The sequence below is a fragment of the Cupriavidus plantarum genome (assembly GCF_905397285.1).
GTDB lineage: Bacteria > Pseudomonadota > Gammaproteobacteria > Burkholderiales > Burkholderiaceae > Cupriavidus > Cupriavidus plantarum.
Genome location: NZ_CAJPUX010000001.1, coordinates 169,828 through 628,168, shown reverse-complemented (window position 1 = coordinate 628,168; position 458,341 = coordinate 169,828). Strand labels below are relative to the sequence as shown.

Below are 458,341 nucleotides of genomic sequence, written 5' to 3'. Positions count from 1 at the left end.
GCGCGTTCTCGCTCGTGAGCATGCTCGTCGGCCTGGCGCTCGGTGTCCTAGCCGGTATCGTGGCGTTCATGACGTTCCGCATCGCCAGCGTTGCATATCGGGACATCGTCGGACACGTCATGGTCGAGGAGCGTGGGCATCGCGCATTGGCGGTGCTGGCGCATGCGATTCGTCATGCCGGTCATGTCACGCCGGTCACTTCGTCAGTCACCTCGTCAGTCACCTTGCCTGCCGGGGAGGATGGCAGGCGGGATGGCGACACCGCGGCGTCGCCGATGGGATTCGGCGCGGCGCAGTTCGCCACGCCACCGGCACCCATTGTCGGCCACGACGACTGCGGGGTCATGCTCGCCGACAACGCCTGCGCCCGCGCGGGCGTCGAGCGGAGCGATGCACTGCGCGTGCGCCTCTCGGGCAGCGGGCGCCCCGACGATCCGACGCTGCCGGATGGCACGATGAGCGACTGCGGTGGGTACGCGCTCCCGGCCCGCGCGGAGTCCTCGCCCCATGAGAGCGCGGCGGTTCAACGATACGCCCGCAATGTGTTCTATATCGGCCGCGCTACGGACGGCGTGCCGCAGCTGATGTGCCGCTACCCGGTCCACCGCGATGGCCGCATTTCTGGCACGCGCTATACGCGGGGCGCCCTCGTACGGGGCGTGGAGACGATGCAGTTTCGCTATGGTCTCGATGCCGACGACGATGGGGTCATCGAGGACTTCGTGCGCGCGGACGAGGTACACGCGCTGGGTGCATCGGCGTGGCATGCCGTAAGGGCGGTGCGTATTGCGCTGGTCATGCGCGGCGAACGCTTGGGGCGCGTCGCGGGGCGGAACCCGGAGGGGCTGGATTCGGGGGCGCGGCATACCTTGACCCTGTTCGACCCGGCCGTGTCCGCCGACGACCGCTTCACGCCCTCACGTCACCTCGACCGCCGTCGCCATGTGTTCACGACCATCGTGCGGCTGCGCAATGCATCGTCATGCCGGGAGGCCGCATGTTGAAGCGACACGGGCTTGCGCCATGGCCGCCTCGCCCGCCACGCATTCGGGCGGGCATCGGCACCCTCGCGTTTGTGTCGCTGCTGCTGATGCTGACGGCGTCGTCGTGCTTCGCCGCCATGCATCTGCTGACCGTGGGACGAATCCTCGCCAGTCGGCACATCGACCGCGAGATCGCGATGCGCGCGGCTGAAGTCGCGCTCGTCGATGCGGAGGCCGACGTGCTTGCCGCGCTGGCGCAAGGCGGAGGCCGGCTGTTGCATTGGCCGGCCGCGGGGACCTGCGCCGAAGGCGCCGGGCAAGGGCTTTGCGTGCCCGCACACGCACGCACGCCAGCGTGGTGGCGTTGGCTCGAGGGCCAGGACGTTCCCGAGGCCGCCGTGGTGGGCACTTTCACCGGCGCTTTCACCGGCGCTTTCACCGGCACCTTCGCCAGCACCTTCGCCAGCCCCCTCCCCAGCGCTCTCACCGGCACGGCGTTGCCCGCCCTGCCCGCGGGCGTGGCCGGGGCCACGATCCTTCCGCGCTATGTGCTCGAACCCATCAGCGACGGCATGCCGGGACAACTGCCACGGTTCCGCGTGACGGCGCTAGGCTTCGGCCGCGATCCCGCCGTGCGCGTGCTACTGCAATCGGAGTTCCAGCCATGAGCGGGCGAGCGACGACATACGTGCGGCGGGGTGCCAAGGCGCTCATGCTCGCCATCTCGGCGTCGCTTGCGCTAGCCGCATGGGCGTGCCATGCATCGTCCCCGGCGGGTCATCTGCCGAGGCACTATCGCGTCGAGCCGGCGGGCTATCCCTGGACGGGGCGGCTCCATGCGGTGACATTCCGCACGGCGAGGCTGGACCAACGGCTGGACGAACGGCTCGACGGAGGGTTCGACGCGAGGTCCGCCGACGGGCACGCTTCCGTGTGGTCGCGATGGGAGGCCGGCCGTCTGCTCGATCTGCGCGACCCCGCGTCGCGTCGTCTCTACGTCGGGGGCACGCGCATGACGGCGCTGCACTGGAACGCCCTCGACGACGACGCGCGAGATCGTCTCGCCGGTGACGAGCCGGTTTCGGACGATGGGCGTCGACGCGTGAGCTGGCTTCGCGGTCGCCATGGCATGCCCGACATGCGGCCGCGCGATACGCGGCTCGGCCACGCGGGCGATGCGCGCGTGCAGGTCGTGCCGCCACCGATCTGGCAGCCGCTGATGCCGGGGCACGATGCCTTTCGTGTCGCCCATGCCCGGCGGCCGCATACCGTATGGCTTGGTACGCGCACGGGTTTCCTGCATGGCTTCGACGCGATAACGGGTCACGAGCTCGCCGCCTTCCTCCCGCGCGCATTGCTCGCGCAGGCGGGCGCACTTGCGTCGTTTGGTGACTTGCCGCCCATGCAGGTGCCCTGCCCACGGCCGGATGTGATCGATGCCGACCTCGGGGGAACGTGGCGCACGTTGTTGTTGTGCGGGGTGCCGGTGCTCGATGACTCGGATCGCGCGGGGAGCGGCGGACTCGGAGAGCGCGCGGCGCGTAGCCGGCACGGCGAGCGCGACGCGCAGTACCATGCCGACGGTGCCGATGGGCTGGACGAGTGGTCGGACGCGGGCGACGGCGAGGTTGGCTATGGCGACGCGAGGGCGCATCAGGACCCGCATCAGGCCGCGCATGACCGCCCACATACAGGCGGCCATGCCGCAAGCCGTCATCGTCCCACCCCCACCATCTTCGCCCTGGATATCACCACCCCAAACGCTCACCGCCCGCTATCGCTGATCTGGGAGCTCGCCGCCACCGACACGCTGCCGTTGACCGGCACCGGCCCTTTGCGTGCCGCGGCCTTTATCGAACAAGGCGTCCGGCGATGGTATGCCGTCGCCGTCGTCGCAAAGACAGACCCGGCGCAAAGCGGGATCGCGCTCGTGCCGCTCGACGCGCCACCGCCAAGCACGGTCCGTCAGATCCTCCTGCCGCCTCATGGGTGCGACGGCACGCGGCGCGCCGGGCGTCTGCTGGCGGTGTCGGTGCTCGCCGACGCGCGAGCGATCGCGCGGTCGATCCACGGGATCGATGATCTCGGGCAGTTGTGGCGTTTCCCGCTTCCCCCGGACGCCTCGGCTAAGCAGCCGCCAGCATGCGTGCTCAAGCTGCGAGGCGCCGCGAGCCGGCGGCCGGAGGCGCCGTTGATCCTGCCCGGTGTCGTCGTGCCGCTGATCGCCGTCGGCAGCGGCAGCGAGGTCGCGGTCGTGCCCGCGTCCTCCACGGCCGCAGCGTCCGTTCACACGCCTGTGCCACGCGCCGTCATCCGCGCGCTACGGCAGACAGACGCACAAGGCGGCGTCACCCTCCGCGCCGATGGCGCGACCGACCATGGCTGGACTTTCCTGCTGCCCCACGCAGGCGAACGCTTCGAACGATGGCTGCCCGCAGGCCATGCGCATGTCGCCTTTACTACCGTGTCCGCGGATGGCGGACGCCGCAGCTATCTGGTCGATGCGATGCGCGGCATCTCGCCCGTCGTCACGGGACTGCCGGCGGGGCAAGGGACGCCCATCGTATCGATCGCGCCGCATCTCACCGATGCCGCCACCGCACCGGGCGTCCAACGCCGCGATATCGAAACCATCGCGCTGTGGACGGTCGACGGCGACAGCGCCCGCCAGCAGCCGCCGCTGCAACACGTCCGCAAGCGTGGCCGGCTGGGCTGGCGTGAACTCACACGGAGCTCGCCATGACGCACGCCTTCGCTCGATGCAGCGGTCTTGGGCTCGCCGAAGTACTCGTGGTGGTTGTCATCGCCGCGATACTCGCCGCGCTCGCATTGCCCGCGTGGCAACAGCATCGCGCGCGGGCCCTGCGCGTGGAAGCGCGCGCCGCGCTGGCGGCGTCGATGCTGGCCCTCGAACGCCACGCCGCGATGCACGCGAGCTTTGCGTCCGCGCACGACGATGCGGCGCCGGCCGGCGAATGGCCGCAACCGGTGCCTCCCGCACCCGCCGTCCCACATCACTGGATCGCGGCCACGACATGCGGGGGGCTGCCGCTAAGCCAGTGCGTGGAGTTGCGCGCCTCCCCGGTCAGAGCCGACCCCCGATGCGGCACGCTCGTGCTGCGCAGTCATGGCGCGTGGCTGGCGATCCCTGCCGCGCAGACGACGCCGGTGCCTTTGCCGATAGGCTGCTGACATGATGCACACCGCGACGCCGTACGCCCCGGGCCGGCATCTGTCGGCCACCGCGCTCGGCCTCTCCCTCGTCGAATGCCTCGTCACGCTCGTCATCGCCGCGATCCTTGCGGCCATCGCCTATCCCACGCTGCGCGGCATCGTCGCCGAGCAGATCGTGATGCATGCCGCCGACCGGCTCGCGGCGTCGCTCGCGCTGGGCCGCAGCACCGCGGCCACGCAATTGTCCGATATCGCGCTGATCCCGCTCGATGGCCACGCCGACCTGAACGGCGGTTGGCAGGTCTTGTCCGCGGCCAGCCCGGAAGCGCCGTTGCTGACCGTGCCGATACCGGAACCCTGCCTCCGCATCGCCCCGCGCGCCCACCGTCACGCCAGCTACGGCGCCAACCCAGGCGCCAACCCAGGCAAGAGCAGCCATGACGCCCGCGACGCACACCCGCCCGGCATCCGATGGACGGCTGTGGGATACTCACGGTCTGAGCGTGGCGGCTTTCACGCCGTGACGTTCGTGGTCCGTTGCCATGGCGCGCAGCGGCAGGTCAGGCTCGGTGCGCAAGGCAGGATTCGCATCTGCCGGCCGGCCACTGACCGCGACTGCGATGGATAACGCGAATACCACGTGCACCGCTCGCCATTTCACCACGCAAGGCTTGTCAGGCCAGACCGTATGTTTTCCGATTCCGATCACGCCGCCATGGAACAGGCGCTCGCGCTCGCGGCGCGAGGCATGTTCACGACCACTCCCAATCCGCGCGTCGGTTGCGTCCTGATCCGCGACGGCGAGGTTATCGGCCAGGGCTACACGCAGCCTGCGGGACAGGACCACGCCGAGATCCAGGCCATGAAGGACGCGCTGTCGCGCGGCATCGATCCCCGCGGCGCCACGGCATACGTCACGCTCGAGCCATGCAGCCATTTCGGCCGCACGCCGCCGTGCGCGGACGCGCTCGTGCGCGCGGGCATCGCGCGCGTGGTGGCGGCGATGGAAGATCCAAACCCGTCCGTCTCCGGCCGCGGACTGCAACGCCTGCGTGACGCCGGCATCGACGTACGCTGCGGGCTGCTGGAAAAGGAAGCGCGCGATCTGAACATCGGCTTTGTCTCTCGCATGACGCGCGGCACGCCATGGGTGCGCGTAAAGGTGGCGGCATCGATCGACGGCGGCACCGCGCTGCATGACGGCACGAGCCAGTGGATTACCGGCCAGGCCGCGCGCGACGACGGCCACGCCTGGCGCGCGCGCGCCTGTGCGATTCTCACCGGTATCGGCACCGTGCGTGACGACAACCCCGAGCTGACCGTACGCGCGATTCCCACGCCGCGCCAGCCGCAGCGCGTGCTCGTGGACTCGCGCCTGCAAGTCCCGCTCGACGCACGCATGCTCGCGCGCGACACCGGCGATTTCGCCAAGCCCGTGCTGATCTTCTGCGCGATCGACGACGCATCGCGCCGCAAGGCGCTGGAGGCGCGCGGCGTCGAGGTCGTGGTCCTGCCGAATCCGCACGGCAAGGTCGAACTGCGTAAGATGCTCGAGGTCCTCGGCCAGCGCGGCATCAACGAATTGCACGTCGAGGCGGGCTACAAGCTCAATGGATCGCTGATCCGCGAAGGATGCGCCGACGAGCTGCTGATCTATCTCGCGCCGAAGCTGCTCGGCGATGCGCAGGGCATGTTCAACCTGCCGCCGCTTGCACGCCTCGACGACGCCCCCGCATTCCACTGGCACGACATGCGCCAGATCGGCGACGACCTGCGCCTGATCGCGCGTCGCGCGAGCGTTTCATCATGACAACCGGCTTCTGAAGAGATCCACCATGTTCACTGGCATTGTCGCGGCCGTCGGCCGCATCGAATCCGTTTCTCCGCTCGGCGACGCCGACGCGGGCGTGCGCCTGCGCATCGCCGCGGGCGCGCTGAACCTGTCCGATGTCGCGCTCGGCGACAGCATTGCGATCCAGGGCGCGTGCATGACGGTGGTTGCGCTGGAAGCGGGCCAGTTCGACGTCGACGTCTCGCGCGAATCGCTCGACAAGACGGTCGGCCTCGACCGTCCCGGACGCGTGAACCTCGAAAAGGCGCTGACGCTCGCGGACCGCCTCGGCGGCCATCTGGTGTCGGGGCACGTCGATGGCCTCGGCGAGGTCACGCACTTCGCGCCAGTTGGCGAATCGCATGAACTGCGTATCCGCGCGCCGCGCGAACTGGGCAAGTACCTTGCGTACAAGGGCTCGGTCGTCGTCAACGGCGTGTCGCTGACCGTGAACCGCGTCACCGACCAGGCCGACGGCTGCGAATTCTCGATCAACCTGATCCCGCATACCGTGGAAGTGACGACGCTGCAGGAACTGCAGGCCGGCGCGCGCGTGAATCTGGAGATCGACCTCATCGCGCGCTATGTGGAGCGCATGCTCTCGGCCGGCGCCCTTCCCGACGCCCGTCCCGACGCCCCTTCGCTGACCTAGGGTCCAGAGTCCAGGGTCTGGGTCTGAGATCACGCGGTCACGCGTTCGCGCGTTCACACGTCATCAGATCGGCCCGGCCGCATCCTGCACCGGCGCCACCGACGCCCCCTCGATGCCATGCCGCTTGAGGGCGGCCGCGACGAAGCCGCTCGCTTTCATATCCTCCACGAAGCGGCGCAGCAGTTCGACCACGGCAGGCGGGCGCGACTTCGGCACGCCCATCGCCTGCTGGATCACCATGAAGCGCCCCGGTAGCAGCCGCACGCCGCCCACGCGCTGCGCGTCGGACTCCAGTTGCTGGCGCACGCCCGCGGCAACGTCGAGCTTCTGCTGAAGGAAGGTATCGACCACCGCCTGCGACGTCGGCGCGCGCACGATCTCCGCGTGCTTGAGTTCCCGCGTCAGATACAGATCGTAGGCGCTTCCCTTGCCCACCGTCACGCGGCGGCCCGGCTGATCGACCTCGGCGTTGTCCTGTAGCGGCGAGTCGTCGCGCACCAGATAGGCGCCTTCGATCAGCACATACGGCGCCGTGAACGAGATGCCCGCGCCGCGCACGGGGTCGATCGCGAAAAATCCGAAATCGGCCTGCTCGTTGGTCACGGCGTCCACGGACTTGCCCGCCGCGTCGAAGACGACGAGCTGCACGTCCATGCCGGCCCGCCGTGCGAACTCGCGGGCGAGATCGATCGACACGCCGAACGGCTTGCCATCCGCATCGAGGTTCGCGAGGATCGGGTTACCGACGTTGATGGACGCGCGCAGGGCGCCAGTGGGTGCGAGTTCGGCAATCAGCTGGGGATCGATGGCTGTCATGGGCGCGGGTCTCCGGTTGTCGGGATGATGTACCGTACTGCGGGGCATTGTCCAGCGCACGGCACAGCCGGGCAGGGCAACGTCAGGACAACGTCGGCAGACCTGATGAGCGGCGGCTTGGCGTACAATACCGGCCTTGATTCCCGGCCGGGACTGCCCGGCCTTGACCGCGGCGGCGCACGGCGCCTCGCACCTGCCCTCCTCTCCGGCCTCCGCCCAGTTTCCTGAGTCGCCCCTGCCATGACAATCGCCCGTACCGAAGACATCATCGCCGACATCCGCGCCGGCCGCATGGTTATCCTCGTCGATGAAGAAGATCGCGAGAATGAGGGGGATCTGGTCCTGGCCGCGGATTTCGTGACGCCGGAAGCCATCAATTTCATGGCGAAGTTCGGCCGCGGGCTCATCTGCCTGACGCTGACCGCCGAACGCTGCCGCCAGCTCGACCTTCAGCCGATGGTCTCGCGTAACGGCACCGTGCACGGCACCAATTTCACGGTGTCGATCGAAGCGGCCGAAGGCGTGACCACCGGCATCTCGGCCGCGGACCGCGCGCGCACCGTGCAGGCCGCCGTGGCCCGCGACGCGCGTCCGTCGGACCTCGTCCAGCCTGGCCATATCTTTCCGCTGACCGCCCAGCCCGGCGGCGTGCTGATCCGCGCCGGCCATACGGAAGCGGGCTGCGATCTCGGCGCGCTGGCCGGCCTGACCCCGGCCGCCGTCATCTGCGAAATCATGAAGGACGACGGCACCATGGCCCGGCTGCCGGACCTGATCGAGTTCGCGCGCGAGCACGACCTCAAGATCGGCACCATCGCGGACCTGATTCACTACCGCAGCCGTACCGAAAGCATGATCGAGCGCATGGGCGAACGCGCCATGCAAACGCCGTTCGGTACGTTCCATACCGTGGCCTATCGCGACAAGGCGAGCGGCCGCGCCCATCTGGCGCTGGTCAAGGGCGAGCCGAAGCGCGACCGGGAGACGCTGGTCCGCGTGCACGAGCCGCTGTCCGTGCTGGATGTGCTGGAAGTCTCGCGCACCACGCACTCGTGGAGTGTCGCCGCCGCGCTCGAGGCCGTGGGCCGCTCGGAAGCGGGCGTGGTGGTGCTGCTGAACTGCGGCGATTCCCCGGACGGGCTGCTCGCGCAATTCACGGCGCTCGACAAGCCGCAGGAGCCGACCCGCCGCACCAAGCCCGACCTGCTGATCTACGGCGTGGGCGCGCAGATCCTGCGCGACATCGGCGTGGGCAAGATGCGTGTGCTCGGCTCGCCACAGAAAATGCCGAGCATGACGGGCTACGATCTCGAAGTGACCGGCTGCCGGCCGATGGACGGCGAACCGTCCTGCGACTGAGCCGCCGGACGACAGACCACAATCCGACGACGGGGAAGGACCGCCAGCGTGCCGCCCGCCCCGCAAACCGAACAACAGGAGAAATGACAATGGATCACGGCTTCTACCCCAGCAATCTGGATGGTGAAGGCCTGCGCATCGGTATCGTGCAGGGCCGTTTCAACGAACCGGTCTGCGACGAACTGCGCGAAGCCTGCGTCGCCGAGCTCGAGAAGCTTGGCGTGGAAGGCGAGGACACGCTGGTCGTGACCGTGCCGGGCGCGCTGGAGATTCCGCTCGCGCTGCAGAAGATGGCCGAGAGCGGCCAGTTCGACGCGCTGATCGCGCTGGGCGCCGTCGTGCGCGGCGAGACGTATCACTTCGAACTCGTGTCGAACGAGTCCGGCCAGGGCATCACGCGCGTCGGCCTGGACTTCAACCTGCCGATCGCCAATGGCGTGCTGACTGTTGACACGGATGCCCAGGCCCATGCCCGCACGCGCGAGAAGGGCCGCGACTGCGCCCGCGCCGCCGTGGAAATGGCCAATCTGGTTGCCGCGCTGGATTCGCTGCGCGACCACGATCGCGAAGAAGACGACGAGGACGAAGATGAGTGACACGCGCGATACCGGCGATCAGGCCGGCAAGCCGGCCCAGCAGGCGCGCACCGAGCCCAAGGCGCCGCCGAAGAGCGCGCGCCGCCGCTCGCGCGAACTCGCGCTGCAGGGCCTCTATCAGTGGCTGCTGAATCGCAACGACATCGGTGCGATCCAGGCCCACCTGCATGACGCCCAGGGTTTCAACAAGGCCGACCGCGAACACTTCGACGCGCTGCTCAACGGCGCCGTGCGGGAAGAAGCGCGCCTGACGGCGGCGTTCGAACCGTTCCTCGACCGCACCGTGGACGAACTGTCGCCCGTGGAGCGCGCGGCGCTGCTCGTCGGCAGCTACGAGCTCGTGCACTGCCTCGACATCCCGTACAAGGTCGTGATCAACGAAGCCGTGGAACTGACCAAGACGTTCGGCGGCGTGGAAGGCTACAAGTATGTGAATGGCGTGCTGGACAAGCTGGCCGCCCAGGTGCGCGCGCCGGAAGTCGCCGCGCGCCGCTGAATCGAATCGAGTTGACGCGCATGGACGCCAGGCATATCGCCACGGCCGCACGGCTGGCCCATATCGAACCGTTCCACGTCATGGAACTGGCCAAGCAGGCCGCCGAGCTCGAGCGCGCCGGCCGCCATGTCATCCACATGGGGATCGGCGAACCGGACTTCACGGCCGCCGCACCGGTGGTCCACGCAGCGGAAGCCGCCATGCGCCGGGGCGTCACTCAGTACACGGGCGCGCTCGGCATTCATGCGCTGCGCGAGGCCATCGCCGGGTACTACAAGACCGCTTACGGCATCGATATCCCCGAACGCCGCGTGATCGTGACGGCGGGCGCCTCGGGCGCCCTGCTGCTCGCTTGCGCGGTGCTCGTCGAGATCGGCGCCGAGGTGCTAATGCCGGATCCGAGCTATCCGTGCAACCGCCACTTCGTCGCGGCCTTCGACGGCCATGCGCGCATGATCCCGAGCGGTCCCGCCGAGCGCTTCCAGCTCACAGCCGAGCAGGTCGCGGCCAACTGGGGGACGGATACGCGTGGCGTGCTGCTGGCATCGCCGTCCAATCCGACCGGCACCTCGATCCTGCCCGAAGAACTGCGCAAGATCCTCGCTGAAGTGCGCGCGCGCGACGGCTTCGCGATCGTCGACGAGATCTATCAGGGCCTGTCGTACGACGCCCCGCCCGTGTCGGCGCTGTCCCTCGACGACAACGTCGTCACGGTCAACAGTTTCTCCAAGTATTTCAACATGACGGGCTGGCGCCTCGGCTGGCTCGTAGTGCCCGACGCGCTGGTCCCGGCCTTCGAGAAAGTGGCGCAGAACCTGTTTATCTGCGCCTCGGCGGTGGCCCAGCATGCCGCCCTCGCCTGCTTCTCCCCCGCCGCGCTCGAGATCTACGACGCGCGCAAGGCCGAGTTCCACCGCCGCCGCGACGCGATCGTGCCCGCGCTCGAAGCGCTGGGCCTGCGCGTGCCAGTCAAACCCGACGGGGCTTTCTACGTCTATGCGGACTGCCGTCACATCAACCATCCGTTCGCGGGCGATGCGGACAAGCTGACGCAGGCGATCCTGCACGATGCGGGCGTGGTGTTGGTGCCGGGGACGGACTTCGGTCCGCATACGGCGCGCGACTATCTGCGCATCTCGTATGCGACGTCGATGGAGAACATCGAGGAGGCGATGCAGCGCCTGCATCATTTCCTGCGGTAGCCGGGGCTACGCAAACGCCCGCCAAGGCCGCCAAGGCCTCCGACAGCGCGACCCGCCCCATAAAACGAAAAAAGCACCCGAGGGTGCTTTTTTCTTGTGCGACGTCTGGCGGGATCGCCGTAGTAAGGTCCTTCTGTCGCGCCCTTCGATCACGCCGCCTGGGCGGTGCTGCCCGATGCCTCGAGCTTTTCGGTCGCCGGCTTGCTGTCGTTCTGCTTGGCGGGACCGGTGTCGCCCGGCAGGCCCAGCAGCGCGCGCAGACGCGCACGTTCCGCCAGCACCTTGGCGCCGTAACCGCCGTCGCCGGTCGAGGTCGAGCCCACGTAGAAACGCAGACCGCCTTCGAGCGAACCGGCACGCGCGATGCAGTCCTTCAGCACCAGCGCGCCGATCTTGATATTGGCGTACGGGTTCAGCGCTTCGGTTACGCCGCCAACGGCTTCGTACTTGTCCGAGTGCACCTTGGTCATGACCTGCATCAGGCCCTGCGCGCCGACGCCGCTTTCGGCGTACGGATTGAAGCTGGACTCGATCGCGATAACGCCAAGAATCAGCAGCGGGTCGATGCCGACCTCGCGGCCGGTCAGGTACGCCGCCTTCACGAGTTGCCCCGTGGCCTGCGACGCCACGCGATACTTGCGCGCGATGTACTCGGCCACCGTGGCTTGTTCGCGCGCCGTCCCCAGCGCCGTCGAATTGCGCGCATCCATCGCGACGCGCGTCACCGGAATCTGCGCGGCCAGGTGCGCCACCGAGGGCACCTTCGCGGCCGACGCCACGCTCCACTCGTCCACGCCCGACACGGTCGGCAGACCGGCCGTGGCACCGCCCCTGCCATTGCTGACAGCGGCGTTCAGGCGCGCGGCGGCCACGTCGGCGGAAACCGCCGGCACGCCACTGCCCGGGACATTGTTCGCATGCGCCGAAGGCATGGCGGCACCGATCAGCACCGCGGGCGCTTCCTTGCCCGCCAGCGCGCCGGCCAGCGAGGTACGCCATTGCTGGCTCACCGTCAGCGACACCGCCGCGGCTACCGACAACACGCCGAGACTGTTCAGCGTGTACTTCAAGGTCGTGCGGCCGCCTCGCAAGGCACGGCTCGCAACCGGGTGAGCCAGGCGCAATTGCAACGGCCCGTTCACACCGGGTACCGGACGTCTGATGCGGACCTGCAATGCCCGCCCGACGCCGGGAAGATGAAGGGTTTTCCAACCGCTCATACTTACCTCCATCCGCTGTCCGCTGCAAACGCACAAATGAATGCTCACCGTGCGCGCCCGATCTCAACGTATTCAAGTAAGGATGCCGCAACCATCTAGCAGGTGATGGCCAGCATCTGTTGGCAGGGCGCTCCCCGTGCGCCCAACGTGAAACAGGGTACGCTCTTGGGGAAACGCACCCTGCCGCTAAACATGCTTACCGCTCCTGTCGCCTGTGGCCTTTGGACCGGTCTGATGAGGGCCATCGCGCGAGGGCTTTTTCTGCAGCACCCACTTGACAGTGGGAAAAAAGCCATGTTGCGACGCAACACCTCATGAAGCAGACCGGATTGTAGGAACGCTTTTATACATCGTCAAGAATAAAGACCACTACAATCACTACTTTTAGATATATGTAACAGAGCCGTTTAGGTCGTGCAAGCATCACGCGGGGGGGCGCAATGGCAGTGCTGGCCTCGCTTCCCGGACATTGCCGACAGTCTCTGACCACGCCGATCTTTACAATTTCACGACGCGCTTCGACACATTTTTTTTGCTTCGTTGCGGCCGTGTGTGTATTGTTATCCACCCCTTCCCAAGCGGGGCGCGCCGTTCCGAAACGCGTGCTCTTTGGACGAATTTTCTATGCAATACAAAGACTTGCGCGACTTCGTCGCGCAACTGGAAACGCAGGGCGAGCTCAAGCGCATCGCCAAACCCATCTCGCCGCGGCTGGAGATGACCGAGATTTGCGACCGCATCCTGCGGTCCGGCGGACCCGCCGTGATGTTCGACAACCCCCGCAACGACGCGCGCACCGACGGCCCTGACGCTATCTATAGCGTGCCCGTGCTCGCCAATCTGTTCGGCACGACACGCAGGGTTGCGCTCGGCATGGGCGCGGAATCGCTTGAGGATCTGCGCGACATCGGCCGCGTGCTGTCCGTGCTCAAGGAACCCGAGCCGCCGCGAGGCCTGCGCGAAGCGGGCAAGCTGTTCACCCTCGCCAAGTCCGTGTGGGACATGGCGCCCAAGCGCGTGAACAGCCCCGCATGTCAGGAGGTGGTGTGGGAAGGCAACGACGTGGATCTCTCGCGCCTGCCGATCCAAACGTGCTGGCCCGGCGATATCGCGCCGCTGATTACATGGGGCCTCGTCGTGACGCGCGGTCCGAACAAGAAGCGCCAGAACCTCGGCATCTACCGCCAGCAGGTGATCGGGCGCAACAAGGTCATCATGCGATGGCTCGCGCATCGCGGCGGCGCGCTCGACTTCCGCGAGCACGCGCAGCGGCATCCGGGCCAGCCGTTTCCGATCGCCGTGGCGCTCGGGGCCGATCCCGCGACGATCCTGGGCGCCGTGACGCCCGTGCCCGACACGCTGTCGGAGTACCAGTTCGCGGGCCTGCTGCGCGGCAGCCGCACCGCGCTCGCCACCTGCATCACGCCGACGCTCTCCGAGCTCAACGTGCCGGCCTCGGCGGAGATCGTGCTCGAAGGCCATATCCAGCCCGATGCGAACCACCCGAGCGGCTACGAGCATGCGCTTGAAGGCCCGTACGGCGACCACACGGGCTATTACAACGAGCAGGACTGGTTTCCGGTCTTCACGATCGACCGCATCACGATGCGGCGCAACCCGATCTACCACTCGACGTACACGGGGAAGCCGCCCGACGAGCCCGCGATGCTCGGCGTTGCCCTGAATGAAGTGTTCGTGCCGCTGCTGCAAAAGCAGTTTCCCGAGATCACCGACTTCTATCTGCCGCCCGAAGGCTGCAGCTATCGCATGGCGGTCGTCCGCATGAAAAAGCAGTACGCCGGCCATGCCAAGCGCGTGATGTTCGGCGTCTGGAGCTTCCTGCGGCAGTTCATGTATACGAAGTTCATCGTTGTGGTGGACGACGACATCGACGCGCGCGACTGGAAAGAGGTGATCTGGGCGATCACCACGCGCGTGGACCCCACGCGCGATACGGTGATGGTCGACAACACGCCCATCGACTACCTGGACTTCGCGTCCCCGGTGTCCGGCCTCGGCTCGAAGATGGGCATCGATGCCACCGACAAGTGGCCCGGCGAAACCACGCGCGAGTGGGGCACGCCGATCGTGATGGACGATGCCGTCAAGGCGCGTGTGGATGGACTCTGGGAAACGCTATTCGATCGCTGACCTACCGACCAGGAGGAGACATGACACTTCCCATAGAGGAAGGCGCCGTAGAGCGTGCAGAAGGGGCATTGTTGTGGACGCCGTCGCCGGCGTTCGCGCGCGATAGCCGGCTTGCCGCCTTCATGACGTGGCTGCGCGAGACGCGCGCGCTGGACTTCGCCGACTACGAAGCCCTGTGGCGGTGGTCGGTCGACGACCTCGAAACGTTCTGGGACGCGCTGCGCGCGTATTTCGACGTCCGCTTCGATACCCCGCCCCGCACCGTGCTCGAACGCCGCGTCATGCCGGGCGCGCAATGGTTTCCGGGCGCGACACTCAACTACGTGCGGCAGGTGTTCCGCCATGCCGGCACCGGCGATGCGCGGCAACGCCCCGCCATCCGCCACGCCGGCGAGGCGCAGCCGCTTGCCGATATCAGCTGGGATGCGCTCGAGGCGCAGGTTGCCTCGCTCGCCCACGCCCTGCGCGGCATGGGCGTCGGCCAGGGCGACCGCGTGGTTGGCTACCTGCCGAACATTCCCGCGACCGTCGTGGCGTTCCTTGCCACGGCGAGCCTTGGGGCCATCTGGTCCGGTTGCGCGCCCGACATGGGCCAGGTCGCGGTGATCGACCGCTTCCGGCAGATCGAACCGAAGGTGCTGATCGCCATCGAGGGCTACCGCTACGGCGGCAAGGCGCACGACCGCGCCGCGGTGGTCGCCGATCTCGTCGCGGCCCTTCCCTCGCTGACGGATGTCGTACGCGTGGGGGCCGGCGGTGGCATCCATCCCGCCCATCCCAACCATCCCTCCCCCGATCCTGCCCATCGAAATGATCGCCCCACGCCGCCGCTGCCCGCCGGCGACGGACGCGTGCGCTGGCACGACTGGGACGCCACCCTCGCGCAAGGCGTGGCGCAGGGCGTGACACTGACCCCGACCCCGGTGCCATTCGACCATCCGCTATGGATCGTCTATTCGTCCGGCACCACGGGCATGCCAAAGCCCATCGTCCACGGGCATGGCGGCATCGTGCTCGAGCAGCTCAAGCTGCTCGCTTTCCACGCGGACATCGGCCCCGACGACGTTTATCACTGGTACAGCAGCAGCGGCTGGATCATGTGGAACGCGCAGGTGGGCGGCCTGCTGGCCGGCGCGACCATTGCGCTCTACGACGGCAACCCGGGCTGGCCCGATGCCAGCGTGCTATGGCGCTTTGCCGACGCCGCGCGCGTCACGATATTCGGCGCGGGCGCGGCGTTCTTCACGGGCAACATGAAGGCGGGCATCGTGCCCGCCGAGGTGGCGGACCTGTCGCGCCTCCGCGCGATCGGCTCCACGGGCTCGCCATTGCCCGCTGAAGCTTACGCATGGATCCATCGCGCCATTCGCGACGATCTGTGGATTGCGCCGATCTCTGGCGGCACCGATTTCGCCGGCGCGTTCGTCGCCGGCTGCCCGCTGCTGCCCGTGCATGCGGGAGAAATGCAGTGCCGCTGCCTCGGCGCACGTGTGGAGGCGTTCGATGATGCGGGCCAGCCGGTGATCGATCAGGTCGGCGAACTCGTCTGTACCGAACCGATGCCGTCCATGCCGCTGTTTCTGTGGGGCGATGCCGACGGCAAGCGCTATCGCGACAGCTACTTCGACATGTGGCCGAACGTCTGGCGCCATGGCGACTGGATCAGGATCACCTCACGCGGCGGCGCCATCATCTACGGGCGGTCGGATGCGACGATCAACCGCCACGGCATCCGCATGGGGACGAGCGAACTCTATCGCGTGGTCGAAGAGCTGCCGGAAGTGCTCGACAGCCTCGTCGTCGACCTCGAGTATCTGGGGCGGGAATCTTACATGCCGTTGTTCGTGGTGCTGCGCGACGGCCATACGCTCGACGATGCCCTGCGCGCGACACTGTGCGCGCGCATTCGCGCCGCGCTGTCGTCGCGGCATGTCCCGAACGAGATCGTGCAAGTCCCCGCGGTACCGCGCACGCTGTCGGGCAAGAAGATGGAGGTGCCCATCAAGAAGCTGCTCCTCGGCCACGCGCGCGACAAGATCGCCAATCGCGACGCGATGGCCAATCCCGAGAGCCTCGACTGGTACTTCGCGTATGCAGACCGTTTTGCGGATCGCGCGGAAACCCCGGAGATGCGATAGCCTTGCCACTTTCTTCGCGGAGATCGCGCCCATGACGACGGCAATGACGCAACGCTTCCAGGGGCAGGACTTGCTACGCATCGGCGCAGGCGACAGCTACCTGCTGCTCGCCCCCGAACACGGCGGCCGGCTCGTCCGCTGGGTCCACCGCGGCGAAGACATCCTGTACTGGCCGGACAACGCCGACTGGACCCGCGTGGCAAAGGTGCGCGGCGGCAATCCGCTGCTATTTCCGTTCATCGGCCGGCATTTCGTCGATGGGGAAGCCGGAAAATGGCGCGACGCCGACGGCGTCGTTCGTGACATGCCGCAGCACGGGTTCGCGCGGGACCTGCCGTTCGCGGTGACGGAACGGTCGGACGACGCGGTCAGCCTGACGCTTTCTGCGTTGGCTTCATCGGCGACTACGCATGCCGCGTATCCCTTCGCTTTCGCCTTCACGGTGACATACCGGCTGCTGCCCGACGGTCTCGAAGCCACCTTCGCCATTCGGAACGACGGCGCGGCGCCGCTTCCCCACTATGCGGGCCATCACTTCTACTTCGCGCTGCCCCATGGGGCACGGGGCCAGAGCCGCCTCTCGCTGCCAGCGGCCGCACGCGTGCGCCAACTCGGCGATGGCAGCCTGACGGCGCCAGAGCCGGGCGACCCCACCTATACGATCGACGACGCGCGGCTGCAGGACACGTACCACGTCCTGCAAGGCGATACGGGTGCCGTCCGGCTGGAACTGCCTTCGCGCACCATCAGCATCGCACTCGATGGTGCCCCCGATAGTGCACCGAACACACCCTGGTACGCCGTCACGACGTGGACCGAGGCGGCGGAATCCGATTTCTACTGCGTCGAGCCATGGCTGGGTCTGCCGAACGCCATCGACCATCGGCACGGCCTGCATTGGGTCGCGGCCGGAACCACGGCTTCGGCCTCCTGCCGTTTGCGTATCGTGTGATCTTTCGCCCGTCCCGTTTGGGGTATCCTTGCCGTCTTTTGGCCTCACGAAGCGCCGCTTAGAAGAGAGTTCGACAGTATGGGTGTCATCGCCATGGCGGGAGCCGTGTTCTATTTCTGGAGGTTCGCAAGCCGGCGGGCAGCCGTCGTCTTGCTAATGTTCCTCGTGCTCGGCTTCGTGGCGTACTGGAACAACCTCGACGGCCGACGCTGCGATGGCAAGACCTGGTTCTGCGACCTCGTGCCCGAACGCATCAAGGCGGAAGCCCCACCCCCGCCGCCGCCCGAGCCCTGCCCGCCAGACGAGCCCATCACCACGCGTATCTTTGAAAGCGATGCGGCCAACGCCGAATTCCATCGCCAGGTAGCGGCCGGCGTGTGCCAGCGCACCGCGATCGACCGGATTGCCAGAGGCTGGAAGGCCCCGTTCAGTCCGGACTACAAGCCGTGACCCGCTAGCACCAGAGAGAAGGAATCCAAAGGGATGGGATCGTTCCGTCTGCTGCTCGCCATCGCCGTCGTCGTCGCGCATTCCGCGCCGCTGTTCGGCCTCCAGCTCACGGGAGGCGCGGTGGCGGTGCAGGCGTTCTATATCGTGTCGGGCTTCTATGTCTCGCTGATCCTCAACGAGAAGTACGGACCGGGCGCGGCGGGGACCCGACTGTTCTATTCAAACCGGTTCCTGCGGATCTACCCGATCTACTGGACCGTCCTGCTGGCCTCCATCGCGCTGTCGTTCGTGGAGCGGTGGCAGCCGAGCATCCATACGACCGGCGCGCTTGACAATCTGATTCGCGATTTCCCCGGCCTCAGCCTCGGCGGCAAGCTCTATATCCTCGTCACCAACGTGTCGCTGGTGGGCATGGACTGGGGCAATTTCCTTCGCTTCGATGATGGCCATATCCAGGCCACGGTCAACGCATTCCAGCATCGGCCCCGCGCGTACGAGATGGACTTCGTGCCGCAGGCGTGGACCCTCGGCGTGGAAGTCGTCGTCTACCTGATCGCCCCGTTCCTGTTCCGCCGCAGCGTGCCCGTGCTCGCCGCCATCGTCGCCCTCACGACGGCCGCGCGCGCGTACGCGTTCCACCTCGGCCTCACCGAGGATCCGTGGACGTATCGCTTCTTCCCGTTCGAACTTGGATTGTTCGTCCTCGGCTCGATCGCCTACCGCGTCTACAAGGCGGACACGATCCTGAACCAGCGTTACGCGGGATGGATATGCCTCGCAGCCGTGCTCGGACTGACCTTCTATTTCCCTCACCTGTCGGCTGCCCCGTCGGTCATCCCCGGCTTCCAGGCGGGACAGTTGCTGTACCTGCTCGCGGTGTTCATCGGCATTCCGGCAATCTTCCAGCTCACGAAAACCAACAAGACCGACCGCTGGATCGGAGAGCTCTCCTACCCTGTCTACCTGAGCCAGATGATGATCATCCCGCTATGCAGCGGGCAGTTCGGACCCGGCAACATCTATCCCGTCATCGGCACCGTCGCCGTGTCCGCGCTGATCGTGCTGCTCATCGACCGCCCGCTCGAAAAATTCCGGCAGGCGCGGGTCCGGAGGGTCAAAGGCGCGCAGTGGTCGGCGCCGGCGTGATAAGCCAAAGCGCAGCCACAGCAACAATGAGGATGTAGCGGCACGCGCACACGCTTGCGCTCGGCGTGTTATCCCGCATAGAATGGTGGGTTCGCGGGCGTCGTATAATGGCTATTACCTTAGCTTCCCAAGCTAAAGACGTGGGTTCGATTCCCATCGCCCGCTCCACTTCTTACTGAACAAGCCGCACAAGGCAGCCGGTCCTCTAGCGAGATCTCTCGCGTGACTGGCGACGCGCCCGGCGGCTTTTTTGTTGCCATGCTTCCCCAAGAGCCGATCGAACCGACCCCGGACGAGCAGTCCGACGCGGACGGTACCCTGCCTGCGGGCACGCCTCCCGATGATGTTGCGCATCCGCGCCGCATTCGCTCGTTCGTCCGGCGCGCCGGGCGGACCTCCATCGGGCAGCAGCGTGCGATCGACGAGCTCGGGCCGCGTTTCCTCGTGCCGTATGCGCCCGCGCCGCTCGATATCGTTGCGACCTTCGGGCGGGTTGCGCCGACCATCCTCGAGATCGGATGCGGGATGGGCGAGACCACCGCGCATATCGCGCAGCTGCGCCCGCAGGACGATTTTCTTGGCTGTGAAGTACACGAGCCCGGTGTGGGCGCGCTGCTGAAGCAGATCGGCGAGCGTGGCCTTGGCAACGTGCGGATCTTCCAGCATGACGCCGTCGAAGTCGTTGCACATATGCTCACCGAGCAGTCGCTCGATGGCGTGCATATCTTCTTCCCCGATCCGTGGCACAAGAAGCGCCACAACAAGCGCCGCCTCGTGCAGCCGCCGCTGGTCAAGCTGCTGGCCTCGCGCCTGAAGCCCGGCGGCTATATCCATTGCGCGACCGACTGGGAAGAGTATGCGTATCAGATGGTCGAGGTGCTGCGCGGCGAGCCCACGCTGGAGAACACGTCCTCAGCGGTGGATGGTTTTGCCGAGCGGCCGGACTATCGCCCCGTGACCAAGTTCGAGCGCCGCGGGGTGCGGCTGGGCCATGGGGTATGGGACGTCGTGTTCCGCAAGAAGTAAAAAAAGCGCTGACCGAGTCAGCGCTTTTTTTATCCGCGGCCGAAGCAGTTCACGCGTGCCACGACACGATGCCCGTGTACGCGGTGACCAGCACGATCACGCCGAACGCGATGCGGTACCACGCGAACGGTTTGAAGTCGTGCGTCGCCACGAATCGCAGCAGCCAGCGCACGCACAGGAACGCCGAGAGGAACGCGAACACGAAGCCGATGGCGAAGATGCCGAGGTCGTCGGCGGAGAGCACCGAGCGGGCCTTGTAGAGTTCGTAGACCGTCGCGCCGAAGATCACGGGAATCGCGAGGAAGAACGAGAACTCCGTGGCCACCTGACGCGACAGGCCGAAGATCATGCCGCCGATGATCGTGGCGCCGGAACGCGAGGTGCCTGGCACGAGCGCGAAGCACTGCGCGATGCCGACCTTGATCGCATCGCGCCAGTTCAGGTCATCGACCGACTCGATGCGCGGCGCGCCGGCCTTCGCGGCCTCCAGCAGCGCGTTGCCCTGCGGATGAGACACCGTGCCGCGGCGCGCATCGCGCCATTCCGCCCACAGGATCACGAAGCCGCCGACGATAAAGGCGAGCGCCACGGTGATGGGATTGAACAGATGGGCCTTGATCCACTTGCCGAACACCAGCGCAAGCACGATCGCGGGAATGGTGGCCACGATGACGTTGACCGCGAACCGCTGCGCCTTGCGATCGGTCGCCAGCCCCGCCACGACATTGACGATGCGCTGCCGGAACTCCCAGCACACCGCGAGAATCGCGCCGAACTGGATCACGATCTCGAAGATCTTGCCCTTCTCGTCGTTGAAGTCGAGCAGTTGTCCGGCAAGAATCAAGTGGCCGGTACTGGAGATCGGCAGGAACTCCGTCAGTCCTTCGACGATGCCGAGGATCACGGCTTTCAGGGCGAGTGCGATGTCCATGCGTTACGGGTAATTGAGATGTTGTTGTTGTCGCAGACTACGGCCGGTTGATCTTCACGTTGATGCCGTCCGGCAGCACCGTGATTGTACCGGGCTCCACCTGCATTCCCGCATAGCGCAACTGCTCCGGCTTGAACGTGTAAAGCGGATAGCCCTGCAGCAGTTGCTCCGCGAGGATGCCGCCGAGCGCGTTGAGCTGACGCGAAAAATCGCCCGGCAGACCCTGCACGTCGAACTGCCGCACCTCGGGGTCCTGCAGGACCAGCGAATGCGACGGCGGATCGTAGCGCAGCGCGCTGTCGAGCGCGAATCGTCCGTTGAGCGGCTGGCGGAAGAACAAGCGGTTATCGACCTTCGCGTCGAACTGCACGGTCACGCGATTGCGCGCGGCGTCGAGTACCAGTTGAGGATTCGTCAGTTGCACGTCGAACAGCTCCATATAACGCTTGCTAAACGGAAACTTCCGTTCGAGCGCCGACTGAAGCTGCGACTGAGAGAAGGTATATTCATTGCCGATTCCGGCGCAGCCGGCAAGCCAGCCAGCCGCGCTCACGGCCGTGGCAAGGCCGGCGGCGGCCAGCCAGCGCCGGCGGGACATCAGGATCATCTGGAATCCTCCATCAGTGTGGTTCGGATGGACTGCGGTCCGGCGCGGTCAGGATTTCGAGCCGCGTCAGCCATTGCAGCGCGGATTCGCGCGAGTCGCCGCACATCTCCGCCGACGGCCGCAGGCCGCCACAGAACGCGGGGCGCTCGGGCTGGCCGAATACCGCGCAGCGGTAGTCGGGCAGCAACTGCGCGCACGGCAAGCCGGCCGGCTTGCCGTCAGGCATGCCGGGCAGCGGCGAGGCGATCGACGGCGCGATACAGCAGGCGCCGCAGCCATCGCGGCAGGACAGTTGAGACTGGCAAGCCATGACAAAGGTTTCAGCGGGAGCAACAAAGGCGACATTGTGCCTGAGTGCGTGCACTGCACCCGGGGCGGCTTGACCGGCCCCGGCCGCTGGCCTACATTACTGACCCATAAGTTATTTATTAGCAAGCCTGCCGTGCCCGCCCGTCCCCCCTCCCGGAATCCGAGCCTGACCGCCATCGCGTCGCCGGCAGATGCCCGCCGCTGGACGCGGCGCAAGGCCGCGCGTCCGCAGGAACTGGTCGCCGCGGCGCTCGAGCTGTTCGTCGAACGTGGTTTCGCCGCAACACGCCTCGAGGACGTCGCGGCTGCCGCGGGGGTGTCCAAAGGCACCGTGTACCTCTACTTCGCGAACAAGGAAGAGCTGTTCAAGACCGTGGTGCGGGAGAACATGATTCCCGCGCTCATGAAGGGCGTCGACCTCGTGGACAGCTACGAGGGCTCCACGCCGGAGTTGCTGCGCGAACTGCTGCTCGGATGGTGGGGCCTGATCGGCGCCACGCCGGTGGCGGGCCTGACCAAGCTGATCATGGCCGAGTCCGGCAATTTCCCCGACATTGCGCAGTTTTACCAGAACGAAGTCATCGAACCCGGCGAGCGGCTGTTCGCGCGCGTGCTGGAGCGCGGCGCGGCGCGCGGGGAGTTCCGGCCGCTGCCCGCCAACCCCTGCACCACCCTGTTCTGCGCGCCGCTGGTCTACCTGATGATCTGGCAGCGCGCGTTTAGTAATGTGTCGTGCGAGCCGATCGACCCGAACGCGTTCGTCGATCAACTGCTGCACATGCTGCTGTTCGGCGTGACGACGGGCCCCGCCCGGGATACCGCCCTGCCGCCGCCGTCCGGGCCGTTCATCTGGGAGCGCATCCGTGACGAGCTGCTGGCCGAGAAGGCCGCGGCGGACGCCCGGACGGGCACGGATGCGACATGATCAATCTTTTGCAGGCCCGCACTGCGCCGCGGCGGTAAAATAGCGGGCTTTCATGCATCTTTCCGGCCCATGACGCCGCTCGGCCGGGAAGCAGAATGGTAACAATGGTAGGCGCAAGGACACGCAAGATGGATCTCGAAAAAGCCCGTTTCAACATGATCGAACAGCAAATCCGCCCATGGGACGTGCTGGACCAGGAAATCCTGGACCTGCTCGCCGTGGTGAAGCGAGAGCAGTTCGTGCCCGCGGCCTACGCCGCGCTCGCGTTCGTCGACATGGAGATTCCGCTGCCCGCGGGCCAGAACATGCTGCCCCCGCGCGTGGAAGCGCGCCTGCTGCAGGATCTGGCGGTGCGCAAGCACGAGAACGTGCTCGAGATCGGCGCGGGTTCCGGCTACATGGCCGCCCTGCTGGCCAACCGCGCGCGCCACGTGCTGAGCGTGGAGATCGAGCCCGAGCTGGTCGCGATGGCCCGCAAGAACCTGACGGCCGCCGGCGTGGGCAATGCCGAAGTCGTCGAAGGCAATGGCGCGGAAGGCTGGCCCGCCTCCGCGCCGTACGACGTGATCTGCATCTCGGCGTCGGTGCCCGAGCTGCCGCAGTCGATCCTGTCGCAGATCAAGGTCGGCGGCCGCATCGCCGCGATCGTCGGTACCGTGCCCGTGATGGAAGCGCGCATCATCACGCGCGTGTCGGAGACCGAATACCAGGCCGTCAATCTGTTCGAGACCGTCGTGAAGCCGCTCCAGGGCGCCGCCCAGACGTCGCGTTTCAAGTTCTGAGGAGCGTCCGCATGCAGGTGATTTCCGCAACCGAACTTTCGCAGTGGCTGTCCGCGCCCGATCGCAGGAAGCCCGTGCTGCTGGACGTGCGCGAGGACCTGGAGGTCCGCACCGCCGCAATGCCGGGCATCACGCATATCCCGATGGGGCAGATTCCGGCCCGCATGGGCGAACTCGACGACGAGACGGAAATCGTCTGCATCTGCCACCACGGTGCGCGCAGCATGCAGGTAGCGAGCTTCCTCGAGCGTCAGGGCTATGCGCACGTCTACAACCTGACCGGCGGTATCCACGCCTGGTCCACCGAGGTCGATCCCTCGGTGCCGCAGTACTGAGTCGACCTTCTTCGCAGTAAGGAGCCCCATCCGGGGGTGCGGCTCCGGCAGTCCCCCGAGGTCCCGGCTTGCCGGTTTCCCGGCACGTCCGTGGCCTCGTCTCCGGTTTCATCCGCCCGCTTCACTCGCAGTTACACCGCAGCACCCGATAATTGACCGCGCACAGCGCGGCAAGCAGGAGAAGTCATGAGTCTCGCGCCAAAGTCACTGGCACTCGTCGCGTCGCTGGTGCTGCTGCATGGTCCGGCCGCGTCCGCAGCGGACCTGCTCCAGGTCTTTCGCGACGCGCAGTCCAACGACGCGCAGTTCGCGAGCGCCCGCGCCCAGCTGCTGGCCACGCGCGAGCGGCTGCCTCAGGCGAGGGCGGGACTGCTGCCGAATGTCGCGGGCTCGGCGGGCTCGACACGGACGAAGGTCGACCAGTATGCGCCGGTCGAGGGCGACCGCTTCATCAACAACAGCGCGTGGGCGCTGCAGCTGACGCAGCCGCTGTTCCGCTGGGACCGGTGGGAGACGTACAAGCAGGGCGAACTGGCCACGCTTGCGGGCGAGGTATCGTTCCAGCAGGCGCAGCTCGACCTGATCACGCGCGCGTCGCAGGCCTACTTCGACGTGCTGGCCGCGCAGGACAACCTGTACCTCGCGCAGGCGCAGAAGAAGGCGATCGGCGAACAGCTCGAACAGGCAAAGCGGAATTTCGAGGTGGGCACCGCGACGATCACCGATGCCAACGACGCGCAGGCCCGCTACGACCTCGCCACCTCCACGGAGATCGCCGCGCGGAACGCGCTCGAGGTCAGCCGCGCCACGCTGCAGCAGATCACGGGCAAGTCCGTCGATGAACTGCTCGGGCTGCGCGCGCAGGCCCAGATCCCGGGGCCGATTCCCGCCGATGTGAACGCGTGGGCCTCGCAGGCGGAGCAGAGCAATCTGCAGGTCAGCCTCGCGAACTACAACCTGGAGACGGCCGAACGCGAGACGAGCAAGGCACGCGGCGGCCACCTGCCTTCCGTGGATCTGGTGGCATCGTATGGCTATACCAACGCCACGGGCACGCAGACGCAGATCGTCAACCAGGCCGCGCGCTACAACAGCTCGCAGGTGGGCGTGCAACTGACGATTCCGATCTTCGCGGGCGGCGCGATCCAGTCGCGCGTCCGCGAGACCCTGGCGCTCGCCGACCGCGCCGCCGCGGATCTCGAATACGCCCGCCGCACGGCCGCGCAGAACGCGCGCCAGACGTTCTCGGGCGTGTACAACGGGCTCGCGCAGGTCAAGGCGCTGGAAGCCGCCGAACGCTCGGCGCTGAGCGCGGTGGAGTCGAACCAGCTCGGCTACGAAGTGGGTGTGCGTATCAACATCGACGTACTGAACGCCGAAGCGCAGCTGTTCCAGACGCGCCGCGACCTGTCCAAGGCGCGCTACGACACGATCATGAACGGGCTGCGACTGAAGGCAAGCACGGGCGTGCTGTCGGAAGACGACGTCGTGCAGATCAATACGCTGCTGACCGAACACACGGGGGCGATGTACGAGCTGCCGGACTGGAAGCGGCTGAACAATCTCGGGCCGCGGAACAACGCCCCTCGCCCTGCGCCGCCGGCCGGCGCGATCGTGCGCTGATCAGATTTCCGCCGCGCGGCGGCTCGCCTGCGCGGCCGCCAGCGCGAGCAGCAATCCCACCGTGCCCGCATAGAAAACCATATTGGCCTGGTGGGCCATCGTCACCTGCGTCAGACCGCAGATCAACATCGCCGCGATGGCGCAGACGCCCCCGCCCGCGATGCTCTCGCCCACCTCGCACCCCGCGCGCCGCGATTGCCGCATGCGCCGCCAGAACAGGACGCCGGGCACCAGGAACAGGCCGAGCACGACGATCAGCCCCGGAATGCCGGTCGTCGACGCCGCTTCGAGCAGGTCGTTATGCGCGTGCTCGAGTTCGCAGACCAATGTCTCCTCTCGCGAACAGAACGTCGAGGCGTGCAGGATGCGCGCGAACTGGCCCACGCCCACGCCCATGATCGGGTGCGCGGCGATCGAATCGGCCGCAAGCTCCCACATCTTCAGACGCGCGCCGATCGACGTATCGACCTTGCCCTGCTGGTACAGGTGAATGTCGTCGACGATCTGGTCGACACGGCCCGTGACGGGACTGTTGGGGACGAAGTACGAACCGATCGCGATCAGCACGACGGCGCCGGCGGATGCCACGAAGGCCGTCACGTTGAGCTTGCGGTGCCGCAGCAGCAGCATCGGCAGCATCGTGATCAACATCGCGAGCATGGCGCCACGGGTGCCGTTGATCGCGATGATCAGTGCCGCGCAGAGGATATTGCCCCACGCTTCCCCATGCGTGCGCCGTTGGGCGCCGGCACGCACGAACCCGATCAGGCCGAACACGGCGACCATGTTGGCGAAGGCGATCGGCTGCACCCACGCGGACGGACGCAGGTTCCCCTGAACGATCCGCTGGTAGCAAACGATCAGCAGCGCGCCGGCGAGCGCGATGGTAATGCCTCGCCAGAGCGCGCGCGTGCTGGGCTGGACGTGGAGGAAGACCCAGCACGTCAGGATCGCGAGCAGCGTCCGTGACGGGTTGTCGAGTACGTCCCAATGCGTGCGGAAATAGATGCGCGACGCCAGATACACGAGCAGGAACGCAAAGACCGCGACCGAGAGGGGCAGCAGCACGTCGCGATAGGTTCGCCACGTCTGCCCCATGCCGCGGTAGCGCAGGAGCGCAAGCAGGCCGACGCATCCCATGAAAACGCCGGCCCCGCGCGGCACGCACAGCAGCAGGATCGGAAAGGCAAAAACCAGTGCGTCGGCGAACGTAGTCGAGGCGGGGCGGCGGAGCATGTTTGGGGGCAGGGAAAGTACCGCGCGAAAGCACGCGGCAAAAGTACCGGACGAATCAGCGCGACATTATAGTCCGGCCCCTCTGCCCGCCCCGGAACGAAGCAATGCCCCTCAGCCGCCGCGACGCCGCTCTTCCACCTTCAGCAGCTGCCACCGGATCGACGAAGCATCGGCCGGCGGATTGGGGACCTGATATTCGCGCACGCGAAGCTTGTAAGCGACGCCCTGCTCGAAGTCGAGGCCCTCGATCGGGCCGTACCAGAGCTTCCACGGCGCGTCCTCGGTCTCGCGCCAGCGATAGCACTGCATGCGGCCGACGCCCGTGCACTCCACACGCTGGGAGTCGATGTACACGATCTTCTCGGTGCCCGACGCGGCATCGATCTTCGCGCCGCGGCGGCCCACGCCTTCCCGCTCGGCGAACTGCAGCAAATCGCCATCGGCCGTCTTCCAGATGATCTGCCGCCCCTGCGGCGCGGCTGAAGGTTGGGACGCCACCGTGGTGAGCGGCGACTGCATCGCGCGCAGCAGCGCGCTCTCGAAGGCCATGCGGTCGCCGGGGCAGGCCATGCGCGTGCCCGCGATCTTGTCGAAGCGGATGCCCGTCGACGTCTTGCCGTAGCTGCCCGTGAAGCGATTGCATCCGCTGTTGCCGCTGACGGTGCCCTGCGCGGCATCGATGCCGCTATTGAATTCGAAGATCACCGGCTGGCCGCTGTCGCCGCGAGGCAACTCCCGCAGGCCCCCATCGGCCTGCTGCCAGCGCACGAGCTCCCAGCGCTGAGGGCCATCCGACTGCGTCTGCGACAGGCTCGCGCCGGCGCCGGGCGTGTCCGCGGTCGTCGTCGTCGTGCACGCGCTCAGGAATGCGACGGCGGCCAGGGGCACGATGGCTGCAGAGGCGAGCATTGCGGAGAACCTCGCAGGGAACCTCGCGGGGAGCCTTGGGGAAGAGCGCTGAAATTTCTGCATGATCCACTCCTTTGTTCTATGCGTGGCGTCGCTTACATGGCGAATTTACACGATGCGGCGCGCTGGCCGCCATGCATGCCCGAAGTCCAACGCCCGTGGGCTCTGGTCGTCATACGGGGTGCAACACCCATGCCAGTGGTATGTGTTTCATGTGAGGCCGTATTTCGTAGATCGGTTGTTTCCACGAACCGCGTGCACGTCCATAGTCAACGCATTCCTTCAACGATGGATGCGTGATGAAGAGCAAACGTTCTGGTGCGGCATCGTGGTTCGCGGCGGCCGTCACCGTCGTCCTGATCGCGGGCGTTGCGCTGGCCGTCTGGTTCGCAGGGCCAGCACGGCAGCCTCACGCCGGGGGACCGGAGCCATCGGGCAACGTCCCGGCAGCACGGCCCGATGACGCCCCGGGCGTGCCGCCTATGCACGCCGAGGCAAACGAGGCGGAGGCCGATTATCCCGGCGCCATCGCGGGTCTCGCGGACCGCGCGGAGGCCGAGCGGCATCTCTCGTTCCTCTCCAAAGAGCGCCTGCGCGATAGCCGCCTCATCCGTTACCGCTACGACACGCTGCGCCACCTGCAGCCAAACGACCGGTTCGACCTCTATCTGCCAAACCTCGATACGGTGGTCAGCGCACGCTTGCACGCCCGTGAGGATGGCAACGGATGGTCACGCTGGCGCGGGGCATTGCTGGATGCCGATGGCGCGCCGGCGCACCGTTTTCTCATCACCGAGGCACCGTCCGACCGCTACGCGGTGGCGTATCTGGAAACGCCCGACGGCGCGATGCATCTCGAGGCGAAAAACGGATATGGATGGATGCGTCCGGCCGGGTTCGACCATCGCCACGAGAGCACTCCGCCCGACGACGCATTGATACCGCCGGCCGATGCAGCTCCACCACCCTTGTCAAAGGAGAACACCGCGCGATGAAAACACTACTCCTCATCATCGTCATGACCGCAGTACTCAGCGTGCAGGCGCGCGAGCCGGAAATGGGATATCACGGCGGCCCCCCCGGACCTGTCGACTCCGATGGCGCCATGCGGGATATGACAGCGCCCAGGCAGGTCCTGAACATCGGCGATGCCGATTGGGCGCCTGTCCTGAGGCTGCCTCGGCGCGCGCCGGCTCATGCGCGCCTGTTCCTGAGCAGCACCGCGGCACGCGACAGCCGGATCGATGGCGCCAATGTCGAGGGATACGCGACGCTCGGCCTGAACCGTGGCGATGCCTACGAGTTTCTATTCATTGCCGAACGGGCAAAGTGGCGTCTCTTCAAGTCGCCGGAGGTGGTGATCGAGGCCTCGGCGCTGCGCGACGGCGTCATCCCGACGCCGCGCACGCCAAGGACGCTGATCATGGTGAGGCCTGGCGACCGCGTCCAGCGTCTCGTCATGCCGGCCTTCGCCGCGCCCGATGACCGCATCTTCATCCGGACCAGCGACAAGCTGGTCTCCCTAAGATCGCATGACGAGGACGACGGAATGCTGTCTTTGGGAGCCAACGATCTCGGTCGATACCGCTTTACTCCGCTAGACAGCTGGTACACGGATTTGCGCACGTTCGATCTACTGCCCGTCTATGGAGATCGGGCGCTAGAACGGCTCGGTCACGACGGCATCCGGGCGCGCCTCTCGCATGACATTGCGCTGGCGAACCTGGCCTTCGAAGACTCCAAGATCGATTACTGGATCCGATCGGCTGAGCCACTCCATCATCAAGTCTCCGGCTTGTCCATGCTCGAGACCCTGAAAGCGGTAGGGAAAGACAATAGCGTCTTCCACGCACGCCGGAATGCGGACGCGCACGCCACCTACTATGTCGATATCTTCAATGCCGTCGACAATGGCCGCCGGTACTGTGGTATGGCATGGGTGAACCCGGCGTTATATTCCCGCTGGATGCAGGCGGTAGGCGACATCAGCTGCGGCTCGTATGTCCTCCCCCATGAACTCGGTCACCTGTTCGGGGTCCATCATGGCGATGCCCCGATCGAAAAGGCCGGGATTGCGCGAGGATATCCCAAGGCGAAGACCCTGATGGCGGGCGAGAGGCGGAACGCTTTCAGCAACCCGGACATCGTGGACCCCACGGACGGCATGACACTTGGTGTGCCCGGTTCCTACGATGCCGCCGGGCACATGAATGCGATGAGAGAGAGGTTGTGGACGGCGCTTCCGAAGTAAGTGTCGCCCGAATTAAGCGCCAACTTACCGCAACGCCGGCGCCAGGGTCGAAATGGTCCGTGCGGTCGCGCCGCGGTGCATGCCGGCGAAGTTCAGCGCGTTCGCGCGCATTTCGGCAAGCGCCGCACGATCGGCCAGGATCCGCGCGGCGGTGGTCATCAGGACGTCGGCATTGTCCACCCGCTCGCAGGCACCGGCCGCGATGGCGTCCTCGGTGGCCTGTGCGAAGTTGAACGTATGCGGGCCGATGAGCACCGGCGTGCCGCACGCGCAGGCTTCGATCAGGTTCTGGCCACCGAGCGGCATCAGGCTGCCACCGATAAAGGCGAGGTCCGACGCCGCGAAGTACATGGGCATCTCGCCCATCGAGTCGCCAAGTACGATGTCGGGTGTGGCGTCACTACGGGCGTCACTACGGGCGTCACTACGGGTGTCGTTGTCACCAGCGTCGTTGCTGACTCCCGCATCGATAGGCATGGCGCTGCGTCGCCGCACCGTGAAACCGAGCCGCGCCGCCAGCGCCGCGACCTCGTCGAAGCGCTGCGGATGGCGCGGCACAAGCAATAGCGTGGGACGCGTCTCTCCGGGCCAGCGGATGAAGGCGTCGAGCAGCATCGCCTCTTCTCCCTCGCGCGTGCTAGCCGCGGCGAGGACCGGACGCTCGCCCGATGCCGCGCGCATCGCTCGGCGCAGGGTCTTGCCGCGCGCCAGCAGCGCCTCGGGCGGCTGCATGTCGAACTTGAGGTTGCCCGTGATGGACACCCGCGTCATGCCCAGCGCGCGATAGCGCTCCGCATCCCCGGGCGTCTGGGCGAGAACTTCGGTGAAGTTCTGATAGATCTCGGATGCCGCGCGGCCGAAGCGCGCGGTACGCCGATAGCTGCGCGGCGACAGCCGGGCGTTGACCAGATAGAGCGGGATACCGGCCGCACGCGTACCGTGCACGAGATTCGGCCAGACTTCAGTCTCCATCAGCAGCGCCGCCTCGGGGCGGAAGTGCCGCAGGAACCGTCGCACGAGCCACGGCACGTCATACGGCACGTAGCATTGCCGCACGCGCGGGTTCTCGCCGAACAGCTGATGCCCCGTCTGACGTCCCGTGGGCGTCATGTGGGTCAGCAGCACACGATGATCGGGATGGGCGGCCAGCAGCGCTTCCACGAGCGGCTGCGCGGCGCGCGTCTCGCCGACGGACACCGCATGTACCCAGAGCCATCGCGCATTGCCGGCCGAAGCACCAGCGGAACCCCCAGCCGTAGCGCCGGCCACATCGTCATAGATGCCAAGCCGCTCCCCGACATGGTGGACATAGCCGGGCTCCTTGCGCGCGCGCCAGAGCAAGCGCAGCAGCGCGAACGGCAGGATCACTACCCACAACAACGTATAAACCAACCGCAACATCAGGCCTCCGCACCCCGCACGCGCGTAGCCGCGGCATGCACTTCCTCGACGGACGGCACGATGCCGTCGTCACCCACGTTCGCGATGCGATCCGACCAGTATCCCTCGGTCTTCCAGCGCCACGTGGCGGTATAGATTTCCACCGTCGGCCGGCACAGCGCCGCGGAGATGTGGACCAGACCGGTATCGACACCGATCACGACTTCCGCGCGGTTGATCAGGCCGAATCCCTGCATCACCGAGAACCGCGGCAGCACGCGCGCCCCGGGGATGCCGGCGGCGATCTGCTCCGCGTCCCGGCGTTCCGATTCGTTGCCCCATGGCAGCAATACGGTCATCCCTTCCGCTTGCAGGCGCTTGCCCAGCGCGTGCCAGTGCGGGACGGGCCAGCGCTTCTTCGCGCCGGCCGTCGCATGGAAGCAGACCGCGTAGCGCGCGGGCAGGTCGGCCCACAGCGGGTCGTCGACATGCAGCGTGCGCGCGCGGTCGCCAAAGAAGCGCGGCGGCTCGGGCGGCACGACGGCCGTCAGCGCGGCGCCGAGCAGCCGCGACCGGCGTACGGAATGGGTCTGCCGCGGCACGCGGACCGGCGCCGTGTAGAACAAGCGCGCGGCAGGCTCGTAGCCCGAACCCTGCGTGGCATTGCCGAGTCCGACCACGGGCGCCCCCGCCAGGCGCGCGGCGGTGCGCGCGACAACGGCGGTCTTCAGCAAACCCTGCGTCTCCAGCACGGCGTCGTAAGGCCGCGCGCGAATCGCGTCGCGTAACGCCCCGAGTTCATGCCACGTGTCACGCCGATAGAATCGCTTGCGCCAGCGCCGCAACGCGAACGGAATCACGTGCGAGACCTCGGGCAGCAGGCGCACGAGGTCCACGTAGCCCTCTTCCACGACCCAGTCGATCTCGCAGCCCGGCCAGCGCGCGCGCAGATCGTGCACGAGCGGCATGTTGTGGACCACGTCGCCGAGCGACGACACCTTGACGATCAGGATGCGCGCGGGGGCGGCGTTCGCCGGCAGCGCATAGGGAAACGACGCCGGCGACAGATCGTCCGCCGGCGCCATGAGCGGCTGCGTCATCCGCTCAGAACGGGAGCTGCGCATCCGGTTTCTCGGCCAGGATCACCCGCTTGAACTCGGCCTGGATGCGCGCGAGCGCCGCGTCGTTGTCCGCCTCGAACCGCATCACGACCACGGGCGTCGTGTTCGAAGGGCGGGCGAGACCGAAGCCATCGGCATATTCCACGCGCACGCCGTCGATGGTGATGACCTCGCGCGCGCCGTCGAATTTCGCGTTCGCGCGAATCTTGTCGAGCAGCGTGAACGGCTCGCCCTCGGCGCACTTGAGCTGCAGTTCCGGCGTGTTGTTGGCGTTCGGCAGCGCGTTGAGCACGGCGCTCGGATCGTCGTGGCGCGAGAGGATTTCCAGCAGGCGCGCGCCGGTGTAGAGACCGTCGTCGAAGCCATACCAGCGGTCCTTGAAAAACACGTGACCGCTCATCTCGCCCGCGATCGGCGCGCCCGTTTCCTTGAGCTTGGCCTTGACCAGCGAATGGCCGGTTTTCCACATCAGCGGCTCGCCGCCGTGCTCGCGGATCCACGGAGCCAGCTTGCCCGTGCATTTGACGTCGTAGATCACCTGCGCGCCAGGGTTGCGCGAGAGGATTTCCTCGGCGAACAGCATCAGCTGGCGATCGGGGAAGATGACCTCGCCCGTCTTGGTCACGACGCCGAGGCGGTCGCCGTCGCCGTCGAACGCGAGGCCCAGCTCGCAATCGGTCTCGCGCAGCGTCTTCATCAGGTCCTGCAGGTTCTCGACGTGCGCCGGGTCCGGGTGATGGTTCGGGAAGTGGCCGTCCACGTCGCAGAACAGTTCGACCACTTCGCAGCCCAGGCCGCGGAACAGGTCGCCGACGAATGCGCCCGCCACGCCGTTGCCGGCGTCGAGCGCAATCTTCATCGGGCGCGCGAGCTTGACGTCGCCGAGGATACGGTCGAGGTACTGCTGGCGGATATCGACGAGCTTGTAGCTGCCGCCGCCCTGCTTGTAATTTGCCGCCTCGATGCGCTGGCGCAGGGCCTGGATCTGCTCGCCATAGATCGCCTTGCCGGCGAGGACCATCTTGAAGCCGTTGTAGTCAGGAGGGTTGTGGCTGCCCGTCACCATGATGCCCGAGGTGGCCCGGCGGCCATCGATCTCGATATTGGTGCCGAAGTAGACCATCGGGGTCGCGACCATGCCGAGGTCGATCACATCGATCCCCGCGGCGCGCAGACCCTCCACGAGGCCGCCGAGCAGATCGGGACCCGACAGCCGGCCGTCACGGCCGACGACGACGGTCTTCTCGCCGAGCTCGACGGCGGCCGAACCGAAGGATAGACCGATCTGACGGGCCACTTCCACCGTCAGCGTCTTGCCGACGATGCCGCGGATGTCGTAGGCCTTGAAAATTGAAGGATCTATTTGCATGAGCTTTTCGATAGTTGGATAGTAGGAATCTGTGTCCGTGCGCCCCCCCGCCATGCATTTCGATGCACCCGGGTTCGGCGGCGTACGGCCTCGCAGTTATAATTATGCGCCCCAGCTGCCCGTCGGTCGGTCGGCGATTCTCGCTGCGAAAGCGATCCGACGTGCAACAAGATGTCCAATTGTGTACCTTCTTCCACACGCTAGTGCATCATACCGCGTTGCCCCGGCATGCCGACAGCATCGGAATGTCTGCTTGCGAACTGCAATCCCGAACCGCCGGCTTTCCCGCCATGCCTGCAGCCCGTGGACGTATGGCTGAATCGACGAATGACAAAAATCAATAGTGCGACCCGACCGAACCATGTAGTACGTGCCCGGGGCTCAGAAACCATGCGGCGCGCCAGCCGGATGGTGGGCTGGGCGCTCCTTGGCCTGCTTCTCATCGGGCTCGCGATCCTGGGTGTGGAATCGCTCCGCCAGACCGGTATCGTCACCGGCCTTTTCACGCGCACGCTGGTCTGGTCCGCCGTGGCGTACCTGTGCGCGTGCGCGCTGATGCTGCGATCCCTGCATCTGCCCGCCGTCGAAGGCAACAGCCTCGTGGGCCTGTCGGTCACGCTCGCCTTCGTGGTGCTGCTGGCCGGCTTTGCGGTGCTGCGCGTGGAATACTCGCGCGTGGCGCTGCTGCTGAGCTATGTCGCCACGCTGATCTGGACCTGGTACGGCTACCGGATGTTCGTGCGGAACTACGTGCCGGTGTTCGGCTACTCGGACGAGAGCACGCTGGCCCAGCTTGAGCGCATTCTGAACATGCCAGGCGCCGCGCCGCCCAGCGTTCACCGTTTCGAGCATATCCACTCGCTGCAGGAAGCGACCGCGGTCGATGCGCTGATGGTGGACCGCAACACCGCGGCCGACCCCGACCGCACGCGCCGCCTGTCGCAACTCAAGCTGTCGCACGTGCGCATGTACTCGGTGGAACGGATCGGCGAAATGCTGACCGGGCGCGTGGGCCTCGCGCATATCGACGAGAACTTCCTCGACGACTATGCGAAGCATTATTTCTATGGCTTCTTCAAGCGGCTGCTCGACATCCTCGCGGTCATCGCGCTGGCGCCGCTCGCGCTGCCGCTTAGCGTGTGCGTGGCGCTGGCGGTCCGGCTGGAGTCGAAGGGTCCGGCGGTGTTTCGCCAGACCCGCGTCGGGCTGTTCGGCCGCGCCTTCGTGATGCTGAAGTTCCGCAGCATGACGACGGACGAGGACGCCCCGGCCCAGTTCGCCAAACGGCAGGATCCGCGCGTGACGCGCGTCGGGCGCGTCATTCGCAAGTACCGGCTCGACGAGATTCCGCAACTATGGAATGTGCTGACCGGCGACATGAGCCTGATTGGACCGCGTCCGGAGCAGGTGCCGATGGTCGAGCAGTTCTCCCAGAGCATCGCGTACTACCCGTACCGCCACCTGGTCCGTCCGGGGCTGTCCGGCTGGGCTCAGGTGCAGCAGGGCTATGTGGGCACGCACGAAGAAACGGTTACCAAGCTCACGTACGACCTGTATTACGTCAAGCACTGCTCGTTCGCGCTGGATCTGCTGATCGCCATCAAGACGCTGCGGACGCTGCTAACCGGCTACGGTGCGCGTTGAACGGGAAGGCTCCCCTTCCGGCATCTTCTCCGGCCGAGCCTCCGCCGCTGCGCATCCTGCTGGTCACCACGGGCCTGCGCATGGGCGGTGCGGAGCAACAGGTGGCCGCGCTCGCCCGTGAGTATCTCGCGCGTGGCCATCAGGTCGCGCTGATCAGCCTGACCCCCGACTGCGAAGTGCCGCTGCCCGACGCGGTGGAGCGGCTGATGCTCGATCTCCACAAGAATCCGCTGTCGATGGCCCAGGCGCTGTTCGCCGCGCGGCGGTTCGCGCGGCAATGGCGCCCGGACATCGTCAACGCGCACATGTTCCACGCGAATCTGTTCGCGCGGATTCTGTCGCGGATCGCGCCGCTGCCGCCGCTCGTTTGCGCGGCGCACAGTTTCTCCGAAGGCGGCCGGCACCGCATGCTGCTCTATCGGCTGACGAACCGCTGGTGCACGCTGACCACGCAGGTCAGCGAGGCGAGCCGCGCCGAGATGATCCGCGCGGGCGCGGTCACCGCGGACCGTGTGCGCGTGATGTTCAACGGCATCGACACCGAGAAGTTCCGCCCCGACCCCGCGCTGCGTGCCCGCACGCGGGCGCAACTCGGGTATGGCGGCGAGACCCGCCTGATCGTGACGATCGGGCGGCTGGCGGCCGAGAAGGCGCAGACCATGCTCGTCGATGCCTTCGCGCGCATGGCGGGCGATGCGCCCGCGCATCTGCTGATCGTCGGAGACGGTCCCGAGCGCGGCGCGCTGGCGGCCCGCATCGCGCAACGCGGCCTGGGACATTCGGCCACGCTGCTCGGCATGCGTCACGACATTCCCGCGCTGCTCAATGCCGCCGATCTGTTCGTGCTGTCGTCGCGCGTGGAAGGCATGCCGCTGGTCATCGGCGAGGCCATGGCGTGCGGCCGTCCGATCGTCGCGACCGCCGCGCCGGGCGTGGCCGAACTGATGGGCGACGTCGATACGATCGTCCCGATCGGCGATACGGAAGCACTGGCCCGCGCGATGTCCGCGGCGCTGCGCCAGGCGAACGAAGATGGCGCCGCTGATGGGACAGCTGAGGGGAACGCTGAGGGCAACGCTGACAGGGCCGCGGCCGTCCGCCGCGACCGCATCGTCAAGCAGTTCGGCATCGCCGCGGCAGCCGACCGCTGGCTCGCGCTGTTCGCGCAACTGAGCCAGTCCGGCGGCGCCAGGACGGGACCCGTTCGCCGATGCGCCGACGCATAGCGGGCAATGTCGGGCTGATGCTGCTCGACCGCGGGGCGCAGGTCCTCGTGGGCCTCGGCATCGTCGCCATTCTCGCGCGTTCGCTTGGCACCGACGGCTTCGCGGCGTATCAGTACGCGCAGTCCGTCGTGTTCATCTGCGCCTCGGTCGCGCTGATCTGCGGCGGCGAAGTCGTGGTGCCGCGGCTGATCGCGCAGCCCGATCCGGCGGCGCAGCACCGGCTGCTGGCGCACGTGTTCCGGCTGCGTTGGTGGGGCGCATGCATCGGCTACGTGCTCGTGGGCGTGTTCCTGCTCGCGTCGTCGCATGCGGGCCCGAGCTGGGCGCCCGCGCTGATCCTCGGCTTCGCGATCCTGCTGCGCGAGCCGTCGGGCGTCGTCATCGCGTGGATGCAAGCCCACACCCGCAACTGGCCCGGCGTGTCCGTGAACCTCGCCTCGCTCATGCTCAAGGCCGTGGCCGTGGCCGCGCTGGCCTGGGCCGGGGTCCACGCGCCCAGCGCCTATGCGGGGGCCGTGCTGGCCGAGGCCCTGCTGACCGCCGCGCTGCTGGCACTGTATTACCGCCGGCGCATGCCGCATCGCTGCGCTGCGTACGATGGCGCACTGACGCGCCAGCTGTTTCATGATGGCGCGCTGTTCTGGATGAGCTTCATGCTGATGATGGCGGCGCGCCGCGTGGACCAATTGCTGCTGCGGCCGCATGTGCCCACCGCGGAGTTCGCCGCCTACGCGGCCACGATCCAGATCGTCGAGAATTTCACGGCCGTGGCCACCATCCTCGCCGGCGGCATCGCGCCCCTGTATGTGTATGCGCGCGGCGACGCGCGCATCGCCATCCGCCATGTGTTGCGGCTCACGGTATTCATGACCGCGCTCGGCGTCGTCGGCGCGAGCGCGCTCATCGCGATGGCGCCGTGGATCGTGCACTGGCTGTACGGCGCGGCGTTCGCGGACGCGACCTCGTTGCTGCAGCTGGTGCTGATGGTGTCGCCGCTGGTGTTTGCCGACGTCGGCCTGACGGTGCTCGCCGCGCATCTGCGCCGGCCGCGCTGGATCGCGATCAAATGGGGCATCGCGTGCGTGGCCACGATCGCCGTGGACTGGTTCGCGATCCCGCGGTTCGGGGCGCATGGCGCCATCCTCGGTTATGCGGTGGCGAGCGCTATCACCGTGCTCACCGGGCTTTGCCTGTGGGTCGTGGCGTGGCGGAGCGCGCGGTGACACGGCGCCCGGTTATCTGCTTTCTGACGGGCACGCTCAACGCGCTCGCGGGCGCGGAACGCGTGACGGCGTGCATCGCGAACGCGTTGGCCGCGCGCGGTTACGAAGTCCATGTCCTGAGCCTGTACGACGAGGCCAGCGCGTTCCCGCTGGATCCGGCGATCCGCCATAGCGCCCTCTTCCCGGCACGCCCCTCGTTCAAGCACCACTATGCGGCCACGGTACGCGGCATCCGCCGCCATATGGTCCGGCATGGCATCGACGTGCTCGTGGAGGTCGATCCGATGCTGACGCTATTCACGCTACCCGCCCTGCTGGGGACGCGAACCCGGCGGGTGGCCTGGGAGCATTGTCACTTTGACGAGGATCTCGGCAAACCGGCGCGGCGCGTGGCGCGGCGGCTGGCGGCACGGACCGCCGCCGCGGTCGTCGTGCTGACGGAGCCGGACCGCCGGCGCTGGCAGGCGGCCCTTCGTCATCGGTTCCGGATCGCTGCCATTGCGAATCCGCTCCCGTTCGCGCTCCCCGACCTGGCGACCGCCACCCCGGCATTGGATGCGAAGCGGACGGTGCTCGCGGTCGGCCGGCTCGTCGACGCCAAAGGCTTTGACATTCTGCTCCGCGCTTGGGAATCGGTCATACGGCAGGCGCCGGACTGGCGTCTCGAGATCGTGGGCGAAGGGCCGGAGCGCCCCGCACTGGAGCAGATGGTCGCGCGCGCCCAGATGGCCGCGAGCGTCGCGCTGCCCGGCGCACGCACGGATATCGAGACCGCCTATCGCGATGCCGGCGTGTTCTGCCTCAGCTCGCGGTATGAAGGATTCGGGCTGGTGTTGCTGGAGGCGATGGCCTTCGGGCTGCCCGTCGTGGCCAGCGCCTGCGAGGCCGGGCCGAGGGCGCTGCTGGTGGACGGCGTGAATGCCATCACCGTACCGCCCGAAGATCCCGCCGCGCTCGCACGGGGACTGCTGCGCGCGATCGGCGATGCGGCGCTCCGCGCGCGGCTGGCCGAAGGAGGCCGCCGGACCGCGTCCGCCCACATGACCGAGCGGATCGTCGCTCAGTGGGAGGCGCTGTTCGCGGAGATTACTTCGATCGCAGGCGGCGGACCCAGCGGATAACGATCCAGGCGCGCTGCATGATCAGCAAATGGATACCCGTGAAGACGAGGAACCCCACGAAAATGATGGAATCGGGCACGCCCTGCTTCCACGCCACCACGCCGATCAGGCCGAGCAGGAAGTTGCCGACCAGCAGGAACCACACGGCCTGCGTGGTGTTCAGGCCCATCCGCAGCAACAGATGATGCAGGTGCGTCCGGTCCGCGGACAGCGGGTTCTTGCCCTGGATCGCGCGGCGCAATACCACGGCCAGCAGGTCCACGAGGATCAGGCCCACGACCCACAGCATGACCGCGGGCGGCACGTGGCCGCCGGGGTTATATTCCTTCTGCGACAACTCGACGGCGAACCAGGCGATGCCATAGCCCAGCAACAGGCTGCCCGCATCGCCAAGGAACACGAGCCGGCGCCGGAGCGGGCTCGGCATGTTGAACAGCAGGAAGCCGACGATCGCGCCGCAGATCAGCAGGCAGATGCGGTACGCGCCGGGATTGCCGATCTCGTGCGCCAGCCAGGCAAACCAGCCGAACACGATCAGCGACAGGCCGCCCGCCAGGCCGTCGAGGCCATCGGTCATGTTGATGGCGTTGACCACCGACAGGATCGCCAGCAGCGTGAGGGGAATACCCCAGGCGTACAGGATGACGTCGCGCTTGTTCAGCAGGTCGCCGAGCGAATGGAGGTAAACCTCGCCCCACGACGTCATCAGGATCGCCGCGGTGAACTGGAAAGCCAGCTTGCTGAGCGGCGAAATGCCGTTGAGGTCGTCGAACAGGCCGACGAGGGCCAGCAACGTCAGGCCGACGTAGAGCGCGTTGTAATGGTCATAGCCGCGCACGAACATCGCGGTGGAGATCCAGATCGCCAGCAGGATGGCGATGCCGCCGACGAGCGGCGTCGATCCCGCATGCCGCTTGCGGCCGCCGGGATGGTCGAGCAGCCCGCCGCGCGTGGCGAGCGGACGAAGGATCAGGACAGCGCCGGCGCCAAGCATGGCCGAAATCGCAGGGAGCCAGAAAAGTTCGAACATGAACACTCAAGAATGGATTAGCGCGACGGTTGGACCGGTGGTTCGCGTAGAATGTGTCGCGCCCGCGGTCATGGCGGTCCCGCCGCGGGGCCATGCCACCAGGGGCGCGCGCCGCTTTGCATACCGTCCGCAGCCGGGCAGGCATGCGTCGAGCCGCGGCAAACCGTTATTAGACTTCACGTAAAGACGCTCCGATAGTGGGGCCAGCTTTTGGCGTTGTGCAAACCGCAATTGCATGACGCCAGTATCGTTCATGCTCTTGCCTATCTATCTCGTATCGCGTAATGGAGTCCAAAACACCGGCGGCGTGGAACGCGTCGTGTCCCTGCTTCGGAATGATCTGACCGGGCACGGCGCCAGCGTCGAACTCGTCGATGAAGCATTGGTTCTACCACAATTCCTGCGCGGAAAACGACTGACGCAGTTTATCTTTCCCATCGCCGCATCGCTCTGGTTATGGGCAAAGCGATTATCCGGTAACCGTTTCCTTACAATTTCGAATTCGTCGTATACGCCGCTGTTTCCCGCGGACGTGGTGATTGCGCATGGTTCGGCGGCCGGTTATATCCGTGCATTGTCCAAATCCGGCAACCGCTTCGTCGGCATGCGGCTGCTGGCCCGTCTCGAGGCCATGTCGATGCGCCGCGCGCGCCGCGTGGTATGCGTATCCGAGGCGGTGCGGGACCTGTGCGTGACGCACGACGGCATTCCGGCCGGCAAATGCGTCGTATTGCACAATGGCATCGATGCGGAAATGTTCCATCCGCGCGCGAAATTCACCGGGAACGTCGTCACGCTGGGCTTCGCGGGCCGTCTCGAGTACGGGAAGGGCCTGCCCTACCTGATCGACATCGCGCGATGGGTGGGCGGCCAGCCTGGCGTGCGGCTCGTGATCGCGACGATGAGCGACATTCCGGAAGCGCTGCGCGACCTGCCCCACGTCACGGTTCTTCGCGGGCTCGCGCCCGAGCGGATGTCGGACTTCTATGATCGGATCGACGTGTTCGTCTTTCCGTCCCTGTTCGAAGGCTTCGAGCTCGTCACCCTCGAGGCGCTGGCCTCGGGCGTCAGCGTGCTGGGCACGCGGGTGGGCGCCTGCGACGTGTTCCTCCGGCAGAACGTGCCGTGGGTCAGCGAACTACCGACAGACAAGTCGGCGTTTTTCGCGCAAGCTCCCGGGATTCTCGACCGGATGCGGGCGCAGAACGACCCGCCGGCGATGCATGCGTTCATCGCCGAATTCTTTTCCACCCAGCGATTCTGCGACCAGGTTCGCGCGCTGCTCCCGATCGGAAACTCGTGAAAGTCTTGCTGATATCGCCCAACGGACTGCAGGAGCTGTCCGGTGGCGGACTCTACCTGCGCTCGCTGGCGGGCGCGATCTGTGCCGTGCGGGGTGTGACAGGCGTGACCATCGTCAGCAAGGACATGGGCACCGGTCCGGGCGCCGAACAAGCCTTCACGCCGCCCGCGCACTGCCGGACGGTGTATCTCCGCAAGAACAAGCCGCGCGATCTGCTCGCGCGGGCGCGGCTGTATCCGACGTATCTGATCACTTATCTGCCGCTGCTGCTCCGGCATGCGCGCGAGGCGGACGTCGTGCTGTTCCACAATTCGCGATGCGGCCTGTTGATGGACATGATCCGGCGGCGTGTGCCGGGCAAGACGTATGGGATCCTTAGCGATAACGTCGAGTCCGAGCTGCAGCGCCAGCATCGCGGCGGCAATGTGTTACGGCAAGTAAGCCAGGCGGTCGACTACCGGCTGATTTGCCGCGCGGAAGCGCCGAGCCGTACCGCCGACTTCATGACCTTCATCACCGAGGCGGACCGCACCCTGTTCGCGCAGCATTTCGGGCAGCCGGCCCGGACCGGCGTGCTGCCGATTTCGCTCGCTGCCGGCGATACTTCCGCCGCGCAGCCAGGCGGCCCGCCTCAGGTCCTGTTTACGGCCCACTTCGGCTTCGCGCCGAACCAGACGGCCTTGCGCCATTTTGCCGGCGTGGCGGCCCGGTATCGGGAGATCCGTGAAACGGCGGTGGAGCCCGTGGAATTCGTCGTGGCCGGCGCGCGTGCGGCCGAGATGGCGGCGCCCTACCCCGGGCTTCGTATCGTCGACACGCCATCGCCGGCCACCATGACGGCGACCTTCGCGCAGGCAAGTCTTTATGCCGCGCCCGTAAGCTGGGGCAGCGGCATGAAGACGAAAGTGGCCGAAGCGTTGTCGTTCGGTATTCCCGTGGTGTGCATGCCAAATGCGGCCGTGGGGTATGAATCGGCTTTATCGGACGAACGGTATCGCGCGGCCATTACCGTCGTGAAAAGCGAAGAGGAGATGGCGCAGGCGCTTCACAGAATCTTACAAACCCAGGATCTGGCGTCACTCGGCCGTATCGCGTTGGCCGCATTCAATGCCTTATACTCGCAGGCATCGCAGACTCGGCGGCTGGAAATGCTACTTTTCGCACAATGATTACTACGAGCGCGAAACCACTGGTGAGCATCATTACACCAGTTCATAACGACGGGAAATATATTGGCGCGACTGCCAATTCGATCCTGCAGCAGAGTCTCGCCGATTATGAATGGATTCTCATCGACGATGGCTCGAATGGCGAGACCGCCGAGGTACTCGCCCGCCTTGCGGCATCCGACGCGCGCATTCGCATCATCACAAATCCGACCGCATATGGCCCCGCGCGTGCCCGCAATATCGGTATCGCGGCGGCGCGCGGCGACTTCGTGGCGTTTCTGGACGCCGACGACATCTGGGACACGAGCAAGCTCGAGCAGCAGGTCGGCTTCATGCGCGATCACGCGCTCGACTTCAGCTACCACGACTACATTCCGTTCGAGGACGGCAGCGGCCGCCCGATTTCCCGTATTCGGGGCCCGAAGCGCCTGACGCTGTTTACGCACAATGCCCGGCGCGGCGTGGGGTGCCTCGCGGTCATGCTCAAGCGCAATATCGCGGGCAACGGCGTATTTCCGGCGATGCCGCCCGGCCTGGTGGCCGAGGACTTCGCGGCATGGGCGATCCTGATCAAAGGCGGCCTGCGCGGTGAACGGCTGCCGAAAGCCCTCGCGTGGTATCGCGTGCGCAAGCGCTCGTTCTCGTCGAACAAGGTCCGCTCCGCGCGCTCCGTCTGGTTCATCATGCGGAAGCTGGAGGGCTTCGGCAAAATCACGGCGACGTTCTTCCTCGCGAGCTTCTTCTGTACCACGATGGCATCGCGCCTCGTGGCACGTGTTTCCGCCCCCGTCCAGACACTGACCTCGCCTCCATGGCATTGAACGCGCTGATCTCGGGTCTGGGCGTTCTTCTCAAGTTGTTCTGCGGCCTGGCCGCCAACAAGATTCTGTCCACGCAACTTGGCCCCGCCGCCTTCGGGGCCTGGGGGAACGTGTTCAGTCTCGCCACGCTCTACACCACGTTCTCGAACGGCGGCATCAGCCAGGGCCTCATCGCCCGGCTGTCCACGCCGGGACAGACCTCCCACGCGCGCGCGGCCTGGCTCGCGGGCGGCATGCTGTTCGTGATAGGCATGCCCGTGCTGATCGCCATCTGGCATGCAGGCTTCCGCGAACTGGACCTGGTAAGCGGCGCGGTGTGGATGACCCCGCTGGCGGCGCTCGTACTTGCCGCCATGGCCGCGCTGGCCCTGCATATCCAGGCGACGCTGCTCTCGCAGGGGCGCTCGCGCCTGAACGCGATGGTCGTGGCGCTCTCCGGACTGTTCGCGCTTGCGAGCTACTGGATGTTCGTGGAGAACGGATCGGTCCGCAGCGCCGTGCATGCGCTCGTCGCTGGCTTCGGCGCGACGCTCGTGGTCTGGCTCACCGTGGCCGCCGCCACGCGCACGCGCTGGTTCGGCGGACTGGTGCCCGGCCGCGAAGCGTTCGCGGCCGCCCGCTCGCTCGCGCCTTACGTCGCCATCGCGCTGGCGCCCGCCGTCGTCGGCACGGCATCGGTCATCGCCGTCCGCGAGATCATCGCCGCGCAGCTCGGCCCCGACGCCGCGGGCCTGTGGCAAGGCATGTTCCGGATCTCCGATGCGGTGATGGCCATGGCGCAGGCCGTCGTCGGGTTTGTCATCCTTCCGGAGGTGTTCCGAAGCGAGGCGCCACACCGTACACTCATGGGCCGGCTGCCCGCCTACGCGCTGCTGGTGGCATGCGGTGGCGCGGTAGGACTGGTGACGCTCGCGTTCGGCGCCGACCGCATCGTGCATTTGCTGTATTCCGACCAGTTCACGCCGATCGCACCGCTGCTCTGGATCGAATTGCTTGGCGATGCAATCAAATGCCTCGCCATGCCATTCGTCGCATTCTTCATTTATCAACGGAATTTGCGTTATTCGTGGGCCCTCGAATCGATATTTTCGGCATCGTTCGTGATCGCCACTTTCCTGTTGACGCGCGTCGCCGGACTGGCCGGCGCACCGATTGCCTACACCGTCGCGAATCTGATTCTGCTGATTATCGCTTTCATGTTGTTCCTTGGAGCCCGTGATGCCTAGCCTTTCCTTTACGGCAACATTGGCACTTGCAATTGCCAACCTGATCAGTGGCGCATTCGGCCAGCTCGAATGGCAGGCCCCACTGACCGCGCTGACCTTCTTCATCTGCCTGCATCGCGCGGGGCAGTCGTCCTCGCGACGCTTCAACCCTGCCCTGCTGCTCGTCCTTACCACCACGCTGTTTCTGCTCAGCCGGTTCCTGATTACTTACTTCTTCGGCTGGGCCGATTATCGCTACGGCGACTGGTTCCTGATGGGCCCGATGGAAGATGCGCTAATCGCCCAGGCGCTGGCCGCGGTCTGCCTGTTCCTGTGCGGCATCGTGCTGGCCGCGGGCCGGCTCGGCGATTTGCCCGCGCGCGACGATCCCTACCTCGGCATCATCGCGCTGCGCGTCGGCCTCGCGCTCCTGCCGTTCACGCTGTACCGCCTGTACGTCAACGTGAATACGTGGCGCAGCGGCGATTACCTCGCGATGTACAAGTACGGCGGCCCGAGCGGCATTCCCTACGCCCTCGGCGGCCTGCTCATCTTCTGCGTGTTCGCCTACCTCGCGTCGCGGCCGCGGCTGCGTCCCGCGCTGGCGGGCTACGCCGTGGGCATCCTGCTCTGCGCGCTGGACATGTTCAAGGGCGCGCGCGGCATTCCCATGGCCCAGATCCTCGGCCTGACCTGGCTGCTCGTGACCACGCAGCAGCTGCGCGTGTCGTGGGCGAAAGCCGCGTTCGCGGTCGTGTGCATGGCCCTGCTGGCGGACATCGTCGGCCGTGTGCGGATCGGCATGCCGATCGCCAAGGCCGTGTCGTCCGATCCGTTCGAGACGCTGTTCGGCTTCTTTTACGGACAGGGCGTGAGCCTGATTTTCCTGGTATCCACGCTCAAGCACGCCGCGCAGTTCACGTTCATCGACGGCCTGCAGTCGACGTTCGCCATCTTCATCGACGGCTATCACCGCATGACGGGCGAGCTGACCTCGGGCCAGACGCTGGAGTCCGCCAAACAGACGGTGAGCCTCGCGCACCGTGTCTCGTTCATCGTCGATGCCGAGATGTATTTGAACGGCAAGGGCATGGGCGGCTCCGCCGTCGCGGAATCGATGCTGTACCTGTCCGGGCTGGGGCCGCTGATCGCGGGCCTGTTCAGCGGCGGCGTGCTGAAGCTGCTTTACCGCTTTGCCAAGGCGGCGCCGCTCGGCCTGTTCGTCCTGGCCGCGACGCTGCCTTTCCTGCTGCTGATTCCACGCGAGAATCAACTGTTCTTCGTCGTACCGCTATGCAAGTCGCTGCTGTTCGCGGGCGTCGTCTACCTCATCGCCAAGATCCATGTCCGACAGCCTGCCTGAGGTGACGGTCGTCGTCCCGACTTACAAGCGCGCCCACCTGCTGGCACAGACCCTGGCGAGCTACCTGCAGCCCGAGGTCGCGCAACTGGTGCTCGTGGACGACTGCTCGCCCGACGACACGCCCGAGGTGGCGAAGCAGTTGATGGCGCGCCATCCGCGCATCACGTATCTGCGCAACGCCGTGAATGGCAAGCAGACGACGTCGAAGAACCGCGGCAAGGCGCTGGCGCAGACGCCGTATGTGTACTTCGGCGACGACGATTCCATCCTGCTCCCCGGCGCCATGGCGCGCCTGCTGCAGACGATGAAGGAAACGTCGAGCGACATCGTCGGTGCGTCGGCGCTCTATCTGCGGGACGACAAGGACACCGATGCCGACGTCATGGCACGGCGCAAGCCCGTGCGCACGGCGGACGAAGTGGTGCGGCTGGACCGTCTGGAGTTTGATTTCGCGGCGGCGGCGCCGGTCCCGATCGAGGTACCCGTCTGCCACGCCTCGTTTCTGATTCGTACCGATGCCGCGAAGGCCATCGATTTCGACACCGGTTATATCGGCAACTGTTATCGCGAGGAAACGGATTTCCTCGTGCGTAGCCGCGCGCGTGGCATGAAGATCGTCTATGAGCCGCGCGCCGTGCAGATCAATCTGCCGCCGTCGCAGGCCACGGGCGGCGCGCGAGGCCGCGGACGGCTGTCCTATGAAAGCTACGCGCTCTACAACACCGCGCGCTTTCTGCTGCGCAACCGCGCGGCGCTGAGGCAGGCCGATGCGCGATGCAACGCGGCGATGATGCTTGGGTGGTATGTCGGCGGCCGTGTGAAGGCCGTGTTCTCGCGCCTCGGCAGCGCGATGGCCCGAAAACTCTCCGCCGCGCGCTGACGACGGCCGCTCAGGTGCGGGCCGCTGCGGCGCAGGACCGCAGGCTGTGGTGCAGCGTCTGCACGGCTTCCAAGGGCGCGCATTCGGACATGCGCACGAAGTACAGCCGGTCCGCGCGAGGCAACGCGGCGAGCACGTCGACCGCGACGCGCGCCGCAGTCAGGGCGAGCGCGGCGGCGGCATAGCCCACCTCCCCCTCCTTCAGGAAATACTTCATCTGCGCCGCCAGCAGGCAACGGCGCGCGAGCAGCGTCTTGCGCAGGTTGAACTGGCCCTGGCGGTAGCCGAGCAGCACCTCGTCGAGGCAGGCGAAGCGGCTGGTCTTGTGCGTGCGCAGCAGCAGTTCCTGATCTTCCGCGCGCATGACTTCCGGCAGGCCGTAACGATGGCGGACAAACCATTCGCGCCGTCCCATCCATCCCGGATGCGGTAACGGAATGCCGCGCCATGGACGCGCGCACATCGCCTCGTGCGTACCGGCAAACGGCAGCATGCCGAGGATCTCGTCATCGCTGCGAAAGGCTACCGCGCGGCATCCCACGAGATCGATCTGCGGATGGGTGTCGAGAAACGCCACCTGCCGCGCGAAACGCTCGGGAAAACTGACGTCATCGGCGTCCATGCGCGCGATATAGCGGCCGCGCGCCTGTTCGATGCCAAGGTTCAGCCGCCGCGCCAGTCCCATGCGCCGGCCATCGCTGATGACGCGCAGCCGGGCGTCGGCGAATGCTTCGGCAACGCCCACCGTGCCGTCCGTCGAGCCGTCGTCGAGCAGCAGGATCTCGAAATCCGTGTACGTTTGCGAGAGCAACGAGCAAAGCGCCACGCCCAGCGTCTGCTCGGCATTCCACGCCGGCAGCAGGATGCTGATGGCGGGCGCCGACGGGGCGATCGTTGGGGCGATCGTTGGGGCGACCGTTGCTGCGATCGTCGGTGCGACCGAGGCGGCGATGGGGGCGTGACCGGCAGCCGTCATGCGTGTCCGCCCTTGTCGGTCGCCGGATCGATGCCCGGATTGACGCTCGCCGTCATGCCGCCCATCTCGCCGGCAATCGCCGCCCACATCGACGACAGGCCGGCATGGAAATCCTCCGTCGGCTGCCATCCCGAGCAGGCCTGCAGCTTGCCGCTGTCGAGGATGTTCGCGCGTACGTCGAACTCGCGCGCGGGCGCCACGCGGACGCGAACGGACAAGTCATGCCGCGCCGCCAGCGGCGCGATCGCCTCCAGCACCTCGCGGTTGTTGCGGCCGATGCCGGAGCCCAGGTTGTAGACTTCGCCGGCATCGCCACGCTCCAGCACCGCGAGGATGCCACGCGCGACGTCGGCCACATGGATGTAGTCGCGCACGGTGCCGGACTCGCCGAAGACCGTGACCTCGTCGCCCTTGAGGATCGCGCCCATCGCGGTCGCGATGAAGCCCTGGCCCGTGAAGGCGCGCTGGCCCGCGCCATAGGCATTGGCGGGACGCACGATGCTGACCGGCGTGCCATGCAGCCGGTGGAACATCAGCGCGTATTTCTCCTGGGTGAGCTTGGTGATGCCATACGGCGAGACCGGATTGGTCTGCACGCTCTCGACGATCGGCAGCGTGTCCGCGTGCCCGTAGACGGTGCCGCCCGACGACACGACCACCATCTTGCGAAGCGGCAGCGATCGTGCCGCCTGCAGCAGCGCGACGGTCGGCGGAAGATTGGCAAGGATGTCGTAGACGGGATCGGCGAAGCTGGTCTGCGGCACGGTGGCATATGCGAGATCGACGATCTCCTCGGCACCGGCGATGTACGGCGCCCAGTCGGCAACGTCCTGCCCCACCGAAACATACGCCGCCCCGGCCGGCAGGGACGCCGGCCGTTCCGCGCGGCGGCCCAGCACGAGGACTTCGCGGCCCGTCGCCAGCAGTTCCGCAACGAGATACGTGCCGATAAAACCGGCCCCGCCAATCACGCAACAACGCATCGTAGATCTACCCTCCAAAAGCCAGCGTCTTTATCTCATGCCGACAGCGCCTCAGCTGCCGGTCGGCTCCGCCATCGTGTCCGTCACGGAGGCCACGGCGTCTCCGCGCAGGATCGCCTCATAGCGATCGGCGATCCGCGCCCACGTGAACTGTTCCTCCCAGCGGCCGCGCGCGACGCGGCCGAGCGAATCGAGCACGGCCGGCGACTCCATGAGCCGCTTCATCTCGGCCGCGAATCGCGCGGGGTCGGCGCGCGTGTAGCCGCGATCGTCCTTCGGTGCCGGGCAAATGACGCCTGCGCCGGTCCATCGCGCGATCTCGTCGGCGTTGCCGACCGGCACCGACAGGAAAGGCGTGCCCGCCGCAGCGGCTTCGAACAGCACCAGCGGCGAGTACTCGATGTTCGAGGCAAACACGAACAGGTCTGCATTCTTGTAGGCCTGCACCAGTTCCTGGCGGCCGAGGTTCACCTGCAGCACCTGCTTGCGCGGCTGGCGGACCGCGCGGTCCACCCAGTAGCCGATCGGGTCGGCGGCCTTGCGCATGCGGTGCGGCAGCCAGTTCAGGTTCGCGGCGTCCATCTGCGCGGCGGCCAGCGCATACACGCGCGAGCGCACGCCCGTCATGCCCTCGCGCCTGAGCACGCCGAACGAACGCCATGCCAGACCGGAAACGCGGCGAACGCGACGGCCCAGCGCGCCCATCACCTTGCCCGCACGGGCTTGCGCAACGACATTCTGCGTAACCACTACCGCGGGTGCCGGGGGCGGATTGCCGTTGAGGATGAGCGTGACCTTGCGGCTGCCGTTCTGCAGCCGCGCGAACGCTTCGGCGATTTCCTTATGCCCCTTGACGCCCGTGATGCTGCCGACGGTCAGGAACACGAAGCTGTCGTCCGCGATCGCGTGCCGGCGGCGGAACGCGGGATCCGTCCGCACCGAGAATTCCGACTCGCACGCGCCGTTGGGCAGGATGGTCCAGTCCGTGAGGCCGTGCTTTCGCGCGAAGTCGATATCGCGATATCGTTCCGCGTAGAAGATCAGATGGTCGAACTTGCGCAGCACGTCCGGCAGCGCGTCGAAGTACCCCGCGTAAGTCGGCTCATACAGCCCGGAGAAACCGCAGGGAATGAAGACCTTGCGCGTCCGGATCTCGTCGAGCACGGGCCACAGCGCATCGAACGTCCATTGCTGCGCGGCCTTGATCATGATGGCATCCCCGTCGAATGCCTTCACGTAGTCGCGATAGCGATCCGCCTCGCCGTGAATGCCGCGCACCGCGTTGCCCGTCACGCCGAACTCGACGATCTCCACGCCGTTGTGCGAGGTGAAGTCGCGCTCGGCCAGCCGCGTCGTGGCCACGGTCACGTGATGGCCGCGCTGCACCAGCCGCTCCGCGAGATGGCGCATGACTTCCTGCACCCCGCCGACGCTCGGGAAATAGAACTCGCAGCAAAACAAGATCCGCATCACATCGTCCTCTGTCTATGCTTCAGCGAGGCAGAATGCCTATCCGGCGGCCGAAATCGCGGACGGCACGCGCGAACGGCCGCGCCCAACCCAGGTTGTGCTTCCTGATGAGGTGCTGATGGCGCAGGTTCTGGATCTTGACGTCCGTCCGCTCCAGCACATCCGACTGCGGAGATTGTGCCGCAAGAATCCTGCCCGCTTCGCGCACCGCCGTACACATGCGGTCGATATTGGGAGACGCAGACAGCCGGTGGAACGCCGAATGCGTCAAGGCAGCCACATCCATGACCTCGCGGGAAGGCGTGGTCTGCCCCAGCACCATGGACAGGTTCTCCGCGCAAATGAGCACGAGCCGTTCCAGAAACGGATTCGGCCCCGTGCGCGACATGCTGGCGGGCACTTCCCGATAGATCAGCAGCCGCTCGGGCAGATTGGCCACGCGCGCCGCGCGCGCCATGCGCGACCACAGCTCGTAATCCTCGGGCGGCTGCCGCGCCGGATCGGTCGTGTAACCGCCCACGCCGTCCACCGTCGCCTTGCGCATCATGATCGAGCTGTGCACGAACGGATTGTTGAACAGCAGCTCGAAGCTCAGTGCGCCGTGATTGGCCGGATGGTCGTGCGCGCGGTCGGTCGGCGTGTCGCCCACCCAGATTTCGGCGGCGGAACCCACCATGCCGTGATCGGGGTTCGCTTCCAGAAATGCCACCTGACGCGCGAAACGTTCCGGATGCGAGAGGTCGTCCTGATCCTGGCGCGCGATATACCGGCCACGCGCGAGGCCGATGCCACGATTCAACGTGCCGGCGAGGCCGCGGTTCTCCTGATGGAACAACCGGATGCGCGGATCGACGATGGACTCGAGCACCTCGGCCGAATTGTCCTTCGATCCGTCGTTGATGAGGATCAGTTCAAAGTCGCCAAACGTCTGCGACAGGATCGAATCGACGGCCTTCCGGACGTCGGCGGCGCCGTTGTAGACGGGCAGTACGACACTGACGAGCGGCGCGGTCATAGTCGGACCCACGAAGTCGGGATCAGGTCGGTCGTGTCGTTCGACGCGCCGCTGAACCAGCGCTGCGGCGCCACGACGATCTTGTCCGCATGCGGATTGAGCCATGCGCCCCACCAGCTGAACGAACTGTTGGCGATGATGTGATGACGGCACGCCTTCATCAGCGCCATGTCGCAGACGCCACGGTCAGCGCCGTTCACATCGACCAGCACCACGGGATGCTCGAGCTTGAAGTTCTCGGTCACCCACGCGTGGTCGTCGGAGAACACGAAGAACCGCGGCGCGGCGATGCGCGCCGCCACATGCTCCACCGCGGCGCGGTAGTAGTCGAGCGAGCAGACGCCATGGTATTGCGCTGTGTGCGGGTTGCTCACGTAGTCGCCCCGGCGGATGTGCAGCGACACAGCATTCGGGCCCGCCTCGCGAATCTGCGTCGCGATACGTTCGTTCGCGGCGTCGAGCGGGCTGGCGAGCATGAACTCCTGCCGTAACAGGTCGGCGATGTCGGAGAAGTAACGCTCGCTCTGCCAGTAGCCGTCAAGATAGGCGGGCGGCGTGACCTGCTCGATCCGCGGATCGTACGTGAAGGACGCTTCTTTCAGCAGGTTGGGCGCGCGATCGATCCCGAGCGCCTTCTTCGCGCGGTTCAGCAGCGTAGGCGCCTTGGGCTTGATGCCCGCGCGCGCCAGATCGTCCTCGGTGGCCACGCGCGCCTGTATCGAGAGCTCGTCGAGCTCGTAGCGGCGCAGCTCATAGTGCGCGAATCCGCTCGCATCGAGCAACAGGGGCACGTTGTGGCGATGGGCGACGGCGCGGCCTGTCGCGTACTGGAACATCTGGTTTCCCAGGCCGCCAATGAGGTTCGCAATGATCATGTGGGTCAATATTCTGGTTTCCGGCTGCGGACGGCGTATCGGGCGGACGGCGTATCAGGCCGCCGCCTGTTCGCGCTTGCGGGCTTCCACGAGGTAGCCTACCGTGAACTGTTCCACGAAGTATTTGTTGTCCATCTCGCTCAGCATGCGAGGGAGCCAGTCCATCATCACGTAGCGGCGCTCGCCGGTCATCGCCTCGCCGTCGGCTTCCATGGTGCGGGCGGCACGATGCACTTCCTGCGCGACATGCCGGAACAGGCCGCCCAACGGCCGGATCTCGACGATCTCGCAGCCGAATGCCTCGAGGTACTTCTTGTAGAAGTACGGCGAGAATCCGCCGAAGTAGTGGTATGGCTCCTGATGGATACCGCTGCCAAGCGGCGCCGAAATGAATAGCCGGCCGCCTTCGCGCGTGACGCGACACAGCTCGCGCACGGCGGCCACGGGGTCGGGCACATGCTCGAGCACCTCCGTGCAGATCACCGCATCGAAGCTGCCATCTTCGACCGGAATGCTGGTGATGTCGCACACGTAGTCGAGTTTCGGATACTGCCAGGTCTCCTGCAGCGGTCCCTGCTCGGTCCCGCCGTACTGCGCGAAGTCCTGCGCCTGGTAGCGGGCATGCGCGAACAGCGGCTTGTACTGGCACTGCCCCGCGCCGGCGTCGAGCACCCGCGCTCCGGCCGGCACCGACGCCGCCTTCTGCGCGACCCAGTCATTGCGCCAGTAGGCCGAGAAATTGACGAGTTCGTCGATGCTGTCGTGCGCGGTATCGACCGCGCGCGTGTCGCCAAGCAATCCCTGCAGGACGCCCTTCGCGTTCTCGGCGCTGGCCGTGGCCAGGCCCTGCCCGAGGGGCATCGCGAGCGCCGGCTGCGCGGCGAGGACGCGGAGCGCGAGCGTCCTGAACTCGCTGCCCGAAGGTCGTGCGCCGAGCCGGACGGAAAGCGTCAGGAGTTTCAAGAGCACATGCTGAAAAGGCTGCACTGCTCTCGCAATCAAAGGTCTCATCTGCATCACGGCTACCGATTTCGCCATCGGGAATTATCGACAAAGATCGTATTGATATACGTATCCGCATAGGGGAAGTATCCGTGTCCGGCCAGATACTCGCCGACTTCGGACAGCTTGACCTCTTCCCTCGTTTCGCTGAAGGTCAGCGTCTCCACGCACATCACCACGGGACGATAACGCGAGAGGTCGAGGCTCTTGACGATCTCGACATCGAGCCCTTCGACGTCGACGGACAGGAAGTCGGGTGCCTTGCCTCCGAAGTGCCGCGCGATGACGTCGTTGATGTTCACCACGGGCACGTCGATGACGCGCTCGATGCGGTGCAGGCCAGTCTCCGCATAACGCTTCGCCTCCTCGCTGGAGAAGGTGTTCAGCGTCCGCGTGGACATCACGTGGAACGGCAGCGACGCGCCGCCGCCGTCACCGATTCCGATATTGAGATTGGTGTCTTCGGGACGCTGCGCGGGAAACGCCGCGAACAGGTCCGGATCGGGTTCGACATTGACACCCCGCGAGCCCGTTGCATAGAAAAACTGTGTGTTGCTCAGGTGCGTGGGGTGATGCGCGCCGATGTCGAGGTAGGTCGGCTTGTCGACGCCGATCGCGCGGAACACGAAGTCGACAATCATGTCCTCGCCCGCCTGCGCGAACGACCGCCGGAACGCTTCGCCCGGCTCGCCCGCGGGCGTCGCCGATGCCCCCTCGTCGCGGGAAGGCTTGCCCCACACGCTTCCCAGTAATTGCTTCAACATGCCTGAACTCTCCACATCCAAAACACTCCTCGATCCCGCGGCCCTCAGAGCCGGGTGCAATCCCACTTCAGCCGCGGCCGCGACACGCCGGGCAGGCCGCCGCCCCAGCCATGCCGGCGCGGATCGGAGTTGTTCGGCTCGTGCACCTCGAAGCGCAGCGCATTGAACAGCGCGAAGTGCAGCGGATTCTCCATCTCGTAGCTGCTGAGCGCGGGCATCACGCTAAACCGTCCGTTGTTGAACTGGAACGGATCGATATGACAGACGACCTCGTAGTCACCGACTTCGCTCATCGCAGGGGTCTCCGGGAACGAGATGAACACGCGCCCGCCGGCCTCGTCGTAGAAGTGGAAGTTCGGAACCACGCGGTACGGTACGGCGCGCTTGATGCGGTAGCGCAGGACGATGCTGAACGGCTTGTCGATATCCAGATGGGCCGTCGGGGCGCCGTTCTGGTCGGCGATCATGCCGCCCATGCATTCGATATAGTCGGCGCAGTCGATCTGGACGTCGATCTCCGGGTCCGGCAGCGAGAACGTCGGCTTGTGCCACGCCGACTCGCCCGCCTCCTCCGAGATCGTGCGGGTGTACGACACGGCGACGTCATCCACCGCGGAAAACGCAACCACCTCGCCCTTCTTGAGGTACAGCGCCTTCTCGCACATCGACTTCACTGCGGCCATGCTGTGGCTGACGAACAGCACGGTGCGGCCGGAGCTCGTCAGTTCCTTCATCCGCTCCATGCATCGCTTCTGGAACGCCTGATCGCCCACGGACAGCACCTCGTCCACGATCAGGATGTCTGGATCGAGCCACGCGGACACGGAGAACGCCAGGCGCACGTACATGCCGCTGGAATAGAACTTCACCGGCGTGTCGATGAATTTTTCCACGCCGGAAAAATCCACGATCTCATCGAACTTGCGCAGGATTTCCGCGCGCGGCATGCCGAGGATGGCGCCGTTCAGGAAGATGTTCTCGCGCCCCGTCAGCTCCGGGTGGAAGCCCGTGCCGACCTCGAGCAGGCTCGACACCTTGCCGCGAATCGCCACGGTGCCCGAGCTGGGCTCGGTGATGCGGCTCAGGATCTTCAGCAGCGTGGACTTCCCCGCGCCGTTGCCGCCGATGATGGCGATGCGCTCGCCCTCCTTGATCTCGAAGGAAACATCGCGGAGCGCGTAGAAGTCTTCCACCGACTTGGTGGCGCCCGTGGCATCCAGGCCATGCGCGGACTGCCGGCCGAACGGCAACAGGCTGCCGAGCTTCTGGCCTACGGCTTCGCGGATCGAGCGCGGCTGGCTGCCGACGACATGATTGATCCGGTATTTCTTGGAGAGGTTCTCAACCTTTACCGCAACTGTCATAGTCAGATCACATCCGCAAAACTGGCTTCGGCCTTCCGGAAATACCGAATGCCGCTGATCGTGAGCACCAGTCCCGCAGCCGCGGAAATGGCGACGCTCGGCCAGTAGATATGCGTGCCCTCACCGAGGATGCACCAGCGGAAACCTTCGATGATGCCCACGAGGGGATTGAACGAATAAAACACGCGCCACTTCTCGGGAATCAGGTTCGACGCGTAGCCGACCGGCGACACGTAGATGCCCAGCTGCAGGAAGAACGGGATGAGGTGGCGGAAGTCGCGATAGCGGACGTTCAGCGCAGCGGCCCACAGGCCCAGCCCCATCGAGAACATCGCCGCGAGCACCACGAAGAACGGCAGGAACAGCATGTGCCAGTCGGGCAGATGCCCATACCAGAGCATCAGTCCGACGAGCAGGATCCCGGAGATCATGAAGTCCACGAGGCTGACCAGCATCGTGCTGAACGGCACGATCAGCCGTGGGAAATAGACCTTCGACAGCAGCTGCGCGTTCGTCACCAGACTGTTGCTGCAATCGGTCAGCGAGTTCGAGAAGAAGAACCACGGCAGCATGCCCGCGAACACCACGAGCGAATACGGCACGGGGCCCGTCGAAGCCGACAGGCCGGCGATCTTGCCGAACACGACCGTAAAGACGAGCATGGTCAGGAACGGACGGATCAGCACCCATCCCGCGCCCACGAGCGTCTGCTTGTAGCGGACGAGAATGTCCCGCCACGCGAGGAAGTACAGCAGTTCGCGGTGCTTGAAGAAATCCGCCCAGTAATTCCTGGCCGACCGTCCGTTTTCCAGGACGGTTAAATTGTCACTGACGTTCATGTGTGAGCTGTAGGCAGCGAAAGATCTAGGCGCTCTGGCCGCCGTAGTGTTCGACGAACCATGCGTAGGTCTGCGCAATGCCTTCGCGCAGTTCGACCTTCGCATGCCAGCCAAGCGCGCTCAGGCGGCCGACGTCCATCAACTTGCGCGGCGTGCCGTCCGGCTTGCTCGTGTCCTGCACGATGTTGCCTTGGAAACCCGTGACGTCCTTGACGATGTCGGCCAGTTCGCGGATCGAGACATCGCTGCCGACCCCCACGTTGACGAAGTCTTCGTCCGAGTAGGTTTCCATCAGGAACACCGCGGCGGCGCCGAGATCGTCCACGTGCATGAATTCGCGGCGCGGCGTGCCCGTGCCCCACACCACCACTTCGCTGTCGCCTCGCGCCTTGGCTTCATGGAACTTGCGCAGCAGCGCCGGCAGGACGTGCGAGTTCTGCAGGTCGAAGTTGTCGCCGGGACCGTAGAGATTCGTGGGCATCAGCGAAATCGCGTCGAAGCCGTACTGGCGGCGATACGCCTGGCACATCTTGATGCCCGCGATCTTGGCCACCGCGTACCACTCGTTGGTCGGCTCCAGCGCACCGGTCAGCAGCGAGCTTTCCGGCATCGGCTGCGGCGCGAACTTCGGGTAGATGCACGACGACCCGAGAAACGCCAGCTTGCGCGTGCCGTTCTTCCACGCCGCGTGGATCACGTTGGTCTGGATCGCCAGGTTGTCGCGAAGGAACTCGGCCGGGTACGTATCGTTCGCGTGGATGCCGCCCACCTTCGCCGCGGCGAGGAACACGTATTCCGGGCGTTCCGCTTCGAAGAACGCGTCCACCGCGGCCTGATTGGTCAGGTCGAGTTCCGCGTGCGTGCGCTGGACGAGGTTGTCGTAACCGGCCGCGCGCAGACGGCGGACGATGGCCGAACCGGCCAGGCCGCGATGACCGGCCACATAGATCTTGGCTTGAGGATTCATCGCTCGCTTACTCGTGATAGTTGAAGGCCTTGAAGCCTGCTTCCTGAACCAGGTTGTCGCGGCGGGCGAGGTTGAAGTCGGCCTCCACCATCTCGCGCACCAGTTCCTGGAACGTCGTGCGCGGGGTCCAGCCCAGCTTCTCGCGCGCCTTGGTCGGATCGCCCAGCAGCGTCTCCACTTCGGCGGGACGGAAATAGCGCGGATCCACGCGGACGACGGTCTGGCCCACGGTCACCTTCAGGCCGGATGCCGCCGCTTTATCCGCATCGACGCTGTCCACGATACCGATTTCGTCGACGCCTTCGCCCTCGAAGCGCACGGTGATACCCAGCTCCGCCGCGGCGATGCGCACGAAGTCGCGCACCGAGTACTGGACGCCCGTCGCGATGACGAAGTCTTCGGGCTGCTGCTGTTGCAGCATCATCCACTGCATTTCCACGTAATCGCGGGCATGGCCCCAATCACGCAGGCTGTTCAGGTTCCCGAGGTACACGCAGTCCTGCAGGCCGAGCGCGATACGGCTGACCGCGCGCGTGATCTTGCGCGTGACGAAGGTCTCGCCGCGCAGCGGCGACTCGTGGTTGAACAGGATGCCGTTGCACGCGTACATGCCGTACGACTCGCGATAGTTCACGGTGATCCAGTAGCCGTAGAGCTTGGCCACCGCATACGGCGAACGCGGATAGAACGGCGTGGTTTCCTTCTGCGGAATCTCCTGCACCAGACCGTAGAGCTCGGACGTCGAGGCCTGGTAGAAGCGCGTCTTCTTTTCCAGACCCAGGATGCGGATGGCCTCGAGCAGACGCAGCGTGCCCAGCGCATCGCTGTTCGCGGTGTACTCGGGGCTATCGAACGACACGGCAACGTGGGACTGCGCGCCCAGGTTATAGAGCTCGTCCGGCTGCACCTGCTGGATGATGCGGATCAGGTTGGTCGAATCGGTCAGATCTCCGTAATGGAGGATGAAGTTGCGGTGATCGACGTGCGGGTCCTGATACAGATGGTCGATACGATCGGTATTGAACAGCGACGCGCGGCGTTTGATGCCGTGCACTTCATAGCCCTTGTTCAGGAGGAACTCTGCGAGATAGGCTCCGTCCTGACCGGTAATTCCTGTAATAAGCGCGACCTTCTTCATGGCGTATCCTGTTCTTAAGTTCTGCCGTAGGAGTCCTCGAAACGGACGATGTCGTCCTCTTCGAGATAATCCCCGCACTGGACCTCGATCATGACCAGTGGCAGCTTGCCCGGGTTTTCAAGCCGGTGGCGATTGCCAGCCGGAATGTAAGTCGACTCGTTCGTATTGACGAGCATTTCCTTTTCACCGTTGATCACCTTCGCCATGCCGCTCACGACGATCCAGTGTTCGCTTCGGTGGTAATGCATCTGAAGCGACAGCGACGCACCGGGCTTGACCTCGATGCGCTTGATCTTGAATCGCGTGCCGCCTTCCAGTACGGTGTACGTGCCCCACGGACGATGGACCTTGCGATGGATCTTGCTGGCCGCGTGCCCCTGGGCATTCAGTTGCCGGACGATTTCCTTCACTTCCTGCGCGCGGGACTTGTCCGCCACGAGCAGCGCATCCGCGGTATCGACGACGATCAGGTCGCTGGTGCCGACGAGGCTCACCAGCCGGTCCTCGCTACGCACATAGCAGTTCGCCGCGTCGTGCAGCAGCGCTTCGCCCTCCACCTTGTTGCCGCAGGCGTCGGCATCGGTCATGTCGCTGATGGCGCTCCACGAGCCCACGTCGCTCCAGCCGATCTCACACGGCACCACACCCACATCCGACGACTTTTCCATCAGCGCATAGTCGATGGAGATGTTGGGCGCCTGCTCGAACGCATGCGGGTCCAGCGTGCGCTGCACCGTGCGGTCGCCGCGCAGCACCTTCGATGCGGCCATGCACGCGCGCACGGCGTCGAGGACCTCGGGCGCATGCTGAGCCAGCTGGCTGAGCACCGTGCCGGCGCGGAAGCAGAAAATTCCGGCGTTCCAGAAATACCGGCCGCTGGCGCAGTACTCGGTGGCCTTCTCAAGCGAAGGCTTCTCGACGAACCGCAGCACCTTCGCGCCGTCCGCTTCGATATAGCCATAGCCGGTCTCCGGCCCTTCCGGCTGGATGCCGAGCGTCACGAGCTGGCCCTGCGCCGCCAGTGCGCGCGCCTGGGCAATCGCCGCGGCGAAGGCGGCCTGATCCTTGATCACATGATCGGCGGCCAGGATCAGCAGCGTCGCATCCTCGCCATGGCGCTCCGCCACATCGACGGCGGCGGCGGCGATCGCGGCCGAGGTATTGCGGCCGAACGGCTCCAGCAGATAGGACGTCACGAGCCCCGCATCGTTGACCTCGCGATACTCGTCTTCCGTCTTGAAGAACAGGTCGCGGTTGGTCACCGTCAGGACTTCGGTAACGTCGGGCAATGCCGCCGCCCGCAGAAACGTCTTCTGCAGCAGGCTATGCGAATCCGCGAGCCGGATGAACGGCTTCGGATGCAGTTCGCGGGACACTGGCCACAGTCTGGTACCCGCACCGCCCGAGAGAATCACAGGAACAAAAGTCATCACAATCGCTAGCTCCAGCGTCCGGCTAATTCAAATTCCATCGCGACCCACGCGATCCATTTCGGATCCGCATGGATCGTTGCTATTTCATGCATCGCGTCATTGCAACGAACACGCGCTAAACGAGTTCGTGAATGACGTTTCGATAATGCTCGATCACGAATTTCTCGTCGAAGTGCCGCCGCATTTTTGCTCGCCCGGCCGCACCCATTTCCCGCACATCGTCCCGATCGCGGAGGATCATTTCCTCCATCTTGGCCGCGAGGTCGCGCGGATCGCGCTCGCGGCACAGGAGACCGGTCTGTCCGTTGTCGACCACATCCATGCATCCCGGCACCGCCGTGGCCACCACGGGGCGTTCCATGGCGGCGGCTTCCAGCAGTGCCCGCGGGATGCCTTCGCGGTAGGACGGCAACACTACACAGTCCGCCGCGCCGATCATCGGACGAATATCGGCCAACATTCCCAAGTATTCGACGACACCTTCCTTGACCCAGGCGTCCACCTGGCTCTGCGGAATCGCGCTCGGGTTGTCGCCGCCCGACGGACCGGCCAGCACGAACCGGAGGTTCCGGTACCTGGCCTTCAACGCGCGCGCGGCGGCCACATACTCGCCGATGCCCTTGTCCCACAACATGCGCGCGATCAGCAGGAAGCAGAACGGGCCATCGCCCTCGCCCTTCTCCTCTTTGGCCTCCTTCGCTGAGTCCGCGCTTTCCGCGCATTCCGGCCGCGGCACCGGCGCGAAGAACTCGAGGTCGATCCCTTCACCCGGCAGCACCGTGCACTTGCCGCTCTCGACGAGCCCCGCCGACACGAACGCGCTGCGGTCCTCCTGATTGAGGAACCAGACCTGCCCCGAAAACCGCAGCGAGATGCGATACAGCAGCTTGCTCAGGCTCGACACGAGACCCTTGTTGATGAACACGTAACCGAGGCCCGTCGTCACCGCGATCGACGGAACGCCCGCGAGCCGCGCCGCGATCGAGCCATAGATGTTCGGCTTGATCGTGTAATGAAAAATCAGCGCCGGTTTCACGCGACGGTACAGCGCCAGCAGCCGCGCGACCAGCTTCAGGTCCTCGATCGGATTGCGGCCCTGCGCCGCCATCGTCATCGGATGGAACACGCAACCCATCGCGCGCAGCGACGCCGCTTCGCCGTCCTCGGGCGCCACGACATGCACCTCGTAGCCGTCGCGGATCAGCGCGGTCAGCATGCCGCGGCGAAAGCGGACCATCGACCATGCGGTGTTCGCGCAGAACAGGATGGCCCGGCGTTTACCTACGGCTCGCGCGCCCTCGGGCGCGAAAGCACACTGGCTGTCTCCGGGCTGACTGAGACAGTTCTGAATCACGGCGTCCCCTGAAGCCCAAGGTCGCGCAAACGGGGCGCGCCGGCATCGCGGTCGTTCAGGATCGGTCCCTCGCTCGCGGGCCACTGGATCCCGATATCGGGATCGTTCCACGCGATCGCGCATTCAAATTCCGGATCGTAGTAATCCGTCATCTTGTAGAGTACATCGGCGTAATCGGACGTCACCATGAAGCCGTGCGCGAACCCTTCCGGAATCCACAGCTGACGAAAGTTCCGCGCCGACAGGGTGACACCCGCCCACTTGCCGAAGGTCGGCGAGTCCTTGCGCAGGTCCACCGCCACGTCGAAGATCTCGCCGGCCGTGACGTGCACAAGCTTGCCTTGCGGCTTGCGCGACTGGAAATGAAGCCCGCGCAGCACGTTCCGCATCGAGCGCGATTCGTTATCCTGCACGAACCGGCGGCGGATGCCCGTCACGCGCTCGAACGTCTCCGCGTTGAAGCTCTCGAGGAAATGGCCGCGCGCATCCTGAAACACGCGCGGTTCCAGGATGAGGACATCGGCTATCGAGGCGGGTGCGGCAATCAGGCCGGACTGCTGCGTCATTTACCGATACCCGTCCGCGAGCAGGCTGTGCAGGTAACGCCCATACGAATTCTTCGCGAGGGCGTTGGCCATCTGCTCCACCGCCTCCGCGCCGATCCACTTGTTGCGGAACGCGATTTCTTCCGGACAGGCCACCATCAGACCCTGCCGTTTTTGCACCGTCGCAATAAAGCTGCCCGCTTCGAGCAGCGAGTCGTAGGTGCCCGTGTCGAGCCACGCATAACCGCGCCCCAGCACCTCGACGTCGAGCTGTCCCATCTCGAGGTAGCGCTTGTTGACGTCGGTGATCTCGAGTTCTCCGCGCGGCGACGGACGAACATCGGCGGCAATGTCGCACACCTGGTTGTCGTAGAAATACAGGCCGGTGACCGCGTAATTGGACCGCGGCTGCTGCGGCTTTTCTTCGAGGGAGACCGCGCGGAACGCGTCGTCGAATTCGACCACGCCATAGCGCTCGGGATCGTGCACGTGGTACGCGAACACCGTCGCGCCGGTTTCGCGGCTCGTCACTTCCTTCAGCTGACGGATCAGTGCATGACCGTGGAAGATGTTGTCGCCGAGGATCAGTGCCGACGGATCGTTGCCCACGAAGTCGCGGCCGATGAGGAACGCCTGCGCGAGGCCATCCGGCGAGGGCTGTACCGCGTATTGCAGGTTCAGGCCCCATCGCGCGCCGTCTCCCAGCATCTCGGCGAAGCGCGGCGTGTCTTCCTGCGTCGAAATGATCAGGATGTCACGAATACCCGCCAGCATCAGGGTGCTGAGCGGGTAGTAGATCATCGGCTTGTCATACACCGGTAGCAGTTGCTTCGATACCGACAGCGTGATCGGATAAAGCCGCGTGCCGGAGCCGCCGGCCAGGATGATGCCTTTGCGCATGTGTCTATCACTTTAGGAACTGGTCGATCAGGTGATGCACGCCTGAACGCCAGTCCGGAAGGTAAATGTCAAACGTCTCGCGCAGCTTGCGCGTGTCCAGCCGCGAATTCGCCGGCCGGCGCGCCACCTGCGGATACCGCGTGGAAGCGACCGCCTCGACGCGCTCCGGGCCGGCCTTGAGCACCGCGCCGCGGCTGGCCGCATAGCGCAACACTTCCGTTGCATAGCCATGCCGCGACGTCTCGCCCGCGGCGGCCAGGTGGTAGACGCCGCCGGGAAAGCTGGCGCGGTCGCCGTGCAGCCACGCACGGTCAATGATGCGCGCGGTGACGTCGGCGATCAACGCCGCGGTCGTCGGCGCGCCATGCTGGTCATTGACCACCGTCAAAGCAGCGCGCTCCAGCCCCTGCGACAGGACCTGCCGCGCGAAATTGCGGCCATGCAGCCCCGCGACCCACGACGTGCGCAGCACGATGGCGCTCGCCCCCGCTGCGGCGACGGCCTGCTCGCCGGCCAGTTTGCTCCTGCCATACACCGACAGTGGCGCGGCATCGTCGGTTTCCCGATAGAACGTTTCGCCGCGGCCATCGAACACGTAGTCCGTGGAGTAATGGACGAGCAGGCCGCCGAGCGCGCGCGCTTCTTCCGCCAGGATGCCGGGCGCCACGCCGTTCACCGCGAAGGCTTCCTCCACGGCCGACTCCGCGCCATCCACATCCGTCCAGGCGGCGGCGTTCACGATCACATCGGGATGCAGCGCGCGGATCCGGGCCCGCAGGCCGTCGGCATCCCGCAGGTCGCAGGCGGAACGATCCCAGGCCACAACCTCGCCGAGGCTGGCCAGGCTGCGCCTCAATTCAAACCCAACCTGCCCGTTGCTTCCGGTTACAAGAATGCACGGGGCTCGTTGAGCCTTACGCAGCATATTGCTTGGCCACCCAGTTCCGGTAGTCGCCGGAGATCACATCCTCGACCCAGGACTGATGGCTCAGATACCACTGCACCGTCTTGCGCAGGCCGGTTTCGAACGTTTCGGCCGGTTTCCAGCCGAGTTCGCGCTCCAGCTTCCCCGCGTCGATGGCGTAACGACGGTCATGCCCGGGGCGGTCCTTCACGAAGGCGATCTGGTCACGGTAGGATCCCGCCGCCTTCGGCTGCAGCTCGTCGAGCAGATCGCACAGCGTATGCACGACGTCGAGGTTGGTCTTCTCGTTCCAGCCGCCGACGTTGTACGTCTCGCCCGGCACGCCGCGCGCGAGCACCTCGCGAATTGCACTGCAGTGATCGCCCACATAGAGCCAGTCGCGAACGTTCAGGCCATCGCCATACACGGGCAGCGGCTTGCCGTTGAGCGCGTTGGTGATCATCAGCGGTATCAGCTTCTCGGGGAAGTGATACGGGCCGTAGTTGTTCGAGCAGTTCGTGGTCAGGACCGGCAGGCCGTACGTATGGTGGTAAGCGCGCACCAGATGATCGGAAGCCGCCTTCGACGCAGAGTACGGGCTATTGGGCGCGTACGCGGTGGTCTCCGTGAACTGCGGGTCCGTCGGACCCAGCGAGCCGAACACCTCGTCCGTGGACACGTGCAGGAAACGGAAGGCCGCCTTCTCCGCATCGCCGAGGTCGGCGTAATAGGCGCGCACCGCTTCGAGCAGCGTGAACGTACCGACGATATTGGTCTCGATGAAATCCGCCGGGCCATGGATCGAACGGTCGACGTGGCTTTCCGCGGCAAAGTGCAGCACCGCGCGCGGCCGATACTGCTTCAGCAGGCTATCCAGCGCGGCGCGGTCGCAAATATCGGAGCGTGAGAAAATGTGACGCGCATCGCCGTCCAGTGACGCCAGCGTCTTCAGATTTCCGGCGTAAGTCAGCTTGTCCACATTGACAACGCTGTCGGCGCCGGCCTGTGCCAACCAGCTCAAGACAAAATTGGCGCCGATAAAACCTGCTCCGCCCGTGACCAAAATGTGCGACAAAGCGCTAGCTCCCTGTTTATCGATATGTTCTGAATACCCCGCAAAAGCAGGGTAACCGCCTGATCCTTGGGGACGGATGGCGGGAGAGTTAAGTCCTTGTGGAAGTGGCGGTATTCTATCTGACCTAGGGGCCACCCTCGGTTAGCCGACTTAACTTTTTGTTGCCTCTTGTAACGTCCGGCGAAAACGATTATGTCGAATTCGGGATACTCTTCACTTTTGTGTACCCGGTTTCCACATGCCCACCGATTTTCGCGTCACGCGCGACACGTTCGCCATTGGCGACCTCCAGGGGTGCGCCCCGTCACTCGATAGCCTCCTTGGCAAGCTGCCGGCCGATGCGCCGATCCGATTCGTGGGCGATCTCGTCAACCGCGGGCCCGCTTCGCTGGAGACCCTGCGCACCGTCCGATCGATGCAGGGCCGCGCCCGTACGGTCCTCGGCAATCACGATATCCACCTGCTCGCGGTGGCGGCCGGCGTCCGCAAGAAGGGCAAGTCCGATACGCTCGACGACATTCTCGACGCCACTGATTGTGAAGACTTACTCACTTGGCTGCGCCATCAGCCGCTGGCGATCCGCGAAGACGATTTCCTGATTGTTCATGCCGGCGTCCTGCCGCAGTGGACCGCCAGTCAGGTAGCCGATCTCGCCGCCGAGGTGGAGGCCGAGTTGCAAGGCCCCAACTGGCAGGGCTTCCTCGCCGACATCTTCGGCAATGCCGCCGATCGCTGGCACGACGGCCTGCGCGGCATCGAGCGGCATCGCGTGATCGTCAACGCGCTGACGCGCCTGCGCTATTGCAGCGCGGACGGCGTAATGGATCTCAAGACCAAGGAAGGGTTGGGCAGCGCGCCCGCCGGCTTCATGCCGTGGTTCGATGTGCCGGGTCGCCGCACGGCCGATGTGACGATGGTATGCGGCCACTGGTCGACGCTGGGCCTCGTCATGCGGCCGGACCTGATGGCGCTCGATACCGGGTGCATCTGGGGTGGGCAGCTGACCGCCGCGCGGCTGGCGGCCGATCCGGCGCAGCGCACGCTTATCCAGATCGACTGCCCGCAGTATCGCGATCCGCTGGCTTAGGTGTCGCAGGCTTAGGCAGGGATCAGGACGTCGCGCCCATCATGGGCGCGTCGGCCGTCACGGCGTCCTGGAAACCGTCGCCCCCGCGCAGCCCCATCACCTCCCCGCGCGCCAGTTCGGCCAGCTCCCGCCGCCCCAGCCCTTCGGGGCGGATTTCCTGCCCGATCGTCAGCCTTGCCTTGATCCGCGGCGCGCGCAGGATCGCATCCAGACACTCCAGCAGGGTAATGTCGTCGATATAGGCCGGCGCCAGCGCCGGCTCGCCCGTGACCGCGTCCACATAGCTCAGGCCGACCGGCTGCACGGGGATGTCGCCCGAGATCGGCGCCTGGAGCAGGTTCGCATGGAAAGGCAGCACCTTGGAGCCATCGGTCGTGGTGCCTTCGGGGAAGACGCCCACGAGATCGCCCTTCTTCATCTCGTCCGCGATCTGGTGCAGCACGCGGTGCGCGTCGCGTTTGCTCGCGCGTTCGATGAAGATCGTGCCCGTCTTGTCGCACAGCCAGCCGATGACCGGCCAGCCGCGGATCTCGGACTTCGCGACGAAGCGCGTCGGTTCCCAGCAATGGATCACGTAGATGTCGAGCCACGAGATGTGGTTCGACACCAGCATCGCGCCGTGAGGCAGCGCGTTGCTGGCGCGGCGGTCGTCCACTTCCAGTTCGACGCCGCAGATCGCCAGCATGCGCTGCGACCAATTGCGGATGCGGCGGCGGCGCGCTTCCTTGCCGATCCACGGGAAGATCGTGGCACAGACCAGCATGCCGTGCAGGATGTGCAGGAACAGGGCGAGCTTGCGTAATGCGACCATGACCATCACCGTATTCGTGCGCGATCAGCGCGCTTCGTACACGACCTGTCCGCCGACCAGCGTCATCCGCACGCGGCCTTCCATCTCGTAGCCGAGCCACGGCGAGTTCTTGCCCTGGCTCTTCAGCGACTTGCGCTCGACCTTCCACACCTGCTTCGGATCGAACACGCAGATATCGGCCGCGTTGCCCGCGACCAGCGAACCCGCATGGAGGCCGATCACGCGTGCCGGCTCGCTCGTGATGCGCCCCAGCGCCTTGACCAGCGGCACCTTGTGCTCGCTCGCCCAGCGCAGCGTCAGCGGCAGCAACAGCTCCAGACCGGTGGCGCCGGGCGTGGCCTCGGCGAACGGCAGCAGCTTCTCGTCGTCGTCCACGGGCGTGTGGTCGGACGTCAGCGCGTCGATGGTGCCATCGGCCAGCGCCGCCACGATCGCGTCCCGGTCGCGCGCGCCGCGCAGCGGCGGGTTGAAGCGCATCTGGCTGTTGAAGAAGCCGATGTCCATGTCCGTCAGCGACACGTGATGGATATTCACGTCGCACGTTACGGGCAGCCCTTCCTTGCGCGCCTGACGCACGAGCTCGAGACCCGCGGCCGAGGACAGCCGGCACAGGTGCACGCGCGCGCCCGTCGCGCGCATCAGTTCGAAGATCGTATGCAGGCGAACCGTCTCGGCGATCACGGACACGCCCGACAGGCCGAGCCGCGAGGCGACGGCACCGCTCGCCGCGACGCCGCCGCCGAGGAACGGGTCTTCCGGACGCAGCCATAGCGTGAAGCCGAACGTCTGCGCGTACTGCATCGCGCGCTGGAGCACCTTCGTGTCGCGGATCGGTTGCTCGGCCTGGCTGAAGCCCACGCAGCCCGCTTCCGTCAGCTGGCCCATCTCGGTCAGCGCCTCGCCCTTGAGGCCGACGGTCAGCGCGCCCAGCGGGTACACGTGCGTCTGGTTCAGCGTGCGCGCGCGGAACTTGAGCATCTCCACGAGACCGGGCTCGTCGAGCACGGGGTCCGTGTCCGGCGGGCACACGAGGCTCGTCACGCCGCCCGCAGTCGCCGCGGAGACTTCCGACTCGAGCGTGGCCTTGTACTCGTAGCCCGGCTCGCGCAGGCGCGCGGACAGATCGACAAGGCCCGGACACACGATCAGCCCTTTGGCGTCGATGGTCTTGTTGGCATTGAAGTCGGCGGGCGCGCGGCCCACGCCCACGATCTTGCCCGCGGCGATAAAGAGGTCCTGCTCGGCGTCGACGTTCGCGGCCGGATCGATCAGGCGGCCACCCTGGATATGAATTTTCATGTTCGATCAGTAGTGCTTTAGGGACGCGCTATCAAAAGGAAGCGAAGCGGTTCTGACTAGGCGCGCGGCCGCAGACAGTACAAGTGGTACGGCAAGGCCGCGCAACGACGTCAGAATCATTTTGATAGTGCGTCTTAATCGTTGTTACCGGCGACGATGCCCATGACGGCCATGCGGACCGCGATGCCGAAGGTCACCTGATTCAGGATCACCGACTGCGAGCCATCGGCCACGGCGGAGTCGATCTCCACGCCGCGGTTCATCGGTCCCGGGTGCATCACGATGGCATCGGGCTTCGCGAGCGCGAGGCGCTCCGGCGTCAGGCCGTAGGCCTTGAAGTATTCCTGGGCCGATGGCAGCAGCGCCCCGCTCATGCGCTCGTTCTGCAGCCGCAGCATGATGACCACGTCCACGCCCTTGAGGCCTTCTTCCATGTTGTGGAACACGCGAACGCCCATCTGCTCCAGACCGGACGGCAGCAGCGTGCGCGGACCGATCGCGCGTACTTCCGGCACGCCGAGCGTGGTCAGCGCGTGGATGTCCGAGCGCGCCACCCGCGAGTGCAGGATGTCGCCGACGATCGCGACGGTCAGGTTCGTGAAGTCTTTCTTGAAATGCCGGATCGTGTACATGTCCAGCAGGCCCTGCGTCGGGTGCGCGTGGCGCCCGTCCCCGGCGTTGATCACGTGGACGTGCGGGGCCACGTGCTCCGCGATCAGGTACGGGGCACCCGAACTCGCATGGCGCACCACGAACATGTCGGCGGACATGGCCGACAGATTGTTGATGGTATCGAGCAGTGATTCGCCCTTGCTCGTCGAGGACGCGTTGATGTTCAGGTTCAGCACGTCCGCGGACAGCCGCTTGGCGGCGATCTCGAACGTCGTGCGCGTGCGCGTGGAGTTCTCGAAGAACAGGTTGAACACGCTCTTGCCGCGCAGCAGCGGCACCTTCTTGACGTCGCGGTCGGAGTCCGACAGCGAGACGAACTGGCTGGCGGTATCGAGGATGTGCGTGATCATGTCACGCGACAGCCCTTCGATCGACAGCAGGTGCTTCAGCTCACCGTTCTTGGTCAGCTGCGGGTTGCGGAACATCTTGGTCATGGCAGGTCAGGCGCGGGCGGGGGTCGGGTCCGGGTCGGGAAAATCGTGTGGGTATCAGGCGCGTGCCTCGGTCGCGAACGAGAAGCGCGTGGCCGCGCCCTCGCCCGCTCGCGACAGCACCAGCGTGCTGTGCGCCGGCACGTCGATCGTGGCGGACGCGAAGTCGGCGGCCACCGGCAGCTCGCGGCCACCGCGGTCGGCCAGCACGGCAAGCGCGACGCGTGCGGGGCGGCCGTAGTCGAACAGCTCGTTGACCGCGGCGCGGATCGTGCGGCCCGTGGCCAGCACGTCGTCGATCAGCAGGATATTGCGGTCCTGTACCGCGAACGGCAGCGTGGTCGGCTCGGCCTGGCTGTGCAGGCCCTTCTTCGCGTAGTCGTCGCGGTGGAAGGCGACGTTGATCACGCCGTGCTCGCCGAGCTTCAGATCCGCGGCGAGGCGCTCCGCGATCCAGGCGCCGCCGGAATAGATACCGGCGATCGACCACTGCGCGCGGTCCGCGGATGGCATCAGCGCCTGGGCCTGGTCGCGTAGCGCGTGATAGAGCGCCTCGGCGTCGGGGGTGGAGGTCTGCGTCATAGGGGAAGCTCGTCGAAATACTGTTGCAGGATGATACGGGCAGCCTCGGCATCGAGCGCGCCGCGCCGCGCGCCGCCCATGGCGGCCATACGCGACGAGTATCGCTCGTCCACCCAGCTGACCGGCAGGCCGTAGCGGCCGTTGAGCTGGTTGCCGAAGCGGCGGGCCAGCCGCATCGACGGCTGTTCCGGTTCATCGGGGGACGCGTCCGGGTTGACGGGCAGGCCGACCACGAGCTGCACGGGCGACCATTCGCGAATCAGCGCGGACACGGCGTCGAAGCGGGCTTCGACGGTGATATTGGGGACGATCAGCAGCGCGCGGGCCTGGCGGGTCACGAAATTGCCCAATGCCACGCCAATTTTCTTTTCGCCGTAATCGAAGGCAAGTACGGTGCCATCGCGGGGGATGTCGGCCCCCGGCTGCTCAGGCATGCCCCGCCTCTCCGGAAAGCATCGTGACGTCGATGCCCAGCAGGCGCACCGCCGCCGCGAAGCGCTCTTCGGGGGGCACGCTGAAAATGATTTCGGGATCGGCCTGGACCGTGAGCCAGCCATTGCGGCTCAGTTCTTCCTCGAGCTGGCCGGCGCCCCACCCGGCGTAGCCGAGCGTGAGCAGGAAGCGATGCGGCCCGCTGCCGTTGGCCACGGCTTCAAGCACGTCCTTGGAGGTGGTCATCTCGAGCCCGCCCGGCACCGCCAGCGACGACACATAGACGCCCACGGGGTCATGCAGCACAAAGCCCCGCTCGGTCTGAACGGGGCCGCCGAAGTAGACGGGCTGATGCGCCACGGGCTGGATTTCGAGCTTGAGGTCGATCTTGTCGAACAGCGTGGCCATGTCGATGTCGATCGGCCGGTTGATCACCAGGCCGAGCGCGCCGCGCTCGTTGTGCTCGCAAAGGTAGACCACGGAGCCCGAAAAGGTCGGATCGGCCATGCCGGGCATGGCAATCAGGAACTGATTGGTGAGATTGATCGAGGTGACTTCGGGCTTCGCCATGATTTCCATTTTATCAAATCGCCGCCGCTGCTCCGGAAAACTTGTTGCGCGCGACGGCATCGCCGCCGGAGCCACATTCCCGGATGTCAAGCCGACGCCGCGCGGTCAGCCCGCCGGACGCAGGGCCTCAAGGTCTTCCGCCGTGAGCCAGCGCCACTCGCCGGGCGCCAGCGCCGCGTCGAGCACGAGCCCGCCGATCGCGCTCCGGTGCAGGGCCTCGACATGATTCCCGGCCGCCGCGACCATGCGCTTGACCTGATGGTACTTGCCCTGCAGCAACGTGAGGCGGAGGCTGCGCTCTCCCGTGGCCTCGCAGGCATCGGCCGCGATCGGCGCCGGCTCGTCGTCGAGCTGCACGCCGGTACGCAAGGCTTCGACCTGGGCTTCGGTAACCGGTTCGGCCGTGGTGACCTCGTAGACTTTGGGCACCTTCTTCTTGGGCGAGGTCTGCGCATGGATGAACTGGCCGTCGTCGGTCAGCAGCAACAGCCCCGTGGTGTCATGATCCAGCCGGCCGACGGCCTGGACTTCACGCATCCGCAAGGGAACCGGCAGGAGCGTGTACACACTTGGATGATGGCGCGGCCGCTGCGAGCACTCGTAGCCCGTGGGCTTGTTGAGCATCAGGTAGGCCTTGGCGCAGGCGAGCCATTCCTCGCCGTCGACGGTCAGCCGCAGGCCGTCCACCTCGAAGTTCGCGCGCGGGTCGTCGCACAGTTCGCCGTTGACTTCGACGAGCCCGGCTGCGATCAGGTCGCCGCAATAACGTCGGGTGCCAAAGCCTTGCGATTGGAGAATGCGATCGAGTGTCATGTGCTACGGATATCCTGCTGAATTGGGCATGTTGCTATGGTAGGTTACGGCGATGCCCAATTCTCGTTCCCCATCGACTCCCGCCAGCCGCGTGCCGTACCGGATCGAACACCGGTTCGCGCGCGGCCTGGTCTGGTTCCGCCGCGACTTGCGCGCCGACGACCATGCGGCGCTGCATTATGCCCTCAAGCACTGCGAGAAGGTGTGGTGCGTGTTCGTGTTCGACCGCGAGATCCTGGATCCGCTGCTGGCGCGCGGGTTGCGCGCCGACCGCCGCATCGCGTTCATCCTCGCCTCGCTCGCCCCGCTCAGGGCCACGCTGGAACAGGCCGGCGGCGGCCTGATCGTGCTGGACGACACCGCGCGGCAAGCCATCCCGAAGCTGGCGGCCGGGCTCGATGTCGAGGCGGTCTTCACGAACCATGACTATGAACCCTCGGCCATCGCCCGCGATGCCGACGTGCGCGACGCGCTGGCCGGCGACTCGCGTGTGTTCTTCACGTTCAAGGATCAGGTCATCTTCGAGGCCGACGAAGTCCTGACGGGCGGCGGCACGCCGTTCTCGGTCTTCACGCCTTACAAGAACGCATGGCTGCGTACCGTGCAGCCGTTCGACCTCCGTCCCTACTCGATCGAGCCGTATCTGGGCGCGCTGGCGCCGGTGCCCCGGCCGTGGCAGCGCGCGCTGCCGGCCGCGGAAGATCTGGGCTTTGCGGAGAGCAATCTGGCCGAGGTGGCCATGCCCACGGGAAGCGACGGCGCGCATGCGCTGTTCGACGACTTCCTCGAGCGCATCGGCGACTACGAGCGGCAGCGCAATTTCCCGGCCGTGCGCGGTCCCAGCTACCTGTCCGTGCATCTGCGCTTCGGCACGATCTCCATCCGCACGCTCGCGCGCACCGCGCACGAGATCGTGCTGCGCGGCGGCGCCGCGGCGCCGGGCGCGGCCGTTTGGCTATCCGAGCTGATCTGGCGCGACTTCTACTTCATGATCCTGCATCACCATCCGCGCGTGGCGGAAGGCAAGTCGTTCCACGCCGAGTACGACAAGCTGCGCTGGGTCGAGGCAACGGCGGGAGACCGGTACTTCGAAGCATGGTGCGCCGCGCGGACGGGCTATCCGCTCGTCGATGCCGCGATGCTGCAGATCGCGCAGAGCGGCTACATGCACAACCGGCTGCGCATGGTGACGGCCAGCTTTCTGATCAAGGATCTCGGCGTCGACTGGCGGCGCGGCGAGCAGTATTTCGCCGACCAGCTCAATGACTTCGACTTCTCGGCGAACAACGGCGGCTGGCAGTGGGCGGCTTCTACGGGCTGCGATGCGCAGCCCTACTTCCGCATCTTCAATCCGGTCACCCAGTCCGAGAATTTCGACCCGGAGGGCCGCTTCATTCGCAAGTACCTGCCCGTACTGGAGAAACTGCCGCAGAAGTACATCCATGCGCCGTGGACCGCGCCCGAGCGCGTGCTTGCTGAAGCGGGCGTGAAGCTTGGCGTCAACTACCCGCGCCCGATCGTGCAGCACGACGTGGTCCGCGCGGAAACGCTGGAGCGGTATGGCGTGGTGAAGGGGAAGGCTTCCGGCCGGCTGCCCACCCCCTGAAGAGTCGGGAAGGCGACCGGGAAGCAGGCAATCGGGAAAGCCGGCGGCTCAGGCCGCCAGCATCGCGCTCTCGCGGTAGTGCCGCTGCGCGTCCTCGGGCCGATCGGTGTCCTCGAACAGGCGGGCCAGCGCGAGGTGCGCGCGCACGCGCAGGCGGCGCTGCGATTCGGGCTCGGCGTACTTGAGCGCGCGCTCGAAGCTCGACTGCGCCTTGCCCCACAGCTGCTGACCGAGGCACAGCACGCCGAGCGTGTAGTACAGGTCCGCATCGTTGGGATGCTGTGCAAGCCATTGCTCGGCCTGCTGAATCTGCGGCAGCGCGCGGCCCGGCTCGGCGCAATCGGCATAGCGCTGCACGAGGCGGCTGTCCCAGTTGACCTTGAGCGCGTCTTCGACAATGCGCCGGGCTTCGTTCTGATGGCCCAGTGCCGAGAAATAGCGCGCCGCGGGTTCCGCGATGCGCACCGCGCGGCGTTCGTCCGTCGACAGCGACTTCCAGAAATACAGCAGCGCGTCCGCGTCGTGCCGGCGCTCTTCGAGCATTGCTTCCACGGCCATCTGCTTGAGCCGCAGCGCGAGCACAGGGTGCAGCGCGTTGCGTTTCTCCAGCGAGCGCGCGAGACGCAGCACCTCGGACCAGTTCTTCAAATGCTGATGCGCGCGCAGCGCGATGCGCTGCACGTGGATCTGGCGGCCGCCCTGAGCCTGCAATTGCGCGATGGTTTCCAACGCGCCTTCGGCGTCGCGGGCATCGACGAGCAACTCCGCCATCGAGACGAGGCGCGCCTGTTCGCGCTCGGGATCGGTGACCTGTGCCATCCATACGTCGCGGCGGTCCGATTCCTGCATGCGGTGCGCCGCGCGCGCGCCGATCAGCGCCGCGGTCTGGGCCTGCTCGGGCCACGCCTGCGCGTCGCGCGCGGCGCGTTCCGCCCGCGCGAAGCGGCCCGCGAACAGGTTCTCGATCGACTCGCGCAGCGCGGCCTGCGCCTTGCTCATGCGGCTGCGCTCGCGATACGCCGACGCGCGGCGCGGCATCTCGAAGATATGCCGGATGGTCGACAGCACCGTCCATGCGACGAAGAACGCCAGCAGCAGCAATGCCAGCGCGAGGTTCAGCGACAGTTCCACCCGATACGGCGGATAGAACAGCACGACGTTGCTGTGATTGAACTGCGTGAACAGCGCGAGCCCCACCGCGCCGCCAAACAGGACCGCTACCCAGAACAGGAGCCGCATGCGCTTACTCCTTCTTGAGCGCGCGCAGCGCGCCCAGGCTTTCGCCCATGGTCGGCAGCGTCACGGTGACGGCATTCGCCTGCGCCTGGCGCAGCAGCGTGAGCACACCCTGCACGCGGCGCGAGCGTGTATCGAAGTAGCGCGTGATCATGGCCTGCGCGGCGGCCAGGTCGTTACGGAAGACGGGCTCGTTGCGCGACAGCAGCGCAAGGCGCGCGTTGAGCAGGCGCAGCTTGACGTTCTCCCGCAGGAACCAGCCCTGGTCGCCGGAGAGCAGCAGCGCATTGGCGTCGTCCACCTTCCGAATGCGGATGACCTGCGACAGTTCGTCGAGCACGTAGTCCCACAGGCGCACGGCGTAGTTGCGCGAGGACGCCGGCGCGGCGGCCGCCGGGGCGGAGGCCGGGGCCGCCGGAGCCGATGCGCCCTCGCCGGTCCGGCGGTCGATCATGCGTTCGCTCGAGATCAGCGGCAGCGAGTCGATCTGGTTGATCGACTCGTCGAGCTTGATCGCGGCGCCCGTCAGGTCGGTGTCGGGCACGGCCTTCATGCGCGCGATGTCGCGCGCGATCGCGCGGCGCAGCAGGTTGTACTCAGGTTTGTCGCTGCGCGCGAGGCGGGCGTCCGCCGACTGCAGCGCCGCCAGCGCGACCTGCACGTTGCCCGTGAGCTGCAGCTGCTGCCCCGCATTCGTGAGCAGTTGCTGGATCTCGGCAATCTCCCAGTCGTCGCGGTTGCGCATCAGGTCCTGATAGACCTGCTCGAGCGCGGCCTGCTTGTCGCGCGTCTCGCCGACCCGATCGTCGAGCGCGCCGAGCTTGGCCTGCAGCTCCTTGACCGCGTCTTGCGCGTTGCGGGACAGCACGCGCGTTTCCTGCACGAGCGTGTCGTTGCTCTGCTGGCGCCGGGCGAGTTCTTCGGTGAGATGTTCCACGCGCCGCTGCAGCCACCAGAAGCCGGCGGCCATCACGATCAGCAGCAGAATGGCCACGGGCCACCAGGGATTGAACCGGCGCCCGGGCGCCGCCGCGGGATGTGGGGAGACGTGCGGGGGAACGTGCGGGGGGACGGTGCCGGCCGCCGGAGGCGGTGCGGCAGCGGGAACGGAGTGGGTGGTCTGGTTATCTGTCGTCACGCGATCGACCTTCGTTGACGTAAATGTCGGCTCATGTTGTGGCGCATCGCCCGATGCCGCATGCGCGCGGCGCGCCGTGCCGCCCGTGCTTTGCGCGGATGGCGCGGATGCCGCCGATGGCGCCGCGGCCGGGGACGGTGCTGACGGCGGCGCCGCGACGGGCTGCGGAGGCGTCGGTAGCGTCTGGGGCGCTGGCGCCTGCGCCGCCGTCGCCGCCAGCGCGGGACCCGCATGGGCATCGGCCCATTGCCGGCACGCGGCCAGCAGTCCCGCATCGCCGGGCGCGGCGGGCAGGACGTGCGCGAATCCCAGCGACTCGGCCTGCGCCGCGATTCTCGCATGCGGCGTGATGCACTGCACCTGAAGCAGCCGGGCGAGCTCCTGCGGCGACAGGTGCAAGCGGGCCAGCGCATCGAGGTTGCGTACGGCCTCGGAGCTCGTCAGCAGCCATGCCTGCGGCGGCGCGTCGGGGCGCAATCCGTCGCGTACGGCCTGCCATTGCATGGCGCTCGGCTCCGGCAGCGTGCGGCGATAGGCTTCGACCGCTTCGACCGTCGCGCCCGCGTCGCGCAGGCGCTCCGCGAGCCAGTCGCGGCCGCCGTTGCCGCGGATGATCAGGACGCGCTTGCCCGCGTAACCGCCGATCGACGGCAGGCGGTCGAGGCGAGACCATAACGCTTCCGAGTCGAAGCGCGCGGGTTCGTCCGTACCGCTACCGTGGCCATTACCGTTGCCATCACCGTTGCCATTGTCGTCGCCATTGCCATTGCCGCCCTCGGCCCCGGCAGGGGCAACCACGGTATGGGTGGGTGCGGCGATGCCGCGCTCGGCCAGCGCCGCCACCGACGACGGGCCGACCACGGCCACGGGCACCTCTGCGGGCCATTGCGCGACGGCGGCATTCTGCACCTGCGCGAGCGCGTCGAGTGCGTAGGCGATGGCGTTGGGGCTGACGAAGACGACGAGCGCATAGTCCGACAGATGCGCGAGCGCCGCGCGCAGCGGCGCGTCATCTTCGGTCGGGCCGATCGCGAGCAGCGGAAAACCGAGCACGTCGAGGCCGTGCGTATGCAGGGCCTCGGTCAGTTGCCGGGACTGCCCGGCGGGTCGCGTGACGACGACGGTCGGACGCGGCATGCGTGTCCTCAGGCCGGGGCCGGGCCAGTGCCCGTGCCGTCAGATGAGGCCGCTTGCGCGGCGCGGCCGGCGGTGTCCGCGGTTGTGTCCGCGGTGGTGCCTGCGCTCGTCCCTGCGGTCGTGCCGGCCGCGCCGGGGGCCATGCTGCCGGCCGGCTCGACAAGCTTGTCCGCGGGATGCGCGGCCTCCAGCACGGCGAGGATCTCGCCCGCGCCCTGGCCCAGCAGATCGCCGGCCACGGCGCTGCCCAGCTGTTCGGCCTGCGCGGCGCTGGTCACGCGCGCCATCGCATGCGCGCGCACGTTGCGGCTGCCATCGGGCATCGCGACGAACGCGTCCAGTTGCAGATCTTCACCGTGCCAGCGCGCATGCGCGCCGAGCGGGACCTGGCAGGACCCGCCAAGCCGGCGCGACACCGCGCGCTCGGCCAGCACGGCCATCGCGGTGGTGGCGTCGTTGAGCGGCGCGAGCCACTCGGCGAGTTCGGGCCGGTCCGAGCGGATCTCGATGCCGAGCGCGCCCTGCCCTGCCGCGGGCAGCGACGACTCCGGTCCAATCAGCGCGCGGATGCGATCGCCGAGGCCGAGCCGCTTGAGCCCCGCCGCGGCGAGGATGATCGCGCCATAGTCGCCGCGATCGAGCTTGCCGAGACGCGTGTCGAGGTTGCCCCGCAGCGGCTTGATAACGAGGTGCGGATAACGGGCGCGCAGCGCGGCCTCGCGGCGCAGGCTCGACGTGCCGACGACGGCGCCGGGCGGCATCTCGTCGAGCGAGGCGTACCGCGAGGACACAAACGCGTCGCGCGCATCTTCGCGCGTCATGACGGCCGTGAGCGTGAAGCCTTCCGGCAGCTCCATCGGCACGTCCTTTAGAGAATGCACGGCGAGGTCGGCACGGCCTTCGGCCATTGCGATCTCCAGTTCCTTGACGAACAATCCTTTCCCGCCGACCTTCGAAAGCGTCCTGTCGAGAATTTGATCACCCCTTGTCGTCATGCCGAGAATGGACACATCGCAGGCGGGATAGTATTGTTGCAACGCAGCACGCACATGCTCGGCCTGCCACAGCGCGAGACGACTCTCGCGGGAAGCAATGACCAGCTTGTGCGGGGCGGAAGAAGAGGCGGGTGCTTGCATGCGCGCATGGTAGCACGCACCCTTGCCGGTTCCGACGCTCAACCGTGCTGCATACGGGGCGCAATGTCAGACCCGAATCAGGCAGTGACCCACCCAGACCGATAAGAGACAACAGGAGATTGCATGACGCAGCCCGCTGCGCGCCCCACCGGCCGGACCCGTCCCGCCGGCAGCAAGACCAGTGCAAGGAAACTGGCAGCAAGCGCCCCGAAAGACACTTCCAGTCCCACCCCCAATGCGCCCAACGGTGCCCCGCAGCTGACCGTGGTTTCGGTGGTATCGGGCAGCGCGTCGGCGCCCACGCGCCGCGCCGGGTCGAACAGGACGGCCGACAAGAAGGCCGACAAGACGGCTGACAAAGACCTGCCGCTCCGGGAGGACATCCGCTTCCTCGGCCGGTTGCTCGGCGACTGCGTGCGCGAGCAGGAAGGCGAAGCCGCCTTCGACCTCGTCGAGACGATCCGCCAGACCGCCGTGCGCTTCCGCCGCGAGAACGACCGGGCCGCCGGCGCCGAGCTCGACCGCCTGCTCAAGCGGCTGTCGCGCGACCAGACCAACTCGGTTGTGCGAGCGTTCAGCTATTTCTCGCACCTGGCCAATATCGCCGAGGACCAGCACCACAACCGCCGCCGCCGCGTCCACGCGCTGGCGGGGTCGCCGCCGCAGCCCGGCAGCATCGCGCGCGCCCTCGAGGCCATCGACGCGGCCGGCGTCACCGGCAAGCAGCTGCGCGAGTTTCTCGACCAGGCGCTGATCGTCCCCGTGCTGACCGCGCATCCGACCGAGGTGCAGCGCAAGAGCATCCTGGACGCGGAACGCGAGATCGCGCGCCTGCTGGCCGAACGCGACCTGCCGATGACCGCGCGCGAGCGCGACCACAACACCGCGCAACTGCGCGCGCGCGTGACTACGCTGTGGCAGACGCGCATGCTCCGCAATACGCGGCTGATGGTCGTCGACGAGATCGAAAACGCCCTCTCCTATTACCGCACCACGTTCCTCCACGGCATTCCGCGCCTGATGTGCGAGATCGAGGAGGACATCGCCGCCGTCTTCCCGGCCACGCGCAAGAGCAAGAGCGCCCAAAGCGCGCCGCCGCCGCTCGCGCCGTTCCTGCAGATGGGCTCGTGGATCGGCGGCGATCGCGACGGCAATCCCAATGTCACGGCGGAGACGCTCGAGCATGCCGCGCGGCAGCAGTCGCAGATGATCCTGGAGTGGTACCTAGACGAACTGCACGCGCTCGGCGCGGAGCTGTCGATGTCGTCGCTGATGGTCGATGCCAGCCCCGAGCTGATGGCGCTTGCCGACGCATCGCCCGACCATTCGGATCATCGCGCCGACGAACCGTATCGCCGCGCGCTGATCGGCATGTACGCACGCCTTGCCGCCACCGCGCACGCGCTGACCGGCCACACGACGATGCGCCATCCGGTGGCCGACGTCGAGCCGTACGCCAATGCCGAAGCGTTCGCGGCCGACGTGCGCATCGTCGTCGAATCCCTGCGGACGCATCACGGTGAAGCGCTGGCCCGCGCGCGCATCGACTCGCTCGCGCGCGCCATCGCGGTGTTCGGCTTCCACCTCGCGTCGATCGACATGCGGCAGGTGTCGGACGTGCATGAAGCAGTGATCGCCGAGCTGCTGGCGGTGGCCGGCGTCGAGGCCGACTACGCGTCGCTGCCCGAGGAGCGCAAGCGCGCGCTGCTGCTCGACGAATTGCGCCAGCGCCGTCCGCTCACGCTGCCGTATCACGAATACTCGGAACAGACGCGCGGCGAACTCGCCATCTTCTCCCGCGCCCGCGAAATGCGCGCGCGCTTCGGCGACCGTGTGGCGCGCAACTACATCATCTCCCACACGGAAACGCTATCGGACCTGATCGAGGTGATGCTGCTGCAGAAGGAAGCCGGCATGCTGCGCGGCACGCTCGGCAGCAAGACCGACCCCGCGCGCATGGAACTGATGGTGATTCCGCTGTTCGAGACCATCGAGGACTTGCGCAACGCCGCCGGCATCATGGAGTCGCTGCTCGACCTGCCGGGCTTCGCCTCGGTCATCGCCGCGCACGGCGGCGAGCAGGAAGTCATGCTCGGCTACTCGGATTCCAACAAGGACGGCGGCTTCCTGACGTCGAACTGGGAACTGTACAAGGCGGAGCTCGCGCTCGTGAAACTGTTCGAGACGCGCCGCGTGAAGCTGCGGCTGTTCCATGGCCGCGGCGGCACCGTCGGCCGTGGCGGCGGCCCGACCTATCAGGCCATCCTGTCGCAGCCGCCGGGCACCGTGAACGGACAGATCCGCCTGACCGAACAGGGCGAGATCATCAACAGCAAGTTCGCGAATGCCGAGATCGGCCGCCGCAATCTGGAGACCGTGATCGCGGCCACGCTGGAAGCGTCGCTGCTGCCGACCCAGAACGCGCCGAAGGAACTGGCCGCGTACGAGGCCGTGATGCAGCAGCTGTCGGATCACGCGTTCCGCGCGTACCGCGAGCTGGTCTACGAGACGCCCGGCTTCAAGGACTACTTCTTCGCCACGACGCCGATCACCGAGATCGCGGACCTGAACCTCGGTTCGCGTCCGGCCTCGCGCAAGCTCATGGACAAGACGCAGCGCCGCATCGAGGACCTGCGCGCGATTCCGTGGGGCTTCTCGTGGGGGCAGTGCCGGCTGCTGCTGCCGGGCTGGTTCGGCTTCGGCAGCGCGGTCAAGGCGATGCTCGACGCGGCGGGTGGCAGCGACAAGGACGGCAAGTCGCGCAAGGCCGCGGAGGCCACGCTGCGCCGCATGGTGAAGAACTGGCCGTTCTTCTCCACGCTGCTGTCGAACATGGACATGGTGCTGGCCAAGACCGATCTGGCCGTTGCCTCGCGTTATGCGGCATTGTGCGAAGACAAGGTGCTGCGCAAGACGGTGTTCGCGCGCATCAGCGCCGAGTGGCACCTGACCTGCGAGATGCTGGCGCTGATCACGGGCCGGCAGGAGCGGCTGTCCGACAACCCCCTGCTCGCACGTTCGATCAAGAACCGCTTTGCCTACCTCGATCCGCTGAACCATCTGCAGGTGGAACTGCTCAAGCGGTATCGCGCGGGCAAGGACTGCGACGATGTGCGCGTCCGCCGCGGCATCCATCTGACGATCAACGGCGTCGCGGCGGGATTGCGCAATAGTGGCTGAACCGGGGCCTGTATTGCGGCCTACTTCAGGCTCTGCAGATAGCGATACAGCGCATCGAGGTCGGTGTCGTTCATATGCGCGAACGAGGCAAACGGCATCACGCGGCTCACATCGGAGCCGTCGGGCCGCTTGCCCGTGCGCATCATCGTGACGAAGCGCGCGGCATCGCCGTAGGGCCGCATCGCGCGCGAATCCGCGTGCAGGTTGGCCGCGTCCGGCCAGTCGGGCGGCGCGCCCGGGATCTTGCCACCTTTCAGGTTGGCGCCATGGCAGCCCATGCAGGCATTGGCCACGTAGGCGCCGTATTCGACCGTCGGGGCAACGGTGACGGCCGTCGCGGGCGGCAGCGTGTGGTCGATTTTTTCGGCGGCGTCCTTCACCACGCCGGCGCCATAGAGGCCGCGCACGAACCAGGGCATCCTGACCTCGCCATGCTGCGCGCCGCCGGGCGTGGGCGGCAGGCTGCGGAGGTAGCCGACCAGCGCCGCGAAGTCCTCGTTGGACAGCCGGTTGTAGTCCTCGCTTGGCATGACGAGCAGCGGACGGCCCGAGGGCGCCACGCCATGACGGATCGCGAGGTCCCAGTCCTGCGGGCGATAGCGGGCGATGCCCGGGTTCGCGGACGTCAGGTCCGGCGATCGCACGTAGAATCCGTTGGGCTCGTCGAACACGACCTTGCCAGCACCGTTGGCGCCGTGGCACTCCATGCAGCCCCGCGACAGATACAGGTACTTGCCGTGCGCGATGGAGGCCGCGTCCTCGCGGTAGCTCACGGGCTGCAGGTCGGGCACCTTGACGGTCCGCTGCAATTTCTGACCGCCCCAGTACCAGGTGCCGCCGACGGCGACCACCACGACCACAACGAATGTAACCAGTGCCGCCGAGGCAATCCGGAAGAAGCGCGCGATATCCATGGGAGCCCTCTCTCTTTTCTTGTTGTGCCGCCCGATTCCAGCGGGGCGTGCACTCGCGATCTGTGCGCGATGGTACAGACTTGTCGCGCGCCGCAGAACCGCGGTTTTTCGGGTCCGCACGCTTTGCCGCGCCGGCGCCCTACCAAAATTCCGCTAAAGATGCCAGCCCCAACAACGGACCCTCGTCCCGCCTATCTCTGGCCTCAAACAGCCGTTGGCGGCCTTACAGTGCGGGCTAGCCTCGGGTTCGTGTGACCGCAATTGACCCCCTTGTGACTCACGCTCCAGCCCGGAAACGAACAGATCCCGCATGACGCCAGAATCGGCCGCCAATTCGCGCAGCACGCCTTCCCCGACGCGCCCCCCCGCGCTCGCCCCGGCGCCCCAGCCAGCCACCGCCCTGCCGTGGCGCCCCCTGCTGTTGGCCGGCGTGGGCGCATTCGTGCTCGCCGCGTCCGGAATCTGGCTCTCCCGGCTGCCGGGCAACGCCGCCGCCCTGTGGTTCGCGAATGCCTTCGGCCTCGGCATGCTGTTGCAGCGGCCGCGTCATGAGGCACGGTGGCTCCTGGCCGCCATGTTCGGCGGGTACATGTTGGCCAACTGGCTGGGTCGCGATACCGTATTGGTGTCGGCACTGCTTTCGCTGGCTAACCTGCTGGAGATCATCTGCTCGGTGACGCTGCTGCGACTGATGACGGCCCATATGGGTAACGTCCGGTCCGGGCCGCTCGCCAGCTTCGCGCTCACGCTCGGCGTGGCCGCGACGGTCGGCCCGGCCGTCGGCGCGCTCGCGGGCGCGGCGGTGCTGGCGCAGGCCTACGGTACGCCGTTCACGCGCGTCTGGTGGACCTGGTGGAACGCCAGCGCGCTGGGCATGGTCATGCTGCTGCCGCTGATGACGTCCGTGACGCGGGCGCGCGTGAGCGCGACGCTCCAGCGCGGCCTGCTCGTACGCCTGAGCGTCCTCCTCGTGATCGCCGTGGCGATCGGCGCGGTCGCCGTCATGCAGGCGCACGATCCGTTCGTCGCGATGTCGCTGCCGCTGGTCGTGGCGGCGCTGCTCAGCAATCCCTTCGCCACCGCCCTGCTGACACTGATCTCGACGCTCGCGGCCGAGTTCATCGCGCTGGCCTCTGGCACGCCGGGCGTCGCGATGCAGAAGCTGCCGCTCTCCGCCGCCGCGATCATGGTGTTTCCGGTGTGCATCGCGCTGATGACCGAACAGAACCGCGCCGGCCGCGCGCACCTGCGCAACAGCGAGCGCCGCTTTCGGCAGGCGATGGAACATTCGGCGATCGGCATGGCGCTGGTCGCGCTGGACGGGCGCTGGCAGATGGTCAATCGCGCGCTGACCGACCTGCTGGGCTACACCGCCGACGAACTCCGCGGCCGTCCGTTCCAGTTGATGACCCACCCGGACGACCTTGCCGCCGACCTGCGGCAGGTGGAACGCCTGCTGGCCGGGGAGATCGATTCCTACCGCATGGAAAAGCGCTACCGGCACAAGGACGGGCACTACCTGTGGGCGCTGCTGGCGGTGTCCCTCGTCCGCGACGAAATTACCGGCGAGCCCGTGCACTTCATTTCGCAGGTGGAGGACATCGATGCCCGGCGGCTGGCGCAGGAGCAGCTCGAACAGCTGTCGCGCCGCACCCAGCTCGCGGTGGAAGCCGGCGGCGTGGGCATCTGGGAATGGGATTTCACGAATGCGTCCATCACGTGGGACGCGCGCATGCACGCCCTTCACGGCACCACGCCGGAGCTCGGCACGCCGACGCTGGCCGAGTGGATCGCGATGCTGCATCCCGAGGACGTGAGCCGCGTCAGCAGCGAGATGCGCCAGGCCATCCGCGGCCTGCAGCGCTTCGATACGGAGTACCGCATCGTGCGGCCCACGGGCGAGATCCGCCACGTGCGCGCGATGGCGATGGTGTCGCGGCAGGAGGATGTGCGTGCCACCGACCGCGAGGGCAGCAGGGAAGGCAGCATGACCCGCGCCCTGGTCGGCACCAACTGGGACATCACGGAGCAGCGGCGGCTGACGTCCGCGCTGTTCGAGGAGAAGGAACGGCTCCAGATCACGCTGCGCTCGATCGGCGACGCGGTCATCTGTACCGATGCCGCGATGCGCGTGACCTTCCTGAATCCGATTGCCGAACAGCTGACCGGCTGGAGCATGGACGCCGCGATGGGCCAGCCGCTCGAGCAGGTGTTCCGCATCGTCGATGAACTGACCGGCGAGGTGATTCCAAGCCCCGTCGAGCAGTGCCTGCAGTCGCTGCGCCCCGCCTATCTGCAGGAGGGCGCCGTGCTGCAGAGCCTGACCGGCGAACGCCACGACGTGCAGGACTCCGCGGCGCCCGTGCTGACGGGCAATGGCGACGTGCTCGGCGCGGTGCTCGTATTCCAGGACATCACCAGTTCGCGCGCGCTGCAGCGCGAACTCGCCCATTCCGCCACGCACGATGCGCTGACGGGCCTGCCCAACCGCGCGTGGTTCGAGAAGAAGCTGCGCGAGGCCTGCGAAGCCGCGCGCCAGCACGGTCATCGCAGCGCGCTGTGCTTCATCGATCTGGACCGCTTCAAGATCGTCAACGACACGGCCGGTCACGGCGCGGGCGACGTGCTGCTGCGCGAGCTCGGCTATGTGATTCGGCATCACGTGCGCCCCGACGACTTGCTGGCGCGCCTTGGCGGGGACGAATTCGCGCTGCTGCTCAAGGACTGCACGGTCGATCAGGCCGACCACGTATGCCAGAAGGTCATCGACGCGATCCGGGGCCGCCGCTTCCCGTGGGACGGCCGCGTCTACGACGTGGGCGCCAGTATCGGCATCGCGGCGATCGACAGCGAAGTGCCGCCGGTGGGCGAGTTGATGAGCCGCGCCGACGTGGCGTGCTATGCCGCCAAGGCCGCGGGCCGCAACCGCGTGTCGGTGTACCGTCGCGACGAGAGCGATGCGCGCCGCCATCATCGTGAACTGGAAGTCGCCGCGGGCATCCACTCGGCGCTCGAGGCCAATCGCTTCCGGCTGTACGCGCAGGAGATCCGCGCGCTGCGGCCGGAGGCCGATGCCGCCTGCCATATCGAAATCCTCGTGCGCATGGTCGACGAGAGCGGCACGCTGGTCATGCCGGGCGCGTTTATCCCCGCAGCCGAACGCTACGACCTGATGGGCCATATCGACCGCTGGGTCATCCGGAATGTGCTGCACGACTTTGGGCCGCGCCTCGCCGCCATCCCGGGCCTGTCCGTGTCGATCAACCTCTCGGCCAACTCGCTCGGCGAGCCGTTTCTGCTGCCCTTCCTGCACGCCGCGCTCGACGAATCCGTGCTCCCGGCCCGGCGCATCCGCCTGGAGATCACCGAGACCGCGCTGATCAACAACATGTCGGCCGCCAACCGGCTCGTCGCGGAGATGCGCCGCGCGGGCTGCACGGTCGCGCTCGATGACTTCGGCGCGGGACTCTCGTCGTTTTCCTACCTCAAGCAGTTCCCGGTCGACTATCTGAAGATCGACGGAAGCTTTATCCGCAACCTCGCGGACAACGTGGTCGATCGCGAAATCGTCAGCTCGATCAACGACATCGGCCACCGGCTAGGCGTCCGTACGGTGGCGGAGTCCGTCGAGGACGAACAGACGCTCCACACCCTCCGCGCGATCGGCGTGGATTACGCCCAGGGCTACGTCATCGGCCGCCCGATGCCGCTCGAGTCCTTCATCGCCGACGCCACGCACCAGGCGGCGGAAACGCCACCCTCTCCGTAAGCCCTGCCTCCAGGGCGTTCGGTTTTCCGAACGCTTGCGCGCCACCGCCGTTCGGGCTTCCGTACGGCGGGGCTGGCGCACGTCCGTCGGGGATCAATTTTTCCTTTGTATTCATGGCTTTACGTCAGCGCCGGCGTCACGGCGAGCTGGCACGGCTCGTGCGATTCCGGGGCGCGCGTTTTTTTCGCGCCGCATTTCCCATAACGAGAAAGTTGCCGCCCCCCATTTGGCGTCACGGCCCTGCCGATACCGAAGGAAGACAAACTCCACGATGAAACTCAAACGACTGCCCACCCTGATCTTCATCGCGATGCTGCTCGGCGTACTGGCCGGCACCGCGGCGCACCATCTGGCACCGGACGCGGACACCGCGAAATCGATCGCTGACCACCTCTCCATCCTGACCGACGTGTTTCTTCGGATGATCAAGATGATCATCGGCCCGCTCGTGTTCGCGACGCTCGTGTCTGGCATCGCCAGCATGGGGGACGGCCGCGCCGTCGGCCGCATCGGCCTCAAGGCGATGCTGTGGTTCGTGGGCGCCTCCATCACGTCCCTGCTGCTGGGCCTGATCATGGCCAACGTGCTGACGCCGGGTCTCGGCATGAACCTGCCGCTGCCGCCAGCCGACGCCGTGTCCAGCGTCAAGACCGCATCGCTGAACCTGCGCGACTTCATCGCGCACATGTTCCCGAAGAGCTTCGTGGAGGCGATGGCCACCAACGAGATCCTGCAGATCGTGGTGTTCTCGCTGTTCTTTGGCTTCGCGCTCGGCACCGTCAAGGACGGCGTGGGCAAGCCCGTGCTCGCGGGCATCGAGGGTCTCGCGCAGGTCATGCTCAAGGTAACCAACTACGTGATGGCGTTCGCGCCGATCGGCGTGTTTGGCGCGATCTCGGCGGTCATCACGGCGCAGGGCCTCGGCGTGCTGGCGGTGTACGCCAAGCTGCTCGGCAGCTTCTACCTCGGTCTGGCGCTGCTGTGGGCGGCCCTGCTCGCCGGCGGCGCGGTCTTCCTCGGCCGCGACGTGTTCTCGCTGGTGCGTACCCTGCGCGCCCCGCTGATGATCGGCTTCGCCACGGCCAGCAGCGAGTCCGCGTATCCGAAGGTCATCGAGCAGCTGACCCGCTTCGGCGTCAAGCCGCGCATCACGAACTTCGTGCTGCCGCTCGGCTACTCGTTCAACCTCGACGGCTCGATCATGTACACGTCGTTCGCCGCGCTGTTCGTCGCGCAGGTGTACGGCATCCATCTGTCGCTGACGCAGCAGATCACGATGCTGCTGGTGCTGCTGGTCACCAGCAAGGGCATCGCCGGCGTACCGCGCGCGTCGCTGGTCGTCGTGGCCGCGGTGCTGCCGATGTTCGGCCTGCCCGAGGCGGGCATCCTGCTCGTGCTCGGCATCGACCACGTGCTGGACATGGGCCGCACGGTGACCAACGTGCTGGGCAACGCGATCGCCACCACGGTCGTCGCGCGCAGCGAGAACGCGATCGGCGCGCCCGATCTTTCCGAAGACGAGGCGGACGACAACGCCGTCTCTCCGCAGGGCGCGGGCCTGGGCACGAGCCAGGTTCTGGCGGGCAAGTAACACCGTCCGCCCGCGCATGCGAGGGCCTCGCCACCGATCCGGTGGCGGGGCCTTTTTTTCGGACTCGCGCTTGCCCGCTCAATGATTGCTTAGTCAATATTTGCGCGGGTCGATTTCTCTCCGGCATTGCCGCGATGTGGTAAAAGGGCTGCCATGCAGCACGAAGACCTCGTCATTCCGTCCACCGCCGCCACACCCGCAAGACCCCGCGTCGCGCTCTCCCTGTTGGCCCTGTTGGTGCTTGCCGCGCTCATCGCCGCGGCGAGCTGGTTCGGCTATCGCTATACGTATGACGCCGCCCTCGCGCGCCAGGCCGAGCGCGGCCAGGTGCAGCTGCGGCTCTACGCGCAGGCACTCGACAGCGAGCTCGCGCGTTACGACTACGTACCGAGCCTTCTGTCCCTCGACGCGCGCATCGACGCGCTGCTGCACGATTCGAAGGACCCCACGCGCGTCGCGGAGGCCAACGTCTACCTTGCCGCGCTGAACGCGCGCGCGGGCACGCGCGTGGTCTACGTGCTGGATGCGCGGGGACACGTGGTCGCCACCAGCAACTACCAGCGTCCCGACAGCTACCTCGGCGAGGACCTGAGCTTCCGTCCGTATTTCCACACGGCCATCGAAGGCCAGCTCGGCCGCTTCTACGGCGTCGGTACCACGCGTAGCGAGTCCGGTTACTACCTGTCCGCGCCGCTCGGCGACCGCGACCATCCGTCCGGTGTCGCCGTCGTCAAGATTGGCCTCGAACCGCTCGAGAACCGCTGGCAGGGCGCGGACAGCCAGATGCTGCTCGCCGACGAGAACGGCGTGGTCATCCTCGCGTCCGATCCATCGTGGAAACTCGCCGCGGTGCGCGAGATTCCGCCGGACCTGCGCGCGCGGCTAGACCAGACGCTTCAATACAACCGCGCGCCGCTGCCGACGCTGGCGCTCACCACCGTGCGCACGCTCGGCTCCGGCCCGGGCCCCGGCGGCGACGCGCTCGTCAGGCTCCGGCAGGGCCCGCCAATGCTCGCGCAGCATGCCTCGCTCCCGGGGACGGGGTGGGACCTCACGCTGCTGACGAACACCTCGCAGGCGCGACTGGCCGCGCTGAATACCGCGGCGCTCGCCGGCGTGGTCACCGCCTTCGTGCTGCTGCTGGCGGCCGCGTGGAACGTGCGGCGCCGCATCGTCAGCGAGCGGCTGGCCGCGCGCCATGCGCTGGAGGCCGCCAACAACGAGCTCGAGCGCAAGGTCGCCGAGCGGACGGCTGACCTGTCGGCCGCGAACCATCAACTGCACGCCGAGGTGGCGGAGCGCATCCGCACGGAGTCGTTCCTGCGGCAGGCGCAGGACGGCCTGATGCAGGCGGGCAAGCTCGCCGCGGTGGGCCAGATGTCGGCCGGCATCGCGCACGAACTGAACCAGCCGCTCGCCGCGCTGCGCACGCTGTCCGGCAACGCCTGCAAGTTCCTCGATCGCGGCGACGCGGCCACGACGCGCGACAACCTCGAGAAGATCATCGCGCTGGTCGAACGCATGGGCCGCATCACCGGCGCGCTCAAGTCCTTCGCGCGCGATCCGGCCAGCGGGCCGCGCCGCTGCGCGAAGCTCGCGGACGCCGTGGACAACGCGCTGTTCCTGATGGAGTCGCGCGTGTCCGCCACCGCGCCGCCGCTGCGTCCCCACATCGACCGCGACATCGATCCGCACCTGACCGTCGCGTGCGATCCCAACCGGCTGGAGCAGGTGCTCGTCAACCTCATCGGCAATGCGCTGGACGCGACGAGCAGCCAGTCAGCGCCGAAGCTCTGGCTGCATGCGTACGAGAGCGGCGGCCTCGTGCACCTGACGGTGCGCGACAACGGCCCGGGCCTCTCGGAGGAAGCCTTCGCGCGGCTGTTCGAGCCATTCTTCACGACCAAGCCCGCGGGCGAAGGGCTCGGTCTCGGGCTCACGCTGTCGGCCGGCATTCTGAACGAGAGTGGCGGCACGCTGACCGCGATCAATCATCCCGATGGCGGCGCGTGTTTCACGCTCGCGCTGCCGGCGGCCATCGGCAATGTGACGAGGGAGGTCCCGCATGTCGGCTGATCTGACCGTGACGATCGTCGAGGACGATCCCGATGTCCGCCTCGGCTGCGAGCAGGCATTGCGCCTCGAGGGCATCGCCACGCGCACGGCCGCCAGCGCGGAGGCGGCGTTGCGCGACATCCACGCGGATGCCGGCCAGGGCGTGTACCCGGGCATCGTCGTGACGGATGTCCGCCTGCCGGGACGCGACGGCATGTCGCTGCTCACATCGCTGCGGGCGCAGGACCCGACGCTGCCCGTGATCCTCATCACCGGACACGGGGACGTGAGCCTTGCCGTGCAGGCGATGAAGGAAGGCGCCTACGACTTCCTCGAGAAGCCCTTCTCGCCCGAGCGGCTGGTCGACGCCTGCCGCCGCGCGCTGGAGCAGCGCCGGCTCACCCTCGAGGTCGCCGGGCTGCGCGCGCAACTGGCCGCGCGCACGTCGGTGGCCAGCCGGCTGATCGGCAACTCGCCCGCGATCGAACGGCTGCGCGCGCGCATCGCCGACGTGGCGGACACCGGCGCGAACGTGCTGATCCACGGCGAGACGGGCACCGGGAAGGAACTCGTCGCACGCTGTCTCCATGAAGCGAGCGGCCGCCATGCGCGCCATTTCGTCGCGATCAACTGCGGCGGTCTGCCGGAGCAACTGTTCGAGTCGGAGATCTTCGGCCACGAGGCCGGTTCGTTCACGGGCGCCACGCGGCGCCGCATCGGCAAGATCGAGCACGCGGCAGGCGGCACGCTGTTCCTCGACGAGATCGAGAGCATGCCCATGCCGATGCAGATCAAGCTGCTGCGCGTGCTGCAGGAACGCACGGTCGAGCGGCTCGGTTCCAACCAGCCCGTGCCCATCGACGCCCGCGTGGTGGCCGCGACCAAGGCGGACCTGCGCGCGCAGTCGGAAGCCGGCGCATTCCGGGCGGACCTGTACTACCGCCTCAACGTGATCACCCTCGCGCTGCCGCCGCTGCGCGAGCGCCGCGAGGACGTTCCGCAGCTGTTCGAACATTTCGTGGCGCAGGCCGCGCTGCGCTTCGACCGCGAGCCGCTGCCGGCGTCGCCGGCCGAGATGTCCGCCCTCATCGCCTACCCGTGGCCCGGCAATGTGCGCGAACTACGCAATCTGGCGGAGCGGCATGTGCTCGGGCTCGGCTGCCGTCCTGGCGATATGCACGAAGGTGGTGACAGCGGCAAACCCGGCGGCGTTGGCGGGTCAGAACTTTCTCTGCCGCAGGCGGTCGAGCAATTCGAGCGCGCGCTCGTCGCCGATGCGCTGCGGCGTCACGACGGTAACCTCTCTCGCGCGAGCGAGGCGCTCGGCGTGGCCAAGACGACCTTGTTCGACAAGGTCCGCAAGTACGGACTCTGAAGGCGCGCGGCGTAATTTTTGGGGGCGCAAGCGCGAACCGTTATCATCTGCATTTGGGTTTGCGTCGCGTCTGATCCATAAGGACTAGACCGAACGATGGGCGATATCCGCCCGATTTCGCATCGCGTGCGTCCACCAGAGACCGCCGATGTACGTTAAACAACAAAAGTGCGACGCCAGTCATCGATTACCCTCTGTCATGCGTGCCCCATGCGAGGAATACTATGAATGGTGTGCGGTACGGTCTGCCGTACCGGGCAGGTGGCAAAAGACCACCGCCGCCAAAGCAGGACGACCGGCGGGGAGCGGGTCGAGCAGCAGGGTCAGTAGAATTCCGGCAGCCCGGTAATCACCGGTGTGGCGCGCCCGAAGGCGCCACAAGGCGCGGCTTCCGCGTTGTGCTGCCGTACGACAACGGGTGAGTGGATGAAACTGGATCCAGAACTGGCTGATAAGCCTTACTACAGCACGCGAACCGCAGCAAAGCTTCTCAATGTATCGCTGGGCACTGTCCAGAAGATGGTCGAACGGGGCGAACTTGGCGCCTGGAAGACCAACGGCGGACATCGGCGCATTCACAAGGAGACGGTGCACCGCCTGCTGGCGTCGCGCGCCGCGCCCGACCTGCAGGCGCCGCACGATCTCGACCTCGTGGTGTTTCACCCGAACCATCAGGAGGCGCAGCGCATCAGCGCGCAGTTGGGCAAGTGGTCGCTGCCGTTGAAGACGCAGGTGCTCGAGGACGTGGTCGATACCGTGATCACGTCGGTCGACGCGCGTCCGCGCGTGGTCCTCTACTACGTCGAGGAACTCAACGACGCGGAGTCGGCGATCATCGAGAAGCTGCAGAACTTCTTCGCGCGGCAGCGCGTGATCTTTGCGGTCATCACCAATCGCCAGGCCTACGATGGCGTGGCGGACGCCCTGCAGCACTGGGGCATCATGGTGTTCCTCAAGACGCCGTCGCTCGAAGAGGTCAAGGGCTTCCTGCGCGCGCAATTGATGATGGGACGCGGCGGCGCGTAATGCGCCATCGCGCCCCGCAAGCGCCCGGCACCGTTACCGCGTTATGCGGTGCGGACCGGGCGTTTTTTCTTAAGTAAGAGCCTCCTTCACTGCACCCGCCGTGGCGTTCGGCGCCTGGCTCTCGTCCCGCATCATGCAGCCGTAGAGGTCTCGCGGGTCGCGAGGTGTTGCAACCAACGCGAAAAACTCGCCCGCGTCGTTTGCCGACGCCACATTGTGGAGCCATCGCAGGGCCGAGAAATCCTCGAGCGCGAAGCCCACCGAATCGAATACGGTCACCTCGTCGTGGGCTCCGCAGCCCGGCGCATTTCCTGCAAGCACTTCCCAGAGTTCGGTCACGCGCGCATCCGGCGGCAATTGCTGGATCTCGCCCTCGATGCGCGTCTGCGGCGCGTACTCGACGACGATGCGGGCATGGTGAAGGATGTCCGCATGCAGCTCCGTCTTGCCCGGGCAGTCGCCACCGACGGCGTTGATGTGCATGCCGGGAGCGATCATCTCCGGCGTGAGGATGGTCGCGCGGGTCTTGTCGGCCGTGACCGTGGACACGATATCCGCGCCGGCCACGGCCTCGGCAATCGATGCTGACGCGACGATGCGCAGATCCGGTACATGCGCGAGGTTGCGTGCCAGACGGTCGGTCGCACGGCGGTCGATGTCGTAGGCGCGGATGTCGCGAATGCCCAGCAATGCGTGAAATGCGAGGGCCTGGAACTCGGCCTGCGCACCGTTGCCGATCAGCGCCATGGTCGTCGCGTCCTTGCGCGCCATCGACATCGCGGCCAGTGCGGAGGTAGCGGCCGTGCGCAATGCCGTGGCCAGCGTGAGGTCGGCCAGTAGCAGCGGGAAGCCCGTCCGCACTTCCGCCAGCGCGCCGTACGCCATGACCGTGGGCAACGCATGCCGTGCGTTGCTGGGATGGCCGTTGACATATTTGAATGCATGCAGGGCGCCGTCGCTCACGGGCATCAACTCGATGACGCCGACTTCCGAATGGCTGGCGGCGCGTGCGGACTTGTCGAACGCCGGCCAGCGGAGAAAGTCCTCGCGCAGATGGTCGGCCAGCTGCACGAGCGATTGCCGGACGCCGATCGCACGGACGAGCGCGGCGACGTCGCGGGCGTCGAGACGACGGGTGAGAGCGTTGGCGACGTTGTGCGGTGGGTGGGTCATGGTTTGCCTCCTCTTCTTCCTCTTCTTTCTCTTCTTTCTCTTCTTCCTCGGCTTGCCGATAGCCTCATGCCGCGGCGACGCTCGCGCGCGCGGCGGTGCTGTCGCGATCGAGCCGCAGCGTCATGCAGTACGCGCCGCCGCCGGACAGCATGAACGGCGACAGGTCCACCTCGCGCAGCCGGTATCCGCGGCGCGCAAACTCCGCGCGGAGATGCGGCGTGGTGCGCGTCATCACGACCTGGTCGTCGAGGTTCACCGCGTTGACGCTGAAATGCCGCAGGTCGTCTTCGGTGGCTTCGATACGCAGGCTCGCGGGCACGCGCGCATGAATCTCCCGCAAGGCCTGCGCGCCGAACGCGGGCGGGTAGTACAAGACTTCACCGCCGGCAAGCGGGCAGAAGCAGACGTCAAGGTGATAGCTGTGTTCGGTGGCGAGCTCGAGCGCGACGACCTCCCGATCGAAATGCGCGGACATCGCATCGGCGGCTTCGCGGGAAGAGCGCGGGCCGAAGCCGGCCCAGAAGTGACCGCGCGAGGCATCCCAGATGCAGTCGCCCGCGCCTTCCTGATAACAGCCGTCGGGCAGCGTGGTCACACTGTCGATCCATCCGCGGGCGCGCAGCGATTCGAAGATCGCGGCGAACGGTACTTCTTCCCCCTGCCGCTGCGGATACCGGAACCGCGCGAGCACGGCCTTGCCGTCCAGCACCACGGCGGCGTTGGCGGGAAACACCATGTCCGGCAACCCCTCCGCACCCGGCGCAACTTCGACCGCGAAGCCCGATGCGTCGAGCGCCTCGCGCAGCGCGTCAAACGACTGCATCGCGTTGCGATGCATGCCGCGCGGGTCGCGGGCCCACGCCTGCGGGTCCATCCATGGGTTGATGCTGTACGAGACGTCGTAGTGGGTCGGCGCAACAACGAGAATGGTCGGGCGATCGAGCATGGCGGCAGGTCCTTCAGGCGTTGAGAATGCGAGCATTGTGGGCCGCCTGGCCGCCACTTCGAAGCGCACATATTGGACAAACTGCGCCATTGAGATAACAATCTGCCAGCACTCACTCGCATATTGCGCAATCGCCATGGACGCCACGGACCAGCAGTTGCTTGCCCTGCTTCGCGATAACGCCCGCACCCCTGTGACTACGCTTGCAAAGGTCCTGCGGATCTCGCGCGCGACAGTGCAGAACCGGATCGACAAGCTCGAAAAGGATGGGCAGATCGTCGGCTACACGGTGCGGCTGAAGCCCGAGGCCGAACCGCACCGCATACGCGCGTGGATGACGGTGGCGGTCGAGGGCAACAAGGCGCGACAGGTCTTGCAGGCGCTGCGGGGCGAGCCGAACGTCCAGACGCTGCATACGACCAACGGCCGCTGGGACATCATTGCGGAACTCCGCGCGGACACGCTCGAAGGCTTCGACCGCACGCTCGACCGGATTCGGCTGATCGACGGCATCTCCGCGACGGAGACGAGCATCCTGTTGTCGACGTACAAGCTTTGAACGGAGCCTTGTTTCCGGCTGGTTTCGCGGCGGTAGCCGGACTGGCTAACCGCGCAACCCGACCAGCGGCCGCTCGCGCGTCGTCTCTTCGTCCAGCACTCTACGGCTAGGGGCGACGAGGTCGCGCAGGGAGACGATGCCGACGAGGCGCATCGTGGCGAGGTCGTTCACCACCGGCACGCGGGCGACGTTGAAGGTCGCCATCGTGCCCGCCGCCGCGCGTCCGGTTTGCGTGGGGAGCAAAACCAGGGGCGCGCCCGCGGGCAACAGGTCGCGGCAGGTCAGCGACGCGCGGTCGTCATGGCCGGCATCCCGCGCGGGGGTTGCGGCAGCCAGTGCGGCTTCGATGAAGTCATCGATGGCGGTGCGGTGCAGCATCCCCAGCACGCGCCCTTCCCTCACCACCGGATATGCGCGATGCGCGGCGCGCTCGCCGAAGTAGCGCGCCATCGCCGCTTCCACCGGCAGGTCGCCATCGATCGCCACCACCTCGCGCGTCATCAGATCCGCCACGTGCGCGTGCTCCAGTGGATCGACCCCGTACTCGCGCCAGATATGCAACCCGCGCCGTGCGATCTTCTCGGTCATGATGGACCGCTTCATCGTCAGCACAGAGAAGCCATGGGCCACGGCCGTGGTCAGCAGCAATGGCAGCAACGCATTGCTGTCGTGCGTCAGCCCGAACGCGAACACGATCGCCGTCAGCGGCGCGCCGAGCACGCTGCCCAGCACCCCCGCCATGCAGACCAGCGCCCACAGCATCGGCGTACCGCCGGGCAGCCACGGCGCCAGCACCATTCCGAGCCCCGCCCCGAGCATCAGCAGCGGCGCCAGCACGCCGCCCGACGTCCCGGACCCCAGCGCCGCGATCCATATCGCGGCCTTGACCGCCAGAAGGGCCACCGCCACCTCGATCGCGACCCGGTTGTTGAGCAGATCGCCAATGACGTCATACCCGACGCCCAGCGCCCGCGGCTCGAAATAGCCGCCGATGCCGACCGCGAGCCCGCCGATTGCGGGCCACCACATCCAATGCAACGGCAAGCGGGCGAATGCGTCCTCCGCGCGATATAGCGCAAGCGTCAGTCCCGCGCCGAGCACGCCGCACAACAGGCCCGCCACCATGCACGAGGGCAGCGCTACCGCCGGAACGGGTGCCGTCTGCAACGGGAACAGCGGCCCGGACTCGAAGACGACACCACGCAGGAACCCCGCCACGGCGCAAGCCAGCGCCACGGGTAGCAGGCTGCGCGGCCGCAGTTCGAAGAGCAGCAGCTCGATGGCCAGCAGCACCGCGGCAACGGGCGTGCCGAATATCGCCGTCATCCCCGCGCACGCGCCGGCAACGAGCAGCGTCTTGCGTTCGGCCGCGCTCAGATTCATCAATTGCGCGAGCAGCGAGGCGATCGACCCGCCCGTCATGATGATCGGCCCCTCCGCGCCAAACGGCCCACCGCTGCCAATCACGATGCCCGACGACAGCGGCTTGAGCACCGCGACCTTCGGCGACATGCGGCTGCGGCCGAAGAGCACGGCTTCCATCGCCTCCGGAATGCCATGGCCGCGGATCTTGTCGCTGCCGTAGCGCGCCATCAGGCCGACGATGAGCCCGCCGATCGCCGGCAGCGCGATGACCCACAGGCCGAGCGTATGGTGAGCCGGAGACGCTTCCGCGAACGACAGCCTCTGGAAGAAAAACAGGTTGGTAAAAAACCTGATCAGGTTGACGAGCGCCCATGCCGCCGCCGTGCTCACGGCGCCCAATAGCAGCGCAATACCCGCCAGCATCGGCAGGCGCCCATCGACGGCGTAATCGCGCCGCGCGGCGTGTTGCATTGCATCATGCCGTGATGCGTCTCGCCGCGTACCGGCCTGCCGTAGATTGCCTTTCATGTTGCGTCCCGCTCCACGCCCAAAGGGCGTTGAATATATCACGCCATGATATATTGCTGCTTTCGCCCGGTCAGGCCGCTACAATCAACGCCATGCCACCTCATTCCGAGAATGCCGCCAAGGGTGCAGCCATGCGCACCGAACGCCAGCCGACGGCCTGGCTGCGCACGTTCCTGCCGATGCCCATCACGGGCGGCCGGAACGAGCGCATCAAGAGCTGCCTTGGCGCGCTGCTCGGGCTGTTCGTTACGGAGTGGATCAGCCGCCACCTGATGGGCGGCTTCAACCCGTGGTTCATCGCGCCGATGGGCGCGTCCGCGGTGCTGCTGTTCGCGGTGCCCGCCAGTCCGCTGGCGCAGCCGTGGTCGATCATTGGCGGCAATCTCGTCGCGGCAGCGGTAGGCGTGACGTGCGCGATGTTCATCCCGTCGCAGGGACTGGCCGCCGGCGTCGCCGTGGCGGTGGCGATCGGGCTGATGTTTCCGCTACGATGCATCCACCCGCCCAGCGGCGCGGTCGCGCTGACGGCGGTGATGGGCGGCCCGGCTGTCCACGCGCTCGGCTACGGCTTCATCGTGATGCCCGTCGCCGTGAATTCGATGGTGCTCGTGCTGATGGCGTTGGCATTCAACAACGCCATGCGGCGCCGCTATCCGCATCGCCCGCCCGAGCCCGCGGCCAGCCACCGCACGCGCGACGTGCCGCCGAGCCAGCGCGTGGGCTTCACGCGCGCTGACCTCGACGCGGTACTGGCGGCGCGCGGGGAATTCCTGGACATCGAGGAAGACGACCTCGAGGCGATCCTCGTGGCGGCCGAACTGCGCGCCTTCCGGCGCCGCTTCGGCGACGTGCGCGCTGCGGACATCATGTCGCGCGACGTGGTCGCGGCGTCGCCCGACATGCCCGCGACGGAAGCGGCCGCGTTGCTCTCCCGCCACCATATCAAGGCATTGCCGGTGCTCGATGCCAGCCGCCGGCTGCTGGGCATCGTTACCCAGAGTGACTTCTTCGCGGCACAGCGCATGGGGTCGCCCCGCATGGCCGGCACCGTGCGCGCGCTGATGACGCAGGCCGTCACCGTGGCCCATACCGATCAGCCGATGGTCGAACTGGCCCGCGCGTTCTCGGACGGCGGGCTACATCACGTGCCCGTGCTCGACAACACGAAGCGCGTGGTCGGCATGGTGACGCAGTCGGACCTCGTTGCCGCGCTGCTGCGCAGCCGGGCTGCCGCCGCGGACACCGCGTCACCGCCGCCGCCCTCGACGCCTGCCGCGCCATAGGCTTCGATCCCGGCGACTGTCCCCGGGCTTCGCCCGCGCGGCGCCACCGCACGCCACGCTGTCGCCTATAACTCTCATCAAGGCATCCCACGCCACGGTGCGCACATCGATTTCCGCTATGCTTACGGCGTTTCCGTCACACGGCCGCCGAGGAGATCTGCCCGATGAGTTCCGGACAACTGATTGAAAAGCTCGCCGCGGTCTTCGCGCTGATCCTGCTGATCGGCGGCTCGCTGGTCGTGCTCGCCCCGTTCGCCACGGCGCTGCTATGGGGCGCGATCCTCGCGTTCAGCTCCTGGCATCCCTACAGCATCCTGTCCCGCTGGCTCGGCAATCGTCGCGGCATCGCCGCCCTGGTCTGCGTGCTGCTGGCCGCCGTGATCGTGCTGGGCCCCTTCGTCTATGCGGGCGCGAGCTTTTCCGCGCACGTCGACGACCTGACGGCGCTGGTGGAACGCTACAAGGAACGCGGGGTGCCGCAGCTGCCCGAATGGCTGTCGAGCCTGCCATACGTCGGCAGCTATCTGCAGAACACGTGGAACCAGGTCGTCAACGCCGATTCGGAAATGCTGGCCAACCTGCGCAAGCTCGTGGCGCCCGTCGGCCACGTGCTGCTCGGCGCGGGTCTCTCGATCGGCGCCGGGCTCGGCCAGCTCGCGCTGTCCATCGTGCTCGCATTCTTCTTCTATACCGGCGGCGAACTCGCGGTGGAATGGCTGCGCGGCGGCATGCGCCGCATCGCGGGCGAGCGCGCCGACCATTTGCTCGCGCTGGCGGGCAGCACCGTCAAGGGCGTCGTCTACGGCGTGCTCGGTACCGCGTTCGTGCAGGCGGTGCTCACGGGCGTCGGCCTGTGGATAGCCGGCGTGCCCGGCGCCGCCATCCTCGGTTTCATCACGTTTTTCCTGTCCGTGATTCCGGTGGGCCCGCCGCTGATCTGGATCCCCGCCGCCCTGTGGCTCTATCACTCGGGGGCCACGGGCTGGGCGATCTTCATGGTCGTCTGGGGCATCGCGGTAGTCGGAATGGCCGACAACATCATCAAGCCGCTGCTGATCAGCAAGGGCACGGGCCTGCCGCTCATCTGGATCATGATGGGCGTGCTCGGCGGCGCGCTGGCCTTCGGCTTCCTTGGGGTGTTCATCGGCCCGACCGTGCTCGCGGTGGCTTACGCGCTGCTGCGCGACTGGACCATCGGCACGCAGGTGGCGACGCCCGTGACGGCCGTCACCGCCCCGCCGCCCACGCAGCTGACGCCGGACGCATGACGGCCGAGACCGAACGCGACGACGTGCCGCCGGTGCCCGGCGCGCTGCACGACCTCATCGCCTGCGAATACTGCGATGCCGTGTACGCGCGCGCCACGCTCGCGCCGGGCGAGCGCGCGCAGTGCCTGCGCTGCGGCGGCGCGCTCTATCGGGAAAACCGGCACGCGTACCGCCGCCTGCTGCCGCTCGTGATCACCGCGCTGATCCTGTTCGCGATCTCCAATTCGTATCCGATCGTCGAGATGGACCTGCAGGGCGTGCGCACGCAGACCACGCTCCTGGGGGCCGTGGAAGCGCTCCATGGCGACAACATGGACCTCGTGGCCGCGCTCGTGCTCGCCACCACGATCATCTTTCCGCTGACCGAGATGCTGATGATGTGCTATCTGCTGGTGCCGATGGCACGGCATCGCATGCCGCCGGGGTTCGACCGCATCGTGCGCGGCATCCGGCAGACGCGGCCATGGGGCATGATTGAGGTGTTCATGATCGGCGTGCTGGTCACCGTGGTGAAGCTCTCCACCATGGCGCAGGTGCTGCCCGGCATCGCGCTGTGGTCGTTCGGCGCGCTCGTGATCGTGCTCGCGGCCATGCTGACGTTCGATCCGCGCGCGCTGTGGGATTATCTCGAGGACGACGCCGAAGGACGCCAGCGATGAAGCAGCACATCGAACGCTCGCGCCGGCTCGCCAGCAACGTGGTCGCGGGACTGACGGACGACGACGAGCGCGAGCCGGTCGCGCGGGTGCCCACGGCCACGTCGCTCGGCCTCGTTTCGTGTCACGCATGCGACCAGTTGAGCCCGCGCGCGCTCGAGGGCGAGCCCTGCCCGCGTTGCGGCGCCACGCTGCATCATCGCAAGCCGGCCAGCCTTGCTCGCACGTGGGCATTCCTGCTGGCCGCCTATATTCTTTACATTCCCGCGAACCTGCTGCCCGTGATGGTCACGCAGTCGCTGCTCGGCACGCAGCAGGACACGATCTTCTCGGGCGTCATCTATCTGTGGCTCTCCGGCTCGCATCTGCTTGCCGGCATCGTGCTGGTCGCCAGCATCGTCGTGCCGCTGCTCAAGATGATGATCCTGACGCTACTGCTGGTCTCGGTGCGGCTGCGCACCACATGGCGAATCCGGCAGCAGACGCGGCTGTACGGACTCGTCGAACTGATCGGCCGCTGGTCGATGCTCGACATCTTCGTCGTGGCGCTGCTCGCCTCGCTCGTGCGCGCGGGCGCGCTCGCCACCATCGTGCCAGGCCCGGGGGCGCTCGCGTTCGGCTCCGTGGTGGTACTGACCATGCTCGCATCGCTGAGCTTCGACCCGCGCTTGCTGTGGGATTCGCTGGAACCGACGGAACACACCGATGCCCGACAACACTGAACTTCCTCCGCCGCCTTCATCGCCACCCTCGCCGCCACCCTCGCCGTCCGGCCTGCCCTACCCCGCGCGCCGCCGGCGCTCACGCTGGCTGCCTTCGCTGGTCTGGCTGATCCCGATCGTCGCCGCCATCGTCGGTATCTCGCTGCTCGTCAATACGATCCTCTCGCGCGGTCCCGAAATCGACGTCACGTTCCGCACCGCCGAGGGCCTCACGCCAGGCAAGACCCCCGTGCGCTACAAGGACGTGGAGATCGGCCTCGTCAAGTCCGTGCGGCTCGCCGCGGACCGCTCGCATGTGATCGCGCGCATCGACCTCACCAAGGACGCCAGCAGCTTTGCCGTGGCGGACACGCGCTTTTGGGTCGTACGGCCGCGGCTCGCGGTCAGCGGCGTGTCGGGGCTGGAAACGCTGCTGTCCGGCGCCTATATCGGCGTCGATATCGGCAAGTCGGCAGAGCGCAAGACCGCGTTCACCGGTCTCGAGGTCCCGCCCGTCGTGACCACGGACGCGTCGGGCAAGCAGTTCGTGCTGCGCGCGCAGGATCTCGGTTCGCTCGACATTGGCTCGCCGGTCTACTACCGTCGCGTACGCGTGGGCCAGGTGGTGGCGTTCCAGCTGGAGCCGAACGGCCGCGACATCACGCTGCGCGTATTCGTCGACAAACCCTACGACAACCTGGTCACGGCCAATACGCGCTTCTGGCACGCAAGCGGCGTCGACCTCAAGCTCGATGCCACCGGCCTGAAGCTACAGACGCAGTCGCTCGTCACGGTGCTGCTTGGCGGCGTCGCGTTCCAGGCGCCCGATCATTCGGGCGGCGCGCCGGTGGCTACGGAGAACACGCAGTTCCTGCTCGCGAGCGACCAGGGCGAGGCAATGAAGGAGCCCGAGGAACTCGCGCCCACGCTGACCGTGTTGAACTTCGACCAGTCGGTACGCGGACTCTCGCCCGGCGCGCCCGTGGACTTCCGGGGCGTGGTTGTGGGCCAGGTACGGTCCATCGGCATCGAATACCAGCGCGACAAGAAGGCCTTCCGCATGCCGGTAGTGGTCGAGCTTTATCCCTCGCGCATGGGGTTCCGCCAGCGCGACGTCGCGGAGGAGGCGCAGAAGCGCACGATCGTCGAGACGCTGATCCGTCGAGGACTGCGCGCGCAGCTGCGCACGGGCAACCTGCTGACGGGGCAACTCTACGTGGCGCTCGACTTCTTCCCGAAGGCGGTGCCGGCTTCCGTGAACCTCGATGCGTCGATGCCTGAACTGCCGACGACGCCGGGCACGTTCGACGAACTGCAGGCCAAGCTAGGCGATATCGTCAACAAGATCGACAAGGTGCCGTTCGACCAGATCGGTCAGGACGTGCGCACGTCGCTGGCCTCGCTGAACCGCATGCTCGACAACGCGGACAAGCTCGTTGCGCAGTTGCAGGGCGACGTGGCCCCGCAGGTGCTGTCCGCGCTGCAGGATGCGCGGCGCACGCTCAATACGGCCAACGGCACGCTCGCGTCCGATGCGCCGCTGCAGCAGGACACGCGGCGCATGCTGCAGGAACTCACGCGCACGGCGGTGTCGCTGCGCGCGCTCACCGATTACCTCGAGCGCCATCCGGAGGCGCTGCTGCGCGGCAAGGCGGAGAAACCATGATGACGCGACGTTCGAAGATGGGTCGATTTGCGCGACCTCGGTCCACATGGGCCCGCTTTGCCGGCCCGGCAGGCGCGCTTGCGGCGCTCCTGCTCGCGGCATGCGCGTCGCCCGATCCGCGCTACTACTCGCTGGCCGCGGCGGGTGATGCGTCCCCCCCGCCGGCCGCGGCACCCGGCACGACCCAACTGGCGCACGCGGAGCCGCTGTGGATCGAGGTGGCGCCGGTGCGCGTACCCGAGAGACTCAATCGGGCGCAACTCGTCGTGGGCGATGGCGCCGACGGTCAGCTCAAGCTGCTCGACCTGTCGCGCTGGTCCTCGCCGCTGCCGGACGAACTGCGTGACGCGCTGTCGCAGCAGTTGCAATCGCGGCTCGGCGCGGTCGATACCTACCAGCAGGGTCTGTCCGATGTTGCGCCGATCTATCGCATCACGACGGAGGTCGTGCGGCTCGATGGCGCGGTGGGCGAGCGCGCCAGCGCCACCATCGCGTGGACCGTGCGGCGGCTGCCCGATGGCAAGGTGACCGGCGGCCGCACCGTGGCGGACGTGCCCGCGCCTGGGCAGGTCGATGGGCTCGTGGGCGCCTACCGGCAGATCGTCGGCACCGCGGCGGGCGATATTGCTACCGCGCTCACCACGCTCACCACGCTCAGGCCCTGACGCCGCCGTCCCGCTGTGCCGCCATCGCCTTCACGCAGTCCTCGGCGGTGCCATGGACCAGCGTGACGCTGCACGCGATCATCAGGTTCTTCGATAGCCCGAAGTCCTCGACCACATAGCCGCGCGCGTCGATGGCATCGCCATCGGCATCGACCGATGCCGTGACGCGCTCTCTCAGCGTGGAAGATTCGCTGGCGTAGCCCCACACGGGCTTGCCGAGTGCGACCGCATAGCCGACCTCGAACACCGTGCCCGAATCGGGCTCGCCCGGTCCGCGGAAATCGTCGAGGTTGGCCATTACCATGTCCGCGCGCCGTAGCAGCGCGATATTGGCCTCGTAGATCCATCGCGCGGTCTCGGGGCCGGACAGCCCTTCGGGCGCGGTCTTGTCGAGCGGGTACAGGCCCGTGAAGCCGTGGTCGGCGCACAGCTGGCGCAGCCGCTGGCCGTGGGCCAGGGCATCCTTGCGGAACACGTCGAAGCCGGCGAGGTAGATGGAGAGCATCGTGGATGGCCGTGGAAGGCACGGCATGAGGCGATGAAGGTAATGGAAGCCAATGACGCAGGATAGCGCACCACCGGGTGGCCCCCAACGGCCTCTCTCCTCGGATCGAAGTTTCCGATACCAAACTCACCGATACCAAAGTCGGATTGACCGGCGTTATATACCGCCTTATATTGCGCATATGCCCCCTGCGGCGTCCGCGTCATTTTTCCATCCGACCCCTGACCCATGCCCTCCACGCCCCGCTTCCTGCGCCGGACGATCGGTGCCGCCGCGCTGGTCGCCCTGACCGTGACCGCTCCGTCGGTCTTTGCCGCCGACCTCGTGGTGTCCGCCGCCGCCAGCCTGACCAATGCGTTCAAGACGCTGGCCGAGCAGTTCGAGAAGACCCACCCGGACACGAAGGTCGTGCTCAACTTTGGCGCATCGGACGTACTGATGCAGCAGATCGTCAAGGGCGCGCCGGCGGACGTGTTTGCCTCGGCCGACCAGGATGCGATGAACAAGGCCGAGAGCGAGAAGGTCGTGCAGCCCGCCTCGCGCAAGGACTTCGCCGCGAACCAGATCGTGTTGATCGTGCCCGGCGACAGCAAGCTCGGCATCGCGTCGCTCAAGGACCTGACCAAGGCGGACGTGAAGCGCATTGCCTATGGCAACCCGTCTTCGGTGCCCGTGGGCCGGTACACCAGGAGCGCGCTGGAAGCCGAAAACCTCTGGGATGCCGTGTCCGCCAAGGGCGTGCCCGCGCAGAACGTACGGCAAAGCCTGGACTACGTGGCGCGCGGCGAGGTCGATGCCGGTTTCGTGTTCGCGACCGACGCCGCCGTGATGCCCGAGAAGGTCAAGGTGGCCGTGCGCGTGCCCAACCGCACGCCCGTGACCTATCCGATCGCGATCACCGCGCAGACGAAGCAGGCCGCCGCGGCCAACGCCTTCGTGAGCTACGTGCTGTCGGCCGACGGTCAGGCCGTGCTCGCGCGATACGGCTTCCTGAAGCCGTGATCCGCATCGTGTGAGAGCCTGATCGTATGGATGCCGTCTGGGTGCCCCTGCTGCTATCCCTGAAAGTCGCGGGGTGGGCCACCGTGCTCAACAGCGTGCTCGGCGTGGCGGCGGCGTACGCGCTCGCGCGCTGGCGTTCGTCGGCACGCGATGTCGTCGATGCGATGCTCACGCTGCCGCTCGTGCTGCCGCCGACCGTGCTTGGGTACTACCTGCTCGTGCTCGTCGGCCGGCGCGGGGTGTTCGGCGCGTGGCTCTCGTCGATGGGCATCGAGCTCGTGTTCACGTGGCAGGGCGCCGTGCTCGCCTCCACGGTAGTCGCGTTTCCGCTCGTGCTCAAGTCCGCGCGCGCGGCGTTCGAAGGCGTCGATCACCAGTTCGAGAATGCGGCGCGCGTGCTCGGCGTGTCGGAGGCCGGCATCTTCTTTCGCGTGACATTGCCGCTGGCCGCGCGCGGCATCATCGCCGGCGTGCTGCTCGCGTTCGCGCGCGCGCTCGGCGAATTCGGCGCCACGCTGATGATCGCGGGCAACCTGCCCGGCCGCACGCAGACGCTTTCCGTCGCGATCTACGAAGCCGTGCAGGCCGGCGACGATAACACCGCGAATCTGCTCGTGCTGGTGACGTCGGTCACGTGCGTGGTGCTGCTTGTGGTCGCGGGCCGGCTCGCGCCGGCCGTGCCACGCGGGGCGTCGGACATCTACGAGCCCCGACGCTTTCGCGCCCGCGCGCGCAAGGCCGCGTCGCCTGCCGTCCCCAAGTGAGGCGCCCATGAGCATGCATGTCTCGCTGCGCAAGCACATGACCTCGGGCGAGCGTCAGTTCGCGCTCGATATCGACTTCACGTCGGACAGCCGACGCATCGCGCTGTTCGGCCAATCCGGCGCGGGCAAGAGCCTCACGCTGCGAGCCATCGCGGGACTGCTCGCACCCGATAGCGGCCGCATCGTCCTCAACGGCCGCACGCTCTTCGACAGCGAGGCCGGCATCGACATTCGTCCGCAGGAACGCCGCGTGGCGTATCTCTTCCAGGACTACGCGCTGTTTCCGCATCTGACCGTGTCACAGAACATCGCGTTCGGCCTCGCCCATGGCTGGCGCAATCCGGGCCGCCGCGCGCGACACGCGCGGGCCGATCGCTGGATCGACGCCTTTGGCCTGCGCGAGATCGTGGGCCAGTACCCGTCGCAGATCTCCGGCGGCCAGAAGCAGCGCGTCGCCCTTGCGCGCGCACTCGTGGCGCAACCCGATGTGGTGTTGCTCGACGAACCCTTCTCCGCGCTCGACCCGCCGCTGCGCACGCGCATGCGGAACGAACTTCGCGCGCTGCAAAGCAGCCTTGACGTACCGATGGTCGTGATCTCCCACGACCCCGAGGACGTCGAGATCCTCGCGGACCAGGTCTTCGAAGTGCGGGACGGGCGCATCCTCGCGGGGGGATACGTTGCGCCGGCGCGCGCGGCGACGCAACCGGCGGGGACGGAGATCGCCTGAGCGGTCAGGGGTTTCCGTTCAACAGGTCGACGTACGCGCCGTCGATGAGCCTGGCGCGATCGACGCCCAGCGCGTCCATCAGCGCATGCGCCTCGGCCACGCCCGTCTCGGCGGGCTCATCGTCCGCCAGCACGACTTCCAATTCGAGAAAATCGCCGAGTCCCTCGACGCGGTCGAGGTGTACGCGTGTGCGGCCGACGAGGAACAGCGTGCGGACCTTCCGCACGCGGCCGCCCTCTCCATGCGCGGCCGCCAGCGCGGCGCGTAGCGTGTCGGGGGACGAGGTCGGCGAGAGGATGTAGAAGCTTTCCTTCGGCCCTGTCTGATCGGGACGCGCGTAGAAGATGAGTTCGCCGCGCGATGCGTCGAACGCGCGCAGCTTCAGGCGTCCGTTCCGGCAAGGGAAGAATGTGTCGTCCTGCTCGATGCGTTCGGGACCGTGCTGCGCGAGAGCCGCCGCGCGCGGCGCCACGGCGTCGATGCTGTCGATACGGGCCTTGATCTCGATATTGCGGGCCATGCGTGCACTCCTCAGGCAAGAGAGCCGCGCATTCTACAGCGTGCCGACGATCACGCTCGATGCCTTGAAAATGGCAATGGCGCGCGTGCCTTCCACGAGCGAGAGGTCGGCGATGGCCGTGTGGGGAACGATCGCCGCGATCGTGCCGCCACCGTCGAGTTGCAGCACGATTTCGGCGTTGACCGCGCCGTCCACCACGCGCGCCACGTGCCCGGGCAGCTGATTGCTGGCGGACAACTGACCGCCGACGTCTTCGGCGCCGATCAGCACCGATGACGCCTTGATCAGCGCGAACGCTTCCACGCCCGGTGCGAGTTCGAGCGTTTCCGTGCTCTCGCGCGTGATGGTCGCGACAATCCGCTGGCCGCCCGGCAGTCGCAGCGTGACCTCGTCATTGACCGCGCCCCTGCGCACGGCCTCGACCCTGCCGAACAGCTTGTTGCGCGCGCTCGTGCGCACCGTGAAGCGGCGCATGAGGCCGAGGTCAGTGGCGAGGTCGCTGGGGAGGTCGCTGGAGAGGTTGCTGGCGATGTCGCTGCTCGTAGACGCGCCGCCGCCAGCGGTGGCCGCATTGGCCTGCGTGCCGAGCCACGCGACGAACCGCCGATGCTCCGCCTCCAGCGTGCGATACGTGCGAATCAGCTGCTGCGCGCGCTCGGTCAACTGCGTGCCGCCACCGCCCTTGCCACCCGCGGCCCGCGCCACGAGCGCTTCCCCCGCGCTGTTGTTCATCGCGTCGATCGCATCCCAGGCCGCCTTGTAGCTGAGCCCGACCGCCCGCGCCGCCGCGGTGATCGAGCCGTGCTCGCCGATCGCCGCCAGCAGCGCGATGCGGTCCTTGCCGCCCCACTCGCGAGCCCCGGCCCGAAACCAGATTGCGCCTTCGAGTTCCAGCATCGTTCCTGCCTGTAAAAAGTTGTCGCTCTATAGCCGCGATGGTAGCGCGGCTTGGCATGCGCCGCCCTGCTTTCCATAATGGAAGCGCACCCACGACGGGAGGGCCCCGATGCAGATCTCACTCGACACCGCGCAACGCTTCGCCCGCGACATCCTCGTCGCGCAATCCGTCCCCGCCGACATCGCCGGCGACGTCGCGCTTCATCTCGTCGAATCGGACCGCTGCGGCTACGCCAGTCACGGCCTGTCCATCCTGCCGAGCTACCGCACCGCGCTCCAGACCCAGACCGTCAATGCGGCGGGCCGCGCCGAATGCGTGATGGACCGCGGCACGCTGATGGTGTTCGATGGCCACGGTGGCTTTGGCCAGCACGTCGGCAAGGTCGTCATGGACGCCGCCATCGCGCGCGTACGCGAGCATGGCCACTGCATCGTCACGCTGCGGCAATCGCACCACCTCGGCCGCATGGGCCACTATGGCGAGATGGTGGCCGCCGCGGGCTGCGTGCTGCTGAGCTTTACCAACGTGATCAACCGCGCGCCGATGGTTGCGCCGTTCGGCGGACGCGTCGCGCGCCTGACGACGAATCCGCTGTGCTTTGCGGGCCCGATGCCGAATGGCCGCCCGCCCCTCGTGCTGGATATCGCCACCAGCGCGATCGCGCTCAACAAGGCGCGCGTGCTCGCGGAGAAGGGAGAACCCGCGCCAGAGCGCAGCATCATTGATGCGGACGGCAACCCGACCACCGACGCCAGCGTGATGTTCCAGGACCCGCCCGGCGCGCTGCTGCCGTTCGGCGGCCACAAGGGCTACGCGCTCGGCGTCGTGGCGGAACTGCTGGCTGGCGTGCTGTCCGGCGGCGGCACGATTCGTCCCGATCCGCCGCCGGGCGGTGTCGCCACGAACAATCTGTTCGCGGTGCTGCTGAACCCGGAGCTCGATCTCGGACTGCCCTGGCAAAGCGCGGAGGTGGAATCGTTCATCGAGTACCTGCAGGCCACCCCCACCGCGCCGGGTTTCGATCGCGTGCAGTATCCCGGCGAGTACGAAGCCTCATGCCGCGCCGCGGCGGCCACGCACATCGCGATCGACGACCGCATCTGGCGCAACCTCGACGCGCTGGCTCGCGCGGTCGGCGTGGAGACACCGCGCCCATAGCATGCCCGCCGGGGCGGGCCGGCGGCGGCCATTCAAAGCCATGGCAAAATGCGGCCCATGCAACGTCTCTGGTCCGCCTTCGTCAAGTTTGTGCTGCTCGCCATCGTCGGCGCGGCGCTGCTCGTCGCGTTCACCGTGATCATGGCCAGCCGCCAGTTGCCGTCGCTCGACGCGCTGACCGCGTTCCGCGCCTCGCCGGGATACGTGCCGCTCGCGCAGTTTCCGCGGACGCTGCCCGAGGCAGTGGTGGCCATCGAGGACGATCGCTTCTACATCCACGATGGCATCGACTATGTGGGTGTGATACGCGCCGGCATCGCCAATCTCTCCGACGATCTGTCGCAAGGCGCGTCGACGATCACGATGCAGGTCGCGCGCAACTTCTTCCTGTCGCGCCAGAAGACCTACACGCGCAAGCTCTACGAGGCGCTGCTCGCCTATCGCATCGAAAGCGCGATGAGCAAGGACGAGATCCTCGAGCTCTATCTGAACAAGATCTACCTGGGTCAGGGCGCCTACGGCTTCGGCGAAGCGGCCGAGACTTATTTCGGGAAGCCCGTGGCCGACCTCACGCTGGCCGAATGCGCGATGCTCGCGGGGCTGCCGAAGGCGCCCTCCGCCAACAATCCGGTGGTCAATCCGCGCCGGGCGCGGCAGCGCCAGAGCTATATCCTGCTACGCATGCTGGAGCTCGGCCGCATCACGCGCAGCCAGTACGACGCCGCGCTGCTCGAACCGCTGCGGCTGCGCTGAACCCACCTTCGCGCGCCATGCCGGTGCGCGCCATGTCAGCGCGCGTCCGACTGTGCGCGATCATCGCGGCATGATAGCGTCTCGCATCGCAACCGTGGAGAGCCATCATGGAAGGTGTGTGGGGTGCGGCGTGGAGTGATATCTACGGCACCATCCGGGCGGAATTCGCCGATGTGCCGAACCTCAAGGAGTTCACGCGCCTGCTGGTGCGGCTGACGCTCGCGGTCGTGCTCGGCGGCCTGATCGGCTGGGAACGCGAGGCTGCCGGCAAGGCGGCGGGGCTGCGCACGCACATGATGGTCGCGCTGGGGTCGGCGCTGTTCGTCGTGGTGCCGCTCCAGGCGGGCGTGCCGCTCGCCGACATGAGCCGCGTGCTGCAGGGCCTCACCGCCGGCATCGGCTTCCTCGGCGCCGGGGCCATCATCAAGCAGGCCGGCAAGAACAAGTCGAGCGAGCGAAGCGATGGGGAAGCGGACGAAAGCGACATCCGCGGACTCACCACCGCGGCAAGCATCTGGACCGTCGCGGCCATCGGCGTCTCCTGCGGCCTCGGCCGCGAGATGACGGCCGTGGTCGCGACGGTGTTCAGCCTGGTGATCCTGCAGCTGCTCTACGCGTTCAAGAAATAGGCGGTCAGGATGTCACGCTCACGGGCGCGGGCGCAGGGGCGACCTCGAGCTTCGCCCGATGCGTGGCGATGGCCTCGCGCACGATCGGGTCCAGCCCTTCCCCGCCCGCCGTCGCGTCGACGTGGGCCAGCAGCGCGCGCCGCATGCGCGGCTCCCAGAATCGCTTGATATGGCTCGCGATATCCGTGAGCGCTTCTGCGCGATCGGGCATCGCCTCGAAGAAGCCGCCGATCTGGTTGGCCATCTTGATGAGGTTCTCGATATGCATGGCCGTTACTCCGCGGAAGCCGGGTTAGGCTCGGTTGCCGCGCGCAGCAGCGCGAGCTGCTGGTCGTTGAAGTCCTGATAGTTCCGCTGCCACGTGGAGGGCTGCGCGACCGGCATCACCTGCACCGCCGTCACCTTGTACTCGGGGCAGTTCGTCGCCCAGTCCGAGTTGTCGGTGGTAATCACGTTGGCGCCCGACTCGGGGAAGTGGAACGTCGTGTAGACCACGCCCGGCTGCATGCGGTCGCTGACGATCGCGCGCAGCACCGTCTCGCCCGCGCGACTCTGTACGCCGACCCAGTCGCCGTCCTTGATGCCGCGCTCCTCGGCATCGTGTGCATGGATCTCCAGGCGGTCTTCGTCGTGCCAGTGCACGTTGTGCGTGCGCCGCGTCTGCGCGCCGACGTTGTACTGCGACAGGATGCGGCCCGTGGTCAGGATCAGCGGGAACTTGCGGTTCACCTTCTCATCGGTCGCCACGTACTTCGTGATGATGAACTTGCCCTTGCCACGGACGAAGCCATCGACGTGCATGATCGGCGTACCGGTCGGCGCCTCGTCGTTGCAAGGCCACTGGATGCTGCCGAGCTTGTCGAGCTTGGCGTAGCTCACGCCCGAGAACGTCGGCGTCAGGCGCGCGATCTCGTCCATGATCTCCGAGGGGTCCTTGTAATCCATCGGATAGCCGAGCGCGTTCGACAGCAGGATCGTCGCCTCCCAGTCCGCGTACCCGCCCTTCGGCGGCATGACCTTGCGCACGCGGGAGATGCGGCGCTCGGCGTTGGTGAACGTGCCGTCCTTCTCCAGGAACGTCGAACCCGGCAGGAACACGTGCGCGTATTTGGCGGTTTCGTTCAGGAAGATGTCCTGCACGACGATGCACTCCATCGACGACAGCGCCTCGGCCACGTGCTGCGTGTTCGGGTCCGACTGGACGATGTCTTCGCCCTGGCAATACAGGCCCATGAAGCTGCCCGTCAGCGCCGCATCGAACATGTTCGGGATGCGCAGGCCCGGTTCCGGATTGATCTCGACGCCCCACGCGGCCTCGAACAGGTTGCGCGTGGTGGTGTCCGACACGTGGCGATAGCCCGGCAGCTCGTGCGGGAACGAACCCATGTCGCACGAACCCTGCACGTTGTTCTGGCCACGCAGCGGGTTCACGCCCACGCCTTCGCGGCCGATGTTGCCGGTGGCCATCGCGAGGTTGGCGATGCCCATCACGGTCGTCGAACCCTGCGCATGCTCGGTCACGCCGAGGCCATAGTAGATGGCGGCGTTGCCACCGGTCGCATACAGGCGCGCGGCGCCGCGCATCTGGTCGGCCGGCACGCCCGTCACGGCTTCCATGGCCTCCGGCGAGTTCTCCGGCAGCGACACGAAATCGCGCCACTGCTGGAAGGCCACGTCCTCGCAGCGCTCGGCGATGAACTGCTCCGCCAGCAGGCCTTCCGTCACGATCACGTGCGCGAGCGACGTGACCACCGCGACGTTGGTGCCCGGACGCAGCTGCAGGTGGTAGTCCGCGCGGATATGCGGCGAGCTCACGAGGTCGATGCGGCGCGGATCGACGACGATCAGCTTCGCGCCTTCACGCAGGCGGCGCTTCATGCGCGAGGCGAACACCGGATGGCCGTCGGTCGGGTTCGCGCCGATCACCATGATGACGTCGGACTTGGCGACCGAGCGGAACGTCTGCGTGCCTGCGGATTCGCCCAGCGTGGTCTTGAGGCCGTAGCCGGTCGGCGAGTGGCACACGCGCGCGCACGTGTCCACGTTGTTGTTGCCGAACGCCGCGCGCACCAGCTTCTGGACGAGGTAGTCTTCCTCGTTCGTGCAGCGCGACGACACGATGCCGCCGATCGAGTCGCGGCCATGCTTGGCCTGGATGCGCTTGAACTCCGACGCGGCATAGCCGATCGCCTCTTCCCACGACACTTCGCGCCATGGATCGGTGATCTTCGCGCGAATCATCGGCTTGAGGATGCGGTCCTTGTGCGTGGCGTAGCCCCATGCGAAGCGGCCCTTCACGCAGGCGTGACCTTCGTTCGCCTGGCCGTCCTTGTACGGCACCATGCGCACGACCTCGTTGCCCTTCATCTCGGCCTTGAACGAGCACCCCACGCCGCAGTACGCGCACGTGGTCACCTTGTCGTGCGACGGCTGGCCCAGCTGGATCACGCTCTTCTCGGTCAGCGTCGCGGTCGGGCAGGCCTGCACGCAGGCGCCGCAGGACACGCAGTCCGACTCCATGAACGGCTGGCTCGTGCCCGCCGCCACGCGCGACTCGAAGCCGCGGCCCGTGATCGTCAGCGCGAACGTGCCCTGCGTTTCCTCGCACGCGCGCACGCAGCGATTGCAGACGATGCACTTGGAAGGGTCGTACGTGAAGTAGGGGTTCGACTCGTCCTTCTCCATGTGCGTGTGCGTGGCGATCGCCGGCGTATTGGTATGGCCGTCGTTGTAGCGCACTTCGCGCAGGCCCACCGCGCCGGCCATGTCCTGCAGTTCGCAGTTGCCGTTCGTCGGGCAGGTCAGGCAGTCGAGCGGGTGATCGGAGATATAGAGTTCCATCACGCCGCGGCGCAGGTCGCCGAGCTTGTCGCTCTGCGTGCGCACCTTCATGCCCGGCTCCACCGGCGTCGTGCACGAGGCCGGGTAGCCACGGCGGCCCTCGATCTCGACGAGGCACAGGCGGCACGAGCCGAACGACTTGAGCGAGTCCGTCGCGCACAGCTTCGGCACGCCGATGCCTGCTTCCGCGGAGGCGCGCATGACCGACGTGCCGGCGGGCACGGTCACGGTCACGCCATCGATCTCCAGCGTGACCTGTACGTCCGATTCGCTGGCCGGCGTACCGTAATCGAGTTCGTTTCGAGCGTTCAAGGGATGTCTCCCGATCTTATGTTTTGTGGGATGGGCGCGAGGGAACGATGGCTACGCCGCGCGTGCGGGCTTCGGCGACAGGCCGAAGTCCTCCGGGAATTCGTTCAATGCGGACAGCACCGGGTACGGTGTCATGCCGCCCATCGCACAGAGCGAACCGTTGAGCATCGTGTCGCACAGGTCGCGGACCAGCGCGACGTGCTTCACCGGCTGATCGCCCTGCAGGATGCGGTCCATCACCTCCACGCCGCGCGTGGAACCGATCCGGCACGGCGTGCACTTGCCGCACGATTCGATGGCGCAGAACTCCATCGCATAGCGCGCCTGCTTCGCCATATCGACGGTCTCGTCGAACACGACGATGCCGCCGTGGCCGACCACCGCACCGAACGCCGCATACGCTTCATAATCGAGCGGCACGTCGAAGCGCGACTCGGGCAGATACGCGCCGAGTGGCCCGCCCACCTGCACAGCGCGAATCGCACGACCCGACCGCGTGCCGCCGCCGTAGTCAACGAGCAGCTCGCGCAGCGTAATACCGAAAGCCTTCTCGACGAGGCCGCCCTGCAGGATGTTCCCGGCCAGCTGGAACGGCAGCGTGCCGCGCGAGCGGCCCATGCCGAAGTCCTTGTAGTACGCCGCACCGCGCGCGAGGATGATGGGCACCGTCGCGAGCGAGATCACGTTGTTGATGACCGTGGGCTGGCCAAACAACCCTTCGAGCGCCGGGAGCGGCGGCTTCGCGCGCACCACGCCGCGGCGGCCCTCGAGGCTCTCCAGCAGCGCCGTCTCCTCGCCACACACATACGCGCCGGCGCCCTTGCGCACCTCCAGGTGGAAACAGCGGCCGCTGCCGCGAATGTTGTCGCCTAGCCAGCCTGCCGCGTTGGCGATGCGGATCGCTTCCTCGGTGGCGGCGATCGCGTGCGGATATTCCGAACGCGTGTAGATGTAGCCCTGCTCGGCCCCGACGGCGAGGCCCGCGATCGTCATGCCCTCGATCAGCATGAACGGATCGTCTTCCATGACCATGCGGTCCGAGAACGTGCCCGAGTCGCCTTCGTCGGCATTGCAGACGATGTACTTGACCGGCGACTGCGCGGCCAGCACGGTCTTCCACTTGATGCCGGTCGGGAACGCGGCGCCGCCGCGACCGCGCAGGCCAGAGTCGAGCACTTCCTGCACGATCTGCGCCGGTTGCAGCGACAGCGCGCGCGTCAGGCCCGCATAGCCTTCGTGCGCGATGTAGTCCTCGAGGGAGACCGGGTCGGTGATGCCGACGCGCGCGAAGGTCAGGCGCTCCTGCTTCTTCAGGAACGGATGCTCGTCGACCACGCCGATGGACAGTGCATGCGCGGCGCCCGTCAGCAGGCCCGCATCGAACAGCGCGGCGACGTCGTCTGCGGATACGGGGCCGTAGCCGATACGGCCGCCGTCGGTCTTTACCTCGACGAGCGGCTCGAGCCAGAACATGCCACGCGAGCCGTTGCGCACGATGCGCACATCGGCGCCGCGCGCCGCGGCTTCACGTGCGATGGCCTCGGCCACCTCGTCGGCACCGAGTGCCAGCGCGGTCGAATCGCGCGGTACGAAGATCGTCGTGCTCATGCGCTGGCCTCCGCGGCTTGTTGTCGCTCGGCGCGCATCGCCTCACGCAATCCTTCGATCAGTCGCGTGAAGCGCGCGGGATCCACGCGTCCATGCAGCCGGTCATCGATCATCACGGCCGGGCCGATCGCGCACTGGCCAAGACAGAACACGGGCTCCAGCGTGAACGCGCCATCGCCGGTGGTCTCGTGCATACCGCAGCCGAGCGTGCGCTCCGCGTGCTGCACGAGCGCATCGGCCCCGACCGACTGGCACGCTTCGGCACGGCACACCTGCACGACATGGCGCCCGGCGGGATGCTCGCGAAAATGGTGGTAGAACGTGATGACGCCGTGGACCTCGGCACGCGACAGATTCAGCGCCTGCGCGATGACGGGCACCGACTCGGCGGGCACGTAGCCATGGACGTCCTGGAGTTCATGAAGGATCGGCAACAACGCGCCCGGCATGTCGCGTCGCTCGGAGACGATCTGCGCGATCGCATCGAGTCTGCGCGCGGTACCGATCGCGGCATTGGTGGGGGTGACGGTTTCTGGCATGGCGTCTCCGTGCTCTTGTGTCGTCATGGCCCGGCGCGCGTGGGTTGTCTCCTGCGCGCCGACGCGTCCGCCAGTGCCCCGTTATTCGGGTGCGCCGTGCGGTCGCATATAGGCTCTTTTTTTCATATTCCGGAGCTGTATTTCAGGAACTTGCCCCGTTTGTGCGACTATAGGCCTGTGATTCGCCCCCATCAATATGCTATTTTCCGCATATGCTACGCATCTCGATCCTCCCCCATCTGCAGATCCGCGACGACGCCGCCACAGGCCCCGCGCCCGCGCTGGATGTGTCGCGTCTGGTGGCGTTGCTCGGCCATATCGAGTCCACCGGCAACATCGCTCAGTCGGCGGAAGCGATTTCGTTGTCATATCGCTACGCCTGGGGAATTCTCCGCGACGCGGAGACCCTGTTCGGCGGCGCGCTGATCGCCAAGACGCGGGGGCGGGGATCGACGCTCACGCCCATGGCGCAGCAGCTGGTGTGGGCGAGCAAGCGGATCGCGGCGCGGCTGTCGCCGACGCTCGATAGCCTCGCGTCGGAACTCGAGATCGAGCTCAAGAAGCTGATGGTGGCATCGGATCCGGCGGTGCGCCTCCATGCCAGCCATGGCTTTGCCGTGGCCGCGCTGCGCGACTTCCTCGACGAACACAAGGTCCGGCACGACCTCAAGTATTGCGGGAGCCTCGAAGCCGTGGCCGCGCTGGCGGAGCATGCGTGCGACATCGCCGGCTTCCACGTGCCCATCGGCGACCTCGAAGGCGATATGGTGCGGCGCATCATGAGCTGGCTGCGACCCGATACGCATTGCCTGATCCATCTGGCCGTACGCACGCAGGGACTGTTCGTGCGGCCGGGCAATCCGCTCGATGTGCGGTCGCTCGAAGACCTGACGCGCTCTGACGTGCGATTCGTCAATCGCCAGCCCGGGTCGGGCACGCGGCTGCTGCTGGACCTCATGCTCGCGCGGCGCGGCATCGACCCGAACCGCATCGAAGGCTTCAGCAACGGCGAGTTCACGCATGCGGCCGTCGCCGCGTACATCGGCAGCGGCATGGCCGACGTCGGCTTTGGCGTGGAAACGGCGGCGCGGCGCTTCGGGCTGGAATTCGTGCCCGTGCTCAAGGAGCGCTACTTCTTCGCCATCGAACAGAAGATGCTGCAGAGCCCAGCGCTCGCCGGGGCCGTGGAGGCGCTCAAGAGCCGCTCGTTCCGCGAACGCGTCGACGCGCTGCCGGGCTACGATGGCGAAATGACGGGCGTGGTGCAGACCATGGAGCAGGCGTTCCCCGGCCTGGTCCACTAGGTGCACCAGGTCCATCGGCCTGTCCGGTCGTCTGGTCAGTAGATCTCCGGAACGATCATCTCGGACGGGACGGGCTGCCGCACGTAGTCGGCGTGGCGCTCACGCTGCGGCAGCTGGATCGTCGTCTGCTGCGGCTCGACGTACGGCATCTGCTGCAGCAGGTGGTGGATACAGTTCAGGCGCGCGCGCTTCTTGTCCACGGCCTGCACGACCCACCACGGCGCCTCGGCGATATGCGTGCGTTCGAGCATCACTTCCTTGGCGCGCGTGTAGTCTTCCCAGCGGCGGCGCGATTCCAGATCCATCGGACTGAGCTTCCACTGCTTGAGCGGATCGTGGATCCGGCTCAGGAAGCGCAGGTGCTGCTCTTCGTCCGAGATCGAGAACCAGTACTTGATGAGCTGGATGCCCGAACGCACGAGCATGCGCTCGAATTCCGGCACCGAGCGGAAGAACTCCTCGTACTGCTCGTCCGTGCAGAAACCCATGACATGCTCGACGCCGGCGCGGTTATACCAGCTACGGTCGAACAATACCATTTCGCCGGCGGCCGGCAGATGCGAGACATAGCGCTGGAAATACCATTGCGTGCGTTCGCGGTCGTTCGGCGCGGGCAGTGCCGCCACGCGGCAGACGCGCGGATTCAGCCGCTGCGTGATGCGCTTGATCACGCCGCCCTTGCCTGCCGCATCGCGGCCTTCGAACAGGATCACGACCTTGTGGCCCGTCGCCTGCACCCAGCTCTGCAGCTTGACCAGTTCGCCCTGCAGGCGGAACAGCTCGCGGAAGTACATCTGGCGTTCCGCGCGCTCGGCATCGTCCCCCGATACGCCCCCGTTCTCCGCGCCGTGGCCGGACAGGATGGCCTGCACCAGACTGGGGTCGCGATCCTCGAGTTCCAGCTCGAGTTCCTCGTCGTAGTAATCCGCCACCTCGCGGTGAATGCGCCGAATAAGGGCTTCATCGTTTGGGTTCATTCGCGACGCTCCAGGGGGTCATGGCCTTCAGGCCGACCATGTTACGCCGCCTCTGTGGCAGTTGCGTGAAATCCCCGGCGTCTAGCCGCCCGCCTGCTGTTTCCGGAACGCCCATCGCCCGGCAAGTGCCGTGAAGCTCGCCACCAGCACCACGAGCAGCCAGAAGCCATGCGGATGGTCGGCGAGCGGAATGCCGCCCACGTTCATGCCGAAGAAACCGGCCACGATATTGATCGGCAGCGCGAGCACCGTCACCAGCGTCAGGGTGAACAGCGTGCGGTTGGTCTGCTCGTTGAGCTTGGCCGCGATCTCTTCCTGCAGCAGCTTGATGCGCTCCACCAGCGCGGACAGGTCGTTGAGCACGAGCGAGAACTCCTCGGTGGACTCCCGCAGCTCGCGCAGATCGCCCTCCTGCAGCCACGCGGGCGGCCGGTTCAGTAGCCGGAACAGCGCGCCCGGTTCCGGCGCGAGCAGGCGTTGCAACCGCACGAGGCCGCGGCGCATCGCGCCGAGTTCCGAGCGGTTGCCGTGCAGGCGCTGCGACAGTAGCTGGTCCTCGATGCGGTCGACGCCGATGCCTGTCTCTCGCACGATCTGCACGAGCACATCCGCCTGGTCGCGCAGCAGATGCACGACCAGGTCGAGCGGCGAACGGAACGGCTCACCGCGGCGCACCGCCTCGCGGAGCCGGTCCACCGATCGCAGCGGCCGCGAGCGCGCGGTCACGAGCACGCGATGATCGACGCTCGCCCACAGCGTCGAGATGTCCGTCGACGACACGCCGAAGTTGTAGATCACGTCGTTGACGACCGCGAGCAGCGCGTCGTCCTGGCGCTCGATCCGCGTGGAATGCGAGCCTTGCCGCAGCGAGGCGAAGAAGTCTTCGGACAGGCCGAGCTGGCTCTTCATCCAGCGTTCGCACGCGCTGTTCGACAGATTGAAATGCAGCCAGAGGAAACCTGCCGGGTCCGCCGCGGGCTCGCCACGCAACCACGCGATCGCACGATGCGAGTCGATCTCCCGCGCGGGCTCGCCCGGCACGAACAGAAAGCCGCTGACGAGCCCGACCGGATCGGAACCATAGCCGGCTTCGACGATGGGGGACGGCATGAGAAGGCTCCCGAGGAAAATGCGAATCTGGTACGCGCGAATCCCGCACGTTATCACGCTCGTGTGACAGGGGCGCCCAGGATGGCGAAGCCCACACCCCACGGCCGGGCCGTCCGTCGGAGCAAAAAAAAAAGCCCGCTGGCGCGGGCTTCTTTCTGGTGCCGGGAGGCGCCGGGACTCAAGCGAAGTTCTTCGCCGCGAAGTCCCAGTTCACGACGTTCCAGAATGCCTCGACGTACTTCGGACGGGCATTGCGGTAGTCGATGTAGTACGCGTGTTCCCATACGTCGCAGGTCAGCAGGGCCTTGGCGTCGGTGGTCAGCGGCGTGGCGGCGTTCGAGGTGGACACCAGGTCCAGCGAGCCGTCGGCCTTCTTGACCAGCCAGGCCCAGCCCGAACCGAAGGTGCCCACGGCGACCTTCGTGAATTCTTCCTTGAACTTGTCGAACGAGCCCCACTTGGCGTTGATCGCGTCGGCCAGCGCGCCGGTCGGAGCGCCGCCGCCGTTCGGCTTCAGCGATTCCCAGTAGAAGGTGTGGTTCCAGACCTGGGCTGCGTTGTTGAAGATACCGCCCGAGGACTTCTTGACGATGTTTTCCAGCGACTCGTTCTCGAACTCGGTGCCCTTGATCAGGTTGTTCAGGTTCGTGACGTAGGTCTGGTGGTGCTTGTCATGGTGGAACTCCAGCGTCTCCTTGGAGATGTGCGGAGCGAGGGCATCATGCGCGTACGGCAGCGGAGGAAGTGCGTGTTCCATTGTTCGGTCTCTGCGGGTTGTTTATAGGTGGGGATTGACGATTGTAGGTGACTTGCCAGACCCGCGCAAACGCAGGCGGAAAGCCCCCTGGACTCATGCTAGTTTGTTCGCGCACAGGCCGCATCCATTCCGGATCGTTGTCAAAACGCGCCAAGCTTGGCCTGTACACCGGCGATTTCCACGTCCGCGACACCTTCCGCGAGATGGGCCTCGACGATGGTGCCCGCACGCAACTCCTGCGGCGAGCGCAGCGCGTGGCCGCGCTGGTCGATCAGCACCGCGTAGCCGCGTTCGAGCGTGCGCTGCGGCGCCAGCAGTTCCAGCGCGCCCGCGGCGCGCGCCAGCCGTGCGCTCGCGCGTTCATGCTGACGGTTCGCGGCCGCGGCCAGCCGCGCCGACAGCCGGCCGAGGTCGGTGCGCGCGCGGCCCACATCGGGCATGCATGCGCGCCAGCGCATGGCCAGCACCTGCTGCCGGTGACGCTGCACGGTTACCGTGTCACGCAAGGCGGCACGCAAGTGCCGGGCCAGATTGTCCACGCGCGCGCGCCGCTCCTGCAATTGTGCCTGTGGGCTGCGCAGCCGGCGCGCGAGCCAGTCGAGGTGCTGCGCGCGGCGATCGAGCTGGCGTCCCATGCATTGCCGTAACGCGTCCTGCGCGCGGCGCGCGAGCTGCAGCAAATGCGCGCGGTCGGGACTCACGAGTTCGGCGGCGCCCGTGGGCGTCGGCGCGCGCACGTCGGCGACGAAATCGGCGATCGTGAAATCGGTCTCATGGCCGACGCCCGACACCACGGGAACCGCGCTGCGCGCGATCGCGTGGGCAACGGACTCCTCATTGAACGACCAGAGGTCCTCGATGCTGCCGCCCCCGCGGCACAGGATCAGCACGTCGCACTCGCGCCGCGCGTTGGCGAGGTCGAGCATCGCCGCGATGCGGTCGGACGCGCCGGCGCCCTGAACGGGAACGGGATAGACGATCACGGGGACATGCGGCGCGCGCCGCCGCAGCGTGGTCAGCACATCGCGCATCGCGGCGGCCTGGAGCGACGTGACCACGCCGATGGCGCGTGGATGCGTGGGAATCGGGCGTTTCCGTTCCGGCGCGAAAAGACCCGCCTGTGCAAGTTTGTCCTTGAGCCGCAGGAACGCTTCGTAGAGATTGCCGAGCCCCGCGCGGCGCATGGCCTCCACACCAAGCTGCAGTTCGCCGCGCGCCTCGTACATGCTCACCAGCGCGCGTACCTCCACCGCTTCCCCCTCGCGCGGCGAGAAGTCGACATGCTGGTTGCGGCCGCGGAACATCACGCAGCGGATCTGCGCGCGCGCGTCCTTCAGCGAGAAGTACCAGTGTCCACTCGCCGCGCGCGTGAAATTGGAGATTTCGCCGCGTACCCATGCAAGCGGAAACGTGCGCTCCAGCACAGACGAAATCGCATGGTTGAGCTCGCTGACCGCAATGACTTCACGGCCTCCAGTCGGGGCATTTGACGGCGTTGCACGGGGAACGTTCGGAAAGTCGGGCATGGTCCACTGCCGCGCGGGCGGCGTGAAATTGACATGTCCACAGCATAACCGCTCTGTCAAGAGGTACACGGCACGCCACCCGTTTGAGGCGGTAACCCGCTTGATACCGTACAACTCTTTGATTCTTATGCCTTTTCCGTCCAAGGCAAAAAATAGGCAATGTAAGAGAAACGCTTACGCGTCAACGACTTACGGCGCGCACCCCCGCATTGTTCACAAAGTTATCCACAGAACCTCTGGATAAACGGCAAGGCGCTGTCCGTCGCTGTGGATAATCGATGCCGCGTGCGTTGTCGGCGCTCTCCAGCAAGCGAACGATGGCGATGCGTCACACGCGCAAGATTTCCGCGGTATCGGTACGTGGGACCGACCAAACGGCGGCGTTTGCCTACTTTTTAAGCAGCGAGCGATTGGTGCTTTTAAAACAAGGAGTTATCGACGCTGTCCGGTAATTGTCCACAACCCGTCCACAAGACTGTCCCGCAGGAATGTGGAAACTCGTCACAGTGTCGACACACTGCTGCGGCATCCGCCCAGGGCGTGACTGCGCAAATTTTGAGCAGCACAGGTATACCTCATACGAATCAATGGCTTGAATCGGTTTTTCTCATGCTGTCCACAACCGATCCACAATCCTGTCCCGCCCGCGTGTGGATACCGCCACTGCCCAATTTTCAGGCAGCACCCATCGATTCCTTATCAATCAACGAGTTAGCTCGGGTATCCGGCGCGTATCCACAAGCCGTCCACAGTCCTGTCCGAAACGTCTGTGGATACGCGGTGACACCGCTGCGGAGGGCGCTTGCCGCGCGCTGACGCGCGGGGTAGAGTGGCGCCTGATTTTTTCGAGCACGCCGCTGCCCGCCCCGTTTCGTTTCGTTTTGTCTCGTTTCGGGGGCGCGCATCAAAGGCTGCCTGGTCTGCTGTGTTTCGGGTCTGTTTGTCGTCGAATCGGGGGTCCACGTGTTTTCCATCATTCAAGCGGCCGGCTGGCCGATCTGGCCACTGCTGCTCGCCTCGGTCATCGCGCTGGCGCTGATCGTCGAACGGTTCCTGTCGCTCAAGCGCAGCAAGGTCCTGCCGCCGAAGTTGTACGAGGAGGCGCTGTCCGCTGCCCAGCAGCGCCGCGCCACGCCCGAGGTCGTCAACACCCTCGAACAGAATTCGCCGCTCGGCCGCATCCTGGCCGCCGGCCTGCGCCACGTCGTGCTGCAGCCCCACACTTCCCGCGATGCCGCCAAGGACGTGGTCGAGGAAGCGGGCCGCGCCGTCGCGCATGACCTCGAACGCTATCTGAACGCACTCGGCACGATCGCTTCGGTGGCGCCGCTGATGGGCCTGCTCGGCACCGTGATCGGCATGATCGAGATCTTCGGACACCAGAACGGCACCGGCGCCAACCCGGAACAGCTCGCGCACGGCATTTCGGTCGCGCTGTACAACACGGCGTTCGGCCTGATTGTGGCGATTCCCGCGCTGATCTTCTGGCGCTATTTCCGCCGGCGCGTGGACGACTACGTGGCCGAGCTGGAATTCCGCGCGACCACGTTCCTCGACGCCATCCTGCCGCAACGGCGTTCGTAAGCGCGCGGGAGCACGCCATGCACTTCCGTTCCCGCCAGCGGCGCGAGGAGCCGGAGATCAACCTGATCCCGCTCATCGACGTGCTGCTCGTGATCCTTATCTTCCTGATGATCACGACCACCTATTCGCGCTTTACCGAACTCCAGATCCAGTTGCCGACCGCGGACGCCGAGCGCGCCCAGCAACGGCCGACGGAAATCGTGGTGTCGGTGTCCGCGCGCGGCGTCTATTCGGTCAACAAGCAGGTGCTCGAGCAGAAGGACGTGACGAGCCTCGCGGATCAGCTGCGCAATGCGGCCGGCCCAGCGACCAGCGCGCAACCGCCGGTCGTCATCGTCAATGCCGATGCACAGGCGACGCACCAGGCGGTGATCAACGTGATGGAGGCCGCGCGCGTCGCGGGTCTGTCGCGCCTGACCTTCGCCACGCAGAGTTCGCAGCCGCGTTAATACCACCACCACCCTGCGCACAACACCCCGCAGCACCACCACCCCGCGCACCACCGCCCTGCGCACCACCGCGCTGTCGCCGAGGATGATGGCGGGGATGACGGAGAGATGACGGGGAGATGGCGGCGGGGTGCACCTCGATCGCTCCCGCCTCGTTGTACCATGCGGGCATTGCCGCTTCTGACCGCACTGCCCGACCTTCCCCCGATGCCCGCACCCCGACACGCCCTCGCCGCCTTTGTCACCGACCAGTGGCAACGCCGCGGCTGGTTCGCCTGGCTGATGCTGCCGTTCTCGCTGCTGTTCGGCCTGATCGCGCGCGTGCGCCGCTACGGCTATCTGCACGGCTGGTTCCGTTCGACCCGGCTGCCGATGCCCGTGGTCGTGGTCGGTAACGTGACCGTCGGCGGCACGGGCAAGACGCCGGCCGTCATCGCGCTCGCGCAGGCGCTCGTCGAGGCAGGACTCCGCCCCGGCGTGGTGTCGCGCGGCTACGGCGTCAAGCTCGCGCATCCGCGCCGCGTCAAGCCGGCCTCCTGTGCAGCCGACGTCGGCGACGAACCGTTGCTGATCGCGCGCGCGACCGAGGTCCCGGTATGGGTGTTTCCGGACCGCGCGCTGTGCGCGCAGACGATGCTCGTGTCCCATCCCGGCGTCAACGTGCTGCTGCTCGACGACGGCCTGCAGCACTACAAGCTCCAGCGCGACTTCGAAATCGTGATGTTCGATGGCCGCATGGGCGGCAACGGCCTGCTGCTGCCCGCGGGGCCGCTGCGGGAACCGCTCTCCCGCCCGCGCGATGCCACGCTGATCAACGACCCGCACTTCCGCGCGACGCCCGACAAGCCCGATGTGTACGGCATGCGGCTCGAGCTCGACGTCGCCTGGCAGTTGTCCGATCCGACCATGACGCGGCCCGTGTCGGCATTTGCCGGGCAGCGCGTGTTCGCGGCAGCGGGCATCGGCAACCCAGAACGATTCTTCGCAAGCCTGCGGCAGGCGGGCCTGAAGCCCGCCACGCTGCCGCTGCCCGATCATTACGACTTTGCCGAGGATCCGTTTGCCGCGCATCCGGCCGCCATCGATGCGGAGGTGATCCTGATCACCGAGAAGGATGCCGTAAAATGCGAGCGCTCCGAGTACCATGACGACCCCCGCATCTGGGTCGTCGCTACCACGCCCGTGATCGACGCGGGGCTCATCGATAAAATCCGCCGCGCCGTGACGGCGCGCGCGCCGGCCGTTGCCACACCCGTGACCACCGGTGTGGCCGGCCCAGACAAGGAACACCAGGATGGACAACCGGCTGCTTGAGATCCTCGTTTGCCCGCTGTGCAAGGGCAAGCTGGAGTACAACCGCGCCGCCCAGGAGCTGATCTGCCATGCGGACAAGCTCGCGTATCCGATCCGTGACGGCATTCCCGTCATGCTCGCCGACGAGGCCCGCCAGTCGGTGCCCGGCCGCGTGATCGATCCCGACGCACCGGCCGCCGGGAGCGGCAGCGCCAACAGCTGATCGTCCGCGCGCAGCCATGACCATTCCGGACTTCACCGTCGTCATTCCGGCGCGCATGGCCTCCACGCGCCTGCCGGACAAGCCGCTGGCCGATATCGGCGGGCATCCGATGATCGTGCGCGTGGCTGAACGCGCCCATGCTTCGTCCGCGCGCCGCACGGTGGTCGCCACCGACGCGCCGGCGGTGGCGGAAGCCTGCGCGGCGCGCGGCGTCGAGGCCGTGCTCACCCGCGCGGACCATCCCTCGGGCACGGACCGCCTGTCGGAAGTGGCCACCCTGCTGGGTCTGCCCGACGATGCGATCGTCGTCAACGTGCAGGGCGACGAGCCGCTGATCGATCCGTTGCTCATCGACGAGGTCGCGCTGCATCTGGCCGCGCATCCGGACTGCGCGATTTCCACCGCCGCGCACCCGCTCGACGACATCGCCGATGTGTTCAACCCGAACGTCGTCAAGGTGGTATGCGACGCCGCGGGCCGCGCGCTGTATTTCTCGCGCGCACCGATTCCGTGGTCCCGTGATGCCTGGTCCGCCGTGCCGGCCCAGCCCGCCGCCTCGGCGCAGGTCGCGCTACCGTCGATGCCCGTGCTGCGCCATATCGGCCTGTACGCGTACCGGGCGGGCTTCCTGCGCCGCTTTCCGACGCTGGCCGCCGCGCCGCTCGAACAGACCGAGGCGCTCGAGCAGTTGCGTGCGATGTGGCATGGCGAACGGATCGGCGTGCTGGTCACGGCGTCCGCGCCGGCGCCCGGCGTCGATACGCCCGCCGACCTCGAACGCGTGCGCGCGCTATGGGCCGACGGGATGTCGCAGGACGGTCCCTGACCGCATCTCTTCACTTAAGTTCACACTGCTGCAACCGAAGCGGAGGCCGAATCCGCGCCGCCCATGGCATAATGCCTGCCGAAACAGAGCCCGCGATGCGTGGAAATGCGCGTCGCGCAAGGCTCGGTGGGGAGATAGAACGAGCCCGTCCGGCAGGTATCCGCTGCCGTAAGTCCCGCGTCAACTTGCGGCGTTACCCTCCTTCGAAGTCTCCCGCGTTACCAGATTCCAAAAAACTTCTGAGGACCCGTAAATGCGTTTGATCCTGTTGGGCGCCCCCGGCGCCGGCAAAGGCACGCAAGCCAAATTCATCTGCGAAAAATTTGGCATTCCGCAAATCTCGACGGGCGACATGCTGCGCGCCGCGGTCAAGGCCGGCACGCCGCTCGGCCTGGAAGCCAAGAAGGTCATGGACGCGGGTGGTCTGGTGTCCGACGACATCATCATCGGCCTGGTGAAGGATCGCCTGAAGGAATGCGATTGCGATCAGGGCTACCTGTTCGACGGTTTCCCGCGCACGATTCCGCAGGCCGAGGCCATGAAGGAAGCCGGCGTCGCGATCGACTACGTGCTGGAGATCGACGTGCCGTTCGACGCGATCATCGAGCGCATGAGCGGCCGCCGCGTGCACGCCGCCTCGGGCCGCACCTACCACGTCAAGTACAACCCGCCGAAGACCGACAACGTTGACGACGTTACCGGCGAGCCGCTGATCCAGCGCGACGACGACAAGGAAGAAACCGTGCGCAAGCGCCTGGACGTCTATGCGAACCAGACGCGTCCGCTCGTGGACTACTACTCGAACTGGGCCGCCAATGGCGACGCCACCGCCAAGGTTGCCGCGCCGAAGTACCGCAAGATCTCCGGTCTGGGCGATGTGGACAAGATCACGGCCAGCGTGTTCGACGCGCTGAAGTAACCGCCCGCCGCACCGCAAGGGCAAAAGAAGCGACCCCTCGGGTCGCTTTTTTTTTTTGGGCGTTGCGGGACTCCCGCCTTTCGGTCACACCGAAGCCACCGTAGAATGGCTGTTGATTGACGTATACGTAAAGTAATCAGGCAACGCGACAACCCGACAACGCCGATAACGAGAGGAAGACACGGTATGGACATCCAGGGCAACGTATTCATCGTCACGGGCGGCGCGTCCGGACTCGGCGCGGGTGCCGCGCGCATGTTCGCGGAAAACGGCGGCAAGGTCGTGATCGCGGACCTCAACGAGAGCGCCGGGCTCGAATTGGCGAAGGAGCTCGACGGTGCGTTCGTGCGATGCGATGTCACGTCGGAAGCCAATGGCCACGCCGTGGTCACCGCGGCGCAGGCGATGGGCCGGCTTGCGGGGCTCGTCAACTGCGCGGGGATTGCCACCGCGGCCAAGACGGTCGGCAAGAACGGGCCGCATCCGCTGGATCAATTCGAGAAGACCGTTCGCATCAACCTCATCGGCACGTTCAACATGATCCGGCTCGCCGCGGCGGCAATGGTGCAAAACACGCCGGATGCCGAGGGTGAGCGCGGCGTCATCGTCAACACCGCCTCGGTGGCCGCTTACGACGGACAGATCGGGCAGGCGGCTTATGCCGCGTCGAAAGGTGGCGTGGTATCGATGACGCTGGCCATTGCGCGCGATCTTGCGCGGGATGGCGTGCGATGCATGACGATCGCGCCGGGGATTTTCGAGACCCCGATGCTGCTCGGTATGCCGCAGGAGGTGCAGGATGCGCTGGGCCGCATGGTGCCGTTTCCGCCTCGCCTCGGCCGGCCGGTCGAGTACGCGCGGCTTGTGCGGGCGATCGTGGGCAATACGATGCTCAACGGCGAGGTGATCCGCCTCGATGGCGCGATTCGAATGCAGCCGAAATAGGTTAGTCACCCGGCTCCCGCGCGGGCAGCAGCATGACAAGCATGGTGCCCGGCGCCGCGGGCGGGATGAAGGTCAGCTGGTCGAAGTAAACGATGCCGCGCGCGCGATCGTGGAACCCGCGCCGTCCCCCCTGCCGCTCTTCCACATCCTGCGAGGCCCACGCCTCGCGGAAGGCGGGGCTCGCGTCCTGCAGCCCTTCAATGAGCGCGCGCGTGGGCGCGTCGCCCGCGTGCGGCAGGCTGTGGACGCGGAATTCCGCCACGAGACGCGCGGCGCGGTGGGGCCAGTCTTCCACAAGGGCCTGCAGGCGCGGCGACAGGAACATCGCGCGCAGCAGGTTGCGGTCCTCGCTGCCGGCGTCGAGCCATCCCACGAAAAGCTCGGCGGCCGCCGCGTTCCAGGCGAGCGCGGTCCATTGACGGTCGAGCAGATACGCGGGTCCCGCGATGGCCTGCACGCTGGCGAGCAGTGGCGCTGGCACGGACGGGTCCGTCGCCGCGCGCGGTTCGGCCTTGCCCGCCAGCGCGAACAGATAGGCCCGCTCGGCCCGCGACAACCGCAGCGCCTGCGCAAGCCCATCGAGCGCGCGCGCGGACATGGCCACCGGGCGGCCCTGCTCGAGCCACGTGACCCACGTCGCGCTAAGGCCCGAGAGCTGGGCGACCTCCTCGCGGCGCAGGCCCGGGGTGCGCCGCCGGCGGCCCGGCGGCAGCCCGACATCCGCCGGAGTCAGCCGCTCGCGATGATTCCGGAGAAACGTGCCGAGCGCGCTATCGCGCCCCGCCGCTGCGGGGCCCGGGGCGTCGGGCGCGCTGTCCGGTGCGACCGCCGTCGCGTCCGAAGCGGCGGCTGCGCGGTCTCCCGGGTAGGGTTCGCGGCGCGCGTCGTTGTGATCGGAATCAGGGGGCATGGTCAGGGCGCGGCGTCTGTCACAGCGTGACTGGTGCGATTTATACCAGGATAAACCAGTGAGTTGTACCGGGAAAACGACCCGACTACAGTACGTGAGCGCTGCCCCGTCGGCAAGCAAAAATCCCCCATCACAAGAACAAAGGTCGATCGTCATGCAACAACAGGAACTCGTCGCCGCCCAGTTCGGCGCCACCGCCAATGCCTATCTCACCAGCGCCGTGCACGCCCAGGGCGCCGACCTGACGCAGCTGAAGGACACACTCGGCAAACTGGAAACCGTGCGAAGCGGCCGCGTGCTCGATCTGGGTTGCGGCGCCGGGCATGCGGGCTTCGCCGCCGCAGCCGTCGCAAGGGAAGTGGTGGCGTACGACCTGTCGTCGGAGATGCTCGGGGTGGTGGCCGGCGCCGCGCGCGACCGGGGCCTTGCCAATGTCCGCACGCAACAGGGCGCGGCGGAAACGCTGCCGTTCGACGACGCGAGCTTCGACGCCGTGGTCTCGCGCATGAGCGCTCACCACTGGCGCGACGTGCCGGCCGCGCTGCGCGAAGTGCGCCGCGTGCTGAAGCCCGGCGGCACCGCCGTGATGATCGATATCGCCGGCGCGGAGGACCCGCTCTGCGATACGTGGCTGCAATCGGTCGAGTTGCTGCGCGACCCGTCGCATATCCGCGACTACACCCCGCCCGCGTGGCAGCACATGTTCGAGGCCGCGGGATTCGGCGTCGTGGTGTCCCCGCTGTGGCATATCGACCTCGAGTTCGACAGCTGGGTGGCGCGCATGCGCACGCCCGAGGTCGCCATCGCGGCGATCCGGCATCTGTGGCAAAAGGCCCCGCGCGAGGTCGCCGAGCGCTATCGCGTCAAACCCGACGGCAGCTTCACGCTCGAAGCGGTGATGGTCATCGCTACACGGAAGTAACGCTACGCCGCCATCGCCTCGGCGGGCAGCGGCAGGTTCCGGATCATGTTCCAGACGGCCGCGGCCGCGGGCGATAGCGAGCGGTCCTCGCGCCGGACCATCACGATGCTGCGTTCCTCGCAGGGCACGAGCGGCCGCGAGACCAGCGGCGACGCGGCCGGCAGCGGCAGCGAGAACGACGGCAGCACCGACGCGCCGATGCCCGCCTCGACCATGCCGAACACGCTCGCCGAGTGCCCGAGTTCCTGTACGACATGCGGCGTCACGCCATGTCGGGCCAGGATGCGGTCGATCAGCGGCCGGCTGCCGGAAGCAAAGTCGAGCAGCGCCAGCCGCTCGCCATGCAGCGCGCTCCATGGCACCGATTCGGCGGTGGCCAGCGGATGATCGCGACGGCAGACGAAGCAGAACGGATCGGTGGCAAGCGCCTCGATCGTCAGCCCCTCACGCGCCAGCGGATCGATGAGCACGCCGAAATCCACGGCGCCCGCACGGATCTGTTCGAGTCCATCCGCCTGCACGTTGTCGCGAATAAACAACCGAATTTCCGGATATTCGCGCGCGCAGGCGGCGACGTACATCGGCATCAGCCGCGCCGAAATCGTCGGCGCGCTGGCAATCACCACCCTCCCCCGATACCGTTCCCCGAGCTGCCGGGTCTCCTCGAGCGTGTCGTCGAGCTGGCCAAGTAACCGCTCCAGCGCCGGAACCAGGGCGTTTCCGGCATCGGTGAGCACCACTTCGCGGGTAGTACGATCCAGCAACCGCACGCCAAGTGCCTCTTCGAGCTCTTGCACCCCTCGCGACACGGCAGGCTGTGTCAGTCCGACCGCATCGGCGGCCCGGCTGAAACTTCCATGCGCCGCGACAGCCAGAAAGACCCGCAACTGCCTAAGGGTGTAATTCATGCGAACGAGCGATTAATGAATGAAATAAATGAATTTGCATTCTAGACAGGTCTTGTGTCCAATACTAGGCGGAAACCCTTAGGCACTATCCCTAGTCATGACCACCGCCATTCTCGCGCCTTTCAAAAAAACCTACGACCTGATCGACGGCTTCGTCCTGATCATGCTGACCGCGATCGCGATCGCGCTGCTCGCCCCTGAAATCGGTACCGGCGAGGGCCCGCTGCATCTCGGCATCGTGACGAACGTCGGCGTCGCGCTCGTGTTCTTCCTGCACGGCGCCGCGCTCTCGCGCGAGAAGCTGGTGGCGGGCGCGAAGCACTGGCGCCTGCATGTGTTCGTGCAGGCGTTCACGTACGTGGTGTTCCCCGTCGTCGGCGTGATCCTCATGTTCTCGCTGCGCTCGGTACTGCCGCCCGACCTGCTGCTCGGCGTGTTCTATCTCTGCGTTCTGCCGTCCACGGTGTCCTCGTCGGTCGCCATGACGTCGATGGCGCGTGGCAATGTGCCCGGCGCGATCTTCAACGCGACGATCTCCGGCCTGATCGGCATGGCCCTCACCCCGCTGCTGATGGGCCTCGTCATCAGCGCGAGCGGCGCGTCGATGCCGCTCGGCAAGGCGCTCATGGGCGTGGCGCTGCAACTGCTGCTGCCGTTCGCGCTCGGCCAGGCCGCCCGTCCGCTCATCGGCAACTGGCTGGCGAAGAAGAAGCAGATCACCAACAAGATCGACCGCGGCGTGATCGTGCTGATCGTGTATTCGTCGTTCTGCGATGCGACCGCCGCCGGCCTGTGGCACCAGTATCAATGGCAGACCATCGCCGCCGTGATGGCGCTGGCCGCGGTGCTGCTGTTCGTCGTGCTCGGCGCGACCACGTTCACGGCGCGCCGTCTGAACTTCCCCATCGAGGACGAGATCACCGCGGTGTTCTGCGGCTCGAAGAAGAGCCTCGCCAACGGCATTCCGATGGCCAAGATCTTGTTCGCGGGTCACCCCGCGCTGGGCCTGCTCGTGCTACCGCTGATGGTGTATCACCAGCTGCAGCTGATCGTGTGCTCGGTGATCGCGGCCCGTTACGCGAACCGCGAGGACGAGCCGGTGCGCAACCGTGCCGCGGTGCGCGCCTGACCGAACCGGCTTGCGGCTCGTTTAGACCGAGGGATTCTTCGCCAGGGGAGGATTCTTCGCGAAGTAGGCCTTGATGCCGCGCAGGATCGCGTTGGCGAGCTGCTCCTGATGGGCATCGTCGTTGAGCTTGCGCTCCTCTTCGGGATTGCTGATGAACGCGGTCTCGACGAGGATCGAAGGAATGTCCGGCGCCTTGAGCACCGCGAACGAGGCCTGCTCCACGCTGCCCTTGTGCAGGCGGTTGATACCGCCAATCTCCTTGAGCACCGCGTTGCCGACCTGCAGGCTGTCGTTGATCTGCGCGGTCGTGGACAGGTCCAGCAGCACGCGCGCGACCTGCGCATCCTTGTTGCCCATATTCGCGCCGCCGATCAGATCCGCGGCGTTTTCCTTGTTGGCCAGCCAGCGCGCGGCCGAACTCGACGCGCCGCGCTCGGATAGCGCGAACACCGACGCGCCCTTCGCCTCCGGCGACAGGAATGCGTCCGCGTGGATCGACACGAACAGGTCGGCCTGCACACGGCGCGCCTTCTGCACGCGCACGTTCAGCGGCACGAAGAAGTCCGCGTCGCGCGTCATCATCGCGCGCATATTGGGCTGCGCGTCGATCTTCGCGCGCAGCCGATGCGCGATCTGCAGCACCACGTTCTTTTCGTGCGAACCCGCCGCGCCGGTGGCGCCGGGATCCTCGCCGCCATGGCCAGGGTCGATCGCCACGGTCAGCAGACGGCGCAGCTTGAACTGGCTCGGCGGCGGCACGTTGGTCTGCGCCATCGGCGGTGGAATCGCGGGCGCGGGCGGCGATACCGGCGCGGAAGGGACCGAGGGCGCCGAGGGTGCCGATGGCTTCGGCCTGACCGCCGCGATAGCGGGCGGCGGGGCGGTCGTGCCCGTGGGAATCTGGTCCTTGTCCTCGAGCTTGCGCACGATCGCGCCGATCGCATCCTCCTCGGCACCGGCCGGCGCGCCCGACACGCCCGCCGGCCCGGACGGCGGCTCGCTGGATGCGAAGCGCCGCTGCTTGTCCTCGGTATCGCGCACGAGTTTCCATAACGGATCGGGCGGATTCACGGGATACAGGTCGAAGACGAGGCGGTTGCGATAGTCGCCGACGGGCGCCAGCGTGAACACCTGCGGCGAGACGTCTTCCTTGAGGTCGAACACGAGGCGAACCACGCGCGGCCGGTTCTGGCCCACGCGCACGCTCTGGATGTACGGATCGTTCGCCGCGATCTTCGCGACGATCTCGCGCAGCGTGGGCGAGAGGTCGAGCCCGTCGATATCGACGACGAGCCGATCGGGATTGCGCACCATCTGGTGCGAGGCGGCCAGCGCGCTGTCGGACTCGATGGTCACCCGCGTATAGTCCTCGGCGGGCCACACGCGCACGGCCACGATATTCGCACCGAACGCGATCTGCGGACCCGCCAACGTGAGCACGGCGGTGCCGGCACCGAATTTGAGGCACTGGGCCATCCACTTGCGGCGCGCCGTCATGACCCCGTCGGGGGCGTTGGAAACATCGGGTCGGTCGGTGGCGATTCGCTTGATCAGCATGCGGTCAGCAACGTAAGTCCAGTGGGAGTATAGGCCCGCAGGGTGGCCATGCGGGCATCGGCGCCCTCGTCGGCGCCGCCCGGCGCCGGATTCTGGCCGCGGCTGTCCGATTGGAGCAACACATGGAGATCAGGTTCCCCGAGCAGGCGCCCGGCTTTCTCGGGCCATTCGACCAGATTGAAGGCCGGCTCGGCGAAGCAGTCGCGGAACCCAGCATCGATCCACTCCTCGGGATCGGCAAAGCGGTACAGGTCGAAGTGATAGACCGTGAGCGGCGAACCGTCCGCGCGCGCCACGTCGTACGGCTCGCACAGCGTGTAGGTGGGGCTACGAACCTTGCCCGTATGGCCGAGCGCGCGCAGCACCGCGCGCGACAGCGTGGTCTTGCCCGCGCCGAGGTCGCCGGACAGCTGGACATGGATCGTGCGCGGCGCGAGCGTGCGGACCGCGCCGGCCAGCGCGGCGCCGAACCGTTCGGTGGCGGCTTCGTCGGGTAGCGCGAGGATGCGTTCTTCGATCAGGGGCATTGCGTACAATTCGGGGATGACCGACCGAGCCGTACCCGCGCCAGCCACATCGCCAGCGCCACAAGTATCGACTGACCGCGTGACCGACCGGGCCACGGACAGCGCGTGCCATCGCGGGCGCGAGGCTGGCGCGACAGCGTCGGCCGAGTCGATGCGCGCGCTCGTGGCGTCGATCCGGGCCTGGGGCGCCGAACTTGGTTTCGATGCGGTACGCATCGCGGATGTCGATCTGAGCCATGCGGAAGCGGGATTGCTCGCATGGATCGATGCCGGTCATCACGGCGACATGGATTATATGGCGAACCATGGCGCGCGGCGCGCCCGTCCCGCCGAACTCGTGCCCGGCACGGTCCGCGCCATCGTCGCGCGCATGCCTTATCTGCCCGCGCAGGGTCCCGAAAACTGGCGCGCGCACGAATTCTCCCGCCTCGACGATCCCTCGACGGCCGTCATTTCCGTCTATGCGCGCGGCCGCGACTATCACAAGGTCCTGCGCAGCCGGCTGCAGCAGCTCGCCTCACGCATCGAGCAGGCGCTCGGCGCGTTCGGCTATCGCGTCTTCACCGATTCCGCCCCCGTGATGGAGGTGGCGCTGGCCACGCAGGGCGGCCTCGGCTGGCGCGGCAAACATACGCTGCTGCTCGACCGCGAAGGCGGCTCGATGTTCTTCCTCGGGGAAATTCTCGTCGATATCCCGCTGCCCGCGGACCCGCCCGAGACGCCCCACTGCGGCCAGTGCACGCGCTGCATCGACATCTGTCCGACGCAGGCGATTCTCGCGCCGTACCGCATGGACGCGCGACGTTGTATTTCTTACCTGACCATCGAACACAAGGGCGCGATTCCGGAAGCGCTGCGCGCGCCGATGGGCAATCGCGTCTATGGCTGCGACGATTGCCAGCTCGCCTGTCCCTGGAACAAGTTCGCGCATCGGGCGACGCTGCCGGACTTCGACGTGCGCAACGGCTTCGACGCGCCCGACATGGTTGCGCTGTTCCTCTGGACGGAAGCGGAATTCAATCAGCGGCTCGAGGGCAGCCCGATTCGCCGGATCGGTCACGAGCGGTGGCTCCGCAATCTGGCCGTGGGGCTCGGCAACAGCCTGCGCGCGGCCTCGGCCGCGCAGGGCGATGCCGCCCTTGCCGCCCTTGCCGCGCGCATTCGCGGCGCCCTGCACGCGCGGCAACAGGATGCCAGCGCACTCGTGCGGGAACACGTGGACTGGGCGCTCGCACAGGACGCGGCGCCGGTCAGCTGACCAGCGCGAGCCAGAGCGGCGTCGTGACGATCGCCGCGATCGTCATCACCGAGATCGTCGCGGCCACCAGCGGGCCGTTGCCGCCCATCCGCACGGCGAGGATGTACGCGCTCGACGCTGTTGGCAGCGAGGCGTACAGCACCACGATCTGATACTGCAGCGTCGTCAGCGGCAGATAGCGCCCCACGATCCACGCGAAGCCCGGCATCGCCACCAGCTTGACGCCGCTCCACCACGCCATCGGACCCACGGTGGACGCCGCGCCGGCCATCTGCAGGCCGGCGCCCACGGTCATGAGGCCCAGCGCCGTGGAGGCGGAGCCGAGCCGGCCCAGGATCATGCCCACCACCTCGGGCGGATGGAGGCCGATGACGTTGGTCAGCAGACCGCCCGCCGTGGCGAGGATGAGCGGATTGCGCGCGAGCTCGCGCAGCAGCCTTGACTCGCCCTCGCGCGCGAGCGCCCATACCGCGACGACGTTGCAGATCGGCACCGAGCAGCCCACGATGATCGCCATCAGCGCGAGGCCTTCATTGCCGCCGAGGCGCGCCGCGATCGCGAGCGCGATATACGAGTTGAACCGGAACGCGGTCTGCAACCCTGACGCAAAGTCGATCGCATCGGGCCGCAGCACCCATTTGACGAGGTAGCCGCCGATCATGCCGACGGCCGTCGTGGCGAGCGCCAGGCCGAGCATCGCGGACGTCGAGGAGAAGTCGAACTTCGCGCTGTTGGTCGATTGGAGAAGCAGAGCGGGGAACAGGACGAAGTAGACGAGGCGTTCGATGCCCGCCCAGAACGCGCGGTCGAACGGCGAGTACCGCACCAGCAGCCAGCCGATCAGGATCAGGCTGAAGTCTGGAATCAGCAGCAATGCGGATGACATGGGTCTCCGGGATGTCGTGTTGTCGTTATAAGTGCGGCTTAGGGCAGATACGGATGGGTATTGTTCCAGAGATCGGGCAAGATGGCATGCCGAATCCTGTTTTCGGACGTCCGCTTCTGCATACATTTGCGCGTGGCGCGATCCGTCGTCCTCCCTGCCGTACCCATGTTGTAGCCATGTTGTCTGCGTCTCGTCTTTCCTTCCGCGCCGCGTTGCGCGCCCCGCTCCGCGCCGCCCTCAAGGGTGCGGCGGTGGCGTTCGCCGCGTTCGCGCTTTGCGCGGCGCCGGCTGGCGCGGGCGAGATCGAAGGCGTGCGCTTCGACGACGCGGCCCGCCTCGGCGGCAAGGAGCTGCCGCTCAACGGCACGGGCCTGCGCTCCGGGTTCGTGATCAAGGGCTACGTCGCCGCGCTCTACCTGCCCGAGCGCGCGCGCAACGCGACCGTGGCGCTCGGCACCCCGGGGCCCAAGCGGCTGCAGATCCGGCCGCTGCGCGAAGTCGAATCGGACACCTTCGTGAAGGCCCTGAACGAAGGCATGCGCGAAAACCACAGCGAACTTCAGGTCCGGATGATGTCGGACCGCATGACGCAGCTCGCGCAGGCCATGAACCAGGTGGGCACCGCGCGCCGCGGCGACATCATCAATCTCGACTTCACCCCGGACGCCGGCACCGTGATCGCCATAAACGGCATCCCGCGCGGCAGGCCGATTCCCGGCGAAGACTTCTACCAGGCGGTGCTGCGCATCTTCCTGGGCGAGCACCCCGTGGACCGCGATCTCAAGCGCGGGCTGCTGGGCGACTGAACCACCGTTCGAAAGAAACGACACGCTTTTCCGCCGGGCATTACCGTGCCCGGCCTACGCATCTAACCGGAGACACCCTCTCATGCAAGCTGGCAAAACCGCACTGTTCCTTGCGCTCGCCGCCTCGGCCACCCTGCCTGCCGTCGCGCAGGCCCAGTCGTACCCGACCAAGCCGATCCGCCTGATCATCCCGTTCGCGCCCGGTGGCACGACCGACATCGTCGGCCGCGGCGTGGCCGACCAGATGAGCAAGATCCTGGGCCAGCCGGTGGTGGTGGAGAACCGTGCCGGTGGCGGCGGTTCGATCGGCGCCGACGCGATCGCGAAGGCCCCGCCCGATGGCTACACCATCGGCATCTCGACCGTGTCGACGATGGCGGTGAACCCGGCCTGCAATCCCAAGCTGTCGTACGACCCGATCAAGGACCTGAAGCCGATCGCCAACGTCGCGAACGTGGCCAACGTGATCGCCGTGAACCCGAACTTCCCCGCCAAGGACTACAAGGAGTTCATCGCGGTGCTGAAGGCCAACCCCGGCAAGTATTCGTACGCGTCGTCGGGCACCTGCGGCTTCGGCCACATGCTCGGCGAGCAGTTCAAGGTCTCGACCAAGACCTTCATCGTGCATATCCCGTATCGCGGCGCGGGTCCGGCGCTGAACGACGTGCTCGCGGGACAGGTGCCCATCATGGTGGACAACCTGCCGTCGTCGATGCCGTACATCAAGGCCGGCAAGCTGCGTCCGCTGGTCGTGGCGTGGAACAAGCGCGTGGAAGGCCTGCCCGATGTGCCGACCTTCGGCGAACTGGGGCTGAAGGAGCCGAACGATCCGGCCTGGTACGGTCTGGTGGCGCCCGCCGGCACGCCTGACGACATCATCAACAAGCTCAACGCGGCCGTCGTGAAGGCGCTGCAGGACAAGGGCTTTGCCGATCGCCTGCACGCCGCGGGCGCCGAGCCGTCGGGCAACACGCCGGCCCAGCACGCGGCCGAGATCAAGAAGGAATTCGAGAAGATGAAGAACCTGGTCAAGGTGCAGAACATCAAGCTCGAGCAGTAATCCGTCCCGCCGCGTTTGGCGGCATGGGCGCGTGACAGCCAAAATAAAAGGCATAGAATCCGTTCTATGCCTTTTTTTTCGTCCCTCGCATGACGGTCAACTTCGATGCCATTCTCCCCGCGCCGTTCGGTAACGTCGGCGTGCGTACCGAAGGCGATGCCGTCGCCGAGCTGGTCTACCTGCCGGAGACGTACGACACCATCGCGCCCGGGAGCGCGCTGCTGCGCGACGTGGCCGCGCAACTCGACGCCTACTACGCGGATCCCAATACCGTGTTCGACCTGCCGCTCGCCACGCGCGGCACCGACTTTCAGCGCCGCGTCTGGGCGCAGATATGCGCTGTCCCGCGCGGTGGCCTGACGACCTACGGCGCCATCGCGAAGACACTGCGCAGCGTGCCGCGCGCGGTGGGTCAGGCCTGCGGGCAGAACTGGTTTCCGGTCGTGATTCCTTGCCATCGCGTGGTCGGCGCCAGCGGGCTCGGGGGCTTCGCCCATCACGGCGAGGAAGGCTTCCATCTCGGCGTCAAACGCTGGTTGCTGCGCCACGAAGGCGCGATGCTGTTGTGAGCGCGGCCGGCATGCAGCCGTCCGCCGTCATCGACGAAGCGGCGCTCGCCGCGGACCTCTCGCTCGTCGATCGTTTCTGCGATGCGCTGTGGCTTGAAGACGGGCTGTCGCGCAACACCATCGATGCCTACCGGCGCGACCTGTCGATGCTCGCGCGCTGGCTGCACGAAAACGACCATGGCGCGCTGCTGGGCGTCAATGACACGTCGCTGTCCGCGTACTTTGCCGCGCGGCACACGGAAACCCGCGCGTCGTCGGCCAACCGCCGCCTGACCGTGTTTCGCCGCTTCTTCCAGTGGGCGCTGCGCGAGCACATGGTGCAGGCCGACCCATGCCTGCTGCTGCGGCCCGCCAAGCAGCCGCCGCGCTTTCCGAAGACGTTGTCCGAGGCGCAGGTGGAAGCGCTGATCGAAGCGCCCGACACGGGCACGCCGCTCGGCCTGCGCGACCGCACGATGGTCGAACTGATGTACGCGAGCGGCCTGCGCGTGTCCGAGCTCACGCAGATGAAGACGGTCGAGGTCGGGCTGAACGAAGGCGTGGCGCGCGTGGTGGGCGGCAAGGGCAACAAGGAACGGCTCGTGCCGTTCGGCGCGCAGGCGAGTGACTGGCTGCGGCGCTATCTTGCCGAATCGCGCCCCGCACTGCTCGCGGGCCGCGCGTGCGACGCGCTGTTCGTGACGCAGCGCGGGGAAGGCATGACGCGGCAGGCGTTCTGGCACCTCATCAAGAAGCACGCCCGCGAGGCCGGCATCCATGCTCCGCTGTCGCCTCACACGCTGCGGCACGCATTCGCGACGCATCTGCTCAACCACGGCGCGGACCTTCGCGTGGTGCAGCTGCTGCTGGGCCACGCCGATATCTCCACCACGCAGATCTATACCCACGTCGCGCGCGAGCGCCTGCGCGAGCTGCATCAGCAGCATCATCCGCGGGGGTGACCACGCGCGATCTGCCCGGTGTATCTTGCCGCCAGAGCGACTGCCGCCAACCGACCGCCATGAAGAGCACCACTGGACGCCACCTCCCCGCGCTGACCAACCTCGTTGCCCTCGAAACCGCCGCCCGCCTCGGCAGCGTGACGGGCGCGTCCGAGGAGCTTTGCCTGACGCAAGGCGCCGTCAGCAAGCAGATCACGGAACTCGAGGAATTTCTCGGCGTGCGGCTGCTGAATCGCCGCAAGGGGGCGATGGCCGCCACGCCGATCGGCGAGGCGTATCTGAAGACTGTGCGCAAGGCGCTGGCGATGCTCGAGGAAGCCACGCGCGAGGTGCAAACGGGATGGGCCGCGGGTGGCAGGCTGAACCTCTCCGTGCCGGTCTCGCTCGGCAACATCTGGCTGCTGCCGCGGCTGCTCCGGTTCGCAAAGGAACAGCCGCAGATCCAGCTCAACGTGACGACGAAGGTGGGCCCGATCGATCTGGAGCACGCACAGCAGGACGCCGCGATCATGTACTGCGCGGACCCGCCGCCCCATCTTTACTCGATGAAGGTCATGCCGCTGGAACTCTTCCCGGTCTGCGCGCCGGAGCTGCTGCCGGCCGGCGCCACGCTGGCCACGGCGGCGAAAAAACGCATACCGCTGCTGCACCAGATGGCCGCGCTCGAAGCGTGGCCGTCGTACCTGAAGCAGCAGGGCATCCGGCAACCCGAGCGCGACGGCCCCCGATATGGCTTGCTGACCATGGGCCTGCAGGCCGCGCTCGGCGGCATGGGCGTCGCGCTGCTGCCGGACTATGTAGCGGGCGAGGACATCCGCGCGGGACGGCTGATCCGGCTGTCCGCCACCGCCTACGTGTCACCCAAGTCGTACTACTTTGTCTGCCTCGAAGAGAAGCTCGCCCACCCCGCGATGCAGTCGTTCATTGCGTGGCTGCGCGAGCAGCGTTCGGAGGCGCTGCCTGCGCCTTGATCGAGTCAACTTCCACCGCGTCACCCTTCACGAGCGTCGATCCGACGAAGCGCCCGGGCCGATTGCCCGTGGGCATGCCATCGCGCAACGTCGCCTTGCCCGCGACGAGCACATGCACGACGCCGACGGACGGCTGTACCGGATCGTCGAACGTGGCGCGGTCCTGGATCGTCGCGGGGTCGAACACCGTGATGTCCGCCACATGCCCCACGCGCAGTTCTCCACGGCGTTCCAGGCCAAAGCGCCGCGCCGCGAGCCCCGTCATCTTGTGCACGGCGCGCTCCAGCGGAAACAGGCCTAGATCGCGCGAGTACAGGCCCAACACGCGCGGGAACGTTCCCCACAGCCGCGGGTGCGGCGTCTCGTCGGAAGGAATGCCATCGGAGCCGACCATCGTATCGGGGTAAGCGAGGATGTCGCGGACATCGCCCTCGTCCATGATGAAGTAGACCGCGCCACCGGGCACCAGCGCCTCGGCCACCTCGCGGCGCGAGCGTCCCCATGCCTCGGCGATCTCTTCCAGATAGCGGCCCGCCACATCCGGATGCGTCGACGACCAGGTAATCAGGATGCGGTCGCACTGGTCCACGCGCTCGGGACGCAGCATCGTCGAGGACGCCGCGTATGGATAGCAGTCCATGCATAGCGGCATGGTCCGCGCGAGCTCGCTCACCTGTGCGAGGGTCTCGCGGCTGCGGCCATGGTTCTGCTTGCCCACGAGCTTGTGGTGCGAGATGACCGTGGAAACGCCCAGCGCCTTGCCGATACGCGCCGTTTCGTCGATGGCCTCGCGCACGCGATCGCTCTCGTCCCGCATATGCGACACCAGTACCCCGCCGAGCCGGCGCATGGGCTCGCACATGCGCACGATCTCGTCTTCCGGCGCGGCGGCCGATGGCGGATAGAACGTACCCGTGGACACACCGATGGCGCCCTGGCGCAATGCGGTTTCCACATCCTCCCGCATGCGTTCGATCTCCGCGTCGCTCGCGGCCGCGCCCAGTTGGCCGACATGCCGCGCGCGCAACGTCGATTGCCCGACCAGCACCGCCACGTTGACCGCGGCCGGTGCCGCCGCGAATGCGTCGCGGTAGGCCTGCACGGAAGGGAACTGGTACCCGCCCCGCAGGATATCGAGCGGCGCCGGCGGGATCGTGCGGGTCACGAGCGGAAACAGGCTGATGCCGCAGTTGCCCGCGATGATGGTCGTCACGCCCTGCGTCACCTTCGGCAGCATCTCGGGCGACTGGAACACCAGCCAGTCGTCGTGCGTGTGGGTATCGATGAAACCAGGCGTGACCGCGAGCCCGGTCGCATCGATTTCGGTGGCCGCCCGCGCGTCGCGCAGGTCGCCGATGGCGGCAATGGCGCCGTCCTGTATCGCGATGTCGGCGGCGCGCCGCGGTGCGCCCGTGCCGTCGATGAGATCGCCGTGACGGATGATCGTGTCGTACTGGATGGTGATGGGCATGGTCATGGTCCGGCTCAATCCACCCTGGCGCCGCTCTTGCGGACGAGCTCGCCAAACTTCACGGTTTCCGAGGCGATGAGCGCCTGGAAGTCGCGCGCGGTGCCGCCCAGCGGCTCAAACGACAACCGGTCAAGCTGCGCGCGGAATTCCGGATCGCGCAGGATCGCGTTGGTTTCCTTGTTCAGCCGCTCGACCACTTCCAAAGGCGTGCCCGGTGCCGCGACGAGCCCCGCCCATGCCGTCACCTCATACCCCTTGAGCCCCGCTTCCTGAAGCGTGGGGATATCGGGATAACGGGGCGAGCGTGTGCGCGACGTCACGGCCAGCGCGCGAACGCGATGCGACGACACATACGGGCCGATCGACGGCACGTTATCGAACATCAGCTGCACGTTGTTGCCGACGAGGTCCTGCAAGGCCGGCGTGCTGCCCTTGTACGGGACGTGCGTGATATCGGCCTGCGTCATGACCTTGAACAGTTCCCCGCCGAGATGGCTCGTGGTGCCGTTGCCCGCGGAACCCATCGACAGCTTGCCCGGGTTCGCGCGCGCATAGCTGACAAGTTCCTGCACCGTCTTCACCGGCAGTGAGTTATTGACGGCGAGGATGCTGAAAGTCGTCACGAGCCCGACGATCGGCACCAGCTTGTCGGGGTCGTACGGGAGCTTGCTGTACAGGAATCGATTCGTGGCCAGCGTGGCGTTGTTGCCATAGGCCACGGTGTAGCCGTCGGCCGGCGCGGCCAGCAGCGCCTGAATGCCGATGTTGCCGCCCGCGCCTGGCCGGTTCTCGACCACCACGGGTTGCCCGAGCCGCCGGGAAAGCGCTTCGCCGTACAACCTGGCCACGATGTCCGGCGAGCCGCCGGGCGCGGTTGGCACGATCAACCGGACGGGCTTCTCTGGCCACGCGCCATACGCGACGCTCATCCCCGACAGCGCGGGCGCCATCAGGCCTAGGGTCATGGCGGCCACGGCGGCCCGAATGCTTCTTGCCGAACGCTTCATCTCTCACTCTCCTCGTTCAGGGATATCACGACGATGAGTATCGCTACGGCGCGATGCGGACCCTAGTGAAGTTTTGTCGGGGATGCTTTCCGCCACGGAATAGTTCACGCATCGAAACGGAGGCGCATGCAGGCGTATCATGTGCGCCATTGGTCCAGGACGATGCCAGTCAGCCAGCATGGAAACGCAAGCCACAAAATTCCTGAAGCAAAACAAGATCGCGTTCGACAACCACCCCTATGCGTACGAACATCGGGGTGGCACCAAGGTGTCGGCGCGCGAGTTGGGCGTGCCCGAGCATGAGGTGATCAAGACGCTGATCATGCAGAACGAGAACAAGGAGCCGCTCGTCGTGCTGATGCATGGCGACTGCCAGGTGTCGACGAAGGAACTGGCGCGGCAGATCGGCGTGAAGAAGGTGGAACCCTGTACGCCGGAGACCGCGTCGCGGCACACAGGCTATCTGGTAGGGGGCACCAGCCCGTTCGGCACGAAGCGCAAGATGCCCGTCTACATGGAAAAGAGTATCGCGGACTTGCCGCGCATCTACATCAATGGCGGGCGCCGCGGCTATCTCGTCAGCATCGCGCCGAACGTCCTCATCGATGTTCTCGGCGCGACGCCAGTGGAATGCGCGCTGCCGGACTGATTCTGACGGTGCGGGGCGGCCGGCGCGCTACAATCGCGCCAGCTAAAAATTTTGACACCTGACACTTCCCCGCAATGGTCAATCTGATATTTGCCGTCGTCGCCTACATGATCGGTTCGGTGTCCTTCGCCGTCGTGGTCAGCAAGCTCATGGGTCTGCCGGATCCGCACAGCTATGGCTCCGGCAACCCCGGCGCCACGAACGTGCTGCGCACGGGCAACAAGAAGGCCGCCATCCTGACGCTCATCGGCGATGGGGCCAAGGGCTGGCTCGCGGTCTGGCTCGCTCAACGCTTCGGCCCTGCCTACGGCGTGCAGGACGCGGGCATCGCGCTCGTCGCGGTAGCGGTGTTCCTGGGCCACCTGTTCCCGGTCTTCCACCGCTTCGCGGGCGGCAAGGGCGTGGCGACGGCAGCGGGCATCCTGCTCGCCATCGACCCGATCCTCGGCCTCGCCACGCTGGCCACCTGGCTGATCATCGCGTTCTTCTTCCGCTATTCGTCGCTCGCCGCGCTGGTATCGGCCATCTTCGCCCCGTTCTTCCACGTCCTGATGTCCGGGGTCGACATCGTCACGGGCGCGATCTTCGTGATCAGCGTCCTGCTGATCGTCCGCCATCGCGCGAACATCGCCAAGCTGCTCTCCGGCAAGGAAAGCCGGATCGGGGAGAAGAAGAAGCCCGGCTGAGGCGGGTCAGCACACATGCGTCGTGGATGGCTCCAGCACCCAGCCCCGACGCTCGGCAAGCCGGGCCAGTCGCTCTCTCAACTTGAGAAAAGGACGCTCGGAAGGCAATGACGGTACTGCGACGATCAAGGCGTGAGCGCGGTTGTGCGGAGACGGTGCCGCGATGACGTCCATATCGTGAGCGATCGCCCCGCGCGCCGTCTGATCGTCAGAGGTGATGTCGTAGATCGCACGGACCTCTCCCGCTATCAGGCAAACGACGCCCTGGTCCGGCCGGGTAAGCGCGCGCGCGGGAAAAAATTGTAGCAGCGCCGCCCGATCGACCGACGGTTGGCGCATGGCATCGCTGAATGCAGCCTTGCTGAGCCGAAGCTTGCCGTCGTGGACAGAAAAGAAGGACGTGCGCGCCGGAATACGGCGATAAAGTAGCTCGTGGTCAGGAATCATGCGCCTTGCCTCCCACGAAACCAGTCCCACAGTCCGCGAAACCCGCCGGGCGCCAATGCGCCTTCTTCCATCTCGTTCGCGATATCCAGACCCCACGCCCGCAGGTACGTGACGGTCGTGCCGTCGAATACCAGCGTCAGCGTGCGTTCGCCGTGCCACCACTCCAGCATGACGGCGCCCGTTTCGTCCGCCGACACGCCTGGCGCTCGCCAGTCGGAACGACCTTCCGCCGCGGCAAGCAGCGGCGACAACATCGTCTCCGCCTGAAGGATGGCGGCAGCCTGCGGCTTCTGGCTGCCGAAAGAATCCCAGTTTGCGTCGAGATGACGCAGCGCTTCGAGGTGTCCGCGCGTTTGTGCGAAGGCGTCGCCGCGCATGGCGGTCGCTTCAGACACCGGCTGCAGCGGGATCTCCGCATCGTAGATCCTTGAAAGGGTGTGCATGTTTGGCTTCCTTTCCTTGGTTGAGGAAGCCCCACGCTACGCCCCTTTGCCCCCGAAAACCACCCCGTCAACGCATTTTCAGAATCGTCTCAATGCTCGCCCGCCCGGCCCGCCGCTGCCGGCTCGCTGGCGATGTCCGTGCCCTCCGCATGCCAGCCGCCGCCAAGCGCGGCGATGAGGATGACGGCGGTGGTGTACTGGCGGCTCGTGATTGAGAGGGCCGTGCGTTCCGCGGTGTAGGCGGCCGTCTGCGCCGTGAGTACATCCAGCAACGCCGCGGTACCCGCCTTGTAGCGGTTGTTCACGAGCGCAAGCGCATCGCGCGCCGAGCGTAGCGCGTCGTTCTGCACCACGGCTTCCTGCTCGAGCAGGCGCGCGGCGGCGAGGTTGTCTTCGACTTCCTGGAACGCGTTGAGCACGGTCTGACGATATGCCGCCACGGTCTGGTCGTAGGCGGCCACCGCCTGCGCCTTGTTCGCGCTGCGCAGTCCGCCATCGAAGATCGCCCCGGCCAGCGAGGGCCCGAACGACCAGATGCGGTCGGGAAGCGACAGCCAGCGCGCGAGCGTCGCCGCGGTGAGGCCGCCCGTGGCCGAGAGCGACAGCGTGGGATAGTACGCGGCCTGCGCCACGCCGATCTCCGCATTGGCCGACGCCATGCGGCGCTCGGCCGCCCCGATGTCGGGGCGGCGTTCCAGCAGTTGCGACGGCACGGCCACCGGCACGCGCGGCAGCATGGTGGTGAAGTCCGCGGGACGCATCGTCAGTTCCGAAGGGGACCTGCCGATCAGCACGGCAATCGCATGCTCCAACTGCGCGCGCGTGATCTGAATATCGATCTGCTGCGCCTGCGCCGACTTCAGTTGCGTCTCCGACTGCAGGACGTCGGACCGTTGCGCGGTGCCCACCGCATACTGGTTGCGCACGAGTTGCAGAGAGCGCTCGTAGTCGCTTACCGTGCGATCGAGCAGCGCGCGCTGGGCATCGGCGATCCGCAGCAGGAAGTAACTCTGCGCCAGCGTCGACTGCGTCGACAGCAATGCCGAAGCAAGATCCGCCGCGCTCGCCTGCGCGCTGGCCTGGCTGCTTTCCACCTGCCGCCGCACCCGGCCCCACACGTCGAGTTCCCATGCCGCGGACAGCGTGACACTCTGACCGTTGCGAATGTTGCCCGCCTGACTGGTCGTGCTGCTGCCGGACCGCGAAGCGCTCGCCGTGCCGTTGAGCGTCGGGAAGAGTCCCGCGCGGGCGGCCTGCAACGCGCCGGCGGCCTGCCGGTACTGCGCCTCGGCGGCCTTGATGTTCTGGTTCGAGATCTCGACCTGCGCCATCAGGATGTCGAGGTCCGGATCGCTGAACACGCGCCACCAGTCCGTGCGCGCCGCCTGATCCCGCGGCTCCGCGGTCTTCCAGTCGCCCGTCCATGCGGGCATGTCGGCGCTGGCCTCCTTGAAGGCGGCGGGCGTCGGCGCGTCCGGCCGCTTGTAGTCGGGACCCACCGCGCAGCCGGCAAGCAGTAGCGCACCGGTCAGTGCGGCCAGACGGAACGTGGAGGAGCGGTGCATCGGCTTCATGGATCGCATCGGGAACGGAATTCGCGTGAATCGCTTCGTTGGCTTCGTTGGTGTGGCTGGCATCAGTCGCATGGGTCGCATCAATGCAGGCGCGGCTCGGCGTCGGGCGCATCGCGCCGGCGGCGCGCGCGCCATGCATTGACCTTCAGGCGCCAGCGGTCGAGCGTGAGATAGACCACCGGCGTCGTGTACAGCGTCAGCAACTGGCTGACGACCAGACCACCGACGATCGAGATCCCGAGCGGCGCTCGCAGTTCGGCGCCATCGCCGCGGCCCATCGCCAGCGGAATCGCGCCCAGCAGCGCGGCCATCGTCGTCATCATGATCGGGCGGAAACGCAGCAGGCATGCGCGATGGATCGCCTCGCGCGGCGAGAGACCTTCGCGGCGTTCCGCATCGATCGCGAAGTCGATCATCATGATCGCGTTCTTCTTGACGATGCCGATCAGCAGGATCACGCCGATCAGCGCGATGATGCTGAAGTCCGTTTTCGAGGCCAGCAGCGCGAGCAGCGCGCCCACGCCCGCCGACGGCAGCGTCGACAGGATCGTCAGCGGGTGCACATAGCTCTCGTACAGCACGCCGAGCACGATGTAGATCGTGATGAGCGCCGCCAGAATCAGGTATGGCTGGCTCTTGAGGGAGTCCTGGAATGCTTTCGCGCCACCCTGGAAGTTGGCCTGCAGCGTCTCCGGCGCGCCGATGCGCGCGAGCGCATCGCGAATCGCATCCGTGGCCTGAGACAGGGAAAAACCTTCCGCCAGGTTGAAGGAAATCGTCGATGCCGCGAATTGGCCCTGATGGTTCACGCCAAGCGGCGTGCTCGTCGGCGTGACGCGCGCGAACGCGGAGAGCGGCACGCGGTTGCCGCCGCCAGTCACCACGTAGATATCCTGCAGCGCATGCGGCCCCTGCAGGTACTCCTGACTGAGCTCCATCACCACGCGGTACTGGTTCAGCGGGTGATAGATCGTGGAGACCAGCCGTTGCCCGAACGCATCGTTGAGCACCGCATCGACCTGCTGCGCGGTGACGCCGAGCTTCGACGCCGTGTCCCGGTCGATGATCACGGACGTCTGCAAGCCCTTGTCGTTGGTGTCGGTATCGACGTCCTCGATACCCTTGATGTTCGAGATCGCCGCGCGGACCTTCGGCTCCCATGCGCGCAAGACCTCGAGGTCATCCGACTGCAGCGTGAACTGGTACTGCGAGCTGCTCTGCCGCCCGCCGATGCGGATGTCCTGCACGGGGGTCAGGAACAGGCTCGCTCCGGGCTCCTTGGCGAGCTTGACGCGCAGGCGCGCAATGATCGCATCGGCCGTTTCCTTCCGCTCGGATAGCGGCTTCAGCGTGACGAACATCTGGCCCGTGTTGCGCTGCGATCCTCCCGTAAAGCCGGTCACGTTGACCACCGCCGGATCCGACCGCACGATCGTGATGAAGTTGTCGAGCTTCTTGGTCATCGCCTGGAACGACGTGGCCTGATCCGCGCGGATAAATCCGATCAGCCGACCCGTATCCTGCTGCGGAAAGAAGCCCTTCGGCACGATGACATACAGCCACACATTCAGGCCGATGGTCGCGATGAGCACCAGCCACACCAGCGCGCTATGGCGCAACGCCACGCCGAGCGTGCGCGCGTACTGGTCGTAGAGCCACGTAAACACGCGCTCGCTCGCGTGATAGAAGCGGCCGCGCTTCTCTTCCTTCACCGGGCGCAGCAGCTTGGCGCACATCATCGGCGTGGTGGTGAGCGAGACCACGAGGGAGACGAGGATCGCCACCGACAGCGTGATCGCGAATTCCTGGAACAACCGGCCCACGATGCCGCCCATCAGCAGCAGCGGAATGAAGACCGCGATCAGCGACAAGCTCATCGAGATCACCGTGAAGCCCACCTCCCGCGCACCGCGCAGCGCGGCCTGCAGCGGCTTCATGCCGTTCTCCATGTGCCGAGAGATGTTCTCGAGCACGACGATCGCATCATCGACGACGAACCCCGTCGCGATGGTCAGCGCCATCAGCGAAAGGTTGTTCAGGGAGAAGCCGCACAGGTACATCACCGCGAACGTGCCAATGAGGGAGACCGGCACCGCCACGCTCGGAATCAGCGTCGCGCGCACGTTACGCAGAAACACGAAGACCACCATGATCACGAGCGCGATCGAGATCATCAGCGTGTGCTCGACCTCGCGTAGCGAAGCGCGGATGGTCGGCGTGCGGTCCAGCATCACATCCATCGAGATCGTGGCGGGAATCATCTTGCGCAGTTGCGGCAGGATGTCGTTCACGCGATCGACGGTCTCGATGATGTTCGCGCCCGGCGATCGGTTCAGTACCAGCAGCACCGACGGCTTGCCGTTGGCCGAACCCGCATTGCGGATGTCCTGCACGGAGTCCGTCACGTTCGCGACATCGGACAGGCGCACGGGCACCTGCAGCGAGTTCGGACCGGAGTTGCCGTTGTTGCCGCCCGTCGCGCCCGTGGTGATCGTCGTGGTGCCGCTGCTCGTGGTCAGCGTCGTCGTGGTCACGCCGTTGACGGTCTTGGTGCTGACGTTGCCGCCCGCGGTCGCGTTGGCGGTGCTTGCGATCAGCGCGCCCGCCGAGGCCGACGAATACGTCCCCGGCGTGGCATAGCGGATGATCAGCGGCATGTAATCCTTGGCCGCCATCGCCTGATCGTTCGCGTAGACCTGCCAGTTGTTGGCGTTGTTCTCGAGCACGCCGAGCGGACGGTTCGCGTTCGTCGCGCTGATCGTGTTACGCACATCCTCGAGCGAGATGCCGTATTTGTTGAGCGCCGTCGGATTCAGTTCCACGCGCACCGCGGGCAACGACGATCCGCCGATGGTGACCTGCCCCACGCCCTCCACCTGCGAAAGCTTCTGCGCGAGGATCGTCGAGGCCGCATCGTAAAGCTGCCCGCGCGTCATGGTCGGCGACGTCAGCGCGATGATCATGATCGGCGCGTCGGCGGGGTTGACCTTGCGATACGTCGGGTTGTTCGGCAGGCTCGTCGGCAACGTCGCGCGCGAGGCGTTGATAGCCGCCTGCACGTCGCGCGCGGCGCCGTCGATGTCGCGAGACAGGTCGAACTGCAGCGTCACGCGCGTGGAGCCCAGCGAGCTCGACGACGTGATCTCGTTCACGCCCGCGATGGTGCCGAGCGCGCGTTCGAGCGGCGTGGCCACGGTAGCGGCCATGGTCTCGGGGCTTGCACCGGGAAGCGACGCGGACACGGAGATCGTGGGAAAGTCGACCTGTGGCAGCGGCGAGACGGGCAGCAGCCGCAGCGCCGCGAGCCCGGCCAGCAGAATACCGATGGTGAGCAGCGCGGTCGCGACCGGGCGATGGATGAAGGCGGCCGAGAAGTTCATCGGGGGCGCGGCTCCGTATCCGGATCGCCGAACTTGCGGCGGCGCCAGCTATTGAGCTGGAGCGCCACGCGATCGAACGCGAGGTAAATGACCGGCGTGGTGAACAGCGTGAGCACCTGGCTGACGAGCAGACCGCCGACCATCGTCACGCCGAGCGGCCGGCGCAGTTCGGAGCCGATACCCGTGCCGAGCATCAGCGGCAGCGCGGCGAGCAGCGCGGCCATCGTCGTCATCAGGATCGGGCGGAAGCGCAGCAGGCACGCCTGGAAGATGGCTTCCCGCGGCGCCATGCCGCCTTCGCGCTCCGCTTCGAGCGCAAAGTCGATCATCATGATCGCGTTCTTCTTCACGATACCGATCAGCAGGATGATGCCGATGATCGCGATGATGCCGAGGTCCTGACGCGCGACCAGCAGCGCGAGCAGCGCGCCGACGCCGGCGGATGGCAGCGTCGAGAGGATTGTCACCGGATGGATCGTACTCTCGTACAGCACGCCAAGGACGATGTACATCGTGATCACCGCGGCAAGGATCAGCCACAGCGTGTTTGACAGCGACGCACTGAACGCGAGCGCCGCGCCCTGGAACTCGGTGGCCATCGAAATTGGCAGTCCGATTTCCTTCTCCACCTTGACGATCTTCTCCACCGCGGCGCCGAGCGACTCGCCCGGTGCGAGGTTGAACGAAATCGTCGCAGCCGGGAACTGCCCCTGATGATTGATCACGAGCGGTCCCGTGCGTTCGCTGATGCGCGCAATGGAACCGAGCGGCACCTGACCTCCCGACGACGACGGCAGCCGCAGCTCGGACAGCGACTGCGGGCTCGTGCGGAACTGCGGCATGGTCTCGAGCACCACGCGGTACTGGTTCGACTGCGTGAAGATCGTCGAGACCAGACGCTGGCCAAACGCGCTGTACAGCGCGCTGTCGATAACCGCGGTGGTAATGCCAAAGCGGGCCGCCGCGTCGCGATCGATCTCGACGTAGGCGCGCAGGCCGTTGTTCTGCTGATCGCTCGTCACGTCGCGCAACTCGGGTTCCTGGCGCAGGCGCTCGACGAGCTTCGGCACCCATTCGGCCAGCACGGTCGGGTCCGGATCTTCCACGGTGAACTGGTACTGCGTGCGCGCGACGCGGTCCTCGATCGTCAGGTCCTGCACGGGCTGCAGATAGAGCGAGATGCCGCCGAGCTTCTGCGCGGCATCCTGCAGGCGGTCCATCACCACATCCATGCTGTCGCGCTCGCCCTTGGGCTTGAGGTTGATCAGCATGCGTCCCGCGTTGAGCGTGGTGTTGGTGCCGTCCACGCCGATGAACGAGGATACGCTCGCCACTGCGGGATCTTCCAGAATGACCTTCTGCACGGCCTCCTGCTTGCGGCCCATGGCGGTGAACGAAGTGGTCTGCGCGGCTTCCGTGATCGCCTGCAGGACACCGGTGTCCTGCACGGGGAAGAAGCCCTTGGGCACGACGAGGTAAAGCAGGCCCGTGAGCACGAGCGTGCCGACCGCGACCACGAGCGTCGCGGTCTGCCGGGCGAGGACCCATTCGAGCGCGCGACCGTAGCGTTCGATCACGTTGTCGAAGAAACGTCCGGTGGCGCGATGGAAGCGCGAGAGTTCGTGCTCGGGCACATGGCGCAGCAGCCGCGCGCACATCATGGGCGTGAGCGTCAGCGAAACCACGGCCGAGATCAGGATCGACACCGCAAGCGTGATCGCGAACTCGCGGAACAGCCGGCCCACCACGTCGCCCATGAACAGCAGCGGAATGAGTACGGCGACGAGCGAAAACGTCAGCGAGATGATCGTGAAGCCGATCTGCTTCGAGCCCTTGAGCGCGGCCGCCATCGGCGTGTCGCCCTTCTCGATGTACCGCATGATGTTCTCGATCATCACGATCGCATCGTCGACGACGAAGCCCGTGGCGATGGTCAATGCCATCAGCGTCAGGTTGTTGATCGAGAAACCCGCGAGGTACATGACGCCGAACGTGCCGACCAGCGAGAGCGGCACCGCCACGCCCGGAATGATTGTCGCCGGTATATTCCGCAGGAAGACGAAGATCACCATCACCACGAGCGCGATGGCCAGCAGCAGTTCGAATTCGACGTCCTTCACGGACGCGCGGATGGTGGTGGTACGGTCGGTCAGCTGCTGCACGTGCACGGACGCCGGCAGCGCGTTCTGCAGTTGCGGCAGCAGCGACTTGATGCGGTCCACCACCTCGATCACGTTCGCGCCCGGCTGCCGCTGGATGTTCAGCACGATCGCGGGCTTGCCATTGGCCCATGCGGCCAGCCGCGTGTTCTCTGGGCCGTCGACGATATCGGCGACGTCGGTGATGCGGATCGGCGCGCCGTTCTGATAGCCGATGATGATCTGCCGGTACTCCTCGGCCGAGCGCAACTGGTCGTTGGCGTCGATCGTCGAGGCGCGCTGCGGGCCATCGAAGCTGCCCTTTGCGCCATTGACGTTGGCGCTGCCGATTGCCGTGCGCAAATCGTCGATGGACATGCCGAGCGCGGCGAGCGCGGTCGGGTTGGCCTGGATCCGCACCGCCGGGCGCTGGCCGCCGCTGATCGTGACGAGGCCCACGCCCTGGATCTGCGAGATCCGTGCCGCGACGCGCGTATCCACCATATCCTGCAACTGCGGCAGGGGCAGCGTGTCGGACGTCATGGACAGCGTCATGATCGGCGCGTCGGCCGGGTTGACCTTGCTGTAGACCGGCGGCATCGGCAGATCCGCGGGCAGCAGGTTGCCGCCCGCGTTGATGGCGGCCTGCACTTCCTGCTCGGCCACATCGAGCGACAGCGACAGTTCGAACTGCAGCGTGATGACCGACGCGCCGCCCGAGGACGACGAGGACATCTGCTTGAGGCCCGGCATCTGGCCGAACTGACGCTCGAGCGGCGCGGTCACCGACGACGTCATCACGTCCGGGCTCGCGCCCGGATAGAGCGTGGTGACCTGGATGGTCGGGTAGTCCACCTCCGGCAGCGCGGACAGCGGCAGCAGGCGGAATGCCACCAGCCCGGACAGCAGGATGGCGAGCATCAGCAGCGCCGTGGCGACTGGCCGCTCGATAAAGATGCGTGACGGGTTCATGCCGCTCCTCGGTTCCTTGGCCGCTTACTGCTGCGGACGCTGGCCGACGTTGCCGGCAGGGTTAGCGGGGGTATTGCGGGTCGGATCGGGAACCGCGTCCGCGTCGCGCTGACGACGGGGCTCGCCGGCCGCCGCGCTGGCACTGCCGCCCATCCTGTCGCCTCCCATCCCATCGCCTCGGCGTCCCTGCGCACCGCTCGCGCCACCGGGCCCGCCCGCGCCGGCGCCGCTCGCACCGCCCCAGTTGCTGCCTTCGCGATGGCGCCCGCGCCCGCGCGGCTGGCTCGCCGGCACCAGCTGCGCCGCGCGCGCGGCCGGGTCCACCGCTTCGACGACAAGGCCTTCCTTGAGCCGGTCCGCGCCGTCCACCACCACGCGCTGGCCGGGCTGCAGGCCTTTGGTCACCGCCGTACGCGTGCCGTCGGTCGCCCCGAGCGTGACCACCTGCACGTGCACGGTGTTGGCCTCGTCGACCACGTATACGAACGTGCCCTGCTGGCCGCGCTGAATGGCCGCGACCGGAATCACGGTGGCATCCTCGAGCGTATCGATGCGCGTGCGCACGTTGACGAACTGGTTCGGGAACAGCATGCCGTCCTTGTTCTCGAACTGCGCCTTGAGCTTGACGGTGCCGGTGGTCACGTCGATCTGATTGTCGGTCGTCAGCAGCGTGCCTTCGGCCAGCTGCGTGCGCATCTGGCGGTCCCATGCCTGCACGGGCAGCTTCTTGCCCGCATTGAGCTGCCTGAGCACCTGCGGCAGGTTGTCCTCGGGGATCGTGTACAGCACGGTGATCGGCGTGATCTGCGTGATCAGCGCGATGCCGTTGGTGTCGCTGGTGCTGACGATATTGCCCGGATCGACCTGTCGCAGGCCGATGCGGCCCGAGACCGGCGCCACGATGCGCGTGTAGCCCAGCTGGATGCGCGCGTTATCGACGTTGCCCTGATCCGTCTTCACCGTACCTTCGTACTGGCGGACGAGCGCGTCCTGCGTATCGACCTGCTGGCTCGAGATCGAGTCCTGCTGGAGCAGCGTCTTGTATCGCTTCTGGTCGAGGCGCGCGTTCTGGAGCAGCGCCTGGTCCCGCGCGAGCTGGCCCACGGCCTGATCGTAGGTCGCCTGGAAGGGACGCGGATCGATCTCGGCGAGCACGTCGCCGGCCTTGACCATCTGGCCTTCCTTGAACAGTACGCGCAGCAATGGCCCCGAGACCTGCGCGCGCACGGTCACGTTGGCCAGCGGCGTGACGTTGCCCAGGCCATTGAGTACCACGTCCATGTCCCGGCGCGCGACGGTGGCGACGACCACTGGCGAGCGCGGCATGTTCGCGCCCGGACCACCCGGTCCGCCCGGTCCGCCAAAGCCGCCGCCGGCCCCGCGCGCCTGCCGGCCGCCCGCTGCGGCGCCGCTCGCCCCGGCCTGGCTCCCCGCCCCATCGGCCGACGCGCGATGGCCGTGCCACCAGTACCAGCCGGCACCGGCCAGCACCACGACGACCGCGATCGCGATCCAGGTGCGGCCCGATGACGTGCGGCGCTTGGGCGCGGGACCCCGCGGCGGTGTGGGTGGCGAAGAGGGTTGACCGTTTTCGGGTTGAGACATATCCGGGATCCTGGGAACGACGCGCCGGGGCGCGCCAACGATGTTCGCCCGGCGGCCGGGGACCGGCCTGCGGGCGAAATTGCAAAGTATGCCAAATCGCGTTACCGGAAAGGCCATTGGCCCTTGCCGCCTGTCGAGGGGCTTCCCTATTTCCTCGCGGGCAGGGACAGGGAGCGGAGCCGGTCCATCCGTGCGGCGCGCATGCGTTCGCCGCGACTGGCAGGGGCGAAAAACGCCGCCATATTGGGACGAAGCATAATGTGCCGTGATGACCGCGCCTGTTTCTCGTACTCGCATTTTTATTACAGCGGGTTACCAGGGGGCCGGGTGTAACCTCCAGAAACAAAACCGTCGAAGCAATTCGCATTCCCATACCGCGAGCCTGACTATCATTTGCCTATGCGAACCAACCAGCCTACCCAGATCCTCGTCGTCGACGACGATCCCGAACTGCGCGACCTGTTGCGCGAGTACCTGACCTCGCAGGGCTTTGCCGTATCCGTGCTGCATGACGGCGATGGCCTCCAGGCGCGGCTCGAGCGCGAGCGCCCCGCGCTGATCGTGCTGGACCTGATGATGCCGAAGGTCGACGGCCTGACCGCGCTGCGCAACCTGCGCGCGAAGAACGACGACATTCCGGTGATCCTGCTGACCGCGCGCAGTGACGAGATCGACCGTATCGTCGGGCTCGAGATCGGGGCAGACGATTACCTCGGCAAGCCGTTCTCCCCGCGCGAGCTGCTCGCGCGCATCAACGCGGTCCTGCGCCGCAAGCTCGCGCGCCCGGCGGCCGCTCCCGAAGACCGCGAGTCGATCGCGTTCGGGCCGTTCCGCGTCAACTTCCGCCAGCGCTCGCTGCTGCGCGCGGGGCAGTCCGTGTCCATCAGCGACACGGAGTTCGCGCTGCTCAAGCTGCTGCTGATGCATCCGCTGGAAGTCCTGTCCCGCGAACGCATTGTCGAACTGATGTATGGAACGGCCAGCGGCATCAGCGATCGCGGCATCGACGTGCAGATCTGGCGCCTGCGCCGGCTGCTCGACGAGGATGCGCAGCGGCCCCGCTATATCCAGACCGTGCGCGGACGCGGTTACACGTTCGTGCCGGACGAGGCCGAAGAGATACCACAGTAATACTGTCTTGCGATGAAGCTCAGGATCGACACTCTGTTCGGACGCATGGCACTGCTAATCGCGGCGGTGCTCATGATCAGCCATTTCTCCTGGCTCACGATCCTCCGCATGGATCGCCGCCAGCAGCAGGTCGACTATTCGGTCGAGCAGATGCTGTTCCAGCTGCAGAGCATCGAACACGCCCTCGATGCACGGCCGCCGTTGCCGTTGCCGAGCCTCGTCGAGATCGGCGACAACTCGCGCGCGGAAGAATTGTCGGCGGTGCCGCAGGGCGGCCGCCCGCGCCGGCTCATCGAGCAGTTCGGGAGTCGCCTGCCCAAGGGCAGCGATTTGCGGATCGAGGACGAGGCGACGCCGCGGCTGTGGATCAAGCTACCGACACGCGCGCAGTGGATCGCGATGCCAATCCTGTGGGTCCACAATCCCCCGCCGGACAACCGATTGGTGCCGGGCGTGATTCTTGTCGTGGCCGTGGCGACGATCTTCGCGCTGCTCATCGCGTGGCAGATCCAGCGCCCCGTGCGCGACATGGCCGATGCGGCGGCGCGATTGTCGCGGCAGGAACTGGTGCCCCCGCTGCGCGAGCGCGGCCCGCACGAGCTGCGGCAGCTGATCGAGCGTTTCAATCGCATGGTGGCGGACCTCGCGCGTAACGACCAGGAGCGCAATACAATGCTCGCCGGCATCGCGCACGACCTCAAGACGCCGCTCGCCCGGCTGCGCCTGCGCGCGGAAATGCTCAGCGATCCCAAGGCGGCGGCCGGTGTCACACGCGACGTGGAATCGATGTCGGCAATTGTCGAGCAGTTCCTGACGTTCGCGCAGAGCAGCGAGCCGACCGCCCGGCCGGTGCCTGTAGAGAAGCGGATCGCCGAACTGGCGGATTCGCTCGCTGAGCAGGAGCGCTTCGTCGAACTCGATCTTGCCGCGGGCGACGGATTCCGCATGATCGCGACGCAGCTCGATCGTATCGTCGGCAACCTCGTCGACAACGCCTACGCGTACGGCGCGCCGCCGGTGCATGTGGCTACCGCGCGCACGAACGAAGGCTGGCGCCTGACCGTGGAGGACCACGGCACGGGCATTCCCGACGACGCGATGGAGCGCGTGACGCTGCCGTTCGTTCGCCTGGACCCGGCCCGCGGCGGCAACGCCCACTCGGGCCTCGGCCTCGCCATCGTCGATCGCCTCGTCCGCCAGGCGGGCGGCCGGCTGAATCTGGTCAACCGCCCGGAAGGCGGCCTGCGTGTGGAGATGGTGTTTCCATTTACGCCGCTGGCACAGGCGGCTTGACGGCGGCTTGAGGGCGACGCGTCAGCGCCGTGCCGCGCTCCCCGGCACCGGCAGCGGCTCACGCTTGACGCGCTCCCGCAGCCATGTCGCGGCCTTGCCGAGCGGCCGCTGTTTGTGCCAGACCAGTTCCATCGCCACGGGCCAGTCCTTTTCCTGAAACGCCAGCTTCGGTGAGACCAGTTGCGCGGCCGCGGGCGAGTTGGCGGCCACGTGCCAGGGGACGAAGCCCCAGCCGAGATTGCGCTTGATCAGTTCGACGATCACCCACTGGCTCTCGACCCACCAGACGTCCGCCGCCACGCGCAGGCGCTTCTTCTCTTCGCTGTCGCTGCGCGTCGCCACCATCAGCTGGCGATAGCGCTTGAGCTCTTCCCAATCGACGCGCGGCTGTTGCGCGAGAGGGTGCTCGGGTGCGCAGAGGATTGGCATTGGCACCCACCCAAGCGCATGAAAGGCGAGTTCGGCGGGCAGAACCTCCTGCCGCCACATGATGCCGAGGTCCGCGCACTGGCTCATCACGAGCCGGCTCACGTCCTCCATCAGCGGGAACAACAGTTCGAGTTCGACCGCCGGGAACTGCCGCGAGAATTCTTCGAGCATCACGCCGAGGATCTCCTCGGGATAGAGCTCGTCCACGGCGAGCACGAGTCGCGTCTCGACGCCTTCGCCCAGGCTCTTGGCCACCCCGCGGAAATGCTCGCAGCGTTCGAGGATCACGCGCGCCTCCGACAACAGGCGTTCGCCCGCCGGCGTCAGCACGGGATAGCGCGCGCTGCGGTCGAACAGCGCGTTGCCAAGGTCGATCTCGAGGTTGGCCACCGCGGCGCTGACCACCGATTGCGCCTTGCCGAGCCGCCGCGCCGCGCCTGAAAACGATCCGCTTTCGGCCGCGGCAACGAAGGCCTGTAACTGATCCAGGGAGAGACTCATGGGTCGCCTCGCACGACTTCTATCGGAATATCCGATGGTATCCAACTTGGCAATATCAATCCAGCAGATAGACTGTGCCGTATTGTCGTTTTGCTGGAGAGGATCATGCGCACTACCCGGGACCGGATCCGACACGCCATCGGCTTCGAGCTGATCGGCCTGCTGGCCTTCGCCCCGCTAGCGAGCTGGGTGTTCGGCTACGCATTGCACCAGATGGGTCTAATCGGCGCGGTCGCCTCGCTCATCGCGGCCGGCTGGAACTACGTCTACAACCTGATGTTCGACAAGGCGATGCTTCGCGTTCGCGGCGACGTCCACAAGACGCCAGCCATCCGCGTGCTGCATGCCATCCTGTTCGAGGGCGGCCTGCTGATCGTGTTCCTGCCGTCCGTCGCGTGGTACCTCGACATCAGCCTGTTCGACGCCTTCATCATGGACATCGCCGTGGCCGGGTTCTACATGGTCTACGCGCTCGTCTACAACTGGGCCTACGACATCGTGTTCCCGATTCCCAAGGCACCGGCGTCCGTGAGCGGCGCGCGGTCGACTTCGCTTTCGAATTGACACGGTAACGGACCGTTCCACGTCATCCGAACCGTGCCGGGCATGCGTTAACATCTGCGCCATGCCCATGCTCAATGCCCTGCCCCGCATCGTCCCGGCCGCCGCGCTCATAGCGTGCCTTGCCGCCGGATTCCCGGCCGCTCCCGCGGCCGCCAAGACCGCCAAGGGGAAGGCGGCCGCGACCTCCACCTCAACTTCCACTGCCGCTTCCACAGCGCCGGCGAAGCGTGCCGCCGCGGAGACCATCGATCCCGCCGCCCTGCGGGCCGGGTTACCGCCCGCCGTCGTCACCGCGTTGCGCCGCGCCAACGTGCCCTTGTCGGCCGCGAGCTTCTACGTCGTGAAGGTGGGCGCACCCGCGCCGCGCGCGAGCTGGAACGCCGAGCAGCCGATGAATCCGGCCTCGACGATGAAGGTCGTCACGACGTTCGCGGGCCTGCAACTGCTGGGGCCCGACTTCCGGTGGCAGACGTCGTTGTACGCGGATGCGCAGCCCGGCAGCGATGGCACGCTCAACGGCAATATCTACCTGCGCGGCCGCGGCGATCCGAAGCTCGTGCCCGAGGAGATGGCCAAGCTCGTGTCGTCGGCGCGGCGCGCGGGCGTCAATAGCATCAACGGGGACCTCGTGCTCGATCGCAGCTTCTTCGCGGACGGGCTCGATGGCAGTGGCACGATCGATGGCGAGACCACGCGCGCCTACAACGTGAACCCGGACGCCCTGCTCTATGCGTTCAAGACGTTGTCGTTCACCATCAGCCCCGATCCCGCGAGCCGCTCCGTCGCGGTGTCCGTCACGCCCTCGCTGGCGCAGCTCCGCGTGGACAACCGGCTGGCGCTCACGAACGGCCGGTGCGGCGACTGGCGGACGCGGGCCAACCCGGCCATCATGCCGCAGCCCGATGGCACGATCGTGGCGTCGTTCGATGGCGGCTACTCGGCCGATTGCGGCGAGCATGTGGTCAACGTCGCGACGCTGTCGCACAGCGATTTCATCTGGGGCGGATTCGTCGCCGAATGGCAGCTCGCGGGCGGCACGTTCGCGCGCGCGCCGGGCGTGCGGAGCGGCTCGGTGCCGCGCAACGCGGTACTGCTCGCACGCCACTATGGCGAGCCGCTTGGCGATATCGTGCGCGATATCAACAAGTATTCGAACAACGTGATGGCGCGCCAACTCTTCCTGACCATCGGCGCGGAAATCGACCGCGGGGGTCCGGCGAACACGGCACGCTCGGCGAGCGTGATTCAGCGCTGGCTGCAGAAACAGGGGCTGGATCTACGCAGCCTCGTGCTCGACAACGGCTCGGGCCTGTCGCGCGACGAGCGGATCAGCGCGTACGACATGGCCAGGCTACTGCAGCAGGCCCTCGCCAGCAACGTGGGCCCCGCCCTGCTCGACTCCCTACCGATCCTGGGCGTGGACGGCACCCTCCGCAACCGCCTGACGCGTGCCAACGCGGCGGGGAATGCGTATCTGAAGACGGGGACGCTGCAGGATGTGCGGGCGCTGGCGGGATACGTCGATGCGCTGAACGGCGACCGGTATGTGGTGGTGGCCTACATCAACCACCCGAACGCCTCCGCCGCGCAGGAAGCGCATGACGCGCTGATGCAGTGGGTATATCGCGGCGCGCCGTAACGGCTCGCGCCGCGGCAGGGGAAGCGGGCTCATCTTGACCCAAAGGGGAAGCTCACTCGAAAGCCGCCGCCGCCCGCCCCAACCGATCCCGCACACCATCCCACGCATGACCAGCAGGCACCGGCTCGAACACCAGCCGCGTGAAGCCTTCCTTGTCGAGCCGCCGCAGCAGGCGATACAACTCGCGTGCATACGCCTCGGGCGTGGCCGGCGCGGCAACAAACACGCAACGATCATCCTTGCCCGCAGGCGCAACGCGCCCGACAAAGGCGAGCCGCCCGTCCGCGGGCAGCGCGGCGACATAGGCGGATAAAGACGCCGCATCGGCAAGCACCAGCGCCGTCCGCGGCGCATAGTGCGCGCGCAACGTCCCGGAAGCGCGGGGCGCCGCGGCGTCAGGCGGCAACGGCGCGGTCCCCAGAACCGCCTCCATCATCGCGGGCGTAATCGCCCCCGGCCGCAGCAGCACCGGCCCCACCCCCTGATCGAGCCGCGACAGATCGACGATCGTGGACTCGATGCCAACATCGACCCCATCGCCCTCGAGCACATACACGGCATCGCCAAACTCGTCCCGCACATGCTGCGCGGTGGTCGGGCTTACCTGCCCGAACTTGTTCGCCGAAGGCGCCGCGATGCCACCTTGCCCGCGCCGAAAGCGCGACAACAACGCCTGCGCCACCGGATGCGAAGGACACCGCAATCCAAGACTGTCCTGCCCCCCAGCCACCGCAGCGGGAATATGCGCCGCGCGCTTGAGGATCAGCGTCAGCGGTCCCGGCCAGAAAGCATCGATCAGCTTCTGCGCGGCATCCGGCACGGTGTCGGCCCAGTAGCTGACATCGCCCCCATCGACCACATGCACGATCACCGGATGATTCGAAGGCCGCCCCTTCGCGGCGAAGATGCGCGCGACGGCTTCGGGATTCTCGGCATCGGCGCCGAGGCCATACACGGTCTCGGTCGGAAACGCGACGAGCTCGCCCGCTTCGAGCAGGCGAACAGCCTCGTCGAGTTCGGCGGCGGTGGGCATGCGTGAGGACATCGACAACTCGGACAACGCAAAAAAACTCGAAGACACTCAGAGGGGAATGTGCAGCGCGTCAGCCGCCGCCACGAACGCGGCGTCCGCGACGGCAGCGTCATCGCCGACACAATTCACGTGGCCCATCTTCCGCGCGGGACGCGCATCGCTCTTGCCGTAGAGATGGAGCTTGGCGCCCGGCTGCGCAATGACCTGATCCCACGCGGGCGTGCGCTCGAGCCCGAACTCGAACCACGCGTCGCCCAGCAGATTCAGCATCTTGCCCGCCGAATGCTGACGCGTGCTGCCAAGCGGCATGCGCGCCATCGCGCGCACCTGCTGCTCGAACTGGCTCGTCTCGCAGGCATCCATGGTGATGTGCCCGGAGTTGTGCGGGCGCGGGGCCATCTCGTTGGCGACGAGCGACCCATCGGTCAGCACGAAGAACTCGATGCACAGCACGCCGACATACCCCATCTCGGTCGCGATGATGGCGGCAGCTGCACGCGCGCGATTGGCGATATCGTCGGACACGCTCGACGACGGCATCGTCGTCGAAAACAGGATGCCATCGCGGTGCACGTTCTCCGCCAGCGGCCACGTCGCGGTGGAACCGTCCGCGGCACGCGCGGCGAGCACGGACACTTCGTAAGCCAGCGGCAGCATCTGTTCGAGCACGCAAGGCACATGCTGCATCGCGCGCCACGCGGCACGGACATCCTCGCGCGTCTTCACGCGCGCCTGACCCTTGCCGTCATACCCCATGCGCGCGGTCTTCAGGATGCCGGGCAGCAGCGCCTCGGGCACCTGGTCGACATCCGCGTCGTGCTGGATCACCCAGTGCGGCGCGGTGGGCACGCCCGTGCGCTCGGCGCACGAGGCAAAGAACTTCTTCTCGCCGATGCGGTTCTGCGCGATGGACACACAGTATCCGCGCGGCGCCACGAACGCGCCAAGCTGCTCGAGGCGGTCCAGCGACATCGACGGCACGTTTTCGAACTCCGTGCTCACGGCCTGGCACAGCTTCGCCATCTCGTTGAGCGCCGCTTCGTCGGTGTACGGCGCGCAGATATGACGATCCGCCACCGTGCCCGCGGGGCTGTCCTGGTCCGGATCGAGCACGCACACGCGATAGCCCATCGACTGCGCCGCGTGCGTGAACATGCGGCCAAGCTGCCCGCCGCCCAGCATGCCAAGCCAGGCACCAGGCAGAATCGGCGCACCGGGTTGATCGACGCCGAACTCGGCGCGCGACTCGGGCGTATGGGCTTCGGACAGGTAGGGATGGATATCGGTCGGCATGCGAAAGAACGTAAGAACAGCAGGTAAACCAGAACCGGCGGCAGCGTGAACTAGCAAGCCCCGCCGGCGTTGTGCCTCATGACAACGGGCGTCAGACGGGCAGCTTCATCGCGCGCGCCGCTTCGGTCTGCTTCGCGCGGAAGGCTTCCAGCGCATCGGCCAGTGCCGCATCGGTCGTCGCGAGCGTCGCGATCGCATGCAGCGCCGCGTTGGCCGCGCCGGCTTCGCCGATAGCGAAGGTCGCCACGGGCACGCCCTTCGGCATCTGCACGATCGACAGCAGCGAGTCTTCGCCACGGAGGTACTTCGACGGCACGGGCACGCCGAATACCGGCACGATCGTCTTGGCGGCGATCATGCCAGGCAGATGCGCGGCGCCGCCGGCACCGGCGATGATCGCGCGAATGCCGCGGCCGCGCGCGGTCTCGGCGTACTCGAACATGTCGTCGGCCATGCGGTGCGCGGAGACGACCCGCGCTTCGAACGCCACGCCAAAATCCTTCAGCATGGCCACCGCGTGCTGCATCACGTCCCAGTCGGAACTGCTGCCCATGACCACGCCGACTACGGCCGCGCCTTGCTTGTTTGCTTCGTTGCTCATGTTGCTCGGTCCGTCGTCGATTACAGCAGCGCTTCGCCCGTCAGGCGCGTCAACGCTTCCTTGTACTTGTCGGCCGTCTTCTGCACGACGTCTTCGGGCAGCTTCGGCGCCGGCGCGGTCTTCGGCCACGGCTTGCCGTCGATGCGCACGGCTTCCAGCCAGTCGCGCACGAATTGCTTGTCGAACGACGGCGGGTTGGTGCCAACCTGATAGGAGTCGGCCGGCCAGAAGCGCGAGGAGTCGGCGGTCAGCACCTCGTCCATCAGCGTCAGCGTGCCGTTCTCGTCCAGGCCGAACTCGAACTTGGTGTCGGCGATGATGATGCCGCGCGTGGCCGCGTATTCGGCGGCTTCCTTGTACAGGCGGATCGAGATGTCGCGCATCTTCTCGGCCAGTTCCTTGCCGATGCGCTGCTCGACTTCCTCGAACGAGATGTTCTCGTCGTGCTCGCCCATCTCCGCCTTGGCGGCCGGCGTGAAGATCGGCTCAGGCAGCTTCTGCGCGTTCTGCAGGCCGGCCGGCAGCGCGATGCCGCACACCTTGCCCGTCGTCTGGTAGTCCTTCCAGCCGCTGCCGGCGAGGTAGCCGCGCACCACCGCCTCGACGAGGATCGGCTTCAGCCGCTTGACCACCACCGCGCGGCCCTGCACCTGCGCCACCTCATTCGGCGCGACCACGCTCTCGGCCGACACGCCGGTCTCGTGGTTCGGCACGATGTGCGCGAGGCGCTTGAACCAGAAGTTGGCCATCTGGTTCAGCACGCGGCCCTTGGCCGGGATCGGCTCCCCCATGATCACATCGAACGCGGACAGTCGGTCCGTCGTGACGATCAGCAGCTTGTCGTCGCCGACGGCATAGTTGTCGCGCACCTTGCCGCGGCCGAGCAGCGGCAGGGATTGAATGGAGGAATCGTAGAGGGCTTCGGACATGGTGGTAGAACTGGGGAACGTAAACGTAAAACAGCCCTCCCCCCGAAGGGAGAGGGCATCGAGCGCATTACTGCACGACTTGCGACAGCTTGCCCGACTTGTACTGCTGGGCGATGTCGGTCAGCGAAACCGCCTTGATCTTGCTGGCCTGTCCTTCGCAGCCGAACGCGACGTAGCGCGCCTTGCAGACCTGCTTGGCGGCTTCGCGGGCCGGCTTCAGGTACTCGCGCGGGTCGAACTTGCTCGGGTTCTCCGCGAAGAAGCGGCGAATCGCGCCCGTCATCGCCAGACGGATGTCGGTGTCGATGTTGATCTTGCGCACGCCGTACTTGATGGCTTCCTGGATCTCTTCGACCGGCACGCCGTACGTTTCCTTCATGTCGCCACCGAACTGGCGAATCTCTTCCAGCAGTTCCTGCGGCACCGACGACGAACCGTGCATCACCAGGTGGGTGTTGGGAATGCGCGCGTGGATTTCCTTGATGCGGCTAATCGCGAGGATGTCGCCCGTCGGCTTGCGCGTGAACTTGTATGCGCCGTGCGAGGTGCCGATCGCGATGGCCAGCGCGTCGAGCTGCGTGGCCTTGACGAAGTCGGCGGCCTGCTCGGGGTCCGTCAGCAGCATCGAGTGATCGAGCTTGCCTTCGGCGCCGATACCGTCTTCCTCGCCCGCTTCACCGGTTTCCAGCGAGCCCAGGCAACCCAGTTCGCCTTCGACCGTCACGCCGAGCGCGTGAGCCATCTGCACGACCTTGCGGGTCACGTCGACGTTGTACTCGTAGTCGGCCGGCGTCTTGCCGTCTTCGCGCAGCGAGCCGTCCATCATCACGGACGAGAAGTTCAGGTCGATCGCGGCCTGGCAGATCGCCGGCGACTGGCCGTGATCCTGGTGCATCACCACAGGGATGTGCGGATACGCTTCCACGGCCGCTTCGATCAGATGGCGCAGGAAGTGCTCGCCCGCGTATTTGCGCGCGCCTGCCGACGCTTGCATGATCACAGGAGCGTTGACCTCGTCGGCCGCCTGCATGATGGCCTGCACCTGCTCGAGGTTGTTGACGTTGAACGCGGGCAGACCGTAGCCGTTCTCGGCGGCGTGGTCCAGCAGCTGGCGCATGGAAACGAGTGGCATCTCAAACTCCTGAATAAAAAATGGTTCTGTAGTCGTTTCTGTATGTTCTTCCGGGCTTCGGCAGCCTCGCACACGCGCGCCCCGCCGTCTGTCCGTCGGGGCACACTCCGGCTGTCGGTCAACTGCCTACGCGCACGATCTTCAGCGTATTCGTTCCACCCGCCTGGCCCATCGGTTCCCCCACCGTGAGCACGATAAAGTCGCCGCGCTGCACCACGCCCTGCGCCAGCAGCAGCGCCTCGGCCTGCTCCAGCGCGGTATCGCGATCCGTGCTCGACTCCAGCGGAAGCGGCACCACATTGCGGTAGAGCTGCATCTTGCGCTGCGAAGCGAGGTTCGGCGTCATCGCGTAGATCGGCACATGAATCCGGTGGCGGCTCATCCACAATGCCGTCGCGCCGGAGTCGGTCAGCGCGGCAATGGCCTTCACACCAAGATGATAGGCGGTGAACAGCGCACCCATCGCGATCGACTGGTCGATGCGCGAGAATGTCTGATTCAGGAAGTCGGTATCGAGCTGCACCACCTCGGACTTCTCGGCCTCCAGGCAGATCGCGGCCATCGCCTCGACCGTTTCCACGGGATAGCGGCCCGCGGCGGTTTCCGCCGACGTCATTACCGCATCGGTGCCGTCCAGCACGGCATTGGCCACGTCGGACACCTCGGCGCGCGTCGGCACCGGGTTCACGATCATGCTTTCCATCATCTGCGTGGCCGTGATGGTCAGCTTGTTGGCTTCCCGCGCGAGCTTGATCATGCGCTTCTGCAAGGCCGGCACGGCGGCGTTGCCGACTTCCACGGCCAGGTCGCCACGCGCGACCATGATGCCGTCGGACGCCTGCAGGATTTCCTCGAGCACGCCCGGGCGGATGGCCTCGGCGCGCTCGATCTTGGCGATCATGCGCGCCTTGTGGCCATGCGGCTGGCCCGCGACGGCCGCGAGCTGGCGGGCCATCTCCATGTCGGTAGCGTTCTTGGGAAAGCTCACCGCGATGTAGTCCGCGCCGAGCGCCATGGCGGTCTTGATGTCCTCCATGTCCTTCGCGGTCAGCGCGGGGGCGGACAACCCGCCGCCCTGGCGGTTGATGCCCTTGTTGTTCGACAGATCGCCGCCGATCTTCACCTTGGTGAAAATCTCCGGCCCGATCACGCGCTCGACCACGAGCACGATGAGTCCATCGTTGAGCAGCAGCACGTCCCCGGGACCGACGTCACGCGGCAGGTCGCGATAGTCGAGACCCACGCGTTCCTGGTTGCCGAGCTCGCACGTCGCGTCGAGCACGAACGGGTCGCCCGGCTTGAGCGTGACCTTGCCCTGCTCGAACTTGCCGACGCGGATCTTCGGGCCCTGCAGGTCGCACATGATCGCGACTTCGCGCGAGCAGGCCCGCGCGGCCTCGCGCACGAGCGTGGCGCGGTCGATATGGTCCTGCGCGGTGCCGTGGGAGAAATTCAGGCGTACCACGTCGACGCCGGCGGCGATCATGCGCGTCAGCATCTCGAGCGTGCTCGAGGCCGGGCCGATCGTGGCGACGATCTTGGTCATGCGGGTCATGCGGGCAACTCCTTCTGTCGGGGGCTCATGTCTGGGGCTCATGCCGGGGGGCTCATGTCCAAGGCATCCGTGCGATCGCTGGCGGTCGTGCCATGTGACACGGGCCGCGGCAAACGCGGCCCGCCGTCACGCATCAACCCGCCGCGCGCTGCTCCAGCACTTCGAACGCCGGCAGCTTCTTGCCCTCGAGGAACTCGAGGAACGCGCCACCGCCGGTGGAGATATAGCCAATGCGGTCGGCAATGCCGTACTTGGCGATCGCGGCGAGCGTATCCCCGCCGCCCGCGATCGAGAATCCCTTCGAATCGGCGATCGCCTGCGCGAGCACCTTGGTGCCGTTGCCGAACTGGTCGAACTCGAACACGCCGACCGGACCGTTCCAGACGATCGTGCCGGCGGCCTTGAGCTGGTCGGCCAGTTGCGCGGCCGTCTTCGGACCGATGTCGAGGATCATGTCGTCGTCCGCCACGTCCTTGACGTCCTTGACGGTGGCCGCGGCCGTCGCGCTGAATTCCTTCGCGCACACCACATCGACGGGAATGGGCACCGAGGCGCCACGCTTGGCCATGATGTCGATGATGGTCTTCGCGTCTTCCACGAGGTCGGCCTCGGCCAGGGACTTGCCGATCTTCAGGCCCGCGGCCAGCATGAACGTGTTGGCGATGCCGCCGCCGACGATCAGCTGGTCGACCTTGTCGGCCAGCGACTTGAGGATGGTGAGCTTGGTGGAAACCTTCGAGCCCGCGACGATCGCCACCAGCGGACGGGCAGGCTGGCCCAGCGCGCGGCCCAGCGCATCGATCTCGGCCGCGAGCAGCGGGCCCGCGCACGCGACAGGGGCGTACTTCGCGATGCCGTGCGTGGTGGCTTCCGCGCGGTGCGCGGTGCCGAACGCGTCGTTCACGTACACGTCGCACAGGCGCGCCATCTTCTGCGCCAGTTCGTCGCTGTTCTTCTTCTCGCCCTTGTTCACGCGGCAGTTCTCGAGCAGCACCACCTGCCCGGGCGCCACGTCGACGCCATCGACCCAGTTCTGCACCAGCTTCACCGGCTTGCCGAGCAGCTCGGACAGGCGCGCGGCGATCGGCGCCAGCGAATCCTCGGGCTTGAACTCGCCTTCGGTCGGGCGGCCCAGGTGCGACGTCACCATCACGGCGGCGCCGGCGGCCAGGCAGGCCTCGATGGCAGGCACGGATGCGCGGATGCGCGTGTCTTCCGTGATGTTGCCTGCGTCATCCTGCGGCACGTTCAGGTCGGCACGGATAAACACGCGTTTGCCGGAAATCTTGCCTTCGGAAATGAGATCGGAGAGACGCAGGACAGAGGTCATGGCGGGATGCGGGCAAATAAATCGGGGAAACCGCCATTTTACCTGATCGCCGCTGCGGAATTACGGGTTCGGCGGGCGGTTGCCCACGTTACGCGCCGCGCCTGACCCTGCCGATGTCTCCGCGGCGATCCCATCACCGTCAGATCATGTTTTGATAGTTCGTCGCATTTCTGCCATATCCCCCTCTGGAGACGGGGTGCGCGCCGTTGCCCCCGGCGGTGCAGTTCGAGTACTGTAGCGAGAAATGTATCCATAACGTCTGCAATGTCAGACAGGTGGGATGCCGGCCGGTAAAGCGAATGCAATTGAGAACAAAACGCGCGCGCGCGAGGCAGGAGGAAACGCGCCGCAGCGTCAAGAGGACAAAGACTCGGCGGCCGGCGGGCTTTCGTACAGCAATCGGTTTCCGGGGAGACGTTCATGCATGAGACGATCCGCGGTCTCTACGAGGGGATGCTGGACCGCACGGCATGGCGACGCAGCCTGAGATCGCTCTGCACAAAGAGCGACAGCGCGCAGGCCTCCATCATCGTCGTGGAGCACGTCAACGGTCACACGCGCGTGGAAGAAGTCGCGCATTCGGGTATCACGGACAGCGAACCGATCAGCCCACCGCGCGATCCGCGCGTGGGCCTGGCCGGCCCGTTGAGCGTCGGGCAATGGCAAATCGGCCTACGCCGCGCCTCCGGCGTGGCGCAACTCTTCGGCGGCGTGTCCGCGCCGCCGCTCATGACCTGCCTCGTTGACCGCAGTCCGCGGCGCGAGACCTACCTTTGCCTGCAGCGGCGGCCCGAACAAGCGCCCTATGACGCGGACGATGCGCAGTCGCTCGACTGGGCCGTGCCGCACCTGCGGCAGGCCATGGCGCTGTGCCAGCGCGCGCAGGCGGAAGCGCTGGCGTTGCGCGCCGCGATCGATGTCATCTCCCGGCTGCAGTACGCAGTGCTGGTGGCGCGCGGCAACGGCGCGCTGATCGTGGCCAACGCAGCGGGCGAAGCCTGGGCGCGGCGGCTGCTGCCGCAGGACGGCAACGCCGGCACGAGTGGATCCGGCGCGCATGGTACGGCGGGATGGCGCCTGTCGCGGCCATTACCGGAGGTGCTGCGGCTCGTATGCGAGACAGCCGCGCCGCCGCAGGCCATTCACGCGGCCGGCCACGAAGGCCGCACCGCACAAATCGTCATCGTGCCGATGCGGCCAGGCGGCGAGGTCAACGCCGCGCTCGTGGCCATCCACGAAAACCGCGGCGCGCCGATGACGATGAACACGATCCTGCGCGACCTCTTCGCCCTCACGCCAGCCGAGTCACGGCTCGCATCGCTGATGATGACGGGCATCGGCCTGCCCGAAGCGTGCACGCAGCTCGGCGTCAAGCGGGAGACGAGCCGCACGCAGCTCAAGTCGATCTTCACCAAGACGGGCACGGGCACGCAGGCGCAGCTCGCGCACCTGCTCACGCGGATTGGCAGCGTGCTGGCCGGCCCGGCTTGAGTTTCAGCGGCTCAGTGCAGCCGCTCAGTGCAGCGACCAGTTCACCCGATAAACCGCAGCGCGGTGTACACCGCCATGCCGACCGCAATCATTCCGACCATGCGTCGCGTGGCAAGGTAGAACAGCGTGGCCGCAATGCCGGCCATCATGCGATCGTTGGCGGGCGAAATCGTGAAGTGCCCTTCGAAGGTCAGCAAGTCCGGCAGGATGATCGCCGCCAGCGCGGCAGCAGGCGCATAGCGCAGCGCGCGCTGGATACGGTCCGGCAGCGTCACGCGTTCGCCCGCCATCAGGAACAGCGCGCGGGTGACGATCGTGACCGCGGCCATGCCGACCAGCGCGATCCAGATCTCCGTATGACTCAGGGGCGTAGTCATCGCGATTCTCCCGACTTGCCCACACCGCCCCCCACACCGCCACTCACCCCATTGGCGACCTTCCGCGCGCGGTTCCGGATGCGGATCGCGCGCAGCGTCGCGCGGTTGGCGAGCTCGTCGCTGGCCATGCCGGCGGCAATCGCCCCCACCACCGCGACCACGAGGCTGAGCCGGTACGGCAGGTCGAAGCACAGCAGCGCGAGCACCGACGACACGACCACCGCCAGCATCGTCGATCGCGACGTGATCGTCGCGATCATCACCGGAATCAGCGCCATCGTGCCCGCGAGGCCGAGGCCCCAGCTATCCGGAAACAGGCTGGCGAGCAGGATGCCGACGATCGAGGACGTCTGCCACATCGTGAAGTTGGTGAGCGCCATGCCCCAGAAGAATCCTTCCTTGCCGGGCACATGCCCGACCTGGCCCCCATAGCGCTGCATGAAGTAGACGAAGTGCAGGTCGCCGTTGAAGGAGCCCATCAGCGTCCGGCGCCAGAGCGGCATATAGCTGAAGTGCGGCTGCAGGGCCGCGCTGAAGATCACGAAGCGCAGATTCACGACGGCGGCGGTCAGCCACACCGTCCAGATCGGCAAACCGGCCGCGAACAGCGGCAGCGCGGCCAGTTGCGCGGAACCGGCATACACCAGCAGCGACATGCCGATGGCCTCGGGCACGGTCAGGACCGATTTGCTCATGGCCACGCCGGTGACCAGACCCCATGAGAACACCGCGGGAAGGGAGGGCGCGAAATAGCGCGCGCCTTCAAGGAAGCCCGTGCGCTCGGCCTCGGCAAAGCGATGCCAGAGGCGTTGCCACACGGGGGACGACATTCGGGGCGTCATGGCGAGATGAGAAGAAGGCGGAACGGCATCCGGTCTGATGCGGCGTTGCCGTCGGAAAGACCAACGGCCGCACGGGACGCGCGGCCGTTTGGCAGAGAAGCCATTATAGGCCTGTGGCGGTCGCTGGTAAGCAGCGACTTAAAAGCGGCCCGGAGAGTGTTGTTTCGAGGTCAAAGCAGTCAGGCGGGCTTCCCCGCCGGCGCCACCGGCGAAGGCGCGCCGGCCGGCTTTGCGGTATCGCGGTCATCACGCTCGTCGCCGCCGCCGGCCTCGCCGAGGTCGATGCCCGACGTCTCCGGCAGCAACGCCGCCGACACCATCACGAGCGCATAGCCCACACCCGCCACCATGGCGATGGCCAGCGCCAGCGACGTCCGGCCGCTGTTCAGCCAGCCCACGGCCAGCGGAAAGAACGAGCCGATCACGCGGCCGAGGTTGTACGCCACACCGTAGCCGGTGGCCCGCACACGGCTCGGATACGACTCCGAGATCGTCGCACCGATGCCCGAGAACACGCCCTGCATCAGCACGCCGAGCGGAAAACCGAGGAAGAGCATCGAGGTGTTCGACACGGGGATGACCATATAGATCATCGCCATCACGAACGCGCCGGCGGCGAAGGCGATGTAGGTCAGGCGACGGCCCCAGCGGTCCGTGGCATAGGCGCCGGCCACATAGCCGACCAGCGAACCGAGGATCGTCACGGCCAGGTACGAGCTGGTGCCGAACACCGACAGCCCGCGTTCGGTCTTCAGGAATGTCGGCAGCCACGTGGCGATGGCATAGTAGGCCCCGAGCATGCCGCCCGACAACAGGCTGCACAGCAACGTCTTGCTCAGCAGCGGCCGCCGGAACACGCGGGCCAGGTCGGCCATCGGCGAATCGTTGCCCCCGCGACGACCGCGCTCGGCGCGGCTCTTGAGGAAGACTTCCGGTTCCTCGAGGTTGCGGCGCAGATAGACGACCACCAGCGCGGGCAGGATGCCGAGGAAGAAGCAGACGCGCCACGCCACCTCGGGCTCGAACAGGTTGAACGTGATGGCGTACGCGATGGCCGCGCCGCCCCACCCGAACGAGTAGCTGCTGGCCGTGAACCCCGAATACTTGCCGCGATGTGCCGGATTGCGGATCAGCTCCGTCACCAGCACCATGCACAGCGACGACTCGCCGCCAAACCCGAGGCCTTGCAGCATGCGGAACACCATCAGCTGCTCCGGCGAATTGGCGATGCCGCACAGGAAACACGCCACCGCGAACACGATGATAGTCCACCGCAGTACGCGCACACGCCCGAACCGGTCCGCCAGCAGGCCCGCGCCGATCGCGCCGACGAGCGAGGACACCAGCGTCCACGTGACGATAGCCCCCGCCATCGACTTGCTCATGCCCCACTGCGCGAGCAGCGTGGAAATCAGGAACGAATAGATCATGAAGTCGAACACGTCGACCGCATGCCCCAGGAACGCTCCGTAGAACCCTTTGCGCTCCGCGCGCGACAACTCCCTGAACCAGTCCAGCATGATCTCCCTCCCCTGTTTGTCTTTCAGCGATGATGTTCAGGCCGGCGGCGGACGAAAGGCATGGCCCGCGTCTTCCAGCAGTTGCGCGAAGCGCAGCGACGTCAGGTCGCCATAGCGGCGCGCCACGATCTGCACGCCGACGGGCAGGCCGTCGCTCGCGGGTCCGATCGGCGCCACCGTGGACGGCAGGCCGCACAAACCGGAATGGCCCGCCCAGAACAGTTGAGACGTGAGGGGCAGCGGCTGGCCATTGACCGTGATCGTGCGTTGCCATGGCTCGCCGCGCTCGTCGATCGGAAACGCCGTGGTCGACGCCGCGGGACACAGCAGCACGTCGTACTCGCCGAAGAAGCGGTGCCATGCACGCGCGAATCCTTCGCGCGCGTGCTGCAGCAACAGCCATTGCCGATGGCTCAGCGTGGCGCCCGCGAATTGCAGCGTGGCGTAGTCGCCCGGCATGCTGTCGGCGCTGTCGTTGCGATCGTTGCCAACGTTGCGATCGTTGCCATGGGCGCGTGCCAGCGCATCGGCAAACGCCGCGTCGTCCATATAGAGCGAAGTGGTCGCGCGCAGCAGCAGCACGTACACGTGCCACAGGTGCGCGGCATCGAAATGGGGCCGGACGTTCCAGCGCACCCGCGCACCGGTGCGCGCGAGATCCTGCCCCAGCGTCTCGATGGCGCCGCTCACAGCGGCGTCGGCCTCGGCAAGCGGATGGGTGGGCAGCACGGCGACGCGGAAATCCGCCAGCCGCGTGTGTCCGCACGCCGGCAGGTCCATACGCCATGCCGGCGCCTCGGCGCTGTCCGGGCCGGCAATCGCGTGCAGGACCAGCTCGAGGTCGCGGGCGCTGCGGGCAATCGGGCCCGCCACATTGATGTCCTGCCCGGCGAACCCCGCCGGCGCGTTGCCGTGCCCACGCAGCGGCACGATGCCGTGGCTGCTCTTGTGCGAGAACACGCCGCAGTAGTGCGCGGGATTGCGCAGCGACGAGCCGATGTCCGAGCCGATGTCGAAATAGCTCATGCCCGCGCAGACGGCGGCCGCGCTGCCGCCGGAAGAACCGCCCGGACTCCGCACGTCGTTGGCCATCCTTCCACGTCGAATGATTCCTTGATCGAGAATGGCACCCCGTCGAGCAGTCCGCGCGCGCGTCCGGCCTGCCGCCGGGCGTCGCTCTTCGCTGCCGCTTGTCGCGCGGCATCGAAATCGGCCAGCACCATCGCATTGACCGCCGGATTGCGCGCCGCCCATGCCGCGTAGCAGGCTTCGGTCAGCGCCACCGCGGTGGTCTCGCCGTCGGCCAGCCGCGCGGCGGCGACATGCGCCGGCAACCAGCAGTCGGAAGTCGGCGCGTCTGAGGCGATGACGCGCGGCGAGATGGGGTCGGACACGACTTCGGGGGACAAGGGGGCTCCGGTCTGTTTTTGTGATTCGGTATACTATATTCCGATATCTACAAACCACAAGACCGGGTTTATGCGAGGACCTCGCTGCACCGCAACGGGCCAGAATCGCCGTCGGATGCGCCATCGGCGCGCATCGCCTGCGCCAAACCGGCGCGGAAAGCATGGCGCCCCGCACCAGCACGCACCAAGATACGCAATAAGTTGTATACCGTTTAGCGCGCCGCCATCCTCTCAGCGGCGCAGCAATCCCACAAGATCGTCGATATCGGGCAACGCCGCGTCCCTGCCCACCGCCTCTCCCGCGGTAGCGTCCAGCACCCCTTCCGCCAGCGCGCGCTTGCCGAGATGAAGATCGACGATGCGCTCCTCGATCGTGCCGGCCGTAATCAGCCGGTAGACCGTGACGGGACGGCTCTGGCCGATACGGTGGGCGCGGCCCATGGCCTGATCTTCGGCGGCGGGGTTCCACCAGGGGTCCGCGATCACGACGTAGTCGGCCGCCGTGAGATTCAGCCCGAAGCCGCCGGCCTTCAGGCTGATGAGGAAGACGTCGCCCTCGCCTGCCTGAAAGGCGGCCACGCGCCGCGTGCGTTCGTCGGCGGGCGTGGCCCCGTCGAGGTACTGCCACGCCAGCCCCGCCTCGTCGAGGGCCTGCCGCAGCAGCTGGAGGAAGTCGACGAACTGGCTGAACACGAGCGTGCGGTGCCCATTGGCGGCAAGCGTGGCGGCCAGATCGGCGAACGCCCGCACCTTCGCGCCCGCCTGCCCGATCTCCGGTGTCACCAGCCTCGGATCGCACGCGGCGCGGCGCATGCGCATCAGCTGCGCAAGGATGTGGATGCGCGCTTCGGGCTCGGGCAGCCGGGCGCGTTTCGCGCGGCGCTGGCCTCGTTCCTTCGGCTGCAGCAGCGCGCGCTCCGCTTCGGAGAGCGCCTGCCGCCGCAGCGCCTCGTAGTGCGCGGCCTCGGTTGGCTCGGGGGCGACGCGGATCACCAGCTCGGTGCGCGGAGGCAGTTCGTCGAGCACCTGCGCCTTGGTCCGCCGCAACACGAACGGCGCGATCATGCGGCGCAGCCGCGCACGCGGATCCCGCGCGCCATTGCGCTCGATGGGGTTCGCAAAATGCTCGTTGAAGCGGACGAGCGAACCGAGCAGCCCGGGATTGCAGAAGCGCATGACGGCCCAGAGCTCGGCCAGCCGGTTCTCCACGGGCGTGCCGGACAGCGCGATGCGGCAATCGGCCTGCAGCGCGAACATGGCCTGTGCCCGGCGCGAGGAAGGATTCTTGAACGACTGCGCCTCGTCCGCGACCACCGTGCGCCACGCGCGCTCGCAAAACGCCTTGCGCGCCTGCTGAAGCAGCGTATAGGAAACGATCACCACATCCTGCGGCCCGGCCTGTTCGACGATGGCGGTCCGATCGCCATCGGCATAAACGTGCACGCGCAGCGCGGGCGCGAAGCGGCGCGCTTCCGCGGCCCAGTTGCCGCAGACCGACGTCGGCGCCACGACGAGCGCCGGACCGTCCGCCGCGCGCGCGAGCAGCACGGCCAGCGATTGCAGCGTCTTGCCGAGCCCCATGTCGTCCGCCAGACAGGCCCCGAGACCGGCGTGGGCGAGCGACATCATCCAGCGATAGCCCTCCAGCTGATACGGCCGCAGCGCCGCGTCGAGCGTGGCGGGCACCGGCATATCGGCCTCGCGCGCCTCCCGTAGCCGTTTGATGCGCGTGCGGAAGTGCGCGTCGGGGTCGATGCCGACCCCCGCGAGCACGTCGTCGAGCCATGGTGTGGCGACGAGCGGCACACGGATGCCGTCGCGCACGGAGTCGCCAACCGCGGCGAGATCCCGCAGCCGATCGCGCAACTGGCGCGTCAGCGCAACGTACACCCCATGCTCCATCGCCATGAAGCGGCCCGCGTGGCCGTGCGCCCAGGCGACGAGCTTCTGCAGGGACAGCACGAGGCCCTCGGCCACATGGAGTTCGCCGACCAGCTTGAACCACTCGCCGCCTGTCTCCACGCTCACGGCGAGTTGCGGCAGATCGGCCGGTATCACCCGGATCTCGCGGCCCCGGGGCCATTCCAGATCGATCACGCCATCCAGTCCCGGCAGCGTCTCCACCACCGTGAGCGCGTCCTCGGGATCGTCGAGCGTCCAGACCAGTTCGCCGCCGCCCGGTGCGTGCCGCACGAGGCAAGGCAGCGCGTTGAATACCTCCGCCACGTGCGTCAGCTCGGCGTCGAGGTCGCGGCGCGTCGTGAGCGTTTCCGCGCCGATGGTCGCCATCAGCTGCGCGCGGCCGTGTCCGGGCGCCAGGCGCGGGCCCATGGCGCCCAGCGGCGTCACGACCAGCCGCAGGCTGATGCCCCGCCCGACCGGCGCCACTTCGGCACGCAGGCGCGATTCCGGATCGCGTTCGCGCGCGTCGCCGGCGCCATCGGCATGGATCTGGAAATGGCCGGCGAGCGCCCGCAGCGTGCCGTCCAGCCGCGCCTGCGCGCTGGCGGGGACAGCGAGCCCATCGGCGATCAGCCGCGCCGCGGCCTGCTGGGCGGGTGTGAACCGCACAATGCGCAGGCGGCGCGGGCCATCCTGCAGCACGGTGATCTGCCGCAGCGCCTCGGCTTCCTGCCGCGCGGCGGCGGGCAGAAAGTCCTCCATCGCGCGTGCCTGCCGCGGGGGCGGCACGATGCGGAGCACGAAGCGGTCTTCCTCGCGCACCGCCTCGAGCGCGGGCGAGGACTCCAGCACCTCCACGGGCACCGTCGGCGCATGCGCCAGCACGACGGCCGGATGGCCAACCAGCGCCATGATGGCGGCCGCGCGGTCCAGCACGTACCGCCGGTTGCGGGAGGCGTCCCGTCGCACGGCCTGCGCCACGCGCGCATCCCACGGCGGCAGCGTGACGTCCTCGGCCACGCGGGCGAGCGGCACGGGCCGGGGCTTGCCCCAGCCGCGCGCGCCCCAGGATTGCTCCATCGGCTCGATCGTGCCCACCTCGCCTTCCGCGTCGAACGTGAGCGCCCAGATCAGGCGCCGTCCGGCACCGGGGGCTTCCGGCGCCGCGTCGCCGCCGGCCAGCGCCTGCAGCGCCCCCAATGCCGATTCCCAGCAGTCTTCGGCGGGGGGCCTATCGGTGGCGGCGTCGGGGGTGGCGTCGTTGTTGGCGGGAACGGGAAGCTCGGGAGTCGGTCGCACGCGTGCGCAGGACGGGTCGGGAAGGTGCGATTGTAGAACGGCAGCGGGGGTGCGTACGGGCAGGGCATGGCCGGTGGCTCGCGAGGCCCCGCGTTGGCACGCAAGGCCTCGCGGCTTACAATGGCGATCTTTCGAATTTTCTGGTGCTCAGGAGAACAACCATGTCGATGGCGGATCGCGACGGCAAAATCTGGATGGACGGCAAGCTGATCGAGTGGCGCGACGCCAAGATCCACGTGCTGACGCACACGTTGCATTACGGCATGGGCGTGTTCGAAGGCGTGCGCGCGTACAAGACGCCGGAAGGCACGGCGATCTTCCGCCTCAAGGAGCACACGCGCCGACTGTTCAATTCGGCCAAGATCTTCCAGATGGAGATGCCGTTCGACCAGCCGACGCTGGAAGCCGCGCAACGCGAAGTGGTGCGCGCGAACAATCTGGAGTCCTGCTACATCCGCCCGCTGGTGTGGATCGGCTCCGAAAAGCTCGGTGTCTCCGCCCGCGGCAACACGATCCACGTGGCCATCGCCGCGTGGCCGTGGGGCGCCTACCTCGGCGAGGAAGGCATGGAGCGCGGCATCCGCGTGAAGACCTCGTCGTTCACGCGCCACCACGTCAATGTGTCGCTCGTGCGCGCCAAGGCTAGCGGCTACTACATCAACTCGATCCTGGCCAATCAGGAAGCGACGGGCCTCGGCTACGACGAAGCGCTGCTGCTGGACACCGACGGCTACGTCAGCGAAGGCTCGGGCGAAAACGTGTTCATCGTGCGTAACGGTGTGATCTACACGCCGGATCTGGCCTCGTGCCTGGACGGCATCACGCGTGACGCCACGCTGACCATCGCCCGCGACCTGGGCATCGAGGTCCGCGAAAAGCGCATCACGCGCGACGAGATGTACTGCGCCGACGAAGCGTTCTTCACGGGCACCGCGGCCGAAGTCACGCCGATCCGCGAGCTCGATGACCGCGTCATCGGCGAAGGCCGCCGTGGCCCCGTGACACAGCGCATCCAGGAAGCGTTCTTCGCCGCCGTCGGCGGCACCGATGAAAAGTACAAGAAGTGGCTGACGCTGGTCTGAGACCCGCGCGCCTCACAATTGTCCCTATTGCCAACCACCCTGGCTAACACCCCCGCAACTGGCAACACCATGACCCAGACCGCCACCGTCGTCGAAATCGGCGCGGAAGACATTCCGCTGCACTGCCCCACCGGCAATACGCCCGCCTGGAACTATCATCCGCGCGTGTTCCTCGATGTCGCCGATACCGGCGAGGTGAAGTGCCCGTATTGCGGTACCGTGTACAAGCTCCGGCCCGGTACCGTGGTGAAGGGTCACCACTGAACCGCGGCCTCGTCCCGCGCTCCGCATTACTGGCTGGCAACCGGCATGCCCGGTTAGCCGGCCGTTGCCGCTGGCGCCGCCGTCATTCATGAAGAAAGCCCTCGTCATCGCCCCCAACTGGATCGGCGACGCGTTGATGGCCCAGCCGTTGTTCTCGCTGATCAAGGCCCGCCATCCGCGTCTGGAGATCGATGCGCTCGCGCCCAAATGGGTCGCGCCGGTCCTGACGCGCATGCCCGAGATCAGCCGCGTGTTCCCGAGCGACCTCGCGCACGGCAAGCTGCAGCTGTCGGCACGCCTGATGTTCGCTCAGCAGCTCAAGAACGAAGGCTACGACATCGCCTACGTGCTGCCGAACTCGCTGAAGTCCGCGCTCATCCCGTGGCTCGCCGGCATTCCGCTGCGCATCGGCTATCGCGGAGAAGCGCGCTTCGGCATGCTCAACGTGCGGCATGCCAACCCACCGCGCGACAACCGGCCGCCGATGGTCGAGCACTACGCGCGCCTTGCGCTCAAACCCGGCGCCCGCCTGCCCGAGGACCTGCCCGAGCCGCGCCTGCGGACCGATCCCGCCCGCATGGCGGCCACCGCCGCGCGCTTCGACATCGCGCCGGGAACCCGCGTCATCGCGTTCTGCCCCGGCGCCGAGTTCGGCCCGGCCAAGCGCTGGCCCGCCTCGCACTTCGCGGAACTCGCGCAGATGCTGCGCCGCTCGTTCCCGTACGCGCAGATCATCGCCCTGGGCTCGGGCAAGGATGCCGAGATCGCCGACGCGATCGTCGAGGCCGCGCCGTTCGTGCGCAATCTCTGCGGCCAGACCTCGCTCGACGATGCCGTGGACCTCCTCGCGCTATCCGAAGCCGCCGTCTGCAACGATTCGGGCCTGATGCACGTGACCGCCGCGCTCAACCGCCCGCAGGTCGCCGTGTATGGTTCCAGCGATCCCCGCCATACCCCCCCGCTGTCACAGGCAGCGAGTATCATGTGGCTTCAGCTCGAGTGCAGTCCCTGCTTCAAGCGCGAGTGTCCGTTGGGACACCTGCGTTGCCTCAAAGATATCGGACCCGAGATGGTGTTCGTCGAGCTTCGCAAGCTGTTGCAACGGTCCCTGCGTCCGTGACAGCGGTCCGAGACGACGCCGCAGACACACCCGCGCCCTGACTCCCTGACACGCCACCATGCCACGTTTCGCCCGCCTGTTCGATTCCGCCGAAGACATCGTCGAAGCCTTTCGCGAAGCCATGAAGTTGCGCGATGCGGACGGTGCGCTGCGGCTCTGGCTCGACGAGGATTCCGTCACCTGCGTCCTCCCGGACGGCCAGCGGCTCATCGGACACGACCACCTGCGCCAGGCATTCACGACGCTGCTGGACACGCAGCCCGTGCTGATCGACGCGATCGAGACCAGCAGCCACGCGTCCCTCGGCGTGTCGATCTTCGACGTGACCGAGGCCCTGCGCTTTGGCGCGGACCGCGTCGAGGCGGATCTCTACGTGCATACCACGTACGTGCTGATGCAGAACCACGAGGGCTGGCGCCTCGCCCATATCCACTGCAGCCCCGCCAATGCCGTGCAGGTGGCCACCGTCGCCGCCGCACCGGGGCAGGCGCTGCACTGATGGCCCCGGCGCAGCCGGCAACGCTGTTCGGCAGCGATTTCCACACGCCCTGGTGGCTGCGCGGCGGCCATGCGCAAACGATTCTTGCGGCACGCTTCACACGCCATGCGCGGCTGACTTTCCGGCGGGAACGCTGGGACACGCCCGATGGCGACTTCATCGACCTCGACTGGACCACGCACGCGACGGCGCCCGACGCGCCGCTCGTGGTCATGTTTCACGGCCTCGAAGGCGCCTCCGACAGCCACTACGCGCAGACATTGATGGACGCGCTGCGCGCGCGCGGATGGGCGGGCGTCATTCCGCATTTCCGCGGCTGCTCGGGCGAGATCAACCTCGCCCCGCGCTTCTACCATTCCGGCGATGCCGCCGAGATCCGCTGGGTCCTCCAGCGGCTGCACGCGATCGATCCCGCGCGCCGCATGCTCGTGGTCGGTATCTCGCTTGGCGGCAATGCGCTGCTGCGCTATCTCGGCGAGGACGGCAATGCCGCGGGCTTCGTGTCGGCGGCGGCGTCCGTCTCCGCGCCGCTCGACCTTGCCGCTGGCGGCGCGGCGCTCTCCCGTGGGTTCAACCTCGTCTATACGCGGATGTTCCTGCAGACGCTCAAGCGCAAGTCGCTCGCGAAGCTTGGCCAGTATCCGGGACTGTTCGACCGCACCACGATGCTTGCGAGCCGCGACCTCTACGCGTTCGACAATGTCGTCACCGCGCCGCTGCACGGCTTTCGCGATACCGACGACTACTGGCGCCGTGCCGCGAGCAAGCCTATCCTCGGCGAAATACGCGTGCCGACGCTCGTGCTCAACGCGCGCAACGATCCCTTCCTGCCCGGCCATCATCTGCCTGGCCCGGCGGACGTCAGCGATCATGTGGTGCTCGACCAGCCCGAGTACGGCGGCCACGTCGGCTTCATGACACCACGCGCCGGCCTGCTCGGCCAGTTGCCGCTTCTGCCCGTGGCCGGGCACCTCGACTATCTACCCGCGCGCATCCTGCGCTTTTTCGACAGCGCGGCATAACAGCGCGGCATACGACAACAGGAGACGGCGATGGATGACATCGTTAAGCAGGCCATGGCCCGGTGGCCCAACGTGCCGAACTGCTACGGCTGGCTCGCGCTCGACCGGCGCGGCCAATGGCGCATGCGCAACGAGTACGCGCAGCAGCACGGGCTCTCCGGCGATCCGATCCGCCATGCGGCGCTCATCGCGTTCATCGAGCGCAATTACCAGCAGGACAAGGGCGGCGACAACAGCGGCGGCTGGTTCTTTCAGAACGGCCCGCAGCGCGTATTCGTATCGCTCAGTTACACGCCGTGGATCGTGCGCCTGCACGGCGGCGCGCTGCGCACGACCACCGATCGCGCGTTCACGCCTACCGCATGCTTCGCCGACGAGCATGGCAACGTGCTGATGGCCGGCCTGATCGATGGCGAGGAAAAAGAACAGATCGCGCTCCTGCACGATCACGACCTCGATGCGTTCGCGACCACGAGTACGTGGCATGGGGACGCCTGCGGCGCGGCGCTCGGCGTGTTCCATTTCGATGGCAAGGATTTCGAGATCGCCCCGATCGCGGAGGACGAGGTTCCCCAGCGCTTCGGGTTCCGCAAGACGCCCGCGCCCTGAACCGGGCGCCGCCGATCAGTTCGGCATGCCCTTGTTGTCCTGCTTCTCTTCGCGGAACTGGCGCTCGAGCTGATGCAGCCGCGCGTCGACCTCAGACAGCGTGTAGAAATCGCCATCGCCAGCCTTCCGCGCGATCTGAAGTTGTTCGATGGCGGCCTGATACGAGCCATCCATCGCATACTTTTCCGCCAGCGCCTGATGCTGCTGCAGACGCTTGCCCTGCGCCGCATAGGCGCGCGCGAGCAGATCCCACCATTCGCTGCGCGAGGACTCCTCGCGCGTGCGCGACCGGATGAACGTCACCGCGTCGTCGAGCCGCCCCGTGGCCAGCAGCGTGTCGGCATAGTTCAATGCCACCGCATGAGACAGCGGATATGCGCGCAGCGATGCGGAAGCCTGCGTCAGCGCATCCTGGGGCCGCTTCTCCTGCAGCGCGAGCTGGATCGCCATCACGTCGAGCATTGGGCTGCCCGATGCCGCACCGGGAATATTGCCGTACAGGCGCCGCGCCTCCATCAGCGCCTCGTCTGCCTTTTGGTAACGCTGCAGGCGTTGCTCGGCGAACGCCACGCCGTAGTACAGCGCGGGCAGGCGGACCGGCGAGGCCGTGGCCATCTGGTTCTGGAACGTCGTGCGCGAGGCGATCAGGTCCGCGCGATCCTTGTCCTGGATGACGCGTGCCCGCACCCGCGCGAACTCGTATTCGGGCGTATTGCCGACCTTGCGCGCCGCCACGTGGCGGACGCGGTCCTGCATGTCGGCGAGACGCTCGGACGTCAGCGGGTGGGTGCGGACGTAGGCGGGCACCGAACTTTCGGAGATCCCCATCACGCGCTGCAGCCGCGCGAAGAAGTCGGGCATGCCTTGCGGATCGAAGCCCGCCGCCGTCATGATCTGGAAGCCGACGCGATCGGCTTCGCGTTCCGCGCCCCGCGAGAACGACAGCTGGTTAGCGATCGCGGCGCCCTGGCCGCCCATCGCGAGCGCGGCGGCCGCGTCGCCGCTCTTTGTCGCGGCCAGTCCGGCGAGCACCATCGCCGCGAGCGCGATCCACATCGACTGGTCCTGGCTCGTGATGCCGCGCGCGATATGGCGCTGGAGCACGTGACCGATTTCGTGGCCGAGCACCGAGGCGAGTTCCGATTCGGTTTCCGACTGCACGAGCAGGCCCGTGTGCACGCCGATATAGCCGCCGGGCAGCGCGAACGCGTTGATGGTGCGATCGCGCACGCCGAACAGTTCGAATCCCGTGGTGAACGTACCGGCGCCGGCCGCGATGTTCTGCCGGCGCGCGGCTTGCACGAGCCGGTAGCCGAGCGCGTTCAGGTAATCGGACAGCAGCGGATCGGTGATGTAGTCGGGATCGCGGCGGATGTCGCGCATGATGCGGTCGCCGAGCCGCTTCTCCATGTCGGGCGACAGCGAGGCGCTGGCCGGATCGCCGAGATCGGGCAGCTGGATGCCGCCGCTTTCCACCACGGGATTGTTCGTCCGCAGGCCGAATTCCGACTTCTGGCCCGCGCGCACGCTGCGGTTCAGGTTGTCGTAGACCTGATCGCTGGCGTCGCCGCTCAAGGTGGAGGGACTGCCGAGCGAGGCCGATGTTCCTGAGGCGCCCAACGTACCCAACGTACCGGACGTGCCCAACGTGCTGGACGCGGCGGACGTGCTGGACGTGCTGGACGTGGCCGGAGTGCCGTTACCACCCGAAGCGCGCTGCGCGCCTGCCGCGGGGGCGCCCATAGGCAGCGAAGCCTGCGCGAGCCGCCCGGCGGGCGGTGTGCCCAGCGGCGCCTGCGGCCAGGCCGGCGCCGACATCGTCATCACGAGGGCCGCGGCCAGCACGCGGACGCGCAGGCGCGGCGCCGCGCGCATGGCGGGCACGGCGGCGGCAGCGGCATTGGCGCGCACGCCAGCGACAGGGGCAGGATGACCGGAGCGGCAGGCGTCGTCACGCGAGATGTCATCACGCGCGGTAGAACAAGCGCCGCGCCCGGACCATGGGAAATCGGGCATGTTGCTATGATAGCGGCCTGCGCTGCCCGTTCCCATCGGGCAAGCCCTTCCCGCGATTTCCATCGCCGGGTTTTTTTCCCGATCTCACCCGAATTTCGTCTTCCTTCCCGTCATGAGCGAGCTCACACACTTCGACAAGGCCGGCCAGGCGCACATGGTCGACGTCGGCAACAAGGCCAGCACCCATCGCGTGGCGGTCGCCACCGGCACCATCACGATGGAACCGGAAACCTTCGCGCTGGTACGCGACGGCAACGCCCGCAAAGGCGACGTCCTGGGCATCGCCCGCGTCGCGGCGATCATGGCCACCAAGCGCACCTCGGACCTGATCCCCCTCTGCCACCCCATCGGCCTGACCAAGGTCGCCGTAGACTTCGCCCTCGACCCGCCAAGCGCCACCATCGCCTGCATCGTCCGCACCGAAACCCACGGCCAGACCGGCGTGGAAATGGAAGCGCTGACGGGCGTACAGGTCGCCCTGCTGACGATCTACGACATGTGCAAGGCCGTGGACCGCGGCATGGTGATCGGCAACGTAAAGCTGCTGGAAAAACATGGGGGGAAGTCGGGGGATTGGGTCGCCCCCTGACCGCGTTTCGCCCGTCGGTCGAGCGCGAAAGTATCGCTGCCGTGTTATCGCCGCGGTACAAATCCGCACACGCCATTGTCCGCCCCGTAATAAAGGTAACGTCACATTTCGAACGTGCCCGGCGGTCAGCCGCGTGAGGCAAATTGGCGTTAAATACAAGAAACACCTTTGGGGTATCGATCATGAACGGGCGCAAGTTTGGCCTTCTTGTTGTAGCGGTCGCGGCGGCCGTGGCTGCGTTTGCCAGCGGCACCGCGGAGGCGCGCACGCGTGTTGGCGTGGGCGTGTATGTCGGGCCGGGCTGGGGACCCGGATGGGGTCCGGGCTGGGGCCCGGGTTGGGGGCCTGGCTGGGGCTATCCGGCCTACGGGCCGTACTACTACCCCGGTTACTATCCGCCGCCCGCCGTCGTCGCGGTGCCGGCGCAGCCGCCGCAGTATGTCGAGCAGGGCGCCGATGGCAATCCGGTGGAAGCGCCGGCCTCTCCGGAATATGGCAGCCAGTCGTACGGCGGTGCGCCCGCCGCCGGGCAGGATCCGAACCCCAATCAGTTCTGGTATCACTGCACGCGGCCCGAGGGCTATTACCCGTATGTGAAGACCTGCCCGGGCGGCTGGGAGCAGGTGCCCGCGCATCCGCCGGCTGGGTCCTGAGACAGGAGGACGCGATCATGCAAACCCGTTCCATCGTCATCCTTCTGACCGCGACGCTCGCGCTGGGCGCCTGTGCGGTCCTGCCTTCTGGCCCGAGCGTGATGGCGCTCCCGGGCACCGGCAAGAACTTCGATCAGTTCCGCTCGGACGACTACAACTGCCGCCAATACGCCTACGGCCAGGTCGGCGGGACCACCGCGCAGCAGAATGCCAATGCCAGCGCGGTAGGCAGCGCGGCGATCGGTACCGCGCTCGGCGCGGCGGCCGGCGCGGCCTTCGGTGGCGGATCCGGTGCGGCGGTTGGCGCCGGCGTCGGCCTGCTGACGGGCGCCGCGGTCGGCGCGGGCAATTCGTACGAGTCGGGCTACGGCACGCAGCAACGTTACGATTCGGCCTACACGCAATGCATGTACGCGAGCGGCAATCGCGTGCCGGTGTACGGCACGATGGCGTCGCAGATGGCGCCGCGCCGCGCGGCCGCGCCGCCGCCGAACTACCAGCCCTACTATCCGCCGCCTCCGCCACCGGGTTATGTGCGGTGAGTATGTGCGGTGAGCCAGCACGAAAAAAAAGAGCGCACTTCGGTGCGCTCTTTTTTATCGTTCGCCGTGGTACCGGCCTGATGTCTGATCCAACTTCCGACCCAACTTCCGACCCAGATTCAGGCTCAAGCCCGGACCGCTGCCCCGTCACTGCTCCGGCCAACGGCGCGACTTCGCGCGGACCCATGCGCAGAACTCGCGCGGCTGCGCGGCCGCCTGCACGGTGCCGGCTTCCTGTAGTTCTTCGCACGACCGCGCCAGCGCCGCGAATTGCGCGCGCTCGTCGCCCTGGTAGTAGTACCGCAGCCGATCCATCCACAGCCGCGCGCGATCCTGCTCCCCCGTCAGCGCGAACAGCCATGCGGTACGCGCGATGGTCGCGGGCATCGGCAGCAGATGCACCGATGCGATATGCGATGGCAGCAGTGCGCGCGCGTTGTCCGGGGTGATCGTCGCGTCTTCCGCGGTCTGCGCGCGGGCATAGGCATCGAACCAGTACGCGGGGCGCGGCAGCGTATCGCGCGTCCCCTCGGGGGCGTACTCGCGGGCCTGCACGCGGCGATAGTCCTGCCACGTCGTGACGAGCACCACCAGCCCGGCCACGCCGACGACGATGCCTAGCGGCTTCACCCATCGCGCGCTACCCGCGCCGCCCGTTTCGAGCCATCCGAGCAGGAAGCTGAAGGGCAGCAGGAAGTAGAGATAGTGCAGCGGATATTCGAGCATCGAATGCAGGCCGAACATCGCGAGCCACGCGAGAAGCATCACGGTCTGCGCGCGGTCCGCGCTTAGGTCGACACTGAGCTCGACATTAAGGTCGACACTAAGGTCGGCCCTATGTTCCGCGCCATACCCCCGCAGCAATCGGTCGCGAACCACGCGCCACAACCACGCGAGCAAGATCAGCAGCACGCCGGCCGTCCCGACGAGCCCCGTCTTGGCCAGCATGTCGAGCACGGCGTTATGCGCGTGCAGCGCCATTTCGGGCCGTGCGCCCACCTTCGCGAGCAGCTGGAATTCGGCCCAGCCGAATTCGCCGTAGCCGATGCCGAGCCACGGATGCGCGTGGAACATCGCCAAGGCGTGCGCCCACAGCGCATGCCGCCCGCTGAGCTGGCCGCCGGCCTGGATCAGCGCGATGGTGTCAAAGAGCTGCCAGCCGAACGTCTGCCCCGCGGCGCGGATCAGCGGCTGCAGGATCAAGAGCAACGCGGCCATCACGATCGCCATCACCACGAACGCCGTCGGGCGCTGCATCACGTTGGCCGGCCGGTTCCTGCCGCCAGGTTCGCCGCTAGTTCCCCCGCTAGTTCCCCCGCTAGTTCCCCCGCTGGTGCCCCCGCTCGTTCCCTCCCTTTCCCGGCTTGCATGCCGCGCCATTGCGGCCGCGATCAACGCGTAGACCGATGCGATGCCTACGTGAACGACCCCCGTGCGCGAGCCCGACAGCACGATGCCCGTCTCGAGGAGCAGCACCGCTATCAGCCATGCGGGAAACCGCAGTGCGCCCCGCGTGGCCATCCACACGGCCGCCACGAGCGCCAGACCCTGCACGGTCGCCTGATGGTTCGGCTGATTGAGGTTGCCCCAGAGGCGGCGGTTGGCGGAATGGAAATACTCGGACACGAGCCCAAACATCTCGCGCTCGAGGTGGAACACCTGCACCCACTGCGTGAGCGCACCGAGCAGGCCGGCCACGAGGAACGCCAACGCGAGCGCATCGACAATCTCCCCACGCTCGGCGATTGACTTGCCCTGCCCGGTCCACCATGCGGCGGCCATCACGACGGCGGCGAGGCCGAGCATCACCTGCGTCATCAAGCGGGTGCCCGTGACGTCGTCCATGCCGCTTGCCGCCTGCAGCAGCGTCGTGGCTATCAACCACAGCGGCAACGCCGCGATCCATGGGACGAATCTGATTTTGCTTTTAGCGGAGAACGCCAGCACGAGGATCAGCGCGACACCGAGCAGCGCGGCGGCCCATTCACCGTAGAAGGTCGCAAGGGGAAGCGTGTGGCGGGAGACCAGCAGGGGGAAGGCGAAGGCTACGACCAGCGCGGCGGCGGGGAGAGGGGCCCGGGATGGGGACATGAGGCGGGCGGTGGAGGGAAAGGCACCATGATAGCGTGGCACCCAAAGAAAAAGCGCCCGGAGGCGCTTTTTCTCAGCTTAGGCGAGGGAAAGGCTCGCTGTAGGCTTGTCGTCTACTTAACCGTTGCCACCCTGCGCCGGAGCAACGGCACAGCTCGAGGGAGCGTAGGAGTCATTCCAGCCCGAGTTGGTGCCAGCCGTAGTGGCGCATGCCCAAGTGCCCGTTGCCGCCGCGCGAGTCCACGTGATCGTGGCGCCCTGCACAGCATTCGCTGCGGCGCCACCAAGCGTCGCGACGATGGTCGCGTCACCCGCGAGATTGACTTGGGCAATGCCACCGTTACCGTTAATCAAGTTGGAGGCGGTCCGACCAAGATTGCAGAAGCCTGCCGCATTCGATTCCGGATATGCCACCTGCGTACGGCCTTCGTTGATGCAAAGCTCTGCCGCAGTGCGCAGTGCCGACGTTTCACCAATCACTCGGTTCACCTGCGACTTCGCCACATACGATTGATACTGCGGAATCGCGATAGCAGCCAGGATACCGATGATCGCCACAACGATCATCAGTTCGATCAGCGTGAAGCCCTTCTGGGCTTGGCGGCCCAGTTTTTTAAGTTGTACCCGTTGCATAGGAATTGACCCCTCAAAGAGAATTTCGTTACAGGACGATACATCCTGTTGCATGTGATGCAGGGCCAATAATGCAGGGAGTGTGCCAGCCTGAAATCCGTATGTTTCGAGCCGAAAGGTGACAAAGTTTGACAGACGAACGCGCGTATACCGCTGTCAGGAAACAGGATTTGTCACATGACAGTGACGAACCCCGGCAATTTGCCGCAGGCGCGCCTCAACGCGAACGCGGCGCTTCAACGTCGTGAAGCGCCGCATCAATCACTTGACCATAATCGCTCAGCGGACACCACCCTCCTCCGTGGTCGAGCAAGCCCGCGGCAGATATTTCGCCGAAACGGAAGAGCGGCATTCCCACTTCACCGAACCCTTGTCGGCCTCGATCATCGTGAGCGTGACGTCCTTCCCGGCGAGGCCGGAGGAGACGCCGGTGTCCTTGAAGGCGGCGATGATAGTGCAGCCGCCATTCGCCCCGGCGGTGCCGCCGACCTTCACGCTCTTGACGTAGTTGCCCGTGATATCGGTGAACAGCGGAATGCCGTCCGCCGCCGCCGAAGCGTTGTCCGGGCAGGAGCCAGCGTAAGAGTACGACTCGGTGACGCCGACCTTCTGTCCCGATGCCAGACTCAACCCCTCCGCGAATTGGGCGCGGGCGATGTAGTTCTGGTACTGCGGGATCGCAATGCCCGCGAGGATGGCGATGATGGCGACGACGATCATCAGTTCGATCAGCGTGAAGCCACGTTGATGGAAAGATGTCCTGCGCGCGCGGCGGTGGCCCGCGCGCCGGGGAAAGCAGAATGCATGTTGCATGGTTGACCCTTTCAGAATGTTGTTGGAAACACGTTCCGCTTGCCGCGAAACGTGACACATCATCCCCATCGGAAGGGTCCGAACCGTTTGATCCAGCACAAGTGCCGTGAAACGGTCACAGTCTGTTGCAGTCTGCTGTTTTTCCACCGCAAAAAGAAAAGGGGGCGACCCCAGGTCGCCCCCTTCTTCATATCCTCGCGGCACACGCAATGCGACGATTCTGATTCGCTTCAGACTCCCGTTGAAGCCCTCAACCCCATCGCGCCGTGCACCGAAGCCGTCAGGCCGCCTGACGCTGGCCGCGCTTCTGCAGCAGCTTGCCGAGCAGCACCACGAAGGCCGCGCCGATCGCGCCGAACACGAGGTGGGCGTGCGGCACGTTGGCTTCGAACCAGACGTGATCCACCGGATCGCTCACGAGCATTTCGCCGGCGAGGTAGCCGAGCAGCGCGGCGCCCAGCACGATGATGATCGGGAAGCGTTCCATGACCTTCAGCAGGATGGTGCTGCCGAACACGATCAGCGGAATCGACAGGCCCAGGCCCAGCACGAGCAGCATCAGCTGGCTGCCTTCGGGACCCTTCTGCGCGGCGGCCGCCACGGCCACCACGTTGTCCAGCGACATCACGAGGTCGGCGATCAGGATCGTGCGGATCGCGGCCCAGATGTTGTCCTTGGCGTCGTGACCGTCTTCGTCGTCGTCACCGGTCAGCAGCTGCACGCCGATGTAGACCAGCAGGATGGCGCCCACGATCTTCAGGTACGGCAGGGTCAGCAGCTTGACAGCCGCGACGGTCAGGACCACGCGCATGATGATGGCGGCGGCACTGCCCCAGAAAATGGCCTTCTTCTGCTGCGCGGGGGGCAGGTTACGCGATGCGAGCGCGATCACGACCGCGTTGTCGCCCGACAGGACGATGTTGGTCAGGATGATCGAACCCAGCGCGATCCAAAACGCACTGCTGGACAACAATTCCACGGCAAAGCTCCTCGTTAAGCTCGGTGATGCAAACGTTATGAAAATCTTCACCCGCTTTCCAGTCTATGCAGCTGACTGCGGGCTTTCGGATGTCTGAATTTACAGACATGCAGGTTTATCGTACGAACCTTTCGATTCGATTTCAAACCTGTCATGTTGGCCTCGGGACATACCCTGAGACGCAACGCACCAAAATGAACATTGCCCCCGGCATCAGCGCGGGGGCAATGAGAAATACAAATACCACGTCTGCGGCGATCGTGCTGGCATGACCAGCCCGTCACCGCACGACGTGCGGATCCTGCGACTTACAGGATCGACTTCAGCAGACGGCCCATTTCGGACGGGTTCTTGGTGACCTTGATACCGCAGGCTTCCATGATGTCCAGCTTGGCTTGCGCCGTGTCCGCACCGCCCGAGATCAGCGCGCCAGCATGGCCCATACGCTTGCCCGGAGGCGCCGTCACGCCGGCGATGAAGCCAACCACCGGCTTCTTCATGTTGTCCTTGATCCATTGCGCGGCGTTCGCCTCGTCCGGACCACCGATTTCACCGATCATCACCACGGCGTCCGTTTCGGGATCGTCGTTGAACATCTTCATCACGTCGATGTGCTTCAGACCGTTGATCGGGTCGCCACCGATACCGACGGCCGACGACTGGCCCAGACCCAGCGCGGTCAGCTGGCCCACGGCTTCGTACGTCAGCGTGCCCGAGCGCGACACCACGCCGATGCGGCCCTTGCGGTGGATGTGACCGGGCATGATGCCGATCTTGATTTCGTCCGGCGTGATCAGGCCCGGGCAGTTCGGTCCCAGCAGCAGGGTCTTCTTGCCTTGCTTGCGCATCTTGTCCTTGACTTCCATCATGTCGCGGACGGGAATGCCTTCGGTGATGCAGACCACGAGGTCCAGATCGGCGTCAACGGCTTCCCAGATCGCGGCAGCGGCGCCTGCGGGCGGCACGTAGATGACGGACACGGTCGCGCCGGTCTGTGCCTTGGCATCCTTCACGCTTGCGTAGATAGGAATGCCTTCGAAGTCTTCGCCAGCCTTCTTCGGGTTCACACCAGCGACGAAAGCGTTCTTGCCGTTAGCGTAGTCGCGGCAGCCACGGGTGTGGAACTGACCGGTCTTGCCGGTGATGCCCTGCGTGATGACCTTGGTATCTTTGTTGATCAGAATCGACATGCTGTAATCCTTTGCTAGTTGGGCGGACCGGCTTACTTGCCAGCGGCGGCGGCCACGACCTTCTGCGCGGCATCTTCCATCGCGTCGGCCGAGATGATGGGCAGACCCGAGTCGGCCAGCATCTTCTTGCCGATCTCTTCGTTGGTGCCCTTCATGCGGACGACCAGCGGCACGGACAGCGACACGGCCTTCGACGCCGCGATCACGCCTTCGGCGATCACGTCGCAACGCATGATGCCGCCGAAGATGTTGACCAGAATGGCCTTCAGGTTCGGGTTCTTCAGCATCAGCTTGAACGCTTCGGTCACCTTCTCGGTGGTGGCACCGCCGCCCACGTCGAGGAAGTTGGCCGGCTCGCCGCCGAACAGCTTGATGGTGTCCATCGTGGCCATGGCCAGGCCGGCGCCGTTCACCAGGCAGCCGATGTTGCCGTCCAGCGAGATGTACGCGAGGTCGAACTTCGAAGCCTCGATTTCAGCGGCGTCTTCTTCATCCAGATCGCGGTAAGCCACGATTTCCGGGTGACGGAACAGCGCGTTCGAGTCGAAGTTGAACTTGGCGTCCAGCGCGATGACCTTGCCGTCGCCGGTCAGGATCAGCGGGTTGATTTCGGCCAGCGAAGCGTCGGTGTCCCAGAACGCCTTGTACAGGCCTTGCAGCGCCTGGCGGGCTTGCGGAACGCTCGCGTCGGGCACGCCGATCTTGCGGGCGATGTCGTCGGCGTCGGCATCCTTCAGGCCTTCGGCCGGATCGACGATCAGCGTGTGGATCTTCTCGGGGGTGTGGGCTGCCACTTCCTCGATGTCCATGCCGCCTTCGCTCGAGGCCATCAGCGCAACCTTCTGCGACACGCGGTCCACGACCAGGCTGACGTACAGTTCCTTCTTGATGTCAGCGCCTTCTTCGATCAGCAGGCGGTTGACCTTCTTGCCTTCCGGGCCGGTCTGGTGCGTGACCAGTTGCATGCCGAGGATGTTGCTGGCGTAGGTCTTGACGTCGTCGATGCTCTTGGCCACCTTCACGCCACCGCCCTTGCCGCGGCCACCAGCATGGATCTGCGCCTTGACGACCCACACCGGGCCGCCGAGCTGCTCAGCAGCCTTCAGGGCTTCGTCAACCGAGAACGCGGGAATGCCGCGCGGAACCGGCACGTTGTATTTGCGCAGGATTTCCTTGCCTTGATACTCATGGATATTCATGCGTGTTTCCTTTCGGGTAGGCGTAAAAGGGGGAAGAAGGAGAAATTCGTGGGAGACGAACAGCTCTCGCCTGTGGGCCGACCGTGACGGTCAGCCTGAGGTCCGGGGTTTCGGCTGGTAACCATACCAGCGCGGGTAAAACTGCCGAACCACCTCGCCTTCGAAATGCAGCGCGTGGCAGCCGTGAAGCTGGTAAGGCGGTTCGGGGTTGGAATCGTTGGCGCCGTCGTCGCGCGTCTTGAACACGTCGCCGGCAAAGGCCTGAATGGCGGTGGTCGGCAGCACGCCGGCCAGTTCGGTCAGATGGGTACAGCCCTCTACGCTGCCGAGCCGCTCGCGCACCGCCTTGCGGAAGCCGCGCATGAGGTTCAGGCCAATCAGCTTGCGGTAGGCCGGACCGATCGTGTCGCAGTGGGTCGGGTATGGCACCCAGTCGGAACAGGCCTCGGCGTCCACGATGTTCATGCGCAGGTCGATCGTCACACGCAGCCACAGGTCGTGCAGCGGTTCTCCCTGAGGGCGGACGCCCCCTCCGGCCAGCGGAATGTCCCGCGGCTTGGTGTCCGTGAGCCGCGCCTCGATATCCCACAGGCCGTCCTCGCGCAGATACGCCTCGGCCGTGATGGCTCGACGATGACGCAGGGCGCGGTTGACGGGCGGGGAGAGGGGCATGCTGCGAACGGATGCAGGGACCGGCTAGGATCGTGAATCGGGGCGTTACGGCTCTATGGCTCAGGTCGGCGACGGCGCTGGCGGCTTGAAGCCGCGCGGCCGCCGAGGGCCGAAAAACCCAAGGAGTTTAACATGCCGCGAGCCCCGGACCGGGAACATCCTGCTCGGCAGTCTGTCTCGTCACGATTGTTGCACCGTCATCGGCCGGAAACTCAATTGGGGCAACGGTTTGCGGGCGGCACCGACTTTTGGCGCTGCAGTGCGCCACGACAAAAACGCGGGCGAATACACCTGTTGTGCGCGCAGGTATACAACGGTGCCATGCGCGTTTTGAGCAGCATGTCAGACGTCAGTCGTCCGGGATAATGTGCCGGTGGATGGTCGACGGGATTAGTCGTCAATGTCCTCTGCGCCGCGGATGACCTTGCCGATGACCGCGCGCGAGAAACCGCGCGCCATCATGAAGCGGATCTGCTTCGCGCGTGCTTCAGCGGAATCCGGCGGCTCCCCGAACCGCTTGCGCCAGACCTCGCGCGCCCGCTCCACCTCGGTCTCGCGCAGCCGTTCCTGCAGATCCTGAATCTGCTCGGTGCCAAGCTTGTGGGTCTTGGCCTCCTGCAGCACCCGGGCCGCGCCGTAGCGGCTGGCGCGCCGATGGACGAGGCTATCGACGAAGCGCGTGTTGGAGAGCCAGTTCTCGCGCTCGAGGGCATCGAGCAGCGCTTCGACCTCCTCGGCGGACTCGGCATGGGGCGCCAGCTTGCGTGCGAGTTCCACACGGCTGTGCTCGCGCCGCGACAGATATCCGATCGCGCGGGCCTTGAGGGAAAGCGGGGGGCGGGTAATCATGAAGCGCCCTCCCCCGCCATGGGACAGTCCATTCGGGGAGAGGGCAATCAGGAAGAGGGCAATCAGGGACAGGGCAATCGCGTGCCAGTCGTTGTGACTGATCAGTTGTCCGCGTCAGCCGTCGCGGCGGCCTTGGCGGCGCTGCCGTTGGTCGGGGCCACGCCCAGCGCGGCGCGCACCTTGTTTTCGATTTCCTCGGCGATGTCCGGATTCTCGCGCAGGTATTCACGCGCGTTGTCCTTGCCCTGACCGATCTTCTCGCCGTTGTAGCTGTACCAGGCGCCCGACTTCTCGACGATCTTTGCATCCACGCCGAGGTCGATGATCTCGCCCTGGCGCGAGATGCCCTGACCGTACAGGATGTCGAAGAACGCCTCGCGGAACGGCGGCGATACCTTGTTCTTCACGACCTTGACCTTGGTCTCGTTGCCGATTACGTCATCGCCCTTCTTGATCGAGCCGATACGACGGATATCGAGGCGCACGGAGGCGTAGAACTTGAGCGCGTTACCGCCCGTGGTCGTTTCCGGCGAGCCGAACATCACGCCGATCTTCATCCGGATCTGGTTGATGAAGATCACGAGGCAGTTCGTGCGCTTGATCGTGCCGGTCAGCTTGCGCAGCGCCTGGCTCATCAGGCGAGCCTGCAGGCCCGGCAGCGAGTCGCCCATTTCGCCTTCGATTTCGGCCTTCGGCACCAGTGCCGCCACCGAGTCGATCACGATCATGTCGATGGAGCCCGAGCGCACCAGCGCGTCGGCAATTTCCAGCGCCTGCTCGCCCGTGTCCGGCTGCGAGATCAGCAGGTCGTTGACGTTCACGCCCAGCTTGCTGGCGTAGCTCACGTCGAGCGCGTGTTCCGCGTCGATGAACGCGCAGGTGCCGCCCGTCTTCTGCATTTCAGCCACGGCCTGCAGCGTCAGCGTGGTCTTGCCCGACGATTCCGGACCGTAGATTTCGACCACACGGCCGCGCGGCAGGCCGCCGACGCCCAGGGCGATGTCCAGGCCCAGCGAGCCGGTCGAGACGACCTGGATGTCCTGTTCGACATCGCCATCGCCGAGCCGCATGATCGAGCCCTTGCCGAACTGCTTCTCGATCTGCGACAGCGCGGCGGCAAGCGCCTTCTGCTTCTCCGCGCTCACGCCGGCGCCGGCCTTCTTGTCGTCCATGGTCGTCCTTCAGTCAATGGTGTATAAAATAGGCCGCATGCGGCGCGGCGCTGGCGTTTCGCGGTGAATCCTCCGGTTTCCCCGGCGAATCTCCTGCGAATCCCTGCGTTTCAGGTACCCCCGCCCCTGCGCAGACCCAATTCGGCCATGCGCGCGGAATGTCGGGTACTGTATAAAAAAACAGTATGCTTGGCAAGCCCCACCGGTAACCGCCCCGGCTGGCACCATGCCGGCAACGAGGGTGGAGACAAATCATGCGCATTCTGATCGCAGAAGATGACGACGTGCTGGCAGACGGACTCACCCGTTCGCTGCGCCAATCCGGTTACGCCGTCGATCATGTCAACCATGGCGTGGAGGCCGACTCCGCGCTGTCCACCCAGCATTTCGACTTGCTGATCCTGGATCTGGGCCTGCCCCGCATGTCCGGGCTGGAGGTGCTCAAGCGCCTCCGCGCGCGGGGCGCGATGCTCCCGGTGCTGATTCTGACCGCCGCGGACAGCGTCGATGAACGCGTGAAGGGCCTCGATCACGGCGCCGACGACTATATGGCCAAGCCCTTCGCCCTGTCGGAACTGGAAGCGCGCGTGCGCGCCCTCGTCCGCCGCGGCGCGGGCGGCGGCGCCACGCTCATGCGGCACGGTCCGCTCGCGTTCGATCAGGTCGGCCGCATCGCCTACCTCAACGAGCAGATGCTCGACCTGTCCGCGCGCGAGATCGGCCTGCTCGAGATCCTGCTCACGCGCAGCGGCCGCCTCGTATCGAAGGAGCAGCTCGTCGACCATCTGTGCGAATGGGGCGAGGAAGTCAGCAACAACGCGATCGAGGTCTACGTGCACCGGCTGCGCAAGAAGATCGAGGTGGGCGGCATCCGCATCGCCACGGTGCGCGGCCTCGGCTACTGCCTCGAGAAGTTCCAGCCCGCGATGGCCGCGCACGGCTGATCGCGCGGCACGCCCCTCTCCCGGAGATCCGTCGCGATGAGTCTGTTGTGGTTGCCGTTGCGACGCCTCTCCCGCCAGCCCGCCGCGACGTCGGTACCGCCAGCCGTTGCGGAGAACGCCGACGCTTCCATCACCGACGAAGCGCTTGCCGACGCGCTGCCCCACCTCGAGGAAAGCGCCGCCCATCCTGCGCCCCGCTCGCTGTTCGGTGAGATCCTCGACTGGATGCTCGCGCCGTTGCTGCTGCTCTGGCCGATGAGCATCGCGGTGACGTACCTCGTCGCCAAGTCCATCGCCAACGGTCCGTTCGACCGGTCGCTCGAAGCGAGCGCGATCGTGCTGTCGCAGCAGGTGCGCGAGGTCAATGGGCGCGTGACGCTCCAGCTGCCGCTCTCCGCGCGCGAGATCCTGCGTGCCGACGAATCCGACAACATCTATTACCAGGTGGTGGGCAAGCGCGGCGAATACGTGGCGGGGGACCACGACCTGCCGCTCCCGCCCGAAGACGATCAGGCGCATGCGGGCCTCGTATCGCTGCGCGACGATCATGTCGGCGGCAACGACGTGCGCGTGGCCTACACCTATGTGGAACTGAAGAACGCGAGCGGCACGCAGCCCGTGCTCGTGCAGGTGGCGGAGACGCTCGACAAGCGCGCGCGGCTCGCCAACGAAATCATCAAGGGCGTGATCCTCCCGCAGTTCGTGATCCTGCCGCTCGCGGTTGTGCTCGTGTGGTTCGGCCTCACGCGCGGCCTCGCGCCGCTCACCGCGATCCAGCAGCGCATTCGCGCCCGCAATCCCGGCGACACGAGCCCGATCGACGAGCGCGCGGCGCCGCAGGAAATCACACCGTTGGTCGCCTCCTTCAACGACCTGCTTGCCCGGCTCGATCAATCGGTGCAGACGCAGAAGCGTTTCATCGCCGATGCCGCGCATCAGATGAAGACGCCGCTCGCGGGCCTGCGCATGCAGGCCGAGCTCGCGCAGCGTGAACAGTCGCCCGAGGAACTGCGCCGCTCGCTCGCGCAGATCGCTGGCAGCTCCGAACGTACCGCGCATCTGGTGACGCAGTTGCTGTCGCTCGCGCGCATGGAAAACCTGGCCGGTGTCGGCGGCATGGCGCCGCTCGATCTCGCCTCCCTCGCGCGCGACGTCGTGAAGGACTGGCTGCCGCAGGCGTGGGCGCGGCGGATCGACCTCGGCCTCGAAGCGGACGACCGCCCGGCGATGATCGTCGGCAACCGCCTGATGCTGACGGAGATGCTCAACAACCTGCTCGACAACGCCATCCGCTACACACCGGCCGAGGGGCATGCCACCGTGCGCGTGACCGCCGATGCGTTCGAACCATTCGTGTACCTCGACGTGGAAGACACGGGCCCGGGCATTCCCGCCGGCGAGCGCCAACGCGTGATGGAACGCTTCTATCGCGTGCTGGGCACGAACACCGAAGGCAGCGGACTCGGCCTCGCCATCGTGCGGGAGATCGTGCAGCAGCATGGCGGCGAGGTGTCGATCGGCGACCATGTCTGGCAGACCGATCCGCGCCGCGCGGGCGCGCGCTTCCGTATCACGCTGCGGCGGCCGCCGATGGATGGCGACGACGCGATCGGCGGCGGAGGGGCCGCATGAAACGCGCGTTTCCTCCCGCCACCGCGGCCGAGCACCGCGCGTGGCGCCGCAACCTGCGCTGGATCGCCGGGCTGCTCGTGGTCTGGTTCGTGGTCACGTTCGTCGTCGCCTGGTACGCGCGGGAGCTGCGCTTCGCGTTCTTCGGCTGGCCGTTTTCGTTCTGGGTCGGCGCGCAGGGTGCGCTGATCGTCTACGTGCTGATGGCCGCGCTCTACGCCTGGCGCATGAACCGTGCGGACCGGACCGTGACGGTGGGAAGCACGGCGGTAACGGCGGTCGCGGACAAGGACGCCGACACCCATCCGGTGGCGCCCGAGAACGCCGCCGGCGCGAAATCCGCGCGGAATGCTGCATAGCACGATGCGCATTGCACCATGCGGTATGCGGCAGACGGCGCCGGCAGCCCTGTTTTGTCGCTAAAAACGCCGCACCGCAGCGCGGGTTACATGTGCTGAATCGCTAGCGTATACCCCGACCATTCCGGCCGATCGCTGTCAGAACTCAGTAAGTTTCGCCTCCCACAATCGTTTGCAACTTCGGTGCGGGAGTCCGCACGCGCGCGCATGACGCGCCAGGCGGAGGGGACCGAAGATCCCAACGTAGAGCACGTAGAGGAGACAACAACATGGCAAACGGTCAGAACGTAGCGGTGCCGGGGGGCGGCGCCAGCAGCGCACCGATGACGCGCGAGGAGAAGAAGGTCATTCTGGCCTCTTCGCTCGGCACGGTGTTCGAGTGGTACGACTTTTATCTGTACGGTTCGCTGGCGGCGGTCATCGCCAAGCAGTTCTTCGCGGGGCTCGATCCGACTTCCGCCTTCATCTTTGCACTCCTCGCGTTCGCGGCCGGCTTCATCGTACGGCCGTTCGGCGCGCTGGTCTTCGGCCGCCTCGGCGACATGATCGGCCGCAAGTACACGTTCCTGGTCACCATCCTGATCATGGGCGTGTCGACGTTCATCGTGGGCCTGCTGCCCAGCTACGCGACCATCGGCTGGGCCGCGCCGATCATCCTGATCCTGCTGCGCATGCTGCAGGGCCTGGCGCTCGGCGGCGAATACGGCGGCGCCGCGACGTATGTGGCCGAGCACGCGCCGCACGGCAAGCGCGGTGCGTACACCGCGTGGATTCAGACCACGGCGACGCTAGGCCTGTTCCTGTCGCTGATCGTGATCCTGCTGTGCCGCGAAATCACCGGCGCGAACTTCGAAGTCTGGGGCTGGCGTATCCCGTTCCTGCTCTCGATCCTGCTGCTGGCGATGTCCGTGTACATCCGCCTGTCGATGAGCGAATCGCCGGCATTCCAGCGCATGAAGGCGGAAGGCAAGACCTCCAAGGCCCCGCTGACCGAGTCCTTCGGCCAATGGCGTAACCTGAAGATCGTGATCCTGGCGCTGATCGGCCTGACCGCCGGCCAGGCGGTGGTCTGGTACTCGGGCCAGTTCTACTCGCTGTTCTTCCTCACGCAGGTGCTGAAGGTCGACGCGAAGACCGCCAACCTGCTGATCGCGGGCGCGCTGGTCATCGGCACGCCGTTCTTCATCTTCTTCGGCTCGCTGTCGGACAAGATTGGCCGCAAGTGGATCATCATGGCGGGCTGCGCGCTTGCCGTGCTGACGTACTTCCCGATCTTCAAGGGCCTGACGCACTATGCCAACCCGGCGCTCGAGCGCGCGCAGCAGAGCGCGCAGATCGTCGTGTCGGCCGACCCGAAGACCTGCTCGTTCCAGGGCAGCCCGATCGCCCGCGAAATCGACTTCCGCAGCTCCTGCGACATCGTCAAGCGTACGCTGGCGCAAGCCTCCGCAAGCTATGACGTGGTGCAGGCGCCGGCCGGTACCGTGGCGACGGTGAAGATCGGCGACAAGGAGATCAAGGCATTCGACGCCAGCGTGGTCGGCGGTCACAGCTTCGACGACGCGAGCAAGAAGCAGATCGCCGCGTTCAAGAAGGAAGTCGCCGAATCGATGGCCGCCGCCGGCTATCCGACCAAGGCCGATCCCGCGCAGATGAACACGATCATGGTGCTCGTGCTGCTGGTGATCCTGGTGATCTACGTGACGATGGTTTACGGCCCGATCGCGGCGATGCTGGTCGAAATGTTCCCGACCCGCATCCGCTACACGTCGATGTCGCTGCCCTACCATATCGGTAACGGCTGGTTCGGTGGCCTGCTGCCGACGATCTCGTTCGCGCTGGTAGCCCAGAACGGCAACATCTACTACGGCCTCTGGTACCCGATCATCATCGCCGCGATGACGTTCGTGATCGGCGCGCTGTTCATCCGCGAGACCAAGGACGTGGACATCTACGCCCACGATTGAACGATGTAGCAAAAGGGTGTTGACAGGCCGAAAACCGTAGGTATAATTGCGGTCTTCGTTGGCGAATTAGCTCAGTCGGTTAGAGCGACGGAATCATAATCCGCAGGTCCGGGGTTCGAGTCCCTGATTCGCCACCAGTATTTGGGAAGGGGTTAGCGCAAGCTAACCCCTTTTTCAATTCTCATCCGCGTCTCATCCGCGCACGCCCTATCCTGGGAACTCTCGCGCAAAGATCTCCGCCACGAAGTCCATCACCGCGCGAATCGCCGTCTGCCGCCGCATGTCCGCATGCACGACCAGATAGAAGTCCCGCGTGAATGCCCGCGCGTCGCCCGGCACGGCCACCAAGCCCTCGCCCGCCCTCATGCCCGCCTTGTTGCCTGCCAGATACCGCGGCAGCGCCGCCACGCCCATGCCGCCCCGCGCCGCCGCGAGCTGGCTCATGAGGTCGTTGCTGCGAAAGCCGATACGCCGGCCCGCCGCCATCTCGTAGATCCACTTCTGCTCGGGCGCGTGATCGAACGACGTGTCGTACGCGATGAACTGCCACCGCTCTGGCGGTAGCGCCGTGTAAGCGGGCGCCGCATACAGGCCGTACGAGAGTTGTCCGATGCGGCGCGCCACATAGTCGACTTCGGTTGGCCGGCCGACGCGGATCGCGATGTCGGCCTCCTGCCGATGCAGCGATGCCAACGCCTGCGTGCCATGCAGCGTGAGATCGATCTCCGGATGGCGCGCGCCGAACGCGGAGAGCCGCGGGGCGAGGAAGATGCTCGCGAACGCCGGCGGCGCGCTGACGGTCACGCGCGCGGCGCGCCCATGCCGGCGCGCCAGGACCGCGCGCTCGAGCGCGTGGGCCTGCGCCTGCATGCCATCAGCCACGCTGGCAATGTCGCGGCCCGCCTCGGTCAGGTGCCAGCGGCGCGCGGCGCGACGGACGAGCGCGATGCCAAGCGACTGCTCCAGCGCCGCCACGCGCCGTGCCACCGTCGCGTGCTCCACCGCCATGCGGCGTGCCGCGCCCGACAGCGTGCCCGCTTCCGCCAGCGCGATGAAGTGCCGCATGTCATTCCAGTCGAACATTGGTGCGAATTCTCACAAGCGATGGGAAGCCCGGAGGAGTTCCCGAGCCGGACCCGTGGTGCTATTTTTTCATGACGACTGACATCTTAACGCGCGGCATCCGTTCCTGCAGAGCGCACGCAACCTCTCCTTCGTCATGAAAGCGATCCAGTACCGCACCTTCGGCGGCCCCGACGTGCTCCACTATGTCGAGCTGCCCGACCCCACGCCCGGACCCGATGAAGTGCTCATCGAGACGACAGCGATCGGGGTGAATTTCCCCGACATCCGTGAGCGCCTCGGCGTCTACAACCGCGCCGACACGCGCGTGGGCGGCGTCACGCTGCCGCAGATCGGCGGCCTGCAGGTCGTCGGTCATGTCGTGCAAAGCGGCAGCGCGGCACACGCTTACCTCATCGGCCGCAAGGTGATGGCGCTGATGGCAAAGGGCGCGTATGCGCAGCGCGCGGTCGCGCGCGCCGACATGCTCGTCGAACTCGCTGACGATGCCGATGATGTGGCGATGGCCAGCGTGCCTTGCCAAGGCGTGACCGCGTATCTCGCGCTGTGCGTCTGCACGACGCTGCGCCGTGGCGAGAGCGTGCTCGTTCATGGCGCAGCGGGCGGCGTGGGCAGCCTCGCGGTGCAGATCGCGCGCATGCTCGGGGCCGGCACAATCATCGGCACCGCGAGCAGCGAAGACAAGCGCGCGTTCGCGCGCAGCCTTGGCGCCGATCATGCGATCGGATACGACTATCCGCGCTGGCCGGAGACCGTACTGCATTACACCGAGGGCAAAGGCGTCGACGTGATTCTGGAAACGATCGGCGGCGAGGTCTTCGACCAGAACTTCAGCTGTCTCGGCATGCTGGGGCGATGCATCGTCATCGGCTCCACGCAGGGCCCCGGGGAAGCGCTCCCGCCACGACGGCTGATGGCCAAGGCGCAGACGCTCACGGGTATGTACCTGCCGACGTTCTTCCAGCGTCCCGACATGATCCAGCGCGCGCTGCATTTCCTGCGCGACGGTATCGCACAAGGCATGATCCGCCCGACCGTCGCCGCCACGCTGCCGCTCTCCCGCGCGGCCGACGCGCATGCGATGCTCGAACGGCGCGAGGCGCGCGGCGTGGTCGTGCTCGACCCGCGCGGATGACGGAGGAAGGACGGGACAAGGGGCGTGCGGAAATTTCCGCCTGAATTTTCAGACGTTTCCGCATGCATTCTTGGACGCTTCGTGGATGCAAACGGCACGTGAGCGCCTATCCTGAGCGCACCCCTTTCCACGAGGAGCATATCGATGCCCGTAGCCCTTATCGTTGATGACCATCCCGCTGTCCGTGTCGCCGTTGCCTCGCATCTGTCGGCGCACCTCGGCTATCAGACTCATGAAGCCGCGACCGCCGCGGATGCCATGCAATCGCTGAAGGAGGTTGCGCCCGACGTTGTGATTGTCGACCTCGACCTGCCGTCATTGCCCGGCGAGGTAGTGATCGAAGCGGTCGAGGAGAAGTATCCCGCCGCCCGGCGCGTCGTGCTGTCCGCGGTCAACAGCGCCGCGCAGCGCGCGTTGCATGCGGGCGCGCACGGACACGTTGCCAAGGGCTCCGGCCTCGACCAGCTTGGCCAGGTGCTGCAGGCCGTCATGGCCGGCTATGTCGTCTTCCCCGCCGAGCTGCTAGCGTCGCTGCACCGGATGGCGAGCGGATCCAGCGACCCGATGGCGGGCCTCAGCCGCCGCGAAATGACCGTACTGCGTTTTCTCGCGGCGGGCCATTCCAACAAGGCGATCGCCGACACGCTGCACATCAGCAACAAGACCGTGAGTTCGCACAAGACCAGCATCATGACGAAGCTGGGACTGAAGTCGATGATCGACCTCGCGGAGTTCGCTCGCAAGCACCGGCTGACCGGCACGGAGTGAGCTTATCGCGTTGTCGAAGTTTCAGGAATGGGCGCCGTCCGCCGACGACGCGTGCGCGGGCGTGAAGCGCGGTGCGGGCATCGCCTGCACGACCTCGCGTCCCGCGTGGGCGTACACGCGATAGACGTCGCGCGCGACGTTGTGCGGATGCCGCGCCGCCTCGTCGATCGTCAGCACGGGGGCGAAGCAGGCGTCGGTACCCTCGAATCGCGCGCGCCAATATGCCAGCGGCTGACCGGCGATGGCCGCGGTGAGCCGTGCCTTCAACGCGGGCCACAGCGCGCGATCGTATTGCGCGTCGGGGTCGACATCGTCGAAGCCGAGGCGCGCGAGCAGTTGCCGGTAGAACGGCGGCTCCAGCGCGCCGAATGTCAGTGCGCGTCCGTCGGCGCAGCGATAGACATCGTAGAACGGCGAATCGTGAAACGGACTCGGGTGCGGCCCGTCGACGGTGCCCGCGGCGCGTGTCACGTTGAGCAAGGCGCCCAGCATCGCCGCGATGTCGGTAATCGCCGCATCGACGACGCATCCCTGCCCCGTCGCGCGCGCGTGAAGGATCGCGCTCGTGATGCCGAACGCGAGGCCGAGCGCACCGGTCGCATCGCCCATCACCGTGGGCGGCGTCTTTGGCAACGCGCCATCGCGCGCGGCGGCATGCAGCAGCCCGGACAACGCGAGATAGTTGATGTCGTGGCCCGCCTGCTGCGCGAGCGGACCCGTCTGTCCCCAGCCCGTCATGCGGCCGTACACGAGCCGCGCATTGCGCGCGTGGCAATCCGCGGGGCCGAGGCCCAGGCGCTCCATCACGCCGGGGCGCAGCCCTTCGATCAGCGCATCGGCATCCGCGACGAGATCGAGCGCGGCGGCGCGTCCGGCTTCGCTCTTGAGGTCGAGCGGCATGACATTCTTGTCATGATCGAGCGCAACCTCCGGCGGCATGTCACCATCGAGCAACAGCCGTCGCGCATCGGGCGCCACGGGCCGCGCGACGAGCGTCACGGTGGCGCCGAGTCCGGCCAGCATCGCACCGCACAACGGGCCGGGACCGATGCCCTCGAACTCCACTACGCGCACGCCTTGCAGCGGCAGCAAGCCTTGTCGACGCATATACGTTGTCTCCTCTCGCGGGAACGAACCTTCGATGTGTTTGATCCAAATCGTGACATCGTAATTTAACGACTGTCATGATGCACATGGGCACAGGCCCTATACCTCTAGCTCAAGGAGATCAGTCATGACCCAGATCGTGCTTGCTACCGATGGCTCCCCGTTCAGCGATGAAGCCGCGCGCTTCCTGACCCGCGGCGACCTGCTGCAGCCGGGTTACACCGTGCATGTCCTGCATGTCACGCCCGATGTCACCGGACAGGTGCGCGCCTTCGTCAGCAAGGACGCCGTCGAGGACTGGCATCGCGAAGAGAGCGAGAAGGCGATGAAATCCGTGTGCGACATTCTGGGCGGGGCCAATATCGCATTCGAGCGCCATGCGCTGCACGGCTTTGCGCCGGACAAGATCCTGGCCTATGCGAAATCGGTGAATGCTGGAGCGATCGTGATGGGCACGCATGGACGCGGCACGTTCTTCGATGCGGTGCTCGGCTCGGTGGCCGGCCGCGTGCTGGCGCAGGCCGAGTGCCCGGTGATCATGATCAAGGCGGAGAAAAACCGGAAGTAGCTGGAACTGCGGGAGCCGGTCGCCCGCGGAGGGCTTATCCCCAGAGCGGCGGTTCGTCCATCAGCGCGATCTGCTCGCGCAGTTCGAGGATGCGGTCCTGCCAGTAGCGTGCCGTGCCGAACCACGGGAACGCGGCGGGAAACGCGGGATCGCGCCAGCGGCTCGCGAGCCATGCGCTGTAGTGAATCAGCCGCAGTGTGCGGAGCGCTTCGACGAGCCACAGCTCGCGCGTCTCGAATTCCGCGAAGTCTTCGTAGCCCGCGACGATGTCGGCGAGCTGATCCTGCATCGCGGCGCGGTCGCCCTCGAGCAGCATCCAGATGTCCTGCACCGCGGGACCCATGCGGCTGTCGTCGAAGTCGACGAAATGGGGACCGGGCTCGCCCCTGCCACGCGCGTCGTCGGCATCGATCCACAGCACGTTGCCGCGATGGCAGTCGCCATGGAGGCGCAGCATGCGGACATCGCCCGCGCGCTCGTAGCAGCGGCGTACGCCGTCGAGCGCGAGGTCGACGGCCGCGCGCCACGGCGCGAGCAGATCCGCCGGCACGCAGTCGTGCGCCAGCAGCCAGTCGCGCGGCGCCACACCGAATGTCTCGATATCGATCGCCGGTCGCGCGGCAAACGGCTGCTTCGCGCCCACGGCGTGGATGCGGCCGATGAACCGGCCGAGCCATACGCGCGTCTCCGCGACATCGAGCGCGGGTTCGCGGCCGCCGCAGCGCGGGAACACCGCGAAGCGAAAGCCGTCATGCACGTGGAGGGTCGATACGTTGCCCGCCGCATCGGGCAGCGGAAGCGCGGGCACGGCGGGAATCTCCGCGTCGGCGAGCTCGCGCACGAACGCGTGTTCCTCGCGGATCGCGTCATCGGTCCAGCGGCCCGGCCGATAGAACTTGGCGATGACGGGCGCTGCATCCTCGATGCCGACCTGCCAGACGCGATTTTCGTAGCTGTTGAGCGCGAGCAGACGCCCATCGGAACGCAGTCCCGTGGACTCGAGCGCATCGAGAATCCGCTCGGGCGTCAGGCCGGCATACGGTACGTCGCTGTCGGCGTTCGGCGCGAGCGGAGCGGTCATGGCGTTCAGCCCTTGCGCTGGCCGCCGAGCAACGCGGCCTGCGGTGCCGGACGGCGCTTCTGCTGGGCGTGCGGCTGCGGTTGGCCTTGCGGCGCCGGACGCTGCGAGCCCTGCGGCTGCGCGGAACGTTGCCCGCCCTGCGGCTGCGCGCCACGCGGTTGCGAGCCGTTGCGCTGCCCACCGCCGTTCGAGCCGTTCGAGCCGTGCGCGGCCTTCACACCGTTCGCCCCGTTCGCCCCGTTCGCCCCGTTTGCCGCTCCATTCCGGGCGCCCGGCTGCGCCTCGCCGCGCGGCCTGGCCGGCGCGGCGGGCTTCTGGCCCTGCGGCTGACGCGGCGACGGCGCGGCCTGCGCCGGCGCGCGAGCGGGCTCGCGGCGCTGGCCCTGCGCGCGTTGCGCGCCGCCTCCCTGCGCGCGTTGCGCGCCGCCTTGACCGCCCTTTGCACCCTGCCCCCCCTGACCGCCGGAGCGGCCCTGACCGCTACCGCCACGGCCCTGACGGCTCTTCTGGATCGGCTCCGGCGCGATGGTCGGATCGACCTCGAAGCCCGGCAGCACGGTCTGCTCGATCTGGCGCTTGATCAGCCGCTCGATATCGCGCAGCAGGCCATGCTCGTCTACGCAGACCAGCGAGATCGCCTCACCCTCGGCGCCGGCGCGGCCGGTCCGGCCGATGCGGTGCACGTAGTCCTCAGGCACGTTGGGCAGATCGAAGTTGACCACGTGCGGCAGCTGGTCGATATCGATGCCGCGCGCGGCGATATCGGTCGCGACGAGCAGGCGCAGCGTGCCGGCCTTGAACTCGGACAGCGCGCGCGTGCGCGCCGACTGGCTCTTGTTGCCGTGGATCGCCAGCGCGGACAGGCCGTCCTTGGTTAGCTGTTCGGCCAGACGGTTGGCGCCGTGCTTGGTGCGCGTAAAGACCAGCACCTGATGCCAGTCGTGCTCGCGCACGAGATGCGCCAGCAGCTCGCGCTTGCGGTCCCGATCGACCGGATAGACGCGCTGGTCCACCGTTTCGGCCGTGGTGTTGCGGCGCGCGACCTCGATCGAGGCCGGGTTGTTCAGCAGACGGTCCGCGAGCGAGCGGATGTCGTCGGAGAACGTCGCCGAGAACAGCAGGTTCTGGCGCTTGGCCGGCAGGATGTTGAGGATCTTGCGGATGTCATGGATGAAGCCCATGTCCAGCATCCGGTCCGCCTCGTCGAGCACCAGCAGTTCGACCTGCGACAGGTCGATCGTGCGCTGCGAAACGTGATCGAGCAGACGTCCCGGCGTAGCCACGACGATATCGACACCCCGCTTGAGCGCGTCGATCTGCGGGTTGATGCCGACACCGCCGAACATCACCATCGAGCGAAGGCGCAGGTACTTGCCGTAATTGCGCACGCTCTCCTCGACCTGCGCCGCGAGTTCGCGCGTCGGCGTCAGCACGAGCGCGCGCACGGGGCCACGCTGGCCGCGCGGAGCGGGATTGCGCTCGATCGATTCGTTGAGCAGTTGCAGCATCGGCAGCGTGAAACCCGCGGTCTTGCCGGTACCGGTCTGGGCGCCGGCGAGCAGGTCGCCACCCTTGAGAATCGCAGGGATCGCCTGCGCCTGAATCGGGGTCGGCGTGGTGTAGCCTTGTTCGGCCACGGCACGCACAAGCTTGTCGGACAAGCCTAGTTCGGAAAAAGACATGAAATGACGCTTGAGCCGCTCGCCGCGCAAAGATGCGCCAATCGTGGAGCGGCATGACACAGGATGGCCGGTGACTTGCGCCCCGGGGCGCTTGCCGGCGTGACGGGTCGATTGCAACCGTCGTCGGAACAGGAAAGGCCCGTAGTGTACCAGTCTGTCGCGAACTGCCTCTTCGTTCGCCCGCGGACCGGTCGAGCGGGTAGAATCGCGGGTTCCCCTCGTGTTGTGACCTGTGTTGTGACCATCATGTCGGAGCGTGCAATGCCTGTTGCTTTCCCCCGCCGTTTTGCAGTGACCCGGGCCGTGACCCGATTGAGCCTTTTGCGTCACGTGTGGATGATCCTGCCGCTCGTCGCGGCCCCGGCCGCGATGGCGCAGCAGGCGACGATCGTGTCGGACAGCCCCGCGAACAACAATCCCGTGGGCGTCGGCGCACCGGTCCGGGCGATTCCGGACGATGCCGGGCAGGCGCGGCTCGTCATGGCCTCGCCGAGCGCGTCCGGCCCGCAGACCGCCAGGCTGGGCGACAAAACCGTGAGCATGGCGCCCGGGTTGCGCGTGTTCTCGACGGACATGCAGCTGACGCCCGTGAACGCGCTGGTCGGCCAGAAGCTCGAGGTGCGATACCGGCTCGACGTCTATGGCCAGCTGCTGACCGCGTGGATCATGACCGAGGCCGAATACAAGGCGTGGAAGGCCGCTCACTAAAAGTCGTCGGCGCCCTTCCCGCAAACCCGTAGTACCGTGGTCCCCACCGCGGATGATCGAAGATGTCACCCGTTGCAAAAGCGGATGCCCCCAGGTTAAACCACTGAGACCGGCACCATGAAAAAAGTATTCGTCAAGACGTACGGCTGCCAGATGAACGAGTATGACTCGGACAAGATGGTGGACGTGCTGAACGTCTCGCAGGGCCTCGAGCCCACCGACAACGTCGAGGAAGCCGACGTCATCCTGTTCAACACCTGCTCCGTGCGCGAGAAGGCCCAGGAGAAAGTGTTCTCTGAACTGGGCCGCATGAAAGCGCTCAAGGCCGCCAAGCCCGACCTCGTGATCGGCGTCGGCGGCTGCGTGGCAAGCCAGGAAGGCGCGACCATCGTCAATCGCGCGCCGTACGTGGATGTCGTGTTCGGCCCGCAGACGCTCCATCGCCTGCCCGACCTCATCGCGCGCCGCCGCCAGACCGGCCTGTCGCAGGTCGATATCTCTTTCCCGGAGATCGAGAAATTCGATCACCTGCCGCCCGCGCGCGTGGACGGCCCGAGCGCGTTCGTGTCGATCATGGAAGGCTGCTCGAAGTACTGCAGCTATTGCGTGGTGCCCTACACGCGCGGCGAGGAAGTGTCGCGGCCGTTCGAGGACGTGCTCGCGGAAGTCGCCGGCCTCGCCGAGCAGGGCGTGCGCGAAGTCACGCTGCTGGGCCAGAACGTGAATGCCTATCGCGGCGCGATGGGCGGCACGACGGAGATCGCGGACTTCGCGCTGCTGATCGAGTACGTGGCGGAGATTCCGGGCATCGAGCGCATTCGCTACACGACCAGCCATCCGAAGGAATTCACGTCGCGGCTGATCGAGCTGTACGGCCGCTGCGACAAGCTCGTCAATCATCTGCACCTGCCCGTGCAGCACGCGTCGGACCGCATCCTGATGGCGATGAAGCGCGGCTACAGCGTGCTCGAGTACAAGAGCATCATCCGCAAGCTGCGCGCGCTGCGGCCGGACATGTCGATGTCGTCGGACTTCATCATCGGGTTCCCCGGCGAGACCGATGCCGACTTCGACAAACTGATGGCGATGGTCGAGGACGTGGGCTACGACACGTCGTTCTCGTTCATCTTCAGCCCGCGCCCCGGCACGCCCGCGGCGAATCTGCACGACGACACGCCGCGCGAGGTCAAGCTGCGCCGCCTGCAGACGTTGCAGGCCACCATCGAGGACAACGTGCAGCGCATCAGCCGCAATATGGTCGGCTCGGTGCAGCGCATCCTCGTGGAAGGTCCCGCGCGCAAGGATCCTACCGAACTGCATGGCCGCACCGAGAACAACCGCGTGGTCAATTTCGCGCTGCCAGGCGTGCCGCAGTCGCAGCGCGACCGCATGATCGGGCAGATGGTCGATGTCAGCATCACGGAAGCGTTCCCGCACTCGCTGCGCGGCGAGATCGTCGTGCGGCAGTAGGCCCCTCCTTATCCGACGTCAATGCCCAACGCGCCAACGCGCCCACGATGAAGAAATCCAACGCAGCGAATACCGCAGAGTTCGTCGCCCCCAAGGACGACAACATCCGGCTGCAGAACCTGTGCGGCCCGCTCGACGAAAACCTCCGCCAGATCGAACAGGCGCTCGATGTCACGATCCAGCGCCGCGGCCATCGCATGACCGTGCGCGGCAAGCAGGCGCAGGACGCCGCGCTTGCGCTCGAGCGCTTCTATAACGAGGCGCGCCTCCCGCTGTCGATCGACGACGTGCAGCTGGGCCTCGTCGAGTCCCGCCAGATCGCCGCGCATGGCAGCTATCTGCCCGAGGACGCCGAGGCGGACGTGGAGAGCGGCGCCGCTTTCGACGACGAATCGCCGGTGCTGCATACGCGCCGCGCGGGCCTGCAGGGCCGCACGGCCGCGCAGCGCGAATACCTGCGCCATATCCTCTCCCACGACCTGACGCTGGGCATCGGACCGGCGGGTACGGGCAAGACGTATCTGGCCGTGGCGTGCGCCGTGGATGCGCTGGAGCGCGATGCGGTCAAGCGCATCGTGCTGACGCGCCCGGCCGTCGAAGCCGGCGAGCGTCTCGGTTTTCTCCCGGGCGACCTCGCGCAGAAGGTCGATCCGTACCTGCGTCCGCTCTATGACGCGCTCTACGACCTGCTCGGCTTCGACCGCACGCAGAAGATGTTCGAACGCCAGATGATCGAGATCGCGCCGCTCGCCTACATGCGCGGCCGCACGCTCAATCACGCGTTCATCATCCTCGACGAGGCGCAGAACACCACGCCCGAGCAAATGAAGATGTTCCTGACGCGGATCGGGTTCGGCTCGAAGGCCGTCATCACGGGCGACACCACGCAGATCGATCTGCCGCGCGGCCAGAAGAGCGGCCTCGTGGAAGCGCAGCACGTGCTGCGCGAAGTGCGCGGCGTGTCGTTCACGCGCTTCACGAGCATCGATGTGGTCCGTCACCCGCTCGTGGCGCGGATCGTCGACGCCTACGACGAGTATCACGCGCAGCACAAGGACGCATAAATTCCCCCGAAAGGACGCAGTATCTTGAAGAAGTCATCCCCTATCTCCGTGACGCTGTTCGACGCCGACGGCCGCGCCCGCAAGACCGCCGCGCACGCGCTCCGCGTGCAGCTGGCCGACGGCCGCAGCGTGACAATCGACCTGTCGCAGGCCGCCGACGGCGTCGTCGCGCTGCTTGCCGAGCATACCGACACCGCACAGCAGGCCGGCCTGCTGATCCGTCCGGACAACAACGATGCGCTTTCCGTCGCGGTCACGGCCACGCCGCTGACGACGACGACGGGCACCCCGGCCACGCCGCCCGCGCTGGAGCTCGACCTCCAGTACGGCGAGGGCGTGCGCAAGGGCGACGGCCTGCCGCGGCGCAGGCAGGTGGAGACGTGGGTCAAGTCCGCGCTGTACGCGGACGCCGTGCTGACGGTGCGCTTCGTGGGTGAAGAGGAAGGCCGCACGCTGAACCGCACGTACCGCGGCAAGGACTACGCGACCAATGTGCTGACGTTTGCCTATGCCGAGCACGCGGACGACCCCGTGACGGGCGACATCGTGCTTTGCTGCCCGGTGGTGGAAGCGGAGGCCCGCGAACAGCGCAAGCCGCTACTCGCGCACTACGCGCACCTCATCGTCCACGGCGTGTTGCACGCGCAGGGCTACGAGCATGAGGAAGATGCCGAGGCCGAGGAAATGGAAGCGATCGAGACCGAGACACTGCAGGCGCTGGGCTTCGACGACCCGTACCTGCCCGTACGCGCGCATTAAGCGGCGCTTTATGCACCGCGGCGGGGCGCGGGAGGGGGTCGTAAAGCTTTTAGTGTATGCTTCAGACGATCTCCACCACGCGCTCGCCGCGACATGAACGACCCCTATCCCAGTTCGAAAGCTGCCCATTTCAAGCAGTCGGATCGCCCCAGATCCCTTCTCGAACGCCTTTCGGATTTCATTTCTCCCGAGCCGGACACCCGCGCCGAATTGCTGGAAGTGCTGCAGGACGCGCACGGACGCAATTTGATCGACGCCGATTCGCTCTCGATGATCGAGGGCGTGTTCCAGGTCTCCGAACTCACCGCGCGCGACATCATGGTGCCCCGGGCCCAGATGGACACGGTCAATATCGCCGACGCACCCGAGACCTTCATCCCGTACATGCAGCAGACCGCACACTCGCGGTTTCCGGTCTACGAGGGCAGCCGCGACAACATCATCGGCATCCTCCTGGCCAAGGACCTGCTGCGCTATTACACCGACGACACGTTCGACCTGCGCGAGACGTTGCGTCCGGCCGTGTTCATCCCCGAATCGAAGCGCCTGAACATCCTGCTGCGCGAGTTCCGCATCAACCGCAATCACATCGCGATCGTCGTCGATGAGTATGGCGGCGTAGCGGGCCTCGTCACGATCGAGGACGTGCTGGAGCAGATCGTCGGCGACATCGAGGACGAATTCGACCTCGATGAGGATCAGGACAAGATCCTGCCGACCTCGGACGGCGCATGGCGCGTCCACGGACTGACCGAGATCGGCCAGTTCAACGAGGCCTTCGGCACGGCGTTTTCCGACCACGACGTAGACACTGTGGGCGGGCTGCTGATCAACCATCTGGGGCACGTGCCCCACCGCGGCGAAATCATCACGCTGCCGCCAATCCGCTTCGAGGTCCTGCGCGCCGACGCGCGCCAGGTCCATCTGCTGCAGGTGCGCCGCGAAGCCAACAGCGACGCCCTGGCCGTAGCCGACGCATGAAGCGTTCCGACACCGGCGCGGCGGAAGCTCGCCGCGGCGATGCCAATGCACGTGCCGGGAAATCTCCCGACCCCATCTTGTCTTCACCGATGACCTCTGCTCTAGGCAGCCCGACGGGCGACCTCTCGCGCGCGACCGCGCTCCGCCCGCGACTCCGCCCGCTGCTCGCGGCAATGCTTGGCGTCGCGCACACCCAGGCGTTCGCGCCTCACGACTGGTGGTGGCTGCAGCTGCTTGCGCTCGCCGGGCTCGTCGCGCTCATCGCCGATGCCGGCCGCGCGCGCATGGCAGCGGCCACGGGCTATGCGTTCGGCATGGGCTGGTTCCTGTCGGGCATCTGGTGGCTCTATATCAGCATGCACGTCTACGGCGAGATGCCGGCGTGGATGGCCGCGCCCGCCGTCGTCTTGTTCTCGGCGTATCTGTCGCTGTGGCCGGCATTGGCCGGGGGCGTCTGGTACTGGCTGACGCAGGGCCGCGGACGCGTCGTCGATGCGGTGTCGGGCGTGCGAACGGGTGCACAACAATCGGGTACGCAATCGGGCGTGATCCCGGCGGTGCTGTTCGGCGCCGCATGGGGCCTGTCCGAGTGGCTGCGCGGCGTGGTGTTCACGGGCTTCCCGTGGCTTGGCAGCGGCTATCCGCATACCGAAGGTCCGCTGGCGGGCTACGCTCCGCTGTTCGGCGTGTACGGTATCGCCACGCTCGCCGCGACGCTGGCCGCGCTGGTCGTCGTGGCTGTGCGCGCGGCCGGATTGCGCCGGCGCGCGACCGTCGCCACCGCGCTGGGATGCGCCGCCGCGATTGCGCTGGTTGGCGTGCTGCTGCGCCCCGTGGCATGGACGCAGCCGATCGGCGCACCGATCTCCGTGCGCCTGCTGCAGGGCAACGTGGCGCAGGACATCAAGTTTGAGCCGGCGGGCATCCAGCGCTCGCTGGAACTCTATCGCGACCTGATCACGGCCAAGCCGGCGGACCTCGTGGTCACGCCGGAAACCGGTTTCCCGGTGATCCTGCAGGAATTGCCCGCCGACATCGCGCAGGACGTGCGGCGCTATATGGAGGACACCGGCAGCACGGTGCTGTTTGGGGCAGTGGGTGCTGACTCACCGGTAGATTTCACGAACAGCGCGTTTGCGATCGGCCCCGAGCATCCGACGCTGTACCGCTACAACAAGCACCATCTGGTGCCGTTCGGCGAGTTCATCCCCTTCGGCTTCCACTGGTTCGTGAACATGATGAAGATGCCGCTCGGCGACTTCATGCGCGGCGGGCTGGATCAGGCGGCAGTGCCCGTGCGCGGCATTCGCGTGGCGCCCAATATCTGCTACGAGGATTTGTTCGGCGAGGAGATCGCGCACACGCTGCGCCATCAGCAGGTACCCGCCAACATGATGGCGAACATGACCAACCTCGCCTGGTTCGGCGACACGATCGCGCTCGACCAGCATCTGCAGATCTCGCGGATGCGCGCGCTGGAGATGCGCCGGCCGATGCTGCGGGCGACCAACACGGGGATGACGGCGGTGGTGAAGCCGGACGGCTCCACGGAGCGGTTGCCGACGTTCGAGGTCGGCACGCTGGCGACGACGGTTCAGGGCATGCAGGGGCTGACGCCGTTCATCCGCTGGGGGAACGTGCCGTTCCTGGCGGTGAGCGGGCTGGTGCTGGCCGCGGCGGCGGCGGTGAGGTTACGCGCGCGCCGGCGTGGCTGAGGCTGACGGTATGGCCGGATTAGCGCAGCACCACGGACACCGCGGCGGCGACGGCCATCACGGCGATGGCGACGATGTAAGGCTTGCGAGAAAGTAACGACATGACCGATCCCCTTGTTTGTTGACTGTGACACGCGGTTCTGCGCGACCGCGTAATCTGCACTGTATACAAAATTGGTATCGGCACACATCGTCCTTCTCTGAATATCGCGTCGGTGTTTTCCCGACCCGTTGCCGGAATCTGACATCGGGGCCGCGCGCGAAAACGCCGGCCACCCACGCAAACACCGCCCTCCTTTGGGGGGCGGCGGTCAAAAAACGATAGAATTCGGGGTTTGGCAAATCCGGCTGCCGGGATTGCCGCCGCATTCATTTCCGTCCTTCCTATGCTGACCTTCCAACAAATGATTCTGACCCTGCAGGCCTACTGGGACCGGCAGGGTTGCGCGTTGCTGCAACCGATCGATCTGGAGGTCGGCGCCGGTACGTCGCACGTGCACACGTTCCTGCGCGCGATCGGCCCCGAGCCGTGGCGTGCCGCGTACGTGCAGCCGTCGCGCCGCCCCAAGGACGGCCGCTATGGCGAGAATCCGAACCGCCTGCAGCATTACTACCAATATCAGGTGGTGCTGAAGCCCGCGCCCGAAAACATCCTCGAGCTGTACCTCGGCTCGCTCGAGGCGCTCGGACTGGACCTGAAGCAGAACGACATCCGCTTCGTCGAAGACGATTGGGAAAATCCGACGCTGGGCGCGTGGGGTCTCGGCTGGGAAGTCTGGCTCAACGGCATGGAAGTGACGCAGTTCACGTACTTCCAGCAGGTGGGCGGCATCGACTGCAAACCCATCACGGGCGAGATCACCTACGGTATCGAACGGCTCGCGATGTACCTGCAGAAGGTGGAGAACGTGTACGACCTGGTATGGACCGAGTGGGAAGAGAACGGCGAAACGCGCCGCCTGACCTACGGCGATGTGTACCACCAGAACGAAGTGGAACAGTCCACCTACAACTTCGAGCACAGCAACACGGAAATCCTGTTCCGCCATTTCTCGGAACACGAGGGCGAGGCCAAGCGGCTGATGGGCGAAGTCAAGGAAGGGGAAGCGCCGAGCGGCACGCGCCTGGCGCTGCCCGCCTACGAACAGGTCCTGAAGGCCGCCCACACGTTCAACCTGCTGGATGCGCGCGGCGCGATCTCGGTGACGGAGCGCGCGGCGTATATCGGCCGCATCCGCAACCTCTCGCGACAGGTCGCGCAGGCCTACTACGATTCGCGGGAAGCCCTCGGCTTTCCGATGTGCGGCAACGGGGCACGCGCATGACGCCCCGCGCGCGCGGGGCGCTGGTCCTGGCGGCGACGCTGGCGACGGCCGGCGCCGCCGTGGGCACGCCGGGCAGCGCCCTCGCGGCACGCACGAGCACGCCCACGCCGCAGGCGCTGTACCTGCCGGAAAACCTCGCCAACGTCTGCGAGGCCGACCAGCAGCAACTGCAACAGGCGATCTCGCGCCACTGGCGCCCGGGCCTCAATGCCGTGGACCAGTGGACGCAGCTCGTGCGGTCGTTCTCGTGCGACCTGTCCGGTTCGCGCGACCTCGGCTGGCACCGCGTGCCGCTGCGCGCGTACGAAAGCGCGATCCGCTACCCGCTCACGTGGGTAGAGTGGGAGGACCGCAACGGCCGCGCGCGCCGCACGGTGAAGATGTACCGCTCGGCCGCGCAGCTGCCGCAGAAGATCGATTTCTGGATCGGCGGCCGCATCGACGAAATCCGCTACGACCGCAAGCAGCAGCGCATCGATGCACGTTTTCCCGCCGCGGGCAGCCGCGGCGCATCCGGCGTGGCCGCGCAGTGCGCGTACACCACGCTGCAGTTCCGGCAACAGAACGGCCTGTGGCTGCTGTCCGGCGTAGAACCCAATCCCGCACCGCGCTGCTGAGCGCGGCGCCTGCCTCATACCCGTTGGATACGATTCATGTCGCAACTGATGACCGATTCGCTGCTGATCGAACTGTTCACCGAAGAGCTGCCGCCGAAGGCGCTGGCGCGCCTCGGTGACGCGTTTGCGCAAGGCCTGTTCGCCGGCCTGCGCGAGCGTGACCTGCTCGAGCCCGGCGCCGCCGTCACGCCGTTCGCCACGCCGCGCCGCCTGGCCGCGCTGGTTACGGGTGTGCGCAGCGCCGCGCCGGACCGCGAGCAGCGCGAGAAGGTGCTGCCGCTGACCGTGGCGCTGGACGCCAATGGCGCGCCGACCGCCCCGCTCGCCAAGAAGCTCGCCGCGCTGGCCAAGTCCATCGGCGTCGAGTCCATCGACTGGCAGACGCTGGAGCGCGCCTCGGACGGCAAGGCCGACGCGTTCTTCCACCGCTACACCGCGCGCGGCGCCACGCTGGCCGGCGGCCTGCAGGCCGCGCTCGACGAGACGCTGGGCAAGCTGCCGATTCCGAAGGTCATGAGCTACCAGCGCCCGGACGGCACCACCGTGAATTTCGTGCGTCCCGCGCATAGCCTCATCGCACTGTTCGGCGCGGAGATCGTGCCCGTGTCGGTGCTCGGCCTCGATGCCAGCAACCTCACGCAGGGCCACCGCTTCCTGTCGCACGGCGTCATCGAGATTCCGCACGCGAACGAATACGCCTCGCTGCTCGAGTCGAAGGGCCGCGTGGTCGCCAGCTATGCCGATCGCCGCGAACGCATCCGCTCGTCGCTGCTGGCGGAAGCCGGCGCGGATCAGGTCATCATGCCCGACGCGCTGCTCGACGAAGTGAACTCGCTCGTCGAATGGCCCGTGGTCTACGCCTGCCACTTCGAGGAAACGTTCCTCTCGGTGCCGCAGGAGTGCCTGATCCTGACGATGCAGACCAACCAGAAGTACTTCGCGCTGACCGATGCCAGCGGGCACCTGCGCAACCGCTTTCTGATCGTCTCGAACCTCGCCACGGACACGCCGCAGTCGATCATCAGCGGCAACGAGCGCGTGGTGCGTCCGCGTCTGGCGGACGCCAAGTTCTTCTTCGACCAGGATCGCAAGAAGACGCTGGCCTCGCGCGTGCCGCAGCTCGCGAACGTGGTGTACCACAACAAGATCGGCTCACAGCTGGACCGCGTCCAGCGCCTGCAGCGCATCGCCGGCCATATCGCCGAGACGATGAACGGCACGGGCGCCCCGGTAGACCAGGCCGCCGCCATGCGCGGCGCCGAGCTCGCCAAGGCCGACCTGCTGACCGACATGGTCGGCGAGTTCCCCGAACTGCAGGGCACGATGGGCACGTACTACGCGCGCCACGACCACGAGGATCACGACGTGGCGCTGGCCTGCTCGGAACACTACCGTCCGCGCTTCGCCGGCGACGCGCTGCCGGAAGGCAACGTGAGCACGGCCGTGGCGCTGGCCGACAAGCTCGAGACGCTAGTCGGCATCTGGGGTATCGGCCTGCAGCCCACGGGCGAGAAGGACCCGTTCGCGCTGCGCCGCCATGCGTTGGGCATCCTGCGCATGCTGATCGAGAAGCCGCTGGCCGTGAAGCTCGACACGCTGCTGGCGCTGACCGAACAGTCGTTTACCGGCATTCCCGCGGTGAAGCCGGCGCGCGAGGCGATCCTCGACTTCCTGTACGACCGCGTGCGCGGCTACCTGAAGGACAAGGGCTATACGACGAACGAAGTGGAAGCCGTGGTCAGCCTGCGTCCGCACGCGCTGCATGACATCATGGGCCGCATGGAGGCCGTGCGCACGTTCGCGGCACTGCCTGAGGCGGAGGCCCTCGCAGCGGCCAACAAGCGCATCACCAACATTCTGCGCAAGACCGACGAGGCCATCGGCAACGTCGATCCAGCGCTGTTCCAGGAAGATGCCGAGCGCGCGCTGCACGCCGCCATCGAGCGCGTGCGTCCGGGCGTGGAGGCGGCCTTTGCCGGCGGCGACTTCACAGCCGCGCTGCGCGACCTCGCGCAGCTGCGCGAGGCGGTGGACCAGTTCTTCAACGACGTGATGGTCATGGCCGACGATGCGCGCCTGCGCGCGAACCGGCTTGCGCTGCTGGCGTCCCTGCACACGCTCGCCAACCGCGTGGCCGACATCTCGAAGCTGGCGGCCTGAGCCATACTGCAACCCGCGACAACGCAAGAACCCGCACCATGCCACAGACACCGCCCCGCTTCGTCATCCTCGATCGCGATGGCGTCGTCAATCTCGACAGCGATCAGTTCATCAAGACACCCGACGAATGGGTGCCGATTCCGGGCAGCCTCGAGGCGATCGCCGCGCTGAACCAGGCCGGCTTTCGCGTCGTGATCGCGAGCAACCAGTCGGGCATCGGCCGCGGCCTGTTCGAGATGAGCGCGCTCAACGCGATGCACGAGAAAATGTACAAGGCGCTGGCCAACCTCGGCGGCCGTGTGGAGGCGGTGTTCTTCTGCCCCCATACCGCCGCGGACGGCTGCGACTGCCGCAAGCCGAAGTCCGGCATGTTCGAGCAGATCGGCGAGCGCTTCGGCATCGAGCTGCGTGCGGTGCCCGTGGTCGGCGATTCGCTGCGCGACCTCGAGGCCGGCGTGGCCGTCGGCTGCGTGCCGCACCTCGTGCTGACCGGCAAGGGCCAGAAGACCCAGGACAAGGGTGGCCTGCCCGCCGGCACGCGTATCCACGACGACCTGGCCGCCTTCGCGCGGTGGCTGGTCACCGGCGACGGCGCGGCACCCGCGCACAAGTCTCCGGCCCCCTCACACGAGCCTCCCAACGAGGCTCCCCGCGCGCAACCCCGATGATCTTCATTCGTTCCCTGCTGTTCGCCATCTATCTGGTGGTCCTGACGCCGCCGTACGCGTGCGCCTGTTTCATCGTCTTTCCGTTCATGAACGCCGCCAACCGGTTCCGCTTCGTGCGCGGCTGGACGCGGCTCGTGATCTGGGCCGCCCGCGGCATCTGCGGCATCCGGTATCGCATCGAGGGCATGGACGGCATGCGCCAGATGCTCGACAAACCCGTCGTGCTGCTGTCCAAGCACCAGTCCGCCTGGGAAACCGTCGCCTATGTGGCGCTGATGCCCAAGCCGCTGTGCTTCGTGTTCAAGCGCGAGCTCCTCTTCGTGCCGTTCTTCGGCTGGGCACTGGGCATGCTGAAGATGGTCCATATCAACCGCAAGGACGGCTCGCGCGCGTTCGCGCAGGCGGCCAACCAAGGCCGCGAGCGGCTGGCCGAAGGGGCGTGGATCATCATGTTCCCCGAAGGCACGCGCACGCCGTCCGGCATGGCCAAGCCGCGCTACAAGAGCGGCGGCGCGCGCCTCGCGGCCGAGACCGGCGCGTGGATCCTGCCGATGGCGGTCAACTCCGGCCGCGTGTGGCCGCGTAACTCGTTCCTCAAGTATCCGGGCACAGTGACGATCTCGATCGGCCCCGCGATCAGCTCGGCCAATCGCACCGCCGACCAGCTCAACACCGAGGTGGAGGCGTGGATCGAGGCCGAGATGCGGCGCATCGACGCGGACAGCTACCGCGGCGAGCGCGGCGCGCAGGACAAGGCCCCCGCATGAAGCTGCTGCGGCCCGCCCCCGACACCTCCGACGCGCAGCTCGAGCTGTCGTTCGGGAATACCGGCCCGGGCATGGATGCCCCGCACGCGGGCGCCCTCGGGGTCGCCCCCGGGGCCAACGACAAGGGCGACGCGCGCGACCCCGCGCAGCCGGCCGACACCGCGCCGCTCGTCGCGGAGCCGCCCGCGTGGCCGCCCCTGCAGCCGAACTCGCGCGTGCTCCATATCGGCGAGCGCGCGCTGCATTACACGCTCAAGCGCTCGTCGCGGCGGACCATCGGCTTCACGATCGACGATCGCGGCCTGTCCATCACGGCCCCGCGCTGGGTGACGCTCGTCGACGTCGAGTCGGCCATTCTCGAAAAGCAGCGCTGGATTTTCACCAAGCTGGGCGAATGGCGGCACCGCGAGGCGCGGCGCGTGTTGCCGACCGTGCAGTGGCGCGATGGCGCGACCTTGCCGTTCCTCGGCAAGCCCATCACGCTGCAGCTCGATTCTCCGTTCGGCGCGCTGCAGTTCGACGCCGCCACGCGCGTGCTGCACCTCGCATTACCGGCGCGTGCCGACGAGCAGCAGATCAGAGATCGCGTGCAGGGCTGGCTCCAGCATCAGGCGCGTCGCCTGCTGGCCGAGCGGCTCGAGATCTATGCGGAAAAACTTGGCGTGCGTCATACTGGCTTTGCACTGACGTCAGCAGCCACGCGCTGGGGCAGCTGCACCGCGGACGGCAAGATCCGCCTGAACTGGCGTCTCATGCATTTTCCGTTGTCGATGATCGACTACGTGGCCGCGCACGAACTGGCGCATCTCAAGGAGATGAACCACGGCCCGCGCTTCTGGGAAACGGTCGAATCGATCTTCCCGGAATTCCGCGACGCCCGTGCCCAGCTGCGCGCGCATCCGCCCGAGTTGTTACCGACGTTCTAGACAAGACAACCACAGAAGGATCCCACATGCGACTCCTCCATACGATGCTCCGCGTTGGCGACTACCAGCGCTCGATCGACTTCTATACGCGCGTGCTCGGCATGCAGCTGCTGCGCGAGAGCGACAATCCCGAATACAAGTACCGTCTGGCCTTCGTCGGCTACGGTCCCGAGAGCGAAGGCGCGGTGATCGAGCTGACGTACAACTACGGCGTGGACAAGTACGACCTCGGCACGGCCTATGGCCATATCGCGCTGGAGACCGATAACGCCGCGGCCGCCTGCGACCGCATCCGCGAAGCCGGTGGCAAGGTCACGCGCGAAGCGGGCCCCGTCAAGGGCGGTACCACCGTGATCGCGTTCGTGGAGGATCCGGACGGCTACAAGATCGAACTGATCGAGCGTCATTCGACGCGCGACGCCGCGCGTCCGTAATCGCCGCTCTCCCCTCGCGTCCATCCCCATGAGCGTCGCCACGCAGGCTTTTGAACGCCGTCCGCTCGACGGCCTTGCCGTCGGGCTCATGCTGCTGCTGTGCGCCGCATGGGGATTGCAACAGGTGGTCATCAAGGTCACCGCGCCGCTCATGGGTGCGGTGATGCAGGCGGGCGTGCGATCGGCCATTGCCGCGCTGCTCGTCTACGGCTTCACGCTATGGCGCCGCCAGCCGCTGTTCGAGCGTGACGGCACGCTGCCCGCGGGCCTGCTCGCCGGTCTGCTCTTCGGCGGCGAATTCCTGTGCGTGTTCGTCGGCCTTGGCCACACGACCGCCTCCCGTATGGCGGTGTTCCTCTATACCGCGCCGGTCTTTACCGCGCTGGGCCTGCATTTCATGGTACCCAGCGAGCGCCTGCGGCCCGCGCAATGGTTCGGCGTGCTCGCGTCGTTCCTCGGGATCGTCATCGCGTTTGCCGATGGCATCGCGTCCCCCGCGCAGGGGGCTTCGACTTTGGCCGGGGATGGGCTCGGCGTGCTCGCCGGCGCCTTATGGGCGGCGACCACGCTCGTAGTGCGCGCCAGCAAGCTGGCGAGCGCGCCGGCCAGCAAGACGCTCCTCTATCAACTGGCGGTATCGGCGGTGGCGTTGCTGGCGCTCGCGCTGATGGCGGGCCAGCATATCGACATGGAATTCAATGGGCTCGTGCTGGCGAGCCTGTTCTATCAGTCGGTGCTGGTGGCATTCGCCAGCTACCTGACGTGGTTCTGGCTGCTGCGCGTATATCTGACCTCACGCCTCGCGGTGTTCTCGTTTCTCACGCCGCTGTTCGGCGTGACGTTCGGCGTGGTGCTGATGCACGACGCCGTCGGCATGCGCTTCGCCGTGGCGGCGTTGCTGGTGCTCGGCGGTATCGTGCTGGTCAATCGACGCGCATAGTGCGCGCTTAGCCCGCTCGCTCAGAACGAGAACATGCCCAGCGCGGCACGGACTTCGTCCAGCGTCTGCTGGGTCAGTTCGCGCGCTTCGGCGGTGCCCTTCTTCAGGATGTCGAATACGTAGCCCGGATCCTTCGCAAGCGCCTCGCGGCGTTCACGGATCGGGCGCAGCATTTCCTGCAGGATGCCCTCGATCCGGCGCTTGAGCACCATGTCGCCGAGACCGCCGCGGCGATAGTGTTCCTTCAGCGCTTCCACTTCCTCGACATTCGGATCGAACGCGTCGAGATAGGTGAAGACCACGTTGCCTTCCACCTGGCCCGGGTCCGATACCTTGAGGTGATTCGGATCGGTGTACATGCGGTGCACGGCTTCCTTGATCTGGTCCGGCGACGCGCCAAGCGGAATCGCGTTGCCTTGCGACTTGCTCATCTTCGCCTTGCCATCCACCCCCGGCAGGCGGCCATGCTTCGGAATCAGCGCGGCGGCTTCCGGCAGCACCTCGCGGCCCACCTGATGGTTGATGCGGCGGACGATCTCGTTGGTCTGCTCGATCAGCGGCGCCTGATCCTCGCCCACGGGCACGAGCACGGCCTTGAAGCCCGTGATGTCCGCGGCCTGCGAGGCCGGATAGCACAGGAAGCCCGCCGGGATGTCGCGGCCGAAACCGCGCGCCTGGATTTCTTCCTTGATCGTCGGGTTGCGCTCGAGGCGCGACACCGTGACGAAGTTCAGGTACATCAGCGTCAGCTCGGCCAGCGCGGGCAGATGCGACTGCACCGTGATGGTGGTCTTCGCGGGGTCGATGCCGACGGCGAGGTAGTCGAGCGCGACTTCGAGCACGTTGCGGCGCACCTTCTCCGGGTCGTGCGCGTTGTCGGTCATGGCCTGCGTGTCCGCCAGCAGCAGGTACTGCTTGTGCGAGTCCTGCAGCGACACGCGGCTCTTGAGCGAACCGACGTAGTGGCCGAGGTGCAGCGGGCCGGTGGGACGGTCGCCGGTCAGGATGACGGGGCGCTTGTCGAGGGTCGTTTGGGCGGTCATGGCGTCACGGATGAATCAAGACTAAGACGGTAGGAATCAGGGGGCCGGCGGCTCGGCCGCGCGGGCGGCGGAGTTGGCGGAACTGCCCGCGGACACGAGGCGCGCCAGATCGACGTACTCGCCGACCGGCACTTCCTCGGCACGGCGGCCGAGGTCGAAGCCGAGCGCGTCGAAATCGACCTGGTCGCGCAGGAAGGACAGCGTGTTGCGCAGGACCTTGCGGCGCTGCGAGAACGCCGCGGCGACCACGTCGCCGAGCACGTCCACATCGCACGCGGCATACGGCGACCGCAGCTCGCCGGTGGCGAGGCGCGGCCACGGAATCATGCGCACGACGGCGGAGTCCACCTTCGGCGGCGGATTGAACGAGGCCGGCGGCACGTCGAGCACGTGCTCCATGTGATAGCGCACCTGCAGCATGATGGACAGCCTCCCGAACGCCTTGCTGCCCGGCTCGGCGATCATGCGATCGACCACTTCCTTCTGCAGCATGAAATGCTGGTCGCGCACGACGTCCGCGAAGCTCATCAGATGGAACAGCAGCGGGCTGGAAATGTTGTAAGGCAGGTTGCCGACGATACGCAGCGATCGGCCAGGTTCCTGCAGGCTCGCGAAGTCGAAGGCGAGCGCGTCGCCCGCGTGGACGTCGAGCCGCGTGCCGTAGCGGCGGTTGAGCCGTTCGACGAGGTCGCGGTCGAGTTCGACCACGTGCATGCGCGGCAGGCGCTCGAGCAGCGGGTTGGTCAGCGCGCCGAGGCCGGGGCCGATCTCGACGAGCACGTCGTTCGGCTGCGGGTCGATCGCATTGATGATGCCGTGGATGACGCCGTCATCCACGAGGAAGTTCTGACCGAATCGCTTGCGGGCTATGTGGCCCTGATGAACGTTTGAACGCATGATGTCTGGGGCTTTCCGTCAGTGCGGCGCGGATCGCCCGTTGTCGTGGCGGCCATCGTCGTGATGGCCGTTGGTGTGGCCGGTCATCGCCACGGCGCAGCGGATCGCTTCGATCATGCTGCCGTGCTCTGCGCGGCCGCTGCCCGCGAGGTCCAGCGCGGTGCCATGATCGACCGAGGTACGAATGAATGGCAGGCCGAGCGTCACGTTGATGCCGTGACCGAACGTGCCGTACTTCAGGGGCGCGAGCCCCTGGTCGTGATACATCGCGAGCACGCAGTCGGCGCCCTGCAGATGACGCGGCTGGAACAGCGTGTCCGCGGGGTAAGGCCCCCGTGCGTCGATGCCCGCGTCCCGCGCCTGCGCGAGCGCCGGCGAAATGACGTCGATTTCCTCGCGGCCCATATGGCCGCTCTCCCCCGCATGCGGATTCAGGCCCGTGACGAGGATGCGCGGGCGCGCGATGCCGAAGCGGCGGCGCAGATCGGCATCGACGATCGTCAGGGTCTCCATGAGCAGCGGCGCGGTCAGCGCGTCGGGCACCGCGCGCAGTGGCAGGTGCGTCGTGGCCAGCGCCACGCGCAGCATCGCGTTGTCGTGCGCGGGCTGCGGGCCGGCGAGCATCATCACCACGCGGGAGACGCCCGCGCGCTCGGCGAGGTATTCGGTATGGCCCGTGAACGGCACGCCCGCGTCGTTGATCGTGCTTTTCTGCACGGGCGCGGTAACCATCGCGGCGAAGCGCGGATGCGCGGGCAGGAGGCCGTCGATGGCCGTGTCGAGCAGGGACAGCACGTAGCGGCCGTTGCGCGCGTCGAGCTGGCCCGGCACGCAGTCGACGCCCAGCGGGATATCTTCGACGACCACATCGCCGTCGGCGAGGCGGCGCGCCCAGGCCTTGCCCACGCCCAGCGCCTCGGCGCGCGCGGTCAGCATGCGCGCGTCGCCGAGCACGTGAAAACGGATGCCGCCCGCCTCTCCGCCCTGCGTGTCACCGTGCGGCCCCGCGATCTGCAGCAGCGCGCGGATCGTGATGTCGGGGCCGATGCCGGCGGGTTCGCCGGTGGAGATGGCTAGCGCGAGAGGTTCGGGCATACAGGTGTGAGCCGCGCGTCAGCGCTGGCGGTTGATCCGGTACTCGACGTAGGCCGCGCTGCGCAGCTGGCGGACCCAGTCGTCATACGCCACACGCAGCTTCTGCTCGCGCACTTCCGCGCGCGCGAAGTCGCGCTGCTTCTCCGGCGATACCTCGGACTCGCGACGGTCCAGCACCTGAATCAGGTGCACGCCGAACTGCGTGACGACGGGCTCGGAAATTTCGTTCGGACGCAGGCGGTTCATCGCCTGCTCGAACTCGGGCACGAGCTCGCCGGGCGACACCCAGCCAAGATCGCCGCCGTTCGACGCGGAACCGTCCTGCGAGTAGCGCTTGGCCACGTCGGCGAAATCGCCGCCGTGCGTGATGCGATCGCGCAGGCCCTGAAGCTGGCGCTTGGCTTCCGCTTCCGGCATGTTCGGACCCGTGCGGATCAGGATATGGCGCACCTGCGTCTGCTGGATGCGGTCCGCCGCCTGCGGCGACGACGCGCTCGGCGCGGTCCGCTTGGCAGCGAGCTTGATCACGTGGAAGCCGTTGGCGCTCTCCACCACCTGCGGCGCCACCGCGCCCGGCTGGAGGTCCACCACCGCATTCGCGAACAGCGCGGGCAGCCGGCCAATCTCGCGGAAGCCGAGGGCGCCGCCTTGCGCGGCTTCCGGGGCTTCAGAGTTGGCCTTGGCGAGTTCGGCGAAGTCCGCGCCGTCCGTGGCCTGCTTGAGCAGCCCTTCCGCCTTCTTCTTCAGTTCGGCCTTCTGCGCTTCCGAGGCGTCTTCCGGCACGCGCACGAGGATCTGCGCGACGTTGAACTCCGCCGGACCGGTCGCGGCCGTGGGCTGCCCGCTGCGCGCCGCGAGGTAGTTGTCGATCTCGCCGTCGTACACCTGCACCTTCGAATCGACTTCACGCTCGCGCAGGCGGATCACCTGCACCTGCTTGCGCAGTTCGTCGCGGTACTTGGTCCAGCTCATGCCCGTCGCTTCCACGCGGCTGCGCAACTCGGTCGCGCTCATGCGGTTCTGCTGGGCCACGGATTCGATCGCGCGGTCCACTTCCTGGTCCGTGACGCGGATGCCGGCATCCTGCGCGGCCTGCGACTGCACGCGGTCCATCACCAGGCGCTCGAGCACTTCGCCGAGCAGGTCCGCGCGCGGCGGCACCTCGCGCTGCTGGGCACGCAGCTGGTTCTCGATCTCGTCGGCGCGGTCGAGCAGTTCACGGCGCGTGATCACGCTGTTGTTCACGATCGCCACCACTTCGTCCACGAGCTGCGAACGCTTCGGGCCCGACTGCGGCTGCGGAATGCCCATCTGCGGCTGGCTCGGCGGCGCCGCGGTCTCCTGCCCGGCCTGCGGCAGGAAGATACCCGACGCACGCGACGAGGACCCCGGCGCGCGGAGCTGCGCCGCGGCAGGGAGCGCGATCGATGCCATCACGGCTGCCAGCAGCACGCGCTGCCAGGCGTTGAGCTGAAAAATGAACATGGAAAACACGGAAAAAACTCGACGTTTCATCTTGGTCCGTCATTCATAGTGATCGTACTGGGACGTCGGCACCGGCCGTGCGGAAACGGGCTCGTAGCCCGGCACGTTCAGGCGCAGCATGTCCAGCGGATTGGAGCCGATCTTCGACAGCCCGCGGAACTCCACCTGCAGGAAGAATCGCCCAGTGTAGCCATCCGACGTATTGCGGAACCGCTGGTAAACCACCCGGCCGACCCAGCAGTCCGCGGCATATTCGAAACCGGCAAGCGCATCGACGAGCTGGTTGGCCTGCTTGTCGAATGCCACGCGGCCGATCCCGTATGTCCGGCGCGTGAGCGGCCACTGACTCGACAGCTCGATCTGGTCGATCGCGGTATTGTCGGTCACGGACGTCGGACGTCGGTAGCGATAGCCGAAATTGACCAGCTTTCGCGATTCCGGACGCCACGAAAACGCCACGTTGGTGTAGTTCACGCGGTTGTCTTCGGGACTGTACTGGATTCCCGCATCGAGATAGTAGCCCCGGAACAGCTGGACGGTCGTCGCGGCGAGCAGGTCCGAGTAGCTTGGCTTGGTGTCCGTCGACGTGCCCGACAGCTGCACGCGCTGGCCGGTGAAGTCGAAGCGCTGCGCCAGCGTGCCGCGGAAGCGCTCGATACCGGTGTCGGACTCGATGAGTCGCGTCGTCACGCCGGCCGTCAGCTTGTTGTTGTCGGCGATGCGGTCGTAACCGGTAAACGAGTTCTCGGTGAAGATCTGCCCGTAACCAAAGTCGGACTGCGCCGTATCGAACAGCGGGAACTGGCTCTGGTCGCGGAACGGCGTGTACACGTAGAACAGGCGCGGCTCGAGGGTCTGCGTGAACCGCGTGCCGAACAGCCGGCTCATGGTGGGCGCCTCGCGCTCGAACGTCATGCCCGAGTCGATGCTGAACGTCGGCACCGTGCGGTTCAGCGTGTTCGATACGCCAGCGGAATTGGTGCCCGCGTCCATGTTGTACTGCGTCGCGTTGAACAGCACCTTCGGCGTCACGTACCAGCCGGCGCGCACGATCGGATAGCTGATCGACGGCTGCAGGAACAGGCGGTCGCCCTCAGGTTGCTGCAACCCCGTCGTCGTCAGCGGGATGCGGAAACGCGTGTAGTCCCCTTCGACCTGGATGTCGAAGCCACCGAGGTTGTACTTGGTGTACCGCGCATTGATCTGCGGCTCACGCTCGTACGACGGCTCGCTCGGCGACAGCGTCTGGAATTTCTGCACGCGCGCCAGCACCGTGAAGTCCTGCCAGTTGTAGACGACGCCGCCTTCCTGCGTGTACTGCCGCAGCGTCGACTGCGCCACCGTGCGCGTCAGGTCGTCCGGAAACTGGTCGTCCGACACCTTGCTGACGTTGGCGTAGGCGGTCAGGCCCGGCAGGATCCGCTGCGTGTGCTGGATCGAGTAGGACCAGCGGTTGCGGTCGGCCTTCTGATCGTCCGGCAGGATGTCGGCGCGGATGCGGCCGCTGTAGCCCTCGCCGAGGTAGCGGAAGTCGCCGCCCAGCTGCACGCCTCGCGACGACAGGATACGCGGATACAGCGTCAGGTCCCGGTTCGGCGCGAGGTTGAAATAGTACGGCGCGGTCAGGTCGAAACCCGAGCGCGAGCTGTAGCCGAACAACGGCGGCAGGAAGCCGCTGCGGCGTTCCTCGTTCAGCGGGAACGAGAACGCGGGCGCGCCCGCGATGGGCACGCCGAAGAAATGCAGCACACCGCCATAGGCCGTGCCCACTTCGCGGTCGCTGTCCAGATCGATGCGGCTCGCGCTGAAGTACCAGTCCGCGTTGTCGGGCGAGCAGGTCGTGTAGGTGGCCTTCTTGATCGTGCTCCGGTCGGGGTCGAGGAAGTCGATCCGTTCCGCCTGGCCGCCGCCACCGGTCTGCTGGAAGTAGTAGTCCGGCGAGAGCATGTAGCCCTCGTTGGCCTCGATGCGCATCTTGGCCTCGGGGCCGACGGCCACGGTGCCGTTCTTCGACAGCCGCGCGTTGCCCACCACGTGCGCCTCGTCGGTATCCTGGTCGTAGGTCAGCTTGTCGCCCTTGACCACGGCGCCGTCGCGGCGCAGCTCGGCGTTGCCTTCGAGCGTGACGCCCTTCTCGTTGTACCCGGTCATGCGGTCGCCAGAGACGAACGACGGCGCATTCGGATTCGGCGGCACCTTGTTCTGCGGGGTAAAGCCGAGCCCGCTCTGCTTTTGCGACCCCGTAGGGGCCGCGGTAGAGATCGCGGGTTCCTGGAGGCGCGGCACCAGCTCGCCGGCCTGGGGCGGCGGTGGCGGCGGCTCGGGCGTCTGCGTGACGGTTTCCGCGGCCAGCACGTCCGGAATCGCCGAGGCGGCGCCGTACTGGGCGTGCACGTTCACCGACAGTCCGGCCATGGCCAGGACGAGCGGGCGCAACGCGCTGGCGGGCACCACCTTGCGCGCGGGTGTGCGCGAATGTCGGGGCTCGCCGGCAAGGCGCGGGCGCGTTCGAGTGGCCGTCTGGTTCGGTGATCGTCGTTGTTCGGTCATGCGAGCGGTGGTCGTTCAGCCGGCGGCGGGCAGCACTGCGGTCCGCCAGAAGGAGGCCACAACGCCCGCCAACCCTTGCCGGAGCAGGCTGCAGGGCAACGGCAGCCCCTCCCGGAGGCCACCCGGTGCCCGGGTTTGGTCGGGTATTATACGGGCCAACCTATTCACCCTTTCCGGCATGGCAGCACTTTCTCACGAGCCGGGCCACGATCCGCGCCTCGCCCAACTGAAAACCTGGGTGGCCGGACTCGGCGCCGCCTGGCAGATCGACCCCGATTCCTGCGCCCCCGCGTCCGCCGACGCGAGCTTCCGGCGCTATTTCCGCGTGCGCACGGCGCATCCGGACCACCCGACCGCGATCGTCATGGACGCGCCGCCCGCGCACGAGGACTGCCGCCCGTTCATCCACGTGGCCGCGCTGTTCGGCGACGCGGGCGTGACGGTGCCGACCGTGCTGGCGCAGGATCTCGAACAGGGCTTCCTGCTGCTTGCCGACCTCGGCAGCCAGACTTACCTGTCGAAGCTCGACGATTCCACCGCGCCCGGCCTGTACGGCGACGCCGCGGCCGCGCTCGTGAAGCTTCAGGCCGCCACGCGCGCCGGCGAGCTTCCGGCGTACGACCGCGCGCTGCTGCAGCGCGAGCTCGACCTGTTTCCCGAGTGGTACGTGGCGCGCCACCTCGGCGTGACGCTCACCGACGCGCAGCAGGCCGACCTGCGCGAGGTCATGGACGCGATCATCGCGAACAATCTTGCGCAGCCGCAGGTGTACGTCCACCGCGACTATCACTCGCGGAACCTGATGGTCATGCCCGATGGCGCCAATCCGGGCGTCCTCGACTTCCAGGACGCCGTGATCGGCCCCATCACCTACGACGCGGTCTCGCTCTGGCGCGATGCCTATATCGAGTGGGAAGAGGAACAGCAGCTGGACTGGCTGATCCGCTACTGGGAGCGCGCGCGGACGGCGGGGCTGCCCGTCAACGCGGACTTCGGCGAGTTCTACCGCGACTTCGAATGGATGGGCCTGCAGCGCCATCTGAAGGTGCTCGGCATCTTCGCGCGCCTCTATCACCGCGACGGCAAGGACGGCTACCTCGCCAACCTGCCGCTGGTGCTCAAGTACACGCGCAGCGTCGCGGGACGCTACACGGAACTGCGCAAGCTGCTGCGCCTGCTGGACACGCTGGAAGGCACCGAGCGCCCGGCCGGCTACACGTTCTGAGCGCCATGCCGCTGCCGCTTGCCTCCTCCGCGCCGGCCGCCGCCCCCGCGCCCACCGCCCGAGAAGAATGGTGGGCGGGGGTGCGCGCGCTGCTGCCGATGCTGCTCGGCGTAGCGCCATTCGGGCTGATCTACGGCGTGCTCGCGGTGAACGCGGGCATGCCCGCGTGGCTCGCCTGCGCGATGAGCGCCACGGTGTTCGGCGGCGCCTCGCAGATGATCCTCACGCAGCTGTGGTCGGCGGGCACGCCCGCGCTGATCGTCGTCTTCACGGTGGCGATGGTGAACCTGCGCCACGCGCTCTATTCCGCGACGATGGCGCCGGCGCTGTCGCATCTGCCGCGCCGCTGGAAGGCGCTGGTCGCCTACCTGCTCACCGATGAAGCCTTCGCGGCCATGACGCGGCGCCTGACCGATACCGGCGAGCGCATGCGCAACCGCCACTGGTTCTTCTTCGGCGCGGGGTTCTCGCTGTGGAGCTGCTGGCAGGTGTCGACACTGGCCGGCGTGCTCGTCGGCGCGCAGGTGCCGCGCGACTGGCCGCTCGATTTCTTCCTGCCGCTGACGTTCATCGCGATCATCGTGCCGAACCTGAAGCACCGCGCGCATCTGGCCGCCGCCCTCGTGGCAAGCGCCCTGGCGGTGGCGTGCTACGGCATGCCGCACAAGCTCGGGATCATGGTCGCGGCGCTCGGCGGCATCGCGGCGGGCATGGTCCTGCTGCCACGCACGCGCCCGCGCAAGCAGGAGACCGCCGCATGAACGCCGCCTCGATGAGCCCTCTCACGCTGTTCGCCGTCTTCCTGGCGGCCGGTGCCGCGACGTTCCTGATCCGTCTCTCGTTCATCGCGGTCGAGGGCCGCGTGCGGCTGCCGGCATGGTTCCGCACGGCGCTGCAGTTCGTGCCGGCCGCGATGCTGTCCGCGCTGATCGCCCCGGACCTGCTGATGCACGACAGCCAACTGTTCCTGAGCCTGCAGAATTCGCGGCTGATCGCCGGTATCGTCGCGGTGATCGTGGCCGCGCTGACCCGCAGCGTCGGCTGGACCATCGTGGTCGGCATGGCGGCGCTGATCGGGATGGAGATGTTGAATCGATGAAGGCGATGATTTTCGCGGCCGGACGCGGCGACCGCATGCGGCCGCTCACGGATACCTGTCCCAAGCCACTGTTGCCCGTGGGCGGCAAGCCGCTGATCGTGTGGCAGATCGAAGCGCTCGCGCGCGCCGGTGTCACCGACATCGTGATCAATCACGCATGGCTGGGATCGCAGATCGAGACTGCGCTCGGCGATGGGTCGCGCTACGGCGTGCGGCTCGCATACTCGGCCGAAGGGACGGCGCTCGAGACGGCCGGCGGCATTGCACGGGCGCTGCCCTTGCTTGAACCGGCGGACGCCCATGACAGTGCGCGGGGCAGTACGCGCGGCCATATCTTTCTCGCCGTGTCTGGCGATATCTTCTGCGACTACGACTACCGCAGGTTGCTGCCGCGCGCGGACGACATGGCCGATGCCGCGCAGCCGCATATGCATCTGGTGATGGTGCCGAACCCCCCGTTCCATCCGGCCGGCGATTTCCTGCTGGACGCGACTGGCCGCCTGCACCTTCCGGGCACGGAAACCGCGCCCGCCGGCGCGCAGGGGTCAGCGCAGGCGCTCACGTTCGGCAATATCGGGCTCTACGACACGCGCCTGTTCCGCGACATCGAACCGGGCCGGAAGGTGGCGATGACGCCGTACTATCGCGCCGCCATCGCCGGGGGCACCGCCACCGGCGAGCGCTTCGACGGCCGGTGGGAGAACGTCGGCACGCCCGCGCAGCTGGCGGCGCTGGACGCGGCGCTCGGCTGACGGCGTTAGAATCGGGGAATTCTCCCCATCGCGCCCCCCGCGCGCCACTGCCCATGTCCGCTCCCGACTCCGCCCTTCTCGACGCCTGCCGCGGCCGCCGCGAGCGCGTGCTGCAACAACTGCGCGCAGGCGGCGGTGGCGTCGCCATCGTGCCGACGGCCCCCGAGGCCATGCGCAATCGCGACAGCGACTATCCGTATCGCCACGACAGCTATTTCTATTACCTGACCGGTTTCGCCGAGCCCGAGGCGATCCTCGTGCTCGTGGCGGAAACCGACGGCACGGGGCGCAGCATCCTGTTCTGCCGCCCGAAGCACGAGGAACGCGAGATCTGGGACGGTTTCCGCTTCGGCCCTGAAGGCGCGCGCGCGACGTTCGGCTTCGACGAGGCGCACTCGGTCGAGGACATCGACACGAAGCTGCCGCCGCTGCTCGCCAATCGCGCGCAGGTCGCCTATCCGCTCGCCGCCTCCACGCGCACCGACATGCAGGTGCGCCGCTGGCTCGATGGCGTCCGCGCGCAGGGCCGCGCGGGGGTGTCGTCGCCGTCCATCGCGATCGACGTGCGCACGTGGCTCGACGAGATGCGGCTGTTCAAGGATGCGAGCGAGATCGCGATCATGCGTCGCGCGAGCGAAATCTCGGCTCAGGCCCACGTCCGCGCGATGCAGGCATCGCGCCAGGGCCTGCGCGAGTATCACCTCGAGGCGGAACTGCTCTACGAATTCCGCCGCCATGGCGCGCAAAGCGTGGCTTACAACTCGATCGTGGCCACGGGCGCCAATGCGTGCGTGCTGCACTATCGCGCGGGTCCCGCGGAACTGCGCGATGGCGATCTGTGTCTGATCGACGCCGGCTGCGAACTCGATGGTTACGCATCGGACATCACGCGCACGTTCCCGGTCTCCGGCCGCTTCACGCCCGCGCAGCGCGAGCTGTATGACATCGTGCTGGCCGCGCAGACTGCGGCGATCGCGGAGACGCGCGCCGGCGTGCCGTACAACGTGCCGCACGACGCGGCAGTGCGCGTGCTCGCGCAGGGCATGCTCGACACCGGCCTGCTGGACCGCAACAAGGAAGGCACGCTCGACGATGTGATCGCAAGCGGCAACTATCGCCGTTTCTACATGCATCGCACGGGCCACTGGCTCGGCATGGATGTGCACGACGTCGGCGAGTACCGCGTCCCCGGTCCCGCTGCGCTGGGTGCCGATGGCGCGCCGGGCGAACGGCCGTGGCGTCCGCTCGAACCGGGCATGGTCGTGACCGTCGAGCCCGGCATCTATGTGCGTCCGGCCGAGGATGTGCCCGAGCGCTACTGGCATATCGGCATCCGCATCGAAGACGATGCCGTGGTGACCGGCGGCGACTGTGAACTGCTGACGCGGGGCGTGCCCGTGGATGCGGATGAAATCGAAGCGATCATGCGCGATGGTGGGCGCGATGGTGGGCGCGATGGGCGACAACATGCAGGAGAGACTCGATGATTGGATGGCTGCGCAAACTGTTCCCTTCCGACGGGGCCGATAGTCGTAACGTCGGCAGCCCGGCAAGCCACGGGAACCGTCGCGCGTCCGCCTCGGCGGCGCCATCGACGCGCCGCGCGGACGCCGGCGAACCGTTCGTCATCAATCTCTATGACGACCGCGCCGTCGTGCACCGGCCGGACGGCCAGCGCGAAGAGGTCTCGTGGGACGCGCTGGAACGCGTGATCGTGCGCGTGTCCGATCGCGCGCCGTGGGCGGGTACCGCGTGGCTCATCCTCGTCGGCGATGGCGACAGCAAGCAAGGCTGCGTCGTGCCGCTCGATGCGGCCAATCACGACGCGCTGCTCACGCATCTGCGCGCGATGCCGGGCTTCAACGAACAGAAACTCGACAATGCGCTGCGCGATGCCGAAGCGGGCCGCGCGCGCTCCGATGCGATCCTGTGGAAGCGGAGCGACGCGGAACGCGTGGAAGCCGAACGTGCGGAAGCCGAGCGGGAGCCAGCGCGCCAAGCGGGAGACCACCATGACCCTGCCGCAAACCCCTGACAATGCCTCCCGCGCGCTCGCTCCGACAAGCGAGCCGCGCGATATCGCCATCGTGGGCGGCGGCCCGGTCGGCCTGACGCTCGCGGCACGGCTGCTGCGCACGACCGCGTGGCGAATCACCCTGATCGATGCAGCCACCCCCGCGCGCGCCGCACGCGATCCGCGCGCCATCGCGCTGTCGCATGGCAGCCGCCAGTTGCTCGAGCAGATCGGCGCGTGGCCGGTGCCGATGCAGACCATCGAGCATATCCATATCTCGCAGCGCGGCCGCTTCGGCCACGTCAAGCTCCATCACGACGACTATGACGTGCCGGCGCTTGGCTACGTGGTGCGCTACGGCGACCTGTGCCAGGCCCTCGAGCGCGCGCTGGCCCGCGCCGCCGAAGCAGCGCCCGGGCGGCTCGAGCGTGTGTTCGAAACCCGCATCGACGAGGTGACGCAACCGAAGGTGACGCAACCGAAGGTGACGCAACCGAAAGATCAGGACGGCGGCATCGTCCGACTCGACGGCACGTCGCACAACGATCACGACGGCCTGCCCGTCGCCTTCGCCGCGCGCATCGCGGTGCAGGCGGAGGGCGGCCTGTTCCACCAGCAGATGCGCCGCCATGCCGGTGTTGGCCAGGGCGACGGCGGCCGCCGCCGCGACTACGGGCAGACCGCGATCATCGGCCACGTCACGGCCTCGCGCGCGATGCCCGGCTGGGCATGGGAACGTTTCACCGAGGAAGGCCCGCTCGCGCTGCTGCCGCACGAAGACCACGGCACCCCCGGTTATGCGCTGGTCTGGTGCTGCGCGCCGGACGCGGCCACGCGCCGGCTTGCGTTGTCCGAGGCCGATTTCGCGCGCGAGCTCGGAGAAGCATTCGGCACGCGACTCGGCACGTTCACGCTCCATGGCAAGCGCCATGCGTTTCCGCTCGGGCTCAATGCGGCCCCCGTCACGGTCGATGGCCGCATCGTGGCCGTCGGCAACGCGGCGCAGACGCTGCACCCCGTCGCGGGCCAGGGCCTGAACCTCGGGCTGCGCGATGCGTTCGCGCTGGCCGACTCGTTGCGCGCGAGCTGCACGCCGCAGGCCCTGCAAGCCTTCGCGGCGCGCCATCGCGTGGATCGCGCCGTGACGATCGGCGTCACGGACCTGCTGCCGCGCGTGTTCGGCGTGGGCGGTCCGCTGGCCGCCCATGCGCGCGGCGCCGCGCTCGCGGCGCTGTCCTGCGTGGCCCCGCTCAAGCACGCCGTGGCGCGGCAGATGATGTACGGCGTGCGCCGCTGAGGGGCCTCAGTAAGGTGCCTCGGTAAGGTGCCTCGGTAAGGTGCCTCGGTAAGGTGCCTCTTCAAGGTGCCTCGGTAGGGGCGGCGTCACGGAAGCGCGCCGCACCTTTCCGCAACGGTCAAGCCCCGCGGGCGGTCATTGTTGCCCGCCGCGGGGCGGCTTCGACGATATTTGCTCATTTCTTGAGCACCGCCCCCCGTTTGGCGTTAAAATCGCGCCCTCGCGTACGAACCCCACGCCTTGCCGGCCCCGTCCCCGGGCATCCGCATGCCGTCCGTTCGTCGCCATCGCGTTTATCGCCATCCGTTCATCTTCTTTCACCTATCGTGCAGATCGGCTCTCATCGTCTCCGCAACAATCTGTTCGTCGCGCCCATGGCCGGCGTGACGGATCGCCCGTTCCGCCAGCTGTGCAAGCAGCTCGGCGCCGGCTATGCGGTGTCGGAGATGGTCGCGTCGAACGCGCAGTTGTGGAAGAGCGAGAAGACCATGCGCCGCGCAAACCACGCCGGTGAGGTCGAACCGATCTCGGTCCAGATCGCGGGCGCCGAACCGGGCATGATGGCCGAGGCCGCGCGCTACAACGTCGATCGTGGCGCGCAGATCATCGACATCAACATGGGCTGCCCGGCCAAGAAGGTCTGCAATGTCGCCGCGGGGTCCGCGCTGCTGCAGAACGAGCCGCTCGTCGCGCGCATCGTCGAGGCCGTGGTGGGCGCCGTGGGCGATCGCGTGCCCGTCACGCTCAAGATCCGCACGGGCTGGGACCGCGAGCACCGCAACGCGCTGCGCGTCGCGCATATTGCCGAGAACGCGGGCATCAGCATGCTGACGGTGCATGGACGGACCCGCGCTGACCTGTATCACGGCGATGCCGAGTACGACACGATAGCCGCGGTCAAGGCGGCGGCGCGTATTCCGGTGGTCGCCAATGGCGACATCACCACACCGCAGAAGGCGCGCCACGTGCTGGCGGTCACCGGCGCCGATGCCATCATGATCGGCCGCGCGGCACAGGGCCGTCCGTGGCTGTTCCGCGAGATCGAACACTTCCTCGCGACCGGCGAACTGCTGCCGTCGCCCGAGGTCGCGGAGATCCGCGCGATCATGAACCACCATCTGGCCGATCACTACGCGTTCTACGGCGAGTTCACGGGCGTGCGCACCGCGCGCAAGCACATTGCGTGGTACACGCGCGGCCTCAAGGGGGCCAACCTGTTCCGTCACCGCATGAACACGCTCGAGACGACCGAGGCGCAGCTGCAGGCCGTGAACGCGTTCTTCGACGAGCAGGCCATGATCTCGGACAGGCTGGTGTACGTCGACGACGGTGACAACAACAACAACGACGGCGGCCACGATGCCGCCGGCAACAACAAGAAACGGGAACTGCTTGCCGCATGAGCCGCAATGCCATCGACCAATGCATCCGGGACAGCCTGGATACCTACTTTCGCGATCTCGACGGGGAAGAACCGTCGAACATGTACAACATGGTGCTCGAAGCCGTCGAGCGCCCGCTGCTGGAGGCCGTGATGGCGCGCACGGAGCGCAACCAGTCGCTCGCGGCCGCCTATCTCGGCATCAATCGCAACACCCTGCGCAAGAAGCTGCAGCAGCACGGCTTACTGTGAATCGAATCTGAATTGAAGCGTTCCCCCCGACCATGATCAAGCAAGCTCTCCTCTCCGTTTCCGACAAGACCGGCATCGTCGATTTCGCGCGCGAACTGAACGCGCTCGGCGTGGTGCTCCTCTCCACGGGCGGCACCGCCAAGCTGCTGGCCGACGCCGGCCTGCCCGTGACCGAGGTGGCCGACTACACGGGCTTCCCCGAAATGCTCGACGGCCGCGTCAAGACGCTGCACCCGAAGGTGCACGGCGGCATCCTCGCGCGCCGCGACCTGCCCGAGCACATGGCCGCGCTGGCCAAGCACGACATTCCGACCATCGACCTGCTCGTGGTCAATCTCTATCCGTTCCAGCAGACCGTGGCGAAGGACGACTGCACGCTGCCCGACGCGATCGAGAATATCGACATCGGTGGCCCGACCATGCTGCGTTCGGCCGCGAAGAACCATCGCGACGTAACCGTGATCGTCGATCCTGCCGACTACGCGCCCGTGCTCGAGGAGATGCGCGCGAACGCCAACGCGGTGGGCTACGACACCAACTTCCGCCTGGCCACCAAGGTCTTCGCGCACACCGCGCAGTACGACGGCGCGATCACGAACTACCTGACCTCCCTGGGCGAAGACAAGGCTCACCAGACGCGCAGCGCCTACCCGCAAACGCTGAACCTCGCCTTCGAGAAGGTGCAGGAAATGCGCTACGGCGAGAACCCGCACCAGTCGGCCGCGTTCTATCGCGACCTGAAGACCGTGGACGGCGCGCTGGCCAACTACGTGCAACTGCAGGGCAAGGAACTGTCGTACAACAACATCGCCGACGCGGATGCCGCGTGGGAATGCGTGAAGTCGTTCGACGCCGCCGCCGGCGCCGCGTGCGTGATCATCAAGCACGCCAACCCGTGTGGCGTGGCCCTCGGCGTGAACGCGCTCGAAGCCTACGACAAGGCGTTCAAGACCGACTCGACCTCGGCCTTCGGCGGCATCATCGCCTTCAACGTCGAGCTCGACGAGGCGGCCGCGCAAGCCGTGGCGAAGCAGTTCGTCGAAGTGCTGATCGCCCCGTCGTTCAGCACCGCCGCGCGCAACGTGTTCGCGGCCAAGCAGAACGTGCGGCTGCTGGAGATCCCGCTCGGCAAGGGCGTGAACCAGTACGACCTCAAGCGCGTGGGCGGCGGCCTGCTCGTGCAGAGCCCCGACGCGCGGAACGTACTGCAGTCCGAGCTGCGCGTGGTCACGCGCCGTCAGCCGACCGCGAAGGAAATGGACGACCTGATGTTCGCCTGGCGTGTCGCCAAGTTCGTCAAGTCGAACGCCATCGTGTTCTGCGGCGGTGGCATGACGCTCGGCGTGGGCGCGGGACAGATGAGCCGCGTGGATTCGGCGCGCATCGCGAGCATCAAGGCGCAGAACGCCGGCCTGACGCTGGCGGGTTCGGCCGTGGCGTCGGACGCGTTCTTCCCGTTCCGTGACGGCCTGGACGTGGTCGTCGATGCGGGCGCGACCTGCGTGATCCAGCCGGGCGGCTCGGTGCGCGACGACGAAGTCATCGCCGCCGCCGACGAACGCAACATCGCGATGGTGTTGACCGGCACGCGACACTTCCGGCATTAAGCCCACCGGGAGCGGAGGCGGCGTTACACTACGCCCTATTCTCTCTCCGCTCCCGACTCCTACATGCGCATCCTGGGCATCGACCCCGGCCTTCGGACCACCGGCTTCGGCGTCATCGAGAAGCACGGCAGCCGGCTTGCCTACGTCGCCTCGGGGACCATCAAGAGCAACGGCGATTCCAGCCTGCCAGAGCGCCTCAAGACGTTATACGACGGCATCAGCGAGGTCACGCGCCAGTACGCGCCCGACTGCGCCGCCATCGAGAAGGTCTTCGTCAACGTCAATCCCCAATCCACGCTGATGCTGGGCCAGGCCCGCGGCGCCGCGATCTGCGGACTCGTTGGCCATGGCTTGCCCGTGTTCGAATACACCGCCCTCCAACTCAAGGTGGCCGTGGTCGGCTACGGCCGCGCCAACAAGGAGCAGGTGCAGGAGATGGTGACGCGCCTGCTGGCGTTATCCGGCCGTCCCGGTTCCGACGCGGCCGATGCGCTCGGCGTGGCAATCTGCCACGCGAATGGCGGCGACACGCTACAGGCACTGTCGGGTCTTGCACCCGAACTCGTACGGAAGGGCATGCGCGTGCGGCGCGGCCGCCTGGTCGGATGACCCGGCCGGCAGAACGCCCGATGCCCGCCGCACCCAACTTCTCCCGGACTTCAAACGTGAACGCTTCCCGACGACACGCGCCGCGCACGGTCATCGTCATGGCGGCCGCGGCGCTGCTGGCCGCCTGTGCCTCCGCACCGCCTCCGCAGGCGCCCGCGCCCGCCGCGCCGCCGGCACCGAAGATCAAACCCCTGGTCATCGGCCACCGCGGCGCCAGCGCGCTGCGGCCCGAGCATACGCTCGCGTCGTACGCCAGGGCGATCGAGGATGGCGCGGACTTCATCGAGCCGGACCTCGTGTCGACCAAAGATGGCGTGCTGGTCTCTCGCCACGAGAACGACATCTCCGGCACCACCAACGTTTCGACACTGCCGCAGTTTGCCGACCGCAAGCGCATCAAGGTGGTAGACGGGGAGCGGTTGACGGGCTGGTTCACCGAGGACTTCACGCTGGCGGAGCTCAAGACGCTGCGCGCCCGCGAGCGCATTCCGAAGCTGCGACCCGCGAATGCGCGTTACGACGACCAGTTCGAGATCGCCACGTTCGAGGAGATCGTGAAGCTGGCCAGCCAGGGCGCGCAGAAGCGCGGGCGCCCCATCGGCATCTATCCCGAGCTCAAGCATCCGAGCTACTTCCGCGGCATCGGCCTGCCGCTCGAGGAAAAGCTGGTGTCGTCGCTGCAGGGGAACCCCTACACGCGTACCGCGCCCATCTACGTGCAGTCGTTCGAATCGGGCGCGCTGCGCACCGTCCGCCGGCTGATCGGCACGTCCATGCCGAACGTACGGATCACGCAGCTGATCGGCGGCGCGAACACGCGGCCCGCGGACTGGCGGCTCGCCGGCGACACGCGCACCTATGCCGCGATGCTGTCGCCGCTGGGCCTGCGCGAGGTGGCGACCTATGCCAACGGCATCGGCCCCGAGAAATCGCTCGTGATCCCGCGCGACGGCACCCCCCCCACCGCGCTGGTGCGCGACGCCCATGCAGCCGGCCTCGTGGTGCATCCATACACGTTCCGGCCCGAGAACAATTTCCTGCCGAAGCCGCTGCAAATTGCCGGCGATCCGTCCACGCGCAACCCGAATGGCATGGTGCGCGAGCTCGATACGTTCATCGCCGCGGGCGTGGACGGTTTCTTCACCGACGACCCCGCGCTCGGCCGCCGCGCGGCCGACGCCGTCGCACCCTGACACCCAAGCCAAGACAACCATGATCGGACGCATTGCCGGCACGCTCATCGAGAAGAATCCCCCGCATCTGCTGGTCGACTGCCACGGCGTCGGCTATGAAGTCGATGTCCCGATGAGCACGTTCTACAACCTGCCGCAGGTCGGCCAGCCCGTCACGTTGCTAACGCAGCTGATCGTGCGCGAGGACGCCCATCTGCTGTATGGCTTCGGCACCGCGGCGGAACGCAATACCTTTCGCGAGCTCATCAAGATCACGGGCATCGGCGCGCGCATGGCGCTCGCGGTCTTGTCCGGCATGTCGGTCACGGAGCTCGCGCAGGCCATCACGCTGCAGGAGGCCGGCCGCCTGACGCGCATTCCGGGTATCGGCAAGAAGACCGCGGAACGGCTGATGCTGGAACTCAAGGGCAAGCTCGGCGCGGAACTCGGCCATGCGCCGGGGGGCACGCCAGTGGCGGACTCGGCCGTGGACATCCTCAACGCGCTGCTGGCGCTCGGCTACTCGGAAAAGGAAGCCGCTCAGGCGACGAAGCAGGTACCGGCCGGCACCGGCGTCTCCGATGGCATCAAGCTCGCCCTGAAGGCGCTGTCCAAGGGTTGAGGGGCCTGACCCGGCAGGCTGGGCGAGTAGAATAGCGCCATGATCGAAACCGACAAGCTCACTGGCGCCGACCGCGCCCCCGAACGTGCTTCCGAACGCGTGATAGCGGCGACGCCCGCTTCCACGCAGGAAGAAGCGTTCGAGCGCGCGCTGCGCCCGAAGCTGCTGGACGAGTACGTCGGGCAGGAAAAGGTCCGCAGCCAGCTGGACATCTTCATGCACGCGGCGCGCAATCGCCGCGAGGCGCTCGACCACGTGCTGCTGTTCGGCCCGCCGGGCCTCGGCAAGACCACGCTGGCCCACATCATCGCGCGCGAGATGGGCGTCAGCCTGCGCCAGACCTCCGGCCCCGTGCTCGAGCGGCCGGGCGACCTCGCCGCGCTGCTGACCAACCTCGAAGCCAACGACGTGCTGTTTATCGACGAGATCCACCGGCTGTCGCCGGTCGTCGAGGAAATCCTGTATCCGGCGCTCGAGGACTACCAGATCGACATCATGATCGGGGAAGGGCCGGCCGCGCGCTCGGTCAAGCTCGACCTCCAGCCGTTTACGCTCGTCGGCGCGACCACGCGCGCGGGCATGCTGACCAATCCGCTGCGCGACCGCTTCGGCATCGTGGCGCGGCTCGAGTTCTACACGGCCGAGGAGCTGTCGCGCATCGTCATGCGTTCCTCGCAACTGCTTGGCGCGCGGATCGATGCGGATGGCGCGCTCGAGATCGCCCGCCGCGCACGCGGCACGCCGCGTATCGCCAACCGCCTGCTGCGGCGCGTGCGCGACTACGCCGAGGTCAAGGGCGACGGCACCATCACGCGCAAGATCGCCGATGCGGCGCTCGCGATGCTCGACGTCGACAGCGTCGGCTTCGACCTCATGGACCGCAAGCTGCTCGAGGCCGTGCTGCACAAGTTCGGCGGCGGCCCGGTGGGCGTCGACAACCTCGCGGCCGCGATCGGCGAGGAGCGCGACACCATCGAAGACGTGCTCGAACCCTACCTGATCCAGCAGGGCTATCTGCAACGCACGCCGCGCGGCCGCGTGGCCACGGCGTCCGCCTACCGCCACTTCGGCCTGGCGTCGCCCCAGAGCGGCGGCGCCCAAGCAGGCGGCGAACTCTTTGACGCACCCTGAGGCTCCCGGGTCGGGCAGGAATGCCTCCCGGAAGCAGTCACTGAGTTAAACGATTTAGGATTCGCCGCAAATTTTTTCGAAGTGGATTGCCGGCCCCTGCCCGGTTGTCCACAATGGTCTGCATCGGCTCCCAATCACTCGCGCCTCGGCGCCCGATGCAACCATGGTTCCCTTGTTCCGCCTTACCTCCCTTTCCCTGCTTGCCGCGCTTGCGCTCGGCGCCGGCGCCGCGCAGGCGCAGCCGAAGACGCCGCCGGCCGTCGGCCTCGCGGAGGAAGCCGTCATCAGCGGCAAGGTCATCGACATCGATCCCGACACCAAGGCCGTGCTCGTGCAGGGCCCGCGCGGCAACGTCGTGGAACTCGTGGCGGGCGACGAGGCGCGCAACTTCGGCAACATCCGCAAGGGCGACATCGTGACGCTCACGCGCGGCGCGGCCGTCGTCGCCCAGCTCGAGCCTGTGGGCAGCAAGGACGTCGCGATGGCCGAGCAGGTCGATCGCACCTCGCGCGCGGCCGAAGGCGGCAAGCCAGGCCTGACGCGAGAGGTCACGACCACCGTCACGGGCCAGATCACGAGCGTCGATGCCAAGGCACGCACGGTCACCTTCCGCGGGCCGCGCGAGAACCTGCGCACGGTCAAGGTGCAGGATCCCGCCATCGATCTCGCATCGATCAAGGTCGGGCAGATGGTCAAGATCGTACTGCGCGAAGTCATCGCCATCAGCGTCAAGTCGCCGTCCGCGGGCTAGGCCGCAACGGCTCATCAGAGGAGGTCAGCCATGAATCGACGTCAGTTCGTGACGCGCGTCACGGGATCGGGTCTTGTCGTCGCCACCGCATTCGCGGCGGGCTGCACGACCACAGGGACGGACGCACCAGCCGATGCCCCGGCGAAACGCGAGGAAATCAATGCTGGTGTCGACGGCGCGCTCAACCGGCTCTACGGCTCGGTGGACGGCGCGCGAGAACTCGGCGCGAAAGCGCAAGGCATTCTCGTGTTCCCGCGCGTGTTGTCGGCCGGACTCGGCATTGGCGGTTCGTATGGCGACGGTGCGCTGCGCGCCAAGGGCTCGACGGTGGGCTACTACCGCACCATCTCGGCCTCGGTGGGGCTGACGGCCGGCGGTCAGTCGAAGGCGCTGATCATCATGTTCATGACGCCCGAGGCGTACAACAAGTTCGTCCAGAGCAGCGGCTGGACCGTGGGCGTCGACGCCAGCGTCGCGCTTGCCAAGGTCGGCGCCAATGGCAAGATCGACACCGTCACGGGCCAGCAGCCCGTGATCGGCTTCGTGCAGACCAACGCGGGGCTGATGTTCGATGCCTCGCTCGACGGTTCGAAAATCAGCAAGCTTTCGCTGTAACGATCCGTCGCTTCCCACGCGCGCCCGACGGTATCGCATCAGGTATCGCAGGGTGTCGCATTAGCGTATCGTTTCACGGTGGCCTCCCCACGGGCGGGCCACCGGGTATCTCCAGTTCCGGGCATAATCGCGCGAAAACGCCCCGGACCGGACCCCGAGATGCCCGAACCCATCGCCACCCCAAGCACGTCTCCTGCTGGCTCGTCCCACGCCGCCTCGCCCGGTACGCATCCCCCCTCCCATACCGGCCGCGTCTATCGCTATTACGACCTTGTGATGGTGGCTTTCGTCACGGTCCTGCTGTGTTCGAACCTGATCGGCGCGGCCAAGGCGGCGCAGGTCACGCTACCGGTGATCGGTACCGTGACCTTCGGCGCGGGCGTGCTGTTCTTCCCGATCTCGTACATCTTTGGCGACGTGCTGACGGAGGTCTACGGCTACGGCCGCGACCGGCGCGTGGTCTGGGCGGGATTCGCCGCGCTGGCGTTCGCGACGTTCATGAGCGTGGTCGTGCTGAATATGCCGGTGGCGCCGTTCATGGCGGACTACCAGAAGAGCCTGCAGGACGTGTTCGGCAATACGTGGCGGATCGCGCTCGGTTCGCTGATTGCCTTCTGCTGCGGCAGTTTCACCAACAGCTTCGTGCTGGCGAAGATGAAGCTCTGGACGGGCGGCCGCTGGCTATGGTCGCGCACGATCGGTTCGACGCTCGCGGGCGAGCTCGTCGATTCTTCGCTGTTCTACGTCATCGCCTTCTACGGCATCTGGCCGCTGCACGAGGTCATCCAGGTCGCCATCGCCCAGTACGTGCTGAAGACCGCGTGGGAAGTCGTGATGACGCCCGTGACCTACAAGGTCGTGAACTTCCTCAAGCGCGCGGAGAACGAGGACTGGTTCGACCACCACACGAACTTCACGCCGTTCCGCCTGCGCGTCTGAAGCGGGTCATCCCCGCTTACGGCACGCGGCGATCCACCTCGTCGAGCGTCATCGCCGCGAGGTGGCTCACGTCACCCCATTGCAGCAGCGTCAGATGCGCGCTGTCGCAGCGCAGGCGATTGACGCTGGCATTGAGCAGTTCATGCTGGCGCGGCGCTTCCAGCGTCATACCCGTGGCCTCGCGATAGAGGCAATCCAGCACGCCGCCATGCGCGACCAGCGCGATGCGCTCGCCCGGGTGCCGGCGCGACAGCGACAGCGCGATCTCTACCGCGCGATCCTGGAATTCGCGCAGCGATTCGCCGCGCTCGGGCGCATAGTCGGGCACGCGCGCCTGCCAGCGCGCGAAATCCTCGGGGCGCTGCTCGGAGACCTCCGCATAGGTCATCCCCTCGAGCACGCCATAGCAGCGCTCGCGCAGCTGACGCTCGGAACGCACGGTCTGCCCCAGGGCCTCGGCCAGCGGCGTGGCGGTCTGCATCGCGCGGCCGAGGTCGCTCGAATACACGGCGTCGATCGGCTCCCCGGTGAGCGCCTCCGCCAGCGCGCGCGCCTGCGCGCGGCCCGTCTCGTTCAGCGGGACGTCGAGCTGCCCCTGCAGGCGCCGCTCGCGGTTCCAGGCCGTCTCGCCATGACGGATCACGATCAGGTGGGTAAAGGCCAGCGGCCCGGTGCTTAACGACATGCCATTTCCTTTTGGGGGCGGCTTTTCTGGTGCAGCCTTTTCCTGAGCAACTACGGGGGCCGCTTGTTCAGGCCCGAGCGATGAGCTTCGGGTTCAGCGTGTACGTGCCCGTGTAGCTCGCCTGGCCGAGCACGTGGCCCTGGATGGCGTCCAGCACCTGCGCACCCGTGAAGCGGCCCTCTATCGGCAGACGGTCGATATCGAGCGCGTACACCGTGAACACGTAGCGATGCGGGATCGTGTCGTTCCACGGCGGGCACGGACCGTCGTAGCCGTAGTAGTCGCCCTTCATGTCCGGATCGTTCGCGAACCAGTTCGTGTAGTCGTTCACTCCGTGACGGAGGCCGCCCGCGGTCGCGGTGCCCACCAGCGCGTCGGGGCCCGGTTTGCCGCGCGCGATCACGCCGTCGCTGTGCGTGCCCGCGGAAATCGTGTTCAGGCCAGGCGGAATGTCGATGAGCACCCAGTGGAAGAACCCGACGCGCGGCATCGACGCCGGAATCTCGCGCCCTTCCTTGTTCACGTCATCAGCCTGGCTCGGCACGTCCCGCTCGTGGCAGATGAGCACGAACGAGCGCGTGCCGTGCGGAATGTCGTCCCAGTGGAGGTCGGGATTGCGGTTCGTGGACAGCGTCACGTGCGTGGCCGCGTCGGGCACGCAGAAGGCGAACTCGCCGGGAATCGGCGCGTTGTCGGCGAAAGCCTTGCTCCAGAGTTTCATCGAGTGCTCCTTCTTGAGTTCATGCCGCGTTGCCCGGAGGCACGCGCAGCCAGAATGTCACGGGACCGTCGTTGGTCAGGCTGACCTGCATCATCGCGCCGAATTCCCCGGTCTCGACCGTCGGATGGGCGGCGCGCGCGCGGGCCACGAAATGATCGTAGAGCCGGCGGCCGTCCTCGGGCGACGCGGCGGGCGTGAAGCTGGGCCGCGTGCCGCTGTTGGTATCGGCGGCGAGCGTGAACTGCGATACCACGAGCAGCCCGCCCGCCTTGCCCTGCCCGTCGATGTTCTGAACGGACAGGTTCATCTTGCCCGCGTCGTCGGAGAACACGCGGTAAGCGAGCAGCTTGGCCAGCAGGCGTTCGGCCTGCGCCTCGCCGTCGCCGCGCTCCGCGCAGACGAGCGCCAGCAGTCCCGCGCCGATCTCGCCCGTGACGCGGTCGCCAACGGTGACGCGCGCCTGCGACACGCGCTGGATCAGCGCGATCATGCCAGCGTGATGCGTGCGAAGCGGCGCTTGCCGACCTGCACCACAAACGTCCCCGCTTCCACCTTCAGACCCTTGTCGGCGACAGGGGTGCCATCGATCTTCACGCCACCCTGCTCGATGTTGCGGTTGGCTTCGGACGTGGAGGGCACGAGGTTCGCCTGCTTCAGCAACTGGGCGATGCCGAGCGGCGCGCCCGACAGTCGCACTTCGGGAATGTCGTCCGGAATGCCGCCGCGCGCGCGGTGGTTGAAGTCCTCGAGCGCGCGATCGGCCGCCTCCGCGCTATGGAAGCGCGTGACGATTTCCTGCGCGAGCGCCACCTTGCAGTCGCGCGGATTGCGGCCCAGCGCGATCTCCTGCTTCATCAGGTCGATCTCGCTCATCGGGCGGAACGACAGCAGCGTGAAGTACTGCCACATCAGGTCGTCCGAGATGCTCATCAGCTTGCCGAACATGTCGTTCGGGGCTTCAGTCACGCCGATGTAGTTGTTCTTCGACTTCGACATCTTCTCTACGCCGTCCAGCCCCACGAGCAGCGGCATGGTCAGGATGCACTGCGGCTCCTGTCCGTACTCCTGCTGCAGCGCGCGGCCCACCAGCAGGTTGAACTTCTGGTCCGTGCCGCCGAGCTCGATGTCGGCCTTGAGCGCGACCGAGTCGTAGCCCTGCATCAGCGGATAAAGGAACTCATGGACCGAAATCGGAATCCCAGACCGGAACCGCTTGGTGAAGTCGTCGCGTTCCATCATCCGCGCCACCGTGTACTTGGCCGCGAGCTGGATCATGCCTCGCGCGCCGAGCGGATCGCACCATTCGCTGTTGTAGCGGATCTCGGTGCGGTCCGGGTCGAGCACGAGGCTCGCCTGGCGGTAGTAGGTCTGGGCGTTGGCCTCGATCTGCTCGCGCGTGAGCGGCGGACGTGTGGTGTTCCGCCCAGACGGATCGCCGATGGTGGAGGTGAAATCGCCGATGAGGAAGATGACCTGATGGCCGAGGTCCTGCAGCTGGCGCAGCTTGTTGAGCACCACGGTGTGGCCGAGGTGGATGTCCGGCGCGGTGGGGTCGAGACCGAGCTTGATCCGGAGCGGCACGCCCGTGGCCTCGCTGCGCGCAAGCTTCTGCGCCCACTCGGCCTCGATCAGCAGTTCGTCGCAGCCGCGCTTGGAGATCTCCAGCGCCTGCATCACCGACGGTGTCAGGGGATATTTGGCCGCGACGGCCGGGGAAACATCAGTCATGACGTAAGTCGTTGAAATACATGGAAAATCCGCGCTGGCAACCAAAATTTTCTCTGGTATAATCCGCGCTTTCTATGTCGCCGTAAGCAGAGACCCATGAGTCTCGCGTGCCAGGCGGCAAACCGCCATTGTAGGGTAGGCGGCAAACAATCAAGGCCGTGCCGCACCTCGGGGGAGGAAGGCAGACGACACACATCGTTGCGGACGCGTGCCCGTTACACAAAGAGTGAATTTTACGTGATGTGGTCCAGACTCCGCGAAGTTTTCGCGCGCGAGCTGGTGGTGCTCGTCGACCCCACCAATCCCTTGCATGCGCGCCGGCGCAAGCAACTGACGGCTTCCGTCGGTACCGTGTTCACGCTCGGCATGGCCGCGGCGATGGGCGTGGCCCCGCGCAATGCCTATGACGATCCCGAGGCGCCCCGGGTCCAGGAATCCATGCGCCTGCCCGACCTGCAACAGCAGCTCGCGCAGCTCACCGACGCCGAGAGCGATGTCTATATCCGCCAGGAGCACATGCAGCGCGGCGACACCATCGCCGCCCTGCTCCGCCGCCTCGGCGTGGACGATCCCGACGCGCAGTCGTTCATCGTGAAGAACCGTACCGCGCGCGGCCTCTTCGACCTCGCCCCCGGTCAGATCGTGCAGGCGCAGGTCGATGAGGACAACCTGCTGGTGTCGCTGCAGGCCAACCTTGGCGGCGATGCCGCCTCGTCCCGCGAGCTCGTGATCGAGCGCGTGGCGCCGTCCCGGCCGCAGGGCGAGTACACGTACAAGGCCCGCGTCAACACCGTCGACAACGATCTGCGCTACGAGATGGCCTCCGGCGCGATCGACGGGCGCGGCTTCTTCAAGGCGATGGACGCGGCCAACGTGCCCGACGACATCGTCGCGCAGATGATCTCGATCTTCTCGGGCGTCATCGACTTCCATCACGACATCGCCAGCGGCGACCGCTTCCGCATCATCTTCGAAGCTGGCTTCCGCGACGGCACGTTCGTGCGCAACGGCCGCGTGATCGCCGTCGAGCTCATCAACCGCAATTCGCTGCATCAGGCGCTGTGGTTCGCGCCGGAAGATGGCGGCCAGGGCGGGTACTACACGTTCGATGGCCGCAGCATGAAGCGCCCCTTCCTGCGTTCGCCGATCGAGTTCTCGCGCGTGTCGTCGGGCTTTGGCGGCCGCGACCATCCGCTCCATCATCAGTGGGCACAGCACAAGGGCGTGGATTTCGCGGCGCCGCAGGGCACGAAGGTCTTCGCGTCCGGCGACGGCACCGTGGACTTCGTGGGCCAGCAGAACGGCTACGGCAATATCGTCGTGCTCGAGCACGCGGGCGGCTATTCGACCTACTACGCGCACCTGTCGCGCTTTGCCACGCTGCGGCAGGGTCAGCACGTGTCGCAGGGCGAGGTCATCGGCTACGTCGGCCAGACGGGGTGGGCGACCGGCCCGCACCTGCACTACGAGTTCCGCTACAACGACGTGCCGCAGAACCCGCTGACCATTACGCTGATGGAAGCGCCGGCGCTGACCGGCAAGGCCCGCCAGGAATTCCTGAGCTACACCAGCAACATGCTTGGCCGCATCAACGCGCTGCGCACCTACAACGTCCTGACCGCCGCCAACTGACATGACCGCCCCGTCCGCCGTGCCCACGGATTGCTATATCGGCCTGATGTCGGGCACCAGCATGGACGGCGCGGACGGCGTGCTCGTGGACTTGTCCGGGCCGCGCCCCGTCGTGCGCGCGGCCGCGCACGAACCGTTTCCGCCCGCCCTGCGCGAGGCGTTCGGCGCGCTCCAGCAACCCGGCGACGACGAGATCCATCGCGAGGCCATGGCCGCGAACGCGCTCGCCCGCGTGTACGCGGCCTGCGTGGCCACGCTGCTACGCATGGGGCAGACCCGTGCCGACGCGGTCACCGCCATCGGCGCGCATGGCCAGACCATCCGTCATCGTCCGGGCCAGTACGACGGCATCGGCTACACGCGGCAGAGCCAGCATCCGGCGCTGCTGGCCGAGCTGACCGGCATCGACGTGGTGGCCGATTTCCGCAGCCGCGACATCGCGGCGGGCGGCCAGGGCGCGCCGCTCGTGCCGGCCCTGCATGCCGCGCTATTCGGCGCGCCCGACGAGACGCGCGTGATCTGCAATATCGGGGGCATCTCGAACATCAGCATCGTGCCGGCAGCCGAAACCCGGCGCCCGGTATCGGGCTTCGATTGTGGCCCCGGCAACGCGCTGCTCGACGACTGGGTCCAGCGCCATCGCGGCGTGCCGTTCGACGAGGACGGCCAATGGGCCGCGTCCGGCCGCCCCGATGCCGCGCTGCTCGCCCGCTGCCTCGACGAACCGTATTTCCGCATGCCGCCGCCCAAGAGCACGGGCCGCGACCTGTTCCATCGTCATTGGCTGCAGAATTGCCTCGATGCGAGCGGGGCGCGCGCCCCGGCGCCCGTCGATGTACAGGCCACGCTCGCCGTGCTGACCGCGGAGGCCATCGCGCGCGATGTTCGGCGCCATGCGGCCGACGCGCGCCGGCTGATCGTCTGCGGCGGCGGTGCGCGCAATGGCTTCGTCATGCGCCAGCTCGCGCTGGCGCTGCCCGGCGTGGCCGTGCAGACGACCGACGATTTCGGCGTTCCCGTGTCGCAGGTGGAGGCGATTGCGTTTGCGTGGCTGGCGCGCCAGTGCGTGCATCGCGCGCCCGGCAATGTGCCGACCGTTACCGGGGCCGCGGGGCCGCGCGTGCTTGGCGCGATCTATCCTCGCTGACAAAAAAAAACGCACCGTACGGTGCGCTTTTTTTATGCGAAGGACTGGCGTCGATCAGACCGAGAACGACGAACCGCAACCGCAGGTCGTGGTGGCGTTCGGGTTCTTGATCACGAACTGGGCGCCGTTGATGTCTTCCTTGTAGTCGATCTCGGCGCCAACCAGATACTGGTAGCTCATCGAGTCGATCAGCAGGGTGACGCCGTTCTTGTCCAGCGTGGTGTCGTCTTCGTTGACGTCTTCATCGAACGTGAAACCGTACTGGAAGCCGGAGCAGCCACCGCCCTGCACGAACACGCGCAGCTTCAGGTCGGCGTTGCCCTCTTCCTCGATCAATTGCTTGACCTTGTCGGCCGCACTGTCAGTAAAGACGAACGGTGCCGGCACGTCCTCGGTGACGGGTGCCTCTGCGACTGCGTTCATGGGGGGTTCTCCTAGTTAGATACGCTCGTATTCTAAGCGCTACGGAAAGATCGTGCCGAAACCCCTCGCATTCAAGGGGCACTGGTGCGGAAAGCCTGATGTCCGCTGCTCATGCAGCCTCGGGCGCGTCCGGCTGGGACACGTCCTTGCGGTCGGCTTCGACCAGTTCGGCGGCCACCGCCGCCGGGGCGGACAGGTTCGGCAACGCCTTCGGCTCGCCCTGCGCCAGCGGCACCAGACGGCCCTCGACGAGGGCGCCCTGATGCATCTCCAGCGCTGCGTAATGCACTTCTCCATAGACACGCGCATTGGGCTGGAGTTCGAGCAGTTCCGCCGCGTGTACCGGGCCCGTCACACTGCCGTTCAGGATGAGATGACCGACGCGCACTTCCCCTTCGATCACGGCCTTTTCGCTCAACACGAGCATGCTCGGCTTGCCCTCGGTACCTGTCACGTTGCCGCGCACCCGGCCATCCAGTCGCAATCCCCCGGCAAATGTCACGTCGCCCACGATCACGGCATCCGCGCCGATCAACGTGTCGATGGACAATCCTTTCTTTTTCGAGAACATGTTGTTTTCTCCTGAATCCTGCTTCCTGCGTCCCGCTTCCGCGCTGCCCTACGGCGTGGCCGACTGCGTCGCCCGCACCTGTCCGTTCTGGACGATTCGTACCGACACCGCGCGGATCTCCGCGTCCGGCGGCACCGCGAGGTCGCCCTCGAGGCGCTGGTAGTGCTGGAACTTCACCTTCGGCAGCGCGGCGCCGCCCGCTTGCGGCACCGTCAGTGTCAACGGCTTGCCCGCACGCATCGCCGACACCGTGAACTCGAGGCTGCCCTGAAACTCGGGCTGCGGCACGAAGGCGCGCGACCCGCCCTGCATGACCAGCAGCCGGTAATGCACGGCGTGCGGCTGCGCCTCGTCACGCGCCACGCGGAAACTCCGCACATGCACGCCCGACGTACCCGACGTACCCGACATATCGTCGGCAGCCGGCAGCAGCGTCTCGAAGAACCCGAGGTCCTCCTTCAGCTGCGCGGTCTCCGCCTCCGCGGCCTTCAACTGCTCCGCGAGCCGTTCCTGCGCGGCGCGGGCCATGCGCAACTCCGCCTCGACCGTGTCGGCGCCCGCGCGCAGCCGGTCCCGTTCGTCGGTGGCGGCTTTCAGCTGGGCCACCAATTCGGCCTGCGCAGGCGCCGGCTGCGGCGCACGCGCTTCGAGAAGCTCGGGCGTCCGGTGCGCCGGCACCGTACGCTGTCCAGCGTCGTACGCCCACCAGGCCGCGCCCGCCCCAACGGCGAGCAGCAGCACGGCACCGAGTGCCGAGCTACGCCACGGACGGTGCGCGCGAATCACGGCCCGCGAACCGCGCAAGCCTCTGCGTGGGCGCAGCGGCCGGTATTTCATGCGATCTCCTGCAACTGCGCCGCGAATGTCTCGGCGGGCGTGCATTATCCCTCCAAATCCATGACAGGCGCGGGATTTGGCAACACTTTCAGATGATTCGGCGAAATTGCCACGTTTTGGGTCAGAGACAGACCGCAAAAAAAAAACCGCACGCCAGGCGTGCGGTTTTTTTGTCCTCGCGGCATCCGGAGAACCGGATGCGACGATGGCGCATTAACGCTTCGAGAACTGCTTCCGGCGACGTGCCTTGTGCAGACCGACCTTCTTACGCTCGACTTCACGCGCGTCGCGGGTCACGTAGCCTGCCTTCGACAGGGTCGACTTCAGCGTTGCATCGTAGTCGATCAGGGCACGGGTGATACCGTGGCGCACGGCACCGGCCTGGCCGGTTTCGCCACCGCCGTTCACGTTGACCTTGATGTCGAAGGTCTGCGCGTGAGCGGTCAGCTCCAGCGGCTGACGCACGATCATCAGGGACGTTTCGCGAGCGAAGTATTCCTGAATGGGCTTGCCGTTGACGATGATGTCGCCCTTGCCCGACTTGATGAAGACACGAGCCACAGCGCTCTTGCGGCGGCCAGTACCGTAATTCCAGTTACCGATCATGGTTTGGCCCCTTAGATGTCCAGCGTCTTAGGCTGCTGTGCTTCATGCGGATGCTCGGCTTCGGCGTAAACCTTCAGCTTCTTGATCATCGCATAGCCCAGCGGGCCCTTCGGCAGCATGCCCTTCACAGCCTTTTCCAGGGCACGGCCCGGGAAACGCTGCTGCATCTTGCCGAACGTCGTTTCGTAGATACCGCCCGGGTAACCCGAATGGCGATAGTACTTCTTGTCTTGTTCCTTGGTACCCGTGACGCGCAGCTTCGCCGCGTTGACGATGATGATGTAATCGCCCGTGTCGACGTGCGGGGTGAACTCCGGCTTGTGCTTGCCGCGCAGTCGGCGTGCCACTTCGCTGGCAACACGGCCGAGGACCTTGTCCGTCGCGTCAATCACGTACCAGTCGCGCTTTACCTCATGAGGCTTGGCGGAAAAGGTCTTCATGATTTTTTCCTGACTATTGAGAGTTGCCCAGTGTGACGGTCGCCGTTTTAGCGTCCTGTCTTCCGGGGGCAACGACCGGAAAAGTCGTCGATTATACTGCGAGGCCGGGAGATGGCACAAGCGAAAAAAAACCCAAGCGGCTTAGGCTTGGGTTCGAATCCACCAAAGGAGGAGGGTGGAGGAGACACTTGGAGATCGGCAGCTTTGGGTTCGGTGACCGTGGGTAGGAACCCGGTTCGGTTTCGCACACCAATGTGCTGTCGTTCAATGCTTCGAATTATACAGCCGGGTCTTGCGGGCGCAAGGGAATTTGCACTGCGAAATACGATTTCGCATTATAGAATGCTTTATGCGCCTCTAACTGCGCAGTAAAACGCTTTGTAAACAAGGACTTATCACACTTTTGCGCATGATGCGCGGCCGCGACACTAGAGTAAACCTTCCAAAAACTGCGGGAAATCCCTGCCATCCCTCGGTGGGGAGCGATGATATGGCATTGCGGAAGGCAAGATGCGCCACCCTATTGGAAACACACAAGGAACGAACAGAATGGAATGCAAAGTGACATGGATGGGCCCGGAAGGCATGAGCTTCGTGGCCCAGACCGGCAGCGGCCATATCGTGGCGATGGACGGCGCACCCGATGGGGGCGGCAATAATCTGGCCCCGCGTCCGATGGAAATGGTGTTGCTGGGGACCGGCGGCTGCACGGCCTATGACGTGGTGCTGATCCTGAAGCGCGGCCGCCAGGACGTACGTGGCTGCAGCGTCAAGCTCGAGGCCGAGCGCGCGAACGAGGACCCGAAGGTGTTCACGCGCATCAATTTTCATTTCGTGGTGACGGGCCGCAACCTGAATCCGGCGACGGTGGAGCGCGCGATCACGCTGTCGCACGACAAGTACTGCTCGGCGTCGATCATGCTGGCGAAGACCGCCGAGATCACGCACACGATGGAGATCGTGGAAGGCTGATGGCGGAGGGCCAAGGAAGGCGAAGAAGCAAAGCAGGCCGATAAGCCGGATTCTGTGCGCCTGGCCGCCTTGCGGCGGACCCGGCGTGACAACCATTCCTCTAGGCCGGTCGTTACCGACCGGCTCCAGCTCCCTACCCGCAGGCTCAGCGGGCCGCCTCGATGCCTGCCTATTTGGGATTGCTCCAGGTGGAGGTTACCGCGTTTCACCCTTCCCGCCGGGCGAACCCGATGGGAAGACTCGTCTCTGTGGCCCTATTCCGCACGTTGCCGTGGATGGCTGTTAGCCAACACCCTGCCCTGTGGAGTCCGGACTTTCCTCCCCTTGGCCGTTACCAGCCAAGCAGCGATTGTCTGGCCTGCTTTGCGGCCCGCAGTCTATCACCGACGGCGCCCGGGGCGAAATACCGATCGATCGTCGTAGTACGCGGGGTCCGCGTTATCGGCGCACCAGCCGGGAACGCCCATTACGGGCAGCGGCGCGAAGCTGCGGCCGCGCAGCGTGTCGCGTGCGGCTTCCAGCGAAGCCGCCAGCGCGCGGTCGATCGCCTCCAGCGGACTGTTCACCGGTAGCCGCAGCGGCCACGCGTGGGCCGTGACGGACTTGTACGGTGTCACCAGCTTTTCCAGCAGCGCATGGCCGAAAGGCACCACGGCACAGTCGGTGCCCCACCGCGCTCGCGCGTCCACGAATAGTGTCCGCCACTGAAAATCGCGCAATGCCGCCTCGAGCGTGGCGTCTTCGTAGAGAAAGATCACCGCGTTCTCGTCGAACAGCGTGGCCGCATCGCGTGCGCTGCCGCGGCCGCCGTCCGCGTTGCCGATTCCCGCGCGCGCGATCTCCTCCGCCTGCAGGCGGTTGAGCCATTGCTTGGTTTCGGGGAAATGGCGCCACACGAGCGCGTTGAACGCGTCGTGCAGGTTGTCGCGGGTAGGGACTTCGCCGGTGGCGAAGATATGCGATTCGTACGCGGTATCGACAGGCAGGCGGTCCTGCGGCACGAAGCGCAGCGGCAGCCCACGCGCATTGCGCAGGCCGGCCACGCGGCGGTTCAGCGTGGCGTGGAGCGGACCTTCCGCGTCCACGCCGTGCCCGATCGCGGCACCAATCTCGGCAAAGAGCCGAAACCACGGGCGGCGCCAGTCGATGCCGCGCCAGTCCTCGCGCATATGGCGCTCAGGCTGCCGAGCGGGCCTTCCAGCGCATCGTCTCGCCGGCGCGCAGCGGCACCAGCGTCGTCTCGCCGTACGGCACTTCCGTCGGCAATTCCCAGTCTTCGCGCGCGAGCGTCAGCGTGCCCGTGTTGCGCGGCAGGCCGTAGAACGCCGGTCCGTTGAAACTGGCGAAGGCTTCGAGCTTGTCGAGCGCGCCCGCGTTGTCGAACGCTTCCGCATACAGCTCCATGGCGTGCAGCGCCGTGTAGCAACCCGCGCAGCCGCACGCGTGTTCCTTGAGGCCGCGCGCGTGCGGGGCGCTGTCGGTGCCGAGGAAGAAGCGCTCGCTGCCCGACGTGGCGGCTTTTACCAGCGCCTCGCGGTGCAGCTCGCGCTTGAGCACGGGCAGGCAGTAGTAGTGCGGACGAATGCCGCCGATGAAGATGGCATTGCGGTTGTACAGCAGATGGTGCGCCGTGATGGTCGCGCCGATCGGGCCTTCCGCATCGCGCACGTATTCGGCGGCGTCTTTGGTCGTGATGTGTTCGAACACGACCTTCAGGCCCGGAAAATCGCGGCGCAGCGGCTTCATCACGCGCTCGATGAACACAGCCTCGCGGTCGAAGAGGTCGATGTCGCCATCGGTCACCTCGCCATGCACGAGCAGCGGCAGGCCTTCGCGCTCCATCGCTTCCAGCGTCTTCGCGCAGCGGCGGATGTCCGTCACGCCCGCGTCGCTGTTGGTGGTCGCGCCGGCCGGATACAGCTTGACCGCATGCACGAAGCCGCTCGCGCGCGCCGCCTTGATTTCCTCGGGCGGGAGGTTGTCGGTCAGGTACAGCGTCATCAGCGGCTCGAACGACATGCCGGCGGGCAGCGCCGCGAGGATGCGCTCGCGGTAGCCGCGGGCCTGCTCGACCGTGGTCACGGGCGGCTTGAGGTTCGGCATGATGATCGCGCGCGCGAACTGGCGTGCGGTGTCGGGCAGCACGGCCGCGAGCGCCGCGCCGTCGCGCAGGTGCAGGTGCCAGTCGTCCGGGCGGGTGATGGTCAGCGTTTGGGTCATGGTTGCAGAATCAGAATGGCGCGGTAGTCGTTCACATTGGTGCGCGTGGGCCCGGTGACCACGAGGTCTCCGATCGCGTCGAAGAAGCCCCAGGCATCGTGCGCGTCGAGCTGGCGTCGCGCGGGTGTGCCGGCGGCATCGGCCCGCGCGAGCGAGGTCGGATCGGCGATCGCGCCGGCATTGTCCTCGGAGCCGTCGATACCGTCGGTATCGGCCGCAATCGCGTGCACGCCGGGCGCGCCGCCGAGCTCGACCACGAGGGACAGCAGGAACTCGGAGCAGCGGCCGCCGCGCGCGCCGGTCGCGCCCGCCGGCAGCGTCACCGTGCATTCTCCGCCCGAAATCAGCGCCACGGGGGCGGCGAACGGCGCATTGTACGCGCGAATTTCGCGTACGAGCGCCGCGTAGACCTGCGCAACCTCGCGCGCCTCGCCCGTGACCGTGTCGCCGAGCACCACGGGTTGAATGCCATGCGCGCGGAAGACCGCCGCGGCCGCTTCGAGGCTGCCGTGGGCGGTCGCGATCATGCGATTGTCCACGCGGCCGAACAATGGGTCGCCCGGCTTCGGCGTCTCATCGATCTCCCCGCGCGCGCCGCGTTCCAGATGGGACTGGACGCTGGCGGGCACGTTGGCGCCGAAGCGGCGCAGGATGGCCAGCGCGTCGGCATAGGTGCTGGGATCGGGCACGGTCGGGCCGGACGCGATCGCGCTCGGGTCGTCGCCCGCCACGTCGGAGACGATCAGCGTCGTCACCGGCGCGCGGCTGGCCTGCGCGAGCCGGCCGCCCTGGATGCGCGAGATGTGCTTGCGCACGATGTTCATGTCGGTGATCGGCGCGCCGCAACGCAGCAGCTCGCGCGTCGTGGCCTTGAGGTCGGCCATGGAAATGCCTTCGGCCGGCAGCGACAGCAGGCTCGAGCCGCCGCCCGAGACCAGCACGATGAGCCGGTCGTTCTCGGTCAGCGCCTTTACGCGCGCGAGGATGTCCGCGGCGGCCTGCTCGCCAGCCTCGTCGGGTACCGGATGGCCAGCCTCGATCACGCGAATATGGTCGGTCGGCATGCCGTGCGCATAGCGCGTGACCACCAGCCCCTCGAGCGTGGCGCTGCCCTGGTACGCGCGCTCCACCGCGGCGGCCATCGATGCGGCGGCTTTGCCGGCGCCGACGACCAGCGTGCGGCCGCCCGCGTGCGGCGGGGGCAGATGCGCGGCGACGATCTCGAGCGGGTCCGCGGCGGACACGGCCGCGCGGAAGGATTCCCGCAGCAGCGCGCGGGCACTGTCGCGGCGCGCGTCCGGCACCGCCTCAGCGGCATGGCGTGCGGGATCGGGAGTGGGATTCGAGGTGGAGGTGGGATGGCTCATCGCGGCGCCGCTCACAGCGCCTCCGCGATCGCGCGGCCCAGATCGGCGGTATTCGCGGTGCCGCCGATGTCGCGGGTCAGCGGCGCGTGCGCGGGGCCGGCCGCCAGCACCTTCTCGATCGCGGCCAGCACGGCGGCGCCCGCCTCCGGGTGGCCGAGGTGCTCGAGCATCATGCCGCCGCACCAGATCTGGCCGATCGGGTTGGCGATGCCGCGCCCCGCGATGTCGGGCGCGGAGCCGTGGACGGGCTCGAACAGGCTCGGGAACGTGCGGTCGGGGTTGATGTTGGCCGACGGCGCCACGCCGATCGTGCCCGTGCAGGCCGGGCCGAGGTCCGACAGGATGTCGCCAAACAGGTTACTGGCCACGACCACGTCGAACCAGTCGGGATGCTGGACGAAATGCGCCGTCAGGATGTCGATGTGGTATTTGTCGACGTTGATTCCCGGGTAGTTCGCGGCCATCGCCTCCACGCGCTCGTCCCAGTACGGCATCGTGATCGAGATGCCGTTGGACTTGGTCGCAGAGGTCAGGTGCTTCTTGGGCCGTTTCTGCGCCAGCTCGAACGCGAACTTCAGAATGCGGTCGACGCCCGTCCGGCTCATCACGGTTTCCTGCACCACGATCTCGCGGTCCGTGTTCGGGAACATGCGCCCGCCGATGCTCGAATACTCGCCCTCGGTGTTCTCGCGCACCACGTAGAAGTCGATATCGCCGGGCTTGCGGTCCGCCAGCGGGCTCTTGATGCCCGGCAGCAGGCGCACCGGGCGCAGGTTTACGTACTGGTCGAACGACCGGCGGAATTGCAGCAGGGAGCCCCACAGCGACACGTGGTCGGGCATTTTCGCGGGCCAGCCCACCGCGCCGAAATAGATCGCGTCGTACTTCGTGAGCGTGTCGAACCAGTCGTCCGGCAGCATCTTGCCGTGCTTCTCGAAATACGCGTAGCTCGAAAAATCGAAATGGTCCCACTGGAAATCGATGCCGAAGCGGCGCGCGGCGGCGTCCATCGCGCGAATGCCTTCAGGCATGACTTCCGTTCCAATGCCGTCTCCGGGAATGACTGCGATCTTGTATTGGCTCATGGCGGGGGCGCTCTCAGTGTGCGTTCGGGGGGGTGAACGGGCGGGCGTGACACGCGAATGCCGCGGCGGCTTGGCAGCGCCGCGCACGCGCGTGATAATCTGCGCATTCTATTGCAAAGCGGCAGCCCCCTGCCGCGCCGGGTTCCCGCCATGTGCCAGTTGCTAGGCATGAACTGCGCCACGCCGACCGACGTGACGTTCTCCTTTACGGGCTTCGCCTTGCGCGGCGGCCTGACCGACCATCATTCCGACGGATTCGGGGTGGCGTTCTTCGAGGACAAGGCCTGCCGCCTGTTCATCGACAATCAGTCCGCCGGCACCTCTCCGGTCGCGGACCTGATCAAGCGCTACCCGATCAAGTCCAAGAACGTGATCTCTCATATCCGAAAGGCCACGCAAGGGACCGTGCGGCTGGAGAACTGCCATCCGTTCATGCGCGAACTGTGGGGCCGGCACTGGATCTTCGCCCACAACGGCGACCTGAAGAATTTCAGCCCGTTTTTGTCGGGCGTGTACCAGCCCGTGGGCGATACCGACAGCGAACTCGCGTTCTGCACGCTGATGCAGGGCCTGCGCAAGCGGTTTCCGGGCTCACAGCCGCCACTGAACGAACTGTGCCACGCGCTGGCCGACATCACGCGCGACATCACGCTGCACGGCGTCTTCAACTACCTGCTGTGCAACGGGCAGGCGCTGTTCGCGCACTGCTCGACGTACCTTTACTACATCGTGCGCCAGTGGCCGTTCTCCGAGGCCCATCTGATCGACGCGGATCTGTCGATCGATTTCGCGCAGGTCACCACGCCGGACGACCGGGTGGCCGTCATCGCCACCGCGCCGCTCACGGATAACGAGACCTGGACGCGCTTCGCCCCAGGCGAACTGATGATGTTCGAGAACGGCCTGCCGACGATGACGCTGACTGTGCCGATTCCGCCCGAAGTCCAGGCCAAGAACGCCGCCAATACTGCCTGCACCTGACCGGCAGCTTTGCGTTTTGCGAAAAACAGGTCTGCGCTAGCCACCTCTCACACCCTGCATCCGCCTGAGATACTTCGCGATCGGATTTGAACGATCAGGAGACAGAAGGATGTTGGGCTCGAAGCAGATTTCGAAGAAACGCGCGACGCTGCGGCAATGGGCATGGGGCGCCGCCGCACTGATGACGGCGATGCTGGCGGGAACCGCCAGCGCGGCCTGGCCCGAGAAGGCCGTGACCATCGTGGTGCCCTGGCCCGCCGGCGGTCCGTCGGACATTGCCGCGCGGCCGCTGTCGAAGGGCCTCTCGGAAGCGCTCGGCCAGCCGTTCGTGATCGACAACCGCGCCGGCGCGGGCGGCAACATCGGCACCAACCTCGTCGCAAAAGCCAAGCCGGACGGCTACACGCTGATGATCACGGCCAGCGGCCCGATCGTCATCAACCAGCATCTCTACAAGAAGATGCCGTTCGACGCGAAGACGGACCTCAAGCCCATCACCAACCTGCTCAAGGTGCCGCAGGTGATCGTCGTGCATCCGTCCGTGCCCGTGAACAACCTTCAGGAACTGATCGCGTACATCCGCGCGCAGAAGGGCAATTTCTCGTGGGCGTCCGCCGGCAATGGCACGACCCAGCATATGACGGGCGAGCTCCTCAAGAACATGACGAAGCTCGAGATGAACCATATCCCGTTCAAGGGTTCGGCGCCGGCCATCAACGACCTTGTCGGCGGCCATGTGCCGATGCTGATCGACAGCACGATCGCCGTGGTACCGATGATCAAGAGCGGCAAGGCCAAGGCCATCGCCGTCACGGGCAAGCAGCGCGCGTCGCAGCTGCCCGACGTGCCCACCGTCGAAGAGTCTGGGGTCAAGGACCTCAAGGGCTTTGAATCGTACGCGTGGTACGGCCTCTTCGCGCCGGCCAATACCCCCGCCGATATCGTCGCCAGGCTGGAGAAGGCGTCGCTCGACTACATGCGCACGCCGGAGTTCAAGCACGTGCTGGAGAGCGCGAGCTCGCAGTACGTGGGCAGCGATCCCGCCGCGTTTGCCGCGTTCATCAACGAGGACGCAAAGCGCTGGGCCAGGATCGCCCCGACGCTGAACCCCACGCTCGATTAATGTTCCCGATGACCACCATTCAGACCTCTCCTTCCCGCAACGGCGGCCAGATCCTCGTGGAAGCGCTGCGGCGCAACCACGTGGACACCATCTACTGCGTCCCCGGCGAAAGCTACCTGCCCGTGCTCGACGCGCTGGCGGACCACGACAGCATCCGCACGATCGTCACGCGCCATGAAGGCGCCGCGTCGAACATGGCGGACGGCTACGGCAAGCTGACGGGCCGTCCTGGCATCGCGTTCGTCACGCGCGGTCCCGGTGCCACGCATGCGGCCAACGGCGTGCATACCGCGATGCAGGACTCCACGCCCATGATCCTGTTCGTCGGCCAGGTGGCCAACCAGATCAAGGAGCGCGAAGGCTTCCAGGAAGTTGACTATCGGCGCGTGTTTGGCGGGCTCGCCAAATGGGCGACCGAGATCGAGGACATCGCGCGCATTCCCGAGATCGTGAGCCGCGCGTTCAGCGTGGCGATGTCGGGCCGCAAGGGGCCCGTGGTCGTAGCCCTGCCCGAGGACGTGCTGTTCGGCGCGGCCGAGGTGGCCGACGTGCCGCCGGCGCGCGTGAGCGAAGCCGCGCCCGATGCGGCCGCGCCGGCCGAACTGGCGACGCTGCTGCGGGAAGCGCATCGCCCGCTCCTGGTGGTCGGTGGCACGGGGTGGACCGCGCCCGCGCAAGACGCCCTGCGCGCGTTCGCGACGGCATGGAACCTGCCCGTCGCCGCGTCGTTCCGCCGTCAGGACGTGCTGGACAACCGCGATGGTCATTACGTCGGCCAGCTGGGCCTCGGCGTGTCGCCCGCGCTATCGCGCATGGTTGGCGAAGCCGACCTGCTGATCGTGATCGGCAGCCGGCTGTCGGAAGTCACGTCCGGCAACTACGAACTGATCCGCAGCCCGCGTCCTGTCCAGCGGCTCGTGCACGTGCATGCGGACCCGGAAGAGCTCGGTCGCGTGTTTCTCGCGGACCTGCCGATCAACGCATCGGTCTCCAATGCCGCGATCGCATTCTCGGCACTGAAGCCAGAGGGGGCGGATCTGCCCTGGCATGGCTGGACCGAAGCCGCGCGCGCCGCCTACGTGGCGCACAACACGCCGCTGGCCCGCGGCGCCTCGCAGCGTGGCGTGGAGATGTCGTCGGTGGTGGCGCATCTGTCGAACACGCTGCCCGACGATGCGGTCATCACCAACGGCGCCGGCAACTACACGGTGTGGGTGCATCGCTTCTATCGATACAAGCAGCTCGGCACGGAGCTGGCGCCGACCAATGGGGCGATGGGCTACGGCCTGCCCGCCGCGATTGCGGCCAAGCTCGCCGCGCCGGAACGCACGGTGGTCTGCTTTGCCGGCGACGGCTGCTTCATGATGTACCCGCAGGAACTGGCCACGGCGATGCAGTTCGGCGCGGCGGTCATCGTAATTGTCGTGAACAACGGCATGCTTGGGACGATCCGCATGCATCAGGAGCGCGAGTATCCGGGCCGCATCTCGGCCACGACGCTTCAGAACCCCGACTTCATCGCGCTGGCCAAGTCATTTGGCGCGTATGCCGAGCGCGTGGAGCATGAGTCGGACTTCCCGGCCGCGCTTGGGCGCGCGCGGGCGGCGGGCCGCGCGGCGGTGCTGGAACTGGTCACGGATCCGGCACAGATCACGCCTGCGGCGCGGCTCGATCAGCAGTAAGGAGCCGCGCGCCCGGCCACGCGCCGGTCTTCACGAGACCGGTCGCCACCTCGCGAATCGCGGCGCCAAGCGCCCATAGTGTCGCGGGTTCGAGGTCCGTGCGGCCGAGCACGAGGCTGATACAGCGTTCGGCATCGTCGCCGCGCAGTGGAAAGCCGCGGAGCCGGCCCGCGGCGATATCGTCGGGCACGGCCGCGAGCGGCAGCACCGTGCAGCCGCAGCCCTTGTGGACAAGCGCCGCGGTAATCGCATTGGAGCCGTCGCTTTCCAGTGCCAGTTGCACGCTGTGCCCGCGGCGCGCGGCCATCGCCTCCACGAAGACGCGGATGCCGTGGTGCGTGCTCGGCAGGATCATCGGCACGCCCTGCAGGCCCTGCGCATCCACGCGCGCCTGCGTCATCGCGAACCCCGGCGGCGTCAGCAGATACAGGCGCTCCATCAGCAGGGGCTCGTAGCTCATGCTCCCCGGATACTCGGGACGATAGAGAATCGCGATGTCGATCGTGCCCGCCTGCAGATCGGCGAGGATGCTGCTGGCCAGGCCTTCGGTGAAATGCAGACGCGTGCGCGGAAACTGGCGGTGCAGGACGTGGTAGAGATCGCCGAACACGGTGCGCGCGATGGTGGGCTGCGCGGCGATGCGGATGCGAGTGGGCCCCAGGCCCGCGTTGTTCGATACCGCCGATTCGGCGGCGGCCAGCGCGTCGCGGATCTGCCGCGCGTGGACCAGCAGCGCGCTGCCCTGCTCGGTCAGCGAGACGCCTCGACCGGTGCGATGGAACAGGCGTGTGCCCAGCTGCTTTTCGAGCTGGGTCACGCGACGGCTGATACTGGAGGCATCGACACCACCGGCGAGCGCGGCGGCGGAGAAACTGCCGGAATCCGCAACGAGCGCGAATATCGACAGATCGTCGGAATTCATCGGCATAAGGACTGCGGCCCCCGCATGCCAGCGGCACGCGGGGGTACAGCAGGTTCAATGCTGCAGGATCTTGGAGAGGAACTGCTTGGCGCGGTCCGAGCGCGCCTCGCTGTTGCCGAAGAACTCTTCCTTCGGGCAATCCTCGACGATCTTGCCGGCGTCCATGAAGATCACACGGTTAGCCACCTTGCGCGCGAAGCCCATCTCGTGGGTCACGCACATCATGGTCATGCCTTCCTGCGCGAGTTGCACCATCACGTCCAGCACTTCGTTCACCATTTCCGGGTCGAGCGCGGAAGTCGGTTCGTCGAACAGCATGCAGATGGGATCCATCGACAGCGCGCGCGCAATGGCCACGCGCTGCTGCTGGCCGCCCGACAGCTGGCCGGGGTACTTGGACGCCTGGCTCTTCAAGCCCACGCGCTCGAGGTACTTCAGGCCCTTCGCTGTAGCCTCTTCCTTCGAGCGGCCGAGCACCTTCATCTGCGCGATGGTCAGGTTCTCGGTGATCGACAGGTGCGGGAACAGTTCGAAGTTCTGGAACACCATGCCGACGCGCGAACGCAGCTTCGGCAGGTTGGTCTTCGGATTGCCGACCGAGGTGCCATCCACGAGGATGTCGCCCTTCTGGAACGGTTCGAGCGCGTTCACGGTCTTGATCAGCGTCGACTTGCCCGAACCCGACGGGCCGCACACTACCACCACTTCACCCTTGGCGACCTGGGTGGTGCAGTCGGTCAGCACCTGGAAAGCGCCGTACCACTTGGAAACGTTATTGATTTCGATCATACAGCCACCTTTTTCTGGTAACGCTTGACCAGCAGCGAAGCGGAGAAGCAGATAACAAAGTAGACCAGGCCCGCGAACAGCAGCAGTTCGACGATCCGGCCGTCACGCTCGCCAATGCCGTAGGCCTGGCCGAAGAAGTCCGCCAGCGCGCTCACGTAGACGAGCGAAGTATCCTGGAACAGGATGATGCCCTGCGTCAGCAGCAGCGGCACCATGTTGCGGAAGGCCTGCGGCAGGATCACGAGGCGCATCGTCTGGCCGTAGGTCATGCCCAGGGCCTGCGCCGCGAACATCTGGCCGCGCGACACGCTCTGGATACCCGCGCGGATGATCTCCGAGTAGTACGCGGCCTCGAACAGCGCGAACGCGATCAGCGCCGACGTCATGCGCAGATCGGTAGCCGGCGACAGGTTGAAGAGCTTCTGCAACACCTGCGGGATGATCAGGAAGAACCACAACAGCACCATCACCAGCGGAATGGACCGGAAGATGCTGACGTACCCCTGCGCAAACCAGTTGAGCGGCTTGAACGAGGACAGGCGCATCATCGCGAGGATCGTGCCCCAGACGATGCCCACCACCACGGCGGTCACCGTAATCTTCAGCGAGACCAGCATGCCCTCGCCGAGCACTTCCAGCGTGGCGGGGTTGATCGAGCTGAAATCGAAGTCGTATGCCATCGTGTCCCCTTACTTGCCGCCGATGAAGCCGGGCACGCGCGTGCGCTTTTCCACCCAGCGCATGATCAGCATGACCGTCACGTTGATCAGCATGTACATCACCGTCACCGCGATGAACGACTCGTACGGCCGTGCCGTGTAGTCCACCAGCTGGCGACCCTGCGCCGCGAGCTCCAGCAGACCGATCGTCGACGCGACCGCGGAGTTCTTGAAGATGTTCAGGAACTCGGAAGTCAGCGGCGGGACGATCACGCGGAACGCCATCGGCAGCAGCACGTGCCGATAGGTCTGCGGCAGCGTGAAGCCCATGGCGAGGCCCGCGTTGCGTTGGCCGCGAGGCAGCGAATTGATACCCGAGCGCACCTGCTCGCAAACCCGGGCGGCCGTGAAGGTGCCGAGGCAGAGCATGGCCGCCAGGAACTGCTGCGTGAACGGGTTCATCTGCTTGATCGCCTCACCGAACGGCAGCAGCTCGGGAATCACGAAGTACCAGATGAACAGCTGCACGAGCAGCGGAATATTGCGGAAGATCTCGACGTACCACGCCGCGATGCCCGACAGGAATTTGTTGGGAACGGTGCGCAGCACGCCGAGCACCGATCCGATGACGAGGGCGATGACCCACGAGGTGAGCCCGAGCGCGAGCGTGACCTTGAGACCGGAGATCATCCAGTCGAGGTACGTCTCGTTCTGCGCGGCCTGCTCGAGGAAGACTCCCCAATGCCAGTTGTAATCCATCTTGCGTCCTCAAAAAGAAACGGAAGGACTTCTCCTTCCGTTTCGCACTCACATGACCGAAGAATCAGTCGAGCGCCTTGTCGTTCGGGTTCTTGAAGAGCGTCTTCATGTCTTCCGACAGCGGGAAGTCCAGATTCAGGCCCTTGGGGGGAACCGGTTGCTGGAACCACTTGGCGTACATCGTGTTGATCGTGCCATCCTTCATCAGGCCGGCGATCACGTTGTCCGACAGCTTCTTGAACGGTGCGTCATCCTTGCGGATCATGCAGCCATACGACTCGCGCGACTGGGGCTTGCCCACCACGATCCAGTCGTTCGGGTTCTTGGCCTTGGCGCGCTCGCCGTACAGCAGCGCGTCGTCCATCATGAATGCCACGGCACGGCCGGACTCCAGCGTCAGGAACGACTGACCGTGGTCCTTCGTGCTGATGATGTTCATGCCCAGCTTCTGGTCGTCGTTCATCTTGCGCAGCAGGCGCTCCGACGTGGTGCCGGCGGTGGTCACGACGTTCTTGCCCTTCAGGTCGGCCCAGTCCTTGATGCCGCCATCCTTCTTCACCATGATGCGGGTGCCGATGATGAAGATGCTGTTCGTGAACGACGCCTGCTTCTGACGCTCGAGGTTGTTCGTCGTCGAGCCGCACTCGATATCGATCGTGCCGTTTTGCAGCAGCGTGATACGGTTTTGCGACGTGATGGGGATTTCCTTGACCTGCAGGTTCGGCAGCTTCAGTTGATCCTTGACGGCTTCCACGATCTTCGTGTTGATGTCATAGGAGTAACCGACCTGGCGCACGCCGCCCAGGTTGTAATTGAACGGAATGGACGAATCCCGCACGCCCAGCGTGATGACACCCGTTTCCTTGATCTTCTGCAGCGTGCCCGAAAGCGGCTCGGCGGCTTGTGCGGCGCCGCTCAGAATCCCTGCCGCGACCATCAGGCCAGCCAGCTTGGCAAAATTCATAACATCTCCTTGACCATGAAGAGAAAGGCGGCACTCTAGCAAAAAACGCCCCGCCAGCGAAATAGTATTGCTTAGCCGCCTACATCCGACAACGGGTTTTCCCCTAACTGGTGCAAATTACGGCACGGTGTCTCACCGCCGCGCCATATTGAGGCGAAATCGTTCAAACGCAAAAAAACGCGGCCACCGGCATGGACCGGTAACCGCGTTTCTTCGCGTCATCCCAACGCGCCACGGTGAATTATTGCATCGCAACAAACCATCATGACGCGTATCCGCTCAGGGATACAGTCCGCGCATTTCGCGCGCCTGCAGGATTCGCGTGCACGCCACGATGAACGCGGCGGTACGAAGCGTGACCTTGTTGTCCTGGGCGACCTGCCAGATTGCCCGGAAGGCTTCTTGCATGATTCGTACCAGGCGTTGATTGATTTCCTCCTCGGTCCAGAAGAAGCTCGAGAAGTCCTGCACCCATTCGAAATACGACACGGTCACGCCGCCGGCGTTGGCGATGACGTCCGGCGCGACGAGGATATTGCGGTCGCGGAGGATATCGTCGGCCTCGGGCGTGGTCGGACCGTTGGCGCCTTCGATCACGAGGCGGGCCTTGATCTGCGAAGCGCGTTTGGCGGTCAGCTGGCCTTCCAGCGCCGCCGGGATCAGGATGTCGCAGTCGACGTCCCAGAACTGGTCGCCGGAGATCGCCTCGGCGCGGAAGCCTTCGATGGTGCCGCTGTGCGACGCGTATTCGATCATGGCCGGCACGTCGAGGCCGGCCGGGTTGAACAGCGTGGTGCGGTGGTCCTGCACGGCCACCACGATCGCGCCCGCTTCATGGAACAACTTGGCGGCGACCGAGCCCACATTGCCGAAGCCCTGCACGGCCACGCGCGCGCCCTTGACGTCCATGCCGATGTTGCGGGCGGCTTCGGAGCCGACCACGAACACGCCGCGGCCCGTGGCTTCGCGCCGGCCGAGCGAGCCGCCCAGCGAGATCGGCTTGCCCGTCACCACGCCGGTGGCGGTGCTGCCCTCGTTCATGGAGTAGGTGTCCATCATCCACGCCATGATCTGCTCGTTCGTGTTGACGTCCGGCGCGGGGATGTCCTTGTTCGGCCCGATGATGATGTTGATTTCGCTGGTGTAACGGCGCGTGATGCGCTCCAGCTCGCCCTGCGACAGCTTGCGCGGATCCACGCGGATGCCGCCCTTGGCGCCGCCGTACGGCACGTTGACGGCCGCGTTCTTGACCGACATCCATGCGGACAGCGCCATCACTTCCGACAGCGTGACGTCCTGGTGGAAGCGCACGCCGCCCTTGCCGGGGCCGCGCGACGTGTTGTGCTGCACGCGATAGCCCTCGAAGTGGGCGATCGTGCCGTTGTCCATCTCGATGGGTACATCGACGATCAGCGCGCGCTTGGGGCGCTTGAGCGTTTCCACCCAGCGCGCCAGCGAGCCCAGGTAGGGCGTGACGCGGTCGACCTGCTTCAGGTAGATGCCCCACGGGCCGAGATCTTCGGCGTTGAGGTAGGACGGGAGGGTGTGCGTGCTCTGCGGCGTGATGATCGAGGAAGGTTGCGACGGTGCTGCGGAAGACATGGCTGGTTTCCACGTGTGAAGGTGATGCACAGGATATCGGCGCCAGCCTTTCCCGATCCAATGCCGTTTGTTCATCCGCCCTCGCAGGGTTATGCAAGACGCGCATAACCTTGCCGAAACCGTGCACGATGCTTCAGTCCGGTGCGGCCTGCACCCCCGGTGTCGCCAGAAGCGTGCTCCAGACCTGCTCGACGAGCTGACGCTTGCGCCGGCTCTGCCCGCCACGCCGCTCGTGGTTGTTCTCGCCCGGGCGTTCGCGATAGAGGCGGATCTCCATGTCGATCGACTGCGGCAGTCCACGCCCGCCTTCGGCCCGGACGAGCCTGCCCTGCTGTACGTCGTCCCGCACCGCGCTCTCCGGCAGGAACGCCATGCCGTGGCCGGCCAGCGCCATCACCTTGAGCGCCTCGGCCATATCGGTCTCGTAGCATTTGTCCAGCTTGAGACCGTCCGCGGCGGCCTCGGCCAGCAGCATATCGACCATGCGGCCGAGAAACGCGTTGGGGGTGTAGCTCAGGAACGGCACGGGCTTCTTGTCCGTGCCGGGCAGGCGGTACAACGGACGTCCCGTGGCATCGGGCACGCTGTAAGGAGACAGCCGCTCGGTCCCGAGCACCAGCATGTCGTAGTGCGCGGGGTCGAGCTGGATCGCCTGGCGCGGGTGGTGGTACACCATGACGAGGTCGCAGCCGCCTTCCACAAGCGTGAGCACCGCGTCGTGGACGTTAAGCGCGCGCAGCCGGCACGGCAGCGTGCCGAGCTGACGCTCGAGCGCCTTGAGCCATTCGGGAAAGAACGTCAGCGACAGCGTGTGCGGCACCGCGAATTCCAGCACCTGCGCGTTGGCCGACCGCTGCCCGCGCATCAGCGCGCGCGTCTCGCTGACCTGCGCCAGCATCGCCAGCGCCTGCTCGTAGAAGACCTTGCCCGCCGGCGTCAGGCTCGTCGGGTAGCTCGACCGGTCGATCAGCTCCGTGCCTACCCATGCTTCGAGCGACTGGATGCGACGCGAGAACGCCGGCTGCGTGACATGTCGCAGTTCCGCCGAGCGCGAGAAGCTGTGCGTCTCCGCCAGGCTCACGAAGTCTTCAAGCCATTTGATTTCCATGGCCGCAATTATGCCGCGAGCGCCGCAAGGCCGATGGAGAAGAACGAGGGAGAATGATTTTCCAACAATCGACGCTGACGTAGAACAGCACTACAATCCGCGCATGATGGAGACTACGGATCGCTCATGGATCGCTACGACCGCCAGATTCTCGCCCTGCTGCAGGAAGATGCCACGATGCCCGTCGCCGAGATCGGCGAGAAGGTCGGCCTGACCTCCACGCCGTGCTGGCGGCGGATCCAGAAACTCGAAGAGGCCGGACTGATCCGCCGGCGCGTGGCACTGCTCGATGCCGCCCGGCTCAACGTCGGGGTGACGGTGTTCGTCTCCGTCCGCACGAACCAGCACAACGCCAAGTGGCTCAAGGCGTTTCACGGCCTCGTGCAGTCGATTCCCGAAGTCACCGAGTTCTATCGCATGGCGGGCGATACCGACTATCTGCTGCGCGTGGTGGTGCCCGATATCGCCGCGTACGACGCGGTCTACAAGAAGCTCATTCAGGGTGCCGAGTTGTCCGACGTGAGCTCCCGCTTTGCGATGGAGCAGATCAAGTACACCACCGCGCTGCCCCTGGATTACGCCTGAATCACGCCTTCCTCATCGTCGGTCTCGCCTTCGATGGCGTTGCGCGCCTGAATGCGCCACATCTCGGCGTAGCGGCCGTTCGCGCGCATCAGTTCGGCATGCGTGCCGCGTTCGATGATGCGGCCATGGTCCATCACGAGGATCTGGTCCGCGTGCACGACGGTCGATAGCCGGTGCGCGATGAGCAGCGTCGTTCGGTTCTGTGCAAGGCGCATCAGCTCGGCCTGAATGGCCTGCTCGGTGCGCGAGTCGAGCGCGGAGGTGGCCTCGTCGAACACGAGGATCGGTGGATTCTTGAGGAGCGTGCGCGCGATCGCCACGCGCTGCTTTTCCCCGCCCGACAGCTTCAGGCCGCGTTCGCCGACCGGTGTGTCGTAGCCCTGCGGCAGTTCGCGGATGAACGGATCGATCTGCGCCGCGCGCGCGGCCGCGATGACTTCGTCGTGCGTGGCCTCGGGGCGGCCGTAAGCGATGTTGTAGTAGATGCTGTCGTTGAACAGCACGGTGTCCTGCGGCACGATACCGATCGCCCGGCGCAGCGTGTCCTGCCGGATGCCGCGCACGTCCTGCCCGTCGATCTCGATGCCGCCGCTGCTGACGTCGTAGAACCGGTACAGCAGCCGCGCGAGTGTCGATTTGCCCGACCCGCTGTGGCCCACCACGGCGGTCGTCGTCCCGGCAGGAATCGTGAAGTCGACGTGGTCCAGGATCACGCGGTCGCGCTCGTAGCCGAAGCCGACATCGCGGAAGCGCACGGCGGCGCCACGCACCTCCAGCGGCGGCGCGCCGGGTACGTCGGCGACTTCCTGATTCGTCGCGAGCAGCACGAACATGCGGTCCATGTCCGTCGTAGCCTGCTTGATTTCGCGGTAGATCACGCCGAGGAAGTTCAGCGGGATGTACAGCTGGATCATGAGCGTGTTGACGAGCACGAGATCCCCGAGCGTAAGCCGCCCTGCGGCCACGCCGACTGTCGCGCGCCACAGAATGAGGATGAGGCCGATCGCGATGATCGTCTGCTGCCCGAAGTTCAGGAACGACAGCGAGTTCTGCGAACGCACCGCGGCAGCGCGGTACTTGAGCAGGTTGTCGTCATAGCGCTTTGCCTCGTATTCCTCGTTGCCGAAATACTTCACCGTCTCGAAGTTGAGCAACGAGTCGATCGCCTTCTGGCTCGCGCGCGAGTCGAGCTCGTTCATGCGGCGGCGGAAGTGGGTGCGCCACTCGGTCACCACGATGGTGAACACGATGTAGGCGATCAGCGCGATGGCCGTGATGCCCGCGAACCATGGGTCGTAATGCAACACGAGGAACCCCACCACGAGCGCCATCTCCACGAGCGTCGGCAGGATGCTGTACAGCGAGAACGAGATCAGCTGCTGGATGCCGCGCGTGCCGCGTTCGATGTCCCGGCTCATGCCGCCGGTCTGCCGTTCGAGGTGGAACCGTAGCGACAAACCATGCAGATGGCGGAACACCTGCAGCGCGATCTCGCGCACCGCGCTTTGCGTGACCTTCGCGAACAGGATTTCCCGAAGCTCCGTGAACAGCGTGCTCGACAATCGCAGCACGCCGTACGCGACAATCAGGCCGACGGGCACCACGAGCAGTGCGCGCGGGTCGCCCGCGGGCACGTCCATGGTGTCGATGAGCCGCTTCATCAGCACGGGCACGCCGAGGTTCGCCACCTTCGCGAGCACGAGGCACGCCAGCGCGAGGATCACCCGCCATTTGTAGTGCCATACATAGGGCAGCAGGTTGCGCACGGTCTGCCAGTCGCTGCGGGGCGTGCCACGGCCGGAGAACAGTGAGCCAGACGAGGTCGGTTCGTCGGTGTGGGGGGGTGTCGTGGGATGGCGGCGCATACGTTAGAATTCTGCTATGCCGCGATTGTCGCAGAGATCGCGTCAGGCAGCAGAGGGCTGCCTTTTCCGCTCTCCTTCGCCTCTCCTTCGCATTCCTTCGCATTCCTTCGCATTCCTTCGCATTCCTTTCGCAGCTCCCACATGAATACTCCCGCTATCGTTTCCGCCTTGCCCGAGGGCAAGAACCCTGCCCTGCGCGTCGTCCCGATGCCGGCCGACGCCAATGTGCATGGCGACGTATTCGGTGGCTGGATCATGGCGCAGGTGGACATTGCCGGCTCGATCCCCGCCGTGGAACGCGCGCAGGGGCGCGTGGCCACCGTGGCCGTGAACTCGTTCCTGTTCAAGCACCCGGTGTTTGTCGGAGATCTGGTGAGTTTTTACGCGGACGTGCTGAAGACCGGGCGCACGTCGATTACCGTGTCCGTGGAGGTCTATGCGCAGCGCATGCGGCATAGCAACGAGATCGTCAAGGTCACGGAGGCGACGTTGACGTACGTTGCGACAGACGAGAATCGGCAACCGCGTGTGTTGCCGGCTTGACCGGGAGGATCGGGGCGCGCGCGCCGATCCCCTACCGCCGCTTACTGGAACTTCGAGAAATCCGGCTTCCGCTTCTCGAAGAAGGCCGTGAAGGCCTCCTTCGCTTCGGGCGCGACCAGCATCCGGCCAAACACGCTGGCCTCCTCCGCCATCTGGCGCTTCACCGCCGCCGCATCCCCGCCCTTCATGAGCCGCTTGGTTTCCCGCAGCGACGACGCGGGCAGGGCCGCCAGTTTGGCTGCCTGCGCTTGCACGTGCGCATCCAGTTCAGGCAAAGGCAGCACCTTCGTCACCAGCCCGATCTCGAATGCCTCCCGCGCGCTGAAGGGCTCCCCCAACAGCAGCTTCTCGGCCGCGCGCTGGTAGCCCACCAGACGCGGCAACAGCAGGCTCGACGCCGCCTCCGGGCATAGGCCCAGCTGCGTGAACGGCAGCGTCAGCTTCGCCGTCTCCGAGGCATACACGAGGTCGCAGTGCAGCAGCAGCGTGGTGCCGATGCCCACCGCCGCGCCGCTGACCGACGCCACCACAGGCTTCGAAGCTTCCGAGATCGCATACAGGAACTGGAACACCGGCGCCGGCGCCCCGCCCTCTCCCGAGGTGGGAGGCCGCTTCATGAAGTCCTCGAGGTCGTTGCCGGCCGTGAAGATCTCCGGCTTGCCTTCGATGACGATCACGCGCACGGCGGGGTCCGTCTCGGCCGACCGCAATGCGTCCGCCAGCGTCTGATACATCGCCGCCGTGATCGCGTTCTTCCGGTCGAGGCGATCGAAGGTGAGCGTCAGAATCCCGTTGTCGATCCGTGTGGCGATGCTCATCGTGCGCTCCCGTGTCAAACGCGTTCGAAAATACCCGCAGCGCCCATGCCCGTGCCGACGCACATGGTCACCATGCCGTACTTGAGGTTGTGCCGGCGCAGCGCATGCACGACCGTCGCGGAACGGATCGCGCCCGTCGCGCCGAGCGGATGCCCCAGCGCGATCGCGCCGCCCATGCGGTTGACCTTCGACGCATCGAGCTCGAGGTCGCGGATCACGGCGAGCGACTGCGCGGCAAACGCCTCGTTGAGTTCGATCCAGTCGATCTGGTCCTGCGACAGACCGGCGGCCTTCAGTGCGGCGGGAATCGCCACCTTCGGGCCGATGCCCATGATCTCGGGCGGCACGCCGCGCACCGCGAACGATACGAAGCGCGCGAGCGGCACGAGGTTGAACTGCCTGAGGATCTTCTCGGAGACGAGGATCAGCGCGCCCGCGCCATCCGACGTCTGCGAGCTGTTGCCCGCCGTCACGCTGCCCTTGTTGGCGAACACCGCGCGCAATTTGGCCAGCCCTTCCATCGACGTATCGGGCCGCGGACCCTCGTCGAGCGAGAGCGTGCGCGTTTTCACGCTGACCTGCCCCGAGGCGAGGTCGGGGAATTTCTCGACGATCTCGATGGGGGTGATTTCGTCGGAGAACTCGCCCGCCTGCTGCGCGGCCATCGCCTTCTGATGCGAGGCCAGCGCGAACGCATCCTGGTCCTCGCGGCTGACCTTCCACTGATTGGCCACCTTCTCCGCGGTCAGACCCATGCCGTAGGCAATCCCCACGTTTTCGTCGCGCGTGAAGATCGACGGCGACATCGAGGGCGAGTTGCCCATCATCGGCACCATGCTCATCGACTCCGTGCCCGCCGCGATCATCACGTCGGACTCGCCCACGCGAATGCGGTCGGCCGCCATCGCGACGGCGGAGAGGCCCGACGCGCAGAACCGGTTCACGGTAATGCCGCCGACGGTGTTCGGCAGCCCCGACAGCAGCGCGCCGATCCGCGCGACATTGAGCCCCTGCTGCGCCTCGGGAATCGCGCAACCAACGATGGCGTCTTCGATCAGCGCGGGGTCGAGCGACGGCACCTGCGCCACGGCGGCCTTCAGAACGGTGGCCAGCAGGTCGTCGGGACGCGTGTTCTTGAACGCGCCCTTGGGCGCCTTGCCGATCGGCGAGCGGGTGGCCGCGACGATGTAAGCGTCTTGCAGTTGTTTCATGATGTCGGTTCCTCGCTTGCCTGTTAGTTACGCACCGGCTTGCCGGTCTGCAGCATGCCCATGATGCGTTCCTGCGTCTTGCCGGTGCCCAGCAGGTCGACGAATGCCTTGCGCTCGAGCGCGAGCAGCCAATCCTCGCTGACCAGCGAGCCCGCCTCCACGTCGCCACCGCACACCACCTCGGCAATGCGGCTCGCGATCAGGAAGTCGTGCGCGGAAATGAAGTTGCCATCGCGCATATTGACCAGCGACGCCTGGATGGTCGCGATACCCGAACGTCCGGCCACGGGCACCAGCGCGCCCGGCAGCGGGGACCGGTAGCCAGCCTCGGCCAGCGCGCGCACTTCGCTCTGCGCCACGTGCAGCAGCTCGTGCACGTTGAACACGATCGGATCGGTCGCCTGCACATAACCGATCTTGCGCGCGTCCAGCGCCGACGTGGATACCTTCGCCATCGCCGCCGCCTGGAAGCGGCTGGTGAGGAAGTTCAGATAGTTCGTGCTGCCGGCCGCCTCCGCGGCACGCGCCGCGGCGATGACGGCTTCCTTGAGGCCACCGCCCGCGGGCACGAGGCCCACGCCGACTTCGACGAGCCCGATATACGATTCCATGGCCACCACGCGGCGCGCCGCATGCAGCATCAGCTCGCAACCGCCCCCGAGCGCGATGCCGGACACGGCCGTCACGACGGGCACGGCCGCGTACTTGACGCGCATCATGCCGTCCTGGAATTTTTTCACGAACGGCTCGATGCCCTTGGCGCCGCCCATCATGAACGCGGGCATCGCCGCTTCGAGGTTCGCGCCTGCCGAGAACGGGCCGCCCGGATTGCCGAGCTGCAGCGACGTCGGCTGCCAGATCACGAGGCCCTTGTAACCCGCTTCGGCGAGGTCGATCGCACGCGTCAGGCCGTCGATCACGTCGGGGCCCATCGTGTTCATCTTGCTCTTGTACGAGACGATCAGCACGTCATCGGCGCCATCGCTGGTCCAGATGCGCACTGCGTCGTTCTCTTCGACGGTCTTGCCGGCCTTGCGCGGATCGTTGGCGTGACCGGCAGCCTCGCTGCCGCGCAGCGAGGCGCGGAACGCCTGACGCGCATACACGGGCAATTGCGGACGCGCAACGAACGCATTCGTCGCCGGCGACCACGAGCCCTGCGGCGTGTGCACGCCCTGCGCCTCGGCAACGGGACCGCTGAAGACCCATGCCGGCAGCGCGGCGTTGGCCAGTGCCTTGCCGCCGTCGATGTCTTCCTTCACCCATTCGGCCACCTGCTTCCAGCCCGCCGCCTGCCAGTCCTCGAACGGCCCCGTGTTCCAACCGAAGCCCCAGCGGATGGCGAGGTCCACGTCCGCGGCAGATCCCGCGATCTGCTCGAGGTACACCGCGATGTACTGGAACACGTCACGGAAGACGGCCCACAGGAACTGCGCCTGCGGATTGGTCGATTCACGCAGTAGCCTGATACGTTCCGCCGGCTCCTTCTTGAGGATGCGCGCGACGATCTCGTCAGCCTTCTTGCCCGACTCGACATACTGCCCGGTACTGGCGTCCAGCACCTTGATGGCCTTGCCTTCCTTCTTGTAGAAGCCCGCGCCCGTCTTCTGGCCCAGCGCACCTGCCTCGACGAGGCCCTTCAGCACGGCGGGCGTCTGGTACACCGGCGCGAACGGGTCGTCGCGCAGGTTGTCCTGCATCGTCTTGATGACGTGGGCCATCGTGTCGAGGCCCACCACGTCGGCGGTGCGGAACGTGGCCGACTTCGCGCGGCCGAGCTTCGAGCCCGTCAGGTCGTCGACGACATCGAACGGAATGCCGTATTTCTCGGCCTCGGCGAACACCGCGAGGATCGAGAAGATGCCCACGCGGTTCGCGATGAAGTTTGGCGTGTCCTTCGCGCGCACCACGCCCTTGCCGAGCGTGGTGGTCAGGAACGCTTCGAGGCGGTCCAGGATCTCCGGCTGCGTGGCCGGCGTCGGGATCAGCTCGACCAGATGCATGTAGCGCGGCGGGTTGAAGAAGTGCACGCCGCAGAAGCGCGATTTGAGGTCGCCGTTGCTGCCCAGACCATCGGCGAGCGCGCCGATCGACAGGCCCGACGTGTTGGTCGCGAAGATCGCATGCGGCGCAAGGTGCGGCGCGACCTTCGCATACAGGTCGTGCTTCCAGTCCATGCGCTCGGCGATCGCCTCGATCACGAGGTCGCACTCCTTGAGCAACGCGATATCGTCCTCGTAGTTCGCGGGACGGATCAGGCCGGCTTCGTCCTTGATGCCAAGCGGAGCCGGCGACAGCTTCTTCAGGTTCTCGATCGCGCGCAGCGCGATACCGTTCTTGGGACCTTCCTTGGCCGGCAGGTCGAACAGCACCGCGGGCACGCGCGCGTTGACGAGGTGCGCGGCGATCTGCGCGCCCATGACGCCGGCGCCCAGCACGGCGACCTTCTTGACGATGAAATTGGACATGCGCGCTCCAGTATTCGGTGAGCGTTGATGAATGGGGTGTGCCTGGGCAGTACGCGTCAGAACAGGTCCGCGTCGAGCGCCATCAGCGTCGATGCGCCGGCGCGCGCCTTGCGGATCTCCGCGGCCGTCTCCGGCTGAAGCTTCGCGAAGTAGAAACGGGCCGTCGCCAGCTTGGACGTGTAGAACTTGTCGCCGCTGTCCTGCTTTTCGAGTGCGATCTTGGCCATGCGCGCCCAGAAATACGAGAACACGAGGTGACCCACCACGCGCAGGTACGGCACGGCGGCGGCGCCGACTTCGTCGGCATTGCCCATCGCCTTCATGCCGATTTCCATCGTCAGCTTCTGCACCTTGTCGCCGAGGTCGGCGAGCGGGTTGATGAACTCCTGCATCGCCTCGTTGGTGCCCTCTTCCTCGACGAACGCCTGCACGATCTTGCCGAACGCCTTGAGCTTGGCGCCCATGTCGCCGAGGATCTTGCGGCCCAGAAGGTCGAGTGCCTGAATCGTGTTGGTGCCTTCGTAGATCATGTTGATGCGCGCATCGCGCACGTACTGCTCCATGCCCCACTCGGCGATATAGCCGTGGCCGCCGAACACCTGCATGCCCTCGTTCGTCGATGTGAACGCGTTGTCGGTCAGAAAAGCCTTGATCACGGGCGTGAGCAGCGCGACGAGGTCGGCCGACGCCTTGCGCACGGACTCGTCGGGATGCGACAGCTCACGGTCGATCTGCAGCGCGGTCCAGTACGCGAATGCGCGGCCGCCTTCCGCATATGCCTTCTGCGTCAGCAGCATGCGGCGCACGTCCGGATGCACGATGATCGGATCGGCCGGCTTGTCCGGCGCCTTCGTACCGGTCAGCGAACGCATCTGCAGGCGGTCCTTGGCATAGGCCAGCGAGTTCTGGTAAGCGACCTCCGTCAGGCCCAGGCCCTGCGCGCCCACGCCGAGGCGGGCCGCATTCATCATCACGAACATCGCGTTGAGGCCCTTGTTCGGCTCGCCGACCAGCCAGCCCTGCGCGCCGTCCAGGTTCATCACGCAGGTCGCATTGCCGTGGATGCCCATCTTGTGTTCGATGGCACCGCACTGGATGCCGTTGCGCTCGCCCGGATTGCCGCTGGCATCGGGCACGAACTTCGGCACCACGAACAGCGAGATACCCTTCGTGCCCTGCGGCGCATCCGGCAGGCGGGCCAGCACCAGGTGGATGATGTTGTCCGCGAGGTCGTGCTCCCCCGCGGAGATGAAGATCTTCGTGCCGGTGATGCGATAGGAGCCGTCGGCCTGCGGCTCGGCCTTCGAGCGCAGGATGCCGAGGTCGGTGCCGCAGTGCGGCTCGGTCAGGCACATCGTGCCCGTCCATTCGCCGGAGACCAGCTTGGGCAGGTAGGTCTGCTTGAGCTCGGGCGTACCGTGCGCGTGCAGCGCCTCGTACGCGCCGTGCGACAGGCCCGGGTACATCGTCCACGCCTGGCTCGCCGAGTTCAGCATCTCGTACAGCGCGTTGTTGACGACGATGGGCAGGCCCTGGCCGCCGAATTCCGGGTCGCATGCGAGCGCCGGCCATCCGGCCTCGATGTACTGCCGATAGGCCTCGCGGAAGCCCTTCGGCGCGCGCACGACGCCATTGCCTTCGTACGTGCAGCCTTCCCGGTCGCCGCTCTGGTTGAGCGGGAACACGACGTCGGCGCAGAACTTGCCGGCTTCCTCGATGACCTGGTTGATGGTGTCCGAGTCGACGTCCGCATGGCGCGGCATCGCCTTGAGTTCGGCTTCCACGCCGAGCAGTTCATGGAGCACGAACTGCATGTCGCGCAACGGTGCGGTGTACTGGCCCATCAAAAACTCCTTGGAGGTTCACGATGCCGCCCGCCGCGCCGGCTCCGCGTGACGCGGAGCCCCTGCACCGGACGACCTCAGGTACGGTAGGACTGAATCAGCTTGTTGAGCGCAACCATGGCAAGTTCGGCACTGTCGGGCAGACGCAGGAAACGGGCATCGTGATGCAGCCCCAGCTCGAGGCTGTACATCTCGAACAGCATCAGGCGCGGATCGCAGTCCGCGCGCAGATGGCCTTCTTCCTTCGCCTGGTCGATCGCACGCAGCAGCGCGGCACGCCAGATCGTGACGCTCCTGACGAGCTCGTCGCGAACCGGGCTTTCCGCGCGATCGTCGTATTCGACGGCCCCGCTGATGTAGATGCAGCCCGTGGTGACTTCCTGGATCCGCTTCTCCATCCAGCGGCGCACCATCGACCACAGGCGCGGCAACCCGCGCGGTTCCTGCAACGAAGGGTAGAACACCTCCTGCTCGAACCGGCGGTGATACTCGCGCACCACTTCCACCTGCAGGTCCTCGCGCGAACCGAAATGCGCGAACACGCCGCTCTTGCTCATCTGCATGCGTTCCGCGAGCAGCCCGATGGTCAACCCCTCGAGCCCGTCGCGCGACGACAGTTCCAGTGCCGCATCGAGAATCGCCACGCGCGTCATCTCACCCTTGCGCAAGGGCGCGGGTGCTGCGGCGGCGGATTCAAGACGAACTGACTGGTGGCGCATGATTTCTTTCTCCGTTCCGTGAATGCTCGATAGCGTTGGGTAGCAATTTCACGCAGTCTAAGCCAAAAAAGAACGGTCGTTCAGATTATTCGGTCGAGCCGCTTCGGCATCAAGCACTTAATTAGACCTTGGTTTCTAAACAGCGGGCAATCAGTAGCGCCCGGTCACCCCCGCGACCACCACCCCGAGCCGCAGCATGAAATACGCGGCCCAGTTGGCAACCCGCCGCACCCGCGGCAGCCGCGCATGGGCTTCCGGGGCGATGCGCGCGCTGCGCTGGGCCATCGCGCGCTCGAGGTGCCCGCGCAGGTCGAGCGCGAACGCCCGGTCGTACACGGAGACGTTGGCCTCTCGCGCGAGCAGCAGGCTGAACGGGTCCATGTTGCTGGACCCGACCGTCGCCCAGCTTTCATCGACGACGGCCACCTTCGCATGCAGGAAGCTCGCCTCGTATTCGTAGATCTCGACGCCCGCCGCGAGCAGCGTGGCATAGAGCGCGTGCGTGGCGTAATGCTGGAGCCGGTATTCGACCACCCCCTGCAACAGCAGCCGCACGCGCACGCCGCGCTTGCGGCATTCCAGCAGCGCGCGCCGCACCTTGTGGCCGGGCAGGAAGTACGCGTTGGCGATGATCACGTCCTGGCGCGCGGCGCCGAGCGCGTAAAGGTACTCGCGCTCGATCGTGCGGCGGTTGCGCAGGTTGTCGCGCAGCAGCAACGCGGCGGGCACGCCATTGGGCTGGATGTCGCGCGGCGCGCCATCCGCCGCGGCGGTGAGCACCTCCATCTCCTCGAGCGCGCGCGCGGCCTCGCGCATGCTGTGTCGCTGCGCGATGCGAAACCAGAGCCGGGCCGATGCCAGCGCGATCTGCGTGACCAGCGGCCCGCGCACACGCACCGTGAAGTCGTAGCGTGGCCCGAGGTCGGGCAACTCGAGCGGCCCGTGATTGTGGTCGCTGATGATGTTGATGCCGCCGACGAAGCCGACCGCGCCTTCGCCCTGCCCGTCGATCACCGCGATCTTGCGGTGGAGCCTGCGCAGATGGCGCCGGGCCAGCCGGAAGCCGTGCATCGGTCGGTAGACCTCCAGCCGCACGCCGCCTTCGCGCAGGCGCTGCGCGAGCGCCGCCGGCATGTCGCCGGCCCCGAAACCATCGACCACGAGCCGAACGTCGACGCCCCGCCCCGCCGCGCGGATCAGCGCATCGCCAACGGCGTTGCCGACTTCGTCGTCGGCGTAGATGTACGTCTCCACGACCACGCTCGCCGTGGCCGCATCGATCGCCGCGATCAAGGCGGGAAAGAACGCCTCGCCGTTCCGTAGCAACTCGACGCAGTTGCCCGGCACGGTGCGGCCGCTGCGGGCGGCCCACCGGAGCACGCCGGGACGGCGCTCGAGCGGCCGGTAGGGGCGCGATGGCCGTTGTTCGGGATGGTGCGGCGCGGTATCCGCGCGATCGAATATCCGTGACATGCCTCGATTATCGGCGAACCGGCGCCACAATCACATCGGTGCGTCTTCTCTGCTATCGTCCGTGTCATTCTGACGCTGGATTGGGAACGGATCGTGAAGGTCTTCGGTATCGCGGGCACATCGGGCAGCGGCAAGACCACGCTGCTGGAACAACTGATTCCGCGCTTCGTGGCGTCCGGCCTGAGGGTGGCCGGCATCAAGCACACCCACCACGGGTTCGATCCCGACACGCCGGGCAAGGACTCGTGGCGCATGCGCGCGTCGGGCTGCGAGAACGTGGTTCTCGTCGGCGCGCGGCATCTGACACTGATGCGCAACTATCCCGGAGATCGCGCCTCGCCCGAGATCGGCGAAGCGTTGGCCGTGCTGCCGCCCGAAACCGACCTCGTGCTCGTCGAAGGCTACAAGTGGAGCGACTTCCCGAAGCTCGAGGTCTTCCGCCCCGCCACCGGCAATGTGCCGCTATGGCAGGACGTGCCGGCCGTGGTGGCCGTCGCCACTGACGACCCTGAACACGTCCGCGCGCTCACGTCCCTGCCGATTCTCGACCTCAACGACGTGGACGCGATCTTTCGCTGGATCCGGGACTACCGCTGATCAGGCTTCCGGAATGGCGACATGCCGCGCGAGTTCGGCGACGAGCGGCACATGGTCCGAGCGCTGCGCCCAGTCCCGGCCCGTGAGCGCTAGCGAGCGCTCGATCTCGAAGCCGCGCACGTAGATCCGGTCCAGCTGCCACCAAGGCATGTGGCTCGGAAACGTGTGGATGCGCCCGGTCTTGGCCTGCGCGGATTCCACGCAGCTCAGCGTGTTGCAGATCTGCGCGTCGAGCCGATGATTCCAGTCGTTGAAATCGCCGGCGATGACCAGCGGCGCGTCGGCCGGCACCACGCTGCGCACGCGATCGACCAGCGCCTTCGCCTGCCGCACGCGGCTGCGCGCGAACAGGCCGAAGTGCACGCAGATCAGGTGCGCCTCGATGCCGTGGATATCGGCGACCGCATGCAGCAAGCCGCGTTGCTCGAAGCGATGGTCGGATACGTCCAGGTTCTCCGACATCAGGATCGGATGGCGGGAGAGGATCGCATTGCCATGATGGCCGTGGTCGTACACCGCGTTGCGGCCGTACACGGAATGCGGGTACGCATCCGTCGCGAGGTAGTTGAGCTGCGTGTGGTCGGGGTCGAACAGCTCCGCGGCAATCAGGCGATCGTTGCGATCCTGCACCTCCTGCAGGAAGACGATGTCCGCGTCCATCGACTGCAGGCCCGTGCGCACGCTCTGGATGCGCGGTCTGCCCGAAAACCCGGTCACGCCCTTGTGGATGTTGTAGGTGACCACGCGCAACTTCATCATGCCACTCCGGGTATCGGCTGAGTGCTCGCCGGCGCGGCGGCGGCACGCCACGCGAGCTGGCGCACGGCTTCGGCATTGCTGCGCGAGAAACACCGTTCGGCCGCGGCCTCCCAGGGCAGCCATTCGTATCGCGTGTGTTCGCGCGGCGCGAGCGTCACGGGCATGGGGTGCGAGACGCAGAGCCCGAACCAATGCTCGGTGTTGCGGACGACGCCGGGCGCATAGCGGTGGCGCCACTGCGGGTAGATTTCGTAATCGATCGTGTGGTGCCAATCCGTGAGCGTGTGCTCACTGGCGACAATGCCGGTTTCCTCGGCGACCTCGCGCGCGGCCGTGAGCGCCAGCGGCTCGTCCGTGGCATCGAGGCTGCCGGTCACCGACTGCCAGAAGCCGGGCCGGTCGGCACGCTCGATCAACAGCACTTGAAGGTCCGGCGTATGAATGACGACCAGGACCGATTCTGGAATCTTGTAGGACATGGAGGCGGAATGCGGAACAGACCCAAGCATAACGCAGCCACAGGCGGCGGGTATCAGACAGCGCTGTGGGAAGAATGCTCCGTTGTCCTACGCTGGAAGCCGTCCGCGTCCACCGGCTGAGGCGGGCCGCCTGCCTGGGGCACATTGTGGAGCCACGTGTCGAACACCTCGGGCGAATCGCCATGCCCCCACGCGGCGCGCAACTGCTGCATCAGCGGCGCGAGGCATTGCGTGTAGCGCTGCGATGCCACGCGCGCGTGCTCGGCCAGCGCGTCGGCGCTCTCGCGCATCTGCGCTTCCAGCGCGGCGCGCTCCTCGCCGATTTCCTTTTCCCGGAGACCGAGCGCGTTGTATTTCTGAATCAGGAACCGTTGATAGTCGCCCGCCTCGCCGCCCTGCACGGACTGCGCGTTGACCTGCTCGAAGCGCATGACGATGCTGCCCGTCTCGCGCTCCACGTGGGCGGCTTCGGCCACCAGCGCCTGCGCGGCCTCTTGCAGCCGCAGCGCCTCGCGGCGGTGGTTCCGCAGCCGCGCAGCCTCGTCCTCGAACGTGCGCTGGGCGGTGAGGTAGGCCTGCACCACGGGCTGCGGCGCCACCACGAGCAGCGGATCCGCGCCGCCAGCGCCACGGCCGCTCATCAGCGCATCTTCCGGCAATCGCAGATTGCCCATGTCCTCGAGCCATCGGCCCCGCGCCATCACGGTAGCGACGGTATCGAGCGCCAGCTTGCGCAGCGCGTCGGCGCGCTGCGTCGCAACAGGGGTACCGTAAGTCGCACCGTCGGGCGTACCGGCGTCCGCATCGGCCGCGAGCCGCGCGGATTGCGCGGTTTGCGCGGCGTGCGCGATCTCGGGCACGCAGGCGGCGACGGTGGTCGCCACCGACTCGGACATCGCCTGCGCGGAGCGCCGCACCGCGCGGCGCAGCTCGAATCGCGCGAGCAACATCATCAGCAGCCCGGCGACAAGCCAGGTCAGGATGGTTTCCGCATGGGCCAGCAGGAACTGGCGGATCTGTTCGACATCAGGGTTCACGGCTAGGTCCTCCCGCGTCGCGGCGGTCTTCGTCGTGGACCGGCATCGCGCGCCTCATCGGAAAGACATTGTTCCCGCACCCATCGTTCCAGAACGTAACAAATGGAAACGCATTGTTGTGCGGTCAACAAAAAAGCCGCCAGTGACGGCGGCTTTCTTGCAGGGCTCGATGACCGGTCAGACGGTCTTCGGCTCCTGGGTGCGCAGACGGATATGCAACTCGCGCAGCTGCTTCTCGTCGACGCTGCTCGGGGCCTGCGTCAGCAGATCCTGGGCGCGCTGCGTCTTCGGGAAGGCGATCACGTCGCGGATCGAATCGGCACCGGCCATCATCGTCACGATGCGGTCCAGGCCGAAGGCCAGACCGCCGTGCGGCGGGGCCCCATATTGCAGCGCGTCGAGCAGATAGCCGAACTTGGCGCGCGCTTCTTCCTCGTTGATCTTGAGCGCGCGGAACACCTTGCTCTGCACGTCTTCGCGATAGATCCGCACCGAGCCGCCGCCCATTTCCCAGCCGTTCAGCACCATGTCGTAGGCCTTGGCGATGCACTTGCCCGGATCCGTTTCCAGATACTGCAGGTGCTCGTCCTTGGGGCTCGTGAACGGGTGGTGCATCGCGACCCAGCGCGCGTCTTCCTCGTCGTACTCGAACATCGGGAAGTCGATCACCCACAGCGGCTTCCACACGTCCTCGAACAGGCCCGTGCTCTTGCCGAATTCCGAGTGACCGATCTTCAGGCGCAGCGCGCCGATCGAGTCGTTGACGATCTTGGCCTTGTCCGCGCCGAAGAAAATGATGTCGCCATCTTTGGCTTCCGTGCGCTTGAGGATTTCAGCAATCGCGTTGTCGTGCAGGTTCTTCACGATCGGCGACTGGAGGCCGTCACGGCCCTTGGCCACTTCGTTGACCTTGATCCAGGCCAGGCCCTTGGCGCCATAGATGCCCACGAATTGCGTGTACGCATCGATTTCGCCGCGCGAGATCGCGCCGCCGCCCGGCACGCGCAGGCCGACCACGCGGCCGCTGTCGCTGTTGGCGGGACCCGAGAACACCTTGAAGTCCACGTCCTTCATCACGTCGGTCAGCTCGGTGAATTCGAGCTTCACGCGCAGGTCCGGCTTGTCCGAGCCGAAGCGGGCCATCGCCTCGCGGAACTCCATGACCGGGAACGTGGCGTCGAGGTCGACATTGATCGCGTTCTTGAACACCGTGCGCATCATGTCCTCGAACAGGTCACGGATCTCCTGCTCGGTGAGGAACGACGTCTCGCAGTCGATTTGCGTGAATTCCGGCTGGCGGTCGGCGCGCAGGTCCTCGTCGCGGAAGCACTTGGTGATCTGGTAGTAGCGGTCGAAGCCCGAGACCATCAGCATCTGCTTGAAGATCTGCGGCGACTGCGGCAGCGCGAAGAAGTGGCCCGGGTTCACGCGCGACGGCACGAGGTAGTCGCGCGCGCCTTCGGGCGTGCTCTTGCCCAGCATCGGCGTCTCGATGTCGATGAAGCCCTGCGCGTCCAGATACTTGCGCACTTCCATCGCCACCTTGTAGCGCAGGCGCAGGTTGTACTGCATCTGCGGACGGCGCAGGTCCAGCACGCGATGCGTGAGGCGCGTCGTTTCCGACAGGTTGTCGTCGTCGAGCTGGAACGGCGGCGTGACGGACGCGTTCAGCACGGTCAGTTCATGGCACAGCACCTCGATCTTGCCCGAGGTCAGGTTCGCGTTCTCGGTGCCGGCCGGGCGCGGACGCACCTTGCCGGTCACGCGGATGCAGAACTCGTTGCGGATTTCCTCGGCCACCTTGAACATCTCGGGGCGGTCCGGATCGCATACCACCTGCACCAGGCCCTCGCGGTCGCGGAGGTCGATGAAGATCACGCCGCCATGGTCGCGGCGGCGCTGCACCCAGCCGGTGAGGGCCACTTCCTGGCCCGTCAGTTGTTCGGTCACCAGACCGCAGTAGTGAGTACGCATGGAGGACATAGGAGATATTCCGGGTTGCGCGCGGGCGCCGTGCGCCCGCTCGAATTCAATGAGTATCGGTGGGATCGGCGGCCGTGACCGCTTCGGCATCGCCCGCGGCGGCACTCGTCACGGCGGCGGCGGCCACGGCGGCCGTTGCCGCCACGGCTTCCTCGGCCACGGTGGCGCGCTCGTCCTGCTCGCTCTTGCGCGGCAGGTCGGTTGGGGCCACCACGCCCATCGAGACGATGTACTTGAGCGCGGCATCGACGGTCATGTCGAGCTCGATCGTATCGGCCTTGGGCATCATCAGGAAGAAGCCCGAGGTCGGATTCGGCGTGGTCGGCACGTACACGCTCACGTACTCGCCCTGAAGGTGATTCTGCACGTCTCCGCCGGGCCGTCCGGTCAGAAACGCGATGGTCCAGGAACCCTCGCGCGGATACTGCACGAGCAGCGCCTTGCGGAACGCGTTGCCCGACGAGGACAGCAGCGTGTCGGATACCTGCTTCACGCTGGTATAGATCGGGCCGACCACCGGAATGCGGCCCAGCAACATTTCCCACCAGCGCACGAGGCGCTGGCCGATGAAGTTGTGCGTGGCCACGCCCACGAGCAGGATGAACAGCAGCGTGAGGATCGCGCCCAGGCCCGGAATGCGGCGGCCGAACAGGTTCTCCGGCTGCCACGAGAGCGGCAGCAGGGCCATGCTCTGATCCATCGTGCCGATGATCAGGTTCAGCACCCAGAGCGTGATGCCGAGCGGCACCAGCACGAGCAGCCCGGTCAGGAACCAGGTCTTGAAGGCGGAGGTCTTCTTGGTGGCCACGATGGTCCCGGTCAGGTGGCGGCGCCGCCGGACGACGTTCTCGCCCCGCCGCTGTCGCCGCCGGAAGAGGACGAAGACGCGGACGTGGTGGAAGCGGAAGAGGAGGACGCCGGCGCCGCGGCGGACGACTCCGACGACTCCGAAGACGAACTGGACGCCGGCGCGCTGGCGCCGCCGCTGCCGCCACGGAAGTCGGTCACATACCAGCCGGAACCCTTGAGCTGGAATCCGGCTGCGGTCAGTTGCTTCTTGAAGCTGCCGGCGGTGCCGCAGGACGGGCAATCCGTAAGCGGCGCATCGCTCATTTTTTGCAGCACATCGCGCCCGTGGCCGCAGGCTTCGCAACGGTAGGCATAGATCGGCATGGTCGTTTTATCGCGAAAAAAAGCTAGGAACGCTGAGACGGCTGAAATTCAGCGGAACAAAGCCTCGGATTATAAACCGTCGGTGCGACTTGACCGCGAGGAAAAGGCGAGGAAGACCCGTGCAAACCTCGGCGCCATCGCAGCGCATCGCTGGAACGACACGAAAGTTATGCAGTATGCACTTTTTCGATGCGCGGATGGTCGTCGATCCATTGCGGCAGCAGCGACCCGAACACCATGCCGCCGATCGAGAACAGCAGGCCCACCAGTTGCGGCGGCACCGCAGCCTCGGCGAATGCGACCTCGCACACGATCCACGACACCAGCCCAAGAATGATCGCGGCCAGGCCGCCCTGCCGCGTGGCCGGCTTCCAGAACAGGCCGAACGCCAGCGGTACGAACGAGGACACCAGCGTGACCTTGTACGCGTTTTCGACCATATGGAAGATCGACAGGTGCGAATTCAGCGCGAACAGCGTGACGAGCGTCGTGAACACCAGCACCACGGCTTGCATCACGCGCAGGAACTTGCGGTCGTCCAGATGGCGGAAGTACGGTCGCAGGATATTCTCCGCGAACGTCACCGACGGCGCCAGCAGCGTGGCCGACGCGCAGCTCTTGATCGCGGACAGCAGCGCGCCGAAGAACATCACCTGCGCGAACAGCGGCGCATGGTTCAGGATCAGTTGCGGGAGGATCAGCTGCGAATCGGTGTCGATGTACTTCTGCACCATTCCGGGGTCGATCAGCGTGGCCGAGTACGCCAGGAACATCGGGATGAACGCGAAGCAGAAGTACAGCACGCCGCCGAGCACCGAGGCATGGCCCGCGATCTTCTCGGTGCGGGACGACGTCACGCGCTGGAAGACGTCCTGCTGCGGGATCGAGCCCAGCATCATCGTGACCAGCGCCGCGGCAAACCCGATGATCTGCAGGATGTCCAGCGACGGCAGGAACTCGAACTTGCCCGCCGCGGCCGCGTGCGACACCACCGTCGCCACGCCGCCGGCCTGGCTGCTGACTTCCATCCCGATATAGAGCATGCCCACCACGATGATGATCATCTGGAGGAAGTCGGTCACCGCCACGGCCCACATGCCGCCGAACAGCGTGTACACGAGCACGCTGGCGGCGCCGATCATCATGCCGGCCTCCTGCGACAGGGCGCCGTCGGACACCACGAAGAAGACCAGTCCCAGCGCCTTGATCTGCGCGGCCACCCAGCCGAGGTAGGACACCACGATGCAGAGCGTGGTCAGCACTTCCGCCACGCGGCCATACCGGTTGTGATAGTAGTCACCGATCGTCAGCAGGTTCATCCGGTACAGAGGCCGGGCGAAGAACAGACCGACGAGGATCAGGCACAGCGAGGATCCGAACGGATCGGAGACCACACCCGATAACCCTTCCCGCAGGAACACGGCGGGGATGCCAAGCACCGTTTCGGAGCCAAACCACGTCGCGAAGACGGTCGCGGTGACGATGTAGAACGGCAGGCTGCGGCCGGCGACCGCGAAGTCCTTGGTGTTGCGGACGCGCAGCGCCGCCCACAGACCGATGCCGACCGAAATGACCCAATAGATGATGACGAACCAGATCAGCATGCCGGTGCCGTAGCCGATTTGAAAACGCGGATTATAACGGCATGGCCCGGGCGCCTAGCGTGGATTCCACGGATTTATCAGAAGTGGCCGCCCCACGACAGGATCTGCATGATGACCACGCCGGCCATGAAGCCGCCGACCAGCATCAGGGCGGCGGCGAAGATGCGGTTGGTGCGCCGCTGCTCGGCCACGAGCATGGCCAGCAGCTTCTCGGTCTCGCCATTCGACTGTAGCGCGCGGCGCTCGAGGAACTGGTGCGCCAGCCGCGGGAAGTCCGGCAGCATCTTGGCCCATTGCGGCGCTTCCACCTTGATGCGCTCCCAGGCACCCTGCCAGCCCACCTGCTCGTGCATCCACCGTTCGAGGAACGGCTTGGCGGTCTTCCACAGATCGAGGTCGGGGTCGAGCTGGCGGCCAAGGCCCTCGATGTTCAGCAGCGTCTTCTGGAGCAGCACCAGCTGCGGCTGGATCTCGACGTTGAAACGCCGCGAGGTCTGGAACAGCCGCATCAGCACGAGGCCCAGCGAGATCTGGTGCAGCGGCTTGTCGAAGTACGGCTCGCAGCACGCGCGCACCGCGCTCTCGAGTTCCTCCACGCGCGTCTCGGGCGGGACCCACCCCGACTCCACGTGCAGCAGCGCCACGCGATGGTAGTCGCGGCGGAAGAACGCGATGAAGTTCTGCGCGAGGTAATTCTTGTCGAACTCCGACAGCGCGCCGACGATGCCGAAGTCCAGCGCGATATAGCGGCCGAATGTCTCCGGCGCGACGGACACCAGGATGTTGCCCGGGTGCATGTCCGCGTGGAAGAACCCGTCGCGGAACACCTGCGTGAAGAAGATCTCCACACCCTCCTCGGCCAGCTTGTGCATGTCGACGCCGGCGGACCGGAGCGCCTCGGTGCGCGAGATGGGAATCCCGTGCATGCGCTCCATCACGAAGACGCTGCTCGTGCACCAGTCCCAGAACACTTCCGGCACCAGCAGCAGGTTCGTGTCCTGGAAATTGCGGCGCAGCTGGCTTGCGTTGGCGGCCTCGATCATCAGGTCGAGTTCGTCGTGCAGGTATTTGTCGAATTCGGCGACGACCTCGCGCGGCTTCAGGCGGCGGCCGTCGGCCCATACGCGCTCGAGCCAGGTGGCCATGTCGCGCATCAGCGCCAGATCGCTGTCGATGACGGGCAGCATGCCCGGCCGCAACACTTTCACCGCTACCTCGCGGCCGTGGCTCGGGCCGCCGCGCAGCGTGGCGAAGTGCACCTGCGCGATCGACGCGCTGGCCACGGGCTGCTGCTCGAAATGCTGGAACAACTGCTCCAGAGGCTTGCCGAGCGAGCGTTCGATGATGCCGACCGCGATGGCGGAATCGAACGGCGGCACCTGGTCCTGCAGCAGCGCGAGCTCGTCGGCAATGTCGGGCGGCATGAGGTCCCGGCGCGTCGACAGGACCTGGCCGAACTTCACGAAGATCGGGCCCAGCGCCGTCAGCGCGAGGCGCAGGCGGACGCCGCGCGGCTGCTCCAGCTTCCGGCCGATCGTGATGACGCGAACGAGGAATTTGATCTTGCGGTCGTTGAAGCCGGACAGCACGAGCTCGTCGAGACCGTAATACAGCACGACGAAGAGGATCTTGCAGAGACGCAGAAGGCGGGTCATTCGGGGGAGTGGAATCCGGAAACCGGGCCGCGCACGGCGGCAGGAAAGAGCGAGTGTAGCCGACGCATGTGCCGGCGCATGGGTCTTCGCATCAGCGGTCCGCGCGGCCGAGCCGCTCCAGCCGCTTCTCGAGACGGGCCAGATCGTCGCGCAGCCGCGAGACGTCGCCGCCAAATTGTTCCAGCGCCGTATGACGGACCAGCGTCGGTTGTTCGTCCAGCAGGTATTCCGTCACGTTGTCGACGAGCGCGCGGCCCACGCGGGTAGCGCCCTCGTGCACCTGCCTCGCGCCTTCCACCGCGCGCTGGGCCAGGCTGTCCGCGAGCGGACCGCCCATCCCGCCGCCCGTTCCACCCCCGAGCACGCCGCGCAGCGCGCGCGACAGGTCCTCGGCGGCATCCCAGCGCAGATTGCGCGCCAGCGTGGACACCACGTTCGCGAATTCGGCATCGCCGTCGATGCGCACATGGCGCATCGCGGCAGCCTGCCCGCCCTCGGCCACGTCGGCCACCACCAGCGGCCACTGCTGCAGCGGCACGCGCAGCGTGACCGCCGGCGCGTCAGCATCGCCGGCACGCTCGATGCCGCCCTGCTCCGTCACCCTCAGCGTCAGCGTGAATGCCGCGGCATCGAAGCGGATGGCCCGGCCCGCGAATGGCACCAGCTGGGCGCAGGCCCACGACTCCTGTTCGATGAGGTGATTGAGCGCGGCGACGAGCGGCGCGGCCAGCGGAGTAGGCAGAGCGTTCATGGCGGGCGTGAAGATGTGGCACCACGGCAGTGCCACCGAAAAAAAAGACCCACGCTAGCGTGGGCCTCCATTCTAAGCTACTTGCCCGCCGCATCATGGCGGACCATCATGGCCGGCCATCGCGGCAAGCGCGCCGAATCAGGACTCCTGCTGGATACCCGCCAGCAGCCAGCCACCGCCGTTGACCGGCTTGGCCAGGTTCCAGACCTCGGCGAACGGCTGGGCGGCTTCGCCCACGCGCTCGCGGATCATGCCCGAGAAGCGCACGCTGGCGATGTGCTGCGTCGGCGTGGACTCGATACCGAGCAACTGGGCATCCAGCGTGACGACGTCGGTCTTGTTGACCTCGGCGCCGCGCTCCGACAGATCCATGCGGATCTCGGCGAACATCTCCGGCGTGGTGAATTCCCGGATGTCGTCCTGGTTGCCCGCATCCCACGCGGCCTGCAGGCGCACGTAGTGCACCTTGGCGTTACGCAGGAAGTTCTCGGTGTCGAAGTCGGCCGGCACGCCCCACGGCTGCTGAACCGCTGCGGCACCCGCCGCACCGGCAGCGGCACCGCCTGCCAGCGCGGCACCGGAAGCGGGTTGCTCGGCCTGACGGAAGGTCGGTTCCGACGCGCGGACTTCCGGCTGCGCCACCTTCGGCTGGCCGAACGCCGGCTCACGGTTCATGCCGCCACCCGCGTTGTTGCCCATGCCCGCGAAGGCCGGCTCACGACGCTGCGCGCCGCCACGGAACTTGCGGATCAGCCAGATGGCCGCAAACGCGATCAGCGCGATGAGAATCAGGTTGCCCAGAAAGCCGGCCATCGCCTCGCCCATGCCGAAGTGCGAGAGCAGATAGCCGAGGCCCAGGCCAGCGGCCAGGCCGCCGAGCATCCCACCCCAGTTGCGCTTCGGCGCGGCGGCCGCGGCGCCGCCGGCTGCCGCGCCGGCCGTGGCCGGGGCAGCCTGCTGCGCGGGCGTACCCTGCTGGGCGGGCGGCGTCTGCGGCGCCTGCTGGCGCTGCTGCGTCACCTGCGAAGACTGCTTGCCCACGCTGCGGGAGCCGCCGAGGCGCTTCGCTTCGGCGTCGAGCGTGACCCCTAACGCCAGCGTCATGATCAGCGACGCGGCAAGGAACTTTCCGCGAATAGTAGACATATGTTGTGATCCCCTGTCAGATCCGGTCAATTTTGCCTAACTGGGGTTCCGACCCGAGTTTTTCAATGACCGTGCATGGCGAATTAGTACTTTCTCCCGACGTGGAGCGCCACCACTCCGGCCGTCAGGTTGAAGTATTCGACCTGTTCCAGGCCCGCTTGTTCCATTAAGCGTACAAGCGAAGTCTGGTCTGGATGCATTCTGATCGATTCGGCGAGGTAGCGATAGCTAGGGGCATCCCCTGCCACACGCTCGCCGAGCCATGGGAGCACCTTGAACGAGTAAACATCGTAGGCCTTCTCGAGCGGTTTCCATACCTTCGAGAACTCGAGGACCATGACCTTGCCGCCCGGCTTGCACACGCGGCGCATCTCCGCCAGCGCGCGGTCCTTGTGGGTCATGTTGCGCAGGCCAAAGGCCACGGTGACCACGTCGAAGTAGTTGTCCGGAAACGGAATCTTTTCCGCATCGCACAATGCGACGGGCGTCACCACGCCCTTGTCGAGCAGGCGGTCGCGGCCCACGCGCAGCATCGACTCGTTGATGTCCGTGAGCCAGACCTGGCCGGTCGGACCCGCCGCCCTGGCGAACGCACGCGCGAGGTCGCCCGTGCCGCCGGCGATGTCCAGCACCTTCTGGCCCGGTCGCACGTTGGCCTGCGCGATCGTGAACATCTTCCAGAGCCGGTGCATGCCGCCCGACATCAGGTCGTTCATCACGTCGTACTTGCTGGCCACCGAATGGAAGACGCCCGCGACCTTGCCGGCCTTCTCCGTCTCCTCGACCTTCTCAAACCCGAAGTGGGTCTCGCTCATGTTCCAGGACTCCTGCTATTCAATGATGATGGCCACAGGCGTGGCCGCCCGGCGCGGCCATCGGCGCATCGCGGTCGAGGCCGGCGGCCTCGAGGCGCTTGAGGTAATCGTTCCAGACGGTCTCCTGCTGGTCGCCGAGGCGATGGAGCAGTTCCCACGAGTAGATGCCGGTCTCGTGGCCGTCGTCGAAACGGATCAGGATCGCGTAGTTGCCCACCGGCTCCACGCCCGCGATGCCGACGTCGCGCTTGCCGGTCTGCAGCGTTTCCTGACCGGGACCGTGGCCCTGGACTTCCGCCGAGGGCGAGCAGACGCGCAGCAGTTCGAACGGCAGGCGATAGGTGCGGCCGTTGTCGAAGCCGATCTCGAGCACGCGCGACTGCGTGTGAACGGTCAGCGCGGTGGGGTGCGGGGTATCTTTGTCTAGGCCAGCCATAGGATTGGGATCATGCCTCCTGTACGACCCGATAGCTTACTCCACCGCCCTGCCCTTGCCCATCGGCGGGCTCGTAGCGCAGGCGGCGGTCGTGGAACGCCGCCACCGTGCTGCGGTGCGCGATGCTGACGATGGCCGCGTCCGGCAGCCGGTCCACCATAAGGCGGTACATGGCCGCTTCGGTCTCCTCGTCGAGCGCGCTCGTGGCCTCGTCGAGGAACAGGAAGTCCGGCTTCTGGAGCAGCGCGCGCGCGAAGGCCAGACGTTGCTGCTCGCCCGGCGACAGCCGCAGCGACCAGTTGTCGAAAGTATCCAGATGGTCGGCCAGCGGGGCGAGCCGCGCGTCGCGCAGCACGCCGCGCAGCGCCTCGCAGTCGTGCACGGTGCCCGCGTCGGGATACGCCAGCGCGTCCGCGAGCGTGCCGATCGGCAGATAGCTGCGCTGCGGCAGGAACAGCATGCGCGCGCCGGGGCGCGTCACACGGCCGCTGCCGTATGGCCAGATGCCCGCGAGCGCGCGGAATAGCACACTCTTGCCGCAGCCGGACGGACCGCTGACGAGCCAGCGCTCGCCGCGGCCGATGGTCAGCGAGAACGGCGCGACGAGCGGCCGCTCGGGCGGATGCGACACCGGGCCGACGCCTTCCTCATCGACGCTGCCGCCGCCGCGCACCGGCAGCGCGAGCGCGAGTTCGTTCACCGCCATCGCGTCGCCCTGCCCGTCCACGACGTCGATATCCTGTCGGCCATGCGGGCCCGCTTCCTCTCGCTCGGCGAGGCGCATCGCGTCCTGGAAATCGATCAGACGGTTGGCGGCCGCCTTCCAGCCGACCAGCGTCGCGTAACTATCGACGAACCACGACAGCGCGCCCTGCACCTGCCCGAACGCGGAGCTGATCTGCATCAGGCCGCCCAGTGTCAGCTTGTTGGCGAAGTAGCGCGGCGCCGCCACGAGGATCGGGAAGATGATCGCGAACTGCGCGTAGCCCGAGGTGACGAACGTCAGCCGCCGCGTGTAGCGCATGAGCTGGTTCCAGTTCGCGCGGATGCGTTCGAAGCGCGCGCTCAGCCCTGCCTGCTCGGTCGGTTCGCCCTTGTATAGCGCCACGGGTTCGCTGTTCTCGCGCAGGCGCACCAGCATGAAACGGAAGTTTGCTTCGTATTGTTCCTGCTGGAACGACAGGCCGATCAGCGGGCGGCCGACGAAGTGCGCGATCACCGAGCCGATGACCGCATACCCGACCGCGAACCACACCATGTAGCCGGGAATCTCGATCGGCGTGCCGCCGAGCGCGAGCGTGATCGGGCCCGACACGGCCCACAGGATGCCCACGAACGAGATCAGCGTGACCACCGAGTTCAACAGGCCCATCGACAGCGTGAGCGCGCCGTCGGTGAACTGGCGCAGGTCGTCGGCGATGCGCTGATCGGGGTTGTCGGTCGAATGCGTCTGCTCGATGCGGTAGTACGCCTGATGGCCGAGCCACCGCGCCATGAACGTGCCCGTCATCCACGTACGCCACCGCATCTGCAGCATCATCTGGTAGTACTGCCGAGAGATGGCCAGCACGATGAAGCAGCCCGCGATCCACGAGAACCGGATCAGGAGCGTCTTGAACGAGACGAAGTCGCGCTGCTCGAGCGCGTTGTAGAACACGCGGTTCCACTCGTTGAGCAGCACGTTGATGTAGACGATGGCCAGGTTCAGCGCGACGACCAGGGCGAGCAAGCCAAGGCCGGCCTTGCGGTCGCTGGACGTCCAATAGGGCTTGATCAGTTCCCAGGTGCGGCCGAGCCGCAACCGGCTCTGGGCCTTGAGAGCCTGTGCGGGTACCGCGGGACCCGGCACGGTGGCGGAGGATGGCGTGACGTTCGACATGAGCGGGCAGGCCTCGTTGTTGTTCGTGGAGTCGTTCGATGGCGCGCGACGGCGTCGGACGCGCGACCGGGCGTGCGTTCGCCAGTGTGACAGGTCGCGGCCATCAAGGTCACCTTAACCGCGATAACTTAAATGGCGCTTAAGGCTACGGTGCCTGGACGCGGTTCAGTCTTCGGCGTCGGGTATCGACAGCGCGATGCGCAGCGCCGGCAGCCGGCTCTGAAGCTCCGCGACGCGTGCCGCGTCGGACCCGCGCTGGGGCGCCGCCCAGATGGCTTCGGGAAAGTGGGTATCCCAGCGGTAGCGCGGAATGACGTGCCAGTGCAGGTGCGGCACCATGTTGCCGAACGCGGCCAGGTTCACCTTGTCCGGCGTCATCACCTCGCGCACCACGCGCTCGACGCGCGCGACCAGGCGCATCAGCCAGGCCTGGTCGGCATCGTCGAGGTCCGACAGCTCCGCCACGTGGTCGTTCCACACGATGCGGCAGAACCCGGGGAACCGGTCATGCTCGACCAGGATCACCCTGGCGCGGTCCCCCATCCAGACGAGTTCGCCGCCATCGGCTTCGCACAGGGGGCAGTTCGGGACAGGGGTCCGGGTAGCGTGGGCTGGGATCATCTGAGCCGGACACGCTTACACGAGCACGCGCTCGATACCGCCCGCGTTGGCGCGCTGCACGTACTCCGGCAGCCAGTTCTCGCCGAGGACGTACTTCGCCATTTCCACGACGATGTAGTCGGCGGTCACCGAGGCGTCCTCGTTGTAGCGCGACAGGCCCTGCAGGCACGACGGGCAGCTCGTGAGGATCTTGACGTCGCCGCCGAAGCCCTCGGTACGCAGCTTGTCCGCGCCCTTGCGCATCTCTTCTTCCTTGCGGAAGCGGATCTGCGTGGAGACGTCGGGACGCGTCACCGCCAGCGTGCCGGACTCGCCGCAGCAGCGGTCGTTCTTCTCGATCTTGCCGCCGCCGTCGTTGCCGCCCATCAGCTCATTGACGAGCTTCGTCGGGTCCATCGTCTTGATCGGCGTGTGGCAGGGGTCGTGGTACATGTAGCGCGTACCGGTGACGCCTTCGAGCTTCACGCCCTTCTCGAGCAGATACTCGTGGATGTCGATGATGCGGCAGCCCGGGAAGATCTTGTCGAATTCGTAACCGGCCAGCTGGTCGTAGCACGTGCCGCAGCTCACCACCACGGTCTTGATGTCGAGGTAGTTGAGCGTGTTGGCCACGCGGTGGAACAGCACGCGGTTGTCGCTGACCATCTTCTCGGCCTTGTCGAACTGGCCGGCGCCGCGCTGCGGATAACCGCAGCACAGGTAGCCCGGCGGCAGCACGGTCTGCACGCCGACGTGCCACAGCATCGCCTGCGTGGCGAGGCCCACCTGCGAGAACAGCCGCTCCGAGCCGCAACCCGGGAAGTAGAACACCGCTTCCGTTTCCGACGACGTGGTCTTCGGATTGCGGATGATCGGCACGATCTCGTTGTCTTCGATATCGAGCAGCGCGCGCGCGGTCTTCTTGGGCAGGTTGCCCGGCATCTTCTTGTTGATGAAGTGGATCACCTGCTCCTGCACGGGCGGCTTGCCGACCGTGGCGGGCGGATGCTGCGTCTGCTTGCGCGCGAACTTCTTGAACACCTCGTTGCCGAGGCGCTGCGCCTTGTAGCCGAGCCCGATCATCGCCGAGCGCGTCATGTTGATGGTCTGCGGATTGGTCGCGTTCAGGAAGAACATCGAGGCCGCCGTGCCGGGGTTGAACTTCTTCTGGCCCATCTTGCGCAGCAGGTTGCGCATGTTCATCGACACGTCGCCGAAGTCGATCTTGACGGGGCACGGCGTCACGCACTTGTGGCACACCGTGCAGTGGTCGGCCACGTCCGAGAATTCGTCCCAGTGCTTGATCGACACGCCGCGGCGCGTCTGTTCTTCATACAGGAACGCCTCGATGAGGAGCGAGGTGGCGAGGATCTTGTTGCGCGGGCTGTACAGCAAATTCGCGCGCGGCACGTGCGTCGCGCACACGGGCTTGCACTTGCCGCAGCGCAGGCAGTCCTTGACGCTCTCCGCAATCGCGCCGATGTCGCTCTGCTGCATGATGATGGACTCGTGTCCCATCAGGCCGAACGACGGGGTGTACGCATTGCGCAGGTCGGCGCCCGGCAGCAGCTTGCCCTTGTTGAAGCGGCCCTGCGGATCCACGCGCTGCTTGTACGCGCGGAAATCGCCGATCTCTTCCTCGGTCAGGAACTCGAGCTTGGTGATGCCGATGCCGTGCTCGCCCGAGATCACGCCATCCAGCGAACGGGCGAGCGCCATGATGCGGGCCACCGCGCGGTGCGCGTCCTGCAGCATGTCGTAGTCGTCCGAGTTCACCGGGATGTTGGTGTGCACGTTGCCGTCGCCGGCGTGCATGTGCAGCGCCACGAAGACGCGGCCGCGCAGCACCTGCTTGTGGATCTTCTGCGCCTCGTCGAGGATCGGCTTGAACTCGCCGCCGTTGAAGATCTTGCGCAGTTCGGCGCGAATCTCGCCCTTCCACGAGACGCGGATCGTGCGGTCCTGCAGCAGATGGAACACGCTCGCGTCCGGCTGCTGCGCGAGGCGCTGCTCGAACGCGGGGCCGAGCAGGCCCAGGCCGTGACCGATCAGCGAGGCGCGGGCCTCGGCGAGCGGTGTGTCCATATGGTCCTGCAGGTACAGCCAGCGCGCGCGAATCTCGCGCAGCAGCGTCAGCGCATGCTGCACGCGGTCCTCGAGCAGTTCGGCGCTCGGAATCTCGTTGGCGTCGTCGCTGCGGCCCAGCGGGAGGTTGCCGCGCGCGAAGAACTGCTCCAGCTCGTCCGTGAGCTTGAGCTTGTTCTTGATCGACAGTTCGATGTTGATACGTTCGATGCCGTCCGTGTATTCGCCCATGCGCGGCAGCGGAATCACGACGTCCTCGTTGATCTTGAACGCGTTGGTGTGGCGCGCGATGGCCGCGGTACGCGAACGGTCGAGCCAGAACTTCTTGCGCGCCTCGGGACTGACGGCGACGAAGCCTTCGCCGCTCTTGCCGTTGGCCATGCGGATGACTTCCGACGTCGCGCGCGCGACGGAGTCCTCGTCGTCGCCCACGATATCGCCGATCAGCACCATCTTCGGAAAGGCGTTGCGCTTGCTCTTGGTGGCATAGCCCACCGCGCGCAGGTAGCGCTCGTCCAGATGCTCGAGACCGGCCAGGATCGCGCCGCCCTCGCGCTTCGATTCGGCATCGAGGAAGTCCTTGATCTCGACGATGCTCGGAATGGCGTCGCGCGGCTGGCCGAAGAATTCGAGGCAGACCGTGCGGATGTGCTTCGGCATGCGATGCAGGATCCACCGCGCGCTGGTGATGATGCCGTCGCAGCCTTCCTTCTGCACGCCGGGCAGGCCCGCCAGGAACTTGTCCGTGACGTCCTTGCCGAGACCTTCCTTGCGGAACTTGCGGCCTTCGATCGACAGCGTCTCCGTACGCAGCGGCTTTTCGCCGGGCGCGCGGTTGCCGTCCGACCATTGCAGCTGGAACGTGGCCACGGGCACGTCGTGGATCTTGCCGAGGTTGTGGTCCATGCGCGTGATCTCGAGCCAGTTGCCCTCGGGATCCACCATGCGCCACCACGCGAGGTTGTCGAGCGCCGTGCCCCACAGCACGGCCTTCTTGCCGCCCGCGTTCATCGCGACGTTGCCGCCGATGCACGAGGCGTCGATCGACGTCGGGTCCACCGCGAACACGAGGCCCGCCTTGTCGGCGGCGTCCGCCACGCGGCGCGTGACCACGCCCGCGCCGGAGAAGATCGTCGCCACCTTGTGCGGAACGCCCGGCAGATCGGTCTGCTCGACCGGCCCCAGCTGCTCGAGCTTCTCCGTGTTGATGACGGCGGAGAACGGCGTCAGCGGCACCGCGCCGCCGGTGTAACCCGTACCGCCCCCGCGCGGGATGATGGTCAGGCCGAGTTCGAAGCAGCCCTTGACCAGGCCGGCGATCTCTTCCTCGGTATCCGGCGTCAGCACGACGAACGGGTATTCGACGCGCCAGTCGGTGGCGTCGGTCACGTGGGAGACACGCGACAGGCCATCGAACTTGATGTTGTCCTTCTCCGTGACGCGGCCCAGCACGCGCTGCGCGCGCTTGCGCAGTTCGTAGGCGTCGGCGAATTCCTGCTGGAACGACTCGATGGCCTGGCGCGCGAACGCGACCAGCTGCTCCACGCGGTGCGAGCGGTCTTCCGCGGCCGGCTCGGCGTGTTCGGCACGGTCGGCGGCGCGGCGCTTCTCGATCTCGCCCAGGCGGTGATGCAGCGCGCTGACCAGCATCTGGCGGCGCTTCGGGTTCTCGAGCAGGTCGTCCTGCAGATAGGGGTTGCGGCGCACGACCCAGATATCGCCCAGCACCTCGTACAGCATCCGGGCCGACCGGCCGGTCCGGCGCTCGCTCCGCAGCTCGTCGAGAATGCGCCAGCCTTCCTCGCCGAGCAGGCGGATCACGATCTCGCGGTCGGAAAACGAGGTGTAGTTATAGGGAATCTCTCGCAGGCGCGGCGCGGCATCCTGCGCGGCGAGCTTGGCATCTAGCACGAGTGGGGCGTTCATGGCGGGACCGCTTCCAGCGGCGCACGGGGACAGTGCGCATTTATTCATTGAAGCGCGATTGTACTGCAACCCCCCTCCCTGCGCCCCTCATTGGGGCGGTTGCTGCCCGTTATCCCGCACTGCAACAAGGGACATTGGCCATCGCCCCGGGACGCTCAGAACCAGGCCTTGAGGGTGCTGCCGATGCTGTGCCAGAAGCTGTCCGGGATCCAGAGCAGACTGCCTGTCATGGCCAGATAGCGCAGGAACTTGCCGATCGCCATGTAGCCGAGGCTCGGCCAGAAGGAGAGCCGCAGCCAGCCGGCCAGGGTGCACAATGGATCACCCACGACAGGCAGCCACGACAGCAGCAGCGTCTTCGGGCCGAGCCGGCGCATCCAGCGAAAGTATTTCGCATCCAGCGCGGGCTTGCGCGGCTTGCGGGGATGGCGCCGGTGCTGGGCATGCTCGATCTCGTGCTCGCGGTGCTGGCGCCGCAGGTGATAGCGGACCAGCGCGAGCTTGGCCCAATAGCCGAGCCACCAGTCGATGGCGCCCCCGATCGTGTTGCCGGCCGTCGCGACGAGAATCGCGGGCCAGAACATGTCCGGATTCAGCTTGATGTAGCCGAACACCGCCGGCTCGGAGCCGAGCGGCAGCAGCGTGGCCGATATCAGGCTGACGAGAAAGATTGCGGGCAGCCCCACCTTCGGGAGGGCGACCATGCCGAGCAGCGAATCGAGGAACGCTTCCATAGGCGATAAGCGGGATGTGCGGGCTGTGCGGGGTGTGAAGACGGGATGCCGGTCTTCATGGGGGTCCAACCCACATGGCGATACCGTGCGATTTGTGATTAACTGTTAGAGCCAGTTGCGGTCAAACGTTCACCGCTCATCACCCGGCAAGCACCAATATCACGAAATAGCCGTAGCAACCAAGCGGCAGCACAGCGTCGTGGCCAGTCCCGCGCAGTCAGTGTGTTCGGGATGCCGGTATTGGCCATGCGCGTCACCCACATGGAGACAAGCATGGCGATTCCGATCCGCCTGACGGTCAATGGCAAGTCCATCGACGCGCAGGTCGAACCTCACACCCTCCTCGTCCAGTTCCTCCGCGACAACCTCCGCCTGACCGGCACCCATGTGGGATGCGACACGGCGCAATGCGGCGCGTGCACGGTCCATCTGGACGGACGGGCCGTCAAATCCTGCAACATGCTGGCGGTGCAGGCGGACGGCATGCAGGTGACCACGATCGAAGGCCTCTCCGCGAATGGGGAACTGCACCCGATGCAGGAAGCGTTCCGCGAATGCCATGGCCTGCAATGCGGCTTCTGCACGCCCGGCATGGTCATGGCCGCCACCGCGCTGCTGCGCGACCGGCCCAGTGCCGATGCGGAAACCATCCGCGAACAGCTCGACGGCAACCTGTGCCGCTGCACGGGCTATCACAACATCGTGCGGGCGGTGCAGCAGGGGCAGGCGATGATGCAGGCGCCCGTCGCGGCGGAATGAGAGGAGCGATGCCATGAACGCACCCGAAAGACATCCGCTGATCGGCACGCCGGTCCGGCGCAAGGAAGACTATCGCTTCCTGACCGGCAACGGCCAGTACACCGACGACATCGTGCTCGCGCACCAGAGCTATGCGTGCTTCGTGCGGTCGCCGCACGCGCATGCGCGCATCCGGTCGATCGACACCACGGAGGCGCTCGCCTCCCCCGGCGTCATCGCCGTGCTCACGGGCGACGACATGGCGGCCGACAAGGTCGGCGGCCTGCCCTGCGGCTGGCTCATCCACAGCATCGACGGCACGCCGATGAAGGAGCCGCCCCACCCCGCGCTCGCGCACGGCAAGGCGCGCCATGTCGGCGACCAGGTCGCCGTGGTCATCGCCGAAACGCTGCAGCAGGCGCGCGATGCGGCCGAGAAGGTCGACGTCGATTACGAGGAATTGCCGGCGGTGGTCTCCCCGGCCGCCGCCGCGCAATCGCCGGCGCTGGTCCATGACGACGTACCCGCCAACACCTGCTATACGTGGGGCCACGGCGACAAGGCCGCGACCGACGCGGCGTTCGCGAAGGCCGCCCATGTGACCACGCTCGAGATCGTCAACAACCGGCTGATCCCGAATGCGATCGAGCCGCGCGCCGTCAATGCCAGCTATCAGCGCCAGGACGACAGCTACACGGTCTACGTGGCCAACCAGAACCCGCACGTCGAACGGCTGTTGATGGGCGCATTCGTGCTCGGGCTGCCAGAGTCGCGGCTGCGCATCATCGCGCCCGACGTGGGCGGCGGCTTCGGCTCGAAGATCTTCCTGTATCCGGAGGATGTCGCGCTGACGTGGGCATCGAAGAAGATCGGCCGGCCCGTCAAGTGGACCGCCGACCGTTCCGAGTCGTTCCTGACCGATGCGCACGGCCGCGACCACGTGACGCGCGCCGAGCTCGCGATGGATGCCGATGGCAGGTTCCTGGCCATGCGCGTGCACACCGTGGCGAACATGGGGGCGTATCTGTCGACGTTCGCGAGCAGCGTGCCGACGATCCTCTATGCGACCTTGCTGGCCGGCCAGTATGCGACGCCCGCCATCTACGCCGAAGTGCAGGCGGTGTTCACCAACACCGCGCCCGTCGACGCGTACCGGGGCGCGGGGCGGCCCGAGGCCACGTACGTCGTGGAACGCCTCGTAGAGACCGCCGCGCGCGAGCTTGGCATGGATCCCGCCGAGCTGCGGCGCAAGAACTTCATCAGAGCGTTTCCCTATGTCACGCCCGTGGGACTGACCTACGATACGGGCGACTACGAGCCGTGCCTTGCGCGCGCGCAGGAACTCGCCGACGTGGCGGGCTTTCCGCAGCGGCGGGAAGCGTCGAAGCAGCGCGGCAAGCTGCGCGGTCTTGGCTATTCGTGCTACATCGAGGCGTGCGGGCTGGCGCCATCGAACATCGCGGGGGCGCTCGGCGCGCGCGCGGGCCTGTTCGAGGTCGGCGAAATTCGCGTGCATCCGACCGGCACGGTCACCGTGTTCACAGGCTCGCACAGCCATGGACAGGGGCACGAGACCACGTTCGCGCAGATCGTGGCGGACCGTCTTGGCATCGGGCTCGATGCGGTGGAGATCGTGCATGGCGATACGGGTCGCGTGCCGTTCGGCATGGGCACCTATGGCTCGCGCTCGCTTGCCGTGGGCGGCTCCGCGATCATGAAGGCGCTCGACAAGGTGGAAGCCAAGGCGAAGAAGATCGCCGCGCATCTGCTGGAAGCCTCCGATGCCGATATCGAATTCCACGACGGCGTGTTCCGCGTGGCCGGCACCGATCGCACGAAGACGTTCGGCGAGGTGGCGCTGACCGCGTACGTGCCCCACAACTATCCCCTCGACAAGCTCGAGCCGGGGCTCAACGAGAATGCGTTCTACGACCCGACCAACTTCACGTATCCGTCCGGTGCGTACGTCTGCGAGGTGGAGGTGGATCCCGATACCGGCGAATCGCACGTGGTGCGCTTTACCGCGGTGGACGACTTCGGCAATGTGATCAACCCGATGATCGTCGAGGGTCAGGTGCATGGCGGCATCGGGCAGGGCCTGGGCCAGGCGATGTTCGAGCAGTGCGTGTACGACGAGGACAGTGGCCAGTTGCTCACGGGCTCGTACATGGATTACGCGATGCCGCGCGCTGGCGATCTGCCGGACTTCACCGTGGAGACCGCCAATGGCACGCCGTGCACGCACAATCCGCTTGGCGTGAAGGGCTGTGGCGAGGCGGGCGCGATCGGCTCGCCGCCGGCGTTCATCAATGCGCTCGTCGATGCGCTGTCGCCGCTCGGCGTGCGAGACATCCAGATGCCCGCGACCCCGCATCGCGTGTGGCAGGCCATCCAGCGCGCCACCGAGCGCGCTACCCCCAACGCCTGAAGGAAAGGAGCACGACATGTACGCATTCCAGTACGAACGCGCGGCCGATGCGCAGGCGGCCGTGGGCATGCTCAAGGCGGACGCCGACGCCCGCTTCCTTGGCGGCGGGCAAAGCCTGCTCGCCTCGATGAAGCTTCGCCTCGCGGCGCCTTCGACGCTGATCGACGTCACGCGCATTCCGGGCCTGGCCAGTATCCGCATGGAGGGCGACGAGCTTGTCATCGGCGCGGCGGCGCGTCATGCCGACGTGGCGACGAATACCGAGGTCATGCGGCGGATTCCGGCACTGGCGCGGCTGGCGGGAGAAATCGGCGATCGACAGGTGCGCGCGATGGGCACGCTCGGCGGCTCGCTGGCGAACGACGACCCGGCGGCCGATTATCCTGCGGCGGTGCTCGGGCTCAACGCGATCATCGTGACGGATCGGCGCAATATCGCGGCGGACAATTTCTTCAAGGGATTGTTCGAGACGGCCCTTGCGCCGGACGAGTTGATTACCGCGGTACGCTTTCCGCAGCCGGATCAGGCGGCCTACGTGAAGTTCCGCAATCCGGCCTCGCGCTTCGCGCTCGTGGGGGTGATGGTCGCCCGCTCCGGCAAGATGGTGCGTGTTGCGGTGACGGGGGCGGCGGACAAGGTGTTTCGCGCGCCCGCGCTGGAGCAGGCGTTGACCACGGCGTTCACGCCGGCGGCGGCGCGGGCGGTGCGGATGGATCCTTCCGGTCTCGGTACCGATCTGCATGCGTCGGCGGAGTATCGGGCGCATCTGATCCCCGTGCTGGCGAGCCGCGCGGTGGAGCAGGCGTTGAAGGGGTAGGTGGCATCCCCATCATGCTGCCCGCCTCCATCGACGACACGATCGCGCTGCTTGCGCGCCAGCAGTACTTTGCGGATCGCGAGACGGCCACCGTGGTCTACCTCGCGCTGCGCATGCAGCGGCCGCTGTTCCTCGAGGGCGAGCCCGGCGTCGGCAAGACCGCGCTCGCCCAGGCGATGGCGGACGGGCTCGGCACGCGACTGCTGCGACTCCAGTGCTATGAGGGGCTCGATGTCGCGAGCGCGCTGTACGAGTGGGACTATCCGCGCCAGATTATGGCGCTGCGGCTGGCGGAAGCGCGCGGCGAGCGGCCCGCGCAGCAGTCGCTGTATCACGACGACTTTCTGCTCAAGCGGCCGCTGCTGGAATCGCTGCTGCCCGACCCGGCCGCGCCGCACGTACCGCGCGTGCTGCTGATCGACGAGATCGACCGCGCGGACGAACCGTTCGAGGCGTTCTTGCTCGAGGTGCTCGCCGACTATCAGGTATCGATTCCCGAGATCGGCACGGTGCGCGCCGAGCGGCCGCCGTTGATCGTCTGCACGTCCAATCGCACGCGCGAGGTGCATGACGCGCTGAAGCGCCGGTGTCTCTACCAATGGATGGGATATCCGGGCCGCGAGCGCGAGTTGCGGATCGTGGCGGCGCGCGCGCCGGAGGCCGCCGCCGCGCTGCAGCGGCAGGCGATCGACTTCGTGCACCGGTTGCGCCGGATCGATCTGTTCAAGGCGCCCGGCATCGCCGAGGCCATCGACTGGTGCCGCGCGCTCGCGGCGCTCGGCGTGACGGAACTCGATCCGCAGTCCGTACGCGATACGCTCGGCGTCCTGCTCAAGTACCAGGACGACCTGGCGCGCGCGGACGGACCGACTGTAGCCGAGTTGTTGTCGCAGCCCGCGTCATGACGATGCGCGAGGGCATTGCCCTGCCGATGCTCGCCCGCAACGTCACGCATTTCATGCGCCTGCTGCGCGATGCGGGGTTCGGGCTCTCCCCCGCGCACGCGGTGGATGCGCTCGACGCGCTGCGCCATATCGATATCGGCCAGCGCGACGAGGTTCGCGCGGCGCTTGCAGCCCTGACGCTCTCCGGCCCCGACCAGCGCCCGCTGTTCGACGCGGCGTTCGACCTGTTCTGGCGCGACCCCGACTGGGAAGGCAAGCTCCGCGCGCTGCTGTTGCCGCGCATCGATGCGGGCGCGCCGCCCCCGGCCCGCAGCAACCGTCTGGCCGATGCGCTCGCCGCGCGCACGCCAGGGCCCGAGAAGACCCCGCCATCCGTGTCCGAGGAGCGCGTCGCCGTGGCGCTGACGTTCTCCGCGCACGAACGGCTCGCGGAACGGGACTTCGAGACGCTCGATGCCGAGGAATGGCGCGCACTGCAGCGCCTCATCCGCACACGCCACGCGCATCTCGGCCTGCAACGCACACGGCGGCTGCGCGCGGCCGCGCACGGCACGCACGCCGACCTGCGCGCCAGCGCAAGGCTGGCGGTGCGGCAGCATGGCGAATGGCTGCGCTGGAAATACCGCCAGCAGGCCGAGCGCAAGGCGCCCATCGTGCTGCTGCTCGATATCTCGGGCTCGATGAGCCAGTACTCGCGCGCGGTGCTCTATTTCTGCCACGCGCTGATGCAATCGCGCGAGCGCATGCACGTGTTCCTGTTCGGCACGCGCCTGACCAACGTCACCCGCGCGCTGCGCGAGCGCGACCCCGACGATGCGGTCGGCCTGATCACCGGACAGGTCCGCGACTGGGCCGGCGGCACGCGCATCGGTACCGCGCTGGCCGAGTTCAACCGGCACTGGGCCCGCCGTACGCTGTCGGGCCGCGCGACCGTGCTGCTGGTCACCGATGGGATCGACCTGGAGGACATCGATCTGCTCGATGCGGAGATGGCGCGGCTCGCGCGCTTCGCCCACCGCATCGTGTGGCTCAACCCGCTGCTGCGGTACGCGGGCTTCTCGCCACAGGCGCGGGGCGTGCAGGCCATTCTGCCGCACGTCGATGTGCTGCGTGCCGCGCACAATCTCGACAGCCTGCTGCAGCTGGAGACGCTGCTTGCCGACAACGCGCCCGGCTGGCGACCCCATACCAAGGGCCACCCGGGCCAGACCAACTTCGAGGGGACGACATGGAAATGAACCAGACCCAGCGGCTGCCCGTGCCGCGCGACATCGCATGGGCCGCGCTGAACGATCCTGAGCTGCTCAGGCAATGCATCCCGGGATGTGAGAGCATCGAGCCCGATGGCGAGAATGCGTGGCAGCTCGCGATGACGGCGGCCGTCGGGCCTGTGAAAGCCCGTTTCAAAGGCCGTATGGCGCTACAGGATATTCAGGCGCCGGAAAGCTATACCATCGCGTTCGATGGCCAGGGCGGCGCGGCCGGCTTCGGCAAGGGCGTGGCGCGGGTTTCGCTCGCGCCGGACGGCGATGCCACGCTGCTCACCTATGCGGTGCAGGCGCAGGTCGGCGGCAAGATCGCGCAAATCGGGTCGCGGCTCGTCGATGCAGCCGCGCGCAAGATGGCGGATACTTTCTTCGCGCGCTTTACCGAGGTGGTGACCGGTGGCGCCGACGATGCGGATAACGCCGGGCAGCAAGAGCAACAGGAACAGCAACAGGAAGGGAAGCAGAAGCGATCATGGACAGCGTGGATCTCGAAGCCCTGAAGAGCAGCGTGCGATGGCAGGCGGAAGGCCATCGCGTACTGCTCGTGACGGTGGTGCGGACGTGGGGCTCGTCGCCGCGGCCCGAAGGCGCGATGCTCGCGGTGCGGGACGATGGCCTGGTGGTGGGTTCCGTCTCGGGCGGCTGCATCGAGGATGACATCATCGACCGCGTGCGGCGCGAAGGCATTCGCAGCGATCGGCCGGAATCGGTCAAGTACGGGATCAGCGCCGAAGAGGCGCATCGGTTTGGCCTGCCGTGTGGCGGGACCATCGAGCTCGTAACGGAGCCGTTGTCGGCGAAGAGCGGGATCGCGGAGCTGCTCGCCGCGGTGGAGGCGGGGCGTCTGGTGTCGCGCCGCCTCGACATGGCGACGGGGGTCGCGACGCTGGGCCCCGCCGCGGTGACCGACGGCCTCGCGTTCGAGGCCGGGACGCTCACGACGATTCACGGACCGCGGTATCGCATGCTCGTCATCGGTGCCGGGCAGTTGTCGAAGTACCTGTGCCAGATTTCGGTGGGCCTCGGCTTTCAGGTCACCGTGTGCGATCCGCGCGAGGAATATACCGAGACGTGGGACATCCCCGGCGTGACGATGGTCCGGACCATGCCGGACGATACCGTCCTGGCGATGCGGCTCGACGAGCGTTGCGCCGTGATTGCGCTCACGCATGACCCCAAGCTCGACGACCTGGCGCTGATGGAAGCGTTGCACACGCCGGCCTTCTACGTCGGCGCGCTCGGCTCGCGCCGCAACAATCAGGCGCGGCGCGAGCGGCTCAAGGAGTTCGATGTCACGGACGCGGAACTGGCTCGGCTGCATGGGCCGGTAGGCATCTATATCGGCAGCCGCACGCCGCCCGAGATCGCGATCTCAATCCTCGCCGAGGTGATCGCGGCGAAGAATCACGTGTCGCTGCCCGATATCCTGCAGGTCGAAGGCGCCAAGGCGGCGCGCGAGATTGCGGCCGGCGAGGCGGCTTGCCCGATCTCGCCCGAGGGCGAAGCCCAACCCGCCCCGACTACGCCGGCAGTGCATTCATGACGAGGATGGCATGAGGGGGATGACATGAGCGGGGGCCCGCTCACGACGGGCGACCTGCCCACCGGCGTGCTGCTGGCCGCGGGCTACGGCCGCCGGTTCGATCCCGCTGGCGTACGCAACAAGCTGCTGCAGACCATGCGCGACGGACGCACGGTAGCGTGGCGCAGCGCGCGCACGCTCGCGGTGGCCCTGCCCGCAACGGTCGCGGTGGTGCGGCCCGGACACGATGAACTTGCCGCGCAATTGCGGCACGCGGGCTGCCGCGTGATCGAGAGCGCCGCCGCCGAGTCGGGCATGGGCGCCGCCTTGCGCGACGCGGTCGCGGCCACGCCCGATGCGCGCGGCTGGGTCGTGGCGCTCGCGGACATGCCGTGGCTATCGATCGAACTCGTCCGCGCGGTGGCGCTGACCATTACTGCGCCCAACACGGCGCCCGACACCATCGCCGCGCCATGGCGCGATGGCAAGCGCGGGCACCCCGTGGGCTTTGGCGCCGCGTGGCGCGACGAACTACTGAAGCTCGAGGGCGACGAGGGGGCACGCGCGCTGCTGAAGACGCAGCCCGTGACGCGCATCCTCACCGAGGACGACGGGGCGTTTCGCGATATCGACGTTCCCGGCGACCTACCGGGCAACCTGAGCTAACGCCCCGCCCCTCAGACGTTCTCCGTCTCCGCCAACGCGCGCAGGAACTCCGCGCTCCACCAGTGAACGTCCTGCTCGCGAATGCGTTCAAGCAAACGCTGATGCCGCGAACGGCGTTCGGTCAGTGGCATGTGCAGCGCCTGCTGGATCGCCTGCGCCGTGGCGCGCGTGTCGTAAGGGTTCACGAGCAGCGCTTCCTTCAACTGTTCCGCCGCCCCCGCGAACCGCGACAACACCAGGACGCCCGGGTCGTCCGGGTCCTGCGCGGCGATGAACTCCTTCGCGACGAGGTTCATGCCGTCGCGCAGCGGCGTCACCAGGGCCACGCTGCTCGCGCGGCAGAGGCCCGGCAATCGCTTGCGCGCGGTCGAACGATGGATGTACCGCACAGGCATCCAGTCGAGTTCGCCGTACTCGCTGTTGATCGCGCCCGTGATGCCCTCCATGTCCCGACGCAGATCGGCATACGCATCCACGGACTCCCGCGACGGCGCCGCGATCTGGATCAGGGTGGCGCTGGAGCGGTTCTCCGGATATTCCGCCAGCAAGGTCTGGAACGCCTTGAGCCGCTGCGGCAGTCCCTTGGAATAGTCGAGCCGGTCGATGCCCAGCAGCAGGCGCCGCCGCGCATACTGCCCGCGCATCATCTCGTAGGTCTCGCGCGAATCGTCACCCTTGCCGAGTTCGATAAACTCGTCGACGTCGATCCCGATCGGGAACGCCTGCGCGCGGACCGTGCGATGGAACGCGCGGAAGCGGTACTCGCCCATCGGCTCCGCGCCCGCCTCGTCCTGCGCATACCGCGCGAAGTGATCGACATCGGCCTGGCTCTGAAACCCGATGAGGTCGTACGCGAACATCGCGCGCATCAGCCATTCGTGCTGCGGAATGGCCGCGAGGATCAGCGGCGGCGGCAGCGGAATATGCAGGAAGAACCCGATCCGCTGCCCGCACCCGATCGCCCGCAACTCCGCCGCGAGCGGAATCAGGTGATAGTCGTGGATCCAGATCACGTCATCGGGCTTCAGCAGCGGCGCGAGCTTGCGCGCGAACAACTGGTTTACGCGCCGATAGCTGTTGAGATTGCCGCCCGAGTCGAAATCCGCGAGATCGAGCCGGTAGTGGAACACCGGCCAGAGCACGCCGTTGCTGTACCCGAGGTAGTAGGCGTCATAGTCCTCGCGGCTCAGGTCCACGGTGGCCAGCGTCACGTTTCCGGCCTGCTGCAGATGGAGTTCGCCCTCGCCCGGCGTGCCGCCCTGATTCGCATCGACGGCCTTGCCGCTCCATCCGAACCACAAACCGCCCGTCTTCGACAATGCCTCCGAAAGCGCGACGGCAAGGCCGCCCGCCGCGTGGTTGCGCGGATCGGCGACCCGGTTGGATACCGCTACAAGTCTTCCCATTGGCTGTTTGCTGTTTCGATCGCTACTTCACTGCTGTTGCCCCCGTTTTATTGTTGGCCCAGGGAGGCTTCGGGCTGATGGCGTCAGATCACGCTGTCCCATGGCGCGGATAGCCGCATGGCACCGTTGATCAACCCCACCATCGAATACGTCTGCGGGAAATTGCCCCACATCTCGCCGGTCACGGGATGCGTGTCCTCGGAGAGCAGCCCCAGCGGATTGCGCGCGGCGAGCATCGCCTCGAAAATCTCGCGCGCTTCCTCGCGGCGGCCGATACGCGCCAGCGCGTCGATGCGCCAGAACGTGCAGATGTTGAACGCGGTCTCGGGCTTGCCGAAGTCGTCCGGCGCTTCGTAACGGCGCATATAGGGCCCGTCGCACAGCGAATCTTCCAGCGCCTTCACCGTGGACACGAAGCGCGGGTCGCGCGGGTCGATGAAGTTGACCTCGGCCATCAGCAGCACGCTCGCATCGAGCTCCTTGCCGCCGAAGCTCTCGGCGAAGGCCTGCCGCGACTCGGACCACGACTCGGCGAGGATCTGCGTCTTCATGCGATCCGCATGGTCGCCCCAGTACGCCGCGCGCGCCGGCTGTTCGAGCTTGAGCGCGATCTTCGCGAGGCGATCGCACGCGGCCCAGCTCATCAGCGCGGACGATGTATGGACGCGCGCGCGGGTGCGCAGCTCCCACATGCCCGCATCGGGCGTGCCGAACACGCGCACCGCCTGCTCGCCGACATCCTCGAGCCGCTGGAATTCGGCGAGGCCGCCGCGATGCAGCAGCCGATGGTCATGGAAGGCCTGCGCGGCGCCGAGCACCACGTTGCCGTACACGTCGTGCTGGAAGTGCTCCTGCGCCTGATTGCCCACGCGCACCGGACCCATGCTGCGATAGCCGCACAGATGGTCGAGGATGCTTTCCGGCAATTCGCGCTCGAGGCCAATGCCATAGAGCGGCTGGATGTGTCCGTCCTGCGATTGCATGACCACGTTGGACAGCCATCGCAGGTAGTCCTCCATCGTGCCGACTTCGGACAGGCTGTTGAGCGCGCGGACGACGAAGAAGGCGTCACGCAGCCAGCAGTAGCGGTAGTCCCAGTTGCGGCCGCTGCCCGGCGCCTCGGGAATGCTCGTCGTCATCGCGGCGACGATGGCGCCGGTTTCCTCGTACAGCGAGAGCTTGAGCGTGATGGCGGCGCGGATCACCGCATCCTGCCATTCGCGGGGCACCGCGAGCCGACGCGTCCACAGGCGCCAGTACGAGGTGGTCTCCTGCTCGAAGTCGCGGGCGGTCTCTTCCACGCCCCCGGCAAGGGTCTCGTCGGGACCGAGGATGAAGTTGTACCCGCGCGTGACGAGGAACGGCGTGTTCGACATCACGTACGCGAGCGGCGCGTCGGTCGTCATGCGCAGCGTGGTGCCATCGCCGATATAGCGCACATGGCTGCTGCCGCGCGTGATCTCCGGCTTGATGCGTCCCCACTGGAAGCGCGGCGCCACGTTGACGCGCACGCGAGGCGCGCCGCGCACCGGACGAATGCGGCGCACGAGCGTGATGGGACGGAAATAGCGCCCGAGCCTGAAGAAGCGCGGCGCGAAATCGGTGATCTCCAGGCAGTTGCCATGCTTGTCGATCAGCCGCGTGCGAAGGATCGCCGTATTCGGCTCGTACCACTGCGTCGCTTCCTGGAAGTCCTCGATCTCGATCGAGAAATGCCCGGCGTTCTCGCTCGGGTCCAGCAGCGCGTTGAAGACGGGGTCGCCGTCGAAACGCGGCAGGCACATCCAGACGATTCGGCCACGGCCATCGACGAGCGCGGAGAACGCGCAATTGCCGATCATGCCGAGCGAGAGCGAGGCATCGGCGACGCGGCTCGAGCAGTCGCGATCGACGTTCACCGCCGATTCCGAGGCGATGCTCGCGCTGATCGCGGCGCTGGCCGCCCGCTCGTCCGCGGTCTGGTTCGCCGTCCTGCCGGCGGCCTTGTCGGCTCCGGCTTCGAACGTCGTGGTGGCGTCGGCGGGGACATGGGCAGGTCCGCCCGACGAGATATGGGAATGGCTCACAGCGAATCCTCCCTTAGAGTCGGTGTGAAGGGGTGGAACCGGAATCGATATCCTGCACGGAGACGGACGCGGCGCGCGCCGAGCGATGGAGCCAGTCGCGGAGCGCGGCGGGACCCGTCACGCTCACGCTGGCCGCGCTCGCGCGCTGGCCCACGAGCACGCCGGTGCCGCCGAGTTCGCCAACGACCGCGAATCCCGCTTCGTCCGTGACGTCGTCGCCCGCGAACACCGGGCGGCGTCCCGCGAAGGGCGGCATGCGCATGAACGAGGCGATCGCCCCGCCCTTGTCCACGCCGGCAGGCTTGATCTCGACGACCATCTTGCCGGGCAACGCCTCGAGGCCCGTGGCATCGCGCAGCACATCGGCCACGGCGGCGCGCACGAGCGGCTCGAGCTCGGGTGCCTGCCGGTAGTGGATGGCGACCGCGATGGTCTTGTCTTCGAGCCGTAGCCCGGGATGCCGCCGGACGAGCGCCTCCAGCTGGGGCATCAGCAGGCTGATGTCGGGCGACGGGGGGGTGATGAGGTGTTCGCCGATATTGCGGAATTCGGCGCCATGGACACCCGCCGCGGGCAGGCGCAGTGGCTGCAGGAAATGGTCGAGCTCGGCGACGGGCCGGCCCGAGATGACGGCGAGCGCGCCGTCCAGCCATCGATGCAGCGTCGTCAGGGTGGCAACCAGTTCGGGCTCCACGCGCACCAGTTCGGGGCGCGGGGCGAGGTCGGCCAGCGTGCCGTCGAAGTCAAGAAACAGCGCGGTATCGGGTTCGATCAGAGATAGCGAAGACATCGCAATTACCGTAGCACGGGGATGTGACGAGCCGCCACCGGGCGCTGTCCTACACGCCACCGCGCGGCCAGCCAGTGACGCCCGCAACACCCCGGTATTGCCCGCCGGCCGGGGGTCGGTGGGCAGCGAACGGGCGCCATCCATTATCATTGGCGGTTTCCGCCGATTTTTCCGGCTTTTTTTGCTGTGGCCCCAACATGACCCGCCCGTCCGCCAAGCCCGCCAAGTCCGCCCATCCCGACTATCTCAAGAAGATCCTGACCGCCAAGGTATATGACGTGGCCCAGGAAACCGAACTGACCTACGCGCACGACCTTTCCGCCCGCACGAACAATGCGGTCTGGTTCAAGCGCGAGGACACCCAGCCGGTCTTCTCGTTCAAGATTCGGGGCGCTTACAACAAGATGGCGTCACTGACGCCCGAGGAACTCAAGCGCGGCGTCATTGCGGCCTCGGCCGGCAACCACGCGCAAGGCGTGGCGATGTCCGCGGCGCGCCTGCAGTGCAAGGCCATCATCGCGATGCCGACCACCACCCCGCAAGTCAAGATCGACGCCGTACGCGAGCGTGGCGGCGAGTGGGTGCAGATCGTGCTGCACGGCGAGTCGTACAGCGACGCGTACAACCACGCTGCCGAACTCGAGAAGAAGCACAAGCTCACGTTCATCCATCCGTTCGACGATCCGGAGGTCATCGCGGGGCAGGGCACCATCGCGATGGAAATCCTGCGCCAGCATCCGGGGCCGATCCATGCCATCTTCGTGGCGATCGGCGGCGGCGGCCTGATCTCGGGCGTGGCCTCGTACGTCAAGGCCGTGCGGCCGGAGATCAAGGTCATCGGCGTGCAGACGACGGATTCCGACGCGATGAAGCGTTCGGTCGAGGCCGGCAAGCGCGTGGAACTCAAGGAAGTCGGGCTGTTCTCGGACGGCACCGCGGTGAAGCTGGTGGGCAAGGAAACCTTCCGCATCACGCGCGAACTCGTCGACGAGATCATCACGGTGGATACCGACGCGATCTGCGCGGGTGTCAAGGACGTGTTCCAGGACACGCGCTCGATCCTGGAGCCGGCCGGCGCGCTCGCCGTGGCGGGCCTCAAGGCGTACGCCGCGCGAGAGAAGCTCAAGGGCCAGCACCTCGTGGCCGTGGCCTGCGGCGCGAACATGAACTTCGACCGGCTGCGCTTCGTGGCCGAGCGCGCCGAAGTGGGCGAGGCGCGCGAAGCGGTGTTCGCGGTGACGATTCCGGAGGAGCGCGGCAGCTTCCGCCGGTTCTGCGAGATCGTCGGCACGCGCAGCGTGACCGAGTTCAACTACCGCATCGCCGACCGCAAGGCCGCGCATATCTTCGTGGGTGTGCAGATCGCCAGCCGCGCGGAGAGCGACAAGATGGCCGCGAACTTCCGCCGCCACGGCTTCGACACGCTCGACCTCTCGAACGACGAACTGGCCAAGCAGCATATCCGCTACATGGTCGGCGGTCATTCGCCGGAAGCCGACAACGAACTGCTGTACCGCTTCGAGTTCCCCGAGCGCCCCGGCGCGCTGATGAAGTTCCTCTCGAGCATGAGCCCGAACTGGAATATCAGCCTGTTCCACTATCGGAACCAGGGCGGCGATACGTCGAACATCCTCGTGGGCATCCAGGTACCGAAGAACGACAAGCGCGCGTTCCGCGACTTCCTTTCCACGCTCGGTTACGTACACTGGGATGAGACCGACAATCCCGTCTACAAGCTGTTCCTCTCCCGATCATGAGCGAACCTTCCAACCAGCCAGAACATTCGCCGCTCGGCAAACCCTCGGCCTACAAGACCGAGTATGACCCGAGCCTGCTGTTTCCCATTTCCCGGCAGCCCAAGCGGACCGAGATCGGACTGCCGGAGGGGCGGCCGCTGCCGTTCTTCGGCGTCGATCTCTGGAATGCGTACGAACTCTCGTGGCTGAACCTGAAGGGCAAGCCGCAGGTCGCGCTGGCGAGCTTCATCATTCCGTCCGACACGCCGAACATCGTCGAGTCGAAGTCGTTCAAGCTCTATCTGAATTCGTTCAACCAGAGCAAGATCGCATCGCCGGAAGCGGTGCAGCAGTTGCTGCATCACGATCTGTCGGAAGCCACCGGCGGCACCGTGCAGGTGCGACTCGTGACCGAATCCGACCTCGGCAAACAGAAGATGGGCGAGCTGGACGGCCTGCTGCTCGATCGCCTGGACATCGAGACCGATGTCTACGAACCCGATCCGTCTCTCCTGTCCGCGGCGCAGGACGAGTCGCCGGTCGAGGAGACGCTGGTCTCGCATCTGCTCAAGTCGAACTGCCTCGTCACGGGGCAGCCCGACTGGGGCAGCGTGCAGATCCGCTATGTGGGGGCGCCGATCGATCAGGAAGGACTGCTCAAGTATCTGATCTCGTTCCGCAACCACAACGAGTTCCACGAGCAGTGTGTCGAGCGAATCTTTACGGATATCCAGCGTCAGTGCAAGCCGGTGAAGCTCGCGGTGTACGCGCGTTATACGCGCCGGGGCGGGCTCGACATCAATCCGTTCCGCACGAACTTCAATACGCCGTGGCCGGATAACCGGCGCAATGCACGCCAATGAGGCACGCCAATGAGGCACGCCAATGAGGCGCGTCAATGAGGCGCGTCAATGAGGCCCGTCAATAAGGGGGGCGCTCAGAACTCCGCGTGCGCGCGGATGCCGTAGAACTTCGCCGGACCGCGATCCCGGTTGTAGCCGGGATTGCGGATGTACTGGAAGTCCGGCGACAGCGTCAGCGTCTTCCACACCGCGAAGCTGTAGTAGACCTCCAGCACTTGCTCGGGCCCATAGCGCAGGGCGCCATCGCCGAGGAACGCGCCAAGACCGCCCGCGGCCAGATACGCGCGGTGATGCGGCCCGAGCATGTTGGCCGCGAAGGCCACGCCCACCTCGTCCTTCGCCCTCCCCCACGCCTTGCCCTTCAGCGTGCCGCCGAACGCAACCTGCCGTCCGATTTCGGTGAACGCGTAGGTTTCCGTCTTGTCGTCCGACCAGTTCGCGCGCAGGAATACGCCGAGCGAGTCGTTGACCTCCTGGAGGAACGCGACGCCCACCCCAACCTTCGCATGCTCGCGGCGCACGTCGCCAACGTCGGGCGTGACGTTGTTTGCCTGCCCATAGGCGAGCGCATCCGTGAACGCACCCATCTTCGCCTTGTTGCGCCATAGCAGCACGCGTGCCTGTCCGGGCCTGCCCGCGATGCTGTAGCGTTTCTCGAGTTCGAGCACGTCGCCGTAGTGGTCGAACATACGCGTGTCCAGTTCGCGGCCGTTCGACTCGAGCGGCAGCAGGAAGCGGCCATACCGCGCGGACCAGCCGTCGCCGACGTACTCGAGCGCGAAGCCCCAGTCGTACCCGCGCGAGTCGGCGGGGTAATCGAACGACCCATGCGCGAGGAACGACCAGTTCATGAACTGCGTGCGCGGGTCCGAGCCGTACGGGTTCTGGTCGAACACGTCGATCACGCCGAAGTTGCCGGCCGTCAGCACGAGCCGCTGCTTGTCGACGGTCCGCGCGAACTGGTTGAAGTCTTCCTCGAGCGTTTCCTCCCCGCCGCCGAACCCCCATGTCTGACGAACGAATGCGCGGGCGCGGTAGAACTTCGGGCTCGTGCTGGCCGTCTTGGCCAGCTCGCCGTTCGAGAGACCGCCGAGGCCATGCAGATTGGAGAACGGCACGCCCTGCGACACTTCCGGGTTGAAGTGGAACTCCGCGCCTTTCCACAGCCGCAGGCCGAGGTCGAGCGTGCTCGTGAACGAATAGCTCTTGGCGCGCGCGTCGGTCAGGCTGTTTTCGCCCGAGTACGCGGCGTTGAAGGCGGGCTTGCGTTGCCAGACGTACGTGGCCTGGCCGTGGAAGGCAAACGGGCTTTCCGTGGGCGCCGTGGCGAGCGGGTCGGCCGCGGTGGGGCTGACGGTTGGCGCCTCCTGCGCGAACGCGGCGGCATAGGCAGCCAGCGCCAGCATGGCAGCAGCGATGCGAATCAAGGACATGTGCAAGCTGGAGATGCCAGCGCGCCTTAGCGTGAGGCGCGCCGTGCGGAGTTGAGGTGTTGGAGCCAGCCCCTCTGGGCCTCGCGGACGCAGCATAGCCAAGGGTATGTGACATGTCTACCGGCGGCCGGCTCGCTGTGCGTTCAACGCGCTGGCATGCCGTTCCGCCGACATTGTAACGGTCCTTGGAATTAATTAACTCAAAAATTAATATTCCTTATGGATTTCAGGAATGCACGATGGCGATGAAGAAGGACACCCACGGGGTGCGTGGCCGCCGCCCCGCGCGCGGGCCAGGAAGGCCGGCTGCCGTGGACGGCGACACCGACGGCGGAGGGCCACGCGAACGGCTGCTGGATGCCGCGACGCTGCTGTTTTCGCGGCATGGCGTGGCAGGCACCCCTATCAAGGCCATCGCCGCCGAGGCAGGGGTAACGCCCGCGCTGGTCCACTACTACTTCCGGGATCGGGACCAGTTACTCGATGCAGTCGTGGACGAGCGGCTCCAGCCGCTGGTGGAGCAGGTCTTCCCGAGCATGCCGCCCGAGACGGGCGCTGCGGCCTCCGGTGCCGCGCCGGCCCGTGGGCCCGGGCCCGACGTCGTCACGATGATGACGGGGCTCGCGGCACAGCTGATTCGCGTAGCCGCGGCCACCCCGTGGCTGCCGGGGCTGTGGATCAGGGAGATCGTCGGCGCCGAGGGGCAGTTGCGGGAGCGTGTGGTGCAGCGCATCGCGCTGCGCCGCGGCGCGCTAGTCACGGGCTTGATCGCCGCCGCGCGCGAGCGGGGTGAGCTCAACCCCGCGCTGGAGCCCGCGCTCGTGATGGTCTCGCTGATCGGCCTGACGCTGCTGCCGCTCGCGACGACGCATATCTGGCGCGGCCTGCCCGGCGCGGAGGCCATCGACACCGACACGCTCGTGCGGCACGTCAGCGCCTTGCTGTCCCGCGGTCTCGCGCCGGGCTGATTGGCGGCCGCCACGCCAACGCCGAACCCCGCCCCCGTGCGCCAGCCCGCCATGCTCCAACCCTGCCCGGAGAACGTCCCATGCCCACCCTCTCCCCCCGCATCGCAAACGCCCGGACACAGCGCGCGGTCGCTGCCACACGCGCTGCCACACGCGCTGCCACACGCGCGGCCACACGCGCGGCCACACGCGCCGCCGCACGCGCCACGGCACTAGCCGCCGCGGCACTGGCACTGGCGGCCTGCTCGAACGACCCCCCCAACGGCTGGCAAGGCTACGTGGAAGGCGAGTTCGTCGCCGTAGCGTCCCCATTCGCCGGGCGCCTCGACCGCCTCGCCGTCGATCGTGGGCAGCAAATCGACAAAGGCGCGGCACTGTTCGTGCTCGAGTCCGACGACGAGCGCGCCGCGCGGGATCAGGCGGCCGAGCAGGTGCGCGTCGCCGAAGCGCAGCTCGTGGACATGCAAACGGGCAAGCGACCCGTGGAAGTCGCGGTCAATCAGGCGCAGCTGGTGCAAGCGCGGGCGCAAGCCACCCGCAGCGCGGCACAACGCAAACGCGACGAAGCGCAATTCGAAATCGGCGGCATCTCGCGCGCGCAGCTGGACGAGAGCCGCGCCACCGCCGAGTCCGATGCCGCGCGCGTGCGCGAGATCCAGCGCGACGTCGATGTCGCGCGCCTGCCGGGCCGTACCGCGCAACTGGCCGCTCAGGCCGCACAGGTGCAGGCCGCCCGCGCCGCCCTGGCACAGGCCGAATGGAAGCTCTCGCGCAAATCGGTCGCCGCGACCGAGGCCGGGCTTGTCTACGACACACCGTTTCGCAATGGCGAGTGGGTGCCCGCCGGCAGCCCGGTCGTGCGGATGCTGCCGCCAGGCAACGTCAAGGTGCGGTTCTTCGTGCCCGAGGGCGCGGTGGGGTCGATCCGCAATGGGCAGCGCGTGCAGATCGTCTGCGACGGCTGCCCGGCGCCCGTGCCGGCCACCATCACATACGTGTCCAACGAGGCCGAGTTCACCCCGCCGGTGATCTACAGCAACGAAACGCGCCGCAAGCTCGTGTTCCTCATCGAGGCGCGTCCCGCGCGTGACGATGCCCCCAGACTCCATCCGGGCCAGCCCGTCGAGGTGCGCGCTTCATGACCGCGGCCGCATCCTCCGCGCCGGAGCTCGCCATCGACGTCCACGGCCTCAACAAGCATTTCGGCGACAAGCACGTCGTCAACGACCTCTCGATGCAGGTCGCGCGAGGCGAGATCTTTGGCTTCCTCGGCCCGAACGGCAGCGGCAAGACCACATCCATCCGCATGATGTGCGGGCTGCTGACGCCCGACTCGGGCTCCGGCACCTGCCTTGGCTACGACATCCTCAAGGACGCCGCCGAGATCAAGCGCAACGTCGGGTACATGACCCAGCGATTCTCGTATTGGGAAGACCTGTCGATCCGCGAAAACCTCGACTTCGTGGCGCGCGTGTACGACATGCCAAACCGGCGCGACGCCGTCGACCGCGCGCTCGAAGACCTCGGCCTGCAATCGCGCGCCGCCCAGCTCGCGGGCTCGCTGTCGGGCGGCTGGAAACAGCGCCTCGCATTGGCCGCCTGCCTGCTGCACGAGCCGCGGCTATTGCTGCTCGACGAACCCACGGCGGGCGTCGACCCCAAGGCGCGCCGCGACTTCTGGGAGCAGCTGCATCAGCTCGCCGCGCGAGGCATCTCGGTGCTGGTCAGCACCCACTACATGGACGAAGCCGAACGGTGCCACAAGCTCGCCTATATCGCGTACGGCAAGCTGCTCGCCCAGGGCACCTCGCAGGAGGTCGTCGATAGCCAGCACCTCGCCACGTGGAGCGTCGAAGGCGAGGACCTCGCAGGCCTGTCGGCCGCGCTGCAGGGCAAGCCCGGCGTCGAGCAGACCGTCGCGTTCGGCACCGCGCTGCATGTCACCGGGCGCGATGGCGCGCTGCTTGGCGAGACGCTGCGGCAGCTTGCCGGCCCGAATCGTCACATCGAACAGACGCCCACGAGTCTCGAGGACGTGTTCATCCACATGATGAGCGGCGCGCGGGACAACATGGCCGCGCAGCCGAAGGGGACGGCCAGGATCGGGGCCAAGGTAGAGGCCAACGTAGAGGCCAAGGTAGAGCCCGACGAGAAGGACCGGACATGAGCAAGTCAGCCACGCCCGCGGCGAAGCCCGCTGTGACGCTACCCCGGCGCCCCACCCGCAACCGGTTCTCGGTCCAACGCTGGTGGAGCATCGTCCTGAAGGAGTTCCTGCAGCTACGACGAGACCGCGTGACGTTCGGCATGATCGTCGGCCTGCCGATCATCCAGCTGATGCTGTTCGGCTTCGCTATCAACTCGGACCCACGCCACATGCCAACCGCGGTCATCAGCGCGGAGCACAGCGACTTCACGCGATCGTTCGTCGCGGCCCTCGAGAACACGACGTACTTCAAGGTGGTGCGCACGCTGCCCGACGAACGCGCCGGCCGGGAAGCATTGATGCGCGGCGACGTGCAGTTCGTGCTGACCATCCCCACCGACTTCACGCGCAAGCTCCTCCGCGGGGAACGCCCCGCGATGCTCGTGGAAGCCGACGCCACCGACCCTTCCGCAACGGGCCCGGCCCTCGCCGCCCTGGCGAACCTGCCCGACAGCGTCGCGCGCATGGACCTGAAGGGCGCCCTCGCCCCGCTGGCCGGCGGCCAGTCCGCATTCGACGTCGACGTGCAGCGTCTCTACAACCCGGAAGGCATCACGCAATACAACATCGTGCCCGGCCTCATGGGCGTGATCCTGACCATGACGATGGTGATGATGACGGGCCTCGCCATGACGCGCGAACGCGAGCGCGGCACGATGGAGAACCTGCTTGCCACGCCCGTGCAGCCCGTGGAAGTCATCTCGGGCAAGATCGTGCCGTATATCTTCATCGGCCTGATCCAGGCGACGATCATCCTGGCCGCCGCCTACTGGGTGTTCTCCGTGCCGTTCTTCGGCTCGGTGATCGCCGTGTACCTCGCCGCATTGCTCTTCATCGCCGCGAACCTGACGGTCGGCATCACGCTGTCCTCGCTCGCGAAGAACCAGTTGCAGGCGGTGCAGCTCACGTTCTTCTACTTCCTGCCCAACATCCTGCTATCGGGCTTCATGTTCCCGTTCGTCGGCATGCCGCGGTGGGCGCAGTGGATCGGGAACGTGCTGCCGATGACCTATTTCAACCGGCTGATCCGCGGCATCCTGCTCAAGGGCAACGGATGGACCGAACTGTGGCCGAACGTATGGCCGATGGCCGTCTTCACGGTCGTCGTGATGACCATCGCGGTGCGCTTCTACAAGCGCACGCTGGATTAACGAGCATGGAGCTCGCGATGCGCACCTTCCTCATTTGCTGCACGGTTCTGACAGTCTCCGGCTGCGCGGTCGGCCCCGACTTCCGTGCGCCGGAGTCCACCTCCGACGCCCGCTATACGACCGGCCCCCAGCCGCAGGGCACAGTCCCCGCCGAGGGGCAGGCGCAGACGTTCGCCGAAGGCGACGTGCCCGCGCAATGGTGGACGCTGTTCCGCAACCCGGCGCTCGACGACACCGTGCGCCGCGCGCTCGAGAACAGCCCGACGCTCGCGCAGGCGAGCGCGCGGCTGCGTCAGGCGCAGGAGACACTGACCGCGCGCACGGGCGCGACGCAGTTCCCGAGCGTCGATGCGAAGTTCAACGCCACGCGCCAGCAGTTCGACATCAAGTCCGTCGGCATCGACGCGTTTCCAAACCCTGGCCCGTTCACGCTGTACGGCGCTTCGGTGCAGGTCTCGTACGTGCTCGACCTTTTCGGCGGGCAGCGGCGCGAACTCGAAGGGCTGCGCGCGGCGGTCAACTACCAGCGCTATGAACTCGAGGCGGCGCGCCTGTCGCTAGCGGCGAACGTCACGACGACGGCGATCCGGGAAGCCAGCCTGCGCGCGCAGCTGGCCGATACGGTGGCGCTTGCCGAAGCGCAACGGCGGCAGGCCGGCATCATGGAGGAACGACTCAAGGCGGGCGGCGTGGCGCGCGTCGATGTGCAACGCCAGCGCGCCGAGCTTGCGCAGACGCAGGCGCTGATCCCCGGCCTCTTGCAGCAGATCGATGCCGCGCGTCATCAACTCGCCTTGTACACGGGCCAGACGCCCGGCAACGCGAGCCTCCCGGAGTTCCGGCTCGACGAACTGTATCTGCCCGACACCGTGCCAGTGAGCCTGCCTTCGACGCTGGCGCGCCGCCGGCCCGATATCCGCGCCGCGGAAGCGCTGCTGCATGAGGCTTCCGCGAACATTGGCGTCGCCACGGCGAACCTCTATCCGCAGATCACGCTCAGCGCGAGCGCGGGCACGCAGGAGACGCGCATGCGGGATTTGTTCGACAGTCTGAATATCTGGAGTCTGGCGGCGGGTGTCGTGCAGCCTGTGTTTCGGGGCGGCGAGCTGCTGGCAAGGAAGCGCGCGTCGGAGGCGGCCTATGACCAATCCCTGGCGGCATACCGGCAGGCGGTGTTGCAGGGCTTGCAGAACGTTGCCGACTCGCTGCGCGCGCTCGAGGCCGATGCCGGGACGTTGCAGGCGCGCGCCGATAACGCGCGGCAGACGCGCGATACGCTGGCGATCGTGTCCGAGCAGTATCGGCTCGGGGGCGTGAGCCAGTTCACCGTGCTCGATGCCGAACGCCAGTCGCGGCAGGCGGCACTCGATCTGGCGCAGGCGCGTGCGAGCCGGCTGGCGGATACGGCGGCGTTGATGCAGGCGCTCGGCGGCGGATGGTGGCAGGAGACCGTCGAGGTCTCCGCCCGTTAGCAAAGGCTGGCGTAAGACGCTATCGCCCCAGATAATTTCGCAGGCGCGCGACTCCCTCGTCGAGCCGCGCCACATCGCACGCATAGCACCACCGCACGAAGCCCTCGCCCTCGTCGCCGAACGCACTGCCCGGCGCCAGCCCGATGCGGGCCTCGCGCACGAGGCGCTTGCAGAGTTCCAGGCTGTCGGTGGCGCCATCGAAGCGGAAGAACACATACATCGCACCGTCAGGCGCACGGGCATCCACGCCGGGCAGCGTGGACAGCGCGCCGACGAGGTGGTCACGCGCTGCCCTCGTCCGCGCCACCAGTTCCCGCGTGAACGCCTCTCCCTCGCGTACAGCCACCACGCCCGCCTCCTGCACGAACGACGGCGCGCAAGACGTGTTGTACTCGATCAGCTTGCCGAGGTCCGCGGTCAGCGACGACGGCAGCACCATCCATCCAAGGCGCCACCCCGTCATCAGCCATGCCTTCGAGAACGAATTGACGCTGATCAAGCGCTCCTCGCGCGTGGCGATATCGAGGAACGATGGCGCAGTCAGACTGTCGCCGGAAGCGCGGCCGTAATACAAGCGCTCATACACCTCGTCCGCAATGATCCAGATGCCATGGCGCCGGCAGTGATCGAGCACGACCTGCTGCGCGTCGCGCGGCATGACCCACCCCGTGGGATTGTTCGGCGAGTTGATCATGACCGCCCGCGTGCCGGGCTTGAGTGCGCTCAGCAGCTTGTCCACATCGAGCGTCCATCCCTGCTCGCCATAGTCGAGCGACACGGTCTCCACCGTGGCGCCAAGAATGCGCGGAATCTCGACAAGGTTCGGCCACAGCGGCGTGACCGCGACCACATGGTCGCCGGGCCCCGCGACAAGCTGCGCGGCGAGCATCAGCGCATTGACGCCCGCGCTGGTCACCACCACGTTGTCGACGGCGGTGGCGCCATGCAGGCGGGTCGCATACGCGGCCAGCGCCTCGCGCAGCGCGGGAATGCCAAGGTTGTGCGTGTAGAAGGTGGCGCCGTCCGCCAGCGCGCGGCTGGCGGCGTCCCGGATGAACGCGGGCGTGACCTGGTCCGACTCGCCGAACCAGAACGGCAGCACATCGGGGAGGCCGATGCCGGCATTGGCCACCTCGCGGATGCGCGACGCGCGCAGGTTGTGAACGACTTCCCGGGCAAGGGGGAGGACAGGGGCGGCGGCGGACATCGGATCTCCTCGTTGGTGGGTACAACGATCGCTGGCTGCGATGAAGCAGCTAGCGTACCACCGTCGGCACTTCCGCTCTGCCGACCGCCTTACCCGCTGACCTTACTCGAATGCCTCGTCGTTCGGGTTCGCATACGCGCGCTTCAGCGGCTCGCTGACCGGCAGGTCGAAGCTGATGTTCTTCGGCGGCACCGGCTTCGCGAACCACTTGGCATAGAGCGTATCGATCTCGCCGCTCTTCATCAGCGACGTGATAGCGCCATCGACCACCTGCTTGAAGCCCGGATCGTCCTTGCGCATCATGAACGCGTAGGCTTCAAACGATTGCGGCGTGCCGACGACGGCCCAGTCCGACGGATTCGGCGCCAGCGTGCGCGCGCCCGACAGCAGCACGTCGTCCATCATGAACGCGGCCACGCGGCCCGACTGGAGGATCAGGAAAGACTCGCCGTAGTCCTTGGCGCTCTGGATCGTGATATTGGCACCCTTCTCGTCGTTGAGCCGCCGCAGGATGCGTTCCGACGTCGTGCCCGCATTGGTCACCACGGCCTTGCCCGACAGATCGCCGAAGTCGCGGATCGTGCTGTTCTTCCTGACGAGCAGGCGCGTGCCCGCCACGAAGAACGTGGTGGAAAACGCCACCTGCTGCTGGCGCGCCTTCAGGTTGGTCGTCACGCCGCACTCGAGGTCCACCGTGCCGTTCTGCACGAGCGAGATGCGGTTCTGCGACGTCACCGGCACCATGCGCACTTCCAGCTTCGGCACGCCCGCCTCCTTCTTCACGGCCTCGATCACGCGGTCGCAGATGTCCTGCGAGAAGCCGATGACCTTCTGATTGGCGTCGTAGTACGAGAACGGGATGGACGACGTCCGGTGGCCGATCGAGATCACGCCGGCTGACTTGATCTTGCTCAGCGTGGGACTGGCCGCGACATCGGCGGCGGACGCGGCCAGCGGCAGCGTGGCGAAAGCCAGGACCGCCGCGGCGCGGGCGAGTCGGGGGTGTTTCATGGTGACGCTCCTATGAGTCGAATGTTGCAACGATATCCGGTGAGCAACAAACGTTCCATCATGGATTACCATGAAACAGATGGTTTTTTTCACATCATCAGTGAAACAAATGCGCCATATCGGGGCAAAACCGAATCCCGGCGCGGACGCATGCGCCATGGACGGGCGGTTACGAAGACTTGAGGACCGAATCCGGGCGGCAGGCGCGGGACGCGCCCGTCAACTATGCTCGGCGCACTTCTCGCTATAGACGCGCTGAAGTTGCCGACGCGTCCGGTCGCGCTCGACCGTGGGGATATCGGTGCCCTGGCTGTTCTCGACGCTCTGCCCCGATGGCCGGTAGCTGCGGCGCGGCAAGTCGCCAATCTGGGCCGCGAGCGAATCGCATTCGGCGTCGCGCGATGGCGGCTGGCTGGGCGTGGGCCGGAACTGCGGTTCCCCCTCGCGCACGGCGTTGGAGATCGCGTTGTTAATGGCCGCGTCGCCGGCGGACGGGCCCTGTGCCAGCGAATGGTGGTGGAACGGCATGGGCAGTGGCGCGAGCAAACCGCTTGCCGTCACGAACAAGGCTGCGACAACCAGACTGCGGGCGGGGCGAGGCATGGAAGGAGTCTCCTGGGCGGGCGTCCTTCCATGGTAGTGCAAACCGGCAACCTACTCACCGCCACCTGCTCAGCGCAGCACAAACGCCTTCTGTTTGACGTTCTCGGCATCGAGTCCGATCTGCACGTTGAACTCGCCGGGCTCCGCCACATACTGGAGCTTCGCATTGAAAAATTTGAGCTTGTCCTCGTCGATCGGGAACGACACCACGCGCGACTCGCCCGCCTTGAGCGGGATCTTGCGGAAGTCCTTGAGCTCCTTGACCGGCCGCACAACGGAGGCGGCCACGTCCTGCAGGTACAGTTGCAGGACCACCTCGCCATCGCGCGAGCCCGTGTTCTTCACGGTCACACTGGCTTCTATCCGGTCTCCCGCGCGCATCGTGTCCTGCGAGAGCCGGACATCCGACACCGAGAACTGCGTGTAGCTGAGGCCGTAGCCGAACGGATACAGCGGTCCCGACGCCTCCTCGAAGTACTGCGAGGTGTAGTTGGCCGGTTTGCCCGGCGTAAATGGCCGGCCGATGCGCAGCTGGTTGTAGTAGGTCGGAATCTGACCGATCGAGCGCGGGAACGAGACCGGCAGCCGGCCCGACGGGTTGTAGTCGCCGAACAGCACGTCCGCGATCGCATGGCCGCCCTCCGTGCCCGCGTACCAGGTCTCCAGCATCGCGTCGGCGTTCTCCTTCTCCCAGTTCAGCGTGAGCGGGCGCCCGTTCATCAGCACCACGACCATCGGCTTGCCGGTGGACTTCAGCGCCTTGAGGAGCGTCTGCTGCGAGCCGGGCAACGTCAGCGTCGTGCGGCTGGACGCTTCGTGAGACATGCCGCGCGACTCGCCCACGGCGACGACGACGACGTCCGACGCGCGCGCCGCGGCCACCGCCTCCGCGATTGTGTCGCCGAGCGGGCGCGGATCCTGGACGAGTTCCTTCATGTCCCAGTTCAGGAAGTTCAGGTACTCGACCACGCGCGGATCGTCGGTCAGGTTGGCGCCATGGGCGTGCAGCACACGGCCGCGGTCGCCCAGCGCATCGCGCACGCCCTGCAGCAGCGTTACCGAATGCTTGCCCTTGCCCGCCGCGGACCAGCTGCCCATGATGTCGATCGGCGCGTCGGCGAGCGGACCGACCACCGCGATCGTGCCCCCTTTCTTCAGCGGCAGCGTCTGGTTGCGGTTCTCGAGCAGCACGAGCGAGCGGCGCGCCACGTCGCGGGCGTCCGCGCGATGCAGGCGGCTGTCCGCCTCCACGTCGGCCGGATCGTTCTCCGCGCGGCCGATGCGGCGGTACGGGTCGGCGAACAGGCCGAGGTCGTACTTGGCGCCGAGCACTTCGCGCACGGCCTCATCGACGACGCTCAGTGGCACCGCGCCCGACTTCACGAGCCCCGGCAGTTGTTCGAGATAGAGCGAGTCATGCATGCTCATGTCGGCGCCCGCCTCGATCGCGAGCTTCGCGGCCTCGCGGCCGTCCTTCGCCACGCCGTGACGCATCAGTTCGTCGATGGCGCCATGATCGCTGACAGTCAGCCCCTTGAAGCCCCACTGCTTGCGCAGCAGATCGCGCAGGAGCCATTTGTTCGACGTGGCGGGCTCACCGTTGATCGAGTTCAGCGCGATCATCACGCCGCCCGCGCCAGCGTCGATGGCCGCCTTGTACGGCGGCAGATAGTCCTGGAACATCCGCATCGGGCTCATGTCTACCGTGTTGTAGTCACGGCCGCCCTCGACCGCGCCATACAGCGCGAAATGCTTGACCACCGCCATCAGGCTGTCGCGGTTCGCGGGCGACGAGCCCTGAAAGCCGCGCACCATCGCGCGCGCGCTCTGCGATACGAGGAACGGGTCTTCGCCAAATCCCTCGGACGTGCGGCCCCAGCGCGGATCGCGCGAGATATCGACCATCGGCGCGAAGGTCATGTCGATGCCGTCGGCCGTGGCCTCCACCGCCGACACGCGCGCGACGCGTTCGACCGCGCCCATGTCCCAGGTCGAGGCAACGCCCAAGCTGATCGGGAAAATCGTGCGATGGCCGTGCACGATGTCGTACGCGAAGAAGATGGGAATGCCGAGGCGGCTCTTGACCGCGGCCTCCTGCAACGGACGGTTCTCGGCCGGCGTCACAGAATTGAAGGTGCCGCCCACGCGGCCGGCCTGGAGTTCCTTGCGAAGCTGCGGCTGCGGCATGTCCGAGCCGATGCTGATCAGCCGCAGCTGTCCGATCTTCTCGTCGAGTGTCATGCGCGCAATCAGGTTGTCGATGAACGCGTTGCGCTCGGCGAGCGAGGGAACGGCCGCGGGCGCGGCGGCATCGGCGGGCGCGGCCGTAGCGCCAGCGGTGAAAGGCGGGGTGCAGAGCAGGCTGGCGGCAAGCGCCAGCGAAGTGAGCAGTCTCATTCGTTTTCCGTTTTGTATGTCAGCGGACGCGCTCGACTCTGCCCGAACGGCTGGCTGACGTATGCCCGACTTTGTCGGACTTTTTTACAGTGGGCGAATGCCGTTGCAGGCACGCCACGCAAAAACGTTACTTTTTCGGCACTACGCGCGCAGTTTACCGTCTATACACTAGCGATTTGCACCGCAACATACCTGTGGCAACATTTTCTAACGCGCCTTACTGGAGGAATTCGTCTTGCTAGCCGCCTTTGCCGCGACTTTAAAAGCCCGAACCGGAACCCGCTCCGTCCTGCCCAGCCTCGCCGCCCTGTTGGCGTTACTGCACGGCGGCGTCGCGGCCGCCTTCTCGCTCGATGACGTGACCGCGCGCGCGAAAACGCTGGCCGACAAACCGTACGTGGCACCCGCGAACAATCTGCCCCCGGCCTTCCAGCAGATGCAGTTCGCCGACTACATCAAGATCCAGCCGCGCATCGACAACCTCGAGTGGAAGAATCAGGGTACGCCCTTCAAGCTCGGCTTCTACCACCAGGGTATGCAGTTCAGCTCGCCGGTGCGCATCAACGAGATCGTCGGGAAGAACGTGCAGGAGATCCGCTACGACATGTCGCGGTTCGACTTCGGCGACCTCAAGCTGGACCGCTCGGCCACGAGCAAGCTCGGCTACGCGGGCTTCCGCGTGATGTACCCCGTCAACCGGCCAGACAAGCTCGACGAGGTCATGAGCGTGCTCGGCGCGAGCTACTTCCGCGTGATTGGCAAGGGTCAGGTGTACGGCCTCTCTAGCCGCGGCCTCGCGATCGACACCGGGCTGCCGATTGCCGAGGAGTTTCCGGCCTTCCGCGAGTTCTGGATCGAGCGTCCCAACCCCACCGACAAGAAGCTGGTGTTCTACGCGCTGCTCGACTCGCAACGCGCGACCGGTGCGTATCGCTTCGAGCTGATGCCCGGCGAGGACTCGACGCTCAAGGTGCAGGCGCGGGTGTTCATGCGCGACAAGGTGACCAAGCTCGGCATCGCGCCGCTCACGAGCATGTTCCTGTTCGGGCCGAACCAGATGCGCGACCCGCACAACTTCCGCCCCGCGCTGCATGACTCCAATGGACTGTCGATCCATACCGGCGACGGCGAATGGCTCTGGCGGCCGCTCAACAATCCACGCCATCTGGCCATCAGCCAGTTCACGGTGAACAACCCGCGCGGCTTTGGCCTGCTGCAGCGCGGCCGCGAGTTCTCCGCCTACGAAGACCTGAAGGACCGCTACGACCTGCGCCCGAGCGCGTGGATCGTGCCGGAAGGCGATTGGGGCAAGGGCAAGGTCGAGCTCGTCGAAATCCCCACGCCGGACGAGACCAACGACAACATCGTCGCGTTCTGGACGCCCGACGCACTGCCGCCGAAGGGCACGCCGCTGGTGGCGAACTACACGATGCACTGGACGATGGACGAACGCGCCCTCGTGCCGAAGGACGTCGCGTGGGTCAAGCAGACCCTGCGTTCCGCGGGCGAGATCATGCAGGCCAACCTGATTCGCCATCTCGATGGCAGCATCGGACTGCTGATCGACTTCGAAGGCGCGCCGCTGGCGAACCTCGCGCCGAGCGCCCAGATTAATCCGCAAGTCAGCCTGAGCGACAACGCGGAACTGATCGAACGCGTGCTGCAGGTGAATCCCGCCACCAAGGGCCAGCGTCTGACGCTGCGCTTCAAGGTCAAGGACCCGAAGAAGGTCGTGGAACTGCGCGCGGCGCTGGTCTCCGGCGACAACCGTCCGCTGACGGAGACGTGGAGCTACCAGCTGCCGCCCGATACCACTCCGAAGGCGCAGTAACCCACCGTCGCGCAGCCGGAGGCCATGCCGCGATCGATCGGATCTCGATCGGTCAGATCATCGCCTTCGGCACCCACACCCGCAGCAGCGAATACAGCTGGTCGAGGTCCACGGGCTTGGCGATGTAGTCGCTGGCCCCGGCCGCCAGGCATTCCAGCCGGTCCTTCTGCATCGCCTTGGCCGTCACCGCGATGATCGGCAGGCTCTTCAGCTTGAGGTCCGAGCGAATCCTGCGCATGGCCTCGAGCCCATCCATCCCCGGCATCATCACGTCCATCAGCACGATATCGACATCCGGCGTGCGCGCAAGGATGTCGAGCGCTTCATGGCCATTGCGGCCAATCTCCACGCGCATGCCCTGGTGTTCGAGCGCGCTGGTCAGCGAGAACACGTTGCGCACGTCGTCGTCCACGACCAGCACGCGCCGCCCTTCCAGCTCGCGGCTGCGCGATCGCGCGGCCAGCAGCATGTGGCGGCGATCCTCCGGCAGGTCCGATTCCACCTGATGCAGGAACAGCGTGACCTCGTCGAGCAGACGCTCCGGCGAGCGCGCGCCCTTGATGATGATCGACTGCGAGTACTTGAGCAGCTCGCGCTCCTCGGCGGGCGACAGGTTGCGTCCGGTGTAGACGATCACGGGGGGGAACGAGCAGGCCTCGGTGGTCGCCATCGAGCGCAGCAGCTCGCTGCCCTGCATGTCGGGCAGCTTGAGATCGACGATCATGCAGTCGAACACTTCGGTCAGCAGCCGCTGCAGCGCCTGTTCGCCAGTTTCGACCGCGACGATCTCGATCTTCTCGTCGCCGATCAGCTTCACCACGCTGTCGCGCTGGCGCGCGTCGTCCTCCACCAGCAGCACGCGCTTGACTTGCCGCGCGATCTTCTCCTGCAGGCGGCGGAAGATGTTGGCGAGGTCGTCGCGCGACGTCGGCTTGACCGCGAACCCGACCGCGCCGAGATGCAGCGCGGTGTCGGCACGGTCCGTGGCGGATACCACATGCACGGGGATATGCCGCGTGCGCGGCTCGCTCTTGAGCTCCTGCAGCACCATCAGCCCCGAGCGGTCGGGCAGGCCGAGGTCGAGCAGGATGGCCTGCGGCTGGTACTCGCGCGCCATCGCGAAGCCTTCGCCGCCGGTGCCGCAGACGATGCACTGGTACTGCATGTCGTGCGCGATATCGAGCAGGATCTGCGCAAACTGCGGCTCGTCCTCGATCACAAGCACGAGGCGCTCGCCGCTCAGCGCATGGCGGTCGTCTGGAATGATGGTGCGCGCTTCGGCGATGGCTGCCGCATCCGCCTCGTTGGCCTGGGCCACCGTCTGGGCCATCTTCTGAGCCTGGGCAGTGCGGGAGGCTGCCACGGCGGACGGCTGCGCGGTGACGGACACGGCGGGCACCGCCGGGGCTGCTGTCACGGGCGGCGTCTCCACGCGCCCGGGCATCGCCACCGCGCCGCGATCATGGCCAGCGGCCGCTGCCACGTCCGCACCCGCATCCGCATCCGCGCCGGCCGGCGCCACATAATGCAACGGTAGCGTAACGGAGAAGACGGAACCCCGGCCCGGCGTGCTCTCCAGCGCGATCTCGCCGCCCAGCAATTCGGCAAGGCTGCGCGAGATGGACAGGCCCAGGCCCGTACCGCCGTATTGCCGGCTGGTCGTGCCATCGGCCTGATGGAACGCCTCGAACACGCGCGCATGCTGCGACGGCGCGATGCCGATACCGGTGTCGAGCACCGCGCAGCGCACGCGGTCCGGGCCCGCCATGGTCCATTGCACGGACACCTCGCCGTGCTCCGTGAACTTGACCGCGTTCGAGAGCAGGTTCTTCAGCACCTGCTCCAGCCGGTGACCATCGGTCGTGATCGTCGGCGGCACGTCGGGCGCCACCGCGCACTGGAACGTCAGCCGCTTCTGGCGCGCAAGCGGTTCGAACGTGCGCACGAGGTTGCCATTGAGCTGTTCCAGCGCGACCGTGTCGATCACGAGCTCGACCTTGCCCGCTTCCACCTTCGCGAGGTCGAGGATGTCGTTGATCAGCACCAGCAGGTCGTTACCCGCCGAATGGATCGTCTGCGCGTAGCGCACCTGTTCGCCCGTCAGGTTGCCGCCCTTGTTGTCCGCCAGCAGCTTGGACAGGATCAGCGAACTGTTCAGCGGCGTCCGCAGCTCGTGCGACATGTTGGCGAGGAACTCGGACTTGTACTGGCTCGCGCGTTCGAGGTCGGCGGCTTTCTCCTCGAGGGTCTGCTGCACGCGCGTGAGGACTTCGTTCTTCTCGTCGAGCACGCGCGCCTGCGCGGACAGTTGCTCGTTGGTCTGCTCGAGCTCGGCCTTCTGGTTCGCCAACACCGCGCGCGACTGCGACAGCGCCGAGGTCTGCTGCTCCAGCTGCTCGTTGGCCACACGCAGCTCTTCCTGCTGGCTCTGCAGTTCCTCGTTGAGCTGCTGCGTTTCCTCCAGTGCTTCCTGCAGGCGTTCCTGCTGCTGCGCGGCGGCGACCACATCGCCGATCGTCGCGCTCATCAGCGTGAGGAACTCCTTGCTGCGCGCGTCGGGCGGCGCCATGAATGCGAGCTCCATGGCGCCAATCACCACGCCATTCGCGCGAATCGGCGCCACGATCAGCGACTTCGGCGGCGCCGCGCCCAGCGCCGAGGAGACGGTCCAGTAGTCGGCCGGCACCTCGTCGATATGCTGCGGCTGCGCGGCCGTGACGGCGCGGCCGACCAGCGTTTCGCTCACGAGGATCCGCTGCGGCAGCATGTCCGCTCCGTTCTCCGCGCCCGCCCTGCCGATCGCGCCACGGCGTTCGAGCGTATTGCGGCCGACCAGCACGTAAAGCGTGCCCGCGGCCGCGCCGAGATAGCCCGCGAGGAATTCGAGCACCACGGGGGCAAGCCGCGCAAGGGAGTCCTGTCCGACGACCTGCGCGCCAAACCGCACCTGCCCGTCGCGCAGCCACGCCTGATGCGTCAGCACGGCCGCCTGGCTTTCGTGCGCGTCGAGCGAGCCGCTATAGGCATCCGACAGCTGCACCAGGTCCTTGCGCCCGCGCCACGCGACGATGAAGCTCAGCAGTACGCTGGCCACTACGGAACCGATGATCGTCACCAGGGCAAACTGGCTGCCGGAGTCCGCGCGATTGAGCCGCAGCGTCTGCTCGATGCCGAGAAAGGCGTCGAGCTCGCGATTGGTCGCATCGCGCTCGGCTTCGCCGCGTCCCGCGAGCACCGCGGCTTGCGTGTTATCGCCCCGGCGGCGCAGCGCGATGAGCTCGTCGGCTTTCCGGTCCCACTGCTGCTGCCAGGCCTTGATGCGCTGCATCCGCTCGACCTGCGCGGCGTTGTCGCGCACGAGCGTGGCAAGCGCATCGACGTCCGCCATCAGGATGGGCCGGGCGAGGTCGTAGTCGCGAACATAGCGCTCCTCGCCAGTCATGGCATACCCGCGCAGCGCGGCTTCCTTGCGCCAGACGAGGCGGCCGATCTCCTGAGTATTGCCGATGACGCGCTCGGAATGCTCGATCCAGCTGTTGGCGGAAAGCAGATACAGCACGAGGCCGATGAAGATCGCCGCCGTAACCCCTCCGACGACGAGTGGCAATGTGATATTGCGCCGGAGGATCCGCCGAAACGCCAACTCATCGAGACCGGTGGAGGGTGCCATGGTGGGGAGCCGTGAAAGGTCGAGGCCAGTGGAATTAAGGTGGCGGAATGTTACCTCAGCGGCGCCAATAAAAAAGCCGTGCCCGAAGGCACGGCTCAGGGGCGGCGCGGGAAAGTCGCGCCGTTTCTCGGGGAGAGAAAGCGGAGAGAAAGCGTTAAGGCGACGCGGCGCCCATCAAAGCGACTGCAGGAAGGCCACGATCGCGTCGCGGTCGTTCCTGGGCAGCGCTTCGAAGCGCGTGCGCGCGTCGTTGGCCTCGCCACCGTGCCACAGGATGGCCTCGACCATGTTGCGGGCGCGGCCGTCATGCAGCAATCGCACGCTTTGATCGGCATTGCCCTGCACGAAGCGCAGCGAACCGATGCCCCACAGCGGTGCGGTCCGCCACTGGTTCGGCGCGGCACGGCCCTCGCTCAGCGTGTCGCTCAGGCCCGGGCCCATGTCGTGGAGCAGCAGGTCCGTGTACGGATGGATGGTCTGGTCGCGCAATTCCACGAACGGATGGTTGCTGCCGGTCTTGAGCGTCGCGGTGTGGCAGGCCACGCAGCGGGACTGCGTGAACAGCACGCTGCCGCGGGCGATGAGGTCCGGATTCACGTCATGCTCGGGCGACACGCGCACGCCGGCCGGGAAGCCGCTGCGCAGGCTGCGCTGGGCGGGCACCGCGATCAGCGAGAGGTAGCTCGTCAGGCGTTCGATTTCCGTTTCCGAGATCGACGTGGCGGCCGTGGTCTGGCGGCAGTCGGCCGCGCCCATCTGGCAGCCGCGCGTCGGGAACACCGGCGAGGTCACGCCCATGTCCTTGCTCAGCGCGTCGCCGGCCTGATGGCGGATGCTTCCCTTCGATGCCTTCCAGCCGAAGCGGCCCAGGTGGGTCTTGCCCGTTTCCGGGTCGATCACCCAGTTCGGCACGCCGCGCACGCCGTCGCCGTTCACATCGTCCGGATCCGCGAGCGCGAGGATAGTCTTCTCGTCGAGCGCTTCCAGCAGGCCCATGCCGATCACCTGCGCGGCCTGGCGTGCCGAGAATTGCGCCGGGGTCGGGCCCTTGAACGCATAGACGGGCTTGACCAGCTCCACCTTCTCGCCGTCCGGCAGCGTGCGTACCGTTGTCTCGTACGACTTGATGCTGACGTCGTACTGCGGGGCCCCGCCATCCTGCGCATGCTGCTGGACGTTCCAGCCATACGTGGGATCGGCCTTGCCATCGGCGGCCGCGGTGAGCACCGACATCGTGTCGAGCTTCACGCCGATGCCCGGCGAGATGCTGCGGCCATTGTTCGTGTGGCACTGGATGCAGCGCGGCTGGTTGTAGCGCGGGCCAAGCTGGCCGATGTGGGCCGAGAACACGGGGTTGTCCGCGTCATGCTCCGAGTGCTTGCCATCGAGGAAAGACGTATGGAACAGCCGGCGCCCTTCCACGAAGCGCTGCGTGTTCGCGATGCCGATGTTGTTCGACATCTGCTGGAACACGCGCATCGGTTCCTCGGAGTAGTTGTACGAGAGGCTCGCCTGCCCGCCCAGCAGCGTGTCGTCGGGCAGCGGTTCAGAGTCGAGGTTCGGCACGATGCCGTACCACGGCTTCATGCCCTGGCCCACCACGTAGAGCTGCTCGAACGAGTAGTAGCGGCTGCCACCCCCATCGACCACGGGATCGCGCTTCAGACGAGGCGCCGGCGCGAGTTCAATCTTGTCGCCGATGCGGAGCTGGCTGTGCGGGTCGGTGCGCCAGTTCGAGTCGACCGTCATCATGCAGTTCTCTTTGGGCTGCCCCTCGATACAGATCGGCAGTCCACCCTGCGTCGGGTTGTTGAAGCCGTAGTTCAGCGACCAGCCGTAGTCGCGCACTTCCGGATTCTGGATATTGCGGAACAGGCTGAACGTCGTGCCGTCGAAAATGCCCTGGTTCACGCGCAGGTAGAACGAGATCTTCTGTCGGCCGGCCGGGACTTCGTCGCGGATCTCCAGGCCGAACGTGCGGTTCTGGAAGTAGAACGTCGGGAACGTGAGGTAACGGCCCGGACCCGCGTCCGGCGCGTCCCATGCCTCCCCGCGCTCACGGGCGTGACGCTCCGTGGGCCGCATGCCCACTAGTGTCACGAGCGTGCCGTCGGCCTCGCGGTACTGAATCTGCTCCATCGCCTGCGTCGTGGCGTCGTACAGCGGCGCATAGCCCGATGCGGGTTGCACGGGCGTCGAGTTGCTGGCGTTGTTGCTGCCGGCTGGCGCGGCAGCGCCATCGCTGCCGCCGCCACCGCAAGCGGTGACGATCGACGCGGCGATCAGGGAGGCGGCAAGCGCGGCAACCGCGCCCGTACCGCGTTTGGGGACGGGAAATTGCATGGTTTATCTGACCTTCTTTGTTGTTATCGAATGCCCGCGGCCAGGCATGCGGCCGCTGGCGGGTTCAACACACTGCAGACAACAGGAATCCCTGGACGCGCCGGAGGGCGATCCATACGGATACGGAACTGTTGGATGAGCGGCACCCGTCAGGTGCCGTGGAACCGGAAACTGCGAACGAACGCGCTACATGGTGGGTAGATACAAGACCCCGATCTCGCCCGTTATGCTGGTATGTTCCACGTCAGCGGATTCCCGCCTGAAATGCCTGGCTTCTTCATACCCTGACCCTTTTTGTTAGTGTTGTTGTCGTTATCGATGTGACAGCCTGTACCGCAAGCATCGTGCCTGCCATTTTCGGTTGGTGCGGTTACCTTCGTTATCGTCGCGATGCCTTCGCAGCGGGCTGAAGATCGCGGCATATTCCTGCGAATTGGCGTATCCAACTAAAGGGGGATCTGGGAACGAACGGAATCTGCCGAAAGGCACGCAGCCCCCTCGCCTGGCCCATGCCACAAAATGGCCAGCGAGGTGACATCAATTGGCAGTCGGCCACAACAATAGGTGTCACTGTCGATACGCTAGACTGCGCGGTATCCGTTCCCGCCCGCTAATTCCGGGCGCGTTTTGCCCCGCGGCATCCTCACGCCCGACATGTCCTTTCACGATCCCGTCACGCTGCTTCTGATCATCACGCCGTTCGGGCTCATGACGACGCTGTTGCTGTGCCTGTCCTATGTCGGCCTTGGCAAGGACAATGCGTCGCTGCACTGGTGGATCGCGGGCGATCTGCTGCTCGCGGCCTATCGCATCGCCGCCATGCTGCAGCCCGGCGTGCCGCAGGGCGCGTTGGAATGGATGCCGGTGATGACGCCCCTTGCGGCCTTCGTCGCCGGCACGACGCTGCTGCTGGCGGCAGTGGGCGCCCACACGCTGGCGTTGCTCCAGCTCGATGCCCCATCTGGCGAGGGCCAGCCAAGCGGGACCTTGCTGAAACGGCTCGGTGTCGCGCTGCCGCTGATCTACGCCTGCGGCGCGCCGATGGCCGTGCGGGCGGGTTATGCGCTGCCCTGGCACTCGCTGTTCATGGTCGTGACGATCGTCATTCAGATCGGCCTCACGCTGCGGCTCGCGCGACGGTATCGCGGCGCACTGGGACTGCTGGCGGGGCAGGTCGTCATCGTCGTCTATCACGCGTGGTCCGCGCCCATGCTCGCGCGGCATCCGCTGCCGCCGCAGGCATTCGAGCACGTGTTCCTGCCGACGGTGCCGGCGCTGATGATGGACGTCATCGTCTCGTTCCTGTTCACGCTGAGCTATGCGCTAGCGTTGCAGGAGCAACTGCGCCTGCGCATCGTGCAGCTGAGCATCACCGATTCGCTGACGGGCGCGCTCAACCGCCGCGGCGCCGCGTCGATCCTCAATGACGCGTGGGCGCGCGCGAGCGCCGAGCGGCATCCGATCGCCATCGCGATGGTGGACCTCGACAACTTCAAGCGCATCAACGACCAGTACGGCCATTCGGCCGGGGACGCGGCGCTCCAGAGATTCGCGGATACCGTGACCCGCCTCAAGCGTCAATCGGACGTCTTCGTGCGCTGGGGCGGTGAGGAATTCCTGCTGCTGCTCCCGCGCACGGACATCGGGCAGGCCGAACGATTCCTCGCGCGTCTGCGCGACAACCTGAAGTCGCTGCCGCTCACGCCGGCGCTCCCCTTCCACCTCGAATTCAGCGCGGGCCTCGCGGACAGCCATGCCACCGTCGCCACCCCCGACTTCGAGGCGGCCCTGCGTGCCGTGGACAAGGCGCTCTACCGCGCGAAGGTCGATCGCGATCGGGTGGAAGTGGTCTCGGAGGCGGATGTTTGAGGCATCCGCCGTCCGATTATTGATCCCGCGTCAACAAGCTTTCCCACCGAATCGCCTTTTTCCCAACGATGATGCGCCGCACAATCCGGCTTATTGCATATTCCGGAGCGCCGGCATGACACCGTCCAATCCCCCAATCGCACCGTCCGAGCGCAACGGCAGCGCCGCGCTGCCCTTGCTCGCGCTCGCCGTGGGCGCGTTTGGCATCGGCACCACCGAGTTCTCGCCGATGGGCCTCCTGCCCACCATTGCCGCGGGCGTGAACGTCTCGATTCCGACCGCTGGCATGCTGATCAGCGCGTATGCCATCGGCGTGATGGTCGGCGCGCCGCTGATGACGCTCGCGCTATCGCGCTGGTCGCGCCGCACCGCGCTGATCGTACTGATGAGCATCTTCACGATCGGCAACCTGCTGTCGGCCATCTCCACCGACTACACGATGCTGCTGCTCGCGCGCCTCGTGACCAGCATGAACCATGGCGCCTTCTTCGGCCTCGGCTCGCTCGTCGCGGCGAGCGTCGTCCCGCGCGAGAAGCAGGCAAGCGCCGTGGCGACGATGTTCATGGGCCTGACGATCGCCAACGTCGGCGGCGTGCCGGCAGCGACGTGGCTCGGTAACGTGATCGGCTGGCGCATGTCGTTCGCCGCCACCGCCGGCCTGGGCGTGCTCGCGATGGCCGCGCTGTGGCTGGCATTGCCTAAGGGCAGTGCCGGCCAGCGTCCCGACGTGCGCAAGGAACTCGCCGTGCTGACCCGCCCGGTCGTGCTCGGCGCGCTGGCGACCACCGTGCTCGGCGCGGGCGCGATGTTCACGCTCTACACCTATATCGCCCCCACGCTCTCGGACCTGACTGGCGCATCGTCTGGCTTCATCACCGCGATGCTCGTGCTGATCGGCCTCGGCTTCACCATCGGCAATGCCGCCGGCGGCAAGCTTGCCGACCGCTCCCTCGATGGCAGCCTGATCGGCTTCCTGATCCTGCTGATCGTGGTGATGCTGGCCTTCCCGCTACTGGCGAAGTCGCACGCCGGCGCCGCCATCGCACTGCTGGTATGGGGTCTCGCGACGTTCGCGGTGGTCCCGCCGCTGCAAATGCGGGTGATGCGCGCGGCCGTGGAAGCACCGGGCCTCGCATCGTCCGTCAACGTCGGCGCATTCAACCTCGGCAACGCGCTCGGCGCCGCCGCCGGTGGCTGGGCAATCTCGGCGGGCTTGGGCTACAGCGCGGTGCCCATCGTCGGCGCGCTCATCGCCACGGCGGGACTGGTGCTGGTGCTGGTTCAGGTGACGGCGCGCCGCAAGCCCGCCGGCTTGTCGCTCGGGGAGCAATAAGCCTCGTCGCGTCTTTATGCAATACCGAGCCGCCGCCGCTCGGTCTGCACCTGATCCTCGCCATCGCGGCGGCCGATGATCCATCCGTCGCCCGGCACGAGGGCGCGGTATTTCACATCGACGATCTGCTTCCAGTCCTGGATCAGGTCACGATGCGCGATGCGCCACGTCCCCTCGCGGCGCTCCATCCGATCGAGGTAGCGCGACGACGTGAACATGTCCATCGGCAAGTCCATGTCCCCCGCCGCGCCCCCCGTCAGCTGCGCCAGCTGCTGCTTGGCTTCGGCCGGATACTGCTGGATCGTGCGCACGTACGTCTCCACCAGCGCCACATTGTCGCTCGCGAACTCGATCAGCATGTTGCCGATGAAGTGGCTCGACGTCGCGATCGGCCGATGCCGCACCAGAATCCATTCCACAAGACCTTCCGCGGGGCCGATATAAGGCCCATGGCTGTCGATCGCCCCGGGCCAGAAAATGTCCAGCATGCCTTGCCGGTCGAGCCGGTCGACGGCGCGGCACCAACGAAACATCAGGTCCTGGATCTGCATGCGGGAAACGATACGTTCCGGCGTGTATTGCTCGTGAGTCGTCATGGTCGTCAGGCGGTCTTGAACTGCACGCGGGTGGAAAGCTCCTGCATCTGCGCGGACTCCCTGCGGATCAATGCGGCAAGATCGCCGGGTGTCCCACCGACGGGCACAATGCCGTATGCCTCCATCTTCGCCACGATGGCCTTGTCGGCCAGCATGTCGTTAAGCAGCGCATTGAGCCGCGAGACGACCGGCCCAGGCGTATTGGCGGGCGCGCCCACACAGAACCACGGCGACATCACGAATCCCGGCATGGTCTCGGACAACGTCGGCAGGTCGGGCAGCAACGGCGAACGCTTCGCGGATGTCACGGCAAGCGCCCTGACACGGCCCGCCTGAATCAGCTTGAGGGCCGAAGAGATCTGATCGATCGTAAAGTCGATATTGCCGGCGATAAGATCGGTCAGCATCTGCGAGCCGCCCTTGTACGGCACGTGCACAGCCTGCACGCCGGCGCGCTGCTTGAACACCTCACAACTGATCTGCGCACTGGATGCCACGCCGGAACTGCCGTAGTGGAAGCTACCGCCCTTCGCCTTCATCAGCGCGATCAGTGCGGCCGGCGAACCGACGTCGAGCGAGGGCCGCACCATCAGTACGTTAGGCGTCTCCGCGAGGTTGATCACGGGCGCGATCGAGTCCATCGTGAACGGCAACTTGTCGTACGCGAAATGATTCGTCACCATCGTGCCAACGGAACCCATCAGCAGCGTATAGCCATCGGGGTTCGCGCGCGCGACGGACGCCACGCCGATGGTGCCCGTCGCGCCGGGCAGGTTTTCGACCATCACAGGCTTGCCGAGCATTCTCTGCAGATGCTCGGCGACGAAGCGTCCGAGAATGTCGGTGGAGCCGCCCGGTGGGAATGGCACGACCACCTTGATCGGTTGCGCTGGCCATCCGTCCGGCAAGGTCCCCGCCGCGTTCGCGGGCAATGCGTGTGCGGCGGCACCCAGCGCCGCCTGCGCGTGCGCCAGTCGGGTCAGCGGCAGCGCAAACGCCGCCGCGAACGATCCTCCCAGCGCTTGCCGCACGAAGCGGCGTCTCGATGGTTGCATGGCATGTCTCCTCTCGTTATAGGCACCGCATCTTTCCCTGCCCTAGCCATGCCACGCTGCGGCGATCTCCGTCGCCATGCGCGCGGCCTGCGCCAATCCCGCCCGCGCGCTCGGCACGCAACGCGAGGGATCGAGCACGTTGTCGGTCATCGCATCGAGCGATGCCGCATCGGGCACGACCAACGACACGCTCGCCCCGCGCGCGCACAGCATCCCGACCTCGGCGCGCAGATGGCCGCTGACCGGATTCCCGTCGGCATAGCCGAGCGGCGCAATCACGAGCACATGCCGCGCCGCGGGCGCAAGATCCGCGTTCGTCAGCGAGCGAATTCCGCCATCCATGTACACCCGTGAGCCGATCGGCACGGCGGGCCATGCCCCGGGCACCGCGCAACTCGCCGCAATCGCGTCGACGAAGTCGACACCGCTCTCCGCATCGAACACCACATGGGCGCCGGTCTCCGTATCGACCGCCACGACGCGCAGCGTGCGCTCCGGCCATGTCGTGCGCGGCAACCGCGCGGCGACGATCTCGCGCCGCACGTAAAGGGGCACGGTCTCGCTGCGTAACGCGAACGCGCCAATCCGCCGGCGCGCAACATCGAGGTCGCCGCCAACCTTGTCCATCAGCCTGCGATTGCTCGCATCGGCTTCCGCCTGCGAATACGGCCGCGCCTGCTCGCGCGAATCGCCACGCGGCGCCAGCTGTTGCGCGACCAGCGCTTCGATGGGAACGCCGGACGCAATCTGTGCCCCGACCACCGAGCCGGCAGAGGTCCCCACAAACGCGTCGGCCTCGCCGATATCGACCCCCGCCCGCAAGAGCCCCGCGGCAATCCCCGTGGCCCACGCAATGCCGGCCACGCCGCCGCCGCCGAGCACGACCACGCGGTTCATATGACCCCCGCGTCGTTCAGCGCCGCCAGGCGCTCGGGCGACAGGCCGAGCAGCTCCCCATAGATCTCGCCGTTATGCTGCCCCAGGTCCGGCGCCGGTTCGATCGGCTTCTCGGCACGATCGGGAAACTTCGGCACCACGCCCGCCATCTTCACCGGACCGATATGCGGATCCGGCACCGACGCGATGGTCCCGCGCGCTTGATAGTGCGGATCGTTCATGATGTCCTCGATGCTGTAGATGAACGAATACGCAAGCTTGGCGTCGTCGAGAATGGCGCAGAGTTCATCGACCGGCTGTGCTTCGATCCAGGCGGCCAGCGCTGTGTTCAGTTCATCGACGTGCCGCCAGCGCTGTTCGTGCGTGGCATAGCGCGGATCCTCGAGCCAGTCTCTGCGGCCCATTGCCTGCGCGAGCCGCTGGAAGCCCGCATCGGCGGACACCGTCAGGATCATGTAGCGGCCATCGGCAGTGCGGAAATGCTCGCCCGGTGCGGCGGCGAAGTGCTTGTTGCCGCGACGCTCGCGCACGGTTCCCAGTCGGTCGTATGCGGGCACCAAGACCTCGGTGAACCGGATAATGGATTCATACATGGCAAGGTCGATCTGCTGCCCCTCGCCGCCATGCATGTCGCGATGGTAGATCGCCATCATCAAGGCGAACGCTCCAAGGATCGCCGACTGGTAATCGGCGATCGACGTTCCGATGCGCACCGGCGGACGATCCGGAAAGCCGGTAATCCCCATCAGCCCGCCGAACGCCAGCGCAATGCGGTCATACCCGGCACGCTCGCGATACGGACCCGTCTGGCCGAAGCCCGAGATGCGCAACATGATCAATTGCGGATTGCGCGCCTTGAGCACGTCCCATCCGCAGCCCCACTTCTCCAGCGTACCCGGCCGAAAGTTCTCGACTACCGCATCGGCATGCGCGACGAGATCGAGCAACAGCTCACGCCCCTCCGGCTTGCGCAGGTCGAGCGTGATCGATTTTTTGTTACGGTTCTCCACGCTCCAGTACAGGCAGCGGCCCTCGACGAACGGACCGAGATCGCGCACGGTGTCGCCGCGGCGCGGCACCTCGACCTTGATGACCTCCGCGCCGAAATCACCGAACAGCGTCGCCGCCACGGGACCGGCGACCATCGTGCCTAGATCGAGAATACGGAGCCCACTCAGCAGATGCGGGCCGGGACCGGCTGTCATTTGCATGATGCGGCCCCCTCCTTCTGCGCGTCACGTGCCTGCGCGACACGGCTGCCATCCCGCACGTTGTAGTCGGCGAGGCCCGAGTTACGCGTCATGTGCCAGTAGTCGTCGTTGCGGAACGGCGTCGGCGCCACCACGCGGCCCCGCGCATTGCGGTACCAGTTTGACATGCCCTTGTGCGTCCAGATCATGCGCGCGTGCGCATCCTGCACGCGCTGATTGTAGGCATCGTGCACGTCCTGCCGCACCTCGATTTCGAAGCGCCCTTCATGCGCGTTCAACGCGGCCTTGAGCAGCGACATCACGTACTGCACCTGCGTCTCGAGCAGCGCGACGACGCTGCCGCCGTGGCCGAGCGCGGTGTTCGGGCCGGCGAGCATAAAAAAGTTGGGGAAGCCGGGCGTGGCCACACCGAGATACGCCTGCGCGCCCTGCGCGTCCCAGTGCTCGCGTACGTTGCGGCCGCCGCGCCCATGCAGGTGGAACGATGACAGCAGGTTCACCGCGTCGAAGCCCGTGCAGACCACCAGGACGTCGGCCTCATGACGCCGGCCATCGGTGGTAATCACAGCGTCGCGTTCAACGCGAGCGATGCCGTCGTTGACGATGCACACGTTCTCTCGCGTCGCGGTGCGGAACCAGCCGTTGTCCATCAGCATGCGCTTGCCGAACGGCGGATAGTCGGGCAGCACGTCGGGCAGCAGGTCCTGGCGCTCACCAAGTTCCTGCCGCATATACGCGACGAAGAACTCGCGGTGCTTGTCGTTGCGGCGGTTGATCGCGCGCTCGGGATGCGGCCATTCGGGATCGACCTGTAGCGACGCATGGATGCGATCGTTGAAGATCCACGCCAGACGCTGGCGATACCACGGCTGGTAATACGGTAACTCTTTCAGCAGGAAGCGCGCGGCGGCGGGCACGGGCTTCTGGAAACGATCGAAAGGCGCCGCCCATTGTTTCGAGCGCTGGAAGACCGTCAGCTGAGAAACGATCGGTGCGATCGCTGGCACGATCTGCATCGCACTGGCACCGTTGCCGATGATCGCCACGCGCTTGCTCTTCACGTCGAGGCCTTCTGGCCAGCGCGCGCTGTGAAAGCACGGCCCGTCGAACGTATCCAGACCGGGAATCGAAGGCATCTTCGGCACGTTGAGCAGGCCCACCGCGCTGATGACGACATCGGCGCGAATCACGTCGGCATTGCCCTCGGCATCGGAGACGCGCACGGTCCAGTCCATGCTGCCCTCGTTGTACGTCGCCGCATCGACCTTCGTGACGAAGCGCATGTGCTCTCGCACGCCGAAGCGGTGCGACACGTCAACGAAGTACGCCTGGATCTCCTCGCGCAGCGCGAAGTAGCGCGTCCAGTCGGCCTTGGCGAACGAGTAGGAATAGATATGGTTCGGCGTATCGACGCCCGCGCCCGGATAGCGGTTCTCGTACCAGGTGCCGCCCACCTCGGCATTCTTCTCGATGACCGTATGCGGAATGCCGGCCCCCTGCAGGCGGATCGATGCACAAAGCCCCGCAACGCCCGCGCCGATCACGACCACGTGGAAGCCTTCCGGTACGCGATATTCGTCGCGCTGATCGATGCGAAACGCGGGATCGCCACCGAGCCAAGCGCCGACCATCGGACCGTAGGCATCGGGCACGTCCTCGCCGACACTGCGGCGCATCATCTCGATCAGTTCCTCGAGTTCAGGCAACGGCAGCGCGGCCGGCTGGCCCGCCTTCCACGCTAGCACCGCTTCGCGCGCGGCGTCACGCACTTCCTGCTGCACCTCGGACGCCAGTCCTCCCGTATCGTGATCGTCGATGCCACGGATATGCGTGCACTGGTAGCGCTCGGACAGCCAGCGCCGGTCGCCCGTCAGATGCAGCAGCATCATCAGCAGCGTCGGCACATTGGCGGACGGCAGCGCATGGTCGAGTTCACCGACCCAGGCTGGATCGATGGCATCGGTGGCGGGCGCGGCGGGATGAGGCGAATGGGTATTGGTCATTGGCGTATGCTCGGTGTATGTTCGGCGCATGCGTTTGCGTATTCAGGGCAAAAAGGGGCCACGGCGGGCCGCAAACGGCCACCGCAGGCAAGGCACATCGAGAAGGGAAGAGTTATTTCGGCGTCATGCCGGAGGTCCGCACCACATCGCCCCACTTGGCGTACTCGGCCGCCACGGTCTTCTGCATGAACTGCGGCGTCCCCGGCCAGGCCTCGAAGCCGAGCGCATCGAGCTTCTGTCTGACCTGCGGCATCCTGAGGACCTGCTGCAGCTGCGTGCTCAGCTTCTGCACGACGGCGGGCGGCGTGCCGCGCGGCGCGACGAGCGCGGTCCAGCCGAGCGCCTCGTAGCCCTTTACACCGGCCTCGATCATCGTTGGCACCTCGGGCGCAATCGGCGAGCGCGTGCTGTCGAGCACGGCCAGCGCCTTGAGCTTGCCGGCCTTGATGTTCTCGTGTTGCGCGCCGATCGTGTCCACCATCAGTTGCGCGCGGCCGGACATCACGTCGATCGACGCAGGCGCGCCGCCCTGGTACGAGACCGTAGTGATGTCCACATCGGCCTTCGACTTGAACAGTTGCAGCGCGAGTTCGAAAGCCTGCGCGCCGGACGCGAACATCAGCTGGCCCGGCTTCTTGCGCGCATCGCGGATGACAGCCTCCACGCTGTCGTAACCGCTCGCGGGGCTCGCCAGCAGGATCATCGGCGCCTTGGCCACCATGCCGATCGGCTCGAAGTCGTTGAGCGCGTCGTAAAGCTTGTTGGCCTGCAGGTGCGGACCCGTGGTCAGCGTGCCGCTGACGGCGAGGCCGAGCGTGTAGCCATCGGGCGGCGCCTTGGCGACCATGCCCATCGCGATCATGCCGCCCACACCGGGCCGGTTCTCGATGACGAACGACTGGTTGTTGAGCTTCGACAATTCCTGCCCAATCAGGCGGCTGATCGTGTCGGAGGCGCCGCCCGGCGGATAGCCGACCAGCAGCTTCACGGGGCGGGTCGGGAAGTTGTCGGGCCCCTGCGCGTGAGCGCCGCCGGCCAGCAGCAGCGCCAGGCAGGTGGCGGCGAGAAGGGGTGCGCGTGTCATGTTGTCTCCATAGGTGCTTTTTTGTTTTGTGCAGCCGGTCAGTACAGTATCGGTACGCAGGCGCTCTCCCGTAAAACGCTCGATACCGATTCATTCACAATGTGAACGTACGGATTCCCCTGTGCTACACAGCGGCGGGCACGGTACGGATAATGGTGCGTGTCATCCTTTCGCAGGAGTTCACATAGTGAATACGCAAGACCCCCGGACGCGCGGCGCGCAGGCCGTGTTTCGCGCGATCGACCTGCTCAAGCTCGTCGGGCTCAACCACGAGCGGGGCATATCGCTCGCCTCGCTGGTCGCCGCGACGGGATTGGATCGCGCCACGGCCTATCGCTTGCTGAGCTCGCTGGTGCAGAGCGGCATGGTCGCGCGGGACGATAGCAAGCTGTACCGCCTGGGGCTGGAGTCGATGCAGCTGGGCCTTGCCACGATGAGCCGCGTGCCGATCATGGAACGTTGCCGGCCGACGATGATCCGCCTCGCGCGGCGTACCGAGGACACGGTGTATCTGGTGGTGCGCAATGGCGACTACGCCCATTGCGTGCACTACGAACAGGGCGCGTTTCCGATAAAGGCACTCGTCCTGCAGGTCGGTGGCCTGCGGCTGCTCGGCGTCGGCTCGGCGGGGACCGCGTTGATGGCGACGCTCTCGGACGCGGAACTCGAAGGCTTTCACGCGCGGCATGTCGCCGAACTACCGCCCGAGCGGAGCTCTCTGCCGCACTTGATGCGGCAGGCCGCGCAGATCCGCCAGCAGGGGCATGCGCTGACGGACAACCTCGTGGCGACGGGGGTGGGCGGCGTCGGCGTGGCGTTCGAGGTCACGCCGGGCACCTATGCGGCGATCAGCATCGGCGCGATCCGCTCACGGATGGACGACACGCGGCGACGCTGGATTGCGGAGCTCATGCGGGAGGAATTGCGCGGCGCGGGATGGCCCCTTCTCCCCGCGCCATGAGGTTTGCGCGAACGCACGACTACCGTCACACTAGCGCCATGGGTCATTCACAGGCATCGAAAGCCGCCACGCGCGAGCGTCTTGTCGTTACCGCCGCGCGGCGTCTGCTGCGCGAGGGTACGCAAGGCGCGTGCGTCGCCGACATCGCGGCGGACGCGGAGATTACGGCCGGGGCCATCTACCGGCACTTCGCGTCGCGCGATGTGCTGCTGCAGGAGGCATTCGCGACGGCCGCCACGGTGCTCGAAGACTGGAAGGCCAGGGCGCCGGACTTCGACACGGCCATTGCCATGTACCTGAGCGCCTCGCATCGCGACGCGATCGACTCGGGTTGCCCCGTCGCCGCGCTGGCCAGCGACATGGCCCATACGCACGAGGCCACCGAAGACGCCCTGCGCGCGGCGTACACGCGGCAAGTGCGGGCGGTCTTCGACATGCTCGCCGATAGACTGCAGGCGCAAGGCGATACTTCCCCGGAAGCCATTCAAGAAGCGCGTAGCAGGGCCATCGTCTCGTGGTGCGCGAGCGTCGGGGCGCTCGCCCTGTCGCGCGCCGTTACCGACCGCGCGCTGGCCGACGGCATTCTTGCGGACGTCGCCACGCAAATCACGCGCTGGCAGGTACTTCCGCCGGCGCAAACGCGTCGATAAGCCGGTCTGCCACCGTATCGAGAATTTCCCGCGATAACCCAGGATCGTCGACCGCCCGTGCCAGCGTCAGCGCGCCGACACAGGCGCTGAATACCAGCCGCGCCCGCGCTCCCCGATCGTCACGATCGTCTCGCCCGTCCGCAGGCAACAACCGCTCGAAGAAGTCGAATACCCGAATCAGCTGCTCGGTGTAGACATTCGCCGCATCGGACGCGACGCCGGGCCTCACGCCGCGCGGCACGTCATTGAGCAACGCCGCCAGCGGGCAGGAATCCGTCCGGTCATCCCGATGCCCTGGCGAGAGATACGCCAGAATCGCGCGCCGCAGGCTGCCGCGCGCCGCCGTCTCCCACGCCTCGAGGCCGGCGAAGGCGACGGTCAGCGCTTCCATCACCAACGCCTCGCGCGAATCGAAATGCTTGTAGAAGCCGCCGACCGTGAGCCCGGCCTCCCGCATGATGTCCGCCACCCCGATTCCGTCGATGCCACGCTCCCGAAACCGGCGGGCGGCAATCTGGACGATACGTTGATGCGTGGCGGCCTTCTCCGCGCGTGAATGCCTCATGATGAATGCATGTAGATGAACGCGGCCATCGTAGCACGCGACTCGGGTGCTTTAAGTCTTCCTTAAGTCTTGCTCCCTAGACTCAACGCGTACTCACTGCAAGCCGTACCATTCAACGGGACAGGAGATTGCCATGACCCCCCAGGAAACCCAAGCGCTGGAACGCTTCTTGACCCAACTCACGCAGGCGCGCGCCGCCGCGAAGGACCCGCAGGCCGAAGCGATGATCGCCGACGCGGTCGCGCGGCAGCCGGATGCCGCCTATCTGCTCGTGCAGCGTGCGTTGCTGCTCGACAATGCCCTCGCCAGCGCGCGCGAGCAGAACGCCGCGCTTCAGGCGCAGGTGTCGCAACTGCAGGCCGCCCAGGGGGGCGGTAACCGCGCCTTTCTCGATGACAACACATGGGGCAACAGCGTCGGCGGCGGCGCCTATGGCGCGGGACGCGCGGCGCAGGCCGGTGCCTCATCGATGGCGGCACCCCAGCCGGCGGCCGTTCAGGCGCCCGCTCCGGGACCCGGCCAATCACCGGTGGCGTATTCGCCCGCCACGGCACAGCCACCTGCAAGGTCTGGCTGGCTCGGCGGCGGACTCGGTGGGACCCTCGGCAGCATCGCGACGACCGCGGCCGGCGTTGCGGGGGGCGCGTTCCTGTTCCAGGGCCTCGAGAACATGTTCCATCGCAATAGCGCGAGCAATGTCCTGGGGAACCCGGATATGGCGGTGCTGGAGCAACCCAACGAGACCGTCGTGAACAACTACTACGGCAGCAACGACGGCGGGTCGATCGACACGGCCAGCACGTCGTCAGGCAACAGCTTCCTCGACGACGATAGCGACAACGGCTCGTTCTTCGACGACGACTCGTCGTGGACGTAAAAGACGAAGGGCCCGCCCCGATATCAAATACCCGATATCGAGGCGAGCCCTTCGATCCTGACCGCGCTCGGCCGCTCGGCCGCTCCGTGGCGTAGCGCCTTAGCGGATTATCGACCTGGCGGCTAATCGGCCTGGCGGCTCCGTTCAGTCATCCAGCAGCGACAAGTCCCGCACCGCTCCCTTGTCCGCCGACATCACCAGCTTGGCATAAGCCTTCAGCGCCGCCGTCACCTTCCGCGGCCGCGGCTTCGCGGGCTTCCAGCCCTTGGCGTTCTGCGCTTCGCGCCGACGCGCCAGCTCCTCGTCCGACACCAGCACATTGATCGTGCGATTCGGAATGTCGATGCGGATCTTGTCGCCATCGCGCACGAGCCCGATCGCGCCACCGGCCGCCGCTTCCGGCGAGCAGTGGCCGATGGACAGGCCCGACGTACCGCCCGAGAAGCGGCCATCCGTCAGCAGCGCGCATGCCTTGCCGAGGCCCTTCGACTTGATGTAGCTCGTGGGGTACAGCATCTCCTGCATGCCGGGGCCGCCCTTCGGACCCTCGTAACGCACGATCACGATGTCACCCGACTTGACCTTGTCGCTCAGGATGTTCTCGACGGCCTCGTCCTGCGACTCCGTCACGTGCGCATTGCCCTCGAACACGAGAATGCTCTCGTCCACGCCCGCGGTCTTCACCACGCAGCCGTCGAGCGCGATATTGCCTGTCAGCACGGCCAGGCCGCCTTCCTTGGAGAACGCATGCTCGTACGAACGGATGCACCCCTCGGCGCGATCGAGGTCGAGGCTCGGCCAGCGCGTGTTCTGGCTGAAGGCCACCTGCGTCGGAATGCCGGCGGGGCCCGCCATATAGAACTTGCGCACCGCTTCGTCCTGCGTGCGGACGATGTCCCACTGGTCCAGCGCATCCTTGAGCGTCGGCGTATGGACGGTTGGCACGTCGGTGTGCAGCTTGCCCGCGCGATCGAGTTCGCCGAGGATCGCCATGATGCCGCCGGCGCGGTGCACATCCTCGATGTGGTACTTGTTCGTGTTCGGCGCCACCTTGCACAGCTGCGGCACGATGCGCGACATGCGATCGATGTCCGCCATGGTGAAGTCGATCTCGGCTTCGCGCGCGATCGCCAGCAGGTGCAGGATCGTGTTGGTCGAACCGCCCATCGCGATATCGAGCGTCATGGCATTCTCGAACGCCTTGAAGCCGACCGAACGCGGCAGCACGCGGTCGTTCTCCTGCTCGTAGTACTCGCGCGTGAGTTCGACGATACGGCGGCCGGCGCGCTTGAACAGCTGCTCGCGGTCGGCGTGCGTGGCCACCACGGTGCCGTTGCCCGGCAGCGACAGGCCGAGCGCCTCGGTCAGGCAGTTCATCGAATTGGCCGTGAACATGCCCGAGCATGAACCGCACGTCGGGCAGGCGGAACGCTCCACCTCGGCCACATCGGCGTCCGAGTACGACGAATCGGCGGCGATCACCATCGCGTCCACCAGGTCGAGCTTCTTGAACTCGACGGCCTTGGTCACGGGGTTGGCCAGACGCGTCTTGCCGGCTTCCATCGGACCGCCCGACACAAAGATCACGGGAATGTTGAGCCGCATCGCGGCCATCAGCATGCCCGGGGTGATCTTGTCGCAGTTGGAGATGCACACCATGGCGTCGGCGCAGTGGGCATTGACCATGTACTCGACGGAGTCCGCGATGATGTCGCGGCTCGGCAGCGAGTACAGCATGCCGTCGTGGCCCATGGCGATGCCGTCATCGACCGCGATGGTGTTGAATTCCTTCGCCACGCCACCGGCGGCCTCGATCTCGCGCGCGACGAGCTGTCCGAGGTCCTTCAGGTGGACGTGTCCGGGAACGAACTGGGTGAACGAGTTGACCACCGCGACGATCGGCTTCGAGAAGTCTTCGTCCTTCATGCCGGTGGCGCGCCAGAGCGAGCGCGCCCCCGCCATGTTGCGGCCGGCGGTGGAGGTTTTGGAACGGTATGCGGGCATCGTGGGAACTATGGAAATCGCGGCTGATGAAATCTGCGGCAATCCGCAGGAGGCTGCAGGACTGCCGATAGGGGGCATGAACCATGAACCCCGCGGGCCCCGCGAGTAGGAGCCCTTCGCTCGCCCGTGCGAACAACCTCTTGAGCCGCGCCGTGGGCAAAACCCGGCGATTATCCCATAACGCGTCCACATCACGTCCACAGCACGTCCACGTCACGTCCATCACGCGGTTGGGCGTCCTGACCGAGCCTGTGCCACCGGTATGCCTCTTGGCATTATTCGACATTTCCACTATATTCGAAATATGGAAACCGATAACGCCCTCGAAGCCCTGAGCGCCCTCGCCCATGGGGTGCGCCTGGCCATCTTCCGTCTGCTCGTGCAGGCCGGCCGTGAAGGCCTGCCCGCTGGCCGGATCGCCGACATCATGGAGATGCCGCCGTCGTCGCTGTCCTTTCACCTCAAGGAACTGCACCGCGCCGACCTGCTGGCCAGCCGTCAGGAAGGCCGTTCCATCGTCTACATGGCGCGCTTCGACACGATGGAGGACCTGCTTGGCTATCTCACGGAGAATTGCTGCGCCGGCGTCCCCTGCGGCCCGTTGAACGCGTGCCCGCCCCCCGCGCGCGCATGAGTACCGTCCCACCGCTCGGCCCGTCCGCGCGCCCTGCTCCTACTGCTTCTCCCAGCATCGGCGTCTTCGAGCGCTATCTCACGGTGTGGGTCGCGCTGTGCATCGTGACGGGCATTGCGCTGGGCCAATGGCTGCCCGCGCTGTTTCACGCCATCGGCGCGATGGAGATCGCGCGGGTCAACCTGCCCGTTGGCGTGCTGATCTGGGTCATGATCATCCCGATGCTGATCAAGATCGATTTCGGCGCGATGGGTCAGGTTGCGGGCCACTGGCGCGGCATCGGCGTGACGCTGTTCGTGAACTGGCTCGTCAAGCCGTTCTCGATGGCGCTGTTCGGATGGATCTTCGTGCGGCATCTGTTCGCCGGATGGCTGCCCGCGGACCAGCTCGACGGTTATATCGCCGGGCTGATCCTGCTGGCCGCGGCGCCGTGCACGGCCATGGTGTTCGTCTGGTCGCAGCTCTGCAAGGGCGATCCGTATTTCACGCTGTCGCAGGTCGCGCTCAACGACGCGATCATGGTCGTGGCATTCGCACCGGTGGTCGGGCTGCTGCTGGGGCTGTCCTCGATCGCTGTGCCGTGGGACACGCTCATCGCTTCCGTGGCGCTGTATATCGTCGTGCCCGTGCTGATCGCGCAAGTCATCCGGCGCGCGCTGCTGGCGCATGGGGAGGCGACCTATCGGCGCACGGTCGATGCGCTGGGCCCATTTGGCATCGCCGCGCTGCTGGCGACGCTGGTACTGCTGTTCGGCTTCCAGGGCAATGCGATCGTCGGCCAACCGCTGATCATCCTGCTGCTCGCGGTGCCGATCCTGATGCAGGTGCTGCTCAATTCCGGCCTCGCCTATCTGCTCAATCGCAAGCTGGGTGTCGCCCACTGCGTCGCGGGGCCGTCGGCGCTGATCGGGGCGAGCAATTTCTTCGAACTCGCGGTGGCCACGGCCATCAGTCTGTTCGGCTTCCATTCCGGCGCCGCGCTTGCGACGGTCGTCGGCGTGCTGATCGAAGTCCCCGTGATGCTGCTTGTCGTGCGGGTGGTCAATCGCTCGCAGCGCTGGTACGAGGGCACTCAATGAGCGCCACGCAAGGAACACCATGACCGTCACCATTTACCACAATCCCGACTGCGGTACGTCGCGCAACACGCTGGCGATGATCCGCAACGCGGGCATCGAGCCGACGATCGTCGCGTACCTGACCACGCCGCCGGATCCGCACACGCTGCGGACGATGATCCGCGACGCAGGCCTCACCGTGCGCGAAGCGATCCGCGAGAAGGGCACGCCTTACGCCGAACTCGGCCTTGACGACCCATCGCTGACCGACGCGCAACTGCTCGACGCGATGCTCGCCCACCCCATCCTGATCAATCGCCCCTTCGTCGTCACCGAGCGCGGCACGCGGCTGTGCCGGCCTTCGGAAGCCGTGCTCGACATCCTGCCGCAGCCACAGCGCGGCGCCTTCACCAAGGAGGACGGCGAGGCCGTCGTCGATGCGCGGGGACAACGCCTCCGATGAACGATCTGCCCAATGTCGTTCCCGCGGTGTTCGACACGCCCGACCTGCGCAAGCTCGAACCCGCGCGCGTCAGCACGCATCCGCCGCGCATCCTGCTCCTCTACGGTTCGCTGCGCGCCACGTCGTATAGCCGCCTGCTCGTGTACGAAGCCGAGCGCATTCTGCAACGATTCGGTGCCGAGACGCGCGTGTTCGATCCCGCGGGGCTGCCGATGGCCGACACCGTGCCTGCCGATCATCCGAAGATCGCCGAACTGCGGGCCATATCGCAATGGTCGGAGGGACAGGTGTGGTGCAGCCCTGAACGGCACGGCACGCTGACCGCCGTGTTCAAGAACCAGATCGACTGGCTGCCGCTCGAGTTCGGCGGCATCCGGCCGACACAGGGCCGCACGCTGGCGGTGATGCAGGTCAGCGGCGGGTCGCAGTCGTTCAATGCCGTCAATGCGTTGCGTGTGCTCGGGCGCTGGATGCGCATGGTGACGATTCCGAACCAGTCGTCGGTCGCCAAGGCGTATCAGGAGTTCGATGCCGATGGGCGGATGAAGCCTTCCCCGTACTACGATCGCGTGGTGGATGTCATGGAAGAGCTCTTCAAGTTCACGCTGCTGCTGCGGGATCGCAGCGAGTATCTGACCGATCGCTACAGCGAGCGCAAGGACGCCGCGCCGGCGGACGCACGCGCGCTCGCCACGGCGGCGATGCGGCACGAGGACGCGAACGCCGACACAGGCGGCGCTAAAGACGAGAGCGACAGCAACGGCGACCTCGAATGACGCACGACCCGCAGTCGTCCCCGAGCCGCGGCGTCATCGCGCGCCTCGGCATCGCCCAGACGCTCGCATGGGCCTCGACGTACTACCTCCCGGCCATGCTGGCCACGCCGATGGCCCGCGACCTGCATGTCTCGCCGCCAACGATCTTCGCCGCCTTCAGCGCCGCGCTCGTGGTCTCGGCACTCATTGGCCCAGCGGCAGGCAAGGCCATCGATCGCAACGGCGGCCGCTCCGTGCTCATCGCGATGAGCCTGATATTCGCGCTAGGCCTGGCCGCGCTCGGCGCCGCGCAAGGCGCGGTCAGCCTGTTTGCTGCGTGGCTGGTGCTCGGCATCGGCATGGGCGCCGGCCTCTACGAAGCCGCGTTCGCAACGCTGGTGGCGCTATACGGCCACCGGTCGCGCGGGGCGATCACGGGCATCACGCTGATTGCCGGCTTCGCCAGCACGGTCGGGTGGCCGTTGTCGACCTACATGGAAGCCCACGTCGGCTGGCGCGGGGCGTGCTTCGCGTGGGCGGCGCTACACCTGACGCTCGGGCTCGCGCTGAACCTCAGCCTGCCGCGTCGCAGCGCGACGCACACCGCCGCTGCCGCCACTGCGGTCGCCGCGTCATCCGGCAAGCCAGCCACGGCCACCGATCATGCTGCCCCATCGAACGTCGGCCCGGCCGGCCGCGCGGACGGCACGTCCCAACAGGCGCTGGCGTCGATCGCTCTATCCTTCGTCTTCGCCGCCACGTGGTTCATCAGCACCGCCATGGCCGCCCACCTGCCGCGCCTGCTTCAGGCCGGCGGAGCGACGCTGGCCACCGCGGTCACCGTCGGGGCCCTGATCGGCCCCGCGCAAGTCGGAGCACGCGTGCTGGAATTCGGCCTCCTTCGCAAAGTTCACCCGCTCCTGTCCGCCCGGCTCGCGGCGGCCCTCCATCCCATCGGCGCCGCGGCATTCGGCATCGTCGGCGCCCCGGCGGCCGCGCTGTTCGGCGTCCTGCACGGCGCAGGCAATGGCATCCTCACGATCGCAAAGGGCACGCTCCCATTGGTCATCTTCGGCCCCACCGGCTACGGCCACCGGCAGGGCGTGCTGATGGTCCCCGCGCGCATCGCACAGGCGCTCGCCCCGTGGCTGTTCGGCCTTTGCCTCGATGCATTCGGGATTGGCGCGCTGTGGGTGTCGTCGGCGCTTGGCGTGATGGCGGTGGTCATGCTGCTGATGCTGCGCCGTATCGGTCGATAACACTGCGGCCGATAACACTGCGGCGGGTAACGCTGCGGCCGGCTCGGGAATTTCCCTTAGTGCGGCACCTGCCACGACGCCCCACGTCGGGGAATACCCACCCTTTCGCCCGTCGCCGCACGCCCTTTTCGCACCATTCCCGCGAATTCCGCAACGGACACGAACAGGAGTTGGGCACTGTGACATCCAGTCATGACCTCGTGAGAAATTGACAGTATCGAGCGGCCCAATGAGGTCGTAAATTCGGGTCGTAAATTCTCGGTGCCACGCCAAAATTCCTACGAAGGAACACACCATGACCGCGTCCCCCTCGATGCCTCCGGAAATCGCCCGCAAGATTAGCTGGCGGCTGGGCCCTCTGATGATCCTGATGTATATGGCCAATCAGCTCGATCGCGCCAACATCGGCTATGCGGCCCTGACGATGAATCAGGAGCTCGGCATGACGGCGGCCCAATACGGCCTTGCCGCGAGCCTGTTCTTTATCGGTTACGTGTTGTTCGAGGTGCCGAGCAACCTCTGCATGTACCGCTTCGGCGCGCGGCTCTGGATGACGCGCATCATGATCACCTGGGGCGTCGTGTCGTCGCTCACATGCCTCGTGCCAAATGCGCAATGGCTCTATGTCGCGCGCTTCGTGCTCGGCGTGTTCGAGGCCGGCCTCTTCCCGGGCATGGTCTTCTATCTCACGCTCTGGCTGCCCGCAAAGGACCGCGTGTGGATGATGTCGCTGTTCGTCACGGCCATTCCGCTCACGGGCGTGTTCGGCGCGCCCATTTCCACCTGGCTGATGGCGCACGTCACGCTGTTCGGCCTCAGCGGCTGGCGCGCGATGATCTTTCTCGAGGGGCTCCCTTCCATCGCGCTGGGCATCTTCGTCTTCTTCTACCTGCCCGATAGTCCGGCCAGGGCACGCTGGCTCTCGCCCACCGAGAAGAGCGCCGTGGCGTCGGTGCTCGCGCTCGAGCAGAAGCAGAGCCAAGCGAGTGCATCGCAACGCCATGACAGCGTGTGGACGACCTTGTCCAACCCGCGCGTCTGGGCGCTCGGCGCCGTGTACTTCGGCATCAATGCCGGCATCGTGTCGCTGCTGTTCTTCCTGCCGCAGGTCGTCGCTTCGTTCGAGAAGACGCTCGGCGTGAAGTACACCATCACGCAAATCGGCATGATCACCGCGATTCCATTCGCGTTCGCCGCCGTCAGCATGCTCGTATGGGGTCGCATGATGCAGCGCCGTCAACTGTCGAGCCGGCATGTGGCGGGACCGCTGCTGGTATGCGCGGCGGCACTGACCACGGCGATGTGGATGACCTCGCCCTATGCGGCCATCGCCGCGTTCGCGATCGGTGCCGCGGGCTGCTTCTGCACGATGACGACGTTCTGGCAATTGCCCACCCGGTTCCTCGCCGAGCGCGCCGCGGCCGCCGGCATCGCGATGATCACGAGCCTCGGTGTGTGCGCGGGCTTTGTGCTGCCTTACTTCATCGGCTGGTCCAAAGATGTCACGGGGCACTTTGCCGTGGCATTCTATGGGGTGTCGATCCTGATGGTCGTCTCGGCGGTCATCGTCACCGCGCTGGAGGCGTCGCGACGCAAGGCGGCCGGCGGATTGACCCCCGCAACCTGATATCGAAGCATGTATCGAAGGAGAAGCCGTCATGCGTCGTGGCGTTCCCAGTCTGGGCCTGTTGCAGGCCTTCGAGGCCTCGGCGAGGCATGAGAGCTTCTCCAAGGCAGCGGAAGAGTTGTCGCAGACCCACGGCGCGATCTGCAAGAAGGTCAACGAGCTGGAGGAGGACCTCGGCGTCGCGCTGTTCGATCGCGTGCGCCAGCGGCTGGTACTCACGCCGGCGGGCGCGGAGTATGCGCGCCGGATCCGCGTGAACCTCGACCAGATCCGCCGCGACACGCTGGAACTCGTCCGCTCGGAAAGCGCCGTGAGCCTCGACGTCGCGGTCGGCGTCTCCTTCGCGGCGCAGTGGCTGGTGCCGCGTCTGCAGGACTTCTATGACCGGCATCCGGACATCCGCGTGCACATCATCGGCCGCGATCAGCCGAACTTCTTCGACGATTCGAACTTCGACGCGACGCTGTATTTCGGGCAGCATCTGTGGGCGGGCATGGCGGGCTCCGCGCTGATCGGCGACGATCGGCTGCTGCTCGTCTGCGCGCCACGCTGGCGACCCGCGGGCGCGCTCACCCTCGACGACATCTCGGCCGCGCCGTGGATCTACACCCGGGATCTGCCCACGGCGTGGACCGACTGGGCCGAAACGCTGGTCGGCCATCCAGTCAAGCACAGCGGGGCCTCGCCGCGCTACGACATGTTCGTGATGTCGATCAATGCGACGGTCGCGGGCCAGGGACTGGCCCTGCTGCCGCGCACGCTGATCGACCAGGAGCTCGCGAACGGGCAGCTCGTCGTCGCGCATCCGCATACGGTGAAGAGTCCCAGCACGGTGTATTTCGCGTATCCGGAGCAGCGGCAGAACTGGGAACCGCTGAAACAGTTCGAAGTGTGGCTGTCGGAGACGGCGGCGCGCTATCAGGCATCGGTCGCCACGGTGAGTGCGCGTTAGTTTTGGCGTTAGCGTTGGTCTCGGGGACATGTTCCTCGACAGCACGACCCTGTGAGATTTCTTCCCTATCGCGCGATGGCGGACTGCCCGAGAATCGATCGGGCAGACAGGAAGGAATCCCCATGAACGATATCGCGAACATCCACCTCCAGATCCCCACGCCGATCGGCGGCCCGCTGCCCACGCCCACAGTCCATACCTCGTACGACGCGGAACGCCGCGATAGAAAACTCCGCCTCGCCGCGGCCTTCCGCATCTTCTCGCGCTTCGGACTCGCCGAAGGGATCGCCGGACATATCACGGTGCGCGACCCCGAGCATCACGACCGCTTCTGGGTCAACGCGTATGCGCAGCACTTCTCGAGCATCCATCCGGACGACCTGATCTGCATCGACGAAGCGGGCAACGTGCATGACGGCAGCGGCGGCCCCGTCAACGCGGCGGCCGTCGCGATCCACTGCGGCATCCATGCCACGAACGCGCATGTCACCGCGGCCGCCCACACCCACTCCATCTACGGCCGCGCATTCTCCGCGCGCAAGCGCACGCTGCTGCCGATCAATCAGGAGGCCTGCCTGTTCTTCGACGACCAGGCGGTCTATCAGGGCGACGTGCTGGTGCTGGACCGGGACGAAGGCAAGCGTATCGCCACCGCCATGGGCACCCGCCGCACCGCGGTACTCGTCAACCACGGGCTGCTGACCGTCGGCTCGTCGGTGGACGCCACCGCGTACCGTTTCCTCGCCATGGAGCGCTGCTGCCAGATCCAGCTACTGGCCGAAGCGGCCGGCGAGTTCATCGTCATGACGGACGAGGAAGCCACCTCCATCCGCCAGCAGATCGGCTCGGATTACGTGGCATGGCTGGCGTTTCAGGGATTGTTCGCGCAACTGCTGAGAGAGAGTCCGGACCTTAGGTACTATCAGGAAACGATCGGATAAGGGCTCGGCCCGCTGGCGCGACTCACCCCGTCGCGTCCTCCACCGTCTCCCGCGCCCACCGCACGATGTCGAGAAACCTCGGCGGCAACAACCTCTCCGCTTCGGCAAAAGACACCCACCGAAACGCATGATGCTCGGGCCTCCCGAGCTCGGCACTGACCGGCAACACCACATCCCCCTCACGCGACAACGCCAGATAAATGCGCGCCACCTTCCCCCGGGCATACACCGGCGTCTCGCGATACGCGTCCCCCCACGGCAACTCAAGCGCGCGCAACCCGGTCTCCTCAGCAGCCTCCCGCAACGCCGCCACCAACGGCGCCTCCCCACCCTCCGGCGCGCCCTTGGGCAAATCCCAGTTCCGATAGACACGCAGTACGAGGCAGCGCCAACCGTCTTCGAACCGGCGCACTATGACAAGTCCTGCGGAGAGTTTGGGAGTCATCATTGAAGCGCACAGAGTCCGAGGCAGTTCCGCTCCGTGCATCCTACCTGAGGCAGACACACAAAAGCCCGCAAAAGCGGGCTTCTGGCACATCGGGACCGGCTCCTCTTACCCAGCGATTGCTGGACCGAAGGCGGGCGACTCCTCGCACCGGCGTAGTGAGTCTCACATGCTAATCGGACCTCTTCGTAGAGGTCCTCGCGGGCCTCCTCGCTATCGGCACACTTGGGTACCGACCCTTCCGGGCGGGATTAGCGCGCGGCTCTCACCGCTCCGTTCATACGCTAACGCCGCGATGATAGCGTGGAAGGTTCTGTCGATCTACCTTCCATATCGGCGACACGCATTCCGTCACAGAAAGATTGACGATAGTCATGCGCGCGTCACTCTCCTTCTCCGTCAAACCCTAGGCTCGATATACTCCGCGCATACACGGTTGGACCAGCCGCTCCCAACCTGGCTTCTGTCAGGTTCCGCTAAGCCCTTCGGGGCCCAAACTGGTGATGCCCCAGCTGTATCAGAGCTTGAAGCCAACGCCACCCACTGGGTGGCGTTGGTCTTTCTGGAGGATGCACAATCGCAACCCTCCTAAAAATGCCCCGCCCCAGATAGCAAAAGCCCCGCACTAGGCGGGGCTTCCTACCAGCGTAGTCCCTGACGAAACGTCAGAACGGAATATCGTCATCCATATCTTCAAACCCGTTCGACGGGGACTGCTGCTGACGGCGTTGTCCGCCGCCCTGGCCGCCTTGCGAGCCGCCACCACCGCCTTGGCCACCACGGCCGCCGCCGTAGCCCCCGCCGCCACCGGACGCTTCGCGGCTGTAGCCACCGCCACCGCCGCCACCACCACCGCCGTAGCCGCCTTCATCGCCACCACCACCGCCCTGACCGCGGCCGCCCAGCATTTGCATCTGGTCGGCGACGATTTCGGTGCTGTACTTGTCCTGGCCCGACTGATCCTGCCACTTGCGCGTGCGGATGCGGCCTTCGATGTAGACGGACGAGCCCTTCTTCAGGTACTGACCCGCGATCTCCGCCAGCTTGCCGAAGAACGCGATGCGGTGCCACTCCGTGGCTTCCTTGAACTCGCCGCTCTGCTTGTCCTTGTACCGATCGGTCGTTGCGAGCCGAATGTTGGTGACGGCGTCGCCGCTGGGCATGTAGCGCGTTTCCGGGTCAGCGCCCAGGTTGCCGACGAGGATGACTTTGTTGACCGATGCCATGTGAACGTTCTCCGAAGGACCACCTCATCCGAGGTGGCAAAGTAAGTCTGTAAAGGTAAGTCAGTGTAAAAACGCAATCGCGGCAAACAAAAAGCGCGCCCCGGTGCCAAGTGTTGCGTTGGCGGGCGCGCGCTCATGCTAAACCCAAACTGCTCGAATCTGAACTAGTGCTTCTGCGGTTTTTTGGACTACCGTATGGATCACACCACGGTGGATGCCGCAGGCGCTTCCGCCTGCCCGCGAGCGGGGGGTGGCTTCATGCGCCACGCGATTATAAGCCAGGCCAGCAACACGACCGCGCAGCCGATGAACACCGCCGCGCGCCCCTCGTGCTTGAGCAGCCAGCCACCGGCGATACCGCCCAGAAACAGCCCCATCGCCTGCGTCGTGTTGTAGACGCCGAGCGCCGCGCCCCGGCTGGCCGCCGCATACCGCGACACCAGCGAAGGCTGCATGGCCTCGAGGACGTTGAACGCGACGAAGAACAGCAGCAGCACGCCGACGATCGGCCAGAGCCCATGCACGGCGGCGAACAGCACCTGTACGACCGTCATCAGCGCGACCGAGCTCAGCAGCACGACGCGCACCCGCCCATACCGCTCGGCCGCCATCATCGGCCCGAGCATCAGGATGAACGACACCAGCACCACGGGCAGATACACCTTCCAATGCTGGTCCAGCGGCATGCCCGCGTCGGACAACATCGACGGCACGACCATGAACATTGCAACCTGGCTTGCATGTAGCGCAAGTACCCCCACATTCAGTCGGGCGAGGTCGGGATTGGTCAGCACGCTGCGGAACGGCAGTTGCACCGGATGCGGTGCCGGCGGCACCGGCACCACGAAGATCGTCACGCCGATGGCCACGACGCCGAGCACGGCCATCAGCCAGAAGATGCCCGACATGCCGATGGCCTCGAGCAGCGGCGAGGCGATGACCAGCGACAGCGCGAACGTCAGCCCGATGCTGCCGCCCACCAACGCCATCGCCTTCGTGCGATGCCGCTCCCGCGTCAGGTCCGCGATGCAGGCCGTGATCGCGGCCGAGATCGCGCCGGTTCCCTGCAACGCCCGGCCGATCGTGATGCCCAGGAGCGTATCGGAGCAGGCCGCGACGACCGCGCCCGCGACAAACAGCAGCAGCCCGCCGACCATCACCGGCTTGCGCCCGACGCGATCGGACAGCCAGCCCAGCGGGATATGGAGAAACGCCTGCATCAGGCCATAGATCCCCATGGCGATCCCGACGCGCTGCGCGTCATGCCCGTCCGGCAGTCCGCGCGCGAATTCGGCGAAGACCGGCAGGATCAGGAACAGGCCCAGCATGCGGAGCGCGAAGATACTCGCCAGCGACAGACTGGCACGCAACTCGCTTCGCGTCATGCGGTCGCGCACAGGCGGCGCGGCATCGGCGACACCTGGTTCACCGGATGCACTGGCAGAAGCGGATTGTGGGGAAGAAGGGATCGACGGCATTGCGATCGTGAGAAGTATCTGACTCGGTCGGAAGGATGGGGCTGAATTGACGGGGTTGCGCCGAGCGCCTGGCTTCAACGCCTGGCTCCAATTCTGTCGTGTTTCCCGTCCTTTTGCCGGGGAAGCCCCCGAAACCGAAGTTCGGTATATTAGCAGGTTTGCTTCCCGCGCTTTCCCGGTCACCTGCCGTCCCCGCAGGTGCCGGAGCGATGGCACTCGGCAGGCGTTTGCCCACGTTTGGGGCATCACAGGCGTTGCTTTAGGCACTTTGAAGTTTCTATGGAAGAAATCAAGATTCGTGGGGCGCGTACCCACAACCTGAAGAACATCAATCTCGACCTGCCGCGCAACAAGCTGATCGTGATCACGGGTCTCTCCGGATCGGGCAAGTCGTCGCTCGCGTTCGACACGCTCTATGCGGAAGGCCAGCGCCGCTACGTGGAGTCGCTGTCCGCGTACGCGCGCCAGTTCCTGCAACTGATGGAAAAGCCGGACGTGGACCTCATCGAAGGTCTGTCCCCGGCCATCTCCATCGAGCAGAAAGCCACGAGCCACAACCCGCGCTCGACCGTCGGCACCGTTACGGAAATCCACGACTACCTGCGCCTGCTGTTCGCCCGCGCGGGCACACCGTATTGCCCCGATCACAACATCGCGCTGCAGGCGCAAAGCGTCTCCCAGATGGTGGACGCCGCGCTTGCGCTGCCCGAGGACACCAAGCTGATGATCCTCGCGCCCGTGGTCGCCGACCGCAAAGGCGAGCACTCGGACCTCTTCGACACGATGCAGGCGCAGGGCTTCGTCCGCTTCCGCATCCGCTCGGGCGGCGGTACCGCGCACGAGGCGGAAGCAAAGGTGTTCGAAGTCGACCAGCTGCCCAAGCTAAAGAAGACGGAGAAGCATTCGATCGACGTGGTCGTCGATCGCGTGAAGGTGCGCCCCGACATCAAACAGCGGCTGGCCGAGTCGTTCGAAACCGCGCTGCGCCTCGCCGATGGCCGCGCCATCGCGCTGGAGATGGACACCGGCCACGAGCACGTGTTCAGTTCGCGCTTCGCCTGCCCCATCTGTTCGTATTCGCTGCAGGAACTGGAACCGCGGCTGTTCTCGTTCAACAATCCGATGGGCGCGTGCACGACCTGCGACGGCCTGGGCCAGATCACGTTCTTCGATCCAAAGCGCGTCGTGGCCTTCCCGAACCTGTCGCTCGCGTCGGGCGCGATCAAGGGATGGGACCGCCGCAACCAGTTCTACTTCCAGATGCTGCAAAGCCTGGCCGCTTTCTACGACTTCGACACGGAGACCGCGTTCGAGGAACTGCCGCAGAAGGTGCAGGAGGTCGTGCTGCATGGCTCGGGCGAGGAAGAGATTCCCTTCACGTACATCAACGAGAAGGGCCGCACGACCGTGCGCGCGCACGTGTTCGAGGGCATCATTCCGAATCTCGAGCGCCGCTACCGCGAGACGGATTCCATCGCGGTGCGCGAAGAGCTCGCGAAGTATCAGAACAACCAGCCCTGCCCCGCCTGCCACGGCACGCGCCTGCGCACGGAAGCGCGGCACGTAAAGGTTGGCGAGGACGACCAGGCGCGCGCGATCTTCGAGATCAACGCGCAGCCGCTGCGCGACGCGCTCACGTGGTTCCTGACGCTGAACCTGCATGGCGCCAAGCGCGAGATCGCCGACAAGATCGTCAAGGAGATCACCGCGCGGCTGAACTTCCTGAACAACGTGGGGCTCGACTACCTGTCGCTTGAACGCAGCGCGGACACCCTGTCCGGCGGCGAAGCGCAGCGCATCCGCCTGGCCTCGCAGATCGGTTCGGGACTCACCGGCGTCATGTACGTGCTGGATGAACCGTCGATCGGCCTGCATCAGCGCGACAACGACCGCCTGATCGGCACGCTCAAGCATCTGCGCGATATCGGCAACTCGGTGCTCGTGGTCGAGCACGACGAGGACATGATTCGCGCGAGCGACTATGTGGTCGACATCGGCCCCGGCGCGGGCGTCCATGGCGGCATGATCGTCGCGGAGGGCACACCCGGGCAGATCGAGGCATCCGTCGCGTCGCTGACGGGCCAGTACCTGTCGGGCCAGCGGCGCATCGAGGTGCCCGCGAAGCGCGCCGCGCCGGACGAGGAGCGCCTGCTGCGCATCGTCAACGCAACGGGCAACAACCTGCGCAACGTGACCGCCGAGATTCCGGTCGGGCTGCTGACCTGCATCACCGGTGTGTCCGGTTCGGGCAAATCGACACTGATCAACGACACGCTGTATCACGCGGTGGCGCGGCATCTCTACGGCTCCACGCCCGAGCCGGCGGCCCACGACCGCATCGAGGGGCTGGAGCACTTCGACAAGGTCATCAACGTCGACCAGAGCCCGATTGGCCGCACGCCGCGTTCGAATCCCGCCACGTACACCGGCCTCTTCACGCCGATCCGCGAACTGTTCGCGGGCGTGCCGTCCGCCAAGGAGCGTGGCTACGATCCGGGCCGCTTCTCGTTCAACGTGAAGGGCGGCCGCTGCGAATCGTGCCAGGGCGACGGCGTGATCAAGGTGGAAATGCATTTCCTGCCGGACGTCTACGTGCCCTGCGACGTGTGCCACGGCCAACGCTACAACCGCGAGACGCTGGAGGTCCTGTACAAGGGCAAGAGCATCTCGGAGGTGCTCGACCTGACCGTCGAGCAGGCGCACGAATTCTTCAGCGCGGTGCCCGTGGTGCGGCGCAAGCTGCAGACGCTGCTCGATGTGGGGCTGGGGTATATCCGGCTTGGGCAGTCTGCGACGACGCTGTCGGGCGGCGAGGCGCAGCGGGTCAAGCTGTCGCTCGAACTATCGAAGCGGGATACGGGGCGGACGCTCTATATCCTCGACGAGCCAACGACGGGGCTGCATTTTCATGACATCGAGCTGCTGCTCAAGGTCATTCACAAGCTGCGCGATCAGGGCAACACGGTCGTGATCATCGAGCACAACCTCGACGTGATCAAGACCGCGGACTGGCTGCTGGACATGGGGCCAGAGGGCGGCGCCGGCGGCGGGCAGGTCATTGCCAAGGGGACGCCCGAGGCGGTGGCCAAGAGCAAGGCCAGCTTCACCGGCAAGTACCTCGCGCCGCTGTTGAAGCGGGGATAAGCGCCCGGGGGGAGCAGGCATGCCGGGGGAGCACGTACGTCAGCACGTACGTCCTTATCTGGCCTGCACCTCCGGCACACCCGCTACATCGGTCCGCTCATCTTCCTTCAGCCGGCTACGGTTCATCAGCCCGGCCTGCTCGAGCACCGGATAAGCCGTCGCGCAGAACAGCGAGTTCAGACGCTTGAGCTCGCTGATCATGTCGAGGTGCAGCGAGCTCGTCTCGATGCTCTCCACATGCTGCACCGCCACGCGCTGCAGATGCGACCGCGAATACTTGCGCTCGAGGTCGCGGAACTTGGCTTTCTCTTCCACGAGCTGCTGCGCGCTGCGCAGATCGCCCGTCAGGAATACGGACATCGCCAGCCGCAGGTTCGCCACGACCCGCCCATGCATCTCGGCAATCTCCTGCATGCCCGCTTCCGAGAACTGCAGGTTGTGCGCGATCTTCTTGTCTTTCGCATCCAGCAGCATGCGTTCGATCAAATCCCCGGCATGCTCGAGATTGATCGTCAGCGAGATGATCTCCGTCCAGCGCTGGCCATCGTTCTCGTCGAGCGCCTCGGTACTGATCCGCGTGAGATAGAGCTTGATCGCCGTATAGAGATCGTCCACCTCGTTGTCGATCCGGCACGTCGCCGTCGCCAGCCGCGCATCGTTGTTGCGCAGCACGCGCAGCAGGTTGTCGAGCATCTGCTCCACGCGGTCGCCGATCCGCAGCACCTCGCGCGCGGCATTCGACAACGCGAGCGTCGGCGTCGTCAGCGCGGCCGGATCGAGGTGGCGCGGCGTCACCTGGCTGTCGCCGGTATTGCGCCCCGGCAGGATGGCTTCGCACAGCCGCGCGAGCGGCGCCGTGGCCCCGAGCAGCAGAATCGCGAGCACCACGTTGAACATCAGGTGGAAGTTCACGATCAGCCGCTGCGGATCCGTGCTGAGCAGCTTGAGCAGATCTTCCGCATGCGTGAGCAGCGGCAGCGCGATCAGGCACCCCAGCAGCCGCGACAGCAGGTTACCGAGCGTGACGCGCTTGCCGGGCTGGTTGTTGCCCGACGTGGTGAGCAGCGCCGAGATACCCGACCCGAGGTTGGCACCGAGCACAAGCGCTAGCGCAACGTGGATCGACACCACACCCGCAGACGCCAGCGCGCCGCAGAACAGCACGACCGCGAGACTGGAATAGCAGAGGATGGTCAGGAACGCGCCGATCAGCATGTCGAGCGTCGCATCGCCGGTCAGCGTGCTGAACAGCACCTTGACGCCGGCCGCCTGCACCACGGGACGCGTCGCGATCGAAATCAGCTCGAGCGCGAGCGTGATCAGCCCGAGACCGATCAGCACACGGCCCACGTGGCCGACCCGCTGCCCCTTCCAGGAGAGGTGAAGAATCACCCCGACGAATATCAGCAGCGGCGACAGCCAGGAGAGATCCAGCGAGAACACCTGCACCATCATCGCGGTGCCGACGTTGGCGCCCAGCATGATCGCCAGCGCCGGGGCCACGGCAATCAGCCCCTGCCCCACGAACGAACTCACGATCACCGCCGTCGCATTGCTGCTCTGGACGAGCCCGGTCACACCCAGACCCGCCGCAAAGGCGCTGAAGCGATTCGATACGCTGACCGAGAGGATATGGCGCAGGTTCGCGCCATATACGCGCAGGATGCCAACCTTGACGATATTGGTGCCCCACACAAGGAGCGCCACGCCGGAAAGCAGATGAAGAAGAACGCCCATCGTCCGCCCTTTCGTGACCGTTAAGGAACCGCAAAAGGGCGGTTCACGCAGCCATCATTTCGTTGTCAATGGGGCATTATGCGCCGGGGGACGGCCCCCGGCAAACGGAAGCGGCGGTTAGCGCGCTTTCAGTGACCGTCGAAGTTGCAGACGGTAAACAATGGCAGTCCGCTGGCCGACAGCAGCCTGGAACCGCCCAGCTCGGGCAGATCGACGATGGCCGCGCCCTCTATCACCGTCGCGCCCAGCCGCTCGAGCAGCCTGCGGCCGGCCATCATGGTGCCGCCCGTGGCGATCAGGTCGTCGATCAGCAGCACGCGGTCGCCCGGCTTGCACGCATCGGCGTGGATTTCCACGGTGGCGCTGCCGTACTCCAGCTCGTATTCCTCGGCTACGGTCTGGAACGGCAGCTTGCCCTTCTTGCGGATCGGCACGAAACCCAGGTTCAGCTCGTACGCGATGATCGAGCCAAGGATGAAGCCCCGCGCGTCGATGCCGGCCACCAGGTCGAGTTGCTGATCCATGTAGCGGTGGACGAACACGTCGATCAGCACGCGCAGGGTCTTGGGGTTCTGCAGCAGGGGGGTAATGTCGCGGAACATCACGCCGGCCTGCGGCCAGTCCGGCACCGTCCGGATGCGCTCGCGCAGGTAACGGCTCACGTCGCCCAGATCGGGGGACTGGATGATGGAATCTGCCATGGGGGGGATTAGTGGTCTGAAAGCGTTGTCTGGTGAAGCGAACCCCTAACCATACAGCAAACTAGTCCCGCACCAGCCTTTCCTCGGCCGCCTCGAGCGCCTCGGGCGTCCCCCGCAGCACGACGATGTCGCCGGGCTCCAGCACGGTGTCGGGCTCCGGATCGAAGGCCGGAATGCCGCGGCGGCGCACGGCGGTGACTTCCACGCCGATCCGCTCGAGCCCCAGCAGCCCAAGCCGGCGCCCGACCGCCGTATGCTCCCCGCCCAGCGATACCGCGTGCAGCCGGACGGTATCGCGCTCGACCATGTCTTCCTCGTCGTCGCGGCCGTGGAAGTAACCGCGCAACAGGCTGTAACGCGCATCGCGCGCCTCCTGCACGCCGCGCACCACGCGGCGCATCGGCACGCCGAGCAGCACCAGCGCGTGCGAGGCCAGCATCAGACTGCCTTCGATGATCTCGGGCACCACTTCGGTCGCACCCGCCTTCTGCAGCGTGTCCAGCTCGGAGTCGTCGACCGTCCGCACGATGACGGGCAGCGCCGGCGCCAGTTCCTGCACGTGATGCAGCACGCGCAGGGCGGAGGGCGTATTGGCATAGGTGATGATCAGCGCGGCCGCCCGATGCAGGCCCGCCGCGATCAGCGCCTCCCGCCGTGCCGCATCGCCATAGACCACCGTATCCCCGGCCGCCGCGGCCTCCCGCACGCGATCCGGGTCGAGGTCGAGCGCCACGTAGGTGATGCCCTCGCGCTCCAGCAGGTGCGCGAGGTTCTGGCCGCTGCGGCCGAATCCGCAGATGATCGCGTGCTTCTCGGTCTGCAGGCTCTGTACCGCGATGCGGGTCATGTTCAGCGATTGCATCAGCCATTCGTTGGCCGCGAAGCGCAGCACGATCGCGTCGCTGTACTGGATGAGGAACGGCGCCACGAGCATCGACAGCAGCATCGAGGCGAGGATCACCTGCGTGAGCACGGGGTCCACCAGTCCCATGCCGTCGATCTGGTTCAGCAGCACGAAGCCGAATTCCCCCGCCTGCGCAAGGCCGAGGCCCGTGCGGATGGCCACGCCCTGCCGCGATCCGAATGCCCGGGCCAGCAGCGCGATCAACACGAGCTTGAACAGGATCGGCACCACCAGCAGCCCGAGCACGAGCCAGACATGGTCGTAGACGACCTGCACGTTGAGCAGCATGCCGATGGTCACGAAGAACAGCCCGAGGAGCACGTCGCGGAACGGCTTGATGTCCTCTTCCACCTGATGCCGGTACGGGGTCTCCGAGATCAGCATGCCGGCGAGGAACGCGCCGAGCGCCATCGACAGCCCGAGCCGCTCGGTCAGCGCGGCCATGCCGAGCGTCACGAGAAGCAGGTTCAGCATGAACAGTTCCTGCGACCGCCGCGCCGCCACCACGTGGAACCAGCGGCTCATCAGGCGTTGACCCACGAAGAAGATCAGGCTCAGCGCGACGACGATCTTGACCGTGGCCACGCCCAGCGCGGTCACAAGGTCGCCGGGGTCGCGCGACAGCGCCGGGATCACGATCAGCAGCGGCACCACGGCCAGATCCTGGAACAGCAGCACGCTGATGATGTTGCGGCCGTGCTCGCTCTCCAGCTCCATGCGCTCGGACAGCATCTTGGACACGATGGCCGTGGAAGACATGGCCAGCGCGCCGCCCAGCGCGATCGAGGCCTGCCACGTCAGCGGAAACATGAGCGGAAACAGCCAGCTCACGAGCCATCCGGCCGGCAGCACCACCAGCATCGAGAGCGCCACCTGCGACCCGCCCAGCCCGAACACGAGCCGCTTCATCGCCCGCAGCTTGCCGAGACTGAACTCCAGCCCGATCGAGAACATCAGGAAGACGACGCCGAACTCGGCGAGGTATTTGGTCTGGGCGGAATCGCTGGCCAGGCCCAGCGCATGGGGGCCGATCAGGATGCCCACCGCCAGGTACCCGAGCATCGGGGGCAGCTGCAACATGCGGAAGGCCACCACGCCGAACACGGCGGCGGCCAGGAGTACCAGGGTCAGTTCCAGCGGTGAATGCATGCGGCAGGGGTCGGATCGTCTTAGTCAGGCGGAAACGAAACAAGCGGAAACGAGCAGGAACAAGCGGGAACCGCGCGGATCGAACGGCCACGCACGCGTGCCGGACGGCACGCCAGACGCCATCGCATTCGTTGGTATACTCCGTCGCCATGATAGCCAATTTCGATGCGGATCGAGCACTTCGTCTCGGCCGCGAGACCCTTCAGATCGAAGCCGACGCCGTGCGCGGCCTGATCGACCGCCTGACCCCCGATTTCGCGGACGCCGTGCGCCTGCTGCTGGCCTGCACCGGACGCGTGGTCGTGTCCGGCATCGGCAAGTCCGGCCACATCGGCCGCAAGGTCGCCGCGACGCTCGCCTCGACGGGCACGCCTTCGTTCTTCGTGCATCCGGCCGAGGCCAGCCACGGCGACCTCGGCATGATCACGCGCGACGACGTGCTCATCGCCTTCTCGAATTCCGGCGAAACCGGCGAACTCCTGTCGATCGTGCCGATCGTCAAGCGCATGGGCGCCCGCCTGATCTCGATCACCGGCAACCCGGCCTCGAACCTGGCCCGGCTGTCCGACGTCCATCTGAACGGCGCGGTCGAGACCGAGGCCTGCCCGCTGAACCTCGCCCCCACCGCCAGCACCACCGCCGCGCTTGCGTTAGGCGACGCGCTGGCCGTGGCCGTGCTGGACGCCCGTGGCTTCGGCGAGGAAGACTTTGCCCGTTCGCATCCCGGCGGCGCGCTCGGCCGCAAGCTGCTGACCCACGTGCGCGACGTCATGCGCACCGGCAACGCCGTGCCCGAAGTCCGTGAAAGCACCCCGCTCGCGCAGGCGCTGATGGAAATCACCCGCAAGGGCATGGCCATGACAGCCGTGGTGGACGACGCGGGCCGCGCGATCGGCGTCTTCACGGACGGCGACCTGCGCCGGCTGCTGGAGACCCCGCGCGACTGGCGCACCGTGCCCATCGGCGACGTCATGCATGCGAACCCGCGCACGGTCCTGCAGGACGCGCTGGCCGTCGAGGCCGTGCAGATCATGGAAGCCAACCGCATCAACCAGCTGCTGGTGGTGGATGGCGACGGGCGCCTGACCGGGGCGCTCCACATCCATGACCTGACGCGCGCCAAGGTCATCTGACCGGGCGCCGGCCACCATGAAGGGATTCATCGCCAACCTGACCGGGCTCATCATGCGGCTGCTGCCGCTGCTGCTGATGGCCATCGTGGCGGGCAGCACGTTCTGGCTCGTCGAGATCAACTCGCCGCGCGAGGACAAGGCCGCGGTCACGGGCAAGCGCCATGAGCCCGACTACTTCATCGACAACTTCTCGGCCACCGAACTCGCGCAGGACGGCAGCACCAAGCTGCGGTTCACCGGCATCAAGATGATCCACTTCGAGGACGACCAGACCTACGAAGTGACGAAGCCCGCCATGCGCGCGTACGAGCCGGACCGCCCGCCCGTGACGGCCAACGCGGACCGCGGCGTGATGAACGCGGAGGGCTCGATCATCGATCTCTATGGCAACGCGTTCATCGTGCGCCAGGCGGGCACGGACCTCAGCAAGGACCCGCGCATGACGGCGGCCTCGCAGTATTTCCAGCTGCTGGTGAACGATGACATCGTGAAAACGAACCAGCCCGTGCAACTGGTGCGCGGCCCGTCGGTGATGAACGCTAACGGGCTGATCTTCAACAACGTCACCCGCGAAGTACAATTGCTGGGTAACGTCCGCGGCACCATCATCACGGGGCCGCCTTCGGGCCAGGCTCCGAAACCATAAGAAGCGCGCCCATGCAAGACCGTCGCCCGCCGCGCGGCCTTGCCAGGCCGTCATCCAGTCCAATTTCTAGTCCGCTATGACTTCATCCCAGACGACGCCGTCCCGTCGCCGCCCCGCCGCTGTCGCGCTGCTCGCCATGATCGCTGCCCTTGGGCTAACGCTCGCGGGCCCCGCGCAGGCCGAACGCGCGGACCGCGACAAGCCGCTCGTGCTGGAAGCGGACAACGCCAGCTACGATGACGTCAAGCAAATCTACACACTGACTGGCAACGTCGTGCTGACCAAGGGCACGATGGTGCTGAAGTCCGATGCGGCCGAACTGCGTACCGACCCCGAGGGCTACCAGTACGCGATCGCCACGGCCAAGCCGGGACGCCAGGCGTACATCCGCCAGAAGCGCGACGGTGTGGACGAGTACATCGACGGCTGGGGCGACCGCATCGAATACGACGGCAAGCAGGAACTGTCGCGCCTGATCGGCCATGCCCGCGCGGCGCGTGTCGCAGGCACGAAGATCATCGACGAAATCCGCGGCGCGCTGATCACGTACGACAGCCGCAACGAGTTCTATACGGCCGCGGGCGGTGGCGAGACCACCGCCGCCGGTGCGCCCTCCTCGGGCCGCGTGCGCGCGGTGCTGTCGCCGCGCGCGGATGCCAGCGCGCCCGCCGCGCCGCTCGAACTGAAGCCCTCGCCCGTCCCATCGCCAAACGCCTCGCCAAATCCGGGCGCGGCCCCGGCCAAGCCCTGAGCCCCCGCTCCGGGCCCGAAGCACTTCTCAGCAGCTCATGAACGATACCGCCACGCTCGCCAAGCCGATCTCCACCGCCAATGTCTCCAATGGCAGCACGCTGGTCGTGCGCCACCTGAAGAAGCGCTACGGCTCGCGTACCGTGGTCAAGGACGTGTCGCTCGACGTGAAGAGCGGCGAGGTGGTCGGTCTGCTCGGCCCGAACGGCGCCGGCAAGACGACCTCGTTCTACATGATCGTGGGCCTCGTCGCGCTCGACGAGGGCGACATCGTGCTCGACGGCGACCACATCAGCGGCCTGCCGATCCATGAGCGCGCGCGCATGGGGCTGTCGTATCTGCCGCAGGAGGCGTCGGTCTTCCGCAAGCTCAACGTCGAGGAAAACATCCGCGCCGTGCTGGAGCTGCAGCAGGAAAACGGCAAGCCGCTCAAGAAGGACGAGATGAACAAGCGGCTGGATACGCTGCTCGACGACCTTCAGATCGCCCACCTGCGCAACAATCCCGCGCTGTCCCTGTCCGGTGGCGAACGCCGACGCGTGGAAATCGCGCGCGCGCTGGCCTCGTCGCCGCGCTTCATTCTGCTCGATGAGCCGTTCGCCGGCGTGGATCCGATCGCCGTCGGAGAAATCCAGCGCATCGTCAGCTTCCTCAAGGCGCGCAACATCGGCGTGCTGATCACCGACCACAACGTGCGCGAGACGCTCGGCATCTGCGACCACGCCTACATCATCAGCGAAGGCACGGTGCTCGCCGAGGGCCAGCCCGAGGACATCATCGCCAACGAGTCCGTGCGCCGCGTCTACCTCGGCGAGAATTTCCGGATGTGACGGGCCGGCCGCGCCCGCGGCCTCGGCGGAATCGATCACCGCACGGAAGCGATAGGCGATAGCAATTTCCGTTCCATCGCCGGGAAGATGCGCATAGAATAGGTCGCATGAAACCGTCGCTTCAGCTTCGCCTCTCCCAGCATCTAGCCCTTACCCCCCAGCTGCAACAGTCGATCCGGCTGCTGCAGTTATCCACGCTTGAACTCCAGCAGGAAGTGGAGCAGGCATTGACGGAAAACCCCCTCCTCGAACGCGAGAACGACTGGATCGAAAGCCCGCTGCGTGTGGCCGCGGATGGCTCCGTCAACGTCCAGAGCGCCCCCGCGCCCGCACCGGCCGAGCCTCAGGGCAATGGCGAGGACCGCGCCGAGGGCGCGAGCGGCGGCGACGATGAAGGCTTCGGCGGCGACAACGCCAGCGAGGATTACGGCAACGACTGGAGCCTCGACGACTTCGCGCGCCGCCCGCAAGGCGACGAGGACGAAAAGACGCCGATGCAGTTGCGCGATGCCGAACCGACGCTGCGCGAACACCTGATGGAGCAGCTTGCCCCGCTCAAGATTTCCGTCCGTGACAAGGGCCTCGCGGTCTTCCTGATCGAATCGCTCGACGATGACGGTTACCTCGGCGCCTCGCTCGAGGAAATCTTCTCGGAACTCCCGGAGGAACTGGAGTTCGAAATCGAGGAAGTGCAGTCGATGCTGACGCTGCTGCAGAGCTTCGATCCGCCGGGCGTGGGTGCGCGCAATGCGGCCGAATGCCTGACGCTGCAGTTGCGCCGCATCTCGCACCCGCAACGCGAACTTGCATTGTCGATCGTCAACCATCATCTGGAGTTACTGGCGGTGCGTGATTACACGCGCCTCAAGAAAGCCCTGCAGGTGGACGAAATAGCATTGAAGGCCGCGCACGATCTGATCCGTTCGCTGGCGCCGTACCCGGGGCACGCATACAGCCGTCCCGAGGCGGATTTCGTGGTGCCGGACGTTTTCGTGCGCAAGAGCGGGAGTGGATGGATGGCCCAGCTGAACCCCGATGTGATGCCGCGGTTACGCATCAACGACATGTACGCGCAGATCCTGCGCGGCGCCAAGGGCGAGTCGGGCACGGCGGGGCTGCAGCAGAAGCTTCAGGAGGCGCGGTGGCTCATCAAGAACATCCAGCAGCGCTTCGATACGATCCTGCGTGTGGCGCAGGCGATCGTCGAGCGGCAGAAGAACTTTTTCACCCACGGGGAAATCGCGATGCGCCCCTTGGTTTTGAGGGAGATAGCCGATACACTCGGTTTACATGAGTCCACGATTTCGCGCGTGACCACGAACAAGTACATGGCCACGCCGATGGGGACTTTCGAGTTGAAGTACTTCTTCGGGAGCCATGTGTCCACCGAAACGGGTGGCGCAGCTTCATCCACGGCAATCCGCGCGCTGATCAAGCAACTCATAGGAGCCGAAGACCCCAAGAATCCCCTTTCCGACAGCCGCATCGCCGAACTGTTGGGCGAGCAGGGCTTTGTGGTCGCGCGGCGCACCGTCGCCAAATACCGCGAAGCGCTCAAGATCCCGGCAGTGAATCTCCGCAAGACTTTGTAGCCGAGCTGCGCCGCCTGCCTGGTGTGGCTCTTTCAGAAGGAGAAACGCTATGAACTTCAAGATCAGTGGACACCACCTTGACATCACGCCCCCTCTGCGTGAGTACGTGGAAACGAAACTGGAGCGAATCGTCAGGCATTTCGATCAAGTGATTGGCGTAAGCGTGCTGCTATCGGTCGATAACCACAAGGAAAAGGAACGGCGGCAGTATGCGGAAATCAATCTGCATCTGAAGGGCAAGGACATCTTCGTCGAAGCGCATCATGAAGACCTGTATGCGGCGATCGACTGTCTGGTCGACAAGCTCGACCGTCAGGTCATCCGCTACAAGGATCGCGTGCAAGGCCATGACCGCGAAGCCCTGAAGTACCAGATGGCTGCCGCGCAAATGCAGCAGCAATAAACACCGACGCGCGACGCCACGTCGCCGAGGAGTGATACGAAGAGAGCAAAGCCGCGCAATCAGCGCGGCTTTTTTGATGGACGCGCCATACCAGCCATGCGTGGGCCATGCGTGGTCCGACAGCCACGGGGAGTTGCAACCGCGCCCGGTCGGTGTATGCTGCGCCATACATGTATGAAGGAGACTGGCGTTCGCGACCCATCATGGCTCCATGACGGCGCAACGCTGCGGTGCACAAGGAACCGATGCCGCTGCTCTATAATGGCCGGACGCTTTACACCCCCAAGATACCCGCGCATTGCCCATGAATCGTTTGGCCAAACTGCTGCCACCCGGCAACATCACTCTCGACGTCAGCGTCACCAGCAAGAAGCGGGTGTTCGAGCAAGCCGGGCTCCTGTTCGAGAACAACCATGGCGTCGCGCGCGCCATCGTGACGGATAACCTGTTCGCGCGCGAATCGCTCGGTTCGACCGGGCTCGGCGCCGGCGTCGCGATCCCGCATGGCCGCATCAAGGGGCTCAAGCAGCCGCTCGCTGGCTTCATGCGGCTGGCCGAACCGATCCCGTTCGAGTCGCCCGACGGCAAGCCCGTGTCGCTGCTGATCTTCCTGCTCGTGCCTGAGCAGGCCACGCAGCAGCATCTGGAAATCCTGTCCGAGATCGCGCAGCTGTTATCGGACCGCGACATGCGCGACGGCCTCGCGACGCTGCCGACGCCCGAGGCCGTGCATCAGTTGCTGACCGACTGGCACCCTTGATGTCGCCGGGCGCCGCGGCACCTTCCCACATCGCAACCTCTCAGGCGCTGCCCGCTTCATCTCACTCACCTGCCCGCACGTAATCGCATGGAACTCACCGGCGTCACCTCGCAGTCGATCTTCGACGACAACGCAGCCGACATCAAACTCTCGTGGGTCGCCGGGCTGGAAGGCGCCGACCGCGCGTTCGATGTCGAGTTCGCGCGCGAGGCCACGTCGGCCGCCGACCTCGTGGGTCACCTGAACCTGATCCACCCGAACCGTATCCAGGTGCTCGGCAAACCCGAGATCCTGTATTACCAGCGGCTCGACGACGAACCGCGCAAGCGTCAGATGGGCGAGCTGATCCTGCTGGAGCCGCCGTTTCTGGTCGTCGCCGACGGCATGGAGCCGCCGCCGGACCTCGAGTTGCGCTGCACGCGTTCGTCCACACCGCTGTTCACCACGCCGGTGTCCTCGGCCGCGGTCATCGACCATTTGCGGCTCTACCTGTCCCGCATTTCCGCGCCGCGCGTGACCATGCACGGCGTGTTCCTCGACATTCTGGGCATGGGCGTGCTCATCATGGGCGAGTCGGGCCTCGGCAAGAGCGAACTCGGCCTCGAACTGATCTCGCGCGGCCACGGCCTCGTCGCTGACGACGCCGTGGACTTCGTTCGCCTGGGGCCGGACTTCGTCGAAGGCCGCTGCCCGCCGCTGCTGCAGAACCTGCTGGAAGTGCGGGGTCTGGGCCTGCTCGATATCAAGACGATCTTCGGTGAAACGGCCGTACGCCGGAAGATGAAGATCAAGCTCGTCGTCCAGCTCGTCCGCCGCAACGACGGCGAGTTCGAACGCCTGCCCCTCGATTCGCAATACCTCGACGTGTTGGGGCTGCCGATCCATATGGTGAAGATCCAGGTGGCGGCCGGCCGAAACCTCGCCGTACTCGTGGAGGCTGCCGTGCGCAACACGATACTGCGCCTGCGCGGCATCGACACGCTACGGGACTTCATGGACCGCCAGCGTGCCGCCATGCAGGCGGACGTGGTATCGCGCGGCCAGGGCCGCCTGCTCTAGACCTTCAGGATTCCACTGGCGGTCAACCTCGTTGGCGCGGGCCACGTTGTGTGCGTTGTCGGGCATCGATGCCCGCTTGGTTCATGTGGTGCCACCCCAAGGAGAGAGAAGCATGAAGAAGCTGATCGCGATGTGCGTGCTGGTAACCCCGCTGATCGCCACGGGCGCTTTCGCCCAAAGCGCTTCCGCCCCTGCCGCGGCCGCCGGCAACAGTCAGCAGGACCGCATGAAGGCGTGCAACACGCAGGCCACGGGCAAGAAGGGCGACGATCGCAAGAAATTCATGAGCGACTGCCTGTCGGGCAAGCCCGCCGCCGCCGCGGAACCCAAGACGCAGCAGGAAAAGATGTCCGCCTGCAGCAAGCAGGGCAAGGGCAAGAAGGGCGACGACTACAAGGCCTTCATGAAGGATTGCCTGTCCAAGCCGACGGCCTGAGGCAGGTAATATCGACGCGGCGAATCGGTCCGGACGTCGGACCGATTCGCCGCCGATGGCGCGTGTTGTCATGACGTCGCCATCACCCGGTGCTATCCTTGCGGGTGCCATGCGAATCATTCTCATCACCGGTATTTCCGGATCCGGCAAGTCCGTCGCGTTGAACGTGCTCGAAGACGCGGGTTATTACTGCGTCGACAACCTTCCGGCCCAGTTCATCCCCGACCTCGCGAGCTACCTGTCCTCCCAGGGCTATACGCACCTCGGTGTGGCCACCGACATTCGCAGCCGCGAATCGCTCGCCCGCCTGCCCGAGACCGTGCGCGACCTTGGACGCGAGCATCAGGTACAGGTCCTCTTCCTGACCGCCAACACCGACGCGCTCGTGCAGCGCTATTCGGAATCGCGCCGCCGCCATCCGCTCTCCGTCCGCACCGAGGCCACGCCGCTCATCGAGCAGCAGGCTGCCGTGGAGCCCCTGTACAACGACCGTTCGCTGGTCGAAGCCATCGAGATGGAGCGCGAGCTGCTGAGCCCCCTCTCGGACTCGGCCCATCGCATCGATACCAGCAACGTGCGTACCAACACGCTGCGCAGCTGGATCAAGGACCTTATTCGCGACAGCCACACGCAACAGCTCACGCTGCTCTTCGAGTCGTTCGGCTTCAAGCACGGCGTGCCGAGCGACGCGGACATGGTGTTCGACGTGCGCTCGCTGCCGAACCCCTATTACGACCTCGCGCTGCGTCCGCTGACGGGCCGCGACGCGCCCGTGGTGGACTTCCTGCAGAGCCAGCCGCTGGTGCTGGCGATGGCGGAAGACATCCGCGCCTACGTCGAAAAGTGGCTGCCGAGTTTCATCGCGGACAACCGCAGCTACCTGACCGTTGCCATCGGTTGCACGGGCGGCCAGCATCGCTCCGTGTTCATCGCGGAAAGACTTGCCAACTACTTCCGGGCACATGGTAATGTGCTGGTCAGACACCGCGAGCTGGCACCGGGCTGATCGGCATTTCCCGATCGACATGCGGCGCGCTGCGCGGCACGACACGGTACGTGCACCCATGGCTGCCCATGTCTACCCATCCGCCCTACGCCTCGCCTCCGGACGACGACGCTGAACCGGCGCGCGTCACGCTCGACGCGCTGCCGCTGTTTCCCCTGCATACGGTGCTATTCCCCGATGGCCGCCTGCCATTGCGCGTCTTCGAAAAGCGTTACGTCGACATGGTGCGCAGTTGCCTGCGCGACGGCAGCGCGTTCGGCGTGTGCCTGATCGCGAGCGGCCAGGAGGTGGCGCGGCCCGACGATCCCACCGTGCCGGAGTCCGTCGGTTGCCTGGCCGAAATCGTCGATTGCAACATGGAGCAGCTCGGCGTGCTGCTGATCGAAACGCGTGGACGCCAGCGCTTTCGCGTGCTGTCGCACGAGACGCGCGACGACGGGCTGCTCGTTGCGCGAGCGGAACTGCTGCCCGACGACATCATCGACTGCAAGCTCGAATTGCTCGGCGACTGCCTGTCCGCGCTGCGCCGCATCGTCACATCCATCCATGCGGAATCGCCCGACAACATGCCGTTCGCGGAGCCTTACCGCTGGGACGACCCGACGTGGGTCGCCAACCGGCTATGCGAATTGCTGCCCGTGCCGCTCAAGGCCAAGCAGATGCTGATGGAACTGCCCGACGCGGGCATGCGCATCGAGATCGTGCATCGCTACATGCGGCAGCATCACATCGTCTGACCCGGCTAGAACAGACCGCCGCGGGCCTGGTCTTCGAGCAGGCGCCGCACGGGCGCCGGCGTCCCCAGTGCATCGAGGTCGTCGAGCGACAGCCAGCGTCGCGCGGCGTCGTCGACGTGCGTGACGGCATCGAGGTCGACACGAATCGCGCGAATCAGCAGGCGAAAATGCGTGAACACATGCGTGAGTTCGCCCGCGAGCGTAGCGCGCGCCGGCGTGCCGAACGCGCGCGCCTCCTCGAGCGCGGCGTCTTCGGCGGCCTCGATATCGAACGGCACGGTGTCTACGGGCATCTCCGGCAGGCTCCATAACCCGCCCCAGATGCCGCTGTCGGGCCGCAGGCCCAGCAGCACATCGCGGCCATGGCGCATCACGAGCATCACGGTGCTGCGTTCGGGAATCGCGGCACGCGGCTTGGGCGTGGGCAGGACGGCGGTCAGGCCGTCGCGGCGCGCGACGCAGTCAGCGGCGAGCGGACACGCGGCGGCATCGGGAAGGCACGCGGGCTTGCCGCGCGCGCAGACGGTGGCGCCGAGGTCCATCAACCCCTGCGTGTACGAGATCATGTCCTCGGCTTGCGTGGGACCCGCCGGCGGCAGCGCCTGTTCGGCAAGCCGCCACATGCGCGTCTCGATCGCGCGTTCGCCCGGATAGCCCTCGATGCCGAACACGCGCGCGAATACCCGCTTGACGTTACCGTCGAGGATTGGCGAACGCACGCCAGCGCTGAACGCTGCAATCGCCGCGGCGGTGGAACGTCCGATGCCGGGCAGCGTCACCAGCACGTCCGGATCGGTGGGAAACACGCCGCCATGCTCGTCCATGACGGCCTTGGCGCAGCGATGCAGATTGCGGGCGCGAGAGTAATAGCCGAGCCCCGCCCACAATGCCATGACCTCATCGGCCGACGCGGCCGCGAGCGCGGCAACGGTCGGCAACTGCGCGACGAAGCGCTGGAAGTATTCGATGACGGCCGCCACCTGCGTCTGCTGCAGCATGATCTCGGACAGCCAGATTCGATAGGCATCGCGCGTGTTCTGCCACGGCAGGTCGTGGCGGCCGTGCTGGCGCTGCCAGCGCACGACGCGCATGCCGAAATCGGTCGGCACGGAGATCGGTGCGGAATCTGTGGAAACGCTGGATAAGGGTGCGGCGGACTTGCGAGGCATGCGGTGACACGGTGTGAGGTGGGCAGATATTACCCCACCCCGCCTTCCGCTGACTCGCTCACAGAGCCTTCATGCAGCCCTCAAGCAGCCCTCATGCCGGCCTCCGCCGGCGTCTCCAGAATCGCCCTCGCGAACGACTCGATGCGCCCGCTGCGCTCGTCGAGGCCGTTGAGCACCTCCTCGAGCTGCGAGATGCGGCTCTCGAGCGTGTCCGTGGCTTCGTGGATGCGCTCGATCGAATCGACGCGGCGGCGCAACTGCTTCTGATGCTCGCGCACCTGCGCCTCGAGCGGCGTCATCACCGACTTCAGCCAGATCTCGATATCGCGATTGAGATCGCGGAAGTTGTCGAGCACGCGGCTCGCCATCGTCGCGAACGCGTTCTGCACGAGTTGCGGCCGCGAGCGCGTGAGCATGTTCACCGCGCCAAAGTGGTTGTTGACGAGCTGCAGCGTCTCCTGCAGATCCATCGCATAGCGTGACGTCACGAACTGGATCGGCGCGGGCAGCGTGAAGCCGTGCTCGGCGTTGAAGCGGCGATACATGCTGTCCACCAGCTGATGCAGGCCCGCGATCTTCTGGTCCGCTTCCCGGATCAGGCCGGTGAGCTGATCGAACAGCGCCTCCATGTCCTCCCGCAGGCCGCGCGAGAAGAAGCGCTCCTTCATCTGTTCGCGCGCGTCGCGCATCGTGCGGCGCACGTCGCGCAACTGCAGCGCCTTGATGATGTCCGCGCTGTGGCGGCCGAACACGAGGCGCAGGGCCTGGAACTTCGTGATGCTCTGCTCGAATTCTTCCTTCTCGCCCTGCACGCGCAGCAGCATGTGCTTGACCATCGCGTGGTTCTTGCCGCGCAGGCCGCGCAGCTCGAACAGCTGCTCGACGATGTCGCGGCGGCGGCTCTGCAGCAGTTGCTGCGCGCCGCGCGAGACGTCGTGCACGAGGCGCTGGACCTGATCGGAAACGATATCGCGGCGCTGCGGAATCAGCTGGTCCGACAGCACGTGCTCGAACTGCGCCAGATTGCTGCGCACGAGCAGCGGCTCGTCATGCGTGACCTTGGCGACAAGGCCCTTCTGCGCGGATACCGGATAGACGCGGCGCTCCTCAATGCCGAGCACCTGAGCGGTCGTGCGAACCTGGCGCGAGATCTCCATCGCGATCTCGGGCGAGGACTTCAGCGGATCCCACAGGCCATCGATCTTGTTGAGCACGGCGAGGCAGCCGCGGCGATGGCCGGCGCCCACATGGCTGCGCCACAGTTCGAGGTCGCTCTTGGTCACGCCGGCATCGGCGGCCAGCACGAACACAACCACGTGCGCGTCGGGAATCAGCCGCAGCGTCAGTTCGGGCTCGGTACCGATCGCGTTGAGACCCGGCGTATCGAGAATGACGAGGCCCTGCCGCAGTAGCGGATGCGGAAAGTTGATCACCGCATGGCGCCACCGCGAGATCTCCACCATGCCGTCCGCATCGACGGACCAGGCGGCATCGGGATCGTTCTCGTGATACAGGCCCAGCGATTCGGCGACGGACGGCGTGACGCGCGTGGTTTCCACCACGTGCTGGAACGCCGCGAGCATGCCCTCCGGCGACGACGGGTCGAGCGGCACCGTGGTCCAGTGGGAACTGCCGGCGGCGCCGGGTTCCATGAAGTCGGCGGTGGAGGCTTCCTGCAGGCGCGTCTCGATCGGCAGCAGGCGGATGCTCGGCGCCTCGGCTTCGTCGTAGCGCAACTCGGTCGGACACATCGTGGTCCGGCCCGCCGACGACGGCAGAATACGGCGGCCGTAGTCGGCGAAGAAGATCGCGTTGATCAGTTCGCTCTTGCCGCGCGAGAACTCGGCGATGAACGCGACCTTGAGCCGGTCGCTCTTCAGCACGTTCTGGATGCGCTGGACGCGATCGTCGGCGGTGGCATCGTACAGGTCGTACTGCTGCAACCACGACTGGAATTCGGCTAGTGACTGGAGTACCCCCGTCCTCCAGGCGCCATACTGTTCGAATTGATGGGCAAGGCTTGTCATGGAGTGTTCGGCTGCGTTTGCTGTTTTGGACTCGGTGTTATGGCACTGCGCGCACAAACGACGCCGACTTCGGGTGGCCCGTTGACCCTTCGGACCCGAGGCAGGCGCCTCTCGCGCCGGACGCTCCGTTTTGGCGTATCCGGCGCTTTTTTGTAACTTTTTATATCTGGGCACACGATACAGGTTTCCGGGGCGATTTTGTGGAATTCGCGCCCCTCGGCGGCATTCAAAATGCGCGAGTGTTGCGCCGACCCATCGGCGGCGTTCGACGGCCCGCCCCGCGCCCCTTTTCGCGCCGTGAAACGCGAGGGAATCGCAACAATCCGGACGCCTTTCCGTTACCGCTCTCCGTTACCGTTGGCAGTGAGGGCAATAGAAGGTCGAGCGCTGGCCCTGGACGATCTGGCGGATCGGCGTGCCGCATACGCGGCATGGCTCGCCGGTGCGGTCGTAGACGAGGCAGTCGAGCTGGAAATATCCGGTATTGCCGTCGCTGCCGACAAAATCGCGCAGTGTGCTGCCACCGCGCGCAATGGCTTCGGCCAGCGTCTCGCGCACGGCGGCCGCCAGCCTGTCATAGCGTTCGCGGCTGATGCGGCCGGCTGGCGTGGTCGGGCGAATGCCGGCACGGAACAGGCTTTCGGATGCATAGATGTTGCCGACGCCGACCACGATGTCGCCCGCCAGCAGCACGGTCTTGATGGCGGCGGAGCGGCCGCGCGTATGGCGGTGGAACCAGCCGCCGTCGAAGCGCGCATCGAATGGTTCCACGCCGAGGTTGGCGAGCAGCGGATGGCTCGGGAGTTCGGACTCGGGCAGCGGACTCCACAGGATCGCACCGAAGCGGCGCGGGTCGCGGAAGCGCAGGACGATGTGTCCGCCATCTGGCGAACCTGCTGGGGAACTTGCTGGTGAGCCCGCCGGCGAGGCCGACCCGGACATACCGGCGAGCACGAGATCGAGATGGTCATGCGGGCCGGGCGCGGGCGCCTCGGGCCAGACGCGCAGCGTGCCCGTCATGCCAAGGTGAACCAGCAGCCAGCCGGGCTCCGCGCCCGAGCCCTGCGCGGGCAAACATTCGAGCAGCAGGTACTTGCCGCGGCGCTCGATGCGCGCGATCACGCGCCCGGTCAGCAGCGCCTCCAGCTCCGGGTCCACGGGCCAGCGCAAGCCGCGATGGCGCACGGTCACCTCGACGATGCGCCGCCCGACCACATGCGGCAGCAATCCACGGCGCGTGACTTCGACTTCCGGTAACTCGGGCATTGCGGGCAACCTATGGAAAACTTTTTGTCGTGAAAACTGGTACAGAACCTCTTGGCCGCTGCGACGCTCCAAATCGCAGGCCCCCCGGTTTCCGTTTGTGCGTGCTGTCAGACGCAACGCGGCACCGCTGGCAAGCAGGGCATTGTAGCGGCAGGCTACAATGCCTTTCATTCATTCCTGACGCCGCGTGCGCCGGAGCGTAGATTGTCCCGTTCGCCGATTTGTCCCGTTCGTCCCCAAAAGGCCATGCGCCCGGAATTCATCCCGATGATCACCACCGCCAACATCGGCGAGCCGCGTTCGCCCGTCCGTCGCATCCCAGGCATTGCCCGCGCAGCCGCCCAGACGCCCGATCTGCGTCGCCACGCGCGTGCACTGGCCGCCGCCGCGCTTCTGGCGGTGGGGTCGCTCGCGGCGCTGAGCGTGCCGATGCCGGCCTTTGCGGCGCCGCCGTCGCCGGCCGCATCCACGCTGGCACCCGCGGGCTCCGCGGAGTCATTCCCCAGCCTGCTCGCCCAGACCGATGACGACGCCTCCGAACCCGCGCTGTCGTCCGCCGCACCGGCATCGCGCGCCCCGCGCACGCCGCTGCCCGACGTCAGGCTGACGCCGGACATCATGTACCGCGTGCTCGCGGCGGAAATCTCGCTGCAGCGCGGACTCGTCGGCACCGCCTATCGCACTTACCTCGACCTCGCGCGTTCGACGCGCGATCCGCGACTGGCGCAGCGCGCGACGGAGATCGCGTTCAACGCTCGCATCTCGCAGCAGGCGCTCGACGGCGCGCGGCTGTGGGTCGAACTCGCGCCAAAGTCCGCCGCGGCGCGCCAGGTGCTGTCGACACTGCTGGTGCTCAACGGCCGCTGGGACGAAGCCGAGCCGCTGCTCGCGCAGCAGCTTGCGGCCGCGCCCGCCGCGCATCGCGCGGACGCGATCCTCCAATTGCAGCAGCAGTTATCACGGACCAGCGATCCCGCGGGCGCGGTGGCGGTGCTGCAGCGGCTCGCCGCCAATGACATGAAGCTGCCCGAGACGCATTTCGCGCTCGCGCGCGCCAAGGAGGCGGCCGGCGATTCGGCCGGGGCGCTGAAGGAACTCGACGAGACGCTTCGCCTGAAGCCGGACTTCGAAGCCGCGGCGCTGGCGGTCGCGGAAATGCGTGCCGAGCAGTCGCCCGACGAGGCCATCGCGGGACTCAAAAAATTCCTCGCCAAGTCGCCGTCGTCGGTCAACGGGCATATCATGCTCGCGCGGTTGTACCTCGCGAAAAACGACATGGCCGCCGCGCGCGATCAGTTCCAGGCGCTGCGCAAGGTCGCGCCGGACGATCCCCGCGTGCCGCTGGCCCTCGGCCTGACGAGCCTGCAATCGCGCAGCTATGACGACGCCGAACGCTATCTGAAGGAATACCTGCAGATGGCCGAGAAGTCGCCGGCCGCGAATCCCGACGTCGCGTTCCAGTACCTCGCGCAGATCGCCGAGGAAAAGAAGGATTACAACGGCGCGATCCAGTGGCTCGACCGCATCGACGACGGCCGCCTCGCGCCCGCCGCGCAGGCCAAGCGCGCCCAGTTGCTCGGCCGCCTGGGCAAGCTCGACGACGCGCAGGCCGTGTTCGGCGAGATGATGGCGGAGTCCGAGGACATTCCCGATCCCGCGCAGCGCGCGCAACGCATGGGCGCGATCCGCCAGGCCGAAGTGTCGATGCTGATCGACAGCAAGGCCTACGACCGCGCGCGCAAGGTGCTCGACGAACGCGTGAAGGCGGAACCCGACAACGCGGACTGGCTCTATGAGCTGGCCATGCTCGACGAGCGCGAGAAGCGCTACGACAGCATGGAGCGCGGACTGCGCAAGGTCATCTCGATGCAGCCGGACCAGAAGCAGGGCTACAACGCGCTCGGCTATTCGCTGGCCGACCGCAACGAGCGCCTGCCCGAAGCACGCAAGCTGCTCGAGCGTGCGTCCGAACTCGGCCCCGACGATCCGTACATCATGGACAGCCTCGGCTGGGTCAAGTACCGCCAGGGCGAACTCCAGCCCGCCGCGGACCTGCTGCGCAACGCGTATGCAAAGGCGCCGGAAGCGGAAATCGGCGCGCATCTCGGCGAGGTGCTGTGGCAGCTCGGCCAGCAGGACGAAGCGCGCAAGACCTGGAACGAGGCCGCCAAGATCGAGCCCGAAAACCAGACGCTGATCGACACGCTGCGCCGCTACAACCAGAACCTGCTGTTATCCAAGTAAATGCCCAGTTCCCGCCGTCTGGCCATGCTATGCGTGGCCGCCCCGATCTGGCTCGCCGGCTGCGCGAGCGTGACCCCCACCCGCAACTTCGACGCTGGCGAGATCGCGCGCACCGAGAACTACTCCGGCCGCTTTGCCGCGAACTACGTGCGCTATGGCCGCAACGAAGGCGTGCAGGGCAGCTTCCGCTGGCAGGAACAGGGCCGCAACGTGCGGCTCGACCTCGTCTCGCCGCTGGGCCAGACGCTGGCCGTGATCACGTCGACGCCGTCGGGCGCGACGCTCGACCTGCCCAACGAGGCGCCGCGCAACGCGCCCGAAGTCGATAGCCTGATGGAGCAGTCGCTCGGCTTCGCGCTGCCGGTATCCGGCCTGCGCGACTGGATCCACGGCCGCCCCGCCGCGGGCGCGTCCGCCAATGCCACGCGCGATACCAAGGGCCGCCTGGACACGCTGACGCAGAGCGGCTGGACCGTGCGCTACGTCGACTGGCAGGAGCCGCCCGAAGGCGCCGCGGTGACCACCGCGCGGCCGCGCCGCATCGACCTCGCGCGCGACACCGGCGACTCGCCGCTGACCGTGCGCCTCGTCATCGATCCGGCCGCGCAATAAATTCCTGCTCTCACCGCATGACCGTGACTCACCTCCCTTCGGCGGCAACGCTGCCGCCGCCGGACCTGCGCGACTGCGCGGCACCGGCCAAGCTCAACCTGTTCCTGCACGTGACCGGCCGCCGCCCCGACGGCTACCATCTGCTGCAAACGGTCTTCCAGCTCATCGACTGGAACGACATGCTGCATTTCCACCGGCGCGAGGACGGCATCGTCGCGCGCACGACGGAGATCGCGGGCGTGCCCGCCGACACAGACCTCGTCGTGCGCGCGGCGCGCGCGCTCCAGGCCGCCACCGGCACGACATTCGGCGTCGACATCGCCGTCGACAAGCATCTGCCGATGGGCGGCGGCATCGGTGGCGGCTCGTCCGATGCGGCGACCACCCTGCTCGCCCTCAACCGTCTCTGGGGACTGGGACTTTCGCGACAGCGTTTGATGGAAATCGGCGTGGCGCTCGGCGCCGACGTACCCGTGTTCGTGTACGGCCAGAACGCGTTCGCGGAGGGCATCGGCGAGGAACTGACCGCGGTCGATCTGCCCGAGAGCTGGTTCGTCGTCGTGCATCCGCGCGAGCATGTTCCGACTGCTGCAATTTTTTCGGATGAACGCTTGACAAGGGATACACCCATCTCCATAATTGCGGACTTCGCTGCTCGCACAAACAAGTTCGCTTTCGGTCGCAACGATCTGGAAGCGGTGGCAACAGCGAAGTTCGGCGAGGTTGCCCGAGCCCTTGCATGGCTGAGACAATACAGTCCGCATGCGAGGATGACCGGATCCGGAGCCTGCGTGTTTGCCCGTTTCGACGATGCGCAAACAGCGCAGCAGGTGCTGGATCGGTTGCCATCCGAATGGGATGGCAGATGTGCGAAGAGTTTGTCGCAACATCCGCTCGCAGCTTTCGCATAGCAAGTTTTCGTTCGGCGTCATGTCGTACCGCGTTAGCGGTTCTGGTGTGACGACGAGTGATAAAGGTTGTGTAGGGGAGTCGCCAAGTTGGTCAAGGCACCGGATTTTGATTCCGGCATTCGAAGGTTCGAATCCTTCTTCCCCTGCCATTACTTCCTATAGTGTCCCCATGGACCGCAAGTCAGCTGACGTAGCCGCCGCCCCCGGCGGCCGGCAGCAACAACTCCCCCAGCAGCAAGACAGGTGCCCCGAATGAGCAGCGAAGGCTTGATGGTATTTACCGGCAATGCCAACCCCAAACTCGCGGAGGCTGTCGTACAGCACCTCGGCATTCCGCTCGGGAAGGCGCTGGTGGGCCGTTTCTCCGACGGCGAAGTCCAGGTCGAGATCCAGGAAAACGTTCGCGGCAAGCACGTCATCGTGCTGCAGTCCACCTGCGCGCCGACCAACGACAACCTGATGGAACTGATGGTGATGGTCGACGCGCTGAAGCGCGCCTCGGCACGCAGCATCACCGCCGCAATGCCCTACTTCGGCTATGCGCGCCAGGATCGCCGTCCGCGTTCCGCGCGTGTCGCCATCTCGGCCAAGGTCGTGGCCAACATGCTCGAGGTTGCCGGTGTCGAACGCGTGCTGACGATGGACCTGCACGCCGACCAGATCCAGGGCTTCTTCGACATCCCCGTTGACAACATCTACGCATCGCCGGTGCTGCTGGGCGATCTGCGCGAGAAGAACTACGGCGATCTGCTCGTGGTCTCGCCGGACGTCGGCGGCGTGGTCCGCGCGCGCGCGCTGGCCAAGCAACTGAACTGCGATCTCGCGATCATCGACAAGCGTCGTCCCAAGGCCAACGTGGCCGAGGTGATGAACATCATCGGTGAAGTCGATGGCCGCAACTGCGTGATCATGGACGACATGATCGACACCGGCGGCACGCTGTGCAAGGCTGCTCAGGTGCTAAAGGAGCGCGGCGCCCAGAAGGTGTTCGCGTACTGTACGCACCCCGTGCTGTCGGGCGGCGCCGCAGCCCGCATCGCCGCGTCGGAACTCGACGAAGTGGTGGTCTGCGACACGATCCCCCTCAGCGACGAAGCGCTGAGCTCCGGCAAGATCCGCCAGCTCTCGACCGCCCCGCTGCTGGCCGAGACGTTCACCCGGATCATCAAGGGCGACTCGATCATGTCGCTTTTCGCCGACTCGTGATCGCTGCCTGATTACTGGTAGAATCACGGGCTTCGCTAGTTTTGCCTAGTTTTTATGCATTGGGGATCGACATCGATCCCCAATGTGCTTACCAAGGCTGTCTGGTCGCGGACAGCCTTATTCACACTTGGAGTTGGAAATGAAAGTTATCGCTTTCGAGCGTAGCGTACAGGGAACGGGTGCGAGCCGCCGCCTGCGCAACGCCGGCAAGACCCCCGGCATCATCTACGGCGGCGCCGCCGAACCGAAGATGGTAGAACTGGATCACAATGCGCTGTGGCACGCCCTGAAGAAGGAAGCGTTCCACTCGTCGATCCTGGACCTGGAAGTGGCTGGCAAGTCCGAAAAGGCCCTGCTGCGCGCGTTCCAGCTGCACCCGTTCAAGCCGCTGGTGCTGCACGTTGACTTCCAGCGCGTGTCGGCCACCGACAAGATCCACGTGAAGGTGCCCCTGCACTTCATGAACCAGGAAACCGCTCCTGGCGTGAAGCTCGGCCACGGCATCATCAACCACATCCTGAACGACCTGGAAGTGTCGTGCCTGCCGGCCGACCTGCCCGAGTTCATCGAAGTGGACCTGGCCAACGTGGAACTGAACCAGACCGTTCACCTGTCGGACATCAAGCTGCCGAAGGGCGTGACCGTGATCACCCACGGCGACGAAAACCCGGCTGTCGCCACGATCTCGCTGCCGGCTGGCGGCGTGTCGGAAGCGGCCGAGGGCGATGCTGCAGCGGGCGAAACGCCGGCTGCCTGAGCGCGCGCTTCGCACTGAAGAAAACCGCCGGTTCGCCGGCGGTTTTTTTTCGTGCCTGCCACGCGCCTTCGCGTATCCTTTGACGCTGCACGCCGCACGTCACTACGACCGATATATCGCATGATCAAGCTCATCGTGGGCCTCGGGAACCCCGGGGCCGAATACGAAGCCACGCGCCATAACGCGGGCTTCTGGCTCGTCGATCAGCTCGCCCGCATGGGCGGCACGACGCTGCGCGTGGAAGGCCGCTTCCACGGCCTGGCCGGCCGCGCGCGGCTGTGGGACCAGGACATCTGGCTGCTGAAGCCATCGACGTTCATGAATCGCTCGGGACTCTCGGTGGTCTCCCTCGCCCGCTTCTACAAGATCCTGCCGGACGAGATCCTGGTCGCGCACGACGAGATGGACCTGCCGCCCGGCGCGGTCAAGCTCAAGCGGGGCGGCGGCTCAGGCGGCCACAACGGCCTCAAGGACATCGCCGCGCATCTGACCACGCAGGACTACTGGCGCCTGCGGCTTGGCGTCGGCCATCCGCGCAACCTCCCCGGCGGCGCCGCGGGCGGCCGCGAGGACGTGGTCAACTTCGTGCTCAAGCCCCCGCGCAAGGAGGAACAGCAGGCGATCGACGAAGCGATCGATCGCTGCATGGACCCGCTCGGCATGCTCGCACGCGGCGAGGCGGAGCGCGCCATGATGGCGCTGCACACCACACGATGACGACACTCTTTCACGCTTACGAGGTAACGGCATGACCACGGTAGAAAAAGTAGCGATCGTGACCGCGGGCGGCAGCGGCATGGGTGCGGCAGCCGCGCGGCGGCTTGCCGCGGAGGGATACAAGGTCGCCATCCTGTCTTCGTCGGGCAAGGGCGAGGCCCTCGCGGCCGAACTCGGCGGCCTGGGCGTGACGGGCTCGAACCAGTCGAAGGACGACCTGCAGCGGCTCGTCGACGCCGTGGTCGCGCGCTGGGGACGCATCGACGTGCTGGTCAATAGCGCGGGCCACGGTCCGCGCGGTCCGATCCTCGACATCTCGGACGAGGACTGGCATCGGGGCATGGATACGTACCTGCTCAACGTGATCCGGCCCACGCGGATGGTCACGCCCATCATGAAACAGCAGCAAGGCGGGACGATCATCAATATCTCGTCGGCATGGGCATTCGAGCCGAGCGAGATGTTCCCGACCTCGGCGGTGTTCCGCGCGGGGCTGGCGGCGTTCACGAAAATCTTCGTGGACACGCATGCGAAGGACAACATCCGCATGAACAACGTGCTGCCGGGCTGGATCGACAGCCTGCCCGCGACCGAGCAGCGCCGCGACAGCGTGCCGCTCAAGCGCTACGGCACCAGCGAGGAGATCGCCGCGACGATCGCGTTCCTCGCGTCGGATGGCGCGGCCTATATCACGGGGCAGAACCTGCGGGTGGATGGCGGGCTGACGCGGTCGGTCTGAGCGTCCGCGTTCCACAAGAAAAAACCCCGCACGGCATGCGCTGTGCGGGGTTTTTTTGCTTTGAGACGGGGATGTCGTCGTTATATCCGGTGCCGAATCGAAGGCCTTCAGGCCACATGCTTGGCTGCCGTTAGCAGCCGGTAGCGTTGCATCAGCACCTCGTGCGTCTCGACCCGGTTCGGGTCCTTGGGGATGCATGCGACGGGGCAAACCTGCTGGCATTGCGGCTCGTCGAAATGCCCCACGCATTCGGTGCATTTGTTGGGGTCGATCTGATAGATCTCCGGCCCCATCGAAATCGCTTCGTTCGGGCACTCGGGTTCACAAACGTCGCAATTGATGCAGTCGTCGGTGATCAGTAGCGCCATGGTGTTTCCTTCTGGCAATCCGCGCGCGCCCGACTGGCCGCGTCGTCACGAATCGCAGGCTCCATTCTATTCCTATTCGGACTTGCCGATTTTCTCCTTGAGCCAGCGCTCGACGGAGGGGAAGACGAACTTGCTCACGTCGCCGCCCAGCACGGCGATCTCGCGCACGAACGTGCCGGAGATGAACTGGTACTGGTCGGACGGGGTCAGGAACATGGTTTCGACGTCGGGCAGCAGATAGCGGTTCATGCCGGCCATCTGGAACTCGTATTCGAAGTCGGACACCGCGCGCAGTCCGCGCACGATCACGCGCGCGTTGTTCTTGCGCACGAAGTCCTTGAGCAGTCCGGAGAAGCCTTCGACGCGTACGTTCGGGTAATGGTTGAGCACTTCACGCGCGATGCCGATCCGTTCCTCGAGCGAGAAGAACGGACGCTTGTTAGGGCTGTGCGCGACGCCGACCACGAGCTCGTCGAAGATGTTCGACGCACGGCGGACCAGATCCTCGTGCCCCCGGGTCATGGGATCGAACGTGCCGGGGTAAACCGCGATGACCATACTTCCTCCTTGGGGAGACCGCTCTATTGAAACGACAGCGGCGTAGTGTAACGCCAAAATCCCTGAGGAAGACGATGGCCGCCTACGTGCTCTGCCCCGGCTGGCGGTGTTGCAGCAGGTGGAAATGCACCGCGCCGGCACGGGCCTGACGCACGATCTCCAGCGCTGCGGGCACGGGCGCGTCCGGGCCAATCAGCGCGCGGTCGGTCTCCACATAGACGGCACCGCCGGGACGCGTAAGCCGGGCCGCGTGTTCGAGCGCGGGGCCGAGCCAGTCCTCGGCGAACGGCGGATCCAGGAAGATCACGTCAAAGCTGGCGGCCGGCATCTGCGCGGCTACCGTGAACGCATCGCCCTGCACCACCTTCACGCCCGAGGCGTCGAACCGGTACTGGTTGTCGCGCAGCTGGCGCGCCACGCGCGGATTGGTTTCCACCAGCGTCACCGCGGCGGCGCCGCGCGAGGCGGCCTCGAAGCCTAGCGCGCCGGAGCCTGCGAACAGATCGAGGCAATGCCAGCCCGTCAGGTCCTGACCCAGCCAGTTGAACAGCGTCTCGCGCACGCGGTCGGGCGTCGGCCGCAGGCCTTCGGCCTCCAGCACGGGCAGCAGCGAACGCTTCCAGCGGCCGCCGATGATGCGGACCTGGGCAGGCGTCTGGCGTGGACGGGGTGAGGCGGTGCGCCCGCGCGGCGCTTTCGCGGCCGGCGGGCGGGAGGGAGGTTCGGAGGTGGCGGATGCGCCATCCGCGCCACCCCGGGTCTGGGATGCGATACGCGAAGTCATAGCAGGATTGTAGAGCCTGCCGGCGGATAGCCCTTACTTGCTTGCCGCCTGATTGCCTTCGGGACCGCCCACGATCACCGTGGCCAGACCCTCGGGATGCACATGACGCTGGAACGCCGTGCGCACCTGCTCGCGCGTGACCTTGGCGATCTGCGCCGTCCACGTGTCGAGGTAATCGAGCGGCAGCCCGTACCAGCCGATATTGGCCACGTTGGTCAGCAGCTTGCGGTTGCTGTCGATGCGCAGCGGAAAACCGTTGACGAGGTTGTCCTTGGCCGCGCGCAGTTCCGCGTCGGTCGGGCCCTCGGCCACGAACCTGGCGACCACCTGACGCACGAGGTTTAGCGCCTCGTTGGTGTTCTCCTTCTTGGTCTGCAGCGTGATGCCGAACGGACCCGGCTGCTTGGAAGGCGCGAAGTAGCTGTCCACGCCATAGGTCAGGCCGCGCTTCTCGCGGACTTCGTCGGTCAGGCGCGAGCTGAAGCCGCCGCCGCCGAGCACGTAGTTGCCCACCAGCAGCGCGAAGTAGTCCGGGTCCCCGCGCGCGATCGACGGCGCGCCGATCGCCACGCTCGCCTGCTGCGCCGGGTGCGGAATGCGCTGCTCGCTCGCCGCGATCTTCATCTGCACGTCGGGCATCTTCGGTGCCGCGATGCCCTGCGGCAGGCCGCGCGTGAGGTCTTCCGCGATGGCTTCCGCCTGCTTGCGGTCGATCGCGCCGATCAGCGTGACCACCGCGCGGTTCGCGCTGTAGTTGTCCCGCCAGAACTTGACGATATCGTCGCGCGTGATGGACTCCACCGTCGCGGGCGTGGCCGTCACGCCATACGGGTGGTTCGCATAGATCGTCTTCGACAGCGTCTTGTCGGCGATCGTGCCGGGGCGCGTGTCCGCCTCGCGGATCGCCGCGATCAGGCGGGCCTTCTCGCGCGTGATCACCGCATCGGGATACGTCGGGGCCTTGATCAGCTGGCCGGCGAGCTTGATCGACTGGCCGCGCTCGGGTTCGGCCGTCAGCGTGCGCAGACCCACACCGCTGCGATCGCCGCCGGCGGAGCCGCCGAAGTCCGCGCCGGTATCGGCGAACGCGTCGGCGATCTGCGCCTCATTGCGCGCGGGCTGACCGTCCTGCGCGCCCGCGCCCTTGTCGAGCAGCGCGGCGGTGAGCGTGGCCAGGCCCGCCTTGCCGGGCGGGTCGTAGCGGCTGCCCGCGTCGAAGTCGACATTGACGTCGAGCATCGGGATCGACGGGCTCGGCACGAAGAAGACCTTCGCACCGGTCGATGCCGTCCAGTTCTCGATGGGAATCGCGGCGTGCGCGAACGACACGGCAGCCATGCTTGCGACACCGAGTGCTACGCCGAGGGCCGCGCGGGCAAGTTGACGCGAATATCGGGACATCACAGTTCCTTAAAGACCCGTTCCGTAAAAAGATAGGTGGCCGCGCTCAGTGGCGCAGGCCTTCTGCCGCCGGCGAGGGCTTCGGCTTGTTGGGGTCGATCGGCTGCGGCAGCAGCGTCGCCACGGTCAGGTTGTCGTCGCTGAAGTACTTCGCCGCTACGGCCTGCACCTGCGCCGGCGTGACCGCCTTGATCTTGTCCAGCATGCGGTCGATCTGCTGCCACGGGATGCCCGCGATCTCCGCCACGCCGATCTCCATGCCCTGGCCAAAGACCGAGTCGCGCTTGTAGATCTGCCCCGCGATGACCTGTGCCTTCACGCGCTTGAGCTCCTCCTCCGACACGCCGTCGCGCGCGATGCGCAGGACTTCCTCGCGCAGCGCCTTCTCGATTTCCTCGGTGGTATGGCCATCCGCCGGAATGCCGTCGAGCACGAAGATCGATTCCCCGCGATTGATGCTGTCGTAGCCGACGTTCACGTCGTCGGCCAGCCGCTTGTCGCGGACGAGCTCCCGGTTGAGGCGCGCGTTGTCGTAGCCATCGAGCACGGCGGAGAGCACCTCCAGCGCGTATGGATCGACGTCCTTCTCCACATCATGCAGGCGCGGCACCTTGTACGCGAGCACGATGTACGGGTTCTGCGCGGGCGCCTTGACCCAGATCCGCTTGATGCCCTGCTGCGGCGCCTCGAGCTGCGTCTTGCGCTGCGGCACGGGGCGCGGCTTGAGCTTGCCGTAATAGCGTTCGGCGAGCTTGCGCACCTCGTCGGCCTTGACGTCGCCAGCCACCACGAGCAGCGCGTTGTTCGGCACGTACCATTGGCGGTACCACGCCTGCACGTCTTCCACGCGCATGTTCACGAGGTCGTCCATCCAGCCGATGACCGGATGGCGATAGGGCATCGCGGTGTACACGGTCGCGAGCAGCTGCTCGTAGACCTTGCCGCGCGGCGAGTCGTCGGTGCGCAGGCGGCGCTCTTCCATGACGACCTTCATCTCGCGCTCGAATTCGTCCTTCTTGAAGATGACGTTCGCCATGCGGTCGGCTTCGAGCTCCATCATCTTCGGCAGATACTGCTTGGCGATCTGCTGGTAATAGAGGGTGAAGTCGCGGTTGGTCATGGCGTTCTCGCGGCCGCCGAGCAGCGCGATCTGGCGCGAGAACTCGCCGACCGGGACCTTGGGCGTGCCCTTGAACATCATGTGTTCGAGCATGTGGGCGACACCCGTGGTGCCGCTGAGCTCGTCGACGCCGCCCGTGCGATACCAGATCTGATGGACGACCGTCGGCGCGCGATGGTCTTCCTTGACGATCACGCGCAGGCCGTTGGAAAGCGTGAATTCCGAAGTGCCCGCTTCGGACGACTGGCCGACCGCGGCCGCGGTTCGCGCGCCCGATGGCGGTGCTTGCGGCGCGGGCGCATTGACCGCGTGCACGGTATCCACGGCGGTCTGCGCGAACGCCGGGCCGGCGAAGGTCAGCGCGATGAGGGTGGGGACGATGCGCCGAGACAGTCTTCGTCGCATGGTGTTGGATTGCCGATTTGCACGATCCTCGGCACGGTGGTTGGTTTCACGGCCGATACGGTCAGCGGAAATGACAGCGCAATGGTTCATGCGACCCCGTCTGCTAAAATTTTGGCGATTGATTCTACCGGGTATTGTGACCCGTTTCCCAATGTTTAGTTTCTGGAAGAAGCGCAAGGCCGAGCCGGCCCCCGCGCCCGTCGAACCGCCGGTCGCAGTCCCCGTCGCTTCGCCTCCCGCCGTTGCGCCCACGCCCACCCCGGCGCCGGTCGTCACGCCTTCGCCAACGCCAGCGCCCGCGCCAACGCCCGTACCCGTACCCGTACCGATTCCGGTGCCGGCGTCCGGTCCGGTTCCTGCGCCCATCCCTGCGCCTACCCCGGTGCCTGTCCCGGTGCCAGTCCCCATGCCGGCGCAGGTGCCGCCGCCTCCGCCGGCACCGGTCGCCGTCACGGCACCCGCCGCCGTCGAAGAACTCGAACTCACGCCGCCGCCGGCCCCGACCGCCGAAGCCAAGCGCGGCTGGATGACGCGCCTGCGCGCGGGTTTATCGAAGACCAGCCGCAACATCGGCACGCTCTTCGTCGGCGTGAAGGTCGACGAGGCGTTGTTCGAAGAACTGGAAACCGCGCTGCTGATGGCCGACGCGGGCGTCGAGGCCACCGAGTTTCTGCTGGGCGAACTGCGCCGCCGCGTGAAGAGCGAACGCATCGAAACGGCCGAGGGCGTCAAGGCCGCGCTGCGGGCGCTGCTGATCGACTTGCTGCGCCCGCTCGAGAAGTCGATGGCGCTCGGTCGCGAGCAGCCGATGGTGATGATGATCGCGGGCGTCAACGGCGCGGGCAAGACCACGAGCATCGGCAAGCTCTGCAAGCATTTCCAGAGCTACGGTCAATCCGTGCTGCTGGCGGCCGGCGATACCTTCCGCGCCGCGGCGCGCGAGCAGCTGACCATCTGGGGCGAGCGCAACAACGTGACCGTTGTCGCGCAGGAGAGCGGCGATCCGGCCGCGGTCATCTTCGACGCGGTGAATGCGGCGCGCGCGCGCCGCATCGACATCGTGATGGCCGATACCGCGGGCCGGCTGCCGACGCAGCTGCACCTGATGGAAGAACTCAAGAAGGTCAAGCGCGTGATCGGCAAGGCCATGCCGTCGGCCCCGCACGAAATCCTGCTGGTGATCGACGCGAACACGGGACAGAACGCGCTCGCGCAGACGCGCGCGTTCGACGATGCGCTCGGACTGACCGGGCTCATCGTGACCAAGCTCGACGGCACCGCCAAGGGCGGCATTCTCGCCGCGATCGCGCGCCAGCGTCCTGTGCCGGTCTACTTCATCGGTGTGGGCGAGAAGGTCGAGGACCTGCAGCCGTTCAAGGCGGACGAGTTCGCCGACGCCTTGCTAGGCTGACATCGATCGGGCTGAAAGAAAAACTCCCCGAATCCCGGGGAGCCTTTCTTACTCGCTGTCCGGCTGCGCGCCGGGCGCGGCGTTGCGAAACGCCTCCAGTTCGAGGCACGCTTCATTGATCCGCGAGATCAACGGATAGCGGCTCATATCCACCTTGAGGCGCAACGCGTTGAACACCTGCGGCACCAGGCACAGGTCGATCAGCGTCGGCGTGTCGCCATACGCGAACTTCCCCACGTGGCCGATGCGTTCGAGATTGAGCTCGAGCGCCGTGAAGCCCTGCTGCACCCAGTGGCGATACCACGTGTCTCTGGCCTCGTCCGGTACGCCCAATTCATTCTTGAGGTACTTGAGCACGCGCAGGTTGTTGAGCGGATGGATCTCGCACGCGATCTCCTGCGCCAGACCGCGCACGATCGCCCGCTCGAGCGGATTGCCGGGCAGCAGCGGCGGGTGCGGATGCGTTTCATCGAGGTACTCGATGATCGCCAGCGACTGGATCAGCGGCTGCTGATCCACCATCAGCGTCGGCACCACGGCGTCCGCATTGATGGCGCGGTAGCCGGGCTTGAGCTGCTGGCCGCCCTCCCTGAGCAGGTGAATCGGCTCGTAGTCGTAGGGCAGGCCCTTCAACGCGAGCGCGATCCGGACCCGGAACGAAGCTGAACTGCGAAAGTAGCTGTACAGCTTCATCATCGGTCAGGCTACCTTGATCGTCAGGTCGCCCACGCCTTCGACGTGACACGTCATGACGTCGCCCTTGACGATCGGTCCCACACCTTCCGGCGTGCCACTGTAGATCAGGTCGCCGGGCTGCAGCTCGAACAGCTTCGACAGGTACGACACCATCTCCGGCACGGACCAGATCAGGTCCGACAGGTCGCCGCGCTGCTTCTCCACGCCGTTCACGCTCAGCGTGACCGCGCCCTTCTCGGGATGGCCGATGGCGGAGACCGGGACAATCGGGCCGATGGGCGCCGACTTGTCGAACGCCTTGCCGGTTTCCCACGGACGGCCCGTCTTCTTCGATTCGTTCTGCAGATCGCGGCGCGTCATGTCGAGGCCCACGGCGTAGCCGAACACGTGGCTGGCTGCCTGCTCGACCGGGATGTCCTTGCCGCCCTTGCCGATCGCCACCACCATCTCGATTTCATAGTGGACGTTGCTGGAGCCCGGCGGATACGGGAACGTGCCTTCGGTGTTGTCCGCCACATAGCTCACCGCATCGGACGGCTTGCAGAAGAAGAACGGCGGCTCGCGATCGGGGTCCGAACCCATCTCGCGCGCATGCGCCGCATAGTTGCGCCCCACGCAGTACACACGACGCACGGGAAAGCTGGCGCTGCTGCCTCGCACGGGAACGCCGACGGGGGCCTGCGGGGCGAATACGAACTCGGTCATCCTGACTATCTCCAGACTCTGGTCTCTTGGGACTATGGGGGAAACGTGGGACTTCGGGGACTACACGACTACGGGATCGAGGGACCACCATGGCAGGTCCGCCGCGCGGCATCTCCCACTCCGCGCGGCAGTGCAAGAGCATACACCCGGCGCCGCCGCGAAACATGCCTGTTGCGTTTTCCGCTTCCTAAGTCGGCGCGAATCTTGCATGATGCAGTGCAACCGAAGCGACCGCCATGACCCGCCGCCCCCCCACATCCCCCGCCCCTGCCCAGCCGGCCGCCGCGCGACCGCTGCGCATCCTGCTCGTGCGGGACCCCCATGACGAGGATCCCCTTAACGTGGAAACGATCCGCGCCGGGCTGGCGCAGGCGGGCTTCGCCGAGGTGCATACGGTCGACGCCGACCTGCGGCTGCCGGACGTCATCTCCGCGCGGCAGCCGGACCTCGTGATCATCGCTTCCGAGTCGGCCGCGCGCGACACCATCGAGCATGTGTGCGTCTCCACGCAGCACGCGCCGCGGCCCATCGTCCTGTTCACGGACAACGACGATTCCGCGCGCATCAAGGCCGCGCTGTCCGCCGGCATCACCGCCTACATCGTCGATGGCCTGCGCGCCGAGCGCGTGAAGACCGTGCTCGACGTCGCCTATGCGCGCTTCGAGCTCGACCAGCAGTTGCGCGCCGAACTGGACGCCACCAAGCTCAAGCTCGCGGAACGCAAGATCGTCGAGCGTGCCAAGGGGCTGCTCATGCAGGCGCGCGGCATCGGCGAGGACGAGGCGTACAAGCGCCTGCGCAGCATGGCCATGGAGCGCGGCATCAAGCTCGTCGAGGCGGCACAGCGCGTCATCGACGTAATGGTGTAGCTGCGGTGTAGGCGCGGATCCAGCGCGCCCGCGCCGGCACGCACGGCGCTGGTGCAATGCACAACTGTGGCGCTGACGGCCGCCCCGTTCGGGCGATGCCAAGGACGACCGGCACGCCGACGTCGTGCACGCATGCGCCCTCCCGCCACCTTTCACGCACCTTTCGCATCGTTTTCGCCCGCTTTCGCACGCATTCGATCGTTCCGCACGCTGGCACGTCGCTTGCGTTAATGCTGCACGGCCAACGACGGCCGCGGCGGTACCGGTTTCAACTCACACAACTCGATGGATGCACGCGCTCAAAGGGGAGCGCGCGATCCCGGACAACGGCGTCCTGAACTGCACCCGATTCCTGGCAAAGGCGGGCGGCAGTTCAGGACGTTTTTTATTGGAGCCCTGTCAATGCCCTCTCGCCTCAAGATCGCCAAGCCGCAGCGCGTCACCGCGGACAACGCCACCGCCGATGCCGTCCCCGCCAGCCAGGGCCGGCGCCGCGCGCTGGCGACCATCGCCGGTGCAAGCGTGATGACGCTCGTCGATCCGCTCGTGCGCAGCGGCGCGTGGGCCGCGGGCTCCGATGCGCCCGAGAAGCCCGAGGTGAAGATCGGCTTCATTCCGCTGACGGACTGCGCATCGGTGGTGATGGCCTCCACGCTCGGTCTCGACAAGAAGTACGGCATCAAGATCACGCCGAGCAAGGAAGCCTCCTGGGCGGCCGTGCGCGACAAGCTCGTCAACGGCGAACTCGATGCCGCGCACGTGCTGTACGGCCTCGTCTATGGCGTGCAGCTCGGCATCGGCGGTCCGAAGAAGGACATGGCCGTGCTGATGAGCCTGAACCACAACGGCCAGGCCATCACGCTGTCCTCGAAGCTCGCCGAGAAGGGCGTGAAGGACGGCGCCAGCCTCAAGGCGCTGATGACGAAAGAGAAGCGCGACTACACGTTCGCGCAGACCTTCCCGACGGGCACGCACGCGATGTGGCTGTATTACTGGCTCGCCGCCAATGGCATCAATCCGATGCAGGACGCGAAGGCCATCACCGTGCCGCCGCCGCAGATGGTCGCGAACATGCGGGTCGGCAACATGGACGGCTTCTGCGTGGGCGAGCCCTGGGGCGCGCGCGCCATCGCGGACAAGATCGGCTTCACCGTCGAAACCACGCAGGCCATCTGGAAGGACCATCCCGAGAAGGTGCTCGGCACCACGTCCGAGTTCGTGCAGAAGAACCCGAACACCGCGCGCGCGATGACCGCCGCGATTCTGGAAGCGTCGAAATACATCGACGCGTCGGTGTCGAACCGCCGGAAGACAGCCGAGACGATCGCCGCCAAGTCCTACGTGAACACGGACATGGACATCATCCTCGACCGCATGCTCGGCCGTTACTCGAATGGCCTGGGCAAGACCTGGGATGACCCCGACTCGATGAAGTTTTATCAGGACGGCGCCGCCAACTTCCCGTTCCTGTCGGACGGCATGTGGTTCCTCACGCAGCAGAAGCGCTGGGGCCTGCTCAAGGACCATCCGGACTATCTCGCGGTGGCGAAGCAGGTGAACCGCATCGACCTGTTCAAGCAGGCGGCGACCGCCGCGCAGGTGCCGCTGCCGAAGTCCGATTTCCGTAGCGCCAAGCTGATCGACGGCGTCGTATGGGATGCCACCAAGGATCCCAAGGCCTACGCCGACGGCTTCAAGATCAAGGCCTAGTTTTCTCCGTTCGATTCCATCTTTGTCGTGCCCCGCCTTCAGGAGCCAGACGTGAACGCCATTGTCCCGACCGCGCCCGAGCGCGCCGCAGAGCCGTACACCGATCCCGACGCGAAAGAGCGCGCGGCGCGCCGCGCGCGTGAAATTGCCGCGCAGGAAGCCCGCACCGCCCGGCGCGAAGCGATGTCAGGTCTCGTGATGAAGACCGTGCCGCCCGTGCTCGGCTTCGTGCTGTTCGTGCTGGTCTGGCATGGCATCGCCACGCTGATCCCGGCGATTCCCACACCGGGCAAGACATGGGACGCCGCCGTGCCGCTGTTCTCCGATCCGTTCTACAGCAACGGGCCGAACGACCAGGGCATCGGCTGGAACGTGCTGGCGTCGCTGGCGCGCGTGGCCGGTGGTTTCGGGCTGGCCGCGCTGATCGGTATTCCGGCTGGCTTCATCCTCGGCCGCTTCGCGTTTCTCAACGCGATGATGGCACCCGTGATCAGCCTGCTGCGTCCGGTCTCGCCGCTCGCATGGCTGCCGATCGGCCTGCTGCTGTTCAAGGCGGCAAACCCCGCCGCGATCTGGGCGATCTTCATCTGCTCGATCTGGCCGATGATCATCAACACCGCGGTGGGCGTCACGCGCGTGCCGCAGGACTACCTCAACGTCGCGCGCGTGCTGGATCTTTCCGAGTGGCAGGTGTTCCGCCGCGTGCTGTTCCCCGCCGTGCTCCCGTACATGCTGACCGGCGTGCGCCTGTCCATCGGCACGGCGTGGCTCGTGATCGTGGCGGCCGAGATGCTGACCGGCGGCACCGGCATCGGCTTCTGGCTGTGGGACGAATGGAACAACCTGAAGGTCGAGCACATCGTGATCGCGATCTTCATCATCGGCGTGGTGGGCCTGATCCTCGAGCATCTGCTGCTCGCGCTCGCCCGCCGCTTCAGCTACGGCACCAACTGACCGCACGGTGACCCTCATGGAAAAATTCGTCAGCATCGAAAATGTCGGCCAGACCTTCAAGACACGCAAGGGACCGTTCGTCGCGCTGCGCGACGTGGACCTTTCCATCGCCGAAGGGGAATTCATCACGCTGATCGGCCACTCGGGATGCGGCAAATCGACGCTGCTCAACCTGATCGCGGGGCTGACCACGCCGACCTCAGGCGCGCTGATCTGCGCGGGCCGCGAGATCGCCGGCCCCGGTCCCGAGCGCGCGGTGGTGTTCCAGAACCACTCGCTGCTGCCGTGGATGACCTGCTTCGAGAACGTGCACCTCGGCGTCGAACGCGTGTTCGGCGCCACGGAGAGCAAGGCGCAGGTCAAGGCGCGCACGCACGACACGCTCGCGCTGGTCGGGCTCACGCACGCCGAGAACAAGTATCCGCACGAGATCTCCGGCGGCATGAAGCAGCGCGTGGGCATTGCGCGCGCGCTGGCCATGCAGCCGAAGGTCCTGCTGATGGACGAGCCGTTCGGCGCGCTGGACGCGCTCACGCGCGCGCATCTGCAGGACGCGCTGCTGAAGATCGTCGAGCGCACGCGCAGCACGGTGGTGATGGTCACGCACGACGTCGACGAAGCCGTGCTGCTGGCCGATCGCATCGTGATGATGACCAACGGTCCGGCCGCGACCATCGGCGAGATCCTCGAGGTGAATCTGCCGCGTCCGCGCGACCGCGTGGCGCTCGCCGACGACAAGGCGTACCACGCCTGCCGCACCGCCGTGCTGGACTTCCTCTACCGCAAGCAGCGCAATCCGGCCCTCGCGGAGGCCGCATAGTCCGGGGGCACGCGACACACCCGGGTGGAGAGCGATGGCGGGGTCCGCTATGATGAAACCCATAAGCCATTCTCTCCCCACATCATGACGTCCGCCCAATCCCCCAGCACGACCAGCTTTTCCGCCGCCAAGTACATCAAGGAAATCGGCCGCGGCGTCAACGGCGCGCGGGCGCTGCCCCGCGAGGATGCGCAGACCCTGTTCGACGCGATGCTCGCGGGCCAGGTCTCCGATATCGAACTCGGCGCGGTGCTGATGGCGTACCGCATCAAGGGCGAGGCGCCCCATGAACTCGCGGGCATGCTGGAGGCCGCGCATGGCCATTGCATGCCCATCGATGCGCCGCCCGACCGCACGGTGGTCGTCATTCCCAGCTACAACGGCGCGCGCAAGCAGCCAAACCTCGTGCCGCTGCTGGCGCATCTGCTCGCCCGCGAGGGCCTGCCCGTGCTCGTCCATGGCACACGCGCATTCCACGGCCGCGTGACGAGCATCGCGCTGTTCGAGGCGCTGGGCACGCCGCTGTGCGAAACCACGCGCGACGCGCAGGACAAGCTGCGTCTGCCAGCGGCCGCGAATAGCGGCACCGGGCCGCTCGCGGTCTTGCCGATCGACGTGCTGTCCCCTGCCCTCACGCGGCTGCTCGACAAGCGACCGATCATCGGCCTCCGCAATTCGTCGCACACGATCGTCAAGATGCTGCAGCCCGTGGGCGCGCATACGCCCGCGGAGGCGCTGCGGCTGTATAGCTACACACACCCGGAGTATCGCGAAACGCTGACGGACTATTTCTCGCACGAGCCCGCCAACGTGCTGCTTGCGCGCGGAACCGAGGGCGAGGTGGTGGCCGATGCACGCCGCAGCAGCCGCATCGACTGGCTGCACGACGGTCACCAGCGCACACTGGTCGATCCGATGGGCGGTTCCATCGGCGACGTACCGGCGCTGCCGGCCGGTACCGATACCGAGGCCACGGCCGCGTGGATCCGCAAGGTGCTCGACGGCGCCGAACCGGTGCCCGCGCCGATTGCCACGCAGGTGGATGCCATTCGCGCCTGCCTGAACGACGGCACGCGCGTGACGTGGGCCAGCCCGGTCTGAGCGGAGTCTGACTTCAGGGGCGTTTCGGCGGCAGCGGAATGCGTTCCGTCTCCCCCGGCACATGCGGGAACCGGTCGTCCTGCCAGCGCTGCGACGCCTCTTCGATGGCCTCCTTGCTGCTCGCCACGAAGTTCCAGAAGATGAAGCGCCGTCCATCGGTCGGATCGCCGCCGAGCAGCATCACGCGCGACGGCTCGCTGGCGGTCAGCGTTACCGGCTGGCCAGGGGTGATCACCACGAGGTGCTCGGTCGGCACGGCCTCTCCATCGAGCGCGATGGTGCCGTCGACCGCATAGATGCCGCGCTGGACGTGCTCGGCCGGAATCACGAGGCTCGCGCCCGCATCGATCTCGATCGCGACGTACAGCGTACGGCTATAGACGCGCACCGGCGACTCCGCCCCGAAGGCATCGCCAGCGATCACGGTCATCCGCACGCCGGGCAGTTCGATGCGGGGCAACGTCGCGCCCGGGTGATGGTGGAACGAGGGCGGATCCGCCTCGTGCGCTTTAGGCAGGGCCACCCAGGTCTGGATGCCATGCAGCCGCGGCCCCGCCTCGCGCGCCGCGTCCGGCGAACGCTCCGAGTGCGCGATGCCGCGGCCGGCCGTCATCCAGTTGACGTCGCCGGGGCGGATCACCTGTTCGCTGCCGAGGCTGTCGCGATGCATGATCTCGCCCTCGAACAGATACGTCACCGTCGCCAGGCCGATATGCGGATGCGGGCGCACGTCGATGCCGCTGCCCGGCTCCATGGCGACCGGGCCCATGTGATCGAAGAAGATAAAGGGGCCAACGGTCTGGGCCGTGGCCGCGGGCAGTAGCCGCCGGACGGTGAAATCGCCGAGGTCCCGCACATGGGGCTTCAGCAAGTGTTCGATGACAGACATTGGGGACTCCGTGGGGAATGGAAAGATACGTCCGGACAGCCCTGAGTGTAGCGAATCCCGCAATAGAGAATCCCGAATTCCTGACGAAACCGGAACCCCTCTTGGCGCTCTAATCCTTTCGTGAGCCGGCGCTCGTCCGCAAACCCTTGCGGGACAAGGGAACCGGTCAGGGGTACCGTCTGTCGAACGAGGTGAAAAACTATTTGAACCGAGAATGCAATGGCCCGGAACTATCGACCCCATTGACACTCCAACTTAGCACTCGTCCGGCATGAGTGCTAATATCTGATGCAGTGCTGTAGCCGATCCGATGTGGATTACGCTACACCCGGCAATGCATCGCCGGAAGCGAAAGGAGTCATAGTGAACGCAGTCCTGTCTGCTGATCAAATCGCGCTGGGTCAAGCGAGCCCGGCTGCAGGTCAATCCCCGAGCCGCCGCCTGCCGGCGCCGAAGACGAACGCCAGCTTTGCGCTGACGCTGCCTTCGACCCTGGGGAATCTGGATGCGTACATCCAGGCGGTCCACCGCATTCCGATGCTCACCCCCGAGGAAGAGCAATCACTCGCGCGCGATCTGCGAGATACCGAATCGGTCGATGCGGCCCGTCGCCTGGTGATGTCGCACCTGCGTCTGGTGGTGTCCGTCGCCCGTCAGTACCTGGGCTATGGCCTGCCGCACGCGGACCTGATCCAGGAAGGCAACATCGGCCTGATGAAGGCCGTGAAGCGCTTCGACCCGGATCAGGGCGTCCGTCTGGTCTCGTACGCGATCCATTGGATCAAGGCCGAGATCCACGAGTACGTGCTCAAGAACTGGCGCATGGTCAAGGTGGCGACCACCAAGGCCCAGCGCAAGCTGTTCTTCAACCTGCGCAGCCACAAGAAGGATGCGCACACCTTCACGCCCGAACAGGTGGAAGCCGTTGCGCGCGAGCTCAACGTGAAGCCTGAAGAGGTGATGGAGATGGAAACCCGCCTGTCGGGCGGCGATCTGGCGCTTGAAGGGCAGGTCGAGGACGGCGAGGAAGACTTCGCGCCGATCGCATACCTGGCCGACAACCACAACGAGCCGACCCGCGTGCTCGAGTCCCAGCGTCAGGACCGCATGCAGGTGGAAGGTCTGGAAGACGCGCTGGCGAAGCTGGATCCGCGTAGCCGCCGCATCATCGAGGCCCGCTGGCTGCAGGTGAACGACGACGGTTCGGGCGGCTCCACGCTGCACGAACTGGCTGACGAGTTCGGCGTTTCGGCCGAGCGGATCCGCCAGATCGAATCGGCGGCGATGAAGAAGATGAAGGGCGCGCTGCAGGCCTTCGCCTGATCGCACCGATAGCGCTTGAAGCAAAAAAGCCGGTCTCTGACCGGCTTTTTTTTTTGCCCCGGACCGTTACGATCCGAGCAGCGCCTTCAGATCATGCGCGATCGGCTCCGGCCCCTGCCCATGGCGAATGAACAAGCGTAGCTGACCATTGGGATCGAACACATAGCTGCCGGCCGAATGGTCCATCGTGTAGTTGTTCGGCGAGGTACCCGGCACCTTGGCGTAGTAGACCTTGAAGTCCTGCGTGACCTTCTTCAGCGCTTCCTCGTTTTCCGGACGCAGCCCCAGGAAGCGCGCATCGAAAGCCGGCACGTACTGGCCCAGCAATGCGGCCGTATCGCGCTCCGGATCCACGGTGACGAACAGCACCTGCACCTTGTCCGCCTCCGGCCCCATCTGCTCCATCACTGCCTTGAGCTCGGCCATCGTCGTCGGGCAGACGTCCGGGCAGTGCGTGTACCCGAAGAACATGACGACCGCCTTGCCCTTGAAGTCCGCGAGCGTGCGTACCTTGCCCGACGGATCGGTCAGCGCGAAGTCCTTGCCGAAGCCAGTGGCGCCGGAGATATCGACGTTGCGGAAGGTCGGCTTGGGCTTGCCGCAGGCAGCCAGCAGGAAGGCACAGCAGACCAGGACGAACGCCTGGCGGTAGAACGAGCGGAAAGACGTGGGCATTGGCGGATGGTTGGGAATCGGCCCCGGCAGTATCGCCGATCGCGGCGCCCCCGACGACCGAATGTGCGGGGGGCGCGTCAACATGCCGCATGGATCGGCGCGCAGTCTCAGATCTGCGGCAGGAATTTGAAGTAGTGGTCGATCAGCAGTGCCGCGAACAGTAGCGACAAGTACAGGATCGAGAATCGGAACATGCGCTGGGCGAGGCCGTCCGAGTAGTTGCGGTACAGCTTCCACGCATAGCCGAGGAAGATCAGGCCCAGTACGAGCGCGGCCGCGAGGTAGATGTAGCCGCACATGCCATAGACGAAGGGCAGCAGCGTGGCCGCGATCATCGTCAGCGTGTAGAGCAGGATATGGAGCAGCGTGTAGCGCTCGCCGTGCGTGATGGGCAGCATCGGCAGGCCCGACTTGGCGTAGTCGGCGCGGCGGTACAGCGCGAGCGCCCAGAAATGGGGGGGCGTCCACGTGAAGATGATCAGCACGAGGAACCAGGCCTCGGCCGGCACGGTGCCCGCGACGGCCGCCCAGCCCAGCGCGGGCGGCATCGCGCCCGAGAGGCCGCCGATCACGATGTTCTGCGGCGTCGCCGGCTTGAGCAGGATCGTGTAGACGACCGCATAGCCGAGGAACGTCGCGAACGTGAGCCACATCGTCAGGTCGTTGGCGAACACGTGCAGCAGCCACATGCCCGCGCCGCCAAGGATGGCGGAGAAGATCAGCGTCTGGATCGTCGTGATCTCGCCCGTGGCCGAGGGGCGCCACGCGGTGCGGCGCATCAGCGCATCGACCTTCTGCTCGACCAGGCAGTTGATGGCGAACGCGGCGCCGGCCAGCAGCCAGATGCCCGCGGCGCCGCCGATCAGGACGGGCCACGGCACCATGCCCGGCGTCGCCAGGAACATGCCGATCACGGCGCAGAACACCGCGAGCTGGGTTACGCGCGGCTTGGTCAGCGCGGCGTATTGACGGGCCAGATGTCGGAAATGACGTAACCGGCCCACGGAAGTATGGGGGTGGGTAGCTGTAACCACGGGGGGAAACTTGTCCTTCATGTGGCGCGCGCGGCAACGGAGGGTTGAGCGGCGGCGCCAGCGGTTCGGGTCGCGAGGCCGATATTGTAGTTGAGACGGAGCAACAGTATCAGCAGCAGGGCTGCTCCGCCGTTGTGAGCGACCGCGGCGATCAGCGGCCAGTCGAACACGATATTGGACAGGCCGGTGGCCAGTTGCAGCGCGAGCACCGCCAGCAGCCATGTCGCGTGGCGGGTGAGGCCCTCGAGCGGACGAGCGCGCAGCGCGAACCAGGCGAGGAAGCCGAGCACCACGAACGCGAAGCCGCGATGCACCCAGTGGATCGCCACCAGCGCGCTATGCGGAATGTAATTGCCGTCGGCGGTCATGCCGAGCTGGCGCCAGAGCGTGAAGCCATGGCGGAAGTCCATCTCCGGAATCAGCTGGCCGTTACACAGCGGGAAGTCCGTGCAGGCGAGCACCGCGTAATTGGTGCTGACCCAGCCGCCGAGGAAGATCTGGACGATCAGCAACACCAGCGCGACGATGCCCGGCCAGCGCAAGCCCGCGGCCGCGGGGGCCACCGGATGCGGCGCCTCGTTCCGCGAGCCGAGCCAGATCAGCGACGAGAGCAGCGCCATCGCGAGCATCAGGTGCATGACCACGATGATCGGCTGCAGCTTCATGGTCACCGTGAAGGCGCCGAACGCACCTTGCACGCACACGAGCAGCAGCACCCCCGTGGCGTACCACGGCGACTGCCGCAGCTCCTTGCGCCTGATCCACGCGAGGACCATCAACGCGATGATCAGGACGCCGACGCCCATCGCAAAATAGCGGTGGATCATCTCGATCCACGCCTTCACATGGGTGACGGGACCGCTCGGCATCGCGGTCTGCGCGGCCGCGATCGGTTCCATGGCCGCGTGCGGATTCGAGTGGCCATAGCAGCCGGGCCAGTCGGGGCAGCCAAGACCGGAGTCGGTGAGCCGCGTGAAACTGCCGAACATGATCAGGTCGAGCGTCAGGAACGCCGTGATCCAGACCAGCTTGCGATATTTGTCGCGGCTGCCGCGTACGAGCACGTACGAGAGCGGCAGCAGCGCGATGAGAATGCCGATGATGGCGAGTTGAAGCAGCATGCCTGGTCAGCCGATACGCGAATACTTGAGAAGCTTCTTGAGGTCGCCGTTGATCTTTGCCGGATCGGGATCCTTCGGGAAGCGCATCATGAGGTTGCCGAGCGGATCGACGAGGAAGATCGTGTCCTCGGCCCGCGCGCCCGCCTCGGCCGGCAGCCATTGCCGCACCGCGCCCGCGTCCATGCGCAGGAACCGCACGCCCGCATACGGTTCGTTGTAGGCGGCGCTCAGCCGTTCGTCCACCGTGCCCGTGTCCTGGATCAGCCAGACCGGGACGATGCGCTCTCGGTCCTGTCCCTGCCCCGCCCGAATCTGACGGATCATGAACAGCTTCTTCGCGCAGGCCTCGTCGCACGCGGACGGGTCCGTCGTGACCAGCAGCCACTTGCCGCGCAGCGACGACAGCGGAACCGATTCTGCCCGCTCGTTGGCGATCTGCACCGCCGGCATCGGCCGCTGCGGATCGACGAGCGCGCCGTAGTTGGTCGAGCCGCCCGTCGGCTTGAACACGTAGTACATCAGGTACGACGCGATGACCGGCGATGCGCACACGAGCAGCAGCGCGAGCATCTGCAGGCGGCCGCGACGCGTGCGGGCGTCGATGCGCGCGCTGAGGTCGGGCTGCTGCCCGCCGGACTTGGCGTCCCGGTTGGCCGAAGGTTCTTGCGGAGGCATGGATTCGGTCTGTACGGTCATCTGTTCATTCGTTGTCAGGCGGCCTGCGGGGTCCGCGCGCGTCGCACGCCCAGCACGATCACGAGCGCGAGCGTGAGCGCCGCGATCGCGAACCACTGGAACGCGTAGCCGTAGTGGCGGTCCGCGCCGAAGCCCGGCGGCGTCCAGTCGCGCGCGAGGCCGTCGCGCGTATCGGTGGTCTGTTCGATGACGAGCGGCAGCAGCGGCATGCCGATCTCCCGCGCATACTCGTCTATCTCCACGTTCTGGCGGATCGGCTTGCCCGCTTCGGCTTCCGCCGAGGCGCCGAGCCCATACACGCGCGGCAGCGCGGCAAGCGCGGTGCCATTGAGCGTGACGTCACCCGTGGGGGTGTCGAATGGGGCGATGCGCTTGCGGTCCTGCGCATCGCGAGGCAGCCAGCCGCGCAGGACGAGGACGTTGGCGCCGCTCTCGAGCCGCAGCGGCGTCACCACCAGAAAGCCCGCGCGGCCATCGCTGCCATGCGGACGGTTGTCGAGCAGCACCGTGTGTGCGCGATCGAACCGTCCACGCGCGCGCACCGTGCGATCGCTCAGCGCATTGGTCGGGATATCCCCGGCGTTGAGGTCCACGGGACCCTGCGCCGCCAGCGCGGCAAGCCGCTGCGCGCGCGCGGTCTTCTCGTGCCCGCGCTGCAGTTGCCAGTTGCCGAGCACACATGTGACCGCGATCACGGCGGCCGCCGCGACCATCGGCAGCGTGCCCGGTGAACGCCAGAACTTCACAGGCACCCCTCGGTGCGATAATGCCCGCACATCCCCGCATATCGATAAGGACGTTCCCGCCCCGTCATGCGATTCATCATTGTCCTTGCCTTCATCCTGATCATCGGCAGCCTCGCCTCGGCGCTTTTCTTCATGATGCGCGACCGTGGCCGTACGCCGAACATGATGCGCTCGCTGATGTTCCGCGTGGGCTTTTCCGTGGCGCTGTTCCTGTTCATCCTGTTCTCGCACTGGATGGGCTGGATCCACAGCACCGGGATTCAGATGAACCCGTGACATTACGGCCTCATCAAAAGACAAGGCGCCGCAGGGGTGGTTCCGCCTGCGGCGCCGCTTTCATCTCGTCCCGGCCGTAAGGATACTCCGGTCGCGGATCAGAGCCAGTAGACCACCACGTAGAGGCCGAGCCAGACCACGTCCACGAAGTGCCAGTACCAGGCCGCGCCTTCGAACGCGAAGTGGTGGTCCGGCGTGAAGTGGCCCTTGAGCACACGGCCCAGCACCACCGCCAGCATGATCGCGCCCATGGTCACGTGGAACCCGTGGAAGCCGGTCAGCAGGAAGAACGTGGAACCGAACACGCCGGAGGTGAGCTTCAGGTTCAGCTCATGGTACGCGTGGTAGTACTCGTAGCCCTGCAGGCACATGAAGATGGCGCCGAGCAGGATGGTCAGCACGAGACCCTGGATCACCTGGCTGCGCTTGCCGGCCAGCAGCGCATGGTGTGCCCAGGTGAGCGTGACGCCCGAGGTCAGCAGCAGCGCCGTGTTGATCGTGGGGATCGGCCACGGGCCCATCGTCTGGAAGCGCTCGACGACGCCCGCGGGACCGGTGTTCGGCCATACGGCGGCGAAGTCCGGCCAGATGATCTTGTTGTTCAGGTCGCCAAGCCAGGGCATCGCGATCGAGCGCGCGTAAAACAGCGCGCCGAAGAATGCCGCGAAGAACATCACCTCGGAGAAGATGAACCAGCCCATCGACCAGCGGAACGAAACGTCGATGTTCTTGCCGTACTTGCCTCCTTCGGACTCGCCGATGGCATCGGCGAACCAGGCGCGCAGCACGAACAGGAACCACACGAGGCCCACGGCCACGACGTACGGGCCCCAGGGTTGTCCGTTGACCCAGCCGGCGGCGCCACCGCCCACCAGCAGCAGCCCGAAGGCCGCCGTGATCGGATGGCGCGACGGGCCCGGTACGAAGTAGTACGGAGCGTTTGCGCGGTTCGCACTCATTCTTCTATCTCCAGCTCAGAGTCTCTGATTCAGTGGTTTTTTATATGCTGCTGTCTTTATTGCGCTGCTGCTTCCCTACCCTGCTGCCTGTCCCACCACGGTGCGCACGATCAAGATCAGCACACCGACGAATACCGCCGCGGCAATCAGGCCCGCGATGATCACGTGGACCGGATTCAGCTTGGCCATGTCGGCCTCGTGCCCGGAGCCCTTGCGCAGGCCGATGAACGACCACAGTACCGCGCGCATGGTCTGCAGGAACGAGGCCTTCCGATGGGTCGCTTCCTTCAGATCGTCCATCTCAACTGCCGTGTCCGTTCACGTCGCTACCGACGGTACCCGCGGGGGCCTGTGCCACCGGTGCGCCAACCTCGAAGAACGTGTACGACAGCGTGATGTTCTTCACATCCTTCGGCAGCTTCGGGTCGATCACGAACACCACCGGCATCTGCCGCGCTTCCTTCGCCTTGAGCGTCTGCTGCTTGAAGCAGAAGCACTCGATCTTCTTGAAATACTCGGTCGCCTGCTTCGGCGCGTAGCTCGGGATCGCCTGCGCGGCGATATCGCGCGACTGGCCGTTGGCCACCTCGTACACGATCGTCGCCATCTCGCCCGGATGCACTTCCATCGTGTTCTTCACGGGACGGAAGGCGAACGGGCCGCGCGCGTTGGAATCGAACTCCACCGTGATCGTGCGGCTGGTGTCGACCTGCGTGTTGTCGGCAAAGCGCTTGGCCGAGCCGCCGTACAGTTCGCGCGTGGTCACCACATTGATGCCCGTGACTTCGCAGATCTTCTTGTACAGCGGCACCAGCGCATAGCCGAAGCCGAACATCACGCCGACCACCACGAGCAGCCGGCCGAGCATGCCGCGGTTGAAACGTTTCTCGTCTGCCTTGCTCATCCGCCGCTCCTGCTCACCCCGCTCAGCCGCCAAGAAACTTCATCTTGGCGAAGAAGCCCAGAAAGAACACCACCACCACCGACAACAGGATCCAGCCAAGCCGCCGGTTGGCGGCCCGTTGCTGCGCCTTGCGATCGTCCATGACGCTCACTTGACCAGCGGCGGTTCTTCGAACGTGTGGAACGGCGCCGGCGACGGCACGGTCCACTCCAGGCCTTCCGCGCCTTCCCACGGCTTGTCGGCAGCGGGCTGTCCACCCCGATAGGAGGGCAGCACCACGAAGAAGAAGAAATACACCTGCATCAGGCCGAAGCCTAGCGCGCCGATGGACGCAATCGCGTTGAAGTCAGCGAACTGGGTCGGGTAGTCGGCATAGCGGCGCGGCATGCCCGCCAGACCAAGGAAGTGCATCGGGAAGAAGGTCACGTTGAAGAAGATCAGCGAGCCCCAGAAGTGGATCTGGCCGCGCGTCTCGTTGTACATGAACCCGCTCCACTTCGGACCCCAGTAATAGAAGCCCGAGAACAGCGCGAACAGGGAGCCCGCCACCAGCACGTAGTGGAAGTGCGCGACGATGAAGTACGTGTCCTGCAGCTGGATGTCGATCGGCGCGACGGCGGGCATCAGGCCCGTGAAGCCGCCGATCGTGAACACGAAGATGAAGCCGATCGCGAACAGCATCGGCGTCTCGAACGTCATCGAGCCGCGCCACATCGTGGCGATCCAGTTGAAGATCTTCACGGCCGTCGGCACCGCGATCAGCATCGTCGCGTACATGAAGAACAGCTGGCCCGTCACCGGCATCCCCGTCGTGAACATGTGATGCGCCCACACGATGAACGACAGGATGGCGATCGACGCGGTGGCGTAGACCATCGAGCTGTAGCCGAACAGGCGCTTGCGCGCGAAGGCCGGCACCACCTGCGAGATGATCCCGAACGCGGGCAGGATCATGATGTACACCTCGGGGTGGCCGAAGAACCAGAAGATGTGCTGGTACATGACGGGGTCGCCGCCACCGGCCGCCGAGAAGAAGCTCGTGCCGAAATGGCGGTCCGTCAGGACCATCGTGATGGCGCCCGCCAGCACGGGCATCACGGCGATCAGCAGGTATGCCGTGATCAGCCACGTCCAGCAGAACATCGGCATCTTCATCAGCGTCATGCCGGGCGCGCGCATGTTGAGGATGGTCACGATGATGTTGATCGAGCCCATGATCGACGACGCGCCCATGATGTGCATGGCGAAGATGGCCATGTCCATGCCCGGGCCCATCTGTACCGACAGCGGCGCGTACAGCGTCCAGCCCGCGGCGGTGGCGCCGCCCGGCACGAAGAACGATCCAGCCAGCAGCAGCGCGGCCGGCGGCATCAGCCAGAAGCTGAAGTTGTTCATGCGCGCGAACGCCATGTCGGACGCGCCGATCTGCAGCGGGATCATCCAGTTCGCGAAGCCGACGAACGCCGGCATGATCGCGCCAAACACCATGATCAGGCCGTGCATCGTCGTGAACTGGTTGAACAGTTCAGGACGGAAGAACTGCAGGCCCGGCTCGAACAGCTCGAGGCGGATGAACAGCGCCAGCAGGCCGCCGGACAGCAGCATGGTGAACGAGAACAGCAGGTACAGCGTACCGATGTCCTTGTGGTTGGTGGCGAACAGCCAGCGGCGCCAGCCATGCGGATGATCGTGGGCGTGATCGTCGTGGCCATGACCGTGGGTATGGTCGTGCGCGTGGTCGTGCGCGTGGTCGTGCGGATGACCCAGCGTCTCCGGGGTAGCGGTACTCATCGCGATGACTCCTGAATTCCAGAATGCGGACGTGCGCGGGTCAGCCGGCGACGCGGTTGCCCGCGACGCTGGCCTGCTTGTCTTGGGCGCCGGCGTCGGTCGCCGGTGCCTGCGCCTTCGGCGCGACTTCGCCACCGGCGGCCTGGGCTGCGCCCCCGCCTTCCGGGAACTTGCCCGCGCGCGCGTTCACAAAGTCGGCCGGCTGGATCACTTCACCGGTCTTGTTGCTCCAGCTGTTGCGCGTGAACGTCATCACGGCCGCCAGTTCGGTATCGGAAAGCTGCTTCCACGACGGCATGCCGCCCTTGCCTTCCAGCAGGATGTGCATCTGGCCGGCCTTCGGGCCGTTGACGACCTTGGAGGCATCGAGCGCCGGGAATGCGCCGCCGCCCTTGCCGTTCGGCTGGTGGCAGACCGCGCAGTTCGACACGTAGACCTTCTCGCCGCGCACCTTCAGTTCGTCGAGCGTCCAGGTCTTGTTGGGATCGTCGGCCGCGGCGGCCATCGCCTTCTTCTTGTCGTCGACCCACTTGGTGTAGTCGGCGTCGGAGACCACGCGCACCACGATCGGCATGAACGCGTGCTCCTTGCCGCAGAGCTCGGCGCACTGGCCGCGGTACACGCCCGTCTTCTCGGCGCGGAACCACGTGTCGCGCACGAAGCCGGGAATCGCATCCTGCTTCACGCCGAACGCGGGAATCATCCACGCGTGGATCACGTCGTTGGCCGTCGTGACGATGCGGATCTTCTTGTTGACGGGCACCACGAGCTCGTTGTCCACCTCCATCAGGTAGGTGTTCGACTTCGGCTGCTCGTTGTTGATCTGCTCGCGCGGCGTGGTCAGCGTGGACACGAACGAGATGCCCTCGCCCTGGCCCTTGAGGTAGTCGTAACCCCATTTCCACTGATAACCGGTGGCCTTGATCGTGATGTCGGAGTTCGTCGTGTCCTTCATCGCGACCACGGTCTTGGTGGCGGGCAGCGCCATCGCGATCACGATCAGGAACGGCACGATGGTCCAGACGACCTCGACGGTAATGCTTTCGTGGAACGACGCCGACTTGGCGCCCTTGGACTTCCGGTGCTTGAAGATGGAATAGAACATCACGCCGAACACGGCGACGAATATCACCGTGCAGATGATGAGCATCATCCAGTTCAGCCAGTGAATCTGTTCGGCGATTTTTGTAACGGGTTCGGCCAGGTTCAGCTGACGCACGGCGGGACCGCCGGGCATGTCACTGACCGCGGAGGCCGCCTGGCTGGCAAACAGGGACGCGCCTGCCAGACATGCTGCGGATGCCTTCTTCCACATTTTCATTTGTTATCTACCTAATTTACAGATTCAAATCTGTCCCCGCTTCCACCCGGCGCCGCCTCCTTTCAGAAGCGATGCAGGGCCGCAACGAGTTCCTGCGCGAACTTGCGACGCCGATACGGGTCCAGATGCGACCCCACCCGCACGACATGCTTGCCCGACCGCAGAACCACGAGCGCCCGGAACGATTCACCCAGTTCTACCCGCACCCAGCGCGGGTTGAATTCTTCCCGCGTCATCCGGCTGGCGCTGGCTGTCTCCACGACCAGCATGCCGTCGGTCAAACTGACGCGTTCATAATCCGTCGCATGCCGCGCGTGCGCCAGCAGGGCAATCCCCAGCCCCAGCAGCTCCAGCCCGGCGAACGGCAGCACGAGCCAAGTCCCTTGCCATGCGAAAAACAGCGCGATGGCAGTCGATAGACACACGATGGAGAAGTAGAACCAGCCGACCTGGCGAGGGGAAAGCGAGCAATTCCGCTTCATCAGCCAGTCGTTGCTCGGCAAAGGAGGGCGTCCGCCGGGATCTCCGCCGGAGTTACCCACTGCCGTCTGGAATGCGATACCCAAGTCTTGCATCGCCAACCGCTCCGCATCGGATGCACGCCCGGGACGATAGCGCTCCACGGAAAGCACGTGCGCAATTGAATGCGGCCTTTGCGCGATGATGCCTACGCCTGCCGGTACCGGTTCCGTACGGAACGCGTATGACCGTGGAACGGTACGGCCATACGGTACTACCGTACAAGATCCGTACAACGTACGGAGGCGTAGCGTGCTGAACCCCGAGGGGCGAGATAGTGCCAGGGGACCACTGCGACAAACTGGCGCATTATATGGCGCTTCGCATACTCAAACAAGTTCGGGCTTGCCCGCAAGGCTTGCGCCGGCCAAGTTTTTGTGCATGGCGCGGGGCGCGCGATAGTCAACACAATCGTCGCCGGCACGGCGACAGCGGTGCACCTGCGCCATTGTCTCGCGACAATCTGTCGCAGGGACCGTGTGTGGCTCAGCGTCGCGGACGCGCGCGGCCAATCTTGTCGACCGGCACGACGGCGCGTCCCTGATCGTCGGTGGCCTGCCGCGCGCGCGGCGCGAGTTTCCACGCGTGGCCGTAGACGATCTCGAACGTCAGCGGGATCACGCCGTCCGCGTTGCGGCGCCGCTCCAGCGCGTCGAGCACCGAGCGATACCAGCGCCGGCCGCGCAGGCCGGCGGGTCCCGGACGCCGCATGCCGCCGAACGCGCGGACCTCTTGCAGCAGGGTTTCGGGGGATTCGTAGGTGACGGTCAGGGTCTCCATGTCCATCACGGGCGTGGACCAGCCGCCGTGCACGAGCATGTCGCCGATATCATGCATGTCGACGAAACGCAGCGTGTGGGCCTCCAGATCGACGTCGGCGAACGCGTCGCGGACCTCGCGCAGCGTGTCCGGGCCGAACAGCGAGAACAGCACGAGGCCGTCGTCGCGCGTCACGCGATGCCATTCCGGGAACACCTCATGGGGCTCCGGATGCCAGTGGAGCGCGAGGTTCGACCACAGCAGGTCGAAGCTGGCCGCGTCGAAAGGCAGTGTGGCAAGATCACCCTGCACGAGGTCGAACACGGGCCGCTTGCCAAGCATGCGGCCGATCCAGCCGGGCTGGCGCTGCGGATCGCGCTGCGCGGCCTGGCGCAGCATGGCGCCCGATACGTCGAGGCCCGCGATCTGCGCATCGGGGAAGCGCGCTCGCAGGCCGGCCAGCCCTTGCCCATGCCCACAGCCGAGATCGAGCGCGCGGCGTGGCGCGAGCCGGATCACCTCCATGCGTTCCTGCATGCGGCGGCCGATTTCGCCGAGCATGAAGTCGAGTTGCCCGAACCCGGCGCTACGCCGGTCGAAGGCGAGACGGGTCAGCCGCGTGGGCGGCAGCCAGGCATCGGGGGTGGCGGAATGCGAGGACACGAGGAATTCGATAAAGAGGGTGGCGGACGGCAGGGTGACAGCGAAAAGGCCGGCGCGCGCGCCGCGCCGCCGCGGCACATGGACGGGCCGCAACGCATGGACCGGCCGCAAGTATACGCGCCCTCCCCGGCTCGCGCCGAAGGCGCGGTCGTACGGACGGCCGAAGGCGCGGTCGTACGGACGGCCGAAGGCGCGGTCGTACGGACGGCCGCGCCGGCGCACCGGCCGATACACGCCCCCGCGCGCCCAGCCGGCATCCCCTCGGCCGATATCCCACTTGCCGGCCGCGCTATCGGCGCTATCGGCGCTATCGGCGCTATCGGCGCCCTCGCCCGCCGGGCGGGGCGCATGTGCCGGACGCTCCTGCCCTCGGCGTGCGCGCTGTGCGGCAGGGTGCAGGCGGAAGTCGTCTGCGCTGCCTGCGTGGCGGAGCACTTCGCGCCTGAGCCCCGCTGCCCCCTCTGCGCGCTGCGGAGCCCGCAAGGGCGCCGCTGCCTGCCTTGCCGGGCGGACCCGCCGCCGATCGACGCGGCCCTGACGCTCGGCGACTACGCGCCGCCGCTGGACGCGCTCGTGCTCGCGCTGAAGCGCGGCGTGGCGCTCCCGCATGCGCGGTGGTTTGCCGAAGCCCTCGCGGACAGGCTCGCGGACCCGCATGCCGGCACACCCCCTGCGCGCCCTGCCGCATCGTACCGGCCATGGCCGGACCTGTTGATCCCCATCCCCCTTGCCCGCGAGCGCCTGGCCACGCGCGGCTTCAATCAGGCCTGGGAAATCGCACGGCCGCTTGGGCGCAGGCTCGGCATCCCGTCCGATGCCACCGTGCTGGCGCGCAGAGGCGATGCCGCCATGCAGCACCTGCTGAACCTGAACGATCGCCTGGCCAACGTGCAGGGCGCGTTCGTCGTGACGCGGCCAGCAGCCATCGAAGGCCGCCACATCGGCATCGTCGACGACGTCATGACCACAGGTGCCACGCTGCGCGAGGCCGCGTATGTGCTGAAGGCGCATGGCGCCGTCCGCGTCACCGTGCTCTGCGCCCTCCGCACGCCATGATTGCCCCCGCCGCAAGCAGGCGTTAAGCTCCGCAGCGTTTTCAAAGCCGATTCCCCTCCGCATGTTCAACGTCGTCCTCGTCGAGCCCGAGATTCCTCCCAACACCGGCAACGTCATCCGCCTGTGCGCGAACACGGGGGCACAGCTACATCTGGTGAAGCCGCTCGGATTTCCACTGGAAGACGCCCGTATGCGCCGCGCGGGGCTCGACTATCACGAGTACGCGAACATGCGCGTGCATGAGAACTGGGACGCGCTGATGGCCAGCGAACAGCCGAACGTCGATCGCATGTTCGCGCTCACGACGCACGGCTCGACGCCGTTCGGCGAGGTCGCCTTCCAGCCAGGCGACTGGTTCGTGTTCGGCTCGGAGACGCGCGGCCTCGCGCCCGAGCGGCGTGAGTGGTTTCCAACGACGCGCCGCATCCGCCTGCCGATGCGTCCCAACAATCGCAGCCTCAACCTGTCGAACACCGTCGCGGTGGTCGTGTTCGAGGCATGGCGTCAAAACGGATTTGCCGGCGGCGCCTGAGCGCCGATCGCTATTCCGGCTGCACGTGCGCCGCGCGGATGACCTTGTCCCAGCGTACTTTCTCGATAGCCATGGTCTGCCGTAGCGAAGCCGGCGCCGTGCCCGCAGGCGCGAAATACTGCGCGCGCATTTTCTCCCGCACGTCCTCCCTGCCGATGATCGCCACGAGCTCGCGATAGAGCCGATCGACGATCGGCGCGGGCGTCCCCGCCGGGGCCAGCACGGCCTGCCACGAAATCGCCTCGAATCCCGGATAACCGGACTCCGCCACCGTGGGCACGGACGGCAGCAGCGACGAGCGACCCGTGGTCGTGACCGCAAGCATGCGGAGCTTGCCCGCTTGCACGAGCGGCATCGCGATCGCGGGCACCATGAACCCCGCCTGCACCTGACCGCCGACGATCGCCGTGGTCACCTGCGGAAAGCCGGGATACGGCACGTGCTGGAGATCGATGCCCGCCATCGCCTTCAGTTGCTCCATCGCCAGATGGGCGGCGCTGCCATTGCCCACCGAGCCGTAGTTCAGGGCGCCAGGCTTCGACTTCGCCAGGGCGACGAACTCCTGCAACGTGCGCGCGGGCAGCCGCGCATCGATGACCAGCACGTTCGGTGACGTGGCCACCAATGTGACCGGTGCGAGCTGGCGGACCGGATCGTAGTTGAGGTTGCGCCAGAGCGTGGGGGCCGTGACGAGCGGGCCGTTGATCGTGAACAGCAGCGTGTAGCCATCGGGCGTCGCGCGCGCGACCATGCCCGTGCCGATATTGCCGCCGGCACCCGGATGGTTTTCCACGACGACGGGCTGCCCCAGCACCGCGGCCAGCCGTTCTGTCAGCAGCCGCGCAATGAGGTCGGGCGACGAGCCCGCCGGAAATGGCACGATCATGCGGAGCGGCCGAGCGGGCCAGTCCTGCGCAAAAGCGCTGGGCAGGCGGCCGAGGGCCGCCAACGGAAGAAGCACGCCAAGCGCGCGACGACGATTCATGGAAGTTCCGGGAGTGCTCAGTGCAGAGGGGACTCGTCCCGCGCGTCTCGCTGCAACAGCTGCTCGACCGCATCGGCGGCGCCGAGCCCCTCGAACAGCACCGCGCAGACCGCACGGGTGATCGGCATGTCGACACCGTGCCGCGCGGCTAACGAGTTTACGGCCTGCGCGCAGCGCACGCCCTCGGCTACATGACCGAGGTCCGCAAGAATCTGCGTGAGCGTTTTGCCGGAAGCGAGCTGCATGCCGACCTTGCGATTGCGCGACAGGTCGCCCGTCGCGGTCAGGATCAGATCGCCCACCCCAGCCAGACCCATGAAGGTATCGAGCCGCCCGCCAAGCGCGATGCCCAGGCGCGTCATCTCCGCCAGCCCGCGCGTCACGAGCGCGGCGCGCGCGTTGAGCCCGAGACCCAGTCCATCGCTCGCGCCCGTGGCGATCGCGAGCACGTTCTTGACCGCGCCACCGACTTCGACGCCGATGAGGTCTTCGCTGCGGTAGATGCGCATCGCGCGATGGTGAAACGCGGCCTGCGCCCGCTCGCCGACCATCGGCGACGTGCCGGCCACGGTCAGTGCGCATGGCAAACCCTGCGCGACCTCCCGCGCGAAGCTCGGGCCCGTGAGCACGCCATAGTCGAGCGCCACCGCACCCGCGATCGCATCGAGTTCTTCACGCACCATCTGGTGCGGCATCGCGTGCGTTTCGGCCTCGAAGCCCTTGCAGAGCCACAGCATCGGCACCGGCGCCGCAGGGGCGGCAAGCGTGGCGATGCGACGCGTGGTCTCGCGCAGCCCCGACACCGGCGTGGCGACGACGATGAGCCCGTCCGGGTCCGACGCGGCATGCGCCACCGCACGCGTGAAATCGGGTTCGCAAACGAGTTTGGGAGAAAGAGAGATGCCGGGCAGATAGCCAGCATTGATGCCGCTGGCGGCCATCGCCGCGAGGTCGCCGGCATTGCGGCCCCACAGCACCACGTCGTGGGCGGTGGCCGCGTGGCTTGCCAGGGCGGTGCCCCAGGCACCAGCGCCAAGGATCGTGATTTTCATGACTTCAGGGGAGCCCTCTTCACCCACATCGTGGCGAAGAGGGCCGTCACATCAGTGACGCGCCTGGCTGCCGTCGGGCATGACGATGCCCGAACCTTCACCCTGCTGGCCGGCTTCGGCCATCGCGGCCTGCAGGCGTTGCTCGTACAGGGCCTGGAAGTTGATTTCCGAAAGATGGATGGCCTGGAAGCCCGCACGCGTGATCACGTCGGCGATATTGCCGCGCAGGTACGGGTACAGGATCGTCGGGCAGGCGATGCCGAGCAGCGGGTCGAGCTGTTCCACGGGCACGTTGCGGATATCGAAGATACCGGCCTGATGCGCTTCCACGAGGAACGCCACCTTTTCCTGGACCTTGGTGGTCACCGTACCGGTCACGACGACTTCGAAGATGCCTTCCTGCAGCTGGGCAGCGGCCACGTTGACCTGCACCTCGACAGCCGGCGCTTCCGACTCGAGGAAGATCTGCGGCGAGTTCGGCTGCTCGAGCGACATGTCCTTCAGGTACACGCGCTGGATGTTGAAGAAGGGCTGGTCGTCCTGCTGGGTAGCTTGTTGCTGGTCGCTCATGAGAGGCTTCCGGATTGACAGAGAAGGTACTGAGGCGGGTGCCGGCATGCGCGATCGCGCGGGCCGGGCCCGGTTGGAAAGCGCATATGGTACATGACGCGGGTAGCGAATTCACCCGGTAGTGGAGGAATCAGAATTTCGCGACCCGCCGGAGGCGACAGGCCGCGAAAGTGTGACGGAAGTGTGCCGCGCGCCGCGATCTCAGGCGGCGAGCAGCGGCACCAGCCCGCCCTGGCGGTCCAGCGCGGAGAGGTCGTCGAAACCGCCCACGTGACGTTCGTCGATATAGATCTGCGGTACGGTACGGCGGCCGGTACGCGACATCATTTCCTCCCGCTTGCCCGCCTCGCGGTCGATCATGATCTTCTCGATCGTCTCGACGCCGCGTTGGCGCAGAAGGCGCTCGGCCATCTGGCAATAAGGGCAAACCACCGTGCTGTACATGACGACGCGGGCCATGCGAAATCTCCTTCTGCTGAAAAAACTGCCGGTTACTTGACGACTGGCAAGCCAGCCTGCTGCCAGGCGGCCATGCCGCCCTCGAGCGCGTAGACCTCACTGTACCCGGCTTCCTTCAACGCTGCTTGAGCCTTCCCCAGGTGCTGGCCGGTCTGGCTGATCACGATGACCGGCGCGGTCTTGTCCTTGGCGAGCGTGGGCGCGCGGTTCGCGAGGTCGGCAAGGGGCGCGCTCTTCGCCTGCGGCATGTGGCCCTTCGCGTACTCGGCGGCGTCGCGCACATCGACGGCGACCGCATTCCGCTTGTTGATCAGTTGCGTGGCGGCGGCGGTATTGACGCTCTTGCCGCTCGTTCCGCGGACGATGGCCGGCCAGGCCAGGAGGCCGCCGGAGACCACCGCGATCGCGAGCAGGGCCAGGTTGTTGTAGTCGGCGAAGAAATTCACGTTGGCATTTCCGTTGGGTTGGGTCGGCGGCATTATAAAATACGCCGTTTGGCGCCACCCCTGATTTTCCAAGGTGCGGCGCGCGCAGGTTACTTACTCCCTGGAAGCAGCATGTACAAGCTCGTTCTCATCCGCCACGGCGAATCGACGTGGAATCTCGAAAACCGCTTCACGGGCTGGGTCGACGTCGATCTGACCGATACCGGCGCTGCGCAGGCGCGCCAGGCGGGTCAGCTCCTGAAGGAAGCCGGCCTGTCGTTCGACATCGCCTACACCTCCGTCCTCAAGCGCGCGATCCGCACGCTGTGGCACGTGCAGGACGAAATGGACCTGATGTGGATCCCGGTGCGCAACGAATGGCGCCTGAACGAGCGCCACTACGGCGCGCTGTCGGGCCTGAACAAGGCCGAGACCGCCGCGAAGTACGGCGACCAGCAGGTACTGGTCTGGCGCCGCAGCTACGACACGCCGCCGCCCGCGCTGGAGCCGACCGACGAGCGCGCCGCATACGACGATCCGCGCTATGCCAACGTGCCGCGCGAACAGATCCCGCTGACCGAATGCCTGAAGGACACGGTCGCCCGCGTCATTCCGCTATGGAACGAATCCATCGCTCCCGATATCCAATCCGGCAAGCGCGTGGTGATCGCCGCCCACGGCAACAGCATCCGCGCGTTGGTGAAGTACCTGGATCAGATTTCGGATGACGACATCGTCGGCCTCAATATTCCCAATGGCACCCCGCTCGTGTACGAACTGGATGCCAACCTGCGCCCCCTGCGCCATTACTACCTCGGCGATGCGGACGCGATCGCCGCTTCGCTGGCCGCCGTGGCCAACCAGGGCAAGGCACGCTGACCGTCCCGCGGGGGATTCGGGATGAACCGGCCACGCTGGCGAGGCATGCCGCCCGCCGCCAATGTGGCCGCGCCCACCGTCCCGCGGTGACGCGCAGGCCTTTTTTCCCGCACCCTCTTATACTGTCGGACAAATCTGGTCCGGGCACCCGCCGTGGCATCCGCCGCGGCGCCCGCTGGATTCCATCAGGCAAAATCCTCACACGTTCAGGCTGCCCTCATGCGTAAGTCGCTCAAGAACATTAGCCTCGTCTCCATCGGCGTCGTAGCCGGCGTGCTCGCCACGCTGCAGATTTCGGCGACGGCGCAGAACTCTTCCGGACCGCTGCCGCTCGACCAGTTGCGGCTGATGTCCGATATCTTCGGGCAGATCAAGCGTGAATACGTCGAGCCGGTCGATGACAAGAAGCTGCTGACCGAAGCCGTCAAGGGCATGGTCGCCAGCCTCGACCCGCACTCGGCCTATCTGGACGAGAAGGACTTCAAGGAACTGCAGGAAGGCACCCGCGGCCGCTTCGCGGGTCTCGGCATCGAGATCTCGCAGGAAGAAGGCCTGGTCAAGGTCATCAACCCGATCGAGGACACGCCTGCCTTCCGCGCCGGCATCCAGCCGGGCGACCTGATCACGCGTATCGACGACAAGCCCGTGCGCGGCCTGCCGCTGGAGCAGGCGGTCAAGCGCATGCGCGGCGAGCCGGGCACCAAGGTCACCCTGACGATCTACCGCAAGAGCGAGGAACGCACGTTCCCGGTCTCGATCACGCGTGCCGAAATCCGCGTGCAGTCGGTCAAGACCAAGATGCTCGACCGTGACATCGGCTGGATTCGCCTGACGAGCTTCCAGGAACGCACCGTGGCCGACCTCGGCCGCAAGCTGACCGAGATGGCGCAGAAGAATCCGAACCTGAAGGGCGTGATCCTCGATCTGCGCAACAACGGTGGCGGCGTGCTGCAAGGCGCCGTGGGCGTCGCCGCGGCGTTCCTGCCCGAAGACGCCACGGTGGTGTCGACCAACGGCCAGGTGCCGGACGCCAAGCGCGTGTACAAGGCGTCGTTCAACAACTACCGCCTGTCGTCGCTCGAGGACGATCCGCTCAAGGATCTGCCGCCGCTGTTCAAGAAGATCCCGATGGTCGTGCTGACCAACGCCTACTCGGCCTCGGCATCGGAAATCGTGGCCGGCGCGCTGCAGGATCACCACCGCGCGCTGATCATGGGCAAGACCACGTTCGGCAAGGGCTCGGTGCAGACCGTGCGTCCGCTGACGAACGACACGGGCATCAAGCTGACGATCGCGTACTACTACACGCCGACCGGCAAGTCGATCCAGGCCAAGGGCATCCGCCCCGACGTCCCGGTCGATCAGAACCCCGAGGGCGATCCGGACGACGCGCTGATCACGCGCGAGATCGATACCGAACGCCACCTGCACAACAAGCAGGAGTCGGAGGAGCCGGAAATGGCCGAGCGCGAACAGCGTCGCGTGGAAGAACTGCGCCGCCTCGAGGAAGAGAACGCGAAGAAGACGCCGGAAGAACGCGAGAAGGAGCGCCGCAAGAAGCCCGTCGAGTTCGGTTCGGCGGACGACTTCATGCTCCAGCAGGCCATCGCCCAACTGAGCGGCCAGCCCGTCAAGAAGTCGAAGTCGCGCCTCGAACTGACGCAGGCCGCCGGCAAGCCTGACGAGAAGCCCGACACCACCGCCAAGCCGGCCGACAAGCCCGCCGCCAAGCCTGCCAGCAAGACGGCGCCGGCCAAGCCCGCGCAACCGGCGCAACCGCCCGCGAGCGCTCCGATCGGCGAGCCGCTTGGTACGCCGACCGGCAAGGCGCGCTGAACCGGTAGCGCTGTCATACCCCTCTCACGGCCCGCGGTTGCACGACAGCGGGCCGTTTTTGTTTCCTGCCGCCATGAACGACGACCAACTGCTGCGCTACTCGCGCCATATCCTGCTGGACGAATTCGGTATCGAGGGACAGGAGCGCCTGCTCGCGGCGCGGGCGCTCGTGATCGGGGCCGGCGGGCTCGGCGCGGCCGCGCTGCCCTATCTGGCGTCCGCTGGCGTCGGCCATATCACGATCGTCGATGACGACGAAGTCGACCTGACCAACCTGCAGCGCCAGATCGTGCATACCACGGCCAACGTGGGCCGACCCAAGGTCGAGTCCGCGCGCGAGGCGATGCTGCGGATCAATCCGGACCTCGACATCCAGGTCGTGCCCCACCGCGTCAGCGAGGCCGAACTCGGGCCGCTCGTGGCGCAGGCCGACGTGGTGCTCGATTGCACGGACAACTTCACCACACGCCATGCGATCAACCGGGCCTGCCTCGCGCACCGCGTGCCGCTCGTCTCCGGGGCGGCGCTGCGCTTCGATGGACAGGTGAGCGTCTACGACCTGCGCGACCCCGACGCGCCCTGCTATGGCTGCCTGTTCCCGCCGTCGGAACCGGCGAGCGAGGCCGCGTGCGCGACGATGGGCGTGTTTGCGCCGCTGGTCGGCATGGTGGGTACGGTGCAGGCGGCGGAAGCGCTGAAGCTGCTGTCTGGCGTCGGCAAGCCGCTTGCCGCGCGGCTGCTGATGGTCAATGCCCTGACGATGGAGTGGACCGAGATGCGGCTGGCGCGCGCGCCGGACTGCGAGGTGTGTGGCGGGGACTGAATCGGAAGCTCAGGCGGAAGGTCAGGCGGAAGGTCAGGCGGAAGGTGAGGCGGAAGGTGAGGCGGAAGGTCAGGCGGAAGGTGAGGCGGAAGATGGGGCGGAAGCTGCCGAGGGGTGGTCATCGGTCCCGGGCGCCCTGACGGGGAGCCACCGCGGGGCCTGTGGAACCGATGACTGGATGAAGACAAGAATCCGAATGAGAACGGTTATTGCCTCATCGCGCACAAAAGCGGTGACGCCTTGTCAGCGTCACGCGCCGCGCCGGCTTATTCGGCGCCGGGCTCCATCTGCGATTGCAGATAGTTCTGCAGGCCAACCTTGTCGATCAGGTCGAGCTGCGTTTCCAGATATTCGATGTGCTCTTCGGTATCCGTGAGGATATCGACGAGGATCTCGCGGCTGACGTAGTCGCCCACCGACTCGCAGTACGCGATGCCTTCCTTGACCGTGGCGTGAGCGGTCTGCTCCAGCTTCAGGTCGCACTTCAGCATTTCGGGCGTGTCTTCGCCGAGCAGCAGCTTGTGCAGATCCTGCAGGTTGGGCAGGCCGTCGAGCATGAGGATACGGTCGATCAGGCGGTCGGCGTGCTTCATCTCGCCGATCGATTCCTTGTACTCGACATCACCGAGCTTCTTCAGGCCCCAGTGGCGGTACATGCGCGCGTGCAGGAAATACTGGTTGATCGCGGTCAGCTCGTTCTTCAGCTGCGCGTTCAGATGCTGGATGACCTTCTTGTCACCTTTCATACGGGGCTCCTAAGTGTGCAAGCGGGCCCGGTGTGAATGCGGAATTCGCGAAAGCACAAAAGCGCGCCGCGGATCTTGTCCGCTGGCACGCTGCATACTTCACAAATTCTGGTGGATCAAAAGCTCAGGCAACAAGCTCGGAGCGTTGATCGTTCGCGACTGCCGGGTCCCGAGCGTCCATTATCGCATGTGGCGCGGAAGCCGAACAGGAAGAAATCTCCACAATCTGAATCGTCGAGATCTTGGGGGCGGGAGACATATTGCGCACAGCAGCCACGCCTTCGGCGAGCACTTCCTTCGCGCAATCGGTGCAACGTCCGCAGCACGTGCCAACGCCGAGCGTTTCGGCTAGCTCATCCATGGTCGAAACGCCAAGATGGGCAGCGCCGTGAATCTCGTGATCGGTGACCTGATTGCAGATGCAGACGTACACAACATACTCCTCGGGGGCTGGGGGCCTCGTGCGACACCGGCATGTCAAGCACGATGAGAGGAGATTAACAGAGATCGAAAATGATAACAATTCCCATTAAACGGCTGTGGTCTATCCGCGGCGGGGGGCGCGGAGACCGTCACTTCCGTGCTTGAATTTGCGACGAAAGTGACGGCGAATCCATGAGGGAAATCGCAATAACCCTTCGAATCTCAGGGTTGTGCCACGCGCTGGAGCGCGGCGGCGAGCTCGTCGGGTTCATACGCGGTGAGCACCTGATCCACGAGGGGACCGAGCCGCTCGCAGTCGGCGTGGATGACCTCCTGCTTCACGCGCAGCAGCTGCGAGGGGTGCATCGAGAACTCGCGCAGACCCATGCCGAGCAGTAGGCGCGTCATCGCGGGATCCCCCGCCATTTCGCCGCACACCGCGACGGGCACGCCCGCGCGGTTCGCCTCGCGGATCGTGCGCGCGACGAGCTGGAGCACCGCCGGATGGCACGGATCGTAAAGGTGCGCCACGGCGTTGTCGGCCCGGTCGATCGCCAGGGTGTACTGGATCAGGTCGTTGGTGCCGATGGACAGGAAGTCCATGCGCCGCAGGAACAGCGGCAGCAGCAGCACGGCCGCCGGAATCTCGATCATCGCGCCGACCTTGACGCCCGGGTCGTACGGCAGGCCGCGCTCGTCGAGCTGCCGCTTGGCTTGCGCGATCAGGTCCAGCGTCTGCGTAATCTCGCTGGCATGCGCCAGCATCGGGATCAGCAGCCGCACGGGGCCGAATGCCGAGGCGCGTAGCAGCGCGCGCAACTGGGTCAGGAACATCGCCGGCTCGGACAGCGACCAACGGATCGCGCGCAGGCCCAGCGCGGGATTCGGCGCGGTCTCGAAGTCCTCGTTGCGCGAGTCAAGCGGCTTGTCGGCGCCGATGTCGATCGTGCGGATCGTCACGGGCAGGCCATGCATCGCCTCCACCGCGCCGCGGTAGGCCGCGAACTGTTCATCCTCGCCCGGCAACTCGTCGCGGCGGTTCATGAACAGGAATTCGGAGCGGAACAGGCCCACGCCCACGGCGCCGGCAGCCAGCGCGGAACCCGCATCCTCGGCCATCTCGATATTGGCGAGCAGCTCGATCTCGAGGCCGTCGAGCGTGACGGCGGGCGTATGCCGCAGCCGCTGCAGGCGCTTCTTTTCCAGCGCGCGTTCGCTCTGGCGGTGGCGGTATTCCTCGAGGATGATCGGCGACGGATCGACGATGACGAGGCCCGCGTCGCCATCGATGATGATCCAGTCGTCCTGGCGGATCAGCTCGCTGGCGCTCTTGACGCCCACCGCGGCGGGAATGTCGAGGCTGCGCGCGACGATCGCGGTATGCGAAGTCCGGCCGCCGAGGTCCGTGACAAAGCCGTGGAACACGGTATGGCGGAACTGGAGCATGTCCGCCGGGGAGATATCGTGGGCGACGACGATGACGCCGGGCGCGGGTTCGCCGTCCGGCGCCAGCGCGGGCACGGGCGCGGGGGCCAGCACGGGCGCGCCGGCAAGCACCTTGAGAATCCGCTCGACCACCTGCTCGATGTCGGCCTTGCGCTCGCGCAGGTACTCGTCCTCGATCTCGTCGAACTGACGCATCAACTCCTCGAGCCGCGTGGTCAGCGCCCATTCCGCGTTGTAGCGGCGGTTGCGGATCAGCGCCTCGGGCTCCTCGGACAACGCTTCGTCGTCGAGGATCATCGCGTGCACGTCGAGGAAGGCGCCCATTTCCTCCGGCGCATCGCGCGGCAGGTCCCGCTTCAGCGTAACCAGTTCCGCGCGCACCGCGGCCCGCGCGTCGCGCAATCGCCCGACCTCGGCTTCTATCCGGTCCTCATCCACCAGATAATGCGAGACGTCGAGCGCAGCGGGCGCGAGAAGATGGGCGCGCCCGATGGCGACCCCACGCGAAACCGGAATGCCGTGCAAGGCAAAGGGCATGAACCGCTCCGATCAGGAACGTTGAAGAAACCTGCGTTACTCACCCTCGCCGAAGCGATTGGCGATCAGCGCCAGCAGGGCGTCCATCGCCTCCTGCTCGTCGGGACCGTCGATCTCGAGCGTGACCGTGGAGCCGATACCCGCCGCCAGCATCATCACCCCCATGATGCTTTTGGCATCGACCTGCCGCCCATTGCGCGACATCTTGACCTGACTCGAGAACTTGCCCGCCAGCTGGGTCAGTTTGGCCGAGGCCCGGGCATGCAGCCCGAGCTTATTGATGATGGTGGTGTCCCTCTGCAGCATATTTATCGGGGTGGTTGGCTTGTTGATTCTGAACAGTGGTGGCACCGACCTGCAGCACGCCCTGCGCGCCGCCGGCGAGGGCCTTGGTCGCCAGCTGGTCGAGCTTTTCCGCGCGATAGCAGATGGCACGGACCAGCATGGGCAGATTGACGCCGGCCAGCACCTTGACGCGGCCGGGGTCGGCGAGACGCGCGGCGATGTTCGCGGGCGTGGCGCCGAAGATATCGGTCAGGACGAGCGCGCCGTTGTCCTCGGAGACCGCGGCCAGGCGTCGTCGCGCCTCGGCCAGCACGGCAGCGGGGTCGGCATCGGGCACGACGTCGATCGCCTCGAGCCGCGGCGGCTGGCCGCAGTAGACGTGGGCAGCGCAATCGCGCAGCGCCGAAGCCAGCGGTGCATGCGCGATGATGAGGATTCCTGCCATGGTGGTGAGCGCGTTGGGATGCTCGAATTGTAGCAGGCCCCCCTTCGCGCCATTCCGCTTATCCGGCCGCCTGTGGTGCGCTAGCCTCGGTCCGCTTCCGCCACTGCCGCTTCCAGCGCGTCGATGAACATGCCCGCGACGTCGAAGCCGGTCTGCTGCGTGATTTCCTGGAAACAGGTCGGGCTCGTCACATTGACCTCGGTCAGGTAGTCGCCGATCACGTCGAGACCCACGAGCAGCAGGCCTTGCGCCCACAGTCCCGGAGCCAGCGTCTCCGCGATCTCGCGATCGCGCGCGCTCAGTTCCTGCGCACGACCGAGGCCGCCCGCGGCGAGGTTGCCGCGGACCTCGCTTCCCTGCGGAATACGCGCAAGCGAGTACGGCACGGGCTTGCCGCCGATCAGCAGGATGCGCTTGTCGCCCTCCTTGATGGCCGGGATGAAGCGCTGGACCATCAGCGTGCGCGCGCCGTTGTCGCCGAGCGTCTCGACGATCGAGCCAAGATTCATGGCGTCCGGCCCGACGCGGAAGATCCCCATGCCGCCCATGCCGTCCAGCGGCTTGACGATGATGTCCTGATGCTCGGCGTGGAACGCCCGAATGCGGTCGGCATCGCGCGTGACCAGCGTCGGCGTGACGAACTGCGGATAGCGGCCGATGGCCAGCTTCTCCGAATGGTCGCGGATCGCGCGCGGCTTGTTGAAGATGCGCGCCCCTTGATCCTCCGCCAGCTCCAGCATCCACGTGCTGGTCACGTATTCCATGTCGAACGGCGGGTCCTTGCGCATCAGCACCGCGTCGAACGCCGCCAGCGGCTGCCGCCCGGGCTCGCCGAGGTTGAACCAGTCGTACGCGTCATCGCGGAGTTCGAGCGGACGCACGGTGGCCTCGACCACGTTGTCCGCGAGCGAAAGCTGCGACTGCAGGCAGAAGAACAGCTCGTGCCCGCGGGACGCCGCCTTGGTCATCATCGCGTAGGTGGAGTCCTTGTACGTCTTGAAGGTCTCGAGCGGATCGGTGATGAAGAGAATGCGCATTGTCGTCTTCTAAGGCGTGCCGTCGGCGATCAGAGGATGGGATTCGGGTCGGTCTTCTCGAGCTCGATCGAGGCGGCCAGCAGCGCAAGGCGTGCCACCACGCCATACATATAGAAGCGGTTCGGCACGGCCGCGCCGGGCTTGGCGTGGCTGTCCGGGATCCCGTTCGGCGCGAAGGCCAGAGGCACGAAGTGCATGCCGGGCGCGTTCAGGTTCTCGTCGTTGCCACGGCCCGTGTGGACGCGATAGAAGCCGCCCACCACGTAGCGGTCGATCATGTAGACCACCGGTTCGGCGACCGCCTCGTTGACCTTCTCGAACGTGTGCACGCCTTCCTGGATGATGACGTCGGAGACCTCGAGGCCTTCCTTGACGACGCTCATCTTGTTGCGCTCCTTGCGGTTCAGGCCCTTGACCTCGGACGGATCGCGCACGGTCATGATGCCCATGCCATAGGTGCCGGCATCGGCCTTGACCACGACGTACGGCGTTTCCTTGATGCCGTACTCGCGATACTTCTTGGCGATCTTCTTGAGCACGCCTTCCACCGCGTCGGCCAGTTCTTCCTCGCCCACGCGCTCGTGGAAATCCACGCCCGACGTGCGCGCGAAGTACGGATTGACCATCCACGGGTCGATGTCGATCAGGCGCGCGAACTTCTTGGCCACCTCGTCATAGGCGGCGAAGTGGCTGCTCTTGCGACGCGTGGACCAGCCCGCGTGCAGCGGCGGCAGCAGGTACTGCTCGTTGATGTTCTCGAGCACCGGCGGCACGCCGGCCGACAGATCGTTGTTCAACAGGATCGAGCACGGGTCGAAGTTCTCGAGGCCCAGGCGGCGGCCCTTGGTGCCCAGCCGCGTCAGCGGCTCGACGACCAGCGTCTGGCCGTCCGGCAGCTCGATCGGGGTGGGTTCGGTGATGTCTTCCGACAGCGAGCCCAGCCGCACGTTGAGGCCGGCCTGGCGCATGATGAGCGACAAACGGGCCACGTTCTGCAGATAGAACATGTTCCGCGTGTGACGCTCGGGGATCAGCAGCAGGTTCTTGGCGTCCGGGCAGATCTTCTCGATCGCGGCCATGGCGGCCTGGACGGCCAGCGGCAGCATTTCCGGGGCGAGGTTGTTGAAACCGCCCGGGAACAGGTTGGTGTCGACCGGCGCCAGCTTGAAGCCGGCATTGCGCAGGTCCACCGAACAGTAGAACGGAGGCGTATGTTCCTGCCATTCCAGCCTGAACCAGCGCTCGATGGACGGCGTGGCGTCCAGTATCTTCTTCTCGAGTTCGAGCAGTGGACCGTTCAGAGCGGTGATGAGATGCGGGACCATATCCATCCTAATTGATCGTCTTTATTGTCCGCCCCGATTGTAGAGGAACGGCCAATAGCCTGCAGGCATGGTTCGCATAACATTATGCGCAGGCTGGTGAATGCAGCCGATATGGGGTCGATCGGGCGGATTTCAAACGGACGGCCGGCGGGATAAAAAAGGGCGGCGGGCGCCGGGGCAAAAAAGCGTGGCGGGCGCCGCGATACCAAAAAAAAAAGCGCGGCGGGCGCCGCGCTTTCAAATGGCCTGACAGATACGGGGAGCGTTCTGCAGGTGGAGGAAACTGCCTCACTGGCACTGTATGTGCGCTCCCACTCAAAGACAATTGAGACTTTTTAAGATCGGAGTTAAGCACTCTGCGAATATTGACTCCCGGACCTGTCCCGCCCCGCGCGGCCCGTTGCGCGGCCTTGCCTGGCGGGCGTCAGAAAAGAAAAAGCCCGGCACGAGGCCGGGCAAAACTCCTGAGAGAAGATTCCCAATCAGCTCTCCAGCACAACACTTTTGTGGATCACACCTCGTAGGCGGTTTCGCCGTGGGAGGTAATGTCCAGACCTTCGCGCTCTTCCTCTTCGGGAACGCGCAGGCCAATCAGCATGTCAACCAGCTTGAAGGCCACCAGGGCCACGATGCCCGACCACACCACGGTGGTCAGCACGCCTTCGAACTGGATCCAGACCTGTCCGGCGATCGAGTAGTCGTCCGCCACCTTGTTGGCCACGTAGTCGTAGATGCCGACGCCGCCGAGGCTCGGGGCCGCGAACACGCCGGTCAGCAGCGCGCCGACGATACCGCCCACGCCGTGGACGCCGAACACGTCGAGCGAGTCGTCCATGCCCAGCATGCGCTTGAGGCCAGTTACGCCCCACAGGCACAGCAGGCCGGCGACCAGGCCCATCACGATCGAGCCCATCGGACCGACGAAGCCGGCCGCCGGGGTGATGGCCACGAGGCCGGCGACGGCGCCCGAGGCACCACCGAGCATCGAGGGCTTGCCCTTGCCGATCCACTCCCCGAAGGTCCACGACAGCACGGCGGCGCAGGTGGCCAGCAGCGTGTTGACGAAGGCCAGGGCGGCACCGCCGTTGGCTTCCAGACCCGAGCCGGCGTTGAAGCCGAACCAGCCGAACCACAGCAGCGAGGCGCCGACCATCGTGAACGTCAGGCTGTGCGGACGGATCGCTTCACGGCCGAAGCCGATGCGCTTGCCATACATGAAGGCGCCCACGAGACCGGCGACGGCCGCGTTGATGTGCACCACCGTACCGCCGGCATAGTCGAGCGCGCCCTTCTGGAACAGCCAGCCAGCCTTCGCGGTAGCTGCGGTCGCGGCGGCGGCGTCGGTGTAGGCGTCCGGACCCGGCCAGAACCAGACCATGTGGGCCATCGGGATGTACGAGAACGTGAACCACAGGACCACGAACACGAGCACGGCCGAGAACTTGGCGCGCTCGGCGAAGGCGCCGATGATCAGGCCGCAGGTGATGGCCGCGAAGGCGCACTGGAAGGCGAAGAAGCCCAGTTCCGGCACGACGACGCCCTTGCTGAAGGTCGCGCCGACGGCGTCGACGTTGAGGCCCTTCATGAACAGGCGATCGGTGCCGCCGAAGAACGCATTGCCTTCGGTGAACGCGAAGCTATAGCCGTAGATCGCCCACAGGAGCGACACCAGCGAGAAGATCACGAGGCACTGCATGAGCACCGACAGCATGTTCTTCGAGCGGACGAGGCCGCCGTAGAACAGCGCGAGGCCGGGCAGCGTCATCAGGATCACGAATGCGGTGCAGACCAGCAGCCAGGCGGTGTCGCCCTTGTTCGGGACCGGCGCGGGCGCAGCGGCCGGCGCGGCTTCCGCGGCGGCCGGCGCTGCGGCAGCGGGAGCAGCTGCAGCGGCCGGTGCCGCAGTGGCGGCAGCGGCGGGGGCCGACGCTTCGGCAGCGGGCTTGTCCTGCGCCACGGCAAGGGTGGACGTGCCGAGTGCGGCCGTGCCGAGGGCCAGCGACATTGCGCCGGCTGTCAGGATTCGCTTGAACCAGGTTTTCATTGGATTAACCTCTTGTCTTTGTGTCTCTGTCTCACAGGGCATCGCCGCCGGTCTCGCCGGTGCGGATGCGGATGACCTGTTCGATCGGTGCGATAAAAATCTTGCCGTCACCGATCTTGCCGGTGCGTGCCGACTTCTCGATGGCTTCGATGGCGCGATCGACCACGTCGTCCGGCACGGCGACTTCGATCTTCACCTTCGGAAGGAAGTCGACGATGTATTCGGCGCCGCGATAGAGCTCGGTATGGCCCTTCTGGCGTCCAAAGCCCTTGACCTCGGTCACGGTAATGCCGGACACGCCCACGTCGGACAGTGCTTCGCGCACCTCGTCGAGCTTGAACGGCTTGATGACTGCAATGATGAGTTTCATCGGGTTTCTCCTGTTGGCGGCGCCGTGCACGGCGCCGCGCGGCCGGATGCTTGTTTAGAAAGTCTTGGTGATCGATGCCCAGGCCGTGGCCTTGCCGACGTAGCGGCCACGGGTGTTCGTGTAGACCGACTTGTCGGCATTCGTGTCGATGTACGCGACGGCGATGGAGAAACCCTTGCCGAGGTCCTTCGTCAGGCCGACCTTCCAGTCCGTGTACGACGCGTCGCTGAAGTTGGCCACGTGCTGGTAGCCCACATGGGCGTTGAACGTCAGGTCCCAGAAGTTCAGCGGCACGTTGGCGCCGAGGTCTACGTAATAGCTGTTCTTGCTGTCGTCGAAGCCAAACAGGTTGGTCACGGCGTGCGAGTACTTCAGGAACACGGGGCCCCAGCCGATGCCCGCGTAGAGTTCCGTAGTGTAAGGACGCGTGGTTGTGTAGCCGCCCGGGTAGTAGTACTCGAGCACGCCCACGTCATAGTTGAATTCCAGTTCCGACACCTTGAAGGTGTTCTTGAAGCCCGCGTAGAAGTCCATTTCCACCGGCGCCGACACCGACGAGTCGGCGTCCTCGAGCCAGCTGATGCTCGAGTTCCAGTTACCGACGTAGAAGCCGCTGGAATGCGAATAGTCGAAACCACCCTGGATCGCCGGACGACGGTTGGTCTGGCTGATACCGCGATAGCGGTAGTCGGTCACCAGTGCCACGTTAGCGGAGAACGTGTGCGGCGACGCTTCCTCGGCGGGCGCTGCGGCGGGGGCCGCGGCATCCGGGGCGCTCTGGGCGAGCGCGGCGGATGCCGCAAGGCTCAACAGGGCCGCACTGACGCTGACTGCGAGGGTCGACTTCTTCATGGGTGATTCCTCCTTTTCCTCAATCTTCATGGGCTCGTGAAGCTACTGTTCTTGAGTGTGGCCCCGCTCTGTATCGCGGCTGGCTCTTTGGCTTCATTACTGCAACAGGCGTGCCAGCCTGTATCGCCGATGAAATTCATGGAGGTTTCGGCGGTCAAACAGATGGACGTGCGCCGTCAGAACCACTTTTGCCCAGATGGATGGAGCCAGTCGTGCTTTCGCGAAAACACGAAAAGATGCGGGCAAACCCTTGCCACGGCTTTCATGGCGGGCGCCAAGGGGTCATAATCCGCGTCATGCGGGGGCCGAAAAGTCGTGTAACCTGCGCGCGGTCGTGCGGTGGGCAAACCACAGGGGCGGTGGCGGCGAGCGCGCCGTGCCCCCGGCGGGAATTGCCCCATCGCAGTGCATGACCATGCCGGGGCGAACCCAGTGCGCCACGCGCGTGCACAAACAAGGTGCGAGCGTGCGGGACGCGGCGCAAGCCTCTCGAACCGTTATCCGTTTTTAAGGAGTTTCGCCATGAAACCGACCGATCTCTTCAACGATCTGCAGAGCAAGGTCAGCGAGGCGTTGCGCAATTCGCCGGCCAAGGACATCGAGAAGAACGTCCGCAGCATGATGAGCCAGGGCTTTGCGCGCCTCGACCTCGTGACCCGCGAGGAATTCGACGTGCAATCCCAGGTGCTGGCCCGCACGCGTGCCCGTTTAGAGGAACTCGAAGCGCGCGTGACCGAACTCGAGCGGAAGCTCGGGGCGGGGACTGGCACCCCTACGGGTGGCGGCGGCGTCTGACGACGGCCCCCTCCCCTCACGCGCCGAAGGCCGCCAGCGATGGCGGCCTTCTTCTTTTTGCCCCAGCACGTGCCCGCACGAAAGGAAGCCGCCCCCTGCCCCAACGTCAACGAGAGCCATGACCCTCGCCGTATTGCACAGCCGCGCGCTGACGGGCATCGACGCCCCGCCGGTATCGGTGGAAATCCACCTGGCCAACGGCCTGCCCGCGTTCAATATCGTCGGGCTGGCCGAGACCGAAGTGCGGGAGGCACGCGAACGCGTGCGCGCCGCGCTGCTCCATTGCGCGTTCGACTTTCCCAGCCGGCGGATTACCGTGAATCTGGCACCTGCCGACTTGCCCAAGGAGTCGGGGCGCTTCGACTTGCCGATTGCATTGGGAATTCTCGCCGCGAGCGGGCAGTTGCCGGGAGATCGGCTCGACGATTTCGAGTTCATCGGGGAGGTGTCGCTCTCGGGTGAGCTACGTGCCGTGCGCGGTGCGCTCGCCATGGCAATGGGGCTCGCGCGGGACAACATCGCGCGCGCGCGTTTTGGTTCCGATGCGCGGACGTTCATCGTACCGGCCGGTAACGGGCCCGAGGCCGCCCTCGTGGACGGCCTGCGGGTGCTGCCGGCGGACACGCTGGCCGAGGTCTGCGCGCATCTCGGCGGCAAGCCCGAGCATCAGATCGGCGTCGCGCGCGCGCCATCGCTGGTCACGAGCGCCGCGGAGGTTCCGGACCTGCTCGATGTGCGAGGGCAATTGCAGGCCCGGCGCGCGCTGGAGATCGCCGCGGCGGGACAGCACTCCGCCTTGCTGGTCGGCCCGCCGGGCACGGGCAAGTCGATGCTGGCGCAGCGGTTCGCCGGGCTGCTGCCGCCGATGACGCCCGACGAGGCGCTCGAGGCGGCCGCGGTGTCGAGTCTGACGGCGGGAGGATTTCAGCCATCGGTGTGGGGCCGCCGGCCGTTTCGCGCGCCGCATCACACGGCATCGGCGGCGGCGATGGTGGGCGGCGGCGGAAATCCACGGCCCGGCGAGATTTCTCTGGCGCACCATGGCGTGCTGTTTCTCGACGAGTTGCCCGAGTTCGAACGACGGGTACTCGAGGTCTTGCGTGAGCCGCTCGAGACCGGGCGCATCACGATTGCACGGGCGACGGCGCATGCCGATTTTCCCGCGCGGTTCCAGTTCATCGCGGCGATGAATCCCTGCCCCTGCGGGTACCTCGGCCATCCTTCGCGGCCGTGCCGTTGCACGCCGGACCAGATCCGGCGCTATCAGTCGCGGGTGTCGGGGCCGTTGCTAGATCGTATCGATCTGCAGCTCGAGCTGCCGGCCCAGAGTCATGAGGAGATGCTCGATGGGCCGGTCGGCGAGGCCAGCGCGGCGGTGCGCCTGCGCGTGATCGCGGCGCGCGAGCGGCAGATGGCGCGGCAGGGCAAGCCCAACGGCGATCTTGGCGGCCGCGAGATCGACGCGGCGTGTCCGCTCGACGATGCGGCGCAGGCGTTGCTGCGCGGGGCGATGCACAAGCTCGCCTGGTCCGCGCGGGCGTACTTCCGCGTGCTCAAGGTGGCCCGCACGATCGCGGACCTCGACGGCGCGGACACGCTCGCCATCCGGCACGTCGCGGAAGCGATCCAGTACCGGCGGGCGTTGCGGAGTGGCTAGTGGCTAGTGGCGCGATCCACGACCGGCGGTTCCAGCGGCGGGGGTGGCGGTTCCTCGATCGGGGGCAGGTCGGGCGGGATGCCCGGAGGCGGCGGGATGTCGGGCGGGGGTTCCCGATGGGCGTGAAGGGGGACGCGAAGGGGGACGTGAAGGGGGACGTGGAGGGGGACATGAGGGTGCATGGGCGCTCCTTGCAGGGACTGCTTCCCATTGAAGCAAACCGGGGCAGCGTTCGCCACCCGCGGTTTGCCACGCCGGCTCAGGCGTGATGGCGGCGCACGAAGAACAATGCGGTGCCCACGGCCATCAGCACGCTGCCGAAGAAGCGGTTTTGCCAGCGCAGCGCGCTCGCATTGCGGAACAACCCTTGCATGCGCGAGGCCAGCAGCGCGTAGCCATGCATCACCGTCAGATCCACCGCGCACATCGTCACCGCGAGGATGGCCAGCTGCGTGGCCAGCGGATGCGTCGTGTCGATGAACTGCGGCAGCACGGCCACCATGAATACGATGCCCTTCGGATTGGTCGCGTTGGTCAGCACGCCCGTCGCGAACCGCCGCTCGCGGCTCATCATCGGCACGCGGACGGGGCCGGCCGCGTTGTTGGCCCCGTTGTTGGCCTCATTGTTGGCCCCATTGTCGCCCTTGACCTCCACCCGCGCGCGCCATTGCTGGATGCCGAGGTAGATGAGGTACAACGCGCCGACGGTCTTGACCGCGAGGAACGCGTGCTCGGACGCCAGCAGCAGCGCGCCGAGGCCACCGCCCGCGATCAGCAGGATCATCACGAGGCCGACCTGCAGGCCAAGGATCGTTGTGGTCGCGCGGCGGACGCCATAGGACAGGCCATGGCTCATCGACAGCACGGCGCCGGATCCCGGCGACACCGCGATGACCCAGCATGCCGCGAAATATGCGACCCAGACTTCCCAACGCATTGCTCGTACTCCGTTTGGTTTCAATAAGGATGGAAGCCGGTCAGGAACTGCTCGACCTGCTCCGATTGTCGTTGATCGCGCGCGGCGTCTCCCGCTTCCAGCACCACGGCCTGATAGACATGCCTGCCCGACGCCACGAGCCGCGCCGTGAGGCGGCGCGGCGACTGGTCCTGCGGGGAGATGCCGGCCACCTGCACCTCCACGGCATCGAGCGCGATGGCGGGCGCTGCCGCGGTCGTGACCTTGACCGCGCGCGCGCTCGGAGGCTCGCTGGTGTGCGTGCCGAGGTTTGCGGCGAGTCCCGCCTGCATCGACTCGAGGGCCTGCTGGCGGAGCGCGGCGTCGTCTTCAGGCAGCGTCACGACGCCCACGGCGAACAGCGTGTCGTCAATGCGGGCGGCTTCCATGGTCATCGGCAGCTTGCGGCCCGCGATCGAGACGTCTCTCGCGGCGCGGGTGGGCTTGGCCGGATAGAGCGCCGCATAGCCGCCCTCTTGCGAGACCGTGGTTCGCCAGTCGTAGCGGGGGGAGCAGGCGGACAGGGCGAAGGCGACCAGCAGCACCAGCAGCATTCGCAGCGGAGAGAGGGACGGCAGCAACGGCAGCGGGGGCAAGAGACGAGGCATGCGGGTTCGTGGGCTCGCGGGGCCGCTAGCCCCGTGTCAGTCGGCGGCATCCGCGGGGCCGTATGGTGCCCGGCGCATGCGGAACCTTACAGCGGTTAGCGGCGCAAATCGCTATTATCGGGGAAAGCCTTGTCTCGGTGACGCCTCATGATTTCCCTCCCCCGCCACTCGCTCCGAATGTCTCGCCTGCTTGCCGCCGCGGCGCTGCTGCTCGCGACGGCGGCCTACGCGGCCACGGCCGATCATTTGCCGTGGATGACCGACGTGCCGGCGCAGACCGCCGCGGCCGGCAAGGCTGGCGAGCCGCTTGTGGTGCTCGTGAGCCTGCCGGGGTGCGTGTATTGCGAAGCCGTGCGGCGCAACTATCTGGCGCCGCAGGCGGCGTCGGGCGAGATTCGCGTGCGGGAGATCGATATGACGTCGGACGTGCCTGTGCGCGATGCGGATGGCACGATGACCACCGCGCGGGCCTGGGCGCGGGCGCGCAACATCAGCGCGGCCCCTACCGTGCTGTTTCTTGACCGTAACGGGCGCAACGCCGCCGCGCCGCTGCGGGGGATGTCGCCGGATTTCTACGGCGCGTATTTCGAACAGGCGCTCGATACCGCGCGGGAAAAAGTGGCCGCCGCGCGCTGAGGGTGGCCACCCGCGTGCCAAGCGGCGCGGCTGCGGCGGAATGACGCAGGCCCGTTGCAGGGCGCGCGATCAACGACGGTAATTCCCACGCGGCAGTAGAATAGCCGTCATCGCGGGCTCCCACCCCGCCCGTCCCCATCACGGACCGCCATATGTCGACCTCCGCTACCTCCGGCAGCAAGCGCCTGCCCATCGCCATCGCCGCCCTCGTCATCGTGGCCGTGCTCGGCTGGTTTGGTTTCCGGGCGCTGTCGCCGGCCAACGCCGCGCCGGCCGCCACCTTCACGCTGCTGTCCGGCGACAAGGTCGGCACCGCGGACCTAAAGGGCAAGGTGTATATCGTGAATTTCTGGGCCACGAGCTGCACGACGTGCGTCAAGGAAATGCCCGACATGGTCAAGACCTACAAGCAGTTCAAGGACAAGGGTCTCGAGTTCGTCGCCGTGGCAATGAACTACGACCCGCCCATGTACGTGATGAACTACGCCAAGACGCGCGAACTGCCGTTCAAGGTCGCCATGGACTCCGATGGCACGGCCGCCAAGGCATTCGGCAACGTGCAGCTGACGCCGACCACGTTCGTCGTGGACAAGAACGGCAAGATCCTCAAGCGCTACGTAGGCGAGCCCGAGTGGGACGCCCTGCACAAGCTGCTGGAAGGCGCGCTCGCGGCGTAACCACCGCCGGCCACTGCCCCCCGCTGTTCATCACTTAAGGGTGCCGTAAGGCACCTTTTTTGTTGTGCGCTTGATTCCGCATGCTGTATGCATATACAGTGGGCGCCAGCTTTCGTCCTTGCCGCCCGCCGTGTCCATCGAACTTGCCCCCGACGTCACTTCCGCGTCAATCGCCCAGCCGTCTGCTCCGCCGAGCTACCTCGACAAGCTCAATCCCGAGCAGCGCGCGGCGGTGGAACACGCCGGCGATGCGCCGCTGCTGATCATCGCGGGCGCCGGCTCCGGCAAGACCAATACGCTGGCGCATCGCGTGGCGCATCTGGTGCTCGCCGGCGCCGATCCGCGCCGCATCCTGCTTTTGACCTTCTCGCGCCGCGCTGCGGCGGAGATGGGCCGGCGCGTCGAACGGATCGTCGATCAGGCACTGGGCACGAACACCGGCGCGGGCCGCGCGGCGCTGCAATGGTCGGGCACGTTCCACGCGATCGGCGCGCGCCTGTTGCGCGAATACGCGGAGACGCTAGGCCTCGCGCAGAGCTTCACCATCAGCGATCGCGGCGACTCGGCGGACCTGATGCACGTGGTGCGCCACGACCTCGGCCTGTCGGAGCAGACCTCCCGTTTTCCGCGCAAGGAGACCTGCCTCGCGATCTACTCGCGCGTGGTCAATACGCAGTTGCCGCTCGAGGTCGTGCTGAAGACCCAGTTTCCGCGCTACGCCATGTGGGCAGAGGCGCTGAACGGCCTGTTCGCGGGTTACGTGGAAGCGAAACAGAAACAGCAGGTGCTCGATTACGACGATCTGCTGCTCTACTGGGCACAGGCGATGCAGGAGCCCGCTATCGCGCAGGACATGGGCGCCCGCTTCGACCACGTGCTCGTCGACGAATATCAGGACACCAATGCGCTGCAGGCATCGATCCTGCTCGCGCTCAAACCCGATGGCCGCGGCCTGACCGTGGTGGGCGACGACGCGCAGTCGATCTACGCGTTCCGCGGCGCTACCGTGCGCAATATCCTCGATTTCCCGAAGCACTTCACGCCGGCCGCGCATCAGGTCACGCTGTCGCAGAACTACCGGTCGACGCAACCGATCCTGACCGCGGCGAACGCGGTCATCGGTCTCGCCGCCGAGCGCTTCACCAAGGACCTGTGGTCGGATCGCGAATCCGCCGAGAAACCTGGCGTGGTCGTCGTCAACGACGAAGCCGATCAGGCGCGCTTCGTGGTCGAGCAGATTCTCGCGCGGCGCGAGGCGGGCCTGACGCTGATGTCGCAGGCCGTGCTGTTCCGCGCGGCCGACCATAGCGCGCAGGTCGAGATCGAACTCGCGCGCCGCAATATCCCGTTCGTCAAGTTCGGCGGCCTGAAGTTTCTGGAATCGACGCACGTGAAGGACGTAATGGCCGTGCTGCGCTGGTTCGAGAATCCGCGCGACCGCATGGCGGGCTTCCGGACATTGCAGCTGTTGCCGGGCGTGGGGCCGAAGACGGCCGGGCGCGTGCTCGATGGGCTGGAGAGCGCGATGTCGTTATCGCCCGCCTCCCCCCTGGATGCGCTGTCGGCCTTCGACCCGCCACCCGCCGCGGCGCCGGCGTGGGCCGAACTGCTGACGCTCGCGAATGCGCTCATGGTGCCGGCCACCGCGTGGCCCTCCGCATTCGAGCAAGTCATCGCGTGGTACGAGCCGCACCTCGAACGGCTGCACGACGATGCCGCCGCGCGGCAGGCCGATCTGCAGCAACTGGAACGCATCGCCGCGACCTATGCCTCGCGCGAGCGTTTCCTGACCGAACTCACGCTCGATCCGCCGAGCGCGTCGAGCGATGAATCGGGGGTACCGTCGCGCGACGAGGACTACCTGATCCTGTCGACGATCCACTCCGCGAAGGGGCAGGAATGGAAGGCGGTGTACGTGCTGAATGCGGTGGATGGCTGCATGCCATCGGACCTTGCCACGGGCACCACGGAGGAAATCGAGGAAGAGCGGCGGCTGCTGTACGTGGCGATGACGCGCGCCAAGGACCACCTCGATGTCATCGTGCCGCAACGCTTCTACGTGCATCAGCAGGTGGGCTTCGGCGACAAGCATGTGTACGCCTCGCGTACGCGCTTCCTGCCCAATCGCGTGATGCCGAACTTCTACAGCCGCTCCTGGCCGCCGCCGCCGATGCCGGGCGATGCCCCGGCCAGGGCGCCGTTGCCGAAGATGGATCTCGCGCAGCGCATGCGCGGCATGTGGAAGTGATCGGCGCTTACGGTTACAGCCCGTACCGTTTGATCTTGTCGTACAGCGTCGCCTTGCCCACCTGCAGCAGATCGGCCGCCTGACTCACCGCGCCGCCCGTGCGCGCCAGCACGTCGGCGATGACCGCGCGCTCGTAGTGCTCCATGCGCTCGCGCAATGGCTGCGTGTCGTCGTGCGCGTCGATCTTCGCCTGATTGCCCTCGGGCACGCCGAGCACGAAGCGGTCGGCCGCATTGCGCAACTCGCGCACGTTGCCGGGCCAGGGGCGCTGCATCAGCGCCTGCCGTTGCGTCTCCGACAGGATCGGCGCGGGCCGCTGGTAGCGCACGGCCGACACCAGCATGAAGTGTTCGAACAGCGGCACGATGTCCTCGCGCCGGTCGCGCAGCGGCGGCAGCGGAATCGTGACGACGTTGAGGCGGTAGTACAAATCCTGCCGAAATACCCCCTGCTCCACCAACGCTTCCATATCGCCCTTGGCGGCCGCGACGATGCGGACGTCGATACGGATCGACGCGTTCGAGCCCAGCCGTTCCAGCGTCCCTTCCTGCAACACACGCAGCAGCTTGACCTGCAGCGCCAGCGGCATGCTTTCGATCTCGTCGAGGAACAGCGTGCCGCCCGAGGCGTGTTCGAGCTTGCCCACGCGCCGCTTGCCCGCGCCCGTGAACGCGCCGGCCTCATGGCCGAACATTTCGCTCTCGAAGATCGACTCGGGCACCGCGCCGCAATTCAGCGCGATGAAAGGCGCCTCGCGCCGCGTGGACAGCGCATGCAGGCTGCGCGCGACGAGTTCCTTGCCGGTACCCGTCTCGCCGTTGATCATGACGGGCACGTCGGTGGCGGCGACGTTGGCGATGAGGCCGCGCACTTGCTCGATCGCGGGCGACCGGCCGATGATGCGCGTGCCCGCGGCGGGCCCGGCGAGCTCGCGCCGCAACGCCACGTTCTCCAGTTCGAGCGCGCGGCGTTCGAGCGCGCGCCGCACGGTATCGGTCAGGCGATCGGCGCCGAACGGCTTTTCGATGAAGTCGTACGCGCCCTCGCGCATCGCCTGCACGGCCATCGTGATATCGCCGTGGCCCGTGACGAGAATCACGGGCACGCCGGGCGCCACGTTGCGGCAGTGATGGAGCAGGTCGAGTCCGCTGGCGCCGCCAAGGCGCACGTCGGTGACCAGCACGCCGGGAAAATCGGGCGCGAGGTGCGGCATCGCCGCTTCCGCGGACGGCAGCGCCAGCACGGAGAATCCGGCCAGTTCGAGGCTCTGTGCCGTGGCCTGTCTCACCAGCGGCTCGTCCTCGACGAACAGCACACGCAAACCGTCTTGCATTTTCAGTTCCTGCTTCAGTGATGGACGGGCTGGTGCGCCCGCCGCAATGTCACCACGAATTCCGCGCCGTCCTCCACGTTGCGCGCGGCGAGTTGCCCGCCGAATTCGCGCACGATCGACGTGGAAATCGCGAGGCCGAGTCCGAGGCCCTGCCCGATCTCCTTCGTCGTGAAGAACGGCTCGAAAAGGCGTGGCAACGCTTCGGCCGCGATGCCGCCGCCATTGTCGCGCACCGTCACCGTGACCAGCGATTCATTCGACCTGACGGTGATGTCGATACGCCCCGCCACGCGCGCGGACGCAATGGCGTCGAGCGCGTTGCCGACGAGGTTCAGCAGCACCTGCTCCAGCTTGAGTTCGTCCGCCCACACCGAAATATCGGCGAGGCCAGAGACGTCGTCGCCATCGTCTATCCCATGCACGGCGATCACGGTGCCGGCCGTGCGCGGCGCGGTAATCGCGAGCACATGATCGATCGCCGCCCGCACGCGTACCGCGTTGCGCCGCGGCCGCGCCTTGCCCGCGAAAAGCTTGAGCTGCCCCGTGATCTTGCCCATGCGCTCGGTCAGGTCCGCAATGGCCGCGAGGTTGCCCGTGGCGGCATCCAGCTGGCCGCGTTCCAGCAACACGCGCGTGTTGTCGGAGAACGTGCGCAGCGCGGCGAGCGGCTGGTTGAGTTCGTGCGTGATGCCCGCGGCCATCTGCCCGAGTGCCGCAAGCTTGCTTGCCTGCACGAGTTCGTCCTGCGTGGCGCGCAACTCCTTCTCCGCGCGAGTGCGCTCGACCACCTCGCCTTCGAGCTGCTCGTTGATGGCCATCAGGTCCGCCGTGCGCGCCTCCACGCGGCGTTCGAGTTCGTCGTAGGCGGCCTCGAGCAACCGGCGGCTGTACTGCATGTCGCGCGCGCGCTGGCGGCGCTGGCGCAGGTTCACGAGCAACAGGCAGACGCAGGCGTAGGCGAGCGCCGCGCCGATGGTCGCGTTGCGGGCGGCGGACAGCACCGGCTCCAGCGGCGCCATGACCTGCATGGTCCATCCGGCGGGCCCGACCGTGCGGCTGATTTCGAGGTAGCGGCCGCGGTCGTCCTCAAGGTCGAGCCCCACACGCTCGGCAATCGCCTCGGTCGCATGCTTGTCCGCGCCCACGCGGACGAGCCGCGCGCCGTCGGGCAGCGTCGTTTCCGCGATCCAGCGGGTGATCGGCGACCTGAGCGGCTCCAGCGGCAGCGGGGTGACGTCCTTGTCGTGGTACTGCCGCGTGTCATAGAGCTCGGCCCGCAGATCCGCGGGCAGCGGCCGCAACGTGCGGTACTGCCATTCGGGCACGGAAGACAGGAAGATCACGCCATGGTCGTCGCTGACCATCAGCGGCTCCGCGCTGCCGCCGCCGGCGCGCTGGAACCATTCGAGGTTGAGCTTGACGACGGTCACGCCGATGACCTTGCCATCGGCTTCGACCGGCTGCGCGATGTAGTAGCCGGGTTCGTCGTTGGTCACACCGATCGCGTAGAAGCGGCCGATGTCGCCCCGCGCGGCGATCTGGAAATACGGACGGAAGCGGTAGTCGGTGCCGACAAAGCTGCCGGCCTCGCCATGATTGCTCGCGGCGAGCGCGATGCCATTGGCGGCGATCACGTACGTGGCGGAGGCACGCGCGCGGCGGTTGACGTCGACCAGGTAGGCATTGGCCGCGTCGATATGCGCACGGTCGTTGGGATTCTGCAGCAGCCCGCGCACGAAAGGATGCAGCGAGACCAGCGCGGGGAGGAATTCGTAGCGGTCGAGCGTGCTCTCGAGCGTCGCGGCGTAGCGGTCCGCGCGCGTGGCCGTCGATTGCTGCAGCCCGGCGATGCCGCGCTGCACGGAGACCAGCCACGTGAGCGCGCACAGCACAAGCAGACCCGCCGCGAGCGCGGCCGCGAAGGCCCACCACCGCGACATGGCGCCCGGTGCGTCCGGCGCGTGCGGCGCGACCCCGTCGCGCGGAGCGGCGGGGTCGTGGACCGTGAGGAAGTCGTCGGAGTGGGGCATCGGCGCGCGGGAAGAAACCTGCGCCGATGATACCCGCTGGCGGCGGGCCCCGGACGACACGTCAGCGGGCGCCCTGACCGGCGTCGGCGAGCCCGACGGAATCATCTTCGCCACGCAGCACGCGGTTGAGGCGCGCCCGATCCAGTTCGCGTTCCCATGCGGACACGACGACCGTTGCCACGCCGTTACCGATGATGTTGGTCAGCGCGCGGCACTCGCTCATGAAGCGGTCGATGCCGAGGATCAGCACCATGCCCGCCACGGGGATGTCCGGCACCACGGCCAGCGTCGCCGCCAGCGTGATGAAGCCGGACCCCGTCACGCCGCTCGCGCCCTTGGACGTCAGCATCGCCACCGCGAGGATGGTCAGCTGCTGCCACAGCGTCAGGTCGATACCCGTCGCCTGCGCGATGAACACCACGGCCAGCGTCATGTAGATGTTGGTGCCGTCGAGGTTGAACGAGTAACCGGTCGGCACCACGAGGCCTACCACGGGCTTGGAGCAGCCGAGGCGCTCCATCTTCTCCATCAGATGCGGCAGCGCGGCTTCCGAGGAGCTCGTTCCCAGCACGATCAGCAGTTCTTCCTTGATGTAGGAGACGAAGCGGATGATCGAGAAGCCCGTGAAGCGCGCGATGGTGCCCAGCACCACGAGCACGAACAGCACGGCCGTGAAGTAGAACGTGCCGATGAGCTTGAGCAGCGGCACCAGCGAACCCAGACCGTACTTGCCGATGGTGAAGGCCATCGCACCGAACGCGCCGATGGGGGCGACCTTCGTGATCACGTGGACGATATGGAAGAACACCTTCGAGACCTGATCCACCATGTCGTGAATCACCTTCGCGCGGTCGCCGACGACGCCGAGGGCCGAGCCGAAGAACAACGACACCAGCAGGATCTGCAGGATGTCGCCATTGGCGAATGCGCTGAAGATCGTGTCCGGGATGATGTGCATCAGGAATTCGACGCTGCTCTGGCCGTGGGCCTTCGATACGTATTGCGAGATCGACTTGGTATCGAGCGTCGCCGGATCGATGTTGAAGCCGACGCCGGGCTTCAGCAGGTGGGCGGCGCACAGGCCGATCAGCAGCGCGAACGTCGAGACGATCTCGAAGTACAGCAGCGCCTTGCCGCCGACGCGGCCGACCTTCTTCATGTCGCGCATGCCGGCGATACCGGAGACGACCGTACAGAAGATGATCGGGCCGATGATCATCTTGATGAGCTTGATGAAGGCATCGCCGAGCGGTTTCATCTCGACAGCCGTGCCGGGCCAGAAATGGCCCAGCACGATGCCGACGAAAATCGCGAACAGCACCTGCACGTACAGGATCTTGTAGAAGGGTTTCCTCATGATGTCGTCCTCGGTATTTGACCGTGACGGATGCCGTGGACCGGCAACCGATTTCCGCACGTCTCGGAATTGCGACGCGTCTGGTTGTAACCTTTTGCAACGCGCATGCCAGTGCATACATGGTGACTAACCCATTGATTCGAAACATTTTCCCGATTCGACTCAGCATCAATGCTCCGGCTTTCCGGAAATCCGGAAACGACGCGTCCGGATTTCCGGAAGAAATAGCGATGTAAAGAGCACTTAAAGGCCGGTCGCGAGCGGCTAAAACATCATCCGAACGGGTCTGGCACCCCCGCGGCGGCGCCAGATTCCGGAAATCCGGGCATGCCCCAAAACGGGTTGCGGGCGTGCGGGGACGTATAATTGCGAGCTTCACTCGATCGCCCCGTCCGCCGCATGAGCAGCCACTTCAAACACCACGTCTTCTTCTGCCTGAACCAGCGCGAGAACGGCAAGGCCTGCTGCGCCGACCACAACGCGAAGGCGATGCAGCAGTACGCCAAGAAGCGTTGCAAGGAGCTCGGTATCTCGGGCGAAGGGCGCGTGCGGATCAATCAGGCCGGTTGTCTCGACCGGTGTGAACTCGGACCGGTGCTTGTGGTCTACCCCGAGGCCGTTTGGTACACCTTCGTCGACGAGCAGGACATCGACGAGATCATCGAGAGCCATCTGGTCAACGGCAAGCCTGTCGAGCGCCTGATGGTCGATCGGTAAGCGTCCGTCGTTGCCACCGTTGGCAACGTTGCTGTCCGTGCAGTTCCGCTTTCCCCCTGCTTTGCATCCCTGAGCCCGTCCAGACGTACTCCTGCCCGCTACCATGAACGCGCATACCGAGGTTCTCTCCATTCCCGGCCCCGTCGGCGCCATCGACATCTCAGTCGATCGCCCGCAGAACGCGCCCGTGCGCGGTCTCGCGCTGGTCTCGCATCCGCATCCGCTGTTTGCCGGCACCAAGGACAACAAGGTCGCGCAGACGCTCGCGCGCACCTTCGTGGCGCTCGGCTATGCGACCGTGCGGCCGAACTTTCGCGGCGTCGGCGGGACCGAGGGCGAGCATGACAAGGGCATCGGCGAGCAGGACGATCAGCTCGCGGTCATCGCGTGGATGCGCCAGCAGACCGCGTGGTCGCCGGACGTGGCCACGCTGCCCCTCGCGCTCGGCGGCTTTTCGTTCGGCAGCTTCGTGACCACGCATGTGGCACGGCGGCTCGCCGAAGCGGGCACGCCCGCACAGCGCCTGGCGCTCGTCGGTACGGCCGCGAGCCGCTGGGAGGTCTGCGACGTGCCGGCCGACACCATCGTGATCCATGGCGAGCTGGACGACACCGTGCCGCTGGCCAGCGTGCTGGACTGGGCGCGGCCGCAGGAACTGCCCGTGATCGTGATCCCGGGCGCCGATCATTTCTTCCATCGAAAGCTGCACCTGATCAAGCAGCTCATCGTCAACGCCTGGGCGACCACGTCTGCCTGACGTTTATTCTTTTTCGAATCTTGGGTAATACAACAATGATGAACAGAGCCATGCCGCACCTCGCGCCCATCGCCGCCGTCGCACTCGCCGCCACTCTGGCCACCGCGCCCATGGCCGTGCTCGCGCAGGGCGTGCCGATGCCGCAGGTTGCCGCCAAGTCCTGGATGCTCTACGACGTGACGAGCGGCCAGGCCCTTGCCTCGCAGAACGCGGACATGCGAATCGAGCCCGCGTCGCTGACGAAGCTGATGACCGCGTACCTCGCGTTTGCCGCGCTCAAGGAAAAGCGCCTGACGCTCGAGCAGACCGTGGTGCCGACCTCGCTCGTGCTGAAGGTCAAGAGCGACGAGTCCCGCATGTTCATCGAGCCGAACAAGCCCGTCAGCGTGCAGGACCTGCTGCTGGGCCTGATCGTGCAGTCGGGCAACGATGCCGCGCTCGCGCTGGCCGAGGCCGTGGGCGGCTCGGAGGAAGGCTTCGTCAAGATGATGAACGACGAGGCCGCGCGCATGGGCCTCAAGGGCACGCACTTCACGAACACGGACGGGATTCCCGACCCGAACCACTACACGACGGCCGTGGATCTGGCCACGCTGACCACGCGCCTGATCAACGACTTCCCCGAGTACTATCCGATGTACTCGCAGAAGGAGTTCACCTATAACAAGATCAGGCAGCCGAACCGCAACCGCCTGCTCTACATCGACCCGACCGTCGATGGCGTGAAGACCGGCCATACGAAGTCGGCCGGCTACTGCCTGATCTCGTCGGCCAAGCGCCCGCTCGCCAATGTGCCGAACGGCTCGCGCCGCCTCGTGTCGATCGTGATCGGCACCGTGAGCGAGCAGACGCGTACCGCGGAAAGCCTGAAGATCCTCAACTACGGCTTCCAGTTCTTCGACACGCTGCGCCTGTACGACAAGGGCCAGGTGCTCGCGACGCCGGACATCTACAAGGGCAAGTCGGGTACCGTCAAGATCGGTGTGGCCACCGAGACGTTCGTGACCGTGCCGAAGGGCACCGGCGGCCGCCTCAAGCCTGTGCTGGAGCGCCAGGAACTGCTGATCGCGCCGATCTCGGCGGGCCAGCAGGTCGGCACCGTCAAGCTGATGGACGGCAATACGAAGGTCGGAGAGTTCCCGGTGGTTGCGCTCGAGGAAGTGCCCGAGGCCGGTTTCTTCGGCCGCCTGTGGGACACGATCCGTCTCTGGTTCAAGCGCAAGTAATTCGTTGAGGACAGACGACATGAGCAACGATCCGAAAGACACGAACGATGCGACCGACGCGACCGAAGGCGTAACGCCGCGCGAGTCGCTGATCGAATACCCGAGCGATTTCCCCATCAAGGTGATGGGCGCGATGCAGGACGGCTTCGCCGAAACCATCGTGGGCGTCGTGCAGGGGTTCGATCCCGAGTTTCATGCGGGCAAGATGGAAATGCGCCCGTCGCGCAACGGCAACTATCTGGGGCTGACGGTGACCGTGCGGGCGACGAGCCGCGAACAGCTCGACAACCTGTATCGCGCGCTGAGCTCACACCCGATGGTCAAGGTGGTGATGTAAGTGAATGTGATCACCCTCAAGCCGGGCAAGGAGAAGTCCCTGCTCCGGCGCCACCCGTGGGTCTATGCCACGGGCATCGCCACGACGAGCGGCCGCTGCGAACCGGGCGCCACGGTGACCATCCGTGCCGCGGACGGCCGCTTTCTCGCGCGCGGGGCCTATAGCCCCGAATCGCAGATTCGCGCGCGCGTGTGGACCTTCGACGAGGACGAACCCGTCGATCACGCGCTGATCAAGCGCCGTGTGTCGGCGGCGATCGCGCATCGCGGGCAATGGGTGCGCGACACCGACGCCGTGCGCCTCGTGTTCGGCGAATCGGACCGGATCCCTGGCCTCATCGTCGACTACTACGGCAATGGCGAACGCGGCCAGCTCGTGTGCCAGTTCAACTCGGCCGGCGTGGAGCAGTGGAAGACCGCGATCGTGCAGGCCCTGGTGAAGGAGACGGGCTGCCCGAACGTGTACGAGCGCTCCGACGCGGCCGTGCGCGAACGCGAGGGCCTGCCCCTCGTGACCGGCGTGCTCGCGGGCGCCGAGCCCGATCCCGCACTATCGGTGACCGAGCATGGCGTGCGGTATTACGTAGACGTGCGCAACGGTCACAAGACGGGTTTCTACGTGGACCAACGCGACAACCGCAAGCTGGTCGGAGATCTCGCGCAGGGACGCGAGGTGTTGAACTGCTTCTGCTACACGGGCGGATTCTCGCTGGCCGCGCTGCGTGGCGGCGCGACGGCGGTGACGTCGATCGACTCGTCCGGCGAGGCGCTCAAGATCGCGGCGAACAACGTAACGCTGAACGGCTTCGACGCGGAACGCGCGACGTGGCTGGACGCGGATGTGTTCAAGACGCTGCGCAATTTCCGCGCGGAGGGCCGCCAGTTCGACCTGATCGTGCTCGATCCGCCGAAGTTCGCGCCATCGGCGCAGCATATCGACCGCGCGGCGCGCGCGTACAAGGAAATCAACCTCGTCGGCATGCAGCTGCTGCGGCCTGGCGGCCTGCTGTTCACGTACTCGTGCTCGGGCGCGATCAGCATGGAACTGTTCCAGAAGATCGTGGCGGGCGCCGTGACCGACGCGCGCGCCGATGCGCGCATCCTGCGCCGGCTGTCGGCCGGCACGGATCATCCGATGTCCGCGGCATTCCCGGAAGGCGAATATCTCAAGGGCCTGCTGCTGGAAAAGATCTGAAGCCGATTGTCTTGGGACGGTAACAATGGCCACCTATGATTCGTTTCGCGGTGGACGCATTGGCAGGTGCCCCACCGCCTCTTCTTATCAGTCTTCGTGGTAATTGCCCCGCAGGTTAGAACCCTGCGGGGTATTTTTTTGCCCGCGAAACTCCCTATAATCGACCGGTCATCGAACGATCGTTCGTAAAAAAGGAGACCTCATGCCCGCCGCCAAGCACCTGCCGCCGGTCCTGCAAAACCTGACGTTGCCCGTCATCGCCTCCCCGATGTTCATCGTGAGCTATCCCGAACTCGTGCTTGCGCAATGCAAGGCGGGCATCGTGGGCGCGTTCCCGGCGCTGAATGCGCGCCCCGCGGAACTGCTCGACGAGTGGCTGACGACGATGCAGGAAGCGCTGGCCGCGCACGTGGCGGCAAATCCGGGGGCGCGCGTGGGGCCGATCGCCGTGAACCAGATCGTGCACGCGTCCAATGCGCGGCTCGAGCATGACGTGAAGGTGTGCGTCGAACACAAGGTGCCGATCTTCATCACGTCGCTGCGCGCGCCGGTCAAGGAGATGATCGATGCCGTGCACAGCTACGGCGGTATCGTGCTGCACGACGTGATCAACCTGCGCCACGCGGAGAAGGCCATCGAAGCCGGGGTGGATGGGCTGATCCTCGTCGCGGCGGGCGCGGGCGGCCACGCGGGCATGCTCTCGCCGTTCGCGCTCGTGGGCGAAGTGCGGCGGATTTTCGACGGCCCGATCGCGCTGTCGGGCTCGATCGCCACGGGCGACGCGGTGCTGGCCGCGCAGGCCATGGGCGCGGATTTCGCTTACGTGGGCACGCGTTTCATCGCGTCGCAGGAGGCGCACGCGAGCCCGGAATACAAGCACGCGATCACGCATTCGGCGGCGGCGGATATCATCTACACCAACCTGTTCACCGGCGTGCACGGCAACTACATCCGCGAGAGCATCTTGAACTCGGGGCTGGACCCCGAGAACCTGCCCGTCGCGGACAAGACCAAGATGGACTTTTCGAGCGGGTCTTCCAAGGCCAAGGCGTGGAAAGACATCTGGGGAGCAGGCCAGGGCGTGGGCCAGATCCACGATGTGCCAACCGCGGGCGAGATCGTCGCGCGCATGAAGACCGAATACGATGCCGCAAGAGCCCGGCTCGCCATCCCGCAAGCCAACGCCTGACGTTTCGCGGGACATTCCCCTCGACGACGCGCAGGGTGGTCCGCGCCTCGTACGCGCCGTGCGCGCGCTCTGGGTCGCGCTGGGCGTTATCAGCCTCGTGCTCGGCGTTATCGGCATCTTCCTGCCGCTGCTGCCGACCACGCCCTTCGTCCTGCTGGCCGCAGCATGCTTCGCGCGCGGCTCCCGGCGCTTCCATTCGTGGCTCGTCACGCATCCCCGTTTCGGGCCAACCATCCTCGACTGGCAGACGCATCGCGCCATTCCCTGGCGCGCCAAGGTATTCGCGCTCTCCACCATGTGGGTGTCGATGGGCACCACGGCGTGGTTTTTGCGAGCGCGACCCTATGCGTCCCTGACGCTGATCGGCATTGCGCTGGCGGTCAGTGTCTGGATGCTGCGGTTGCCCACGCGGGCGCCGTCCGGCCTTTCCACGCGCCAATCCGAAGGCCGATCCTCCCAGTCCTAGCAGGACCGGCTTCAATCGTAGCGCCGCGCGTCCTCGATGGTCCTGCCGTCCTGCGGCAGCGAACCGGCCGGCACGAAAGCCACCTCTCCGCGCAGCCGCATGACCTCCCGGATCGACGTGCCGATCGCCGTCGCCAGCGCGGCGTCCTCGCGCGTGGCATCGCAGTGCAGCGTCATCACGTCCGCGCCGACCGTGCCCGTGACGACGAGCCGTGCCGCGCGGATCTCGGGATGGCGCCGTACGACCTCCGCCACCTGCCCCGGATAGACGAACATGCCCTTGACCTTCGTGGTCTGGTCCGCGCGGCCTAGCCAGCCCTTGAGCCGGATATTGGTGCGTCCGCACGGACTCGCCCGTTGCGCGGAATCGGCCACGATCGCCGAGAGGTCGCCCGTCCCGAAGCGGATCAGCGGATAGTCGCCATTGCCAAGCACGGTCACTACTACCTCGCCGGTCTCGCCTTCGGGCATCGGCTTCGTGCCGCCGGGCTCGACGATCTCCACGAGCACGCCTTCATCGACGACCCAGCCGTCGCCGCCATCGGTCTCGTACGCAATGAGGCCCACATCGGCGGTGCCATACATCTGCCGCGCGGTAATGCCGTGGTCATGCAGCCACGCGCGCAGCGGCGGCGGGCACGCCTCGCCCGACACCAGTGCCTTGGTCAGGCTCGCGCAACGCAGGTCCATCTCCGCGCCGCGCTCGATCAGCAGCTTCAGGAACGACGGCGTTCCCGCGTAGGCGGACGGCTGCAGGCTGGCCAGGGCTTCCACCTGAGACTCGGTCTGCCCGACGCCCGCCGGAAACACGCAGCATCCCAGCTGATGCGCGCCCGTTTCCATCATCATGCCGGCGGGCGTGAAGTGATACGAAAACGTGTTGTAGACGAGCTCGCCTGAGCGGAAGCCCGCGGCGAACATCGCGCGCGCCACGCGCCACCAGTCGCCCGCATGGCCATCGGGTTCGTGGATGGGCCCCGGCGAGCGGAACAGGTGGCGAAGGCCGCCGATGGGCGTCGCGTTGAGCCCGCCCAGCGGCGGGGCAAGGCGCTGCCGCGCGGTGAGGTCGGACTTACGCGTGACGGGCAACCGCGCGAGCGCCTCGCGTGTGCCAACGGCGCGCGCATCGACATGGCCGAGCAGTTCGGCAAAGTACGGCGCGTGCGACTGCGCATGCGCGACCTGCCGCGATAGCGCCGCCATCTGCGCGTGCTCGCGGACCTCGGGCTCGCGCGTCTCCAGGGTGTCGAAATGGGCCTGCTCCATGGATCGATCCTTCATGCCAGCCAGCGCTTGCGCCGGCGATAGCTCTTGACGTCGCGGAACGATTTGCGCGCCGCGCCTTCCGCATCGTTGGCCGCCACACCGAGGTAGAACTCCTTGACGTCCTCGTTGGTGCGCAGCGACTCGGCGTCGCCGTCCATCACGACACGGCCGTTCTCGAGGATGTAGCCGTAGTCGGCGTAGCGCAGCGCGACCATCGTGTTCTGCTCGGCCAGAAGAAAGCTCACGCGTTCGCGCGCGTTGAGGTCGCGCACGATCTCGAAGATCTCCTCAACGATCTGCGGCGCGAGGCCCATCGACGGTTCGTCGAGCAGGATCATCGCGGGCTTGGCCATCATCGCCCGGCCAATCGCGCACATCTGCTGCTCGCCACCCGACGTGTAGCCGGCCTGCGACTTGCGCCGCGTCTTCAGGCGCGGAAAGTACCCGTAGATCTTCTCGAGCTCGTCGCGCGTGGCGGCGCGCGACAGCCCCCGCGTGTAGGCGCCCGTCAGCAGGTTCTCCTCGATCGTCAGGTGTGCAAAGCAGTGGCGGCCCTCCATGACCTGGATGACGCCGCGGCGCACGAGGTCGTTCGGCGTGAGCCGGTCGACGCGATTGCCCTGGTACGTGATCGATCCCTTGGTCACGTCGCCCCGCTCGGCGTGCAGCAGATTCGAGATCGCCTTGAGCGTGGTGGTCTTGCCGGCGCCGTTGGCGCCGAGCAATGCCACGATGCGGCCCTCGGGCACCTCGAGGGAGACGCCCTTGAGCACAAGGATCACGTGGTCGTAGATGACCTCGATGTTGTTGACGGTCAGCATGATGGAGCCCGTGTCAGGACTTCACGCAACCCGGCGTGATGCCCTTTTCCTTGGCGTACTGCGCCGCGGTGGCCTTGAACAGCGGGTGGATCAGCGCCTTGTTGCCCTCGATCCAGTCCGACACGACGACCCACTTGCTGCCGTCCCACTGCTGGATCTTCACCTTGCCCGACCCCTCGTGGTTCTCGCATGACGTCTTGATCTCGGGCAGCAGGCCCGTCGCGCCGAGCTGCTGCAGCCGCGCATTGGTCACGTTGAGATTCTCGAACGCCCACCGCATCTGGTCGCCGTTCATGACCTTGCCCTTGCCGAACTTGTCCTGCGCCACGCGGATGGCTTCCACGGTGACGACGGCCGCCGACACGCCGCGGTTGTAGAGCACCGAGCCGACCTTGTTGCGGTCCTGCATGTTGCCCTTGCTGGCGCCGTAGACCACCTTGTCGATGTCCGAGATCAGCGGCACGTTACGGCCCGCCACGTTCCACGTCGCGCTCATGTAGCCCTTGGCCGCATCGCCCGCGGGGACGGTGTCCTCTTCGGAGCCAGCCCACCATGAACCGATCATCTTGTCGCGCGAGAAGCCGACCTTCTGCGCGGCCTTGAGCGCCGTCTGGTTCATCACGCCCCAGCCCCAGAAGATCACGTAGTCCGGATTCTCCTGGCGGATGCGCAGCCATTGCGCGCCCTGCTCGTTGCCGGGGTGCGCGACGGGAATCTCGACGAGGTTGAACTTGTTAAGCTTCGATTCCGCCTGCAGCGCAACGATCGGCTCCTTGCCATACGCCGAGTCGTGATAGAGGTAGACGATTTTCTTGCCCGCGAGCGAACCGCCGCTCTTCGATTGCAGGTACTTCACGATCGCCGACACCTGCATCTGATACGTGGTGACGAGCGGGAACGCATACGGGAACACGGTGCCATCCACGGCGTCCGTGCGGCCATAGCCCATCATGACGAGCGGCACCTTGTCGGCGGCGGTCTTGTCGACGAGCGCGTACGAGATGCCCGTCGACATCGAGTGATAGGCCGTTCCCTTCGTCGTCGCGTTCTTCGCCTTCAGGCGCTCGTAGCACTCGACGCCCTTGGCGTTGTTGTACTCGGTCTCGCACTCTTCCCACGACAGCTTGACGCCGTTGACGCCGCCGTCCTTGAGGTTGACGTAGTTGAGGTAGTCGATGAAGCCGCCGTAGAACGACTGGCCGTTGGCGCCGTACGGACCGACGCGATAGCTGGGCAGCGCGACGAACTGCTCGGTGGCCTGCGCGAACGCGGCGCCGGCCGGCGCGAGCAGCGCCATGGCGGTGCCTGCCGCGAGCGCGGCACGCCACAAGTTGCGGATCTCGAATGCCATGACTGTCTCCTGTTCTGATGTTTGTTTTTCTGACTCAATGCGGGAAAGGCCACAAGCGCAGCTTCTCCTTCCCGATCTGCCACAGCCGCGCCAGCCCATGCGGTTCGACGATCAGGAAGAAAATGATGAGCCCACCGAACACCATCAGCTGGATATGCGAGACGGTGGCGTTCGTGAACGGCAGGTTGAGCGTGGAAGCGATGGCCGGCAGCGTGTTGTCCAGGAAGATCGGCAGCAGCAGGATGAACGCCGCGCCGAGGAACGACCCGAGAATGCTGCCCACGCCGCCGATGATGATCATGAACAGCACGCGGAAAGACAGGTCGAGCGAGAAACCGTCTGGCTCGACCGAGCCGAGGTAGCAGAACGCGTAAAGCGCGCCGGCCACGCCGCAGTAGAACGAACTCACGGCAAACGCAAGCAGCTTCGTCCGCATCAGGGGAATGCCGATGACCTCCGCAGCCACGTCCATATCGCGAACCGCCATCCATGCGCGTCCCGTGGCCGACCGCACAAGATTCTTGGCGAGCAGCGCCAGCACGGTGACCACGCCGAGCACGAACAGGTACTTGCGCACGGGTGTGTCGAGCGGCAGGCCGAACAGGTCCAGCCGCTGTGCGGTGATCACACCCGACGAGCTGTTGTTGGAGAACCAGGGAAACTTGGTCAGTGCCCACACCACGAAAAACTGCGCGGCGAGCGTGGCGACGGCGAGGTAGAAGCCTTTGATGCGCAGCGAAGGCAGGCCGAATGCCACGCCCACCAGCGCCGCCGACAGGCCCGCCAGCACGAACGTGAGCAGCACGGGCAGGCCTTCGATGCGCAGCTGGAAGTTGTAGGCGGCGTACGCGCCCACGGCCATGAACGCCGCCGTCCCGAGCGACAATTGCCCCGCATAGCCCGTGAGGATGTTGAGGCCGAGCGCGGCCAGCGAGAAGATCAGGAATGGGATCAGGATCGCGCTGAACCAGTATTCGCTGCCGAGGAACGGCACGGCGATGAAGGCCACCGCCATCAGCACGGCGAAGCCGATGCGGTCCTGGCGGATGGGGAAGATCTGGCTGTCCGCGACGTACGATGTCTTGAACTGGCCGGCTTCACGATAGAGCATGTTGACTCCCTGGTAGGCCGTCAGACGCGGTCGATGTGTTTCTCCCCGAACAGGCCCTCCGGCCTGACGAGAAGGAACAGCAGCGCAAACACATAGGGAAACCATCCCTCGATGCCGCCGAAGTTGCCGCCGAACATCGACTGGAACACCGGTGGAATATAGATCTCGGCAAGCTTCTCGGACGCGCCGATGATCAGCCCGCCCACGATCGCGCCGGGCACCGACGTAAAGCCGCCGAGGATCAGCACCGGCAGCGCCTTGAGCGCGGTGAGGGTCAGTGCGAACTGCACGCCATTGCGCGAGCCCCAGAGCATCCCTGCTACCAACGCAACGAAGCCCGCCACGCCCCACACGATCGCCCAGATATGCTGCAGCGGAATGCCCAGTGACAGCGCCGCCTGATGGTCGTCGGCCACCGCCCGCAATGCGCGGCCGACCTTCGTGTACTGGAAGAACAGCGCGAGCGTGGCGACGAGCACGGCGGCGATGCCGGCGGCAGCAAGGTCGAACTTCGAGATCACGATGTTGAAGTGCGTGAGGATCGATTCGATCGGCTCATCGACGATGCCCAGCTGGATCGGCCGCACTTCGTTGCCGAACAGCAGCGGCCCCAGGCCTTCGAGGAAGAACGAAAGCCCGATCGTCGCCATGAACAGCGTGATCGGCGGCTGGTTGACGAGCTTGCGCAGCACGAGCCGTTCGGTGCCGATGCCGACGATCACCATCACGAAGAACGCGCCGATGACGGCCGCCCACATCGGCATGCCCTTGTCCATCAGGCCCACCACCGCAAGCGCGGCGAAGTAGACCATCGCACCCTGCGCGAAGTTGAAGACGCCGGACGCCTTGTAGATCAGCACGAAGCCGAGCGCGACGAGCGAATACATCAGGCCCGACAGCAAACCGCCCAGCAGGATTTCGAAGAAGAAGGTCATGTCGTCAGCCTGCTGGCGTTAGTGCGAAGCGCCTAGATACGCGCGAATCACGTCGGGGTTGGCCTTGACCTCTTCCGGCGTGCCATCGCCGATCTTCTTGCCGTAGTCCAGCACGACGACGCGGTCCGAGATGTCCATCACCACGCCCATGTCGTGCTCGATCAGCACGATGGTCGTGCCGAACTGCTGGTTGACGTCGAGAATGAAGCGGCACATGTCCTGCTTTTCCTCGACGTTCATGCCGGCCATCGGTTCGTCGAGCAGCAGCATCGATGGCTCCGCGGCGAGCGCGCGCGCCAGCTCCACGCGCTTCTGCAAACCGTAGGGCAGCCGACCCACCGGTGTCTTGCGGATGGCCTGAATTTCCAGAAAATCGATCACCTCCTCGACCTTCCGGCGATGGCGCATCTCCTCCGCGCGAGCGGGTCCCCACCACAGCGCATGCGCGAAGATGCCGGAGCGGAACAGCGTGTTGCGTCCCGTCATGATGTTGTCCAGCACCGTCATGCCCTTGAACAGCGCGATGTTCTGGAACGTGCGCGCGATGCCCTGCCGCGCGGCCGCGGTGGGATGCATCTGCCGCCGCTCTTCGCCGCGAAATACGATGCGTCCCTGCTGCGGGTGATACACGCCGTTGATCACGTTGAGCATCGAACTCTTGCCCGCGCCGTTGGGCCCGATGATCGCGCGGATCTCGTGCTCGCAGACGTCGAACGAGATATCGGTGAGCGCCTTCACGCCGCCGAACGACAACGAGATGTGCTGGAGGTCGAGAATCACGTCGCCGCGCGTGTGCGCGCGCGCCGGCATGCGG

General features: G+C 66.5%; 419 protein-coding genes, 3 tRNA genes, 1 other RNA gene and 2 pseudogenes (1 of these 425 cut by a window edge). 209 read left to right on the top strand and 216 right to left on the bottom strand.

What is annotated here, in order from left to right; all coding sequences use genetic code 11:
- The 7 genes in view from KHP16_RS02925 to KHP16_RS02895 are tightly spaced (at most 60 nt apart) and all read left to right on the top strand, a layout consistent with a single transcriptional unit that may run on beyond the window.
- Positions 1–1,004, top strand: the 3' portion of a protein-coding gene (locus KHP16_RS02925; protein WP_211959552.1) for a PilW family protein. It extends 46 nt beyond the left edge of the window; 1,004 of the gene's 1,050 nt are visible here — the last part of the coding sequence; the start codon falls outside the window, past its left edge; its stop codon occupies positions 1,002–1,004.
- Positions 998–1,651, top strand: coding sequence for a pilus assembly PilX family protein (locus KHP16_RS02920; protein WP_211959551.1), 654 nt, complete (start codon positions 998–1,000; stop codon positions 1,649–1,651). The genes KHP16_RS02925 and KHP16_RS02920 overlap by 7 nt, the downstream gene beginning before the upstream one ends.
- A complete protein-coding gene (locus KHP16_RS02915) occupies positions 1,648–3,726 on the top strand; it encodes a pilus assembly protein (RefSeq protein WP_211959550.1) in 2,079 nt (692 codons plus the stop codon). The genes KHP16_RS02920 and KHP16_RS02915 overlap by 4 nt, the downstream gene beginning before the upstream one ends.
- Positions 3,723–4,175: a pilus assembly protein PilE gene (locus KHP16_RS02910; RefSeq protein ID WP_115953684.1), complete on the top strand. Its 453-nt coding sequence runs from the start codon at positions 3,723–3,725 to the stop codon at positions 4,173–4,175. The genes KHP16_RS02915 and KHP16_RS02910 overlap by 4 nt, the downstream gene beginning before the upstream one ends.
- 1 nt (position 4,176) lies before the next feature.
- Positions 4,177–4,785 (top strand): GspH/FimT family protein, encoded by a 609-nt coding sequence (locus KHP16_RS02905; RefSeq protein WP_244214665.1) that lies wholly within the window; start codon positions 4,177–4,179, stop codon positions 4,783–4,785.
- A 60-nt stretch (positions 4,786–4,845) separates the two neighbouring features.
- Positions 4,846–5,967, top strand: a complete 1,122-nt coding sequence (gene ribD, locus KHP16_RS02900) for a bifunctional diaminohydroxyphosphoribosylaminopyrimidine deaminase/5-amino-6-(5-phosphoribosylamino)uracil reductase RibD (protein WP_211959549.1) — start codon at positions 4,846–4,848, stop codon at positions 5,965–5,967.
- Positions 5,968–5,992: 25 nt separating this feature from the next.
- Positions 5,993–6,640 carry a riboflavin synthase gene (locus KHP16_RS02895; protein ID WP_211959548.1) on the top strand — a complete coding sequence of 216 codons (648 nt, stop codon included), beginning with the start codon at positions 5,993–5,995 and terminating at the stop codon, positions 6,638–6,640.
- 63 nt (positions 6,641–6,703) lie between these two features.
- Here the strand turns inward: KHP16_RS02895 and KHP16_RS02890 are convergent, their stop codons facing one another.
- A complete protein-coding gene (locus tag KHP16_RS02890) occupies positions 6,704–7,456 on the bottom strand; it encodes an ABC transporter substrate-binding protein (RefSeq protein WP_109581877.1) in 753 nt (250 codons plus the stop codon).
- Between the two features lie 240 nt (positions 7,457–7,696).
- Here KHP16_RS02890 and ribBA point away from each other — a divergent pair, with 240 nt between their 5' ends.
- The 4 genes from ribBA to KHP16_RS02870 all read left to right on the top strand — a co-directional run bounded on the left by ribBA (position 7,697) and on the right by KHP16_RS02870 (position 11,109).
- Positions 7,697–8,815 carry a bifunctional 3,4-dihydroxy-2-butanone-4-phosphate synthase/GTP cyclohydrolase II gene (gene ribBA, locus KHP16_RS02885; RefSeq protein WP_109581878.1) on the top strand — a complete coding sequence of 373 codons (1,119 nt, stop codon included), beginning with the start codon at positions 7,697–7,699 and terminating at the stop codon, positions 8,813–8,815.
- A gap of 89 nt (positions 8,816–8,904) precedes the next feature.
- Positions 8,905–9,411 carry a 6,7-dimethyl-8-ribityllumazine synthase gene (ribH, locus tag KHP16_RS02880; protein WP_109581879.1) on the top strand — a complete coding sequence of 169 codons (507 nt, stop codon included), beginning with the start codon at positions 8,905–8,907 and terminating at the stop codon, positions 9,409–9,411.
- On the top strand, positions 9,404–9,907 hold the full coding sequence (nusB, locus tag KHP16_RS02875; protein WP_109581880.1) for a transcription antitermination factor NusB: 504 nt from the start codon (positions 9,404–9,406) through the stop codon (positions 9,905–9,907). The genes ribH and nusB overlap by 8 nt, the downstream gene beginning before the upstream one ends.
- A 20-nt stretch (positions 9,908–9,927) precedes the next feature.
- Positions 9,928–11,109 (top strand): pyridoxal phosphate-dependent aminotransferase, encoded by a 1,182-nt coding sequence (locus KHP16_RS02870; RefSeq protein ID WP_109581881.1) that lies wholly within the window; start codon positions 9,928–9,930, stop codon positions 11,107–11,109.
- A gap of 149 nt (positions 11,110–11,258) precedes the next feature.
- On the opposite strand, the gene KHP16_RS02865 is transcribed toward KHP16_RS02870, so the two are convergent.
- Positions 11,259–12,329, bottom strand: a complete 1,071-nt coding sequence (locus tag KHP16_RS02865; RefSeq protein WP_179592808.1) for a lytic transglycosylase domain-containing protein — start codon at positions 12,327–12,329, stop codon at positions 11,259–11,261.
- A gap of 624 nt (positions 12,330–12,953) precedes the next feature.
- Between KHP16_RS02865 and ubiD the strand changes: the two genes are divergently transcribed.
- From ubiD to trmB, 7 genes are all read left to right on the top strand, one after another.
- Positions 12,954–14,480, top strand: a complete 1,527-nt coding sequence (gene ubiD / locus KHP16_RS02860) for a 4-hydroxy-3-polyprenylbenzoate decarboxylase (RefSeq protein ID WP_211959547.1) — start codon at positions 12,954–12,956, stop codon at positions 14,478–14,480.
- 20 nt (positions 14,481–14,500) lie between these two features.
- The gene (locus KHP16_RS02855) at positions 14,501–16,618 is read left to right on the top strand and encodes an acetoacetate--CoA ligase (RefSeq protein ID WP_211959546.1); all 2,118 of its coding nucleotides are present in this window, start codon (positions 14,501–14,503) and stop codon (positions 16,616–16,618) included.
- 31 nt (positions 16,619–16,649) lie between these two features.
- Positions 16,650–17,570, top strand: coding sequence for an aldose epimerase family protein (locus KHP16_RS02850; RefSeq protein WP_211959545.1), 921 nt, complete (start codon positions 16,650–16,652; stop codon positions 17,568–17,570).
- Positions 17,571–17,648: 78 nt separating this feature from the next.
- The gene (locus KHP16_RS02845; protein WP_146208414.1) at positions 17,649–18,020 is read left to right on the top strand and encodes a hypothetical protein; all 372 of its coding nucleotides are present in this window, start codon (positions 17,649–17,651) and stop codon (positions 18,018–18,020) included.
- Positions 18,021–18,053: 33 nt separating this feature from the next.
- Positions 18,054–19,166, top strand: coding sequence for an acyltransferase family protein (locus KHP16_RS02840; protein ID WP_211959544.1), 1,113 nt, complete (start codon positions 18,054–18,056; stop codon positions 19,164–19,166).
- A gap of 93 nt (positions 19,167–19,259) precedes the next feature.
- A tRNA-Gly gene (locus KHP16_RS02835) sits at positions 19,260–19,334 on the top strand.
- A gap of 90 nt (positions 19,335–19,424) precedes the next feature.
- The gene (gene trmB, locus KHP16_RS02830) at positions 19,425–20,192 is read left to right on the top strand and encodes a tRNA (guanosine(46)-N7)-methyltransferase TrmB (RefSeq protein WP_115953693.1); all 768 of its coding nucleotides are present in this window, start codon (positions 19,425–19,427) and stop codon (positions 20,190–20,192) included.
- Between the two features lie 49 nt (positions 20,193–20,241).
- On the opposite strand, the gene KHP16_RS02825 is transcribed toward trmB, so the two are convergent.
- From KHP16_RS02825 to KHP16_RS02815, 3 genes are read right to left on the bottom strand one after another with little or no spacing between them, the layout of a single operon-like run.
- Entirely contained in the window at positions 20,242–21,123 is an 882-nt protein-coding gene (locus KHP16_RS02825) for an undecaprenyl-diphosphate phosphatase (RefSeq protein WP_115953694.1), read from the bottom strand.
- 37 nt (positions 21,124–21,160) lie between these two features.
- On the bottom strand, positions 21,161–21,730 hold the full coding sequence (locus KHP16_RS02820; RefSeq protein WP_109581890.1) for a DUF1439 domain-containing protein: 570 nt from the start codon (positions 21,728–21,730) through the stop codon (positions 21,161–21,163).
- 13 nt (positions 21,731–21,743) lie between these two features.
- On the bottom strand, positions 21,744–22,040 hold the full coding sequence (locus KHP16_RS02815; protein WP_179592805.1) for a YkgJ family cysteine cluster protein: 297 nt from the start codon (positions 22,038–22,040) through the stop codon (positions 21,744–21,746).
- 132 nt (positions 22,041–22,172) lie between these two features.
- Between KHP16_RS02815 and KHP16_RS02810 the strand changes: the two genes are divergently transcribed.
- The 4 genes from KHP16_RS02810 (at position 22,173) to KHP16_RS02795 (ending at position 25,704) form a co-directional block, all read left to right on the top strand.
- Complete coding sequence (locus KHP16_RS02810; RefSeq protein WP_109581892.1) at positions 22,173–22,964, top strand: TetR/AcrR family transcriptional regulator; 792 nt, start codon at positions 22,173–22,175, stop codon at positions 22,962–22,964.
- A gap of 128 nt (positions 22,965–23,092) precedes the next feature.
- Positions 23,093–23,746, top strand: a complete 654-nt coding sequence (locus tag KHP16_RS02805) for a protein-L-isoaspartate O-methyltransferase family protein (protein WP_109581893.1) — start codon at positions 23,093–23,095, stop codon at positions 23,744–23,746.
- Between the two features lie 11 nt (positions 23,747–23,757).
- Positions 23,758–24,081, top strand: a complete 324-nt coding sequence (locus KHP16_RS02800) for a rhodanese-like domain-containing protein (protein ID WP_109581894.1) — start codon at positions 23,758–23,760, stop codon at positions 24,079–24,081.
- A 186-nt stretch (positions 24,082–24,267) separates the two neighbouring features.
- Positions 24,268–25,704, top strand: a complete 1,437-nt coding sequence (locus KHP16_RS02795) for a TolC family outer membrane protein (protein WP_109581895.1) — start codon at positions 24,268–24,270, stop codon at positions 25,702–25,704.
- Here the strand turns inward: KHP16_RS02795 and KHP16_RS02790 are convergent, their stop codons facing one another.
- Both KHP16_RS02790 and KHP16_RS02785 read right to left on the bottom strand, forming a co-directional pair.
- Positions 25,705–26,940, bottom strand: a complete 1,236-nt coding sequence (locus tag KHP16_RS02790) for an O-antigen ligase family protein (RefSeq protein WP_115953696.1) — start codon at positions 26,938–26,940, stop codon at positions 25,705–25,707.
- A 111-nt stretch (positions 26,941–27,051) separates the two neighbouring features.
- Entirely contained in the window at positions 27,052–27,849 is a 798-nt protein-coding gene (locus KHP16_RS02785; protein WP_211959543.1) for an META and DUF4377 domain-containing protein, read from the bottom strand.
- Positions 27,850–28,148: 299 nt separating this feature from the next.
- Between KHP16_RS02785 and KHP16_RS02780 the strand changes: the two genes are divergently transcribed.
- The gene (locus KHP16_RS02780; RefSeq protein WP_211959542.1) at positions 28,149–28,844 is read left to right on the top strand and encodes a hypothetical protein; all 696 of its coding nucleotides are present in this window, start codon (positions 28,149–28,151) and stop codon (positions 28,842–28,844) included.
- Entirely contained in the window at positions 28,841–30,100 is a 1,260-nt protein-coding gene (locus KHP16_RS02775) for a zinc-dependent metalloprotease family protein (protein WP_181366111.1), read from the top strand. Before KHP16_RS02780 ends, KHP16_RS02775 begins: the two co-directional genes overlap by 4 nt.
- Positions 30,101–30,124: 24 nt before the next feature.
- Here KHP16_RS02775 and waaA read toward each other — a convergent pair whose 3' ends face one another.
- Genes waaA through KHP16_RS02760 form a run of 3 tightly spaced genes read right to left on the bottom strand, consistent with a single transcriptional unit; the run spans position 30,125 to position 33,970 of the window.
- Positions 30,125–31,501, bottom strand: a complete 1,377-nt coding sequence (gene waaA, locus KHP16_RS02770; RefSeq protein ID WP_121491888.1) for a lipid IV(A) 3-deoxy-D-manno-octulosonic acid transferase — start codon at positions 31,499–31,501, stop codon at positions 30,125–30,127.
- Complete coding sequence (gene waaC / locus KHP16_RS02765; protein WP_415926784.1) at positions 31,501–32,580, bottom strand: lipopolysaccharide heptosyltransferase I; 1,080 nt, start codon at positions 32,578–32,580, stop codon at positions 31,501–31,503. The genes waaA and waaC overlap by 1 nt, the downstream gene beginning before the upstream one ends.
- Positions 32,581–32,584: 4 nt before the next feature.
- Entirely contained in the window at positions 32,585–33,970 is a 1,386-nt protein-coding gene (locus KHP16_RS02760) for a phosphomannomutase/phosphoglucomutase (RefSeq protein ID WP_109581902.1), read from the bottom strand.
- Between the two features lie 327 nt (positions 33,971–34,297).
- On the opposite strand from KHP16_RS02760, the gene KHP16_RS02755 reads away from it, so the two are divergent.
- The 4 genes from KHP16_RS02755 to KHP16_RS02740 are packed head-to-tail and all read left to right on the top strand — an operon-like array spanning position 34,298 to position 39,184.
- Positions 34,298–35,614 carry a sugar transferase gene (locus KHP16_RS02755; protein WP_109581903.1) on the top strand — a complete coding sequence of 439 codons (1,317 nt, stop codon included), beginning with the start codon at positions 34,298–34,300 and terminating at the stop codon, positions 35,612–35,614.
- Positions 35,611–36,840, top strand: a complete 1,230-nt coding sequence (locus KHP16_RS02750) for a glycosyltransferase (RefSeq protein WP_244835623.1) — start codon at positions 35,611–35,613, stop codon at positions 36,838–36,840. The genes KHP16_RS02755 and KHP16_RS02750 overlap by 4 nt, the downstream gene beginning before the upstream one ends.
- Positions 36,825–38,063, top strand: coding sequence for a lipopolysaccharide biosynthesis protein (locus KHP16_RS02745; protein ID WP_109581904.1), 1,239 nt, complete (start codon positions 36,825–36,827; stop codon positions 38,061–38,063). The genes KHP16_RS02750 and KHP16_RS02745 overlap by 16 nt, the downstream gene beginning before the upstream one ends.
- Entirely contained in the window at positions 38,060–39,184 is a 1,125-nt protein-coding gene (locus KHP16_RS02740; RefSeq protein WP_211959541.1) for a glycosyltransferase family 4 protein, read from the top strand. Before KHP16_RS02745 ends, KHP16_RS02740 begins: the two co-directional genes overlap by 4 nt.
- Here KHP16_RS02740 and KHP16_RS02735 read toward each other — a convergent pair.
- On the bottom strand, positions 39,150–40,214 hold the full coding sequence (locus KHP16_RS02735; RefSeq protein WP_109582759.1) for an MraY family glycosyltransferase: 1,065 nt from the start codon (positions 40,212–40,214) through the stop codon (positions 39,150–39,152). The genes KHP16_RS02740 and KHP16_RS02735 overlap by 35 nt on opposite strands.
- 235 nt (positions 40,215–40,449) lie before the next feature.
- Between KHP16_RS02735 and KHP16_RS02730 the strand changes: the two genes are divergently transcribed.
- Genes KHP16_RS02730 through KHP16_RS02705 form a run of 6 tightly spaced genes read left to right on the top strand, consistent with a single transcriptional unit; the run spans position 40,450 to position 46,955 of the window.
- Entirely contained in the window at positions 40,450–41,517 is a 1,068-nt protein-coding gene (locus KHP16_RS02730) for a glycosyltransferase family 4 protein (protein ID WP_342344340.1), read from the top strand.
- Positions 41,514–42,686, top strand: a complete 1,173-nt coding sequence (locus KHP16_RS02725; protein ID WP_211959539.1) for a glycosyltransferase — start codon at positions 41,514–41,516, stop codon at positions 42,684–42,686. Before KHP16_RS02730 ends, KHP16_RS02725 begins: the two co-directional genes overlap by 4 nt.
- Positions 42,687–42,709: 23 nt before the next feature.
- Positions 42,710–43,507, top strand: a complete 798-nt coding sequence (locus KHP16_RS02720; RefSeq protein WP_181366113.1) for a glycosyltransferase family 2 protein — start codon at positions 42,710–42,712, stop codon at positions 43,505–43,507.
- Positions 43,498–44,733, top strand: coding sequence for an MATE family efflux transporter (locus KHP16_RS02715; RefSeq protein ID WP_211959538.1), 1,236 nt, complete (start codon positions 43,498–43,500; stop codon positions 44,731–44,733). The genes KHP16_RS02720 and KHP16_RS02715 overlap by 10 nt, the downstream gene beginning before the upstream one ends.
- A complete protein-coding gene (gene wzy / locus KHP16_RS02710) occupies positions 44,726–46,075 on the top strand; it encodes an O-antigen polysaccharide polymerase Wzy (protein ID WP_109581909.1) in 1,350 nt (449 codons plus the stop codon). The genes KHP16_RS02715 and wzy overlap by 8 nt, the downstream gene beginning before the upstream one ends.
- A complete protein-coding gene (locus KHP16_RS02705; protein WP_211959537.1) occupies positions 46,056–46,955 on the top strand; it encodes a glycosyltransferase family 2 protein in 900 nt (299 codons plus the stop codon). Before wzy ends, KHP16_RS02705 begins: the two co-directional genes overlap by 20 nt.
- 10 nt (positions 46,956–46,965) lie before the next feature.
- Here the strand turns inward: KHP16_RS02705 and KHP16_RS02700 are convergent, their stop codons facing one another.
- From KHP16_RS02700 to rfbB, 17 genes are all read right to left on the bottom strand, one after another.
- On the bottom strand, positions 46,966–47,931 hold the full coding sequence (locus KHP16_RS02700) for a glycosyltransferase family 2 protein (RefSeq protein WP_109581911.1): 966 nt from the start codon (positions 47,929–47,931) through the stop codon (positions 46,966–46,968).
- The gene (locus KHP16_RS02695; protein WP_244214667.1) at positions 47,928–48,902 is read right to left on the bottom strand and encodes an NAD-dependent epimerase/dehydratase family protein; all 975 of its coding nucleotides are present in this window, start codon (positions 48,900–48,902) and stop codon (positions 47,928–47,930) included. Before KHP16_RS02695 ends, KHP16_RS02700 begins: the two co-directional genes overlap by 4 nt.
- Before the next feature lie 63 nt (positions 48,903–48,965).
- Entirely contained in the window at positions 48,966–50,384 is a 1,419-nt protein-coding gene (locus KHP16_RS02690; RefSeq protein WP_109581913.1) for a glycosyltransferase family 4 protein, read from the bottom strand.
- A gap of 22 nt (positions 50,385–50,406) precedes the next feature.
- Positions 50,407–51,399 (bottom strand): glycosyltransferase family 2 protein, encoded by a 993-nt coding sequence (locus KHP16_RS02685; protein WP_115953709.1) that lies wholly within the window; start codon positions 51,397–51,399, stop codon positions 50,407–50,409.
- Complete coding sequence (locus KHP16_RS02680; protein ID WP_115953710.1) at positions 51,396–52,274, bottom strand: alpha-1,2-fucosyltransferase; 879 nt, start codon at positions 52,272–52,274, stop codon at positions 51,396–51,398. The genes KHP16_RS02685 and KHP16_RS02680 overlap by 4 nt, the downstream gene beginning before the upstream one ends.
- A gap of 54 nt (positions 52,275–52,328) precedes the next feature.
- Positions 52,329–53,237 carry a class I SAM-dependent methyltransferase gene (locus KHP16_RS02675; protein WP_181366114.1) on the bottom strand — a complete coding sequence of 303 codons (909 nt, stop codon included), beginning with the start codon at positions 53,235–53,237 and terminating at the stop codon, positions 52,329–52,331.
- Between the two features lie 59 nt (positions 53,238–53,296).
- Positions 53,297–54,040, bottom strand: a complete 744-nt coding sequence (locus KHP16_RS02670) for an FkbM family methyltransferase (RefSeq protein WP_109581917.1) — start codon at positions 54,038–54,040, stop codon at positions 53,297–53,299.
- Positions 54,041–54,084: 44 nt separating this feature from the next.
- Positions 54,085–55,404 (bottom strand): ABC transporter ATP-binding protein, encoded by a 1,320-nt coding sequence (locus KHP16_RS02665; protein ID WP_109581918.1) that lies wholly within the window; start codon positions 55,402–55,404, stop codon positions 54,085–54,087.
- Positions 55,405–55,406: 2 nt separating this feature from the next.
- Positions 55,407–56,243 carry an ABC transporter permease gene (locus KHP16_RS02660; protein ID WP_109581919.1) on the bottom strand — a complete coding sequence of 279 codons (837 nt, stop codon included), beginning with the start codon at positions 56,241–56,243 and terminating at the stop codon, positions 55,407–55,409.
- Between the two features lie 25 nt (positions 56,244–56,268).
- Entirely contained in the window at positions 56,269–57,210 is a 942-nt protein-coding gene (fcl, locus tag KHP16_RS02655) for a GDP-L-fucose synthase (protein WP_109581920.1), read from the bottom strand.
- A gap of 7 nt (positions 57,211–57,217) precedes the next feature.
- Entirely contained in the window at positions 57,218–58,348 is a 1,131-nt protein-coding gene (gene gmd, locus KHP16_RS02650; protein WP_109581921.1) for a GDP-mannose 4,6-dehydratase, read from the bottom strand.
- A gap of 14 nt (positions 58,349–58,362) precedes the next feature.
- Complete coding sequence (locus KHP16_RS02645; RefSeq protein WP_211959536.1) at positions 58,363–59,778, bottom strand: mannose-1-phosphate guanylyltransferase/mannose-6-phosphate isomerase; 1,416 nt, start codon at positions 59,776–59,778, stop codon at positions 58,363–58,365.
- A gap of 118 nt (positions 59,779–59,896) precedes the next feature.
- Positions 59,897–61,045 carry a glycosyltransferase family 4 protein gene (locus tag KHP16_RS02640; protein ID WP_373561931.1) on the bottom strand — a complete coding sequence of 383 codons (1,149 nt, stop codon included), beginning with the start codon at positions 61,043–61,045 and terminating at the stop codon, positions 59,897–59,899.
- 86 nt (positions 61,046–61,131) lie between these two features.
- The gene (gene rfbC, locus KHP16_RS02635; RefSeq protein ID WP_109581924.1) at positions 61,132–61,701 is read right to left on the bottom strand and encodes a dTDP-4-dehydrorhamnose 3,5-epimerase; all 570 of its coding nucleotides are present in this window, start codon (positions 61,699–61,701) and stop codon (positions 61,132–61,134) included.
- Positions 61,702–62,580 (bottom strand): glucose-1-phosphate thymidylyltransferase RfbA, encoded by an 879-nt coding sequence (gene rfbA / locus KHP16_RS02630; RefSeq protein WP_109581925.1) that lies wholly within the window; start codon positions 62,578–62,580, stop codon positions 61,702–61,704.
- A 7-nt stretch (positions 62,581–62,587) separates the two neighbouring features.
- Positions 62,588–63,505, bottom strand: a complete 918-nt coding sequence (gene rfbD / locus KHP16_RS02625) for a dTDP-4-dehydrorhamnose reductase (protein WP_109581926.1) — start codon at positions 63,503–63,505, stop codon at positions 62,588–62,590.
- A complete protein-coding gene (rfbB, locus tag KHP16_RS02620) occupies positions 63,495–64,559 on the bottom strand; it encodes a dTDP-glucose 4,6-dehydratase (RefSeq protein ID WP_211959535.1) in 1,065 nt (354 codons plus the stop codon). Before rfbB ends, rfbD begins: the two co-directional genes overlap by 11 nt.
- Before the next feature lie 238 nt (positions 64,560–64,797).
- On the opposite strand from rfbB, the gene KHP16_RS02615 reads away from it, so the two are divergent.
- On the top strand, positions 64,798–65,646 hold the full coding sequence (locus tag KHP16_RS02615; protein WP_211959534.1) for a symmetrical bis(5'-nucleosyl)-tetraphosphatase: 849 nt from the start codon (positions 64,798–64,800) through the stop codon (positions 65,644–65,646).
- Positions 65,647–65,668: 22 nt separating this feature from the next.
- Here the strand turns inward: KHP16_RS02615 and KHP16_RS02610 are convergent, their stop codons facing one another.
- The 7 genes from KHP16_RS02610 to KHP16_RS02580 all read right to left on the bottom strand — a co-directional run bounded on the left by KHP16_RS02610 (position 65,669) and on the right by KHP16_RS02580 (position 71,256).
- Positions 65,669–66,457: a lysophospholipid acyltransferase family protein gene (locus KHP16_RS02610; protein ID WP_211959533.1), complete on the bottom strand. Its 789-nt coding sequence runs from the start codon at positions 66,455–66,457 to the stop codon at positions 65,669–65,671.
- 24 nt (positions 66,458–66,481) lie between these two features.
- Entirely contained in the window at positions 66,482–67,756 is a 1,275-nt protein-coding gene (locus tag KHP16_RS02605; RefSeq protein ID WP_115953718.1) for a dihydroorotase, read from the bottom strand.
- Positions 67,757–67,890: 134 nt separating this feature from the next.
- The gene (locus KHP16_RS02600; protein ID WP_109581930.1) at positions 67,891–68,862 is read right to left on the bottom strand and encodes an aspartate carbamoyltransferase catalytic subunit; all 972 of its coding nucleotides are present in this window, start codon (positions 68,860–68,862) and stop codon (positions 67,891–67,893) included.
- A 54-nt stretch (positions 68,863–68,916) separates the two neighbouring features.
- Positions 68,917–69,441, bottom strand: coding sequence for a bifunctional pyr operon transcriptional regulator/uracil phosphoribosyltransferase PyrR (pyrR, locus tag KHP16_RS02595; RefSeq protein WP_109581931.1), 525 nt, complete (start codon positions 69,439–69,441; stop codon positions 68,917–68,919).
- Positions 69,438–69,875 (bottom strand): Holliday junction resolvase RuvX, encoded by a 438-nt coding sequence (gene ruvX, locus KHP16_RS02590; protein ID WP_109581932.1) that lies wholly within the window; start codon positions 69,873–69,875, stop codon positions 69,438–69,440. Before ruvX ends, pyrR begins: the two co-directional genes overlap by 4 nt.
- Complete coding sequence (locus tag KHP16_RS02585) at positions 69,868–70,452, bottom strand: YqgE/AlgH family protein (RefSeq protein WP_373561907.1); 585 nt, start codon at positions 70,450–70,452, stop codon at positions 69,868–69,870. Before KHP16_RS02585 ends, ruvX begins: the two co-directional genes overlap by 8 nt.
- A 96-nt stretch (positions 70,453–70,548) precedes the next feature.
- Positions 70,549–71,256 carry a pseudouridine synthase gene (locus tag KHP16_RS02580; RefSeq protein ID WP_109581933.1) on the bottom strand — a complete coding sequence of 236 codons (708 nt, stop codon included), beginning with the start codon at positions 71,254–71,256 and terminating at the stop codon, positions 70,549–70,551.
- 52 nt (positions 71,257–71,308) lie between these two features.
- Between KHP16_RS02580 and KHP16_RS02575 the strand changes: the two genes are divergently transcribed.
- Positions 71,309–72,862, top strand: coding sequence for a cryptochrome/photolyase family protein (locus KHP16_RS02575; protein WP_211959532.1), 1,554 nt, complete (start codon positions 71,309–71,311; stop codon positions 72,860–72,862).
- Positions 72,863–72,910: 48 nt separating this feature from the next.
- Here the strand turns inward: KHP16_RS02575 and KHP16_RS02570 are convergent, their stop codons facing one another.
- From KHP16_RS02570 to hemC, 3 genes are read right to left on the bottom strand one after another with little or no spacing between them, the layout of a single operon-like run.
- Positions 72,911–74,101, bottom strand: coding sequence for a heme biosynthesis protein HemY (locus tag KHP16_RS02570; protein ID WP_211959531.1), 1,191 nt, complete (start codon positions 74,099–74,101; stop codon positions 72,911–72,913).
- 4 nt (positions 74,102–74,105) lie between these two features.
- Positions 74,106–76,373 carry a fused uroporphyrinogen-III synthase HemD/membrane protein HemX gene (hemDX, locus tag KHP16_RS02565; RefSeq protein ID WP_211959530.1) on the bottom strand — a complete coding sequence of 756 codons (2,268 nt, stop codon included), beginning with the start codon at positions 76,371–76,373 and terminating at the stop codon, positions 74,106–74,108.
- An 8-nt stretch (positions 76,374–76,381) separates the two neighbouring features.
- Entirely contained in the window at positions 76,382–77,509 is a 1,128-nt protein-coding gene (gene hemC / locus KHP16_RS02560) for a hydroxymethylbilane synthase (protein WP_211959529.1), read from the bottom strand.
- Positions 77,510–77,632: 123 nt separating this feature from the next.
- Here hemC and ppc point away from each other — a divergent pair, with 123 nt between their 5' ends.
- Positions 77,633–80,689 (top strand): phosphoenolpyruvate carboxylase, encoded by a 3,057-nt coding sequence (gene ppc / locus KHP16_RS02555; protein ID WP_211959528.1) that lies wholly within the window; start codon positions 77,633–77,635, stop codon positions 80,687–80,689.
- Positions 80,690–80,709: 20 nt separating this feature from the next.
- Here the strand turns inward: ppc and KHP16_RS02550 are convergent, their stop codons facing one another.
- Entirely contained in the window at positions 80,710–81,603 is an 894-nt protein-coding gene (locus KHP16_RS02550; RefSeq protein WP_211959527.1) for a c-type cytochrome, read from the bottom strand.
- Positions 81,604–81,913: 310 nt separating this feature from the next.
- Here KHP16_RS02550 and KHP16_RS02545 point away from each other — a divergent pair, with 310 nt between their 5' ends.
- The 5 genes from KHP16_RS02545 to KHP16_RS02525 all read left to right on the top strand — a co-directional run bounded on the left by KHP16_RS02545 (position 81,914) and on the right by KHP16_RS02525 (position 91,419).
- Positions 81,914–85,372 carry a diguanylate cyclase gene (locus KHP16_RS02545; protein WP_211959526.1) on the top strand — a complete coding sequence of 1,153 codons (3,459 nt, stop codon included), beginning with the start codon at positions 81,914–81,916 and terminating at the stop codon, positions 85,370–85,372.
- A gap of 271 nt (positions 85,373–85,643) precedes the next feature.
- Entirely contained in the window at positions 85,644–86,963 is a 1,320-nt protein-coding gene (locus tag KHP16_RS02540) for a dicarboxylate/amino acid:cation symporter (protein WP_109581940.1), read from the top strand.
- Between the two features lie 153 nt (positions 86,964–87,116).
- Positions 87,117–89,039, top strand: coding sequence for a sensor histidine kinase (locus KHP16_RS02535; RefSeq protein WP_121491923.1), 1,923 nt, complete (start codon positions 87,117–87,119; stop codon positions 89,037–89,039).
- Positions 89,029–90,393: a sigma-54-dependent transcriptional regulator gene (locus tag KHP16_RS02530; RefSeq protein WP_109581942.1), complete on the top strand. Its 1,365-nt coding sequence runs from the start codon at positions 89,029–89,031 to the stop codon at positions 90,391–90,393. The genes KHP16_RS02535 and KHP16_RS02530 overlap by 11 nt, the downstream gene beginning before the upstream one ends.
- Positions 90,394–90,819: 426 nt before the next feature.
- Positions 90,820–91,419 carry a helix-turn-helix domain-containing protein gene (locus tag KHP16_RS02525; RefSeq protein ID WP_115953725.1) on the top strand — a complete coding sequence of 200 codons (600 nt, stop codon included), beginning with the start codon at positions 90,820–90,822 and terminating at the stop codon, positions 91,417–91,419.
- A 69-nt stretch (positions 91,420–91,488) separates the two neighbouring features.
- Here the strand turns inward: KHP16_RS02525 and KHP16_RS02520 are convergent, their stop codons facing one another.
- Both KHP16_RS02520 and KHP16_RS02515 read right to left on the bottom strand, forming a co-directional pair.
- Positions 91,489–92,592 (bottom strand): ornithine cyclodeaminase, encoded by a 1,104-nt coding sequence (locus tag KHP16_RS02520; protein ID WP_211959525.1) that lies wholly within the window; start codon positions 92,590–92,592, stop codon positions 91,489–91,491.
- 64 nt (positions 92,593–92,656) lie between these two features.
- The gene (locus KHP16_RS02515) at positions 92,657–93,538 is read right to left on the bottom strand and encodes a dimethylarginine dimethylaminohydrolase family protein (protein WP_109582763.1); all 882 of its coding nucleotides are present in this window, start codon (positions 93,536–93,538) and stop codon (positions 92,657–92,659) included.
- A 136-nt stretch (positions 93,539–93,674) separates the two neighbouring features.
- Here KHP16_RS02515 and KHP16_RS02510 point away from each other — a divergent pair, with 136 nt between their 5' ends.
- Positions 93,675–94,097, top strand: a complete 423-nt coding sequence (locus KHP16_RS02510) for an Lrp/AsnC family transcriptional regulator (protein ID WP_109581945.1) — start codon at positions 93,675–93,677, stop codon at positions 94,095–94,097.
- 45 nt (positions 94,098–94,142) lie between these two features.
- Here KHP16_RS02510 and KHP16_RS02505 read toward each other — a convergent pair whose 3' ends face one another.
- Positions 94,143–95,933 carry a chloride channel protein gene (locus tag KHP16_RS02505; protein ID WP_211959524.1) on the bottom strand — a complete coding sequence of 597 codons (1,791 nt, stop codon included), beginning with the start codon at positions 95,931–95,933 and terminating at the stop codon, positions 94,143–94,145.
- Positions 95,934–96,121: 188 nt separating this feature from the next.
- On the opposite strand from KHP16_RS02505, the gene KHP16_RS02500 reads away from it, so the two are divergent.
- The 6 genes from KHP16_RS02500 to KHP16_RS02475 all read left to right on the top strand — a co-directional run bounded on the left by KHP16_RS02500 (position 96,122) and on the right by KHP16_RS02475 (position 102,229).
- Complete coding sequence (locus tag KHP16_RS02500) at positions 96,122–97,273, top strand: HPP family protein (RefSeq protein WP_244835698.1); 1,152 nt, start codon at positions 96,122–96,124, stop codon at positions 97,271–97,273.
- A gap of 164 nt (positions 97,274–97,437) precedes the next feature.
- Entirely contained in the window at positions 97,438–98,541 is a 1,104-nt protein-coding gene (locus KHP16_RS02495; RefSeq protein WP_109581947.1) for an AI-2E family transporter, read from the top strand.
- Entirely contained in the window at positions 98,538–99,200 is a 663-nt protein-coding gene (locus tag KHP16_RS02490) for a paraquat-inducible protein A (protein ID WP_109581948.1), read from the top strand. Before KHP16_RS02495 ends, KHP16_RS02490 begins: the two co-directional genes overlap by 4 nt.
- The gene (locus KHP16_RS02485) at positions 99,197–99,919 is read left to right on the top strand and encodes a paraquat-inducible protein A (protein WP_109581949.1); all 723 of its coding nucleotides are present in this window, start codon (positions 99,197–99,199) and stop codon (positions 99,917–99,919) included. Before KHP16_RS02490 ends, KHP16_RS02485 begins: the two co-directional genes overlap by 4 nt.
- On the top strand, positions 99,903–101,564 hold the full coding sequence (locus KHP16_RS02480) for a PqiB family protein (protein WP_211959523.1): 1,662 nt from the start codon (positions 99,903–99,905) through the stop codon (positions 101,562–101,564). The genes KHP16_RS02485 and KHP16_RS02480 overlap by 17 nt, the downstream gene beginning before the upstream one ends.
- Before the next feature lie 17 nt (positions 101,565–101,581).
- A complete protein-coding gene (locus KHP16_RS02475) occupies positions 101,582–102,229 on the top strand; it encodes a PqiC family protein (RefSeq protein WP_211959967.1) in 648 nt (215 codons plus the stop codon).
- Here the strand turns inward: KHP16_RS02475 and KHP16_RS02470 are convergent.
- The gene (locus tag KHP16_RS02470; RefSeq protein WP_109581951.1) at positions 102,219–102,734 is read right to left on the bottom strand and encodes a nucleoside 2-deoxyribosyltransferase; all 516 of its coding nucleotides are present in this window, start codon (positions 102,732–102,734) and stop codon (positions 102,219–102,221) included. The two genes, KHP16_RS02475 and KHP16_RS02470, sit on opposite strands and share 11 nt — an antisense overlap.
- A gap of 228 nt (positions 102,735–102,962) precedes the next feature.
- Here KHP16_RS02470 and modA point away from each other — a divergent pair, with 228 nt between their 5' ends.
- Genes modA through KHP16_RS02455 form a run of 3 tightly spaced genes read left to right on the top strand, consistent with a single transcriptional unit; the run spans position 102,963 to position 105,230 of the window.
- Positions 102,963–103,736 carry a molybdate ABC transporter substrate-binding protein gene (gene modA, locus KHP16_RS02465; RefSeq protein ID WP_211959522.1) on the top strand — a complete coding sequence of 258 codons (774 nt, stop codon included), beginning with the start codon at positions 102,963–102,965 and terminating at the stop codon, positions 103,734–103,736.
- A 26-nt stretch (positions 103,737–103,762) separates the two neighbouring features.
- Complete coding sequence (gene modB, locus KHP16_RS02460) at positions 103,763–104,500, top strand: molybdate ABC transporter permease subunit (protein WP_211959521.1); 738 nt, start codon at positions 103,763–103,765, stop codon at positions 104,498–104,500.
- A gap of 7 nt (positions 104,501–104,507) precedes the next feature.
- On the top strand, positions 104,508–105,230 hold the full coding sequence (locus KHP16_RS02455) for an ATP-binding cassette domain-containing protein (RefSeq protein ID WP_211959520.1): 723 nt from the start codon (positions 104,508–104,510) through the stop codon (positions 105,228–105,230).
- Positions 105,231–105,234: 4 nt separating this feature from the next.
- Here KHP16_RS02455 and KHP16_RS02450 read toward each other — a convergent pair whose 3' ends face one another.
- Both KHP16_RS02450 and KHP16_RS02445 read right to left on the bottom strand, forming a co-directional pair.
- Positions 105,235–105,750, bottom strand: coding sequence for a class IV adenylate cyclase (locus KHP16_RS02450; RefSeq protein ID WP_211959519.1), 516 nt, complete (start codon positions 105,748–105,750; stop codon positions 105,235–105,237).
- 33 nt (positions 105,751–105,783) lie between these two features.
- A complete protein-coding gene (locus KHP16_RS02445) occupies positions 105,784–106,647 on the bottom strand; it encodes a TOBE domain-containing protein (protein WP_211959518.1) in 864 nt (287 codons plus the stop codon).
- Positions 106,648–106,756: 109 nt separating this feature from the next.
- Here KHP16_RS02445 and KHP16_RS02440 point away from each other — a divergent pair, with 109 nt between their 5' ends.
- The 3 genes from KHP16_RS02440 (at position 106,757) to KHP16_RS02430 (ending at position 109,188) form a co-directional block, all read left to right on the top strand.
- Complete coding sequence (locus KHP16_RS02440) at positions 106,757–107,806, top strand: Ldh family oxidoreductase (protein WP_211959517.1); 1,050 nt, start codon at positions 106,757–106,759, stop codon at positions 107,804–107,806.
- Between the two features lie 57 nt (positions 107,807–107,863).
- The gene (locus tag KHP16_RS02435) at positions 107,864–108,559 is read left to right on the top strand and encodes a transglycosylase domain-containing protein (protein ID WP_121491933.1); all 696 of its coding nucleotides are present in this window, start codon (positions 107,864–107,866) and stop codon (positions 108,557–108,559) included.
- Positions 108,560–108,666: 107 nt separating this feature from the next.
- Positions 108,667–109,188 (top strand): MgtC/SapB family protein, encoded by a 522-nt coding sequence (locus tag KHP16_RS02430; protein ID WP_109581959.1) that lies wholly within the window; start codon positions 108,667–108,669, stop codon positions 109,186–109,188.
- Positions 109,189–109,192: 4 nt separating this feature from the next.
- Here KHP16_RS02430 and KHP16_RS02425 read toward each other — a convergent pair whose 3' ends face one another.
- Genes KHP16_RS02425 through KHP16_RS02410 form a run of 4 tightly spaced genes read right to left on the bottom strand, consistent with a single transcriptional unit; the run spans position 109,193 to position 114,488 of the window.
- Positions 109,193–109,456, bottom strand: coding sequence for a formate dehydrogenase subunit delta (locus KHP16_RS02425; RefSeq protein ID WP_109581960.1), 264 nt, complete (start codon positions 109,454–109,456; stop codon positions 109,193–109,195).
- Positions 109,457–109,461: 5 nt separating this feature from the next.
- Complete coding sequence (fdhF, locus tag KHP16_RS02420; protein WP_109581961.1) at positions 109,462–112,341, bottom strand: formate dehydrogenase subunit alpha; 2,880 nt, start codon at positions 112,339–112,341, stop codon at positions 109,462–109,464.
- A gap of 51 nt (positions 112,342–112,392) precedes the next feature.
- Entirely contained in the window at positions 112,393–113,949 is a 1,557-nt protein-coding gene (locus tag KHP16_RS02415) for a formate dehydrogenase beta subunit (protein WP_211959516.1), read from the bottom strand.
- On the bottom strand, positions 113,946–114,488 hold the full coding sequence (locus KHP16_RS02410; RefSeq protein WP_109581963.1) for a formate dehydrogenase subunit gamma: 543 nt from the start codon (positions 114,486–114,488) through the stop codon (positions 113,946–113,948). Before KHP16_RS02410 ends, KHP16_RS02415 begins: the two co-directional genes overlap by 4 nt.
- A 212-nt stretch (positions 114,489–114,700) precedes the next feature.
- Here KHP16_RS02410 and KHP16_RS02405 point away from each other — a divergent pair, with 212 nt between their 5' ends.
- Positions 114,701–115,792, top strand: a complete 1,092-nt coding sequence (locus tag KHP16_RS02405) for a helix-turn-helix transcriptional regulator (protein WP_109581964.1) — start codon at positions 114,701–114,703, stop codon at positions 115,790–115,792.
- Positions 115,793–115,827: 35 nt separating this feature from the next.
- Here KHP16_RS02405 and ppk2 read toward each other — a convergent pair whose 3' ends face one another.
- From ppk2 to xseA, 4 genes are all read right to left on the bottom strand, one after another.
- Complete coding sequence (ppk2, locus tag KHP16_RS02400; RefSeq protein WP_109581965.1) at positions 115,828–116,769, bottom strand: polyphosphate kinase 2; 942 nt, start codon at positions 116,767–116,769, stop codon at positions 115,828–115,830.
- 81 nt (positions 116,770–116,850) lie between these two features.
- On the bottom strand, positions 116,851–117,879 hold the full coding sequence (locus tag KHP16_RS02395) for a transporter (RefSeq protein ID WP_211959515.1): 1,029 nt from the start codon (positions 117,877–117,879) through the stop codon (positions 116,851–116,853).
- A gap of 178 nt (positions 117,880–118,057) precedes the next feature.
- Positions 118,058–118,636 carry a superoxide dismutase [Fe] gene (gene sodB / locus KHP16_RS02390; protein WP_109581967.1) on the bottom strand — a complete coding sequence of 193 codons (579 nt, stop codon included), beginning with the start codon at positions 118,634–118,636 and terminating at the stop codon, positions 118,058–118,060.
- A gap of 140 nt (positions 118,637–118,776) precedes the next feature.
- The gene (xseA, locus tag KHP16_RS02385) at positions 118,777–120,162 is read right to left on the bottom strand and encodes an exodeoxyribonuclease VII large subunit (protein ID WP_121491937.1); all 1,386 of its coding nucleotides are present in this window, start codon (positions 120,160–120,162) and stop codon (positions 118,777–118,779) included.
- A 963-nt stretch (positions 120,163–121,125) separates the two neighbouring features.
- Between xseA and KHP16_RS02380 the strand changes: the two genes are divergently transcribed.
- From KHP16_RS02380 to KHP16_RS02350, 7 genes are all read left to right on the top strand, one after another.
- Positions 121,126–121,746 (top strand): MotA/TolQ/ExbB proton channel family protein, encoded by a 621-nt coding sequence (locus KHP16_RS02380; protein WP_109581969.1) that lies wholly within the window; start codon positions 121,126–121,128, stop codon positions 121,744–121,746.
- Between the two features lie 17 nt (positions 121,747–121,763).
- The gene (locus KHP16_RS02375; RefSeq protein WP_211959514.1) at positions 121,764–122,195 is read left to right on the top strand and encodes an ExbD/TolR family protein; all 432 of its coding nucleotides are present in this window, start codon (positions 121,764–121,766) and stop codon (positions 122,193–122,195) included.
- 207 nt (positions 122,196–122,402) lie between these two features.
- Positions 122,403–123,509 (top strand): tetraacyldisaccharide 4'-kinase, encoded by a 1,107-nt coding sequence (gene lpxK, locus KHP16_RS02370; protein WP_115953740.1) that lies wholly within the window; start codon positions 122,403–122,405, stop codon positions 123,507–123,509.
- The gene (locus tag KHP16_RS02365) at positions 123,490–123,711 is read left to right on the top strand and encodes a Trm112 family protein (RefSeq protein WP_109581972.1); all 222 of its coding nucleotides are present in this window, start codon (positions 123,490–123,492) and stop codon (positions 123,709–123,711) included. Before lpxK ends, KHP16_RS02365 begins: the two co-directional genes overlap by 20 nt.
- 16 nt (positions 123,712–123,727) lie before the next feature.
- Positions 123,728–124,537, top strand: coding sequence for a 3-deoxy-manno-octulosonate cytidylyltransferase (gene kdsB / locus KHP16_RS02360; protein WP_109581973.1), 810 nt, complete (start codon positions 123,728–123,730; stop codon positions 124,535–124,537).
- Between the two features lie 253 nt (positions 124,538–124,790).
- On the top strand, positions 124,791–125,456 hold the full coding sequence (gene adk / locus KHP16_RS02355) for an adenylate kinase (RefSeq protein ID WP_109581974.1): 666 nt from the start codon (positions 124,791–124,793) through the stop codon (positions 125,454–125,456).
- Positions 125,457–125,642: 186 nt separating this feature from the next.
- Positions 125,643–126,401: an SDR family NAD(P)-dependent oxidoreductase gene (locus tag KHP16_RS02350; RefSeq protein ID WP_121491939.1), complete on the top strand. Its 759-nt coding sequence runs from the start codon at positions 125,643–125,645 to the stop codon at positions 126,399–126,401.
- 1 nt (position 126,402) lies between these two features.
- Here the strand turns inward: KHP16_RS02350 and KHP16_RS02345 are convergent, their stop codons facing one another.
- Entirely contained in the window at positions 126,403–127,311 is a 909-nt protein-coding gene (locus KHP16_RS02345) for a helix-turn-helix transcriptional regulator (RefSeq protein WP_211959513.1), read from the bottom strand.
- A gap of 154 nt (positions 127,312–127,465) precedes the next feature.
- Here KHP16_RS02345 and KHP16_RS02340 point away from each other — a divergent pair, with 154 nt between their 5' ends.
- Positions 127,466–128,233 (top strand): methyltransferase domain-containing protein, encoded by a 768-nt coding sequence (locus tag KHP16_RS02340; RefSeq protein ID WP_211959512.1) that lies wholly within the window; start codon positions 127,466–127,468, stop codon positions 128,231–128,233.
- 2 nt (positions 128,234–128,235) lie between these two features.
- Here the strand turns inward: KHP16_RS02340 and KHP16_RS02335 are convergent, their stop codons facing one another.
- Positions 128,236–129,141, bottom strand: a complete 906-nt coding sequence (locus KHP16_RS02335) for a LysR family transcriptional regulator (RefSeq protein ID WP_109581978.1) — start codon at positions 129,139–129,141, stop codon at positions 128,236–128,238.
- 97 nt (positions 129,142–129,238) lie between these two features.
- Between KHP16_RS02335 and KHP16_RS02330 the strand changes: the two genes are divergently transcribed.
- Entirely contained in the window at positions 129,239–130,270 is a 1,032-nt protein-coding gene (locus tag KHP16_RS02330; RefSeq protein WP_211959511.1) for a bile acid:sodium symporter family protein, read from the top strand.
- 21 nt (positions 130,271–130,291) lie between these two features.
- Here the strand turns inward: KHP16_RS02330 and KHP16_RS02325 are convergent, their stop codons facing one another.
- Both KHP16_RS02325 and tsaE read right to left on the bottom strand, forming a co-directional pair.
- Positions 130,292–131,827 carry an N-acetylmuramoyl-L-alanine amidase gene (locus KHP16_RS02325; protein WP_115953746.1) on the bottom strand — a complete coding sequence of 512 codons (1,536 nt, stop codon included), beginning with the start codon at positions 131,825–131,827 and terminating at the stop codon, positions 130,292–130,294.
- A complete protein-coding gene (tsaE, locus tag KHP16_RS02320; RefSeq protein ID WP_109581981.1) occupies positions 131,821–132,354 on the bottom strand; it encodes a tRNA (adenosine(37)-N6)-threonylcarbamoyltransferase complex ATPase subunit type 1 TsaE in 534 nt (177 codons plus the stop codon). Before tsaE ends, KHP16_RS02325 begins: the two co-directional genes overlap by 7 nt.
- Between tsaE and queG the strand changes: the two genes are divergently transcribed.
- A complete protein-coding gene (gene queG, locus KHP16_RS02315) occupies positions 132,332–133,612 on the top strand; it encodes a tRNA epoxyqueuosine(34) reductase QueG (protein ID WP_373561908.1) in 1,281 nt (426 codons plus the stop codon). The two genes, tsaE and queG, sit on opposite strands and share 23 nt — an antisense overlap.
- Here the strand turns inward: queG and KHP16_RS02310 are convergent.
- Positions 133,605–134,498, bottom strand: a complete 894-nt coding sequence (locus tag KHP16_RS02310; RefSeq protein ID WP_109581983.1) for an AEC family transporter — start codon at positions 134,496–134,498, stop codon at positions 133,605–133,607. The two genes, queG and KHP16_RS02310, sit on opposite strands and share 8 nt — an antisense overlap.
- Positions 134,499–134,674: 176 nt before the next feature.
- Between KHP16_RS02310 and KHP16_RS02305 the strand changes: the two genes are divergently transcribed.
- The 5 genes from KHP16_RS02305 (at position 134,675) to KHP16_RS02285 (ending at position 138,845) form a co-directional block, all read left to right on the top strand.
- Positions 134,675–135,304, top strand: a complete 630-nt coding sequence (locus KHP16_RS02305) for a chalcone isomerase family protein (protein ID WP_211959510.1) — start codon at positions 134,675–134,677, stop codon at positions 135,302–135,304.
- An 82-nt stretch (positions 135,305–135,386) separates the two neighbouring features.
- On the top strand, positions 135,387–136,364 hold the full coding sequence (locus KHP16_RS02300) for a tripartite tricarboxylate transporter substrate binding protein BugE (protein WP_109581985.1): 978 nt from the start codon (positions 135,387–135,389) through the stop codon (positions 136,362–136,364).
- 89 nt (positions 136,365–136,453) lie between these two features.
- A complete protein-coding gene (locus KHP16_RS02295; protein WP_115953748.1) occupies positions 136,454–136,933 on the top strand; it encodes a methylated-DNA--[protein]-cysteine S-methyltransferase in 480 nt (159 codons plus the stop codon).
- A gap of 11 nt (positions 136,934–136,944) precedes the next feature.
- On the top strand, positions 136,945–137,874 hold the full coding sequence (gene xerD, locus KHP16_RS02290; RefSeq protein ID WP_115954078.1) for a site-specific tyrosine recombinase XerD: 930 nt from the start codon (positions 136,945–136,947) through the stop codon (positions 137,872–137,874).
- Between the two features lie 59 nt (positions 137,875–137,933).
- On the top strand, positions 137,934–138,845 hold the full coding sequence (locus KHP16_RS02285) for a LysR substrate-binding domain-containing protein (protein WP_211959509.1): 912 nt from the start codon (positions 137,934–137,936) through the stop codon (positions 138,843–138,845).
- Here KHP16_RS02285 and KHP16_RS02280 read toward each other — a convergent pair.
- Positions 138,796–140,322, bottom strand: a complete 1,527-nt coding sequence (locus tag KHP16_RS02280) for an N-acyl-D-amino-acid deacylase family protein (RefSeq protein ID WP_244835622.1) — start codon at positions 140,320–140,322, stop codon at positions 138,796–138,798. The two genes, KHP16_RS02285 and KHP16_RS02280, sit on opposite strands and share 50 nt — an antisense overlap.
- An 8-nt stretch (positions 140,323–140,330) precedes the next feature.
- Positions 140,331–141,323 (bottom strand): Bug family tripartite tricarboxylate transporter substrate binding protein, encoded by a 993-nt coding sequence (locus KHP16_RS02275; RefSeq protein ID WP_244835621.1) that lies wholly within the window; start codon positions 141,321–141,323, stop codon positions 140,331–140,333.
- A gap of 178 nt (positions 141,324–141,501) precedes the next feature.
- On the opposite strand from KHP16_RS02275, the gene ybaK reads away from it, so the two are divergent.
- Both ybaK and plsY read left to right on the top strand, forming a co-directional pair.
- Positions 141,502–141,972, top strand: a complete 471-nt coding sequence (gene ybaK, locus KHP16_RS02270; protein WP_244835620.1) for a Cys-tRNA(Pro) deacylase — start codon at positions 141,502–141,504, stop codon at positions 141,970–141,972.
- Between the two features lie 74 nt (positions 141,973–142,046).
- Entirely contained in the window at positions 142,047–142,658 is a 612-nt protein-coding gene (gene plsY, locus KHP16_RS02265; RefSeq protein WP_109581989.1) for a glycerol-3-phosphate 1-O-acyltransferase PlsY, read from the top strand.
- Positions 142,659–142,664: 6 nt separating this feature from the next.
- Here the strand turns inward: plsY and KHP16_RS02260 are convergent, their stop codons facing one another.
- From KHP16_RS02260 to KHP16_RS02235, 6 genes and pseudogenes are all read right to left on the bottom strand, one after another.
- Entirely contained in the window at positions 142,665–143,105 is a 441-nt protein-coding gene (locus tag KHP16_RS02260; protein WP_211959508.1) for a hypothetical protein, read from the bottom strand.
- Complete coding sequence (locus tag KHP16_RS02255; RefSeq protein ID WP_211959507.1) at positions 143,102–143,548, bottom strand: hypothetical protein; 447 nt, start codon at positions 143,546–143,548, stop codon at positions 143,102–143,104. Before KHP16_RS02255 ends, KHP16_RS02260 begins: the two co-directional genes overlap by 4 nt.
- Before the next feature lie 89 nt (positions 143,549–143,637).
- Positions 143,638–145,131 (bottom strand): efflux transporter outer membrane subunit, encoded by a 1,494-nt coding sequence (locus tag KHP16_RS02250; RefSeq protein ID WP_373561909.1) that lies wholly within the window; start codon positions 145,129–145,131, stop codon positions 143,638–143,640.
- A 71-nt stretch (positions 145,132–145,202) separates the two neighbouring features.
- On the bottom strand, positions 145,203–148,502 hold the full coding sequence (locus tag KHP16_RS02245; protein WP_211959506.1) for an efflux RND transporter permease subunit: 3,300 nt from the start codon (positions 148,500–148,502) through the stop codon (positions 145,203–145,205).
- A pseudogene (locus KHP16_RS02240) lies at positions 148,499–151,615 on the bottom strand (MdtB/MuxB family multidrug efflux RND transporter permease subunit); the annotation flags it as partial. The gene KHP16_RS02245 and the pseudogene KHP16_RS02240, both read right to left, overlap by 4 nt.
- 21 nt (positions 151,616–151,636) lie before the next feature.
- Complete coding sequence (locus KHP16_RS02235; protein WP_211959505.1) at positions 151,637–153,217, bottom strand: MdtA/MuxA family multidrug efflux RND transporter periplasmic adaptor subunit; 1,581 nt, start codon at positions 153,215–153,217, stop codon at positions 151,637–151,639.
- Positions 153,218–153,616: 399 nt separating this feature from the next.
- On the opposite strand from KHP16_RS02235, the gene KHP16_RS02230 reads away from it, so the two are divergent.
- Positions 153,617–154,348 carry a response regulator gene (locus KHP16_RS02230; protein ID WP_115953753.1) on the top strand — a complete coding sequence of 244 codons (732 nt, stop codon included), beginning with the start codon at positions 153,617–153,619 and terminating at the stop codon, positions 154,346–154,348.
- 12 nt (positions 154,349–154,360) lie between these two features.
- Positions 154,361–155,641, top strand: a complete 1,281-nt coding sequence (locus KHP16_RS02225) for an ATP-binding protein (RefSeq protein WP_109581996.1) — start codon at positions 154,361–154,363, stop codon at positions 155,639–155,641.
- A 21-nt stretch (positions 155,642–155,662) separates the two neighbouring features.
- Here KHP16_RS02225 and KHP16_RS02220 read toward each other — a convergent pair whose 3' ends face one another.
- Entirely contained in the window at positions 155,663–156,571 is a 909-nt protein-coding gene (locus KHP16_RS02220) for a LysR family transcriptional regulator (RefSeq protein ID WP_109581997.1), read from the bottom strand.
- A gap of 105 nt (positions 156,572–156,676) precedes the next feature.
- Between KHP16_RS02220 and KHP16_RS02215 the strand changes: the two genes are divergently transcribed.
- Together KHP16_RS02215 and dacB are read left to right on the top strand one after the other, a co-directional pair.
- Entirely contained in the window at positions 156,677–157,135 is a 459-nt protein-coding gene (locus KHP16_RS02215) for a PACE efflux transporter (RefSeq protein ID WP_115953755.1), read from the top strand.
- A 61-nt stretch (positions 157,136–157,196) separates the two neighbouring features.
- On the top strand, positions 157,197–158,774 hold the full coding sequence (gene dacB / locus KHP16_RS02210; protein WP_244835619.1) for a D-alanyl-D-alanine carboxypeptidase/D-alanyl-D-alanine endopeptidase: 1,578 nt from the start codon (positions 157,197–157,199) through the stop codon (positions 158,772–158,774).
- Between the two features lie 52 nt (positions 158,775–158,826).
- On the opposite strand, the gene KHP16_RS02205 is transcribed toward dacB, so the two are convergent.
- From KHP16_RS02205 to KHP16_RS02175, 7 genes are all read right to left on the bottom strand, one after another.
- Complete coding sequence (locus tag KHP16_RS02205; protein WP_211959504.1) at positions 158,827–159,819, bottom strand: L-threonylcarbamoyladenylate synthase; 993 nt, start codon at positions 159,817–159,819, stop codon at positions 158,827–158,829.
- Positions 159,820–159,855: 36 nt separating this feature from the next.
- The gene (locus tag KHP16_RS02200) at positions 159,856–161,100 is read right to left on the bottom strand and encodes a 5-(carboxyamino)imidazole ribonucleotide synthase (protein ID WP_109582000.1); all 1,245 of its coding nucleotides are present in this window, start codon (positions 161,098–161,100) and stop codon (positions 159,856–159,858) included.
- A 91-nt stretch (positions 161,101–161,191) separates the two neighbouring features.
- On the bottom strand, positions 161,192–161,701 hold the full coding sequence (gene purE, locus KHP16_RS02195; protein ID WP_115953756.1) for a 5-(carboxyamino)imidazole ribonucleotide mutase: 510 nt from the start codon (positions 161,699–161,701) through the stop codon (positions 161,192–161,194).
- Positions 161,702–161,721: 20 nt separating this feature from the next.
- Positions 161,722–162,630, bottom strand: a complete 909-nt coding sequence (locus tag KHP16_RS02190; protein WP_109582001.1) for a phosphoribosylaminoimidazolesuccinocarboxamide synthase — start codon at positions 162,628–162,630, stop codon at positions 161,722–161,724.
- Between the two features lie 67 nt (positions 162,631–162,697).
- The gene (gene fba, locus KHP16_RS02185) at positions 162,698–163,762 is read right to left on the bottom strand and encodes a class II fructose-bisphosphate aldolase (RefSeq protein ID WP_109582002.1); all 1,065 of its coding nucleotides are present in this window, start codon (positions 163,760–163,762) and stop codon (positions 162,698–162,700) included.
- A gap of 118 nt (positions 163,763–163,880) precedes the next feature.
- Positions 163,881–165,317 carry a pyruvate kinase gene (gene pyk, locus KHP16_RS02180; RefSeq protein ID WP_109582003.1) on the bottom strand — a complete coding sequence of 479 codons (1,437 nt, stop codon included), beginning with the start codon at positions 165,315–165,317 and terminating at the stop codon, positions 163,881–163,883.
- 133 nt (positions 165,318–165,450) lie between these two features.
- Positions 165,451–166,647 carry a phosphoglycerate kinase gene (locus KHP16_RS02175; protein WP_109582004.1) on the bottom strand — a complete coding sequence of 399 codons (1,197 nt, stop codon included), beginning with the start codon at positions 166,645–166,647 and terminating at the stop codon, positions 165,451–165,453.
- Positions 166,648–167,067: 420 nt separating this feature from the next.
- On the opposite strand from KHP16_RS02175, the gene KHP16_RS02170 reads away from it, so the two are divergent.
- Positions 167,068–168,138 carry a helix-turn-helix transcriptional regulator gene (locus tag KHP16_RS02170; protein ID WP_121491948.1) on the top strand — a complete coding sequence of 357 codons (1,071 nt, stop codon included), beginning with the start codon at positions 167,068–167,070 and terminating at the stop codon, positions 168,136–168,138.
- Positions 168,139–168,179: 41 nt separating this feature from the next.
- Here KHP16_RS02170 and KHP16_RS02165 read toward each other — a convergent pair whose 3' ends face one another.
- From KHP16_RS02165 to KHP16_RS02145, 5 genes and pseudogenes are all read right to left on the bottom strand, one after another.
- A complete protein-coding gene (locus KHP16_RS02165) occupies positions 168,180–168,503 on the bottom strand; it encodes an AzlD domain-containing protein (protein WP_109582772.1) in 324 nt (107 codons plus the stop codon).
- 8 nt (positions 168,504–168,511) lie between these two features.
- A complete protein-coding gene (locus KHP16_RS02160) occupies positions 168,512–169,357 on the bottom strand; it encodes an AzlC family ABC transporter permease (protein ID WP_283445837.1) in 846 nt (281 codons plus the stop codon).
- Positions 169,358–169,536: 179 nt separating this feature from the next.
- Positions 169,537–170,877, bottom strand: coding sequence for an MFS transporter (locus KHP16_RS02155; protein WP_109582007.1), 1,341 nt, complete (start codon positions 170,875–170,877; stop codon positions 169,537–169,539).
- Between the two features lie 36 nt (positions 170,878–170,913).
- Positions 170,914–172,244: pseudogene (locus KHP16_RS02150) on the bottom strand (amidase family protein).
- A gap of 273 nt (positions 172,245–172,517) precedes the next feature.
- Complete coding sequence (locus KHP16_RS02145; protein ID WP_211959503.1) at positions 172,518–175,487, bottom strand: DEAD/DEAH box helicase; 2,970 nt, start codon at positions 175,485–175,487, stop codon at positions 172,518–172,520.
- A gap of 161 nt (positions 175,488–175,648) precedes the next feature.
- Between KHP16_RS02145 and KHP16_RS02140 the strand changes: the two genes are divergently transcribed.
- The 6 genes from KHP16_RS02140 to KHP16_RS02115 all read left to right on the top strand — a co-directional run bounded on the left by KHP16_RS02140 (position 175,649) and on the right by KHP16_RS02115 (position 180,083).
- The gene (locus KHP16_RS02140) at positions 175,649–176,569 is read left to right on the top strand and encodes a branched-chain amino acid transaminase (protein ID WP_109582010.1); all 921 of its coding nucleotides are present in this window, start codon (positions 175,649–175,651) and stop codon (positions 176,567–176,569) included.
- A 69-nt stretch (positions 176,570–176,638) separates the two neighbouring features.
- Positions 176,639–176,833, top strand: a complete 195-nt coding sequence (locus KHP16_RS02135) for a zinc-finger domain-containing protein (RefSeq protein ID WP_109582011.1) — start codon at positions 176,639–176,641, stop codon at positions 176,831–176,833.
- 88 nt (positions 176,834–176,921) lie between these two features.
- Positions 176,922–177,953: a lipopolysaccharide heptosyltransferase II gene (gene waaF, locus KHP16_RS02130; RefSeq protein ID WP_109582773.1), complete on the top strand. Its 1,032-nt coding sequence runs from the start codon at positions 176,922–176,924 to the stop codon at positions 177,951–177,953.
- Between the two features lie 58 nt (positions 177,954–178,011).
- The gene (locus tag KHP16_RS02125) at positions 178,012–178,452 is read left to right on the top strand and encodes a YybH family protein (protein ID WP_109582012.1); all 441 of its coding nucleotides are present in this window, start codon (positions 178,012–178,014) and stop codon (positions 178,450–178,452) included.
- Positions 178,452–179,474: a YheT family hydrolase gene (locus KHP16_RS02120; RefSeq protein ID WP_115953762.1), complete on the top strand. Its 1,023-nt coding sequence runs from the start codon at positions 178,452–178,454 to the stop codon at positions 179,472–179,474. The genes KHP16_RS02125 and KHP16_RS02120 overlap by 1 nt, the downstream gene beginning before the upstream one ends.
- 30 nt (positions 179,475–179,504) lie before the next feature.
- Positions 179,505–180,083 carry a DUF2946 family protein gene (locus tag KHP16_RS02115; protein ID WP_211959502.1) on the top strand — a complete coding sequence of 193 codons (579 nt, stop codon included), beginning with the start codon at positions 179,505–179,507 and terminating at the stop codon, positions 180,081–180,083.
- A 15-nt stretch (positions 180,084–180,098) separates the two neighbouring features.
- On the opposite strand, the gene KHP16_RS02110 is transcribed toward KHP16_RS02115, so the two are convergent.
- Positions 180,099–181,958, bottom strand: a complete 1,860-nt coding sequence (locus KHP16_RS02110) for a beta-barrel assembly-enhancing protease (RefSeq protein WP_415831171.1) — start codon at positions 181,956–181,958, stop codon at positions 180,099–180,101.
- Between the two features lie 253 nt (positions 181,959–182,211).
- Here KHP16_RS02110 and moaC point away from each other — a divergent pair, with 253 nt between their 5' ends.
- From moaC to KHP16_RS02095, 3 genes are all read left to right on the top strand, one after another.
- Positions 182,212–182,688, top strand: coding sequence for a cyclic pyranopterin monophosphate synthase MoaC (moaC, locus tag KHP16_RS02105; protein WP_109582015.1), 477 nt, complete (start codon positions 182,212–182,214; stop codon positions 182,686–182,688).
- Positions 182,689–182,870: 182 nt separating this feature from the next.
- On the top strand, positions 182,871–183,341 hold the full coding sequence (locus tag KHP16_RS02100) for a hypothetical protein (protein ID WP_211959501.1): 471 nt from the start codon (positions 182,871–182,873) through the stop codon (positions 183,339–183,341).
- Positions 183,342–183,358: 17 nt separating this feature from the next.
- Positions 183,359–183,883 carry a YMGG-like glycine zipper-containing protein gene (locus KHP16_RS02095; protein WP_109582017.1) on the top strand — a complete coding sequence of 175 codons (525 nt, stop codon included), beginning with the start codon at positions 183,359–183,361 and terminating at the stop codon, positions 183,881–183,883.
- A gap of 147 nt (positions 183,884–184,030) precedes the next feature.
- Here the strand turns inward: KHP16_RS02095 and KHP16_RS02090 are convergent, their stop codons facing one another.
- From KHP16_RS02090 to recA, 9 genes are all read right to left on the bottom strand, one after another.
- Complete coding sequence (locus KHP16_RS02090; RefSeq protein ID WP_211959500.1) at positions 184,031–185,974, bottom strand: PglL family O-oligosaccharyltransferase; 1,944 nt, start codon at positions 185,972–185,974, stop codon at positions 184,031–184,033.
- A 117-nt stretch (positions 185,975–186,091) separates the two neighbouring features.
- A complete protein-coding gene (locus KHP16_RS02085) occupies positions 186,092–186,607 on the bottom strand; it encodes a pilin (protein WP_208648252.1) in 516 nt (171 codons plus the stop codon).
- Between the two features lie 279 nt (positions 186,608–186,886).
- On the bottom strand, positions 186,887–187,624 hold the full coding sequence (locus KHP16_RS28500; RefSeq protein ID WP_280528124.1) for a pilin: 738 nt from the start codon (positions 187,622–187,624) through the stop codon (positions 186,887–186,889).
- Positions 187,625–187,700: 76 nt separating this feature from the next.
- On the bottom strand, positions 187,701–188,399 hold the full coding sequence (locus KHP16_RS02075) for a TerC family protein (protein ID WP_109582020.1): 699 nt from the start codon (positions 188,397–188,399) through the stop codon (positions 187,701–187,703).
- Positions 188,400–188,707: 308 nt separating this feature from the next.
- On the bottom strand, positions 188,708–189,589 hold the full coding sequence (gene sucD / locus KHP16_RS02070; protein WP_109582021.1) for a succinate--CoA ligase subunit alpha: 882 nt from the start codon (positions 189,587–189,589) through the stop codon (positions 188,708–188,710).
- Between the two features lie 32 nt (positions 189,590–189,621).
- On the bottom strand, positions 189,622–190,788 hold the full coding sequence (gene sucC, locus KHP16_RS02065) for an ADP-forming succinate--CoA ligase subunit beta (RefSeq protein ID WP_109582022.1): 1,167 nt from the start codon (positions 190,786–190,788) through the stop codon (positions 189,622–189,624).
- A 90-nt stretch (positions 190,789–190,878) separates the two neighbouring features.
- Positions 190,879–191,460 carry a DUF2889 domain-containing protein gene (locus tag KHP16_RS02060; protein ID WP_109582023.1) on the bottom strand — a complete coding sequence of 194 codons (582 nt, stop codon included), beginning with the start codon at positions 191,458–191,460 and terminating at the stop codon, positions 190,879–190,881.
- 390 nt (positions 191,461–191,850) lie between these two features.
- Positions 191,851–192,309 carry a recombination regulator RecX gene (gene recX / locus KHP16_RS02055; protein ID WP_115953768.1) on the bottom strand — a complete coding sequence of 153 codons (459 nt, stop codon included), beginning with the start codon at positions 192,307–192,309 and terminating at the stop codon, positions 191,851–191,853.
- Positions 192,310–192,410: 101 nt separating this feature from the next.
- Positions 192,411–193,481 carry a recombinase RecA gene (gene recA, locus KHP16_RS02050; protein ID WP_109582025.1) on the bottom strand — a complete coding sequence of 357 codons (1,071 nt, stop codon included), beginning with the start codon at positions 193,479–193,481 and terminating at the stop codon, positions 192,411–192,413.
- A gap of 254 nt (positions 193,482–193,735) precedes the next feature.
- On the opposite strand from recA, the gene KHP16_RS02045 reads away from it, so the two are divergent.
- The 5 genes from KHP16_RS02045 (at position 193,736) to KHP16_RS02025 (ending at position 198,517) form a co-directional block, all read left to right on the top strand.
- Positions 193,736–194,425 carry a response regulator gene (locus KHP16_RS02045; protein ID WP_109582026.1) on the top strand — a complete coding sequence of 230 codons (690 nt, stop codon included), beginning with the start codon at positions 193,736–193,738 and terminating at the stop codon, positions 194,423–194,425.
- Between the two features lie 36 nt (positions 194,426–194,461).
- Entirely contained in the window at positions 194,462–196,057 is a 1,596-nt protein-coding gene (locus KHP16_RS02040; protein WP_109582027.1) for a sensor histidine kinase, read from the top strand.
- Positions 196,054–196,413: a DUF4212 domain-containing protein gene (locus KHP16_RS02035; RefSeq protein WP_211959499.1), complete on the top strand. Its 360-nt coding sequence runs from the start codon at positions 196,054–196,056 to the stop codon at positions 196,411–196,413. The genes KHP16_RS02040 and KHP16_RS02035 overlap by 4 nt, the downstream gene beginning before the upstream one ends.
- A 269-nt stretch (positions 196,414–196,682) precedes the next feature.
- Positions 196,683–198,380, top strand: a complete 1,698-nt coding sequence (locus tag KHP16_RS02030; protein ID WP_109582028.1) for an MFS transporter — start codon at positions 196,683–196,685, stop codon at positions 198,378–198,380.
- A gap of 60 nt (positions 198,381–198,440) precedes the next feature.
- Positions 198,441–198,517: transfer RNA gene (locus KHP16_RS02025), tRNA-Met, on the top strand.
- A 70-nt stretch (positions 198,518–198,587) separates the two neighbouring features.
- Here the strand turns inward: KHP16_RS02025 and KHP16_RS02020 are convergent.
- Positions 198,588–199,463: a LysR family transcriptional regulator gene (locus tag KHP16_RS02020; RefSeq protein WP_211959498.1), complete on the bottom strand. Its 876-nt coding sequence runs from the start codon at positions 199,461–199,463 to the stop codon at positions 198,588–198,590.
- A gap of 136 nt (positions 199,464–199,599) precedes the next feature.
- Here KHP16_RS02020 and KHP16_RS02015 point away from each other — a divergent pair, with 136 nt between their 5' ends.
- Positions 199,600–200,598, top strand: a complete 999-nt coding sequence (locus KHP16_RS02015; RefSeq protein ID WP_211959497.1) for a quinone oxidoreductase family protein — start codon at positions 199,600–199,602, stop codon at positions 200,596–200,598.
- Positions 200,599–200,742: 144 nt separating this feature from the next.
- On the top strand, positions 200,743–201,366 hold the full coding sequence (locus KHP16_RS02010; protein ID WP_115953773.1) for a response regulator transcription factor: 624 nt from the start codon (positions 200,743–200,745) through the stop codon (positions 201,364–201,366).
- 21 nt (positions 201,367–201,387) lie between these two features.
- Here the strand turns inward: KHP16_RS02010 and KHP16_RS02005 are convergent, their stop codons facing one another.
- Positions 201,388–202,473 (bottom strand): CaiB/BaiF CoA transferase family protein, encoded by a 1,086-nt coding sequence (locus KHP16_RS02005; protein WP_115953774.1) that lies wholly within the window; start codon positions 202,471–202,473, stop codon positions 201,388–201,390.
- A gap of 127 nt (positions 202,474–202,600) precedes the next feature.
- Here KHP16_RS02005 and KHP16_RS02000 point away from each other — a divergent pair, with 127 nt between their 5' ends.
- Positions 202,601–203,041, top strand: coding sequence for a universal stress protein (locus tag KHP16_RS02000; RefSeq protein WP_109582038.1), 441 nt, complete (start codon positions 202,601–202,603; stop codon positions 203,039–203,041).
- A gap of 34 nt (positions 203,042–203,075) precedes the next feature.
- Here KHP16_RS02000 and KHP16_RS01995 read toward each other — a convergent pair whose 3' ends face one another.
- Positions 203,076–204,122, bottom strand: a complete 1,047-nt coding sequence (locus KHP16_RS01995; RefSeq protein ID WP_211959496.1) for a serine/threonine protein kinase — start codon at positions 204,120–204,122, stop codon at positions 203,076–203,078.
- Positions 204,123–204,127: 5 nt separating this feature from the next.
- Positions 204,128–205,804, bottom strand: a complete 1,677-nt coding sequence (locus tag KHP16_RS01990; RefSeq protein WP_211959495.1) for a DEAD/DEAH box helicase — start codon at positions 205,802–205,804, stop codon at positions 204,128–204,130.
- Positions 205,805–206,107: 303 nt separating this feature from the next.
- On the opposite strand from KHP16_RS01990, the gene KHP16_RS01985 reads away from it, so the two are divergent.
- The 14 genes from KHP16_RS01985 to KHP16_RS01920 all read left to right on the top strand — a co-directional run bounded on the left by KHP16_RS01985 (position 206,108) and on the right by KHP16_RS01920 (position 220,338).
- The gene (locus KHP16_RS01985) at positions 206,108–206,512 is read left to right on the top strand and encodes a hypothetical protein (protein WP_211959494.1); all 405 of its coding nucleotides are present in this window, start codon (positions 206,108–206,110) and stop codon (positions 206,510–206,512) included.
- A 117-nt stretch (positions 206,513–206,629) separates the two neighbouring features.
- Positions 206,630–207,982: a tRNA (N6-isopentenyl adenosine(37)-C2)-methylthiotransferase MiaB gene (gene miaB / locus KHP16_RS01980; protein ID WP_115953777.1), complete on the top strand. Its 1,353-nt coding sequence runs from the start codon at positions 206,630–206,632 to the stop codon at positions 207,980–207,982.
- A gap of 47 nt (positions 207,983–208,029) precedes the next feature.
- Complete coding sequence (locus KHP16_RS01975; protein WP_109582777.1) at positions 208,030–209,046, top strand: PhoH family protein; 1,017 nt, start codon at positions 208,030–208,032, stop codon at positions 209,044–209,046.
- Between the two features lie 24 nt (positions 209,047–209,070).
- Entirely contained in the window at positions 209,071–209,805 is a 735-nt protein-coding gene (gene ybeY / locus KHP16_RS01970; protein WP_415831166.1) for an rRNA maturation RNase YbeY, read from the top strand.
- Positions 209,806–209,898: 93 nt separating this feature from the next.
- Positions 209,899–210,786 carry an HlyC/CorC family transporter gene (locus KHP16_RS01965; RefSeq protein WP_109582043.1) on the top strand — a complete coding sequence of 296 codons (888 nt, stop codon included), beginning with the start codon at positions 209,899–209,901 and terminating at the stop codon, positions 210,784–210,786.
- An 89-nt stretch (positions 210,787–210,875) separates the two neighbouring features.
- Complete coding sequence (gene lnt, locus KHP16_RS01960) at positions 210,876–212,501, top strand: apolipoprotein N-acyltransferase (protein ID WP_211959493.1); 1,626 nt, start codon at positions 210,876–210,878, stop codon at positions 212,499–212,501.
- Positions 212,502–212,887: 386 nt separating this feature from the next.
- Positions 212,888–213,826: a glycine--tRNA ligase subunit alpha gene (gene glyQ, locus KHP16_RS01955; protein ID WP_109582045.1), complete on the top strand. Its 939-nt coding sequence runs from the start codon at positions 212,888–212,890 to the stop codon at positions 213,824–213,826.
- Positions 213,823–214,443 carry a hypothetical protein gene (locus tag KHP16_RS01950; protein ID WP_109582046.1) on the top strand — a complete coding sequence of 207 codons (621 nt, stop codon included), beginning with the start codon at positions 213,823–213,825 and terminating at the stop codon, positions 214,441–214,443. Before glyQ ends, KHP16_RS01950 begins: the two co-directional genes overlap by 4 nt.
- Positions 214,444–214,479: 36 nt before the next feature.
- On the top strand, positions 214,480–216,603 hold the full coding sequence (gene glyS, locus KHP16_RS01945; protein WP_211959492.1) for a glycine--tRNA ligase subunit beta: 2,124 nt from the start codon (positions 214,480–214,482) through the stop codon (positions 216,601–216,603).
- Between the two features lie 38 nt (positions 216,604–216,641).
- Complete coding sequence (gene gmhB, locus KHP16_RS01940) at positions 216,642–217,271, top strand: D-glycero-beta-D-manno-heptose 1,7-bisphosphate 7-phosphatase (protein ID WP_109582048.1); 630 nt, start codon at positions 216,642–216,644, stop codon at positions 217,269–217,271.
- Entirely contained in the window at positions 217,268–218,038 is a 771-nt protein-coding gene (locus KHP16_RS01935) for a lysophospholipid acyltransferase family protein (RefSeq protein WP_115953781.1), read from the top strand. The genes gmhB and KHP16_RS01935 overlap by 4 nt, the downstream gene beginning before the upstream one ends.
- The gene (locus KHP16_RS01930) at positions 218,035–218,964 is read left to right on the top strand and encodes a M48 family metallopeptidase (RefSeq protein WP_109582050.1); all 930 of its coding nucleotides are present in this window, start codon (positions 218,035–218,037) and stop codon (positions 218,962–218,964) included. Before KHP16_RS01935 ends, KHP16_RS01930 begins: the two co-directional genes overlap by 4 nt.
- A 26-nt stretch (positions 218,965–218,990) precedes the next feature.
- Positions 218,991–219,398, top strand: coding sequence for a lactoylglutathione lyase (gene gloA, locus KHP16_RS01925; RefSeq protein WP_109582051.1), 408 nt, complete (start codon positions 218,991–218,993; stop codon positions 219,396–219,398).
- Between the two features lie 28 nt (positions 219,399–219,426).
- Positions 219,427–220,338, top strand: a complete 912-nt coding sequence (locus KHP16_RS01920; RefSeq protein WP_109582052.1) for a DMT family transporter — start codon at positions 219,427–219,429, stop codon at positions 220,336–220,338.
- 20 nt (positions 220,339–220,358) lie between these two features.
- On the opposite strand, the gene trpS is transcribed toward KHP16_RS01920, so the two are convergent.
- The 5 genes from trpS to KHP16_RS01895 are packed head-to-tail and all read right to left on the bottom strand — an operon-like array spanning position 220,359 to position 227,408.
- The gene (gene trpS, locus KHP16_RS01915; protein WP_109582053.1) at positions 220,359–221,381 is read right to left on the bottom strand and encodes a tryptophan--tRNA ligase; all 1,023 of its coding nucleotides are present in this window, start codon (positions 221,379–221,381) and stop codon (positions 220,359–220,361) included.
- Positions 221,382–221,417: 36 nt separating this feature from the next.
- The gene (gene rsmA, locus KHP16_RS01910; protein ID WP_115953783.1) at positions 221,418–222,278 is read right to left on the bottom strand and encodes a 16S rRNA (adenine(1518)-N(6)/adenine(1519)-N(6))-dimethyltransferase RsmA; all 861 of its coding nucleotides are present in this window, start codon (positions 222,276–222,278) and stop codon (positions 221,418–221,420) included.
- A gap of 18 nt (positions 222,279–222,296) precedes the next feature.
- Positions 222,297–223,373, bottom strand: a complete 1,077-nt coding sequence (gene pdxA / locus KHP16_RS01905) for a 4-hydroxythreonine-4-phosphate dehydrogenase PdxA (protein WP_109582055.1) — start codon at positions 223,371–223,373, stop codon at positions 222,297–222,299.
- Positions 223,374–223,391: 18 nt separating this feature from the next.
- Positions 223,392–224,888, bottom strand: a complete 1,497-nt coding sequence (locus tag KHP16_RS01900) for a peptidylprolyl isomerase (protein WP_211959491.1) — start codon at positions 224,886–224,888, stop codon at positions 223,392–223,394.
- Positions 224,889–224,897: 9 nt separating this feature from the next.
- Positions 224,898–227,408, bottom strand: coding sequence for an LPS-assembly protein LptD (locus tag KHP16_RS01895; protein WP_115953785.1), 2,511 nt, complete (start codon positions 227,406–227,408; stop codon positions 224,898–224,900).
- 178 nt (positions 227,409–227,586) lie between these two features.
- On the opposite strand from KHP16_RS01895, the gene KHP16_RS01890 reads away from it, so the two are divergent.
- The 17 genes from KHP16_RS01890 (at position 227,587) to KHP16_RS01810 (ending at position 242,874) form a co-directional block, all read left to right on the top strand.
- Complete coding sequence (locus tag KHP16_RS01890; protein WP_109582058.1) at positions 227,587–228,633, top strand: aminoglycoside phosphotransferase family protein; 1,047 nt, start codon at positions 227,587–227,589, stop codon at positions 228,631–228,633.
- A gap of 5 nt (positions 228,634–228,638) precedes the next feature.
- Complete coding sequence (locus KHP16_RS01885) at positions 228,639–229,394, top strand: AzlC family ABC transporter permease (protein WP_109582059.1); 756 nt, start codon at positions 228,639–228,641, stop codon at positions 229,392–229,394.
- Positions 229,395–229,405: 11 nt separating this feature from the next.
- On the top strand, positions 229,406–229,732 hold the full coding sequence (locus KHP16_RS01880) for an AzlD domain-containing protein (protein WP_211959962.1): 327 nt from the start codon (positions 229,406–229,408) through the stop codon (positions 229,730–229,732).
- Positions 229,729–230,484 carry an N-acetylmuramate alpha-1-phosphate uridylyltransferase MurU gene (murU, locus tag KHP16_RS01875; RefSeq protein WP_121491970.1) on the top strand — a complete coding sequence of 252 codons (756 nt, stop codon included), beginning with the start codon at positions 229,729–229,731 and terminating at the stop codon, positions 230,482–230,484. Before KHP16_RS01880 ends, murU begins: the two co-directional genes overlap by 4 nt.
- Before the next feature lie 53 nt (positions 230,485–230,537).
- Positions 230,538–231,971: an aminopeptidase P N-terminal domain-containing protein gene (locus KHP16_RS01870; RefSeq protein WP_211959490.1), complete on the top strand. Its 1,434-nt coding sequence runs from the start codon at positions 230,538–230,540 to the stop codon at positions 231,969–231,971.
- Entirely contained in the window at positions 231,968–232,519 is a 552-nt protein-coding gene (locus KHP16_RS28245) for a hypothetical protein (protein ID WP_244214674.1), read from the top strand. The genes KHP16_RS01870 and KHP16_RS28245 overlap by 4 nt, the downstream gene beginning before the upstream one ends.
- Positions 232,497–233,795, top strand: coding sequence for a UbiH/UbiF/VisC/COQ6 family ubiquinone biosynthesis hydroxylase (locus tag KHP16_RS01860; protein WP_211959489.1), 1,299 nt, complete (start codon positions 232,497–232,499; stop codon positions 233,793–233,795). The genes KHP16_RS28245 and KHP16_RS01860 overlap by 23 nt, the downstream gene beginning before the upstream one ends.
- A 326-nt stretch (positions 233,796–234,121) precedes the next feature.
- Positions 234,122–235,198: a tRNA dihydrouridine synthase DusB gene (gene dusB / locus KHP16_RS01855; protein ID WP_211959488.1), complete on the top strand. Its 1,077-nt coding sequence runs from the start codon at positions 234,122–234,124 to the stop codon at positions 235,196–235,198.
- Positions 235,195–235,428 carry a Fis family transcriptional regulator gene (locus KHP16_RS01850; RefSeq protein WP_109582064.1) on the top strand — a complete coding sequence of 78 codons (234 nt, stop codon included), beginning with the start codon at positions 235,195–235,197 and terminating at the stop codon, positions 235,426–235,428. Before dusB ends, KHP16_RS01850 begins: the two co-directional genes overlap by 4 nt.
- Positions 235,429–235,460: 32 nt before the next feature.
- On the top strand, positions 235,461–237,035 hold the full coding sequence (gene purH / locus KHP16_RS01845; protein WP_109582065.1) for a bifunctional phosphoribosylaminoimidazolecarboxamide formyltransferase/IMP cyclohydrolase: 1,575 nt from the start codon (positions 235,461–235,463) through the stop codon (positions 237,033–237,035).
- A 63-nt stretch (positions 237,036–237,098) separates the two neighbouring features.
- Positions 237,099–237,644: a crossover junction endodeoxyribonuclease RuvC gene (ruvC, locus tag KHP16_RS01840; RefSeq protein ID WP_109582066.1), complete on the top strand. Its 546-nt coding sequence runs from the start codon at positions 237,099–237,101 to the stop codon at positions 237,642–237,644.
- 98 nt (positions 237,645–237,742) lie between these two features.
- Positions 237,743–238,837, top strand: coding sequence for a glycerophosphodiester phosphodiesterase (locus tag KHP16_RS01835; protein ID WP_244835696.1), 1,095 nt, complete (start codon positions 237,743–237,745; stop codon positions 238,835–238,837).
- Positions 238,838–238,856: 19 nt separating this feature from the next.
- Positions 238,857–239,438 (top strand): Holliday junction branch migration protein RuvA, encoded by a 582-nt coding sequence (ruvA, locus tag KHP16_RS01830; RefSeq protein WP_109582068.1) that lies wholly within the window; start codon positions 238,857–238,859, stop codon positions 239,436–239,438.
- 39 nt (positions 239,439–239,477) lie between these two features.
- Positions 239,478–240,569, top strand: coding sequence for a Holliday junction branch migration DNA helicase RuvB (ruvB, locus tag KHP16_RS01825; protein ID WP_109582069.1), 1,092 nt, complete (start codon positions 239,478–239,480; stop codon positions 240,567–240,569).
- A gap of 163 nt (positions 240,570–240,732) precedes the next feature.
- The gene (locus tag KHP16_RS01820) at positions 240,733–241,320 is read left to right on the top strand and encodes a hypothetical protein (protein WP_211959486.1); all 588 of its coding nucleotides are present in this window, start codon (positions 240,733–240,735) and stop codon (positions 241,318–241,320) included.
- A gap of 30 nt (positions 241,321–241,350) precedes the next feature.
- Positions 241,351–241,935, top strand: a complete 585-nt coding sequence (locus KHP16_RS01815; protein ID WP_109582071.1) for a BPSL1445 family SYLF domain-containing lipoprotein — start codon at positions 241,351–241,353, stop codon at positions 241,933–241,935.
- 276 nt (positions 241,936–242,211) lie between these two features.
- Positions 242,212–242,874, top strand: a complete 663-nt coding sequence (locus tag KHP16_RS01810; protein ID WP_244214707.1) for a queuosine precursor transporter — start codon at positions 242,212–242,214, stop codon at positions 242,872–242,874.
- Positions 242,875–242,890: 16 nt separating this feature from the next.
- Here KHP16_RS01810 and KHP16_RS01805 read toward each other — a convergent pair whose 3' ends face one another.
- The 4 genes from KHP16_RS01805 to tyrS all read right to left on the bottom strand — a co-directional run bounded on the left by KHP16_RS01805 (position 242,891) and on the right by tyrS (position 246,008).
- Positions 242,891–243,559 carry a histidine phosphatase family protein gene (locus KHP16_RS01805; RefSeq protein ID WP_109582072.1) on the bottom strand — a complete coding sequence of 223 codons (669 nt, stop codon included), beginning with the start codon at positions 243,557–243,559 and terminating at the stop codon, positions 242,891–242,893.
- 67 nt (positions 243,560–243,626) lie between these two features.
- Complete coding sequence (locus KHP16_RS01800; RefSeq protein WP_211959485.1) at positions 243,627–244,280, bottom strand: YbhB/YbcL family Raf kinase inhibitor-like protein; 654 nt, start codon at positions 244,278–244,280, stop codon at positions 243,627–243,629.
- A gap of 19 nt (positions 244,281–244,299) precedes the next feature.
- A complete protein-coding gene (dtd, locus tag KHP16_RS01795) occupies positions 244,300–244,770 on the bottom strand; it encodes a D-aminoacyl-tRNA deacylase (protein WP_109582074.1) in 471 nt (156 codons plus the stop codon).
- Positions 244,767–246,008, bottom strand: coding sequence for a tyrosine--tRNA ligase (tyrS, locus tag KHP16_RS01790; protein ID WP_109582075.1), 1,242 nt, complete (start codon positions 246,006–246,008; stop codon positions 244,767–244,769). Before tyrS ends, dtd begins: the two co-directional genes overlap by 4 nt.
- Before the next feature lie 240 nt (positions 246,009–246,248).
- Here tyrS and KHP16_RS01785 point away from each other — a divergent pair, with 240 nt between their 5' ends.
- Together KHP16_RS01785 and KHP16_RS01780 are read left to right on the top strand one after the other, a co-directional pair.
- Positions 246,249–247,640 (top strand): M23 family metallopeptidase, encoded by a 1,392-nt coding sequence (locus tag KHP16_RS01785; protein WP_109582076.1) that lies wholly within the window; start codon positions 246,249–246,251, stop codon positions 247,638–247,640.
- 1 nt (position 247,641) lies between these two features.
- Positions 247,642–248,787 (top strand): anhydro-N-acetylmuramic acid kinase, encoded by a 1,146-nt coding sequence (locus KHP16_RS01780; RefSeq protein ID WP_121491975.1) that lies wholly within the window; start codon positions 247,642–247,644, stop codon positions 248,785–248,787.
- Between the two features lie 54 nt (positions 248,788–248,841).
- Here the strand turns inward: KHP16_RS01780 and erpA are convergent, their stop codons facing one another.
- From erpA to rplM, 5 genes are all read right to left on the bottom strand, one after another.
- Entirely contained in the window at positions 248,842–249,210 is a 369-nt protein-coding gene (erpA, locus tag KHP16_RS01775) for an iron-sulfur cluster insertion protein ErpA (protein ID WP_109582078.1), read from the bottom strand.
- Between the two features lie 109 nt (positions 249,211–249,319).
- Entirely contained in the window at positions 249,320–249,781 is a 462-nt protein-coding gene (locus KHP16_RS01770) for a bactofilin family protein (RefSeq protein ID WP_109582079.1), read from the bottom strand.
- 48 nt (positions 249,782–249,829) lie between these two features.
- Positions 249,830–250,618 (bottom strand): DUF6776 family protein, encoded by a 789-nt coding sequence (locus KHP16_RS01765; protein WP_211959484.1) that lies wholly within the window; start codon positions 250,616–250,618, stop codon positions 249,830–249,832.
- 213 nt (positions 250,619–250,831) lie between these two features.
- Positions 250,832–251,224, bottom strand: coding sequence for a 30S ribosomal protein S9 (gene rpsI / locus KHP16_RS01760; protein WP_109582081.1), 393 nt, complete (start codon positions 251,222–251,224; stop codon positions 250,832–250,834).
- Between the two features lie 11 nt (positions 251,225–251,235).
- Positions 251,236–251,664, bottom strand: coding sequence for a 50S ribosomal protein L13 (rplM, locus tag KHP16_RS01755; RefSeq protein WP_109582082.1), 429 nt, complete (start codon positions 251,662–251,664; stop codon positions 251,236–251,238).
- Between the two features lie 549 nt (positions 251,665–252,213).
- On the opposite strand from rplM, the gene KHP16_RS01750 reads away from it, so the two are divergent.
- Entirely contained in the window at positions 252,214–252,636 is a 423-nt protein-coding gene (locus KHP16_RS01750; RefSeq protein ID WP_109582083.1) for an OsmC family protein, read from the top strand.
- 25 nt (positions 252,637–252,661) lie between these two features.
- Here KHP16_RS01750 and rnpB read toward each other — a convergent pair.
- The 5 genes from rnpB to KHP16_RS01725 all read right to left on the bottom strand — a co-directional run bounded on the left by rnpB (position 252,662) and on the right by KHP16_RS01725 (position 257,308).
- Positions 252,662–253,001: RNase P RNA component class A (gene rnpB, locus KHP16_RS01745), an RNA gene on the bottom strand.
- 15 nt (positions 253,002–253,016) lie between these two features.
- On the bottom strand, positions 253,017–253,805 hold the full coding sequence (locus KHP16_RS01740) for a DUF3025 domain-containing protein (protein ID WP_211959483.1): 789 nt from the start codon (positions 253,803–253,805) through the stop codon (positions 253,017–253,019).
- A 7-nt stretch (positions 253,806–253,812) separates the two neighbouring features.
- Positions 253,813–254,856, bottom strand: coding sequence for a dihydroorotase (gene pyrC / locus KHP16_RS01735; protein WP_109582085.1), 1,044 nt, complete (start codon positions 254,854–254,856; stop codon positions 253,813–253,815).
- Positions 254,853–256,223 carry a glycerate kinase type-2 family protein gene (locus KHP16_RS01730; protein ID WP_179592748.1) on the bottom strand — a complete coding sequence of 457 codons (1,371 nt, stop codon included), beginning with the start codon at positions 256,221–256,223 and terminating at the stop codon, positions 254,853–254,855. The genes pyrC and KHP16_RS01730 overlap by 4 nt, the downstream gene beginning before the upstream one ends.
- A gap of 11 nt (positions 256,224–256,234) precedes the next feature.
- A complete protein-coding gene (locus tag KHP16_RS01725; RefSeq protein WP_115953798.1) occupies positions 256,235–257,308 on the bottom strand; it encodes a tartrate dehydrogenase in 1,074 nt (357 codons plus the stop codon).
- Between the two features lie 150 nt (positions 257,309–257,458).
- Here KHP16_RS01725 and KHP16_RS01720 point away from each other — a divergent pair, with 150 nt between their 5' ends.
- The 3 genes from KHP16_RS01720 (at position 257,459) to KHP16_RS01710 (ending at position 261,094) form a co-directional block, all read left to right on the top strand.
- Complete coding sequence (locus KHP16_RS01720) at positions 257,459–258,289, top strand: class II glutamine amidotransferase (RefSeq protein ID WP_109582087.1); 831 nt, start codon at positions 257,459–257,461, stop codon at positions 258,287–258,289.
- Positions 258,290–258,398: 109 nt separating this feature from the next.
- Positions 258,399–259,412: a Bug family tripartite tricarboxylate transporter substrate binding protein gene (locus tag KHP16_RS01715; RefSeq protein ID WP_244835618.1), complete on the top strand. Its 1,014-nt coding sequence runs from the start codon at positions 258,399–258,401 to the stop codon at positions 259,410–259,412.
- Between the two features lie 8 nt (positions 259,413–259,420).
- Complete coding sequence (locus KHP16_RS01710) at positions 259,421–261,094, top strand: thiamine pyrophosphate-binding protein (RefSeq protein ID WP_211959482.1); 1,674 nt, start codon at positions 259,421–259,423, stop codon at positions 261,092–261,094.
- On the opposite strand, the gene KHP16_RS01705 is transcribed toward KHP16_RS01710, so the two are convergent.
- The 7 genes from KHP16_RS01705 to KHP16_RS01675 form a co-directional block, all read right to left on the bottom strand.
- Positions 261,063–262,022: a LysR family transcriptional regulator gene (locus tag KHP16_RS01705; RefSeq protein ID WP_211959481.1), complete on the bottom strand. Its 960-nt coding sequence runs from the start codon at positions 262,020–262,022 to the stop codon at positions 261,063–261,065. The two genes, KHP16_RS01710 and KHP16_RS01705, sit on opposite strands and share 32 nt — an antisense overlap.
- 48 nt (positions 262,023–262,070) lie before the next feature.
- Positions 262,071–262,805, bottom strand: a complete 735-nt coding sequence (locus KHP16_RS01700; protein WP_109582089.1) for an amino acid ABC transporter ATP-binding protein — start codon at positions 262,803–262,805, stop codon at positions 262,071–262,073.
- Positions 262,802–263,485 carry a glutamate/aspartate ABC transporter permease GltK gene (gene gltK, locus KHP16_RS01695; RefSeq protein ID WP_109582090.1) on the bottom strand — a complete coding sequence of 228 codons (684 nt, stop codon included), beginning with the start codon at positions 263,483–263,485 and terminating at the stop codon, positions 262,802–262,804. Before gltK ends, KHP16_RS01700 begins: the two co-directional genes overlap by 4 nt.
- Positions 263,486–263,494: 9 nt before the next feature.
- On the bottom strand, positions 263,495–264,223 hold the full coding sequence (locus KHP16_RS01690) for an amino acid ABC transporter permease (RefSeq protein ID WP_109582091.1): 729 nt from the start codon (positions 264,221–264,223) through the stop codon (positions 263,495–263,497).
- Between the two features lie 64 nt (positions 264,224–264,287).
- Entirely contained in the window at positions 264,288–265,187 is a 900-nt protein-coding gene (locus KHP16_RS01685; protein ID WP_109582092.1) for a glutamate/aspartate ABC transporter substrate-binding protein, read from the bottom strand.
- Positions 265,188–265,466: 279 nt separating this feature from the next.
- On the bottom strand, positions 265,467–266,789 hold the full coding sequence (locus KHP16_RS01680) for a Glu/Leu/Phe/Val family dehydrogenase (RefSeq protein ID WP_109582093.1): 1,323 nt from the start codon (positions 266,787–266,789) through the stop codon (positions 265,467–265,469).
- A 133-nt stretch (positions 266,790–266,922) separates the two neighbouring features.
- The gene (locus KHP16_RS01675; RefSeq protein WP_109582094.1) at positions 266,923–267,897 is read right to left on the bottom strand and encodes a LysR substrate-binding domain-containing protein; all 975 of its coding nucleotides are present in this window, start codon (positions 267,895–267,897) and stop codon (positions 266,923–266,925) included.
- Positions 267,898–268,023: 126 nt separating this feature from the next.
- Here KHP16_RS01675 and KHP16_RS01670 point away from each other — a divergent pair, with 126 nt between their 5' ends.
- A complete protein-coding gene (locus tag KHP16_RS01670) occupies positions 268,024–268,482 on the top strand; it encodes an Lrp/AsnC family transcriptional regulator (protein ID WP_109582095.1) in 459 nt (152 codons plus the stop codon).
- Here KHP16_RS01670 and KHP16_RS01665 read toward each other — a convergent pair.
- Complete coding sequence (locus KHP16_RS01665) at positions 268,473–270,347, bottom strand: ABCB family ABC transporter ATP-binding protein/permease (RefSeq protein WP_115953800.1); 1,875 nt, start codon at positions 270,345–270,347, stop codon at positions 268,473–268,475. The two genes, KHP16_RS01670 and KHP16_RS01665, sit on opposite strands and share 10 nt — an antisense overlap.
- A 141-nt stretch (positions 270,348–270,488) precedes the next feature.
- Between KHP16_RS01665 and KHP16_RS01660 the strand changes: the two genes are divergently transcribed.
- A complete protein-coding gene (locus tag KHP16_RS01660) occupies positions 270,489–270,890 on the top strand; it encodes an acyl-CoA thioesterase (RefSeq protein WP_109582097.1) in 402 nt (133 codons plus the stop codon).
- A gap of 41 nt (positions 270,891–270,931) precedes the next feature.
- On the opposite strand, the gene KHP16_RS01655 is transcribed toward KHP16_RS01660, so the two are convergent.
- The 6 genes from KHP16_RS01655 to clsB all read right to left on the bottom strand — a co-directional run bounded on the left by KHP16_RS01655 (position 270,932) and on the right by clsB (position 279,423).
- Entirely contained in the window at positions 270,932–271,708 is a 777-nt protein-coding gene (locus KHP16_RS01655; RefSeq protein WP_109582098.1) for an enoyl-CoA hydratase, read from the bottom strand.
- A 14-nt stretch (positions 271,709–271,722) separates the two neighbouring features.
- Complete coding sequence (locus tag KHP16_RS01650) at positions 271,723–272,922, bottom strand: acetyl-CoA C-acyltransferase (RefSeq protein ID WP_109582099.1); 1,200 nt, start codon at positions 272,920–272,922, stop codon at positions 271,723–271,725.
- Positions 272,923–272,942: 20 nt separating this feature from the next.
- A complete protein-coding gene (locus KHP16_RS01645) occupies positions 272,943–275,387 on the bottom strand; it encodes a 3-hydroxyacyl-CoA dehydrogenase/enoyl-CoA hydratase family protein (protein WP_211959480.1) in 2,445 nt (814 codons plus the stop codon).
- A gap of 56 nt (positions 275,388–275,443) precedes the next feature.
- Positions 275,444–277,231: an acyl-CoA dehydrogenase C-terminal domain-containing protein gene (locus KHP16_RS01640; protein WP_121491979.1), complete on the bottom strand. Its 1,788-nt coding sequence runs from the start codon at positions 277,229–277,231 to the stop codon at positions 275,444–275,446.
- Positions 277,232–277,308: 77 nt separating this feature from the next.
- The gene (locus KHP16_RS01635; protein ID WP_109582102.1) at positions 277,309–277,899 is read right to left on the bottom strand and encodes a TetR/AcrR family transcriptional regulator; all 591 of its coding nucleotides are present in this window, start codon (positions 277,897–277,899) and stop codon (positions 277,309–277,311) included.
- Positions 277,900–278,100: 201 nt separating this feature from the next.
- Complete coding sequence (gene clsB, locus KHP16_RS01630; protein ID WP_109582103.1) at positions 278,101–279,423, bottom strand: cardiolipin synthase ClsB; 1,323 nt, start codon at positions 279,421–279,423, stop codon at positions 278,101–278,103.
- 93 nt (positions 279,424–279,516) lie between these two features.
- Here clsB and mobB point away from each other — a divergent pair, with 93 nt between their 5' ends.
- Entirely contained in the window at positions 279,517–280,020 is a 504-nt protein-coding gene (gene mobB / locus KHP16_RS01625; protein WP_211959479.1) for a molybdopterin-guanine dinucleotide biosynthesis protein B, read from the top strand.
- Here mobB and KHP16_RS01620 read toward each other — a convergent pair whose 3' ends face one another.
- From KHP16_RS01620 to KHP16_RS01545, 16 genes are all read right to left on the bottom strand, one after another.
- Complete coding sequence (locus KHP16_RS01620; RefSeq protein ID WP_179592744.1) at positions 280,021–280,779, bottom strand: endonuclease/exonuclease/phosphatase family protein; 759 nt, start codon at positions 280,777–280,779, stop codon at positions 280,021–280,023.
- Positions 280,776–281,258 carry a dihydroneopterin triphosphate diphosphatase gene (gene nudB / locus KHP16_RS01615; protein WP_211959478.1) on the bottom strand — a complete coding sequence of 161 codons (483 nt, stop codon included), beginning with the start codon at positions 281,256–281,258 and terminating at the stop codon, positions 280,776–280,778. The genes KHP16_RS01620 and nudB overlap by 4 nt, the downstream gene beginning before the upstream one ends.
- A 53-nt stretch (positions 281,259–281,311) precedes the next feature.
- On the bottom strand, positions 281,312–282,295 hold the full coding sequence (locus tag KHP16_RS01610; protein ID WP_244835617.1) for a hypothetical protein: 984 nt from the start codon (positions 282,293–282,295) through the stop codon (positions 281,312–281,314).
- Between the two features lie 177 nt (positions 282,296–282,472).
- A complete protein-coding gene (gene aspS, locus KHP16_RS01605) occupies positions 282,473–284,278 on the bottom strand; it encodes an aspartate--tRNA ligase (protein ID WP_109582106.1) in 1,806 nt (601 codons plus the stop codon).
- A gap of 46 nt (positions 284,279–284,324) precedes the next feature.
- Entirely contained in the window at positions 284,325–285,086 is a 762-nt protein-coding gene (locus KHP16_RS01600) for a DUF502 domain-containing protein (protein ID WP_109582107.1), read from the bottom strand.
- A gap of 11 nt (positions 285,087–285,097) precedes the next feature.
- Positions 285,098–285,451 (bottom strand): FmdB family zinc ribbon protein, encoded by a 354-nt coding sequence (locus tag KHP16_RS01595; RefSeq protein WP_211959477.1) that lies wholly within the window; start codon positions 285,449–285,451, stop codon positions 285,098–285,100.
- Positions 285,452–285,618: 167 nt separating this feature from the next.
- Positions 285,619–287,055, bottom strand: a complete 1,437-nt coding sequence (locus KHP16_RS01590) for a high affinity choline transporter 1 (RefSeq protein ID WP_109582109.1) — start codon at positions 287,053–287,055, stop codon at positions 285,619–285,621.
- Between the two features lie 77 nt (positions 287,056–287,132).
- Positions 287,133–288,710, bottom strand: coding sequence for a ubiquinone biosynthesis regulatory protein kinase UbiB (ubiB, locus tag KHP16_RS01585; RefSeq protein WP_109582110.1), 1,578 nt, complete (start codon positions 288,708–288,710; stop codon positions 287,133–287,135).
- Positions 288,711–288,801: 91 nt separating this feature from the next.
- Complete coding sequence (locus KHP16_RS01580; protein WP_109582784.1) at positions 288,802–289,461, bottom strand: ubiquinone biosynthesis accessory factor UbiJ; 660 nt, start codon at positions 289,459–289,461, stop codon at positions 288,802–288,804.
- Positions 289,462–289,599: 138 nt separating this feature from the next.
- Positions 289,600–290,607: a Tim44 domain-containing protein gene (locus KHP16_RS01575; RefSeq protein WP_121491983.1), complete on the bottom strand. Its 1,008-nt coding sequence runs from the start codon at positions 290,605–290,607 to the stop codon at positions 289,600–289,602.
- A gap of 83 nt (positions 290,608–290,690) precedes the next feature.
- Positions 290,691–291,422: a bifunctional demethylmenaquinone methyltransferase/2-methoxy-6-polyprenyl-1,4-benzoquinol methylase UbiE gene (gene ubiE / locus KHP16_RS01570; protein WP_109582112.1), complete on the bottom strand. Its 732-nt coding sequence runs from the start codon at positions 291,420–291,422 to the stop codon at positions 290,691–290,693.
- Between the two features lie 19 nt (positions 291,423–291,441).
- Positions 291,442–291,858, bottom strand: coding sequence for a gamma-butyrobetaine hydroxylase family protein (locus tag KHP16_RS01565; RefSeq protein ID WP_109582113.1), 417 nt, complete (start codon positions 291,856–291,858; stop codon positions 291,442–291,444).
- 10 nt (positions 291,859–291,868) lie between these two features.
- Complete coding sequence (locus KHP16_RS01560) at positions 291,869–293,737, bottom strand: ABC transporter ATP-binding protein/permease (RefSeq protein ID WP_109582114.1); 1,869 nt, start codon at positions 293,735–293,737, stop codon at positions 291,869–291,871.
- A 165-nt stretch (positions 293,738–293,902) separates the two neighbouring features.
- Positions 293,903–294,358, bottom strand: a complete 456-nt coding sequence (locus KHP16_RS01555) for an HIT family protein (RefSeq protein ID WP_109582115.1) — start codon at positions 294,356–294,358, stop codon at positions 293,903–293,905.
- A gap of 15 nt (positions 294,359–294,373) precedes the next feature.
- Positions 294,374–298,348 carry a DUF3683 domain-containing protein gene (locus tag KHP16_RS01550; protein WP_109582116.1) on the bottom strand — a complete coding sequence of 1,325 codons (3,975 nt, stop codon included), beginning with the start codon at positions 298,346–298,348 and terminating at the stop codon, positions 294,374–294,376.
- A gap of 155 nt (positions 298,349–298,503) precedes the next feature.
- On the bottom strand, positions 298,504–299,082 hold the full coding sequence (locus tag KHP16_RS01545; protein ID WP_109582117.1) for a YqaA family protein: 579 nt from the start codon (positions 299,080–299,082) through the stop codon (positions 298,504–298,506).
- Positions 299,083–299,355: 273 nt separating this feature from the next.
- Between KHP16_RS01545 and KHP16_RS01540 the strand changes: the two genes are divergently transcribed.
- From KHP16_RS01540 to KHP16_RS01505, 8 genes are read left to right on the top strand one after another with little or no spacing between them, the layout of a single operon-like run.
- Positions 299,356–299,841, top strand: coding sequence for a (2Fe-2S)-binding protein (locus KHP16_RS01540; protein WP_109582118.1), 486 nt, complete (start codon positions 299,356–299,358; stop codon positions 299,839–299,841).
- A 13-nt stretch (positions 299,842–299,854) separates the two neighbouring features.
- Positions 299,855–302,248: a xanthine dehydrogenase family protein molybdopterin-binding subunit gene (locus KHP16_RS01535; RefSeq protein WP_211959476.1), complete on the top strand. Its 2,394-nt coding sequence runs from the start codon at positions 299,855–299,857 to the stop codon at positions 302,246–302,248.
- Between the two features lie 16 nt (positions 302,249–302,264).
- Positions 302,265–303,065: an FAD binding domain-containing protein gene (locus KHP16_RS01530; protein ID WP_109582120.1), complete on the top strand. Its 801-nt coding sequence runs from the start codon at positions 302,265–302,267 to the stop codon at positions 303,063–303,065.
- Between the two features lie 14 nt (positions 303,066–303,079).
- On the top strand, positions 303,080–303,970 hold the full coding sequence (locus KHP16_RS01525; protein ID WP_211959475.1) for an AAA family ATPase: 891 nt from the start codon (positions 303,080–303,082) through the stop codon (positions 303,968–303,970).
- Complete coding sequence (locus KHP16_RS01520) at positions 303,967–305,208, top strand: vWA domain-containing protein (protein WP_244835616.1); 1,242 nt, start codon at positions 303,967–303,969, stop codon at positions 305,206–305,208. The genes KHP16_RS01525 and KHP16_RS01520 overlap by 4 nt, the downstream gene beginning before the upstream one ends.
- On the top strand, positions 305,199–305,738 hold the full coding sequence (locus KHP16_RS01515) for a CoxG family protein (RefSeq protein WP_109582123.1): 540 nt from the start codon (positions 305,199–305,201) through the stop codon (positions 305,736–305,738). Before KHP16_RS01520 ends, KHP16_RS01515 begins: the two co-directional genes overlap by 10 nt.
- A complete protein-coding gene (locus tag KHP16_RS01510; RefSeq protein ID WP_121491990.1) occupies positions 305,711–306,781 on the top strand; it encodes an XdhC family protein in 1,071 nt (356 codons plus the stop codon). Before KHP16_RS01515 ends, KHP16_RS01510 begins: the two co-directional genes overlap by 28 nt.
- Positions 306,782–306,805: 24 nt before the next feature.
- The gene (locus KHP16_RS01505; protein WP_211959474.1) at positions 306,806–307,426 is read left to right on the top strand and encodes a nucleotidyltransferase family protein; all 621 of its coding nucleotides are present in this window, start codon (positions 306,806–306,808) and stop codon (positions 307,424–307,426) included.
- Positions 307,427–307,437: 11 nt separating this feature from the next.
- On the opposite strand, the gene otsA is transcribed toward KHP16_RS01505, so the two are convergent.
- From otsA to otsB, 3 genes are all read right to left on the bottom strand, one after another.
- Entirely contained in the window at positions 307,438–308,832 is a 1,395-nt protein-coding gene (otsA, locus tag KHP16_RS01500; RefSeq protein ID WP_115953811.1) for an alpha,alpha-trehalose-phosphate synthase (UDP-forming), read from the bottom strand.
- Positions 308,833–308,915: 83 nt separating this feature from the next.
- Positions 308,916–310,673: a glycoside hydrolase family 15 protein gene (locus KHP16_RS01495; protein ID WP_109582785.1), complete on the bottom strand. Its 1,758-nt coding sequence runs from the start codon at positions 310,671–310,673 to the stop codon at positions 308,916–308,918.
- Positions 310,674–310,911: 238 nt separating this feature from the next.
- A complete protein-coding gene (gene otsB, locus KHP16_RS01490) occupies positions 310,912–311,688 on the bottom strand; it encodes a trehalose-phosphatase (RefSeq protein ID WP_211959473.1) in 777 nt (258 codons plus the stop codon).
- A gap of 197 nt (positions 311,689–311,885) precedes the next feature.
- Between otsB and ilvA the strand changes: the two genes are divergently transcribed.
- Positions 311,886–313,445 carry a threonine ammonia-lyase, biosynthetic gene (gene ilvA, locus KHP16_RS01485; protein ID WP_109582128.1) on the top strand — a complete coding sequence of 520 codons (1,560 nt, stop codon included), beginning with the start codon at positions 311,886–311,888 and terminating at the stop codon, positions 313,443–313,445.
- The gene (queF, locus tag KHP16_RS01480; protein ID WP_109582129.1) at positions 313,442–314,287 is read left to right on the top strand and encodes an NADPH-dependent 7-cyano-7-deazaguanine reductase QueF; all 846 of its coding nucleotides are present in this window, start codon (positions 313,442–313,444) and stop codon (positions 314,285–314,287) included. Before ilvA ends, queF begins: the two co-directional genes overlap by 4 nt.
- Positions 314,288–314,361: 74 nt before the next feature.
- On the opposite strand, the gene KHP16_RS01475 is transcribed toward queF, so the two are convergent.
- The gene (locus KHP16_RS01475; RefSeq protein WP_109582130.1) at positions 314,362–315,720 is read right to left on the bottom strand and encodes a carbohydrate porin; all 1,359 of its coding nucleotides are present in this window, start codon (positions 315,718–315,720) and stop codon (positions 314,362–314,364) included.
- A 239-nt stretch (positions 315,721–315,959) separates the two neighbouring features.
- Here KHP16_RS01475 and KHP16_RS01470 point away from each other — a divergent pair, with 239 nt between their 5' ends.
- The 5 genes from KHP16_RS01470 to KHP16_RS01450 all read left to right on the top strand — a co-directional run bounded on the left by KHP16_RS01470 (position 315,960) and on the right by KHP16_RS01450 (position 321,517).
- The gene (locus KHP16_RS01470; RefSeq protein ID WP_244835615.1) at positions 315,960–316,688 is read left to right on the top strand and encodes a TetR/AcrR family transcriptional regulator; all 729 of its coding nucleotides are present in this window, start codon (positions 315,960–315,962) and stop codon (positions 316,686–316,688) included.
- Between the two features lie 80 nt (positions 316,689–316,768).
- Positions 316,769–317,830: an HlyD family secretion protein gene (locus KHP16_RS01465; RefSeq protein ID WP_211959472.1), complete on the top strand. Its 1,062-nt coding sequence runs from the start codon at positions 316,769–316,771 to the stop codon at positions 317,828–317,830.
- A complete protein-coding gene (locus tag KHP16_RS01460) occupies positions 317,827–318,855 on the top strand; it encodes an ABC transporter ATP-binding protein (RefSeq protein ID WP_211959471.1) in 1,029 nt (342 codons plus the stop codon). The genes KHP16_RS01465 and KHP16_RS01460 overlap by 4 nt, the downstream gene beginning before the upstream one ends.
- Complete coding sequence (locus KHP16_RS01455) at positions 318,852–320,045, top strand: ABC transporter permease (RefSeq protein WP_211959470.1); 1,194 nt, start codon at positions 318,852–318,854, stop codon at positions 320,043–320,045. The genes KHP16_RS01460 and KHP16_RS01455 overlap by 4 nt, the downstream gene beginning before the upstream one ends.
- 17 nt (positions 320,046–320,062) lie before the next feature.
- Positions 320,063–321,517, top strand: coding sequence for an efflux transporter outer membrane subunit (locus tag KHP16_RS01450; RefSeq protein WP_211959469.1), 1,455 nt, complete (start codon positions 320,063–320,065; stop codon positions 321,515–321,517).
- A 19-nt stretch (positions 321,518–321,536) separates the two neighbouring features.
- Here the strand turns inward: KHP16_RS01450 and KHP16_RS01445 are convergent, their stop codons facing one another.
- The 4 genes from KHP16_RS01445 to bglX form a co-directional block, all read right to left on the bottom strand.
- A complete protein-coding gene (locus tag KHP16_RS01445) occupies positions 321,537–322,724 on the bottom strand; it encodes a pyridoxal phosphate-dependent aminotransferase (protein ID WP_211959468.1) in 1,188 nt (395 codons plus the stop codon).
- A 102-nt stretch (positions 322,725–322,826) separates the two neighbouring features.
- The gene (locus KHP16_RS01440; RefSeq protein ID WP_211959467.1) at positions 322,827–323,735 is read right to left on the bottom strand and encodes a glutamate/aspartate ABC transporter substrate-binding protein; all 909 of its coding nucleotides are present in this window, start codon (positions 323,733–323,735) and stop codon (positions 322,827–322,829) included.
- A gap of 219 nt (positions 323,736–323,954) precedes the next feature.
- Positions 323,955–324,338, bottom strand: a complete 384-nt coding sequence (locus tag KHP16_RS01435) for a hypothetical protein (RefSeq protein WP_179592734.1) — start codon at positions 324,336–324,338, stop codon at positions 323,955–323,957.
- Positions 324,339–324,407: 69 nt separating this feature from the next.
- Entirely contained in the window at positions 324,408–326,735 is a 2,328-nt protein-coding gene (bglX, locus tag KHP16_RS01430) for a beta-glucosidase BglX (protein WP_211959466.1), read from the bottom strand.
- Positions 326,736–327,045: 310 nt separating this feature from the next.
- Between bglX and KHP16_RS01425 the strand changes: the two genes are divergently transcribed.
- Positions 327,046–328,566 carry a glucan biosynthesis protein G gene (locus tag KHP16_RS01425; RefSeq protein ID WP_346772437.1) on the top strand — a complete coding sequence of 507 codons (1,521 nt, stop codon included), beginning with the start codon at positions 327,046–327,048 and terminating at the stop codon, positions 328,564–328,566.
- 52 nt (positions 328,567–328,618) lie between these two features.
- Here KHP16_RS01425 and KHP16_RS01420 read toward each other — a convergent pair whose 3' ends face one another.
- Both KHP16_RS01420 and KHP16_RS01415 read right to left on the bottom strand, forming a co-directional pair.
- Positions 328,619–332,236 (bottom strand): response regulator, encoded by a 3,618-nt coding sequence (locus KHP16_RS01420; RefSeq protein ID WP_211959465.1) that lies wholly within the window; start codon positions 332,234–332,236, stop codon positions 328,619–328,621.
- Positions 332,237–332,410: 174 nt separating this feature from the next.
- Entirely contained in the window at positions 332,411–334,579 is a 2,169-nt protein-coding gene (locus KHP16_RS01415) for a di-heme oxidoreductase family protein (RefSeq protein ID WP_211959464.1), read from the bottom strand.
- 654 nt (positions 334,580–335,233) lie between these two features.
- Between KHP16_RS01415 and KHP16_RS01410 the strand changes: the two genes are divergently transcribed.
- Positions 335,234–336,448 carry a GGDEF domain-containing protein gene (locus KHP16_RS01410; RefSeq protein WP_211959463.1) on the top strand — a complete coding sequence of 405 codons (1,215 nt, stop codon included), beginning with the start codon at positions 335,234–335,236 and terminating at the stop codon, positions 336,446–336,448.
- 115 nt (positions 336,449–336,563) lie between these two features.
- Positions 336,564–337,781 (top strand): MFS transporter, encoded by a 1,218-nt coding sequence (locus KHP16_RS01405; protein ID WP_109582141.1) that lies wholly within the window; start codon positions 336,564–336,566, stop codon positions 337,779–337,781.
- Positions 337,782–337,795: 14 nt separating this feature from the next.
- Here KHP16_RS01405 and KHP16_RS01400 read toward each other — a convergent pair whose 3' ends face one another.
- From KHP16_RS01400 to KHP16_RS01375, 6 genes are all read right to left on the bottom strand, one after another.
- Positions 337,796–338,377: a nuclear transport factor 2 family protein gene (locus tag KHP16_RS01400; RefSeq protein ID WP_109582142.1), complete on the bottom strand. Its 582-nt coding sequence runs from the start codon at positions 338,375–338,377 to the stop codon at positions 337,796–337,798.
- Positions 338,378–338,382: 5 nt separating this feature from the next.
- Positions 338,383–339,432, bottom strand: coding sequence for a Bug family tripartite tricarboxylate transporter substrate binding protein (locus KHP16_RS01395; RefSeq protein ID WP_109582143.1), 1,050 nt, complete (start codon positions 339,430–339,432; stop codon positions 338,383–338,385).
- Between the two features lie 42 nt (positions 339,433–339,474).
- The gene (locus KHP16_RS01390) at positions 339,475–340,329 is read right to left on the bottom strand and encodes a patatin-like phospholipase family protein (RefSeq protein ID WP_109582144.1); all 855 of its coding nucleotides are present in this window, start codon (positions 340,327–340,329) and stop codon (positions 339,475–339,477) included.
- Positions 340,326–341,540: a CaiB/BaiF CoA transferase family protein gene (locus tag KHP16_RS01385; protein ID WP_109582145.1), complete on the bottom strand. Its 1,215-nt coding sequence runs from the start codon at positions 341,538–341,540 to the stop codon at positions 340,326–340,328. Before KHP16_RS01385 ends, KHP16_RS01390 begins: the two co-directional genes overlap by 4 nt.
- Positions 341,531–343,543: a flavin-containing monooxygenase gene (locus KHP16_RS01380; protein WP_109582146.1), complete on the bottom strand. Its 2,013-nt coding sequence runs from the start codon at positions 343,541–343,543 to the stop codon at positions 341,531–341,533. Before KHP16_RS01380 ends, KHP16_RS01385 begins: the two co-directional genes overlap by 10 nt.
- 112 nt (positions 343,544–343,655) lie before the next feature.
- Entirely contained in the window at positions 343,656–344,627 is a 972-nt protein-coding gene (locus KHP16_RS01375) for a Bug family tripartite tricarboxylate transporter substrate binding protein (RefSeq protein WP_109582147.1), read from the bottom strand.
- A gap of 187 nt (positions 344,628–344,814) precedes the next feature.
- Here KHP16_RS01375 and KHP16_RS01370 point away from each other — a divergent pair, with 187 nt between their 5' ends.
- Both KHP16_RS01370 and KHP16_RS01365 read left to right on the top strand, forming a co-directional pair.
- A complete protein-coding gene (locus KHP16_RS01370) occupies positions 344,815–345,588 on the top strand; it encodes an IclR family transcriptional regulator (protein WP_109582148.1) in 774 nt (257 codons plus the stop codon).
- A gap of 38 nt (positions 345,589–345,626) precedes the next feature.
- The gene (locus KHP16_RS01365; RefSeq protein WP_211959462.1) at positions 345,627–346,238 is read left to right on the top strand and encodes a TetR/AcrR family transcriptional regulator; all 612 of its coding nucleotides are present in this window, start codon (positions 345,627–345,629) and stop codon (positions 346,236–346,238) included.
- On the opposite strand, the gene KHP16_RS01360 is transcribed toward KHP16_RS01365, so the two are convergent.
- Positions 346,195–346,803: a TetR/AcrR family transcriptional regulator gene (locus KHP16_RS01360; protein ID WP_211959461.1), complete on the bottom strand. Its 609-nt coding sequence runs from the start codon at positions 346,801–346,803 to the stop codon at positions 346,195–346,197. The genes KHP16_RS01365 and KHP16_RS01360 overlap by 44 nt on opposite strands.
- Positions 346,804–346,936: 133 nt before the next feature.
- Here KHP16_RS01360 and KHP16_RS01355 point away from each other — a divergent pair, with 133 nt between their 5' ends.
- Positions 346,937–347,680, top strand: coding sequence for a DUF2076 domain-containing protein (locus KHP16_RS01355; protein WP_211959460.1), 744 nt, complete (start codon positions 346,937–346,939; stop codon positions 347,678–347,680).
- Between the two features lie 144 nt (positions 347,681–347,824).
- Here the strand turns inward: KHP16_RS01355 and ilvD are convergent, their stop codons facing one another.
- Positions 347,825–349,684 carry a dihydroxy-acid dehydratase gene (gene ilvD, locus KHP16_RS01350; protein ID WP_211959459.1) on the bottom strand — a complete coding sequence of 620 codons (1,860 nt, stop codon included), beginning with the start codon at positions 349,682–349,684 and terminating at the stop codon, positions 347,825–347,827.
- Positions 349,685–349,988: 304 nt separating this feature from the next.
- Here ilvD and KHP16_RS01345 point away from each other — a divergent pair, with 304 nt between their 5' ends.
- From KHP16_RS01345 to KHP16_RS01310, 8 genes are all read left to right on the top strand, one after another.
- Entirely contained in the window at positions 349,989–350,318 is a 330-nt protein-coding gene (locus KHP16_RS01345) for an ArsR/SmtB family transcription factor (protein ID WP_211959458.1), read from the top strand.
- Complete coding sequence (arsB, locus tag KHP16_RS01340) at positions 350,315–351,397, top strand: ACR3 family arsenite efflux transporter (RefSeq protein WP_211959457.1); 1,083 nt, start codon at positions 350,315–350,317, stop codon at positions 351,395–351,397. The genes KHP16_RS01345 and arsB overlap by 4 nt, the downstream gene beginning before the upstream one ends.
- A gap of 19 nt (positions 351,398–351,416) precedes the next feature.
- Complete coding sequence (gene arsC, locus KHP16_RS01335) at positions 351,417–351,839, top strand: arsenate reductase (glutaredoxin) (protein WP_109582155.1); 423 nt, start codon at positions 351,417–351,419, stop codon at positions 351,837–351,839.
- The gene (gene arsH / locus KHP16_RS01330; protein WP_211959456.1) at positions 351,836–352,615 is read left to right on the top strand and encodes an arsenical resistance protein ArsH; all 780 of its coding nucleotides are present in this window, start codon (positions 351,836–351,838) and stop codon (positions 352,613–352,615) included. Before arsC ends, arsH begins: the two co-directional genes overlap by 4 nt.
- Positions 352,612–353,853 (top strand): MFS transporter, encoded by a 1,242-nt coding sequence (locus KHP16_RS01325; RefSeq protein ID WP_211959455.1) that lies wholly within the window; start codon positions 352,612–352,614, stop codon positions 353,851–353,853. The genes arsH and KHP16_RS01325 overlap by 4 nt, the downstream gene beginning before the upstream one ends.
- Before the next feature lie 295 nt (positions 353,854–354,148).
- Positions 354,149–355,480: an MFS transporter gene (locus KHP16_RS01320; RefSeq protein WP_211959454.1), complete on the top strand. Its 1,332-nt coding sequence runs from the start codon at positions 354,149–354,151 to the stop codon at positions 355,478–355,480.
- A 31-nt stretch (positions 355,481–355,511) separates the two neighbouring features.
- Positions 355,512–356,432 carry a LysR substrate-binding domain-containing protein gene (locus KHP16_RS01315; protein ID WP_109582159.1) on the top strand — a complete coding sequence of 307 codons (921 nt, stop codon included), beginning with the start codon at positions 355,512–355,514 and terminating at the stop codon, positions 356,430–356,432.
- A 122-nt stretch (positions 356,433–356,554) separates the two neighbouring features.
- The gene (locus KHP16_RS01310) at positions 356,555–357,373 is read left to right on the top strand and encodes a class II aldolase/adducin family protein (protein ID WP_211959453.1); all 819 of its coding nucleotides are present in this window, start codon (positions 356,555–356,557) and stop codon (positions 357,371–357,373) included.
- 22 nt (positions 357,374–357,395) lie between these two features.
- On the opposite strand, the gene KHP16_RS01305 is transcribed toward KHP16_RS01310, so the two are convergent.
- From KHP16_RS01305 to KHP16_RS01295, 3 genes are all read right to left on the bottom strand, one after another.
- Positions 357,396–357,821, bottom strand: coding sequence for an NUDIX domain-containing protein (locus KHP16_RS01305; RefSeq protein WP_211959452.1), 426 nt, complete (start codon positions 357,819–357,821; stop codon positions 357,396–357,398).
- Positions 357,822–358,483: 662 nt separating this feature from the next.
- Positions 358,484–359,044 (bottom strand): single-stranded DNA-binding protein, encoded by a 561-nt coding sequence (locus tag KHP16_RS01300; protein ID WP_211959451.1) that lies wholly within the window; start codon positions 359,042–359,044, stop codon positions 358,484–358,486.
- A gap of 200 nt (positions 359,045–359,244) precedes the next feature.
- Positions 359,245–360,522: an MFS transporter gene (locus tag KHP16_RS01295; RefSeq protein ID WP_211959450.1), complete on the bottom strand. Its 1,278-nt coding sequence runs from the start codon at positions 360,520–360,522 to the stop codon at positions 359,245–359,247.
- Positions 360,523–360,801: 279 nt separating this feature from the next.
- Here KHP16_RS01295 and uvrA point away from each other — a divergent pair, with 279 nt between their 5' ends.
- Entirely contained in the window at positions 360,802–363,666 is a 2,865-nt protein-coding gene (uvrA, locus tag KHP16_RS01290; RefSeq protein ID WP_115953840.1) for an excinuclease ABC subunit UvrA, read from the top strand.
- A gap of 54 nt (positions 363,667–363,720) precedes the next feature.
- On the opposite strand, the gene KHP16_RS01285 is transcribed toward uvrA, so the two are convergent.
- The 3 genes from KHP16_RS01285 to KHP16_RS01275 all read right to left on the bottom strand — a co-directional run bounded on the left by KHP16_RS01285 (position 363,721) and on the right by KHP16_RS01275 (position 368,157).
- On the bottom strand, positions 363,721–365,403 hold the full coding sequence (locus KHP16_RS01285; RefSeq protein WP_115953841.1) for a Na/Pi cotransporter family protein: 1,683 nt from the start codon (positions 365,401–365,403) through the stop codon (positions 363,721–363,723).
- A gap of 128 nt (positions 365,404–365,531) precedes the next feature.
- On the bottom strand, positions 365,532–366,104 hold the full coding sequence (locus tag KHP16_RS01280; RefSeq protein WP_109582169.1) for an adenine phosphoribosyltransferase: 573 nt from the start codon (positions 366,102–366,104) through the stop codon (positions 365,532–365,534).
- 61 nt (positions 366,105–366,165) lie between these two features.
- On the bottom strand, positions 366,166–368,157 hold the full coding sequence (locus tag KHP16_RS01275; protein ID WP_109582170.1) for a monovalent cation:proton antiporter family protein: 1,992 nt from the start codon (positions 368,155–368,157) through the stop codon (positions 366,166–366,168).
- A gap of 149 nt (positions 368,158–368,306) precedes the next feature.
- On the opposite strand from KHP16_RS01275, the gene KHP16_RS01270 reads away from it, so the two are divergent.
- The 11 genes from KHP16_RS01270 to KHP16_RS01220 all read left to right on the top strand — a co-directional run bounded on the left by KHP16_RS01270 (position 368,307) and on the right by KHP16_RS01220 (position 377,509).
- Positions 368,307–369,290: a KpsF/GutQ family sugar-phosphate isomerase gene (locus tag KHP16_RS01270; protein ID WP_109582171.1), complete on the top strand. Its 984-nt coding sequence runs from the start codon at positions 368,307–368,309 to the stop codon at positions 369,288–369,290.
- A 16-nt stretch (positions 369,291–369,306) separates the two neighbouring features.
- Positions 369,307–369,936 (top strand): LPS export ABC transporter periplasmic protein LptC, encoded by a 630-nt coding sequence (lptC, locus tag KHP16_RS01265; protein WP_109582172.1) that lies wholly within the window; start codon positions 369,307–369,309, stop codon positions 369,934–369,936.
- Between the two features lie 76 nt (positions 369,937–370,012).
- Positions 370,013–370,687 (top strand): lipopolysaccharide transport periplasmic protein LptA, encoded by a 675-nt coding sequence (gene lptA / locus KHP16_RS01260; protein ID WP_211959449.1) that lies wholly within the window; start codon positions 370,013–370,015, stop codon positions 370,685–370,687.
- A gap of 37 nt (positions 370,688–370,724) precedes the next feature.
- Positions 370,725–371,516: an LPS export ABC transporter ATP-binding protein gene (lptB, locus tag KHP16_RS01255; RefSeq protein WP_109582174.1), complete on the top strand. Its 792-nt coding sequence runs from the start codon at positions 370,725–370,727 to the stop codon at positions 371,514–371,516.
- Between the two features lie 107 nt (positions 371,517–371,623).
- Positions 371,624–373,108, top strand: a complete 1,485-nt coding sequence (locus KHP16_RS01250; RefSeq protein ID WP_109582175.1) for an RNA polymerase factor sigma-54 — start codon at positions 371,624–371,626, stop codon at positions 373,106–373,108.
- Between the two features lie 49 nt (positions 373,109–373,157).
- Positions 373,158–373,511 carry a ribosome hibernation-promoting factor, HPF/YfiA family gene (gene hpf, locus KHP16_RS01245; protein ID WP_109582176.1) on the top strand — a complete coding sequence of 118 codons (354 nt, stop codon included), beginning with the start codon at positions 373,158–373,160 and terminating at the stop codon, positions 373,509–373,511.
- A 304-nt stretch (positions 373,512–373,815) separates the two neighbouring features.
- Positions 373,816–374,271: a PTS IIA-like nitrogen regulatory protein PtsN gene (gene ptsN, locus KHP16_RS01240; protein ID WP_109582177.1), complete on the top strand. Its 456-nt coding sequence runs from the start codon at positions 373,816–373,818 to the stop codon at positions 374,269–374,271.
- Between the two features lie 87 nt (positions 374,272–374,358).
- A complete protein-coding gene (hprK, locus tag KHP16_RS01235) occupies positions 374,359–375,330 on the top strand; it encodes an HPr(Ser) kinase/phosphatase (RefSeq protein ID WP_109582178.1) in 972 nt (323 codons plus the stop codon).
- A 112-nt stretch (positions 375,331–375,442) separates the two neighbouring features.
- Complete coding sequence (locus KHP16_RS01230) at positions 375,443–375,766, top strand: PsiF family protein (RefSeq protein ID WP_109582179.1); 324 nt, start codon at positions 375,443–375,445, stop codon at positions 375,764–375,766.
- Positions 375,767–375,875: 109 nt separating this feature from the next.
- On the top strand, positions 375,876–376,772 hold the full coding sequence (rapZ, locus tag KHP16_RS01225) for an RNase adapter RapZ (RefSeq protein ID WP_109582180.1): 897 nt from the start codon (positions 375,876–375,878) through the stop codon (positions 376,770–376,772).
- Positions 376,773–376,840: 68 nt separating this feature from the next.
- On the top strand, positions 376,841–377,509 hold the full coding sequence (locus tag KHP16_RS01220; RefSeq protein WP_109582181.1) for an LON peptidase substrate-binding domain-containing protein: 669 nt from the start codon (positions 376,841–376,843) through the stop codon (positions 377,507–377,509).
- A gap of 5 nt (positions 377,510–377,514) precedes the next feature.
- Here the strand turns inward: KHP16_RS01220 and mutY are convergent, their stop codons facing one another.
- The 3 genes from mutY to mutM form a co-directional block, all read right to left on the bottom strand.
- On the bottom strand, positions 377,515–378,678 hold the full coding sequence (gene mutY / locus KHP16_RS01215; protein WP_179592719.1) for an A/G-specific adenine glycosylase: 1,164 nt from the start codon (positions 378,676–378,678) through the stop codon (positions 377,515–377,517).
- 80 nt (positions 378,679–378,758) lie between these two features.
- Positions 378,759–380,705, bottom strand: a complete 1,947-nt coding sequence (locus KHP16_RS01210; protein WP_115953844.1) for a dynamin family protein — start codon at positions 380,703–380,705, stop codon at positions 378,759–378,761.
- A gap of 351 nt (positions 380,706–381,056) precedes the next feature.
- Positions 381,057–381,971, bottom strand: coding sequence for a bifunctional DNA-formamidopyrimidine glycosylase/DNA-(apurinic or apyrimidinic site) lyase (mutM, locus tag KHP16_RS01205; RefSeq protein ID WP_211959448.1), 915 nt, complete (start codon positions 381,969–381,971; stop codon positions 381,057–381,059).
- A gap of 267 nt (positions 381,972–382,238) precedes the next feature.
- Between mutM and KHP16_RS01200 the strand changes: the two genes are divergently transcribed.
- The 8 genes from KHP16_RS01200 to KHP16_RS01165 all read left to right on the top strand — a co-directional run bounded on the left by KHP16_RS01200 (position 382,239) and on the right by KHP16_RS01165 (position 389,157).
- Positions 382,239–384,215, top strand: coding sequence for a tetratricopeptide repeat protein (locus tag KHP16_RS01200; RefSeq protein ID WP_109582788.1), 1,977 nt, complete (start codon positions 382,239–382,241; stop codon positions 384,213–384,215).
- Positions 384,216–384,827, top strand: coding sequence for a lipoprotein insertase outer membrane protein LolB (gene lolB / locus KHP16_RS01195; RefSeq protein WP_211959447.1), 612 nt, complete (start codon positions 384,216–384,218; stop codon positions 384,825–384,827).
- Between the two features lie 17 nt (positions 384,828–384,844).
- A complete protein-coding gene (ispE, locus tag KHP16_RS01190) occupies positions 384,845–385,738 on the top strand; it encodes a 4-(cytidine 5'-diphospho)-2-C-methyl-D-erythritol kinase (RefSeq protein WP_211959446.1) in 894 nt (297 codons plus the stop codon).
- Between the two features lie 72 nt (positions 385,739–385,810).
- A tRNA-Gln gene (locus KHP16_RS01185) sits at positions 385,811–385,887 on the top strand.
- 103 nt (positions 385,888–385,990) lie between these two features.
- Positions 385,991–386,944 carry a ribose-phosphate pyrophosphokinase gene (locus tag KHP16_RS01180; protein ID WP_109582187.1) on the top strand — a complete coding sequence of 318 codons (954 nt, stop codon included), beginning with the start codon at positions 385,991–385,993 and terminating at the stop codon, positions 386,942–386,944.
- Between the two features lie 139 nt (positions 386,945–387,083).
- Positions 387,084–387,701 carry a 50S ribosomal protein L25/general stress protein Ctc gene (locus KHP16_RS01175; RefSeq protein WP_109582188.1) on the top strand — a complete coding sequence of 206 codons (618 nt, stop codon included), beginning with the start codon at positions 387,084–387,086 and terminating at the stop codon, positions 387,699–387,701.
- A gap of 120 nt (positions 387,702–387,821) precedes the next feature.
- On the top strand, positions 387,822–388,418 hold the full coding sequence (gene pth, locus KHP16_RS01170; RefSeq protein ID WP_121492020.1) for an aminoacyl-tRNA hydrolase: 597 nt from the start codon (positions 387,822–387,824) through the stop codon (positions 388,416–388,418).
- 31 nt (positions 388,419–388,449) lie between these two features.
- On the top strand, positions 388,450–389,157 hold the full coding sequence (locus KHP16_RS01165; protein ID WP_115953848.1) for an SDR family oxidoreductase: 708 nt from the start codon (positions 388,450–388,452) through the stop codon (positions 389,155–389,157).
- 107 nt (positions 389,158–389,264) lie between these two features.
- Here KHP16_RS01165 and KHP16_RS01160 read toward each other — a convergent pair whose 3' ends face one another.
- The 5 genes from KHP16_RS01160 to KHP16_RS01140 form a co-directional block, all read right to left on the bottom strand.
- Positions 389,265–389,525, bottom strand: coding sequence for a YfhL family 4Fe-4S dicluster ferredoxin (locus tag KHP16_RS01160; RefSeq protein WP_109582191.1), 261 nt, complete (start codon positions 389,523–389,525; stop codon positions 389,265–389,267).
- Positions 389,526–389,597: 72 nt separating this feature from the next.
- Positions 389,598–390,083, bottom strand: coding sequence for a pantetheine-phosphate adenylyltransferase (gene coaD, locus KHP16_RS01155; RefSeq protein ID WP_109582192.1), 486 nt, complete (start codon positions 390,081–390,083; stop codon positions 389,598–389,600).
- A gap of 82 nt (positions 390,084–390,165) precedes the next feature.
- Positions 390,166–390,867, bottom strand: coding sequence for a 16S rRNA (guanine(966)-N(2))-methyltransferase RsmD (gene rsmD / locus KHP16_RS01150; protein ID WP_218891757.1), 702 nt, complete (start codon positions 390,865–390,867; stop codon positions 390,166–390,168).
- Positions 390,868–390,900: 33 nt separating this feature from the next.
- On the bottom strand, positions 390,901–392,268 hold the full coding sequence (locus KHP16_RS01145) for a M16 family metallopeptidase (protein WP_109582193.1): 1,368 nt from the start codon (positions 392,266–392,268) through the stop codon (positions 390,901–390,903).
- A gap of 46 nt (positions 392,269–392,314) precedes the next feature.
- The gene (locus KHP16_RS01140; protein ID WP_115953849.1) at positions 392,315–393,793 is read right to left on the bottom strand and encodes a M16 family metallopeptidase; all 1,479 of its coding nucleotides are present in this window, start codon (positions 393,791–393,793) and stop codon (positions 392,315–392,317) included.
- Between the two features lie 151 nt (positions 393,794–393,944).
- Between KHP16_RS01140 and ftsY the strand changes: the two genes are divergently transcribed.
- Positions 393,945–395,204 carry a signal recognition particle-docking protein FtsY gene (gene ftsY, locus KHP16_RS01135; RefSeq protein ID WP_211959445.1) on the top strand — a complete coding sequence of 420 codons (1,260 nt, stop codon included), beginning with the start codon at positions 393,945–393,947 and terminating at the stop codon, positions 395,202–395,204.
- Between the two features lie 48 nt (positions 395,205–395,252).
- Here ftsY and maiA read toward each other — a convergent pair whose 3' ends face one another.
- Both maiA and KHP16_RS01125 read right to left on the bottom strand, forming a co-directional pair.
- Complete coding sequence (maiA, locus tag KHP16_RS01130; protein ID WP_115954089.1) at positions 395,253–395,897, bottom strand: maleylacetoacetate isomerase; 645 nt, start codon at positions 395,895–395,897, stop codon at positions 395,253–395,255.
- 6 nt (positions 395,898–395,903) lie between these two features.
- Positions 395,904–396,605, bottom strand: coding sequence for a fumarylacetoacetate hydrolase family protein (locus KHP16_RS01125; RefSeq protein WP_109582196.1), 702 nt, complete (start codon positions 396,603–396,605; stop codon positions 395,904–395,906).
- A gap of 236 nt (positions 396,606–396,841) precedes the next feature.
- Here KHP16_RS01125 and KHP16_RS01120 point away from each other — a divergent pair, with 236 nt between their 5' ends.
- The 5 genes from KHP16_RS01120 (at position 396,842) to ybiB (ending at position 402,059) form a co-directional block, all read left to right on the top strand.
- Complete coding sequence (locus KHP16_RS01120; RefSeq protein WP_109582197.1) at positions 396,842–397,474, top strand: ANTAR domain-containing response regulator; 633 nt, start codon at positions 396,842–396,844, stop codon at positions 397,472–397,474.
- Between the two features lie 402 nt (positions 397,475–397,876).
- The gene (locus KHP16_RS01115; RefSeq protein ID WP_109582198.1) at positions 397,877–399,184 is read left to right on the top strand and encodes a CmpA/NrtA family ABC transporter substrate-binding protein; all 1,308 of its coding nucleotides are present in this window, start codon (positions 397,877–397,879) and stop codon (positions 399,182–399,184) included.
- A 51-nt stretch (positions 399,185–399,235) separates the two neighbouring features.
- Positions 399,236–400,138 (top strand): nitrate ABC transporter permease, encoded by a 903-nt coding sequence (gene ntrB / locus KHP16_RS01110; protein ID WP_115953852.1) that lies wholly within the window; start codon positions 399,236–399,238, stop codon positions 400,136–400,138.
- Positions 400,139–400,154: 16 nt separating this feature from the next.
- A complete protein-coding gene (locus KHP16_RS01105) occupies positions 400,155–400,958 on the top strand; it encodes an ABC transporter ATP-binding protein (protein WP_109582200.1) in 804 nt (267 codons plus the stop codon).
- Positions 400,959–401,042: 84 nt separating this feature from the next.
- The gene (ybiB, locus tag KHP16_RS01100; RefSeq protein WP_179592711.1) at positions 401,043–402,059 is read left to right on the top strand and encodes a DNA-binding protein YbiB; all 1,017 of its coding nucleotides are present in this window, start codon (positions 401,043–401,045) and stop codon (positions 402,057–402,059) included.
- 13 nt (positions 402,060–402,072) lie between these two features.
- Here ybiB and KHP16_RS01095 read toward each other — a convergent pair whose 3' ends face one another.
- A complete protein-coding gene (locus tag KHP16_RS01095) occupies positions 402,073–402,948 on the bottom strand; it encodes a pirin family protein (protein ID WP_115953854.1) in 876 nt (291 codons plus the stop codon).
- 441 nt (positions 402,949–403,389) lie between these two features.
- Between KHP16_RS01095 and rpoH the strand changes: the two genes are divergently transcribed.
- Positions 403,390–404,271, top strand: coding sequence for an RNA polymerase sigma factor RpoH (rpoH, locus tag KHP16_RS01090; RefSeq protein ID WP_109582791.1), 882 nt, complete (start codon positions 403,390–403,392; stop codon positions 404,269–404,271).
- 66 nt (positions 404,272–404,337) lie between these two features.
- Here the strand turns inward: rpoH and KHP16_RS01085 are convergent, their stop codons facing one another.
- The 5 genes from KHP16_RS01085 to KHP16_RS01065 all read right to left on the bottom strand — a co-directional run bounded on the left by KHP16_RS01085 (position 404,338) and on the right by KHP16_RS01065 (position 408,543).
- Positions 404,338–404,946, bottom strand: a complete 609-nt coding sequence (locus KHP16_RS01085) for an SCO family protein (protein ID WP_109582203.1) — start codon at positions 404,944–404,946, stop codon at positions 404,338–404,340.
- A gap of 107 nt (positions 404,947–405,053) precedes the next feature.
- Positions 405,054–406,001, bottom strand: coding sequence for a heme o synthase (cyoE, locus tag KHP16_RS01080; protein WP_109582204.1), 948 nt, complete (start codon positions 405,999–406,001; stop codon positions 405,054–405,056).
- Positions 405,998–407,101, bottom strand: a complete 1,104-nt coding sequence (locus tag KHP16_RS01075; RefSeq protein WP_211959444.1) for a COX15/CtaA family protein — start codon at positions 407,099–407,101, stop codon at positions 405,998–406,000. Before KHP16_RS01075 ends, cyoE begins: the two co-directional genes overlap by 4 nt.
- 6 nt (positions 407,102–407,107) lie before the next feature.
- Positions 407,108–407,797, bottom strand: a complete 690-nt coding sequence (locus KHP16_RS01070) for an SCO family protein (RefSeq protein ID WP_109582206.1) — start codon at positions 407,795–407,797, stop codon at positions 407,108–407,110.
- A gap of 14 nt (positions 407,798–407,811) precedes the next feature.
- Positions 407,812–408,543 (bottom strand): SURF1 family protein, encoded by a 732-nt coding sequence (locus KHP16_RS01065; RefSeq protein WP_415831424.1) that lies wholly within the window; start codon positions 408,541–408,543, stop codon positions 407,812–407,814.
- A gap of 66 nt (positions 408,544–408,609) precedes the next feature.
- Between KHP16_RS01065 and KHP16_RS01060 the strand changes: the two genes are divergently transcribed.
- Positions 408,610–408,819, top strand: a complete 210-nt coding sequence (locus tag KHP16_RS01060; protein ID WP_109582207.1) for a twin transmembrane helix small protein — start codon at positions 408,610–408,612, stop codon at positions 408,817–408,819.
- A gap of 98 nt (positions 408,820–408,917) precedes the next feature.
- Here KHP16_RS01060 and KHP16_RS01055 read toward each other — a convergent pair whose 3' ends face one another.
- The 8 genes from KHP16_RS01055 to KHP16_RS01020 all read right to left on the bottom strand — a co-directional run bounded on the left by KHP16_RS01055 (position 408,918) and on the right by KHP16_RS01020 (position 415,735).
- Positions 408,918–409,778 carry a cytochrome c oxidase subunit 3 gene (locus KHP16_RS01055; RefSeq protein ID WP_109582208.1) on the bottom strand — a complete coding sequence of 287 codons (861 nt, stop codon included), beginning with the start codon at positions 409,776–409,778 and terminating at the stop codon, positions 408,918–408,920.
- A gap of 75 nt (positions 409,779–409,853) precedes the next feature.
- A complete protein-coding gene (locus KHP16_RS01050; RefSeq protein WP_211959443.1) occupies positions 409,854–410,078 on the bottom strand; it encodes a DUF2970 domain-containing protein in 225 nt (74 codons plus the stop codon).
- 1 nt (position 410,079) lies between these two features.
- On the bottom strand, positions 410,080–410,682 hold the full coding sequence (locus KHP16_RS01045) for a cytochrome c oxidase assembly protein (protein ID WP_109582210.1): 603 nt from the start codon (positions 410,680–410,682) through the stop codon (positions 410,080–410,082).
- A 22-nt stretch (positions 410,683–410,704) separates the two neighbouring features.
- Positions 410,705–410,824, bottom strand: a complete 120-nt coding sequence (locus KHP16_RS01040) for a cytochrome oxidase small assembly protein (RefSeq protein ID WP_211959442.1) — start codon at positions 410,822–410,824, stop codon at positions 410,705–410,707.
- A 5-nt stretch (positions 410,825–410,829) separates the two neighbouring features.
- Positions 410,830–412,473, bottom strand: a complete 1,644-nt coding sequence (gene ctaD / locus KHP16_RS01035; RefSeq protein ID WP_109582211.1) for a cytochrome c oxidase subunit I — start codon at positions 412,471–412,473, stop codon at positions 410,830–410,832.
- 40 nt (positions 412,474–412,513) lie between these two features.
- A complete protein-coding gene (coxB, locus tag KHP16_RS01030) occupies positions 412,514–413,794 on the bottom strand; it encodes a cytochrome c oxidase subunit II (protein WP_211959441.1) in 1,281 nt (426 codons plus the stop codon).
- A gap of 62 nt (positions 413,795–413,856) precedes the next feature.
- Positions 413,857–414,369, bottom strand: coding sequence for a DUF2244 domain-containing protein (locus KHP16_RS01025; protein ID WP_109582213.1), 513 nt, complete (start codon positions 414,367–414,369; stop codon positions 413,857–413,859).
- 430 nt (positions 414,370–414,799) lie between these two features.
- Positions 414,800–415,735, bottom strand: coding sequence for a methyltransferase domain-containing protein (locus KHP16_RS01020; protein WP_211959440.1), 936 nt, complete (start codon positions 415,733–415,735; stop codon positions 414,800–414,802).
- A 78-nt stretch (positions 415,736–415,813) separates the two neighbouring features.
- Here KHP16_RS01020 and KHP16_RS01015 point away from each other — a divergent pair, with 78 nt between their 5' ends.
- Positions 415,814–416,791, top strand: coding sequence for a ComF family protein (locus KHP16_RS01015; RefSeq protein ID WP_244835613.1), 978 nt, complete (start codon positions 415,814–415,816; stop codon positions 416,789–416,791).
- A gap of 61 nt (positions 416,792–416,852) precedes the next feature.
- Positions 416,853–417,323, top strand: a complete 471-nt coding sequence (gene trmL, locus KHP16_RS01010; protein ID WP_109582215.1) for a tRNA (uridine(34)/cytosine(34)/5-carboxymethylaminomethyluridine(34)-2'-O)-methyltransferase TrmL — start codon at positions 416,853–416,855, stop codon at positions 417,321–417,323.
- Positions 417,324–417,333: 10 nt separating this feature from the next.
- Here trmL and KHP16_RS01005 read toward each other — a convergent pair whose 3' ends face one another.
- The 5 genes from KHP16_RS01005 to KHP16_RS00985 all read right to left on the bottom strand — a co-directional run bounded on the left by KHP16_RS01005 (position 417,334) and on the right by KHP16_RS00985 (position 420,835).
- Entirely contained in the window at positions 417,334–418,308 is a 975-nt protein-coding gene (locus tag KHP16_RS01005) for a Bug family tripartite tricarboxylate transporter substrate binding protein (RefSeq protein ID WP_109582216.1), read from the bottom strand.
- Positions 418,309–418,325: 17 nt separating this feature from the next.
- The gene (locus KHP16_RS01000; protein ID WP_211959439.1) at positions 418,326–419,360 is read right to left on the bottom strand and encodes an NAD(P)H-dependent glycerol-3-phosphate dehydrogenase; all 1,035 of its coding nucleotides are present in this window, start codon (positions 419,358–419,360) and stop codon (positions 418,326–418,328) included.
- A gap of 51 nt (positions 419,361–419,411) precedes the next feature.
- The gene (gene secB, locus KHP16_RS00995) at positions 419,412–419,930 is read right to left on the bottom strand and encodes a protein-export chaperone SecB (RefSeq protein ID WP_109582218.1); all 519 of its coding nucleotides are present in this window, start codon (positions 419,928–419,930) and stop codon (positions 419,412–419,414) included.
- Between the two features lie 201 nt (positions 419,931–420,131).
- Complete coding sequence (gene grxC / locus KHP16_RS00990) at positions 420,132–420,389, bottom strand: glutaredoxin 3 (protein WP_109582219.1); 258 nt, start codon at positions 420,387–420,389, stop codon at positions 420,132–420,134.
- A gap of 32 nt (positions 420,390–420,421) precedes the next feature.
- Entirely contained in the window at positions 420,422–420,835 is a 414-nt protein-coding gene (locus KHP16_RS00985; RefSeq protein WP_109582794.1) for a rhodanese-like domain-containing protein, read from the bottom strand.
- 111 nt (positions 420,836–420,946) lie between these two features.
- Here KHP16_RS00985 and gpmA point away from each other — a divergent pair, with 111 nt between their 5' ends.
- The 3 genes from gpmA (at position 420,947) to KHP16_RS00970 (ending at position 424,352) form a co-directional block, all read left to right on the top strand.
- Positions 420,947–421,693: a 2,3-diphosphoglycerate-dependent phosphoglycerate mutase gene (gpmA, locus tag KHP16_RS00980; RefSeq protein ID WP_109582220.1), complete on the top strand. Its 747-nt coding sequence runs from the start codon at positions 420,947–420,949 to the stop codon at positions 421,691–421,693.
- Between the two features lie 219 nt (positions 421,694–421,912).
- A complete protein-coding gene (locus tag KHP16_RS00975) occupies positions 421,913–423,529 on the top strand; it encodes a S41 family peptidase (RefSeq protein ID WP_121492034.1) in 1,617 nt (538 codons plus the stop codon).
- A 73-nt stretch (positions 423,530–423,602) separates the two neighbouring features.
- A complete protein-coding gene (locus KHP16_RS00970; RefSeq protein ID WP_211959438.1) occupies positions 423,603–424,352 on the top strand; it encodes a HesA/MoeB/ThiF family protein in 750 nt (249 codons plus the stop codon).
- A 266-nt stretch (positions 424,353–424,618) separates the two neighbouring features.
- Here KHP16_RS00970 and bfr read toward each other — a convergent pair whose 3' ends face one another.
- The 10 genes from bfr to KHP16_RS00920 all read right to left on the bottom strand — a co-directional run bounded on the left by bfr (position 424,619) and on the right by KHP16_RS00920 (position 433,862).
- Entirely contained in the window at positions 424,619–425,098 is a 480-nt protein-coding gene (bfr, locus tag KHP16_RS00965; protein ID WP_109582223.1) for a bacterioferritin, read from the bottom strand.
- Positions 425,099–425,222: 124 nt separating this feature from the next.
- A complete protein-coding gene (locus KHP16_RS00960; RefSeq protein ID WP_109582224.1) occupies positions 425,223–425,531 on the bottom strand; it encodes a (2Fe-2S)-binding protein in 309 nt (102 codons plus the stop codon).
- A gap of 212 nt (positions 425,532–425,743) precedes the next feature.
- A complete protein-coding gene (gene ptsP, locus KHP16_RS00955; protein WP_115953860.1) occupies positions 425,744–427,504 on the bottom strand; it encodes a phosphoenolpyruvate--protein phosphotransferase in 1,761 nt (586 codons plus the stop codon).
- A gap of 36 nt (positions 427,505–427,540) precedes the next feature.
- Positions 427,541–427,810: an HPr family phosphocarrier protein gene (locus KHP16_RS00950; protein WP_109582226.1), complete on the bottom strand. Its 270-nt coding sequence runs from the start codon at positions 427,808–427,810 to the stop codon at positions 427,541–427,543.
- Positions 427,779–428,234 (bottom strand): PTS sugar transporter subunit IIA, encoded by a 456-nt coding sequence (locus KHP16_RS00945; protein WP_109582227.1) that lies wholly within the window; start codon positions 428,232–428,234, stop codon positions 427,779–427,781. Before KHP16_RS00945 ends, KHP16_RS00950 begins: the two co-directional genes overlap by 32 nt.
- Positions 428,235–428,314: 80 nt before the next feature.
- Positions 428,315–429,271 carry a glutathione synthase gene (gene gshB / locus KHP16_RS00940; RefSeq protein ID WP_109582228.1) on the bottom strand — a complete coding sequence of 319 codons (957 nt, stop codon included), beginning with the start codon at positions 429,269–429,271 and terminating at the stop codon, positions 428,315–428,317.
- A gap of 29 nt (positions 429,272–429,300) precedes the next feature.
- Positions 429,301–430,596, bottom strand: a complete 1,296-nt coding sequence (gene gshA, locus KHP16_RS00935) for a glutamate--cysteine ligase (RefSeq protein ID WP_109582795.1) — start codon at positions 430,594–430,596, stop codon at positions 429,301–429,303.
- Positions 430,597–431,107: 511 nt separating this feature from the next.
- Positions 431,108–432,640 carry an ammonium transporter gene (gene amt / locus KHP16_RS00930; RefSeq protein WP_109582229.1) on the bottom strand — a complete coding sequence of 511 codons (1,533 nt, stop codon included), beginning with the start codon at positions 432,638–432,640 and terminating at the stop codon, positions 431,108–431,110.
- A gap of 31 nt (positions 432,641–432,671) precedes the next feature.
- Positions 432,672–433,010, bottom strand: a complete 339-nt coding sequence (locus KHP16_RS00925) for a P-II family nitrogen regulator (protein WP_109582230.1) — start codon at positions 433,008–433,010, stop codon at positions 432,672–432,674.
- A 54-nt stretch (positions 433,011–433,064) separates the two neighbouring features.
- Positions 433,065–433,862, bottom strand: coding sequence for a TorF family putative porin (locus tag KHP16_RS00920; protein ID WP_109582231.1), 798 nt, complete (start codon positions 433,860–433,862; stop codon positions 433,065–433,067).
- 522 nt (positions 433,863–434,384) lie between these two features.
- Between KHP16_RS00920 and KHP16_RS00915 the strand changes: the two genes are divergently transcribed.
- Entirely contained in the window at positions 434,385–434,657 is a 273-nt protein-coding gene (locus KHP16_RS00915) for an accessory factor UbiK family protein (protein ID WP_109582232.1), read from the top strand.
- A gap of 118 nt (positions 434,658–434,775) precedes the next feature.
- Positions 434,776–436,314 carry a YifB family Mg chelatase-like AAA ATPase gene (locus KHP16_RS00910; RefSeq protein WP_115953861.1) on the top strand — a complete coding sequence of 513 codons (1,539 nt, stop codon included), beginning with the start codon at positions 434,776–434,778 and terminating at the stop codon, positions 436,312–436,314.
- Between the two features lie 259 nt (positions 436,315–436,573).
- On the opposite strand, the gene KHP16_RS00905 is transcribed toward KHP16_RS00910, so the two are convergent.
- Positions 436,574–437,251 (bottom strand): LysE family transporter, encoded by a 678-nt coding sequence (locus tag KHP16_RS00905; RefSeq protein ID WP_109582247.1) that lies wholly within the window; start codon positions 437,249–437,251, stop codon positions 436,574–436,576.
- 20 nt (positions 437,252–437,271) lie between these two features.
- Complete coding sequence (locus KHP16_RS00900; RefSeq protein WP_109582248.1) at positions 437,272–437,877, bottom strand: hypothetical protein; 606 nt, start codon at positions 437,875–437,877, stop codon at positions 437,272–437,274.
- A 147-nt stretch (positions 437,878–438,024) separates the two neighbouring features.
- Here KHP16_RS00900 and KHP16_RS00895 point away from each other — a divergent pair, with 147 nt between their 5' ends.
- The 3 genes from KHP16_RS00895 to KHP16_RS00885 all read left to right on the top strand — a co-directional run bounded on the left by KHP16_RS00895 (position 438,025) and on the right by KHP16_RS00885 (position 441,438).
- Entirely contained in the window at positions 438,025–438,513 is a 489-nt protein-coding gene (locus KHP16_RS00895; RefSeq protein ID WP_179592701.1) for a SoxW family protein, read from the top strand.
- A 152-nt stretch (positions 438,514–438,665) separates the two neighbouring features.
- Positions 438,666–439,190, top strand: a complete 525-nt coding sequence (locus tag KHP16_RS00890) for a TlpA disulfide reductase family protein (protein ID WP_121492038.1) — start codon at positions 438,666–438,668, stop codon at positions 439,188–439,190.
- Positions 439,191–439,320: 130 nt separating this feature from the next.
- Complete coding sequence (locus KHP16_RS00885; protein ID WP_211959437.1) at positions 439,321–441,438, top strand: ATP-dependent helicase; 2,118 nt, start codon at positions 439,321–439,323, stop codon at positions 441,436–441,438.
- 13 nt (positions 441,439–441,451) lie between these two features.
- On the opposite strand, the gene KHP16_RS00880 is transcribed toward KHP16_RS00885, so the two are convergent.
- The 3 genes from KHP16_RS00880 to KHP16_RS00870 all read right to left on the bottom strand — a co-directional run bounded on the left by KHP16_RS00880 (position 441,452) and on the right by KHP16_RS00870 (position 446,158).
- Positions 441,452–442,771: a sigma-54-dependent transcriptional regulator gene (locus KHP16_RS00880; RefSeq protein ID WP_121492039.1), complete on the bottom strand. Its 1,320-nt coding sequence runs from the start codon at positions 442,769–442,771 to the stop codon at positions 441,452–441,454.
- Between the two features lie 14 nt (positions 442,772–442,785).
- The gene (locus KHP16_RS00875; RefSeq protein ID WP_211959436.1) at positions 442,786–444,801 is read right to left on the bottom strand and encodes a sensor histidine kinase; all 2,016 of its coding nucleotides are present in this window, start codon (positions 444,799–444,801) and stop codon (positions 442,786–442,788) included.
- A gap of 61 nt (positions 444,802–444,862) precedes the next feature.
- Complete coding sequence (locus KHP16_RS00870) at positions 444,863–446,158, bottom strand: dicarboxylate/amino acid:cation symporter (RefSeq protein WP_109582253.1); 1,296 nt, start codon at positions 446,156–446,158, stop codon at positions 444,863–444,865.
- A gap of 399 nt (positions 446,159–446,557) precedes the next feature.
- Here KHP16_RS00870 and KHP16_RS00865 point away from each other — a divergent pair, with 399 nt between their 5' ends.
- The 7 genes from KHP16_RS00865 (at position 446,558) to KHP16_RS00835 (ending at position 452,044) form a co-directional block, all read left to right on the top strand.
- Entirely contained in the window at positions 446,558–446,875 is a 318-nt protein-coding gene (locus KHP16_RS00865; RefSeq protein WP_109582254.1) for a (2Fe-2S) ferredoxin domain-containing protein, read from the top strand.
- Positions 446,876–446,978: 103 nt separating this feature from the next.
- Positions 446,979–447,632 (top strand): alpha/beta hydrolase, encoded by a 654-nt coding sequence (locus KHP16_RS00860; protein WP_109582255.1) that lies wholly within the window; start codon positions 446,979–446,981, stop codon positions 447,630–447,632.
- 35 nt (positions 447,633–447,667) lie between these two features.
- On the top strand, positions 447,668–448,858 hold the full coding sequence (locus tag KHP16_RS00855) for a D-alanyl-D-alanine carboxypeptidase family protein (RefSeq protein WP_109582256.1): 1,191 nt from the start codon (positions 447,668–447,670) through the stop codon (positions 448,856–448,858).
- Positions 448,859–448,877: 19 nt separating this feature from the next.
- Positions 448,878–449,195, top strand: coding sequence for a DUF493 family protein (locus tag KHP16_RS00850; protein WP_109582257.1), 318 nt, complete (start codon positions 448,878–448,880; stop codon positions 449,193–449,195).
- Positions 449,196–450,389: a class I SAM-dependent rRNA methyltransferase gene (locus tag KHP16_RS00845; protein WP_179592699.1), complete on the top strand. Its 1,194-nt coding sequence runs from the start codon at positions 449,196–449,198 to the stop codon at positions 450,387–450,389.
- A gap of 202 nt (positions 450,390–450,591) precedes the next feature.
- Positions 450,592–451,578 (top strand): NAD(P)H-dependent flavin oxidoreductase, encoded by a 987-nt coding sequence (locus KHP16_RS00840; protein ID WP_109582259.1) that lies wholly within the window; start codon positions 450,592–450,594, stop codon positions 451,576–451,578.
- Positions 451,535–452,044 (top strand): YbaN family protein, encoded by a 510-nt coding sequence (locus tag KHP16_RS00835; RefSeq protein WP_109582260.1) that lies wholly within the window; start codon positions 451,535–451,537, stop codon positions 452,042–452,044. The genes KHP16_RS00840 and KHP16_RS00835 overlap by 44 nt, the downstream gene beginning before the upstream one ends.
- 11 nt (positions 452,045–452,055) lie before the next feature.
- Here the strand turns inward: KHP16_RS00835 and KHP16_RS00830 are convergent, their stop codons facing one another.
- From KHP16_RS00830 to KHP16_RS00805, 6 genes are read right to left on the bottom strand one after another with little or no spacing between them, the layout of a single operon-like run.
- Complete coding sequence (locus tag KHP16_RS00830; RefSeq protein ID WP_211959435.1) at positions 452,056–453,309, bottom strand: phenylacetate--CoA ligase family protein; 1,254 nt, start codon at positions 453,307–453,309, stop codon at positions 452,056–452,058.
- Between the two features lie 11 nt (positions 453,310–453,320).
- Positions 453,321–454,130 (bottom strand): ABC transporter ATP-binding protein, encoded by an 810-nt coding sequence (locus KHP16_RS00825; RefSeq protein WP_109582262.1) that lies wholly within the window; start codon positions 454,128–454,130, stop codon positions 453,321–453,323.
- Positions 454,131–454,143: 13 nt separating this feature from the next.
- Positions 454,144–455,481 (bottom strand): ABC transporter substrate-binding protein, encoded by a 1,338-nt coding sequence (locus KHP16_RS00820; RefSeq protein WP_109582263.1) that lies wholly within the window; start codon positions 455,479–455,481, stop codon positions 454,144–454,146.
- Positions 455,482–455,515: 34 nt separating this feature from the next.
- Positions 455,516–456,592 (bottom strand): branched-chain amino acid ABC transporter permease, encoded by a 1,077-nt coding sequence (locus tag KHP16_RS00815; protein ID WP_109582264.1) that lies wholly within the window; start codon positions 456,590–456,592, stop codon positions 455,516–455,518.
- Between the two features lie 20 nt (positions 456,593–456,612).
- Positions 456,613–457,527, bottom strand: a complete 915-nt coding sequence (locus KHP16_RS00810) for a branched-chain amino acid ABC transporter permease (protein WP_109582265.1) — start codon at positions 457,525–457,527, stop codon at positions 456,613–456,615.
- 18 nt (positions 457,528–457,545) lie between these two features.
- The gene (locus KHP16_RS00805) at positions 457,546–458,337 is read right to left on the bottom strand and encodes an ABC transporter ATP-binding protein (RefSeq protein ID WP_109582266.1); all 792 of its coding nucleotides are present in this window, start codon (positions 458,335–458,337) and stop codon (positions 457,546–457,548) included.
- Positions 458,338–458,341 lie beyond the last annotated feature (4 nt).

Coding starts and splice junctions, on each gene's coding strand:
- KHP16_RS02920 (WP_211959551.1), top strand. CDS start 998: ATGTTGAAGCGACACGGGCTTGCGCCATGGCCGCCTCGCCCGCCACGC.
- KHP16_RS02915 (WP_211959550.1), top strand. CDS start 1,648: ATGAGCGGGCGAGCGACGACATACGTGCGGCGGGGTGCCAAGGCGCTC.
- KHP16_RS02910 (WP_115953684.1), top strand. CDS start 3,723: ATGACGCACGCCTTCGCTCGATGCAGCGGTCTTGGGCTCGCCGAAGTA.
- KHP16_RS02905 (WP_244214665.1), top strand. CDS start 4,177: ATGATGCACACCGCGACGCCGTACGCCCCGGGCCGGCATCTGTCGGCC.
- ribD (WP_211959549.1), top strand. CDS start 4,846: ATGTTTTCCGATTCCGATCACGCCGCCATGGAACAGGCGCTCGCGCTC.
- KHP16_RS02895 (WP_211959548.1), top strand. CDS start 5,993: ATGTTCACTGGCATTGTCGCGGCCGTCGGCCGCATCGAATCCGTTTCT.
- KHP16_RS02890 (WP_109581877.1), bottom strand. CDS start 7,456: ATGACAGCCATCGATCCCCAGCTGATTGCCGAACTCGCACCCACTGGC.
- ribBA (WP_109581878.1), top strand. CDS start 7,697: ATGACAATCGCCCGTACCGAAGACATCATCGCCGACATCCGCGCCGGC.
- ribH (WP_109581879.1), top strand. CDS start 8,905: ATGGATCACGGCTTCTACCCCAGCAATCTGGATGGTGAAGGCCTGCGC.
- nusB (WP_109581880.1), top strand. CDS start 9,404: ATGAGTGACACGCGCGATACCGGCGATCAGGCCGGCAAGCCGGCCCAG.
- KHP16_RS02870 (WP_109581881.1), top strand. CDS start 9,928: ATGGACGCCAGGCATATCGCCACGGCCGCACGGCTGGCCCATATCGAA.
- KHP16_RS02865 (WP_179592808.1), bottom strand. CDS start 12,329: ATGAGCGGTTGGAAAACCCTTCATCTTCCCGGCGTCGGGCGGGCATTG.
- ubiD (WP_211959547.1), top strand. CDS start 12,954: ATGCAATACAAAGACTTGCGCGACTTCGTCGCGCAACTGGAAACGCAG.
- KHP16_RS02855 (WP_211959546.1), top strand. CDS start 14,501: ATGACACTTCCCATAGAGGAAGGCGCCGTAGAGCGTGCAGAAGGGGCA.
- KHP16_RS02850 (WP_211959545.1), top strand. CDS start 16,650: ATGACGACGGCAATGACGCAACGCTTCCAGGGGCAGGACTTGCTACGC.
- KHP16_RS02845 (WP_146208414.1), top strand. CDS start 17,649: ATGGGTGTCATCGCCATGGCGGGAGCCGTGTTCTATTTCTGGAGGTTC.
- KHP16_RS02840 (WP_211959544.1), top strand. CDS start 18,054: ATGGGATCGTTCCGTCTGCTGCTCGCCATCGCCGTCGTCGTCGCGCAT.
- trmB (WP_115953693.1), top strand. CDS start 19,425: ATGCTTCCCCAAGAGCCGATCGAACCGACCCCGGACGAGCAGTCCGAC.
- KHP16_RS02825 (WP_115953694.1), bottom strand. CDS start 21,123: ATGGACATCGCACTCGCCCTGAAAGCCGTGATCCTCGGCATCGTCGAA.
- KHP16_RS02820 (WP_109581890.1), bottom strand. CDS start 21,730: ATGATCCTGATGTCCCGCCGGCGCTGGCTGGCCGCCGCCGGCCTTGCC.
- KHP16_RS02815 (WP_179592805.1), bottom strand. CDS start 22,040: ATGGCTTGCCAGTCTCAACTGTCCTGCCGCGATGGCTGCGGCGCCTGC.
- KHP16_RS02805 (WP_109581893.1), top strand. CDS start 23,093: ATGGATCTCGAAAAAGCCCGTTTCAACATGATCGAACAGCAAATCCGC.
- KHP16_RS02800 (WP_109581894.1), top strand. CDS start 23,758: ATGCAGGTGATTTCCGCAACCGAACTTTCGCAGTGGCTGTCCGCGCCC.
- KHP16_RS02795 (WP_109581895.1), top strand. CDS start 24,268: ATGAGTCTCGCGCCAAAGTCACTGGCACTCGTCGCGTCGCTGGTGCTG.
- KHP16_RS02790 (WP_115953696.1), bottom strand. CDS start 26,940: ATGCTCCGCCGCCCCGCCTCGACTACGTTCGCCGACGCACTGGTTTTT.
- KHP16_RS02785 (WP_211959543.1), bottom strand. CDS start 27,849: ATGCTCGCCTCTGCAGCCATCGTGCCCCTGGCCGCCGTCGCATTCCTG.
- KHP16_RS02780 (WP_211959542.1), top strand. CDS start 28,149: ATGAAGAGCAAACGTTCTGGTGCGGCATCGTGGTTCGCGGCGGCCGTC.
- KHP16_RS02775 (WP_181366111.1), top strand. CDS start 28,841: ATGAAAACACTACTCCTCATCATCGTCATGACCGCAGTACTCAGCGTG.
- waaA (WP_121491888.1), bottom strand. CDS start 31,501: ATGTTGCGGTTGGTTTATACGTTGTTGTGGGTAGTGATCCTGCCGTTC.
- waaC (WP_415926784.1), bottom strand. CDS start 32,580: ATGACGCAGCCGCTCATGGCGCCGGCGGACGATCTGTCGCCGGCGTCG.
- KHP16_RS02760 (WP_109581902.1), bottom strand. CDS start 33,970: ATGCAAATAGATCCTTCAATTTTCAAGGCCTACGACATCCGCGGCATC.
- KHP16_RS02755 (WP_109581903.1), top strand. CDS start 34,298: ATGACAAAAATCAATAGTGCGACCCGACCGAACCATGTAGTACGTGCC.
- KHP16_RS02745 (WP_109581904.1), top strand. CDS start 36,825: ATGCGCCGACGCATAGCGGGCAATGTCGGGCTGATGCTGCTCGACCGC.
- KHP16_RS02735 (WP_109582759.1), bottom strand. CDS start 40,214: ATGTTCGAACTTTTCTGGCTCCCTGCGATTTCGGCCATGCTTGGCGCC.
- KHP16_RS02730 (WP_342344340.1), top strand. CDS start 40,450: ATGACGCCAGTATCGTTCATGCTCTTGCCTATCTATCTCGTATCGCGT.
- KHP16_RS02715 (WP_211959538.1), top strand. CDS start 43,498: ATGGCATTGAACGCGCTGATCTCGGGTCTGGGCGTTCTTCTCAAGTTG.
- wzy (WP_109581909.1), top strand. CDS start 44,726: ATGCCTAGCCTTTCCTTTACGGCAACATTGGCACTTGCAATTGCCAAC.
- KHP16_RS02705 (WP_211959537.1), top strand. CDS start 46,056: ATGTCCGACAGCCTGCCTGAGGTGACGGTCGTCGTCCCGACTTACAAG.
- KHP16_RS02700 (WP_109581911.1), bottom strand. CDS start 47,931: ATGACGGCTGCCGGTCACGCCCCCATCGCCGCCTCGGTCGCACCGACG.
- KHP16_RS02690 (WP_109581913.1), bottom strand. CDS start 50,384: ATGCGGATCTTGTTTTGCTGCGAGTTCTATTTCCCGAGCGTCGGCGGG.
- KHP16_RS02685 (WP_115953709.1), bottom strand. CDS start 51,399: ATGACCGCGCCGCTCGTCAGTGTCGTACTGCCCGTCTACAACGGCGCC.
- KHP16_RS02680 (WP_115953710.1), bottom strand. CDS start 52,274: ATGATCATTGCGAACCTCATTGGCGGCCTGGGAAACCAGATGTTCCAG.
- KHP16_RS02670 (WP_109581917.1), bottom strand. CDS start 54,040: ATGTTGAAGCAATTACTGGGAAGCGTGTGGGGCAAGCCTTCCCGCGAC.
- KHP16_RS02665 (WP_109581918.1), bottom strand. CDS start 55,404: ATGACAGTTGCGGTAAAGGTTGAGAACCTCTCCAAGAAATACCGGATC.
- KHP16_RS02660 (WP_109581919.1), bottom strand. CDS start 56,243: ATGAACGTCAGTGACAATTTAACCGTCCTGGAAAACGGACGGTCGGCC.
- fcl (WP_109581920.1), bottom strand. CDS start 57,210: ATGAATCCTCAAGCCAAGATCTATGTGGCCGGTCATCGCGGCCTGGCC.
- gmd (WP_109581921.1), bottom strand. CDS start 58,348: ATGAAGAAGGTCGCGCTTATTACAGGAATTACCGGTCAGGACGGAGCC.
- KHP16_RS02645 (WP_211959536.1), bottom strand. CDS start 59,778: ATGACTTTTGTTCCTGTGATTCTCTCGGGCGGTGCGGGTACCAGACTG.
- rfbC (WP_109581924.1), bottom strand. CDS start 61,701: ATGACGCAGCAGTCCGGCCTGATTGCCGCACCCGCCTCGATAGCCGAT.
- rfbA (WP_109581925.1), bottom strand. CDS start 62,580: ATGCGCAAAGGCATCATCCTGGCCGGCGGCTCCGGCACGCGGCTTTAT.
- rfbD (WP_109581926.1), bottom strand. CDS start 63,505: ATGCTGCGTAAGGCTCAACGAGCCCCGTGCATTCTTGTAACCGGAAGC.
- KHP16_RS02615 (WP_211959534.1), top strand. CDS start 64,798: ATGCCCACCGATTTTCGCGTCACGCGCGACACGTTCGCCATTGGCGAC.
- KHP16_RS02610 (WP_211959533.1), bottom strand. CDS start 66,457: ATGGTCGCATTACGCAAGCTCGCCCTGTTCCTGCACATCCTGCACGGC.
- KHP16_RS02605 (WP_115953718.1), bottom strand. CDS start 67,756: ATGAAAATTCATATCCAGGGTGGCCGCCTGATCGATCCGGCCGCGAAC.
- KHP16_RS02600 (WP_109581930.1), bottom strand. CDS start 68,862: ATGACCAAGATGTTCCGCAACCCGCAGCTGACCAAGAACGGTGAGCTG.
- pyrR (WP_109581931.1), bottom strand. CDS start 69,441: ATGACGCAGACCTCCACCCCCGACGCCGAGGCGCTCTATCACGCGCTA.
- ruvX (WP_109581932.1), bottom strand. CDS start 69,875: ATGCCTGAGCAGCCGGGGGCCGACATCCCCCGCGATGGCACCGTACTT.
- KHP16_RS02585 (WP_373561907.1), bottom strand. CDS start 70,452: ATGGAAATCATGGCGAAGCCCGAAGTCACCTCGATCAATCTCACCAAT.
- KHP16_RS02580 (WP_109581933.1), bottom strand. CDS start 71,256: ATGACACTCGATCGCATTCTCCAATCGCAAGGCTTTGGCACCCGACGT.
- KHP16_RS02575 (WP_211959532.1), top strand. CDS start 71,309: ATGCCCAATTCTCGTTCCCCATCGACTCCCGCCAGCCGCGTGCCGTAC.
- KHP16_RS02570 (WP_211959531.1), bottom strand. CDS start 74,101: ATGCGGCTCCTGTTCTGGGTAGCGGTCCTGTTTGGCGGCGCGGTGGGG.
- hemDX (WP_211959530.1), bottom strand. CDS start 76,373: ATGCCGCGTCCGACCGTCGTCGTCACGCGACCCGCCGGGCAGTCCCGG.
- hemC (WP_211959529.1), bottom strand. CDS start 77,509: ATGCAAGCACCCGCCTCTTCTTCCGCCCCGCACAAGCTGGTCATTGCT.
- ppc (WP_211959528.1), top strand. CDS start 77,633: ATGACGCAGCCCGCTGCGCGCCCCACCGGCCGGACCCGTCCCGCCGGC.
- KHP16_RS02550 (WP_211959527.1), bottom strand. CDS start 81,603: ATGGATATCGCGCGCTTCTTCCGGATTGCCTCGGCGGCACTGGTTACA.
- KHP16_RS02545 (WP_211959526.1), top strand. CDS start 81,914: ATGACGCCAGAATCGGCCGCCAATTCGCGCAGCACGCCTTCCCCGACG.
- KHP16_RS02540 (WP_109581940.1), top strand. CDS start 85,644: ATGAAACTCAAACGACTGCCCACCCTGATCTTCATCGCGATGCTGCTC.
- KHP16_RS02535 (WP_121491923.1), top strand. CDS start 87,117: ATGCAGCACGAAGACCTCGTCATTCCGTCCACCGCCGCCACACCCGCA.
- KHP16_RS02530 (WP_109581942.1), top strand. CDS start 89,029: ATGTCGGCTGATCTGACCGTGACGATCGTCGAGGACGATCCCGATGTC.
- KHP16_RS02525 (WP_115953725.1), top strand. CDS start 90,820: ATGAAACTGGATCCAGAACTGGCTGATAAGCCTTACTACAGCACGCGA.
- KHP16_RS02520 (WP_211959525.1), bottom strand. CDS start 92,592: ATGACCCACCCACCGCACAACGTCGCCAACGCTCTCACCCGTCGTCTC.
- KHP16_RS02515 (WP_109582763.1), bottom strand. CDS start 93,538: ATGCTCGATCGCCCGACCATTCTCGTTGTTGCGCCGACCCACTACGAC.
- KHP16_RS02510 (WP_109581945.1), top strand. CDS start 93,675: ATGGACGCCACGGACCAGCAGTTGCTTGCCCTGCTTCGCGATAACGCC.
- KHP16_RS02505 (WP_211959524.1), bottom strand. CDS start 95,933: ATGCAACACGCCGCGCGGCGCGATTACGCCGTCGATGGGCGCCTGCCG.
- KHP16_RS02500 (WP_244835698.1), top strand. CDS start 96,122: ATGCGCACCGAACGCCAGCCGACGGCCTGGCTGCGCACGTTCCTGCCG.
- KHP16_RS02495 (WP_109581947.1), top strand. CDS start 97,438: ATGAGTTCCGGACAACTGATTGAAAAGCTCGCCGCGGTCTTCGCGCTG.
- KHP16_RS02490 (WP_109581948.1), top strand. CDS start 98,538: ATGACGGCCGAGACCGAACGCGACGACGTGCCGCCGGTGCCCGGCGCG.
- KHP16_RS02485 (WP_109581949.1), top strand. CDS start 99,197: ATGAAGCAGCACATCGAACGCTCGCGCCGGCTCGCCAGCAACGTGGTC.
- KHP16_RS02480 (WP_211959523.1), top strand. CDS start 99,903: ATGCCCGACAACACTGAACTTCCTCCGCCGCCTTCATCGCCACCCTCG.
- KHP16_RS02475 (WP_211959967.1), top strand. CDS start 101,582: ATGGGTCGATTTGCGCGACCTCGGTCCACATGGGCCCGCTTTGCCGGC.
- KHP16_RS02470 (WP_109581951.1), bottom strand. CDS start 102,734: ATGCTCTCCATCTACCTCGCCGGCTTCGACGTGTTCCGCAAGGATGCC.
- modA (WP_211959522.1), top strand. CDS start 102,963: ATGCCCTCCACGCCCCGCTTCCTGCGCCGGACGATCGGTGCCGCCGCG.
- modB (WP_211959521.1), top strand. CDS start 103,763: ATGGATGCCGTCTGGGTGCCCCTGCTGCTATCCCTGAAAGTCGCGGGG.
- KHP16_RS02455 (WP_211959520.1), top strand. CDS start 104,508: ATGAGCATGCATGTCTCGCTGCGCAAGCACATGACCTCGGGCGAGCGT.
- KHP16_RS02450 (WP_211959519.1), bottom strand. CDS start 105,750: ATGGCCCGCAATATCGAGATCAAGGCCCGTATCGACAGCATCGACGCC.
- KHP16_RS02445 (WP_211959518.1), bottom strand. CDS start 106,647: ATGCTGGAACTCGAAGGCGCAATCTGGTTTCGGGCCGGGGCTCGCGAG.
- KHP16_RS02440 (WP_211959517.1), top strand. CDS start 106,757: ATGCAGATCTCACTCGACACCGCGCAACGCTTCGCCCGCGACATCCTC.
- KHP16_RS02435 (WP_121491933.1), top strand. CDS start 107,864: ATGCAACGTCTCTGGTCCGCCTTCGTCAAGTTTGTGCTGCTCGCCATC.
- KHP16_RS02430 (WP_109581959.1), top strand. CDS start 108,667: ATGGAAGGTGTGTGGGGTGCGGCGTGGAGTGATATCTACGGCACCATC.
- KHP16_RS02425 (WP_109581960.1), bottom strand. CDS start 109,456: ATGCATATCGAGAACCTCATCAAGATGGCCAACCAGATCGGCGGCTTC.
- KHP16_RS02415 (WP_211959516.1), bottom strand. CDS start 113,949: ATGAGCACGACGATCTTCGTACCGCGCGATTCGACCGCGCTGGCACTC.
- KHP16_RS02410 (WP_109581963.1), bottom strand. CDS start 114,488: ATGCCAGAAACCGTCACCCCCACCAATGCCGCGATCGGTACCGCGCGC.
- KHP16_RS02405 (WP_109581964.1), top strand. CDS start 114,701: ATGCTACGCATCTCGATCCTCCCCCATCTGCAGATCCGCGACGACGCC.
- ppk2 (WP_109581965.1), bottom strand. CDS start 116,769: ATGAACCCAAACGATGAAGCCCTTATTCGGCGCATTCACCGCGAGGTG.
- KHP16_RS02395 (WP_211959515.1), bottom strand. CDS start 117,879: ATGCCGTCCCCCATCGTCGAAGCCGGCTATGGTTCCGATCCGGTCGGG.
- sodB (WP_109581967.1), bottom strand. CDS start 118,636: ATGGAACACGCACTTCCTCCGCTGCCGTACGCGCATGATGCCCTCGCT.
- xseA (WP_121491937.1), bottom strand. CDS start 120,162: ATGCCCGACTTTCCGAACGTTCCCCGTGCAACGCCGTCAAATGCCCCG.
- KHP16_RS02375 (WP_211959514.1), top strand. CDS start 121,764: ATGCACTTCCGTTCCCGCCAGCGGCGCGAGGAGCCGGAGATCAACCTG.
- lpxK (WP_115953740.1), top strand. CDS start 122,403: ATGCCCGCACCCCGACACGCCCTCGCCGCCTTTGTCACCGACCAGTGG.
- KHP16_RS02365 (WP_109581972.1), top strand. CDS start 123,490: ATGGACAACCGGCTGCTTGAGATCCTCGTTTGCCCGCTGTGCAAGGGC.
- kdsB (WP_109581973.1), top strand. CDS start 123,728: ATGACCATTCCGGACTTCACCGTCGTCATTCCGGCGCGCATGGCCTCC.
- adk (WP_109581974.1), top strand. CDS start 124,791: ATGCGTTTGATCCTGTTGGGCGCCCCCGGCGCCGGCAAAGGCACGCAA.
- KHP16_RS02350 (WP_121491939.1), top strand. CDS start 125,643: ATGGACATCCAGGGCAACGTATTCATCGTCACGGGCGGCGCGTCCGGA.
- KHP16_RS02345 (WP_211959513.1), bottom strand. CDS start 127,311: ATGCCCCCTGATTCCGATCACAACGACGCGCGCCGCGAACCCTACCCG.
- KHP16_RS02340 (WP_211959512.1), top strand. CDS start 127,466: ATGCAACAACAGGAACTCGTCGCCGCCCAGTTCGGCGCCACCGCCAAT.
- KHP16_RS02335 (WP_109581978.1), bottom strand. CDS start 129,141: ATGAATTACACCCTTAGGCAGTTGCGGGTCTTTCTGGCTGTCGCGGCG.
- KHP16_RS02330 (WP_211959511.1), top strand. CDS start 129,239: ATGACCACCGCCATTCTCGCGCCTTTCAAAAAAACCTACGACCTGATC.
- KHP16_RS02325 (WP_115953746.1), bottom strand. CDS start 131,827: ATGCTGATCAAGCGAATCGCCACCGACCGACCCGATGTTTCCAACGCC.
- queG (WP_373561908.1), top strand. CDS start 132,332: ATGCGTTCTTCGATCAGGGGCATTGCGTACAATTCGGGGATGACCGAC.
- tsaE (WP_109581981.1), bottom strand. CDS start 132,354: ATGCCCCTGATCGAAGAACGCATCCTCGCGCTACCCGACGAAGCCGCC.
- KHP16_RS02310 (WP_109581983.1), bottom strand. CDS start 134,498: ATGTCATCCGCATTGCTGCTGATTCCAGACTTCAGCCTGATCCTGATC.
- KHP16_RS02305 (WP_211959510.1), top strand. CDS start 134,675: ATGTTGTCTGCGTCTCGTCTTTCCTTCCGCGCCGCGTTGCGCGCCCCG.
- KHP16_RS02300 (WP_109581985.1), top strand. CDS start 135,387: ATGCAAGCTGGCAAAACCGCACTGTTCCTTGCGCTCGCCGCCTCGGCC.
- KHP16_RS02295 (WP_115953748.1), top strand. CDS start 136,454: ATGACGGTCAACTTCGATGCCATTCTCCCCGCGCCGTTCGGTAACGTC.
- xerD (WP_115954078.1), top strand. CDS start 136,945: ATGCAGCCGTCCGCCGTCATCGACGAAGCGGCGCTCGCCGCGGACCTC.
- KHP16_RS02285 (WP_211959509.1), top strand. CDS start 137,934: ATGAAGAGCACCACTGGACGCCACCTCCCCGCGCTGACCAACCTCGTT.
- KHP16_RS02280 (WP_244835622.1), bottom strand. CDS start 140,322: ATGACCATGCCCATCACCATCCAGTACGACACGATCATCCGTCACGGC.
- KHP16_RS02275 (WP_244835621.1), bottom strand. CDS start 141,323: ATGAAGCGTTCGGCAAGAAGCATTCGGGCCGCCGTGGCCGCCATGACC.
- ybaK (WP_244835620.1), top strand. CDS start 141,502: ATGGAAACGCAAGCCACAAAATTCCTGAAGCAAAACAAGATCGCGTTC.
- plsY (WP_109581989.1), top strand. CDS start 142,047: ATGGTCAATCTGATATTTGCCGTCGTCGCCTACATGATCGGTTCGGTG.
- KHP16_RS02260 (WP_211959508.1), bottom strand. CDS start 143,105: ATGATTCCTGACCACGAGCTACTTTATCGCCGTATTCCGGCGCGCACG.
- KHP16_RS02255 (WP_211959507.1), bottom strand. CDS start 143,548: ATGCACACCCTTTCAAGGATCTACGATGCGGAGATCCCGCTGCAGCCG.
- KHP16_RS02250 (WP_373561909.1), bottom strand. CDS start 145,131: ATGCGATCCATGAAGCCGATGCACCGCTCCTCCACGTTCCGTCTGGCC.
- KHP16_RS02245 (WP_211959506.1), bottom strand. CDS start 148,502: ATGAACTTCTCGGCCGCCTTCATCCATCGCCCGGTCGCGACCGCGCTG.
- KHP16_RS02235 (WP_211959505.1), bottom strand. CDS start 153,217: ATGTCTCAACCCGAAAACGGTCAACCCTCTTCGCCACCCACACCGCCG.
- KHP16_RS02230 (WP_115953753.1), top strand. CDS start 153,617: ATGCGAACCAACCAGCCTACCCAGATCCTCGTCGTCGACGACGATCCC.
- KHP16_RS02225 (WP_109581996.1), top strand. CDS start 154,361: ATGAAGCTCAGGATCGACACTCTGTTCGGACGCATGGCACTGCTAATC.
- KHP16_RS02220 (WP_109581997.1), bottom strand. CDS start 156,571: ATGAGTCTCTCCCTGGATCAGTTACAGGCCTTCGTTGCCGCGGCCGAA.
- KHP16_RS02215 (WP_115953755.1), top strand. CDS start 156,677: ATGCGCACTACCCGGGACCGGATCCGACACGCCATCGGCTTCGAGCTG.
- dacB (WP_244835619.1), top strand. CDS start 157,197: ATGCCCATGCTCAATGCCCTGCCCCGCATCGTCCCGGCCGCCGCGCTC.
- KHP16_RS02205 (WP_211959504.1), bottom strand. CDS start 159,819: ATGTCCTCACGCATGCCCACCGCCGCCGAACTCGACGAGGCTGTTCGC.
- KHP16_RS02200 (WP_109582000.1), bottom strand. CDS start 161,100: ATGCCGACCGATATCCATCCCTACCTGTCCGAAGCCCATACGCCCGAG.
- purE (WP_115953756.1), bottom strand. CDS start 161,701: ATGAGCAACGAAGCAAACAAGCAAGGCGCGGCCGTAGTCGGCGTGGTC.
- KHP16_RS02190 (WP_109582001.1), bottom strand. CDS start 162,630: ATGTCCGAAGCCCTCTACGATTCCTCCATTCAATCCCTGCCGCTGCTC.
- fba (WP_109582002.1), bottom strand. CDS start 163,762: ATGCCACTCGTTTCCATGCGCCAGCTGCTGGACCACGCCGCCGAGAAC.
- pyk (WP_109582003.1), bottom strand. CDS start 165,317: ATGACCCGCATGACCAAGATCGTCGCCACGATCGGCCCGGCCTCGAGC.
- KHP16_RS02175 (WP_109582004.1), bottom strand. CDS start 166,647: ATGACCTCTGTCCTGCGTCTCTCCGATCTCATTTCCGAAGGCAAGATT.
- KHP16_RS02170 (WP_121491948.1), top strand. CDS start 167,068: ATGCATGAGACGATCCGCGGTCTCTACGAGGGGATGCTGGACCGCACG.
- KHP16_RS02160 (WP_283445837.1), bottom strand. CDS start 169,357: ATGACGCCCCGAATGTCGTCCCCCGTGTGGCAACGCCTCTGGCATCGC.
- KHP16_RS02155 (WP_109582007.1), bottom strand. CDS start 170,877: ATGCTGGACTGGTTCAGGGAGTTGTCGCGCGCGGAGCGCAAAGGGTTC.
- KHP16_RS02140 (WP_109582010.1), top strand. CDS start 175,649: ATGTCGATGGCGGATCGCGACGGCAAAATCTGGATGGACGGCAAGCTG.
- KHP16_RS02135 (WP_109582011.1), top strand. CDS start 176,639: ATGACCCAGACCGCCACCGTCGTCGAAATCGGCGCGGAAGACATTCCG.
- waaF (WP_109582773.1), top strand. CDS start 176,922: ATGAAGAAAGCCCTCGTCATCGCCCCCAACTGGATCGGCGACGCGTTG.
- KHP16_RS02125 (WP_109582012.1), top strand. CDS start 178,012: ATGCCACGTTTCGCCCGCCTGTTCGATTCCGCCGAAGACATCGTCGAA.
- KHP16_RS02120 (WP_115953762.1), top strand. CDS start 178,452: ATGGCCCCGGCGCAGCCGGCAACGCTGTTCGGCAGCGATTTCCACACG.
- KHP16_RS02115 (WP_211959502.1), top strand. CDS start 179,505: ATGGATGACATCGTTAAGCAGGCCATGGCCCGGTGGCCCAACGTGCCG.
- KHP16_RS02110 (WP_415831171.1), bottom strand. CDS start 181,958: ATGCGCGCGGCGCCGCGCCTGCGCGTCCGCGTGCTGGCCGCGGCCCTC.
- moaC (WP_109582015.1), top strand. CDS start 182,212: ATGAGCGAGCTCACACACTTCGACAAGGCCGGCCAGGCGCACATGGTC.
- KHP16_RS02100 (WP_211959501.1), top strand. CDS start 182,871: ATGAACGGGCGCAAGTTTGGCCTTCTTGTTGTAGCGGTCGCGGCGGCC.
- KHP16_RS02095 (WP_109582017.1), top strand. CDS start 183,359: ATGCAAACCCGTTCCATCGTCATCCTTCTGACCGCGACGCTCGCGCTG.
- KHP16_RS02090 (WP_211959500.1), bottom strand. CDS start 185,974: ATGTCCCCATCCCGGGCCCCTCTCCCCGCCGCCGCGCTGGTCGTAGCC.
- KHP16_RS02085 (WP_208648252.1), bottom strand. CDS start 186,607: ATGCAACGGGTACAACTTAAAAAACTGGGCCGCCAAGCCCAGAAGGGC.
- sucD (WP_109582021.1), bottom strand. CDS start 189,589: ATGTCGATTCTGATCAACAAAGATACCAAGGTCATCACGCAGGGCATC.
- sucC (WP_109582022.1), bottom strand. CDS start 190,788: ATGAATATCCATGAGTATCAAGGCAAGGAAATCCTGCGCAAATACAAC.
- KHP16_RS02060 (WP_109582023.1), bottom strand. CDS start 191,460: ATGCCCCTCTCCCCGCCCGTCAACCGCGCCCTGCGTCATCGTCGAGCC.
- recX (WP_115953768.1), bottom strand. CDS start 192,309: ATGATTACCCGCCCCCCGCTTTCCCTCAAGGCCCGCGCGATCGGATAT.
- recA (WP_109582025.1), bottom strand. CDS start 193,481: ATGGACGACAAGAAGGCCGGCGCCGGCGTGAGCGCGGAGAAGCAGAAG.
- KHP16_RS02045 (WP_109582026.1), top strand. CDS start 193,736: ATGCGCATTCTGATCGCAGAAGATGACGACGTGCTGGCAGACGGACTC.
- KHP16_RS02040 (WP_109582027.1), top strand. CDS start 194,462: ATGAGTCTGTTGTGGTTGCCGTTGCGACGCCTCTCCCGCCAGCCCGCC.
- KHP16_RS02035 (WP_211959499.1), top strand. CDS start 196,054: ATGAAACGCGCGTTTCCTCCCGCCACCGCGGCCGAGCACCGCGCGTGG.
- KHP16_RS02030 (WP_109582028.1), top strand. CDS start 196,683: ATGGCAAACGGTCAGAACGTAGCGGTGCCGGGGGGCGGCGCCAGCAGC.
- KHP16_RS02020 (WP_211959498.1), bottom strand. CDS start 199,463: ATGTTCGACTGGAATGACATGCGGCACTTCATCGCGCTGGCGGAAGCG.
- KHP16_RS02015 (WP_211959497.1), top strand. CDS start 199,600: ATGAAAGCGATCCAGTACCGCACCTTCGGCGGCCCCGACGTGCTCCAC.
- KHP16_RS02010 (WP_115953773.1), top strand. CDS start 200,743: ATGCCCGTAGCCCTTATCGTTGATGACCATCCCGCTGTCCGTGTCGCC.
- KHP16_RS02005 (WP_115953774.1), bottom strand. CDS start 202,473: ATGCGTCGACAAGGCTTGCTGCCGCTGCAAGGCGTGCGCGTAGTGGAG.
- KHP16_RS02000 (WP_109582038.1), top strand. CDS start 202,601: ATGACCCAGATCGTGCTTGCTACCGATGGCTCCCCGTTCAGCGATGAA.
- KHP16_RS01995 (WP_211959496.1), bottom strand. CDS start 204,122: ATGACCGCTCCGCTCGCGCCGAACGCCGACAGCGACGTACCGTATGCC.
- KHP16_RS01990 (WP_211959495.1), bottom strand. CDS start 205,804: ATGTCTTTTTCCGAACTAGGCTTGTCCGACAAGCTTGTGCGTGCCGTG.
- miaB (WP_115953777.1), top strand. CDS start 206,630: ATGAAAAAAGTATTCGTCAAGACGTACGGCTGCCAGATGAACGAGTAT.
- KHP16_RS01975 (WP_109582777.1), top strand. CDS start 208,030: ATGAAGAAATCCAACGCAGCGAATACCGCAGAGTTCGTCGCCCCCAAG.
- KHP16_RS01965 (WP_109582043.1), top strand. CDS start 209,899: ATGAACGACCCCTATCCCAGTTCGAAAGCTGCCCATTTCAAGCAGTCG.
- lnt (WP_211959493.1), top strand. CDS start 210,876: ATGACCTCTGCTCTAGGCAGCCCGACGGGCGACCTCTCGCGCGCGACC.
- glyQ (WP_109582045.1), top strand. CDS start 212,888: ATGCTGACCTTCCAACAAATGATTCTGACCCTGCAGGCCTACTGGGAC.
- KHP16_RS01950 (WP_109582046.1), top strand. CDS start 213,823: ATGACGCCCCGCGCGCGCGGGGCGCTGGTCCTGGCGGCGACGCTGGCG.
- glyS (WP_211959492.1), top strand. CDS start 214,480: ATGTCGCAACTGATGACCGATTCGCTGCTGATCGAACTGTTCACCGAA.
- gmhB (WP_109582048.1), top strand. CDS start 216,642: ATGCCACAGACACCGCCCCGCTTCGTCATCCTCGATCGCGATGGCGTC.
- KHP16_RS01935 (WP_115953781.1), top strand. CDS start 217,268: ATGATCTTCATTCGTTCCCTGCTGTTCGCCATCTATCTGGTGGTCCTG.
- KHP16_RS01930 (WP_109582050.1), top strand. CDS start 218,035: ATGAAGCTGCTGCGGCCCGCCCCCGACACCTCCGACGCGCAGCTCGAG.
- gloA (WP_109582051.1), top strand. CDS start 218,991: ATGCGACTCCTCCATACGATGCTCCGCGTTGGCGACTACCAGCGCTCG.
- KHP16_RS01920 (WP_109582052.1), top strand. CDS start 219,427: ATGAGCGTCGCCACGCAGGCTTTTGAACGCCGTCCGCTCGACGGCCTT.
- trpS (WP_109582053.1), bottom strand. CDS start 221,381: ATGACCGCCCAAACGACCCTCGACAAGCGCCCCGTCATCCTGACCGGC.
- rsmA (WP_115953783.1), bottom strand. CDS start 222,278: ATGCGTTCAAACGTTCATCAGGGCCACATAGCCCGCAAGCGATTCGGT.
- pdxA (WP_109582055.1), bottom strand. CDS start 223,373: ATGCCCGAACCTCTCGCGCTAGCCATCTCCACCGGCGAACCCGCCGGC.
- KHP16_RS01900 (WP_211959491.1), bottom strand. CDS start 224,888: ATGAAACGTCGAGTTTTTTCCGTGTTTTCCATGTTCATTTTTCAGCTC.
- KHP16_RS01895 (WP_115953785.1), bottom strand. CDS start 227,408: ATGACCGAACAACGACGATCACCGAACCAGACGGCCACTCGAACGCGC.
- KHP16_RS01890 (WP_109582058.1), top strand. CDS start 227,587: ATGGCAGCACTTTCTCACGAGCCGGGCCACGATCCGCGCCTCGCCCAA.
- KHP16_RS01885 (WP_109582059.1), top strand. CDS start 228,639: ATGCCGCTGCCGCTTGCCTCCTCCGCGCCGGCCGCCGCCCCCGCGCCC.
- KHP16_RS01880 (WP_211959962.1), top strand. CDS start 229,406: ATGAGCCCTCTCACGCTGTTCGCCGTCTTCCTGGCGGCCGGTGCCGCG.
- murU (WP_121491970.1), top strand. CDS start 229,729: ATGAAGGCGATGATTTTCGCGGCCGGACGCGGCGACCGCATGCGGCCG.
- KHP16_RS01870 (WP_211959490.1), top strand. CDS start 230,538: ATGTCCGCTCCCGACTCCGCCCTTCTCGACGCCTGCCGCGGCCGCCGC.
- KHP16_RS28245 (WP_244214674.1), top strand. CDS start 231,968: ATGATTGGATGGCTGCGCAAACTGTTCCCTTCCGACGGGGCCGATAGT.
- KHP16_RS01860 (WP_211959489.1), top strand. CDS start 232,497: ATGACCCTGCCGCAAACCCCTGACAATGCCTCCCGCGCGCTCGCTCCG.
- KHP16_RS01850 (WP_109582064.1), top strand. CDS start 235,195: ATGAGCCGCAATGCCATCGACCAATGCATCCGGGACAGCCTGGATACC.
- purH (WP_109582065.1), top strand. CDS start 235,461: ATGATCAAGCAAGCTCTCCTCTCCGTTTCCGACAAGACCGGCATCGTC.
- ruvC (WP_109582066.1), top strand. CDS start 237,099: ATGCGCATCCTGGGCATCGACCCCGGCCTTCGGACCACCGGCTTCGGC.
- KHP16_RS01835 (WP_244835696.1), top strand. CDS start 237,743: ATGGCGGCCGCGGCGCTGCTGGCCGCCTGTGCCTCCGCACCGCCTCCG.
- ruvA (WP_109582068.1), top strand. CDS start 238,857: ATGATCGGACGCATTGCCGGCACGCTCATCGAGAAGAATCCCCCGCAT.
- ruvB (WP_109582069.1), top strand. CDS start 239,478: ATGATCGAAACCGACAAGCTCACTGGCGCCGACCGCGCCCCCGAACGT.
- KHP16_RS01820 (WP_211959486.1), top strand. CDS start 240,733: ATGGTTCCCTTGTTCCGCCTTACCTCCCTTTCCCTGCTTGCCGCGCTT.
- KHP16_RS01815 (WP_109582071.1), top strand. CDS start 241,351: ATGAATCGACGTCAGTTCGTGACGCGCGTCACGGGATCGGGTCTTGTC.
- KHP16_RS01810 (WP_244214707.1), top strand. CDS start 242,212: ATGGTGGCTTTCGTCACGGTCCTGCTGTGTTCGAACCTGATCGGCGCG.
- KHP16_RS01805 (WP_109582072.1), bottom strand. CDS start 243,559: ATGTCGTTAAGCACCGGGCCGCTGGCCTTTACCCACCTGATCGTGATC.
- KHP16_RS01800 (WP_211959485.1), bottom strand. CDS start 244,280: ATGAAACTCTGGAGCAAGGCTTTCGCCGACAACGCGCCGATTCCCGGC.
- dtd (WP_109582074.1), bottom strand. CDS start 244,770: ATGATCGCGCTGATCCAGCGCGTGTCGCAGGCGCGCGTCACCGTTGGC.
- tyrS (WP_109582075.1), bottom strand. CDS start 246,008: ATGACTGATGTTTCCCCGGCCGTCGCGGCCAAATATCCCCTGACACCG.
- KHP16_RS01785 (WP_109582076.1), top strand. CDS start 246,249: ATGTGGTCCAGACTCCGCGAAGTTTTCGCGCGCGAGCTGGTGGTGCTC.
- KHP16_RS01780 (WP_121491975.1), top strand. CDS start 247,642: ATGACCGCCCCGTCCGCCGTGCCCACGGATTGCTATATCGGCCTGATG.
- erpA (WP_109582078.1), bottom strand. CDS start 249,210: ATGAACGCAGTCGCAGAGGCACCCGTCACCGAGGACGTGCCGGCACCG.
- KHP16_RS01770 (WP_109582079.1), bottom strand. CDS start 249,781: ATGTTCTCGAAAAAGAAAGGATTGTCCATCGACACGTTGATCGGCGCG.
- KHP16_RS01765 (WP_211959484.1), bottom strand. CDS start 250,618: ATGAAATACCGGCCGCTGCGCCCACGCAGAGGCTTGCGCGGTTCGCGG.
- rpsI (WP_109582081.1), bottom strand. CDS start 251,224: ATGATCGGTAACTGGAATTACGGTACTGGCCGCCGCAAGAGCGCTGTG.
- rplM (WP_109582082.1), bottom strand. CDS start 251,664: ATGAAGACCTTTTCCGCCAAGCCTCATGAGGTAAAGCGCGACTGGTAC.
- KHP16_RS01750 (WP_109582083.1), top strand. CDS start 252,214: ATGGAATGCAAAGTGACATGGATGGGCCCGGAAGGCATGAGCTTCGTG.
- KHP16_RS01740 (WP_211959483.1), bottom strand. CDS start 253,805: ATGCGCGAGGACTGGCGCGGCATCGACTGGCGCCGCCCGTGGTTTCGG.
- pyrC (WP_109582085.1), bottom strand. CDS start 254,856: ATGACCCAAACGCTGACCATCACCCGCCCGGACGACTGGCACCTGCAC.
- KHP16_RS01730 (WP_179592748.1), bottom strand. CDS start 256,223: ATGAGCCATCCCACCTCCACCTCGAATCCCACTCCCGATCCCGCACGC.
- KHP16_RS01725 (WP_115953798.1), bottom strand. CDS start 257,308: ATGAGCCAATACAAGATCGCAGTCATTCCCGGAGACGGCATTGGAACG.
- KHP16_RS01720 (WP_109582087.1), top strand. CDS start 257,459: ATGTGCCAGTTGCTAGGCATGAACTGCGCCACGCCGACCGACGTGACG.
- KHP16_RS01715 (WP_244835618.1), top strand. CDS start 258,399: ATGTTGGGCTCGAAGCAGATTTCGAAGAAACGCGCGACGCTGCGGCAA.
- KHP16_RS01710 (WP_211959482.1), top strand. CDS start 259,421: ATGACCACCATTCAGACCTCTCCTTCCCGCAACGGCGGCCAGATCCTC.
- KHP16_RS01705 (WP_211959481.1), bottom strand. CDS start 262,022: ATGCCGATGAATTCCGACGATCTGTCGATATTCGCGCTCGTTGCGGAT.
- KHP16_RS01700 (WP_109582089.1), bottom strand. CDS start 262,805: ATGATCGAAATCAATAACGTTTCCAAGTGGTACGGCGCTTTCCAGGTG.
- gltK (WP_109582090.1), bottom strand. CDS start 263,485: ATGGCATACGACTTCGATTTCAGCTCGATCAACCCCGCCACGCTGGAA.
- KHP16_RS01690 (WP_109582091.1), bottom strand. CDS start 264,223: ATGGATTACAACTGGCATTGGGGAGTCTTCCTCGAGCAGGCCGCGCAG.
- KHP16_RS01685 (WP_109582092.1), bottom strand. CDS start 265,187: ATGAATTTTGCCAAGCTGGCTGGCCTGATGGTCGCGGCAGGGATTCTG.
- KHP16_RS01680 (WP_109582093.1), bottom strand. CDS start 266,789: ATGTCTTCCGCAGCACCGTCGCAACCTTCCTCGATCATCACGCCGCAG.
- KHP16_RS01675 (WP_109582094.1), bottom strand. CDS start 267,897: ATGGAAATCAAATGGCTTGAAGACTTCGTGAGCCTGGCGGAGACGCAC.
- KHP16_RS01670 (WP_109582095.1), top strand. CDS start 268,024: ATGGATCGCTACGACCGCCAGATTCTCGCCCTGCTGCAGGAAGATGCC.
- KHP16_RS01665 (WP_115953800.1), bottom strand. CDS start 270,347: ATGCGCCGCCATCCCACGACACCCCCCCACACCGACGAACCGACCTCG.
- KHP16_RS01660 (WP_109582097.1), top strand. CDS start 270,489: ATGAATACTCCCGCTATCGTTTCCGCCTTGCCCGAGGGCAAGAACCCT.
- KHP16_RS01655 (WP_109582098.1), bottom strand. CDS start 271,708: ATGAGCATCGCCACACGGATCGACAACGGGATTCTGACGCTCACCTTC.
- KHP16_RS01645 (WP_211959480.1), bottom strand. CDS start 275,387: ATGTCCAATTTCATCGTCAAGAAGGTCGCCGTGCTGGGCGCCGGCGTC.
- KHP16_RS01640 (WP_121491979.1), bottom strand. CDS start 277,231: ATGGGCCAGTACACCGCACCGTTGCGCGACATGCAGTTCGTGCTCCAT.
- clsB (WP_109582103.1), bottom strand. CDS start 279,423: ATGTCACGGATATTCGATCGCGCGGATACCGCGCCGCACCATCCCGAA.
- KHP16_RS01620 (WP_179592744.1), bottom strand. CDS start 280,779: ATGATGAAGTTGCGCGTGGTCACCTACAACATCCACAAGGGCGTGACC.
- nudB (WP_211959478.1), bottom strand. CDS start 281,258: ATGTCCTACAAGATTCCAGAATCGGTCCTGGTCGTCATTCATACGCCG.
- aspS (WP_109582106.1), bottom strand. CDS start 284,278: ATGTCCTCCATGCGTACTCACTACTGCGGTCTGGTGACCGAACAACTG.
- KHP16_RS01595 (WP_211959477.1), bottom strand. CDS start 285,451: ATGCCGATCTATGCCTACCGTTGCGAAGCCTGCGGCCACGGGCGCGAT.
- KHP16_RS01590 (WP_109582109.1), bottom strand. CDS start 287,055: ATGCTGATCTGGTTCGTCATCATCTATTGGGTCATTTCGGTCGGCATC.
- ubiB (WP_109582110.1), bottom strand. CDS start 288,710: ATGACCCGCCTTCTGCGTCTCTGCAAGATCCTCTTCGTCGTGCTGTAT.
- KHP16_RS01580 (WP_109582784.1), bottom strand. CDS start 289,461: ATGAACGCTCTGCCTACTCCGCTGGCCGCGCCGCTCGTCGCCGCGCTC.
- KHP16_RS01575 (WP_121491983.1), bottom strand. CDS start 290,607: ATGTCTACTATTCGCGGAAAGTTCCTTGCCGCGTCGCTGATCATGACG.
- ubiE (WP_109582112.1), bottom strand. CDS start 291,422: ATGAGCGAGACCCACTTCGGGTTTGAGAAGGTCGAGGAGACGGAGAAG.
- KHP16_RS01565 (WP_109582113.1), bottom strand. CDS start 291,858: ATGGCTGGCCTAGACAAAGATACCCCGCACCCCACCGCGCTGACCGTT.
- KHP16_RS01560 (WP_109582114.1), bottom strand. CDS start 293,737: ATGTCGAACGTCACGCCATCCTCCGCCACCGTGCCGGGTCCCGCGGTA.
- KHP16_RS01555 (WP_109582115.1), bottom strand. CDS start 294,358: ATGATCCCAGCCCACGCTACCCGGACCCCTGTCCCGAACTGCCCCCTG.
- KHP16_RS01550 (WP_109582116.1), bottom strand. CDS start 298,348: ATGAACGCCCCACTCGTGCTAGATGCCAAGCTCGCCGCGCAGGATGCC.
- KHP16_RS01545 (WP_109582117.1), bottom strand. CDS start 299,082: ATGGAAGCGTTCCTCGATTCGCTGCTCGGCATGGTCGCCCTCCCGAAG.
- KHP16_RS01540 (WP_109582118.1), top strand. CDS start 299,356: ATGGCGATTCCGATCCGCCTGACGGTCAATGGCAAGTCCATCGACGCG.
- KHP16_RS01535 (WP_211959476.1), top strand. CDS start 299,855: ATGAACGCACCCGAAAGACATCCGCTGATCGGCACGCCGGTCCGGCGC.
- KHP16_RS01530 (WP_109582120.1), top strand. CDS start 302,265: ATGTACGCATTCCAGTACGAACGCGCGGCCGATGCGCAGGCGGCCGTG.
- KHP16_RS01525 (WP_211959475.1), top strand. CDS start 303,080: ATGCTGCCCGCCTCCATCGACGACACGATCGCGCTGCTTGCGCGCCAG.
- KHP16_RS01520 (WP_244835616.1), top strand. CDS start 303,967: ATGACGATGCGCGAGGGCATTGCCCTGCCGATGCTCGCCCGCAACGTC.
- KHP16_RS01515 (WP_109582123.1), top strand. CDS start 305,199: ATGGAAATGAACCAGACCCAGCGGCTGCCCGTGCCGCGCGACATCGCA.
- KHP16_RS01510 (WP_121491990.1), top strand. CDS start 305,711: ATGGACAGCGTGGATCTCGAAGCCCTGAAGAGCAGCGTGCGATGGCAG.
- KHP16_RS01505 (WP_211959474.1), top strand. CDS start 306,806: ATGAGCGGGGGCCCGCTCACGACGGGCGACCTGCCCACCGGCGTGCTG.
- otsA (WP_115953811.1), bottom strand. CDS start 308,832: ATGGGAAGACTTGTAGCGGTATCCAACCGGGTCGCCGATCCGCGCAAC.
- KHP16_RS01495 (WP_109582785.1), bottom strand. CDS start 310,673: ATGATCGGCAATTGCGCGTTCTCCGCGCTCGTCGATGGCCGTGGCCGA.
- otsB (WP_211959473.1), bottom strand. CDS start 311,688: ATGTCTTCGCTATCTCTGATCGAACCCGATACCGCGCTGTTTCTTGAC.
- ilvA (WP_109582128.1), top strand. CDS start 311,886: ATGACCCGCCCGTCCGCCAAGCCCGCCAAGTCCGCCCATCCCGACTAT.
- queF (WP_109582129.1), top strand. CDS start 313,442: ATGAGCGAACCTTCCAACCAGCCAGAACATTCGCCGCTCGGCAAACCC.
- KHP16_RS01475 (WP_109582130.1), bottom strand. CDS start 315,720: ATGTCCTTGATTCGCATCGCTGCTGCCATGCTGGCGCTGGCTGCCTAT.
- KHP16_RS01470 (WP_244835615.1), top strand. CDS start 315,960: ATGGCGATGAAGAAGGACACCCACGGGGTGCGTGGCCGCCGCCCCGCG.
- KHP16_RS01465 (WP_211959472.1), top strand. CDS start 316,769: ATGCCCACCCTCTCCCCCCGCATCGCAAACGCCCGGACACAGCGCGCG.
- KHP16_RS01460 (WP_211959471.1), top strand. CDS start 317,827: ATGACCGCGGCCGCATCCTCCGCGCCGGAGCTCGCCATCGACGTCCAC.
- KHP16_RS01455 (WP_211959470.1), top strand. CDS start 318,852: ATGAGCAAGTCAGCCACGCCCGCGGCGAAGCCCGCTGTGACGCTACCC.
- KHP16_RS01450 (WP_211959469.1), top strand. CDS start 320,063: ATGCGCACCTTCCTCATTTGCTGCACGGTTCTGACAGTCTCCGGCTGC.
- KHP16_RS01445 (WP_211959468.1), bottom strand. CDS start 322,724: ATGTCCGCCGCCGCCCCTGTCCTCCCCCTTGCCCGGGAAGTCGTTCAC.
- KHP16_RS01440 (WP_211959467.1), bottom strand. CDS start 323,735: ATGAAACACCCCCGACTCGCCCGCGCCGCGGCGGTCCTGGCTTTCGCC.
- KHP16_RS01435 (WP_179592734.1), bottom strand. CDS start 324,338: ATGCCTCGCCCCGCCCGCAGTCTGGTTGTCGCAGCCTTGTTCGTGACG.
- bglX (WP_211959466.1), bottom strand. CDS start 326,735: ATGAGACTGCTCACTTCGCTGGCGCTTGCCGCCAGCCTGCTCTGCACC.
- KHP16_RS01420 (WP_211959465.1), bottom strand. CDS start 332,236: ATGGCACCCTCCACCGGTCTCGATGAGTTGGCGTTTCGGCGGATCCTC.
- KHP16_RS01415 (WP_211959464.1), bottom strand. CDS start 334,579: ATGCAATTTCCCGTCCCCAAACGCGGTACGGGCGCGGTTGCCGCGCTT.
- KHP16_RS01410 (WP_211959463.1), top strand. CDS start 335,234: ATGTCCTTTCACGATCCCGTCACGCTGCTTCTGATCATCACGCCGTTC.
- KHP16_RS01405 (WP_109582141.1), top strand. CDS start 336,564: ATGACACCGTCCAATCCCCCAATCGCACCGTCCGAGCGCAACGGCAGC.
- KHP16_RS01400 (WP_109582142.1), bottom strand. CDS start 338,377: ATGACGACTCACGAGCAATACACGCCGGAACGTATCGTTTCCCGCATG.
- KHP16_RS01395 (WP_109582143.1), bottom strand. CDS start 339,432: ATGCAACCATCGAGACGCCGCTTCGTGCGGCAAGCGCTGGGAGGATCG.
- KHP16_RS01390 (WP_109582144.1), bottom strand. CDS start 340,329: ATGAACCGCGTGGTCGTGCTCGGCGGCGGCGGCGTGGCCGGCATTGCG.
- KHP16_RS01385 (WP_109582145.1), bottom strand. CDS start 341,540: ATGCAAATGACAGCCGGTCCCGGCCCGCATCTGCTGAGTGGGCTCCGT.
- KHP16_RS01380 (WP_109582146.1), bottom strand. CDS start 343,543: ATGACCAATACCCATTCGCCTCATCCCGCCGCGCCCGCCACCGATGCC.
- KHP16_RS01375 (WP_109582147.1), bottom strand. CDS start 344,627: ATGACACGCGCACCCCTTCTCGCCGCCACCTGCCTGGCGCTGCTGCTG.
- KHP16_RS01365 (WP_211959462.1), top strand. CDS start 345,627: ATGGGTCATTCACAGGCATCGAAAGCCGCCACGCGCGAGCGTCTTGTC.
- KHP16_RS01360 (WP_211959461.1), bottom strand. CDS start 346,803: ATGAGGCATTCACGCGCGGAGAAGGCCGCCACGCATCAACGTATCGTC.
- KHP16_RS01355 (WP_211959460.1), top strand. CDS start 346,937: ATGACCCCCCAGGAAACCCAAGCGCTGGAACGCTTCTTGACCCAACTC.
- ilvD (WP_211959459.1), bottom strand. CDS start 349,684: ATGCCCGCATACCGTTCCAAAACCTCCACCGCCGGCCGCAACATGGCG.
- KHP16_RS01345 (WP_211959458.1), top strand. CDS start 349,989: ATGGAAACCGATAACGCCCTCGAAGCCCTGAGCGCCCTCGCCCATGGG.
- arsB (WP_211959457.1), top strand. CDS start 350,315: ATGAGTACCGTCCCACCGCTCGGCCCGTCCGCGCGCCCTGCTCCTACT.
- arsC (WP_109582155.1), top strand. CDS start 351,417: ATGACCGTCACCATTTACCACAATCCCGACTGCGGTACGTCGCGCAAC.
- arsH (WP_211959456.1), top strand. CDS start 351,836: ATGAACGATCTGCCCAATGTCGTTCCCGCGGTGTTCGACACGCCCGAC.
- KHP16_RS01325 (WP_211959455.1), top strand. CDS start 352,612: ATGACGCACGACCCGCAGTCGTCCCCGAGCCGCGGCGTCATCGCGCGC.
- KHP16_RS01320 (WP_211959454.1), top strand. CDS start 354,149: ATGACCGCGTCCCCCTCGATGCCTCCGGAAATCGCCCGCAAGATTAGC.
- KHP16_RS01315 (WP_109582159.1), top strand. CDS start 355,512: ATGCGTCGTGGCGTTCCCAGTCTGGGCCTGTTGCAGGCCTTCGAGGCC.
- KHP16_RS01310 (WP_211959453.1), top strand. CDS start 356,555: ATGAACGATATCGCGAACATCCACCTCCAGATCCCCACGCCGATCGGC.
- KHP16_RS01305 (WP_211959452.1), bottom strand. CDS start 357,821: ATGATGACTCCCAAACTCTCCGCAGGACTTGTCATAGTGCGCCGGTTC.
- KHP16_RS01300 (WP_211959451.1), bottom strand. CDS start 359,044: ATGGCATCGGTCAACAAAGTCATCCTCGTCGGCAACCTGGGCGCTGAC.
- KHP16_RS01295 (WP_211959450.1), bottom strand. CDS start 360,522: ATGCCGTCGATCCCTTCTTCCCCACAATCCGCTTCTGCCAGTGCATCC.
- uvrA (WP_115953840.1), top strand. CDS start 360,802: ATGGAAGAAATCAAGATTCGTGGGGCGCGTACCCACAACCTGAAGAAC.
- KHP16_RS01285 (WP_115953841.1), bottom strand. CDS start 365,403: ATGGGCGTTCTTCTTCATCTGCTTTCCGGCGTGGCGCTCCTTGTGTGG.
- KHP16_RS01280 (WP_109582169.1), bottom strand. CDS start 366,104: ATGGCAGATTCCATCATCCAGTCCCCCGATCTGGGCGACGTGAGCCGT.
- KHP16_RS01275 (WP_109582170.1), bottom strand. CDS start 368,157: ATGCATTCACCGCTGGAACTGACCCTGGTACTCCTGGCCGCCGCCGTG.
- KHP16_RS01270 (WP_109582171.1), top strand. CDS start 368,307: ATGATAGCCAATTTCGATGCGGATCGAGCACTTCGTCTCGGCCGCGAG.
- lptC (WP_109582172.1), top strand. CDS start 369,307: ATGAAGGGATTCATCGCCAACCTGACCGGGCTCATCATGCGGCTGCTG.
- lptA (WP_211959449.1), top strand. CDS start 370,013: ATGACTTCATCCCAGACGACGCCGTCCCGTCGCCGCCCCGCCGCTGTC.
- lptB (WP_109582174.1), top strand. CDS start 370,725: ATGAACGATACCGCCACGCTCGCCAAGCCGATCTCCACCGCCAATGTC.
- KHP16_RS01250 (WP_109582175.1), top strand. CDS start 371,624: ATGAAACCGTCGCTTCAGCTTCGCCTCTCCCAGCATCTAGCCCTTACC.
- hpf (WP_109582176.1), top strand. CDS start 373,158: ATGAACTTCAAGATCAGTGGACACCACCTTGACATCACGCCCCCTCTG.
- ptsN (WP_109582177.1), top strand. CDS start 373,816: ATGAATCGTTTGGCCAAACTGCTGCCACCCGGCAACATCACTCTCGAC.
- hprK (WP_109582178.1), top strand. CDS start 374,359: ATGGAACTCACCGGCGTCACCTCGCAGTCGATCTTCGACGACAACGCA.
- KHP16_RS01230 (WP_109582179.1), top strand. CDS start 375,443: ATGAAGAAGCTGATCGCGATGTGCGTGCTGGTAACCCCGCTGATCGCC.
- rapZ (WP_109582180.1), top strand. CDS start 375,876: ATGCGAATCATTCTCATCACCGGTATTTCCGGATCCGGCAAGTCCGTC.
- KHP16_RS01220 (WP_109582181.1), top strand. CDS start 376,841: ATGTCTACCCATCCGCCCTACGCCTCGCCTCCGGACGACGACGCTGAA.
- mutY (WP_179592719.1), bottom strand. CDS start 378,678: ATGCCTCGCAAGTCCGCCGCACCCTTATCCAGCGTTTCCACAGATTCC.
- KHP16_RS01210 (WP_115953844.1), bottom strand. CDS start 380,705: ATGACAAGCCTTGCCCATCAATTCGAACAGTATGGCGCCTGGAGGACG.
- mutM (WP_211959448.1), bottom strand. CDS start 381,971: ATGCCCGAGTTACCGGAAGTCGAAGTCACGCGCCGTGGATTGCTGCCG.
- KHP16_RS01200 (WP_109582788.1), top strand. CDS start 382,239: ATGATCACCACCGCCAACATCGGCGAGCCGCGTTCGCCCGTCCGTCGC.
- lolB (WP_211959447.1), top strand. CDS start 384,216: ATGCCCAGTTCCCGCCGTCTGGCCATGCTATGCGTGGCCGCCCCGATC.
- ispE (WP_211959446.1), top strand. CDS start 384,845: ATGACCGTGACTCACCTCCCTTCGGCGGCAACGCTGCCGCCGCCGGAC.
- KHP16_RS01180 (WP_109582187.1), top strand. CDS start 385,991: ATGAGCAGCGAAGGCTTGATGGTATTTACCGGCAATGCCAACCCCAAA.
- KHP16_RS01175 (WP_109582188.1), top strand. CDS start 387,084: ATGAAAGTTATCGCTTTCGAGCGTAGCGTACAGGGAACGGGTGCGAGC.
- pth (WP_121492020.1), top strand. CDS start 387,822: ATGATCAAGCTCATCGTGGGCCTCGGGAACCCCGGGGCCGAATACGAA.
- KHP16_RS01165 (WP_115953848.1), top strand. CDS start 388,450: ATGACCACGGTAGAAAAAGTAGCGATCGTGACCGCGGGCGGCAGCGGC.
- KHP16_RS01160 (WP_109582191.1), bottom strand. CDS start 389,525: ATGGCGCTACTGATCACCGACGACTGCATCAATTGCGACGTTTGTGAA.
- coaD (WP_109582192.1), bottom strand. CDS start 390,083: ATGGTCATCGCGGTTTACCCCGGCACGTTCGATCCCATGACCCGGGGG.
- rsmD (WP_218891757.1), bottom strand. CDS start 390,867: ATGACTTCGCGTATCGCATCCCAGACCCGGGGTGGCGCGGATGGCGCA.
- KHP16_RS01145 (WP_109582193.1), bottom strand. CDS start 392,268: ATGTCCCGATATTCGCGTCAACTTGCCCGCGCGGCCCTCGGCGTAGCA.
- KHP16_RS01140 (WP_115953849.1), bottom strand. CDS start 393,793: ATGCGACGAAGACTGTCTCGGCGCATCGTCCCCACCCTCATCGCGCTG.
- ftsY (WP_211959445.1), top strand. CDS start 393,945: ATGTTTAGTTTCTGGAAGAAGCGCAAGGCCGAGCCGGCCCCCGCGCCC.
- maiA (WP_115954089.1), bottom strand. CDS start 395,897: ATGAAGCTGTACAGCTACTTTCGCAGTTCAGCTTCGTTCCGGGTCCGG.
- KHP16_RS01125 (WP_109582196.1), bottom strand. CDS start 396,605: ATGACCGAGTTCGTATTCGCCCCGCAGGCCCCCGTCGGCGTTCCCGTG.
- KHP16_RS01120 (WP_109582197.1), top strand. CDS start 396,842: ATGACCCGCCGCCCCCCCACATCCCCCGCCCCTGCCCAGCCGGCCGCC.
- KHP16_RS01115 (WP_109582198.1), top strand. CDS start 397,877: ATGCCCTCTCGCCTCAAGATCGCCAAGCCGCAGCGCGTCACCGCGGAC.
- KHP16_RS01105 (WP_109582200.1), top strand. CDS start 400,155: ATGGAAAAATTCGTCAGCATCGAAAATGTCGGCCAGACCTTCAAGACA.
- ybiB (WP_179592711.1), top strand. CDS start 401,043: ATGACGTCCGCCCAATCCCCCAGCACGACCAGCTTTTCCGCCGCCAAG.
- KHP16_RS01095 (WP_115953854.1), bottom strand. CDS start 402,948: ATGTCTGTCATCGAACACTTGCTGAAGCCCCATGTGCGGGACCTCGGC.
- KHP16_RS01085 (WP_109582203.1), bottom strand. CDS start 404,946: ATGCCCACGTCTTTCCGCTCGTTCTACCGCCAGGCGTTCGTCCTGGTC.
- cyoE (WP_109582204.1), bottom strand. CDS start 406,001: ATGAAGGACAAGTTTCCCCCCGTGGTTACAGCTACCCACCCCCATACT.
- KHP16_RS01075 (WP_211959444.1), bottom strand. CDS start 407,101: ATGCTGCTTCAACTCGCCATCATCGGCATTCTCATCGCGCTGCTGCCG.
- KHP16_RS01070 (WP_109582206.1), bottom strand. CDS start 407,797: ATGACCGTACAGACCGAATCCATGCCTCCGCAAGAACCTTCGGCCAAC.
- KHP16_RS01060 (WP_109582207.1), top strand. CDS start 408,610: ATGCGATTCATCATTGTCCTTGCCTTCATCCTGATCATCGGCAGCCTC.
- KHP16_RS01055 (WP_109582208.1), bottom strand. CDS start 409,778: ATGAGTGCGAACCGCGCAAACGCTCCGTACTACTTCGTACCGGGCCCG.
- KHP16_RS01050 (WP_211959443.1), bottom strand. CDS start 410,078: ATGGACGATCTGAAGGAAGCGACCCATCGGAAGGCCTCGTTCCTGCAG.
- KHP16_RS01045 (WP_109582210.1), bottom strand. CDS start 410,682: ATGAGCAAGGCAGACGAGAAACGTTTCAACCGCGGCATGCTCGGCCGG.
- KHP16_RS01040 (WP_211959442.1), bottom strand. CDS start 410,824: ATGGACGATCGCAAGGCGCAGCAACGGGCCGCCAACCGGCGGCTTGGC.
- ctaD (WP_109582211.1), bottom strand. CDS start 412,473: ATGAGTACCGCTACCCCGGAGACGCTGGGTCATCCGCACGACCACGCG.
- coxB (WP_211959441.1), bottom strand. CDS start 413,794: ATGAAAATGTGGAAGAAGGCATCCGCAGCATGTCTGGCAGGCGCGTCC.
- KHP16_RS01025 (WP_109582213.1), bottom strand. CDS start 414,369: ATGCAAGACTTGGGTATCGCATTCCAGACGGCAGTGGGTAACTCCGGC.
- KHP16_RS01015 (WP_244835613.1), top strand. CDS start 415,814: ATGGACGGGCCGCAACGCATGGACCGGCCGCAAGTATACGCGCCCTCC.
- trmL (WP_109582215.1), top strand. CDS start 416,853: ATGTTCAACGTCGTCCTCGTCGAGCCCGAGATTCCTCCCAACACCGGC.
- KHP16_RS01005 (WP_109582216.1), bottom strand. CDS start 418,308: ATGAATCGTCGTCGCGCGCTTGGCGTGCTTCTTCCGTTGGCGGCCCTC.
- KHP16_RS01000 (WP_211959439.1), bottom strand. CDS start 419,360: ATGAAAATCACGATCCTTGGCGCTGGTGCCTGGGGCACCGCCCTGGCA.
- secB (WP_109582218.1), bottom strand. CDS start 419,930: ATGAGCGACCAGCAACAAGCTACCCAGCAGGACGACCAGCCCTTCTTC.
- grxC (WP_109582219.1), bottom strand. CDS start 420,389: ATGGCCCGCGTCGTCATGTACAGCACGGTGGTTTGCCCTTATTGCCAG.
- gpmA (WP_109582220.1), top strand. CDS start 420,947: ATGTACAAGCTCGTTCTCATCCGCCACGGCGAATCGACGTGGAATCTC.
- KHP16_RS00975 (WP_121492034.1), top strand. CDS start 421,913: ATGCGTAAGTCGCTCAAGAACATTAGCCTCGTCTCCATCGGCGTCGTA.
- KHP16_RS00970 (WP_211959438.1), top strand. CDS start 423,603: ATGAACGACGACCAACTGCTGCGCTACTCGCGCCATATCCTGCTGGAC.
- bfr (WP_109582223.1), bottom strand. CDS start 425,098: ATGAAAGGTGACAAGAAGGTCATCCAGCATCTGAACGCGCAGCTGAAG.
- ptsP (WP_115953860.1), bottom strand. CDS start 427,504: ATGCCCTTTGCCTTGCACGGCATTCCGGTTTCGCGTGGGGTCGCCATC.
- KHP16_RS00950 (WP_109582226.1), bottom strand. CDS start 427,810: ATGCTGCAGAGGGACACCACCATCATCAATAAGCTCGGGCTGCATGCC.
- KHP16_RS00945 (WP_109582227.1), bottom strand. CDS start 428,234: ATGGCAGGAATCCTCATCATCGCGCATGCACCGCTGGCTTCGGCGCTG.
- gshB (WP_109582228.1), bottom strand. CDS start 429,271: ATGCGCATTCTCTTCATCACCGATCCGCTCGAGACCTTCAAGACGTAC.
- gshA (WP_109582795.1), bottom strand. CDS start 430,596: ATGGTCCCGCATCTCATCACCGCTCTGAACGGTCCACTGCTCGAACTC.
- amt (WP_109582229.1), bottom strand. CDS start 432,640: ATGAAAACCTGGTTCAAGCGAATCCTGACAGCCGGCGCAATGTCGCTG.
- KHP16_RS00925 (WP_109582230.1), bottom strand. CDS start 433,010: ATGAAACTCATCATTGCAGTCATCAAGCCGTTCAAGCTCGACGAGGTG.
- KHP16_RS00920 (WP_109582231.1), bottom strand. CDS start 433,862: ATGAAGAAGTCGACCCTCGCAGTCAGCGTCAGTGCGGCCCTGTTGAGC.
- KHP16_RS00915 (WP_109582232.1), top strand. CDS start 434,385: ATGAAACCGACCGATCTCTTCAACGATCTGCAGAGCAAGGTCAGCGAG.
- KHP16_RS00910 (WP_115953861.1), top strand. CDS start 434,776: ATGACCCTCGCCGTATTGCACAGCCGCGCGCTGACGGGCATCGACGCC.
- KHP16_RS00905 (WP_109582247.1), bottom strand. CDS start 437,251: ATGCGTTGGGAAGTCTGGGTCGCATATTTCGCGGCATGCTGGGTCATC.
- KHP16_RS00900 (WP_109582248.1), bottom strand. CDS start 437,877: ATGCCTCGTCTCTTGCCCCCGCTGCCGTTGCTGCCGTCCCTCTCTCCG.
- KHP16_RS00895 (WP_179592701.1), top strand. CDS start 438,025: ATGATTTCCCTCCCCCGCCACTCGCTCCGAATGTCTCGCCTGCTTGCC.
- KHP16_RS00890 (WP_121492038.1), top strand. CDS start 438,666: ATGTCGACCTCCGCTACCTCCGGCAGCAAGCGCCTGCCCATCGCCATC.
- KHP16_RS00880 (WP_121492039.1), bottom strand. CDS start 442,771: ATGCAAGACGGTTTGCGTGTGCTGTTCGTCGAGGACGAGCCGCTGGTG.
- KHP16_RS00875 (WP_211959436.1), bottom strand. CDS start 444,801: ATGCCCCACTCCGACGACTTCCTCACGGTCCACGACCCCGCCGCTCCG.
- KHP16_RS00870 (WP_109582253.1), bottom strand. CDS start 446,158: ATGAGGAAACCCTTCTACAAGATCCTGTACGTGCAGGTGCTGTTCGCG.
- KHP16_RS00865 (WP_109582254.1), top strand. CDS start 446,558: ATGAGCAGCCACTTCAAACACCACGTCTTCTTCTGCCTGAACCAGCGC.
- KHP16_RS00860 (WP_109582255.1), top strand. CDS start 446,979: ATGAACGCGCATACCGAGGTTCTCTCCATTCCCGGCCCCGTCGGCGCC.
- KHP16_RS00855 (WP_109582256.1), top strand. CDS start 447,668: ATGATGAACAGAGCCATGCCGCACCTCGCGCCCATCGCCGCCGTCGCA.
- KHP16_RS00850 (WP_109582257.1), top strand. CDS start 448,878: ATGAGCAACGATCCGAAAGACACGAACGATGCGACCGACGCGACCGAA.
- KHP16_RS00840 (WP_109582259.1), top strand. CDS start 450,592: ATGCCCGCCGCCAAGCACCTGCCGCCGGTCCTGCAAAACCTGACGTTG.
- KHP16_RS00835 (WP_109582260.1), top strand. CDS start 451,535: ATGCCGCAAGAGCCCGGCTCGCCATCCCGCAAGCCAACGCCTGACGTT.
- KHP16_RS00830 (WP_211959435.1), bottom strand. CDS start 453,309: ATGGAGCAGGCCCATTTCGACACCCTGGAGACGCGCGAGCCCGAGGTC.
- KHP16_RS00825 (WP_109582262.1), bottom strand. CDS start 454,130: ATGCTGACCGTCAACAACATCGAGGTCATCTACGACCACGTGATCCTT.
- KHP16_RS00820 (WP_109582263.1), bottom strand. CDS start 455,481: ATGGCATTCGAGATCCGCAACTTGTGGCGTGCCGCGCTCGCGGCAGGC.
- KHP16_RS00815 (WP_109582264.1), bottom strand. CDS start 456,592: ATGCTCTATCGTGAAGCCGGCCAGTTCAAGACATCGTACGTCGCGGAC.
- KHP16_RS00810 (WP_109582265.1), bottom strand. CDS start 457,527: ATGACCTTCTTCTTCGAAATCCTGCTGGGCGGTTTGCTGTCGGGCCTG.
- KHP16_RS00805 (WP_109582266.1), bottom strand. CDS start 458,337: ATGCCGGCGCGCGCGCACACGCGCGGCGACGTGATTCTCGACCTCCAG.